This window comes from Agromyces albus, from assembly GCF_030815405.1.
Taxonomy (GTDB): Bacteria; Actinomycetota; Actinomycetes; order Actinomycetales; family Microbacteriaceae; genus Agromyces; species Agromyces albus_A.
Genome location: NZ_JAUSWX010000001.1, coordinates 57,672 through 517,337, shown reverse-complemented (window position 1 = coordinate 517,337; position 459,666 = coordinate 57,672). Strand labels below are relative to the sequence as shown.

Sequence of the window (459,666 nt, the reverse complement as noted above, 5' to 3'; positions counted from 1 at the left end):
CACCTCGACCTGGCCCGCCGGATGAAGGCCGCCGCCTCAGCCAGCGGGTTCTATGCCCGCTGGCTGCCGCAGCTGGTCGCCGGCAAGGGCGATCTGCCCACGGCGTACGACGAGTTCGGCGCACTCGCGCCGCATCTGCGCTACGTCGAACGCACGAGCCGCAAGCTCGCGCGCGCGACCTTCTACGGCATGGCTCGCTGGCAGGGCGGCCTGGAACGCAAGCAGGGGTTCCTCGCCCGCGTCGTCGACATCGGCGCCGAGCTGTTCGCCATTTCGGCGTCGTGCGTGCGTGCGGAGATGATCGCCGCCGACACGCCCGAGCAGGGCAAGGCCGCGCACCAGCTCGCCGACACGTTCGCCGAGCAGTCCCGTCTCCGCATCGAGCGACTGCTCGACGCGCTGTGGCACAACACGGATGCCGCCGACGAGCGCCTCGCCGCACGGGTGCTCGACGGCAGCTACACCTGGCTCGAGGAGGGCATCATCGATCCCAGCGAGGGCACCGGCCCGTGGATCACCGAGGACGTGCCCGCCGATGCGGCCGAGAACGTCGCGCGCCGCGTCATCCGTCCGACCAAGGAGACGTAGGCCCGGGTCATCCGTCGACGACCTCGACTCGCGGTTCGAGGCCGAGGTAGCCGGCGTACCGCGCGGCGGCGTCGCGGATCGACTCGAACTCGCGCGTGCAGCTCGCGGAACGGCAGGAGCGCGAACGTGACCGCCTTCGGGCCGACCGCGCGTCGCATGCCGGCGACGATCTGGGCGTCGACCAGGGCCATCCCGGCCGCAGCTTCGCGCGCACGCGGCATGACCTGCTCAGCTTCGAGCATCCAGCGCGAGTCCTGATACCCCCGGTACATCTCGTCGAGCACCTGCAACAGGTGGCCCGCCGGCGCGGTGGCATCCGGGGCGTCGCCGGGCGCGTGCCAGAACGTGCGGCCGTCGTGCTCGAAGGATCCGAGCCGATCGGCGGCGGCTGCGAGGCCGCGGCGAACGTCGGTCAGGGTGAGCGTGGCCCAGTAGGCGAGGTCGCGCTCGGTGGCTGGGCCGTGGGAGGTGAAGTACCGCAGGGCGAGCTCGGCGAGGGACTCGTCGCGGTCGAGCTGCCTCGGGGCGGGCACCCGATCTGCGAAGAGCGCGTACGTGTGCTCTCCGTCGCGCGGCACGCCACTGCACACGAGGGCGTGCAACTCGAGATGCGCCATCAGCAGCATCAGCTGCTGGCCCGTGAGCGCCGGCCCGTTCTCGCCCAGTTCGCCCGCGAGGTCGTTGCGCGTGCGGTCGGGGGTCTCAGCGAGAATCGACGTCACCGAATCGATGAGGCGCGCCAGCTCGTCGGCGAGCGGCCGTATCTGCTGGTCGATGACCGGCAGCACCCTCGGCGCGGTGAGCTCGATCAGCCATCGCGCGTCATCCGCGTGGACGTAGTGCCAGGTCGGTCGCAAGACGTGGGTCCGCAGCACGCGGCCGCTCGCGATCTCCCCGGCCAGGTCGTCTTGCCGGGGAGTCGTGGTGCGCGTGGCGACCGCCCACGCCGACTGCGAGGGGTTCTCCGCCTGCACGGCCAGGAGCGAGGACACCACGTGCTCGGCGCTCGCGACCGGGGCGGCGAGCAGTTGCGAATGCAGCCGCCAGCGTGCGATGTCGCGGTCGCCGGCCACGCCCGCGGGCGTCGCGGCATCCATCGTCGAATCGGTCGCCTGATCACCCATGTCGAACCCCCTCGCGTCGGGTTTCATTCTCACCGAGCGAGTGCCGCCTCGGCGTCGAGCCATGCCAGTTTGTGCGGGTTCGCGACCGTGTAGAGCCGGGTGATCCGTCCGTTCTCGATGGTCACGCTCATCGCGCCGGCGAGCTTCCCGTCGACCTCGACTCGAGCGCCGGGCGCGCCGTTCACCCACGCCGGCGTGGCCACGACCCGCGCGTCGAACTTCGCGATGCCGCCCAGGATGTAGGCCACCAACTTCTCGGCGCCGACGATCGGCCGGCGGGCAGCCCCGCGAACCTGCCCGCCACCGTCGGCGACTGCCACGATGTCGGGCGCGAGCACGTCCATGAGTCCCTGCAGGTCACCGGTGTTGAGCGCGGCGAGGAAGCGCTCGACCACCTGCTCCTGCTCGATCGCGTCCACCCGAACGCGGGGACGGCGCGCCGCCACGTGATCCTTCGCGCGATGGGCGATCTGCCGCACCGCGGCCGGTGTCTTGTCGACCGCCTCAGCGATCTCGTCGTACGGCAGATCGAACACCTCCCGCAGCACGAAGACGGCGCGCTCGATGGGGCCGAGCGTCTCGAGCACGGTGAGCATCGCCATGGAGAGACTTTCAGCGAGCTCGACGTCGTCGGCGACATCCGGACTGGTCAAGAGCGGCTCGGGCAGCCACTCCCCCACGTAGTCCTCACGGCGGCGCGAGATCGTGCGCAGATGATTGAGTGCCTGCCGGGTGACGATCCGCACGAGGTATGCGCGCGGCTCCTGCACGTGCGCCTGGTCGATGTCGGCCCACCGCAGCCAGGACTCCTGCAGCACGTCCTCGGCGTCGGCGGCGGAGCCGAGCATCTCGTAGGCGACCGTGAAGAGCAGTCCTCGGTGGGTAACGAACGGGTCGTCGCGCATACCGACGAGACTACGTCGTCTTACAGGCAGCTCAGGGGACTTCGATGGTGAGCACGGCCGGGCGCTCGCCGGAGGTCGTCGGCGGCGCGGCTGCGACGGCCCGCGAGACGCAGCAGCACATCGACGAGTCGGAGGCCTTCTGCCGATCCGAGTAGAACACGTCGCGGTGGTCGATCCGGCCGGCGAGGCTGAGAACCTTGACCTGGCAGAGCCCGCACTCGCCCTTGCGGCAATCCGACATCATGTCGACGCCCTCGCGCTCGAGCGCTTCGAGCATCGACTCACCCGAACCGACGGCGGCCTCGACACCCAACCGCGGGATGCGGACCACGAACGGTTCTGCGTCGAACCAACCGCTGTTGCCGAAGGTCTCATAGCGCAGACTGGTGCGGTCGAGCCCGCGGTCGGCCCAGGTCCGGCGCACCGCGTCCATCAGCCGGATGGGGCCGCACATGTAGAGCTCGGTGTGCGCGGGCACGCCGGCAACGAGGGCCTGCACGTCAAGGGAGCCGCCCTCGTCGTCGATATGCGCCTCGAACCGATCCCCGTGCACGGCGGCCAGGTCGTCGAGATACGCCATCGCCGCGCGAGAGCGGGCGACGTACACGAGTCGGTAGTGTGCGCCGAGCCGGCGGAGCAGCGCGGCCATGCCGGCGATCGCCGTGATGCCGATTCCACCGGCCAGCAGCACGTAGTAGGGCGCCCCGACACGAAGGGGGAAGTTCTGGAGCGGCTTCGTGATCCTCAGCACCTGCCCCTGCTCGAGCGAGTGCATGAACTCAGATCCGCCGCGGGAGTCGGGGGTACGGAACACCGTGATGACGAGGTGGCCGCCGTTCTCCGGCGCCTCCACGACGGAGTAGGAACGCACCTGCTGCTCGCCGTTCACTGTGGCGAGCACATCGATGTGCTCGCCCGGAAGCGCGGGCCGCGGCAGCTCGGGCCGCAGCACGATCCGCCGGATGCGATCGGCGACATCGTTGACGGCGATGACGTCGGCCTTCTGCCACACGTCGTCTCGGGAGGTGATCACGAGCGCGCCTCAAGCCTTCGAGGAGGCCGCCGGGGCGGGAGCGGCGATGGAGCGGCCCTCCGCCTCGAGCGCGCGTTCGAGGAGCCGGCGCACCCACATCCCGCCCATGTCGATGTTCAGGTTGTAGAACTCATGGTCGGGGTTGGCGTCGATCGCCGCCTGCTGTGCCTGCAGCATGGCCTCGTCCTCGCCGAACACGCCGTGCACTCCGTTGCGCAGCTGCGTGGTGATGAGCTGGCTCTCCAGTCGGTAGTTGCGCATGAACGCCCAGAAGTAGTGGCAGGAGCGATCCGTCTCCGGAGAGATCGTGTTCATGACGTAGCCGTTGACCCCGCGCGATCGATCGCCCCCCGGTGCGCCGGTTCCCGCCTCCGCGACGCCCACGTCGATGCAGATCGTCGACGGGAACGTGTAGTGGATGATCTGCCAGCGATCGACCTTGCCCTCGAAGCCGGGGAACTTGTCGCGCATGTTCTTGAGCCAGAACGGCGGGGCGTCGATGTTGCGCATCCAGCGGGTCACGGTGACGGTGTTCTCGTCGTGGGTGACCTCGAACTCGGACTCGCTGAGCTCCTCCTGACCGATGCTCGACGAATGCACGAACTCCTCGTGGGTGAGATCCATGAGGTTGTCGAGCACGAGCTGGTAGTTGCAGGGTGCGTGGATCGTCTCCCCGTCACCCGCCCACTCGTCGCTCTCCAGCTGGTGCATGTCGGGCAGGAGCGCCGGGTCGGCCAGAGTCGGGTCGCCCAGCCAGACCCACACGTAGCGGTAGCGCTCCGACACCGGGTAGGAGGCCACGGTGGCCGACGGGTTCAGCGTCTCCTGCGCAGGCATCGCCGTGCATCGCCCCGCGGCGTTGTAGCGCAGGCCGTGGTAGGGGCACTGGATCTCGTCGCGCCCCACGAGCTTTCCCTGGGACAGCGGGGCGAGCCGGTGCCAACACGCGTCGGCGAGGGCGACGGGGTGGCCGTCTTGGGTGCGGTAGAGCGCGAGCGGACGTCCGGCAATGGTGCGCGAGATGATGCCCTTGCTCGTGATCTCGTGGTCCCACGCCGTGGGATACCACGCGTCGAGTGGGTAGGACAGCAGCTTGGCGGTCGTGCTGTTCGTCGTGCTCGTCGTCGTGCTCGTCGTCATTGACGTGGTCATGGGGCATCCTCTGCTGAGTTCTTCCAAGAGCCGCGAATAACTATCTCGATAGGTATTCGCTGATGTGGGCATACACTACCTATGTCGATAGTGATTTTGCAAGGGGATGCCGCGGCTACGCTGGTGAGAACGCCGCGCCCGAGACGAGAAAGGACTCGCGAGTGAGCCTCCGTTCGGCCCTGCTTGCTCTACTCTCCTCGGGCCCGATGACGGGCTACGACGTGGTCAAGCAGTTCAGCACCTCGGTGGGTCATGTCTGGCATGCGCCCGACTCGCAGATCTATCCCGAGCTTCGGCGGATGCATTCCGAGGGGCTCCTCTCGAGCAGGCCCGTGCCGTGGGGCTCCCGCGGGGCCACCAAGACCGAGTACTCGATCACCCCCGATGGCGAGCGGGCCCTTCGGCACTGGCAGAACGAACCCGAGGGCTACGTGAGGGAGCGGGATGCCGCGCACTTGCGGGCGGCCTACTTCGAGTGGGCCGCACCGGGCGCCGCAGCAACCCAGCTTCGCGCCCATATCGAGCACTTCCGCGACCAGCGCGCACAGGCCCTCGAGCAGATCGCGGCGATCGAGAATCGCACGAGTCGCACCCTTGCGCGCCGCCTCGCCGCCAATCCCGAAGACCAATGGGAGCGGATCAGTCGCTTCAAGGTGTTCGCCTACGAGGGCCAGGTGGCTCGCGCCGATCAGGAGATCGCATGGGCGAAGCGTGGCCTGCGCCTGCTGGAGGAACTCGGCGAGCTCGATGGGCCCGACGAGTCCGGCTAACTGGCGCCGGTCGCTGCCCGAGCAGGCTCAACGCTCGATCGCCTCGGCGAACCGTCCGGTCGCAACGAACGAGGAGACGGAATCCTGAGCCGTCATACGCCGCGACCCGGCATCAGGTATAGAGCCGCACCGGCTGCGCCCCCGCGAGCACCTGCGCCGGCTCGACCACCGGCTCCGTCCCGGCCTCCAGCGTGCGCTCGATCCTCGCCTGCTCGGCCAAGGAGGAGCGGATGAGCGGCAGGCCGCGGCGGATCGCATTGTCGATGCGCTCGAACAGCAGCGGCGACGCCACCCGATAGTCGACGAAGTCGCTGTCGTGCGCGTAGACGCCGAGCGGCAGCGTGACCGCCTGGAAGAACCCGAACAGCGGTCGAAGCTGGTGCTCGAGGATGAGCGCGTGCCGCTCACTGCCGCCCGTGGCCGCGAGCAGCACCGGGGTGTCGACGAGCGCGTACTGCTCGACGAAGTCGAACAGGTGCTTGAAGAGCCCGGTGAACGATGCGCGGTAGACGGGCGTCGCGACCACGAGCAGGTCGGCGCGCTCGATCGCACGCAGCTCGAGCTCGACCGACTCGGGCAGCTGATCACGCCGCAGCGTGCCGGCGAACGCCGGCCCGACCTCGGCCAGCCGGATGACGTGCACATCGACCGGCAGCTGCGTGCCGAGACGATCGACGATCGCATCGATGAGCGCCGCGGTCTTCGATGGCGCGTGCAGGCTGCCGACGACGGCGACGACGTCAAGGGGCTTGGTGGTCATGATCCGGCCTCCGATCCGGTTGCGATGGGCCGGTCGAGGTGGTTGGACCACTGCGACCACGACCCCGGGTAGATCACCGGCTCGTAGCCCGCGAGGGTGAGGGCGACCGCCTCGGCTGCCGCCGTGACGCCCGAACCGCAGTACGCGGCGACCGGGGCATCCGACCGCACGCCGAGTGCCTCGAAGCGCGACCGCAACACGTCTCCTGCGAGGAAGCGGCCCTGCGTGTCGACGTTCTCCGTCGCCGGCGCACTGAGCGCGCCGGGGATGTGTCCGGCACGGGGGTCGATCGGCTCCGTCTCGCCGCGGTAGCGCTCCGGCGCGCGCGCATCGAGCACGGTTCCGGACGCCGGGTACTGGGCGACCTCATCGATCGAGAGCACGGGCAGGTGCCCGTATTCGAGCACGACGTCACCGGTTTGCGGCACGACCTCGCCCGCCTCGAGCGCGCGGCCCGAACCGGTCCATCCGCGCAGCGACCCGTCGAGGAGCCGCACGTCTGCGACCCCCGCGTACCGCAGCAGCCACCAGGCTCGCGCCGACGACAGGTTCTTGAGGTCGTCGTAGACGACGACCGACTGGCCCTCGCGCAGGCCCCACTCCCGGGCGGCGGCCTGCAGCGCCTCGACCGGCGGCAGCGGATGCCGCCCGTCGAGCGGGTCGCCATGCCGGGCGAGCTCGTGGTCGAGGTCGACGTAGACGGCGCCGGGCAGGTGCCCGGCGAGGAACTCGGGTCGCCCGTCGGGGCGGTCGAGGCGCCAGCGCACGTCGAGCAGCAGCGGCGGCGCCTCCGAGGCGAGCAGCGCCTCGAGCTCATCGGGGTCGACGAGCACGTCGGCTCGGGTGAGGGTCGTCGTGGTCATGATGGGTTCCTTTCGGGTACGGCGGCGGTGACGGGTGCCACGTCAGAGCGCCTTGCCGGGATTCAGGATGTCGGCGGGGTCGAAGACCGCCTTGATGCGCCGCTGCAGCGCGACCACCGTCTCGCCGAGCTCTCGAGCAGCCCAGCGCTGCTTGAGCGCGCCGACCCCGTGCTCGCCCGAGACCGTGCCGCCGAGTTCGAGCGCGAGGGCGAAGATCGCCTCGGCCGCCCGCTCGGCCTGAGCGATCGCGGCCGTGGATTCGTCGCGCAGCCGGATGATCGGGTGCACGTTGCCGTCGCCGGCATGGGCGAACACGTAGACGTCGGCGCCGGTTTCGACGCCGATCGCCTCGATGCGCCGAATCGCCTCGGCGAGCCGGGAGCGGGGCACCGCGATGTCCTCGATAAGCACGCGACCGCGGGCCTCGATGGCCGGCAGCGCGTCGCGGCGCGCGGCGGCGAGCGCGAGCGCGCGGATCGGGTCGGTCGTGGTCTCGACGCTCACGGCGGTGCGACCGAGCACCGCCGCGGCCTCGGTGATCTCCTCGGCCGCGCCGAACCCGTCGGACTGGACGAGCAGGAACGAGCCGCCGCCCTCGGCGAGCCGAGTGTCGCGGAACTCGTCGATGGCCGCGAGCGTTCGCCCGTCGACGAGCTCGATCACGCCGGGTCGCAGCCCGGCCGGTGCGAGCGCGACGGCGGCACCGGCGGCGGCCGCGGCATCCGTGAAGAACGCCGCCACCGTGGCGACCTGGTTCGGCCGGGGCAGGAGTCGCACCGTCGCACCGACGACCACTCCGAGGGCGCCCTCCGAGCCGACGACGAGGCTCACGAGGTCGAGGCCGACGACGCCCTTCAGCGTCTCGCGGCCGAGGCGCACGAGCGTTCCGTCGGCGAGGACCACGTCGAGCGCGAGCACCGCGTCGCGGGTCACGCCGTACTTCGCGCCGCGCAGGCCGCCGGCGTTCGTGGCGATGTTCCCGCCGATCGTCGACAGCTCCACGCTGCCGGGGTCGGGCGCGTAGAAGAGCCCGTGCTTCGCCGCGGCGCGATCGAGGTCGGCGGTGATGACACCGGGCTCGACGCGCGCGAGGCCGTCGACGGGATCGATGGCGATGATGCGGTCGAGGCGGGAGACATCGAGCACGATCGCGTCGTCGCCGGCGCTCGCCGCGCCCGTCAGCCCGGAGCCTGCGCCGCGCGTCACCACGGGGATGCCGTGGTCGGACGCGAACGCGAGGGTCTGGCGAACCTCCGCCACGTCGTGCGCGAGCACCACGCCGCGCGGCACACCGACGGGAGTCCATCCGGATCGGTCCGATCGCGCGGCGAGTCGTGCCGCGTCGCTGACATCGACGACGGGCGACTCGATCACCCCGGTCATGTCCGGTCCTCCACCCGCGTGACGATGGGCGCCGCGTCGGCCGAGGCACGGACGCGCTCGAGGAACAGCACGATCGTCGCGGCGACCGACCGGTGCGTGACGTCGTTCAGGATGTCGTGGCGCCCGCCCGCGACCGTGTGCAGCTCGGCATGCGGCGCCTGCCGGTGCACCGCGATCGCGTCGTCGACCGGGCTCAGCACGTCGGCGTCGCCGTGGATCGCGAGCACCGGCACGGGCACCGCGCTCGCCGTCACACCGAGCAGCTCGGGCGGCAGCGTCCGGTCACGTCCCTCGTCGGTGGTCTCGCGGGCGAGCACCCGCCGGTGGTTCGGGCAGGCGGTCCGCGCCTCGATCGCGTGGGCGGCATCGGCCCGCGTGGGCAGACCGGCAAGCACCAGGGCGTCGACGGATGCCGGCGCCGAGGCGGCGATCTCGAGCGCGAGGGCCGCCCCCGCGTCGGAACCGACGAGCACCTTCGGTGCGGGCAGGTCGGCGTCCGTGAGCAGTTCGACGGCCGCCCGGCGGATGGCATCGGTATCGGCCGTGGCGTCGCCGAGCGCGCGCACGCGGTACGCGTCGCGTGAGATGCGGGCGCCGAAACGCTCGTACACCGTCGGTGTCTCGCCGCGGCCGCCGAGCACGACGAGCGTCCCGCGCGGGGCGAGCCCCTCGGGCTCGTCCCAGGCGGCGACATCCGCAGTGCTGCGCGTGGCGGGGGTTGCGATGGTCATGAGGCGGTCCTTTCGAGTTCGGTGCGGCGGTGCGCCGCGAGGAGGTCGTGCAGCGTGTGGGCGCCGGGCGGCGCCCCCTCGACGGCCTGCCGCCCGAGCAGTCGCTGCAGCCGCTCGTTGAGGGGGGCGTCGAGTCCATGCCGGCGTGCGATCAGCACCACCTCGCCGTTCAGGTGGTCGACCTCGCTCGATGCGCCACGTGCGAAGCTCTGCCACGTCGAGAGTCGCCCCGGGGTGTGCCCCGGCACCGACTCGACGATGAGCGTTCCCCCGCCGAGGCCGGTGTCGGTCGCGGGCAGCACCCCAGCGGCGTCGAGCACCCTGCGGGTCTCGGCGACGAGCGCGAGGCGCGCCTCGACGCGTTCGGCGTCGGAGCCGTCGAGCACGTCGAGGCCGTTGTTCACGTTGGCGAGCAGCTTGCGCGCCTTCCACGTCGCGATGTCGTTCACGGGCTCGACGTGGAAGCCCGCCGCCCGCAGGTCGCCGACGAGGGAGGCCTGCAGCGGGTCCGCGTCGCGCTTCGCCGCCGGATGGAGCCCGAGCCAGGCGACGCCCACCACCGGGTACGACGGGGACACGACCTCCCCTGGCTCGAGATAACTCGCGGCGATGCCGATCGTCACGCCGTAGACCGTCGAGAACCGGCGGAGCGCGGCGTCCTCGGCGGCGAGGCCGTTCTGGAAGGTGAGGATCGGCAGGTCGGCCGCGACCGACCCGCAGCGTTCGGCGAGGACCGGCCGCCACGCCCACCCGGCGAGCGCGGCGTCGGCGTCCTGCGACTTCACGGCGAGCACGAGCACGTCGTCCTGCGTCAGGCGCACCTCGGCTGCACCGGCGGCGACCGCGAGCCGAACGAGATCGTCTCCACCCGGTCGCCGGACGCGGAGCCCGTGCTCGCGGATCGCCTCGAGGTGGGCGCCGCGCGCGACGAGCACGGTGCGGATGCCGGCCAGCTCGAGCTGCGCGGCGAGCACCGAGCCGACGGCGCCGCCGCCGATGACCACGTAGCGGCGGCTCATGCGGCCATCCCCGCGCTCCGGCCGGGCACCGCGTCGAGCAACGCCCGGCTGTAGTCGGTGGCCGGCGCGCGGAACACGTCGGCGGTCGTGCCCGTCTCCTCCACGTGTCCGCCGTTCAGCACCACGACATGATGCGACAGGTCGGCCACGACGGCGAGGTCGTGCGAGACGAAGAGGTACGACACGCCCAGGTCCTGCTGCAGCGATGCCAGCAGCGCGAGGATCTGCGCCTGGACCGAGACATCCAGCGCCGAGACGGGCTCGTCGAGCAGCACGAGCTCGGGCTCGGGAGCGAGCGCCCGGGCGATCGCGATCCGCTGCCGCTGCCCGCCCGACAGTTCCGCGGGGAGGCGGGTGAGGAAGGACTGCGGGAGCCCGACCCGGTCGAGGAGTTCCCTCGCTCGGGCGGCACGGGACGCGCGATCTCCGATCCGGAGCGCGACGAGCGGCTCGCTGATGGACTCGAACACCGTGAACCGCGGGTCGAGGGCCGCGAACGGGTTCTGGTGCACGAACTGCACCCGCCGTCGGATGGGCCGCCACTCCCGTCGACTCGCGCTCGTGAGGTCGACCCCGTCGAACTCGACGTGCCCGGTCGTCGGCCGCTCGAGCCCGAGCGCGATGCGCAGCGCGGTCGTCTTGCCCGATCCCGATTCGCCGACGAGGGCGAGGGTGCGGCCACGCTGCACCGTGAACGACACGTCCTCGAGCGCGCGGAACGGCTCGCGCCCACCGGGAAGTGGGAACTGCTTCCCGATCCCGTCGGCGCGCAGCAGGTCCGGCGCCGGTGCGACGTCCTGGTGACGGGCGACCAGCTCGCCACCGTGGGCGAGCCCGGGGGCGGCGTCGATGAGCGCACGCGTGTACTCGGCGCGGGGCGCGGTGAGGATGCGGGCCGGCTCGCCCTCCTCCTCGACGACGCCGTCGCGCATGACCACGATCCGGTCCGCGCGATCGGCCGCGACCGCCACGTCGTGCGTGATGATCGCCAGCGAGATGCCGCGGGAGCGCACGAGCCGCTCGAGGTGGTCGAGGATGCGGCGCTGCACCGTGACATCCAGTGCCGACGTGGGCTCGTCGGCGATGATCAGCTTCGGGTCGCCGGCGAGCGCGATCGCGATGAGCACGCGCTGACGCAGGCCGCCGGAGAGCTGGTGCGGGTACTGGCGGGCCCGGAGCGGCGGGTCGTCGACGCCCGCCTGCGCGAGGGCGTCCAGGACTTCGGCATCGACCGACGGCTTGGGCACGCCGCGGAGGCGCACCGCCTCGGCGACCTGGGTGCCGATCCGCTGGGTCGGGTCGAGCCCGACCGTCGGGTCCTGCGGCACGAAGCCGACCACGCGCCCCCGCAGGCGCCGGAGCTCGTGCTCGGGCGCGTGCGTCACGTCCACGCCGTCGACCCTGATCGACCCGGCCGTGATGCGGCCGTGCGCGGGCAACAGGCCGATGATCGCATTGGCCGTGGTCGACTTGCCCGAGCCCGACTCCCCGACGATCGCGACGATCTCGCCGCGTCCGACGGTGAGCGAGACGCCGTGCAGCACCTCGTCGTCGCGGTAGGCGACCCGAAGGCCGGCGAGCTCGACGATGGCGTTCATCGCTGTACCTCCTCGATCGTCTTGGCGAGATGGTTCAGTGCGAACACGAGCACGCCCACGAACATCCCCGGCAGGAGCGAGAGCCACGGGCTCGTGACGAGGTAGTTCCGGCCGCTCGCGATGAGCGTGCCCCATTCCGCGGCCGGCGGCGTGGCGCCGAATCCGAGGAAGCTCAGGGCGGCGACCGCGATGATGGCCGCCCCGAAGTCGAGCACGGCGAGCACCGCCACCGGGCCCCAAGAGTTCGGCAGCATGTGCCGCACCAGGATCCGCAGCCGCCCGGCCCCGCTCGTGCGGGCGGCCTCGACGTAGGGCAGGGTCTTCACCCGCAGCACCTCGGCCCGGGTGGTACGCGCGAAGCCCGGCACGATCCCGACCCCGACCGCGATCGCAACGGGGATGGTGCCGAAGCCGATGGCCGTGACGATCGCGAGCGCGAGGAGCAGCCCCGGGATCGCCAGCAACACGTCGACGGCCCGCATGGCCACCGAGTCGACGGCGCCGCCGAAGTAGCCGGAGACGACGCCGAGCGTGAGTCCGGCCACCAGGGCGATGCCGATCGCGAGCGCGGTCGCCTGGATCGTGAGCGCTCCGCCGTGCAGCACACGGGCGAACAGGTCGCGCCCGAGCTCGTCCGTGCCGAACAGGTGAGCGAGCGACGGGGGCGACAGCTTGTCGGCCGGCGCCGTCGCATACGGGTCGGCCGCGGTGAACAGCGCGGGCGCGATCGCCGAGACGATGGCGAAGGCGACGAACGCGATCGCCACGACGAAGCCCGGGCGGCGGAGCAGCTCGCGGGCGACCGCCACGCGCCGGGCGCCCCGCCCGTGCGAGATCGCCGCCGCGCGGCGTGCGCCCGCGGCATCCGTCACCGAATCGGATGGCTCGGTGGGCGGGAGCGACGTGGCATCGGGCGCGGGCAGCCCCCGCTCGCGGGTCAGTTCGAGAGTCATGGGTCAGCTCGCCTTCGGCGTGTGGGTGATCCGGGGATCGAGAAGCGGATAGAGGAGGTCGACCACGAGGTTCACGACCACGAACGCCGCGGCCGCCAGCACGACGATCGCCTGGACGACCGGCACGTCCTGGGTGAGCACGGCCTCCTGCGCGAGGGTGCCGACGCCCTGGCGGGCGAAGATCGTCTCGGTGACGATCGCGCCGGTCACCGTCGAGCCCACGACGAGGCCGAGGATCGTCAGGGTCGGCAGTGCCGCGTTGCGAAGGGCGTGCCGCCATTGCACCGCACCGCGCGAGAGCCCCTTGGCCCGGGCGGTCGTGATGTGCGCCTCGCCGAGCGTGTCGACCAGCGAGCGCGTCAGCACCTGCGCGAACACAGCGGATGTCGGGATCGCCATCGTCACGGCCGGCAGGATCAGCGCCTCGGGCCCCGACTGCCCGGTGGAGGGCAGCAGGTGGAGCGTGAAGGCGAACACCTGGATGAGCAGGAGACCGATCCAGAAAGCAGGGAACGCGACCCCGGCCGACGGCAGCCGCGTGAGCAGCGCCCGCGCCGGCCGCCACTGTACGAGTGCGGCGAGGTAGGCCACGCCGAATCCGACGACGAGCGCGAGCACGATCGCGAGCCCTGAGAGCTGCACCGTGCCCGGCAGGCGCTCTGCGATCAGGTCGGTGACCGGGACGCCCCTGGTGATGGAGGTGCCGAAGTCGCCCGTGACGGCGCGGCCGAGCATCGTGACGTAGTGCAGCCAGACGGGCTGGTCGAGCCCGTACCGGGCGCGCGCGTCGGCGAGCTGCTCGGCTGAGAGCGAATCGAGTTCCACGTTGTTCGCGGAGAGCAGCAGCGCGAGCGGATCGCTCGGCAGCAGCCAGAGCACGGCGAAGGTCAGCGTGTACGCGGCCCACAGCACGAGCACCGCTTGGGCGACGCGGCCGGCCAGGTATCGGCCGAGCCCACCGCCGGTGCGGGCGCGGGACGCGGGCGCTGTCAGGGCCGGGGTGGTCGAGACGGCGGTCATGGTTCCTCCATTCGGAGTGGTCGGTCGGGGCGGGGCGGCGGGGGGTGCGGGCAGGCGCGCCGGGTGCGGAGCGCCCGCCCGCGGCATCCGCTACGGCTCGATCCAGGTGTCGGCGAAGTCGCCGAACGCCTCGGACGTGTACCGGAACCCGTGGACCGCCGACGAGATGCCGGCGAGCTGCACGCGCTCGGCCAGCGGGATCACGAGGGCATTCTCGACGAGGTGGTCCTGCAGCTCGGCGTAGACCTCGCCACGAGCCTCGGGATCGATCGTCTGGGTGCCCTCGTCGAGCAACTGCTGCACGACGGCAGCTTGCTCGTCGGTGAAGTTGTTCTCGGCCTGGGCCTTCGAGCCCGCCACGCGCGGGTCGATGATCCACTGGATGACGCCCGGATCGGCGCGGGTGTAGTACGTCGAGATCAGGTCGTACTGGCCCGAGTTCAGCACCTCGCTCCGCTGGGCGGCCGTGATGACGTTCAGCTCGAGGTCGATGCCGACCTGCTTGAGCTGGTCCTGCACGAGCTGGTCACCCGGCGTCGCCTGGCCGTTGACCGGGGTCGACAGCGTGAGGCGCTGGCCATCCTTCTCGCGATAGCCGTCGTCGCCGAGCTCCCAGCCGGCTTCGTCGAGGAGCTCGGCGGCGCCGTCGGGATCGTAGGCGAGAGCGTCGGACTCGTCGACGACGTACGGCGTGGTCGTGTTGTAGATGCTCGTGACCACCGGGTAGTCGGCGCCGTAGACCGTCGCAGCGAAGCTCTCGCGGTCGATCGCCTTGAGCAGCGCCCCGCGAACGAGCGGATCGGCCAGCGGACGGCCGTCGGACACGTTCGGGTAGTAGTCGAGCGCCGGGCCCGGCAGCGACCGGCTCACGATCTCGTCGCCGCCCGAGGTGATGAGCGCCTGGTCGTTCTCGGTGAACGGGTTGCGCGGCCACGCGATGTCGATCTCGTCGCTCGTGAGCTGGCCGACGCGCACGCCGTCCTCGGCGACGTAGGTGATCTCGATGCCGTCGAGGTACGCCTCGCCGTCGTGCTCGCGCAGCGGCGAGCCCCAGGCGTAGCCGTCGCGCTTGGACAGCGAGATGCCCGAGCCGGGGGTGTACGAGTCGAGCACGAACGGTCCCGACCCGACCACCGCACCGAGGCAACGCTCCTCGGGCGTCTTCTCATACGAGGCCGCGGAGAGGATCGCGAGGTTCGTCGTCGACGTGCCCTGCAGGAACGACGCGTTCGGCTTCGAGAAGCGCACCACGACCGTGTCGTCGTCGACGACCTCGGTCGAGTCGTAGCCGGCGATGTACACGCCGCCGTACGCGGCCGGCAGCTCGGCGAGCGTGGCCTTGGCGTTGTCGAGCGCGAGCTTGACCGACTCGGGCGTGAACGCCGTGCCGTCTGAGAACGTCACGTCGTCGCGGAGGTCGAACGTGAACTCGGTGCCGGCGTCGTTCACCTCCCACGCCGTCGCCAGCCACGGCACCAGCTCCCCCGTCTCGGGGTCCTGGTCGGTGAGTGAGTCGGCGACGTTGCGGATGACCGTGCGATGCTCGATCCAGTACGTCTGGAACGGGTCGACGCACGCGAACGCGGCGTTGTCGGGCCAGAACGCGAGGTCGAGCGTGCCGCCCGCCACGGGATCGGCGTCACCCGATTCGCTCGCGGCGGTCCCGCCGGCGCAGCCGGCGAGGGCGAGCGAGGCTGCGAGGGCGCCCGCGACGAGCGCGGGCCGGTGAGGTCGTCGGGTGGTCATGATGCGGGGTCTCCTGTCGGGTGAGCGGTCCGCGGCGGGTGCCGCGGCCGTCGGTCGGGGGTCGAGTCGTCGGTTTGGTCGTTGGGGTCGGTGGGGTCGGTGCGGTCGGATGCCTCGGCCGGGTCGGGTCGAGCGGATGCCGCGGCGAGCGTCCGGCGGCCTGCGGCGAGCAGGGCCGCGTCATCCTGCGGCGGGTGCACCCGCGCCGCGAGCACGTCGCGGAGGTGCCGTTCGAGCGGGTGGTGCCGGGTGAGCGCGGCGTTGCCGATCGCAGCGACCGCAGCCTCGACTGCGCGGATGGCGGCGGACGTCGCGAGGGACTTGGCGAGCGCCGCGCGGTGGGCGCCCTCGAGGTCGCCGTCGTCGATGCGCCGGGCGACGCCGAGCAGCACCTCCTCGGCCTGCACGAGCTCGGACTCGACCCCGCCGGCCACCGACTGGATGCGTTCGGTCGTCGCGATGGCCCGGCCGAGCGACGTCGGTACGCGCTCGTTCGCGAATCTCACGAAGAACGCCTGCGCGGCGCGACCGATGCCGACGTAGAGGGCGCTGACCGCGAGTCCGATGCCGGCGTGCAGCCGCGCGTCGGCCGGCCGGTCGAGCCGAGAGAGCGCGACGCCCCTGAAGTGCTCGAGCGGGATCGCGACGTCGTCGTAGACCACGTCGTGCGTGCTCGTCGCGCGCTGGCCGAGGTGGTCCCAGGTGCGCTCGATGCGCACGCCCGGGGCATCGGCCGGCACGATCGCATGAGCGAGCTCGGGTTCGCCCGACGCGCCGTCATGGTGGACCGCCCACACGAGGTGATAGGCCAGGCCCTCGGATCCGGTGGCGTAGCCCTTCCGGCCCGACAGCAGCCAGCCGTCGCCATCGCGGCGGATGGTCGTCGCGGGCAGCCCGCCACGCGCTGGAGCGCCCCACTCGGGCTCGGCGCGGATCGCGTTCAGCAGCCGCGGTCGTTCGACCGACTCGGCGAGCAGCGCCCGGTACCGCTCGTCGGGCCAGAACGGCACGCGGTTCTGCGCGAGATGCTGGGCGACGGTCATCGCCGCGATCAGCGCGACAGCAGGGTCGCCGGCGCCGAGCGCCTCGAACAGGCGAACGAGCTCGACGTTCGACGCATCGTGCCCGCCATACCGCTGCCCCACGCCGACCGTGAGCACGCCCGCGCGGTGCACCGCCTCGATGCCACGCCACGGGAATGCCGCGGTGCGGTCGTACTCCTCCGCGGTCTCCGCGAGTTCCGCGGTGAGGCGAGCGAGTGCGGCATCCGAGAGATCCACACGGGGGATGGCGAGGGTGTGCGGTGGCCGGCCGGCGAACGCGGCGGTCGTCGGCACGTCGTCGAGCAGCGTCATCCGGCCACCCCCGTCAGCTCACGTGCGCGCTCCACCTCGTCGAGCGGCGGCTGGGCGACGACCTCGCCGCGACGGCCGGTCGCTTCGCGGTGCGCGAGCTCCTGCCGGACGAGCGGGATCACGTGGCGGCCGTAGTCGATCGCATCGTTGAGGTTGTCGTAGCCGCGGATCGAGATGAGGTCGGCGCCGAGGTCGACGTAGTCGAGGATCGCGGCGGCGACGGTCTCCGGGGTTCCGACGAGCGCGGTCGACGCTCCCTGCGCCCCCGTCGCCGTGGCGGTCGGCGTCCACAGCGCACGATCGTGCACGTCCTTCCGGCTCGCGATCTCGAGCAGCCGCTGCGAGCCGATGTTCTCGGGGTCGCTCGATCGGCGCTTCTGCACCCACAGGCCGTTCGCTGCAGCCGACCGGCGCTCGAGGATCGCGAGGATCTCGTGCGCCCGCTGCCAGGCGAGCTCCTCGGTCGGGGCGATGATCGGGCGGAACGTCACCCACGTGCGAGGCGTGTCGGCGCGACCGGCGACGCGCGCGGCATCCGCCACCCGCCCGATCTGGTGCCGAGTGTCGGCGAGCGGCTCGCCCCACAAGCCGAAGATGTCAGCGAGTGCGCCGCCCTGACTGTAGGCGTCGTCGCTCGAGCCACCGACCGAGATGGGGATGGTGCCGTTCACCGGCTTCACGCGCGAGACGAAGTCCTCGAACGAGTAGTACTCGCCGGCGTGGTCGAAGGGCGCGTCCTCCGACCAGACCCGGCGGAGGATCCGGATGTACTCCTCCTGGCGGGCGTAGCGCTCGGACTTCGTGAGCCGGTCGCCCTCGCGGGCCTGCTCGTGGTCGCTGCCACCGGCGATGAAGTGCACCACCGCGCGCCCGTTCGACAGCTGGTCGAGCGTCGCGAGCGCCTTGGCGGCGACCGTCGGGTACACGGTGTTCGGCCGGAGGGCGACGATCGGCTTCAGCCGATCGGTGGCCTGCGTCACGGCCGTCGCGACGGTGAACGGGTCATGGCCCGACGAGCCGTAGGGCACGAGCGTGTAGTCGAAGCCGCCGTCCTCGAGGATGCGCGCGTACCGCCTGAGGTAGGCGACGTCGATGCGAGGATCGGCGAGGTCGTTGACCTCGTTGGCGGGATTGACGTTGATGGCGGAGATGAACTCGACGGGCATGATGGCTCGCTTTCCGGCGATCGGCCGCGCGCGGCGGTCGGCCGCGACGACGTGCGGAGTCCCGGCGAAGGCACGGGACCGGGAGGGATGCCGCGCTCGAGCGCGACGTGGTGCGACGGTGAATCAGGCGCAGGGACGGGAACACGCACGCCGACACGCGGCGCCGTCACCGCCCACGGGCATTCGCCCGGGCCGGGCGCACATCGCGGGCATGACGACGCCGCCCGTTGCGGCGATGGCCGCCGGGGCGAGAATGTGCGCGAGTGCGCCGTGCGTCGTCATGACTCCCACGCTAGACCGACGGATTCCGTCGCGTCCAATGGTGATTTCGGATCATTTCGTATCGGAAAGGCCGATCGGTGGTAACTTTTCGCAACGCGACGACGCGAGCGCGCAACAAACTGCAATCCGACGTCATCACGGGCGTCGACGTGGAGGAAAGCGGGTCAGGCAGGTCGAACGATGTGCTCGGCAGCGGGCGCGAACGCGGACTCGAGCGCGCCGAGCGCACGGTCCTCGATCTCCGCGTCGGCACCGCGACGCGTGACGAGGCGCACGTTGATGGCGCCCAGCATCGGCAGGTCGTGTCGGGCGAGCAGTCCGTCGTAGGCGGCACGCCCGCCCAGCCGGAGGGTCGGCAGGGCGGCGACGCCGATGCCGGCGCGCGCCGCGGCGACGATGCCATCGATGCCTGCCGCGTCGGCCACCACCTCGGCCTCTCGGCTGTAGGCACCGAGTTGCTGCAGTGCCCGCTGCCGGATGCCGCAGGGTTCCGCGTACGCGATGAGCGGCACCGCATCCGACGGGTCGAGGAACAGATCCGACGAGGAGTACCAGTCCAGTGGCAGGACGTCGACCTGCCGTCCCGACGCCTGGCCGCCGATACCGAGAATCACCGCGGTGTCGACGATGCCGCGCGCAACCGCGTCGGCCAGCACCGAGGAGCGGTCGATGACGTACCGAAGCCGACGACCGGCGAACGCGGCGCGCCACGGACCGTCGACGGCCGGGAGCAGCGCTTCGGCCACCGTGTCTGAGAGCCCGACGACCAACGGCGGATCGTCGACGGCGTCGAGCGACTCGAGCGCGCGATCGTGCACCTCGAGGATGCGCCGCGCCTGCACGAGGAGCCGCTCGCCGTCGGGGGTCAACCGGACCTTCCGTCCGACCCGCTCGAGGAGCTCACGGTGCACCTTGCGTTCGAGCGATCGGATGTGCTGCGAGACCGTGGGTTGGCTGATGTGCATCACCGCGGCTGCGCGCCCGACCCCGCCGCACTCCGCTACGGCGACGAGGGTCCGCAGCTGGGGGATGTCGAGCGACTCCGGCATGCAGCGACCCTAGGCGACCGCCGTCGAGCGGCGCGACCGGTCCCGCAACCGGGCGTCACACCGGCACGGCCCTCAGAGCGCCCCGGTCGCCGCCGTTTCGCGCACTCGCGGCGAGTCGCCGAACACGAGCAGCCGATCGGCGAGCTTGTCGACGAAGAAGCGATCGTGGCTCACCACGACGACCGCACCCGGGAAGTGCGTGAGGGCCCGTTCCATCACCTGGGTGCTCGTGATGTCGAGGTGGTTCGTCGGCTCGTCGAGCACGATCACCCCGGCGCCTGAGAGCAGGCACTGCGCGATCGCGACGCGCGCCCGCTGACCGCCCGAGAGCGTGCCGATCTTCTGCTGCAGGTCGGCGTCGGAGAACTGCAGCATCGCGAGGAACCGGTTCACGCTCTTCTTCGTCGCGGTGAATGCGAGCGACTCGGGATAGGCGTTCACCGCGTGTCCGACGGTGTCCTCGAGATCGAGCTCGGCGTAGACCCGGTTGTACGACACGAAGCGCACGCCCTTCGCCCAGCGCACGGTCCCGGCATCCGCTTCGGTCTCGCCCGTGAGCACGTCGAGGAGCGTCGACTTGCCCGAGCCGTTCGAGCCGAGCACCGCAACGCGGTCGCCGCGATGCAGGCTGAACGTGAGCCCCTCGAAGAGCGGCGTGCCGTTGAAGCCCTTGGTGAGGCCCTCGACCGTGAGCAGGTCGTTGCTGACGCGAAGCCCGTCGTAGATCGCGGTGATGATCTGGTCGATCGGGCGCGGCGCTTGACGCTTCTTGATGTCGGCGAGCTTTCGGGCGACCGCGTTCGCGGGATTGCGGGCGGCCTCGCGACGCGCGGTCGACGCGGCCTGCTCGTAGGCGAGCAGCTCCTCTTCATGCGCGAACTGGCGCTCGAGCATCCTCAGCCGCGACTGCTTCGCGTGCACGTATGCCGAGTAGTTTCCTTCATATTCCTGAAGTCGGTGGTTCTCGATCTCGACGATGCGGTTGACGACCCCGTCGAGGAACTGGCGGTCGTGCGAGACCACGAGCACGGCGCCGGCGAAGCCGCCGAGCCACCCCTCGATCCAGCGCACGCCGTCGAGGTCGAGGAAGTTCGTCGGCTCGTCGAGCAGCAGCACATCGGGTGCCTGCACGAGGATGAGCGCGAGCGCGGCCCGGTTGCGCCATCCGCCCGACAACCGGTCGACGGGAAGGTGCCGCCGCTCCTCGTCGAAGCCGAGGCTCGTGAGCACGGTGTCGATGGTGTTCTCGTACGTCCAGCCTCCGATCGCGTCCATGCGTTCGAAGAGCTCGCCCTGCTCGGTGAGCAGGCGCGTCATCGCGGCATCCGTCATCGGCTCGGCGAGCTGCAGGCCGATCGCGTCGATGCGCGCCTGCGTCTCGTGCACCGCGGCGAAGTGGGCACTCAATGTCTCGTACGTGCTCTGCTCACCGTCGAGCTCGGAGAACTGCGAGAAGTACCCGATCGTGGTGCCGAGGCTCGCGTCGACGGTGCCGCCTGACGGCTGCTGCCGCCCGAGCACGAGCTCGAGGAACGTCGTCTTGCCCGTGCCGTTCTTGCCGATGAGGCCGATGCGGTCGCCCCGCCGCAGCTTCAGGTACGCCTCCCGCAGCACGGGTCGCCCGTCGAATTCCATGCTCACGTCGTTCAGGCGGATCAGGCTCACGGGTGCGGTGTCCTTGCATTCGGGAGATACGGCGAGACGGATGCCTCGAGCCGAAGTTCTGCGCAGACCGCACCGGGCACGTGGCCGGCGGTCTGGCCGGGCCCACTCTACCCCGCGGGCTCGGAGCCCGGGCCGTCGCTGCCGAAGCGGCGAGCGGATCGCGGCGGCCGTGACCGCATGTGGCCGGCCACGATCCCCAGTAGGCGGGTGAGCTCGTCGCGGTCGCGGCCGTCGATAGCGTCGATCAGCACATCGCGCACGACCTCGACGTGCCCCGGCAACACCCGCGCGAGGAGCGACGATCCCTTTGAGGTCAGTCTCACGTTCACGCTCCGTTCATCGTCGGCAGACGGGACGCGGTCGACGAGCCCAGCCTGCTCAAGCCGATCGACCTGGTAGGTCAGGCCGCTGCGGCTGTGCACAAGCCGGTCGGCGAGGTCGGTCATGCTGCTGGGCGACGACGGATCCTCGCCGAGCATCGCGAGGATCTGGAACTGCGTGAAGCTCAGGTCCCCGCTGACGCGGAGCTGCCGCTCCACGCCGTGTTGCACCAGCGCGCTCACCTCGAGGAGCGCGAAGTACACGCCGAACTCCGACGGAATCGGCGGGGTCGGGGCATCGGACATGACGGCATCCTATTGGAATGGTTCGAATTGGAAATAATCTTCCGGTCATGCTTGTTTCGAATTCGTAATAGCTAGTTCGAATTCGAAGGAGACCTTCTCATGCGCGCCATCCGATACACGACCTACGGCGACCCGACCGTGCTCGAAGCCGTCGACATCCCGCAACCCGTTGCAGGGACCGGTCAGGCCCTCGTTCGAGTCGCCGGCACGACGTACAACCAGGTCGACTCCGCCATCCGCGCCGGATTCATGGCGGGGACATTCCCGATCGACCTGCCGCACATTCCCGGCATCGACCTCAGCGGAACGGTCGTCGCGGTCGGCCCCGACGTGCCAGCCGATCTGGTCGGCCAGAACGTCATCGCGTTCCTGCCCATGGTCGCGCCGGGCTCCGCGGCCGAGTTCGTGACCGTGCCCGCCGATCTGCTCGCACCCGCTCCGCAGTCGATTCCACTCGCGGATGCCGCAGCGCTCGCGTCGAGCGGACTCACCGCGTGGCAGGCGGTTGTCGAGCACGCCGACGTGCGGCCCGGCCAGCGAGTGCTCGTGAACGGTGCTGGCGGCGGCGTCGGCGCCTTCGCCGTGCAACTCGCCGTGCGAGCCGGCGCGACCGTGATCGCGACGGCCAGCCCACGAAGCCGCGACGCCGTGACGAGGCACGGCGCCGCCGAGGTGATCGACTACACCGCGACCTCCGTGGTGGCCGCCGTCACCCAACCCGTCGACGTGGTCGTGAACCTCGTGCGGACGACGCCCGAGGAGACCGAGGCACTCGTCGCCCTCGTCAAGCCAGGAGGAACGTTCGTTTCCACGACGACGCCCGGCGTGGGCGCGCCCGGCGCGGACCTGCGCACGACGAGCCTCTTCGTGCGCAGCGATGCCGCTCAGCTCGAGCGCCTGGCGCAGTTGGTCGACGCTGGCGAGCTCGACCTCGACGTGAGCGCCCGCTATCCGCTGGAGGAGCTTGCCCGCGTGCATTCACTCGCCGAGGGCGGTGCGCTTCGCGGGAAGGTCGTGCTCATTCCCGCGTAAGGATCACGATCACCGCATCGTCGCGCCTCCCTCGACCGCGACGATGCGGTGATCCTCCGCGTGGGTGAGCTCCGTGCGCAGGAAGAGCTCATCGGTCGGCAGTCGCAGGTCGAAACGCGTGAAGGCCGCCACCCGCAGGTCGCCGGCGTCGACGGCGAGGTCGAGCACATGTCCGCCGAAGCTTCGATCATTGCTGAGGAAGTGGAGGTGGAGCCCGCCGACAGCGATGCCCTGGTAGATGGCCGGGGTCCAGAACCCCACCAACGTGCCGCGCACCGCCCTCTCGACCGTCTCGACCTGGTGGCTCGTCACTTCGGCGAGCGCCGGGAGCGGATGATGCTGTCGGGGCGTGATTCGCAAGCGGACCTCCGACAGGACGCCGTCGAACCGCACGGCGTGGAAGAGGTTCCGGCTCATGAGCGCACCCTCGACGGATGTCGTGAACCCCGCGAGGTCCAGCTCGCTCACGCCGACCGGCTCGAGATCGGGGAACCGGCACACGATGGCGAACGGCAGGAGCTCCTCGTCGTCCATCTCTACGGGAGGACCGTCGAGCGTGCACTCGATCACTGCGCCGTCGAGGATGACGACCTCGCCGCCGAGATGGTCGACGCAGCCGAGGCCGAAGTCACCGATCGAGCGCGCTTCGGCGACCGGCAGGCCGGACTCGTACGCGCCGGCGAGCAGGGCATCGAGCACGGCGAACTGCGTCAGCGCAGCACTCGGGTCCGAAGGTGGATTCGTCAACTGGGAAGTTCGACGGTGTAGGAGACGATCTCGCTGACGCGCCTGTCGACGAAGTCGTAGATATCGCACGATGCAACGACCGAGACGTCTCCCCCGGCGTCGGTGTACCTCGCGAGGCTGTCGACCACGACGCTCTCGTTGGCCACCACGACGCTCTCGTTGCCGACGACGACGCTCTCATTGCCGACCACGGTGCGGAAGCGCTGGAACTCCGTCGTGACACCGGCGAGATCTGCGGCGGTGCGCGCGCAGGCCTGCTTCACCGCCTCGGGCCCGATCATGGGTGCCGCGCCGACGAGCGTCCAGACGACGTCCTCGGCGAGGTGCGGCAGCGCAACCTCGAATCGATGGCTCGAGAATGCGCGGGCGATCTTCTCGTTCGTGAGCTCCATGAGCCTGCCCTCCCGCGCGGTGTCCCGCGCCTCAGCGGATCCGGATGCGTTCAGCCTCGTGCTGCCACCGGCATCCGTCAAGGGCCGCGACGGCCGACCCGCCGAGCATCGTCAGACGGCGCTCCACTCCTCGTGCCCGGCGCGATCGACGCGGCGGTGATACCTGACCCCGACGACGCCGCCGAGGACGGCTCCACCGAGGCTCGCGACGGCGACGACGACCGCGGTGATGATGCCCGCGATCGTCAGCACGCCCTCGGAGACCGGGATGCGGGGGAACACGTTCAACTGGCCGAGGATGTCGTACTGGCTGCTCACCACGACGCTCACGAGCGCCACCACGATCGCGATCACGAGCGCCCACACCCAGACGGCGAGGCCCTGCCTGGCGCCGTTGAAGCGGGCCATGCGTCCGGCGACGTAGCCTCCGCAGTAGTAGGCGAGGAGCAGGATCACGAGCAGCGCGCCGGCGCCGACCCAGCCGACCGTCTCGACATCGACCGGGGCGTCGGCTGCCGCCCCCGGGTCCTGCACCACGACGCCGAGCCCGAGTGCGGCGCCGGTGGCGGCGAGCATCCCGGTGAGGATGGTCGCGGTGCCGGTGGCGGTGAGCCAGCCGAAGAATGCCGAGCCGACCTTCACGCCGCCGAACTGCTCCCGCTGGCGTTCGATGACCTCATCGGTCGTGAGCGGGCGAGAGTCGACGACGTCGTCCCACGTCTCGGGTTGCAGCTCGACCGTCGATTGCGAGCCCGTTGTGGGCGCGGGGTCGAGGTTTCGGAACGGCTCGGCGGGGTCTTGGGTCGGATCGGCGGGGTGCAGTGGGTAGGTCACGGTGTCTCCTCGTCGTCGCTCGGCGCCGGGGGTAGCGCCAGCGTGAATCTACGCGAACAGGTCCCGACGGCGATACCCCCGACGTAGCACTTCGAGCCACTTCGCCGTCTGCCGCCGTGGGGATAACAGGTACTGACAGTTCCTCCCTCGTCTCCACGAAAGCGCGTAGCTTCGAACAGATGACGGAAACAGCGACCCTGAGCTCACTCGCCCTGAACAACCAAATCACGATGCCCGCGCTGGGCTTCGGCGTGTTCCAGACGCCGCCCGACGAGACCGTCGAGGCCGTGGCATCCGCTCTCCGCACCGGATATCGCCACATCGACACGGCTGCCGCGTACCTGAACGAACGCGAGGTCGGCGAGGGTATTCGGCGTTCGGGCATCGACCCGTCGGAGGTCTTCATCGAGTCGAAGGTGTGGATCAGCGACTACGGCTACGACGAGACGCTGCACGCCTTCGAGAAGAGCACGCGCAAGCTCGGAATCGACGTGCTCGACCTGTTCATCCTGCACCAGCCCATGCCGAAGCGATTCGATGCGACCGTGCACGCGTACCGAGCGCTCGAGACCCTGCTCGCCGACGGGCGAGTGCGTGCGATCGGCGTGAGCAACTTCATGCCCGACCACCTCGCGTCGCTGCTCGAGCAGACCTCGGTGGTGCCGGCCGTGAACCAGGTGGAGGTGCATCCGTACTTCTCGCAGCCCGAGGTCAGGGCGGCGAACGAGGCGAACGGCATCCTGACGCAAGCGTGGTCGCCGATCGGCGGCATCACGTTCTACCGCGGCGAGGGCAACGGCACGCTCGACGATGACGTGATCGGCGGTATCGCCGTGAACCACCGCAAGACACCTGCTCAGGTGATGCTGCGTTGGCACCTGCAGCAGGGCCGCTCGGCCATTCCGAAGTCGGTGCGAGCCGAGCGCATCGCCGAGAACTTCGACGTGTTCGACTTCGAGCTCGCTTCGGCAGAGCTCGAGGCGATCGACCGGCTCGACACCGGTGTGCGCGGCGGACCGAACCCCGCCGACATCACGACCGAGACCTTCGCGCTCACGATCCCCGAAGCGTAGCTTCGCGAAGGTGTCGATCGGCGTGCCCGTCACTCGTTCATCCGATGACGGGCCGCGTTCGGCGGCCGAGATCGGAGCACATCATGGCCACCATCACCGTGTTCGAGAGCGTGACGCTCGACGGCGTCATGCAGGCGCCCGGACGGCCTGACGAGGACACTCGCGGCGGCTTCACCCACGGAGGCTGGGCGCTGCCGTATCAAGACGAGGTCGCGATGCGGTTCGCCGGCGAGGGCATGTCCGAGAGCGGCGCGATGCTGTTCGGGCACCGCACCTACGACGACCTGCTCGGCTTCTGGACCACGACCCCTGTGCCGAACCCGTTCACCGACGCGCTCGTGGCGTCGCCGAAGTATGTCGTCTCGCGCGACGGCGGCACGGAACTCGGCTACCCCAACTCGACCCTGCTGGCCGGTGACGCCGCCGAGACCGTCGCGGCGCTCAAGCAAGACCTCGAGGGCCCCGTCACAGTACTTGGCAGCGGCGAACTGGCACGCACGCTCTTCGCCGCGGGCCTCGTCGACGAACTCGTGCTGCTGGTGCATCCGCTCATCCTCGGAACGGGCACGACCCTGTTCGGCGACGCTCACGTCGACCTCGAGCTGCGCCGCAGCGTGACCACCACGACGGGCGTCCTCATCGCGCAGTACGCTGTTCGCTGAACCGGCACGGGGGTCACGATGCGCTACACGCTGCTGCTGCACTACGCCGAGGAATCGCCCGAGACGATCGGCGACGACGTCATCGCCGAGGGCATGCAACGCATGGCGAGCTACGCCGCCACCCTGCACGCGGCGGGCGTGCTCATCGCCGCGGAGGTGCTGCAGCCATCGGATGTCGCGACCACGGTTCGCCGGGTCGACGGTGCGGTGCAGGTGCAGGACGGCCCGTTCGCCGACACGAAGGAGCAGCTCGGCGGCACGATCGTCATCGACGTGCCCGACCTCGACGCGGCGCTCGAGTGGGCATCGCAGGCACCCGCACTCGAGTGGGGCGGCACGGTCGAGATCCGCCCGGGCGCGACCCACACCGTGGACGGCGTGTGGACGCCGAGCGGCTGAGCACCGGCGGCGCCGGCGGCAGCCGGGCATCCGACGCCGCGGCATCCGTCACGGATGCCCGTGCGGCCGCGGAGCACGCGGCCCGAACCTCCTACGGACGACTCGTCGCCGTGCTCGCCGTCGGCACGGGCGACCTCGCACTGGCCGAGGACGCGCTCGCCGACGCCTTCATCACGGCACTCGAGCGGTGGCCTTACACGGGCGTCCCCACGAATCCGGACGGCTGGCTGATCACCGTGGCACGCAACCGGCAACGCGACGTGTGGAAGTCGTCGGCGGTCCGCACGAACGTGCCGCTCGTGGGGACGGATGCCGCGAGCGACCCCCTCGACGGGCTCGACCCGCTGCGCATCCCCGACCGACGGCTCGAACTGCTCTTCACATGCGCGCACCCGGCCATCGACCCGGCCGCGCGCACCCCGCTCATGCTGCAGGCCGTGCTCGGTTTCGACGCCGCGCAGATCGCTGCGGCATACGCCGTGCCTGCTCCCACGATGGCGCAGCGGCTGGTGCGGGCGAAGCGGCGCATCGCCCGGGCCCGCGTCCCGTTTGTCATCACCGATCGGCGCGCGATGCCCGAGCGACTGCCAGCAGTGCTCGAGGCGGTGTACGGATGCGCCGCCATCACGTGGCGCGACGATGCGAGCTCCCTCGCCGGCGAGGCGAAGTACCTCGCGGTCACGCTCGCCTCGCTGCTCGAGCGCGAGCCGGAGGGGTGGGCGCTCGCCGCGCTCGTGACCCTGTCGCTCGCGCGCCGTCGCCCCGGCCCATACCTGCCGCTCGAGGAGCAGGACCCCGCGTCGTGGGACGCGCAGCTGATCGACGAGGGCGAGACGTACCTGCGCCGGGCCGCGACATCCGGCCGACGCGCACCGGGGCGATTCGAGCTGGAAGCCGCGATCCAAGCCGTGCACCTCGACCGACGGCGCACCGGCGCCATCGACTGGGATGCGCTGCGCCAGTTGTACACGGCGCTCGTCGCCGTCGCGCCGAGCCTCGGATCGCAGGTCGCGCTCGCGGCCGTAATCGGGCGCACGGATGACGCGCACGCGGGCCTCGCCGCCCTGCCAGCCGGCGGCGACCACTTCCAGCCGTGGTGGGCGACCCGCGCAGACCTGCTCGCCCGCGCCGGGCGCGTTGCCGAGGCATCCGTCGCCTACGAACGAGCGATCGAACTGACGGATGACGCCGCGGTGCGCGAATACCTCGAGGGTCGGCGGGGGCAGTCGCGGTAGGACTACCCGCCGTCGGTCTGCAGGAACGGTCGCGGATGACGGGTAGGTCTCTGGACTCACAAATCTGCGGCCCTTCGAGATGCGGCGGGGTCGATCAGTCCGTCTGGGCGACGATCGCCTGGGCGACCTCAGGGGCGCCAGTGCCCTTGATCTTGTACAGCGAGTCTCCGATCGCCAGGTACACCGTCGACGCGCGACTGTTCTCGGAGTCGGTGACCGCCTGCGCATCGGCCGGGGCGTCGGCGAGTGCGAGCGGCGTGAATGCCGTATCTGCGTCGGGTGTGAGCAGCCGGTCGAACAGCGGTGCGAAGCCGCGCGCCGTCGAGATACGGATCCACGCCATCCCATCGACCTCGAGACCGCAGGCGAATGTGCGGGCGGCACCGTTCACGGCCTCCTCGAAGGAACTCGGGCCGGCTGCGTCCGGCTCCACGGTCACGTACTCCACGGTCGACTCCTCCGGCAGTTGCAGGGCAGCGACGATCCCCTGCTCGTCAAGTCCGCCATCGCAGACCGGGTCGCTCTGCCGCAGTTCCGTGGCGGGCCAGACGAGTTGTGCGGCATCCGCCTGCTCGATCACCGTGAACGCGGAGGCGGCGACCTCCACCAGCCGATCCATCATGCCGCCGCCCGCCAACCCGCCGAAACGACTGCCACTGCCGGTGAGTCCTGCGGCGCTGATGGTCGCGTGCACCCAGGTGTCGCCGACGGGCGCTGAGATCGCCCAACCGGGGTCGCCGCCCGAAACGGATGCCTCGATACCGGCGACCTGGCGGGTATCCGTGGACGGGCGCCCTTCGCTCTCGAACGGTTGCCACTGGGCCGCGGCGCCGGGCAGCACGTCCACGCGCAGGTAGGCCCAGTCGCTGGGAGCGTTGTACTCCGGCATGCCATTGCCCACGCGCCAGGAGCAGGCGAGGCCACCGGCGCCCTCGAGCAGGATGCTCTCGAACGCATCATCGATTTTCACCGCGGCGACCGGCTCGACCTGCACCCCATCGGCTCCCTCGAGAGTGGCGGCGACCAGACCCGCGGGCACGAGGTCGTCACAGGTGAGTGGGCCGGATGCCACGGGGGTCGGCGTCGGCGTCGCTGTGGGCGTCGGCGTCGGGGCCGCGACGGCGGAGCATCCGGCAAGGGCGAGCAGGATCAGCAAGGCCGTCGCGACGGCGGCGTTCGTACGCACGGGACGAACATAGCGTTCGCGCCAGACGCTGCGGCGACGAGAAGCGCGACGCGCCGTGGAGAGCACGTGGGCGGCCTGCGCGGACCAGCCGATCGTTCAGGTCGTCGCGTCATCCGCCGTCGGTCTGCAGGAAGGCGAGCACGGCGGCGACGCGGCGGTGCACGCCCGTCTCGGGGAGGCGGAGCTTGGTGAAGATGGCGTTCACATGCTTCTCGACGGTGGATGACGAGAGGAAGAGCGACTGCTCGATGCCCGCGTTCGTGCGGCCCTGCGCCATCTCGCGCAGCACGTCGAGCTCACGTGGCGACAGGGCAGCGAGCGGGCTTGCCGCGGCCGCGCTCCGGCGGCGCACGAGCGTGTCGACGATCTGCGGGTCGATGACGGAGCCCCCGGCGCGCACCTCGCGAAGTGCGTGCACGAGGTCTTCGAGGTCGCCGATGCGGTCCTTCAGCAGGTAGCCGAGACCCGCCGAGCCGTCGGCGAAGAGCGCGAGCGCGTAGCTCTCGTCGGCGTGCTGCGAGAACACGACCACGCCCGTGTCGGGATGCGAAGCACGGATGGAACGGGCCGCCTCGATGCCCTCCATGTGATGGCCGGGCGGCATCCGGATGTCGGTGAGCACCGCATCCGGGGAGAACCGCCGCACCGCGTCGAGCAACTCGGTCGCGTTGCCGGTGCCCGCGACCACATCGATCTCGCCGGAGTCCTCGAGGAGACGTCGCACGCCCTCGCGCACCAGGTAGTTGTCCTCGGCGATCACGACCCGCAGCATGCCCTGGTCACTCAACGTGATCCGCCTCTCGCTCGACGGGGAGGTCGACGAGCACGGTCGTACCCGACGGGTCGTTGCCCGAGACGCTCACCGTACCCCGCAGCGCCGCCACCCGGTCGCGGATGTTCGCCAAACCACCGCGCGAAGCGGGCACGAGCGTGCCGACGCCGCCCCCGTCGTCGCTGATCGCGATCCGCAAGTGGCCGTTGCTTCGCTCGAGCCCCACCGAGGCGCGCGTCGCATTTGCATGCTTCGCCGTGTTCGCGAGCGCCTCCCGCACCACGTAGTACGCCGTCGTCTCCACGTCAGCGGGGAATCGCTCGGCGCGCACACCGTCATCCGCTTCGATGGTCAGCGGAATCGGGAACCTCGCCACGCTCGACTCGACCGCGGCCACCAGTCCGTTGTCGCTCAGCACCGGCGGGTGGATGCCGTGAGCGAGCTCCCGCAGGTCGGTGAGCGTCTCGCGGGCCTGGTCCTGCAGCTCGACGAGCTCATCGGCCGCGAGCTCGCCCCGCTGGAGGCGGTTGCGGGCGAGGCGGAGACCGGCGATCTGCGCCACGATGTTCTGCTGGATGCCGTCGTGCAGGTCCCGCTCCAGGCGCTTGCGCTCGCCGTCCTGCGCAGCGACGAGCCGCTCGCGCGAGGCGGTCAGCTCGTCGAGCTGCTCAGCGAGCTGGGCCGTGAGGCGCACGTTGGCGACGGATGCCGCGGCCTGGCCCGCCACCGTACGGAGCAGGTTCCGCTCGGCCTCGGTGTACTCACCGCGACGGCGCGGACCGAGCTCGATGCGGCCGAGCGTCTCGTCTGCATGTACCAGATCGCACGAGTCGACCGGGTCCCCGATCGCCTCCCCGGCACCGCCCGCAGGGGATTCGGCGAGCGTGCCGTCTGGGCCCGCCAGCCTGATGCGCACCCACGAAGCGTCGAGACCGTCGCGCACGGCCTCGGCGAGCCGGTTGAGCAGGTCGCGAGGCTCCACGGCCCGATCCAACTGGGCGCCCAGCTCGCTGAGCATCGTCAGGTGGCGGTCCCGGTCGCCGAAGACCTTGCGATGGATCCATCGCTGCAGCCACCCGCGCAGCGGCAGCAGGCAGATGGCGAGCAGCGTGGTGAGCAAGACGGCACCGATGACCGTCAGGGTCTCGGCGAGCAGCACGCCCGGCGTCGCGACGCCGATGCCGTACAGAACCGTGATGAGCAGGTTCGATGAGCGAGCGACCAGGCGCCCACGGTCACCCGGTGCGATGTCGAACGCGCCGTAGCGCAGAATGCCATGGATGGCCGCGAGGGGTATCGCCATCAGCGAAGCGAAGACGGCGACCGCGACGATCACGTTCGGCGGCGTGAAGGTATACAGCACGAAGCTCCCCAGGGCGGCGGTGATGACCCAGGTCATGACCCGCGTGCGTGCGCGGACCTCGGCATCGCCGAACAGCGCCCGCGAGACGAGCACGCCGAGCCCGACCGCGACGCTCGGCCACGGCTGGTAGACGACGTAGTGGACCGCCGGAGCGGCCCAGTCGAGCCACGGCACGACGAACGAGTTCGGAATCGCGTCGCCACTGATGCCGATGTACGGCGACATCACGACGTGAGGCGTCGTGAGCAGTGTCAGGGGGCCCACCAGCACGGGTACCCAGACGAAGGCGACGGCGATCCGCTGCCACCGTCGTTCAGTCACGCCGGTGGGATAGGTGGCGAACATGGCCAGGAACCCGGCAGTCGCGACCGCATCCGCTGTGAGCCCGACCACGTTGAACAGCGGGAACCACGGCTGCTGGATGAGCGTGATGTTCTCCTGCACGAGGGTCTCGTATGCCGAGCTGACTGCCATCGCCGTGGACGCCGTGGCGATGAACACGGCCGATCGCGATGTCGACGCCGTGAGCAGCCACATGCCGAACACGAACGTCGGCAGCACTCCGAGCAACGGCCAGCCGAGGCCGTGATCGTCTGGGGCGACGAAGCCGCGAATGATCACGACGTAGATGAGCGAGGCCACTCCGATCGGAGCCAGCGTCGCGAGCCATCCCCATCTCCGGAGCACGGTCCAATCATCCGCCTGTTGTGGGATTCCCGGCAGGGGGTCTTCCCTACCCGGCCATGGCGGCTTGCCTCCATGCACTGCGAGGCCAGCCTCGTTCCGGCCGGATTTCCAGCCGAGGAAGGTAAGGGACGAGCGGATGCCTCGACCCGGCGCCCGCACCGATGGAGGGAACATCATGCGCAAGGTCTATGCAGTGCTCGCCTGGATCGTCGCGGGAGGTGTGGTCGTGCAGGCTGCCTCGATCGCGTTCGGCTTCGGCGGGATGTCGGGTTACGTACAAGACGGCGGTGTGGTCGACAAGGCCCTCATCGAGAGCCGCCAAGCCGACTTCATCGGCGTGCTCGGGTTCCCGATCCACGCCATGGTCGGCGGGACGGTCATTCCGCTCGCGGCGTTCCTGCTGCTGGTCGTGTCGTTCTTCGTGAAGGTGCGCGGTGCTCGCATGTGGGCGGCGATCCTCTTCGGTGTGATCGCACTGCAGATCACGCTCGGGTACTCGATCAGCGACATGCCCTACCTCGGCCTGATCCACGGCGCGAACGCGCTCGCCGTGCTGCTCATCGCGGTGTATGCCGCGTTGCGCATCAGTCGGTCCAAGCGCGTCGGCGCCGAGGAACCGGCCGCTCCCGATGTCGTCAAGGCGTGAGCTCTTCCGCCGAGTGGTGACGGGCGTCGCGGTCACCACGGCGCTCGGCGCCGGCACCGTCGCCTGGAGTTCGACGCTCCTGGGCGAGTACTCGGTCATGGACATGGGCAGCGGGCAGGCCGGCGAGGGCGGGCACGCCGGGCACGCCGAGGGTGCGGCCGACGAGAGCGACGCCGTCAGCGTCACCTCGCTGCAGGCGGACCCCGGCCGGCCCGCCGACGTGCGGGTCGAACTCGTCGCTCGGCAGGACACCGTCGACGTGCCGGGCGGGCGCCCCATCGAGGGGTATACCGTCAACGGCACGTCACCGGGACCCGAATTGCGGGCGCGGCAGGGCGACCTCGTCGAGGTCACGTTCGTGAACGAGTCGGTGACCGACGGCGCGACGCTGCACTGGCACGGCATCGACGTGCCGAACGCGGCCGACGGCGTCGCGGGCATCACGCAAGACGCCGTTCCCGTCGGCGGCCGCCATGTCTACCGATTCGAGGCGACGGATGCCGGCACGTACTGGTACCACTCGCACCAGGTGTCGCACGAGCAGGTCGAGGGCGGGCTGCTCGGCGCGCTCGTGATCGAGCCGGCGTCGCCGACGGATGCCGCGGCCGACCTCGAGGCCACCGCCCTGCTCCACGTCTACGGCGGGCAGCACACGCTCAACGGCCGGGTCTCCGACGAACGCGTCGACGCGTCGCCGGGCGAGACCGTGCGGGTCCGCGTGATCAACACCGACCAGGGCACGGCCGCCGTGTGGTCGGCAGCGCCGTTCCGGGTGCTCGCCACCGACGGGCACGACGTGAACGAGCCGACCGACGTCGACGGGCAGCGGCTGCTCATCCCTGCCGGCGGGCGAGCGGATGTCCCGGTCCGGGCCCCGCAGCACGGCTCAGTGGGTCTCCACGTCGGCGGCGCCCGCGTCATCCACGTCGGCGACCCTGCGGCATCCGCACCGCCGGCTCCGCAGCCCTCGGAGACGCTCGACCTGCTCGCCTACGGCACGCCGACACCGCTGTCGTTCGACCCGGCGTCGCCCGACCGATCGTTCGACTACGTGATCGCGCGGCGCTTCGGGATCATCGACGGGCGTCCCGGCAACTTCTGGACGATCAACGGACGCATGTTCCCCGACGTGCCGATGTTCCACGTGAGCGAGGGCGACGTCGTCGCGATGCGCATCGTCAACGACTCGGGCGACGTGCACCCGATGCACCTGCACGGGCACCATGTCGTCGTGCTGTCACGCGACGGCGTCGCGGCATCCGGCAGCCCCTGGTGGGTCGACTCCCTCGACGTCCACCCGGGTGAGTCGTACGAGATCGCCTTCGTCGCCGACAACCCGGGCATCTGGAGCAACCACTGCCACACCCTCCCGCACGCGGTCGATGGCCTGGTCGCGCATGTCATGTACGAGGGCGTCTCGACGCCGTTCACCATCAACGGCGCCGCGGGCAACCAACCCGAGTGACGCGCGGCTGCGACATCCGGCCGATGCTCAGGCGCCGCCCTCGAACCGCGCGTCACCGCGTTCGTCGAGCGCGGTGAGGATGCGCCGGCGCTGCTCCTCCTCCACCTCGCCGAGTTCGTCGAGCCGGTGCCAGCCGACCTCGGTCATCTCGCCGTCGGCGGGATGCGGCTCGCCCTCGAGCCACGTGCAGCGGAAGGTGAGGTCGAGGTAGTCGGCCTCGTCGCCGTTCGCGTACGTGATGCGCGGGATCTGGTGCACCCACGCGAGGCGATCGACGCGGATACGCACGCCCGCCTCCTCGAGTGCCTCGCGGCGCGCGGCATCCGCCGGCTCCTCACCCGGGTCGATGATGCCCGTGATCGGCGTGAGCGCACTCGTGTCGGAGCGCCGGCCGAGCAGCACCTCGTCACCACGGAGGATCACCGCCGTCACTCCGGCGAGCGCGAGCGGTCGAGTGCCGACATGGCGGCGCAGTTCGAGCACGAAGTCGGGAGTGGCCATGGCGCCACCCTACTGAAGCCGTCGCCGTCTTCGGGAACCGGGGGTGGCGCCGGAGCGTCGCGTTGGTCGTCCGTTCGTCGCGGAAATCGACCGCCTGTCGCACAACGCGACCATTGACCGTTCTCGGCGTTTCGGCGCCCGGGATCGCTCCTACGGTGACCGGTACGCAATGATGCGACCCGAGGAGGATCCCCATGACGTCAGAGCTGCGGCGAACGACGATCGAAGCCGATTCGAGCGACGAGCTCCAAGCTGATCCGAGTCTTCCGCCAACGGCGGTGCCGGAGCTCGAGCTCGAGCGCGAGAGCAAGTGGACCTGGCCGAAGATTCTCCTGTGGGCGGCGGTCGCCCTGCTCGGCGGAATCGCGTGGGTGATGATCGCCATCGTTCGCGGCGAAACCGTGAACGCGATCTGGTTCGTCTTCGCGGCCGTCTGCAGCTACCTGATCGCGTACCGCTTCTACTCGAAGGTGATCCAGCGCTTCATCGCGCGACCCGACGACCGTCGCGCGACGCCCGCCGAGGTCAAGGCCGACGGCAAGGACTACGTCCCGACCGATCGTCGCGTGCTCTTCGGCCACCACTTCGCCGCGATCGCGGGCGCCGGGCCGCTCGTCGGTCCCGTGCTCGCCGCGCAGATGGGCTTCCTTCCCGGCACGATCTGGATCATCGTCGGCGTCATCCTCGCCGGGGCCGTGCAGGACTACCTCGTGCTCTTCTTCTCGATGCGCCGCGGCGGTCGCACGATCGGCCAGATGGCCCGCGACGAACTCGGAAAGATCGGCGGCACCGCCGCCATGGTCGCGTCGCTGCTGATCATGCTCATCATCGTCGCGATCCTCGCGCTCGTCGTCGTCAACGCCCTCGGCGAGAGCCCATGGGGCGTCTTCAGCGTCTCGATGACCATCCCGATCGCGCTCTTCATGGGCGTCTACCTGCGGTACCTCCGCCCGGGCAAGATCACCGAGGTGTCGCTCATCGGCTTCGTGCTGCTCATCGCTGCGATCGTCGCGGGAGGCTGGGTCGCCGCAACCCCGTGGGGCGCCGAGATCTTCCACCTCGACCGCACGACCATTGCCTGGGGCATCATCGTCTACGGCTTCATCGCCGCGGTGCTCCCCGTCTGGCTGCTGCTCGCCCCACGCGACTACCTGTCGACCTTCATGAAGATCGGCGTCATCGTGATGCTCGCCGGCGCCGTCGTCGTCGTGCGCCCCGAGATCACGGTGCCCGCGTTCAGCGAGTTCGCCGGCGGTGAGCTGGGCCCGGTGTTCTCCGGCCCGCTGTTCCCGTTCCTGTTCGTGACGATCGCGTGCGGCGCGCTCTCGGGATTCCATGCCCTGATCGCCTCGGGCACGACACCGAAGCTCATCGAGAAGGAGCGTCAGACGCGCTTCATCGGCTACGGCGGCATGCTCATGGAGTCGTTCGTGGCGATCATGGCGCTCGTCGCCGCGATCTCCCTCGATCGGGGCATCTACTTCGCCATGAACTCGTCGGCCGCCGCGACCGGCGGAACCATCGAGGGCGCGGTCGCGTTCGTCAACGGGCTCGGCCTCATGGGGGTGAACCTCACGCCCGACATGCTCTCCTCGGCGGCCGCGGCCGTCGGGGAGGAGTCGATCGTCTCCCGCACGGGCGGCGCACCGACGCTCGCACTCGGGCTCGCGCACATCATGCAGCAGTTCCTCGGCGGCGCTGCGATGGCAGGATTCTGGTACCACTTCGCGATCATGTTCGAGGCGCTCTTCATCCTCACGGCCGTCGACGCCGGCACGCGAGTCGCGCGCTTCATGCTGCAGGATGCGATCGGCAACGTGTTCCCGAAGTTCAAGAACACGGCCTGGCGACCGGGCGTCTGGATCTCGACCGCGATCATGGTCGCCGGTTGGGGCTACATCCTGATCCTCGGCGTGACCGATCCACTCGGGGGCATCAACACCTTCTTCCCCCTCTTCGGCATCGCGAACCAGCTGCTCGCCGTCATCGCGCTCGCCGTCGTGCTCGCGATCGTCGTCAAGCGCGGCAGGAGTTACTTCAAGTGGCTCTGGATCATCGCCGTGCCGCTGGGCTTCGCCGCGGTCGTGACGATCACCGCGTCGATGTTCAAGATCTTCTCGCCGGTGCCGCAAGTGGGCTACTGGGCCAACCACGTCGCGTTCCGCGATGCCTTGGCCGCGGGCGAGACCTCGTTCGGCACGGCGACGAGCGTCGAGGCGATGGAGGCGGTCGTTCGCAACACCTCGGTGCAGGGCACGCTCTCGATCGTGTTCGTCACCCTCGCGATCATCGTGCTCATCACGTCGATCCTCGCGACCGTCAAGGCGCTGCGGAACGGCGGGGGCGAGAACCACGAGGATCCGCCCGTGGCATCCCGCCGCTTCGCTCCGTCAGGACTGATCGCCACGCCGGCCGAGAAGACCATCGAGCGCGAATGGGCGGCACTGCCCGCCGACCGCCAGCCGGAGTCGGTGCGTCACTGATGGCCGAGACGTTGCTCCAGACCCTGAAGCGCGCGCCCGGAGCCATCGCCTGGTACGTCCAAGACCTGATGGGCGACAATTCCTATCAGCGCTATCTTGAACACCACCGCTCGAATCACGGCGAGGAACACCAGCCGCTGAGCGAGCGACAGTTCTGGCGGCAGAGAATGGATGACCAGGACCGCAACCCGGGGGCGCGCTGCTGCTGACGACGACGTGACGAGGAGCCCACATGATCGACGACGTGTGGGCCCTCGTCCTCGCCGGCATCGGCATCGGCATCGCGCTGACCGTCCTGTTCCAGCTCGTGTGGCGGCTGATGCGCGGTGCACGCGACCTCGGCAGCGATGCCGAGCGGGCGACCTTCCGCACCCTCTCGCTCGCATCGCGAGCCGCCGTGCACCTCCGCGGGGGTCTCGACACGGGCGACCTGCACCGCGCGTCGCGTGCGTTGCGTTCCCTCTTGGCCAGTGACGCGATCGCCATCGCGAACCGGCAGGGGATCGTCTCCATCGACGGGCGGCCGAGCCTCTCGGATGCCGCGTGGCAAGTGGCCTCCAGCGTGATCGAGACGGGCCAACGGCAACTGCTCACCCCGACCTCGGACACGCGACCCGCCGCAGTCGGAGCGCCCGTCATCGCCAACGGCAGAGTCGTCGGCGTGATCGTCGCGTTCGCCCCGAAGGTGCGCCCGCCACTCGTGCGGGCGACGACCGAGGTCGCGAAGTGGTGCGGGGCGCAGATCGAGCTCGGCGAGCTCGAGACCTCGCGCGCCGCCCTCGCCGAAGCGGAGTTGCGAGCCCTCCGCGCGCAGATCAGCCCTCACTTCGTCTACAACGCGTTGGGTGCCATCGCGTCGTACATCACGACCGACCCGGAGCGGGCGAGGGATCTCGTGCTGGACTTCGCCGACTTCACGCGGTACTCGTTCCGGCGGCAGGGTGAGTTCACGACGCTCGCCGAGGAGCTCAAGAGCGTCCATTCCTACGTCGAGCTCGAGCGGGCCCGCTTCGAGGAGCGCTTGAGCGTCACATTGCAGATCGCACCCGAGACGCTCGCGACCGTCATCCCGTTCCTCAGCGTGCAACCGCTCGTCGAGAATGCGGTGCGGCACGGGCTCGAGCCCCGCGAGCGTGGCGGCACCATCGTCATCGCCGCGCGCGACGACGGCACGCACACCGAGATCACGGTCGACGACGACGGGGTCGGCATGCAACCGGAAGAGCTGCGAGCACTGCTCACCGCCGGCGAGGCCACCGACCACGTCGGCTTGCGCAACGTCGACTCCCGCATCCGCCGCATCTACGGCGACGACCACGCGCTCGTCGTCGAGACGAACCCCGGGGCGGGCACGATGGTGCGCATGCGCATCCCCAAGTCGCAGCCGTTCAACGAGACGGAAAGGCCGGTCAATCGATGACAGCCGCAGACGAGTCAGGAGCCGGCGCCGGCGCCGACGCCGGGACGATCGACGTGCTCATCGCCGACGACGAGCGACCCGTGCTCGACGAGCTGGAACAGCTCTTGCGGCGAGATGCGCGCATCGGGGGGATCTGGCGGGCATCCTCCGGTTCCGAAGCGGTTCGCCTGCTCGCAGAGCACCAGGTCGACGCCGCGTTCCTCGACATCCACATGCCCGGGCTGTCTGGATTCGACCTCGCGCGCGCCATGTCCCGGTTCACCCAGCCGCCGGCGATCGTGTTCGTCACCGCAGACGAGGCCGGCGCCGTCGAGGCGTTCGACTTCGCCGCCGTCGACTTCATCCTCAAGCCGATCCGCCGCGAGCGGCTGCACCGCGCCATCGGGCGGATCATCGCCGGTCGTGAGACGCCCGAACAGCCAGAGACGATCCCCGACGAGAGCATCCCGGTCCGTGTCGGGCACATCACCCGCGTCGTCCATCGCAACGACGTTCGCTGGGTCCAGGCGGAGGGCGACTACTCGCGACTCGTCACCGAGACCGGCAGCCACCTGATCCGCGAGTCGATCTCCGACCTCGAGCTGCGCTGGGCAGAGGCTGGCTTCATCCGGGTCCATCGCTCGTACCTCGTCGACCGCAACGCCATCAGCACGATCAGGCTCACCGGCACGCACCCCTCGGTCAGCGTCGGCCAAGAGGAGATCCCGGTCAGCCGACGATCGATCGCCGCGGTTCGCGAGGCGATCCTGCAGCCTCGTGAGGGCCGAGCATGACCGATCCGGATGCCTCGCGCGGCGGCCCGCCCGCCGAACCTCGCCGCGGGCAGGGCAAGCCGATCCGTGAGCGGGTGAGCTCCGCCGACCAGCCCTCGAATCGAGCTGAGCCGTTGGTGCGGGTGGGCGCCTCACAGGTCAGCGAGGCGGAGACGGTGTTCACCCGCAGCCTCATGCGCACCCAAGGCCGCCTCGCGCTGGCGTGCGTGCTCTCGTTCGTCGTGGTCGTGGCATCCGTCACCTTCGTGATCAGCCGGGTACCCGAGCTGCACGACCTCTCGATCGGCGGCGTGCCGCTGCCCTGGTTGATCCAGGCCTACGGCTTCTACCCGATCATCATCATCTATGCCGCGGTCTTCGCGGTCGCCGCGATGCGCACGGAGCGCCGGTTCAACGCCCTCGTGGAGCACGAATGAACCCGATTCTCGCCGTGGGCGCGATCGCGCTCGTGCTCGTCGTCACGTCGCTCATCGGCGTCTACGGCCTGCGCATCTCCCGCACGACGAGCGACTTCTTCGTGGCGTCCCGCACGGTGCGTCCGATCTGGAACGCGTCCGCCATCAGCGGCGAGTACCTCTCGGCCGGCACCTTCCTCGGGCTGTCGGGGCTCGTGCTCCTCTCCGGCTCCGACGCGTTCTGGTTCCCCATCGGCTATGCCGCCGGATACCTGCTCGTGCTCATGTTCGTCGCCGCGCCCCTGCGGCGAAGCGGCGCCTACACGATCCCCGACTTCATCCACGCCCGCCTCGACTCCATCGTCGCCCGCCGGATCACGAGCGCCCTCGTGCTCGTCATCGGCTGGCTCTACATCGTGCCCCAGCTGCACGGGGCGGCACTCGCGGTCAACGTCGTCGCCGACATCCCGCCGTGGGTGGGCGCCGTCGTCGTCGCCGTCGTCGTCAGCGGCTCGGTCGCGGCGGGAGGCATGCGCTCCATCACCTTCGTGCAGGCGTTCCTGTTCTGGCTCAAACTCGGCGCACTCCTCGTGCCCGTCATCTTCTTCGTGATCACGCTCGGTGGGTACGAGCCGCGCATCGATCCCGAGCTCGTGTTCCCTGCCGAGCACGGTCCGAGCGGACTCGACGCCTACACGACGGCGTCGCTGCTGCTGGCCCTGCTCTGCGGCACAATCGGCCTGCCGCACGTCCTCGTGCGCTTCTACACGAGCCCGACCGGGAGCTCGGCGCGCTGGACGACCGTCATCGTCATCGCCATGATCAGCGCCTTCTACATGGTCTCGGGCACGATCGGCCTCGTCGCCCGGGCCACCGCACCCGACCTCGCCCGACCGGGCATCGCCGACACCGTGGCACTCCTGCTGCCCTCGCGCCTGATCCCGGGCATCGCGGGAGAGCTGCTCACCGCGCTCGTCATCGCCGGCGCCCTGGCAGCGTTCCTCGGCACATCGTCCGGACTCGTCGTGTCGCTGTCGAGTGTCGTCAGCCAGGACCTGTTCCACGGCACGGTCCGCTCCTTCCGATGGGCGGCCGTCGTGTGCGCCGCCGTGCCGCTGGGATTCGCGCTCGCAACGGTTCCCCAGGGCCTCGTGACCTCCGTCGCCAACGTCTTCGTCTTCGCCGCCTCGGCGCTCTCACCCGTCATCGTGCTCGGAATCTGGTGGCGCCCCCTGACGGCTCGAGGCGCGATCGCCGGGATGCTCGTCGGGTCTGTGCTCTGCGCGGCCGCGCTCATCGCATCATCGGTGTTCGGGCCGCAGGCCGGCCCCGCCGCGGCGTTGCTCGCGCAACCCGGAGCCTGGACGATCCCCGCCGCGGCGCTGACCACGATCGCCGTCTCACTGCTCGACCGCCGCACGCCCCTGAACACCGACCGGATGCTCAGTCGGTTGCACACCCCGGAACTTCCTCGTGCGAGCGGATCACCCGGCGCATCGTGACGCGCCGTGCCGGAAGACCACAGCAGAGCTGAGACCCGTCGTCATTCCTCCGCGGGAATCCGAACCAGCAGCGACCTCGGATCGATCCAGGTCCTGAAAGCCCGTGCCTCGCCGACCCCGTCGCCGTCGAGCTGGATCTGCTCCGGCCTGCTGAGGGAGACGACGAGTTCCTTGCCCTTGAGGTAGTTCAGCGCCCGCACCTCCTTCGTCGCTCCCATGAGCCTGCGTCCGGCAGTCATGCGCCGGAGCACCCCGTTCTCCCAGAAGATCTTGACCGTGATCTGCACCCAGCCGATGAAGCCCTCGGGTCGCAGCACGACGATGTCGAACTCGCCGTCGTCGACGGCCGCCTCTGGGAGCAGCAGAATGTTCGCTGGCAGGGATCCGCAGTTGCCGATCATGATGGTGTGGGCCCGCAGCGTGCGAGTGCCCCCGCCGTCGAGCTTGAAGCGCATGCGCAAGCGGTTGCGGTCGCGAAGGGCGACCCCGATCGCCTTCACGTAGGCGAGCCACCCCGCTTTCGCCTTGAGCTCCTCGTCGGTGTGGGCGAGCATCTTGGCGTCCAAGCCGAGGCCGGCCATCACGAGGTATGAGTACCGGTGTACCGCCCCGCTGCCATCGCGGATGTCGATCACGGCCATGTCGATCGGGCGGTTCTCCCCGGCGAAGGCGCTGCGCAGCGAATGCTCGGGGTCGTCGAGCGTGAGGTCGAGGTTGCGCGCGAGCAGGTTACCGGTTCCGGAGGGAAGGAGCGCAAGCGGTACCCCCGAACCTCGGAGCACCTCGGCGACGACGCGCACCGTGCCGTCACCGCCCGCGGCGATCACGACTGCCACGCCGGCGCTGAGTGCCTTCTCCGCCTGCCCGGCTCCCGGGTCTTCCGCTGTCGTCTCCAAGTACAGCGTGGGGGTCCAGCCGACTTCCTGTTCGATGGCTTCGACGATCGGCTTCAGGTCGTCGAGCTCGACCTTCACCGGGTTGTAGATCAGCGCGGCTCGATGCTCATGGCCACTCGAATCGCGAAGGGGCGCCTCGGACGTCATGCCCGTCAACGTACGCGGTGCCTTCCGGTTGCTGGAAGGGGATGCCTCGAACTGGAGTGCCGTGCTATGGAAGAGGGCGGAGCCGACTGCAGTCGACCCCGCCCTCGGCACTCGTGCCGGCTACTTCTTCCGCACCAGTACCTCCGCTGACGGCGCCGACACCGGCGACGAGCCGATCTCGTTGTGCGCCACGATCGTCGCGCGGTACTTCGCACCCGGCTGCAGGCCGGAGAACGTCACCGTGACCGAGGTGCCGCCGACGTCCTTCACGAGCGTCGGCTGATCGGTCCCACGCGGCGTCAGCGTGATCGTGTATCCCGAGATCGCACGGCCGCCATCGTCGGGCGCCTCCCAGCGCACCGTGATCGACGCCGGTCCGGCCGTCACCTTGGGCGCGCCGGGCTGCGCGGGCGCCGTCGGCACCGGCAGCACCGGCCCGACCTCGGCGCTCGCGGTCGACGGGCTCCAGAGCGGCTTCCCGGCGGTCACCGTGACAGCGATCGTCGCGTCGACGTCGGCCGACGTGAGCACGTACTCGACGCCGGTGGCACCGGCGATGTCCTCACCGTCGCGCGTCCACTGGAATGCCGACGCGGTCCACGGGTCGGCCACCGCGGCGGTGAGCGTCTGTCCCACCTCCGCCTGGCCGTTGATCGCGACGCCGAGCGGCTCGGGGTCGACCACCGTCTGCGCGTCGACGCTCTCGAGCGTCGGCGTGACGGTCTTCATGAGGCCGTTCTCGTCGAACTCGATGCGGTCGATCGTCGTCTCGCGGTGGGTCCCGTTGCCGTCGGGCATCGCGAACCGGTGGTAGGCGATGTACCAGTCGTCGGTGCCCGGCACGTTGATTACCGAGTTGTGTCCTGTTCCGCGGATCCCGAGCGACGTGTCCTTCTGCAGGATGACGCCGCGGTAGGTCCATGGCCCGTCGATGCTCGTCGCGGTGGCGTAGCCGACGCGGTAGTTCTCCGAGCCGGTGTCGTCGATCGAGTACGTGAGGTGGTACAGCCCGTCTCGGAAATTGACGAATGAGCCCTCACGGAACGACGTCAGGCCGCCGATCGTCTTGATGGTCTCAGGCTTGATCGACACCATGTCGTCGTTGAGCTCGGCGTAGAGCGGGCTGCCGTTGCCCCAGAACAGGTAGTGCTTGCCGGTCACGGGGTCGTGGAACGCGGCAGGATCGATCGCCTGCCCCGACTTCACCGCCTCCCCGTTCGTGATCATCGCCGTCGGCTGCGCGACGAACGGACCCTCGGGATGATCGGCGACCGCGACGCCGATCGTCTTGCGGTTGAGCGCCGCGTTGTGACCGCTGAAGTAGAAGTAGAACTTCCCGCCGCGCTCGATGACGGTCGGCGCCCATGCGTTCCCGGTCGCCCACGGCACGTCGCCGTTCGCACCGTCGAGGGTCAGGAACGGCTCCGCCGAGCGCTCCCATTCGACGAGGTCCCTCGACTTCCAGACGTAGAACTCCTTGCCGCCCCAGCCGGCGAACCCGTCAGTCGTCGCGTAGATGTAGTACGTGTCACCGAACACCGCGATGTTCGGGTCGGCGTACAGGCCCGGCAGCACCGGACTGGCCATCACGCGCGCCTGCATCGTCCACGTCGCCGTCGAGCCGTCGGGTGCGGTCAGCGTGACCACCAGCGGCTCGCCGAGGTCGACGGTGTCGCCGGATGCCGGCGAAGCCGTCACCCCGTCGGCGGTGTCGAAGACCGGCGTGAGCGCTGTGACATCCGTGCCGGGAACGACCGGGAAGACCACCGTGCGTGCCGCAGCGTTGACGATCGGTGCGACCTTCAGCTGCTCGGACTCGGCGAGCGTCACCCCGGCGAGCGCCGCGGTATTGCCCGACCGGGTCAGCACCTCGCCAGCGCTCAGTGCGCGGTTGTAGAGCGCGAACTCCCGGAACTGGCCGCGGAAGCGCGGGTCGGCGTTGTAGAGCGAGCGGCCGAGGTAGTTGGCGAGCGTGCTTCCGCCGCCGATGTCGCCGGGGTCGAGTGTCACGCCCGTGTTCCTGGCGACCTCCACGCCGTCGAGGTACAGCCGGGCGGTCGTGCCCGCGAGCGTGTAGGTGAGATGCACCCACTTGTCGCGCGGCAGCGCCGAACCCGAGCTCGCGTTCTGCTCCGTGGTCCAGTTCCCCGACGCGATGCCGGTGCGATAGGCACTGTTGCCCGTCGTGAAGAGATACCCCGAACCGACACCGGATGCGTCGGTGTTGCCGAAGCCGTAGATGAAGTACGAGCCCGACTGCGAGGGGCTGATCTTCACCTCGGCTTCGACCGTGACGTCTTCGACGCCCGTCAGGAGGTGGTCGGGCAGGTCGACGTAGTCGTCGGTGCCGTCGAACGTGAGGGCCTCGCCCTGCCAGGCGGCCCCGCCGACGATCGTGCCGTCGTTGCCCATGCCCGAACGGTCGGTCACGACCGTGCCGGCGGCATCCGTGAAGTCGTAGCGAAGGACCTCGCCGTCTTCATTGGCCTCGACCGGCGGCGGGCCGGCCGTGAGTCGCTCGAGCTCTGCCGCGGTGACCGGGAGCACGGTGCCGTGCCGCGGGCTCGCGGGCAGGTCGTATTCGGGTGCCACGGCCCACGCCGGGTTGGCGATGTCGTCGGTCTGAAGCGGGATGTACCCCCGTCCGCCGTACTCGTCGACGAAGAGGTAGGTCTTCTCGCCGTTCACGTCGCCGGGGTTCGACGTGAACACCGTCGGACCCTCGACTGCGCTCGTGCCCGCGTCGCGTCCGATGCATGAGTCGATCATGGTCCACGCCTCGAGGGTGGCGCGCAGCTCGGTGGACGTCTCCTGGATGATGTCGCTGCATCCGGTGCCGCCAGCGCCCTCGTCTTTGGTGAAGCGGTGGTAGACGTCGCCGGCCTTGATCACCGTGGAGTCGATGCGCGACATGCCCTGGTCCTGCCAGATCTGCGGCTCGCTGAAGGTGACGAAGTCGCGCGTGGTGGCGTAGAGCATCTTGTTGTACGTGCTGCCCGTGTGGCCCGGGTCGTTCTCGGCGTAGAGCTTGGAGGCCCAGAACACGACGTACGCGCCGATCGTCTCGTCGTAATACGCCTCAGGCGCCCACGTGTTGCCGGCTGTGTCGGGCGCGACCTTGACGTGGCGCTGCTCCGACCAGTTCACGAGATCGCGCGACTCCCACACCTCGAGGTACTGGCTGCCGGTGCGCTGCGAGGCATCCCAGTTGGTTCCGCTGCCGATCGAGAGGTCGGTGGCGATCAGGTAGAAGGTGTCACCCTCGGGCGACCGGATGATGAACGGGTCGCGCAGGCCCTTCGTGCCGTACTTCGAGGTCAGGGTCGGCTGGCCGCCGTTGAGCTCCCTCCAGTCGAGCGCGTTGTTGCCCTCGCTCGCCGCGAAGTAGATGTTCTCGCCGGCGAGGGAGTTGCCCGTGAAGTAGGCGAACGCGTAGCCCTCGAACTCGTCGAGCTCGACTGCGGCACGCACTTTCGCGACGAACTCGCGAGTGGCGGATGCGGCGTTGCGCGTGACCGTGGCGGTGAGGGTCACGTCGGTGTCGGAGGCGGGACGCACGACCACGCCGTCGGCCGCGATGATCGCCGGTACCGACGACGCCCAGGCGACCTGGGTGCCGGCGGGCGCGCCGGGAAGGGTGAGGTTGCCGCGCACGTCGTCGACGTTCGTGATCGCGAGCGCCGCAGCCGCCGCGTCGACGATGGCCTGGTCGTCTTCCTCGGCGATCACGGTCGCCACGAACGGCTTCGTGCCGGTGGCACCGCCGCGAGTGACGCTGGCGGTGAGCGTGACGGATGCGTCGCCGTCGGATGCCGCGGGCCGCGTGACGACGCCCGAATCAGAGACCACCTCGGGATCGCTCGACGCCCACGCGATGGCGGCGCCGTTCGGTCCCGACGTCGGGAGCGTCAGGTTGCCCTCGACGGCCGAGAGGTCGCCGAGGTCGAGCACCGCGAGGTCGCGGTCGACCTTGACCTGGTCGGCGGGCTGCAGCGCCGCCACCTCCTCGGCGGTGAGCGCCACCTCGTAGATGCGGAAGTCGCGCAGGCTCCCCGCGAGGTAGCGGTCGGCGGTGTACACGGATCGGCCGAGGTAGTTCGCGGCCGTGACGCTGTTGCCGATCGCACCAGGGGTGATCGTCACGTTCGTGTTCTGCGCCACCTGCACGCCGTCGAGGTAGATGCGCGCCGTGTTCGAGGCATCGTCGAGCGTGTACGTGATCGTCTTCCACACGCCGCGCGCGAGGTTCGCGCCGCTGTTCACGGTCTGCTCAGTCGACCAGTTGCCGGTGGCGATCGACGACTTGTAGGCGTTGCCGGTGGAGAACAGGTAGCCGTTGCCGACGCCCGAGGAGTTGGTGTTGCCCATGCCGTAGATGAAGTACGGCGTGGACTGCGTCGTGCGGATGAGCACCTCGGTGCTCACGGTGATCGAGGTGAGCCCGGCGAGGATGTTGTTCGGCAGCCGCACGTGGTCGTCGACCCCGTCGAGCCGGACGCCCTCGCCCCCGGTGAGGGTCGGGCCGCCCACGATCGTGGCGTCTCGGCCGTTGCCCGATTGGTCGGCGGCGACCGCACCGCTCGTCTCGTCGAGCGTGTAGTGGGCGACGAGACGTTCATCTGGAGCGGCGAACGCGGGTTGGGTGGCCGTGAGCGCGACTGAGACGCCGAGGAGCGCGGCGGTCACCCCCGCCACGGTTCGTCGAACGACGTTGGGCTTCATTGCGCAATCCTTCGGACGTGCCCGGCATCGCGGACGGGGTCGCAGACATGACAAGCGCGATGTTATCGCTCACAATCCGGGATCACAACATTGTGTCCTTGATATGTTGCGGCTACTGAACTCGGCGGTGCGGCCGTGCAGGTCGCCGATGTGATCCCTCACAAGACCGCTCAGTCGACGACCATTCCCACCGTGAGGTTCGCGATCGCCCCGGTCATCGAGCGCGCGCGGTCGGATGCCGCGAACGCGAGGTACTCCGCGAGCTCGTCGAGCACCGGCAACCGACCGAGCATCGTGGCGCCGGCGAGCCCCGCCAGCCAGTCGTCTCTCGAGGTTCCGCCGGCGTCGGCGATGCGCCCGAACAGCTCGCCGGTGTACGACGTCGCGACGGCGTCGGACAACGCGTTCGGCCGCACGCACACCACCCGCACGCCCGCCGGGCCGAGCTCTCCAGCGAGCGCGCGCGAGAACCCCTCGAGCCCGGCGCTCTGCGCGGCATTGCCGATGAGGCCACGCCCGGTCAGCCGCGCCCCGGGCGTCGAGATCGTGAGGATCACGCCGCTCCCCCGTGCGATCATGTGGCGCGACACCGCCTTCGCCGTCACGAAGTTCGTCTGCAGGTAGCCCGTGACCGGGTGCAGGTAGTCGGCGAGCGACGTGTCGGCGATCGGCAGGCCCTGCACGTGGTCGAACCCCACCGCGTTCAGGGTGATATCGATGCGGCCCGCGGCATCCGCCACCTCGTCGGCATGGCGGTCGACGGCCGCCTGGTGCATCGCGTCGACCACGGCGATCGAGACATCCGCCCCTTCGGCTCGGGCGACGGATGCCGAAGCCTCGAGTCGCGGCAGGCTTCGCCCCGCGAGGAACAACCGGGCACCCTCGCGGGCGAACACCCGCGCCGCGGCGGCGCCGATCGATCCGCCGCCGCCGTGGATCACGGCCACCTTGTCTTCGAGCAACATCATGCGACTTCCTGTTCTGTGAGTGTTCGAGCGAGGCTGCCGAGGATCTCGGTCCAGCCCTCCGTGTGCTTGCGTACCGCCTCGACGTCGGGCAGCCGTTCGTGGCGCACCTCGACCACGGTGGCGTCGCCGTCGGGTTCGAAGGTGACGCGCACGAGCGAATCGGCCTGGTGCGTGGCATGCGATAGCCAGGTGAACTCGAGCGCGCGCGGGCGATCGATCACGGTGTAGGTGCCCGCGTGCACGAACTGGCCGCTCGGGTCATTCATCGTGAACGCGAACGACCCGCCTACGCGCGGGTCGGCGACGACGTCGGTTGGCTCGCTGCCATCGCGGCGCATCCACACGGCGAGGCTCGCCGGGTCGAGCCAGGCGTCGAAGAGGCGCTCAGCGGATGCCGCGATGCGCCGGCTCACGGTGACGGCGGCGGTCATCGGTCCGCCCCATCGCTCGGCGCGGTGCCGGGGTCGGGCTCGACCTCGCCCTCGGCGGGGACATCCGCATCCTGCAGCACGAACGCCTCGAGGGCTGCGAGCCGCTGCTCCCAGAACTCGCGGTACTGCTCCATCCACGCGACCGCATCGCCGAGCGCTTCGGCCCGCAGCGAGAGCACGTGATCGCGGCCGCGCACCGAACGCTGCACGAGCTCGGCGCGCTCGAGCACCTTGATGTGCTTGCTCGTGGAGTTCAGCGAGATCGGGAAGGCGCTCGCGAGGTCGGTGACGCGCGCGTCGCCGTTGCGCAGGCGATCGAGGATCGCCCGCCTGGTCGGATCGGCGACCGCGCTCAGCACGGTATCGAGTTGATATTCACCCATACGGGTGAATATATGTGAGATACGCCACCTTCGTCAATCCCTGCGGCGTTCCACGTCCTCTTCCGTGGGCGGTATTTTCGTATTAGTATCACTAACATGAAAGTCCGTCAGTACACGATGACGGCCCGAGCGGATGCGGCGCGGGAGACCGGCGAGCGGATCCAGGCAGCGGCGTTCGCACTGCTCTCGACGCGCTACTACGACGACGTCACGCTCGATGCGATCGCCGCCGATGCCGACGTGACCGTGCAGACGGTGATTCGCCGATTCGGATCCAAAGACGGCCTCGTACGGGCGCTCATCGCGCCGGTCACGTCGCAGGTGTCTGCGCAGCGTGGCCAGGCGCCGACGGGCGACCTCGTCGGCACGGTCGCGAACCTCGTGGAACACTACGAGGGGATGGGCGACTTGGCCATGCTGCTCCTGCGCCAGGAGGAACGAGTGCCCCCCTACGCCGAGGCCACCGCTGTGGGCAAGCAGGTCCACTCCGACTGGGTGCGATCCGTGTTCTCGCCCTGGCTCGATGCCCGCACTGGAGCCGGGCGCGAACGCCTGCATGCCCAATTGCTGGCGATGTGCGACGTGTACACGTGGTACCTGCTGCGACGACAGCAGGGCCTCTCCCGGCGCCAGACCGAACTGGCGCTCGCCGAACTCCTGAAGGGAGTGCTCTCATGAAAGTCCTCGCCTACACCTCGCCCGCCCGCAGCCACCTGTTCCCGACCGTCCCGATCCTGCTCGAGCTGCAACGTCGCGGTCACACCGTCGTGCTGCGCACGATCTCCACCGACGTGCCGCAGATGCGTGAACTCGGCTTCACGGTCGCCCCGATCTCGCCCGAGATCGAGGCGATCACGCATGACGACTACCGCGTTTCGGCGCCGATCAAGGCGATCACGCGTGCGATCCACGTGCTCACTCGCAGGGCTGTGCTCGAGATCCCCGAGATCAGGCGGGCGATCGACGCCGAGTCCCCCGATGCCGTCCTCATCGACACGAACACCTGGGGCGCCGCCGTCGCGGCCGAGGCCTGGGGCGGGCCGTGGGCGATCCTCCAGCACTTCCCGAGCCCGGTGCCGTCCGATGAGGTGCCGCCATTCGGTCCCGGCTTCAAGCCTGCAGACGGAGCCATGGGCCGACTCCGGGATCGCGTGATGCGCCCGATCATCTTCGCCGGCTTCAAGCGCGCCCTCCTGCGGCCGCTCAATGAGGTTCGGCGGGAAGCGGGCGTTCCCGCGATCCGTGAGGTCACCGACGTATACACCCGGTCGCCGCTCGTCCTCTATCTCACGTCGAAGGCATTCGAGTACCCGCGCACCGACTGGCCCGACTCCTTCTGCTTCATCGGGCCGATCGTCTGGGATCCGCCGACCGAGCAACCGGCGTGGATCGAGTCGATCAGACGTCCCGTCGTGCTCGTGACCACGTCGTCGGAGTTCCAAGACGACGGCGCGCTCGTGCAGGTGTCGCTCGCCGGCCTCGCCGACGAGGACGTCGAGGTGATCGCGACCATGCCGGCGGGGGCGGGGTCATTCCCGGCGCCGGCGAACGCCCGGGTCGAGGAGTTCGTGCCCCACTCGCACGTGTTGCCCCACGCCGAGGTGGTCGTGACCCACGGCGGAATGGGAGCTACCCAGAAGGCGCTCACTGCCGGGGTTCCGGTGGTCGTGGTGCCGTGGGGGCGCGACCAGGCCGAGGTCGGGCGCCGCGCCGAGGCGGCGGGGGTCGGGGTGTTCCTGCCCAAGAAGAAGCTGACGCCCGAGTCCCTGCGAGACGCCGTGCACCGGGCTCGGGCGCTGAAGCCCGCCGCCGTGGCGTTCGGCGAGGCGATGCAGCGCGAGGGAGGTGCCCCGCTCGCCGCCGACCGCATCGAGCAGCTCGTGAGGGCTCCGGCGCGACCCACACTCGGAGGGTGAATACAGGCGCGGCCTCAGAGCGATGCGACGTCGATGAGCACCTTGCCGATCACTCCGCCCTCGACGGCGTCGTGTGCGGCCGCCGTCTGCTCGAGCGCATACCGATGCAGCGGCAGGCCCGCCTCCGGGCCGATCGCCAGGGCTCCGTCGCGCGCCGCGGCCGTCACGTCTTCGCCGGCCGCGATCCAGGCATCCGCGCCCATCGTGTAGATCAGCACGAACTGGTAGCGGAGGTTGAGCAGGATGGCCCGGCCGAAGTCGAGCGTCACCGGCGCACCGCCGTCATTGCCGTAGCTCGCGATCGTCGAGCGCTCGTGCGTCACGGCCTGGTCGAGTTCGGCGTTCGCGCCCGCGGCGACCTCGACCACGAGGTCGATGCCATCGGGCGCGATCGTTCGGATCTGGCCCGCGGCATCCGAATCCCGATAGTTGACGACGTGGTGGGCGCCCGCGGCGGTGGCGAGCGCTGCCTTCTCCTCGCCGCTCACCGTGGTGAGCACCGTCGCACCGGCCCAGCGAGCGAGCTGAACAGCGGCGTGCCCGACGGCACCCGCTCCCCCGGCGACCAGCACGGTCTTCCCATCGAGCGCGCCGGGGTGCAGTCGCGCCGGTGCATCCTCCGACACGGTCAACGCACGGTGCGCCGTGACCGCGGGAACTCCGAGGCTCGCCCCGACATCGAACGACACCTCGTCAGGCAGCGGGAACGCCCGCTCGGCGAGCGTGATGAGGTACTCCTGCGCCGTGCCCGACGAGGCACGCTTCCAGCCCGAGATCGCCAGCCACACGCGGTCGCCCACGGCGAAGTCCGTGACGCCCGGGCCCACGGCGTCGACCACGCCCGCGCCATCCTGGTTCGGCACGGTCTCGCCGGTCGCCGCCGCGGACCCCGACCCACGGCGCGCCTTCCAGTCCGTGGGGTTCACTCCGGAGACGGCGACCCGCACCCGCAGTTCCCCGGGGCCCGGCTCCGCGATCTCCCGCTCCGACAGTTCGAGCACCGAGGAGTCCCCGGTGCGGCTGTAGACGATGGCTCTCATGGTGGGTGCAACCGAGCCGGCGCGCTCGCGATTCCGCTCTCGCTCGACCGGCAGCGCAGCTCGGTCAAGGCGGCCTCCAGGTCGTATACTCATCCCGTCCAGGCACATCACGCGCCGGTGCCCGAAAAAGGGCACGAAGCCGACCCCGCCACGAGCGGTTCGCGCGAGACACATACGGAACCCAGCATCCGTCATCGTCTCGAAAGGCTTCGCCATGCCCTCCGTCTCCTCGCACGTCGCCCGCACCCTCGCCGCCCACGTCGACCAGGTCTTCGGCGTCATGGGCAACGGCAACGCCTGGTTCCTCGACGCGCTCGAACGCGACACCGGCGCGCAGTTCACGGCCGTGCGCCACGAGGTCGGCGGCGTCGTCGCGGCCGACGCGTACTTCCGAGCCTCGGGCCGGCTCGCCGCGGCCACAGCGACCTACGGCGCCGGATTCACGAACACCCTCACCGCCCTCGCCGAGGCCGCGCAGGCGCGTGTGCCGCTCGTACTCGTCGTCGGCGACGAGCCCACCTCGGGACGGCGCCCATGGGACGTCGACCAGATCGCGCTCGCGTCGGCCGTGGGGGCACGCACCTATACGGTCGGCCGAACGGATGCCGCTGCCACGACGGTCATCGCGATCGAGCACGCTCTCGCCTACCGCAGGCCAGCGGTGCTCGCGATCCCCTACGACGTCGGCGGGCTTGAGGCGGGCGATCCAGGCGTGACCCCGGAGCTCCGGCTCCCGCGCCCGATGGCGCCCTCGGGCGAGTTCGCGACTCGCGCCGTCGCCGAGGCCGCCCGGGCGCTCGGGGGCGCGAAGCGACCCTTCCTCCTCGCCGGTCGGGGCGCGTGGCTCGCCGGCGCCGGCGAAGCCCTCGGTGCGCTCGCCACAGCCACGGGCGCCTTCACCGCGTCGACCGCCCTCGGGCGAGGCGTCTTCCCCGACGGTCGCTACGACCTCGGCGTCACCGGCGGCTTCGGTGCCGAGCGCGCGATGGACCTCGTGCTCGAGGCCGACGTCGCTGTGGTGTTCGGCGCTTCGCTCAACCAGTTCACGATGCGCTTCGGCGAGCTCTTCGCGCCCGGCGCGCGGGTCGTGCAGGTCGATGTGGCGCCCGCTGCGACGCATCCGCATGTCGGCGCCTTCGTGCGCGGCGACGCCGCCATCGTCGCCCGAGCGCTCGTCGCCGAGCTGCGCGCACTCGGCTCGGCCCCATCGGGCTGGCGCGAGTCGATCGACGTTGCCGCGCTCGCGGCCCGGCCGGTCGGCGACGGTCTTGCCGCCGACGGACGCCTCGACCCGCGCAGCGTCGCCGCCCGACTCGCTGAGCTGCTCCCCGCAGATCGCGTCGTCGTTTCCGACGGCGGGCACTTCATCGGCTGGGCGAACATGTACTGGCCCGTCGCCTCCCCCGACCGGATGATCATGGTGGGCACGGCGTTCCAGTCGATCGGCCTCGGCTTCCCGAGCGTCGCGGGCGCGGCGGCCGCCGATCCGGATGCCGCGATCGTGCTCACAACCGGCGACGGCGGCGGACTCATGGCACTCGCCGACCTCGAGACCGCCGTGCGCACCGCCGCGGGCCGCGGCATCGCCGTCGTCTGGAACGACGCCGCGTACAGCGCCGAGGTGAACCTCTATGGGCTCATGGGGCTTGCCGAGGCACCCATGCGCATCCCCGAGACCGACTTCGCGGGGTTGGCGGCTGCGGTCGGCGCCGAGGGTGTCGTCGTGCGCACGCTCGCCGACCTCGATCGCCTCGACGAGTGGAACCGCGAACCGGTCGCCGAGCGCCGCTTCCTGCTGCTCGACTGCCGCATCTCCGGCACGGTCGTTGCGCCCTACCAGCAGGAGATCATTCGCGTGAACTCGTGATCACGGGCAGCGGCCACAGCCCGGTGGGTGGCCTCGATACGGCTGCTTCGCGGCCTACTCGACCACCGGGGGGCGCGGCGGGCGGCAGGCGAGCAGCTCGCCGCGGCCCGAGATGCGAAGCCGCCCCGCCGCGTGTGGCGCGAGCGCCGTCGTGCCGCGCGGCAGCGGGAGCCCGCCGTCCACAGTTTCCATCGTGAGCGAGCGGTCGGTCACGACGAGCACCGCGAAGCCTCGCTCGAGCTCCGCGTCGCCGTCGACGACCACACGCTCCAGCCGGAAGAACGGGTCGGCTTCGGCTGGCAGCACCGACTCCCCCACACCCGCCTGGCGCACGAGCCGGGCGATCTCCTCGGGAGTACGACCGCGCCGCTCGACCGCCTGCAGGGCGACCGGGAACCCGAGCCCGAGATGCCCCTCGCGCGCGCCGTCGAGATCGAAGCCCTCCCACTCCACGAGGATCGAGAGGTCCTCGGGCTCCTGCAGCTCGACGAGCAGCACGCCCTCGCCGATGGCGTGCAGCACGCCCGGCGGCACGTAGACGACGTCGCCCGGAGCGACGGTGACGCGATGCAAGAGGCCGAGCATCCGGTCGGCATCGCGCTGCTCCACGAGCCCGAAGAGCTCGATCCCGCCCACATCGCGCACGAAGCCCAAGTGCACCTCGCCACCCCGCAGGATGTACCACGCCTCGGCCTTGCCGTGTGCGCGGCCGAGGTGGTGGTGAGCGAAGTCGCGCGGCGGGTGGGCGTGCACGGGCAGCCGCTGGCCGGCGTCGAGCAGCTTCACGAGCAGCATCGGGTCGGCGCCCCAACGAGAGAGGTGCGCGTCGCCGAGCCACTCGACCGGATCGGCGGCGATCGCGTCGGCGAGCAGGCGCCCGTCGGGCAGCGTGCTGAGACCGAGGCTCGACTCCCCCGCGAGCGTCGTGACCGACGCGACCCAGTCTTCGGGCTCGTGATCGCCAGCGGGCGGATCGCCGCGGAAGTCGGTGATGCGCCGACCGCCGCGGTAGAAGCGCTCGGGCGGTCGATTCGAGGGCAGGGCGATCACGCTCATGCGCGAACCCGGCTCGGCGTGAGGGCGGCAATGAAGCCGCCGATGAAGGTGTCGCCGAGCCCGATCGTCGAGGGCCGGTCGGTCTCGAGCACGAGCGCCGCGCGGCAGACGAGGCGGCCACCGAAGCGTGCCTCGAGCTCGGCCGCGACCGCTGCGCCCTCGGGCTTCTCGGGCAGCTCGGCGGTGCGAGCGTAGTCGGCGGCGGTGTGCCCGTCGCCGATGAGGTAGCGAGTGCTCGCCATCACGATGCCCCCGCGCAGGGCATCGGCGTAGTCGGCGGCGGTCTCGCCGAGGGCGAGCGACCAGTACTTCGTGTGGATCACGAGGCACGTGCCGGGAATGAGGGCGGATGCCTCGGCGAGCGCGGCCTCGACCGCCGATGCATCGAGCAGGTCGACGGTGCGCCCGAGGTAGGCGAAGAGCTCATCTTCATTGAGGCTGTACACGTCGACGGCGTCGACGAGGGCGTCGCGCACAACGTGGCTGAACGCGGGCTCGTGGTAGCCGGCGTCCTCGTAGATCGCCACGGCCTCGGCCGGCAGCTCGGCGAGGTGGCGGCGGATCTGCTCGACGCGCGCGTCGAGCACCGCGGCATCCTGAATCGTGTTGAAACCCGAGACGAGGAACACGCGGGCGTCGGCGAGCGTCGTGGCGAGCGCGTCGCTCAGCACGAGCTCGCGATTGGGCGGGTCGTTCGTGTAGATGATGCGGTTCGGATGCGGCGCCACGAGGTCGAGCTCGCCGCGACGCACCCCGGCCCCCGCCGCGTACTGCACGATGAGGTGCGGATCGGTGGAATCGGCGGTCGCACTGCACACGTACTCGATGCCCTCGGGCAGCAGCGCGCGCACGTGGTCGTCGATGCTCACGAGGTGCACGAGGCTCGACATGCCGAGGCTGTGCATCGCGATCGCCGCACGCACCGGCGTGCCGCCGAGGGTGATGCGCGTCTCGAAGCGAGCGGCGAACGCCTCGACGATGTCGGAGGAGGCGACGAATCGCTCTCCCCCGACACCGTCGCGCAGGAACGCGAGCAACGTCACGACGAGGCTCCGCTCGTCGACCACCGGGATGCCGGCATCGAGCTCGGCGGCACCGATTCCGTAGAGACCGACGAGCTCTTCGATCACCGCGCCGTTCCACGCGATCTCGTAGTCGACGGTGCCGCCGAGCCCCAGTACTCGCTCGTTCATCGCCCTCCGCTCGGTTGCGTCGTCGCCTCGTTGCTCCTGATGCAGCGCAGCGTCGCTCCTAGTACAGCGCAGCCTTGCCCGCCGCGTCGAACAGGTCGATCTTCTGCGCGGCGACGACCTGCATCGCCGCGATGCACGGCGGCTGGATCGAGTTGGGCTCGCGCAGCGCCGTGTCGGCGAGCACCTCCCGCATCTTGTCGTGATAGGCCACCTTGATGTCGCTCGAGATGTTGATCTTGTTGATGCCGAGCTTCACCGATCGCCCGATCTCGTCGTCGGGGTTGTTCGAGCCGCCGTGCAGCACGAGTGGAATCCCGACGGCTGCCTTGATCTCGCGCAGCAGGTCGAGCTTGAGCGCGGGCTTCATGCTCGCGGGGTAGATGCCGTGCGAGGTGCCGATCGCGATGGCGAGACTGTCGACGCCCGTCTGCTCGACGAACCGCACCGCGTCATCCGGAACCGTGTAGATGATGTTGTCGGTGCCGTCTTCGGCCTCGTCGTCGGTCTTGCCGATCGTGCCGAGCTCGCCCTCGACCGAGAGGCCCACGGCGTGCGCCGCGTCGACCACCCGCTTCGTCATCGCCACGTTCTCGTCGAACGGCGACATGGACTTGTCGATCATGACCGACGTGAAGCCGCTCTGGATGGCGGTGAGCATCTGCTCGAAGCTGCCGCCGTGGTCCCAGTGGATGACGACGGGCACTGAGGCGCGATGGGCTCGCGCGCGAATGGCCTGGATGAGGTCGACCCCGAGGTGGCTCACTTCGTCGGGGTGGATCGCGACGATGAGCGGCGCGTTCTTCTCCTCGCTGATGTCGATGACGCCGTTGAACATCGCGTAGTCGCTGATGTTGAAGGCGGGCACCGCGAAGTCGTTCTCATTCGCCACGGTGAGAAGGTCGTTGCCATTGATGAGCACTGCTGGGTCTCCTTGTTTTCGGTGGTGTGGTCGTCTGGTCGTCGGCGGGCGTCAGCTCTTGACCGACCCGGAGGTCAGCCCGCCGATGAAGTAGCGCTGGAAGAAGAGGAAGAGGATCAGCACCGGAACCGAACCGAGGATGCTCATCGCCATCATTTCGTTCCACTCATAGGAGTGCTGTCCCATGAGCAGCTGGATGCCGATGGGCACGGTGCGCATGTCCTGCGTCTTCGTGAGGGTGAGCGCGAAGAGGTACTCGTTCCACGCGATCATGAACGTGTACACGCCGACCGACACGATGCCCGGCACCGAGATCGGCACGAGGATGCGCCAGAGCGCCGTCATCGAACCGGCGCCGTCGACGCGCACGGCCTCGTCGAGCTCGCGTGGCAGGGTGTTGAAGTAGCCGGTCATCATGATGATCGCGTAGGGCAGCGTGAACACCATGTAGGTGAGGATCAGGCCCGGGTAGGTGTTGTAGAGCCCGAGCGTCACCATGAGCCCGAAGTACGGGATGAGCAGGGTGATCGGCGGCACGGCCTGCACGCTCACGATGATCATGTTGAGCGGGCGCTTGAATCGGAACTCGAAGCGGCTGAACGCATAGGCCGCGAGGATCGCGACCACGAGCGTGAGTGCCGTGACCGAGAGCGAGACGACGTAGCTGTTGACGAAGAAGCGCACCTTCTCGGGATCGGTGAGGATCGTCACGTAGGCGTCGAACGAGAAGCTCTCGGTGACGAGGCGCGGCGGGTATTCGAAGATCTCGGTGTTCGACTTGAACGAACTCGCGAGCATCCAGAGCACGGGAAAGCCCGCGAAGGCCGCCCCGGCGAGCAGGCCGAGGAGCACGAGGACCTTCATGGTCATGCGTTGCCGCGCGCGTGAGCCGGCAGTGGTGATGGAGCTGGTGCTGGTGCTGGTGCTGGTGGTCATGGCTCAGTCCCTCGCCCGCTGGTGTCGTACGTAGAAGAAGGCGAGCACCATCGAGAGCAGCAGGATGATGACGGCGCTCGTCGAGGCGAGCGCGAACTCGTAGCGGCTGAACGCGAGCTTGTACGTGAACGTGCTCAGCATCTCGGTGACGTGGATGGGCCCGCCGCCGGTCGTCATCCAGATGAGCGCGAACTGCTGCGAGGTCCAGATGAGATCGAGCAGCGTCATGCTGATGATGATCGGGCGCAACTGCGGCAGCGTGACGTTGCGGAAGCGCTGCCAGCCGTTCGCGCCGTCGACCGTCGCGGCCTCATACAGGTCGGCCGGGATGCCCTGCAAGCCGGCGAGCAGGCTGATCATGAAGAACGGGTAGCCGGCCCAGATGTTGATGAACGTCACGGCGCCGAGGGCGAGCGACGGTGACGAGAGCCACTCGACATCGCTGGAGAGCAGGTAGTTGACGACGCCGTTGGGATTCAGCAGCATCCGCCACAGCACGGCGATCACCGCCGCGGTGAACAGCCACGGCAGGATGTAGATCACCCGGAACACCGCCCGGCTCGCGCGGCTGATGAGCGGGCTGTTCAGCAGCATCGAGAAACCGAGGCCGAGCAGCAGGTGCGCGACCACGCTCACGATCGTGAAGAACAGCGTGTTGCCGAGCGCCGTCGCGAAGACCCCGTCGGTCAGCACCTCCACGAAGTTCTCGACGCCCACGAACTCGGGGTTCTTCTTCGTGATGACGTTGTCCATGAACGAGTAGCCGATGACGAGCACGATGGGCACGATCATCAGCACGAGCATGAGCACCGCCGTGGGGGCGATGAAGGCGTAGGGCTCGCCGGGGTGGCCGAGACGGCGTCGTCGAGCCGGCCCCTGCGTCGGGGTGCGTGTCGGTGGTGGCGCAGATGGTTCCGCGCTCTCGGTGAGTGTGGTGGGGGTGGTGATCATCGGGTCGGCCTCCTGCGGGGAGACCGCGCCACGGTGCCTGACCGTGGCGCGGCGTCGTGCTGAGCACGGGTCAGAACTCGGCGAGCCATGCTTCTTGGGTCTTCTCGAGCGTCTCGTCGACCGATTGGCCGCCGTCCAGGAGCACCTGGAACTGCTCGTCGAAGAGCCGCATGAGCTGCTCCGCCACCGGAAGCCCGGTGAACTCGTTGGCGGGGTATCCGTTCTGGTAGATCTCGAACGCCGTCGCGAAGAGCTCGTCTTCGGTGACGAAATCGGGCACCGACTCGGTGTTGCCGGGGAACGCGTTCGCGATCGACGACAGCTTCGAGTTCGTCTCCTCGCTCATGAGGAACTCCACGAGCTTGAACGCCTCGGCCTTGTGCTCCGAGCTGTCGGCCACGCCGATGCCCCATGAGGCGTAGGGGATGCCCCGCTCGCCGTCGAACCCGTCATCTGCAGGCAGCGCCGAGATGCTGAAGTTCAGGTCGGGATTGGACTCGCGGATCAGGTTGATGTGCGCGAGCGAGTCGATCATCATGCCGACTCGGCCGTTGGTGAACTCCTCGACCTTGTCCTGCTCCTTCATCGTGAAGGCGCCGGGCGCGATCGCACCGTCGTCCCACAGGCCCTTGACGTACTCGACCGCGCTCGTGACGTCGCCGTTCGTGACATCGGGCTGGCCGTCCTCGTCGAGCATGCTGCCGCCCGAGGCCCAGACCCACGACATGACGTCGTTCTGGATGCCGTTCGGCGCCTCGAGCGAGAGCGGCAGGATCCAGCCGCTCGTGTCTTCGCCGAGCCCGGCGACGGCGTTCGCGGCGGCCGCGAACTCAGTGCGGTTGGTGGGCGCTGCGGCCACACCCGCCTGGGCGAGCAGGTCGTCATTCGTGAACATCGGGTAGACGAAGTTGACGACCGGGATCATGTAGGTCGCGCCGTCGATCTTGATCTGACTGGCGAGTTCGCTGTCGTCGTAGTCGCTCTCGGCCATGAGCTCGGTCAGGTCAGCGATCGCGCCCTGGTTGGCGAAATCGCTCACCCACGCACCGTCGAGGCCGACGACGTCGGACATGGTGCCGGCTGCGGCGCCGGCGAAGAGCTGTTCCTTCGTGGAGGCGTACGGCCCGCTGAGCAATTCGACCGTGATGCCCGGGTTCTCCTTCTCGAACTCGTCCATCAGTTCACGGAAGGCGCCGTCGGGTAGTTCCGGCTCCCACCATTGCGCGAATTCGAGCACGACGTCGCCGTCGGCCGATCCGCTGTCGCTGCTCGCGCTGCATCCTGCAGTCGCGAACAGTGCCACCGCTGCGACCGACGCTCCAAGCACCCGAAAGGTCCGCCGCCGGTCGTGAGCCTCTTTGCTCATGATTCTCCATTCTGAGATTTGCAGTATTGCGCTGTTATTTGCGCATTGATGCGACTTCTGGATGTTAGTCCTCTCGAGTCGCATCGGTCAATAGCGATCGGATGCCGCGTGGTCCCGCCATTCACGGCCCGAGGTCTTGCATGCGCACAAATCGCCGATGCTGTTTTATGCTTTGTCTTGCTGATCTACGCTGAACGCAAGCACTCAGAAGGCGCGAGTGTGCTAGAAGTTGCTTATGGCAGCGCCCAGAAGCGAATCCCCGGGGGAACACGTGCGACATCTGCCAGCCGGCCGCAGAGCCAACCTCGCCGACTACGTCTCGGCGAGCGGACAGGTGACCGTCGCCATGCTCGCCGAGCGCTACGGCGTCTCGATCGACACGATCCGCCGCGACCTCGACCAGCTCGACGCCGAGGGCGTGCTCGTACGCACCCACGGCGGCGCGGTGAGCGCAACGGCCACTCCCCGCACCGACCGCGGCCTCGACGTGCGACTGCACATGCAGGCTGAAGAGAAGGAGCGCATCGCCGAGCTCGCCGCCGAGCTCATCCCCGACGGCGCAGTCGTCATGCTCAACGCGGGCACCACGACGCTCGCGGTCGCGCGGCACCTGCGCAACCACCGCGAACTCACGATCGCCACGAACAACCTGCGCATCCCGGCCGAGATCTCGCCGAAGGTCTTCCGCGACCTCTACGTGTTCGGGGGTTCGGTGCGCTCGATCACCCAGGCAACCACGGGCCCGATCAGCTTCAAGGTCGCCGCGGGCGGCGGCGAGATCGACCTGCAGTGCGACCTCGCGCTCATCGCGGTCGGAGCGGTCTCACCGGCCGGCGGTTACTCGACGAGCAACCTCGGCGACGCGGCGATGATGGCCGAGATGATGTCGCGTGCCACGCGCGTGGCGGTGCTTGCCGACTCCTCGAAGTTCGGCCGGCGACTGTTCGCCCAGGTCGCCGAGCTCGGCCGGGCCGACTACTTCATCACGGATGCCCCGCCCCCGCCCGACCTCGAAGAGGCCCTCCGCCAGAACGACGTCGAGATCATCACCCCCGCCGGTGGTTGAGTAGCGCCGGCGTAGCCCCGGTGGTTGAGGAGCGCCGCGCGCCGCCGACGCGTATCGAAGTCCCGGACTTGTACATAAATATGTACACATCGAGTAAACTTGGCTCCATGACGAAGACACCCCCGACCGGCCCGAAGGCCGTTCTTCCCGTCGCGGAGGCGCGCGCCACGCTCTCGGTCATGCTTCGCAACTTCCGCGATCTCGGACCCGATGCCGCTCCGGTTGTCATCGGATCGCACCGCCGACCTGAGGCGGTGCTGATTCCCTACGAGCGGTTCGCCTCGAACGAAGCCCGTATCGGGCAGGACACCGCGCGGCCAGACCGGCGCGCCCCCCGCCTGCTCGATGATCTCCGCCGCCGCCGAGCCCTCATCGAGCGCCTCGCGCGGGCCAACCGCATCTCGTCGGTTCAGGTCTTCGGTTCGGTCGCACGAGGCGACGACACTCCGTCGAGCGATGTGGATCTCCTGGTCGACCCGCAGGATGACGCGTCGCTCTTCGACCTCGCCCAGTTCGAGCTCGATATGGAGTCGCTGTTCGAGCGAGCCGTCGACGTCGTCTCACGCCGCTCACTCGATGCCGGCCGCGATCGAGCGGTACTCGACGAGGCAATCGACCTGTGAGGGCTGCCGATCGCGTGGAGCGCTGGCTCGACGACCTGACGGCCACCCTCGACGCCGCGGCTCTCCTGGTCACACGCGGCCGCGACGAGTTCGACCGCGACCCGGCGTTGCCACTCGCCTTCGAAGCGCTCTCGAACCGAGTGGGCGACCTCTCGAAGCGGCTGACGGCCGCAGATCCGGCCCGATTCGACGACCCGCTCTGGTCTCAGGCAGCCCGCAACCGCGACTTCGTGGTGCACCATTACGACCGCGTCGACTCGCACGCACTTTGGGTCACGGTGTCGCGCAGCTTCCCCGAGCTGCACCAGCTCGTGAGAGATGTGCGCGCCAGCTCGTGATGGTGAACCTCGTCACCGGGCTGTCAGCGCAGCTGCATCAGGCCGGCGCTCGTAGGACGGAACCCGCAGGCATCGAAGTAGAAGCTCTTCAGGTGATCGTCGAAGTCGACGTGGAGCCACTCGCAGCCTGCCGCCCTCGATTGCTCCTCGGCGACCGCGACGAGTCGCTTGCCTATTCCCTGTCGGCGCGCTCGATGTGCCACCAGGGTGTCTTCGATGAACGCGTGCACGTGACCGTCCCAGATCACGTTGACGAAGCCCACGAGACCCTCGTCATCGCGCGCGGTGACCCATCCCAGGCTGAGACGCGAGAGCCGCTCGGTCCAATCGTCAGCCGCGGGCACATGGTCGAAGCCTTCCGCGTGCAGCTCGTTGATCTCTTCGTTCCGGACCGTTCCGCGCCATTCCCACGTCATCGTCATGCTGAACAGCATCGCGTATGGTCAGTGCGCCGAGCGCAGAGTGCCTACGCCCCGAGCTGGTAGGTGCGGAGTCGCCCGCACATGCCGAATCGCCGATCACCGGGGTTCGCGGATGCCTCGAAGACGCCGGCCGCGAGCAACGAACTCCAGTCGCCCTCCGCGAGGCCGTCCATCGATCGGCGTGTCTCGTCGGCTTGCGCGCCGACGACTCCACGCCAGATGCCCTGCCACTCGCCGACGCGCGGCTGCACGATCCGAGCCGCCGCGGCGGCGAACGCCTCGAAGGGCGCGAAGTCGCCCGAATCTGCTGCCTCGCGCAGCTCGAGAAACCCCTGGACAGCGAGATCCCGGCGCCGGTCGGCATCCGCCTGGCGCTCGGATTCCGTCGGCCGCTCGGGCAACCGGGCCGCCGAACGATACGTCTCGGCGTCGACGAGCTGCTCGGCCGGGAACGTCATCACGGCGTCGCCCGCCTCGGGCAACCCGGCGTTCTGCATGATCACGAGCACGCGCAGATCGCCCTCGTTGATCGCACGATGCACTGTGCCGGGCGTGAACCACACGACGACGCCCGGCTCGAGCTGCGTCTCCTTCACGCCCGAACGGTTGAGCGTCTGGAGCCATCCACGACCGCCGACGACGACGTAGCATTCTGCCGACACGAGGTGCATGTGCGGCGAGCCGCCGCGGAGCCCATCGATCGACTCCGAGTCGTAGACGTCGAGCCACGAGACTGCCGTGCCGCCCGGGAACGTGGACGCGTCGCTCATCGCACCACCGGCGGCGTGCTCTCGCGAACGACGACATGACCCTCGATCATGATGGTGCGCGGCTCGTCGCCGCGCGGCCCCATCGCCATCGTCAACGCCTCATCGGCCACCTGGTCCCACGGCAGGTGCACCGTGCTCAGCGACGGCGTGACATCCCGAAGGGCCTGGATGTCGTCGAATCCGGCCACCGCGATCGAGCGGCCGGCGTCGCGGAGGAAGGTCAGCACGCCGAGCGCCATCGCGTCGTTCACCGCGAAGATCGCCTCCACCGGGATGCCTCGTCGCAGCAGGTCGCCGGTCATCGCGTAGGCCGCGTCGCGGGTGAACTCGCCGATCAGGACACGGTCGGCTGGGAGCGGGATGCCCGACTCCGCGAGACCCTCGATGAATCCGGCCGTGCGATCGCGTTGCGTCAGGCCGTGCTTCATCCCCGAGATGACGGCGAAGTCGCGATATCCGAGGCCGGCCAGTGTCTTCGCCATGTCGTAACCGCCCTTGCGGTTCTCATAGGCGACGGTGTCGAACGGCAGCCCGGGCTGGGTGATGAGCACCACTCGCCCGCCCTCGGCTTCGTAGCGCTGGAGTGCGTCGACGAGTTCGGGGATCGTCGAGTCATCCGTCGCCCGGCCGCCGGTGATCATGAGGATCTCGGGGCGGTGGCTGCGGGCGTTGTGCACCGCTTCGACGAGGTCGGCCGGGTCGGTGCCCGCCGAGGTGATCGTGACCGGGAGCCCGCGGCGCTGGGCCGCCGTGACGACGCCCGAGATGATCGGGTTCGCGTAGTCCTCGGGAATCCCCTTGACCACGAGGGTGACCCCTCGGTTGCGCCCCCGCGCCACCGCCTGGGCAGCGACATTCGTCGTGTAGCCCAGAGTCTTCGCCGCCTCGAGCACCTTGGCCCGGTTGGCTTCGCGCACTCCGCGATCGCTGCCGTTGAGTGCCCGCGACGCCGTGGCCGCAGAGACGCGCCCGCGAGTCGAGCAACGTCCGACAGGCGAGCGGCCCGGATCGAAGTCATCTCGCTCATCGTCGACAGTTCCCCCTGATCTCTACGGAAATCCTAACGGAAACGTTTTCCGCAGCGGGCTCGGGTCGGCACGCGGCGGCGGATTCCGATGTCGTCATCCGAGCGGCGCACCCTGCGCGTGCCGCTCCCTGCCGGCGAACCGGGTCAGGATCGAGACCACCTCGTCGCCCATGCGCCGAAGCTCGGTGCCCATGGAGCCGGCGATGTGCGGAGTGAGGAATACGTTCGGCAGGTCGTAGAGCGGCGATGACGCCGGCAGCGGCTCGGGCTCGCTCACATCGAGGATCGCCTTGATCCGCTGGCTGCGCAGTTCACGTTCCAGCGCGGCCTGGTCGATGATCTCGCCGCGGGCCGTGTTGATGAGCGTCGCGCCGTCGGGGAGGAGCGAGAGCATCTCCTCGCTGATCATGCCGATCGTGTCGGGAAGCACCGGCGGATGCAGCGTCACGACGTCGCTCGAGCGCATGAGCTCGGGGAGCGTCGCCGATTCCACACCGAGCGCGTGCGCGTCCCGAGCGCTGAGGTAAGGGTCGTACACGAGTACTCGAAGGGTCGCGAAGGGTCGCAGCAACTCGATGAGCGCCCTGCCCGTTCGCGACGCGCTGACCACGCCGACCGTGCGGATGTGGTTGCCGCTCGCCTCGAATTCCTCCTCGCGATCGATGTACGCGCGCCGGTCGCGGTAGAGCTCCCGTGCGCGGAACGCGTCTTTGTTGGCGAGGAGCACCATCGCCAGTGCATATTCGGCGACCGGCGTCGCATTGACTGCGCCGGTGTCGGATGCCTCGATGCCGCGCCTGCCGTCGGGGAACAGCCACTCGACCGCACCACCGGCATGGATCACCTGCCGCAGTCGAGGTGCCGCGTCGAGGACGGCGGCCGTCAGCGGAGGCGTGTCCCAGCCGGTGAGCAGCGCGTCGGCCCGCGCGAGCACCCGGCGTGCGACATCCGATTCGAACTCGGTGAGCACTCCGCCGACCCGCTCGGCAGGGACATCCGCCAGTCCCTCGAATGAGGCGCCGAAGAGACGTTCTGCGAGTCGGTTCGAGCCGACCGCGACGGCGTATTCGATCACCCTGCTCCTTCAATCCTGTGTGGGTGTCTCCGGGGCTTTCGCTGGGGGGAACGAAAGCCCCGGAACACGACTACTGCGACGCCAGGTAGGCGTCAGCCTGCTTGTTGAGCTCGTCTTGGACCTTTGCGAGCCCGGCCTGGTCGACCGCCTTCTTCAGACTGTCGAGGCCCGCTTCGACCTCGACGGCGCCGGCCCAGAGGGGGTTGCCGTACTCGGCGATCGCAGCGGTGATCTGCGAGTGCTCGCTCTCGATCTCGGAGAGGTCGGGGATGAAGGTCGCGAATGGGTCGAGCGTGAAGTTCTCGTACGACTTCGACCATTCGAACCAGCCGCTCTCCGACTCGCTCATGCGGGAGAACTTGCGCTCGAGCGGAATGCGCCAACTGAGTGCGAATCCGGGGAAGTTGTTGTACTCGCCGGTCGCCTCGTAGCCGTCGTCGCCGACGGCCTTCCAGTCGGTGCCCTCGACGCCGTATTGCAGGAGGTCGTGGTTCTCCTGGATCGAGACCCAGTCGAGCAGCTGCAGCGCGGCGTCGTTGTCGGCTCCCTTCGCGTTGACCACGACGACGTTGTCGGCTTGGAAGGTCTGATTCGGCTTGGCGCCCTCACCGTCGCGGAACGGAAGCAACGTGGCGAGCGTCGCGCCCGACACGGCCTTCTCGAGCTGCGCCAGATGCGATGACGTGTCGTTGCCATCGGTGATGCCCGAGGTCGTGGCCGCGCCGCCGCCGTCGAACTGGGCACGGAGCGTCGCCGGGTCGGCGTTGAGGCGGTCGGCGTTGATGATGCCGTCCTGGTAGTACTTCCGCACGCGGTGCAGCGACTCCACGTAGGGCTCGTACTCCCAGAACGGGACGGCGTTCGCCGATCCGCTCGACGCAGCGTTCTTGCCCGGCACGAACAGCAGCGAATCGCTCGAGAAGTACAGCGGGATGAGGTCGGGCGACTCCCAGCCCTCGGCGTAGAGGTTGCCGGTGGGCGCGCCGAGCACGTCGAAGACGGAGTTCCGGTTGATGTATCCGGGGATGCCCTCCTTCTGCACGACGTCATACCAGAACTTCTCGAGCTGCTCGAAGGTCGTGATGCTGCCGCCGGCGTACTTCTCGACGAGGTCGCCGCGGGCGACGTGGTGGTGGATGCGGGCCGCGCTGTTGACGGCGGGGATGCCGTAGATCTCTCCGTCGGTCCACCGGTTCGCGTCGAAGGCGCTCTTGTCGATGGTGGCGGTCAGGTTCGGGTAGTCACCGCTGTTGATGGCACTGTCGAGCGGGACGAGTGCCTTCGATTCGATGAGCTGCGCGATGTTGAGCCATCGAGCGCTCAGCGCCGTCTCGAACTTCTCACCCGCCGTGAACTTCAGGAGCGACTGCGACCCGTAGTCCTTCCAGTTGATGAACTCGGGCTTGAACTCGAAGCCGAGGTCGGCCTTCAGCTTCTTGTTGACCGCGTCGCGGATCCGGTCCCACTGCGGGGGAACGTCACCGGGCAGCAGGAGGCCGTAGGCGCTGCGAGCGCCGCCACCTCCTCCACCGGGGGTGCAGGCGGCGAGCGCGAGGGCCGCGGCCGCCGCGCCGGCTCCGGCGAGGAAACCTCGACGTGACAGCCCGGCGCCGTTGGGGAGTGCCGTCATGGTGCGTTCCTTCCTAGATGTGATCGAACGTGTGTTGCAGGGGTGGTGTTGTGTTGGGGGTATTGCGGGGGTGGCTGGGGTGGGGAGTCGGCTGGCCGGCTAGCCCTTCGTCGCGCCCAGGGTGAGGCCCTTCACGAAGTAGCGTTGCGCGAACGGGTACGCGAGCAGGATCGGGCCGATGGTGATGACGGTCATCGCGAGCCGCATCTGGTACACCGGCGCCGAGACGGTCGAACCGAGGTCGGCGGCGTTCGCGACGCTCGAGATCAGGTTCTGCAGCACGAGCTGGAGCGGATAGAGGTCGGTGTCGCTGATGAACAGGAGCGCGTGGAACCACTCGTTCCAGAACGTGACCGCATAGAACAGGGCGATCACCGCGATCACCGGCTTCGAGATCGGCAGCACGATCTGGAAGAAGACGCGCAGTTCTCCGGCGCCGTCGATGCGAGCGGAGTCGAGGATCTCCTGCGGTGTGGCCCGGAAGAAGCTGACCTGCACGAAGACGAGGAACGGGGCGATCACGAGCGGGAGGATCACCGCGAACAGCGAGTTGCGCAGCTGCAGCACCTGGGTGACCAGGATGTACATCGGCACGAGGCCGCCGGTGAAGAGCATGGGGATGTACGCGAAGATCGCGAGGGGGCGGCTCACGAACGCCAGGCCTCGCGCGATGACCCAGGCGATTCCGGATGTCGCGGCGACGGCGATCGCCGTTCCGACGATCGTGATGAACAGCGTCGCGCCGTACGACAGCCACACCCGGTTGCCGCTGAAGATGGTCGCGTAGGCGTCGAACGACAGCGGATCGGGCCAGAACGAGTACCCGCGCTGCGACAGCGTCGACTCGGCGGTGAGCGAACCCGCGACCACCATCCAGAAGGGGATCAGGCAGGTCAGGCCGAATGCGATCACGCCGAAGTAGCTGACGACGGTGAACGCCTCGGGACGCTGACGGATGCGGCGACGAGCCGGGCCGCCGGTGGTGCGGGTGCCGACCGATGCGGGAGATGCCGGAGTGGCGGCATCCGTCGGCAGGGTCGTGGTCGTGAGCACGGTCGTCGTGGTCATAGGAGCGTCGTTTCCTTCGCGTAGCGCCGCTGCACCATGGTGGCGACGACGACGAGAACGAAGCCGACCACGGACTGGAAGAGCCCGATCGCGGCGGTGGTGCCGAAGTCACCGAAGGTTCGGAGGGCTCGGAACACGTAGGTGTCGATGACATCGGTCGTCGAGAACAGGGTGCCGTTGTCGCCGACGATCGCGTAGATGGTGCCGAAGTCGCCGTAGAAGATGCGGCCGACACCGAGCACGAGCAGGATCGCGGCGGTGGGCTTGAGCAGCGGCGTCGTGATGCGCAGGGCCATCTGCGCCCGGCTCGCACCGTCGATCATGCCCGCCTCATAGACCTCTTCGGGGATCGAGGTGATCGCCGCGAGGAAGATCACGCTCATGTACCCGCCGAGCTGCCAGACCTTCACGATCGTGAGGATCCAGGGCCATGGGCCCGGCTCGGTGTACCAGGAGACGGAGGGGAACCCGAAGACGTTGAAGAAGTCGTTCACCAGTCCCCCGCGCCCGCCGGGGCCGGCGAGGAACGCCTGCAGGAAGATGCTCACGACGATGGGCGAGACGAAGTACGGGATGAAGATGACCGACTGGAAGAACCGCTTCGTCACGCGCCCGCGGATCTCGTTGAGCATGAGGGCGAGCAGGATGCCGACGCCGAGCGTCGCGGCGAGGAAGAGGATGTTGAGGAACAGCGTGTTCCAGAGGATGCGCCCCGCATTGCCCGAGGTGAAGAAGAACTCGAAGTTCTCGAAGCCCGCCCACGGCGAGCCGAAGATGCCATCGGCGATGTTGAAGTCCTGGAAGGCGACCACGAGCCCGGCCATCGGGCCGTAGGAGAACACGAGCAGGAGGATGACGGCGGGAGCGGCGAGGATGACGAGCCCGTAGTCGCGCCCCTGCCGAGTTCGGCGCCGTGCGGGTGTTCGGAGATTCACCACAGCCTCTTCCCCGTTGAAGTTTCGATTGGTACGAGAAGCACCGTATGTGCCCGACTTCGGAGATGTCAAGCCAGAATGGAAAGCGCGTTCCATTCGTCCCGAAATCAGTTCGCTCGGCAACACCGGCCCAATTGCGGCGCGTCCTGGGATCTCGATCCAGAGAACCGGTCGTCTTGAGTTTCAGAAACGAAACATATGGAAACAGTTGTTGCAACACTGCATGCGCATTCCGAATAGACACGGCCTCGGCGTCATCCGAGTGTCAGATGTCGAAGCCGGATGTCGGCTGCCGGTGGCAGGCTTGGTACATGGCGATCGAGGTGCGCCCCGCGACGGTGTTCGTCGACGTGAAGGCGATGGTCGGGCCCAAGCGGCCCGATGCCAACGTGTGCTGGTGCCTGAGCTACCGCATCCCCTCGAAGGAGAACCTCGAGCTCAAGGGCCCGGCGCGCGGAGAGCTCGTGCAGCAGCTCGTGGGGCAAGACCCGCCGCCCGGTGTGCTCGCCTACGACGGCGACGAGGTGGTGGGCTGGGCCGCCGTGCACCCGCGTGCCGACACGAGCTTCGCGCGCAACCGCAAGATCCCGCACGTCGACGACCTCGAGGTCTGGTCGGTGTGGTGCATCCGCGTGCGACCGGGGCATCGCGGCGGGGGCATCTCGCATCACCTGCTCGAGGGCGCCGTCGAGTTCGCCCGCGATCACGGTGCACCTGCGATCGAGGGCTACCCGCTCGACAACGACGGCCAGAAGATCGACCTCACGATGGCCTACGCCGGCACACGCAAGCTCTTCGAGAAGGCCGGGTTCATGAAGGCGGCCGACACCGACTCGGTGCTGAACGGCTTCCCGCGCGTGCTCATGCGGCTCGACCTGCGCTGACCTGCGCCGACGCTGACCCCCGCCGACCGGCGCGTCAGCCCTGGAAGTCCTCGGGATCCACTTCGTCGAGGAACTGCTTGAACTTGTCGACCTCTTCCTCTTCGGCCGGCTCGGTGAACTCGGCGGGGATCCCGGCCTCGTCGAACACCTGCTCGGCGACGAAGAGCGGCGCCTCAGCGCGCACCGCGAGCGCGACGGCGTCAGACGGGCGCGCGTCGATGACGCGGATGCCCGAGGCCGTGGTGAGCGTGATCTCGGCGTAGAACGTGCCCTCCTCGATGCGGGTCACCTCGATGCGGTCGACCGTGGCATCGAGCGTGTCGAGCAGTGTCTTCATGAGGTCGTGCGACAGGGGCCGGGGCGCCTGCTCACCCTCGACGGCGATGAGGATGGAGGTCGCCTCCTGGGCACCGATCCAGATCGGCAGGACGCGTCCGGCGACGCCATCGTCGAGCAGCGGCTTGAGAAGGACGATGTGCTGTTGCGCGGCATCGAGCGCAATGCCGAGAACTCGGACCTGGATCATGGCGACTCCCGTCGAAGGATCGGGCGTGAACACCATCGTAGATCGGGTGGCCGACGGCCGCCTCTCCAGCGTTGACCGACTGACCACGTCGATCCGGGCGAGGTGGTCGGAGGTCATCCTGCCGGAACCGCGGGAGCGGTGCTCTCGAGCCATGGCAGCAGGCTGGGCAGGGCTCGGTACGGGATGAGACCGTGGTCGGTGTCGCCGATCACCTCGCTCGTGACATCCGTGCCGAGGCCTCGCTGAAGGTCGACGAACGCCTGCGTGAGCTCTGGGCGGATGAGCGTGTCGGCGGCTCCTTGCGCGACGAAGAGCGGCGCGTCGAACTCGGCGGTGCCGGGAGTGTTCTCGGCGATCAGGCCGGCCCACGGCTCGGTCGATCTCGGGTCGGCGGCGAGGAAGCGGCCGACGAGGGTTCGGCTGAGTTCATCGAGCTCGGTGTCCTGGTCGAAGGCGCAGAGCTCCGCCAGACGGGGAACGGCCGCCGCGGCATCCGAAGTCAGGATCGTCTGCAGCTCGGGCGACGGTGACGCCGCGTACACCGACGCGTAGGAATCGAGGGTGTAGGCCGCGAGCCTGAGGCCGGAGGGGTCGGCGACAGCCGTGTCGAGCAGTGCCGCGAGGTCGATGGCCGGCGCCGCCACCGCGACCGCTTGGACCTCGAGCTCGGGAGCATACGGCTCGGCCTGCTGGGCGGCGAAGAGCACGGCGTGCCCGCCTTGGGAGTACCCCCACAGCGCGACCCGATCGCTCGCTCCGATGTCGAGCTCGCGAGCCGCCCTCGCCGCGTCGAGCACGTTGCGGCCCTCCGTCTCGCCGACGAGGTACGAGTCGGGTCCGGGAGCGCCCATGCCGGCGTAGTCGGTGGCGACGACGACGTACCCGGCGCGCACGAGCTCTTCGAGCCCTGCGATGGTGCTCAGTGGCTCGGCGCTGAGCGACGGCCCGCAGCGCTCGGCGGCACCGGTCGTCGGATGCCCCCACGAGACCACCGTGCGTCCGCCCGGCGGCGACGGCTCATCGGGTGCCGCGACCAAGCCGGAAACGACGATGTCGTTGCCGTCGAGATCCGTCGAACGATAGAGCACGCGCCAGGCCGTGATGCCCTCGGCTGCACCCTCGAGCCGCTCGCTGCGCACCACGTCGCCGGGAGTCTCCGAGGGAGGCGCCGATGACGGCCCCGCCGGACGCTCGCCCGGCCCCTGGCCGTCGTCGCCGAAGCTGCAGCCGCCGAGCGACCCCACCGCGAGCATCGAGACGACGACGGCGGCGGCCATCCGGCGCGCCGGTTTCGGGCGGCGAGCGCCGAGGGCCAGGCGAAGCAGGGACAGGTTCAGGCGATCCGTTCTCGTCATCTCGGTCCCTCCGTCTACGACACCATCTCCAACGGTAGACGCGTGTCAGGGTTCGTTCGAACGAATTGGTGGATGATGGTCATCATGCTCGAGTCCAGCCCACGCGAGTCCCGAGCGTCGCCACGCGTGCTCGGGCCGGTCGTCGACGAGATGACGCGCTGCGTGCACTACCGCACCGAGGTCGACATCGTCGCGATCAGGTTCGCGTGCTGCAACGAGTACTACCCGTGCCACCTCTGCCATGCCGAGACGGCCGACCACCCCGCCGAGCAGTGGCCGCTCGACCAACGCGACCAGGAGGCCGTGCTCTGCGGCGCCTGCAGCACCGAGCTCACGATCTTGTCGTACCTCGCGACGGACGAATGCCCGAACTGCGGGTCTCCGTTCAACGAGCGCTGCCGCCTGCACACCCACCTCTACTTCGAGACCGCGGACTGACGGCCGGCGCCGGCGCTACGCGATGATGAATCGCGCGATGAGCCCGTCGCTGTCCAGTTGGAACGTGAACGTGCCGGGTCCGTTGTAGCCGTTGCCCGACACGGTCACCGTCAGCAGGTACTGGCGTTCGACCCTCCCCGGCCGGATGCCGTGCACCTCGAAGTGCGACTGCTTGCCGATGTTGTCGGTCTCGTTCCAGCTCGCGACGCCCTCGCGACCGTGGAACTCGCGCCCCCAGTCGTTCAGGTATGCGTCGGTGCTGAACGCGGCGGCGCACCCCTCTGAGTCGCCTCGGTTGGTCGTGTCGACGAACGCCTCGATGGCCGCCGGCATGCTGTGTTCGGACATGCTCGTCACCTTACTCAGCGGCACCGCCAACCGTGAGTCATGAACCGAAGACGTCGGCTACTCGGAGTCCTGCACGGAATCCTGCGCGAGACGACGGAGCAGGAGCGCGAGGGTCGCTTGCTCTTCACGGCTGAGCCCGCGGAGCTCCTCGGCCTCGCGGTGGGCGAGTCGCCGCATGGCGTCGTCGACGCGCGTCGCCCCTTCGGAGGTGAGGCGAATGAGCACACTGCGGCGGTCTGTCGGGTGCGGGAGTCGCTCGACGAGGCCGCGACGCGAGAGGTTGTCGAGTCGATTCGTCATCGCCGCGCTGCCGATCATCGTGGCCTCGATGAGTTGAGCGGGGCTGAGCTCGTGGGGTGATTCCGCCCTCCCGAGCGCCGCGAGCACGTCGAATTCCCAGGCCGCGAGCCCTGCCTCACTGAAGGCGCTCGCCCGCAGCCGGCCGAGCCGATTCGCCACCCGCCGGAGGCGCGACATCACGTCGAGCGGCGTGAGGTCGACATCGGGAAGACGTCGTGACCATGCGTCGATGATCAGGTCGACCTCGTCATCGCGATCGTCACGCTCGCCCACGTTGGGAGCCTATCGGCACGAGGCAACGGCGCATACGGCGATTGCTCGGCTGATCTGCGTCAGACTGGAGGGAAGCCGCTTCGGAGATCCGCCTCCGTTTGCGGCATCCTGGGAGGAACCGTGACCCTCGACCGAACGACCGCAATCGACGAACTGCTGCCGACGGCCCTTCGCGAGGACTTTCCGTACCTCGACCAAGAGCTCAACGGGCATCCGCTCGCCTACCTCGACTCGGCGGCGACCGCGCAGCGCCCGATCGCCGTGCTCGATGCCGAACGCGCCTACCTCGAGCACTCAAACGCCGCCGTGCACCGCGGTGCGAGCACGCTCGTGGGCACCTCGACGACCGCGTTCGAAGAGGCCCGCGAGACCGTGGCCCGCTTCGTCGGCGCCGGCCCCCGCGAGATCGTGTGGACCGCGAACGCCACCGACGCGATCAACATGGTCGCGCTCGGAATGGCGGATGCCGCGGCCGGCCTCGGCGGCCCCGAAGCCGACGTGTTCCGGCTCGGCGCCGACGACGAGATCGTGGTGACCGAGGCCGAGCACCACGCCGACCTCATCCCGTGGCAGCGGCTCGCGGCGAAGACCGGCGCGACCCTTCGGTGGATCCCCGTGCGCGACGACGGCACGTGGAGCATCGACGACGCGGCATCCGTCATCGGGCCGCGCACGCGCCTCGTCGCATTCGGGCACGTCTCGAATGTCACGGGGTTCGTGGCGCCCGCCGCCGAGGTCGCCGAGCTCGCCCACCGCCACGGTGCGCTCGTGCTGCTCGACGCGTGCCAGTCGGTGCCGCACCGGCCGATCGACTTCGCCGCGCTCGGGGTCGACTTCGCCGCGTTCTCGGCGCACAAGATGCTCGGGCCGACGGGCATCGGCGTGCTCTACGGGCGGGAGCAGCTGCTCGACGCGCTGCCACCGGCGCGCACCGGCGGATCCACGATCACGACCGTCACGATGGAGTCGGCGTCGTTCCTGCCGTCGCCGCAGCGGTTCGAAGCCGGCACGCAGCCGGTGTCGCAAGCCGTCGCGCTCGCCGAGGCCGTGCGCTACCTCGACGCGCTCGGCATGGAGCAGGTGCACGCGCACGAGTCGGCACTCGCCGAGTTGCTCGTCGACGAGACGGCGCGGATTCCCGGCATCCGGCTCATCGGTCCCGCGGCCGGCATCGAGCGCGCAGCCCTCGCGAGCGTCGACGTGCCGGGCGTGCACGCCCACGACGTCGGCCAGTTCCTCGACTCGCAGGGCATCGCCGTGCGCGTCGGCCACCACTGCGCGCAGCCGCTGCACCGGCGCCTCGGGCTTCGGGCGACGACGCGCGCGAGCGCCTACGTGTACACGACCACCGACGAGATCCACCGCTTCGCCGCGGCACTCGCCGAGGTGCGCGGATTCTTCGGAGTCGACGCATGAGCGACCTGTCGGGCCTCTATCAAGAGCTGATCCTCGACCACTCCCGCCGCCGGCTCGGCGACGGCGAGCTCACCGAACCGCACGCCACCCACCACGAGCTCAATCCCACGTGCGGCGATGAGATCACCATGGGCATCCGCCTCGACGCATCCGGAACCGTGCTCGAAGCCATCGGCTGGACGGGCGACGGATGCAGCATCTCCATGGCTTCGGCGTCGGCCCTCACCGAGCTCGCGACCGGCGCCGATCTCGATCGGGTGCGAGCACTCGTCGACGAGTTCCGCTCGATGATGCGGTCGAAGGGAGCGGGCGAGGCGAACGAGGAGCTCCTCGGCGACGCGATCGCCTTCCACGGCGTCTCGAAGTACGTCATGCGGGTGAAGTGCGCCATGCTCGCGTGGGTCGCGCTCGAAGCGTGCGTCGCTTCGGCCTCCGCCTCGGCCTCAGCGTCGGAGCTCGCATGACGCGACTCGACCAGTCGACTCGACACGCGTTGGTCGACGCCGCCGGCATCCGTACCTTCTACCGCGAGGCCGGACCGGTCGACGCGCCGGTGCTGCTCCTCCCGCACGGCTATCCCTGCTCCTCGTACGAGTTCCGCAATCTCCTCCCCGCCCTCGGCGATCGCTGGCGCCTCATCGCACCCGACGCGCCGGGGTTCGGCTACTCGGGCACCCCGGCGGTCGCGCAGTTCCCGTACACCTTCGCGGCGTACTCGCAGTGGCTCGAGGGCTTCGCAGAGGCACTGGGCCTGTCGCGATACGCCCTCTACCTCCACGACTACGGCTCCCAGTTCGGGCTCGAGCTTGCACTGCGTCATCCCGAACGCGTGACCGCGCTGGTGATCCAGAACGGTGACATCTACGCCGACGAGCACGGACCGAAGTACGCCGCGCTCAAGGAGCACTGGGCGAATCCCACCCCTGAGGGGCGAGAGAAGCTCGCCGCGAACGTCACCGAGGAGGGCTTCCACGACGAGTTCGTGGGCGAGATCCACGCGGAACTGGTGGAACGGATCACACCCGACCTCTGGACGCTGCACTGGGCGTTGATGAACACACCGGATCGCCGCGAGAATGTCGTGCGCCTGTTCGAGGACCAGGCCAACACGCTCGACCGGTTCGGCGCCCAGCAGGAGTACTTGCGAACGCATCGCCCGCCGACGCTGATCCTCTGGGGCGTCGAAGACGGGTACATGCCCGAGGGCGCTGCTCGCGCATACCTGCGCGACGTGCCGGATGCCGAGCTGCACCTCTTCGACGGCGGGCACTGGTTGCTCGAGACGCACTTTCCTGAAGCGGCGGCGAGGGTGCAGGACTTCCTCTCACGGGTGCTGTCCAGCTGAGCTCGTCGGCGGCGCATAAGCTCGATCCACCGCAATCTCACCCGAAGAGGAGCACGCCTGCCATGAGCGACGCAGCCGCCCTGGACGTATTCGACCGCCGCGAGTCCGAAGTGCGCGGATACATCCGTGCGTTCCCCACCGTGTTCGATCGCGCGGTCGGCTCGACCCTGATCGACGCCGACGGTCGTGAGTACCTCGACTTCTTCGCGGGTGCCGGCGTGCTGAACTATGGGCACAACAATCCCGCGTTCACCCGCGCGCTCATCGAGTACCTCGAGCGCGACGGCATCATCCACGGGCTCGACATGGCGACCTCGGCCAAGAAGGCGTTCATCGAGGCGTTCGAGCGTCTCGTGCTCGAGCCGCGGGGATTCGACCACAAGCTGCAGTTCACCGGCCCCACGGGCACGAACGCGGTCGAGGCGGCGCTCAAGGTCGCCCGCCAGGCCACCGGCCGCTCGACCGTCGTCGCCTTCACGAATGCGTTCCACGGGCTCAGCCTCGGCGCGCTCGCGGCGACCGGCAACAGCCACTACCGCGGCGCGGCCGGCGTCGGACTCGACGACGTCGTGCGACTCCCCTACGACGGATACCTCGGCCCCGACGTCGACACGCTCGACCTGCTCGAGAAGATGCTCGACGACCCGGGTAGCGGCCTCGACCTGCCCGCAGCCGTCATCGTCGAAGCCGTACAGGGCGAGGGCGGCATCAACGTCGCGAGCGTGCCATGGCTGCAGCGCCTTCGCGAACTCACGGCGGCCCGCGGCATCCTGCTGATCCTCGATGAGATCCAGTCGGGCATCGGCCGAACCGGCGCCTTCTTCGCCTTCGAGGCGTCGGGCATCGTGCCCGACATCGTGACGGTGTCGAAGTCGATCTCGGGCTCGGGCCTGCCGATGTCGCTCGTGCTGCTGCGCCCCGACGTCGACGTCTGGAAGCCGGGCGCGCACACGGGAACGTTCCGCGGCAACAACCTCGCGTTCGTCTCGGCGCGCGTCGCGCTCGAGACCTACTGGTCCGACTCGGCGCTCGTCGACAGCGTCGCCGCGAAGTCGGCGCTGCTCGCCGCCGAACTCGAGCAGATCGCCGCTGCGCACCCCCAACTCGGCTTCGTCGTGCGCGGCCGCGGGCTCATGTACGGCCTCGCGTGCGACGGCGACCGCGGCCTCGCCGGGCGCATATCCGCCGAGGCATTCCGTCGAGGCCTCGTCATCGAGACCTCCGGCGCCTTCGACGAGGTGCTGAAGTTCCTGCCCGCGCTCACCATCACCGAAGACGAGCTCGCGCGCGGCCTCGCGATCGTTCGCGAGAGCCTCGACGCTGTGCTCGCCGGCTGAGCGCTGCAGCGCGACCGGGAGAGCGGATGCCGCAGCATCCGCCCCCGTAAGTCGACCGTGTCACCCGAGCAGCGGATGAGGCAGATTCGCGGGCGCCGCGGCGTGTCGGGGCATCCGACCCGGCGTGTGGCTCGAACCTGCCTCATCCGCTGCTGCCGTCAGCCGAAAGGTTGACGCGGGATGCGCCTGCAGGCTGATTCGCCCGGGAATGGCCGTCGGTAGCTTCGTCGACGTGAACCACTCCACACCTCACTCGACGCTCGCTCGACTCGCGGGCGTGACCGCCCTGGCCGGACTTGCGGCCGCATTCACGACGGTCTCGATCGTGGTGCTTGCGTCCCCGATCGTGCAGATCCTCTCGCAGGTCGCGACCACGCTCCTCTAAAGCCTGGATCCACCGATGGGGAAAGCGTTGAGGACGGCGCGGTAAACAATTGTTCTTACCACGGAGCCATTGAACCCGAAAAGAGAGGCATCTCGCGGGTGCAAGTCGGTGGATCCAGGTTTAGTCCGCCGTGCTGAGATGGACCATGGCGTCGTAGAGCTGTTCTTCCGTCATCGGCGGCTCGGGGATCGGATGTGCCCGCTGAGCCCGGTAGGCGTCGAGCATGAGGTAGAGGTGACGTCGCCACGCGTTGGGCGCGGTCGTGCTCGTGGCGTCCATCATCCGGCCGTTGGACCAGATGAGGTTGACAATGTCGGCCAGCGTGATGTCGGGGCGCGCCTCGCCGGCTTCTTGGGCTCGGGTGAGCACGTCTTCGATCTGTCGGCACATCTGGTCGTGGATGCGCTCGGTGTCAGCGCTGCCGGGGAAGCGGCGGGAGAGGAAGTCGTTGAAACCTCGGTCACCCGCCTGCACGCGAAACAGGTTCTCCAGGTAGTAGACGAACCCTTCCCACGGATCGTCGATCTCCAAGGCCTTCTTGGACCCATCGGTGAACTCCCGAAGTCGAGGCTCAAGGGCGGCCAGGAACAGGTCCAGACGGGTCGGGAAGTGGCGATACAGGGTCCCGATGGCGACATCGGCGTCGCGAGCGATCCTCTCTAAGGAGGCATCCACACCTCGGGCGGCGAACTCTCGCCGTGCCGCGGCGATGAGCCTGTCATGGCGCTCCTGGGCGTCCCGGCGCAGGGGCGTCCGCGTCCGCTCAACGTCGCTGATGCTCACGCAGCCAATTTACCTCGGAAGCCGAGGGTGCCCTCCGGTCTGGCTCAGTAGCGCCGAACCTACGCCAAGGGCGGAAAGTCCTTTGCCAGATTTCTCGCCGCTGTCCGGAATACATGAGGCACCCCTCCGGTTCAATCCAATAACCGGAGGGGTACCTCACCTTAGTTCTCCAATCGACCACCCAGCGAGAACCCGACGGCCAACCGATACAGACACCACGAAGGAGCACGTCATGAGCAGCATCAGCATCATCGGCTCGGGGAACATGGCCAGAGCCATCGGCGCCCTGGCCCTCAAGGGAGGCAACACCGTCGAGGTCATAGCTCGGGATGCGGACAAGGCCGGGGCCCTGGCCCGGGCGCTCGGCAACGGCGCCACGGCCGGAACGTGGGGCGCCACACCGACCGGGGACATCGTCATCCTCGCCGTGCTCTTCGCGGGCGCCGTGCCGGTCGTCAGCGAGTATGGAGGGGCCCTGGCCGACAAGATCGTCGTCGACATCACGAACCCCTTCAACGCCCACGCCACTGGGCTGGCCGTCCCTCATGACACCTCCATCGCACAGATGGTCGCCGAGGCCGCCCCCGCAAGCACCCACGTCGTGAAGGCGTTCAACACCCTCTTCAGCCACATCCTGGCCGCGGGCGACCCGGTGGATGTGTTCATGGCCGGGGATGACACGCAGGCCAAGGCGACCGTCGCTGCGTTCGTCACGAGCCTCGGACTTCGCCCTCGGGACGCCGGTGACCTGAGCATGGCGCAGTGGTTGGAGGGTGCGAGCCTGCTGGAGATGGGCCTGGCCCGCAACGGCCTGGGGTTCAACCTCTCCCTCGGCGTCAACCTCGGAGGAATGGAGTAATCGTGGGAAAGCTCGATGGCAAGGTCGCTGTGATCACAGGCGCGACAAGTGGCATGGCGCTGGCCGGTGCCAAGTTGTTCGTTGATGAAGGAGCTCACGTCTTCATTTCGGGCCGGCGGAAGGACGCGGTGGACGAAGCCGTCAAGCTGATCGGCCGGAACGTGACCGGCGTGCAGGCCGATTCGGCCGACCTCGATGATCTGGACCATCTGTTCGAGACGGTCAAGCAGGAGAAGGGCACGATCGACGTGTTGTGGACGAGTGCTGGCGGGGGCGAGCAGGGCAGGCTCGGCGAGATCACCGAGGAGCAGTTCGATGCCGCCTTCTCGCTGAACGCGCGCGGCACGCTGTTCACGGTCCAGAAGGCGCTGCCACTGTTCAACGATGGAGGCTCGATCTTCATGACTGGGTCGAACGCTTCGCTGCGGGGCTACCCCGATTGGAGTGTGTACGCAGCGAGCAAGGCCGTGCTGCCGGCCTACGCACGGGTATGGGTGGCCGAGTTGAGGGACAGGAGGATCCGGGTGAACGTGCTGACGCCCGGCTCGGTCGCCACGCCGATGATGGGCGACGTGCTGAGCGCGGAGATGAAGGCGATGTTCGAGTCCGTGATCCCGCGGCGAGAGATGGGCCACCCTGAGGAGATCGCGTCGGTCGCGTTGTTCCTCGCCTCGGACGACTCCAGCTACGTCAATGGCATGGAGCTGGTTGCCGACGGCGGCACCACCGTGATCTGAGCGCGCCGCCGGTGGGTATCATCGCCCGCCGGCGGCAGACGCCGTCGTTGGCAGCAGCTCCCGCAGGACGCCCGCACCCCTGTGCGCGCTGCCGAGGTCGAGGGACGCAAGCTTGCTGAACGGGGCGCCCGCAAGGCGGCCTAAGTTAAGGCGTCCACCACGGGCGCAGCGGCAGGTCGCCGGCACCGCCCCTGTCATCGGGCTTCACCGCGAGCACCTGGTGCAACTGGATCCCACCGGTCTCGAAGGCGAGCCGCGAACCGGCCATGTAGAGGCCCCACACCTTCGCGGTGGGAAGTCCGACCTCGGCGACCGCCTCGTCCCAGTGCTCGACGAGGTTGGCGCACCAGTCGCGCAGGGTCATCGCGTAGTGGGGACGCAGGTTCTCCTCGTGCAGCACCTCCAAGCCGGCATCCTGGGCCTCGCTGATGATGCGGCCCGAGCCGGTGAGCTCGCCGTCGGGGAACACATAGCGGTCGATGAAGCCGCGGGTCGACGGTTCCGACCGATTGTCGGGCCGGGTGATGCAGTGGTTGAGCAAGAGCGCGCCTGGGCGCATCCGTGACTGCAGGAACGTGAAGTACGACGGATAGTTGCGAACTCCGATGTGCTCGAGCAACCCGATCGACGACACCGCGTCGAAGTCGGTCTCCGCGATGTCGCGGTAGTCGCCGAAGCGAACCTCGGCCAGATGGCTGAGGCCCTCTTCGGCGATGGCCTGCTGCGCCCACGAGGTCTGCTCCTCCGAGAGCGTGACGCCCGTGGCCTTGACGCCGCGCCGGGCGGCGTAGCGCACCATGCCGCCCCACCCGCAGCCCACATCGAGCAGCCGGTCGCCCGGCTTCAGCCGCAGCTTCTGGAACACCAGCCGGTACTTGTTCGCCTGCGCTTCGTCGAGGGATGCATCGGGCCGCGGGTAGCAGGCGCACGTGTAGGTCATCGACGGCCCGAGCACCCACTCGTAGAAGGTGTTCGAGACGTCGTAGTGGTGGTGGATCGCCTCGGCGTCGCGGCTCTTGCTGTGCCGGAGACCCGTGGCGATGCGGCGCCAGCGGGGCGGCACCTCCTCGGGCGGCGGCGCGATCGGCCGCAGGTGCTCGACGCCGATCGAACGGAAGATGTGTGCCATCACCCGCGGCGACGGCAGCTTGAAGACCAGGTCGCCCGAGAGCGCCTTGAGCAGCTCGTAGGGATCGCCGGGGTGCACGCCCTGGGCCTCGAGGTCGCCGGCGATGTACGCCCGGGCCAGCCCGAGATCGCCGCGAGCGGTCGCGAGGTAGGTCGTTCCGCGCGGCGTCTTCAGGTCCAGCCCGAACGGGGCGTCCGGCGGTCCGGCCGAGCTCCCGTCGTAGGCGGTGAATCTCAGCGGGAGTCGCCCGGCGGTGAGGATCTCGAGGATCTCGGCGAGAGTGAGCTTGCCAGCGGCATCCGCTCGTTCCGAAGCATCCGCCTCCGCCTTCTCCGCTTGTTCCGCGGGTTCCTTGAACGAGGTCATCGTCGTTGCACCGCTTTCGCATAGAGGTCGAGGAGTCGTGAATCGGGGTCGTATCGCTGTTTCACGGCCCGATAGGTCTGCCCGCCGTAGAGTTCGTCGAACTCCTCGGGCGAGTAGTAGGAGTCGGAGTAGAGCGACTTGTGCCCGTCGACCTCGCCGACCTTGCGTTCGATCAGCCGGTTCGACTCCCCCGGTGCCGACCCGACCGGCACCGTCGACCAGAAGCCGACGTTGACGTACGCCTGCTGCGGCCGCATCGGGTAGAGCGGCCAGCCCTCGGCGTCGCGCAAGCGAAGCGGGCACAGCCAGATCGGCTCGATCGGCACGTTGGCGAGGAACCAGTCGAGGAACTCGGCGCACCGCTCGATCGGCACCTCGACGTCTTGGATCACGCGTTCTCGCGGCGGGCGCCCTCTGAGCTTCTCGAGGCGATCGCCGAGGTCGAATCGCCGTTCGTAGCGCATGAGCTTCGAGTACGAGCTGCTGCGCCGATACCGCCGCGGCCAGAGCCTCCGGATGAGCGGATGCTGCGCGCCGAATGCTTCCGAGCACCAGAACCAGTCGGCATCCCACCGCCACAGGTAGTCGTGAACGGTGAGCCGGTCGTGCTTGGCGCCGTCGTCGTGCTGGATCGAGCGGTAGAAGATCTGCTGGCCGGTGTAGTCGCTGACGGGTCCGGATGTCGCGGTCTGCACGCCGACGCACAGGTAGCTCTCGTCGGCGCTGAACACCACACCGTCGAGGTAGTCGACGGGAACTCCGTGCAGGGTGCCGCTGTCGATGATGCGGTCCATCGTCGCGACCAGATCGGTGAGTGAGTGGAACCGCAAGTGCGTGAGCGCGACGAACGGCTTCACGGGCTCGAGTTCGATGCGCAGCCGCACCGCATAGCCCAGCGTGCCGTAGGAATTCGGGAAGGCGCGGTAGAGGTCGGCGTGCTCGGCGGGTGATGCGGTGAGCACCTCACCGGCGCCGGTGAGGACATCGAGCTCGAGCACCGACTCGTGCGGCAGGCCGTTGCGGAACGAGGTCGACTCGATGCCGAGGCCGGTGGCCGCGCCGCCGAGAGTGATGGTCTTCAGTTGGGGTACGACCAGCGGCGCGAGCCCGTAGGGCAGCGTCGCAGCGACGAGGTGCTCGTAGGTGCACATGCCGGCCACGTCGGCGGTTCGCGCCTCGGCGTCGATCGCGATGACGCCCGTCAGGCCCGAGGTGTCGAGGCCCGGAGCGTTGGTGGCCGCGCGTGAACGGAAGAGATTCGAGGTGGGCTTGGCGAGCCGGACCGAGGCCGTCGCAGGAACTGCCCGATAGCTCTCGAGAAGGCGCTGCACGCCATCGGCGTGAGCGGCCCGTGCGTCAGTCGCAGGAACGGACACGTCTCCACGGTAGTCCGCCGACATCCGTCCCGGAATGGATGTCACATTTCCGATGTCTGCGGTGTCTTAACGAGTGAAGGCCCAAGGAGGAATGATGCGCGTCGATCAGAAACAGCGGCTCAGCATGAGCGATCGGCTCGCGGCGCGGCTGGCAGCGACCGAGTTCGGACGACGGTCGTCGCGGCTGTGGGCGGAGTTGCGCCGCCGGCCCGTGCCGAACCACTGGACCAACCTGTTCGGCGTCGTCACCGCCGCGTGCGTTTTCGTGCTGTTCGTCACCGGCCTCGTGCTCATGTTCTTCTACACGCCATCGAACGACGTCGTGACGTATGACGGCTCGTATGCCCCGCTCCGCGGCGCCGAGGTGTCGAAGGCGTTCGACTCGACGATGCTCGTGAGCTTCGACGTGCCGGGCGGGCTCCTCGTTCGACAGGCGCACCACTGGGCGGCGCTGCTGCTCCCGGCATCCGTGATCCTCCAGATGCTGAGCATCTACTTCACCGGCGGGTTCCGACGACCGCGCCGCGTTGCCTGGGTGCTGCTGTTCCTCGTGTTCGTGTCGGCGCTCGCCGCCGGTTGGAGCGGTTACGCGCTCCCCGACGACATGCTGTCGGGCACGGGTCTTCGGATCGTCGAGGGGATCACCCTCGGCATCCCCTTCATCGGCACCGACATCTCGCGGCTGCTCTTCGGCGGCGCATTCCCAGGGAACGTGCTCGCCAACCTCTACTCGCTGCACCTCGCGGTCTCAGTCGCACTGCTGGTGCTCCTCGTCGTGCGAGCCGTTGTCTGGTTCCGGCAGCGGTCGCCGCAGTTCCGGGGTTCGGGCCGCACCGATACCCGCGTCGTGGGTGTGCCGCTCGTGCCGAACGCCGCGCGCCGGGGCCTGGGCCTCGGGCTCCTCGTGAGCGGCATCCTCGTGCTCATCTCCGCGACCGTGACCATCAGCCCGATCTGGCTCTACGGGCCGTCGTCGCCCGGGGATGCCTCGGCGGGAAGCCAGCCCGACTGGTACACGGGCTTCCTCGACGGGGCCCTCCGGCTGGTTCCGCCGGGATGGGAGTTCGTCTGGCTCGACCGCACGTGGACGCTCGCCCTGCTCGTTCCCCTCGCCGTCATCACGTTGGCGCTGGCGATCGTGGCGGTGTATCCCTTCCTCGAGGAGTGGATCGCCGACGACGACCGCGACCACCACTTGCTCGACCGCCCTCGTGACACGCCCACGCGCACCGGAATCGGCGTGGCCGGGCTCGTGTTCTTCGGCGTGCTGTGGCTCGCTGGCAGCGCCGACCTCGTCGCCGTCGCCTTCTCGCTGACCATCGAGGGCGTGATCGCGACGCTGCAGCTCTGCGTGCTTCTCGGGCCGGTCATCGCGTTCGAGCTCACTCGTCGGGTCTGCCTCGGGCTGCAGCGGAAGGACCGCGAGGTCGTGCTCCACGGGTTCGAGACCGGCCGCATCGTCCGCCTGCCGGGCGGTGAGTACATCGAGGTGCACCGGCCCGTCAGCGACGACGAGCGGGAACGGCTCGTCGGCGTCGTCGACCAGGTGCCGGCGGTCCTCCGCCCCGACGCGCGCGGCAGGCTCACGCCGGGGCGACGGTTGCAGGTTCGACTCTCACGGTTCTTCTTCGAACACCGGATCGCCCGCCCGGTCGCAGCTCAGCTCGAGCAACCAGACCGGCCGCCCGAGGTCAGCCCCGCTCGCTGAAGAACTCCACCGCGGCCTGCCGGAAGACCCGCGAGCCCGGCGCGTTGAAGTGGTGCCGATCGGGAAGTTCGACGAACACACCGTTCGGCGTGGCATCCGCCAGTCCCTTCGATCGCTCGAGGATCGCGTCGTTGCTGCCGGTGGCGAACAGGATGCGCTGCATCGGCGGATGCTCGGGATCTGGGTCGGCGTCGCCGATGCGCATGCCCCCGGCGAGCGCGACGAGCGCACGGATGTCGTTGCCCGCGACCCGCTCGGCGAGGGTGACGTAGTTGCGGGTGACGGGATCATCGACCGGGGTGCCGTGCTCCGCGTAGGCGCGGGCCTGCTCGATCTGCAGGCGCGCGAGCGGGCGCCCATCGGGGATGCCGCCGAGCACCGCACGCTCGATGCGGTCGGGCACCTGCACCGCGACCTGCCAGCCGACCCGCGCGCCGAGCGAGTACCCGGCGTACTGCACGGTGTCGAGCAGGTAGGTGTCGAGCACCGTGACGAGGTCGTCGACCAGGGCATCCATGCTGAACGCGGATGCCTCGTGCGGCTTGTCGCTGGCCCCGTGACCGCGCTGGTCGACGCCGAGCACCCGGAAGCCCGCGCGCGTGAGGTCGCGCACCCACCCCGTGCTCACCCAGTTGTCGCGGCAGCTCGACGCGAACCCGTGCACGCACAGCACCGTCGGGGCATCCTCCTCGCCCCACAGGTACGTGGCGATGCGGCGCCCGTCGGCCGACATCACGTACTGCGGCGCCGGCATCTCGGTCAGGGTGGAAATGGCATCGACCATGTCGGCCATTCTGCCCGTCGGGCAGCGCGTCCGCAGCCTATGGACATATTGGTCAGCGGATGCCTCGGCGATCGTCGACGACAGGGCGAAGGCGGATAACGATGGCGGCGGCGTCAGGCCTGCCCTTCGACATCCTGGCCGATCACCTCGACGTCGACGTAATAGAAGATGCCGACGAATCCACCCTGCTCGGCCCAGGAACGCTTCAGCTCGTAGGTCCGCGGCACATTGCCAGCAGGCGGGGCTTGGCGGATCACGTCCTCGAACGCGTCGGCGAAGTCGGACTGTGATGATCCTCGTACCAGCATTGCGACTCCGTTCCCATGACGACCCGACGAGCGGCGATCCCTAGGGGCGAACCTACGCCGCCCCCACTCTCAGCAGGGACCCCCAGAACGTGGGTGGCATGCTCGTCGCCTACGAACGCTCGACGCTGATCGAGCGGAGCGCGTACTGCCGCACGCGCACGAACCGGGTCGCGGCGCACGTCGACAGCAGCGGTTCGGACGGGGCCTCTTCGAGCTCCACGACGACGACACCGTCGGCGCCCTCCAGGCGCACGCGCCATCCGGCGTCGGCCGCCTCCTCGGCAATCGGCGGGAACGACGCGATCCGGTCGTCGCCGAACGCCTCACGCGCATAGTGCTGGGCAGCCTGCACCGGATGCGTCAGCGAGCTGCGTCCGCGGTATCGCTCCGGCACGACGCGTCCATCTTCGAAGGCGTCAGCGATCCGCACGGGATCGCCGTCGTCGGCGTAGCCGTAGTAGAGCCCGTGCGGGAACACCACCATCGTTCCGGCGAACCGGTCGCCGCCGAGGTGCGAACACTCCCACGTCTCCTCGGGATGCGCCTCGGCGAGCGCGGTGACCACGCGGCGCCCGCGCACGGCGCAGCACTGGTCGTGACGGGCGTGGGTGCAGACGCAATAGAGCGGACGCGACGACGGGATGCCGGTGGACCCGTCGAGCGGCACGTCGAGCAGCGCCGCGGCATCCGTCACCTCTCCCCACACCACGCTCTCGTGACCCGGCCGCGAATCGACGATCGCCCACCGCTGCGTCGACGGAGCTTCCCGGCGGCCCGTGCGACGGATGGCGAGCGGCCGCATGCCGGCGCCTTCGATGCGCCGCACGAGGGCGCGTCCGAGCGTGCGGTCGAACGGCTCGTTGAGCAGGGCATTGTGCCCCCAGCTCGCCGCGACCTCGATGAGGAACCAGCGCAGTCCGCGCGAGCCCGTGCCGACCAGCGGATCGTCCCGCTCGCGGGCGCGATCGCTGCACGGTGCCCAGTGCTCGGCGACGAGAGTCACGCGGGCGCCACCACGAATCCCTCGCGCACGAGCCGGCGCACGACCACGACGGCGCTCTCGGCGTCGAGACCGGGCAGCTCCCCCGCCGTGACGACGTCGCCCGTGGCGAGTCGGCGCACGGCCTGTTCGGCCTCGACCGGCAGCGACAACGTCTTCGTGCGCGCCACGATGCGCACTCGATCCTCGACCGTCGTGACGCGCACCGAAAGCGACTCACGCCACCGCACCGGGGTCGACGCGTCGAGCGTCGCGAGCGCCTCGAGCGTCGCGAGCGGGGCGACGGGCTCGGCACGCGTGGCGGCGTCGAAGCGGCTGCCGAGGATGGCGGCCGGCCGCGAGGCATCCGTGTGCCGCAGCGTCTCGATGAGTGCCTGCACGGTCTGCTCGACGATCGGCGCAAGAGCTTCGGCGTCGCGCAGGTCGAGGCCGAGCGGCAGCGAGGCGCGCAACGCGGCGTTGTCGCCGACCTGTCCGACGAGTGCATCCACGATGTCGGCACGCGTGTAGGCCGACATGCCCACGGTCAGGTGCACGGATGTCGCACCGAGCGCGGTCGCCGAGTGGATCCATCCGCGCGGAAGGTAGAGGGCATCGCCCGGTCGCAGCACGACGTCGATCACCGGTTCGTGCGTCGCCGCTCGAGCAACGGCGGCGCGGTGGTCGTCCCACGGCTGCGAGCGCAGCGGATCGACGATCACCGGCGCGTGGATGCGCCAGTGCTTCTCGCCAGCGATCTGCAGCACGAAGACGTCGTGGGTGTCGTAGTGCGGGTCGAACCCCTGCGACGACGGCGGGGTCACGTAGGCGTTCACCTGCGCAGGGTGGCCGAGGTCGTCGACGAGTTCGCGCGTGAAGTCGATGATCGCCGGCCAGAGCCGGTGCAGTCCCTGCAGCACGATGGTCGCGCCGCCCGCGAACTCGGCGAGCACCTTGTCGCTCGAGACCTGGTCGGCGACCTCCGCGCCGAAACCACCTGAAGCGGTGTAGGCGGATGCCGCGAGCACCGTGCCCTCGTGAGCCATACGGATGAACGGGGTGCGCACGCCGCGCCGGGTGATGAGCTCGTCGACCGCCGCGGCTGAGAAGAGGTCGTCGAAGCCGTAGGCCAGTTCGTCGGCCGTCGAGAGAAGCGGCTCATGGCCCCAGAACCGTTCGGCGAACTCGTCAGCCGACACCCGGATGCAGCGCGAGAGCGCGGGCCGACCTTCCGGCCCGCGCTCCGAGCGGGTCATTACGCCGAACCGTCGGCGCCGCCGTCGTGGCCCTCGGGGTTGGCGCCGCCGTCGGCTGCGCCCTCTCCCTCAGCGGCGGATCCATCGGCGCCGCCATCGTGGCCGCCCGGGTTGGCGCCGCCGTCGGCGACACCCTCGCCCTCAGCAGCCGATCCGTCAGCGGCACCATCGTGGCCACTGGGGTTTGCGCCGCCATCGGCGACGCCCTCCCCCTCAGAGCCCGGCTCGAGGGTGATGTCGTCATCGTTGATCGTCATGCGATGTCCTCTCGTTGCGTCCTCGCCCAGCGTATCGAGGGCTTCCGGCGGATGCGATGGCTTGACGCGATCCGTTCACCTCGACCCCGCCCTCGCTGCAGCCCGGGTCCGCTGCCCGCCTGAACCGCGCGGCGAGGTGGATTTCCGGCAAGCGCTGTCCGAGGGTCTATACATCCGATCTTTAATCGGGCAGCATGGGGTTTCGCCACCTGGAGACCGTGTTGCTGCGGTGGCGCGGAATGAAACACCAGACCAATGACGCTCCGGAGGTTCACCCCCATGCTCGACCGCGAAATCCCTCGGCGCCGCGCGCTCCAGCTCGGCGGACTCGCCGCGATCGCCCCACTCATCTCCCACGCCGTGACGGCCCACCCGGCGGCAGCGCTCACGTCGCACGCGGCCGGAACGGCCGCGGCGGCAGCCGCTGCGACAGCCCTGCCCGAACTCTCCCCGAAATCGCTCTGGTACGGCACCCCCGCCACGAACTGGGAGACCCAGGCACTGCCGATCGGCAATGGGCGCCTCGGAGCGATGCTGTTCGGCGACCCGCTCGAGGAGGTCGTGCAGTTCAACGAACAGAGCCTTTGGGGCGGGGTCAACAACTACGACAACGCGCTCGCGGGCCGACCCGACAACGTCTTCGACACGAGCATGACGGGCTTCGGCTCCTACCGCGACTTCGGCACGATGAAGATCACTTTCGGTGAGCGGCCCAGCGTCACCTCGCCCGGCGGTCCGTACCAGATCTCGGGCTCAGAGCGACTCGAGAACTCCTACGACGGCAGCCCGAACACGAAGTGGTGCATCATCGCTCCCCCGGCGCACGTGCTCTGGCAGGCGGAGCTGCCTGCACCGGCGGTCGTCTCGTCGTACAGCTTCACGAGCGCGAACGACGTGCCGCAGCGCGACCCGCAGGAGTGGACGGTGCACGGCTCCGACGACGGCGTCGCCTGGACGAGCCTCGACGCCCGCACCGGTGCTCCGTTCGAGCGGCGCTTCCAGGCGAAGACGTTCGAGTTCGCGAACACGACGGCCTATCGCTTCTACCGCATCGATTTCGTGCCGAAGTCGGGCGTCAGCCACTTCCAGGTCGCCGAGATCAGCCTTGGCGGGGTGACGCTCGGCCAGGGCGGCATCGTCTACGTCGCCTCCGCGAGCGGCCACGAGGAAGGGCTCGTGCAGAGCGTCGACGGCGACCCGGCCACCGCATGGTCGGTGGCTGACGCCGGATCCGGAGCGGCGTGGCAGCTCGAGCTCGGCTCGAAGCGGGCGCTCACCGGCTACGTGCTCACGAGCGCAGCGGATGCCCCCGAGCGCGACCCCCGTGACTGGATGCTCGAGGCGTCGAATGACGGGCTCTCGTGGCATCCGCTCGACACGAAATCAGGCGTGAGCTTCACCGGACGCGGCGAGGCGAAAGCATTCGCGTTCTCGAACTCGACCGCCTACTCGCTGTATCGCCTCACGTTCACGGCGCCGGGCGCGCTGCGGCTCGCCGGGGTCGCGTTCACGGGCAACGGGTTCGACACCCGGAGCCAGCGTGCGGCCGTCGGCTACCGCCGGGCCCTCGACACGGCGATCGGGGTGCACTCCGCGCATTTCGCGACGAGCGAGGGCACCGTGCTGCGCGAGGCGTTCTCGAGCCGCGACGCCGACGTCGTGGTGTTGCGTTTCACGACGGATGCCGCGACCGGGCTCACCGGCGTGATCTCCCTCGCGTCGGCGCAGGAGAACTCACCCACCTCGGTCGACGCCGGCGCGGGCCGCATCGGGTTCCAGGGCGTGATGGGCAACGGCCTGAAGCACGCCGCGACGATCCGCATCGCCGACACCGACGGCGCGGTGAGCACGGTCGGCGCGACCCTGCGGGTCGAGGGAGCGTCGACGCTGACCTTGCTGCTCGACGCACGTACCGACTACAAACTCAGCGCGGCCGACGGATGGCGCGGCGTCGATCCCCAGCCGGGCATCGACGCCGCGCTCGACGCGGCAGCGGCCCGCACCTACGACGACCTGCGCGAGACGCACGCCGCGCAGATGTCGGCACTCATGTCACGCGCCACCGTGCACTGGGGCGACACGGATGCCTCGGTGCTCAAGCTCCCCACGAGCCGGCGCCTCGCGCGATACGCCGCGGGCGAATCCGACCCGACCCTCGAGCAGGCGATGTACGACTTCGGCCGCTACCTGCTGGCGAGCTCGTCGCGTCCGGGCGGCCTGCCCGCGAACCTGCAGGGCATCTGGAACAACAGCAACCAGCCGGCATGGGGCAGCGACTTCCACACGAACATCAACGTGCAGATGAACTACTGGGCCGCGGAGACGACCGACCTGCCCGAGTCGCACGAGGCGCTCATCGCGTTCATCCAGCAGGTGGCGATTCCGAGCCGGGTGGCGACGCGGAACGCGTTCGGCGCCGACACCCGAGGGTGGACCGCCCGCACCTCGCAGAGCGCCTTCGGCGGCAACGGGTGGGAGTGGAACACGGTCGCGAGCGCCTGGTATGCGCAGCACGTCTACGAGCACTGGGCGTTCACGCAAGACCGCGCCTATCTCCGCGAGGTCGCCTATCCGGTGATCAAGGAGATCTGCGAGTTCTGGCAGGACCGCTTGAAGGAGCTCCCCGACGGCACCCTCGTCGCACCCGACGGCTGGTCGCCCGAGCACGGGCCGCGTGAAGACGGCGTGATGCACGACCAGCAGATCATCTGGGACCTGTTCCAGAACTACCTCGACTGCGTCGACGTGCTCGAGATCGACGCCGAGTACCGCGCGACGATCGCCGACCTGCAGTCCCGCCTCGCGCCGAACAAGATCGGCAGCTGGGGGCAGCTCCAGGAGTGGCAGTCCGATCGGGATGATCCCGCGGACCTCCACCGCCACACGTCGCACCTCTTCGCCGTGTACCCGGGCAGGCAGATCACGTCGACGACCCCTGAGTTCCAGGCCGCCGCACTCGTCTCCTTGAAGGCGCGATGCGGCGAGAAGGAGGGCGTGCCGTTCACGGATGCCACGGTGTCGGGTGACAGCCGCCGTTCATGGACGTGGCCGTGGCGCGCAGCGCTGTTCGCGCGGCTCGGCGACGCCGAGCGTGCTCGGTTCATGGTGCGCGGCCTCCTCCGGTTCAACACGCTGCCGAACTTGTTCTGCAACCACCCGCCGTTCCAGCTCGACGGCAACTTCGGCATCCCCGGAGCGATCTCCGAGATGCTGCTGCAGAGTCACGGCGGTGTGATCCACCTGCTGCCGGCGCTCCCGGAGGAGTGGGGCGCGAACGGCTCGTTCTCAGGGCTGCGGGCGCGCGGTGGGTACAAGGTGAGCTGCGAATGGCGTGACGGCCGGGTCGTCTCCTTCGACGTGGTGGCCGATCGGGCGCCGGACATGCGGAATGTCGCTGTCCTCGTGAACGGCGCTACGCGGAAGGTGAAGCCGGCCAACACGAAGACCGGCGAGCCGATGCGTGACCTGGGGGCGGCGCCGGCCTGATCGGTGCGCCGCCATGCGCGCTCAGGTGCCGTCGTCGGTCGGGTCGTCGTCATAGAGTTCGTCGAGCAGCTCGGCCGCATCCTGATTGCCGGTCGCCGCGAGGCGCCGAAGCTCGGCGACGTCGCCGTTCGCCGCGGCGAGCTGCACGAGCTCGTCCATGGCGTCGGTGTTGCCGCTCTCGGCGAGCAGCCGCAGCTCGTACGCGTCCTCGCGCTCGCCGGCCAACTCCACGAGCTGCGCGGCCGCGTCCTCGTCGCCCCTCGCGGCTCGTTCCCTCAAGTACGCGAGCTCGGCATCCGACATGACGTCCCCTTCCTCGACTCGATGGGGTCAATGTAGCGCTCGGATGCCCCGGCCCGCATCGGTCTCGTCAGGGCTCTTTCGCGAAGTCGCTCTGACGGTGGCTGCTGGCAGACTCATCTCATGATCACGAGCAGCGGCACGCCGGGCGGCACACCCGAGCGGCCGGCGGTGTTCTTCTCCGGGCCCGAAGAGTTCCGCGCCTGGCTCGAGGCCAACCACGACACCGAGACCGAACTGTGGATGGGCCTCTACAAGAAGCACGTGCCCGTTCGCGGGCTCACCTGGGAACAGGCGGTGCCCGAGGCATTGTGCTTCGGATGGATCGACTCCGTGTCCCAGCGCATCGACGACGATGCACGTCGTCAGCGCTGGACCCCGCGCAAGCCCGCGAGCATCTGGTCGAGCGTGAACATCGCCCTCGTCGAGAAGCTCACCGCCGCAGACCGCATGCACCCCGCCGGCCTCGCCGCGTTCGAGCGGCGGCGCGAAGACCGGTCTGGCGTGTACTCCCACGAGAACCCCGATAGTGAGCTGCCGCCCGAGGCCGCTGCGCGGTTGGCGACGGATGCCGCGGCATCCGCTTTCTGGCAGGCGGCCACCGCAACCTACCGCCGCCAGGTCACCCACTGGGTGGTCTCGGCCAAGCAGGAGGCCACGCGCGAACGCCGGCTCGTGCAGGTCATCGAAGACAGCGCGGCGGGTCGGATGGTGCCCTTCCAGCGCTACGGCGAGACGCCCAAGTGGGTGGAGAGAGCCGCGGCTGCCGCGCACGCCGCGGCGGAGCACCCACGCCGGTAGCTCGCTCGTCTGCCGGTAGGCGCGTTCGTCTGCCGCTCGCCTACGTCGGCTCCGGCGTCCATCTCGCTAGACTCCGACCATGTCGCGAGGGGGGTGCTCGAGACGCACCGCCCTGCTTGCGGGCGTCGCGTTGCTCACGGCCGGTTGCGCGACTGCCCGGTCGCACAGCATCCCGCCAGCGGCTCCACGCCCTCTGCCGAGCGTTCCTCCGACCGCATTCGCCGTCAGCCCGAGCCCAAGCCCGACACCGATACTGCCACCCCAGGTGGATCCGCTGGCCGTGGCGGAGAGGTTCCGCGGCGCCCAGGCGAACCAGTGGGGGCTCTTCGTCGATGGGGTCGAGAACGAGCTTGCGGTGAGCCACCACGGTTCCACGCCACTCGTCGCGTTGACGCTCGATGCCTGCGGCGGGTCATCCGGAGGGAACGTCGACGAAGTGCTGCTCGACCACCTCGTGACGCAGGGAATCCCCGCCACCCTGTTCCTCAATCAGCGGTGGATCGAGTCGAACGAAGCGTTGGCGCGTCAGCTCGCCGGCATGCCGCAGTTCGAGTTGGGCAATCACGGGACGGCGCACCGCCCGCTGTCGATCTCCGGCCGGTCGGCCTATGACATACCGGGCACTACGTGCGTCGATGAGGTCGTGGAGGAGATCTGGAGCAACCACCTCACGCTCTCGCAACTCGCGGGATACCCCCCGCGGTGGTTCCGCTCCGGTACTGCTCACTACGACGAAGTCGCTGTGGCGATCGTGCAGGCGTTGGGTGAGCGGGTCGTCGGGTTCACCGTCAACGGAGACGGCGGCGCGACGTACGACGCCGCGGCTGTGGAGAGCGAGACGCGAATGCTGGCCCCCGGCGGAATCGCGATCGCCCACATGAACCAGCCCGGTTCAGGAACGGCCGCCGGACTTGCCGCCGCCACGAGAGCTCTCACCGACGAGGGATACCGCTTCACCCTGCTCGATGGAGCGGCTTCACGGTGAATTGCGATTGCGCCCTACCCGGCTGATGTCGCGAACTGGAGTGCGAACCGCGCAACCTTGTCGACGTAGTCGTTGTCGTGGTTGTAGGAGAACACCGCCGCCCGCCACCCTTCGGGGCTCGTCATCGACCCCGACGCGCAGAGGTACCGTGCCGCAGCCTGAGCGGCGTCGTCGATCTGGTGAGGGTCGGCTACTCCGTCGCCGTTCCCATCGCTCGCCCACCTGGCCCAGGTCGACGGGATGAACTGCATCGGTCCGACGGCCCGATCCCATGTGACGTCGCCGTCGAGGACGCCGCCGTCGGTGTCCTCGATCGTGGCAACACCGTCGCCGTCGAGGGCCCGTCCGATGATCGACGGCCAGGCATTGCCGTTCTCATCGAGCACCGAATCGCCGTAGCTCCCATGACCCGACTCGATCGCACCGATGGCGGCGATCGTGGCCCAGTCGAGACCGCACTCCGGATCCTCCGTGGCGATCGCGAAGTGCGACCGCGCGTACGCCGTCAAGGCTCGCTCGGGGATGCCTGTCGCCGACGCGATCCGCACGATCCACGCGGAATCGACCAGCAGCATCGGCGACGCCGGGCCTGATTCTGCCGTCGGCTCCTCGATCGCCTTGGTCTGACCGTCGACCTGCGCGTCCTGTGCACTCTGGTCGCTCGGCGCGCTCTGCTCGCTCCCCTCGCTCTGATCGGGCTGCACGGTCACCGGTGGCAGGGCCACATTCAGGCCGTTCGCGGCCGGCGCCGCGAATCCGCCGGGGTCGGCCGCGAGCCCCACGACGTTCACCGCGAAGATGACGCCGACCACCAACGCGACGGCCAAGGCGACGGCGCCGGCCACGAGGCCGGCATATCCCGCAGCACGGCGAGCGACCTGCCTTCCCGTGGCTCGAGCTGGGCGACGCTCGCCGTACTCGTCGGCGTCGGAATCGTCATCCCAAGACATCGGTGGTCGCTCCGTTCGGGCGTTGGTTCATGGGTTGCCCGCCGGGTCGACCGTCGCCAGTTCGTTCGAGTTCTGCGTCGATGACCCGCCCCCTCAGATTACCCGCACGCCGTACGCCTGTACACGAGCACTTCTCACGTTCGCGGTTCGGGAGTGATTCGCCTCGAGCTCGACCAGCAGGCGGGCATGATTCCGCTCGACACGCATTCCCGCGAGGAGCACAGTGAGAGAGCGGCATCCGATCGCACCGGATCTCTGCCCCGCGAAGGAGCCCCCATGACCGGCGAAAAGACACTCGCGTCCGCGGCGGACAGCCCCGCGGACTACGCCCGCTTCGGATTGGACCCGACCACCATCGCCCAGTGGGAGGACGGCGCCCGCACCGACAACCGGCCGGGCACCTACGAGTGGTGGTACTTCGACGCGCACCTCGACGACGGCGCGAAGCTCGTGGTGGTGTTCATGAACAAGGACATCGTGAACCCGAACCAGCACCTGTCGCCATTGCTGCGACTGAGCCTCGACCTGCCCGATGGCCGCTCGTTCGAGAAGGTCGTGAACCTGCCGCGCGCATCGTGGACTGCAGCGACCGACCGGGCCGACGTGTGGCTGGCCGGCAACCGATTCGAGGGCGACCTGCACACGTACCGCATCACGGCGACGGCGGAGGAGGTGTCGGTCGACATGACGCTGACCGGCGAGATCCGACCGTGGCGGCCGGCGACGGGCCACCTGCTCTTCGGTGCCGATCGCGAGCTCGAGTTCGCGTGGCTGCCCGCCGTGCCACAAGGGGCCGTGACCGGCAGCTACACGGTCGGCGACGACACCACGCACGTCACCGGCGTCGGCTATCACGACCACAACTGGGGCAACGTGGGCCTGCTGAAGATCATCCACGACTGGTACTGGGCCCGTGGCCAGGCCGGCCCGTACAGTGTCATCGCGTCGTACATCACGGCCGTCGAGGAGTTCGGCCACCAGACGATTCCGGTCTTCATGCTGGCGCGCGATGGCCAGATCGTCGCGGATGACGCGTCGCTGGTGCAGTTCGAGACCGAGGGCGTCTACACCGACGACCTCACCGGCAAGCCCGTGGCATCCGTCGTCCGCTACATCTACGAGCACGGCGACGAGAAGGTCGTGGTCACGTTCACCCGAGAGCGCGACCTCGCCAGGGCCCTCATGGTCGACGGGATGCCGCGCGCGAAACGCCTGCTGGCGAAGCTGGCCCATTTCGACGGCGCGTACCTGCGCTTTGCCGGCCCGATGACGGTCACGGTGTTCCGGTCGGGCGAGCAGGTCGAGGAGTTCTCCGACGACGCCATCTGGGAGCTGATGTACTTCGGGCACGCGCCAGCCCGGCCGATCCCGGTGGCGTAGGCGGGTGCGACTTCGATGCCGATGAAACCGCGCACTCGAACTCACGGCGCCAGGCTCGCGGCGGCCGCCGAGCACCTCAGCTTCGCCGCGCAGGCGCGGTCGCTGGCGCCGCTCGGGTGTGTCTCATGATCGGCGAGACGCTGATGATCAGCGCGGCGCACCCTGATAGGGCGAGCGGCGGCAACTGATGGCTGAACGCCTGGGGCATGGCGGTGCCCGGTTCCTGTTGGCGATGATCGACGGCGGAGGGACCGTTCCGCCGGCCCTCGGTCTCGCCGCCGAACTCGTTCGGCGGGGCCATCAGGTGCGGGTACTGGCCGATCCGACGATCGAAGCGTCGGCCAGATCGGCTGGTTGCGCGTTCAGCCCGTGGAGGGATGCGCCCCACGTCAACTCCCGAGCCGAGCAGACCGCCCTGATCGCCGCGATGGAGGGGCGCAACCCCCTGCGCGCCTTCCGGGCGGTCAAAGACTACGCCGGGAAGGACATGACCAGGCGCTTCGCCGGTGACGTCGTGGCGACCATTCGCGAGTTCCCCGTGGATGCCGTCCTGGCGGATCCCCTCCCGGGAATCCTGATCGGGGCCCAGTCGACCGGCCTACCGACCGCCGCTCTGCTTGCACAGATCTACCTGCGGCCCACACCGGGCCTGCCCCTGATGGGGACCGGCTGGTCGCCGGGTCCGGGCGTGCTTCGCCGGGCGAGGGACACGCTGGCCCCGAGGGCCGTTTCGTGGCTCGTCGGCCGCACCCTGCCACGGCTCAACGCCGTGGTGGCAAGCTACGGACAGCCGCCGCTGCACGACGTATTCGAGTTGTTCGACCGATGCACCAAGGTCCTGGTCATGACCAGTCCGTCGTTCGACTTCGTCGCCCCCCGGCTGCCAGCCAATGTCAGATACGTCGGGCCGCAGCTCGACGACCCCGCTTGGGCAGCCGCCGAGTGGCATTCTCAGGGCACCGACCCGCTCGTCCTCGTCGCCACCAGTTCGATCTTCCAACACCAGGTCGGCCTGCTCCAGCGCATCGCTCGGGCACTGGGCCAGCTCCCCGTGCGGGGGCTCATGACCACCGGCACTGCGGTGGATCCGGACGAAATCGAGGCGCCACCCAATGTCGAGGTCGTTCAGGCGGCGCCGCACAGCCGAATACTCACCGAGGCATCCGTCGTCATCACTCACGCCGGCCACGGCACGATGATCAAGGCTCTCGCGGCCGGTGTCCCGCTGGTGTGCATTCCGATGGGCCGCGACCAGAAGGACAACACGGTGCGAGCTCTTCAGCACGGCTCCTGCGTACGCCTGAGCGCGAAGTCGACGCCGGACAAGATCGCGGCAGCTGTCGCCGACCTCTTGGACGATCCCCACTACGCGGCAGCGGCTCGCCGTTTCGCAGACATCCTTGCGCAGGAAGCCGCCACGATGCCCAGCGCGGCCGACGAAGCTGAAGCCATGGTGCGAGGCTGACGGCATTGTGCACGGAATGCCTCCGTGTCCTCATCCGCTACAACGCCTGAGCCCATCCGGCCGGGTCGTCCGTCCCGGGGATCGCCTGGATCGCTTGCCACAGAATCAGAGCGTCGAGCCAACCGGCCTCAACGGGCCCGAGCGGCCGCACCGATTCGTACCCGGCGCGCAGCGTCTGACGAACGGCGGCCGGCGTCGGCCGCCAGTCGGTGAACCGCGTGCCCAGGTAAATGCTGGCCTTGGCTAAGTCGCTCACCCGGTGGTCCCACTGCATTTCGTCGAAGTCGAGCACTCCGATGATGTTCGATCCGCGCGTCAGAATGTTCGCCGCACGAAAGTCGTTGTGCACGAGCTGGGGCTCGTCGTCCAACTCCGGCAGGTTCGCCACCAGTTCCTTCAGCCGGTGCGAGGCCACCGGCGCCAGCCCTCGATCCTGGTGTGCGATCCATTCGACGATCCGCTCCGTCAGCCCCGCGACCCCAGCCGTCGTCAGCATCTGATCGACCGGGTTCGAACGAAGCGCCTCGTGCAGCTCGGCCAAACAGGCGCCCGCAGCCCAGACGGATGCCACGTCTTCCGGGTCGAGCCAGTCGCCCGACAGTTCCGGCAGCACGGCGATCGACAACGGACCGAGCGGTCCGTCCAGCATCACGCGATCGCGCCCATCCAACGCCGCGATCGGCGCCGCCACCGGCACCCCCTGCCGATCGAGCACACGCAACAACCGCGCTGAGGCCTCCAGATTCGCGAACCGCTCCTGAGACCGCGACCACTTCACCACGAACGGGCCGTGGCTGCTCTCCACCCACACAATGGCGTTGTGGTCACTGATCACCATCCGGCCGCATGCCACGACCGAGATCGCCCAGACCTCGTCGAGCACCTTCGAGACCCAGTCGCTGACGGCCGCGAATTCATCGAACCCGAAGCGCTCCCGCAATGCCTCCTTCGGCTCGACCTGCTCCCACAACATCGATAACCCCGGCGGCAACATTCGCCCATGGTACGAGAACGGGAGCGGTGCGCACTGCGTCGGCGCTCCGCGGGTCATGCGCTCGCTCCGGCAAGTCGCATGGTCGCCCCCGCCCTGGACGCGAACGCCGTGGCGCTAGCGCTGATGGTCTGCCGCATGACCTCGACGGCTGCGGTCGGCGCGACGTCCGCGGGGCGGGCAACGCTGATTGTCCGGTCGAGCGTCGGCGCCTCGAGCCGGACTGAACGCAGTCCAGGGCGATCGATGAGCACCATCGCAGGAACGATGGCGACGCCGAGCCCGCGCTCCACGAACCGCAGCGCCGCATCCATCTCCACTCCCTCGAGCACCACGTCGGGCGTGAGATCCGCCGCGCGGAACGCGGCATCGGTCGTGTTGCGCAGGTCGTAGCTCGGGCTCAAGACGATCTGCGGCAGCGCCGCGACATCCGCGAGCCCGATGGTGTCGTGAGGAGTGACCGGCGGTGCGTTGGCCGACGAGACCACCACGAGCTCTTCGATCAGCAGCGGGGTCACGGTGAATCGTTCAGCGGATGTCGCATCCGACGTCGTGATCAGAGCGAGGTCGAGCTCACCACCGGCGAGTTCGTCGAGCAACCGACGCGAGCCCTGCTCCGACAGGTGTAGCTCAATGGCGGGATATGCGGCATGGAACGCGCTGAGCACCTCGGCGACGAGGCTGATGCACAGGGTGGGCGTTGCGCCAAGTCGCACCCGTCCGCGCTCGAGGCCGGCCAGCTCGGCCAGCTCTCGTCGCACCGATTCCGCGTCGGCGAGCATGCGGCGCGCGAGCGGCAGCAGCGATTCGCCCGCAACCGTCAGGGTGCTCCCACCGCGAGCCCTGTGGAACAGCTCAGCGCCGAGATCCTGCTCGAGCGCCGCGATCTGGCGGCTCAGCGAGGGCTGGGCGAGGTACAGCTCCTCGGCGGCCCGGGTGAAGTTGCCGAACCGGGCCACCTCGACGAAGCTGCGCAGTTGTTCGAGGTTCATTTCAATAGCCTATGCGCATCGTCACCACGATTTATATGCATTGGAGTAATCGGATGCCGCTGCCTAGCGTTGAAGCATGAGCACCTCAGGCAGCACCACCTCAGAACGCCAGATCTCCACGACCGTCCTCGTGATCGGCACCGGCGGATCGGGTCTTCGCGCCGCCATCGAGCTCGCCGAGGCGGGGTCGACGTGCTCGCCCTGGGCAAGCGCCCCAAGTCCGACGCTCACACCTCGCTCGCGGCCGGCGGCATCAACGCGGCCCTCGCCACGATGGATGCCGACGACAGCTGGCAGCAGCACGCCGCCGACACGCTGAAGGAGAGCTATCTGCTCGCCAACCCGCACACGGTCGAGATCGTCACCTCGGGCGCCGCCCGCGGCATCGAAGACCTCGAGCGCTACGGCATGCCCTTCGCCCGCGAAGACGACGGCCGCATCTCGCAGCGCTTCTTCGGCGCTCACACCTACCGGCGCACGGCGTTCGCAGGCGACTACACGGGGCTCGAGATCCAGCGCACGCTGATCAACCGGGCCACTCAGCTGAACGTGCCGATCCTCGACACCGTTTACGTCACCCGCATCCTCGTCAACGACGACGGCGCGGTCTTCGGCGCCTACGGCTTCGACCTCGAAGACGGCACGCGCTACCTGATCCACGCCGACGCCATCATCCTCGCCGCCGGCGGTCACAACCGCATCTGGAGGCGCACCTCGTCGCGGCGCGACGAGAACACGGGCGACTCGTTCCGGCTCGCCGTCGAGGCGGGCGGGCGGCTGCGCGACCCCGAGCTCGTGCAGTTCCATCCCTCGGGCATCATCGAGCCCGAGAACGCTGCCGGCACCCTGATCAGCGAGGCGGCACGCGGTGAAGGCGGCATCCTCACGAACGGCCTCGGCGAGCGCTTCATGGCCCGCTACGACCCCGAGCGCATGGAGCTGTCGACGCGCGACCGCGTGGCCCTCGCTTGCTACACCGAGATCAAGGAGGGGCGCGGAACCCCCAATGGCGGTGTCTGGCTCGACGTCTCGCACCTGCCGCGCGAGACGATCATGAGCCGCCTCCCCCGCGTCTACCAGACCATGCTCGAACTGCAGATGCTCGACATCACGAAGTCGCCGATCGAGATCGCGCCGACCGCTCACTACTCGATGGGCGGCGTGTGGGTGCGGCCCGATGACCACGGAACGGATGTCCCGGGGCTCTACGCCATCGGCGAGGCATCCTCTGGGCTGCACGGCGCCAACCGCCTGGGCGGTAACTCGCTCATCGAGTTGCTGGTGTTCGGACGCATCGTGGGGCAGGCCGCGGCGGAGTACTCGCGCTCGCTCTCAGCGCAGCAGCGGTCGGCGGCAGCGGTGCAGGTCGCGCGCGGCGAGATCGCCTCACTTCTGGAGTCGGATGGCTCCGAGAACGTGCGCGCCCTGCAGCGCGCCATCCGCGACACCATGACCGAGCACGCCGGGGTGGTGCGCGACGAAACCGGCCTCCTCGCCGGCCTCGCCGAGCTCGACGCGATCGAGGCCCGCATAGGCGACATCGGGGTCCACCCCGACATCGCCGGCTACCAGGATCTGGCTCACGCCTTCGACCTCAAGTCGGCGGCGCTGGCCGCTCGCGCCACGCTGGAGGCGGCGCTCGAACGAAGGGAGACCCGCGGATGCCACAACCGCAGCGATTACCCCGAACTCGACGAGTCGCTGCAGGTGAACCTGGTCTGGTCGCCCTCGACGGGCGTCACACGCGAGGAGATCCCGCCCATCCCGGCCGAGATCGCGGCCCTCATGCGCGACGTGTCGACGGCTGGCAAGCTCGTCGAGTAGCTCGCAGCGCTGAAAGGCCGATGCACCGCGGCATCCGGCCCGTCTGCCCCCTGTCGGTAGTGCGGCATAGGCTCGCACCGTGGCCACCCTCGACGACCTGCGGCGCACCACCGTCGGGCTGCCCGGTAGCGAGGAGCGCGCGACGACGGGCGGCGCCGCTTGGTTCGTTCGCGGCAAGCTGTACGCGTGGGAGTGCCATCCTTGGCCGAGCGTCCCCGCAGACATCCGCGAGATCGTCGCGGCCGAGCTCGTGGTCGGGGTGAAGGTTGCCGACCCCCTCGACGCGCTCGCCCTCATCCAAATGGCGCCCAACGTGTTCCTGCGCACCACCACCCCATGGGGCGAGCCGAAGGTCGCGTTCCGCATGGCCGGCATCGACGACGGCCATCTCGCCGAACTTGTGACCGAAGCGTGGCGTGTACAGGCTCCGAAATATCTGCGGGGAGAGCTCGACAACGGTTCCTAGAGGATGGTCCCTGGAACTGTAGCCACCACGAACACTGCGGCGCGGAAGGCCACGCGCCCGAGTTGGGCGGAACAGCTGTCCCATAGGATGTCTCGGTGCCTCTCTTCGACCATCTCGGCATCTCCGTCCATGACCTGCCTCGCTCGATCGCACAGTTCGATCCGGTGATGCAGGCGCTTGGCTGCACGCGGCAGGATGCGGACGACTCAGTGTCGTGGTACCTGGGCGAGGAGGAGCTCATCCTCTTCCCCGCCCGCGAAGCAGACAGCGCGCCGCACCAGCACGGCCGGGTCGGTTGGCAACACCTCGCCTTCGCCGTCGATTCGCGCGCGGAGGTCGATCGCCTGCATGCGATCGCGCTCGGCGTGGGTTGGACCGCGGTGCGCGAGCCGAAGCTGTACCCACGGTTCAACGACCGCTACTACGCGTCTTTCGTCGAGGACGACAACGGCATCCGCATCGAGTTCATGCACAACCCGCCCCGGGAATCGTCCGCAGACTGAACTCGCGGTCCGCGTCCGCCAGACCAGCTGACGCAGGCTGCAGCGAGCGACGTCGCAACACTGCCAGATCTCTGCACGAAAGGCCGACATGCTGACCGACCTCGCACGAGAGTTCCTCTCGGAGTACCACCTCGCCACGCTCTCGACCCTCGACAGCCGTGGGCGCATCCACTCGGTGCCGGTCGGCATCACCTACCTCGACGGAATCGTGCGAGTGATCGGCAGCCGCGGCTCGCAGAAGTTCGTCAACGCCGAGCGCAGCGGTCGCGCCAGCGTCAACACCGTGGATGGGCGGCGCTGGATCAGCTTCGAAGGCCCGGCCCGCATCCGCACCGATCACGAGTCGATCGCTCTCGCCGTCGCGCTCTACGCCGCCCGCTACCGGCAGCCGCGACCGAATCCGAACCGGGTCGTGCTCGAGCTCACGGTCGAGCGAGTGCTGGGCTCTGCCGGGATGCGCGCGAGCGACGGCTGACGCCGCCGGGGTATCCAGCCGTTCGGCTTCACGACCTGCATGCGATGCAGGACCCGGCGTCGCTGTGGTCGTCGATGCCCGAGATCGGGATCAGCCCATGCTCAGGAGTGGTGCGCGGGGCATCCGAGGCGATCGCATACTCCTGCACGAGGTCTGACTCGCAATCGCTCCGACCACTACGCGGGCGACGCGGGCGCTGGGGCATCCAGTGCCAGCTTCACGCCCACCGCGCCAAGAAGGGTTCCGGTGACCCAGCGCTGCCAGCGGATCCACGTGGGCTTGCGCTGAAGAAACACCGCGATCGACCCCGCCGTGAGAATGATCGCCCCATTCACGACCATGGCCACCGCGATCTGAATAGCTCCCAGCTGGAACCCCTGGGCGACCACGTGGCCGGCGGCTTGATCGACGAACTGAGGAATCAGCGCCAGATACATCAGCGCGGCCTTCGGATTCAGCAGGTTCGTCACCAGCCCCATGCGGAAGAGCTTGCCTGCGGAATCTCGAGGGAGGTCACGGGTCTCGAACAGGGCCATGCCACCCGGGCGGAGCGTCTTGTACGCCAGCCAGAGCAAGTACATCGCACCCGCCACTTTCAGCGCGGTGTAGAGCCAGGGAACCACGATGAACACCGCAGCGAGCCCGAGGTTCGCCATCGTCATGTAGACGACGAAGCCGACAGCGGTGCCGGCCATCGACACCATGCCGGCGCGCCAGCCCTGGCTGACACTGCGGGAGACCAGGTAGACCATGTTCGGTCCGGGAGTGAGGGCCATCCCCAATTCGACAAGGGCGATGCCCAAGGCAGCGGCAAGCGTGATCAAGATGGCCCCTTCGTGCGACGGATGAAGCGGGCATCTTCTTTGACGCGCAGTCTCTCCACCGTATGGCACGAGCCGGCGCGTCCGTGGCGGAGCCCCCGTCGCCGGATGACCGGCGGTACGGCTCAGGACCCCCGGCTCGCGCGGCGTTCCAGGGCTTCGATGACCGTCTCGGCGATATCGATGTCGTAGAGCCTCTCGACGCTCTGGAACCCGCCGGGACTCTCCGCGTTGATCTCCACCACCTGGCTGCCGATCACGTCGATGCCCACGAGGAACATGCCATCGGCGACGAGCTTGTCGCCCATCGCTTCGACGATGCCGAGCTCGACCTCACCGACTTCGAGGGGCACCGACCGACCGCCGGTGCTGATGTTGGCGCGCGGGTCATTGCCCGTGGGCACGCGTCGGAAGGCGGCCGGCCTGCCGTCGCGCTCGAGGATGCGGCCCTCCAGCAGGAAGATTCGGGCATCGCCGTCCTCGGCTCCGTCGATGAACTCCTGGATGATGGCGTAGCCGTCCTGCAGGACCGCCTCTGTCATCTGCGCAAGGTTGGTCTCTCCCGGGCCCTCGATCATGAAGACGTTGCGTCCCTTGGCTCCGTACAACGGTTTGACGACGCAGTGGCCGACTTCGTCGACGAACCGCTCGATCGCCTCCGGATTTCGTGTCACCAGCGACCGTGGTCGGATCTTCTCGGGGAACTCCTCGAGGTAGAGCTTGCTGGTCGCTCGACGGAGGATGTTCGGGTCGTTGACAACCGTCACACCTCGGTCCGCGAGCATCTGTCCGAACACCACGCCCATCGGGCTGGCCCACGGGCGCTCCTGCAGGTCGTCGATCGACTCGTTGCGCAGGAAGAGCGCATCCAGGTCGTCCATGATGATCCGCTCGGCTTCGCGCGCCTTGATCCTCTCCATGAAGCTCGCGAGGGTGTCATCGCTCTTCCACTTCGCGGCGCGAGCCATGGCCGCGAACAGCCCGTCGCTGCTGCCGAGCTCGAGGTCCCCGACGCCGACATACCAGGTCTCGTGCCCGCCTCTGGCTGCCGCCCTGGCGAGTCGGGTGGTCGCGTACTCATCCAGCTCGGTGTCAACGTCGTTGACGAGAAATGCGAGTTTCATGCCGCCACGTCTCCCTCGTAGAGGTCGGTGACCGTCGCGCCCGCGCGCAGCCTCTCCAGACGCTCTTGCGCACCGGGCACGTCAAGCCAGCGTGGCCGAACCCACGGCGCGTGGAGCACGTCGCGGTCGAGCAGGTCCTGCACCAGTGGGATGTGGTCCAACGCGAGCTTGCCGACGAGCAAGACGTCGAGGCGGCTGCCCTCGGCGAGGGCGTCGAGGATGCGCGTGATCCCGCGCAGGTAGATCGCGTCCTTCACGAAACCGCCCCCGACGACGACCCGGATGGCGATGGACCACGCGGTCCGTGCCGGTATGCGGTGGTCGGCCCGCAGCGACTCGAAGATGTCCAGGAAGCCGGCGCCGTCGAGCATCTTGCCGACCGCGACCACTCGCGCCGCGAGCACGCGCAGCCGCCGCGGGTCCAATCCGCCGGTCAGGTACTCGGCGAGCACGGCGAGGCCCTCCTGGGTCTCGTCGTAGCCGGGCAGGCCGATGGTCAGCATCGTCAGTGGCTGCCGGGCACCGTTCTGGTAGGTGACCACGTGGGTGCCGACCTCGTGGTGCAGCAACGCCTCGACCCGGTCGGCCCGGAAGACGGCGGACTCCGGGATGAGCAGGCGGCCGAACGACACCATCAGCTCGGAGATGTCGTCCCGTACCTCGACGCGGACCGGGAAGTCCGGGTACACGGCGCGGTAGCGCTCGAACTCCGCACGGGCCGCGTCGGCGAACGCCCCGGCCGTGACGGTCTGGGTGCTGGGCGCCTGCGGGGGGATGGTCTCGAGCAGCTCCTCCGCCGCCGCGGCCAGCGGAGGGGCCACCGTTCCGTAGAGCTGGAGTGACCCGTACAGGAACCGTGACGTGTCGCGGTCCTCCAACGCGGTGATCTGCCGGGCGATCTCGTCCCTCTTCGCCCGGAAGAGTGTGTGCAGCGCCGGGTCGTCCACGTTCTCGATCTCGAGGTCGTACAGGTCACGCTGCGCCAGGTCGGGGTCGAAATCCAACGGCCGCAGCCGCAGCGCGGGGGCCGTGCCGAAGTCACTGCGTTCGAAGTCCGCCCACGCCTCCGCCGCGTTGAGTGGCGTGACGTTGACGAGCAGGTTCACGCGGCTCTCGATCTCGGTGAGCCGGGCGTCGATGTCGAGTGCGGGCGCCAACTGTTCGGTCGGTGATGCCATTTCACGAGCATACTCACGCGTTGTCGGCCCAACCCCTCGCACGGTCCGAGCTTCTTCGTCCCGGCGGTGCCACCGGCGCGGATACGCCGTGGAGACCGCGCGAGACGAGATCGCGTCACTTCACGTGCGGCGCGGCGTCCACCCCGACGGCAGCGGGCCCTCGATTGCGGCCCGTTCCCGGTCGGCCTCCGCCGACCATCCCTGCGCGGCATCCGTCGCATCGAAGCCACCGCGCGCGACGCGGAACCCGACGTCTTGGTGGTGCATCCGTGGAGCGCCGCCCCGCCGGGTCGACGCCCTGACGCTCCAGGCGTCATCGGCGAACCCGCCGCCGCGGAACACACGATAGGCGTCGTAGCGGGCGGGATCGAGCAGGTCCCAGCACCACTCCCACACGTTGCCGAGGGTGTCGAAGAGCCCATTGAGATTCGGATGCTTCCCGCCGACGTCTTGCGGTGCGGTCACGCCGTCGGCGCTCGTCCAGGCGACCTCGTCGAGCGGGCCGTAGTGCGGGCGCGTCGATCCCGCCCGGCACGCGAACTCCCACTCCGCCTCGGTCGGCAGGCGGTACCCGTCGGCGTCGACGTGCCACGTGACGTCTTCGCCATCGAAGGTGTAGACGGGGTCGAGTCCCTCCCACTCGGATGCCGCGTTGCAGAACCGGATCGCACGCAGCCAACTGACACCCGTGGCGGGCCGGCGGGGATGCGACGCCGTCTCCCCGATCATCTCGGCCAGCTGCTCCTGCGTCACCGCGTACACCCCGATCTCGAACGGCTCGAGGTCGACGCTCCACCGCACCTTGCGGCGCGCGTCGTGCAGCGTGACGGCGCCGGCCGCGATCCGCGCCAGCTCGATGTCGGTGGTCATCTGGGCAGCTTCGCCTTCATTCACGCTCAGAGCAAACCGGCGGCACGGCGCAGGTTCCAGTCTTCGGACTCCGACCAACGATCGATGATCCGTCGTGCGCGCGTCGCGTCCGGTTCCTCCAACCGATCGAGCAGCGGACTGACGACGTCGATGGCGAGTGGGTCGACGAGCTCAAGGACACGCGCGTCGCGAAGGAACTGCTCGACCCGGGTGAGGTCGCTCCCTTGTAGCACCGCCAGAAAGCGCTGCAGGAGGATTATCGCCGCGAGCCGGCGCTCGTACACCGGCTGCGACCACAACTCCGACGCGAGCGCCGTGACCTCGTCGTGTGACATCCCGGGATACCGTCGATCTGCGTCACGAACCGCGCCGCGCACCGCGCCGACCGAGGCGCCGTAAAACTTCAGGCCGACCCCGATCCGGTCAGCGTCCGCATCCGCCCGCACCTCAGTGCCCTCGGCCTGGAGGATGCGGTCGATGAACTCGGCCGGTTCCGTCATGCTTCGATTCTCGGTCACCGGGGTCCACCCCGACCTCGACACAAACGTCCTCTTGCAAACGCTGATCTGTTCCCAGCCGATTGCCGACGACTACCGTTCGCGGTTGCCCCGGTGTGCGTCCCGTAGGCGGATCGTTCAGAGAGGCGGTTCGTACTTGTTCCCGTGAGTCTCGCGGATCGGGTGGGTGTCGTAGATGAGGTCGAGGTAGGTGACCTTGTCGCCGCCATCTGGTGCGAATGAGAACAAGTCCATCACCTTGAAGGTGATCAGAGATCCGTCTCTGACCGTCCAGTCGTACTGGAAGTACGCGACGGCGCGCCTCATATCGCCTTCGCTGAGAAAAACGTCGATGGGTGTGATGACGTTCGTTTCCGACGCCTGGCCGAGCCGGTCAAAGAAGGGCTCGGCAGGCATTTCACCTAAGAAGGGGGACCGCACGGTCCCCTCGGGCGCGAACAAGCCCACGATGGTCGCGTAGTCGCTACGGCCGAGCGCTTCCATGTAGGTGTGCAACACGTTCGCGTATGACTGCATGACCACGTTCCTTTGAAGGTCGCTCGGATCCTGCCACTCTATTGGCCGCCCACGAGGGGCACCACCGCAGGTGAATGGAGAGTCCGTGACCGGGCGTTTGGCTATCGCGGGTCTGAAACTCGCGGACGACTGTCTCAAAGTCTTCGTGATCCTGCGGTCTGTGCCGGGTTCCGCTGAGCTTCGCGTGGATTGCGCCGTGTGCGCGAAGCTCGTCGGCGATGGCTTCATACTCCGCGTTCCACGCGCCCGTGACCACAAGCGTTGGGACGGTGGAAAAGACGTCGGTCGGGATCCGGTGGCCCCAGGGAGCTTCCAGCGCTGCGAAGAACGCGGCGCGTGGGCGCTCGGCGGGCCAGTTCGCCGGATCTGCTGGCCCGCCGAACATGAGCGGACGCACAATGTCCCAATAGCCCGCCAGGTCCCCGGCTCGGGCGAGCTCCCGAGCGCGAGACATCACCTCGATGTGACGTTCGACGGCATCGTGGCCTCGGGCGAGGTCATACAACGCGGGTTCAACGAGGACGAGATCACGGACTCGGATGTCTCCTGTTGCCGCGGCAAGGACCGCGGATATCGCTCCGAGCGAGTGTGCGACCACCGTGACGGGCTCCGCAGGCGCCACTCGAGCGAGTTCCTCCACCTTCGCATGGACCGACGCGCCGGGCTCGAAGGACGCGAACACCGCGTCCCGTTCCTCGGCGAAAGGCCACGCCTGGTGACCCGTCCGTCCCGCTCCGGGAATGTACAAGCGCATCCGGCGATCCTAGCGACGGTCCGGGAGCTCGGTTCGCGATGTCGCACTAGCCGGTCCCGCGGCGGCCAGCCGGTGAACGCAGCGCTGTACGGGTCGCAGCGTGCATCTCGCGGGCTGGCCATTCTCGTAGCACCCGCCCGCGAAAGTGCCCGGTGAAGCCGCCTCAAACGCTACAAGCGCAACGCGCTCATCCACTGCGATCTCCGAGGCCGACTCCCAGCAGCAGCAGGCCCAGAACGCCAACGTGATGCTGCCGGGAGTTCGGACGCCTCGTTAGACCAACTACCGCGATGTCTCGCCTAGAAGTCCCAGTCCTCATCCTCAGTGACCACGGCCTTGCCGATCACGTACGACGACCCAGACCCCGAGAAGAAGTCGTGGTTCTCGTCGGCGTTCGGGGAGAGTGCCGAGAGGATTGCCGGGTTCACGTCGGTGACCGACGAGGGGAACATCGACTCGTAGCCGAGGTTCATGAGGGCCTTGTTGGCGTTGTAGTGCAGGAACTTCTTGACGTCTTCGGTCAGGCCGACGCCGTCGTAGAGGTCTTGCGTGTACTGCACCTCGTTGTCGTAGAGCTCGTAGAGCAGCGAGAACGTGTAGTCCTTCAGCTCATCGCGCTTGGCCTGGTCGACCCGCTCGAGTCCCTTCTGGAACTTGTAGCCGATGTAGTAGCCGTGCACGGCCTCGTCGCGGATGATGAGGCGAATGAGGTCAGCCGTGTTGGTGAGCTTCGCCCGCGACGACCAGTACATGGGCAGGTAGAAGCCCGAGTAGAACAGGAAGCTCTCGAGCAGCGTCGAGGCGACCTTGCGCTTCAGGGGCTCGTCGCCACGGTAGTACTCCATGACGATCGCAGCCTTCTTCTGCAGGTTCTCGTTCTCGACCGACCAGCGGAAGGCGTCGTCGATGTCCTTCGTCGAGCACAGCGTCGAGAAGATCGACGAGTAGCTCTTCGCGTGCACCGACTCCATGAACGCGATGTTCGTGTACACCGCCTCTTCGTGCGGGGTGATCGCGTCAGGGATGAGCGAGACCGCGCCGACCGTGCCCTGGATCGTGTCGAGCAGCGTCAGCCCGGTGAACACGCGCATCGTCAGCGTCTGCTCTTCGGGCGTGAGCGTGTTCCACGACTGCACGTCGTTCGACAGCGGCACCTTCTCGGGCAGCCAGAAGTTGTTGACGAGCCGGTTCCAGACGTCGACGTCTTTCTCGTCTTGGATCTTGTTCCAGTTGATCGCGTTGACGTGGGATACGAGCTTGAGCTTGCCGCCGACGTGTGCCGGGTCATTCTGTGCCGAGTTGACCGGGTCTGTGAGAGTCATTTCAATCCTTCTGACGGATGTCTCGAGTTGATGTAATCAGTTTGGAAGCCTGAGGATTACTCACTACAACATGCACGAGACGCACATCTCCAGCTCCGTGCCTTCAAGCGCCATCTGCCGCAGGCGGATGTAGTAGATGGTCTTGATGCCCTTCTTCCACGCGTAGATCTGCGCGCGGTTGATGTCGCGCGTCGTCGCCGTGTCTTTGAAGAACAGCGTGAGCGAGAGGCCCTGGTCGACGTGCTGCGTCGCCGCGGCGTAGGTGTCGATGACCTTCTCGTAGCCGATCTCGTAGGCGTCTTGGTAGTACTCGAGGTTGTCGTTCGTCATGAACGCCGCCGGGTAGTAGACGCGGCCGATCTTGCCTTCCTTGCGGATCTCGATCTTCGACGCGATCGGGTGGATCGACGCCGTCGAGTTGTTGATGTACGAGATCGACCCGGTGGGCGGCACGGCCTGCAGGTTCTGGTTGTAGATGCCGTGCTCCTGCACCGAGGCCTTGAGCTCGCGCCAGTCCTGCTGCGTCGGGATGTGGACACCGGATGCCTCGAACAGCCCGGCGACCTTCGAGGTTTCGGGCACCCACGCGGCATCCGTGTACTTGTCGAAGAACTCACCCGACGCGTACTTGGAGTCGGCGAAGCCGTCGAAGGTCTCGCCGCGCTCGATCGAGATGCGGTTCGACGCCCGCAGCGCGTGGAACAGCACCGTGTAGAAGTAGATGTTCGTGAAGTCGATGCCCTCTTCGCTGCCGTAGAAGATGCGCTCGCGGGCGAGGTAGCCGTGCAGGTTCATCTGGCCGAGGCCGATGGCGTGCGACTTGTCGTTGCCGTCTTCGATCGAGCGCACCGACGTGATGTGGCTCTGGTTCGACACCGAGGTGAGTCCGCGGATGGCGGTCTCGACGGTCTTGCCGAAGTCGGGCGAGTCCATGGTGAGGGCGATGTTCAGCGAACCGAGGTTGCAGCTGATGTCTTTGCCGATGACGTTGTACGAGAGGTCTTCGTTGTACGTGGTCGGCGTGTTCACCTGCAGGATCTCGGAGCACAGGTTCGACATGTTGATGCGGCCCTTGATGGGGTTGGCCTTGTTCACCGTGTCTTCGAACACGATGTAGGGGTATCCGCTCTCGAACTGGATCTCGGCGAGGGTCTGGAAGAACTCGCGCGCGTTGATCTTCGTCTTCTTGATGCGGCCGTCGTCGACCATGGCGCGGTAGTTCTCGCTGATCGGCACATCGCCGAACGGCTTGCCGTAGACCTTCTCGACGTCGTACGGCGAGAAGAGGTACATGTCTTCGTTGTTCTTCGCGAGCTCGAACGTGATGTCGGGCACGACCACGCCGAGGCTCAGCGTCTTGATGCGGATCTTCTCGTCGGCGTTCTCACGCTTGGTGTCGAGGAAGCGCAGGATGTCGGGGTGGTGCGCGCTGAGGTACACGGCGCCGGCGCCCTGGCGTGCGCCGAGCTGGTTGGCGTAGCTGAAGCTGTCTTCGAGGAGCTTCATGACGGGGATGATGCCCGAGGACTGGTTCTCGATCTGCTTGATGGGCGCACCGGCTTCACGGATGTTGCTGAGCGACAGTGCCACACCGCCACCGCGCTTCGAGAGCTGGAGCGCCGAGTTGATGCCGCGGGCGATCGACTCCATGTTGTCTTCGATGCGGAGCAGGAAGCACGAGACGAGCTCGCCGCGCTGCGCCTTGCCCGTGTTGAGGAACGTGGGGGTGGCCGGCTGGAAGCGGCCGCCGATGATCTCTTCGACGAGGTCGACGGCGAGCTGCTCGTCGCCCTGCGCGAGGCCGAGCGCGGTCATGACGACGCGGTCTTCGAAGCGCTCGAGGTAGCGCTTGCCGTCGAACGTCTTGAGCGTGTAGCTCGTGTAGTACTTGAACGCGCCGAGGAAGGTCTCGAAGCGGAACTTCTTCGAGTAGGCGAGGTCGTTGAGCTTCTGGATGAACTCGAACGAGTACTGGTCGAGCACGGCCTGCTCGTAGTACTCCTTCTCGACGAGGTAGTCGAGGCGCTCTTTCAGCGAGTGGAAGAAGACGGTGTTCTGGTTGACGTGCTGCAGGAAGTACTCGCGCGCCGCTTCACGGTCTTTCTCGAACTGGATCTCGCCGTTCGGACCGTAGAGGTTGAGCATCGCGTTGAGCGAGTGGTAATCCATCGCCGTGCGAGGTGCCTCGATCACTGAGACACCGTCTGCAATTGCTGAGTTCGCCAAAATGCGTCCAATCCATCGTTGACGGCGCGAACGTCGTCAGGGGTTCCGAATACTTCGAAGCGGTAGAGGTGTGGCACGTGGCACTTCGCGGCGATGACGTCGCCGGCGAGGCCGAAGGCCGTACCGAAGTTGGTGTTGCCGGCGCTGATCACGCCGCGGATGAGGGCACGGTTGTGCGGGTCGTTGAGGAAGCGGATGACCTGCTTGGGCACGGCGCCGTGCCCGTCGCCGCCACCGTAGGTGGGAACGACGAGCACATACGGTTCGTCGACCGTGAGCGCTTCGTCACGCGCGTACAACGGGATGCGGGTCGCTGCGCGACCGAGCTTCGCGATGAATCGTTGCGTGTTGCCCGAAACGCTCGAGAAGTAGACCAGGTTCGTCATGGTTCATCCTTCGCGTTGCGTTCTCTTCCGGCTGCTCCCCCGAGCGGCCGGAGGGCCGCTATGCGAGGCGTGAGGCGAGTTCGTCGATCTTGTCGGGGCGGAAACCGGACCAGTGGCCTTCGTCGGTGATGACGACCGGCGCCTGCAGGTAACCGAGCTCTTTGACCTGCGCGAGGGCGTTCTCATCGACAGAGAGGTCGAGCACTTCGTACTCGATGCCCTTGCTGTCGAGGGCACGATACGTGGCGTTGCACTGCACGCACGAAGGCTTCGTGTAAACCGTAACCGTCATTGTCTTCCCCTCGTTCTCCGGGCTCCCGAGGGAGCTCGCCCCCAGTACCTCACTGGACTTCTAATACTACATCTAGTGCCTGCGGAACAGAACTGGCACAACATGCTGTAGTTACATTCGTGTAGTTATCCACCGGGTTCTCCACCGGCTGTGCACAACGGATGTCGCGACGATCGGCGGATTCTCGCGGGTGGCCCCGAGGTTATCCACATGCGGCGAGCTGGAAAACTCTTCGCCTGTGGACGGATGCCGGGCGTGTCGCGGCGTGTTGCCTGCCACGATCCCTTGGGCCTGCTCGACCCGCCGACCCCTACATATGGTGTTGTGACTCCAACGATGCCACCACCCACTGACATTCCTGCCGGCGTCGCGCCGGCGGTCGAGTAGCCCGCGAAGCGGGCGTATCGAGTCCCCCGGCCACGCCACACGGCCACCGTCCGATGCGGACGTCGGACGGGCTGGGTAGCCTGACCCCGAGCAGGAGGAAGGACTCGACGATGACCCTGTACGCGACATCCGCCGACGGCACCCGCATCGCCTATGAAGAGGAGGGCTCCGGGCCGCCCGTGATCATCGTCCACGGGGCGATGCAGTTCCGCGCGTTCGATCCCACGACGGCCGAGATGGCGACGATGCTTGCGTCGCATGGCTTCACGGTCGTCAACTACGACCGGCGCGGGCGCGGCGAGAGCCCGGCGGATGGCCCGATCACGCTCGCGCAGACGCTCGACGACCTGCGCGCGATCATCGCCGCGGTGACCGAGGGAGCCGACGACGCGGTCGCCCTGTTCGGCAGCTCGTCGGGCGGTGCGATCTCGCTCGCGGCTGCGGCATCCGGGCTCCCGATCTCGAAGCTCGTCCTCTGGGAGGTACCGCTCGACGAGGAGCTCGGCTCGCAGGGCGCCGAGTTCCTCGCGGGCTTGCGCGAGCGCATCGCCGCCGGCGACGGCGACGCCACGATCGAGTACTTCATGAAGGACATGCCGCGCGAATGGCTCGATGGTGCGAAGGCGAGCCCCGGCTGGCCGATCATGACTGCGCTTGGCCCGAGCCTCGAGCCAGACTCCGAGGCGCTCGAGTGGACGCAGAGCGCGCCGCGCGCCGAGCTCTGGCGCGACATCACGCAGCCGACCCTCGCGCTCGTCGGTGAGGAGACCCTCGACTTCATGGGGCCGGCGGCCGACTCGATGGTCGCGGCGCTGCCGAACGCCGAGAAGCGCGTCATCCCGGCATCCGATCACACCTGGGAGCCGCGGCGCATGGCGCTCACGATCGCGGAGTTCCTCGTCGACTGACCCGCGCTGATCGCCGATGTGAAAGCTGACGTGTCAACCAACCGTCGGGTAGTCTCGAGAGCATGTCTGAGGTGTCCGAGATCGACGAGGCCGAGTGGGCGCTCTGGAGCGGCTTCGTAGCCATGCACAACCACTTGGCACGCGAGCTCGACCGTCGGCTGCAACGCGACGCGGGCATCTCGCAAGGCGACTACGGCGTTCTGCTCACGCTTTTCAAGGCTCCTGAGCATCAGCTTCGACCGAGTGCCCTCGGCGAGAAGATCGGCTGGGAAAAGAGCCGAGTGTCGCACCAGCTCACGCGCATGGCGACCCGCGGGCTCGTCGAGCGCGTCGAGCACGACACCGACGCCCGCGGCACGCTCGTCGTGCTCACGAAGGCAGGTCGCCTCGCCCTGCTTAAAGCGATGCGCGATCACGCGATGGCGATTCGCAGTCTCTTCCTCGACCAGCTCGAGCCCCACGAGAAGCGGGCGCTGGCGGATGTCTCGTCCCGCGTGCTCGGCCGCCTCGCCCCTCCGGTGGTTGAGTAGCGCCGACCGCCCTCAGCTCTTCGCGTCCTTCGCGGCGGCCTTGGCCGCTTGCTTCGTGGCACGCACCTTGACGAGCGACTCGGGGTCGACGATGTCGGCGACTGAGCGATACACGCCGTCTTCGCCATAGTGACCGGCGGCCTCGCGCCATCCGCTCGCCTTCAATCCCAGCTGCTTGCCGAGCAGCGCCAGGAAGATCTTCGCCTTCTGCTCGCCGAAGCCGGGCAGCGCCTTCAGCCGTCGCAGCACCTCGGCGCCGTCGGGGTCGCCTTGCGTCCAGATGGCGGATGCGTCGTCGCCCCAGTCGTCGCGAACGGCCGCCGCGAGCGCCTGCACCCGGCCCGCCATCGAGCCGGGGAAACGGTGCACCGCCGGGGTCTGTTTGAACACGTCGACGAACGCGTCGGGGTCGTAGTCGGCGATCGCCGCCGGGTCGATCGTGCCGATGCGCTGGCGGATCTTCTCAGGACCAGCGAAGGCGGATTCCATCGGCACCTGCTGGTCGAGCAGCATGCCCGTAAGCAGTGCGAACGCGTCGTTGCCGAGCAGCTCGTCGGCCGCCGTATCTCCCGTGATGTTCAGCGCCATGGGGTCAATCTTGGCAGTTCGGGTGTGGTTTCGATACGCGGCCGGCTTCGCCGGGCGCTACTCAACCAACGGCCGTCGGGGGTCGGTGCCACGATGAAGCAGATCGCCACTCGAGAAGGAGAGCACGCCCCATGGACTGGAAGATCGAACTCATCTTCGTGCCCGTCACCGACGTCGACCGCGCGAAGGACTTCTACGTGAACAAGCTCGGCTTCAACGCCGACCATGACCAGCGGGTCTCCGAGACGCTGCGCTTCGTGCAGTGCACGCCGCCCGGCTCGGCCTGCTCGATCGCGTTCGGCGAGGGCATCGGCGGCACGCTGCAGCCAGGCCAGCAGGACTCGATCCAGGTCGTCATCCCCGACGCCGACGCCGTGCTCGCCGATCTCCGCGCCAAGGGAGTCGAGGCCGAGGGCGTCGACGAGCAGCCGTGGGGCCGCTTCGTCACTGTGAACGATCCCGACGGCAACAAGTGGACCCTGCAGCAGTTGCCCGATTACTCGCAGCAGTAAGCGAGCGGATGCCGCGGAGACGAGCGCGTCAATTCGCGACAATGTCGGCTCGAATCGGGCTCCGGATGTCGCGAATCGACGCGCTCGCGGCGCCGGGCGGCGCGGTGCCCGGCGCCGCCCGGCCCCCTGGTTCACGTGTGTGGTTTCGATACGCGGCCGGCTTCGCCGGGCGCTACTCAACCATCCGAAAGTGCGCTTGCGGTCGGAATGCGTGCGGCATTCCGACATCAAGCGCACTCTCGATGGAGGGCGAGTCCGACAGACGCTCTGGAGGACCTTCTCTCTCGAAAACCGGTAGACAAGTCGACGAATCGACCGATTCTGCAGAGGACGATTCTCTTGGGCGCGATCGTGGTGCCTGGGGTCCTCGCTTCGTTCGAGCCGCTGACCCTCTCGTTGATCCTCGCGTACCCCCTGGCGTTCGTGACGACCCTCCTCCTCGGGGGCCGCTGGGCGAGGAGCCCGGCTGGCGCGGCTTCGCCCTCCCCCGCTTGATGCGGCGGCACGGCCCACTTCTCGGCGGCACCATCCTCGGCGTCCTGTGAGCGGCGCCGTGCGCTGCTCAACCACCGAGCGTGCGCGTGGTGGTTTCGATACGCGGCCGGCTGCGCCGGGCGCTACTCGACCACCGGGCGCCGAGAGTGCGCTTGGTGTCGGAATGCGCGCGGCATTCCGACACGAAGCGCACTCTCGATGTGGCTGGCGACGCCCCGACGCCCAAGGTCGGCCCGCCGGAGGCGGCGTCGGGCGGTGCCCGCCCTCAGGGGGTGAGGGCGACGCGATCCCGGCTCGGGGCGGACGTGCTCGCCCGCACGATGAGGTCGGGCACGCTCGGCTCGGGCACGAGCCGCTCGTCGTCGCCGAGCACGCCGAGCACCCCGGCCATGGCGGCACGGCCGAGCGCGTCGAAGTCCTGCCGCACGGTCGTGAGCGGCGGGGCGACGTAGGCCGCCTCGGGGATGTCGTCGAAGCCCACGAGGCTCACATCATGGGGCACCGAGAGGCCCGCCTCGGCGAGCGCGTGCACCACGCCGATCGCCATCTGGTCGTTTGACACGAACACCGCGGTCATCTCGGCGTCGCGGGCGAGCATTCGGCCGTGCACATAACCGCTCCCAGGCGTCCAGTCGCCGAGCAACGGCTCGCGAGCCGGCAGTCCGTGCTCGGCGAGCGCGGCCGACCAGCCGCGCATGCGCTCGGCGGCGTCCATCGCGTTGGGTGGTCCGCCGAGGTGCCGGATCTCGCGGTGGCCCAGGCTGACGAGGTGGTCGACGGCGAGGCGCGCGCCGGCGTACTGGTCGAGCCAGACCCGGTGCATTCCGCCGCGATCCTCGGATGCGACCGCGATGATCGGCACGCCGAGTTCGATGCCGTCGAGCGCGTCGAGCGCCGCACGTTGCGCCGCGATGAGCACGATCGCCTCGACGTTCTGCCGCACGAGCAGCTCGGCCGCCGAGCGCATGACCGCGGCATCCGTCTCGAGCATGCTCGCGGTGATCACCGAGTATCGGGCGTCGCGCGCAGCCTCGTTGAAGTGCAGCGCGGTGCTCGACGGTCCGTAGTCGGGCGCGCCGGTGACGATCAGGCCGAGAGTGCGGGTGCGGCGGGTGACGAGTGCGCGGGCGGCCGGTGAAGGCACGTAGCGCAGCTGCTTGATCGCCTGCTCGACTCGCGCGCGAGTCGCGGGGCGCACGTTCGGCAGGTCGTTGAGCACACGCGACACGGTCTGATGCGACACGCCTGCGAGTCGCGCGACGTCGAAGATCGTCGCGACGCGCCCCTTGTCGTCCCGGTCGCTCACTCGCTGCTGCGCTCCTGCCTCGCGCCCCCGGCGCGTCCACTACCGTCGATTATGCTGCCCACAGTTCCCCGGGCCGGGAGGCTCAGCGCCTTCGGGCCGTAAGCACCTTCTGCAAGATGATGAACACGAGCAGCAGTGCGCCGATGAAGATCCTCGTCCACCACGACGAGAGGGTGCCCTCGAACGTGATGATGGTCTGGATCACACCGAGCGTGAGAACGACGAAGGGCCGGATGCCTCGCGGCATCCGGCCCTTCACTGTGCCGGCCGTCGTGACGACGCGGAGCCCGGCGGCTAGGTATGCCGCTTCGAGGTCACCGCGCGCTGCAACAGCACGAAGACCAGCAGGATGCCGCCCGTGATGATCGTCGTCATTTCGGGCGGGATGCCGCCGTCGCGCGTGATCAGCACATTCATGAGCCCGAGCACGAGGGCGCCGATCACCGAGCCGAGCACGTAGCCGTAGCCGCCGGTGAGCAGCGTGCCGCCGATCACGGTCGCGGCGATCGCGTCGAGCTCCCAGCCGATGCCGGTGATGTTCTGCGCGATGCCGAGACGCGAGGTGTAGACGACGGCGGCGACGCCCGAGAGCGTGCCGCTGATGACGTACACGAGCACCTTGGTGCGCGGCACGGCGAGGCCCATGAGCGCCGACGAGCTCTCGGAGCCGCCGATCGCGTACACGGTGCGCCCGGTGCGCGTGCGATGCAGCACGAAGAAGGCGGCGAGCACGACGAGCAGCGCGATCACGACACCGGGCGTGACCACCACGTCGTTCACCTTCTCGCCGTCGACGACCTTGAACTGCTCGCCGAGCCATCGGATCGGCGAATCCTCGGGAAGCCGCTCGGGCTGGGTGCTGAGCAGCGCCGCGAGGCCCCGCCCGAGGAACATCATCGCGAGCGTCGCGATGAACGGCTGCACGTTGAAGTACTGGATCAGGATGCCGCTGGCCAGGCCGAACACCGTGCCGATGAGGATCATCAGCACGATCACGACGAGCGGATCCCAGCCGGCGTTGGAGAGCATGACCCCGGCGACGCTCGAGAGCGCGATGATCGAGCCGACCGACAGGTCGATGCCGCCCGTGAGGATCACGAACGTCATGGCCACCGCGAGGATGATGAGGTGCGCGTTGTTGATGAGCAGGTTCGACAGCGTGTTGGCCTGCACGATGCGGCCGTAGGCCACTTCGCCGTAGATCACCATGCCGATGAAGATGACGATCGCCGCGACGGTCGGCAGCACCGACGGGTTCGATGCGACGACGCGCTTCACGCGCGCTACGAGCTTCGAGACTGCGGATGCCTCGGCCGACGAGTCGGCCCGAGGGGTCTGCACGGCGGTCATGCCGTCACCTCCTGGTTCTCCTGCTTCACCGGAGCCGGGCTCGGTGTCATCCGCCCCTGGGGGGGCCTGCGCCGTTGCACGAACCAGCTGCGCACGCGTTCGGACTGCAGGAGGCACAGCACGACGATCACGATCGCCTTGAACGCCGGGGTGGCAGACGACGAGATGCCGAGGAAGACGATGGTCTTGTCGAGCGTCGCGATGAGCAGGCCGCCGACGACCGCGCCGCCGATCGAGAACTTGCCGCCGGCGAGCGAGGTGCCGCCGATGACGACGGCGAGGATCGCGTCGAGTTCCATCTGGTAGCCAGTGCGAGAGACGTCGACCGTCATCACGGTGCCGACCGACATGATGCCGGCGATGCCGGCGAGCACCGCGCTCAGGATGTAGACGGTGAGCAGCAGGCCGTTCGGCTTGATGCCCGCCATGCGGCTCGCCTTCGGGTTGATGCCGATCGCCTCGATCATGAGGCCGAGCGCGCTACGGCGAACCACGAAGCCGACGACGAGCACGATCAGGATCGCGAGGAGGAAGACGACGGGAAGGCCGATGACGAACCCGTTCGCGATCCAGCGGAACGGGTCGTTCGTGGCCGAGGTGTTCTGCCCCTCGGTGATCACCTTCGCGATACCGCGACCGGCGAGCATCATGATGAGCGTGCTGATGAACGGCTGCAGGCCGACGTAGGCCACCAGCACGCCATTCACCGCGCCGAGCACCGCGCTGACGAGCAGGGCGAGGCCGATCGCGCCGAGTGCGGCGCCGAGCGAGCCCGACTCCCCAGCCTCTTTCATGAACACCATCGCGACGGCGCCCGAGACGGCCATCACCGAGCCGACCGAGAGGTCGATGCCACCGGTCGCGATGACGAGCGACATGCCGACCGCGATCATCAGGATCGGCGCGGAGGCCCGCAGGATGTCGACGACGTTGCCGACGAGGTTGCCGTTGACCGGATTGATCGAGAGCGCGAGGTAGTTGGGGTCTTTCAGCACGTTCAGGGCGAGCAGCGCGACGATGGCGATCAGCCCCCAGAAGAACGGCTTGCGAATGAGTTCGCGCAGCCATGACCATCGAGCATCGGTGCTCATGATTCCTCCTTCGCCAGGGCGAGCGCATGCGCGCTCGCCTGCCGGCTGTCGCTCGGGTGCAGACCTGCTTCGGCATCGATGATGCCACTGTGCGCGGCCGCCTCGACACCATGTGCCGCGATGACGTCGACGACCTGCTGCGCGGTGACCGTCGGGCCGTTCACGATCTCGCCGATCTTCTGGTGGTCCTTGAGCACGATGATCCGCTCGCTCAGGCGCACGACCTCCTCGAGTTCGGAGGAGATGAACACGACCGAGACGCCGTCTTCGGCGAGTGCCGCGACGGCCTCTTGGATCTCGGCCTTCGCGCCGACGTCGATGCCGCGCGTCGGTTCGTCGAGGATCAGCAGCTCGGGCGTGGTCGCGAGCCAGCGGCCGAGCAGCACCTTCTGCTGGTTGCCGCCCGAGAGGTTCTTGATCAGCCGATTCGGGTCGGCCGGCCGCACGTTGAGCGCGGTGATGTACTTCTCGACGAGTTCGTCCTGCTCTTTGCGCGGGATGGGCCGGGCCCATCCGCGCTCGGCCTGCACCGCGAGGATCATGTTCTCTCGAACGGTCAGGTCGCCGATGATGCCCTCGTCGCGACGGTTCTCGGTCGAGAATGCGATGCGCTTGCCGAGGCCATCGGCCGGGCTCTTGATGTCGACACGTGCGCCGTGCAGGGTGATCTCGCCCTCGTCAGTGCGGTCGGCGCCGTAGAGCAGTCGGGCGAGCTCGGTGCGACCCGAGCCGAGCAGACCGGCGAAGCCGATCACCTCGCCGCGGTGGATGTCGAGATCGGTGGGCTCGATGGAGCCGCGCCGGCCGATGCCCTTCGCCGAGAGCAGCGGCTCTTCGACGGCGTAGTCGCGCTCCTCGGCTCGACGGTTGCCGCCGAGCGACGAGAGCGTGCTGAGATCTTTGCCGATCATCTTGGAGATCAGCTCGTGGCGGTCGAGTTCGCGCGTGAGGTACTCGCCCTCGTAACGGCCGTTGCGCAGGATGGTGAGCCGATCGCTGATCGCGTAGATCTGATCGAGGAAGTGCGACACGAACAGGATCGCGACGCCTTGGTCGCGCAGCACCCGCATCACGCGGAAGAGCCCCTCGACCTCGGCCGCGTCGAGGCTCGACGTCGGCTCGTCGAGAATGAGCACCTTCGCCTTGACGGCCATCGCGCGGCTGATCGCGACGAGCTGCTGGAGCGCGATCGAGAGGGTCGACAGCGGCTTGTGCGTGTCGAGGTGCTCGAGGCCGAGCGTCGCGAGCGCTTCCGTCGCGGCCGTGTGGGTGGCTCGCCAGTTGACGCCGAACGCCCCGCGCACCTCGTGGCCGAGCATCACGTTCTCGCCGATGGAGAGGTTGGTGACGAGATTGACCTCTTGGTAGACGGTCGAGATGCCCGCGCTCTGCGCGTCGCCGGTGCCGTGGAACTGGCGCTCCTGGCCGGCGACGACGATGGAGCCGCCATCGATCTTGTAGACACCCGTGAGCGCTTTGATGAGCGTCGACTTGCCGGCGCCGTTCTCGCCCATCAAGGCGTGGATCTCGCCCTGGAAGAGGCGGAAGTCCACGCCATCCAGCGCCTTGACGCCCGGGAATTCGATCGAGATGTCGCGCATCTCGATGTGGGGCAGTGCTTCAGTCATGGCACTCGCATTTCTGTGCTCCGGCCGCATCGACGCGGTCGGCCGTTCTGTGGACGACGATGCGGGGCCGCTGTGGCAGCCGGCCCCGCACCTCAGTTGCCGTTCGCCGCGAGTGCGGCGTGGCGACCGTCAGTACTTGCGGTCGGCGAGCACGGCCTGCGCTGCCTCGGCAGAGTCGAACGCCTCGCTCGGTACGATGATGTACGACTCGACCGAATCGCCGGCGAGCGCCTTCTCGACGACCTCGAGCGCGGTCTCACCGAACAGCGGGTTGTACTCGTGCACGTAGCTGAGCTGGCCGTCGGCGAGCGCCTCCATGGCTGACTTCGTGCCGTCGATGGTCGCGATCTTGATGTCGACGCCCGGCGTGAGGCCGGCCTCTTCGGCTGCCTGCGCGGCGCCGAGGCCCATCTCGTCGTTCTGAGCGAAGATCAGCTGGATGTTGTTGCCGTTCGCCTTGAGCAGCGTCTCGGTGACGCTCTTGCCCTCTTCGGCCGACCAGTTCGCGGTCTGCGCGGCGACCTGCACGAGCTTCGAGCCCTCGACCGACTCGTTCCAGCCCTCATTGCGCTCGTTGACCACGCCGACGCCGGCGGGGCCCTCGAGGGTGATGTAGTTGCCGCCATCGGGGAACTGCTCGGCGGCCCAGGCGCCGACCTCCTTGGCGACCTCGACGTTGTCGGGGGCGATGCGGGTGACGTAGAGGCTCGTGTCTTCGGGCTCGATGCCGCGGTCGAGCAGGATCACGGGGATCTCGGCCTCCTGCGCACGAGCGAGCGAGTCCTCCCAGCCGGATGCCTCGGTGGCCGAGAGCAGGATCACGTCGACGCCCTCGTCGACGAACGACGTGAATGCGTCGATCTGCGACTTCTGGTCGAGGTTCGTGGCCGGCGCGTACTTCAGGTCGAAGCCGGCATCCTTCGTGAACGTGTCCTGGATGTTCGTCTCGTTCGCCTCGCGCCATGCACCCTCGGGGCCCACCGCGACGAATCCGACCGTGGTGAGGTCGCCCTCTCCGCCGCCCGAACCGCTGGCGCCGCTCGAGCACGCGGCGAGGCCGATGCTGATCGCGCCGACGGCCGCCAGGCCGAGGATCTTCGTGAATCGCCTCTGAACTGACATGTGATCTCCTCCTTGAGATCCGGCACTGCTGCCGGCTTCTACCCGCTCTCGCGGGCTGTGTGTGTGATTGCAGCTCCGCTCGATGCGTGCCGCTCCGAGCATGTTACCGGGAACAAGATCTGGAACGCAAGACGATGTTCCCGGAAACATAACGTTCGGGAAACGACGCTCGCAAGCCCTCGTCGGCGTTACGCGTCGTCTTCGTCGGCAGCCGCGATCATCTCGATGATCGTGTCGACGCTGAGCCCCGGCCCGTTGCTCACCTCGCCGATCTTGCGGCGGTCCTTGAGGATCGCGATGCGATCACTCAGCCGCACCACCTCGTCGAGCTCTGACGAGATGAACACCACGGCCACGCCGTCTCTGGCCATCTCCGCCACGCGGGCCTGGATCTCGACCTTCGCTGCGATGTCGACGCCGCGCGTCGGCTCGTCGAGCACGAGCACGCGGGGCCTCGTGGCGAGCCATCTCGCAAGCAGTACCTTCTGCTGGTTTCCGCCGGAGAGCTGCTTGGCCGGAGCATCCGGCCCAGGGGCGACGATGTCGAACGACTCCATGAACCGCTCGACCAGCGCATCGCGCTCGGCGTGGGAGATCGGCCGCGCCCAGCCCCGGATCGCCTGGAGTGCGAGCACGATGTTGTCGCGCACGCTCAGCTCCTCGATGATGCCGCCGTCACGGCGATCTTCGCTCGCGAACGCGATGCGGTGGCGCAACGCCGTCGCGGGGTTCGACAGCGCGACCTTGCGGCCGTCGATCTCGATCGTTCCCGAGTCACCGTGCACGACGCCGGCGAGCAACTGGCCGAACTCGCTCCGGCCCGAACCGCGCAGGCCCCCGAGGCCGACCACCTCGCCGCGGTGCACCTCGAAATCGGTCGCGTCGAACTCGCCCCGGCGACCGAGGCCGACCACACGATACACGGGCTCGCCGGTCGGCTCCGCTCGATGGGCACGTCGCTCGGATCCGATCCGGCGGAGCTCGGTGAGGTCTTTGCCGATCATCTTCGAGATCAGCTCGGCGCGATCGAGTTCTCGGGTCGGGTACTCCCCTTGGCCGCGGCCGTCGCGCAGCACCGTGATGCGGTCGCTGATCGCATAGACCTGTTCGAGGAAGTGCGAGACGAAGAGGATCGCCACGCCCTGTTCGCGGAGCCGCTGCAGAGCACGGAAGAGGGTGGCCACCTCGTCGGCGTCGAGACTCGAGGTGGGCTCGTCGAGCACGAGCACCTTCGGCTGGGTCACGAGTGCCCGGGCGATGGCGACGAGCTGCTGGATGGCGGGCGACAACGCCGACACCGACTGCTTGGGGTCGAGGTCGCCGAGTCCCAGCTCGTCGAGCACCGCAACGGCTCGCCGCCGCGTGGCCCCCCACGAGATGCCGTACCAGCGCCGCTCCTCGTGACCGATCATCACGTTCTCGGCGATGGAGAGGTTGCCGCACAGGTCGACGTCTTGGAAGGCTGCGGCGATGCCGGCCGCCTCTGCCGCAGCAGGTCCGGAGACCGCGACCCGCTCGCCGTCGATGCGTACTTCACCCGCATCGATGCGGTACGCGCCGGTCAGCGCCTTCACCATCGATGACTTGCCGGCACCATTGCCGCCCATGAGGGCGTGGATCTCGCCGCCGAACAGCCGCAGATCGACGCCATGCAGCACCGCGGTGCCCTCGATCACCACGGTGATGCCGGTCATCTCGACGACCGGTCGCGCCGAGGCAACCCGCTCGATCATGATGGCCTCGGTGGCGCCGTCGACGAGCGCACGACGATCTCACTGGGAATCTTCGAGCGCTGCGGGATCTCGCGCCCCTCGAGCGCCGCGCGCAGCACCTCCATCGCCTTGACGCCGAGAGCGTGGAAGTTCTGGGTCACGGTCGTGAGCGGCGGAATGAAATGCCGGGAGAGCGGGAGATCGTCGAATCCGACGACGCTCACGTCTTCGGGCACTCGGATGCCGCGGTCGTAGAAGCCGTGCACGACGCCGAACGCCATCTCGTCGTTCGCCACGAACATCGCCGTGTACTCGGGCACTCCGCTGAGCCCTGCTGCGTAGTCGTAGCCGAAGTCGGCCGTCCAGTCGCCCACGACGATCGGGCGGGCTTTCAGCCCCCATTGCTCGATGCGGCCGTGGAACGCTCGCTCGCGACCACGCGCGTCGAGCCAGTCGAGCGGGCCGGCCAGATGCAGGATGTCGCGGTGTCCGAGCGAGACCAAGTGGTCGACGGCGAGCGTCGTGCCGAGCTGCTGGTCGACGCTGACGGTGAGGAAGGTCGGGTCTTTCGCAGCCTTCACCACGAGCACGGGCACGTCGATCGAGATGCGCCGCAGCGCCGACACCGACGAGGAGCGCGGCGCGACCACGCACACCGCATCGACGCCCTCGGCGAGGAGGTGGCTCACTGCGCCCTCGGGGGTGAGGCTCGCGTCGTCCTGCATCGCCACCGAGGTGACCGAGTACCCGCTCGAGCGGGCCGCGAACTCGATGCCGCGCAGCGTGCTGGTCGGTCCGAACTCGACCGAGCTGTCGACGATCACGCCGATGCGCTGGGTGCGTTGCGTCGCGAGCGCGCGCGCAGCGCTGTTGGGCTTGAAATCGAGTTCTTGAATGACGTCGAGCACCCGCTGCCGGGTGGCCGGGCGGATGTTGGGATGTCCGTTGAGCACGCGCGAGACGGTCATGTGCGAGACGCCGGCGAGCGCGGCAACCTCGCGGATGCCGAGCTTCTCGGGGCGTTCCCCCGTCTCGACGTCACTCACGACCGTCTCCTGTCTCGCGGAAGTCTCGCCGCTGATGCGTACCCTTGCGCGGACGCGCCATATTCGAGCGCTCACCGGCGCGCCGACGGCACCAGCCTATTCGTTCGGCCCCTGAATCGGCGCGCCGGCGGGGCGAGGCGCGCACCAGTCGCGCGGCGTCGCCTTCTTGGCTTGTCCTGGCGGCGGCGTCGCCTTCTTGGCTTGCCCCGGTGGCAGGATCGGCTTCTTGGCGAGGCCCGGCGGCAGCGTAGGGGTGCCTACGGCGTCGCAGCGGCAGGGCGGCCGCACATCGGCGCAGTCGGCGCGGGGTTCGATGAGAACGCCGATCTCGACGCCCGCCCCGTCGTCGAGCGGTTCGGTCGCAGCTGGGGCCGGGAGCCCCCCGACGAACAGCCCGAGCAGGACGACTGCTGCGATCGTGCGCGTCATTCGCTTCTCCCTACTCCTTCAGGTCCATTGTCGGTCGTGCACGCCGGCCGGTCGAGATCGAGGGTGGTGGGACCGCCGGTGACGACCCCACCACCCGCGTTCAGCCGCAGGACCGTGCGTTGTACGGCGCGTCGTGCGACACCGTCACCGGCTGGCCCTCGATGGTCGCCGTGGCATCCATGGATACCACGCCCGCCGGCACGCTCGTTAGACGCGTCGTGAACGCGTGGGCCACGCTCTTGCCCGGCGCGACCGAGGCGAAGGACTTGCTGCCGTACGCCGTCTCGAAGGCGACCGTGATCGGCACCTCCTCTGCATTGCTCGCGCGCACCGTGACGACAGCCTTTCCTGCCACGCAGCGGGTGTCGGCCGTCAGTTCGACATCGAGTGACGGCGCCAGCGCCTTCAGCGTTCCGAGGCGAGCGAGTTCAAAGCTGAGCGCGCGCTCGGGGGCGTCGATCTGGTTCTGCGTGCCGACCACCCCTGCCGCCACCGTTCGCGCTTCGGCGAGTGCGTTGAGCATCGCCCACGCCTCGGCGGGATAGTCTCCCGAGTCGAGCGAGTCGGCGTAGGCGATCGCGGCATCCAGGTCGCTCTTGTCGAGCGGCTGGTTCTGCGACGTCAGGGTGTCGCTCAGCAGGAAGCGATCGAAGTCGACGTGGCCGCCGGTCTGCTGGGTCGCGTAGTTGAACAGTGCGACCCTGTGCCCCATGAAGTGTATCGATCCGCCGAACTCGAGCGGTCCGACGGCGTTGCCGAGCTGGGTCCAATCGATCCCGTCCAGACTGTAGTAGAAGGTCGTGTAGAGCCGCCCTTCGCTCTGGGCGAAGTCCAGATCTGCCTTCAGGTGCACCTCCGTGGCATCCCCGAGTTCCGCAGTGGCCCCAGGGAGGAAGCTCTCAACCGCCGCCTGGTCGGTCGATGCGGGGAAGGGACGTCCGCGATGGACGACCCCCACCGTGTTCACCTCGTTCACGCGCTGGACCGCGACGTACGAGAAGTCCTGGCCGAACGCTGCAAGTCCGGCGACGTCGCCGTCGTTCATACCCGAGATGTCGAGCTTCGTCTCGGCCGACTGCCGAGGCCCGAAGGAGCGCTGCGAGAGCGTGTTGCGAGCTTCTTCGAGCCAGGTGAGCTCGCCACCGGGGTCGCGGTGCGTGTACGCACCGGTCACGACCTTGCCGGCCGTCAACCGCAGCCACCCCTCGCGGTCGGTGAGCGACCAGTACCTGTTGTCTGGTGTGTGGTTCCACTCCCAAGCCAGGTCGAGGTTCGACCCGTTCGGGGCGATCTCATCGGGATGCGGCAGCTCACCGGAGACGGGGGGCCGTCCGACGAGTGACACGTCGTCGACTTTGTAGTCCATGAGGTGCGTGTCGGGGTCTGACGACGGATTGGGCACCCATGGAGTCTCGATGAAGATGCGGGCGTCGGAGAGAGCCTGGGATGCAGGAATCGTAAACGTTCCCGACACCTTGACCCAGGTCCCGCGGGTAACCTCCGTCTGGGGCGTGAGGTTGGCGAAGTTGCCACCGTACCGAGCAGTGATGATGAACGGCTTGGTCGCCGGGCTCGCAGGGTTGTCGTATTTGATCCATGCCGAGACGTCGTACGTGACGTTGTGCTGCACCTTGCCTGTGACGATCTGCGCCGGTCCCGATCCCGTGAAGGTCCGCCCTGTGACCGCGATCGCCGTCGAGCCGGAGTGTGCGTCGGGCGTCGTCGAGAGCGTCGCGCCGTCGTTGGCAATCCAGCCCTCGGTGTTTCCGGACTCGGCGCCGGGGTTGGCGAAGAGTTCGACGCCGATCAGCGTCTCATCGATGTCGGGCGGTGTCGGCACCGTCCACTGCTCCTCCTGGAAGGCACGGTGCGGTGCATCGTTGTCGAAGTCGTCGGACACGACGATGCTCTTGAGCCGCTCGAAGCGCTCCTGCTCCGGGGTGAGCTCGATCGGCTTCTCGAAGACGCCGTCGACCGGAACGACGCCGTTGTTGCCGAACGTCGGCCAGCCGTTGCTCCACGTTGCCGGGATCAGCGCCGGGATGCGCCCGACCGGATACGAGTCGCGGAAGAAGAAGCCATGCCAGTCGTCGCCGCCCGCGTCATTCGAGACGGGCACGAGACTGCCCTGCGCGAATCCGTTCGAGTTCAGCACCCCGCGGGACTCGTACGTCACCGGGGTGTCTGCGAGGCGCCCGAGCAGTTCGGGCGAACGGAACATGACGACCTGTCGACCGTCGCTGCGCCAGGTGATCATCACCACGTAGTAGTAGCCGTCGATGAACGACACCTGGGCACCCTCGAAGATGCCGTCGTCGTTACCGATGTACGGCTTATCCGCGTAGTCGCTGCGGCGGATCACGTCCGGAAAGTCCTGCTCGACTGCCGTCAGCGTCGGGTTCAGCCGAACCGCGCTGGAGCCACCGCCACCGTAGAAGATGTACGGTGTTCCGCCGTTGGCATCGTCGAAGAAGAGCGAAGGATCGTGGAAGCCTCGACCGAACGCCGTCTTCGTCCACGCTCCGTTGTCGATGTCGTCGGTGCGGTAGAGGAAGGCGCCGCCGAGGTTCAGCGAATTGATCAGCACGTAGTAGGTGCCGTCGTGGAAACGGATCGACGACGCCCACTGCCCCTCGCCGTAGGAGTTCTTGCCGTTCCGCAAGGATGCGGCATCACTGATGTCGAGGCGATCGAACGCGTAGTTCACGATCTCCCAGTTGACGAGGTCGTACGACTTCATGATCGGTGCGCCCGGACTGAGATGCATCGTCGTGCTGACCATGTAGTAGATGTCGCGGCCTTCGTCGTTCTGCGACGCAGGGACCCGCTCGACGGCGACATCCGGCACATCCGACTTGAGCATGGGCACCTTGTAGGTGCCGTCGCCGGCGTCCGTTGTCGTGTACGACGACTCCGGATTCCATTCGACGGCGGCCTGCGCGGCGCTCGTCGTCGCGAACACGCCGACACTTGCCATCACTGCCGCGGCGGCGAATGAAACCGACCTGAGTGCGAACTTCGGTTGGAACATACGTTCTCCTTCGATACGTAACCGGGAACTGACAGCTCAGCTCATGCCGCGCGCTCGGGAACGGCGTCGCGACGACCTGCTTCGCGGGCCTGCCTGACCAGTTCTTCGATGCGACGGGTCGAGCGGTTGCGGCGCCAGAGCAGTGCCATGGCGATGAGGGCGAGTCCGGCGAGCACCAGCAGTTGCGGCCACGGAATCGCCCAGATGAACAGTGGTGTCGCCGCCGGCGCGACCTCGGTCGACTGGCCGTCGGCAGTGGTGACGGATGGTGCGAGTGCGATCTCGCCCGGGAAGGCGAACAGCGGCCACACCTGGTCGACAACGAGCGAGAAGGTGTGACGCTCCCCCGGCAGGATCTCCTGCCGGCCCGCGCTCTCATCAGGGAACGGAACCTGCTGCCCGGCGAGATCGAGCACCCCGCCCACCTCGAGACGCGTGTTGCCCTCGTTGACCACGTCGAAGGAGACGTCGATGCGTCCGGGTTCGAGCGGATTCCACGAGGTGCGGTAGTCGGTGCGCACGTTCTGAGCCGAGAACGCCGGGGCGAGCTCGCCCGTCACGCGGGTCATCACGCGGAACCCCACGCGACTCTCCACCCCGACCTCTGCACCCTCGCCCTGCTTGAGCGACAGCACAGAGGCGGCGATGCCGGCGGCGTGATCGCCGGGCTCCGCGTTCTCGGGAACCGAGATCGTGAAGGGAACGACGACGGTGCCGCCGGGTTCCACCGTGACGCTCTCGGGCAGGGCGATCCAGGTGCCGGCGTCCACCGACTCCTGATCCGACGGCAGCATGTCGAAGCGCCCGCTGCGGGTGTAGAAGCCATCAGCGGCCGCGACCCGGAAGGTGACCGCTTCAGTGCCGAGATTGCGCACCGCGAAGTGGTCTTCCAGAGTCTCGCCTGCGTCGAGCTCGTGCTCGATGGCCACTCGGCCGTCGGGCCCCGAAGCATCGGCCGGCGTGACCGACCACGATACCGCCGCGGCCTCGTCGGCCACAGCAGGGGTCGCGGTCACGGTCAGCGCGGCGGCACCTGCGACGGTCGCGAGGGCGGCGAGCGCGGCTCGAAGACGAGATGTGTTCATGGCGAGTCCTGGTCGAAGAGATGCGGTCAGTGAAATGAGGTCGGGGGTGCGGTCGGGCCGGCGATGTCGCGCCGACCCGACCGCCGGGGGAGCCGGCTCAGAGCGCGTCTTCGAACAGCGACAGCGTCAGCAGCGACGTGTAGCCACCCGGGGCGACATCGACCGGGGTCTTGAGCACAAGGTTGGCGCCGGCCGTCCACTGGCCGGAAGCCGCGGTCGAGCTCGCGGAGTCGAGCGAGAGGGCGAGCAGTTCCTCGCCGGTGAGGCCGACGTTGTTCGGCGCCTCGTCGAGTGACGTCTTCACCTCGTCGCCCGCGGCGACCTCGCCGTTGCCGGTGGTCACGAGCGCGGGCGACCAGCCGAGGTGGTCGGGGGTGATCGACGGCTGACCCGCCGCACCCACGAAGTCGCTCGCCTGGCCCGTCACGTACCAGAAGACGCCCGAGGGCACCTCGGTGCGCGTGTCGGTGACCGTGACGTTCGGCAGGGCGCCGGTGAACTGGCGGTACTCCGCCGTCGAGCCGGTCTCGGTCAGTGCCGTCTCGGTGTTCTCCACCGTCAGGCTCAGTGCGCCGTTCTGCACCTCGGCGATGTCGACCTTCACATCCACGCCCGAGCTGCCTTCGGGGTCGGGGTAGGCGGCGAACGCCGCCGTTCCCACTCCGACGAGCATGAGCCCGCCGAGCACACCCGCAGCGCAGCGCGCTGCAGCACCTTTGCTGATCATGATTTCTCCAGTTCCTCGGCCGGCGTCGGCCGACCGAATCGGTGTGCAGCCGGGATGCTGACACGTTCGTTTTCAGGCTCGACAGCGCGACCGGGGCCGGCTCCCTCGCCACTCACGGCCTTTCGGGGGGCCGTGGTCTCGCCCGCATGGTCCGCGGGAAGATCGTGAGGATGCAGACGGCTCCGCGACACCTCGAGGCGGGGCGTCGTCGAACGCGACGATCGTGCTCCCATACCGATCACCCCGCTCGTTCCTGTCATCTCTCCATGCTCCAGTTCGCGGTCAGTTGCAGGTACGCGCCGCGAACGCGGCCGTCTGGGTGCCGCCGGCAGACGTCGCCTCGATGCTGCCCGCCGGAACGGAGGCGAGACGAGACGCGAACGTCAGGCTCTTGGCCGCGCCAGCATCGAGTTGCACCGTCTTCGAGCCGTACGGGGTGTCGATCGCGATCCCGGCGGGCGTCTCGCCGGTGTTCGTGGTCTTGGCGACGAGCACGACCTTGCCCGCCACGCAGCGGGTGTCGGCCAGCACGGTGAACGACGGGCCCTCCGGCGCGGTCACGACCACGGTCGCGTTCACGGTGATCGCCGCACTGCTCGAGAGCGCCCGGTCGGGTGCGTTCCATGCGGTCGAGCCGCCGGCCCCGACCCACGTGTCGAGGTTGGCCGAGTACGTGCTCACCGTTCCCGTGATCGGGTAGGTGCCGGGGGTGTCGAGATCGACGGATGCCTCCTTCCACACGACCGGCCGCGACGCGGTGCCCCGCTCGTAGGCGAGCACGACGTCGGTGGTCGCCGGCAGCGCACTGTCGAGTTCGCTCGGCTCACTGCCGGCGTCGATCTCGATCGAGCCGAGGTCGGATGACACGGCGGTCGTGGCATCCGCCGACCGCACGGTGTCGTACTGCGCCTTGGTCAGGGAGATGATGCCGCCGTGCTTGGTGTGCGGAGCCATCGAGAACGTGGGGTCGTTCAGCTGAGTCCACCCGGTGTCGAGGTCCGTGGTGACCATGGGCCGGTATCCGGTGCTCGGGATCACATCGACGTACAGATACCACTTCTCGTCGTCGTGGCTTTTGAATACGGCCGGTCCCTCAACTCCGCCGGCGTGTCCGCCTGTCCACGCCGCGCCGATCTCCGTCTGCAGGATCGTCCACGAGGTGTCCGGCTCCCACCACCGCTCGGTCGTGGTGGACTCCATGTAGATGCCCTTGCCAAGGCCGTTGTCCTTCGTGATGCGGTAGGTCGTACCGTCGTTCTGGATCATCGTCGTGTCGATCGAGCTGGCGCCGCTGTTCACGAAGTCGCCACCGAACGAAAAGGTCTCCTGGGAGAAGTCGGTGGTGGCGCCCCAGAGCACGCGCTGGTAGCTCGGCCCGGTGTGCGCGGCATCCTGGTACACGTTCGACGACCAGTACATGACGAACGCGCCACGACCGTCCGGGTAGTAGTCGTCGACCCACAGGGCCTCGGGAGCCCAGGCCATGCCGAGGTCGGCAACCTTGGTGCCGCTGCTGTTGAGCGCCGTGTCGAACGTTCGCGGCTCGCCCCAGTTCACCAGGTCGTCTGACTCCCAGACCACGAGATCGGTGCTGCCATGCGTCTGCCAGTGGCACCAGGTGTTGCACGAGGCGGGGCCGCCGTCGCCGCCGAACACCCGAAGATCGGTCGCGATGATGTAGTACCGGCCGGTCTCGGGATTGCGCGTCAGGAACGGATCACGCACGCCGGTCGTCCCCAGCTGCGAAGCCAGGATCGGCCGACCGCCGTTGAGCGGGTCCCACTTCTCCGGGTCGTCGCCGCGCGAGATGTCGACGTAGATCTTCTCGGCATAGCCGGCAGCGTCCTCGATGAAGTGCACCATGAGGTACCCGTAGTCGTCTGTCGGGGCCGCTGCGGGGCGGATGGTCACGGGAATCTCTCTCGTCGCAGGGACTCCGCGCACCGTCGCGGTCGCGGTGAGGGTGGTCTCCACGGACCCGGCCTCCGGCTGCGTCACGGTGGCCGAGCGACCGTCGGCGCCGATCACGATGTCTGGGCTCGACGACGTCCAGGTGACTACTGCAGAGGTCGACCCCGGCAGCGTGACATGCGCGTCGTCCAGTTCGATCGGGGCGAGCGCGTCGACGGCGGCCTGCGCCGCGGGCGCCATCTCGTCGGCGTGCGGTGCGGCGTCTGCGATCGACACTTCGGTGACCTCTTCCGGGGTCAAGGCCCTGTCGTACACCCGGAATGCGGCGACCTCACCCTTGTAGAGCGGGTCGGGGTACGGCGCACGGCCGATGGTGTTCATGGTCTGCGCGGCGATGGAGCCGGGCGTGAGCGCCGTGGACGTGCTGCCGGCGCGCACGCCGTCGACGTAGAAGGTGATGATGTCGGCGGCGCCGTCGATCACGCTGGTCACGCTGTACCAGCGGCCGGGGGTGAGCGGCGCGAGGCCGCGCGCGTTCACCTCTGCGCCACCGCCGCCGGTGGTGATCGCGGTGCGCGCGGTGTCCTTCAGCGAGGCGAACCAGTACGCCGAGGTGTCCTCGCTACCGATGTTCCAGAGGAAGTGCCAAGCGGATGCCATCGACGGATCGAACTTCGTCTCCACCGTGATCGTCGCCGATTCCTCGCCGGCGAGCAGACTGTCGGGCAGCCGCACCCAGTCGCCGGCGCCGCCCTTCGCACCGCCGGCGAGCACGAGTGACGATCCGGTCCAGAGGGCGTCGCTGCCGTTGACGACCGTGGCCGGCCCGAGCGAGCCGCCGGCCGTGTTCGCCACCGTGCTACCGGTCGTCTGGGTGAAGAGGTATTCGGCAAGCAGGCCGTCGCGAGGGGCATCCGCGGGCACGGCGTTGGCCGCGGATGGAACGAGTGGACCGGCGGCGGTGGCGGCCGCCAAGAGAGCGGCGCCGACGGCGATTGCAGTGGCGCGGAACACGCGAACGGTGGCGGCATGCGTCGACATTGACAGCTCCTCGAGCCTACGACTTCGGTGGCGGGCGAACCGGTGACGTAGCCTTGTTACCGGTAACGCCAGACCGTAGCACAGAGTCACGAAGTGTCGCCAGAAGATTTCGGCACACGGTCAGTTCGTCTGCGATCCTTGGTTTTGCGGCAATGTGTCCGGTAACATTCGAGCTCCCGCCGATCATCGTCGGGCCCCTCCGTCAATGGCGACTGCAAGGAGACCCATGCGCCCGTCTGCCGCCCTCCCCCGATCTCGTGCGCGACGATTGCTCGCCGCGGGCCTCGCCGGCGCCGTGGTCACCGGCTTCTGCGCGACCGCACCGCTGCCCGCATCCGCCGCCGAGCTGCCCCCAGTCACCGCCCACTACGACATGTCGCACGCGGGCGGCGCACTGCTCGACATCTCGGGCAACGGTCGCAACGCCACACTCAGCGGCCTCACCGACGCCTCGTTCGCCGATGCCGGCGGCGACGCCGTGCTCCGGTTCAAGAAGAACGGCTATGCCGCGCTGCCCAAGGGTCTCGTGACCGCAGCCGACAACGACTTCACGGTCGAGTACACGGTCTCGAGCCAGACCGCTGCCAACCAGTTCGGCTGGGTGATCGGCGACGGCGTCGGCGCCTGGAACACCACTGCCCTCGGCAACCACGTGTTCGTCAACCCGCGCTCGAGCGAGTCCGCATACAGCAACGCGATGCTCTCGGGAATCAGGGTGAAGACCGGCACGAGCAACGGCGAGGTGCGCCTGCCGAACGGTGGCGGCCTCAACCCGGGCTTCACCACACTGACCCTCGTTGGCAGCGGCAACACCCTGACGCTCTACCGCGACGGCGCGCAGGCCTCGACGGTCACCCACTCCTACGCCATGAGCTCGATCGTGCCGGCCGGCACGACGCTCGGCTACCTCGGCCGCTCGCTCTACGCCCCCGACCCGCTGCTGCAGGCGGACGTCACCGACGTGAAGTTCTGGGACGTCGCCCTGAGCCAGACGCAGGTCTCGGAGAGCATGCCCACCGCTGCGGCGAAGTCGGCGTCGACCGATGCGCTGCTGCGCACCGACCTGCTGCCGACCGTGCTCGCCGCAAATCCCTCGGCCGATGCCGTCTCGCAGAACCTCTCCCTGCCGGCATCCGTCAACGGCGTCACGCTGAGCTGGGCCTCGAGCGAGACGTCGGTGATCTCGAACACCGGCGTCGTCTCGCGCACCGTCACCACCGACACCCCCGTGACCGTCACGGCCACGACCTCGCTCGGCACCACGATCGCCTTCGACCTCACCGTGCTCGCCGCCTCGGCGTCGGCCGACCTCGAGGCGATCTCGCTCGCAGCCCGCACGACCGAGAACCTGCCGCTCATCACGACGGGATCGGTCAACGGCGCGACCATTACGTGGACGTCCTCCGACCCCGCGTTGGTCACGCCGACCGACACCGGCTACACCGCTCCCGCGGTCGGCGCCCCCGACCCGTTCGAGGGCGGCGGCCTCGTCGACCGACCCGCCTACGGTGCCGGCGACCGCGAGGTCACGCTCACCGCGCATGCGGTACTCGGCCAGTCGACGGTCGAGAAGACGTTCACCGTCGCTGTCGCCGAGCACGCGCGCTCGGCCCCCGACGCCGGGTATGCCGCCGCCTACTTCAAGTCCGACAGCGACGAGAAGATCTACCAGGCCGCGACGTCGGGCAACGACTTCTTCACCTTCTCGCCCGTCAATGGCGGCGCAGCGGTGATCACCTCGACGACCGACACCAAGGGCCTGCGCGACCCGTACATCCTGCGATCGCACGACGGCGACAAGTACTACATGGTCGCCACCGACCTCTGCATCGGCTGCGGCACGGGCTGGGGTCCGGCCCAATCCGCGGGCAGCCTGAAGATCGAGGTCTGGGAGTCGGTCGACCTCGTGCACTGGACCCGCACGAACGGCATCGACACCGGCATCACGATCAACCAGCCCGAGGCCGGCATGACCTGGGCGCCCGAGGCGTACTGGGATGACGAACTGCAGTCGTACGTCGTGTTCTTCGCATCGCGTCTCTACTCGGATGCCTCGCACACCAACACCGACAAGCTCTACGCCCGCATGTTCTCGGTGCTCACGCGCGACTTCAGAACCTTCACCTCGCCGCCCGCGACGTGGCAGGACACGGGGTACGCCCGCATCGACTCGACGGTCACCAAGATTGACGACTACTACTACCGCTTCACGAAGAACGAGGAGGGCGGTGCAGCAGGCACGCTCGAGGCCGGCAAGGACATCTTCCTCGAGCGCTCGAAGGTGCTCACCGCCCCGACGACCTCGTCGAGCTGGAGCGCCGACCCCGCCACGACGTGGCAGCTCACCGACACCCACATGACGAGCCTCGAGACCGGTCAGGCGGGAGAAGGACCCGAGATCGTGAAGCTCAACGAGGGCGACCCGAACAACACCTCGGGCGACGGCTACGTCTTCCTCGTCGACAACTACGGTGCCGGCGGCTACCGCGCCTTCGCGACGACCGGCGCCGAAATCGCCTCGAGCTCGCAGAGCGACCGCATCTCGCAGCGCTCGAACTGGAACGTGCGCCCGGTCGGCGGACTGCCGGCGAGCCCGCGGCACGGCGCGTTCGTCAGCGTGCCGCAGACGGTGCTCACCGCCATGCACGACTGGACCGGAATCACTGCCGTCGCGTCGACCACGCAGCTGACCGCCGACGGCCGCGACGTCACGGCCGAAGTGGCCGCCGCCGACGCCGGTGACATCGCCGGAACGGTGACGTTCTCGGGCGGCGACTGGAGCACCACCGTGCCGCTGCAGAACGGCACGGCGACCGTCACCGCTCCCGCCGGGGTCGTGTCGGTCACCGCGACCTACGACGGCCACCGTGATGCGCTCGTCGCCACGTCCGCCTCGGAGCCCGTCGAATTGCACGGCGACCTCGAGCTCGACGCCACGGCGACGACCCGGTGCGTCGCAGGCAAGGTGCAGCTCGTCGTCACCGTGCACAACGCCGACGACCTGCGCGCGGCGGTCGCGATCCAGACCCCGTACGGCGGCAAGAGCGTCTCGATCGCCGCCGGTGCCTCCGCCTCGGCCGCGTTCGCGACACGCGCGGCGTCGATCGCCGCGGGCTCGCTCACGCTGACGGGCAGCACTGCCGACGGCAGCGCCTTCGAGGGTTCGTTCAGCACCCCGGCCGCTCACTGCGGCTGAACGAGTCGGATGCCTCGGCGGCGCGCCGAGGCATCCGATTCGTCATTCGACCACCACGTTTCGATCACCACGTTTCAACCGACTTCACGGTTTCGACCATCACAAAGGAGTGACATGCGCGACATTCTCGTGCGAAAACTGCGAACGGGGGCCGCAGCGGTTGCGGCCGTCGCCGCCATCGCGGTTGCAGGCGCCATCGCCCCGCAGGCCGCCGGCGCCGTCGAGGCGCCCGCACCGCTGATCCACTACACCTTCGACGCCGCCGACGGCGGTGTCGTCAGCGACGCGTCCGGCAACGGGCACGACGGCGTCATCAAGCAGAGCGGCGCAACGGTCGCCGCCGGTGCCCTGTCACTTCCCGGTGGTGCGCGCGCGAGCGCCGCCTACCTCGAGATCCCGACCGCGGGCCTCGTCGGCAAGAAGCAGCTCACGATCTCGACTTGGCTCAGCAACCGTTCGGGCCCGGCGAACGTCGGGGCCGTGTTCATCGGCGCGCCGGTCGCGTCGGGAGCCTCGTACTCGAGCGGCTACTGGATGCTCAACCCGACGAACCCGAGCGGCTACGTGAAGTCGGTCGTGACGAACACGGTCAATGCGGGCGCCCCGTGGGGCACCGAGATCGGCCCCGGCGCGACGAACACCGCGACCACTGGCGTACGCACGCCGTCGGGCATGGCGCTCTACACGACCGTCATCGACGGGGTGAACGCGAAGCTCACGGTGTACGTCAACGGCCAGCAGATCGGCCGGCACGCGATCGCGCGCGACGTGTCGTCGTTCGGCTCGAGCCTGCTGTCGTACCTCGGCCGCTCGACCTACAACGACCCGGGCTGGGCCGGCGACGTCGACGACTTCGCCGTCTACGCCGAAGCGCTCGACTCGACCACCGTGCAGCAGGTGTTCGCCGGCCAGGCGATCGAACGCGCCACCTCGGCGGTGTCGCTGCCAGCGACCGCCACGTCCGACTTCGCCCTGCCGACGACGAGCCACGGTGCATCCGTCTCGTGGTCGTCTGACGGAGCCGCGATCGCGGTGTCTGCCGGAACGGCGACGGTGACCCGCCCGGCGGGCGGGTCGGCCGACGCCGTGGTCACGTTGACGGCCAGCTTCACCGCCGGGAGCGCGACGGCGAACCGCAGCTACACCGTGACGGTGCCGGCGCAACTCTCCGACCAGGCGAAGGTCGATGCGGATGTCGCGGCCATCGCCATTCCCGGCGCTGCCGACGTGCGCACGAGCTTCGCGGTTCCGACGACCGGCGCGAACGGCTCGACGATCTCGTGGGCGGTCACCTCGGGCGCCGACATCGCGACGCTCCGCGACGGCGTCAAGGCGGGCACCGCGACCATCGCGATCACGCGTCCCGCCACGGCATCCGACATCGTGCTCACCGCGACCGCGACGAGCGGCGACGCGACTGCCTCGCGCACCTTCACCCTGACGGTGCCCGCGGCGCCGGCGACGACGGCCGACCCCGAGGCCTACGTCTGGGCGTTCTTCACCGGCGAGGGGGCCGGTGCCGAGCGCGTCAGCCTCGCGGCATCCAAAGGCAACGATGCGTTGCGCTGGAACACCCTGAACGACGGCGAGCCCATCTTCACGTCGACACAGGGCACGAGCGGGCTGCGCGACCCGTTCATCATCCGCTCGCACGAGGGCGACAAGTTCTACATGCTCGCCACCGACCTGAAGGTCGCCGGGCTTGCCGGCGGCTTCACGACGGCGCAGATCTCGGGCTCGCTCGGCATCGAGGTCTGGGAGTCCACCGACCTCGTGAACTGGTCGAACCAGCGGCACGTGCAGGTCTCGACGCCGCACGCGGGCAACACGTGGGCGCCCGAGGCGTACTGGGACGACGAGCTCGGCCGCTACGTCGTGTTCTGGGCGTCGAACCTCTACCCCGACACGAACCCGGCATCGCGCACGGCTGTGACCTACAACCGCATGATGTACGCCACGACCGACGACTTCGTGACCTTCTCGGAGCCGCAGATCTGGTCGGACGTGAAGCGGGGAACCGGCCGCGGCCTGATCGACTCCACGGTCGCGAAGGTCGACGACACCTACTACCGCTTCACCAAAGACGAGGCATCCATGACGATCCGCGAGGAGACGTCGACCGACCTGCTCGCGACGATCAGCGGCTCGCTGCCCGGCACCACGGGCGCCGCCGACGAGTGGACACTCGTCAAGGAGCAGGTGGCCACCGGGCTGCCGAACGGCGAACCGGGCAAGACCTTCACGAGCGGCGAGGGGCCGAGCATCTTCCCCGCGAACCCGGGTGACGTGAACGGCCTCGACTGGTTCCTGTTCATCGACCAGCCCTCGTATCACGACGGCCCGAACTACTACATCCCCTTCGGCTCGAACGACATCGCCGATGGCTCGTCGTGGCAGCCGCTGGGTGCCACGCTGCGCGAGAACCTGCCGCAGAACAGCGACGGCGGCAAGCCGCGCCACGGCACTGTGATCCCGGTGACCCGGGCCGAGTACCAGACGGTGCTCGAGGCCTACGCCCCGGCGGTCGCCGTCGCCGAGGTCGCCCCCATCGAGGTCACCACGCGCCCCGGTCAGGCACCGGTGCTTCCCCGTGCGTCGCTCACGACGGTCGACGGCACGACCGAGCAGGTCGAGGTCACGTGGGAGGGTGTCTCGCCCGCCGACTACCAAGCGCCCGGCACGTTCACGGTGCGCGGCGTCGCGCACGACGATTCGCGGATGCCGGTGACAGCGACCGTCGTCGTCGTGCCAGGCATCGACGTGGCGGCCTCGACCCGGTGCGTGGCCGGCAAGGTCGTCATCGTGGCCAAAGCGACGAACCAGTCGGCCCAGGGGTCGAGCGTAACGATCACCTCGCCCTACGGCGAGCGCGTCGTGACCATCGCGGCGGGCGCGAGCCAGTCGGCGACGTTCTCGAGCCGTCTCACGACGGTGCCCACCGGTGAGGTCTCGGCCACCGCCGACGGCGCCACCACCACCGCTGCATTCGGAGGCCGCTCATGCTGAGACCGTTTCGAGCCGTGCTGCGCACGGCGCTGATCGCCGCGCTCGCGTTCGGCGGCCTCACCGCCATCGACGCGCAGGCCCCTGCCGCCGAGGCGATCGGGGAGGACACCTTCACCAATCCCCTGGCGCCCGACACGGCCGATCCGACGATCGAGTTCCACGACGGCAACTACTACGTGGTCGCCACCACGTGGGACAACAAGGTCGTGATGCGCAAGGCGCCGACACTCGCGGGCCTCGGCACGACCAAGCCGGTGACGGTCTACTCCGACACCAATCCCGGCCGCAACGGCAACATGTGGGCTCCCGAGCTCGAGCGCATCGAAGGACCGAACGGCTGGCGCTGGTACCTGATGTACACGATGGGCGTCTCGGGCGATTTCGGCACGCAGCACCTGCAGGTGATCGAGAGCGCAGCGGATGACCCGATGGGCCCGTACACCTACAAGGGCCGGCCGATTCCGACCGACGACTGGAACATCGACGGCGCGTACCTGCACCTGAACGGCGAGCTCTTCGTGACCTGGTCGGCGTTCGCGCCCGACGGGCTGCAGAGCAACTACATCGCCCGCATGTCGAATCCGTGGACCGCGACCGGGGCGCTCAATATCCTGTCGCAGCCGACCGAGGCCTGGGAGGTCATCGGCCAGCCCGTGAACGAGGGCCCGATTCCGCTGCAGAAGGATGGAAGGACCTGGATCGTCTACTCGGCGAGCTTCTGCGGCACCGAGGACTACCAGCTCGGCACCCTCGAGTACCTCGGTGGCGACCCCGTGCTGTCGGCATCGTGGCAGAAGAGCGACGGCGCCGTGTTCTCGAAGGCCAACGGCGTCTACGGCACGGGTCACAACGACTTCTTCACCTCGCCCGATGGCACCGAGACATGGAATCTCTACCACGCCAACAACCGGCCGAACGGCGGATGCAGCCGCGAACGCTCGGCCCGCGCGCAGATCGTGAACTGGGGCGCCGACGGCGAGCCCGACTTCGGCATCCCGCAGGCGACCAGCACGCAGGTGCCGGTGCCGAGCGGCGAGAACGCGCCGATCACCGCCCAGGTCGAAGGTGCCAGGTGGAACCTCGTGAGCCGTAGTACGGGGCTCTGCGCCACGGTGCCGAATGATGAAGCCGGTGCTGCCGCTGCGCAGGGCAACTGCTCCTCGTCTCGCGCTCGCTTCGTGCTCGACACCACCGGTGACGGCTACCTGCGTCTGGTGAACGCCGTGAGCGGCGCGTCGCTTGGGCCGGCCGAGTGTGCGACGGCCGAGAGCGCGGCGGTGCAGCAGACCCCCTTCCTCACTACGGGATGCCAGCAGTGGACCGTCGCCTCGACCACCGGCGGCTGGTCGAAGCTGACGAACCGCACGAGCGGCAAGGTGCTCGACGCGAGCACCGGCACCGCGCTCGTGCAGTCGACGGCGAACGCCTCGGCCGGGCAGGACTGGGCGCTGCGCCCCGCCGGTCAGGTCGTGGTCACCTCGATCGTCTCGGGCAAGGCGTTCGACGTGCCGAACTGCGGGGCCGCCGACGGCGCCATCCTGCAGCAGCGCGAATACCTCACTGCGCCCTGCCAGAGCGTCAGCTTCACCGCGGCCGCGAATGGGGAGGCGGAACTCCACCTCGGCTCGGCACCCGAGAAGTGCCTCGCCGTGGCCGGCGGGTCGACGGCCGACAGCGTCGCGGTCACGCAGGGCCCGTGCGGCATCGCGGGCAGTACCTGGCGGGTGCTCGTCCGCAACGACGGCACCGTCGAGTTTCGCAACGGCACGAGTCTGAAAGCGCTCGACCTCTCGTTCTGCGCTGCGGCCGATGGCACCCGCGTCCATCAGTACAGCGTGCTGAACAACGACTGCCAGCGCTACCGCATCGCCTCGGTCGCGCCCGACCCGGTCGCGGCACCGACGCTCGAGGCCACGGCCGTGGCGCGCTGCGTCGCCGGCAAGGCTGTTGTGGTTGCCGCGGTGCATAACGCCGACGCCATCGCCCTCGACGTGACCGCGGCCGGCGCCTACGGCTCGAAGACGTTCACGCTCGAAGCCGGTGCATCGAGCAGCGCTGCGTTCTCGACCCGCACGAAGACGATCGGCGCTGGATCGGTGACGGTCACGGGCACCGACCCCGCCGACCCGAGCCGCTCGGTGACGGTCACGGCGGGGCATCCGGCCCTCGGTTGCTGACGGGCAGTGCCCTCACGTTTCGCCACTACATCACGCTGTGCACCCTCGCCCCCACCGCCTCGGCGGCCCAACTGAACCACGAAGGAGAAATCGTGAATCAAACCATGGAACGCTCGCCGTTGCGCGTACCGCGAAAGGCAGCCATGGCGTTAGTCGGCGGCCTTGCAATCGGCCTGTGTGGGAATCGTGCCGATTTCGGCCTCCGTTGCTTCAGGCGCCGAGGCGCCTGCAGCAGCGCCCACGGCCAGCTCCTCGGCACCGACAGATGGGCTCATCGGTCAGTATCTCTTCACTCAGGGCGCCGGCACGACGGTTGCGAATTCGGCGACCGGTCCCGGCGCGGTCGGCGACGCCACAGTCGTCAACGGCACGGACGATCTCTGGAACGGCGACTCGCTGAGCTTCATCGGTGGAGACAAGTCCAGCCCCACTGCCAACTGGGTGGAACTGCCAGACGACATACTGGCCGGCAAAGAGTCAGCTTCAATCACCACGGAAGTCCAGATCGATGCGTCGATGAAGTCGAACTTCAACTTCCTTTGGAACATCGGCAATGACGCCAACACGACCTACTACTTCAGTTCGGTCCGAGACGAACCGCGTACGGCCATCACTGTCACTTCTGGCGGAGGTGAGTTCAACGCCCGTGCAACGGCAGGCCTCGACGCGGGCCGCTGGTACAACCTGACATCGGTGATCGACGGCGATGCCGGAACCATTTCGTTCTACATCGACGGCAAGTTGATCACGACGACGCCGACCACGCTGACACCGGCGTCGATCGAAGACCAGTCATTGAACGCGATCGGCCGCTCGCCGTGGCCGGACCCATTCTTCAAGGGTGAGGTCGCGGCATTCCGCGTCTACGACCGGGCACTCACAGCGAGCGAAATCAGCGACGTCTCCGACGCCGATGCGGTCGCTCATGCCGATGAGTTCGGCCCGGCAGCGCAAGCGATCGCCGATTCGATCACTCCCGTCACTGTCGCGACCACCAACCCCGCCCTTCCCGACTACAACGGGACCGTTACCTGGGCATCGAACCTTCCTGAATTGACCATCGGTGACGATGGCAGGCTGGCGAGCGCAATTGTGCCGAAGGCCGGGGAGCCCGATGTGAAAGGCACCCTGACTGCGACGGCAAGTGTGCGCGGCGTCACGGCGACGAAAACCGTCGACGTGACAATCAAGGCTCCTCCAGCGGATTCGGATTCATGGGGAAACCCGGTCGTGCAGACCATCTACACGGCAGATCCAGCTCCTCTCGTCGTCGGCGACACCTTCTACCTCTACACCGGCCATGACGAAGACAATTCGGTGGGGCGGTTCGTGATGAATGACTGGCATGTCTTCTCCAGTACTGACATGGCCAACTGGACGCACCACGGCCCGGCACTGAGCGTCTCCACCTTCGCCTGGGCGAAGTCGGACGCGTGGGCGGGGCAGGCAATCGAACGCGATGGAAAGTTCTACTGGTACGTGCCGACCACGGAGACGGCGACCGGCCAGATGGCGATCGGTGTCGCCGTCGCCGACAGCCCGGTGGGTCCATTCCGCGACGCGCTTGGCCACCCTCTCGTGTCGCGTACCCAGATCGACCCGACGGTGTTCATCGATGACGACGGTCAGGCGCACCTCTACTGGGGAAACCCTGATCTGTACCACCTGGAGCTCAACGCCGACATGATCTCGTACGACGGTGAGCCGCAGAAGATCGAACTCACTGCGGAAGGGTACGGAACGCGGCCGAACAACGTCAATCGGCCGACCCTGTACGAGGAGGGCCCGTGGGTGTACAAGCGCAACGGTACCTACTACAACATGTTCGCCGCCGAGTGCTGCGGTGAGTTCCTCGCCTACTCGACCGCACCGACGCCGACCGGCCCGTGGACGTACGGCGGAGCGGTCATGCCCCGTCAAGGTGCGTCGTTCACCAACCACGGCGGTGTCGTGGACTTCAAGGGCAAGTCGTACTTGGTGTACCACAACGGCGCCCTTCCCGGAGGCAGCGGATTCACTCGATCGGTGGCCATCGAAGAGTTCGAGTACAACGCAGACGGTTCGATCCCCGAGATGAACATGACAACGGCGGGGACAACGCAGGTGCAGGCCCTTGATCCGTTCCAGCGTCAAGAGGCAGAGACGATCTCGTGGGAATCGGGCGTCGAAGTCGCCCCGACGACCGGAGGCGGTCTGCACGTCACGGACGTGGACAACCGGGACTACATCAAGGTCAACGGCGCTGACTTCGGCGCCGGAGCCGACACCTTCACTGCTCGAGTGGCGCCTTCACAGGCAGGGCATATCGAGGTGAGGCTTGGCAGTCGCGCTGGCACGCTCGTGGCGACATGCGATGTCCCCAGTGGTTCCGGCGATTCGCAAGACTGGATCGACGTCACCTGCCCCGTAACCGGAGCGACCGGAACGAGCGACGTGTTCTTCGTCTTCACTGGTGACGGTAGCGGGGACCTCTTCGATATCGACTCGTGGCAGTTCACCGTTGTCGAGACCGACCTCGAACTCGCCTCCTCGGCCGCGGTGCGCTGCGTCGCGGGCAAGGCGCAGGTCGTCGTCACCGTTCGCAACCTCGACACCGTGCCCGCCGACGCCGTGATCCGCACCCCGTTCGGCACGAAGACCGTCGCCGTCGCCGCTGGAGCTGCGGCCTCGACGTCGTTCGCGACGAGGCTCGCCTCGATCACGAGCGGCACGGCGACCCTGACCGGCACCGCCGCCGACGGCCAGCGCTACGAAGGCTCTGCGCCGATACCGCCGCGAGCCTGCGGCTGAACCCCTCGGGCGCATCCGTCGTCCGACGGATGCGCCCGAGGGCTGCTGGACCCGCCCGAACCCGAACACCCCAGACAGATCAGAGGAACGGCTCGAGCGACAATGCAAACGTCACGATCACGTCGGCGTACGGCGAGCGGTCGGCGAGACCCGGTCGGTGACGTTCTCGAGCCGCCTGTAGACCCTCCCCGCCGGCGAGGTCTCCGCGACCACGTCCGGCGCCATCACGACCGCCACGTATGGAGACTGCACATGCTGAGACGCACCGCGCGAGGCATCCGTGTCTTGGCCGGCGCGGCGCTCGGCGCCGTGCTCTCGCTCGGCGGCCTCGCTGCCGTCGACGCCGCGAACTCCCCCGCCGCCCAGGCGATCGGACAAGACACCTTTCACCAATCCCCTGGCACCCGGCACGGCCGATCCGACGATTGAGTTCCACGACGGCAACTACTACATGGTGGCCACCACGTGGGACAACAAGGTCGTCATGCGCCGGGCAGAGCGCTCTTCACGCGGTCAGTGCCGCAGCGGCGAAGGCCGGTCGGGAGTCTCCCGACCGGACTTCGCGTTGGTCACTGATGCCGCAATGCGGCCCGCAGTTGGTCGCCCTGCACGAGCGTCGGCCGACCGGCGATCGCGGAATCCCTTCCATCACGAAGGGGCATCGAGTCGTGCTGACTCGATGCCCCTTCTGAAGGTATTCGACGTGCCGTCCGGCGGATTCCCGACCCGCCCGACGGATACCCGTCGCTAGCCCGCGGTGTACTCGATCGTGCGCTGGTACGAGACCGGTCCCGTCGGCCCGTCCTTAGTGGCGGTGACGGAGATCGTCCCGCTGGACTTCTCCGCGAGGCGCGTATTGAAGGCAACGGAGGTCGTCTTCCCCGGCATGAGGGTGGGAATCGTCTTGGTTCCGAAGTCGGACGTGACGGTCAGCGACACTGAGGACGAGTCGTTGTTCGTCACGGACACGACGAGGTTGACCTTCCCGGCGACAGTCCTCTGCGACACAGACGACTCGACATCGACGCACATGTCGGAGATCGGGTTGTCGCCGACTGCCGTGAGGAGGCCGAGCTTGTACGGCAGGCTGATGTAGTCGGGTGCTTGGGCCGTGTGGGATACGCCCTGGTAGAGCATGCGCATCGGCTCGCATGGGTCGAGGGTGAGGCGTTGATCGGATCCGGAGCGGACCATTTCACCATGCGACACCTGTTCCTTCGACCAGATCTCGTTCTCGAAAGTCCGGTTTGCCGGACCGGCGAAGGGGTCCGCCTCGGTCGCCGCGAGCGGCGTCCATGGACCTGCCAGATCGTCGGCGATCCAGGAGCTGAAGTAGCGCCCCGGGTGCCCGATCGCTTCGATCATGGTGATGTACTTGTCAGAGCCATCAAGCTTGTAGGTCATGCTGGCCTCGAAGATATTCTCGGTCGTGTCCTGAAGCTCGAGCTCGGGTGCGCCGAAGCCGTTCGGAAACTGCTCGATCGTCGTCTCTGCGCGCCAGAGCCTGCCGTTGTCACCCGTAGCGAAGAGGTGGCAGAGCTCGTCGTCGCAGATGTTGAAGAAGTCGAGCCATCCTCCGGTCGCTTGGATCGCCGCCGGGGTTCCGTTCGGGTACAAGGGAAGAGGGGCGCTCCACGACATCGGGTCGTCGATGTTCGCCGTCGTGGAGTAGTGCGGGTCGCCTACCTGGTAGATGAGATACCACAGACCTTGGGGCTCGAAGAAGAACACCTGCGGAGCGGCGGTGTAACCGGCGCCGATGGGTGAATCCGCCAGGTAGGTGATCGGTGCTTCGGCAGCTTCTGACCAGTCTGTGAAGCTCGTGGTGGCCATGCTCCAGCCGTTCTGGCTGGCGGTCGTCATGAACACGTGGTACTTGCCGTCAGCGAATACGACAGTTGGGTCCTTGACTCCGAGCGACGGGTGCTCCTCGGTGGGCTGCGGAACGATCACAGGGTCGCTGGACGACCACTCGAACAGCGGCTCCACCTCGAACAGCGAGACGTCGTCGACGCGGAAGTCCATGAGGTTCGACGCAGGGTCCGCGGAAGGATCGGGCACCCATGGCGTCTCGATGAAGATGCGTGCGCCCGTGACGCCTTGCTCCTCGGGGATCGTGAACGAGCCCTTGATTTCCGTCCACTGCCCTCTCGTCGCGATCGCACGAGCGAGGTTGATGTATCGATCGCTGTAGGCCATCGTGAGGATGAACTCTTTGGTGTCTGGGCCGGAGTCGAACCTCACCGTCGCCGAGATATCGTACGACGACCCGGGCGTGAGCGTTCCGCCAAGGTCCTGCCAGGGGCCGGACGACGTGCGCGTTCGCTCGGTCACCTTCAGGCTCGCCGCTCCGCTCGCAGCGAGCTCCGTGTCGGTGGAAAGGACGCCTCCATCCGGACTCGTCCAGGGTGCGACCCCATTCTCGAACCCTCCGTTGCTCACCAGATTGGCGCCCACTACGCCCGCCTCGGCGCCCGACGGCGGCACGGCCAGGCTGGCCGCCACAAGGGCGGCGGCGATCGCGGTCGCGCCGACCCATCGAACTTTCATCGGTCTCACATGCATAGCCAGCTCCTTCGCTGAGTGGTGTTGTTTCCGGCTCATCGCGCGCCCAGCGCGAACATCACTGTCCATTGGGCGTTCGAACAGACCGGCTTTCGGATGTTACCGGGAACAAGGACGATTCGGAAGGGGCGCCAGGGATATGGGTGACGGCTCGCGTTTGGTGTGAGGGGTTACGGGCGGGGGCCTTGCTCACAAGTTCGTGGGCGCCCGGCATTCGGCGCTGGGCGCGAGTTGCGGCAGGAGCCGGTCTGGGCCCACGTCAGCGAGCAGAACCGCGCGGCGGCGCCGTGCTCTCGCGCACGACGAGCTCGGGCACGCGTTCCGTGCGATCGGGTGCCGTCGGCTCGTCGCGGAGCACGTCGAGCACGGTCGCCATGATGTCGCGGCCGAGGCCGTCGAAGTCCTGCCGCATGGTCGTGAGCGGCGGCGCGAAGTATGCCGCTTCGGGGATGTCGTCGAACCCGATGACGCTGACGTCTTCGGGCACCCGGAGGCCGGCGGCGCGGAACGCCGCGAGCAGGCCGAGCGACATCTGGTCGTTCGACACGAACACGGCGGTCACGTCGTGGTCGGATCGCAGGAGCTCGCCCGCCGCATGCCCCGACGGCGGCATCCAGTCCCCCACGATCGGGTCGTGCAGCACGAGGCCGTGCTCGCGGATCGCGTCGGCGAATCCGCGGCGGCGCTCGGCGGCATCCATCGAGTCGGAGGGCCCAGCGACCTGCCGGATCTCGCGGTGGCCGAGGCCGATGAGGTGCTCCGTCGCGAGGCGCGCACCCGCGTACTGGTCGAGCGAGACCCGATGCGTGCCGGGTTCGTCCTCGGATGCCACAGCCACGAGCGGCACGCCGGCGTGGATGCCGCGCAGCACCTCGACGGCCTCGCGCTCGCCCGAGATGAGCACGATCGCCTCGACGCGCTGGAGCGCTTGCCGATGCACCGCCTGGGTGAGCGTGTCGGCGTCAAGAGTGCGCATGCTCGTCTGGCTCACGGTGAACCCGGCGGCGCGGGCCGCCTCGTTGAAGCCGAGCGCGGCGCTCGACGGTCCGTAGTCGGGTCGCCCGGCCTGGATGAGCCCGATCGATCCCGACCGGCGCTTGGCCATGGCACGCGCCGCGGGCGACGGCGTGTAATTCAGCTCGGCGATCGCCTGCTCGACCCGAAGCTTCGTGGAGGCGGCCACGCCGGTGAGGTCGTTGAGCACGCGGGAGACCGTCTGGTGCGACACGCCCGCGCGGCGCGCGACGTCGAACATCGTCGGCACGCCGGCGGGCTCCGCCTGGGCGGGCGACTCGGGCTCGGGCGGGGCGGGCTCGGGAGACTCGGGCTCGGGCGCATCCGCCCGGCCCGAGGCATCCGTCCCGCCCATGCGTGCTCCGATCAGAGACCCTGCGCCAGGCGGTAGTAGGCCTGGTTCCAGCGCACCTCGCGCTGGAAGTCGCGGGTGGTCGTGTCCTCGTCGATGACGAGCAGCTCGAGCTTCGCCATGTCGGCGAAGTCGCGGAACACCTCGACGCCCACCGCAGTCGACATGACGGTGTGGTGCGCCGCGCCGGCGGTGAGCCAGGCGGCGGCACTCGTCGCGAAGTCGGGAGAGGGCTTCCAGACGGCGCGCCCCACGGGGAGCTTCGGCAGCGGATGCCGCAGCTCGACGTTCTCGACGACGTTCGCCGTGAGGCGGAACCGGTCGCGCATGTCGCTCATCGCGACGACGACGGCGGGGCCGGGATCGGCCGTGAACACGAGGCGCACGGGGTCTTCCTTGCCACCGATGCCGAGCGGATGGATCTCGAGCGACGGCTTCGAGGTCGTGAGCGACGGCGACACCTCGAGCATGTGCGCGCCGAGGATGAGCTCGTCGCCGGGCGTGAGGTCGTACGTGTAGTCCTCCATGAGCGACGCGCCGCCCGGGAGCCCTGCGCCCATGACGTTCGCGATGCGCACGAGCACGGCGGTCTTCCAGTCGCCCTCGGCACCGAAGCCGTAGCCCTCGGCCATGAGCCGCTGCACCGCGAGGCCCGGCAGCTGCTTCAGGGCACCGAGGTCTTCGAACGACGTGGTGAACGCGCCGAAGGCGCCCTCCTCGAGGAATGAGCGCAGGCCGAGCTCGATCGCTGCACCGTCGCGCAGCGACTGGTGGCGTTCGCCGCCGTTCCGCAGCTCGGGCACGACCTCGTAGAGCTCCTCGTACTCGGCGACGAGCGCGTCGACATCGGCGTCGGATGCCGCTGCCACCGCCTCGGCCAGCTCGTTGACGCCCCACGTGTTGACCTGCACGCCGAGCCGCAGCTCGGCCTCGGTCTTGTCGCCCTCGGTCACGGCGACGTAGCGCATGTTGTCGCCGAACCGGGCGAGCTTCATGCTGCGTGATGCCGCGAGGCCGGCGGCGGCACGTTGCCACGTGCCGAACTCCTGCTGCACGCGCGGGTCGCTCGCGTGGCCGACGATCGTCTTGCGCGGCACGCCGAGCCGGGTCTGGATGTAGCCGAACTCCCGGTCGCCGTGCGCGGCCTGGTTGAGGTTCATGAAGTCGAAGTCGATCTCGGCCCAGGGCAGCTCGACGTTCGCCTGCGTGTGCAGGTGCGCGAGCGGCTTCTGCAGGGCGTCGAGGCCGCCGATCCACATCTTCGCGGGGCTGAAGGTGTGCATCCACGCGACGAGGCCGATGACGTTGTCGGCCGCGTTCGCCTCGAGGGCGGTGCGGCGGATCGCGTCGGAGTCGGTGAGCACGGGCTTCCACACCACCTTCACGGGCACGTCGGATGCCGCGTCGAGCGTCTCGGCGACCTGCCGAGACTGGTCGGCGACCTGCTTGAGGGTCTCGGGACCGTAGAGGTGCTGGCTGCCGGTGAGGAACCAGACCTCGTAGCCGTCGAGCGAAGTGGTGAGCGGGGTGCGGGTCATGCGTGTCTCCTTGGTACGGGGTTCGGTGTCGGTGCGCGCAGTCAGAGCGCTTCGACGGCGGCGGCCTCGGCGGCGAGGCCCGCCCGGTATCGGTCGAGGAATGCAGCGAAGCCGGCGACGTCGTCGGGGCTCGGGTCGACGGTGTCGATGGCCGCGTCGGCGAAGACGCGCTCGTTCAGGTATGCGCCGAGGTCGGTCTGCGCGGATGCCGAGAGGTACGACGCCAGCACGGCGATGCCCCAGGCGCCCCCCTCCGACGCCGTCTCGCCGACCGCGACCGGCGCGTCGAGCGCGCCGGCGAGGAGCCGCTGGGCGACGCCGGCGGTGCGGAAGATGCCGCCGTGCGCGAACATCCGGTCGAGCTCGACGCCTTCACGGTCGAGCACCCGCATGCCGAGCGCGAGCGTGCCGAACACGCCGTAGAGCTGCGCGCGCATGAGGTTCGCCAGCGTGAGCCGGCTGTCGGGCGTACGGACGACCATCGGCCGGCCCTCGGCGAGCCCAGCGATGGGCTCTCCGGCGAGGTGGTTGTAGGCGAGCAGCCCGCCTGCGTCGGCCTCGCCGTCGAGGGCCTCCCGGAAGAGCAGCTCGAAGACCGCATCACTGTCGAGGTGGGTGCCGGCCGCTTGCGCGAACCGCGCGAACACGCCCACCCACGCGGCGAGCTCGCTCGCCCCGTTGTTGCAGTGCACCATCGCGACGGGGTCGCCCGCCGGCGTCGTGACGAGGTCGAGCTCGTGATGCGGCTCCGACAGTGGTCGCTCCAGCACGACCATCGCGAAGATGCTCGTGCCTGCGCTCACGTTGCCGGTGCGCGGCGCGACCGCGTTGGTCGCAACCATGCCCGTGCCGGCATCGCCTTCGGGCGGGCACAGCGGCGCGCCGGGCTGCAGCGCGCCCGACGGGTCGAGGAGCGCGGCGCCCTCGGCGGTCAGGCGACCCGCTTCGCGCCCGGCCGCCAGCACCTCTGGGAGGAGCTCGGCGACCTGCAGGCCCGGTGCGCGGTCGGCGACGAGCCCGTCGTACACGCCGAGCAGCCGCGAGTCGTAGTCGTTCGTCGCGGAGTCGATCGGGAACATCCCCGAGGCGTCACCGACACCGATCACCTTGCGACCCGTGAGCCGCCAGTGCACATAGCCCGCGAGGGTCGTGACGAAGCGGATGTCGGGGACGTGCGCCTCCTCGTCGAGGATCGCCTGGTGCAGGTGGGCGATCGACCAGCGCAGCGGGATGTTGAGCCCGAACCGCTCGCTGAGCTCGGCGGAGGCCACACCCGTCGACGTGTTGCGCCACGTGCGGAACGGTACGAGCAGCTCGTCGTTCGCGTCGAACGCGAGGTAGCCGTGCATCATCGCCGACACGCCGATCGCGCCGAACGTCTGCGGTTGCGCGTCGTAGCGGCGTCGCACGTCGGCGACGAGGTCGGCGTACGCCTCCTGGAGGCCCGACCAGACGTCGTCGAGCGAGTAGGTCCAGACGCGGTCGACGAACTGGTTCTCCCACTCGTGGCTGCCGACGGCGAGCACGACGGTGGGGTCCTCCCCGACGAGGCACGCCTTGATGCGGGTCGAGCCGAACTCGATGCCGAGCGACGTGCGTCCTTCGAGGATCGCAGCCCGCGCTTCATCCGGTGCAGTGACGGTCTCGGTCATCGGCGTGCATCTCCACTCTGTTCGGTTGCTTCTCGACGTTCATCACCAGTCTGCCCGTAGACGTTCTGATAGCGGTCGTAGAGGCGGTCGATCGCGTGCTGCGGGATCGGGATGAGCGGTCCGGCCTCGCGGGCGAAATGCACGCTGCGGGCCACGTCTTCGACCATGACGGCGGCCTTGACCGCGTCTTTCGCGTTCTTGCCGATCGTGAACGGTCCGTGGTTCTGCATGAGCACGGCGCGAGAACGGTGGCCGGCGAGGGTGTCGACGATGCCGCGGCCGATCGAGTCGTCGCCGATGATCGCGAACGGGCCGATCGGGATGGGTCCGCCGAACTCGTCGGCCATCGCTGTGATGACGCACGGGATCTCTTCACCGCGCGCGGCCCAGGCGACCGCGAACGTCGAGTGGGTGTGCACGACGCCGCCGACCTCGGGCATGTGCCGGTAGACGTAGGCATGCGCTGCGGTGTCGCTCGACGGGCTGCGGTCGGAGCCGGGCGTGCCCGGGATCACGGTGCCGTCGAGGTCGCAGAGGATCATGTTCTCGGGTGCGAGCTCGTCGTACGAGACGCCCGAGGGCTTGATCACGAACAGGTCGGCGCCGGGCACGCGGCCCGACACGTTTCCGCCCGTCCAGACGACGAGCCCGTTGCGGGTCAGTTCGCCGTGCAGCTTCGCGACGTCGTCGCGCACCTGCGCGATCGCCGCCTCGGTCTCGGGTTCGAACACTGGGGCCGTGCCGCTCACGTCGACACCGCCCGGTTCACGCCTTGCTCTTGGTGCGGCACGGGGACTCCTTCGTCATGGCGCTTCGTTAGCGCTAACGAAGCATGATGTTAGCGCTAACGAAGCTTGGCTACAAGTCGTACTCGCCTCTCACCCGAGTGATCGCGAGCACGACGAAGGGGGCGGATGCCGCAGCATCCGCCCCCTCGGTAGATCTGCCTAACGGCCGCCGGAGCGGCGCTTGTTGTAGACGTCGAAGGCCACCGCGAGCAGCAGCACGAGGCCCTTGACGGCCTGCTGCCACTCGATGCCGATGCCCATGATCGACATGCCGTTGTTCAGCACACCGATGATGAGACCACCGATGATCGCGCCGCCGATCGTGCCGACGCCGCCCTGCACCGCAGCGCCGCCGATGAAGGCCGCCGAGATCGCCTCGAGCTCGAAGCCGTCACCGGCCTTCGGTCCCGCGAGGTTCAGTCGCGCGGTGAAGATGAGGCCGGCGAGCGCGGCGAGCACGCCCATGTTGACGAAGAGCCAGAAGTCGACGCGTCGCGTCTTGATGCCCGAGAGCTCCGCCGCGTGGCGGTTGCCGCCGATCGCGTAGATGTGGCGGCCGAACACCGATCGGTTCATCACGATGCCGTACACGAGCACGAGCACCGCGAGGATGATGAGCGTGACCGGGATGCCCTTGTACGACGCGAGCGAGTAGGCGAAGAAGGTGATTCCCGCCCCGACCAGCACGAGCTTCGTGATGAACCAGATGAGAGGCTCGACCTCTTGGCCGTACTTCTGGCGACCGAGCCGGGTGCGCACCTGCTGCACGACGAGGGCGATGATCGCGATGGCGCCGATGCCGATCGTCAGCGGATCGATCTCGAACTCGCCCAGCAGGTCGGTGAGGAAGCCGTTGCCGATGCCCCGGTATTCGGCGGGGAACGAGCCGATGTTCGCGTTGCCGAGCACGACGAGCGCGAGGCCGCGGAAGATGAGCATTCCCGCGAGTGTCACGATGAACGCTGGAATGCCCACGAAGGCGATCCAGAATCCCTGCCACACCCCCACAGCGGCGCCGATCGCGAGCGAGAGGATGACGGCGATCCACCAGGGCATGCCCCAGTGCACCGCGAAGACGCCCGAACAGGCGCCGACGAACGCCGCGACCGATCCGACCGAGAGGTCGATGTGGCCGGCGATGATGACCATCACCATGCCGATCGCGAGCACGAGGATGTAGCCGTTCTGCACCACGAGGTTCGAGATGTTCTGCGGCCGCAGCAGGATGCCGTTCGTGAGGAACGAGAACAGCACGACCACCGCGATCAGGGCGATGAAGATGCCGTTCTTGCCGAGGTCGGCGAGGATGTGGCTGAGTCGCTCGGTGAACTTGTTCTCGACGGGGTTGATGGTGCCGCCGACGGCATGCGACTCGGTGGTCTCAGTTGGATTGGGATTCGACATCGTGTCTCCTGTGTGTTCCGCTCGCGTCGGCTTAGCGGGGCTTTTCCATGGTCATGAGCTTGAGCATTGCTTCGGGCGTCGCCTCGGCGACGGGGAGTTCGCCCGTGATGCGTCCCTCGGAGAGGGCGTACACCCGGTCGCAGATGCCGAGCAGCTCGGGCAGCTCGGAGGAGATGACGATGATGCCCTTCCCCTCGGCCGCGAGCCGGTTGATGATCGAGTAGATCTCGTACTTCGCGCCCACGTCGATGCCGCGGGTGGGCTCATCGAGGATGAGCACCTGGGGATCCGAGTAGATCCACTTCGACAGCACGACCTTCTGCTGGTTGCCGCCCGAGAGCTTGCCGGTCTTCACGAGCACGTTCGGCGCCTTGATGTTCATCGAGTGCCGGTACTCGTTCGCGACCTTGTACTCCTCGTTGTCGTGCACGAGGCCGTACTTCTCGAGCTTCTTGAGCGACGCCATCGAGATGTTGCGCTTGATGTCCTCGATGAGGTTGAGGCCGTAGGTCTTGCGATCCTCGGTTGCGTAGGCGATGCCGTGGTCGATGGCCTCGGCGACCGAGCGGGTCTTGATCTCCTTGCCGCGCAGGAACACGCTGCCCGAGATCCTCGACCCGTAGGAGTGCCCGAAGAGGCTCATCGCGAACTCGGTGCGACCGGCGCCCATGAGGCCCGCGATGCCGACGATCTCGCCCGCGCGCACGTTGAGGTTGACCTTGTCGACCATGACGCGAGTGGTGTCTTGCGGGTGGTGAGCCGTCCAGTCCTCGACGCGCAGCAACTCCTCGCCGATGTTCGGCGTGTGGTCGGGGTACCGGTGCTCGAGATCGCGGCCGACCATGTCCTTGATGATGCGGTCTTCGGTGACGTCGGCCTTCGCGATGGTCTCGATCGTCTTGCCGTCGCGGATCACGGTCACCGAGTCGGCGACCTTCTTGATCTCGTTGAGCTTGTGGCTGATGATGATCGACGTGATGCCCTGCTCCTTGAGGTGCAGGATCAGGTTCAGCAGGTGATCGGAGTCCTCGTCGTTGAGGGCCGCGGTCGGCTCGTCGAGAATGAGCAGCTTCACGCGCTTCGAGAGCGCCTTCGCGATCTCGACGAGCTGCTGCTTTCCGACGCCGATGTCGAGGATCTTCGTCGTGGGGTTCTCGCGCAGTCCGACGCGCGCGAGGAGCTTCGACGCCTCGTGGTTCGTCTTGTTCCAGTCGATCAGGCCTGAGCGGCTCTTCTGCTCGTTGTTGAGGAAGATGTTCTCGGCGATCGACAGGTAGGGGCTGAGGGCGAGCTCCTGGTGGATGATCACGATGCCCTTGGCCTCGCTGTCGGTGAGGTCCTTGAACGCCACCGTCTCGTTCTCGAAGACGATGTCGCCCTCGTAGGTGCCGTGCGGGTAGACGCCCGAGAGCACCTTCATGAGCGTCGACTTGCCAGCGCCGTTCTCGCCGCAGATCGCGTGCACTTCGCCGCGAGCGACGCCGAGCGTGACGTTGGAGAGCGCCTTCACGCCCGGGAAGGTCTTCGTGATGCCCTGCATCTCGAGAATGTTCGTGGTCATCCTTGCTCCTGCTTCATTGCCGGGGCCGGCCGGATGACGGATGCCACCGCGATCGGGACCTGAGGCGAGAGTACTCCCGCTCGGGCCCCGACACGCAGGGGTCGACCGTCATCCGGCCAGCATGTACCGGTGGTGACTAGCCCTGGATTTCCTCTTCGGTCCAGTAGCCGCTGTCGACCAGGGTCTCGGTGATGTTGTCCTTGACGACGATCACCGGGTCGAGGAGGAACGACGGCACGACCTTCACGCCGTTGTCGTAGTCCTCGGTGTTGTTCACCTCGGGCTCCTCGTCGTTCAGGAGGGCGACGGCCATGTCCACGGCCACGACCGCGAGCTCGCGGGTGTCCTTGAAGATGGTGGCGTACTGCTCACCCGAGTTGATCGCCTTGACCGAGTCGAGCTCGGCGTCCTGGCCGGAGATGATCGGCCAGCCTTCGCCGACCGAGTAGCCGGCGTCGGTGAGGGCCGAGATGATGCCGCGCGAGATGCCGTCGTAGGGCGAGAGCACCGCGTTGACCGTCGAGCCGTCGGAGTAGTTCGCAGTGAGGATGTCCTCCATGCGGCTCTGGGCGGTCTCGCCGTCCCAACGGAGCGTCGCGACCTGCTCGATGTCGGTCTGGCCCGACTTCACGACGAGCGTTCCGTCGTCGATGAGCGGCTGGAGCACGTCCATCGCACCGTCGAAGAAGAAGAACGCGTTGTTGTCGTCGAGCGAGCCCGCGAAGAGCTCGATGTTGAACGGGCCGGCCGGAGCGCCCTCGATGGGCGTGCCGTCGAGCTCGGTGAGACCGAGGCCGTTGAGCACCGACCACGCCTGCTGCTGTCCGACGGTGAAGTTGTCGAACGAGGCGTAGTAGTTGACGTTCTCGGTCTCGCGGATGAGGCGGTCGTAGGCGATGACGGGGATGTCCGCGTCAGCGGCATCCTGCAGCACGCTCGTGAGCGTGGTGCCGTCGATCGCGGCGATGATCAGGGCCTCAGCACCCTTGGTGATCATGTTCTCGACCTGCGAGACCTGGGTGGGGATGTCGTCCTCTGCGTACTGGAGGTCGACGGTGTAGCCCTGGTCCTCGAGCTGGGCCTTGACGGCGTCGCCGTCCTGGATCCAGCGCTCCGAGCTCTTGGTGGGCATCGCGACGCCGATGAGGCCGCCGCCGCCTTCGCCTTCGCCTGCGTCGCCGCCGCCGCCTGCGCACGCCGCGAGCGCGAGCATGGAGCCCGCTGCGAGCGTCGCGAGAAGCACCTTCTTCGTGTTCTTCACGGTGTTTCCTTTCACTGTGTCCGTCTGGACGTCGTTGTCTTGGTGACAGTCGGATGCGGCTGCGTCCATGCCAGCCGTCTCCCTCGCGCCCACCCTGTGGTTGGGGTGCGCAAGCTCAATGTGACCGGGCGATCGTTCATCGCCGGTCGACTTTCTTCGGGCGGGCGTCGTTCGACTGCCCGTCTGCGGTCGTCAGGCGGGCATCGCCCTGCTGCCCGTACACGTTCTGGTAGCGGTCGTAGAGCCGATCGATCGCGTCCTGCGGGATCGGGACCAACGGGCCCGACTCACGAGCCAGGTGCACCGTGCGGGCGACATCCTCGACCATCACGGCCGCCTTCACCGCGTCCTTCGCGTTCGCGCCGATGGTGAACGGGCCGTGGTTCTGCATCAGCACGGCTCGGGACCGGTGGCCCGTGAGCGTCTCGACGATGCCCTGGCCGATCGAGTCATCGCCGATGATCGCGAACGGACCCACCGGGATCGGCCCGCCGAACTCGTCGGCCATCGCCGTGATCACACACGGGATCTCCTCGCCCCGCGACGCCCACGCCGTCGCATACGTGGAGTGCGTGTGCACGACGCCGCCGATCTCCGGCATGTGCCGGTACACGTAGGCGTGCGCCGCCGTGTCGGATGACGGGGCCCGATCGCTGCCCGGTGTGCCCGACACCACGTTTCCGTCGAGGTCGCACAGGATCATGTTCTCGGGAGCGAGCTCGTCGTACGACACGCCAGAGGGCTTGATCACGAAGAGGTCGGCACCCGGCACGCGGCCTGACACGTTTCCGCCCGTCCACACCACGAGGCCATACCGGGTCAACTCCCCGTGCAGCCGTGCCACGTCGGCACGCACTCGTGCGATGGCGACCTCGACCTGGGGCCCGAACGTGCTCAACGCGCTGCTCCGCAGCTCGCGCTGGACCGGCCGGAACTGCAGCGGCGGTCGTGCGAGGTGGGCGCTGTCAGCACGGAGACTCCTTCGTCGATCGGGTTGGGGCGTTCCATGTGACAGTCAATGTGACCGTTCACATGGCGACACTTATGTTAGCCACATGGTTGAAGCTCCTGTCAACTCCGAGTCATCACGAATCGGTAACGACGGATCTTCCGAGCCGAGCATTCGGCAACGGAGCCGTCAGAACGACGGTGCGCCGGTGGTGCCGCGCACCACGAGCTCCGGCGTGATCGTGCCTCGGTAATCGGGCGCTGCCGGGTCGAGGTCGCCGAGGAGCAGGGCCACGCAGCGGCGGCCCAATTCGGCGAAGTCCTGCCGCACGGTCGTGAGCGGCGGCCAGAAGTGCGCCGCCTCGGGGATGTCGTCGAATCCGACGATCGAGACGTCGCGCGGAATCTCGAGTCCCTCGTCGCGAATGGCGTGCATGAGTCCGAGCGCCATCTGGTCATTGGACGCGAAGATCGCGGTGAAGTCCCGCACCGTCAGCAGCTCACGGCCGGCGTGGTAGCCGAAGTCGGCCGTCCAGTCACCGAGGATCGGCGCGGTGGTGGGCACGTCTTGCGCGCTCATCTCCTCGAGGAATCCGCGCATCCGCGCTTCGGCCTCGATCCAGTCCTGCGGACCGGCGAGGTGATAGATGCTGCGGTGGCCCTGTGCGATCAGGTGCCGTGTGGCGATGCGGGCGCCCGCAATCTGGTCGACGGACAGCGCGTGGTCGGGGTCTCGTCCGGTCGACTGCAGGCTCACGTAGGGCACGTCGATCGACAGCTGGGCGAGGGCATCGAACACCCGCACCTGCGGTGCGATGACCACGAGACCCTCGATGCCCTGGGCGGCGAGGTGCTCGAGCCCATCGGCGATCGTGCGAGCATCCGACGACTCGATGTTGGCGGTGCTCACCCAATAGCCCGAGGCGCGGGCCGCCTCCTCGATCGCCGCGATGCTCGACGCCGGGCCGTATTGCGTGCTCGACGCCGAGAGGATGCCGATCGTGCGGGAGCGGCTCGTCACGAGTGCACGGGCCGCGCGATTGGGCTTGTACTGCATCTCGGCGATGACGTCGAGCACGCGCTGCTTCGTCTCGGGCCGGATGCTCGGGTGATGGTTCAGCACGCGCGAGACGGTCTGGTGCGAGACCCCGGCGAGGCGCGCGACGTCGCGGATGCTCGGGGCGCGCCCCCGCTGCGGCTCGACTGTCAAAATGACCTCGTTCGGATTTCGGCATGTTCACGGTCACACACGCCGGCGAGACCATTATGCACAGTTCCGAACGGAATGTGACTGTCACAGATGTGACGTCACATCGGCGCTATGAGCCGGCGGATGCCTCGACCGTCGGCCGCACGCGCTGCGCGAGCACCACCGCCACCACCGCGATCGCCACGCCGACGGCGAACTCCGCCGTGAACGCCCCGCCCACGACAGCGCTTGCCGCGAGTGCCGTGATCGCGAGTGCGACGGATGCCCCGAGCGACTCGCCGATCGAGAGCGCAGCACTGTTGAACCCCTGCGACGACACGGGCGAGAGGCTCAGCACCGCCACCGAGAAGCGCGGGTACATGAAGCCCATCGCGCCGCCCGCGAGGGTCCACGCGGCGAAGGCGATGACCGGCGAGAGCATGAATGCGGCGACGAGGAGCACGACGACGAGCGACGCGGCGAGCAGCGCGGCTCCGATCTGCACCGATTGCGTGTTCGACACCCGGTCGCCGAGGCGTCCCTGCAGCCAGGAGGCGGCCGCCCAGGTGACACCCGCGCCGGTGAGCACCGCGCCGGCGAGGCTCGGCGAGAACTCGTACCGCTCGATGAAGAGGTACGGCAGGTAGATCTCGGAGCCGAAGAACGCACCGGCGACGATGAGCCGCAGCAGCACCGTGGCGGGCATGCCCCGCGCGGCACGCAACGTGCCCGCGGGCATGAGCGGGCGTACCGCGACCACGACGAGGCCGATCGACAGGACCGCGATCATCCAGCGCCACGGCTCGGGGAACTCCTTCGAGAGCGAGAGCGCGAGGGCGGCGACCGCGGTGAGCACCGACCAGCCGACCCGGCCGAGACTCCAGCGCACCGTGGGATCGCCCTGCACCTGGTCGCGCACGCGCAGGATCGGCGGCACCATCATCGCGGCGGCGGGCAGCATGAGCCCGATCACGCCGAGGAACACCCAGTGCCAGCTCACGGCCTCGGCGACGACGCCGGCGAGCGCCGGTCCGATGATCGACGGGATGACCCACGCCGCCGCGAACCCCGCGAACACGCGCGCCCGAAGCGCCTCGGGATACACCCGCGCGACGATGACGTAGAGCGGCACGATCACGGCGGCGCCGCTCAAGCCGTGCACGAACCGGCCGACGATGAACACGCCCATGTCCGCCGCCGTGCCCGCGATCAGCAGGCCGACCACGAAGAGCAGCGCCGAGACGACGAGCGACGGCAACGGCCCCGACCGATCGGTCCAGTTGCCGGCGAGCACCATGCCGATGATGCCGGCCGCGAGCGGCACGGCGAACGCGAGGGCGAAGAACTCCACGCCGTCGAGGTCGCGGGCGACGAGGGGCATCACGGTGGTGACCGCCATCGCCTCGAACGCGGCGAGGAAGATGAGCGAGAACATGCCGATCGACAGCCACCGGTAGGGCAGGGAGAGCGGCCCGGGGTCGCGGCCGGAGCGCGTCGACGGTTCTGTCGCTCCGACCGGCGGAAACCGCTCGGCGTCGTCGACGACGCCGGGCTCTGTCGTGCGCGGGTTCGGTTCCGTCATCGGTTCGCTCACTCGATCGACGCTAGGACTTCAACCGAACTTGAGGTCAACCGGTGCGAGCACATCGGTGCTCAGAACTCCTCATGCGTGTCGGGGTCGCCGCCCCAGAGGCGTCCGCGCGCGAGCGATGAGATCGCCTCGACCTCGTCGTTCGAGAGTTCGAATCCGAACACGTCGAAGTTCTCACGTTGGCGTGCGGCATCCGACGACTTCGGAATCGGAATGGCCTCGAGCTCGATGTGCCAGCGCAGCACCGCCTGCGCGGGCGTGACGTGGTGCTCGGCCGCGATCGCGGCGACGACGGGCTCGGCGAGCAGTTCGCGGCCCTTCGCGAGCGGGGTCCAGCTCTCGGTGCGGATCTCGTGTTCTTCGTGGAAGGCGCGCAGCTCGGCCTGTGGGAAGTAGGGGTGCAGCTCGACCTGGTTGACGACAGGAGTGACGCCGGTCTCGTCGATGAGCCTCGTGAGCATCGCCGGCGTGAAGTTCGAGACGCCGATCGAGCGCACGAGCCCCTTCTCGCGCAGCGAGATCATCGCCCGCCAGCTGTGGAGGTACTTGTCGACGTGCGGCAGCGGCCAGTGGATGAGGTAGAGGTCGACCCAGTCGAGGTCGAGGCGGGAGCGCGACTGCTCGAAGCTCGCGAGCGTCTCGTCGAAGCCGTGATGACGGCCTGGGAGCTTCGTCGTGATCACGAGGTCGCTGCGGTCGACGCCCGAGCGGCGGATCGCCTCGCCGACCTCTTCTTCGTTGCCGTAGTTGTAGGCCGTGTCGATGAGTCGGTAGCCGGCGCTGATGCCCGCGGTGATCGCGTCGATGCCCGTCTGGTCGTTCAACCCGAAGGTTCCGAGGCCGATCGCCGGAATCGAGTTGCCGTCGCGAAGGGCGTACGCGGGAGCAGTCATTGTTCCATCCTCACCCACCCGCGCGGTTGATGCCAGCAGGCACGGCCCGCGCGGCGTGGGCGGCTAGGAAGCGGGAACCTCCGCGAACGCCCGCACCGGGAACGTGCCGAAGCCCTCGACCCGCGGCGGCACCGCGGTGAAGCTCGCGCCCCGCACCGGCACTCGATCGAGCGCTGTGAGGTGCTCCACGACGTGGATGCCGGCTTCGAGCAGGATCGAGTGCGCCGGCCGCTCGCCGCCGCTCTCGGTGTCGTCGATGTTGAGCGCGTCGATGCCCACGATGAGCACGCCGGCGTCGGCGAGGTGCCGCGCGCCCGCCTCGGTGAGGAACGGCGACCCGTGCAGGTACTCGGGCTGCCCGAAGTGGCGGCTCCAGCCCGTGTGCAGCAGCACGGCCGTGCCGGCGAGCTCACGATCGAAGAAGACCTCGGCCGGGATGCCGCGGCTCGAGGCATCCGTCAGCCGGAAGACCTCGGCGGGCACGCCCACGAGGGTGTCGAGCTCGAGGCTCGCGAGGTCGCCGCCGCTCTCATAGCGGTGGAACGGGCTGTCGAGGTAGGTGCCGGTGTTGCCGATCATCGTGATGATGTCCATCGCGAACTCGGTGCCGGGCGCGTAGACGCCGCGCGACGCCTCGCGGGTGAGATGCGGCGTGATCGTGGGCGAGGGGAGGCCCGGGTAGGTGACGAGTCCCGCGCGGATCGTGTGGCTGAGGTCGACGAGTTCGCCGCGACGAGCGGCCGGGACTGCGGATGTCGCGGCTGCGGTGCGCGCGTCGTCGGCGCCGTCGCCGCCGTGGCTGCCCATGCCGCGAGAGCCACGGTGCGCCTCCTCGACGATCTCAAGGTTCGCGAGCTCGACGCGGCTCACGAGCGCGAGCCCGAGATGGCGCACGAGGAGCTCGGCGATCTCGGCCTCGGTGACGCTCGCCGACGGCAGGTCGAGGCGGAAGCCGTGGGCGCGCAGCCCGCCCCCGTTCACGAACTCGATCTCGGCGTCGAAACGGGCGCGGTACTCGGTCACTCGGTCTCCTCTGGGGTGGCGGATGCTGCGGTGGAAGCGGGGGTGGTGGCGCCGGCTCCGGCGAACACGCTCTCGCCCGGTGATCGAGTAGCGCCGGGCGCAGCGCGACGCGGATCGATCCGGAGGCGGCGCACCACGGTCACGATCACCGCGGCGACCGCCAGCACGAGCGGCACCACGAGGTTCGCCCAGGCGAGCACGAGGAGGCCGGCCGTCATCACGGTGGCGATCACGGCGAGCCACCAGCCGAAGCTCCACCGGCGCAGCAGGAGCGTCGCCGCGACCATGCCGAGGGCGTAGATCGCGACCATGTTGCTCGTGTGGATGAGGATGAAGCCCGTGAGGTCGAGGTCGTTCAGCAGCATGAGGCCGAAGTACACCGTGATGAGCACGCCCGTGAGCGCGAGCGCACGACGCGGGATCTCGCCATCGGCCGCGCCCTTCGAGAAGAACCGGGGCAGGTCGCCGTCGCGGCCGAGCGCGGCCCCGAGCTTGCCGAAGGCCGGCAGATAGGCGTTCATCACGCCGAACGTGACGATCGCGGCGACGATCGCGATGAGCACCGGCCCGACACCGGGCATCGTGGTCTCGACGAGGTCGACGAGCGGCGCCTGCCCGTCGCCGGCACGATCGTCGAGCACGGCCACGGTGACGAACTGCAGCGCGAGGTAGCCGACGCCGACGACGACGATCGCGATGCCGGTGGCGAGCGGGATCGTGCGCCGCGGGTTCTTGAACTCGCCGGCGATGTGAGTGCCGACCTCCCAGCCAGCGAACGCCCAGACGAAGAGGCTGATCGCCAAGCCGACACCGGTCCAGCCGTTCGGCAGGAACGGCTCGAAGTTCGAGGCGTCGACCGCCGGGAACGTGACGGCCACGACTCCGACGACGACCGAGATCAGCAGGCCCGTGAGCACGAACTGCACCCAACCCGCCACGCGTACGCCGAACCAGTTGGCGACGAAGGGCGGCACGAAGACCGCGAAGCCGATGATCGGCACGGCGGCGCGGTCGACGCCCAGCACGGCGACCACGTACTCGCCGCCGAGAATCGCGAGCACGGGCGCGCCCACGCACACGCCGAAGTAGAACCAGTACCCGGTCATGCGCGCGGCGGTGCCGCCGAGGGCGCGCCGCACGAAGCTCGCCACGCCACCGGCATCGGGATAGCGCGCAGCAAGGGCGGCGAAGGTGCCGGCGAGCGGGATGGACAGCACCAGCACCGCAGCCACTGCGACGATCGACGCCGGGCCGGCCGCGGCCGCCGCCAGCCCGGGCAGCACGAGGATGCCGGTGCCGAGTACGCTTCCGATGTAGAGCGCCGTGCCCTGGCCGAGGCCGAGGGTGCCGCCGTGTGCCTTCGCGCCGTCGGTGGCGGGAGCTATGGTGCCAGCGGCGGCGGTGGCAGGCTGATTCGAGGTCACCCGCTCACTCTGCCGCACCTCACCGACATTCGGCGATGGCAGGATTGACAGCGTTCGGCAATATCCTGCCACCCTCTCAATGCCCGCGAACCTGCGCCGTCGCCGACTCTCGGTCGATGAAGCTCGTGAGCTCGCCGATGGTGCTCATGAGGGGCGCCGGGAACAGCACGAGCGTGTTCTTGTCGACGCCGACCTCCACGAGCGTCTGCAGCGTGCGCAGTTGCAGGGCGAGCGGATGCGCCATCATCGTGTCGCTCGCCACCCCGAGTTGCGACGCGGCGAGCGCCTCCCCCTCGGCGGCGATGATCTTCGCACGCTTCTCGCGCTCGGCTTCGGCCTGCTTCGCCATCGCTCGCTTCATGGAGTCGGGCAGCAGGATGTCCTTCAGCTCGACGAGCGTCACCTCGGCGCCCCACTCAGCAGTGATCACCTCGAGGAATTGCTTGATGTCCGCATTGAGCTTGGCGGTCTCAGAAAGCGTCTCGTCGAGGTGGTGCTGGCCGACGACCTTGCGGAGCGTGGTCTGCGCGATCTGGTCGATCGCCGACTTCACGTTCTCGACCGCGATCACCGACTTCACCGGATCCACGATCCGGTAGTAGGCGACCGCGGAGACGCCGACGCTCACGTTGTCGCGAGTGATGATCCCCTGCGATTGGATCGGCAGCGTGACGATGCGCAGCGACACCTTGATCATCACGTCGACGATGGGAATGATGAAGCGGATGCCTGGCTCGCGCAGATTGTGCAATCGCCCGAAGCGCAACACGACGCCGCGCTCGTATTGCCTCACGATGCGCACCGACATGAAGAACAGCACGATCGCGATCACGCCGACGATGATCAGGGTGACGATGAGGGCGGTCATCGGATCCACCTCCTGGACGCCGGTGACGTGCCGTACGCCACTCCCATTCTCCCACCCGGTGGCGGGAGCAGGGCGGTCCGCTAGAGCCGCTCGAGCGCGCGATCGATGTCGTCGAGCAGGTCGTCGACGTCTTCGATGCCCACCGAGAGGCGCACGACCGACTCCGGCACCTCGGCCTCGGTGCCGCGCACCGACGCGTGCGTCATCTCCGCGGGGTAGTTGACGAGCGACTCCACGCCGCCGAGCGACTCGGCGAGCTGGAACACCTCGGTCGACTCGGCGAACCGGCGCGCGGCCTCGCCGCCGCCCGAGAGGGCGATCGAGATCATGCCGCCGAAGCCCGACATCTGCCGTCCGGCGAGCTCGTGCCCGGGGTGCGACTCGAGTCCCGGGTAATAGACGTGCTCGATGCCGGCGTGCTCCTCGAGTCGCCGCGCGATCGCGAGCGCGTTCTGGCTGTGCCGCTGCATCCGGATCCCGAGGGTCTTGATGCCGCGCGAGGTGAGGAACGCGTCGAACGGGCTCGAGACCGCGCCCGCGGCGAACTGCGTGAACGTCACGCGCTCGGCGAGCTCGTCTTGACCGGCGCCGAAGACGAGGCCTCCGCCGATGATGTCGGAGTGGCCGGCCAGGTACTTCGTCGTGGAGTGCACGACGACGTCGGCGCCGAGCGCGAGCGGCTGCTGCAGCGCCGGCGACGCGAACGTGTTGTCGACGACGACGAGCACGCCGGCCTCGGAGCCGAGCTCGGCGAGCGCGGCGATGTCGGAGATCTTCATGAGCGGGTTCGACGGCGTCTCGACCCAGAGCACCTTCGTCGTGCCGAGCTCGATCGCGTCGCGCACTGCGCCGAGATCGCTCGTGTCGACGGTCGTGTGACGGATGCCCCATGCGCCGAAGATCTTGCGGACGAGCCGGTGCGTGCCGCCGTACACGTCGTTGCCGATGACGACATGGTCGCCTGGGACGAGCACGGTGCGCAGCAGTGCGTCTTCGGCGGCGAGGCCCGACGCGAACGAGAGCCCGTGGGCGCCGCCCTCGAGCGCGGCGAGCTGGGTCTCGAGCGCCGTGCGCGTGGGGTTGCCGCCGCGCGAGTACTCGTAGCCCCCGCGAAGCCCGCCGATGCCGTCTTGCACGTACGTGGACGTGAGGTAGACGGGCGGGATGACCGCGCCGGTCGTGGGATCGAACTCCTGACCCGCGTGGATGGCGCGAGTGTCGAAGCCCTTCCAGAATTCAGGAGACGTCATGCGTTGTCGTCACTTTCTCGTCGGAAACTCGCCATCAGGCTGAGAGGTAGGAGAGCAGGTCGGAGCGGGTGATGACGCCGAGCGCCTTGCCGCCGTCGGTGACGAGCATCGCGGGCGTCGTCGTGAAGGCGCTGCGCGCCGCGGCCACGGGCTCGTTGACGCCGATGAGCGGCAGCGGCTCCCCCACGACGCTCGACACCTTGTCGGTGAGCTTCGCCTGGCCCGAGAAGACGAGCTCGAGCAGCTCCTCCTCGTGCAGCGCGCCGGCGATCTCGCCGAGCACGACGGGCGGCTCGGCAGACAACACGAGCAGTTGCGAGACGCCCGACGCGGTCATCGTGTCGATGGCCTCGCGGATCGTGTCGTTCGGATGCACGTAGACGAGCGGCGGCATCCGATCGGCCTTGGCGCCGAGGAGTTGCGCGATCGTGTGCCCGGCGGGGGCGTTCGAGAAGCCGTAGGCGCGCAGCCACTTGTCGTTGAAGATCTTGCCGAGGTAGCCGCGGCCGCCGTCGGGCAGCAGCACCACGAAGACCTCGTCGGGACCAGCGGATGCCGCGGCCTTGAGCGCCGCGACCACGGCCATGCCGCTCGAGCCGCCCACGAGGATGCCCTCCTCGCGCGCGAGGCGACGCGTCATGTCGAACGACTCGGCATCGCTGACCGCGATGATCTCGTGCGGCACAGTGGGGTCGTAGGCCGCCGGCCAGAAATCCTCGCCGACGCCCTCGACGAGGTAGGGCCGCCCCGTGCCGCCCGAGTACACGGACCCCTCGGGGTCGGCGCCGATGATGCGCACCGAGTCGCCCGACACCTCGCGCAGGTAGCGGCCGGCACCCGTGATCGTGCCGCCCGTGCCGACGCCGGCGACGAAATGCGTGACCTTGCCCTCGGTGTCGCGCCAGATCTCGGGGCCGGTGGTCTCGTAATGCGAACGCGGGCCGTTGGGGTTGGAGTACTGGTCGGGTTTGAACGCGCCGGGGATCTCGCGCGCGAGCCGGTCGGAGACCCCGTAGTAGGACTCGGGGCTGTCGGGCGCGACCGCCGTGGGCGTCACGACGACCTCTGCGCCGTAGGCGGTGAGCACGTTGCGCTTGTCTTCACCGACTTTGTCGGGGCACACGAAGATGCACTTGTATCCGCGCTGCTGCGCCACGAGCGCGAGGCCGACACCGGTGTTGCCCGACGTGGGCTCGACGATCGTGCCGCCGGGCTTCAGCTTGCCCTCGGCCTCGGCCGCGTCGATGATGCGCTCGGCGATGCGGTCTTTCGAGGAGCCGCCGGGGTTGAAGTATTCGAGCTTCACGAGCACCGTGGCATCCGTGACCCCCTCGGTCACCCGATGGAGCTTCACGAGCGGCGTGTCGCCGACCAGGTCGACGATGGTCTCTGCGTACTTCATGCGGTGTCCTTCGGTAGTCGACTCGCGCGCCGCCCATCCGGCGGCGTGGCGGATACGGGCGAGCGGTCGGGCGTGCGGGGTCGGGCGACTTCGGCGTCAGCGACAACACAGCGAGAGGACCACGCCGCCAACTCTAGTCGCGGGGCCCGCGCGCTGTCACTCGCGCCGGAGCGGCGGGACGACTGTGAATGCGCTGTGAAGTACGCCTCTCGCGGAGGAGAACCGGGGCGGCATACGTTCGTATGGTTGCATCCCCACGATCGAGAGAGGCCTCCGCGTGAGCGCGACCCCGCCCGTTCCCCCGTCCGTCAAGAAGCAGCTCACCGTCAAGCAGCAACGCGCCGAGCAACGCGCGAAGAAGCTCGAGGAGTACCGCAAGCGCGAGCAGCGCTCGAAGCGCAACCGTCGCATCGGCATCGGCGCCGCGGTCGTCGGCGGCGTTGCCGTCGTCGCACTGCTGGTGTCGGCGATCGTGCTGACGCCGCAGCCCGCGTCCTACAGCGCGGGCGGCACGGGCGCCGAGGTCGAGGGAGTCGAGACGTTCGAGAACGAGTCGGCGCACGTCGAGGGGGTCGTCGACTACCCGCAGACGCCGCCGGCCGGCGGCGAGCACAACCAGGTGTGGCTGAACTGCGGCGTCTACACCGAGCCCGTGCCGAACGAGAACGCCGTGCACTCGATGGAGCACGGCGCGCTCTGGGTCACCTATGACCCGTCGCTCGCTGACGACGAGCTCGCCGCGTTGCGTGCGAAGCTGCCGTCGACCTACGTGATCCTCTCGCCGTTCGAAGGCCTGCCCTCGCCCATCGTGCTGAGCGGCTGGAACACCCAGCTACAGGTCGAAGAGGCCGACGACGAGCGAATCGCCGCGTTCTTCGAGGAGTACTGGAAGAGCCAGAACGTGCCCGAGCCCGGCGCCCTCTGCACCGGCGGCATCGACGGGCCCGGCAAGGCGTGACCGAACCGACGGGCCGCGCGGGCCGGGGCTCTCGCGTGGCTGTGCTCGTCGCGGCATCCGTCGCCCTCGCCGTCGTGGCGATCGTGGCCTTCTCGATCGGCCGGCTCTCGACGCTCGCCGACCCGACGCCCGTCGACTCGAGCGCCGAGGCCGGATTCGCTCGCGACATGCAGGTGCACCACCTGCAGGGCGTCGAGCTCGCGATGATCGTGCGCGACACCACCGACGACGACGAGGTGCGGCGGCTCGCCTACGACATCGCGACGACCCAGGCGCAGCAGGCCGGGCAGATGTACGGCTGGCTCAGCACGTGGGGACTGTCGCAAGCCGGCGGAGAGCCGTCGATGACGTGGATGTCGCGGCCCGCCGACGGCGAAGGGCACGACTCGCACGCGGCGACGCACACGGCCGGCGCGCCGATGCCCGGACTTGCGACTCCGGCGCAGATCGAGGAGCTTCGCGCGGCGACCGGTGTCGAGGCCGAGCGGCGGTTCCTCGAGCTCATGATCGTGCATCACCAGGGCGCGGTCGAGATGGCCGAGGCGCTGCTCGGGCGCTCCTCGAATGACGTGGTGGTGAGTCTCGCGACCTCGATCGTCGCCAGCCAGACCTCCGAGATGGCACTCATGGAGGACATGCTCGCCGAGCGCGGCTGAGCCTCGCCGAGCGCAGCCGAGTGCTGTCTCGCGCGGACTCAGCTCTCGAGCACGGGTCGCTCCGCCTGCTGGCGATAGAGCGAGGCATAGACGCCCTCGGCGCCCACGAGCTCGGCGTGCGTGCCCCGTTCGACGATCCGGCCTCCGGCGATGACGAAGATCACGTCGGCCGCCACGACCGTCGAGAGGCGGTGCGCGATCGCGATGGTCGTGCGCCCGCGCGCGGCGTCGTCGAGCGCCTCCTGCACGACCCGCTCCGAGATCGTGTCGAGGGCGCTCGTCGCCTCGTCGAGCACGAGCACCGCGGGATCCTTCAGCAGCACCCGGGCGATCGCGATGCGCTGCTTCTCGCCGCCCGAGAGCCGGTATCCGCGCTCCCCCACGACCGTGTCGTAGCCGTCGGGGAACGAGGCGATGGTCTCGTGGATGTTCGCGGCCCGGGCGGCGGCCTCGACCTCGGCGTCGGTGGCGTGGGGCTTCGCGTAGCGCAGGTTCTCGCCGATCGTGGCATGGAAGAGGTAGGTCTCCTGACTCACGATGCCGATATTCGAGATGAGCGACTCCTGGCGGAGCTCTCGCACGTCGACCCCGGCGAAGCGCACCGAGCCGGCGGATGCCTCGTACAGCCGCGGCACGAGGTAGGAGACCGTCGTCTTGCCGGCTCCGCTCGGCCCCACGAACGCCGCGAACTGGCCGGGCTCGATCACGAAGCTCACGGCATCGAGGGTCGGACGCGAGTCGCCCTCGGTGTCGGGGTAGCGGAAGCTGACGTCATCGAACTCGACGCGGCCGAGCGACCCGTCGGTGGGAACCTCGCGGGCGTCGGCGCGATCGGTGATCGACGGCTTCAGGTCGAGGTACTCGAAGATCCGGGCGAAGAGCGCGCTTGACGTCTGCAGGTCGAGCGCGACGCGCATGAGGCCCATGAGCGGAAAGAGGAGTCGCGCCTGCACGGTCGTGAACGCGACGATGGTTCCGGCCGTGACATCCGCTGCTCCGCCCGTGATGAGCCAGCCTGCGACCAGGTAGACGATCGCGGGGATCGACGACATGAAGATGTTCACCATCGCGAAGAACCACTGGCCGGTCATCTGCTGCCTGACCTGCAGGGCGATCTGGTTGCGGTTCTCGTCGGCGTAGCGATCGATCTCGCTGCCCTGCCGGGTGAAGCTCTTCGAGAGCAGGATGCCCGAGACCGAGAGGGTCTCCTGGGTGATCGCGGTCATCTCGGACAGGGACTCCTGGGTCTTGCCGGCGATGCGTGCCCGCACCTGCCCCACGCGACGCTGCGCGATCACCATGATGGGCATGAGCACGAGCGCGATCACGGTGAGCTGCCAGTTCAGGATCAGCATCGCGACGAAGGCCGAGATCACCGTGACGGTGTTGCCGAGCACGCTCGAGACCGTGTTCGTCAGCACGCCGGCGACCCCGCCCACGTCGTTCTGCAGGCGGGACTGGATGACGCCCGTCTTCGTCCGCGTGAAGAAGCTGAGCTCCATCGACTGCAGGTGGGTGAAGAGGCGCACACGCAGCGCGCCCATCACCTTGTTGCCGATCGTCGCGGTGAGCCAGGTCTGCCACACGCCGAGGAGCGCCGAGACGATGAACACGGCGATCATCGCGGTGACGAGCCCCGTGAGCACCGGCACGTTCGGGCCGCCCTCGGCGAACAACCCGTCGTCGAAGGCCCGCTGTGTGAGGAGCGGTGGCACGACGCTGAGCGCCGCGCCCACGAGCACGAGCACGCCCGTGGCGATGAGCGCGACCTTGTGCGGGGCGAACAGCTCGCCGATGCGGCGCAGGAGGTTCGGGATCTTCGGTGCTTCGGCATTGGCCGCGCGCTGCGCCTCTTCGTCGGCCGACCCGATCCGGCGGCCGCCGCCCGGGACTCCGCCGCCGGCCGGGCCGCCCGGACCATGGGTCGTTGCTCCGCCGCGGCCGCCGCCGCCACGCCCGCCGACATTGCTCATGGACTCACCCTAAGCCGGTGAACGAGAGTGATGGCCGGGCGAGAGTACCCCGAATGGGCAGTTCGCTTTCCGCGTGACCGGGAGTAGTTTAGGAGGCAAACCCGAAGAACCCTCGACTCGGCGACAGCCCGCCGGTTCACTCGTACTTCACACCCGTTTCGTCGGAGAGTCACCCGAGGCTCGCCGACGACGCCTCCCCTGTAAAGGAGGCCCATGCAGGAGACACCCGAAGACCCCGCTGGGATCTCGTGGCGAACCATCGTCCGCGAGTGCGGATCAGCCCTGTGCATTCGCATCAGTACTGAACCCGAGCAGTCCTGGTCCAGCGACCCCGCGAAGCTGCTCGCGATCGCGGGTGGCCTCCGGGCCGCGGGGGCATCGAACCCGTATGCAGCCGAGCCGTACCTCGACGCCGCCGATGCCCTGCTCGCCGACGGCGCAGTCGACCCGGTCCTCACGGTGCTCGCCTCGGTGCTGCGGGCGGTCACGATGCGCGAGCTCGGGCGGTACACCTCGGCCCGTAGTCTCCTCCGAGGGGCCGGCGATTCGCTCGCAGCGGCAGAGCTCTCATTCAGCGAACGGATCGATCTCAGCGCCCTCGTGGTGATGCACGAGGGGTTCTGCGAGCTGCAGCAGGGCGACCTCGACGCTGCACGCAGAACGCTCGTGCGCGCCCTGCACCTGGCCGGCGACCGAACGGCACCCGCTCTCCTTGCCGAGGGGTACGGATGCACCGCGCTCATCGAACTGCGCACGGGCAGTCTCCGCGACGCCGAGGCGACCATCACCACGGCACTCGAAATCGCCCGATCCGCCGAGCTCGGCAACGAACCCTGCACGGCGCCCGCACGGCTCGCACAAGCCTCGCTGGCCATAGAGCGCGGACAGCTCGACGGGGTCGGCGATCGACTCGCCGAGCTCGCACGTGACACCGCAGGCACCGAATACGCGCCGCTCGTTCTCGCCGTGACCAGCAGCTTCCATGAAGCCGTCGGCGACGATGACGAGGCGATGGACGACCTGCAGGAGTTGCAGCTCGTGATCCGCGACTGGGAGGCGCCGAGCCTTCCACGCACCCTGCATGACTACGCGCGCGTGGGACTGCTCGTGCGGCATCAGGAGACGGCGAGCGCGCGCGCGCAACTCGCGCGACTCGAACCGGATGCAACCCACTCCCGGTGCCCCGCGGCATGGTCTGCGCGAATCGCGCTCGACACCGGCGACTATGCCGGTGCGATCGAGCTCACCAACCCGTGCCTCGCAATGGGCGACATGCACGCGCCTCGTACCGCGACGCTCGCGAACCTCGCGAACGCGGCCGCACACGACCTGCTCGGCGACGTCAAGACCGCCGACACGCTCTTCGCTCGCGCGCTCCTCCTGGCCTCCTCTGCGGGGCTCGTGCGACCGTTCGGCTTCCTGCCTCGCCAACATCTCGCCCAGCTCGTCGAGCGGGCCGAGAGCATGCGGCAGCCCCAGCACGTGCAGCGGATGCTCGAACTGATCTCGACGAGACTCACCGACGATCACGCGGATGGCGCCGCCGTCCTGACCCCGCGGGAGCACATCGTGCTCGAACGGCTCGTCGAGGGTGACACCCAGCAGCGCATCTCATTCGAGCTCTCGGTGTCGCCGAACACCGTGAAGACGCAGTTGCGCAGCATCTACCGGAAGCTCGGCGTGACCACCCGGGACGGCGCGGTGCAGCGGGCACGTACCCTCGGGATCATCGGGTGACTCTTTTCACGCGCAGGGCGCGGATTCGGCGCGCCCGCGCGCGGGGAGTCGTCGATTCACCCGATCAGGATCATCACCGGTTCACCCCCCGCTCACCGTTGGAAGCCCTCACAGGTCACCCGCCGGGTGGTGCTTCCATGGGCCCTGTATGGCCACCCGAGCCATCGATCCTGTCAGAAGGAGGGACACCGATGCATTCACGCAAGGGTCTCGCTGTGCGACACGAGGGACGACCCGAATCGTTCCACGAAAATCCGGCGACGACCGAAGACCGTCAGAAGTGGCGGCGAGTGCTCGCCGCCATCGCCATTTCAGCCCTCGCCGTCGGCGGCATGAGTGCCCTTGTCGTCTCGCCCGCCGCAGCTGACGACACGGAGGTCGTTCTGGAGGAAGCGGCCGAAGTCATCGACGAGGCCGCCGCACTGGCTGCCGCAGCGCAAGCTGAAGCGGACGCCGCAGCAGCAGCCGAGGCCGCAGCAGCCGCGCAAGCGGAAGCAGAAGCAGCAGCAGCCGCGCAAGCGGAAGCAGAAGCAGCAGCAGCAGCGCAAGCTGAAGCAGACGCCGCAGCAGCCGCGCAAGCGGAAGCAGAAGCAGCAGCAGCAGCGCAAGCTGAAGCAGACGCCGCAGCAGCAGCGCAAGCTGAAGCAGACGCCGCAGCAGCCGCAGAAGCAGCAGCAGCAGCAGCAGCCGAAGCAGAAGCCGCCGCGCAAGCCGCAGCAGACGCTGCCGCAGTGGAGTCTGCCGATGCAGCCGTGGCTGAGGAAGTCGTCGAGGCCGCCGCTGACACGGGGACCGCGGAGGCGCACGCAGCACCTTCCGACGTCTCGCTGTTCCTCGTACCGCCGCCTGAGGGCGAGGTCCAAGAGAAGGTCGAGATCTGTCATTCGACGAGTGCGCACACGAACCCGTACGTGATCAACGAACCCAACGCGTCCGGTGACGTGGAAGGACACGCCGATCACGATGGACCGATCTGGTTCCCCGGCATCGAGGAGGACTGGGGCGACATCATCCCACCGTTCACCTACGAAGATGAAACCGGGGTCCACTTCTTCCCGGGTCTGAACTGGACCGCGGAAGGACAGGCGATCTTCGCGAACGACTGCAAGATTCCCGACCAGCCTCCGCCCGTGCTCACCGTCACGGCACACGCGTGCCCGGTCGTTGATGGCACCGGTACCGTGAACTTCGCGGTCACCGGGCTGCTGGCGAACGTCGACTACCGCGTGACGATCCTCGACGCCCAAGGCGAGTTCGTCGACGCAGTGGAGATCGACGGTGAGGATGGGACGTTCGAGGGCTCGTTCAACCTGCAACCGGGCAACTACACGATCGTGCTGGAAGAGGTGAATGGCGACGTGTTCGAGATCACCAGGCAGCAGTTCACGATCGGTGCCTGCCCGACACCGCCTCCGCCTCCGCCTCCGCCTCCGCCTCCGCCGCCGCCGGCGCCGGCGCCGGCGCCGCCGACTGTGGTGGTAAAGGTACCGGTAGCACCGGCACCAGTGGTCGTGAAGACGCTCCCAGCGACGGGCGCCGAGACGGCTGAGCCGCTCATGGCAGGTGGCATGATCATGCTCCTGCTGGGCGGGGCGGCGCTGCTTGCAGCGAACCGTCGCCGCTGGGGGACCTCGCGCGCTGAGTAGTCGAGATCCTGCAACGATGGCGGGTGCCCTCACGGGCACCCGCCATCACTCTGTCTGGATGGACTACCCCTTCGTCGAGCCGGCGAGCAGGCCGCGCACGAAGTAGCGCTGCAGGCTGAAGAACACGATGAGCGGGATGATCAGCGAGATGAAGGCGGCCGCCGTGAGGCGCTGCCATTCCTGACCGCGGTTTCCGGTGAGCTCCGCCAATCGCTGGGTCAGCGGCGCGACATCCGCCGTGCCTCCTGAGAAGACGAGGGCTACGAGCAGGTCGTTCCAGACCCAGAGGAACTGGAAGATGGCGAACGACGCGAGGATCGGCACCGACAGCGGGAGGATGATCCGGAGGAAGATCTGGCCGTGGTTTGCGCCGTCGACCCGTGCTGCCTCGACGAGTTCGTTCGGGATGTCCGAGATGAAGTTGTGCAACAGGAAGATCGCGAGCGGGAGGCCGAAGATCGTGTGCGCGATCCAGACCTGGATGTAGCTCTGGTCGGGGATGATCGGGATCACGTCGTGGATCGCGCGTTGTACCGGCAGCAGCCAGGTCGTGAACATCTGCAGCAACGGGATGAGCGCCATCTGCAGCGGCACGATCTGCAGCGCGAAGATCGCGATGAAGATGATGCCCGCGCCCTTGAACGGGATCCACGCCAGCGCGTAGGCCGCCATCGCGGCGAGCACCGTCGCGAACACGACCACGGGCACGGTGATCGCGATCGAGTTCACGAAGTACGAACCCAGCTGGGGCGCCGATGACGACGAGGAGAGCAGCACCTCGCTGTAGTTGTCGAGGGTCCAGCCCCAGTTCTCGAAGATCGTCCACCAGCCGGTGGTCTTGATGAGCTCCTCTGGCCGGAACGACGAGATGAGCAGGCCGAAGGTGGGGATGACCCAGATCACCGCGATGACGAGGGAGACGATCGTGGCCGTGCGCGAGGTCAGTCGCTTCTTGACGCGAGTCGCTTTCGTGCCGTCGGCGTTGTACCCGCGGCGAAGCTCGGCTTTGGTCTCGGAATCGACCGGGATCTCGATCGGTGTGTAGGTCATCGGATCTCCTTCTGCTGCCGGAGCACTCGAACGTTGTAGACGACGATGGGCAGCACCAGCACGAACAGCACGAGCGCGAGCGCCGAACCGCGCCCCGGCTCGAGCGCCCGGAAGGCCTGGGTGTACATCTCGTTCGCGACGACGCTCGTCTCGAAGTTGCCGCCGGTCATGGTGCGCACGATGTCGAAGACCTTCAGTGTGGCGATCGAGATCGTGGTGACGACCACGACGAGCGCCCCGCGGATGCCCGGAAGGGTGACGTTCGTGAACCGTTGCCAGCCGTTCGTGCCGTCGAGCTCGGCGGCTTCGAGTTGCTCAGCGGGAATTCCCTTGATGGCGGCGGAGAGCACGACCACGGCGAATCCGGTCTGCACCCAGATCATCACGACGATGAGGAGCAGGGTGTTCAGGGGTGGCGACTGCAGCCAGAGCACGGGATCCTGACCGAGCCAGACGAGGATCTGGTTCAGGAGGCCGATCTGGTCGCGGCCGGACGGACGGAACTCGTAGACGAACTTCCAGATGATGCCGGCACCGACGAACGAGATGGCGAACGGCATGAAGATGAGCGCCTTGTAGATGCGCTCACCGCGTGACCGGTCGATGAAGTTCGCATACGCGAGGCCGATGATCGTGGAGATCGTCGGCACGAGGAGCACCCAGATGACCGTGTTGCGCAGCGTGACGAGCGCTTCGGGCTGGGTGAACATCCAGACGAAGTTGTCGAATCCGACGAACTCCCCCGCCCTGTTGGCGAACGCCGCGATGGTCGTGAGGACGAACGGGTAGACGAGTCCCACCGCGAGCAGGATGACCGCGGGAAGGAGGAAGAGCAGCAGCTGCAGCACATCCCGGCCGCGCTTGGGCGCCTTGTCGATGAAGAACAGGATGAGGCCGATGACGGCGACGAACACCGCGATTCCGGCGATCAGCTGGACGATCTTGCCGATGAGATCAGCGGTCGTCATTGCGGAGCTCCTCTCCGTTGAGGGTGGCAGCAGGGCCGCGCGGCGAGCCGCGCGGCCCCACTGGTCTCGATGCTAGAGCAGTGGTCGCGTTGCGACTACTGCGGCCAGCTGTCCTGGATGAACTTCGTGGTGTCGGCGGTGGACTTTCCGCCGATCCAGTCGACCATGCCCTTCCAGAACGACCCGGCACCCACCGCACCCGGCATGAGGTCCGACGCGTCGAAGCGGAACGTGGTCTCGGGGTCTTGAAGGATCCCGACGGCGTTCGACAGGATCTCGCTGGACGCGTTCTCGGGGTCGAGGCCCTTGTTGGCGCTGATCACACCGCCGAGTTCGACCCGGATGTTCGCCCAGGTGTCGCTCGAGAGGTACGTCTGGAACGCGGCGACCTCTTCGGCGTCGCTGTACGCGGCCACGATCTCGCCACCACCGGTGACGGCGTTGGCGCCGGCCTCGGTGCCGGGAAGGAGGAATGCCCAGACGTCACCGTCTTCGGCAACCGTCGTGCCCTCGGGCCAGAAGCCCTCGTAGAACGTCGCCTGGTGGTGCATGGCGCACGTGCCGTCGAGGATCGGAAGCCCCGCGTCGCCGAACTCGGTCGTCGCGATCGAGTTGACGTCGCCGAGGCCGCCGTTCACCATGGCGGGCTCACGGATGAACGCGCCGACGGAGTCGAACGCGGTCGTGATCGGCTCGTCGGTGAACTTGACCTCGTTGGCGACCCACTGGTCGTAGACCTCGGGGCCGGCCTGCCGGAGCACGAAGTCTTCGATCCAGTCGGTGCCGGGCCATCCGGTGGCGTCACCGGAGGCGAAGCCGACGCACCATGGCTTGTCGACGGCGCCTGCACCTGCGATCTCCTCGGAGAGCGTCGTGAGCTCGTCGAGGGTCTCGGGGACCTCCCAGCCGTTCTCCTCGAACATCGCCGGCGAGTACCAGACATAGCCCTTGACGCTCGCCATCAGCGGCGCGCCGTAGACCGTGTCTTCGACGGTGCCGTAGGCCTGCCAGTCTTCAGACCAGAATTCCTGTGCGTTGGCCACGACCGAGTCGGGCGCCGGCATGAGGTATCCGGCCTCGGCCTGCGCGGCCAGGAGTCCGGGCTGCGGGAAGATCGCGAGGTTCGGCGGGTTGCCGCCCTGTGCGCGCACGTTGATCTGGGTCTCGAACTCCTTGCTGGGCTCGTAGACCACGTCGATGCCGGTGCAGGACTCGAAGTCGGCCCAGGACTCGTTGAGGCGATCGGCTTCGACGTCGCTGATGGTGCCGTAGATGCTCACCTCAGTGCCCTCGTCGAAGGTGCCGTAGGTTTCGTAGGGCCCACAGTCCGCATCGGATGTCTCGGGGGCTGTGTCCCCCGTGCATCCGGTGAGGGCGAGGCCCACGGTTGCAGCCGCTGCGAGTGGAATCAGCAGACGGCGATGCCGTGTTGAACGCATATCTCTCTCCTCATTGAGTGGTGCAGGGGAAGCCGGGAACCGGTTCCAGCCTCCAACGTAGGACAGGACGCCGCTCGGCCACAAGATATCGATGGTCACGAAACGGACACTGCTCGGATCTGGGAGTCAATCGGCCGCTCGCGCGGAGAGAGCGCTCTCATGACAAACTGGCCTGATGACCTCCGCTGCGGGTCGACTCGTCGGAACCGGTTCCACTCACGTCCCCTTCGCGACTACACTCTGCAACGGAGCTGCCCGACGAAGGGAGGCGCTATGGCTGCGATCAGCGACGTTGCGCGCCTTGCGGGCGTGTCCAAGGCGACGGCATCGCGCGCGCTGAGCGGCCGCGGCGCCGTGGCCGACGTGACCCGCCGCCGCGTCGAGGCCGCCGCCGCCGAGATCGGCTTCATCGCCTCGCCCGCCGCCGCGAGCCTCGTCACCGGCCGCACGATGAACGTGGGCGTCATCATCCCGTTCGTCAATCGCTGGTTCTTCGGCGAGGTGCTCGAGGGCATCGAGCGGGCGCTGCTCGCCGCCGGCTACGACCTCACGCTCTACAACCTGGCTGACGACGGACCCGAGCGGGCGCGCGTGTTCGACTTCTTCCTCGCCCGGAAGCGCGTCGACGCCGTCATCGCCATCGGGGTCGATCTCTCCGAGCGCGAGATCGCGTCACTCGAGCAACGCGGCAAGCCGATCGTGGCGCTCGGCGGCGCCGATGCCGGCGTGCCGAGCCTGACGATCGACGACCGGGCGGTCGGGTTGCTCGCGACCGAGCACCTCCTGCACCTCGGGCACACCGGTATCGCGCACCTCGCGGGGGCGGGTGCGGCGACGATGCCGCACAGCGTTCACGGGCGACGACGGCACGGATTCCTCGAGGCGATGACTGCGGCAGGGCTCGCGCCCGGCGGGCGGTCGCACATCCACGAGACCGAGATGACCATGCCCGGCGGGTACACGGGCACGCTGCAGCTCCTCGGCCATCCCGGGAAGCGGCCGACGGCGCTCTTCGCCGTTTCCGACGAGGTCGCCTTCGGCGCGTTCCGCGCGGCCGAGCACCTGGGCATCACGATTCCGGGCGAGTTGTCGATCATCGGCATCGACGGCCACGAGTACAGCGAGATGTTCGGTCTCACGACGGTGGAGCAGTATCCGGGCGAGCAGGGCAGGCTGGCGGTCGACGTCGTGCTGCGACTGCTCGGCGAGGGGGAAGAGGCCGACCCGCTCCCCGACTCCGGGGCCCCCCTCCCGACGCGGCTCGTGGTGCGCTCGAGCACGACTTCCGCCCCGCGCTGAGTCGTCGCGCCTCGCGGGCGTCCGCCCGATTGCGCGAATGCCCTTGTAGGACCGCGCATGCGTATGTGAGGATGCCGATCAACGGATAGCGATATCCCGGTGCCGCCTCCAACGATGGAACGGAAGTCAATGTCGACGAATCACCGCCACCCTCAGTCATCGGGTCATGGGATCTCGCGCAGGTCCTTCGTGACAGGTGCGTCCATTGCCGTGCCACTGGCCATCCTCGCCCCCGCCGGGGCATCCGCGGTCCCGAGCAGAACCCGCCGGGCCATTCCGCGCGTCGCCGCGGCATCGGGCGCGACCTCGACCTACGCTCACCCCGGGCTCGTACACACCCTGTCGGATCTCGAGCGCGCGTCGGCGCAGGTCGCCGGCGGCGCCGAGCCGTGGGCTGGAGGCTGGGGCCGTCTCGTCGCGAACGGCCGATCGAGCGCCGGGTGGTCGCCGCGTCCGCTCGAGACCGTCATCCGCGGCGGTGACGGGTCGAACTACGGGCAGCTGTTCCCCGACATCCACGCCGCATACCAAAACGCCCTGCGGTGGCACATCTCGGGCGAGGAGGCCCACGGCGCCGCCGCGGTGCGGATCCTCAACGCGTGGTCGGCGACGCTGAAGACGGTCACGGGCAACGCCGACCGCTTCCTCGCCGCGGGCATCTACGGCTACCAATTCGCGAATGCGGCCGAGCTGGTGCGCGATCGCCCCGACTTCGAGGTCGAGCGATTCCGCGACCTGCTGCTCACGGTCTTCCACCCGATGAACGAGCACTTCCTCACGAATCACAACGGTGCGGTCATCACGAACTACTGGGCGAACTGGGATCTCTGCAACATGGCGTCGATCCTCGCGATCGGCATTTTCGCCGACCGCGACGATCTCGTGGACCGGGCCGTCGAGTACTTCCACAACGGCGCGGGGAACGGCTCCCTGCCGCACGCCGTGCCCTACGTCTATGACGACCAGGGCCTCGCGCAGTGGCAGGAGAGCGGTCGCGACCAGGCGCACTCGATCATGGGCATCGGACTCATGGGAGCGTTCTGCGAGATGGCCTGGAACCAGGGCATCGACTGCTACGGGCTCGATGACAACCGCTTCCTCAAGGGCGCCGAGTACGTCGCGAAGTACAACCTCGGGGATGACGTGCCGTTCACGCCGTACACCTGGCAGTCGGGTCCGTCGACGACCGCGTCCCACGCCGGATGGCAGACGCACACCGCCCCGAGCTCATACGCTCGCGGACAGGCCCGACCGGTGTGGGACCAGGTACTGGGGCACTACTCGGGCCGCATGGGACTCGACACCCCGTGGGTCGCGCAGATGGCCGAGAGCCTGCGACCCGACGGCGGCGGCGGCGACTACGGGCACAACTCCGGCGGATACGATTCGCTCGGATTCGGCACCGTCATGCAGTACTCGGCCGAGTCCGGCAGGCGCATCGCGCGGTTGCAGAGCTTCAACTACCCCGAGCGCTACGTTCGGCATTCGGGAACGGCGGTGCGAATCGACCCGACGGCGTCGCCGCTCGGAGATTCCCAGTTCCGGGTGGTTGCCGGGCTTGCCGGCACTGCCGACGGGCGCGTCTCATTCGAGTCCGTCGACACGCCTGGTCACTTCCTGCGCCACGCGAACTACACGCTCGGCCTCGTCAGGAACGACGGCTCGGCGCAGTTCGCCGCCGATGCCACGTTCCTCCCGGTCGAGGGGCTGGCGCACTCGCGACTCACGTCATTCCGGGCGCACAACGTCGCCGACCGCTACCTCCGCCACTACGGCTACGGTCTCCGGCTCGATGCGGTCTCGAGCGACCTCGGCCGCGCGGACGCGACGTTCCGAATGGTCGACTGAGCAGGCCAGACGACGGATGCCCCGTGGCTCGTGAGCCACGGGGCATCCGTGTATTCAGGTGACGCAGGTCACCTCAAGCTGGGTTCCCTCTCGCGAGGGACCGACTACTTGAGGGTGACGGTCGCACCCAGTGTGCTGCCCTCTTCGAGGGCCGGCACTACTTGATGTTGACGGTCGCGCCGGCCTCTTCGAGAGCAGCCTTCGCCTTGTCAGCGGCTTCCTTGGTTGCGCCCTCGAGCACAGCCTTGGGAGCGCCGTCGACGACGGCCTTGGCCTCGCCGAGGCCGAGCGAGGTGAGCTCGCGCACGACCTTGATGACCTGGATCTTCTTGTCGCCAACGGCCTCGAGCACGACGTCGAACGCCGTCTGCTCTTCGACCTCTTCGGCAGCAGCCGCGGGGCCGGCAACGCCGGCAACGGCCACGGGGGCAGCCGCGGTGACCTCGAAGGTCTCCTCGAATGCCTTGACGAACTCAGAGAGCTCGATGAGGGTCAGGCCCTTGAACTGCTCGAGCAGTTCTTCAGTGGACAGCTTCGCCATGATTTTTCTCCTTAGATTCTGTGGTTACTCACCGCTGGAGGCTCTCGCCTACGCAGCGGACTCCTGCTTCTCACGCAGCGCGTCGACCGTGCGAACGGCCTTCGACAGCGGTGCGTTGAACAGATATGCGGCTCCGAACAGCGAGGCCTTGAATGCGCCGGCGAGCTTCGCCAGCAGCACTTCGCGGGACTCGAGGTCGGCGAGCTTGCCTACCTCTTCAGCGGTCAGGGGCTTGCCATCGAAATAGCCGCCCTTGACCACGAGGAGGGGGTTCGCCTTGGCGAAGTCACGCAGTGCCTTCGCGACGGCGACCGGGTCACCGTGCACGAATGCGATCGCGGAGGGACCGGCGAGCTCGTCATCGAACGACGAGATGCCGGCGTTGTTCGCCGCGATCTTGGTCAGCGTGTTCTTCACCACGGCGTAGCTCGCGTCCTCACTGATGGACTTGCGCAGCGTCTTGAGCTGGGCAACAGTGAGGCCGCGGTATTCGGTCAGCAGAACGGCGGTCGAGCTCTCGAACAGGTTCGTGAGTTCGGCAACCGAGGCTTCCTTGTTCGCCATGGCCACTCCTTGTGTCTTCAACGTGCATCGCGGAAGCGGTGCACGGCCTGGAGCCGCTGGAAAACTCAAAAAGAGAAAGAAAAAAGCTCCGGCGCAGTTGCGCGGAGCTCGGCCCGGATACATCGGGAAGTCTTCGTCACACCTGCGCGGGCCCTTGCTTTCGCAAGACTTCGGTCATGCTCCCCGATTGTGTCAATCGGCGCGCACGAACAACCAGCGGTCTTCGGCTCCGACAAGGCTAACGGATGCCCCGCCCCCTCGCAAATCGGCGCAACCGTCGCTGGGCGCCTCAACCGTCGTTGATGCGGTACCCGATGCTGCGAACGGTCTCGAGCAGGTGGCTCGACTCCGGCGCGGCGGTCTCGAACTTCTTGCGCACGCGCGTGACGAGCACTCGCGTCGCGGCGATGCTTCCCTCGTCGTACGTGGCCAGGGCGCGCGCGAGCTCTTCGACACGGACGACCCGCGGACTGGCCTGCATCAGGCACTGCACGAGCAGGAACTCCCGCGGCGTGAGTGACACGATCGCATCGCCGATGGTCACCTTGAACGCCTGGGGGTCGAGGATGAGCTCGCCGACCTTCAACGTGCGTGCGGAGGGCTCCATCCGGATGCCGCAGGCTCGAACCGCCGCGATCAGTTGCTCGGCCCGGCACGGGAGGGCGAGGATCGACCGCGCGCCCCGCGCGATGGCCTCGTACGCGAGGTCGGTGGCGTTCTCGTGCGTCGCGAGTCCGACGATCACGGGCACGTCGCTCCCGGCGACCATCGCCTCGATGAAGCTCAGGAAGTCGACGTTGACCATGTCGGTCGGGGCGACGATCGCCGCCGGCTCAGCAGACCCGGCGGCCAGCAGGGCACCGATCGCGTCGCGGCATCCGTGGATCTCGAATCCATGGGTCTCGAACGAGTCGACCGGATGCCCCGGGGCGGATCGTGACTCGATGAAGAGCACGCGAGCGGGCCAGCTGGGCGCTGCGAGGGCGATCTTCGGCGCGTCCTCGTGCACGATTGCCTCGCTCAGCCGAATGTCAGTCGAATTTTCGCCGGCGTGCGCCGACCTATCCATAGAAGGACGTCACCATGAACTCGACGTGAACGGCGGCTTTCTGTTCCCCGACGTATTAGTTGACGAAAGTCCACTATCGATATATAGTTGACCATCGTCAATCAATAACGGGAGTTCCATGGCCAGCACCACGAGCACGAGCACGCGTACGAAGGATCCGGATGCCGCGGCATCCGTCGAGCTCACCGAAAGCGGCATGACGCACCGGCAGGTGCTCTCCGCACTCTCGGGACTGCTGCTCGGCATGTTCGTGTCGATGATCGCGACGACGGTGGTCGGCACCTCGCTGCCGCTCATCATCGCCGACCTCGAGGGCGACCAGGCGTCCTTCACATGGGTGGTCACGGCGACCCTGCTCGCGACGACGGTGTCGACGCCCATCTGGGGCAAGCTCGCCGACCTCTTCAACCGCAAGCTGCTGCTGCAGCTCGCGCTCGTGATCTTCGTCGTCGCATCGGCGATCGCCGGGTTCTCGCAGGACCCGGGCATGCTCATCACGATGCGCGTCTTCCAGGGCCTCGGCGCCGGCGGTCTGGCCGCGCTCAGCCAGATCGTGATGGCCGACATCATCAGCCCGCGTGAGCGCGGCAGGTACGCGGGCCTCTTCGGCGCGGTCATGGCCGTGGCGACCGTCGGCGGTCCGTTGCTCGGCGGCGTCATCACCGACACGCTCGGCTGGCGCTGGAACTTCTTTGTCGGGCTCCCGATCGCGATCGTCGCCCTCGTCCTGCTGCAGCGCACCCTGCGCCTGCCGAAGCGCCCGAAGACCAAGGTCTCGATCGACTACCTCGGCATCGTGCTCATCACAGCGGGCGTCTCGCTGCTGCTGCTCTGGGTGAGCTTCGCGGGGCAGCAGTTCGAGTGGAACTCGTTGCAGAGCTACCTCATGGTCGGCGGCGCCGCCGTGCTGCTCCTCGCGGCCGTCTTCGTCGAGCTCAAGGCGAAGGAGCCCGTCATCCCGCTCGGGCTCTTCAAGAACCGCACATTCACGCTCTCGGTCATCGCGAGCCTCTCGGTGGGCGTCGCGATGTTCGGCACGGCGGTGTTCCTCAGCCAGTACATGCAGCTCGCGCGCGGCGCGACCCCCACCGAGTCGGGCCTGCTCACCATCCCGATGATGGCAGGGCTGCTCATCGCCTCCACCGTGGTCGGCGGCCTCATCAGCCGGCGCGGCAAGTGGAAGGCGTACATGATCACCGGTGCCGCGCTCGTCGTCGCTGGCAGCCTGCTGCTCTCGCGACTGCACTACGACACCGACTTCTGGTACGTGGGCGTCTCGATGTTCGTGCTCGGCGCGGGCGTCGGCATGGTGATGCAGAACCTCGTGCTCGTCGTGCAGAACACCGCCGAGGTGAAGCACCTCGGCGTCGCGACGAGCGCCGTCACGTTCTTCCGCAGCCTCGGCGGCACGGTCGGCGTCGCCGTCATGGGCTCCGTGCTCGGCACGGTCGTTGCCGAGCAGATCAAGACCGGCGTCGGCACGCTCGAGCCCGAGCAGCAGGCCGTCGCCGCCCAGACCCTCGGCTCCGGCACCATCCCGACCATCAGTGCGCTGCCCGACTACCTGCGCGTCGTCGTCGAATCGGCGTACGGCACCGGCGTCGGCAACGTCTTCCTCGTAGCCGTGCCGCTCGCGATCGTCACGCTCATCGCCGTGATCTTCCTGCCCAACAGCGATCTCGGCACGCTGAGCGCCGTGCAGCGCGCGAAGGCCGAGGCGCCTCACCACCGCGAGGTCGAGGACGCGGAGGATGCCGCGATCGATGCCGCCACGGCATCCGTCGCCCTCGCTCCCGTCGGCCTCGCGCACCCCGACGGCAACCGCGCAGGCGACGGCGAGCGGGCGGGCGCGAACCGCGACCCCGGCCGGTCCGCCGGATCGCGCGGCGAATAGGATGCCCGCATGACCGCCACCCCACCGTCGGCCGCCCGTATGGCCACCGACACCGAGATCGCCGCGGTCGAGGAGCAGCTCCGCTTGCTCCTGGTGCGCGTGCGAGCCGTGTGGAAGGAGGCCGCGGCCGCGGTGCATCCCAAGCTGCAGCCCGTGGGCTACAAGATCCTCGTCACCGTCGTGCGCCGTGGCCCCATGCAGGCCGGCGCTCTCGCCGATCTGCTCGGGATCGACAAGAGCGTCGTCAGCCGCCAGCTGAAGCACCTCGAGACCCTCGGCCTCGCCGAGGTGCGCGTCGACCCGGCCGACGGGCGCGCCCGCATCATCGAGGCGACGCCGTCTGCGGTCGAGACCATCAGCCACCGGGGATCGCGGATGCAGCAGCAGCTCTACGAGCAGTTGCGCACGTGGCCCGTGCACGACGTCGACGAGCTCGCGCGACTGCTCGGGCGGCTCACGTCGGAGGTCGTCGGGCCCGTCGCGGGCCCGCTGCCGGCTCCCTGACATCTCAGCGAGCGGGCTCCGCCTCCGCGTCGGCCGCAGCGGCGGGCAGCCGCACCGTGAAGCGCGTGGAACCCGGCTCGCTCTCGACGTCGACGGTGCCGTGGTGCGCTTCGACGACGGCCCGCACGATCGCGAGGCCGAGCCCGGTGCTGCCCGCGAGCCGTGAGCGTGACGAGTCACCGCGGGCGAAGCGTTCGAAGAGCGACTCGGCCAGCTGTTGCGGGATGCCGGGGCCGTTGTCCTCGACCGAGAGCACGACGTCGTCGCCGTCACGATCGAGGGTCGCGACCACCTCGGTGCCCTCGGGCGTGTGGATGCGCGCGTTCGCGAGCAGGTTCGACACCACCTGGCGCAAGCGTGGCTCGTCGCCCATCACGTGGGGGGCGGCATCCGGCATCCGCACCTCCCAGTCATGATCGGGGCCGGCGGCCTGCGCGTCGCCGACCGCCTCGCCGACGATGCGACCGAGGTCGACCGGCTGCGACGCGAGCTCGCGTCCCTCGTCGAGGCGGGCGAGCAGCAGCAGGTCCTCGACGAGCTCGGTCATGCGCACCGACTCCGACTCGATGCGGCCGATCGCGTGGATCACGTCGGGCGGCAGGTCACCGCCGTGCAGCCGCGTGAGCTCGGCATACCCGCGGATCGAGGCGAGCGGCGTGCGCAACTCATGGCTCGCGTCGGCGACGAAGCGGCGCACCTTCTGCTCACTGTGCTCACGGGCGGTGAGGGCGGATGCCACGTGGCCGAGCATGCGGTTGAACGCCGTGCCGAGCCGGCCGACCTCGGTGCGCTCGTCGTCGACCGGAACGCGCTCGCCGAGCGCCACATCGCCGCGGTCGAGTGGGAGCTCGGAGACCTGCTGCGCCGTCGCGGTCACCTCCTCGAGCGGGCTGAGGGCCCGCCGCACGACCGCTGAGCCGAGGGCGAGGGCGAGGGCCAGCCCGCCGAGGGCGACGATCGTGACGGTGAGGGCGAGTTGCGCGGTCTGCACGTTCACGTCGTCGAGCGGGAGCCCGAGCACGATCCGCAGCTCGGGTTGCAGCTGCACGGCCACGGCCCGATAGGAACCGAGCGAGCCGGCGCTGACCGTGTGCGGCTCACCGTCGGCCGGGACGTCGGCGAGCATCGATGCGTCGCCCTCGCCGGGATCTGGGAGCTCGCCGCCCGTCGAGATGTATCGGGCGACCACGGCGCCGTCGGGCAGCACGATCGCGCCGAGGGTGCCGGCCGGTTGCCCGGGCACACGGAGGAACTCCTCGACGGCAGCCGACGGGTCGGGCGGGATGCCGGGCCTGGCGACATCCGTCGCGCGCGACGATGTGGCGCCAAGGCTCGCGTCGAGCCGTTCGACGGAGGACGTGTGGAAGACGACGACCGTCGCGACGCCGATCACGGCGCTCACGGCGACGAGAAGGGCGGCGACGATCGCGAGGAGCCGCCGATGCAACGTCAGAGCGGGGCGCAGCTTCGCGACATCCGCCGTCTGCGATGCCGCGGCCGCCTCGGTCTGCGTGTGCGCCTCGCGCGCCGAAGCCGCATACCCGGGTTCGCCCGGCCGCGTCATCCGGTGGCCTTCAGCATGTAGCCGGCACCGCGCACGGTGTGGATCATGGGCTCACGGCCCGCGTCGATCTTCTTGCGCAGGTAGGAGATGTAGAGCTCGACGACCGACTCCTTGCCGCCGAAGTCGTACGACCAGACCCGGTCGAGGATCTGCGCCTTCGAGAGCACGCGGCGCGGATTGCGCATGAGGAAGCGCAGGAGCTCGAACTCGGTCGCCGTGAGCTCGATCGGGGTGCCGTCGCGGGCGACCTCGTACGAGTCCTCGTCGAGCGTGAGGTCGCCGACGGTGAGCACCGGGTCCTTCGCCTGGGCGAGGGTGAGGGTCGAGCGGCGGATGAGTCCGCGCAGGCGCGCCACGACCTCCTCGAGGCTGAACGGCTTGGTCACGTAGTCGTCGCCGCCCGCCGTGAGCCCGGCGATGCGGTCGTCGAGCGAGTCCTTCGCGGTGAGGAAGAGCACGGGCGTCTCGGTGCCGTCGGCGCGCACGCGCTGCAGCACCTCGAGGCCGTCGATGTCGGGGAGCATGATGTCGAGCACGATCGCGTCGGGCCGGAACTCGCGGGCGACCTTCACGGCGCTGAACCCGTCGGCGGCCGTGCGCACGTCCCAGCCCTCGTAGCGCAGGGCCATCTTCAGCAGCTCGGTCAGCGAGTGCTCGTCGTCCACGACGAGCACTCGCACCATCGAGCCGTCGCCCTTCGTGATCGCGGGCGCTCGGTGCGGTGATGGTGCGGTGCTCATGCTTCCAGTATCCAGACGGCGCTATGCGTTTCCTATGACTCCGATGAGCGGATGCCGCGCGGTGGGCGGCCCGGCAGCGGCGCTCGTGGCGCCCGATGACGACGGCTTCATCCGAGGCGTCCGTCCGTCGGTACCCTTGACGGATGACCCGGCCGAGTGACTCCCCGCGCCCGCGCACGCACCCGAACGCACCGGCGCTCGGACTGCTGCTCGACGTCGACGGACCCATCGCGAGCCCGGTCAGCCGCTCGATCGCGATCCCGACGATCACCCGCGATCTCGTGCGGCTCGCGGCAGCCGGCGTGCCGATCATCTTCAACACGGGTCGCTCCGAGGCGTTCCTGCGCGAGCAGGTCGTCGGCCCGCTTCTCGAGGCCGGGCTTCCCGAGCACTCGACGGTCTTCGCCGTCTGCGAGAAGGGTGCCGTCTGGTTCGAGATCACCGCCGCGGGCATGGGCGAGGTACAGGTGGCCGAGGATCTCGCCGTGCCGTCCGCGTACGGCCGCGCCATCGAGACACTCGTCGCCGAGCGCTTCGCACAGCAGGTCTTCTTCGATGAGACGAAGCGCGCGATGGTCTCGGTCGAGCAGCGTACCGAGATCACGAACGAGCAGTACCGGCCCGTGCAGCGCGAGTTCGACGCGCTCGCGTTCGCCGAGTTCGAGCGGCACGGACTCGGGGTCACCGACGGCGAGCGCGAGGTCGCGGCATCCGACGGCGCGGTCGACTTCCGCATCGACGCGACGATCATCTCGACCGACATCGAGTCGGTGCTGCTCGGCAAGGATCTCGGCGCGCGCCGGGCGATCGAGTGGCTCGAGCGGCACGGCACCCTGCCGATCGCCTGGCGCACGGTGGGCGATTCCCGCACGGACTACGCGATGGCGGACTGGCTGCACGAGCACGGCTTCGACGTCGCGCACGTCGACGTGCGACCGGCCGACGGCGTTCCCGAGAAGCCGTACCCGGTGCTCACCGCCGACGAACTCATCCACGACGAGGCCGGCGCCGCATTCCTCTCGCGCTGGGTCGACATGGTCGCCGGGGTCGCCGACGACGACCGCGACGTCGCATAGCGCACGGTCCTCGCGTCCGACATCGGCGGGAGCCTGGCGCCCCACGCCCCGTCGGATGCCGCGCACCCGCCTCCGGAAACGCATAGCGACTCCCGTGGCACGGCATAGGCCGTGCATAGAGCGGGCTCCTAGCGTCGCGAACGGCTCACCGTCGGGTGAGTCGCCACCGACCCAGAGGACCATCATGTTCATCACCTACCTCCGGCGCGAGCTCGCCGGGCGGCGCAGGCAGACCGCGATCATCGCGATCGGCATGGCGCTCGCGATCGCGCTCGTCATGATCGTGAACTCCGTCTCGAGCGGCGTGCGCGACGCGCAAGCCTCGGTGCTCGAGTCCGTCTACGGCGTGGGCACCGACCTCACCGTGTCCGAAGAGCCGGCAGCGCCCGGCGAGGACGAGGGGGGCCCCGGCCGCTTCGAGTTCGGCGCCGACGCCGGTACGACCGAGGGCGAATCCACCGAGATCAGCCAGTCGCGGCTCACGGCCGGGTTCGGCGCATCGACGTTCGACGCGTCGGCGCTCGAGACCGCGCAGGGCATCGACGGCGTGTCTGCGGCATCCGCGGCCCTCGCCCTCACGAACATGACGTTCGAGGGCGAGCTGCCAGAAATGGTGCAGCGGTCCGAGGGTGGGCCGAGCGACGAGTTCGTCGAGGGCGGCGATGCTGCCGATGCGCCGACCGGCGGGTTCGACGGCGCCGGCGGCAGCGCCTTCGACGTGAACAGCTTCTCGGTGCTCGGCCTCGACCCCGCGGCCGATGCGGTCGGCCCGCTCTCGTCGGTGGAGCTCGACGAGGGGCGGGGGCTCGAGGCATCCGACGCAGGCCAGGCCGTTGCCGTGCTCGACGCGAGCTACGCGACGAGCGCCGAGCTCGCGGTCGGCGACACGATCGATGTGGGTGGCACCGACTTCGAGATCGTCGGCACGGTCACCTCCACGTCGGCCGACGCCGCGACCGCGGCCAACGTGTACATCCCGCTCGACCGCGCGCAGCAGATCGCCGGCCTCGACGGCCAGGTGAGCGACATCTACGTGCAGGCCGAATCGGCCGACCGGATCGACGCCGTGCAGGCCGACCTCGAGGAAGCGCTGCCGGATGCCACGGTTTCGACGCAAGCCGACCTCGCCGCATCGGTGTCGGGGTCGCTCGCGACCGCCTCGAGCCTCATCGCGAACCTCGGACTCTGGCTCTCGCTCGCGGTGCTCGCGGCGGCGTTCCTCATCGCGATCCTCTTCACGATCCAGGGCGTCACGCGCCGCACTCGAGAGTTCGGCACGCTCAAGGCGATCGGCTGGTCGAACCGGCGCATCGTCGGCCAGGTCACGGGCGAGTCGCTCGTGCAGGGACTCATCGGCGGGGCGGCGGGTCTCGCGCTCGGCCTCGCCGGCATCTGGGTCGTGAACCTCATCGCCCCGACACTCGGCGGCAGCGCCGGTGACGGCGCACAGCCCGGTGGCGTCCTCGCAGCAGGGCCGCAGGGCGGCGACGGCGCGACCACCGGCGGACCGTTCGGAGGTCGAGTCGACACCGCGGCCGCCACCGAGGTCGTGCTGAACGCTCCCGTGACGGTGAGCGTCATCGCGATCGCGATCGGACTCGCCGTGCTCGGCGGACTGCTCGCCGGCGCCATCGGCGGATGGCGCGCCGCCCGTCTTCGGCCGGCCGAGTCGCTCCGCAGCGTCGCCTGAAACCCACCACCGACTTCTCGAAAGGAACCACCATGTACACGCTCGAACACGTCTCGAAGGCCTACACGCAATCGAAGCGGCAGGTCGACGCGCTGAAGGACGTGACCCTCACGATCCCATCGGGTCAGCTCGTCGCGATCCAGGGGCCCACCGGCGGCGGCAAGTCGACGCTCCTGCAGATGCTCGGCGCGCTCGACCGGCCGAGCACCGGGAGCATCATGCTCGGCGAGTCGGAGCTCTCGCACCTGCCCGACCGCAAGCTCGGCGGCATCCGTGCCAAGGAGATCGGCTTCGTCTTCCAGGGCTTCAACCTCATCCCCACGCTCACCGCGCAGGAGAACGTCGAGACGGCGCTCGAGCCGCTCGGCGTGAGCGGTGAGGAGCGACGGCGCCGGGCGCTCGAGGCGCTCGCCTCGGTGAGTCTCGCCGATCGCGCGAGCCACGTGCCCGGCGAGCTCTCGGGCGGGCAGCAGCAGCGGGTCGCGATCGCACGGGCGCTCGTGAAGGAGCCCGAGGTGCTGCTCGCCGACGAGCCCACCGGCAACCTCGACGAGGAGACCCGTGACGAGATCATGGACCTGCTCGAGGGGCTCTGGCGCGACCGGGGCCTCACGCTCGTGATCGTGACGCACGACTCCGCGATCGCGAAGCGGGCCGAGCGACGGCTGCACATCAAGAACGGCACGGTCTCCGAGCGCGGCTAGTCCCCAAGACGGGAGCGACCCGCGATCGACCTCGCCCGAGCTTCCGGAGAAGCGGCAGACCGGCATCTGAGCGTTTGGGATAGACGCCCGAAGAGCGCCGCTCAGTGCCGGTCTGCCATGGGTCCCCCACGACCCACAACTGTTTTAACCCGTGCGTCGAGACGGATGAAACCCCTTGACATGGGATGCCGCACATGCAGACGGCGCCACGGTCGGTAACGGCGCCGCGATGCCATCCACGCGCGCTAGATTGCCGGCATGGGCACACGGATGCATCAGCGACATGAACGGAGCTGATCCCGACCGGTGGGCGGGCGTCGCCGAGATCTGGGCGGAGCTCTGGGGCGGTTTCTCCGATCCGGCGCGGCAGGCGCTGGTCGAGCACGCCGGCGTGGGCCCCGGCGCGCGAGTGCTCGATGTCGGATGCGGCAGCGGCGAGTTCCTGGCCCTCCTCACCGATCTCGGCGCCGATGCGGTCGGGGTCGATCCGTCGCCGGGAATGGTGGCGGTCGCACGACGGTCGATTCCGAACGCCGACATCCGCGAGGGCGACTTCAGCGCACTCCCCTGGCCTGACGGAACGTTCGACGTCGTCACCGCCGTGAACTCCCTGCAGTTCGCCGGCGACATGGTCGCGGCGCTTCGCGAGGCGACGCGCGTGCTTCGGCCAGGGGGACGCATCGGAATCGCAAACTGGGCCGAGGCCGACCTGAACGACCTCGACACCGTCGAGGATGCGGTGGCGCTCGCGGCAGGTGACCAGCCGAGGCGCGGCGGCGACTACCGGCGGACGGGCGGGCTGCAGTCGCTCTTCGCGAGGGCCGGCCTCGAGGTCACCGCAGCAGGACTCGTCGAGACGCCCTGGCGGGTGCCGACGAGGACACGCTCGTTCGCGGCGTGCTCCTCGGCGACGACTCGGCCGCGGTGGCAGCCGTTCGGGATGTCCTCGTCGAGGCGGCGCAGCCGTTCCGCACCGCCGACGGCGGTTACCTGCTGCGCAATGCGTTCCGCTATACCGTCGGGCGCGATCGCACGGCGTGAGCAGGCGTGCGAGAAGGTCAGCGAGGCGCTATCCGCCGGCGGGGCCGAGGGGCGACACCGTGCCGTCGCCGCCGCCCGTGCGGAGCTCGACGAAGATCACATGCGTCGGGGTGTCACCGATGTTCTCGCCGAAGTGCTCCTGGGCCGGCACCCACGTCGCCATGCCCGCAGGGAGCTCGACCTCTCGGGTCATGCTGCCCGACGTGAGGCGGCGGCGGAACGAGCTCAGCGTGTACATGACGCTGTCGGGGTGCGCGTGCGGCGTGGTCGCGTCTCCGGGCTGGTCGGTGTACTCCAGCACACGCACCGACGCGTTCTCGAGGATGACCTTGTAGTGGGCGGGATTGGTGGCTACCGGATCGAGGTCCATGCCACATGGTAGGCCGCAGGCACCCAGCCTCTGCCAAGGTTCGGCATAGCTTCGCTCCATAGTGTCGTATTGATGTCCCCCTCGCACCGGCTCCTCGTCTCCCGACCGCGTCGAACCCGCCTCATCGTGATGTCTCTCGCCGGTGCCCTCTTGGCCGGCGGCGTCGCGACCACGGTCGCCGTCACCAGCGACAATGGCGGCGACGAACCCGCAGCCGCGGGCGCCGGAGACACGACCACCGTCGGCACCCGTCCGCAGCCGACCGAGACCACGGCTGCGGCAGCCGCGGCGCCCGCCGCCGTCACCTCCTCCTCCCCCGCCGTGCAGGCGCAGCTCGACTACGTGCGCGAGCACTGGGACGACACCGAGAGCGAGCAGTTCGGCGTGCTCGGCGACACCGATTGCGTGAACTTCGCGAGCCAGTCACTGCTCGCCCGCGGCTGGGAGACCGACGACGAGTGGTGGTACTCCGACTCGGGCGACCCCTGGGCCCACTCCGACGCGTGGGTGAGCTCGACCGCGCTCATGGAGTACCTCGAGGAGCACCCCGAGCGCGCCACGGCGCTCACCGACGACGAGCGCGACTCGGTGAAGGTCGGCGACCTCGTGCAGTTCGACTGGGACGACTCGGGCGACCGCGACCACACGGGCATCGTCACCTCGGTGACCACGAACGCCGACGGCACCACGACGGTGCTCTACGCGGGCCACACGGATGCCACGTGGGACCGCTCCGTCGACACCGCGATCACCGAGCTGCACCCGGGCGGCACCGCGTACTACTGGAGCATCCCCGAGTAGGGCCTGCCCCGCGGCATCCGCTCGACTGGTTCTCTTGGTTCTACTGGTTCGAGAACGCCGCGTCGAAGGACGCGCTCGGCAGCGGCCACAGCTTCGAGCGGATGTAGCCCACCGCCTCGGCGGCCCCGTGCAGGCGATCCATGCCGGCGTCCTCCCACTCGACCGAGATCGGGCCCGTGTAGCCGATCGACTCGAGGGCGCGGAACGCGTCCTCCCAGGGCACGTCGCCGTGCCCCGTCGAGACGAAGTCCCAGCCGCGGCGCGGGTCGCCCCACGGCAGGTGCGAGCCGAGCACGCCGGCGCGGCCGTTGGCCGGACGCATCCGCGTGTCCTTGCAGTCCACGTGGTAGATGCGGTCCTGGAAGTCGAGGATGAAGCCGACCGGGTCGATGTTCTGCCACATCATGTGGCTCGGGTCCCAGTTGAAGCCGAACGCCGGGCGGCGGCCGATCGCCTCGAGCGTGCGCACCGAGCTCCAGTAGTCGTAGGCGATCTCGCTCGGGTGCACCTCGTGCGCGAACCGCACGCCCTCGTCGTCGAACACGTCGAGGATCGGGTTCCAGCGGTTCGCGAAGTCCTCGAAGCCCTCGTCGATGACCGACGCCGGCACGGGCGGGAACTGGGCGACGTACGGCCAGATCTTCGAACCCGTGAAGCCCACGACGGTGTCGACGCCGAGCGCGCGGGCCACCCGTGCGGCGCGCTTCATGTCGTCGGCGGCGCGCTGCCTGACGCCCTCGGCATCGCCGTCGCCCCACGTGTAGGAGCGCAGGATCGCCTCATGGCGGAAATCGATCGGGTCGTCGCACACGGCCTGGCCCGCGAGGTGGTTCGAGATCGCGTACACCGACAGCCCGTGTCGCTTCAGGATCTCGCGGCGCTCGTCGAGGTACCCGGGCTCCTCCTCGGCGAGCTTCAGGTCGAGGTGGTCGCCAGAGGCCGCGATCTCGAGGCCGTCGTAGCCCCAGCCCGCAGCGAGGCGCGCGACCTCCTCGAACGGCAGGTCGGCCCACTGGCCCGTGAAGAGCGTGACGGGGTGGGTGGCGGCGGGGGTGGCGGGCGCTGCGGCATCCGTCATGACGGTTCCCTTTCGTCTTGCAGAGCGGAGAGATAGCGGATGCTGCGCTCCGCGAGCTCGTCTTGGCTCGGTGCGAGCGGTCGCCACACCGAGGCGGCCACCGCGATGGTGTCGTTGTCGCCGGTGAAGCTCTCGAGGCCGAGCGGACCGGGGTAGCCGACGTCGTCGAGCGCGTCGAGGAAGGCCGGCCAATCGGTGTGGTCGTCGCCGACGGCGCCCCGGTCGTTGCCGCACACCTGCACGTGCGCGAGGTGCTCACCGGCCGCCCGGATGGCGTCGCCGACGTGCTTCTCCTCGATGTTCAGGTGGTAGCTGTCGAGGGCGAGGCCGAGGCCCGGGCCGAGCATCGGGCCGAGCGCCTCGAGGGCCTGCTCGACGGTGTTCACGAGGCTCGTCTCGTAGCGATTGAGCGGTTCGACGGCGAGACGGATGCCGCTGCGCTCCGCCGCGCGCACGACCGGGCCGAGGCTGCCGACGAGTTCCCGGTAGCGCGACTCGCGCTCCTCGGCATCCATGCGCCAGGTGCGGCCGGTCGCGGCCGTGAACGGACCGGCGACGACGCGCGACCCCAGCCGTTCGGCGACGCCGATGCAGTGCACGAGGTAGTTCTGCGTCGCGACGACCTCCGAGCCGGGCGCGGCGACGAGGTTGCGGCCGGGCGCCATCGCTCCGATCACGATGGGCTGCAAGCGGTGCTCGGCGAGCACGTCGGCCGCGGCATCCGGTGACCAGTCGCCCGGTTGCTCCACCGGGAGCTCGAGGGCGCCGAACCCCATCGACTTCGCCTTCGCTGCGATCTCCACGAGCGAGTCGTCGTCGAGCGGCGACGTCCAGACCCACGTGTTGACGCCGATGGTGCGGCGCATGCTGCCTCCTCGTCCTAGTTCCTCTTCAGAATTCAGGAGTCCCATGCTCATCATTCAGGAACACGCGGCGTGCCGCGGCCGGTGGCGGGGGTGATTCCCGCCAATCCGCGCCGCGACACACCTCGGGTTCCTGAATTCTGAACCCGGTGTTCCTGAATTGTGGTGGTGGTGAGGGTCGATTACGGGATGATGCGGTCCTGCCAGACCTGCGGGTAGCCCGGAAGGTCCTCGCCGCCGAACTTCGCGTAGTGCCCGTCGGGCATGCCGTCGTTCGCCTCGAGGTACTGGTCGACCTCTCCAGCGGTGATCGGGCTCTGCGGAAGCACCCATTCCTTCGGGATCTCCTCACCGGCGAAGATCTTCTGCGCCGCGAGGAGCGGCGTGCGCCACTGGAAGTTGGAGTACACCGGCGCGAGGCCCGTGAGTCCCGTGTCCTTCCACTTGCGCAGGAAGCTCATCTCGTCTTCGCCCGTCATGACGGGGTAGTCGACGCCGGCGTCCTCGAACGCCTCGATGGCCGCGACGGCGCCGTCACCGGCATCCATCCACACGCCCTGCACGTCGCCCTTGGCGAGCTCGTCGGAGATGATCTTCTTGATCTCGGTAGGGTCGGCTCCCGTGAAGTAGTCGACCGCCTCGATGCCGGCCTCGTCGAACAGCTTCTCGGCGGCAGCCCAGCGCTGCTCGAGCACGTCCACACCCGGGAGGATGCGGAGCGCCACGACCTTGTCGCCCTCTTCGAGCTCGTCGATGAGGAACTCCGCCGTGTCGATGCCCCACGCGAACCCGCCGATGGGGTGGATGAACGTGACGGGGCAATCGGTCTGCACGCCGCGGTCGAACACGACGACCGGCTTGCCGGTGTCGCACGCCCGCTCGACGGCCGGGGTCATGGCCGCCGTGGAGTTCGGCGAGATGATGAAGATGTCGCAGTTGCCCTCATTGATGAAGTAGTCGATGTCGGCGATCTGCGTGTCGTCGGAGTCCTGCGCGTCGCGAGTCTCCATCTCGGAGATGACGCCGGCCTCCTGCAGCACCTGCAGCTGCTGGTTCATCGTGATCCAGCCCGTCTGCCGCCACGGGTTCGAGATCGACGCGTTCGCGAAGCACGCCTTCTTCGCCCCTTCGCTCGCGAATGCCGCCGTGTCGACCATCTCGGCGTTGATGTACTGCAGCCACGGCTGGTCTTCAGGACCCTCGGGCGCCACACCCCGCTCTGCGTCTTGCTTGTCGAAGAGCTCCTGGTCGAACCACTCGACCTCTTCCGCTGCCGGCTCCGTCTCGTCCGTGGGTGAGCCCACGTTCGGATCGGTGGTACAACCGGCGAGTGTCATCAGCGCGAGAGCGCCGACCATGGCGGATGCCACTGTGAACCTGCGTCGCATCACGAACCTCCCTTGGTTTCGTTGTCAGCCCTCAACGTCGAGGGAATGGGTGCAGGACGAGCAGGGTCCTCGGAGGGATCCTGCTCCTTCGCCTCTGGTGCCGGCGAAGTCTCGAGGGCGCGGCCACGACGGCGCGCGCGGATGGTCGTCGCGGCATACGCGACCGCGAGGATGATGATGGCGCCCTGCACCGCGTCGCGGTACGTCGACGGCACACCGGCGAAGTTCAGCAGCGTGAAGAGCGCCTCGAGCGCGAACGCGCCGGCCGCCGCGGCGACGACCCAGCCGCGCCCGCCGCCGAGCACCACGCCGCCGAGCACGACGGCCGTGATCGCGGTGAACTCGTAGCCGCGGCCGACGCTCGGGTGCACGCCCGCGTACCCGACGAGGAGCACGCCGGCGACGGTGGCCGAGAGCGACGAGAGCACGAAGGTCGAGGTCTTCACCCACCAGGTGCGCGTGCCCGAGTAGCGGGCGGTCGTGGGATTGTCGCCGAGCGCCTTGATGCTGTGGCCGAAGGGGCGGCGAGCGAACCAGATCGCGATGACGAGCAGCACGACGAGGATCACGACCGACCACGGCAGCACCCCGATGACCGGGAGGTCGCGGATGCCGCCGCGCCCGATCTGCCGGAACCCATCGGCCGGGTTGCCGGTGGCCGCGCCGCCCGTCCAGTAGAGCGTCGCCCCGAGGAGGGCGAGCATCATGCCGAGCGTCGCGATGAAGCTCGGCACCTTGAGGAACGACACGATGAGGCCGTTGACGAGCCCGATGAACGCGCCGAACGCGAGCATGAAGAGCAGCACTGGGATCGACTTCGACTCGTCCTGCCCGATGAGGTTGCCGGCGATCACCACTTGCGCGGTGACGACCGAGCCCATCGAGAGGTCGAACTCGCCGCCGACGATCACGAAGTACTGGCCGATCGCCACGATCGCCACCGGCGCGACCCGTTGCACGAATCGCACGAACTGGGAGGGCTCGGCGAACGACGGATTCAGCACGGTGATCGCGATGAGCAGCACGATGAGCAAGAGGAACACGGCGCCGCGCGGGCTGATGAGCGTGCGGCCGAATCCGGCGAGGCGGTGGCCGAGATGCTGGGAATCGGATGTCACGGCGCTCATGCCTGCTCCTCCTGTACGACGGCCGGCGTGCCCTGCCCGGCACTGCCCGCGCCTTTGCCTCCGCCGGCGATACCGCCGCCTGCGGCATCCGACGCGCCGGTGCTCGTGAAGCGCGGTCGGCGCCGTTCGGTGATCCGCGCGGTGTAGACCGCCACGGCGGCGACGATGACGATGCCGCGCACGACGTCTTTCAGGAACGGGTTGACCTGCATGACGCTCATGACGTTGTCGACGACGGCGAAGATCGCGACGCCGCCGATCGTGCCCCAGATCGAGCCGCGGCCGCCGAGCAGGAGGGTGCCGCCGAGCACGACGGCGGCGATCGAGAGCAGGTCGTACCCGCCCTGGCTGCCGACCGTCGGGCTGCCGACGCCGAGCCGGCTCGCGAGCAGGAGCCCCGCGAGGGCCGCGGTCATCGAGCACAGCACGTGGGCGATGATGACCGGCCGTGCGGTGCGGATGCCCGAGAGCCGTGCGACCTGCTCGTTGCCGCCGACGGCGAACATGTGGTTGCCGGTGCGGGTGCGAGCGAGGAAGAGCGCGCCGAGCACCGCCACGCCGAGCATGATGAGCGTCGAGACCGGCACCGGGCCGACGCCAGTCGCCCCGATGAGCTGGAACTCCCACGGCACATTGCCGCTCGTGCCCTTGTAGTTCGTGTCGAGGTAGCCCTTGATGATGAGGCCCGTGCCGAGGGTCGCGATGAAGCCGTTCACCTTGAGCTTCGTCACGATGAGGCCGTTGGCCGTGCCGATGAGCGCGGCCACGACGAGCACCGTGACCACGGCCGCGGGGATGTTGCCCGGGTTGCCGGCCATCATGTCGGCCGCGATGAGGCTCGAGAGGCTCACGACGTAGGGCACCGAGAGGTCGAGCGAGGCGCACAGGATCACGAGGGTCTGGCCGATGGCCACGAAGCCGAGCACGCTCATGCCAGTGAGGATGTCGCGGATGTTGCCTGCGCTGAAGAAGTTGCGGCCGACGCCCGCCACGAGCACCGAGCCGATGATGATGACACCCACGAGCGCGATGCCGACGATGAGGCTCGCGTCGAGGCGACGGCGGCGCGGCCGGCGCACGGGGGCCGGGGCTTCGGTGAGGGTGCTCATTTCGCCCCCGTTCCGAGCTTGAGCGTGCCGGTCGCGGCGGCGAGGATGGTCGCCTCGTCGGACCGTGCGGGCAGTTCGGCGGAGGCGCGGCCGTCGTGCATCACGATGATGCGGTCGGACATGCCGATGACCTCGGGCAGTTCCGAGGAGATCATGAGGATGGCGACCCCTTCTTTCGCGAGCCGGCGCATGAGGTTGTACACGGCGACCTTCGCGCCGACGTCGATGCCGCGCGTCGGCTCGTCGAGCAGCACGACGCTCGGCTTCGTGGCGAGCCACTTCGCGAGCACGACCTTCTGCTGGTTTCCTCCCGAGAGGTATTGCACCTCCTGATCGACGCCGCGCGAGACGACTTCGAGCGACGAGAGCACGCCCGGCAGTTCGCGCCGCGCCTCACTCGTGCGCCGAGCGAAGACGGATCGGATCACGAGCAGGGCGTTGTCGGCGATGGACTGGTTGAGTGCGAGCCCATGGGCCTTGCGGTCTTCGGTGATGAGGGCGATTCCCGTGCGCACGGCCTGGCGCGCCGACGTGACATGGATCGGTCGGCCGTCGAGCTGCATCTCGCCGCGGGTGAAGGGCGTGACGCCGAAGACCCCCTCGACGAGCTCGGTGCGGCCCGAGCCCTGCAGTCCCGCGACGCCGACGATCTCGCCCGCGCGGAGCTCGAGGTCGACCCCGTCGACATAGGCATTGCCCGCACCCGTGAGCTGGAGGCGCGGCTCGCCGAGCACCGTGCCGGGCTCGGCGTCGGGGAAGTAGGCGGAGATCGGGCGGCCGACCATGCGCCGCACGAGCTCGTCGGTGGTGAGCTCCGATGCGGGACCGGTCGAGACGAGCGCGCCGTCTTTCAGCACGGTGATGGTGTCGCAGAGGTCGAAGATCTCCTTCAGCCGGTGCGACACGTAGAGGATGGCCACACCGCGTGCCGCGAGGCGGCGCACGATCGCGTAGAGCAGCTCGACCTCGTGGCCGGCGAGCGCGGCCGTCGGCTCGTCCATCTGGATGACGCGGGCGTCGGTCGAGAGCGCCTTCACGATCTCGACGATCTGCTGCTCGGCGACGGTGAGGGTTCGCACCGGGGCATCCGCGTCGATCGTGTCGATGCCGAGCTCGTCGAGCAGCGCTCGCGTCTCGCGCTGCATCGCCGCCCGATCGACGAGGCCGCGGCGCTTCGGCTCGCGGCCGAGGAACACGTTCTGGGCGACGGTGCGCTCGGGCAGCAGGTTGAACTCCTGGAACACCGTGGCGAGGCCGGCGTGCGCCGCTTGCACCGGGTGGGTGAAGTCGACCTCCTCGCCGCCGAGCGTGATCGTGCCGGCGTCGCGCTCGTAGACGCCCGCGAGGAGCTTCATGAACGTCGACTTGCCCGCGCCGTTCTCGCCGACGAGGCCGTGCACCTCCCCCGGTGCGAGCGTGAGACCGACACCGCGCAGCACCTGCACGCCGAAGAACGACTTCTCGAGGCCCTCGGCCACGAGCACTGGTGTCGCGTCGGCGCCGTTCATGCGGCCACCTCCACCCAGCCGTCGGATGCCGCCGAGGCGAGCACGGCCTCGGTGACGCGAACGGCGCGCAGCCCGTCGGCGAATCGGGGAAGCCCGTCGGGAACCCTGCCGTCGATGGCAGCGTAGGCGTCGGCGACGAAAGCGTTGAAGGCGTCTTGATAGCCCATCGGATGCCCCGCCGGCACGAGCGCGAGGCGCGCCGCGTCGGGGGCGAGCCGGGCCGGGTCGCGCTCGAGCACGCTCGAGCCGTCGACGTTGCCGAGCCAGAGCTGCTCGGGTCGCTCCTGCTCGAACCGGATGCTGCCGCTCGCGCCCGAGAGCTCGATCGACAGCGCGTTCTTGCGGCCTGCCGAGACCTGCGATACGAGCAGCGTGCCGATCGCGCCCGACGCGAGCTCGACGACGACGGCCACGAGGTCTTCGGTGGCGATGTCGGCGTGTCTCGAGCGAGCCTCGTATACCGTGCGCGTCGAGGCGTTCAGGCGCACGATGCGGTCGCCCGACACGAACTCGAGCAGGTCGACGAGGTGCGAGCCGATGTCGGCGAAGGCGCGCGAAGGGCCGCCGAGCTCGGCGTCGACACGCCAGTCGTCGTCGTGGGGGGCGGCGAGCCAGTCTTGGAGGTAGGCGCCCTGCACACTGAGGAGCCGGCCGGTCTCGCCCCGGGCGACGCGGGCTCGGGCCTCTCGCGCCATCGGGTGGAACCGGTAGACGAAGGGCACCGCCGCCACGAGGCCGCGGTCGGCGGCGAGCTCGGTGAGCTCGGCGGCATCCGTCACCGTCGTTGCGAGGGGCTTCTCGCAGATCACGTGCTTGCCCGCCTCGAGGGCGGCACGGGCGATCGCGGCGTGCGTGCTGTTCGGCGTGCAGATATGCACGACGTCGATGCCGGGGGCGGCGAGCAGCGCGTCGACCGAGTCGAAGGCCGCACCGAGACCGAGGCGATCGGCGGCGTCGCGAGCACGGCGCGCCGATGACGACGCACCGCCCGTGAGCTCGGCTCGAGCAGCTCGTGCGGCATGCGTGTGCACGGCGGCCATGAACCCCCCGCCGACGATGCCGGCGCGAAGGGTGTTGGCCGGGGCGATGACGTCCGTTGTCATGGTCGCCATACTGACACACGCCGGGCACCTTTTGCTACCGCTTCGTCAAAAGTCGCCTGCCACGTGTCAGTATGGTGAGAGATGACCCAGTGGAGATCGGTGTGCTTTACTCAGAACATGGTGGACATCAGCCGCGGATCGGCCCTCGGCATTTCGGGAGCGAGCGAGCTCTTCCAGCTGCTCCGCGACGGGGCGCCGCGCACCCGTGCGTCGCTCGCGCAGACCACCGGACTGGCCCGCTCGACCGTCGCCGCTCGGGTCGACGAGCTCATGCGACTCGGCCTCGTGACGCCCGTCGCCGATGCCGCCTCGACCGGGGGCCGCCCGCCGTCGCAGTTCGCGCTCAATCCCGCCGCCCGCATCGTGCTCGCGGCCGACCTCGGCGCCTCCCACGCCACGATCGCCGTCACCGACCTGGCCGGCACCGTGCTCGCCAAGCGCAGCGAGCCCATGGACATCACGCGCGGCCCCGAGACCGTGCTCGGCTGGATGGTCGAGGCGGGACTCGCGCTCATCGCCGAGTTCGGCCGCGACCGCAAGGAGCTCGTCGCGATCGGCATCGGCGTTCCCGGGCCCGTCGAGCACTCCACCGGTCGGCCCGTGAATCCGCCGATCATGCCCGGCTGGGATCGCTTCGACGTGCCCGGATGGGTGCAGCAGCATCTCGAGGTGCCCGTGCTCGTCGACAACGACGTGAACATCATGGCCCTCGGCGAGCGGGCGCTCGCCTGGCCGAACGTGGAGCACCTCGTGTTCGTGAAGGTTGCGACCGGCATCGGCTCGGGCGTTATCTCGGGCGGGCTGCTGCAGCGCGGCGCTCAGGGCATCGCGGGCGACATCGGCCACGTGCGGGTCGCGCGCGGTGCCGACGTGCCCTGTCACTGCGGGAATCGCGGATGCCTCGAAGCCCTCGCCTCTGGCCCCGCGATCGCGCGCGCACTGCGTGAGCAGGGCGTCGACGTGCAATCCGGCAGCGACGTCGTCGAGCTCGTGAAGCGCGGCGACATCGACGCGATCCAGGCCGTGCGCCAGGCCGGCCGCGACATCGGCGAAGTGCTCACGGCGTGCGTGAGCCTCGTGAACCCGTCGGTCATCGCGATCGGCGGGTCGATGGCGCGAGCCGGCGAGCACCTCATCGCCGGCGTGCGCGAGGTCGTCTACACGCGCTCGATGCCGCTCGCCACCGAGCATCTCGCCATCGTGCAGTCGGCCGCTGCCGAGAACGCCGCCGTGCTCGGCGCGAGCATGCTCGCCATTCACCACGTGCTCTCCCCCGAGGGCATCGACGCGCTCGCCGCCCGCTGACCGCTCGGGCGCCCGTCGGCGCGCGCTGACTAGAGTAGGCATCATGAGCGCGGCTCATGCATTGGAGCGCGGCGATCGGGCACTCCGAGAGTGGTCCTGGCACGAGGCGCGCGCGGCCTTCGAGGAAGCGCTGCTCGCCGACGAGACACCCGAGGCGCTCGAAGGCCTGGGAACGGCGGCTTCATGGCTCGACGACGCCGACACGGCGATCACCGCCCGGGAGCGGGCGTACCGGATGTACCGCGGTCGTGATGACGCGGAAGCCGCCGCCAGGGTCGCCGTCAGCCTCGCCGATGACCTCGTGACCTTTCGCGGTGAGCACGCCGTGGCGTCGGGTTGGCTCCAGCGCGCCCGCCGACGACTCGAGGACCGACCCGACTCGCCGGTGCTCGTCTGGGCCGATGCCGTCGAGGCGTCCATGGCGATGATGTACGAGCGCGACCTCCCCCGCGCCCTCGCTCTCGCCGAGCACGGGGTGGCCGATGGCCGCCGAATCGGCGACGTCGACGCTGAGATGATCGCGCTGTCGTTGCTCGGCCTGGTGCTGGTGTCGTCAGGCCGCCTGGCGGAAGGGTTGCGTGTGCTCGACGAAGCCGCCGCGGCGGCCGTCTCCGGGGAAGTTCGCGACCCGGAGGTGTCGGCCGGCGTGTGCTGCATCTTCGTGACGGCGAGCGCGCGGATCCGCGACTTCGACCGGTTGGCGCAATGGTCACGGCACGTGATGCAGGTGTCGCAGGCGTGGACGAACCGTTCGATGTTCACCTATCCACGGATCGAGCACGCTGCGGCCCTCATCTGGTGGGGCCACTGGGGCGAGGCCGAACAGGAACTCGCCGAAGCGCTCACCGACATGTCCGCCCGGCCCCAGCTCGCCGCCCTCGCCATGCTGCGACTCGCCGACCTGCGACGCCGGCAGGGTCGGTACGACGAAGCACGGTCGCTGCTCGAGGAGCTGGAGGCGAGCCCGTATGGGATCGGCTACGGAGAGCGCGGCGAGACGGTGCGGGCCGCCCTTGCCCTGGACTCCGGAGATCTCGTCACGGCGGCAGAGGCGGCCGAGCGCGACCTGCGCGCGCTGCCGGCCGACGACATCGTGGAGCACGTCGACGGACTCGAGGTGCTGGTCCGCGCACGGCTGGGTCTGGGCGATCGCGAGGAGGCGCAGCGGGCGGCAGACACGTTGCGGTCGATCGCCGATGCGACGCCGACGGCTCCGATTCGCGCGTCGGCCAGCCTTGCTGCGGGGCTCGTCTCCGCGGCCCGGGGTGAGCACGCCGCCGCTCGCGGGGCGTTCGAAACGGCGATCGCGTTCTACCGAGCGGGCGGCGCGCCGTTCGAGACGGCCCGCGCCCGCATCGAACTGGCGAGGTCGGTCTCCGCGCTCGGCCAGCCGCAGCGCGCCCTCGAGGAGGCTCGGAAGGCCGTCGCCGCCTTCGAGGAGCTCGGTGCCCGTGCCGACGCCGTAGCGGCTGCGAAGATCGTGGCCGATCTCGAGTCGAGCGTGCGACCGGCCCGACCCGGACCGCTCACCGCTCGCGAGTCCGAAGTGCTGCGCATGGTCGCTGCCGGCATGACGAATGACGAGATCGCGGCCGCTCTCGTCCTCTCGGTGCGCACGATCGAGCGGCACCTGTCGAACATCTACGCCAAGATCGGCGCCACCGGCCGGGCCGCCCGGGCCGCGGCCACGTCGTACGCGCACACGCACGCCATCGCGTAGTCACTCGCGGGAAAGCTGCGTGCACGGGCGGTGTGAGCTGCGTGCCGGCACCGACGATCCTCGATCCTCGACGCTCTACCTTCGGAGAACCGGGTCCGGTTGGATGCCGGGGTCCCCGGCGCCAGCCGGATCCGGACGAACCGAGAGGAGCAGGGCAGATGCCCAAGACATCGAAACACGACGCCACCGAGACCTTCGAGGCCGAAGGCTACGAAGGTCATCTCCAGGAGCTCGGCGGATACACCGTCGCCTTCGAGACCTACACCGAGGACGCGGACCTCGCGTCCCTCTTCGCCGGGTTGCCCGACGACCGGTGCCAGAGCGTGCACCTCGGCTACGTGCTGAGCGGATCGGTGAAGTTCACGTTCACCGATGGGCACGAAGAGGTATACGTCGCAGGCGACGCCTATCACGTGCCGCCAGGACATACCCCGACGATCTACGCCGGCACCGAGGTCGTCGAGTTCAGTCCGACCGAGGCGCTGCAGCAGACGCTCGAGGTCGTCAACCGAAACCTGGAGGCGGCCGCGGCGACCGGTGGATAGCGGATGCCGCGAGGTCGATGGTCGGGGCAGAGCACTCCGTCGCCCGGCGCGCCTGATGGGCGAGCCGGGCGAGCCGGCTGTGCTCAGCGAGCGGCTCCGACGGCTGCCGCTTTCGCCCGGGTCATTGCCGCCTCGAACCGGGGCAGGCTCTCCTCGATCGTCGCCAAGGTCGCCGTCAACGAGATGCGGAAGAAGCCTGGCGTCTCGAACATCCGGCCGGGCAGCACCAGCACATCCTCACTGTCGAGGATCGCGGCGAACTCCGCATCATCGGGCAACGGCGATTGGGGGAACAGGTAGAACGTGCCCTCTGGCACGTTGACCCGGTAGCCCATGCCGAGCAGCGCTTCCACCATCACGTCGCGCTTCCGCTGGAACAGGGGGATGTCGAAGGCGAGTGTCTCGAGCTGCGGCAGCGCGTACTGCATCGACGCATTGGGGAAGAGCCAGCCGCCGGAGATCTGCAGCGCCTCGATGGCATCCCGCAGCGCAGCGCGGTCGGGCATGGTCGGCGGCACCGCGAGATACCCGATGCGCTCGCCCGGTGAGAGCAGCGTCTTTCCGTAGCTGTAGGCGAGGAAGCTCCAGGGGTAGAACTCCACGGGGGTGTGGAAGCGCTCGCCGTCGAAGACGATGCGGTTGTAGGCCTCGTCGGAGATGAGGTAGATGCGGCGCCCGTTGCGCTCCGATGCATCCGTGAGCAGCGCAGCCAGCCGTTGGAGCGTCTCGACCGGGTAGATCCTGCCGGTCGGATTGTTCGGGCTGTTGACGATCACGATGCGCGTTCGCGGCGTGATGGCTGCCGCGATCGCGTCCAGATCGAGGTCGAAGGTCCCGCGGTCGATCGATACCTTCACCGGCACGAGACCCGCCTCCAGGACGATCGGCTCGTAGAGGAACCACGGCGGCAGGCTGTAGATGACCTCGTCCCCCGGATCGCCGACGAGCTTCAGCGCAACCGAGATCGCCGTGAACCCGCCCGTCGTGAGGTGCACGTCGTCGGCTTCGAAGGGCAGACCGGTGTGCCGGCGGAGGGACTCGGTCGCCGCCTCGATCGCCTTCGGGTCGCCGATCCTGTAGGCGAACCAGAGCTCGTGCTGCGGGATCAGGGCCTCGCGCAGGATCTCGACATAGGCAGTGGACGGCGGATCATGCGGATCGCCGAAGGTGAAGTCCAGCACGCCCGGCTGATGCCGGCGCTCCTGGTAGCCGGAGAGCCGGTAGAACTCGTAGAGCAACTGGAACGGCGTCGCGGCCGCAACCGTCGTGACCCGCTCGGAGATCTGTTTTTTCATCCATGAGCACGTCCCTTTGGGGATCGGCGGAGAGGCTCTCGGGCGAGCCCCATTGGCGCGGCCAGCGTACTCCTCTCCGGCTCGCGCCGCCTCTCTTCATTCGTCGCTGGAGCACGTGCGAATCAGCATGCAGATGTCATGCCGCCGCGATCGGTGAACCGCGTGGCTCGGCAGGCCGCTGTGGTGGGTGGGCGGTACGCTCGGGAGGTGCCCGATACGCCCTTCGCCCTCTTCGATCTCGAGGGCTCGACGGCGGTCGTCGAGGCACCTCCGCGGCACCCTCACGAGACGCGGATCGTGGCCGATTCGAGCGACCGGGTGACCTGGTTGCGGGCTCGCTCCCGCGGCATCACGGCGACGGATGTCGCGAAGCTCGCGTCCCGGGCATCCGTCCGCTCTGCCGCGTGGGAGAAGCGATACGGCTCGAGCTTCGGCGGCAGCCGCTACACCGACCACGGTCGTGAACGCGAGCCTGTGATCGCCGAGTGGGTGCGCCGCACGCACGGCATCGAGCCGTCGTCGCTGCTCTTCCACTCCGCGACCGAGCGCCGGCACCTCGCGACTCCCGACGGGCTCCGCGTCGCTCCCGACGGCGAGCTCCAGCTGTGCGAGATCAAGACCACGTCGAAGCCGTGGCGCGGCATCCCGCGCGGGTATCTCCGGCAGGTGTGGTGGCAGCAGTACGTGCTCGGCGCCGAGCGCACGCTCGTGGTGTGGGAACGGCACGACGACTTCGTGCCCGTGGCCGAAGAGCCCGAGTGCCGCTGGGTCGACCGCGACGACGACCAGATCGCGATCCTCGTGCACCTCGCGAACGCGCTCATCGACGAGCTCCACGCGAGCACCGCCGGCCGCGCTCGATGACCCGCATCCGCACAGCGGCACGCCCGCGATGACGACCCTGGCTCCGTGCGTCACGTTCCGATCTCGGCCGTTTCCCGCCAGCCGAAGCGGTCGTGAACGTGTCGGAGCGGTCGAGGCGCCCACCAGTTCGCCCGGCCGGCCAGCCGCATGAACGCGGGCACGAGCACGCCCCGGATCAGGGTTGCGTCGACGAGTACCGCGAGTGCCATGCCGATGCCGATCTGCTGCAGGAACGTCACCTGGCTCGTCGCGTAGACGGCGAACGACGCGGCGAGAATCAACGCGGCTGCGGAGACGAGCGGGGCAGACCGGGCGATACCCCACGGTACCGACCCGACCACGTCGCCGGTGCGATCGAACTCCTCCTTGATCCGAGCGAGGAGGAACACTTCGTAGTCCATCGAGAGACCATAGGCGATGCAGAACATCAAGAGCGGGATGCTCGGCTCGATCGAGCCTGTCGGCGTGAATCCGAGGATCGGAGCGAGCCCGCCCTCTTGGAAGCCCCACACCAGGACGCCGAACATGACCGTCAACGACAGCAGATTCAGCACGGCGGCCTTGAGCGGTGCGACAACACTCCCCGTCATCAGGAAGAGGACGACGAACGTGACGGCCAGGATGAGCACCGCGACGAGCGGAAGTCGCTCGACGACCCCGTTCCGGTAATCGGCGAGCTCCGCCGGATATCCGCCGACGAGGCGGTCGAACGGTGCATCCGCGGTGCGCACCTCTTCGACCAGTCCGACGGAGTCGCTCGCCAGTCGATCGGCTGAGGGCAGAACAGCAAGCCAGGTGGCAGATCCGTCGCGGAACCGCTCCGGTCCGCCCGGGCCCGCCGGACCGACGCGGGTGCCGTCGGCGAAAGCGCCCGCGGCGGAGTCCACGCGAACGACGCCGTCGAGGGTCGAGAGTCGGGCGGCGTGCTCGGCGACCTCGACATCCGTCGCGTCCGCGGCGAGGACAGAGATGGAGTCGGCATCCTCGGCGATGAAATCTGCGCGAATGATGTCGTACATCCCGCGCACCGGCTGGCTCGACGGCAGCAGGCGGTCGTCGGGCGCACCGAAGTTCATGAGAACCGCGGGCGCGCCGAGCGCGATCAGGATCGCGACCCCGATGCCGCCGGCCAGGAGCGGCTTGCGCATCACCCGCGTCGCCGAAGAGAACCAGAACCCCGTCTCGGGCGCGCGGGCCGGCGTCTTTCGGGCCGCGCGCGTGCCGAGGAGTCGCAGTGCGGCCGGCATGATCACGATCGAGCCGAGAAGAGCCGTCACCACGACCGCGATGCCGGCGTACGCGAACGAGGAGAGAAAGGTGAACGGGAACACGAAGAGCACCGAGAGCGAGGCGGCGACGGTGATGCCGCTGAAGAGGATGGTCCGACCGGCAGTGCGGACCGCGACGGTGACAGCCCCGGCCACGTCGCGGCCGGCATCCAACTCTTCTCGGAACCGATAGCTCATGAAGAGGCCGTAGTCGACACCGAGGCCGATGCCCATCACGAGCGCGATGTTGGCCGCGAACGTGGAGACGTCGGCGAATTCGCTGACTCCGCGCAGGATCGCGAGGCTGCCCGCGACGGAGAAGATGCCGATTCCGACGGTCACGAGCGCCAGCCGCAGTCGGCGGTACACGATCCAGAGCAGGACGACGACGAGTGGGATGATGATGAGTTCCGCACGGAGGAAGTCGCCACGTGCCTGCTCGGCGACGGCGCGGAAGACCTGGTCGCCGCCTCCGAGTTGGACGCTCACGGCCGATTCTTCGATCGGAACCACCAACTCGGCCTCAATCCCCGGCAACACCACGCCTCGGACATGATCGGCGTCGCCCGGAACCCAGGCGAGGATGAGCGCGTGGCGCAGGTCGGTGCTCGCGAGGGTATCGGGGGCAGCCGGCGACCAATACGACCAGGCATCTCCGACCCCGGGGTAGTCGGCCAGGGCCTCGGTGAGGCGCTCGCCCACGGCAGTCACCGCCGCATCGTCCACCGTGCCGGAGCGAGCCTCGACGAGGATCGCGACATTGGGGCTGCTCGTTCCGAAGCGTTCGCCGAGTTGCTCGCGCGCGGCGACCGATTCGGAGCCCGGTGCCTCATACCGGTTCAGGGAGAGCGCATCCATCGCGCCGGCCGCGAGGGCGGCGAACACCATCAGCAAGGCGGTCGATGCGAGCAGAACCCGGCGGGGGAATCGCGTGATGAGACGAGCGAGCACGGGCGAGAGCCTCTCGATAGACTATTGCGAGCAGTCACTCGCGTTTTGAGAATACGAGCGTTTGCTCGTGTTTGTCTACCGGAGGTGTCAATGTCGCCCGAATCGCCGACGGTGAAGCGTCAGGCGCGAGGCCAGGCGCGCATCGAGCAGATTCTCGCCGCGGCCGCCATCGAGTTCGGTGAGCGCGGCTACGAGTCGACGACGACGAATGCCATCGCCGCCCGCGCGGGGATCTCGCCGGGGTCGCTCTATCAGTTCTTCTCCGACAAGGAGGATGTCGCGCGCGCGCTCGCGGAGCGCTACGCCCAGCAACTCGCGGAGCGTCAGATCGATGTCGAGGCGCTCGCAACCATGGCGGTGCCGCTCGCCGTGCGAGCGGTGATCCGCCCGCTCGTGGAACTGAACCTCGCCCAGCCCGGGTTCAAGGCACTGCTGACCCGCCCGGATATGCCCGATGCAGTGCGAGACGCCGTGGCGCCGATGTCGCAGCTCATTCACGCGCAAGTGAGTTCTCTCGCCGAGCGACTGCTCCCCGCGCTCGGCCCTGAGGCGCTCGCGAGAACCGTGACGATCCTGATTCACACAGTGCGCGGAACGATGCCGGCGATCGTCATGACCCGGGAGGAGGAGCGGGAGGCGTTGATCACTGAGCTCGAGCGGAGCCTCACGGCGTACCTCGAGGCACTGGCTGGATCCTGAACGAACGGTCCCGTCCGCGCGAGTGCCGATATCGACCCTGAGTGCACCATAGTGGTGAGTCAGAATGGTGCTCAGGAGGTAGCGGATGACCGAGACGATGCGTGCCCTGGTGATCGATCGGGTCGGGGCGCCCGACGAACTGCACATCGCCGAGGTCCCGATGCCGCGCCGCGTGAGCGATGAGGTGCTCGTGCGCGTCGTCGCCGCGGGCGTGAATCCCATCGACATGAAGACTCGCGCGGGCCGCGGGGTGTCGGCCGCGATCACCGGCTACCCCGCCGTGCTCGGCAACGACTTCGCCGGCGTCGTCGAGACGGTGCCGTACGCGCAACACCCGCTGCAGCCCGGCGATCGGGTCTACGGCATGGGCCGCGTGCCGCGACTCGGGGGCAGCTACGCCGAATTCATCTCGGTCTCGTCGATGAGCCTCACGCCGATGCCCGCGACGCTCGGCTTCGTCGAGGCGGCCGCCGTGCCGCTCGCCGCCCTCACCGCATGGGGCGCCGTCATCGACACGGCGCGCGCCCACGACGGCCAGCGGATGCTGATCCACGCCGGCGCCGGCGGTGTCGGCCATTTCGCGGTGCAGTTCGCGTCGTACTTCGGCGCGAACGTGACGGCCACCTGCTCGTCCCGCAACGCCGACCTCGTGCGGGCGCTCGGCGCCAGGCACGTCATCGACTACGAGCGCGAGCGGTTCGAACGGGTCGCGCACGACCAAGACGTCGTCATCGACCTCATCGGCAATGGCACGGATGACACGAGCACCCGCTCGCTCGACGCGCTGCGTCCCGACGGGCTCATCGTGACCGTGCCGACCGGGTCGTGGCCCACGATGGCCGAAGATGCAGCGGCTCGCGGCATCCGTGCCACCGGCTATTCGGTCTCGCCCGACGCGCGCACCCTCGCGGTCATCACGCGGCTCATCGACGACGGCGCCGTGCGCGTGCACGTCGAGCAGGAGTTCCCGCTCGAGGAGGGCGCCGAGGCGCATCGCGTGCTCGAGGGCGGCCACGTGCGGGGCAAGCTCGTGCTGCGGGTCGCGCCCGATCCCGAGTAGCGATCGGCGGCGAATCGCGCGTCAGCCCGCGCACCGTTCATGTCGAATCCCGGCCGAGGTGTCAGGATGTCCCCATGACGACGTCGCCATGGCCTGACCTCATCGAAGAGGCACGGCGCTACCCGTCGCCCCACAACTCCCAACCCATCAAGGTGCAGCCGATCGGCGACCGCGAGGCGCGGGTGTTCTACGACCTCGACCTCGGCCTTCCGGCCGAGTCGTTCGGCATTCCGTTCGGCCATGTGTGCGCCGGCGTCTTCCTCGAGAGCCTCGCCACCGTCGCCGCCGGTCATGGGTTCACCGTGGTCGAAGAGCTCCGGCACGCCGACATGGACTTCGCCGCCGCAGATCGCCTGCATCCGATCGGCATGGTACGCCTCGAGCCCGCGCCGGTCACCGCCGAGGCATCCCGCCGGCTGGAGGCCTTTCGCGCGCGACGCACCTCGCGACGGCCCTACGACCGCACGCTCGTTCCGCCCGACGTCATCGCGCGGGCCCGCGACGTCGCGGCCGCGAGCGGGCAGCGTTTCGAGACGACCGCCGACGAGCACACGGTGCACGACCTCGTGCACATCAATCAGGCGACCCTGTTCTCCGACCTGCAGAACAACGCGGTGTACGCCGAGATCATGCACTGGCTGCGCTTCTCGCGCGCTGAGGCGGCGGCGGCAGCCGACGGGCTCTCCGCCGAGACGATGCTCATGCCCGGCGGCATCCTGAAGCTGGCGATGGCCCACCGCGAGTGGTGGTCGGCGCCCGTCGTCGGGTCGATCATCCGCTCGATCTACCTGAACACCATGCGTGGGGTGCGCCAACTGGGCTGGCTGACCGGACCGTTCGAGGGTCCCGCCGACTATGTCGAGGCCGGTCGCGCGTTCATGCGGGTGTGGTTGGAGTTCACGCTGTATGGAGTGCGGCTGCACCCGTTCGGCACCGTCATCACGAACCCCGACTCCCACGCGCGATTCGCTGATGCCGTGGGCGCTGTCGAGACGGATGGACGCATGGCGTGGATGCTGTTCCGGTTCGGCCACTCCGCCGAGCCCCCCTTCGCGCACCGGCGTCCAGCTGCCGCGATGCTCCTTCGAGAGGAATCCGCGTGAAACCCTTCATCTTCGCCTTCGTCTGGGCGCAAGACGCCGTCGTGCGGCTCTTCACGCGCAGCGTGCACACGCACAAGGTGCTGCTCGGTCCGGGCATCGAGCCAGTGCGCTGGGTACTCGGCCGCTGGCGCGCCTGGCGCACATTCGAGTTCGCGGCACGTCATGTTCCGGCATATCGGGCGTTCCTCGACGAGCGAGGCACGCCGCACAAGTTGAAGCGCAGGGGCGACCTGAGCGCGGCCTTCGCCGCGGTACCCGAGATGGACAAGGACAGCTATATCAAGCGCTGGCCGATCTCCGAGCGCAGCATCGGCGGGCGACTCCCGCGGCGCGGTGTCGTCGTCGACGAGTCATCCGGCAGCTCGGGAACGCCGACGAGCTGGGTGCGCGGCCCCGACGAGCGGCTCGCCACCAGGCAGCTCCTCCAGGTCGGCTTCTGGCGCACGGCGCGCACGCTGAAGAAGCAGCCGTTCGTGCTGAACGCATTCTCGCTCGGGGCCTGGGCGACGGGCATGAATGTCACGACGAGCCTCACCGAGGTCACGATGATCAAGTCGATCGGGCCCGACCGGAACAAGATCATCCAGACCATGGCCGAGTTCGGCACCGACTACACGTACATCATCCTGAGCTATCCGCCGTTCCTGAAGGCACTCTTCGAGGACACCCGCCTCGACTGGGAGCAGTACGACATCGTGGCGGCGTTCGGCGGCGAGGGCATCAGCGAGAACATGCGCGCACACATCCTGCGCTATGCGCACAGCGCGTTCGGGTCGTACGGGGCCTCCGACCTCGAGATCAACATCGCGATCGAGACGGACTACACGGTCGAGCTCCGAAAGGCCATCGCCGCGAGCCCGAAGCTCGCCAAGCGCATCACCAAGCAGGCCGAGTACGGGGTGATGCCGATGGTGTTCCAGTTCAATCCGTACGACTACCTGGTCGAGACGAACGACGCGGGCGAGCTCGTCGTCACGATCGTCCGCAAGCAGAACATCAACCCGCGCATCCGCTACAACATCCACGACCGCGGACACGTCATGCGCATCCGGGAGCTGACGCCGATCCTCGAGGAGTTCGGCCTGCACCGCCTGGTGCGCCAGCAGTTCCTCGACCTGCCGCTCCTGTTCCACTACGGCCGCAGCGACATGTCGATCGACTACAACGGAGCGGTCGTCGCCCCCGACGCCCTGCGCGACGTCATCTACGGTGACGCGAAACTGCTCCAGGCGGTCGAGAACCACCGACTCATCAGCTTCGAAGACGAGCGCGGCGACCGTCAGCTCCACATCGCCCTGCAGTTGACGGATGCCGCGGCCGCCGTGCCGATCGACGAGGCCGCGTATCGCACCCACATCGTCGCCGAGCTTCGCGCGCTGAACAGTGATTTCAACAACGCGATCCTCACCGCGCCCGATCACACGATGCCCACCGTGGCGTTCTACCCGCACCGCACCGGGCCGTTCTCGGGCGACGGGCGCAAGCTGAAGAACGAGTACGTGTGGCAACTCGAAGCCGCCGATCTCGCCGAGTGGGACGTCGATCTCAGCCACCCCGCCGAGCGCTAGTCCATCTCAGCCGGCGCGTGAGGTGAGCAGCGCCGTGCCGAGCTCGCTGCGGAGGTAGAGCACGCTGCGCCCGTAGCGAGTGCTGACGAGGAGGCCGGCGTCGCGGAGCACGCGCAAGTGCTGGTTGACGGCCGATGCCGTCACCCCGAGGCGCACGCCGAGCTCCGTCGACGAAGCGGGGTCGCCGAGGGCGGCGAGCAGGCTCGCCCTCGTCTCGCCGAGGATCGCCGCGACGGCGGCAGGGTTCGCGACGCGCTCGGTCTCCCACAGTGCGCCCTGCCCGCGGGCCGGATACAGGACCATCGGCGGTCCGTCGCCGACCGGCGCCGAGCCGCGTCTCGTGAACATCGTCGGCACGAGGGTCAGGCCCTCGCCGCCGACGGCGCGCACCCGGGGCCGTGGGTCGGCCATCCGCATCTCGATGACCCCGTGGTCGTACGAGATCCGCGACGTCAGCCCGTTGAGCATGGCGGAGAGCCCCGATTGCGACACCTGCCGGCCCCGGTAGACGATGTCCGCCTCGAGCACGGCGCGCATGCGCGGCCAGTAGGGCTCGAAGCAGGTCTCCCACAGCTGGCCGAGGGCCGCGACGACGCGACGCAGTGCCCTGGTCGTCGAGCCCTCGAACACCTCGGGCACCTGCCCGAACACCGCGACGAGATCGTCGCGGAATACCTCCGCCGGCATCGCGAGCAACGCCGCGAGCTCGTCGTCGAGACGCGTGAGCGGCGAGCTCGGACGCGGGTTCAGGAAGTCGGGCGTCCACCCGCGCTCGTCGATGAGCGCCAGGAGCGCGACGTGGTCGAGTCGCTCGCGGGCGACCTCGGTGCGGCGGAGCCAGCCCACCTGCAGGGGGAAGCGCGAGGGGTCGGCGATGGCCCGGATCGACAGCCCGAGCTCGCAGAGCGGCGAGATGCCGAACCGCACGGCGCCGACGTCGTCTTCGGTCAGCAGATAGCGGAGCATGAAGCACTACGCTACATCGATTTCGACGCGCCCCGGGCTTCTGACAGAACTGAGGAGTGAGCACCAGCCCCGACACCGGAACCGTTCCGATCATCGATCCCGAACTCGACGGCGCTGCCACGAGCGTCGACGAAGCGGATGCCGCGGACGCTGCGGCGCCCGGCACCCCGAACGGCCGTCGACCTGGCCTCGTCGCCCGCCTCGCGGCATCCGTTGCCGATCCGGTGCTGCGGATCCTCGTCACGGCCACGCTCATCAGCCGGGTGGGGCGGGGCGTCTTCCTCACCGTCACCGTGCTCTACTTCACGCTCATCGTCGGGCTCGCACCGCACGAGGTCGCGATCGTGCTCGGCGCCGCGAGCGCAGCGGGCGTGCTCTCGTCGCTCGCGGGCGGCTGGCTCGCCGATCGCCTGAGCGCCAGGCGACTGCTCCTCGTGCTCACGACCCTCGAGGCCATCGGCCTCATCTGCTACGTCTTCGCCGGGGACTTCACGAGCGCCCTCATCATCGCCGTGGCGGTCGGGGCCATCGGGCAGGCCACGAACTCGACTCGCATGGCGATCATCGCGCGCGCCTTCGACGCCGACGCCCGGGTGCACGCCCGGGCCGTGCTGCGCACGGTGACGAACCTCGCGATCGCCGTGGGCTCCGGCATCGGAGCGATCGCCCTGCTCGCCGGAACCGCCGAGGCCTACCGCTGGATCATCGTCGGCGCCGGCGTCATGTACCTGCTCGGCCTCGTGCAGCTCGTGAAGCTCCCGACCTCCGTCGACGCGCCGAGGCCACCCGCCGCGCCGCCCGTGACGACCGAGACCGGGTCGACGGATGTCGCGGCATCCGCCGTCGCCGAGCGTCGCGCGCTGCGCCGCCACTCGCCCTGGCGCGACCCGCGCTACCTGGCACTCACCGCGCTGACCGCGGTGTTCGGCATGCAGTTCGGCGTCGGCGAGGTGGGCGTGCCGCTCTGGATCGCGAACGAGACTGCCGCGCCCGAGGTGCTCGTCGCGGCCGTGCTGATCCTCAACACGGTCATCGTCATCATCTTCCAGGTGCCGCTCTCCCGGGGCACGCACGACCTGCGCCGCGCGGGTCGAGTCTCGGCCATCGCCGCGTGGCTCATGGCGGCCGCGTGCCTCGTGTACGCCGCCGCGGCCGGCCTTCCCGTCGGCTTCGCGATCGCGGTCGTCGTGCTCGCTGCTGTTGCGCACGCGTTCGCCGAGGTGCTCTCGCAAGCCGGCGGCTGGGGGCTCAGCTTCGAACTCGCCGACCCCGTGCGTGCGGGCACCTACCAGGGCGTGTTCTCGATGGGCTACTCGCTCGGCGCGATGGTGGCGCCCCTCTTCGTCACGTCGACCGCGCTCTCGCTCGGCTTCGGCGGGTGGGCGATCCTCGCGGGTGTGTTCCTCGCCTCGGGCCTCGGCACGTGGGCGATCGCGCGCGGTGCGGCGCGCACGGCTGCCCCTGCATCCGCCGTGTAGGCGCCCTATTCGAGGCGCTTCTCGAACCAGTGGTCGGCGTAGAACTCGTCGTTGAACGGCGGCACCTCGACGTACCCGGCCGCGCGGTACATCGCGATCGCCTCGGTGAGGCTGGCGTTCGTCTCGAGGGTCACGGATGTCGCGCCGTGCTCCCGCGCGGTCTGCTCGAGTGCCTCGAGGATGCGGCGTCCCACGCCCATGCCGCGCACGTCATCGTCGACCCACATCCGCTTGATATACGCGGGTTCGGAGCCGTGGAACAGCACGGCGCCGCATCCGATCGCCTCGCCGTGCAGGCGGGCGATGAGGAACCGGCCGCTCGGCTCGGCGAACTCCCGGGTGTCGGGGTGGAGGCTCTGCGCCGGGTCGAAGCCGCCCGGGAAGCGCGCGGCGAGCTCGGCGTAGTAGGCCGACAGACACGCGCGGGCGTCGTCGGACGCGGCATCCGCTGGCTCGATGGTCACGAGGCCGGCCTCGAGCAGGCGCATCGCGGTGCCCATCGCCTCGACGAGTCGCTCGCGCTGGCGAGGACTGAGGGGTGCGAGCAGGGATGCCGCGAGCTCGTCGCTGCGCCGGTCGAGCTCGGCGCGCTCGGCCCGGCCGGCATCGGTCGGTCGGGCCGTTCGCACGCGGGAGTCCGCAGCGGATGCCTCGAGGCCGACGAGACCCTCCCGCTCGAGGGAACGGAGCAACCGGCTGAGGTAGCCGGAGTCGAGCTCGAGGCGCTCGCGGATCTCGCGCACGTCGACGCCGCCGTCGTGCACCTCCCAGAGCACCCGCGAGGCGCCGAGCGATCGAGCGCTGCCGAGGTACTCGTCTTCGAGGGCTCCGATGCGCGCCGTGACGGCGCGATTGAAGGCGCGGACGCGATCGATCGAGGCGCGGTCGAGCTGCTGGTCGGTCATATCTCTGACCATAGTCAGCTATCTGGTTGACGGCAAGAGCAGCTCAGTCGAGCGGCAGCTCGAGCACCCAGTCGTCTTCGACCCGGCCGCCGACCGTGAAGTGCTTGCGACCGACCTTCGCGAAGCCGTGCTTCTCTCGTAGAAGCGGATCGCTCGGGCGTTCTCCTCGTTCACGCCGAGCCACACCGCCCTTGCGCCGGTCGCCGCCGCCGCCGCGGCAAGCGTCGCCGACATCAGCGGCGCGGCGACTCCCGTGCCGTGGGCGAGCGCCCGGGTGTAGAACTTGCTGAGCTCCACAACCGGCCGGACCGTGAGTGCGGCCGCGGCGTCGGCATCGCCCGGCTCGCCCGTGATGAGCATCGAGTAACCGACGAGCCGGCCGTCGTCCTCGGCGACGAGGATCGCACGGCGCTCGTCGGCGAGGTACTCCCCGAAGCGCGCGACCGTGAAGTGCTCGGCGATGAACGCCGCGATCGCCTCAGGCGTCGTGTGGGGTGGGCACGCGAGCGGGAACGTCTCGGCGGCGAGGTCGGCGAGCGCCTCGGCGTCTGCCGATGAAGCCGGACGGATCGTGATGTCGTGCACGATCATCGATTCTTCCAGAGCCCTCGGGTGCATACGGCACTCGGCGTTCTCCGACGGAGACTCCGCCACTGATGCTGAAATCGCATCAGTGGCGGAGTCACGCGCCATTACACCCGCGCACGGACGGCGTCGTCGTCGGGCGCCATCCGTCAGAGGTAGCGCGCGTACGCCCCCAGCGTGATGAACGTCGGGAACTCCGGCTCGAGCGCGACATGCCGGAACACCTCGATCGCGTCGTCGAACCGGTCGCCGTCGAAGCGATCGAGGCCGGCGATGACGGATGCCACGAGCCCCTCCATCCACGCGTGGTCGATGCGGGTGCCCTCGGCGGTGATGGTGTTCTCGTTGAGCCACTGCCAGATCTGCGAGCGCGAGATCTCGGCCGTCGCGGCATCCTCCATGAGATTGTCGATCGCCGCGGCCCCGGTGCCGCGCAACCAGGACTCGATGTAGCGGATGCCGATCGAGACGTTGTCGCGCACGCCGCCCTCGGTGACCTGCCCGCCGATCGACGGGATGTCGAGCAGCTGCGCCGCCGTCACCTCGACGTCGTCGCGCAAACGGTCGACCTGGTTCGGCCGCTCCCCCAGCACCGCGTCGAACTCCGCTCGAGCGGTCGGGATGAGGTCGGGGTGGGCCACCCAGGTGCCGTCGAAGCCGTCGGATGCCTCGCGGCGCTTGTCGGCGGCGACCGCGGCGAGCGCGCGCTCGGTCACCTGCGGGTCGCGCCGATTCGGGATGAACGCGCTCATGCCGCCGATGGCATGCGCTCCCCGCTTGTGGCAGGTTGCGACGAGCAGCTCGGTGTAGGCGCGCATGAACGGCACGGTCATCGTGATCGACTTGCGGTCTGGCGTCACCCAGCGGCGGCCTCGCGAGCGGAACGTCTTCACGATCGAGAAGATGTAGTCCCAGCGGCCGGCGTTCAGGCCGGCGCAGTGGTCGCGCAGCTCGTAGAGGATCTCGTCCATCTCGAACGCGGCCTGGATCGTCTCGATGAGCACCGTTGCACTCACGGTGCCCTCCGGGATGCCGAGCCGCTGCTGCGCGAAGACGAAGATGTCGTTCCAGAGTTTCGCCTCGCGGTGCGACTCGAGCTTGGCCAGGTAGAAGTACGGCCCGCGGCCCGCCGCGATGAGCGCCTGCGCGTTGTGGAAGAAGTACAGGCCGAAGTCGACGAGCGAGCCCGAGGCGTGCATCGCGCGCCCCGCCCGGTCGTGGAATCTCAAGTGCTTCTCGGTGAGGTGCCAGCCGCGCGGCCGCATCACGATCGTCGGCGTCTCCTCGGCCGTGACGCGATATTGCTTGCCCTCGGGGCTCGTGTACTCGAGCTCACCATGCAGGAAGTCGAAGAGGCTGAGCTGACCTTCGATCACGTTCGCCCAAGTGGGGCTCGTGGCATCCTCCTGGTCGGCGAGCCAGACCTTGGCGCCCGAGTTGAGGGCGTTGATCGCCATCTTTCGGTCGGTCGGGCCGGTGATCTCGACACGGCGGTCTTCGAGGCCCGGGCCGGCGCCCGCGACGCGCCACGAGGGGTCGCGCCGGATCGACTCGGTCTCGGGCAGGAACCTCGGATCACGGCCGTTCGCGGCGTCGACTCGGGTCTGCAGGCGAGCGGCGAGCAGTTCGTGGCGAGTGCTCGCGAAGCGATCGTGCAGCTCGGCGAGGAACTCGAGCGCCTGGGGAGTGAGGATCTCGTCGTAACGCCCGCCGAGGGGCGCCGTCACCTCGATGCGGGGTTCGACGGTCTGGAAGCTGCCCGTCGCGGGATGTGCAGCGTGCGCTGCACGCGCGGCGATGGGCGTGGCATCCGTGCGTTCGATGGTCATGCTGGGCGTGGTGTTCATGGTCGTGTCTCCTTGCCGGTTGGTGGCGGGATCAGAACTGTTCTTCCTCGGTCGATCCGACGAGGGCGAGGGTTGCACTCTTGGGGTTCAGTGCGGTGGCGATCCGGTCGAAGTAGCCGGTGCCGACCTCGCGCTGGTGGCGCGTGGCGGTGTATCCGAATGCCTCCGAGGCGAATTCCGCCTCCTGGAGCTCGACGTAGGCGCTCATGTGCCGCTCGTGGTAGTCCTTCGCGAGCGTGAACATGGAGTGGTTGAGGGCGTGGAAGCCCGCGAGGGTGATGAACTGGAACGCGTAGCCCATCGCCGCGAGCTCGCGCTGGAAGGTCGCGATCTGGGCATCGTCGAGATGGCGCTTCCAGTTGAACGACGGCGAGCAGTTGTAGCTCAGGCGCTTGCCCGGGAACTTCGCGTGCACCGCCTCGGCGAACCGGCGCGCGAGGTCGAGGTCGGGCTCGGCCGACTCGACCCACAGCAGGTCGGCGTACTCGGCGTAGGCGAGGCCGCGGGCGATGACCGGCTCGATGCCGTTCTGCACCTCGTAGAAGCCCTCGGCGGTACGCTCGCCCGTGACGAACGGCTTGTCGCGCTCGTCGTGGTCGCTCGTGAGGAGGGTCGCGGCGAGTGCGTCGGTGCGGGCGATGATGATCGACGGCACGCCCGCGACATCCGCCGCCAGCCTCGCCGCGTTGATCGTGCGGATGTGCTGCGACGTCGGCACGAGCACCTTGCCGCCCATGTGGCCGCACTTCTTCTCGCTCGCGAGCTGGTCTTCCCAGTGCACGCCGGCAGCACCGGCCTCGATCATCTGGCCCATGAGCTCGTAGGCGTTGAGCGGTCCGCCGAAGCCGGCCTCGGCGTCGGCGACGATCGGCGCCATCCAGTCCTTCTCGGTGGTTGAGCCGGTCGAAACCACCTCGGATGCCTCGATCTGGCCGGCCCGCAGCAACGCGTTGTTGATGCGCCTCACGACGGCGGGCACCGAATTCGCGGGGTAGAGCGACTGGTCGGGATAGGTCTGGCCGCTCAGGTTCGCATCGGCCGCGACCTGCCAGCCCGAGAGGTAGATCGCCTGCAGGCCGGCGCGCACCTGCTGCACGGCCTGGTTGCCGGTGAGAGCGCCGAGCGCCGCGGCCCACTTCGGGTCGGCCTGGGGTGTGAACGCCGTGCCGGTGTTCTCCTGGATAAGCTGCCAGAGCCTCTCGGCGCCGCGCTTGGCGAGCGTGCGCTCCTCGCGCACCGGTCCGCGGAGGGCGATGACGTCGGCGGCGGTGTAGTCGCGGCTGACGCCATCCCAGCGAGGGTTCGCGTCCCACTCGAGCTGCAGCTCGGCAGCGGTCTGGGTCTGGTCTCCGGGGCGATTCGTGCTCATCGTGGTGCTCCTTCGTCGGTGCTGAGCGGATGCTTCGGTGCGGCCGTCGGCGCCTGCTTCAGCGCCATCCGGGGTCTCTGCATCCACTCTGCGACCGCTCGCGACCCACACAGCGACGATCCAGGGGGTGAACTTCCCGGGTTCTTCCGCTCCGCAGAACTTCGCGGCTCGAAAGTGCGCTTCGTGTCGGAATGGCAGGTCTATAGCGACACGAAGCGCCCTCTCGGCGCAGGACTCGCACGCCGGCCGAAGCGATCAGGCGCGGCCGCTGGAGTCCTCATGCCGACGGTCGAGTCTGTTGGAGCGCCAGTTGGTCACCTGTGCGGCGCTGTCGGTGAGCGCGGCTGCGTCGCAGAAGGACCCGCCTGCGAACCGCGGTCAGTTGCGCCGGGCGTGCCGTTCGATGAGCACGCGCACCTCGTCGACGAGTTCGTCGACCGGTCCCTCGACCACGAGCCCAGGGGCCACCGCCGTGATCGGCAGGTTCGCCACCGGCGAGCTGTCGGCCCCGAGCGCCGCGCGCCACGCCACGATCTGGTGGCCGGAGGCGACGTACACGATCCGGCCCAGGCCCACCCAAGCGTGCGCGGCGGAGCACATCGCACAGTGTTCTCCCGAGGTGTACACCGTCGCGCTCGCGCGTTCCTCCGGGGTGAGGTGGATGACAGCCCATCGCACGATCTCGAACTCGGGATGCCGCGTCGGATCCCCTGTGGTCGCCTCCCGATTGCGGTCGGCGAAGCGTTCGGTGCCGGCGGCGTCGACGAGCACCGACCCGAACGGGCCGTCACCCGCGTCGGCGGCCTCCCTCGCGAGCTCGACGACGCGGCGAAGGTGGACGAGGTCGGATTCGGAGATGGCCATGACTCGAGTCTGCCCGCGGAGGGTGGCGATCGTCACCCCCCGCACTCACTCACTCCGTGTGTCGCTCGGCCGCGTGCTTGGCCTCGGCTTGGACGTCGGATGCCGCGGCGCCGCCCTCTTCCTTGACGGTGTCCACTGCCTCGGCTGCGCGCTCCTTCACGGCGTCGACGGCCTCACGTGCCGGCTCCTTCAGGTGGTCGGCCGACTCCATCGCCACGTCGCGCACCTCGTCGACGAGCGGGGCTGCCGCTTCCTTCGCCTTCTCGGCGACGTCGCGCTCGGGCTTCGAGGCCGGCATCAGCGACGAGAGGAGCCAGCCGACGCCGAAGGCGATGAGGCCGGCACCGATCGGGTTGCCCCTCGTTGCCGAGGTCACGCGTTGCGGCGCCTCGGCGACGGCTTCACCGGCGGTGTCCATCGCGTCGTGGGCCGACTCGGCGACATCCGAGGCGGTGCCCATCACCCGATCGGTGACCCTGTTCACCGCACGCCGCACCTTGTCGGTCTGGCGGTGCGCCATCTTCGCCGGGTTGACCTTGTCGGCGAGCGCGTCGACGTCCTCGCCGAGTTCTCGTCGAGTCCGCTCGATGTCGGAGCGGATCTCACTGGGGTCGCTCATCGGTTCTCCTCATTCCTTTTCAACGTATCGGGGATCTTCTTGATGCTGTCGACGGTCTTCGGCATGCCGTCGACGGAGTCGAACTCCCGCTTGCCGACGAGCGCGAGCACGACCGCGACGATCGCCCAGATGGCCGCGACGACGACTGCCGACCAGGCGTTGCCGATCAGGTAGCCGAGGCCCCACCACACCGCGATCGAGAGAAAGAGCGCGGTGAGCAGCCCGGCCACGCCGGCTGCGCCGTACATGCCGGCGCCCTTCCCGGCGCGGATCGCCGTCTGCCTGATCTCGGCCTTTGCGAGCTCGACCTCCTGTCGCATGAGCGTCGAGACGTCGCTGCTGACCTCGGCGATGAGGTCGCCGAGCGACGTGTTCGCGGCCTGTTGCTCCGACGGGGCCGGCAGGTCGGCGCCCGAATTGTTCGTCATCGCAACCCGCCTCTCGGTGGAGTGGATCCCGTTCCGCCGAAGCGCTCTCCGGGGAATGGCGCCGTGGCGGCATCCGTGTCCTCGGTGAAGATCGGCGTGCTCGGGCTGGTCGGCACGGCGGCGCGCGGGCGCGCCGTGCCCGTTGGCAGGCCTCCTCGGGATGTCCCGCTCGTGAGCTCATCCTCGGCGGGGGCCGTGAGGGCCCGGGTCATCCGGCCCGCGATGACACCGGCACCCAGTGCGATCGCGAGGAACACGCCCGGACGGCGCCGGGCGAACCCCTTGACCTCTTCGAGCAGGGATTCCGGGTCGCGGGCGTCGAGCCAGCGGGCGACCTCATCGGCGCTGCTGCCGGCTTGCCGAACGAGATCGGTGGCGTACCCCGACTCGGTCGAGCTCTCGGCCATCTGGGAGAACTGGCTGCCGACGGCTCGCAACCCGCTCGCGACGCGTCGCTGTTGCACGGCGGCCTGGTCGCGGAGCTCGCTGCCCGCCTGGTCGGCAAGCTGCCGAGCCTGACGGCGCGTCTCGGAGGCGACCGACTTCGTCTCCTCCTTCGCGACGTCGGCCACTCGTCGGCCTGCTTGTCCGGCGTCTTCCGCGAGCATCGCAGCTTCGTCGCGCAGCTCAGGTGTGGTGCCGACGGGCGCCGTTCCCGACGCGGTCGTGCCGGCGGGAGGCATCGTGCCAGCGGGAGGCATCGTGCCGGTCGGCGGCGTCGTGCCGGTCGGCGGCGTCGTGCCGGTCGGCGGCATGGCGCCGGTCGGCGGCATGGCGCCGGTCGGCGGCATACCGCTCGGTGGAGTTCCGGTGGGAGGCGTGGGGGCATCTGGAGGCATGCTGTTCGTCATCGTCGACTCGCTTTCTCGGGTTGCCTGCGCCGCGGCGAGGCCGCGGAACACCGGTCGGTACCGACACGGTAGATCGGCGGTTCTCGCGGTAGTAGGCCCTTGCCGTTTCGAGAAGCGCGGCGTATAACGCGAGTGGATCGCGGCGTATTGTGGCGGCATCCGACGCCGTGTGCAACGGCTGCCGGCACGGATGCCGCGGGCGTAACGTCGCCCCTGTCGAAGGGAGACGACGATCATGCAGTACGGCTACAAGCTTTCGGCAGAAGGGTTCGGACCGCAGGAACTCGTGCGGCAGGCCCGCCTCGCCGAGGAATCGGGATTCGACTTCGTCGAGATCAGCGACCACTACCACCCGTGGCTCGACTCGCAGGGGCATTCGCCCTTCGCGTGGACGGTGCTCGGGGCCATCGCCGCGACGACGGACTCGCTCGGTCTCGCCACCGGCGTGACCTGCCCGACGCTGCGATATCACCCGGCGATCATCGCCCAGGCCGCGGCGACCCTCGCCCTCGTCTCGGACGGCCGGTTCACGCTCGGCGTCGGCTCCGGCGAGCGCTTGAACGAGCACGTGGTCGGCAGCGGGTTCCCGGCGGTCGCCGAGCGCCAGGCGATGCTCCACGAGGCGCTCGAGATCATCCGCCTGCTGTGGTCGGGCGGCTACCACTCGTATCGGGGCAGGTACCTCCGCCTCGAGGATGCGCGCGTCTTCGACCTCCCCGAGAAGCTCCCGGTGATTGCGGTGGCTGCGGGCGGACCGGATGCCGCGAGGCTCGCGGCCGAGCTCGGCGACGGCCTGTTCGGCAACGAGGCGAAACCCTCGATCCTCAAGGCGTATCGACGCGCCGGCGGTGACGGGCCGCGCTACGGCGAGGTCGGACTCGCGTGGGCGCCCGACGAGGAGTCGGCGGTGCGCGCCGCCCACGAGTCATCCCGCTGGTCGCTCACCGGCTGGAAGGTCATGAGCGAGCTGCCGAACCCGGCGAACTTCGAAGCCGCCTCGGCGCTCATCCGAGAAGAGGACGTGGCCGCGAAGTTGCCGTGCGGACCGGATGCCGCCAAGCACCTCGAGGCGATCCGCGAGTACGAGCGCGTGGGCTACGACCACGTCGTGCTCGCGAACTCGGGTCCGGATGTCGACGGCTTCATGGACTTCTTCGCCCGCGAGCTCAAGCCCGCACTCGTACGGTGAGCGGGCGCTCTGCCCAGCGCGCCGGCGCTCATCGCCGCGCGGAGTACCACATCGCGACATCCACCCGTGAGGTGACCCCGAGCTTTGCGAAGATGTGCGAGATGTGCGACTCGACGGTTCGCTCGGAGAGGTAGAGCTCGGCCGCGATCTGACGATTGCTGCGCCCGGCAGCGACGAGGCCGGCGATCTCGAACTCCCGGTTCGAGAGGCCTCCGTGGTGGTCGGCGGTGACGACCGCGTCGACGAGGAGCAGGAACGCCGACCAGTCGAGCCGTTCCGCGATCGCCCGCGCCCCCGCCGCGTACTCACGCGCCGACGGGCCGGGAGTGTCCTTCCGATTCCGCCGTCGCGTGAGGCGGGCGAGCACGAGGAGTGATCTCGCCTCGAAGGTGGGCGAGGCCATCGAGATCGCGGATGCCAGCGCATCGCGCGCGTGCTCCTCCGCCGATTCCGGGTCGCCGAGCAACTCGGCGAGCTCGGCGAGGTAGAGCGCCGCAGGCCCGAGCGACGGTGTGTGAGCACCACCGGTGACCTGCATCTCCTCATATGGCAGCAGCTCGGCATACAGGAACCGGGCGGATTCGAGGTCGCCGAGCCGAGCGCAGATCTTCGATGCGCTCGTCAGGGCGACGACGAACTCATGCAGATGGGTGGGGATGTCAGCGAGGTGTCCGCGCATGAGATGCCACTCGCGCGCCGCCTCCTCATCGCGCCCGCGATCCGACAGGAACGACGCGAGGATCAGGCGTCCGAGGAAGAGGCCCGAATCGACGCTCTCGCGGAGAGCCCGCTCGGTGCTGGTGTCGACCGCCTCGTTCGGGCCGACCTGGGCGGTGAACTGCAAGCGGAAGACCATCTCGAAGAACTCGGCGTCGCCGAGTCCGAGCGCCCGGCCGGTCGCGATCGCGCGATCCGCCAGCTGCGCGGCCAGCTTGAACCGTCCATCGTGCAGGGCAAGGCACGCGCGAACGAGCTCGAGTCGCCAGGCCGCGGTCGGCTCCCGCTCGAGGTCCGTGTCCGCCCGGAGCAATCGCACTTCGTTCTCGAGCGCCGCCCGGTCACCGAGCATCCAATGCGCGTCCATTCGGCAGAAGTGCCCCCAGGCGACCCGGTCCCCATCGCCGCTGCGAAGGCCGAGCCCGATCGCGCGTGCGCCGATATCGAGCCACTCGCGCGCGTGCAGCGGATTGCTGAGCGCGGCGCGTTGCGCATGGAGGGCGATGAGGATCGCCTCCGGGTCGCCTGACGCTTCGGCGTCTGCCAAGGCGCCGGCGGCGGTGTGGCCGCCGGGCGAGGTGGCCCACAGGTCGGTCGTCGCTGCGAGCTGGGCCCGAACTCGTACTCGGAGCACCTCGTCGGTGTCGATGTCGGTGTCGTCGTCGCTGTCGTTGTCGCTGTCGTTGTCGTTGTCGCCGAGCCTCGCGAGTGCTTCGCGGCTGAGCGCGTGCACGCGCGCGACGACCGCTCCTTCGGTGACGCCGCGGATCACGAGCGCAGCCCGGGCGATCATCGCCGGCTCGCCGCTCGATCGGCCGAGTTCTGCGATCCGCTCGCACAGCGTCCAGGCGCCGAGCGCATCGCCGGCGCGGAAGGTCTCCCGAGCTCGTTCGAGCAGAGCTTCAGGATCCTCAGCGGTTTGCGACGTGGTCGCCATGGGTTCATCCCGGCATACTGCAGCTGCGGTGTCAACAGGCCGTTCAGTCAGCCGTTTCGCCACTTGCAGAACTTTCGCCGTTCTTCTGTTTGCGGCATCCGCTCGCCCATGTGACCATCGGAGACATGGTCATCGCCGATCGCACCGCCCAGACGGCTCTCGCAGCCGCCCCTGCCGCGCCTTCGGGCGCCGACGGCCATGGGCCCGACGAGGTCGACGCGCTCACGCTCGGCCGGCGCATCCGCGAACGCCGCACCGCACTTGGAATGACGCTCGGCGAACTCGCCACGGCGATCGACCGCGCCCCCTCGCAGGTCTCGTCGATCGAGAACGGCAAGCGCGAGCCGCGCCTCTCGATGCTGCGCACGATCGCCCTCGCGCTCGGCACGAGCGTCGATGAACTGCTGCGAACGGATGCCCCGAGCCAGCGCGCCGCGCTCGAGATCGCCGTCGAGCGCGCCCAGCGCGGGCCCGTGTTCGCCGCGCTCGGACTCGCGCCGTTCCGCGTCGGCAAGGCGTTCAACGACCAGACCCTGCAGACCATCCTCACGCTGCACAACGAGATCGATCGCCTGCACCGCGAGCGTGCCGCGACGCCCGAGGAGGCACGTCGCGCGAACGCCGAGCTGCGTGCCGAGATGCGCGCTCGCGACAACTTCTATCCCGAGCTCGAGGCGAAGGCGGCCGAACTGCTCGAGGCCGTGGGGCATGCAGGCGGTCCGGTCTCGCACCAGCTCGTCGCCGACATGGCGAGCCATCTCGGCTACTCGCTGCACTATGTCGGCGACCTGCCGCACTCGACGCGATCGGTCACCGACAAGCGCCACGGCCGCATCTACCTGCCCACGCAGCAATCGCCCTCGCGCGACTCCCGCTCGCCGATCCTGCAGGCGCTCGCAAGCCACATCCTCGCCCACGAGGAGCCGAGAAACTACGGCGAATTTCTGCGCCAGCGCATCGAGACGAATTACCTCACCGCGGCGATCCTCCTGCCCGAGCAGGCCGCCGTACGCTTCCTCACCGAGGCGAAGAACCTGCGGCGCATCTCCATGGAGGAGCTCCGCGATGCGTTCGCGGTGTCGTACGAGACGGCCGCGCACCGCTTCACGAACCTCGCGACGGCTCGGCTCGGCATCCCCGTGCACTTCATGAAGGTGCACGAGTCGGGAACGATCATCAAGGCGTACGAGAACGACGCGGTTCGCTTCCCGTCGGATGCCCTGGGTGCGGTGGAGGGCACGACCGTCTGCCGCAACTGGACGGCCCGCACGGTGTTCGACGTCGAAGACCGCTTCAGCCCCTGGTACCAGTACACTGACACCCCCTCGGGCACGTTCTGGTGCACGTCGCGCATCGAGAAGGCCAAGGAGGGCGAGTACTCGGTGTCGGTCGGCGTGCCCTTCGAGCACGTCAAGTGGTTCCGCGGCCGGGAGACCTCGCACCGCGCCGTGTCGCGCTGCCCCGATGAGACCTGCTGCCGTCGCGCACCGGGTGCGCTCGCCGAGCGGTGGGGCGATCATTCCTGGCCCGCGGCACGCACCCCGACCTCGCTGCTCGCGGCGCTGCCGACGGGCACCTTCCCCGGCGTCGACCAGACCGAGGTCTACCAGTTCCTCGAGGCGCACGCGCCGCGCGGGTGAGGAGCTGTGCCAGCTCCCGAAGCCGGCGATAGCCTCCCGATATGGGATCGATGAGCCATTTGTACGCTGTCGTGCGAGTGAGTATCCGAATGCGACTCGGCAGATAGCCTGATCAGCGGCACCGCGACGACAACGGGAAACACAGAGACAATGCATCAGATCGAGTTCCCCAAGATCCTGGCCGAGTTCGGGGTCCGCGCCACCGGTGATCCGAAGCCGCTCGAAGGCGGCGAGGACAACGGCAACTTCCGCATCGCGACCGACCACGGCGAGGTGGTGCTGAGGGAGTACCGGATGTCGGGCATCGAGAAGATCCGCGCCGAGCTGCGGCTGGTCGCGTTCCTCGGCGAGAACGGGTACCCGACGCCGGCACCGTTTCGGACCGCCGCAGGCGAGGTGGTCGTCGAGGCCGCTCGCCCGATCGCCGTCTTCCCGTGGGTGCCCGGCGACATCCCGACCGAGATGACCGCGGCGCTGGCAGGGCAGGTGGGTGAACTGCTGGCCCGGATGCACCTCCTCACCGCCGACTGGACCGACGAGCGGATCCCGGTGATCGACCGTCTCGGCCTCCTCCACCAGGGCCTGGCGTCCCGGCCCGAGCTCGACGGCGTCGACGACTGGCACGATCGCGTGCGGGACTTCCTCGAAGGCCGAAGCGAAGAGCTGGAGCGCTTGCACGAGCTGCCCTCCGGTCCGCTCCACCATGACCTTCACCGCCAGAACCTTCTGGTCGCGGACCGGGAGGTCACCGCTGTGCTGGACTTCGACGAGCTCAACCACGGTCCGCTCGTCATCGACCTGGCGCGCGTCTTCCACTACCTCGCCGTCGACGATCCCGACCGGCGCCTGCCGCGCGACCTCGCCGACGCTGCGGTAGCCGGATATGAGCGGACGAGGACCCTGTCCGATGCAGAGCGCGAACTATTGCCGGTCGCCTTCGACCTGGCGGGGATGGTCGACGCCGCCGCCTTCATCATGTGGGCCGCACCCGCCATCGGTCTGACGCATGTACACGAATGCAACAGCTGGATCGCCTACCTGCGCAACGTCGACGCGCTCTCCTGACGACTCTCCGAGGCGCCCGCTGAGCCTGAATGAGCCTTCGTGGCATCCGTGGCAGTATCTCGACTGTGTCAGCGTTGAAGCTCGCGTCGGTCGTTGCTGTTGTCCTGCTCGCAGGAATAGGGCTTGCCGGCTGCATCAGTCCCGGATCGGGATTCGCCGTCTTGGATCGCGCAGCGGAACCCGGTGACACGCTCCCGACGGATCTGCCGGACTACGCCTATGACAGGCTGGATCCAACGACGAGCCGCTTCGTGGGCGAGCATGACGGCGATCGCCTCCACCTGCGAAGGGTGATAATTCCGCGATCTGCCTCGTGATCTACCCGAACAACGAAGATTGGGTGGTCGGATGCGGCGAAGATGGCGGACTCACGGCCGTCAGCGGGCCAACGGGCACCTATGAGATCCGACCGGATGGCGCCCCGGCACCGATCGGAGCAGAGGAGATCTCGCCGAACGTGTACAGCGTCGGTCAGAACATCGGTTGAGACTCGCTGACCAATTAAGGAACAGCCCATCCCGGACATGTCCTCTATGAGGGCACTCTACGAAGGGGCTGGCAATGGATTGGGTGGATGAGGCGGTGGAGGGTGCTGCGCCGCGAGCGCTGGGGGCGGTGCCGGCGGCTGCGGAGCACGCTGAAGCCGTTGCGCGAGCGGTCGTTGCAGAGTCTCGCCATCGCGCCCGTGTGTCGCGTCTCCGGAGGTTCCTTACTGGCGCTGCGCTCGGGGTCAGCGTTCTTGGGCTCGGCGTCACGGCTGCGACGGCTGGGCCGGCCGTGTTCGACTGGATGGGTTGGACACCGGATGTCGTCGCGCAGCGCAGCTTCGAGTTGAAAGACGGAACCGAGCTCGGACTGTGCGAGGTCTTCTTCAGCGTGCAGCCCTACTATCGCGACCACGATGTGCCGGACGAGGAAGTCGACCGGCGCGTCGAGGCGGCGCGGAAGTTTCTCACGGAACACGACTGGGACTCGCTCATCGCATCCATCACCATCGCTGAGATCGAGGCCGAGTACGAACTCGAGGTCGAACGACGCGTCGCGTTCACCGATCCCGCGAGCGCCGCATCGGGCGCGACCCCACCGCCCGCGACCTACTCGATGGCGGCGACACGGGTGATGGGCGAGCGCGTCTCTGCCGAGTTCGAGCAGGCGGGCCACCTCAAACACGGGGTCGGGCTGGAAGTTGCAGCAGGGCCGTGCGACGACGCGACCGAAAGCCCAGCACAGTGATGCATCGACGGCGCCGATCGACGCGCGAAACACACTTCGAGCACGTGTACGTGGCCAACGCTGCTGACCTGCTCAGTTATTTTGGCCGGCGGGTGCGGATCCCGGCCGACGCCGCAGATCTGCTCAGTGAGACGTTCGTGGTCGCGTGGCGGCGAGGCGACCGGATGCCCTCAGACCCGGAACAAGCACGGATGTGGCTGTTCGGCGTCGCCAGACGCGTGCTCGCCAACGCCGCCCGCGGCGCCATCCGTCATTCCGATCTCACCCACAAGCTGCGCGGACATCTCGAGACGCTCCCGACCGAGCATGTCGACGCGGAGACCCTCGACATCCGCGCCGCGCTCGACGCCATCCCGGCCGATCAATCCGAACTCGTACGACTCGTGCTGTGGGACGGATTCACCTTGCCCGAAGCAGCCACGATCCTCGGGATCAGCGAGTCGACCGCACGCGGCCGCTACCAACGAGCGCGGACTCAGCTTCGCGAACTCCTCCGCGAGCACGAATACGAGGGGAGGACACCGTGAGCGCTCAACCGATCGACCCAAACATCGACCAGCCCGAGGTGTACCAGTTTCTCGAGGCGCACGCGCCGCGCGGGTGAGGAGACGTCCTGTCGCGTACGTCAGCGGGGCTCGGCGCAGAATGCGCGCCGAGCCCCGGAAGCCCAAGCTCGATCAGGGCTCGTGCTGTCGGTCCCTCTGTTCTTCGGCGGCATTGTCGTCGAGTTTCGCCTCCATCGCAGGAGTCTCGGCGAGCACCGGGAACATGCCGGTGAAGCCGTCACGGGATCGAGCGATCTCGTAGATGCGCTTGCGCGCGGCGAACCAGCCGACGATCAGCAGCGGCACGCCGATCACCGCGAAGGCGCCGACGGTGAGCGTGCCGGTCGGGAAGTCCACCGCGATGAGCACGATCACGGCAACCAGGAAGGCGAGGGTGAGGTATGAGGTGAACGGCGCACCCGGCATCCGGAACGCCGGCTGCACGGCTTTCCCTTGCTGCGCCCTCCGCCGCAGCTGCAGCTGGCACAGCACGATCATGCCCCAGCCCGCGACGATGCCGATGGCCGAGATGTTGAGCACGATCTCGAACGCGTCCTCGGGAACGAAGAGATTGAGCACGACGCCGAGGAGGGTCACGCCACCCGTGAGCAGGATGCCGCCGTACGGAACGCCGTGGCGGTTCATCCGCGTGGTGAACTGGGGGGCGGCGCCGCTCATGGCCATGGATCGCAGGATTCGCCCTGTCGAGTAGAGACCGGCGTTGAGGCTCGAGAGCGCTGCGGTGAGCACGACGAAGTTCATGATCGACCCGGCGATCTCGCCGGACGAACCGTCACCGATGCTCGCAAAGAACGTGACGAACGGGCTCTCGCCACTCGAGTATGCGGTGTGCGGCAGGAGGAGCGAGAGCAACAGCACCGAGCCCACGTAGAAGACAGCGATCCGGAAGATGACGGAGTTGATCGCGCGCGGGATCACCTTGTCGGGGTTCGCCGTCTCGCCCGCCGCCGTGCCGACGAGTTCGATGCCGGCGTAGGCGAAGACGACGCCCTGCACGACGAGCACGCTCGCGATGAGGCCGGTCGGGAAGACGCCGCCGTTGTCCTGCCAGATCGACAGGCCGGGCGCGACGGTGCCGGCGTCCGAGTTCAGCGGCCACCCGGCCGAGAGGAACACGATACCGATCACAAGGAAGCTCACGAGCGCGACGACCTTGATGAGCGCGAACCAGAATTCCATCTCGCCGAAGACCTTCACCGAGACGAGGTTGAGGCTCAACACGATGACGAGCGCGATGAGCGCGAGCACCCACTGCGGCACGGCAGTGAACGCCGACCAGAACTGCACATAGAGCGCGACCGCCGTGACATCCGCGATCGCAGTCGTCGCCCAGTTGAGGAAGTACATCCAGCCGGCGACGTACGCCGCCTTCTCCCCGAAGAACTCTCGAGCGTACGAGATGAACGATCCCGAAGACGGCCGATGCAGGACGAGCTCGCCGAGCGCACGCAGGATGAAGAACGCGAACACGCCGCAGACGGCATAGACGATGAAGAGCGACGGGCCGGCGGATTCGAGGCGGCCACCCGCGCCCATGAACAATCCGGTGCCGATCGCGCCGCCGATCGCGATCATCTGCAACTGTCGGGGCTTCAGCCCATGGCGGTATCCCTCCTGCTCGTGCGAGAAGTCACGCTTCTGCACCTCGAGTGTCGTGCTCGAGTCGGTGTCCTGCGTAGTCATGACGCGGCCCCCTTGGTGTCGTGCCTGCCGCGTGCGACAGGGCTTCCTTGACTTGGTCGAGATGGAACTCCATCGCGTCCTCGGCTTCCGCCACTGAGCCGCGGGCGATCGCCGAGACGATGCCGCGGTGCTCGATGTCGGCGCTCTCGCGCCGGCCGGGTCCGAGGTTCAGGAGGGAGGACTGGCTCGAGAGAGCGCCGCTGATGCTCTCGAGCACGACCTGGAAGATCGGGTTCCCGGATGCCGCAGCGATCGCCCCGTGGAAGCTGATGTCGAGTTGCACCCAAGCCTCGGCGTTCGTCTCCGCCTGCATCTGCTCGTGCAGTTCCTGCAGCGCGGTGACCTGGGCTTCGCTTCGGCGGATGGCGGCGAGACCCGCTGCCGGGACTTCGACGTGGGGACGGGCCTCGATGAGGTGCGCGGCGGAGAACTCACCGAAAACCAGCCGCGTGTCCCCCTGCTGGCTGGCGACGAACGTGCCACGACCATTGCGAGTGGTCGTGAGCCCCTGCGCCTCGCAGATGCGCAGGACCTCGCGGATCACGGAACGGCTCACTCCATATCGAGCCGCGAGCGCGCTTTCGGCCGGCAGCCGCTCACCGACCTCGACGATGCCTGAGTGGATCGAGTCGGTCAGGTCGCGCAGCACATACTCCACCGCGCCGATGCGGTGACCGACGACCTGCCTACCTGCCCAGCTGTCAGACATCTCCATGAGGATGATCAAACCGTGCTCATGTTTCAAGCGGCTTACATGCCACGAACGATCGCGCAACATCCGCCCGCTGCGTTCGAGGTGCTCGCCTGGAACGACCTCGCGGCCGCGCTCGCCTCGCAGGCCGCCCGGCCCGCCGAGGAGTGGGCGGCGGTCAGACCAGATCGATGCGGAGACTCGACGCTGCCGTCGTCGAGCCCGACAAAAGGAGGCGCGTTCCCTCGATGGAGTCGTTGCCGCCGACGTAGCCGAACATCTCGCCCTCGTCGAAGTCGGGCGGCGCGTCGTCGAAGCCCGAGGCCGTGATCGAGGCACCGGCGCCGAATCCCGCAACCTCGGCCGTTCGCCCGCGAAGCCACCAGCCGCCGCCGAATGGCTCGCCGCCGTTCACGGTCAGCTCCCCGTCGAAGACCAGCTCTACGGCGTAGCGAGTGGCTGCGCCGCCGAATGAGAAGTCGAGGCTCACACCAGCATCGTCGACTACGGCGGTCACGGTGGTCCGCAGCGACATCGGGTCGATGGCGCGGTTCTCGAAGTCCATCGCCGCGAAATAACGCCCCTCCGATACCGGATCGGACAGGTCTCGGGGCACATCGGGCGCGAGCGGCTCGTAGTAGCCGGAGCTGCGTGTCTCGCGCAGCACCGCGCCGTTGGGAACGCGTTCGAGGCCATCGGGGCGGATGCAGCCCATCGAGAAGAAGGTGGGGGCGAGCCGCACGGAACGGAGCACCAAGGCACCTCGGCGCGCCCTCACGAGGGTCGCTGAGTTGGAGAGCCCCGACGCGATCCGCCCCGTCTTGGAGAAGTCGCTGCCCGCGAAGATCGACGCCGAGACCTGTCCCCGGCGCACCCGCAACAGGCGGCTCACGGGGTAGAACACGTCCGTTTCGGACTGCGCTTCGGCGGGCTGCGGATCGGTGGCCTCCGGCAGTCGCCCGCCGATCTCCGGGTGCCGAACGAGTTCGGCGAGGTGGCGACCCGGGTGAACGAGCCCACGCCGCACGATGCCCTCGGCGAGGCGGGCGAGATCAGCGTCACCGTGCGCGATCGCCAGCTGGCGAAGAGGCGAGAGGAACAGTTCGACGTCGTAGGCGAGTCTCTGGTCCTGCCGTCGGGAGTGCACGTTCTCGACTTCGCCGTCGTCTTCGACGAGGTGCGCGTATGCCCGGAGGTTCCGCAGCACGACGTCGCGCAACTCGGGCCTGCCCAGGTCGCGGGCGATGGAGAGAAGGCTGGGATTCGTGACCTCGGCCGCGTAAATTCCGCTTCGCTCCGAGTACAGGCCATCGGCATCGATGTCGATGCCCTCAGCAAGCCAGAGCTCGGCCCGCGCGCGCAGCCGCTCGTCGGGCCACAGGGCGTTGAGGCCCGCGAGCGCGCTCGCCACCTCCCAGCGGTGATTCGGGGTGTGCACCCCTCCCGCGGCCACGGCGGGAGCAGCGCGGAGCGCGATCCGCTCGAGCGTCTGCCGGATCGGCGACCATCGAACCCGAACGTCGTCACCGCGGCCATCGATGAGCGAGACGCAGGAGCACAGGTCATTGATCGTGAACGCGGTGTCCGGCGGCGAGTCGAGATTGCCCTCGCTCGAGAACAGCCCACTCGAGCCCTGCCTGGCCACAAGACGGTCGGCCATGATGCCGGCGGACTCCATTCGCGAGGCGGTCTCGTCTCCGCGCGTCGCGATATCGGTGGCGACGAGCACGAGGATGGCGCGCATGAGTTCGCGATGCCCGAAGGCCTCGAGTCCCTCCGCGGTCAACCCAGCCAGCTCGTCCGCCTGGACGCGGGAGCCGGCGATGATGGCCGAGATGTAGTCGTGGTCGAGCACGTCCGCGCCGAGGCCGAAGATCTCGCGCTGTTCGGTCGTCAGCATGCTCAGGCGCCTTCCTTCGCGCGGATCTCATCCGTTGGACGGATCCGCAGAGTCACGATCTCGAACGGTCGTAGTTCCAGGTGGATTTCGCCGCCGGAGTGCTCAGGCCGGGGTTCGGTGCCCTCTTTCGGCCGCTCGAGCAGATCGACGAGCGTGCACGATGCGGCCGGGAAGGCGGCGGCGACCACCACGGCCGCTCGCCGTCCTTCGCTCTCGTAGAGCCGCACGATCACGTCGCCCGAGCCGTCCGCGGCGAGTTTGATCGTCTCGGCGATCACCGACGTCGTTCCAGCGAAGGTCGGCGGGAGCGCGCTGACGAGGGGCTGCGGAACCCGGGCGCCGCGCACGACCCGGCTCGGGGCATCCGCTGCCCGACCCGCGCGAATCGCGTCGGAGATCCCGGGGGCCACCGTGAGGGTGCTCGTGATCGAGTGCAGGCCCTGGTCGGCCTCGGGGTCGGGGAACCTGGGAGCGCGCAGCAGCGACTGGCGCACCACCGTGAGCACCCTGCCGTCGGTCACCTGACGTGTCACGTCGTGGCCGTAGACGCCATCGTTCGAGATGGCCGCCCCGAAACCCGGTTCGCCGACGTGCACCCAGCGATGTGCGCAGACCTCGTAACGCGCCGCATCCCAGGAGGTGTTGGCGTGAACAGCCCGGGAGATGTGACCGAACTGCGTCTCGTAGGAGGCCGCCGCCGCGTGCACATCGAGCGGAAAGGCGAGCTTGAGTAGCTTGCGACGCTCGTGCCAGTCGATCTCGGTGCGGATGCGCACGGTCGGCTCGGCACCATCGAGCTCGATCCGCTGCACGATGCCGCTCGCGCCGAACTCGTGCCGAACGATCACGGCGTCACCGTCTCGTGACACGGTTCCGTCGCGGAGGTCGCGCACGGTGGCGCGATACGAGGCGTCGAGGTCCCAGGCGTCCCACTGGTTCGGCTCGTCCCTGTGCAGCTGCAGCAGATTGGCCGGGCACCCCTCGTCGATCAGGTCACGACCGCTCGTCTTGTCGAGCATGCTGGTGATCGTGCCGTCGCTGTCGACGACCACGGAGACGAGGTCGTTCTCGAGCACGATGCGCCCATCGTCGTCGCGCACGTTCACCTCGGAGCGGCCCAGAGCGGAATCGATGGCCGGTTCGGCGTCGAGAAGCACGCCCGTTCGTGCGGGAATGCCCCGCACGACGACGGGGGCGGCGTTCACGGCGATCCGGTGGGTGCCCTCGCCCGTCAGCTGTCGCAGGGCCGTCTCGATGATCCTCTCGGCCCGCTCGGTGGTCTCGGCGTGGCTCGCCTCGGCCTCGCGGTGCACCCAGGCGATCGCCGTGCCGGGAAGGATGTCGTGGAACTGCAGCAGGAGCACGGCCCGCCACAGTTCGTCGAGCTCCTCGCCGGGATAGGGCGCTCCGGTCAGCAGGGCTGCCGCCGAGGCCCAGGTCTCCGCCTCGGCGAGCAGCCGCTCGTTCCGACGGTTTCCGCGCTTGGTGCGCGCCTGCGACGTGAAGATGCCCCGGTGGAACTCGAGGTACATCTCGCCAGACCACACGGGAGGGTCGGTGTATTCGGCCTCGGCGTCGACGAAGAAGTCGTGCGCCGTGGCGAAGCGCAGCCGCGGGGATCCCTCGAGGTCGGACTGAAGACGGCCAGAGGCCATCATGTCGCGTGTGGGACCTCCGCCGCCGTCACCGTAGCCGAAGGGCATCAGTGAGGTGGTCGCCACTCCGTGGTCGCTGAAGTTGCGGGAGTCGCGCGCGAGCTCCGTGGGGCGCATGTCGCCGCTGTAGGTGTTCACGGGTGGAAAGTGGGTGAAGATGCGTGATCCATCGATTCCCTCCCAGAGGAACGAGTGGTGCGGCATCGCGTTGGTCTCGTTCCAACTCATCTTCTGGGTGAAGAACCAGCGCAGCCCGGCCTGGCGAAGCAGCTGCGGAAGGGCCCCCGAGTAGCCGAACGAGTCGGGGAGCCAGCCCACGTCGGCGACCCGGCCGAACTCCTTCTGGAAGAATCGCCCTCCCTCGAGCAGCTGGCGGGCGAGCGATTCGCCGCTCGGCATCGTCACATCGGATTCGACCCACATGTTGCCGACCGGAACGAAGCGTCCCTCGTGCACGCGCTCGGCGAGCCGGGAGAACAGCTCGGGATCCGCTTCTCGCACCCAGGCGTACTGCTGTGCCGACGAGCAGGTGAAATTCAGTTCCGGATCGCGGTCCATCAGGTCGAGCACGTTGGAGAACGTGCGGATGCACTTGCGCACGGTCTCCCGAGTCGGCCAGAGCCACGCGGAATCGATGTGGGCATGGCCGGTCGCCACGATCCGGTGGGCTGAGTGGGCGGCCGGTGCAGCGAGCACCGGCTCGAGCATCGCGCGGGCGGCGGAGACCGTGCCGGCGAGGTCATCCGGATCGAGGGCGTCGAGCGCCCGGTCGAGGGCCACCAGGATCGTCACTCGTCGAGGGTCGGCTCCGTCGAGCTCGGCCATCAGACCGCGCAGGATGCGGAGTTCGCGCTCGAGCGATTCGAGCTCGACGTCGACCAGCCGCAGCTCGAGGCGACCCAGTGTGTACAGGGTTCCTGAGGGGGCTGTGAGCCTGTCGCCGAACGGCGTGGGAGCGAAGGCGAGCGGGCTGGAGAAGTCGTCGCCACCAGAGAGATCGGGGTTGGATGCCGCCTCCACGTAGAACTCGATCGCCTCACCGGGCGACGAGTCGAGGTTCACGTGGTGGTTACGCGGCTCCAGCCCCTTGACCGCGCGTCCGGCTGGGGTGCGCACGAGTCCCTCGCACTGGAAACCGGGCTTGGATTGCGAGAAACCCAGGTCGAGGGAGAGCTCCGGGCGGTAGCGCTGCTGCCCAGCCGGCCAGTGCGCGGGAACCGCGCCGACGAGGTGGAACCAGGTCGTTCCCCACGCCTCGCCCCACTCGGTGCCCAGACCCGAGGCGATATACGACGCCTGCCTCGCCTCGGCGAATGGAACGGGTTCGCCGGGGGCCGTCCACATGCCGACCTCGAGGGGCGACGATTCTGCGACGATCGCCGGCGGCAGCGATTCGCTGAGGAACCGATCGACGCGACCGGCAGTCTTCTCTCGATCACGATGCATGGCGAGGTGGAGCTTCTCTCTGCGGGTGGTGTCTGGCGAGGATCAGTCGCGCAGGCCCGTGCTGATGTCCGAGCTCGTGATGTATTTCTGGAACACGAGATAGAGCAGAACGAGCGGGATCATCGAAATGACCGACGCGGCGAGGAGGATCACCCAGTCGATGTTCTGGGCGCCGATCAACGTGCGCAGGGCGATCTGCAAGGTGAAGTTCTTCGGATCGCTCAAGATGATGAGCGGGAAGATGTAGTCGTTCCAACGCCACTGGAACGAGATGATCCCGAGCGTCAGCATGATGGGGCGGGCCAGCGGCAGCATGATCCGGAAGAAGATCGTGAGTTCCCTCGCCCCGTCCATTCTCGCCGCGTCGAGCAGTTCGTCGGGAACCGTGATGAAGAACTGCCGGAACATGAACACGCCGGTGGGCGTGAGGATCGAGGGCAGGATCACTCCGAGGAGCGAGTTGTAGAAGCCCAGGTCGCGCACCACGGTGAAGGTCGGGTTCAGGATGACCTCGCCGGGCAGCATCGTCATCGACAGGATGCAGAGTGCGAGCACCGACAGCCAGGGGGCGCGGTACTTGGCCAGGGCGTAGCCCGCCGTCGCGCAGAAGAAGACCGTGAGAACAGTGGTGACGCCCGCCACGAGCATCGTGTTGCCGAAGTAGCGCACGAAGTCGAGTCGTTCCCAGGCCCGCGCATAGCCGTCGGCTGTCCACTCCCTGGGCAGGAAGGAGAGCGGATAGGTGAAGAGCTCGCCTCCCCCCTTGAACGACGAGAGGAGGAACCACAGCAGCGGGAAGGCGATGAGGATGGCCAGGACCCAGAGCATGGTGGTCGGAAGTATGGAGCGGCGGAACTCGCCGGACTTCCGGCGCTGCAGCGGTCGCGGGGGGTTACCCGACAGGCGTGCCGTGGAGGACGAGATCGTGGTCGCCATTACGAATTGGCCTTCCGGCTGATCGCGATCTGGACGAGCGCGATGATCATGAGGATTACGAGGAGAACCATCGAGGCCGCGCTTGCGTAGCCCACGTCCGACTGGCCGAAGCCGGTCTTGTAGATGTACTGCACGATCAACTGGTTCGCGGTGCCCGGGCCACCGTTGTTCAGTGCCTGGATCATCGCGAACTCCTTCATCTGACCCAGGGTCATCAACAGGACGACGAGAACGGATGTCGGGGCGATGCCTGGAAGCGTGATCGAGACGAAACGCTGCCAGGCGTTGGCGCCGTCGAGCTGGGCGGCCTCGTAGTAGGAGGTCGGCACGTTGTTGATGGCCGCGATGAACAGGAGCATGTTGAAGGCGGCGCCGGCCCACGACGACGCCAGGATCACCACCATGAGCGAGAGATTCGCGTCAGACGACCACGGCACCGCACCACCGCCGAGCGAGGTAATCACGAAGTTCACGAAGCCGAAGTTCTCACCGAACATCCAGCGCCAGATGACCCCGGTGACGATGGGCGACACCAGCCACGGCAGGAAGAAGATGATGCGGGCCGCCGTCTTCCCGCGGGCCCTGAGGTTGGTCAGGGCCACCGCGAGGGCGAGGGACAGGGCGTAGCCGAGGGGAACGGAGAAGGCCGTGTAGATGAACGTGCGTCCGAGCGCCGCGTAGAACGTCGGGTCGCTGGCGAGCCTGGTGTAGTTGTCGAGGCCGATGAAGGTCATCGGTCCGAAGCCGCGGTACGAGGTGAACGAGTAGGCGAGCCCGAGAACGCCCGGCCACAGGAAGAACAGCGCGAAGAGCACGATGACTCCGGCCGAGAGCAGCAGCGGGGTGAGCCGGTATCGGCGTCGAGGTCGGCGTCGAGGAGAGGGCGTGAAGTCGGTGCCGCTCAGAACCGACGAATCCGCGGCCTCGGGGCTGACGACGCTCTGCATCGTGCTGGTCATGGTCTCTCCTCCGGAGGGGGTCTGTGCGGTCATCGGGGGCTGTCGGATGCGGCCGGCGTCCCGGTGCGCCTCATCGGCGCACCGGGACGGCAGCTCAGCGGAGCCCGGCCTTCGTCGACGCGATGATCGCGTCGACCGTCTGGTCGATCGTCTGCTCGCCACTGAGGTACCTGACCGTCTCGTCCTTCAGAGGTTCGACGTCCATGCTCTTGCCTTCGTAGCCCTGACGCAGCTGGTCCGTCGTCTGCACGGCCGAGACGGCCGGAGATGCAGCGATCTCCGCGTTGTACAGGGCGAACGCGTCCGCGTCCTTGGGGTAGTTCACGGTGAGGCCGCTCACGGAGGGCAGGCATCCGGCGATCTCGCAGTACTCGGTGTAGTTCTCAGGCGAGTAGAGCCAGGAGATGAACTTCTCGGTCTCCTCGTCCTTGCCCTGCCCGCTGAAGCCCACGATCCAGGACGCCGCGCCGTAGTTGGTCGCCTTGACCGGCTGCTGCGGGGTCGGAACCGATGCCCACGCGAATTCGGTGATGTTCGCCTGGAAGTCGGCGATCTGCCAGACACCCGAGTAGTAGGCGGCAACCTGTCCGCTCTTGAACGTCGCACTCGCGTCCTCGCCGGCGGTCCAGACGGACTTGGGCATGAAGCCGTCGTCGTTCATTCCCTTGAAGTACTCGAGCGCCGTCCTGCCCTCGTCATCGAACGAGATGGAGTCACCGTCCTGCACGACTCCCTGGCTGCCGAACTCGTAGAGGAAGGAACGAAGGCGGTGCGCCGATGGGTCCATCGTGAGTCCGTACTGCGCTCCGGTCGCAGTCTGCACCTGCTTGGCCTTGGCCACGAACTCGTCCCAGGTCCAGGTCTGGCTCACATCGGTCGGGTAGCTCACTCCTGCCTTGTCCCACAGGTCCTTGTTGATGAACATTCCCACCGACGTGAGGCTCGAGGGGAGCGCCTTGACCTTGCCGTCCGCCGGGTCTTCGACGGTGAGCGTGGGCAGCACCTTGTCGTCCTTGGCGATGCTCGAGAGGTCGAGGAGCTGGTCCTTCCACAGCGGGTCGACGTTCGCCGCGGCGGCGATGTTCGGCAAGTCGTTCGCCTGGGCGCTGTTCCGCAGGCGTGTGGTGAGGTCGTCGCCGGGCACATCCACGATCTCGACCTTGGTCCCGGTTTCTTCGAAGTACTTGTCGGCCATCTTCTGGTAGCCGCCTCCCTGCGTTCCGTCTCCTGAGAGCACGAACTGCAGTGGAGCTGACTCGTCGGATGACGGGGAGGAGCACGCGGCCAGGGATGCCAGCAGCGCACCGGCAGCGACAACGGCCACGGCGACGCGAATTCGGTTGTTCACAGGGGACCTTTCGTTGGGCGGGAGCGGCGAAGGGCTGCAGAACACCACTTCGAGTTGGTCTTTTCTATCAGTGCAATGGTTATCTGGTCAACGCAAAATGTGGGCAGTGGGCGAAATTCTTCCCCAAGAAACACGCGTTTACACGTTCGATATATTCCCCCTTAGAGGCTCGATCGAGGTTCGGAGGCGGCTTGCGAAAACGGTCTGGGGCGTGCTTTATTATCACTATGAGGCAATGGTGCGCCGATCGCCTCGCGACAGGATCGACCCTCCTCACCAGCAACAGACGAATTGATCAGAAGCGGAGAGTCGTGCCCGAGAGTCGCCAGCCCCCGAGCAACCCGTCGTCGAACGCCGATTCGTTCGAGTACACGGCGGTCCTCTCTCTCGTCGGCATCGATGTCGGAGGAACGAAGACCCACATCCGCGTCGTCGACAACGAAGGAACGGTCGCCGAGAGCGTGATCCCCTCCGAACACTGGCGTCGCGGCCCACTCTTCTCCGACGAAGGCAATTTCGACCGACTCGGCGCCGCCGTCCGCTCACTCGGCGCTGTCACCGGCGGCACGATCGTCGTGGCCGGCGTGCACGGCTGCGACACCGCCGAGCAGATGTCACGGGCGACCGCTCGCCTCGAAGAGGCGCTCGACGCGAGCGTCACCGTGGTGAACGACGCGCTCCTGCTGCACCACGCAACAGGCATCCGGCCCACCATCGAGATGATCGTCGGCACGGGCGCCGTGATCAGTGGAACCACCACCGATGGTGATCGAGTGACAGTCGACGGCTACGGCTGGCCTTTGGGCGACAGGGGAAGCTCGCACGATCTCGTGTCTGCTGCGCTTCGCGCCACACTCGGTGCTTGGGACAGAGGCGAGGGGGGCGCCGACCCCCTGTACCCGGCGATGCTCGCCGCGTTCCAGGCCGGGGATTCCGCGGAGCTGGCTGAACGCGCGTCGCTCCTGGCCAACGGAACGGCCTGGGGAGCGCACGCGTCCGTGGTCTTCGACCAGGTCGAGGCCGGCTCCCGCACCGCCGCGAGCATCGTCAATGCCGCTGCAGCGGATCTCGCCCGCGGCGTGGCCCACCTCATCGACCGGGGAGCGACAGGGCGAACGGTCGTCGCCGGTGGCGGCGTGATCGTGAATCAGGCGCCATACGAGAACGCCATCCGGCATCACCTCGCGCGAGTCCTTCCCGATGTCGAGCTGGTCGTCGTGAGGACTCCCCCCGTCCACGGCGCAGTCGAACTGGCCCGGGAGCTCCGGTCAAAGCGCGGCGAGCGATCGGGGGCCAGGTCATGACGACCACCACGACCGCTCCCGTACACACCTCCTCTTCTCTCCGCGTCGTCGTCGCCGCCGACGCCGAGTCAGCCGCGGGAATGGCCGCCGAGCGCATCTCGGCCCTCATCCGCTCTCGTCCGACGGCGGTGCTCGGGGTCGCCACGGGATCGACACCTTCTCCCGTGTACCGGGCCCTCCAGACGCTTCGTCGCACCGAGGGGCTCGATCTCTCGCAGGCCAGCGCCTTCGCCCTCGACGAATACGTGGGCATCGACCCTCGGCGCCCCCAGAGCTACCGAAGCGTCATCGACGGGGAGGTCACCCGATCGCTCGGTCTCGATCCTCTCCGGGTCGCGATCCCCGACGGCTCGGCGCCCGACCTCGTGGAGGCCGCGCACGCCTACGAGGAGAGCATCCGCTCCGCCGGCGGAGTCGACCTTCAGATTCTCGGCATCGGCCACAACGGCCACATCGGGTTCAATGAACCCGGCTCGGCGCACGACTCCCTCACCCGCGCGGTGGATCTCACGCCCGAGACTCGCCGGGCCAACGCCCGGTTCTTCGATGGTGGGATCGACGACGTGCCGACACAGGCACTGACCCAGGGCATCGGAACGATCCTGCGCGCGCGCGAAATCGTGTTGCTCGCGTTCGGTTCCGGCAAGGCGGAGGCAGTGGCCAGGGCACTCGAGGGCTCGATCGATCGATCGAGCCCCGCGTCGGCGCTACGAAGGCACCAGGCAGTCACCATACTTCTTGACAAGGCGGCCGCGTCGATGGTCGGGTGACCAGCCCCAGGCACGCCCGACTCCTTGCGTGTTGTGGCACCGGGCACCCCTCGAAGGAAGAGATCGATGAACACGAAGAAGCGCACGGCAACGACCCGGGTCGTCACCGAGATCAACCGAACCGCCATCCTCGACTGCCTCGAAGAGAACGGGGCACTCTCACGAAAGCAGATCGGCGCAAAGACAGGGCTGAGCTCGGCCACCGTCGAGCGGCTGAGTGCCGCCATGCTGGCCGAGGGCGTCCTGGCCCAGGAGGGCGTACAGCAGTCGTCGGGCGGGCGCCCGTCGAATCTGCTCAGGGTCGCGGGTGAATCGCGCGTGATCGCGGCGATCGATGTCGGCCGGGATCGCGCCCGTGGACTCCTGCGGGATTTTGCGCGGAATACCGTCGTCTCCGACTCGGTCGCCTTCGAGGTCGATCCGGCCACCGGTTCCATCTCCGCGTCGACAAGGCTCGCCGGAACCCTCGCTCTGACGGAGCGACTCGTCGAGGCCGCGGCGCTCGAGAAGCGGGACCTTCTCGGAATCGGCATCTCCGTGCCCGGAATCGTGCACGACGGACGCGTGATGAACACCGTCGAACTCGGCTGGCGTGACGTCGCCCTCGAATCCATCGTGGCGGCCACCACGGGCCTTCCCGTGCTCGTCGAGAACGACGCGAATGCGATCGCCTTCGGCGAGTGGGCCCACGGGGCGGGCAGGGGCGCCCAGAGCGTGGCCTCCTACATGCTCGGTGAGGGGGTCGGCGCGGGCATCGTGAACGATGGGGAGATCTACCGCGGCTTCCGTTCCGCCGCCGGCGAGGTGGGCTTCCTCTTCACGGAGCGGGACGCCCTCGCCCGCTATTTCACCGACCAGGGCGACCTCGAATCCCGCATCGCCGGGGTGGCGAGCGGCCACGGAGAAGGCCGGCTCGCGGCGCCGGAGGCCATGCGGCGACTCCTCGACGACGCGGCCAAGAAGGTTCCCTCTGCACAGCCGGCCGCAGACGAACTCTTCGACCTGCTCGCCTTCTCGTGCGGCGCGCTCGCCACGGTGCTCGATCCCGAGGTGATCGTGCTGGCCGGGCATCTGGCCCGGCATCCGGAGCACGCCATCCGGGAGATCTCGTCACGGCTCGTCGGCAGGATTCCCTTCCCGCCGAGGCTGGTCGTGGGAACGCTCGGCGACGACGGTGCACTGTTCGGCGTGGGCGAGGTCATCACGAGACGGGTGAAAGGATCGACCTATCTTGCCTGAGCTGCTCATCCCCTACACCCGAATTGGCAAGCCAGCTCAGCGCAGCCGGAACCCGCGCGCCCGCTGCACGCGGAACTCCTTCGGGTACGCCCCGGCGTCGCCTGCCTCGGGCGGGAAATGGAATACGTCGAGCATGAGCTGCATCGGGTAGTCGGGTGACTCGGTCGTCGAACGCACGAGCTGCCCGTCGATGAAGAAGCGTACGCCGCTGGGCGTCCACTCGACGGCGTAGTCGTGGAAGTCGCGCACGTCGAGCTCGACGCGAACCTTCTCGAAGTCGTCGGTGATCGTGGGGTCGTTGAAGGGGTGCACGCCCATGCCGACGAGGGCCGAGGCATCCGTCACCTCGTTGCCGAAGATCTCCATGACGCAGATCTCGGCCGAGTGCTCGGGCACGTCTTCGATGCCGATCATCCACAGGGCGACCATGCTGTTGGGATCTGCACTGGCGGCCGCGCGCACCTCGATGATGCCGTACCGCGGCGTGTACAGCCGCTGCTCGCGCTGCGCCTCGCGCACGACGAGGCCGTCGCGGAACGGATGCTGCCCCTCGCCGCTGCCCACGGGCCCCGATCGCACGCCGGTCTGCAGGTTCGACACCCGCACGATGCCGTCGTACTCCACCGACCACGGCGGCTGGTCGGCGTCGATCCGCAAGGTGAGCAGGCCGTCGCCCACGTCGTAGCGTGCGCGGGTGGCCTCGCGGCTGCTCCACTGCGGCAGGTAGTGCGGCAGCCATTGGGCGGGGTCGAGGTCGGGGCCGGAGAAGTCGGCGTCGAACTCGAGTTCGTAGCGGGCGTAGTCGATCGTCTCGGGCACACCTCATCGTGCCGGGTACCACCGACAGCGGCATCCGGCCATCCGGCCACCCTGTCCGGCGGCGAGCGGATGTCGGGACACCGCGCCGCTGGCGCGTCCGCCTCGCCGCGCGGGAGGATGGAGTACCAGACCGCGATGGAGTGATCCCAGTGGGAACGACCGTATTCGAACGGCGCCGGCCAGCGGCATCCGTCGTGCAGCACTCGCTCGAGCACACCGCGCAATCGGTGTTCTGGCTCGACGACGTCGGCCGCGTGCCGGCGCGCCCGAAGCTCTCGGGTGAGCGGGTCGCGCATCTCGCGATCGTCGGCGGCGGCTACACCGGGCTCTGGACGGCGGTGCTCGCCAAGCGCCGCAACCCGAACGCGCACGTCGTGCTCATCGAGGCGAAGACGATCGGCTGGGCGGCATCCGGCCGCAATGGCGGCTTCTGCGAGGCGAGCCTCACCCACGGTCGCGAGAACGGCCTCACCCGCTGGCCCGATGAACTCGACACGCTCAACCGGCTCGGGCTCGAGAACCTCGACGCGATCGAGGCGGCCGAGGCCGAGTACGGCATGGACTTCGAGTTCGAGCGCAACGGCTCGCTCGAGGTCGCCGTCGAGCCGCACCAGCTCGGGTGGTTACGTGAGTCGGCGGCGGATGCCGCGGCGCGCGATGACCCGACCGTGCGGTTCCTCGACGAGGCCGAGACCCGCGCCGAGGTGGACTCGCCCACGTATCTCGGTGCCGCCTGGCATACGCGCACGAGCGCAACGCTGCACCCCGCGAAGCTCGCCCTCGAACTCGCGCGGGTCGCCGAGGAGCTCGGCGTCGAGATCTTCGAGCGCTCCCCCGTGCTAGGCATGGACACGCCGGGCTCGACAGGAGCGGTCGCCCTCGTGACCGATGGCGGCCGGGTGGTTGCCGAGCACGCGGTGCTCGCGACGAACGTGTTCCCCTCACTCCTCAAGCGCAACACGCTCATGACCGTGCCGGTCTACGACTACGTGCTGATGACCGAGCCGCTCTCGGCCGATCAGCTCGCGGCGATCGGCTGGTCGAACCGCCAGGGCATCGGCGACATGGCGAACCAGTTCCACTACTACCGGCTCTCGCGTGACAACCGCATCCTCTTCGGCGGCTACGACGCGATCTACTACTACGGGGGTCGCGTGCGCGAAGAGTACGAGCGCCGGCCCGACACGTTCGCGCGTCTCGCGAGCCATTTCTTCACGACGTTCCCGCAGCTCGAGGGCTTGCGCTTCAGCCACCAGTGGAGCGGTGCGATCGACACGTGCACGCGCTTCTGCGCGTTCTACGGCACGGCACGCGACGACCGTGTCGCGTACGCGGCAGGATTCACCGGGCTCGGCGTCGCCGCCACGCGCTTCGCCGCCGAGGTGATGCTCGATCGCCTCGAGCGCCGTGAGACCGAACGCACGCGACTCGAGATGGTGCGTGAGCGGCCGCTGCCGTTCCCGCCCGAGCCGGCGGCCGCGCTCGGCATCAACGCCACCCGCTGGTCGCTCGACCGCGCCGACCACGCCGGCGGCAAGCGCAACGTGCTCCTGAAGACGCTCGACGCGCTCGGACTGGGGTTCGACTCGTGAACGGCGAGCTCCGGCTCGATGCGGGCACGGTGACGGATGCCGCAGCCATCGCCCTCGAGCACGAGCCCGTGCCGGCCGAGCAGGTCGTCGCGGGTGCGCCCACCACTGGACTTCGCGTGCTCGATTCGACCGACGGGCGAATCGTCGGAGTGTGGGAGATGACGCCGGGCGCGATGCGCGACATCGAGGCCGACGAGGTGTTCATCGTGCTCTCGGGTGCCGCGACGTTGGAGTTCCAGCATCCCATCGCCGACCCCATCGTGCTGGCGCCGGGCTCGGTCGTGCGGCTCGAGGCGGGCATGCGCACCCTCTGGACGGTGCGGCAGACCTTGCGGAAGCTCTACGTCGCGCCGTGACCCACTCCGTGGTCGAGTAGCGCCGCGGAAGGCGACGCGTATCGAGGCCACGCCCGCCCTCGGTCATAGGATCGATTCATGACCTCCCCGATCAAGCTCTCGACGGCCGGCGCGACGGTGATCGGTGTCGCCCGCGACGACGCGCACCGCTTCAGCAAACCGCTCCGTGAGGAGATCCAGCTGATCGCCGGCTTCGGGATCGATGGCGATGCCCACGCCGGGCCGACGGTGCAGCACCCCTCGCGCGTGAAGCGCGAGCCCTCCGCGCCGAACCTCCGCCAAGTGCACCTGATCCATGCAGAACTGCTCGACGAGCTCGCCATCGACGGCTACGAGGTTACGCCGGGTGCGCTCGGCGAGAACGTGACGACGCGTGGGGTCGACCTCTTGGGGCTGCCGCGAGGCACCCGCGTCAGGCTCGGCCCCGAGGCGGAGATCGAGATCACGGGGCTCCGCAACCCGTGCAAGCAGATCGACCAGCTGGGCGACGGCCTCATGAAGCGGCTCGTCTCACGCGGCGACGACGACGAGGTGGTGCGCCTCGCCGGTGTGATGGCGATCGTGCTCAGCGGCGGCGCCGTTCGCCCGGGCGATCCGATCACCGTGACGCTTCCCGACGGCGAGCACGAAGCCCTGCAACCCGTCTGACGCGTGAGTTCCCGTTTTCTCATGTGAATCCCGCCTCACATGAGGCAGATCTCACATGACACGCAGCGAGAACACACTCCGGTGGTCGGGTAGCACCGCCGAAGGCGACGCGTATCGAGGCCACGGTCCATGGTTCGAGTGGTTTCGATACGGCTGCTTCGCTGCCTACTCAACCACCGGTGGTCACGCGACGGATGCCTCAGCCGCACCCGCCCCCGCGGCGGCATCCGTCGTCGGGCCCACCGGATCAATGCGGAACGTGCGTGTGAAGCGCACCACCGCCTCGGTGTCGCCGGCGAGGATCGGCACGGCGCCGGGGTCGAGCGCGCCGGAGATCAGGTCGCGGAATCCCGCGGGATCGATCACGAGCTCGAGTTGCGTCTCGAACGCTGCCTCGGGCGCGCCCCTCCGCTGAGGTTGCGGCAGCGCGCCGGGGCCGATCGGCGCGACGTCGAGCGTGCCGTCGACCACGACCGCCCCCACGGAGACGTCGCCCACGTGCAGCACATACTCCGTCGGTGGCATCCCAGCGGCGGTATCCGCTCGGAAGGCAGCGCGCAGCGCCACGGCCAAGGCGTCACGGGTCACCAGGTCACCCTCAGCCGGCTCGCCGAGCACCGACCACCCCCACTGCTCGAGGGCGACGACGACGGGTTCGAGTGCCCGACCTAGGTCGGTGAGCTCGTACCCGCCGCGCACCGTCGGCACGCGCCGGAGGATGTCCGCCTCCTGCAGCTCTTTGAGCCGGTCGCTGAGGATGTTCGTGGGGATGCGCGGGAGCCCGGCTTTCAGGTCGCCGTAGCGGCGCGGGCCGACGAGCAGGTCGCGGACGATGAGCAGCGCCCACCGATCCCCGACCCGCTCGAGCGCCCGAGCTGCGCCGCTGTACTGGCCGAAGCCGCGCGTGCCGCGTGTGGCCATGTGGTCGACCGTCAGGCCGTCGACGACGGAGCTGCGGCTCCCTGCTCGGCGAGATACGCGGCGGGACCCACGTCGGCAGCCGCCGGCTCGATGTAGACGAACCCGAGGATGTTGCCGTCGGGGTCTTCGAGGTCGCGCGAGTACATGAAGCCGTAGTCCTGCGCCTCGCGCGGCTCGCTGCCGCCGGCGGCGAGGCCCTTGGCGAGCACCTCGTCGACGTCGTCGCGCGAATCGCGGCTGAGGCCGATGGACGTCTGGGCGTGGGTCTTCGGGTCGATGATCTGCTTGTCGGTGAAGGTGCCGAGGTACTCGCGCGTGAGCACCATGAAATAGATGTTGTCGTCGAGCACGACGCACGCGGCGTTCTCGTCGGTGAAGAGCGGGTTGATGCTGAACCCGAGCGAGGTGTAGAAGTCCTTCGACCGCTCGAGGTCGGTCGTCGGCAGGTTCACGAAGATTGAGGTGGGCATCAGTGACTCCAGTTCGAATCGGTCGGAATGGCGTTGCACGAGTTAGCTTGCTCTTTGCAAGTGCACTTGTCAATAGCAAGTAACTTCGCTGCCTACTCGACCACCGGGGCGCTGCGCCGCACGAGCAGCGCGAGGTGCAGCGCGGTGAGCGTCTCGCCGTCGTCGAGGTTCACCCCGAGCAGGTCGCCGATGAGCCCGAGCCGCTGGTAGAACACCGACCGCGAGAGGTGGCTCGCGGCGGCCGCGGCGGTGCGGTTGCCCGGGTGAGCGAGCATCGCGCCGAGCACGTCGAGCAGGTCGCCGCCGCGCGCGAGGTCGTACTCGATGAGCGGCGCGAGCATGCGCTCGCCGTGCCGCTGCAACCGGTGGTCATCGCGCAGCGACGTCACGAGCCGCATGAGCGGGCGGTCGTCGGCGCGGCGCAGCACCGGGCCGCGTGTCGCCCGCGCGACGGGACCACGGGCGAGGTCGATCGCCTCCTGCACCGAGCCGAGCAACTCGTCGAGACCGGCAGCGGGCGTGCCGATCGAGAGCACGAGACGAGCGGCGGATGCCGCGTCACCGCCCGTGAGCGAACGGGCGAAGCCGCGCGCCGTGGCGTCGTCGAGCTCCACGCCGCCGGGCAGCGAGAGCAGCACGATGCACTCGGGCGCGGGCAGGACCCGCTCGGGCGCAGCACCGGCGACGGCCCGGCCGCCGAGCGCGCGGGCCGCGGCATCCGCTGCCCCAGTCGTGACCTGGGTGCCGGAGGCGACCACGCCGAACAGCCGCGCACCGTCGATCGGCAGACCTGCGGCCTCGAGCCGCGCGGCCGCGCCCGGCAGGCCCGCGAACCGGCCCGCGAGCAGCGCGTCGACGAGGCGCTGCCTGCCGATGCGGACCCACTCGTCGGCGTCGCCGTCGGCGAGTCGGCCGAGCGCGAGGGCGATCGCCCCCTGTTCGAGCACGCTCGTGCGGCCGGCGGGATGCGCGGGACCGGGCAGCGCGATGAGATGCCCCCAGCGGATGCCGCGCGCCTCGACCGGCACGATGAGCAGCTCGTCGGCCGGCACCGGAAGCCCTCGGCGGCGGCGCTCTTCGTCGTGCCGATGCGCGAGCCGGGAACGTGCCTCCCAGTTGGTGAAGAGCTCCTCCTCGGCGGGTGACGGGGCGTCGGCGGCGACCATCTCGTGCGCGAGGTTCTCGAGCACGACCGCCGTGCCCAGGGTCTGCGCGAGCTGCTGCACGATGAAGTCGGCGGGCGAACCGCGCAGGCTGAGTGCGGTGAATCGGGCCCGCACCTCGTCGCGCGCTCGGAGCGCGGCCGTCTGCTCGGAGATGATGCGGCTGTGCACCGCCTCGGTGAGGGCGACGAACTTCACCTCGCGGTGCAGCGCGATGAGCGCGAGTCCTTGGGCGCGAGCGGCGGCCTCGACGATCGCCGGCACGTAACGGTAGTGCACGCCGAGCTCGAGCACGAGGCCCGACAGCCCGGCCTCGACGAGCCCGGCGATGAACGCCTCGAGCTCGGCGGGCTCGGTCGGCCAGCCCGAACCGGTCGAGAGCAGCAGCTCGCCGCCGTCGAGGAGGCGGGCGACCCCGGCGCTGTCGGAGACGTGAACCCAGCGGACATGCGCGTCGAGGGCGTCGTTGCCACCCGAGACCACCTCGGGAACTCCGTTCGCCACCGCGTCGAGCGCAATGATCTCGCGCACGGTCGGCAGGGCATCGTCGACCACGAGCGCAGTCGGACGATCCGTATGGATCACGGCATCTTCGCGACGTTCTGGCATCGGCTCGTCCCTTCTGCCTATGGAACACTGGGAGCACCAGCCTAGTCGAGCGGTCGGGCATTCTGTCCGGAGCCGATTCGCGGCGGTGAGGCATCCGTCACTCACGCCGCTCTTCACGCCTCACGCACGCCACCGAAGGAGCTCCATGAGCCTCATCCGCCACTTCATCAACGGCCAGGAGTCGGCCGACGCCGAGCGCACCGGCCCCGTCTTCAACACCGGCCACCGGGCAGCAGCAGCACGACGTGGCGTTCGCCTCGGTCGCCGAGATCGAAGCCGCCATCGCGGCGGCGAAGGCGGCGTTGCCGGGCTGGCGCTCGACGGGCCTCATCAGGCGTGCCGACGTCTTCTTCCGCCTGCGCCAGCTGCTGAAGGAGCGCACCCCCGAGCTCGCGGCGATCCTCACGAGCGAGCACGGCAAGGTGCTCTCGGATGCCGCGGGCGAGATCTCGCGCGGCATCGAGAACGTCGAGTTCGCCGCGGGGCTCGTTCACCTCCTGAAGGGCGAGCACTCCGAGCAGGTCGCTCGCGGAGTCGACGTGCACTCCGTGAAGCAACCGGTGGGCGTCGTCGGAGCGATCACGCCGTTCAACTTCCCCGTCATGGTGCCGCTCTGGATGGTCACGTCCGCGATCGCGTGCGGCAACACCGTCGTGCTGAAGCCGTCGGAGAAGGACCCGAGCGCGTCGCTCTTCCTCGCGAAGCTCTTCCAGGAGGCCGGACTCCCCGATGGCGTGCTCAACGTCGTGCACGGCGACAAGGTGGCGGTCGACACGATCCTCGACTCCTCCGACGTTCGCGCCGTGAGCTTTGTCGGATCGACGCCCATCGCGAAGTCGATCTACGAGCGGGCGGCCGGCAACGGCAAGCGCGTGCAGGCGCTCGGCGGCGCGAAGAACCACATGGTCGTCATGCCCGACGCCGACCTCGAGGGTGCAGCGGATGCCGCGGTCTCGGCCGCCTACGGCTCGGCCGGCGAGCGGTGCATGGCCGTGTCGGTGCTTGTCGCGGTGGGCGACGTCGCCGACGACCTCGTCGAGGCGGTGCGCTCGCGCATGGGCGCGCTGCGGATCGGCGACGGCACGGATGCCGCGAGCGAGATGGGTCCGCTCATCACGCGCGAGCACCGCGACAAGGTCGCCTCCTACGTGACCGGCGCTGCAGCTGAGGGCGCCACGGTCGTCGTCGACGGCACGACGCAGGAGTTCGACGGCGACGGATTCTTCGTGGGCGTCAGCCTCGTCGACCACGTGAAGCCCGGCATGAACGTGTACGACGACGAGATCTTCGGCCCGGTGCTCTCGGTCGTGCGCGTCGAGACGTACGAAGACGCGGTCGAGCTCATCAACGCGAACCGCTTCGCGAACGGCGTCGCGATCTTCACGCGCGACGGCGGCACCGCCCGCCGGTTCGAGTTCGACATCGAGGTCGGCATGGTCGGCGTGAACGTGCCGATCCCGGTGCCGATCGGCGCTTACTCGTTCGGCGGCTGGAAGAGCTCGCTCTTCGGCGACTCGCACATCTACGGCCCCGAGTCGGTGCACTTCTACACCCGCTCGAAGGTCGTCACCTCGCGCTGGCCCGAGCCGAGCGAGTCGCAGATCAACCTCGGCTTCCCGAGCAACCACTAGCCCGTCCCGGGCACGACCTCACGAGATGACGCGAATCGACGTTCCAACGACGTTGAACGTCGACTTGCGTCATCTCAACGAACGAGCGAAAGGCCAACCATGACCGACACGATCACGAAGGCCGGCGGCACGGAGACGGATGCCGCGACGGCGACGTACGCCGACCGGCACGGCTCGCGGCATCCGCTGCCCGACGCCTCGGCCGAGGCGCAGGTGCGCGCCGACGACCGCGCGCACGTGTTCCACTCGTGGAGCGCGCAAGCCCTCATCGACCCGCTGCCGATCGCGGCGGGCGAGGGCTCGACCTTCTGGGACTACGAGGGCAACGCCTTCCTCGACTTCTCGAGCCAGCTCGTGAACCTCAACCTCGGGCACCAGCACCCCGACCTCGTCGCGGCGATCCAGCAGCAGGCGGGCCGGCTCGCGACGATCCAGCCGTCGATGGCGAACGACGTGCGGGGCGAGCTCGCCCGCCGCATCGGCGAGGTCGCGCCGGGCGACCTCGACAAGGTGTTCTTCACGAACGGCGGCGCCGACGCCAACGAATACGCCGTGCGGATGGCGCGGGCCGTGACGGGCCGGCGCAAGGTGCTGTCGATGTACCGCAGTTACCACGGCGGCACGGCCACGGCGATCTCGCTCACGGGCGACCCGCGCCGCTGGCCGAACGAGCCGTCGGACGGCAGCGTCGCGCACTTCCTCGGGCCGTATCCGTACCGCTCCTCGTTCCACGCCTCGAACGAGGCCGAAGAGGCCGAGCGCGCCCTCGCCCACCTCGAGCAGGTCATCACCCTCGAGGGCGCCCGCACGATCGCGGCGATCATCATCGAGACGATCGTGGGCACGAACGGCGTGCTCGTGCCGCCGCCCGGCTACCTCGCCGGCGTCCGCGAGCTCTGCGACCGGTTCGGCATCGTCTACATCGCCGACGAGGTCATGGTCGGCTTCGGCCGGGTCGGCGAGTGGTTCGCGGTGAACGCCTTCGGCGTCGTGCCCGACCTCATCACCTTCGCCAAGGGCGTGAACTCCGGCTACGTGCCGCTCGGCGGCGTGGTCATCTCGCAACGCATCGCGTCGCACTTCGACACGGTGGCCTTCGCTGGCGGTCTCACCTATTCGGGGCATCCGCTCGCGTGCGCCGCGGGTGTCGCGACGTTCGAGGTGTTCGAGCGCGACGGCATCCTCGACCGCGTTCGCGACCTCGGGTCGCGCGTCGTCGAGCCCCGCCTGCGCGAGATCGCAGCGGCGCATCCGTCGGTCGGCGAGGTGCGCGGACGCGGGCTGTTCTGGGCGATCGAGCTCGTGCGCGACCGTGCGACCCGCGAGCCGCTCGTGCCGTTCAATGCGTCGGGAACGGATGCCGCGCCGATTGCCGCCGTCGCTGCGGCGTGCAAGCAGGCCGGGCTGTGGCCGTTCGTGCACTTCAACCGCCTGCACGTCGCGCCACCGCTCATCATCACTGAAGCCGAGCTCGTGCGGGGGCTCGACATCATCGACGACGCGCTCGGCATCTCCGACGGGTACGTCGCCGGCTGAGGCACCCCGGTGGTCGAGTAGCGGGGCCGGCTGCTTCGGTGCCTACTCAACCACCGGGGCCGCGTCGGCTAGCCTGAATCCATGGACTCACGGGCGACGCCCGGCGGCATGCCCCGGCGAACTTTCCTCGCCGCCTCCCTCTCGGGCATCGCGACCGTCGTCCTCGCCAGCTGCACGGGGCCGCAGCCGACGCCTTCGCCCACCGCCACGCCCACGCCGACTCCCTCGCCCTCGCCCACGCCGACGAACGGCGTGCCGCTGCCCACGGCCATGCATCGCTCGCGCTGGGGCGCAGATCCCTTCGCGCGCGGTGCCTTCAGCTTCGACGCGGCCGGCGTCGACCCGCGCTTGCGGGCCATGCTCTCCCAGCCCGTCGCGTCTCGGGTCTTCTTCGCCGGCGAGGCCTGCGACACGGATGCCCCGGGCACCGTGCGTGGGGCCAGAAGCTCGGGGTTGCGCGCCGCCGACGACCTCGCGCGACTCGCCGAACCCGGCGAGCGCGTGGTCGTCGTGGGCGCGGGCATCGCGGGGCTCACCGCGGCTCGCGAGCTCGTCGACGCGGGCTTCGAGGTCGTCGTGCTCGAGGCGCGAGATCGCGTGGGCGGCCGCGTGCGCTCCGTCGACGACGACGCCTTCGACCGTTCGGTCGAGCTCGGCGCCGCCTTCGTCGGCGATCACGCGCAGCTCCTCGAGGGCCTGGCCGAGGCATCCGTCGACACCAGCCTGTTCCAGCCGAGGATCGAGGCGCGCACCGCAAGCGGCGTGCCGGTCGCGATTCCCTCCACCGGACCCGACGCGATCGCCCAGGCGCACGCGTGGGCAGGGACCCAGCCGGGCCATGTCTCGCTCGCCGCCGCACTCGTGGGCTCTGGCGCGGTGCCGCTGCCCGTGACATCCGACACCGCCGGTGTGAGTCCGGCCGACTGGCTCGCGCACACCATCGTGACCGGGGTGGAGCCGTCGACCGGGGCCACGTCGAGCCGGGTGTCGGCCCGCAGCTTCGACCCGTCGCAACTCGACGACCCCGTGCGCATCGTCACGGGCCGGTTCGCCGACTACGTCGATGCGCTCGCGAGCACGGTCGACGTCGCCGTGCAGAGCGCCGTCACGCGCATCGCCTACAGCGACGAGCGCGTCAGCCTGCGCCTCGACTCGGGCGAGTCGCTCACCGCCGACCGTGCGATCGTCACCGTGCCGCTCGGCGTGCTGAAGACCGACACCCTGCAGTTCAGCCCGGCGCTGCCGCTGTTGCACCAGCGCGCGATCTCGCTGCTCGGCGTGGGCCTTGTCGACACCGTCTGGCTGCGCTTCGATTCGGCGTTCTGGCGGTCGGAACCCGCCGTAGCTTCGGTGCCGCCGATCGAGCTGCTCACCGTGGTCGGCGAGCCCGTCGCCGTCTCGGCGTGGGTCGACGTCGGCGCCGAGTCAGGCGAACCGATCCTGTTCGGCCTCATCGCAGCGACGCAGGCGACTCGACTCGAGGGGCTCGAAGACGACGAGTTTCGTGAGGCGATCCTCGCCGACCTCGCGCCCTACGCCACAGTCTCCGATGGAGCGCCACGAACCCAGCAGTGAGCCCCACGAAGATCGCGAGCACGACGGCACAGTAGAGCGCGACGCCGAGCGCACCACCGACCTGCGCCTCGTCGAGGAAGAAGTAGGGGTACCACCCCACATCCGCGCCGCGGATGAGCGTGTAGACGAGCCAGAGCGTCGGGAACACGAGCACCCAGCCCACCGTCGTCCACGGCACTCGGGGGTTCACGGCGATGACACCGTCGACGGTCCACGCCACGATCGCGAGGGCGGGCACGATGAAGTGCAGGAGTGTGTCCGACCACGGCACGTCGACTCGGTAGTCGCGCGACGACGCCTGCACGACGATGAGCCCGAACACGATGCCCGAGACGAGCAGGTACACCGTCACCATCGTGCGCAGCACCCCGAGCCACGCGGGATCCCGCGGCGTGAACAGTGCGAACGCCGCCCCGATGGCGAGGGTCACGACGGCGATCATGGCCGACTGGATGGTGAAGTAGCTGAAGAAGTTGGCGGTCGCGAAGAACCGGAAGCCCAGCACGTACTGGAAGTTGCCGATGAGCGCCACGATCTCGAGTGCCGCGACGAGGAGCCGGAACACGCCGAGCGCCTGCCTCGCCTGCCTGGCCCCAATCGCCCGCGCTCCCGGAGCGTCGACTCCGGGGATGCGAGCGGGCATGCCTCCACGGTACGCCCTGCGCCTCTGCCGCACCTCGGAAGTGCAGCGGGGCGTCCGACGCGAGGAGCGCGAACCCGGCGGTATGCCGAGACCAGGGCAGGGCGAGGGGACGCGAGTCAGGCTCCGAACCAACGGGCGCGCCGTGCCGTGCCGAACTCCGCCTTCTCAGCGACGTATGCCGCTGAGGGGCCGAGGAGCGGCGCGGTCGGGCCACCTTCGGCGTGGAAGTCGACGTCGACGCGGCCGACCCGGCCATCGCCGAACTCCACGTAACAGAGCCCGGTGCCTCCCGGCGCGAGCTCACCGGCCCCCCGGATGCTGCGGGCGATGCCGTCTGCCACGACGTGCGCGGCGCTCTCGGCGAAGGTGCCGGCCTTGGGGATGCCGGTCTCGGCGCAGTCGCCGATGGCGTACACCCCTGGGTACCGGGTCTGCATCGTGCGCGGGTCGACCGCGACCCAGCCGTTCTCCGTCAGGCCGGCCTCGACGAGCACGTCGGGAACTTTGTGCACCGGAACACCGACGAACAGGTCGTACGGCTCGTCGTGGTCCTTGAAATGCGCGACCTTCGCGCGGGGGTCGATCCCATAGACCCGGTGACGCTTCGTGTACGCGATCCCGCGCTCCGCCATCGCCCGTTCGAGGGCAGCCGACGTCGGCGGTGACACCGGAATCGGCGCCGGCTGCGGGCTGACCACGTGGAGGTCGGCGGCGTCACGGATGCCGCGACTGACGAGACGGTCGTGAAGGAGCAGGATCGCCTCGTACGGCGCCGGCGGGCACTTGAACGGAATGGAGAGGACGGCGAGCATCACCCTGCCCCCGCGGAACGCCTCCAGCTCATCGCGGAGCCGCTCGGCGCCGGCGACGGTGTAGTACTCGAAGCCCCCGTCGGCGAAGCCCGGGGTCGCATCCACGTCGTAGTCGGCACCGAGCGCCACCACGATCACGTCGGGGTCGTACACGGTCGCGTCGGTGACGACACGACGCGCCGCGGGGTCGATCGCGAGCACCCGTTCCCGACGGAACTCCACGCCCGCCCTCCGGATCGAGCGGTAGGGAATCCGCACCTGTTCCCGGGTCTGGTGTCCGAAGAGGATCTCCAGCTTGGAGAAGCCGAACACGAACGCGTCGCTGTGGTCGACGAGGGTCACGTCGACATCGCCGGCGAGGCGATCCGACAGGAGGCTCGCCAACTCCAGCCCGCCGAAACCGGCTCCGAGGATCATGACGTTCGTCGTCATGCACCCATGATCTGCCCCTGTCGGGCGCGCGTCTACCGGTTCAGTCGAGCGGGCGCAGGATGCGGTCGAGGAAGCGCCGAGTGCGCTCGTGCTTCGGCTTCGTGAAGATCTGTTCGGGCGCGCCGCGTTCGACGACCACCCCGGCATCCATGAAGAGCACCTCGTCGGCGGCCTGCCGCGCGAAGCTCAGCTCGTGGGTGACGACCACCATCGTCCAGCCCTCGTCGGCGAGCTCCTTGATGACCGAGAGCACCTCGCCGACGAGCTCGGGGTCGAGCGCGCTCGTCGGCTCGTCGAAGAGCAGCAGCTCGGGCTTGAGCGCGAGCGCGCGAACGATTCCGACGCGCTGCTGCTGTCCGCCCGAGAGCTCGAAGGGGTAGGCGTCGCGCTTCTCGAGCAGTCCCACCCGGTCGAGCAACGCCTCGGCCTCGGCTTCGGCCTGCGCCTTCGGCATCCGCTGCACGCGCACCGGCCCCTCGGTGACGTTCTGGATCACGGTGCGGTGGGGGAAGAGGTTGTGGTGCTGGAACACCATCGCCGATCGGTCGCGCAAGGCGAAGCGGTCGGCCTTCGAGAGCGGTCGGCTCAAGTCGACCTGGGGCGCGCCGGCGAAGGCGATCGTGCCGCCGTCGGGGGTCTCGAGCCCGTTGAGCGAGCGCAGCACCGTGGTCTTGCCCGAGCCGCTCGGCCCGATGAGCACGACGACCTCACCCCGTCGCACCTCGAGGTCGATCGAGCGCAGCACCTGGTTGTCGCCGAAGCTCTTGCTGAGCCCCCGCACGGTGAGCAGCATGCCTTCGCCGGATGCCGCGGTCGGCGGCGCGAGCGGATCGTCAGTGTGCGACATAACGGTCCAACCTCTTCTCGATGACGCTCTGCCCGCTCGAGAGCGCGAGGCAGAAGATCCAGTAGATGAGGGCGGCCTCGAGGTAGAGCAGCATGAACTCCTGGCTGAACGCGGCAATCTGCTGCGCCTCGCGGAAGAGCTCGGTGACGAGGATGAGCGAGGCCAGCGAGGTGTCCTTCACGAGCGAGATGAAGGTGTTCGACAGCGGCGGCACCGAGACCCGGGCGGCTTGGGGAAGGATGACGCGACGCAACGTGGTCGCGTGCGACATCCCGATCGTGTACCCGGCCTCCCACTGCCCCTTCGGTACGGAGAGGATGGCGGCGCGGATGATCTCGGCGGCGTATCCGCCGACGTTGACCGAGAAGGCGATGATCGCGCTCGGCCACGGGTCGATCGTGAGCCCGATCGACGGCAGGCCGTAGAAGATCACGAACAGCTGCACGAGCAGCGGCGTGCCCCGGACCACCGAGACGTAGAACCGGGCGATGCCCGAGAGCAGCCGGTTCTTCGCGAGCCGGAGCAGCGCGATCCCGAGCGCGAGCACGAGGCCGATCACGAACGAGGCGAGGGCGAGCGGCACCGTGCCGGTCACCCCGCCCACCACGATCGGCCAGAAGGAATCGAGGAACAGCTGCCAGCCGCTCATCGCCGAACTACTCCGAGACGTCGGCGCCGAAGTACTTCTCGCCGAGCTCGGCGAGCACGCCCTCGGCGCGCAGTTCTTCGAGGGCGGCGTCGATCGCGGCGACGAGGTCGGCCTTGTCCTTGGTGAATGCGAAGGCACTGAGCGACGGGTCATCCGTCTCGGCGGCGATCGCGAGTCCGCGGTCGCCGTTCGTCTGCACGTCGTCGAGGTAGGTGAGCTTGTCGTTGATCGTCGCGTCGACGCGACCCTGCTCGAGCAGCGTCACGGCCTGCGCCCAGCCCTCGACGGCCTCGACGTTCGCGCCGTTCTCCTCGGCGAGGGTGTACCAGTTGCTCGTGAGCGACTGCGCGGTGGTCTTTCCGGCGAGGTCGGCGAAGCTCGAGATCGACGTGTCGCCCTCCTTCACGACGATGACGCCGGGCGACACCGTGTAGGGCTCGCTGAAGAGGTAGTTCTCCTCGCGCTCGGGGTTGATCGACACCTGGTTCGCGATCACGTCGAAGCGGCCGGCGTCGAGCCCCGCGAAGATCGCATCCCACTGGGTCTCCTGGAACTCGACCTCGAGATCGAGTTTCTCGGCGACCGCCTCGGCGACCTCGACGTCGTAGCCGACGAGGTCTCCGCTGCCGTCTTCGTGGAAGCTGAACGGACGATACGTGCCCTCGGTCGCGACCGTGAGCGTGCCCTCGTTCACGAGGCCGTACTCGTTTCCGGCGGCCGATTCGGTCGACTCGGGCGCGGCGCTCGAGCAGGCGGCGAGCGCGATGACGGCGGCGGATGCGGCGGCGAGGCCGAGCAGTGTGCGGGCGCGAGGCATGGGTGGTGCTCCATTCGTGCGGTGGGGGAAGTGAGCTGGGGCGCTCGGTCGGCGCCCCGATGCAACGAGTCCATCATGCGGCGGCCTCAGGGTGAAACCCCATGACCCCGCGTTGCATTCCCCTCGCGCCTGCCGAAGCGGGTCATTCCGCCTGTTGCGGGTCGTCGCTATGCTGGCGACGGCGCAGGAGCCCCCTCCCGTGTCGCGGTACCCCGCCATCTCGAAGGACTCACATGATCACGCTGTCCTGGCTCTTCGTCATCGCCGTCGCCGCCGGCATCTTCGCCCTCATCGACGGCATCACCCGCGCCCGCGGCCGCGGCTCCTCGGTGATCTCGATCATCGAGATCATCGCCGCGGTGCTCTTCCTGTTGTCGCTGTTCTTCCCGGGCATCCCGTTCGGCTCGCTCGTGCTCGCGATCATCACGACCGTGCTGCTCGTGATCCAGCTCGTGCTGCGCGGCGGCCGCCGTCGTGGGGGCCTCGCGGTCACCGTCATCGCGCTCGTGCTGTTCATCCTGTGGATCGTGCTGTCGCAGCGCTGGATCGTGATTCCCGGCGTGAGCTGAGCCCTTGCGCGTTCGCGGGCGGCCGAAGCGCGAAGAGCCCTCAGAACGCGCTGAGGCCGGTGAGCTCCCGGCCGAGGATCAGTTGGTGGATCTCGTCGGTGCCCTCGTACGTGCGCACCGATTCGAGGTTCGCCGCGTGCCGCATGACCGGCCACGCGCTCGTGATGCCGTCGCCGGCGAGGATGCTCCGTGCCTCGTGCGCGATCGTCAGGGCCTCACGCACGCTGTTGAGCTTGCCGACGCTGATCTGCGCGGGCGTGAGCGCGCCGCGCTCCTTCAGCCTGCCGAGGTGCAGCGCAAGGAGGATGCCCTTCTCGACCTCGACGAACATGTCGGCGAGCTTCGCCTGGATGAGCTGGTTCGCGCCGATCGGCTTGCCGAAGACCTCGCGGCTCGTGGCCCGCGACAGCGCCGCCTCGAGGCACGAGCGGGCGGCGCCCATCGCGCCCCACACGATGCCGTAGCGGGCCTCGTTCAGGCAGCTGAACGGCCCTGAGAGTCCGGATGCCCCGGGCAGCAGCGCCTCGTCGCCGACGCGCACGCCGTCGAGGGCGACGTCGCACTGCACCGAGGCGCGCATCGAGAGCTTGCCGTCGATCGGCGTCGCCGTGAATCCCGGGGTCGACGTCGGCACGAGGAAGCCGCGCACGGTGCCGCCGGCAGTGCCGGTGCCGTCGGGCGTGCCGGGGGTGCCGCGGCCGCCGACGGTGCCGGTCTCGTCGACCTTCGCCCACACCACGGCGACATCCGCTTCGCTCGCGAGTCCGATCCATCGCTTCGCGCCGTCGATGACCCAGCCGTCGCCGTCGCGGCGCGCGACGGTCGTCATGCCGGCGGGGTCGCTGCCGCCGTGCGGTTCGGTGAGGGCGAAGCATCCGACGAGCTCACCGGCGGCCATGCCGGGCAGCCACCGCTGCTTCTGCTCCTCCGAGCCGTACTTGTGGATGGCGCTCATCGCGAGCGATCCCTGCACCGATACGAACGTGCGCCAGCCGCTGTCGGCGGCCTCGAGCTCGAGGCACACGAGGCCGTACGACACGGCGCCCGCGCCGGCGCATCCGTAGCCCGTCAGGTGCATGCCGAGCAGTCCCAGCTCGCCGAGCTCGCGCACGAACTCTCGCCGGAAGTGCCCGGCCTCGAAGTCGCCCTCGATGACGGGCAGGATGCGCTCCTGCGCGAATCGCCGCGCGCGCAACTGCCACTCGCGCTCCTCGTCGCCGATGAGGTCGTCGAGGTCGAACACGGCGTCGATCCGCGGGGCGATCATGGTCATCGGGTGGTCCTTTCGGTCAGCTGGGCGGAAGCCAGTCGGCGCCGGCGTGCTCGCCGAGCCCGGGCGGCGGCGTGCGGTATTCGGCGGGCGAGGCGGTGAGCACGATCGGATTCGCGACGGTGCGACTCGTGCCGCCGTCGGCATCGGCGATCTCGGCGACGGATTCGAGTCCGAGCGCTTCGGCGAAGGCGAGCGCCTCGGCCACGTCGTTCACGAGGCCGGCCGGCACGCCCACCCCGGTGAGGGTGGCCACCCAGTGTGCAGCGGATGCCGCGGCGAGCCGCGTCTCGATGCGCGCACGCAGCTCGTCGCGATGCTCGACGCGAGCCGCGTTGCTCGCGAAGCGCTCGTCAGTTGCCAGCGTGCCCCCGCCGAGCGCGCCCGCGAGCGCCGCGAACTGCTTGTCGTTGCCCACCGCGATCACAAGATCGCGGTCGGCCGCACGGTAGAGCGCGTACGGCGCGATGCTCGGGTGCTGGTTGCCGAGCCGCGTGGGGGCGACGCCCGTTGCGAGCGTGCCCGCCGCCTGGTTCGTGAGCGCCGAGAGCAGGCTCTGCAGCAGGTTCACCTCGACGAGCTGGCCGAGTCCGGTGCGGTCGCGTTCGCGGAGCGCCAGCAGGATGCCGGTGAGCGCATTCTGCCCCGCGATCACGTCGACGAGCGCGACGCCGACTTTCGCGGGTTCTCCGTCGGGGTCGCCCGTGATGCTCATGAGTCCCCCGACGGCCTGCACGAGCAGGTCGTAGCCGGCGAGGTCCGCGCCCTCCCCCGTGCCGAATCCGGTGATCGAGCAGTACACGACGCCGGGGTTCGCCTCGCGCACGTCGGGGTAGGCGAGCCCGAAGCGCTTCATGACGCCGGGGCGGAAGTTCTCGACGATCACGTCGGCGGATGCCGCGAGCCGGCGCGCCTCGGCGAGCCCTGCGGCATCCGCGAGGTCGAGCACGACCGACCGCTTGTTGCGGTTCACGCTGCCGAAGTACGTGGACCGGCCGCGCGCGTCGACGGGCGGCCGCCAGTGCCGGGTGTCGTCGCCCGACGGCGACTCGATCTTCACGACGTCGGCGCCGAAGTCCGCGAGCATCATGGTGGCGTAGGGCCCCGCGAGCACGCGCGAGAAGTCGGCGACGCGGATGCCGCTCAGGATGCCTCGACCCATTCGGCCCTCCTCGGCTCGCCCCACACGCCACGATACTCAGCCGTACGGATGACTCCGATGTACACGCCGTCCATCGGATGCCGTGGATCCGCCGTCATGTCGATTCCTGCTCGATGCACCGCGGCATAGGCTTGCACACAGGTGTGCACCGCCGTCGCCGACCGGTTGGCGAGCCCCGTGCACCAACGACAGAGGAGCCCCATGAGCAATTACGCCGTGGTCAATCCGGCAACCGGAGAGACGGTCACGACCTATCCGACGATCACCGATGCCGAGCTCGACGCAGCCATCGGCTCGGCCGACGAGACGTACCGCACATGGTCGCGCACGACCACCGTCGAGGAGCGCGCCGCGCTCGTGCGCCGCGTCGGCGAACTGCACGTGGAGCGCCGGCAGGAGCTCGCCGAGATCATCGTTCGCGAGATGGGCAAGCCCATCGAGCAGGCCCTCGGCGAGGCCGACTTCGCCGGCGACATCTACAAGTACTATGCCGACCACGCAGCCGACTTCCTGAAGGACGAGACGGTCGACCTGCTCGCCGGGGATGGCTCGGCGATCATCCGGCGCAGCTCGCTGGGCGTGCTCCTCGGCATCATGCCGTGGAACTTCCCGTATTACCAGGTCGCCCGGTTCGCCGGACCGAACCTCATCATCGGCAACACGATCCTGCTCAAGCACGCCGAGCAGTGCCCCGAGTCGGCCGCGGCGATCGAACAGATCATGCGTGACGCGGGCTTCCCGGCGGGCGCCTACGTCAACATCTACGCGTCGCACGACCAGATCGAGACCGTCATCGCCGACCCGCGCGTGCAGGGCGTCTCCCTCACCGGCTCCGAGCGCGCGGGCGCCGCGGTCGCCACGATCGCCGGCCGTCACCTGAAGAAGGTCGTGCTCGAGCTCGGCGGCTCCGACCCGTTCATCCTGCTGTCCACCGACGACCTCGACGAGACCGTGCAGAACGCCGTCGATGCCCGCCTCGACAACAACGGCCAGTCCTGCAACGCGGCCAAGCGCTTCATCGTCGCCGACGAGCTCTACGAGCCGTTCCTCGAGAAATTCACGGCGAAGCTCGCCGAGGTCGAGACGGGCGACCCGACCTCGGCCGAGACGACGCTCGGGCCGCTGTCGTCGCTGAAGGCGGCTGAAGGACTCGACGAGCAGGTCAAGCGCGCGATCGAGCACGGTGCCACGCTCGTGCACGGCGGCACCCGTGAGGGCGCGTTCTTCCAGACGACGGTGCTGACGGAGGTCACGCCCGACAACCCTGCTTCGAAAGAGGAGTTCTTCGGGCCGGTCGCCCAGGTGTACCGCGCGAAGGACGAGGCCGACGCCGTGCGCATCGCGAACGACATCCCGTTCGGCCTCGGCTCCTACGTCTACACGACCGACCAGGAGCAGGCGCTGCGAGTCGCCGACGGGATCGAGGCCGGAATGGTGTTCGTGAACGTCGTGCTCGCCGATGGCGCCGAGCTGCCCTTCGGCGGCGTCAAGCGCTCGGGCACCGGCCGCGAGATGGGCCGCCTGGGCGCCGACGAGTTCGTCAACAAGAAACTCATCCGCATCGGCTGACCCTCAGCACACGACGACGCGCCCCGTGGCTCCGGCCACTGGGCGCGTCGCCGTGCTGAAGGTACTCAGGACGCGGTGTAGGGCACGCGCTCCCAGCTGAGCACGCCCTCGCCGGCCCCGGAGTTCGGCTGCACGGCGACTCGCAGCCACTCGTTGGACGTCGCGGCGCCTTCCACGGTCACCCGGCGAAGGGTGTCCACGCTGTCCTGCCCGTAGATCTCCAGCCAGGGCGACCCGGCCGCCAGGGGCGAATCATCGTTGTAGATGTGGCTGTCCCCGTTGAAGAGGTACACCTCGCCGCCGAAGTCCCGGGAACCCTTCGCGAGCGCTTCGACGATCAGCTGGAAGCCGCTCACGAGCTCCGGATTCTCGGCGGCCCCCGCCCGAAGCAGGAACGGGTCGAACATGTCCGCCTGGGTCATCACGACGACCGCCCGCGCGTTGGTCGCCTTCGCGTCGGCGAAGGTGCGCTCCAGTTGCTCCACGTCGGCGGCGGTCCGGGATGCGACCTCCTCCAGCTGAGCGGCGGTGGGCTCGGTCAGGCCGAGGCCCGACCAGGGCATCAGCGAATTGTTCGAGCCCTGCACGTTCAGCACGGAGAAGGCCACACGCTGCACGCCGAACGTGACGTTCTCCGGCAAGTCCGAATCAGGCACGGTGACCGGCATGTTCGCCCCGAGGGTCTTGCCCGGGTTCGAGAAGAACAGCGAACGCAGCGCGTCGAGGCGTTCCAGCGGATCGTAGGAGCCGTTGTTGGCCCGGTGGCAGTCGACCCACTCGTTGTCGCCCGGGGTGTAGACCAGCGGGGCCTCGAACCGGTCGAACTGGGCCTTGATCGCGGCGAAGTACTCGTCGGTGCACTGGGCCGATCCCGCCTTGATATCACCCAGGTGGGAGACGAAGCGGAGCTCCTCCTGCTCGTTCAGCTCGGACACCATCGCGGGGAACCGGGCGACCTGATCGGAGCCGTAGGGCACGTCGCCGATCACGGCGAAGCTGAACGACTCGTCGTGCGGAGCATCCGACGATCCAGGGGTGGCCTGGGCAGGAAGGGCGGTCGACACGATGAGGGCCAGCGCGGCGGCGACCCCCAGGAGTGGCACGGTTCTGGACAACGACATGGAAGCTCCATTTCGGGGTGATGGGTGGGTGACCGCCACGGTAGGCACGGCAGACGAAGACGCTGCGACGCGCGGGTGGCTCCCCGGTGAACAAACCCCGCTCAGGGTCGCTCGAGGGCTCTTGACCGGCCGGTCAGTCAGTTCTACCGTTGTAGTGACACCCGAATGGGAGCCACTACTCGAAGGAGGCTGGTTGCTGTGAAGAAGTGGACCCGATGGGAAGACTGGGTGGCCGTCGTCGTCGGTCTTGCCGTGGCTCTGTCGGCGTTGTTCGTCACGCCGATGGGAGCATCCGTCGCGATGATGGTGACGCTCGGTATCCTGCTCGTCATCTCGGGCATCGTGAACCTCGCCATGCCGGGGCTCGTCGCGATGGAGTACGTGCAGGGCGTCCTCGGTGTGCTGCTCATCATCTCGCCGTGGATCGGCGGATACGCGGACACGACCGCGGGAGCTGCCTGGATGTCGTGGATCGGCGGTGCGGTCGTCGTCATCGTCGCCGCACTCGCAATCCGGCCCAGCATGCGCGCCCACCACGACGCCATCACGCATTGACCGCTGACCACTGACCGCACGCGGGGACGGCAGCCGACTGCCGTCCCCGCCTGACATTGGAGTCGATCGTGAAGGAGACTCCTGAGGCGCGCGTGCGCATTCTCGACGCGGCTGAGCGGCTCTTCGCCGAACGCGGCTTCGATGCCACACCGACGTCGAGCATCGCGAAGCAGGCGGCGGTGCCCAAAGGACTGCTGTTCTACTACTTCCCGACGAAATCCGATCTGCTCTGCACCCTCGTGGGCGAGCGCCTCGACCTCGGACCAATCGACGCTACGGTGCTCATCGAGCCGGGCGATCCGGTGCGCGCCCTCCTGAATCTCGAGCGGAAGCTCTCCGAGATCCAGGCGGACTCGCCCGTGATGCGGGTCATCATCTGGCGCGAGCAACGCACCCACCCCGAGGTGAGGGCGAAGCTCCGCGAACACCGCGTGCAGGTGCAGGCCGTCGTCGAGCGCGTGCTGCGCGGGAGCGTGCTGAGGCCCATCGCGGCGGGCACACTCCGCACCGCCGCCGTGGCGTGGGTGGCCATCCTGACCCTGCGTCCGCCGGCCGATCCTGCGGGCATCGCCACCGACGACGCGGCACCCGATCTCCGGGCGCTCGCCGAGTTGATCTGCGCCGGGATGGGCGCCTCCGGGCTGGCCTGATCCGGGTAGGCGCGCTTGGGGCACTCCGCTGGCTCAGCGCGGCTTCGCGGCGTCGATCTCGTCACGCCGCAACGCGACGATGCGATCGACGAGGGTTTCGGGCAGCGGATGCTCCGCCGTGAATCGGATCGTGCCCTTCGACCACGAGTACCCCTCGAGCTCACCCTCGACGGCCGACACGACCGCTGGGCTGAACGGATAGAGCCCGATGTGGCCCTTCGCCGACATCACGCTCAGCAGCGGCGAGTCGCGATAGCGCAGCGCCGGCATGCCGTAGCTCATCCCCTCGGTCGCGTCGGGTACGAGCTCGAGCGCACGTGCCCTGATCCGCTCGACGAGCTCGCGATCAGCGCTGTCGAGCCCCGCGATGTAGTCCTGCATCGCCCCCATGGCGTCATCGTACGCTCGGCGCCCGCTCGCGGCATCCGGCAGCATCGAGGCCTCGAAGCCGCCCCGCGATCGCGTTACGCTCGAGAGCATGATCCGCCGCAGCATCGTCGTGCACGGCAACGTGCAGGGCGTGGGATTCCGCTACTCGGCACGGCGCGAAGCCGAGCGACTCGGTGTGGCGGGGTGGGTCCGCAACCGGCCCGATGGCTCGGTCGAGGCCGAGATCGAGGGCGACGAGGCATCCGTCACCGAGTTGATCGACTGGTTCACGGCCGGCCCGCCCGGCGCGATCGTCAGCGGCACGGATGTCGCCGAGCGCGAGCCGCTCGGCGAGCACGCGTTCCGCATCATCGGCTGGCCCGTCGCGGGCTGACCCGCTCGATGTCAATGCCTTCCACTCACTCCGATGCGGGCGTTGACTGGGCGGTCGAGTGATGCCGCGCACGCGGCCGAACGAGAGGAGCGCCATGAGCGACCGCGACGATGACACGTTCATCGAAGACGAGGAGCAGTGGAAGGAGACAGTCGTCAACGACGCCGTCGCCGGCGAGACGCTGCTCTCTGGACCCGGCGACGGCAACGATGGCCCGACCGGCGGAGCGGCCCATGAGCAGGAGCCGGTGTACGCCGAGAACGACCTCGCCGACGAGGACGTCGATCTCGGAGACGAGCCCGACGAGGATCGCCTCGGCTGATCGGCACTCGCCACGCAGCATGACGAAGGGCCCGCCGGCGAACCGGCGAGCCCTTCGTGCGTCTGCGAGGAGACTAGATGGCGTTGACGTCGAGCGGGATGCCCGGGCCGAACGTGGTCGACACGGCGCCCTTCTGGATGTAGCGGCCCTTGGAACTCGACGGCTTGAGACGCACGACCTCTTCGAGGGCGGTGTTCAGGTTGTCGTTGAGCTGCTCCTCGGTGAACGAGGCCTTGCCCACGACGAAGTGCACGTTGGAGTGCTTGTCGACGCGGAACTCGATCTTTCCGCCCTTGATGTCGGAGACGGCCTTCGCGACGTCGGGCGTCACGGTGCCGGTCTTCGGGTTGGGCATGAGGCCACGGGGGCCGAGCACCTTGCCGAGTCGGCCGACCTGGCCCATGAGCTCGGGGGTCGAGACCGCCGAGTCGAACGAGGTGTAGCCGCCGGCGACCTTCTCGATGAGCTCGGCGCCGCCGACCTCGTCGGCGCCCGCCGCGATCGCAGCCTCGGCCGCGGGGCCGGTCGCGAACACGATGACGCGGGCGGTCTTGCCGGTGCCGTGCGGGAGGATGACGGTGCCGCGCACCATCTGGTCTGCCTTGCGGGGGTCGACGCCGAGCTTCAGCGCGACCTCGACGGTCGAGTCGAACCTCGCCGAGCCGGTCTGCTTCACGAGCGTGACGGCCTCGTTCGGGGCGTAGAACTTGCCCGCCTCGAGCTTCTCGGCCGCGGCCCGGTAGGCCTTGGACTTCTGTGCCATGTTGTTTCTCCTTGAGAGAGTGTGGTCATCTGCGCCTGGCTGGCGCTGCCACGGATTACTGAGTTCTGGTGAACGGATGCCGCGTGGCATCCGCTTGGTGGTTTCGATACGCGTCGGGCTTCGCCGGGCGCTGCTCAACCACCGGAGGAGGCCTATTCGACCGTGATGCCCATCGAACGAGCGGTGCCCGCGATGATCTTCGACGCTGCGTCGAGGTCGTTCGCGTTGAGGTCGACCATCTTCGCCTCGGCGATCTCGCGCACCTGGGCCTGCGTGAGCTGGCCCACCTTGTTGGTGTGCGGGACACCCGAGCCCTTGGCGACGCCGGCGGCCTTCTTGATGAGCTCCGCAGCGGGCGGGGTCTTCAGGATGAACGTGAACGAGCGGTCGTCGTAGACGGTGATCTCAACGGGGATGACGTTGCCGCGCTGGGCTTCGGTCGCCGCGTTGTAGGCCTTGCAGAACTCCATGATGTTCACGCCGTGCTGACCCAGGGCCGGGCCGATGGGCGGGGCCGGGTTCGCGGCGCCGGCCTTGATCTGAAGCTTGATCAGACCGGTTGCCTTCTTCTTCGGTGCCATTGTTTCCTTCTTTCTGTTCGAACGCCCCGGTTGCCGGGGCACTCTCCCGCAGGCCCGGCGGTTCCGGGATGCGGTGATCTGTGCCTGACACAGCACAACCCTCCGATGATACCGGAGGGTGGCTGCGCGCTGTCTGGAAAGGTTAGAGCTTCGTGACCTGGTCGAAGCTCAGCTCGACCGGGGTCTCGCGCTCGAAGAGCGAGACGAGCACGATGAGCTTGCCGCTCTCGGGCTTGATCTCGCTGATCGTGCCGGGCAGGCCCGCGAACGAGCCGTCCTTGATCGTGATGGTCTCGCCGATCTCGAAGTCGACCTCGGCGGGGATCGCGCGGGTCGCACCGGCGCCGCCGGTGGCCTTCGCGCCCTTGACGGGAGCGACCTCCTTGATCTCGACGAGGCTCTTCAGCATGCCGAAGGCCTCTTCGAAGCGGAGGGGGGTCGGGTTGTGCGCGTTGCCGACGAAGCCGGTGACGCCGGGAGTGTGGCGGATGACCGACCAGCTCTCCTCGTTGAGGTCCATGCGCACGAGCACGTAGCCGGGAATGCGCACGCGGGTGACCATCTTGCGCTGGCCGTTCTTGATCTCGACGACATCTTCCATCGGAACTTCGACCTGGTAGATGTAATCGGCCATGGCCATCGACTCGCGTCGCTGCTCGATGTTCGCCTTCACGCGGCGCTCGAAGCCGGCGTAGGAGTGGATGACGTACCACTTGCCCGGGAGGAACCGGAGCTCGGCGCGGAACTCCGCGTACGGGTCGACCGCTTCCTCGTCTTCCTCGATCACGGCCGCCTCGGCCGCCACGGCCTCGTCGACGGAGTCGATCTCGAGGGCGTCGTCGATGACGGCGTCAGCCTCGGGATCGGTCGATTCGGCCATCGCGTCGAGCACGGCGTCGAGGTCGATGTCGTTGCCCTCGTCATCGACGATGTGGACGGCGCGGTGCTCTGCAGCCTCGACCGACTCCTCGTCGTGCTCGAGCGTGTTGCCCTCTTGGGCCTCGTCGTCTTCGGCCGACTGCTCAGCAGCCGTGGCCCAGTCGACGTCGTCGCGCTCAGTCTTTGCCACTTCTCTCAATCCTTTTCTTCCGTCCGCCTGCGGCGCATCGGATCCTTCGAGCCGAGCGGCCGATCAGGCTCCCGACGTTCCGAAGACGTACAGCACCAGCCATCCGAACAGCTGGTCGAGCCCCCAGACGATCGCCATCATGATGACGACGAACACCAGCACCACTGCGGTGAAGCTGAGGAGCTCCTTGCGGGTGGGGGTGACGACCTTCTTCAGTTCGGCGATGACCTGTCGAATGAACAGGGCCAACCTGGAAAAGGGGTTCCGACGCGCTGCGCGATCGCGCTTCGCGTTGGCAACGACGTCCTCACTGGGTTCGTCGATTACTTTCCGGGCCACCTCGTACACCTTTCGTGGGCCGGCGTTCGCTGCCGGCTCGCAGGGCGGACAGGACTCGAACCTGCAACCTGCGGTTTTGGAGACCGCTGCTCTACCAATTGAGCCACCGCCCTATGGAACCACCGTTTGACCGAGGGTTACCACCGGGTGTCTGGACAGCACAAGCTTCACGACGATATCTAGGGAATCCATGCCGAAAATAGGCGCAGAAAAGCTTGGCTGACTTCAACAACCTCAGCAAGTGTATGCGACCTCGAAGGCAGAGTAAAGCTGAGCGGATGCCGCCACGCGGGCTCCCGGCATCCGCGTCTCGTAGCGGGCATAGATTGGGCGTATGCCCATGGACCGCGCCTCACGCCAGGTGCCAGAGCCGCGCAGCAGCGCCGAGGTCACGGGCGAGCACTCGCAGTTCCGGCTCGACCTCGAGCGCATCAGGTTCTCCCCGTATTTCTCGCGGCTGTCGGCCGTCACCCAGGTGATCGCGCAACCGGGCGCGGGCCCGCTCATCCACAACCGCCTCACCCATTCGATCAAGGTCACCGCGGTCGCACGGGCGATCGCCGTGAAGCTGACGGATGCCGCGTCGCCGACCCGAGCGTTCGCGCTCGAGCACGGCTGCGACGCCGTGGTGGTGCAGGCCGCGGCGAGCGCCCACGACCTCGGGCATCCGCCGTTCGGCCATCTCGGCGAGCGCGTGCTCGACCGACTCGCGCGCGAGAGCCTCGGGCTCGCCGACGGGTTCGAGGGCAACGCGCAGACCTACCGGATCGTCACGGCGCTCGACGTCAGCGAGGCCGCTCCGCGCGGGCTCAATCTCACCGCAGCGGTGCGCACAGCGGTCGCGAAGTACCCGTGGACTCGATACCTCACTGGCGATGCCGTGGGCGACGGCCCCCTGCCGCGCGGGCTGCGGCGCACGGAGAGCGGCCTCGAGGTGCTGAAGTTCTCGGCCTACGGCATCGACGCCGTCGACCTGCGTCAGGCGCGCCGCGGTCACCCGCCCACGCAGCAGTCGATCGAGTGCTCGATCATGGACATCGCCGACGACATCGCGTACTCGATCCACGACGTCGATGACTTCTACCGCGCCGGCCTGCTCAGCGAGGGCGCCGTCGCACGCGAGTTCCGGGGCTGGCTCAGGTCGGGCGCGCAGCTGCGCGACCTCGACGACGAGGCGCTCGCGGCGCGCAGCTCCCCGCCCGGCAGCGCCCTCGAGGGACTCCGGCGAAAGCTCCGCCGCAGCGATCCGTGGATCAGTGACGACGACGCGTTCGCCGACGCGGTCGGGGTCGTCGCCGAAGACCTCGTCGATGGCCTCCTCGCGATCTCCTTCGACGGCTCGATCGCGTCGGAGCGCGCACTCTCGTCGTTCACGAACCGCTGGATCAGCCACCTGCAGTCCTCGGTCGTGCCGGCGCCGCAGGATGAGGCCCGTACCGGGCTCGTCACCCTCGACCGTCCTGCGTGGCACGAGGTGGAGATCCTGAAGTTCGTGCACCGGCACTTCATCCTCGACCGCTCCGACATCGTCCTGTACCAGCGTGGTCTCAGCCGCGTGCTCACTCGCGCCGTGAAGGGCCTCACCGCGTGGGTGCACGACGAGCACGACCGCGACCGGGTTCCGCAACGTCTGAAGGAGCTCGTCGAGATCGCGACCACGGGCTATGCGCAACTCCGTGAGGAGCGCCCCGACGGCATCCCGCTCCCGGAGGCCGCCGAGTTGCAGTCCCTGGGTGTGGGCCGCGGGGTGATCGACTACGTCGCCTCGCTCTCCGACGACCAGGCGCTCGCGGTCTCAGAGGCCATCGACGGGCGCCCCGACCGGCTCTGGGACATCGGACAGAACCTCTGAGGAGGCGGGCGAGAACCGTCGAAGTGGATGCCCCACGCGGCATCCGCTCGCCGTAGGCTGGTCGTCGTGACCGAACACGCGCGCCTCTCAGCCCGAATCGCCGCCATCGCCGAGTCCGCGACCCTCAAGGTCGATGCGAAGGCGAAGGCCCTCCAGGCAGAGGGGCGGCCGGTCATCTCGTACGCGGCCGGCGAACCCGACTTCGCGACGCCCGAGTACATCGTCGAGGCGGCGCTCGCGGCCACGCGCGACCCCAAGAACTATCGATACACGCCCGCAGCCGGGCTGCCCGAGCTGCGCGAGGCGGTCGCCGCGAAGACGCTGCGCGACTCCGGCCTCGAGGTCGGCGCCGGCCAGGTGGTCGTCACGAACGGCGGCAAGCAGGCCGTCTACCAGGCCTTCCAGGTGCTGCTCGACGACGGCGACGAAGTGCTCGTGCCGACGCCGTACTGGACCACCTACCCCGAGGCGATCAAGCTCGCAGGCGGCCGCCAGGTCGACGTGTTCGCGGGCGCCGACCAGGGCTACCTCGTCACCGTCGAACAGCTCGAGGCGGCCCGTACCGACCGCACGAAGGTGCTGCTCTTCGTCTCGCCGTCGAACCCGACGGGCGCCGTCTACGCGCCCGAGCAGGTGAAGGCGATCGGCGAATGGGCGCTCGAGCACGGCATCTGGGTCGTCTCCGACGAGATCTACCAGAACCTGACCTACGCCGACGAGCCCGACGGGGCGCCGCCGCGCGCGGTGTCGATCGTCGAGGCGGTGCCGGGCCTCGCCGACCAGACGATCCTCGTCAACGGCGTCGCGAAGACGTATGCGATGACCGGCTGGCGCCTCGGCTGGATGGTCGGCCCCGCCGACGTCATCAAGGGCGCGGCCAACCTGCAGTCGCACTTGTCATCGAACGTGTCGAACATCTCGCAGCGCGCCGCGATCGCAGCGTTGACGGGGCCTCAGGATGCCGTCGAGGAGATGCGCCGCGCGTTCGACCGCCGTCGCCGCACGATCGTCGCCGAGCTCTCGAAGATCGAGGGCATCAGCGTGCCGGTTCCGCAGGGCGCGTTCTACGTCTACCCCGACGTGTCGGGGCTCCTCGGCCGCTCGTGGGGTGGCGCCACGCCGACCACCTCACTCGAGCTCGCCGACCTCATGCTCGAGCAGGCGGATGTCGCGGCGGTGCCCGGTGAGGCGTTCGGGCCGAGCGGCTACCTGCGCTTCAGCTACGCGCTCGGCGACGCGCCGCTGCTCGAGGGCATCGAGCGCCTGCAGCGCCTCTTCGCCTGACGAGGCAACACTCGACGCGGAACGGCCGCGACCACCCCGTGGGAGGTTGCGGCCGTTCACTCGTCGGAAGTGGCGCCGGCGACGGTTACTTGTCGAATGCGTCCTTGGCGGCGTCCTCGACGTCTTCGCCGGCGTTCTTCACATCAGCCTTGGCCTGCTGGGCCTTGCCTTCGACGATCTTGCCCTCGTCGTCGGTCATCTTGCCCATGGCTTCCTTGGCCTTGCCGCCGACCTTCTCGGCAGCGTTCTCCATGCGGTCGCCTGCGCTCATGGCTGCTCCTTTCAGAGTCACAGCGGTGTGCTGCACTCTCCAGTGAACGCCGAGGATCGCGAGAGCGGGAGGGGGTTGCCCGCGCCGTCATGAATTGCTAGGGCTGGGCGCACCGCTGGTGCCGTCTGGACGCACCGATTGCACGGGTCGCAGGCTGCGTTGTGCCTCGTCGACGAGCTCGGCCGCAATCGCATCGAGCAGTGGTGATCGCAGGTTCCACTGCTGCCAGTACAGGGCGACGTCGATCGGATCGCCACCGACGCGCACGAGGTCGCCGACGGCGAGTTCCGTCTCGGACTGGAAGCCCGGCAGCATCCCCCAGCCGAGTCCGAGCTTCACCGCAGTGGCGAAGTCGTTCGACGCGGGCACGAAGTGGCGCGGCGGCACCTCGGGGTCGACGCCCATCGCGCGCAGATGGTCGCGCTGCAGGTCGTCGCGGCGATCGAAGTCGACGAGCGGCGATGCCGCGAGGGCCGCCTCGGTCGCACCATCGGGGAGCCACCGCGCCATGAAGGCAGGCGTCGCCACGGCCTCGTAGCGCATGACGCCGAGCGGGCGCACGAGGCATCCGGCCACCGGCACCGATTGGGAGGTGACCGCACCCATGACGGCGCCCGACTCGAGCAGCCCGGCCGTGAAGTCCTGGTCGTCGCGGTGCAGGTCGAAGACCACCGGATGCCGCTGCATCGCCCGTGCGAGCGCCGGGAGGAACCACGTGCCGAGCGAGTCGGCGTTCACGGCGAGCGCAATCGTGACGGGGCCGGTGGACTCGGGGGCGAGCCCGAAGTCCGCGAGCGTGTCGTGCTCGAGCAGGGCGAGCTGGCGGGCGAGTCGTACGACGGCGGCCCCCGCGTCGGTGGCGCGCACAGGCTTCGCCCGCACGACGAGCACTCGCCCGAGCTGCTGCTCGAGCGCCTTGATGCGCTGCGAAACCGCCGACGGCGTGAGCCGCAACCGGCGCGCGGCCGCGTCGAAGGTGCCCTCGTCGATGACGACAGCGAGGGTGCGAGCGAGGTCGAGTGGAATCTCCATCTGTAGCAATGCTAATGCCACTGAAGAATCATGAGCTGGATTGATCTGCTATGCCCGCCTAACGTCGAAGTCGTGCATCTCTCCTCCGCCCTTGCCGGGCTCGGCCTCGGCCTCTCGCTCATCATCGCCATCGGCGCGCAGAACCTGTTCGTGCTGCGCCAGGGCATCCGCCGCGAGCACGTGTTCGCGGTCGCCGCGATCTGCGCGCTGAGCGACCTCACGCTCGTCGTCGTCGGCGTCTCGGGCGTCGGCGCGGTGCTCACGGCGGTGCCGTGGCTCGTCGACGTGATCCGGTGGGCGGGTGCGGCCTTCCTCGTCGGGTACGGGGTGCTCGCCGCGCGGCGCGCGCTGCGTCCGAGCGGCGAGGCGCTCGTCGCCGAGGCGACGTCGGCCGACACGGCGGTCGAGCCGGTGACGGATGCCGCGAGCGAGGCGGCCCGGGACAGCCGCCCGCCCGCGGCATCCGTGACCGTCGCGACCGCACCGCCCACTGTGGTCGCAACGTCGGAAGTGTCGCGCACGACCCTTCGGGCGGCCGTGCTCACGTGCCTCGCGCTCACGTGGCTGAACCCGCACGTGTACCTCGACACGGTGTTCCTGCTCGGATCGGTCGCGAACACGCACGACGACGGCCGCTGGGCCTTCGCGGTCGGCGCCGGCATCGCGAGCATCATCTGGTTCTTCGGCCTCGCGTACGGCGCGCGGCTGCTCGGCGGCGTGCTCGGTTCCCCGCGGGCGTGGCGAGTGCTCGACGGCTTGATCGCCGTGGTCATGGTCGCGCTCGGCGTGCTGCTCGTGCTTCCGCACTGATCGCGCCACATTGCGACCAATCGGGCGGGCGAAGCGCTCGCGATGACGGGAATCGACGCGCTCGAAGACGCCGAGGCACGCAGTGTCGGCGAGAAGTGTCGAATCATGCTTCCCCCGTTCGTCGTGAGTGCATACCGTGTGAACTGGAGGACACCATGGAATACCTGATGCTCGTCATGTCGAACCCCGCCGATGGGGAGCCCTTCGTGCCCGAAGACGACAACATCGGCGACTGGGTCGACGAGGTCGAGGCGCGTGGCGCGCGGATTCGCGGCGAGCGGCTGAGACCGCCCGCCGATGCCACGACCGTGCGGCGGCGGGCCGGCGAGGTGCTCGTGACCGACGGCCCCTTCGCCGAGTCGAAGGAGTGGATCGCCGGCTACGACATCATCGAGTGCGAGAGCCTCGACGAGGCGATCGAGATCGCGTCGAAGCATCCGATGGCCCGGTTCGGCCACATCGAATTGCGACCCGCGTGGCCGATCGACGCGCATGAGTCGCCGCGGGAACGCTACGAGCGCGAGCTGCTCGAGGAGACGACGGCGGCCGGATGACGGCAGCCGCGACAACCGTCGGCGACGCCGTCACCCGCGCCTACCACGAGGAGTGGGCGCGGGTGACGGCGACCCTCATTCGCCAGACGGGCGACTGGACCCTCGCCGAGGAATGCGCGGCCGACGCCTTCGCACGCGCCGTCGAGCGATGGCCCGACGAGGGCGTGCCGCGGAATCCCGGCGCGTGGCTCACGACGGTCGCGAAGAATCTCGCGATCGACCGGTTGCGGCGACGGGCGAACGAAGCGACGAAGGCGCGGGAGGCGGCCGAGATGCACGAGGTGGAGCGGGGCGGGAGCGTCGGGCGACGCGCCGGCGCGCGGTTGCCGGCGATGCCGGACTCGCCCGCACTCCCGGGGTTCGACGACGCCGACGAGCCGGCCGACGGGGTCGACGACCGCCTGCGGCTCGTGTTCACGTGCTGCCACCCGGCACTCGCGCTCGACGCGCGCGTCGCCCTCACGCTCCGAACCCTCGGCGGGCTGACGACCGAGGAGATCGCGCGGGCGTTCCTCGTGCCAGAGGCCACCATGGCGCAGCGGCTCGTGCGTGCGAAGCGCCGCATCCGCAACGCGGGCATCCCCTACCGGGTGCCGGATGCCGCGGCGCTGCCCGAGCGGCTCGGCGGCGTGCTCGCCGTGCTCTACCTCGTGTTCAATGCGGGCTATTCGGCGCCCGGCGGCGACGCCGCGCGAGGCCGGGCGCCCGCCGACGAGGCGATCCGGCTCGCGCGACTCGTCGTGCAGCTGCTTCCCGATGAGGGCGAGGCGAGCGCGCTGCTCGCCCTCCTCCTCCTGCAGGACTCGCGGCGCGACGCGCGAGTGGACGACGCCGGCGAGCTCGTGCTCCTCGAAGACCAGGACCGGAGCCGTTGGGATCGATCCGAGATCGTGGAGGGTCTCGCCCTGCTCGACGGCGCCGGCAGCCGCGGGCCGTACCGGCTCCAGGCCGAGATCGCGGCGTGCCACGCCACGGCGGAATCGCCTGCCGCCACCGACTTCGAGCGCATCGCGTCCTGCTATGACGAGCTCGCGGCGCTCACCGCCTCACCCGTCGTGGAGCTCAACCGGGCGCTCGCGCACGGCTTCGCGGGCCGCGCGCAAGCGGGGCTCGACGAGCTCGACCGGCTCGAGGCATCCGGCGCCCTCGATCGCTATCACCTGCTGCCCGCAGCGCAAGCCGAGCTGCTCGTGCGGCTCGGACGAACGGATGCCGCAGCCGCGCGCCTGCACGAATCGCTCGCGCTCGCCCCGACCGAGGCCGAGCAGCGGCAGTTGCGGCGCCGGCTCGCCGAGGTCGCCGCGCTCTGACGGCGGCATCCACCGATCGGTGGATGCACGAATCGACCGCACGGGGGCTGTCGCCGCGCCCGCCGCAGGAGCAGGCTCGGAGCATGGACATCACAGCGCCCGCAACGGGCACGACCGCAACGGATGCTGCGATCCGCATCCGCGGGCTTCGCAAGGTGTACGGCGGGGTCGCCGCCGTCGACGGGATCGACCTCGACATCGCCCGCGGCGAGACCTTCGCCCTGCTCGGACCCAACGGTGCCGGCAAGTCGACGACCGTCGAGATCCTCGAGGGCTATCGTCTGCGCACCGCCGGCGAGGTGAGCGTGCTCGGCCTCGACCCGGCCCATGGCGACCTCGACTGGAAGGCGCGGCTCGGCATCGTGCTGCAATCGGCGACTGAATCGGGCGTCTACACGGTGCGCGAGCAGCTCACTCATTTCGGGAAGTTCTTCGCCGACCCGCGCGACGTCGATGAGGTGATCGCGGCCGTCGGACTGGAGGAGAAGGCCGGCATCCGCATCTCCAAGCTCTCGGGCGGCCAACGCCGCCGCGTCGACGTGGCACTCGGCATCATCGGCCGCCCCGAGCTGCTCTTCCTCGACGAGCCGACGACGGGCTTCGACCCCGAGGCACGGCGCGAGTTCTGGAAGCTCATCCGGGGCCTCAAGGCGGAGGGCACGACGATCCTCCTCACCACGCACTACCTCGACGAGGCCGCCCGGCTCGGCGACCGTGCGGGCGTGATCCTCGGCGGACGACTCGTCGACGTGGGGAAGGTGGGCGAGCTCGGCGGGGCCGACGCGCGCGTACCGATCGTGCGCTGGCGGGATCGCTCGGGGGTGACGCGTGAGGAGCGCACCGAGGCACCGGCCGAGCTCGTGGCATCCGTCGCCCGTGAACTCGGCGGCGAGCCGGAGGGGCTCGAGGTCATCAGGCCGAGCCTCGAGGACATCTACCTGCAGCTGGTGCGCGCGGCGGAAGCCGAGACGCGCGACGACGAGGAGGCGCTCGCATGAGCGAGACGACGACCACCACGACCGGCGCCGCCCACGCGGCACACGGAAGCCACGGGCGCGCGACCCGGCCCGGCATGCTGCGGATCGGCGCCTCGCGAATCGGGTACGAGATCAAGGGCTACTTCCGGTCGCCGGATGCCGTGTTCTTCACCTTCCTCTTCCCGATCATCATGCTCGGCATCTTCACCGCGGCGTTCAGCGCAGCAGGCGACATCCAGACCGGACCGGGCGCCGAGGGGATCTCGGTGGGCGCCTACTACCTGCCGGGCATGCTCGCCGCGGGCATGCTGCTCTCGGGCGTGCAGAACCTCGCCGTCGACATCGCCACCGAGAAGGGCGACGGCACCCTGAAACGCCTCGGCGGCACGCCGCTCTCGCCGGTCTCGTACTTCCTCGGCAAGATCGGCCAGGTGTTCGTGACCGCGGTGCTGCAGGCGGGCCTGTTGCTGCTCGTCTCGGCGACCCTGTTCGGCATCGCGCTGCCGACCACCACGGACGCGTGGCTCACGTTCGCGTGGGTCTTCGTGCTCGGCGTCGCGACGTCGGCGCTGCTCGGCATCGCGCTGTCGGCGCTCCCGCGCTCGGGCAAGAGCGCGACGGCGGTCGTCATCCCGATCGTGCTCGTGCTGCAGTTCATCTCGGGCGTCTACCTTCGCTTCAACATCCTGCCCGAATGGATGCAGAACCTCGCGAGCATCTTCCCCCTCAAATGGATGGCGCAGGGCATGCGAGCGGCGTTCCTGCCCGACGACTTCAAGGTGCTCGAACAGAACCAGGAATGGGATCTCGGCTGGGTCGCGATCGCACTCGTCGCCTGGCTCGTCATCGGTCTCGTCATCAGCCGGCTGACGTTCCGGTGGATCCGACGCGACGCCTAGTCGCGTGCGAAGGTAGCAGCATGCGCAGGCTCAGATGGTGGGATCTCGCGGCGGTGGCCGTCACGGCCGTCACCGCGCTGATCAACCTTCGCCAGCCGCCCTACGGGCCTGAGGAGTGGGGCACGTGGATCGTCCTGGGGGCGTTCCTCGTGTTCTACGCCGCGTACGCGCGCTGGTTCATCCCCGGCTCGGGGCCGGGCGCCCCGATGGGCCACTTCATCGTGATCGCCATGGTGTTCGCGGCGATCATCGGTTTCGGATGCGCGTTCGAACCCGCGTTCGCCATCATGCAGACCTTCATCTACCCGTTCCTGTGGTTCACCGCGCCGAGCACCCGCAGCGCGATCGCCTCGAACCTCCTCATCGCGTTCGCGCTCGCCGTCGGGTACGCCCTGCTCGACGGGCCCGGGGATATCTTGAGCGGTGTGCCGACTGCGCTGTTCTCGGTGGGCTTCAGCATCGCACTCGGGCTCTGGATCACCCGCATCGCCGAGTATGGCGACGAGCGCGGTCGGCTGCTCGATGAGCTCCAGACGGCACAGGGGCAGCTCGCCGTGATGCACCGCGACTCGGGAGTCCTCGAGGAGCGCGGGCGGCTCGCCCGTGAGATCCACGACACGATCGCGCAGAGCCTGACCGGGCTCGTGATGGTCGCGCAGCGGGCGGGCAACCGGCTCGAGCCGATCGAGGGCGTGGCGGCGGCATCCGCTCGCGGCGACGTGGAGCTCATCGAGCAGATGGCCCGCGAGGCGCTCACCGAGGCGCGCGGACTCGTCGCGTCGCTCACGCCCGTCGAGTCCGAGGCCGGGCTCGCCGATGCGCTGCGCCGGCTGGCGACGAGCTTCGAACGCGAGACGGGAGTGCGGGTCTCGGTGACGGCCGACGCCGACGCGCTCGATCGCGAGCTCGAGGTCGTGCTGCTGCGGTGCGCGCAAGAGGGGCTCGCGAACGTGCGCAAGCACGCCCACGCCGGGCACGCGACGATCGAGATCACGGCGGGGCCTGCCGAGGTGGTGCTCGTCGTGCGCGATGACGGCGTCGGGCCGGCAGGCGCGGTGCCCGGAGAGGGCGGATTCGGGCTCGCCGGCATGCGCGATCGCGTCGCGCTCGTCGGCGGCGAGTTCGCGTTCGGCCCGGGCGAGTCGGGCGGCACGGTCTTGCGCGTGGTCGTGCCCCGAACGGATGCCGCCGCGCCGACCGCGACGCCGCCGACACCCGCGCTGCCGTCACCCACGTCGACAGCGACACCGGCCACCGAGGAGAACCCCGCATGACCGAGCCCATCCGCGTCGTCGTCGCCGACGACCACCCCATCGTGCGCGCCGGCATCGTGGGACTGCTCGAGACCGCGCCGGGCATCGAGGTGGTCGGCGAGGCCGCCGACGGCGTGGAGGCGGTCGCCCTCGCCGAGGCCGAGCGCCCCGACCTCGTGCTCATGGACCTGCGCATGCCGGGCGTCGACGGCGCGAGCGCGACGGCGAGCATCGTCGCGGCCGGCACCGGCACGCGAGTGCTCGTGCTCACGACGTACGAGACCGACGACCACATCCTCGCCGCGATCGAGGCGGGCGCGGGCGGCTACCTCCTGAAGGCGGCGCCGCAAGCGGAGATCCTCGAGGGCATCCGTGCGGTCGCTGCGGGTGAGACGGTGCTCGCCCCGTCGATCGCCGCGAAGCTCGTCTCGCGAGTGCGGGCGGCTGCGGCATCCGTCGACCTGCCCGCCCTCTCGCCACGTGAGCTCGAGGTGCTCGCCCTCGTCGCCGCCGGCCGCTCGAACCCCGAGATCGCCCGCGAGCTCTACATCGGCGAGGCGACCGTGAAGACCCACCTGCTGCACGCGTTCGAGAAGCTCGAGGTGAACGACCGCACTCGCGCGGTGACGCGGGCGATGGAGCTCGGGCTGCTCTGAGTGCTCAGGGTGCGCCGAGTCCCGCGTCGCGGGCCTGGGCCACCGCCTCGGCGCGGCCGGCCACCTGAAGCTTGGTGAAGACGTTGCTCACGTGGTTGCGCACGGTCTTGCTCGAGAGCACCAATCGCTGCGCGATCGCCGCGTTCGTGAGGCCGCGTGCCACGAGGTCGAGGATCTCCCGCTCGCGCTCGGTCAGGCTCGGGAAGGGCGACAGTGCCGATCGGGCCGGTCCGGCGGCGAAGAACGAGAGCACCCGCGACGCGATGCCCGCGCTGAAGACGACCTCGCCGTGGGCCACCGCCTCGAGCGCCCGGCGGATCTCGGCCCGGTCGGCGCCCTTCAGCAGGTAGCCGCGCGCGCCGGCGCGCATCGCCGCGAAGACGGAATCGTCGCCGTCGAGCATCGTCAGCACGAGCACGGCCGTGGCCGGCCGCTCCGCGACGATCTGGCGCGTCGCCTCGATGCCGTTCAGCTCGGGCATGTGCAGGTCCATGACGACGACGTCGGGCGCAAGCTCTTTCGCCGCGCGCACGGCGGCGACACCGTCGGCGGCATCGCCGATCACCTCGATCTCGGGCATGGCGGCGATCGCGGTGACCAGGCCGTCGCGGTACAGCGGATGGTCGTCGACCACGAGAACTCGAAGGCTCATCGGGGCTCCTCCTCCAAAATCAGGGGCAGCAGGACCGACACGACGGTGCCCGTGCCGTCGGCGGGTGCGCCGACGACGCACCGCCCGTTCAGTTCCTCGGCGCGGGCGCGCATCGACGCCAGCCCGACCCCGACCCGGCCATCCGCATCGATGCCACGGCCGTCGTCGGCCACCTCGACGCTCAGCCACGGGCCGTCGCGCTTCGCCGTGACGCGCACCGTGGCGGCGCCGGAGTGCCGCACGGCGTTCGCAAGCGCCTCCGAGACGATCCGGTAGGCGGCGAGGTCGACCGCGGCGGGCAGCTCGCCGACGTCGGACAGGTCGACCTCGACCTGGAGGTCGCGACCGGCGAAGCGGGTCGCCAGCTCCCGGACGGCACCGGCGAGCCCGAGCTCGTCGAGCGTCGGCGGCCGCAGCTCGTGCACGATCGCCCGAACCTCGGCGACCGCGCCGTTGAGGCGCGGCACGAGGCGGTCGAGGATCTCGGTGGCGGCGGCCGGATCTTCGGCGACCAGGTCCCTCGCGGTCTCCGCCTGCAGCGCCAAGGCGGCGATGGAGGGCCCGACGCCGTCGTGGAGGTCCCAGCGGAGCCGCCGCCGCTCCTCCTCGCGCGCCGCGACGACGAGTTGCCTCGAGCGTCGAGCCTCACGGGTGAGGAGCACGGAGTGCACCGCGACGGCGGCCTGCCGAGCGAGGAGGTCGAGCCTGCCCGCCTCTCTGCGGGAGCGGGGTCGGTGCGCGAGCTCGAGGGTTCCCACCTCCGCCCCTCCGTACCGCAGCGGGACCTGGTCGAGGTCTTCCGGCCTCATGCCGTGCTCGACGACGCCACCGTCGGCCAGGCGGATCGCGGTGTACGGCGACTGCAGCAGACCGGAGATTCGCGCCACGACCTGGGGCAGCAGCCGGTCGGCGACGTCAGCGGGGTCGGACGTGGCCTCCAACTGCTCGCCGAGTCGTGCGAGGGCCGTGCTGGGATCGTCGGGCTCGCCGTGCACGAGCCGGTTCGTCCAGCGCTGGAGCCAGGAGTGCAGGGGCAGCAGCACGAGCGCCACCACGGCCGTCGCGACGACCGGCGCTCCCGTCGAAGCGCCCAGCACGGCGACGATCGTGGCGTAGACGGCGATGACCACCGCGGAGAGGATGGTATAGCGGAGGCCGACGGACACGACGAGGTCCACGTCCCAGAGTCGGTGTCGCAAGGCGGCGACGCCGCACGCTGCGGGAACCGGGATCGCCGCGAGCGCCGCGACCACTTCACCCGCCGGTTGCGGCACGAGGAAGCCGAGCGCGAAGATCACGACGGTCGCAGCGCCGCCGACGAGGAGCCACTTCAACTGCTGCCGCCGCTCCCCCGTCGACTCGCGCCAGCGCGCGGCGACGGAGGCGAGCGCGAGCCCCACCGCGAGCAGGGTCAACGCGCTGACCACACCGAACACCACGGGAGACGCCGCGGCGGCGACGCCCACCGGATTCCCGAGGTCCCGCACCACGAGGGGAACGTCCTGAAGGTCGTACGGCGTCAACGCCCAGCTCGACGCTTGCGCCGCGAGCGCGACGATGGAGAGCACGAGAGCAGGCCGCCATCTCGATGACGGGAGGAATCCGTCGGGGAGCAGCAGCGGAAGCAGGGCTGCCGACGCGATGTACGAGGGCGCCCACAGCCAGGAGCCGAGCCAGAGCGCGAGCCAGTCGAGCGGCCCCTCACCGAGGAGCGCGTACTCCCGGAACAGCAGCGCCAGGCCCTGCCCGAGCCCGATCGCGCTGAGCAGCAGGGGAATCCGCCGAACCTGCGAGCGCGTGGAGACGACCGCCCCGGTGATGCCGAAGGCGAACGCCCCGAGGGCGGAGAGGAGCCAGAACGACGGCTCGACGCCGCGGTCGGCGGCGGCATTGACCGCGTGCAGCGCGGCGCCCACCAGCCCGGACCCGACCGCCAGCACTCCCATGATGTAACCCACGCCGCCATCCTCCCGCAGAGGGCGTCCCGCTGTCATGGGACGCGATGTCCCGATGCACGTCGTGACCTGGGGCTCATGCGCCGCGGACCGGCTCCGCACGAGAGTGTCGGCATGACGACGACACCTTCCACCACCACGACCACTTCACACCTCTCCGGCGCAGCTGCAGCATCCGGCTCCGCGGCTCGGGATGAACGACGGATGCTGCTCTGCGGAGTGCTCGTCGGACTGACCTACCTGATCGGGGTCGTGTTCACGTTCGTCTTCTTCGCGACGAGCCATCCGGCGATCGATGCCACGCCCGTCGAGGCAGCCGTCGGATTCCGGGACGCCGGCACCATGGTCGCGGTCGGGACGTTCCTCATGATGCTGCCCCTCCCGTTCGCGCTGCTGTTTCTCGGCGGTCTCGACGCGATCCTTCGCCGCGTGGGAGACGGACCGCTGATTCCCGCCGCCATGTCGGCCGGGGTGCTCAGCTTCCTGATCCCGGCAATCGGCGCGCTCGTCTCGGCGGTGACGCCGGCGATCGGCGCGGCCGACACGAGCGCGGCCGCCGGCGCGGTCGTCAAGGCGCTCGACGGCGTGATGCCGCTATCGGTGGCGCTCAGCGGCTTCCCACGTGCCGTGCTGCTCATCGCCGTCGCGGTGCTGCTGGCACGCGCGGGCCTCGCCGGCCGCGTGCTGAGGATCTCGGGCTACGTCATCGCGTGGCTCGGCATCCTCGGCACCGCGACGTTCATCGTGCAGGCGTTCTTCCCGCTCGCGAGCCTCTCGGCACTGCTGTTCGTCGCGTGGATGACCTCCCTCGCCGTGGCGCTCCGACGGAATTCCGGGCGCACGTCATAATCCGGACTGGTGAGCGTCTCTCAGATGAGATGGGCCCCCTCATCCGGGGATCCATTGCGGGCAGAGCCGCGGAGGCTGGAAGATCTCAGTAATTCGCCGAATCTTCGGCGGATGCGCAACCCCGTCGACCTCGACTGCCGAGCCGCCTACGCTGGCGTCGTGGCCATCACGAGCCTCAGAGTCGCCGTACGACGCACGCGCATCCTGCCGCACTGGCTTCGCCGGGCGGATGCCGCAGTGGGGCGTGCGATCAACCGCCGGCACGCGCATCCCGCGATCGACCGATTCTGGGGCCAGGTCTCGGGATTCGCCGACAAGGGCGTGCTGTGGTGGACCCTCGCCGGGGTGCTCGCCGTAACGAGACGCCGGCGCACCGCGGCCCGCGGCCTGCTCTCGCTGCTCGTGGCGAGCGCGCTCACGAACGTCATCGCCAAGAAGGTGTTCGGCGGCGACCGGCCCCTCCTCGCCGACGTGCCGATCGGGCGGCACCTGCCGAAGCCGCCCATCACGCCGTCGTTCCCGTCGGGGCACTCCGCGAGCGGTGCGGCCTTCGCCACCGGCGTCGCCCTCGAGAGCCCGCGGCTCGGCGCGGTCATCGCACCCGTCGCGGTCGGCGTCGGCTATTCACGGCTGCACACCGGCGCGCACTGGATGTCCGACGTGGTCGGCGGTCTCGCCCTCGGAGCAGCCGTCGCGGGCGCCGGCGCACTCCTCGTGACGCCGAAGCCCGGAGTGGCTCCCGGCCCGCCGCCGACCGGAGCGGATCGACCGTTGCCGGCCGCGCCCGAGGGCGAGGGCGTGTTCGTCATCGTGAACCGCTCATCGGGCACGAGCGTCATGCGCTTCGACCCCACCGCGGTGCTCGTCGAACGACTCCCGCGCGCCGAACTGCACGAGTTGCACGACGAGACCGCCGCGGAGGCCGTGCACCGCGCCCTAGCACGCCCCGATCCCCCGCGCATCCTCGGGGTGTGCGGCGGCGACGGGTCGGTCGCGGCCGTCGCCCATGAGGCGCGCGCGGCCGGACTGCCGCTGTTCGTCGTACCGGGCGGCACGTTCAACCACTTCGCGCGCACGGCGGGTGCGGCATCCGTGGAACTCGCCGTCGATGCCCTGCAGCGAGGTGAGGGCGTGCGAGCGGATGTCGCAGAGCTCGCCTTCGGCCACGAACCCCCCATCACGGTGCTGAACACGGCCTCGGTGGGCGTCTACCCCGACTTCGTCGCCGAGCGCGAACGCCTCGAGAGACGCCTCGGAAGATGGCCCGCGGCGCTCGTCTCCGCGATTCGGGTGCTCACGAGATCGGAGCCCGTGACGATCGTGATGAACGGCCGCCGCGCGCGCGTGTGGACGCTCTTCGTCGGCGTCGGCGCCAACGACCCCGGCACTCCGGCTCCCCTGCAACGGAGGCAGCTCGACGGCGGCGTGCTCGACGTGCGCATGCTGCACGCCGGCTCGCGCGCCCGGGCCGCCGCCTCGCTCGCGTTCGGCCGGCGCACGAGCGCGATGCTGCGACAGCTGCGACTGCTGCCCGAGCGCATCGAGTCGTTCCGGACCGATTCGCTCGAGGTCATCGTGCGCCCCCGTCACGGGCAGCCGCCCGGATTCGCGCACGACGGCGAGGTCTCGCTCGAGGCGACCGAAGAGGCATCCGCTGAGCTCGCCGTGCCGGGCTACCGCACGACGCTGCGGATCGTGCCCGCGGCCCTCGACGTCTACCGCCCGGCGTCGGCTACAGCAACCGCCGGGCGCTCGCCCACGCCGTGAGCTCGTGCCGCGAGGAGAGCTGCAGCTTGCGCAACACGGCGGACACGTGCGACTCCACGGTCTTCGTCGAGATGAAGAGCTCTGCGGCGACCTCCTTGTAGGAGTAGCCGCGGGCGATGAGGCGCATGACCTCCTGTTCGCGCGCGGAGAGCCGGTCGAGCTCGTCGCTCGCCGATGCCGTCTCGCCGACCGCGGCGCCGAACGCGTCGAGCACGAAGCCGGCGAGCTTCGGCGAGAACACCGCGTCGCCTCCGGCGACCGCGTGCACGGCACGGCTGACGTCGCCGCCTGACGAGCCCTTCGTGATGTAGCCGCGAGCACCGGCACGGATGACGCCGACGACGTCTTCGGCCTTGTCGGAGACGCTCAACGCGAGGAAGCGGGTGCCGGGCACGGCCGGCGCAGCGCGACGGATCACCTCGGAGCCGCCCGATGCGCCGGCGGGCACGGACACCCCGGGCAGGTGCACGTCGAGGAGTACGACGTCGGGCGCGGCATCCGTCACCGCCAGTACCGCCGACTCGACGTCGTGCGCCTCGCCCACGACAAGGATCGCTGGATCGAGATCGGCCTTCAGGCCCGAGCGGAAGATCGAGTGGTCGTCGACGATGACGACCCGCACGCGCGTCTCGGCCGGGTCATCCACGTGCCACCTCCACTCGCTCATCGGGGAACCGCAACCGTACCTCGGTGCCGACTCCGCCTGCGCCGCCACGCACGCTCGCGGAGCCGCCGGCGCGGCGCATCCGGCCGATGATCGACTCGCGCACGCCGAGCCGGTCGCCCGGCACCTCGGCGAGCGCGAAGCCCGCCCCTCGGTCGCGCACGAACACCTCCACCGCCTCGGGGGTCGACTCGACGTACACCGACACCTCGCCGCCCGCGTGCCTGGCCGCGTTGAGCATCGCCTCGCGGGCGGCCGCCGCGAGGTCGCCGCTCGCTCCCTCGCGGGACTCACCCACGACGACGACGTCGACGGTCACGGGATAGTCGATCTCGAGCGCGGCGGCGAAGTCACGCAAGTCGGTGCCGAGATCGCTCTCGCCGGTCGTGTCACCGGCGTAGAGCCAATCGCGCAGCTCCCGCTCCTGCGCCCGCGCGATGCGCGCGACCTCGCTCGTGGCGCCGGCGCGGTTCTGGATCAGCGCGAGTGTCTGCAGCACCGAGTCGTGCAGGTGCGCGGCGATCTCGCTGCGCTGCTCCTGGCGGATGCGTCGCGTGCGCTCCTCGGTGAGGTCGCGCCACTGGGCGATGAGGGTCGGCGCGAACACGAGCGCGATGCCGAGCACGGCGAGCAGCGCCGCACCGAACGTCGGCACGCGCCCCCAGCCCGACCCTGGGCTGAAGACGAGCTGGAGCGCCGTGACGCCGAGCAGCACCGTCGCCGAGAGACGGATCGCGAGTTCGGTGCGTGGGCCGCGATCGGGATCGGGCCGGTCGACGAACGTGGCCCAGGCGCCCGCCGCCACGGCGAGCGCGATGCCCGCGATCGCCGGGCCGAACCACCACGTCGGCGTCGCGGCGTCGGCGAAGCGCCACTTGGTGTCGGCGACCCACACGCTCACGAGGCAGAGGGCGGATGCCGCGACGAGCAGCCACGCGACCGGCGCGCGCCGCACGGGTCGTGCCCGCTCTGCGTCGCCGGCCGGCGCCCACGGCGTGAGCGCCCAGAGCCAGCAGTAGAGGAGCAGGCCGGCGCCGCCCGCGAACGAGAGCACCACGAATGCCGCGCGCACGATCGCGACCGGCCAGCCGAGGTGTTCCGCCAGCCCGGCCGCGACCCCGGTGGCCACGCACGACCGCGGCCGCGTCATGCGGGGCACGGGCGACTCCATGCCAGCCATCCAAGCAGACGCGCGCGCGATGGCTCGGGCGGGGCCGCCCGAGTCAGGGTCGAATCAGGGATCCACCCCATGGCGCGGCATCCGTCACCACTGCCAGCATCGAGGCATGGAGACGAACCACACCGCCCCCGAGGCAGGCCCAGCGCCGGACGACGTGAACGGGGACTCCGCGGCGGCCGGACCGCCTGGCAACGGGGCGGGCGGGTCGGCTCCATCCTCCGGTGCTCCCGGCGCGGCGACACCCGCGCCGGGCACCGGCACCGGGTTCTACGCCTGGCTTCGCCGACTCGGCCTGCCGCGCCGCGCCGGGTGGCTCGGCGGCGTGTGCGCCGGCATCGGCGCTCGCCTCGGCATCGACCCGCTCATCGTGCGCGGCATCGTCGTGGTGATCGCGCTGTTCGGCGCCCCGCTCGTGCTGCTCTACGCGATCGCGTGGCTGCTGCTGCCCGATGCCGAGGGCGAGATCCACCTCGAGCGACTGCTGCGCGGCACCGTCGATCCCGCGATCGTCGGCATCGCCGTGATGGGCGTGATCGGGATGCTGCCGATCGCCCAAGACGGGTGGCTCGGCTGGCGCTGGTGGCCCGAGTGGCCGTCGATCTGGTTCGGCGGCGTCGACGTGCTCACCCCGTTCCGCGTGCTCTGGGTGCTCGCCGTCATCGCGGGCGCCATCGCGCTCGTCGTCTGGCTCATTCGCCGGGCCGCGCAGACCGCGCCCGTCTCCACTGCCTCCCCTACCTCTCCTACCTCCCCGGGCGGCGGTGCGGCGCCGCGAATGGCTTCCGCGACTCCCGGCACGACCCTCGAGCCCCCCGTGCCCGCCGAGGGCGCCGACGCCGCGGCGCTCGCGGAGTGGCGAGCCCAGCACGAGGCCTGGCGCACGTCGCACGAGGAGTGGAAGCGCACCCAGCAGGACGCCGATCGTGCCGCCCGCGCCCAGGCCGCCGCCGAGAACAAGGCAAAGGCGGTCGCCCTCGCCGCGCAGGCCGACGAGGCCCGCCGGGTGCGACGGGCGGAGCGGCCGCGAGCGAGTGCCGCCTACGTGTTCACCGTGCTCGGCCTCGCCGTCATCGCGGGGTCCGTCGGGGCGATCTGGGCGGTCGGCTCGGCCGATCTCGGCGGCCACATCGTCGCGGTGTCGCTCGCCGTGGCGACCCTCACACTCGCACTCGGCATGTTCGTGGCGGCCGTGAGCCGCCGTCGGAGCGGGTTCCTGGCGTTCGCCACGACCGCGACCACCGTCGTGATGCTCGGTGCGAGCGTGGCATCCGCCGTGACGATCATTCCGCCGTCGTTCGGAATCCCGTTGGTGAGGTCGGGCACCTTCGTGCAACCCATCGGCGACGCGCACTTGACCGCCTTCGCGGAGGTGCAGGGTGCGCCGGGCACTCCCGAGATCGAGCTCACGCAAGGCGTCGGCGACGTGCATCTCACGATCCTCGACGGCACCCGGGTCACCCTCGACGCGCGTGATGCGGGCCGAGTGCAGGTGGTGGACTACTCGAAGGACGGAGTCGCGACATACGAGCCCCAGCTCAGCGGTCGAGGCCGGGTCTACACGGTCGGCGGCGAACCGCGGTACCTCGAGCGACGCGACCCTCACCGTGCGTCAGCAGCAATCGGGCACGATCTACGTGACCATCCATGAGGAGGCAGGACGATGAGCGAGAGGAACGCGCGAACGGACTCGGAGGGTCCGAACACGTCGGTGACGTCGGTGGCGTCGGCGACCTCCGGCTTCGACCAGGCATCCTTCACGGCGACCCTCACGGATGGCGACGCCGGCTCGACGGGCGCCGGGGCATCCGATCCGTCGACCGCGATCGCCCGACCGACGGTGCGCTGGGGCGCCCTCGTCTGGAGCCTCCTCTTCGGTGCGCTCGCGGCGACGACGCTGTGGGTCATCGTCGAACCCGCCCGTCGCGATGCCGTCGGCGCGGCGTTCGCGAACCTCAGCCCGCTCGCGGCGGCGCTCTACGCCCTGCTCGGGCTCGGCGTGCTCGTCGTGGTGTTCGGGCTCGTCGCCCTCATTCGGCGGGGCGAGCGCGCGCGCCGCTGAGCCGGGCGCTTCACTCTGGACGCAGCAACTCACCGACGGGAACGGGCAGCACAGCGCTCGACTCGAGCTCCTCGCGGGCCGGGTTCTGCGGACGGACGACGCACCGCTCGTCGTCGGCCTCGACGATCACGACGAGGCGCCACTCCCACCCGGCGACGGGATTGGAGGCATCGAGCACTCCGGGCAGCAGCGGCGCCGGAAGCTCCGCCCACCAGTGTCCGTGGAGCTCCTCGAGGCCCCGGGCCTCCACGAGCGCCCTCGCCTCCAGCTCGGGAAGCGGCCCCGTCTCGGGCTCGATGATCGTGCCGATGATCGTCACGGGCGCGAATCGCCCCGACTCACCCGCCGCAGGCACGAGGTAGCCGGCGAGCTCGCCGTCGATGGCGCGCCGGTGCGGCAGCCAATCCTCGTTGATCACGCATTCCAGCCTATCGAGCGGCCTCGCCCGCAGCAGAGGTCGGGTTCGTGGATGCTGCTAGAGCTCGATTCCCACAAGCACGGGCTCGGGATGCAGCACGATGCCGAACTCGGCTTGCACGCGGTGCTGCACGAAGCGGGCGAGCTGCACGATCTCGTCGGCGGTCGCGCCGCCGCGATTGGTGAGCGCGAGCGTGTGCTTCGAGGAGATCGCCGCGCGCGAACCCGGCAGCGTGAAGCCGCGGTGGATGCCCGATTGCTCGATGAGCCACGCGGCCGAGAGCTTCACGAGCGGCTCGCCGTCTGCGGCATCCGTCACCGGGTCGGATGCCTCGAACGAAGCCGTGTGCGCGAGGAACGCGTCGAGCGGCGACTCGGCCGGGCCGCCGCCCGCGAGCGGGACCACCTCGTCGGGCTCCTCGGGTTCGAGGTACCAGCGCGGAGCTGCGCCGGGCAGCGTACGCGAAACGCGTTCCGAGACGATGGGATTCGTGAAGAACGATCCGGCGCTCACCGAGTCGAGGTCGGCGTCGTCGAGCACCATGCCCTTCGCCGCGCGCAGTGCGAGCACACTGTCGCGAACGCTCGCGATCGGCACCCGGTCGCCGAGCTGCGCGTGCAGGGCGTCGGCGAGCTGGCCGTAGGCGATTGGCTGGCCGAGGGCCTCGCCGAGCACCGCACGCTCGGCGGACGTGTCGTGCAGGCGCAGCTCGACCGAGACGACGATGCCGGGCAGCCCGCGCTTCAGCACCGACGTGCGGTAGCCGAGCTCGAGCTCGGCGGCGGTCATGCGGCGCGGCACGTCGGCGAACTCGTCGAGGAACTCGATCGCCACGAGGGTCGACTCGAGTTCCTGCCCGTAGGCGCCGATGTTCTGCACGGGCGCGGCACCGACCGAGCCGGGGATCCCCGAGAGCGCCTCGATGCCCGAGTACCCGCGCTCGACCGTGAAGGCCACGAGATCGTCCCACGACTCACCGGCTTGCACCCGCAGGAGCACGGATGCCCCGTCGTCGCCGTCGGGCAGCACCTCGATGCCACGCGTGGCCACACGCACCACGGTGCCGGGGAACCCGTTGTCGCCGACGAGCAGGTTGGAGCCGCCGCCGAGCGCGAGCCACGGCGCGCCCGAGGACCACGCCTCGCGGGCGAGGTCGACCAGATCGCGCTGCGTGGTGCCGGTGACGAGGCGCTCGATCGGCCCACCGACGTGCAAGGTCGTGAGCTCGGCGAATCGGACGTCGTTCACCATGTCAGCCGAGGATGACGCGCACTTGCGCCTTGCCGAGCACCGTCTCGTCGCCGACCTTCACCGTGAGGTCGATGCGGGCGGCTCGAGCGTCGTCGTCGAGCTGGCCCACCTTGGCGATGACCGCCACGACCGCACCGCTCTCGGGGTCGACCACGACCGGGCGGGTGAACCGCACCTGGTAGTCGACGATGCGACCGGGATCGCCCGACCAGTCGACGACCGCCTGCACCGCGAGGCCCATCGTGAGCATGCCGTGGGCGAGCACGCCCGGCAGGCCGACGGCGTGCGCGATGTCGTCGCGGTAGTGGATGGGATTGAAGTCGCCGGAGGCGCCCGCGTAGCGCACGAGCGAGTCGCGGGTGAGCGGGAAGGAGCGCTCCGCGACGATGTCGCCGACGGCGAGTGACGGGAAGTCGGGGGCGGTGGTGATGGTCATCATTCATCTCCTCGCACGACGAGGGTGGAGATGCTCGTGACGACGTGCTCGCCCGCGGCATCCGTGATCTCGGACTGGGCCGTGACCATCGAGTGCGGCCCGAGCGACTTCACGCTCGCGACGGTGAGGGTCGCCGTGAGCTCGTCGCCCGCGACGATGGGCCGCGTCGAGGTGAAGCGCTGGTCGCCGTGCACGACACGGGAGAAGTCGATGCCCGCCTCGGGGTCGGCGAGCAGTTGGGCGAGCGAGAGCTCCTGCACGACGACGGCGAACGTCGGCGGTGCCACGACGTCGTCGTAGCCGGCGGCGCGGGCCGCCTCGACGTTGAAGTGGACCGGGTTCGTCGCGAAGACGGCGCGCGAGAACTCACGCACCTTCTCGCGGCCGACGAGGTAGGGCTCGGTGGGCGGGAAGACCCGCCCCTGCAACTCGGGGTTCAGTGGCACCCGGACAGTCTATTGCGACGCCCCGGCCCGGGCCGCGGGTCGTCGAGGCATTCGTCGCCATGAGCACGCGAAGTGACGCGAATCGACCTTCCGATGCGTCGGAAGGTCGATTCGCGTCATCTCATGAACGCTCAGTCCTCGGCGGCCGCCCGCGAGAGCGTCTCGCCGCGGAAGAACGCCGGGCGCTTGCGCCACTGCCAGAGCATGATCACGACGCCCGAGAGCAGTACCACCATGCCGAGCACGAATACGAGGCCCACACCGAACACCGACGAGCCCGAACCGTAGTCGGGGTCCATGCTGTCGACGAGCGTCGTGAAGAACAGCACGGAGAGGATCACGCCGCCGACGAGCGGGAAGAGCAGGGTGAAGAAGAAGTTCCGCACCGAGCGCATCCACACCGTGCGGAAGAACCACACGCACGCGAACGCCGTGATGCCGTAGTAGAAGCAGATCATCATGCCGAGGGCGGTGATCGTGTCCCAGAGCACGTTCTCGCTGAGGAAGCGCATGACGGCGTAGAAGACGGATGCCACGACGGCCGACACGATCGTCGCGTACCCGGGCGTGAAGAAGCGCGGGCTGACCCGGGCGAACTTCTCGGGCAGGGCGCCGTAGTGCCCCATGGCGAGGAGCGTGCGCGCCGGCGAGACGAACGTGGACTGCAGGCTCGACGCCGAGCTCGTCAGCACGGCGAGCGAGACGAGCGCCGCGAGCGGTCCGAGGATCGGCCCCGCGAGGTGGAAGAACACGTTGTCCTGGATGTCGGGGTTGCCGAGTCCGAACTCGCCGGTGCCGACGCCCGCATAGGCGATGAGCGAGATGGCGATGAGCAGGTACAGCACGACGATCGTGACGACCGTGATGGTCGCCGCGCGGCCGGGCGTCTTCTCCGAGCCCTTCGTCTCCTCGTTCATCGTGAGCGTCACGTCCCAGCCCCAGAAGATGAAGATCGAGAGCGAGAGGCCGGCGGCGAACGAGGAGAACGACTCGACGGCGAACGGGTTGAACCACGAGAGCTCGATCGCCGTGGCGTCGAACGCGTTGCCGTTCACGACCCCCGCGATCGCCGCGACCGAGAAGATCACGAGCACGACCACCTGGAAGCCGACGAGCCAGTACTGCAGCCGCTGCGTCGTCCGCATGTCGCGGTACGAGATCCACGTCGCGCCGAGCATGAACAGCAGGCACACCACGACGTTGATGAGCGGGTTCGCGGCGAGACCCGCCAGCTCGGGATTGCCCGCGACCTGCGAGATGAGGAGGAACGGGAAATCGACCGCGATACCCGCGAGATTCGAGAGCACGAGGATCGTGGCCGCGACGAGTCCCCAGCCGGCGAGCCAGCCGATCCACGGGCCGAACGCGCGTGTCGCCCACGTGAAGGACGTGCCCGAATCGGGCATCCGACGGTTGAGCTCGCGATAGCCGAAGGCGACGAGCAGCATCGGGATGAATCCGACAAGGATGATCGCGGGCACCTGCACGCCCACTTCCGACACGGTCGGACCGAGCGCGGCCGTGAGCGTGTACGCGGGAGCGATGCACGAGATGCCGATGACGATCGCGCCGATGAGTCCCACCGAGCCGGCGGAGAGCCCCTTCTTCGTGATGCCGTGCTCGGCCTGCGCGGGCTCGGCGTGTTCGCCGTGCTCTCGGTACTCGGTGCGCTCGACCGGGATGGTCGCCGCGGCCAGTGGGGCGTCGGACTCGGGTTGGTGCGTCATTGCAGCCTCTCTCAGGTGGTTGGTGCGCGATGCCGCGACGAGCGGCACCGGGATTCGTCGCGCGCTACGAGCTCGCGCCGAGGATCTCGTCGGCGACGTCGCGGCCGACGCGGATGGCGCCGTCGACGTGCTGGTAGCCCTTGCCCGCCATGTCGCTGCACGAGAAGTGGATGGGCCCGACGGGGGTGCGGAGGTCGCGCCCGTAGCGGGCGAGCCCGCCCATGTCGAAGCTCGCGGCGTAGGCGCCGCGGGTCCACTCCTCCGAGCCCCAGTCGCTCTCGTAGTACACGACCGGATGCAGCGCCTGCTCGCCGTAGTAGTGCGAGAGCGATTCGAGGATCCGCTCCTTGCGTTCCTCGGCGTTCAGCGAGAAGACGGCGTCGGCCGCTTCGTCGGCGACGAAGCCCACGAGCGTGCCGCGCGGGTCCTCGTGGTTCGTGTTGTCGTACGCCTCGTGCACGAGCTCGTAGGGGCTGAAGGCCGTGCCCGAGAGGCCCGCATCGCGCCAGAACGGGGTCTCGTAGACGGCGTGCACCTTGATCACGAGGCCCATCGAGAGATGCTGGTGCAACTGCTGCTGTCGGCGCGGCAGCGGCGGCTCGTACGAGATGCGGCTGATGAGGACCGGCGGGACCGCCAGCACGACGTACTTCGCATGCACCTCGAGGTCGTCGGTCACCGCGACGACGCCGGCGCCAAGGGCATCCGTCCGACCGTCGGAAGGCAGCGCCCAGCGAACCGTGCGCACGGGCTGGCCGACGCGGACCGCGCCGCCGAGCCGCTGCGCGAGAAGCAGCGGCACCTGCTGGAGCCCGCCCACGACGCGGCGGTCGAGGATGAAGTCGGCGTCGACGAGGTGCGAGAACGAGCCGGCGGATGCCGCCATGAGCAACGCCTGCAGCGCCGAGAACGCGTGCGCCGGCTTGGTCAGCATCGCCCCGGCGATGAACATCCCGATGTTCTCGCGTGCTTCGGCGTCATCCGTCTGCGTCTCGAGCCAGTGCGCGAACGAGATCTCGTCGAGGTCCTTCGCCTGCGGATGCTCCCACGGACGGTCGGGGTCGATCTCGGCGACGAGCGCGTCGAGCTTGTCGATGAGCGAGACGATCTCCTGCTCCGTCGCCGGCGGCACCGGGAAGATCTCGCCGTCGAAGCGCTTGAGCTCGCCGTCGGGCCCGATGTAGATGTTCACGCCCTCGCGATAGCGCGGGTAGGTCTCGAGGCCGAGCTCTTCGAGCGTTTCGATGAGCGCGTCCTGGTCGGGCGAGACCCACTGGCCGCCGATCTCGAGCATCGCGCCGTCGATGTCGTCGGTCCAGAGTCGCCCGCCGACGCGGTCGCGCGCCTCGAGCACGACGACCGTGCGGCCGGCGTCCCTCAGACGGCTGCCAGCGGTGAGGCCGGATGCCCCGGCCCCCACGATGACGACGTCGCAGTCGATCCGTTCCATGTCTCTTCCGTTCGTTCGTCTCTGCAGAATTCAGGAGCACCCGGGTCGTGCCTCGTGCAGAATTCAGGAGCCGCCGGGCAATGCCGCTCGGTCAGAGCTGAAATCCGCGCCATCTCGCCCACCTCGCCGCAGCCGTTCCTGAATTCTGAGCCCTGAGCGGCCGGCGGAGCAGCAAGTGTTCCTGAATTGTGGAAATGAGGCGAGCGGATGCCGCGGGCGCGCGGCTGCGGCATCCGCTCGACCGTCAGCTCACCGGGATGAGCGTGTACTTCGTGTCGAGGAACTCGTGGATGCCCTCGAATCCGCCCTCGCGGCCGATGCCCGACTGCTTGACGCCGCCGAATGGTGCGGCCGCGTTCGAGACGAGGCCCGTGTTCAGGCCCATCATCCCGGTGGCGAGGCGCTCGATCAGGCGGTGGCCTCGGGCGAGGTCCTGCGTGAACACGTAGGAGACGAGGCCGTACTCGGTCGCGTTGGCGAGGCGCACCGCCTCGTCTTCGTCGGCGAAGGTCGAGATGCCGAGTACGGGCCCGAAGATCTCCTCCTTCAGCATGCGGCTGCCGGCGGCGACCCCAGCGAGCACGGTGGGCGCGTAGAACGTGCCGTCGCCGTCGATGCGGTTGCCGCCGGTGAGCACGGTGGCGCCGCGCGAGACGGCGTCCTGCACGAGCGCGTCGGTCGAGTCGACGGCCTTGTCGTCGATGAGGGGGCCGATGTTCACGCCCTCTTCGGTGCCGCGCCCGACCTTCATCGCCTGAACGCGCTCGGCCACTCGCTTCGCGAACTCGTCGGCGACCGACTCGTGCACGATGAAGCGGTTCGCCGCGGTACACGCCTGGCCGATGTTGCGGAACTTCGCGATCATCGCGCCGTCGACGGCCTTGTCGAGGTCGGCGTCCTCGAAGATGACGAACGGGGCGTTGCCGCCGAGTTCCATCGACGTGCGCAGGATGCCTTGGGCTGCCTGCTGCAACAGCGTGCGCCCGACCTCGGTGGAGCCCGTGAACGAGAGCTTGCGCAGTCGCGGGTCGGCGATGATCGGGCCCGACACCTTCGACGACGTGCTCGTCGCGATGACGTTGACGACGCCTGCGGGCAGGCCGACCTCCTCGAGCAGCTGCACGAAGGCGATCGTCGTGAGCGGGGTGAGGGCCGGCGGCTTGATGACGACCGTGCAGCCCGCGGCGAGCGCGGGGGCGATCTTGCGCGTTGCCATGGCGAGCGGGAAGTTCCACGGCGTGATGAAGAACGACGGGCCCACGGGGCGCTGCGAGACGATCATCCGGCCGGTACCCTCGGGGTTCAAGCCGTAGCGGCCCGTGATGCGCACGGCCTCCTCGCTGAACCAGCGGAGGAACTCGCCGCCGTAGACCACCTCACCGCGCGCCTCGGCGAGCGGCTTGCCCATCTCGAGGGTCATGAGGAGCGCGAAGTCCTCCTTGCGCTCCTGCAGCAGGTCGAAGGCGCGCCGCAGCAACTCGCCGCGTTCGCGGGGCGCCGTGGCGGCCCAGGCATCCTGGGCGGCCACGGCGGCGTCGAGGGCGCGGATGCCGTCGGCCATTGATGCATCCGCGATCTCCTTGATCGTCTGGCCGGTCGCAGGGTCGACGACCGCGAGGGTCTTGCCGCCCTCGGCGGCGACCCATTCGCCGCCGATGAAGAGTCCGTCGGCGACCCGGTCGAGGATCGTGGTCTCCTGCATGGTGTCGGTCATCAGTCGCTCCGTTTCGGTGGTGTCTCGTCTTCTCGGGGCCCGAATGCGGTCAGGATCTGCGATCACGATCGGGCGATTGAGATGAGGTCAGGGGTAGAGGCCGCGCAACCGGTGGGCTTCGGCGACGCGCTCGACCGCGAGCGCGGTGGCGGCGGTGCGGAGCGAGAGGTCGCGGGCCTCGGCATAGCCGAGGACGTGCTGCCAGGCGCTGAGCATCCGCTCTTCCAGTCTGGACTCGACCTCGTCGGCACGCCACCAGTAGGCCTGGTTCGCCTGCACCCACTCGAAGTACGAGACGATGACGCCGCCCGCGTTCGCGAGGATGTCGGGCACGACGAGCACTCCGCGTTCGCGAAGGATCCGGTCGGCGCCGGGCGTCGTGGGGCCGTTCGCGCCCTCGACGATGACCTTCGCGAGCACGTCGCCCGCGTTGCCCTCGTGCAGCACGCCCTCGACGGCGGCCGGCACGAGGAGGTCGACCTCGTGGGTGAGCAGCGCGGCGCCGTCGAGCGCGTCGGTGCCGGTGAATCCGACGACCGAGCCGGTCGTGCGCACGTGCTCGCTGAGCGTCTCGATGTCGAGGCCGCCGTCGTTCGAGACCGCCCCGTACTGGTCGCTCACGGCGGTGACGCGTACTCCCGCCTCGGCGAGGAACCGCGCGGCATCAGCCCCGACCTTGCCGAAGCCCTGCACGGCGGCGGTCGACCGCTCCGGCTGGAGTCCGGCGTGCCGGAGGGCGGCGAGCGCGATGTGCGTCACGCCGCGGCTCGTGGCGCTCGCCCGACCGAGCGAGCCGCCGAGCGAGATGGGCTTGCCGGTCACGATGCCGGGCACGGTGTAGCCGCTGTTCACCGAGTACGTGTCCATGATCCAGGCCATGGTCTGCTCGTCGGTGCCGATGTCGGGAGCGGGGATGTCGCGCTCGGGCCCGATGATCGGCAGGATCTCGCTCGTGTAGCGGCGGGTCACGCGCTCGAGCTCGGCCATGGAGTGCTCGCGTGGGTCGATCGCCACGCCGCCCTTCGCACCGCCGTACGGCACGTCGAGCAGGGCGCACTTCCAGGTCATCCACATCGCGAGCGCGCGCACCTCGTCGATATTGACGTTCGGCGCGTAGCGCAAGCCCCCCTTGGCCGGGCCGCGCGAGAAGTTGTGCTGCACCCGGTAGCCGATGTAGAGGCGACTCTCACCCGAGTCCATCCGCAGCGGCACCGCGACGGTGAGCTCCCGGCGCGGGGTCGCGAGCATCTGGTGCAGGCCGTCGGCGTAGCCCAGCAGGGCGATCGCCTCCGCCAGCTGCGAGCGCGCGTCGAGCAGCGGCGTGGGTTCTGCCGAGCGAGCGGATGCCGCGGTGCGAGCGGATGCCGCGGCATCCGTCACCCCTCGTTCTGTATCCCGTTTCGGGGATCCGGACGTCTCCCCGCGCGTCGCGGCCGGATCCGTCGGCGTGTCGCCCGAATCCCCGAATCCGGTGACAGCAACTCCGGTCGACGTCGTCGTCGTCGCGAGGAGGTCGGTCATGCGCTCTTCAGCCCTTCCGCGACGACGCCGAGGCCGTCGATGAGCAGTTCGTCGGAGATCGTGAGCGGCGGCAGGAAGCGGATCACGTTGCCGTAGGTCCCGCATGTGAGCACGAGCACCCCGTTCGCGTGGGCGTGCTTGGCGACGGCGGTCGTGAGCGCGGCATCGGGTGCACCCGTCGCAGGGTCGACGAGCTCGATCGCGACCATGGCGCCGCGGCCGCGAACGTCGCCGATGCGGGCGTCGGCGCTGCGCAGGGCGTTCAGGCGGCCGAGGAGCACCGCGCCGATCTCACGGGCGCGCTCGATGAGACCGTCCTTCTCGTACGACTCGATCGCGGCGAGCGCGGCGACGCACGCGAGCGGGTTGCCGCCGTAGGTGCCGCCGAGGCCGCCGGCCATCGCGGAGTCCATGATCTCGGCACGGCCGGTGACCGCCGAGAGCGGCAGTCCGCCAGCGATGCCCTTCGCCGTGACGACGAGATCGGGCACGATGCCGTCGTGCTCGCTTGCGAACCAGGCGCCGGTGCGGCCGAACCCGGTCTGCACCTCGTCGGCGATGAAGACCACGTCGTTCGTGCGGCACCACTCGGCGAGCGCCGGGAGGAAGCCGGGGGCGGGCACGATGAAGCCGCCCTCGCCCTGGATCGGCTCGATGATGATTGCCGCGAGGTTCTCTGCGCCGACCTGCTTCTCGATGTGCGTGATGGCGCGTGCCGCCGCCTCCCGACCGTCGAGGCCGCCATCGCGGAAGGGGTACGAGAGCGGCGCGCGGTACACCTCGGACGCGAACGGGCCGAACCCGCTCTTGTACGGGATGTTCTTCGCCGTGAGGCCCATCGTGAGGTTCGTGCGGCCGTGGTAGGCGTGGTCGAACGCGACGACGGCCTGCTTCTTCGTGAAGTGGCGGGCGATCTTCACGGCGTTCTCGACGGCCTCTGCGCCCGAGTTGAAGAGCGCCGAGCGCTTCATGTGGTCGCCGGGGGTGAGGCGATTCAGCGCCTCGGCGACGGCGACGTACGAGTCGTACGGCGCCACGGTGAAGCACGTGTGCGTGAACGCGTTGAGCTGCGCGGCGACCGCCTCGACGACCCGGGGGTTCGCGTTGCCCACGCCGGTGACGGCGATGCCCGAGCCGAGGTCGATGAGCGAGTTGCCGTCGGCGTCGACGATGACGCCGCCGCCCGCGGCGACCACGGAAATGGGAATCGTGGTGCCGACGCCCGCCGCGACGGCCGCCGCCTTGCGCGCCATGAGCTCTTGCGAGCGCGGGCCGGGAATGGCCGTGACGAGCCGGCGCTCCTGCGCGAGGGCGGGCCCGCCGATGATGGTGGCGGGGCTGTCGACGAGAGTCATGGGCTGCTCCGATGCAAGATGACGACGGTGACGGATGCCGCTCATGCTAGGTCGGTGCTCACGGATGCCGCAGCGCCCGCATGTACACTCTGGTGCAGGTAGTTGGACACCGCGTACAACGGCGACGACGGGAAGGGACGCGATGAAGCCGACCGTGCAGACCCTGCTCGACCGACCCGAGCTCGCGCTCACACTGCTCACGCCGGCTGACCGGCTGGCGGCCGGGGCACTCGCCGCACCCGTGACGTGGGCGCACAGCTCCGACCTCGCCGATCCGACGCCGTTCCTCGACTCCGGGCACGTGCTCCTCACGACCGGCACCCAGTTCGAGGCCGACGCCGGCGCGACGTTCGCCGACGCCTACGTCGGGCGGCTGCGCAAGACGGGCATCGCCGCCCTCGGCTTCGGCACCGAGGTCATCCGGGCCGGGACGCCCGAGGCACTCGTCGCGGCCTGCGACGCGCAAGGACTGCCGCTGTTCGAGGTGCCGTATCCCACTCCCTTCATCGCCATCGTGCGCACTGTCGCCGACCTGCTCGCCGAAGACGCCTACGCACGGCACACCTGGGCCCTCGCGGCGCAGCGTGCGATCTCGCTCGCGGCGCTGCGGCCCGACGGCCTCTCGGCGACGCTCGCCGAGCTCTCGAACCGCATCGGCGCGTGGGTCGGGCTCATCGACGCGACCGGCGCGCTCGATCGCGAGGCGCCCGCGGGCGCGCTCGGCCAGCCGGCGCTCGGCGAGGTCGTGGGCGAGGCCCGGTCGATGCTGCGCCGCGCGCAACGTGCGAGCCGCACCCTCGTCGCCGGCGAGTCCACGGGCCACCCGCATCGGATGACGCTGCAGACCCTCGGCGGCGGCGGGGCACTCCGCGGCGTGCTCGCCATCGGCGATTCGGCCGAGCTCGACCAGGCCGGACGCGAGGTCGTCACGTCGGTCATCGCACTCGCCGGGCTCGCGCTCGAGCAGAACCGCGATCTCGACCGCGCGCGGGGTCACTTGCGGTCGGGGCTCCTGCGCGGCATCCTCGCGGGCGACACGGCACTCGCCGAGCGCGTCGCCGCCGAGATGTGGGGGCCGCTGCCCGCTGCTCCACTGCGCATCGCGGTGACGGATGCCCCAGCCGAGCACGTCGATCGCCTCATCGAACTGCTCGAGCTGCGCGTCGACGAGCGCGGCGGGCGGCTCTTCTTCGGACGCGACGACGACCGAGTCGTGCTCGTGCTCGAGGCCGGCGACGCCGCGATCGCCGACGAGCTCGCCGCCGAGTTCGAGCTGCCCGTCGGCGTGTCCGACCCGGTCGCGGCCGACGGCATCGCGCGCGCGCACGAGCAGGCGATGCGAGCGCTGGAGCGCGCCCGCGAGTCGGGAGCCGGGGTGGTCGCGTTCGACGAGATCAGCCGGCAGGGCGTGCTCGCCTTCCTCGCCCGCACCGACGCTCGGGCGGTCGCGCTCGCAACCCTTGCTCCCCTCGCCGAGCACGACGCCGCGAACGGCACCGATCTCGTCGCGACGACCCGTGTGTGGCTCGAGCACGGCGGCCAGTTCGACGCCACCGCGCGCCAGCTCGGCGTGCACCGCCACACCGTGCGCAGTCGCATCGCGCTCGCCGAGCGACTCCTCGGCCGCGACCTCTCGGGATTCCACGCGCGCGCCGACCTGTGGGCGGCACTCCTCGCCGTCGGCTGACCCGGGGCGCGGCGGCATCCGCTCCCCCGCCCGTTCGACCCTTCCGCGCCGCGAAGCCCGGGCGTACGCTGGAATGAGCGGGAGGGGAATGCGATGCATGCTGTCGTCGGCGAACGCCTCGTCATCCATGGCAAGCTGGTCGGCCAAGCCGACCGCCACGGCGAGATCCTCGAAGTGCGCGGCGAAGACGGCGGCCCGCCCTATTTCGTGCGCTTCGACGACGGTCACGAGACGCTCCTCTACCCGGGCGCCGACTGCGAGCTCGAGCACCAGCAGACGCAGCGCTGAGCACTCCACGCAGCATGCCGGTCCCCGCGCGGTCGCAGGACGTTCGGGAGGCGCACAGATGCCGCGGCATCCGTCACGCTAGCGTTGACGCATGTTCCACTCCTACGCCGCGATCGGCGACAGCTTCACCGAAGGCGTCGGCGACGAGCTGCCCGAGGGCGGTGTGCGGGGGTGGGCCGACTTCGTCGCGCTGGGCATGGCCGCCGCGGCGCGCGAGCCGATCGGCTACGCGAACCTCGCGATCCGCGGCCGCAAGCTCGGCCCGATCATCGAGGAGCAGCTCGAGGCGGCGATCGCGTTGCGGCCCGAGGTGATCAGCTTCAACGGCGGCGGCAACGACATGCTCCGACCGCGGATGCCCGAGGTGGCCGTGGCCGACCGATTCCGCCAGGCCGTGCATCGCATCCGGGGCGAGGGCATCCACGTGCTCATGCTGAGCGGGGCGAATCCCACCGAGCACCTGCCGCTCGGACGCGTCTTCGACGCCCGCGGCGCGCGCCTCACGGCGGCGCTCCTCGATCTCGCCGAGCTCGACGGCGTCACGTTCGTCGACAACTTCTCCGACCGGGGCCTTCGCGACATCCGGTACTGGTCGGCCGACAAGCTGCACCTCAATTCGCTCGGTCACGCCCGGGTTGCGAGCAACGTGCTCACCGCCCTCGACGTGCCGGTGCCCGCGGAGTGGGGTGTCGCCGAAGTCGCCGCGGCGCCGTCCGGGCCTCGCAGCCGCAACACCGCGGCCTACTATCGCGAGTTCGTGCTGCCGTGGATCGGGCGACGCCTCACCGGTCGCTCCTCGGGCGACGGGCGCACCGCCAAGCGGCCGACGCTCGAGCCGTTGGTTTCGGATGCCGCGCGCTGAGGTCTGAGCGCCGAGCGCGGCGCTGCGACATCCGCCGCTCGGCACTGACCGCTCAGCGCACCGCGAGCACGTCGGCGACGAACGCTCGCGTACGTCTCGCGAGCCCCTCGATGCGCTCGAGCTCGATCGCGCTCGGCTGCACCTCGGACGGGGCGGCGGGTCGGCCGAGACGGACGGTCTCCTGGCAGGCCAGGTCGCTGCAGATGTAGGTGCCGACGCTGTCGCCGCGCGCGCCGGCGGCACCCGCGCGGCGCGCCGAGAAGAGCACCACCTGGTCGCCGGGCTGCTGCGTATGGCAGAGGTTGCAGATGGCGGCCCGATGATGCGAGCCGCTCCGCTCGGCGGCGCGCAGCACGACGCCGGCCGGCGCACCGTCGAGCTCCGTCACGAGGTAGCCGCGGACTGCGATCCTCGGGTCGCGCCAGCCGAACGCGTCGAGGTGCGCCCACTCGGCGACGAAGAAGTGCACCGGCAGCGTCAACTGGGCGAGCTCGGCTTCGTTCGCATTCCCGAGCGCGGAGCGGATGTCGCTCTCGACCAGCGGCTGCATGCATCTCCCCTCGTGCGCTGCTTCCAGTCTACGAACCGGGCGCGACGCGCCACTCGACCTCCGAAGATCGCGGGCCCCAGCTCGCGACGACGATGTCATCGGGCAGCGCCCGGGACGGCCTCGCCCCGTGGCGGATGTCGTCGACCGAGATCCACCTCGTGAGCCCGTAGGTGTCGAACCGCTCTCGCGAGGTGCACGTCGCGAACCAATCGAAGAAGAACTCCCGCCGCGAGAGCAGGCACACCTGGTCGCCGTCGAGCATGGCCCAGAACTCGTAGCCGACGACGTGGCCGAGCGAGCGGAGCACCACGGCGCCCCTCGCCTCCAGGTGAGCGCCCACCACCACCTCGCGAGCGCGGTCCCGTTCCTCAGCGGTCGGCGGCCGGTCGAACACCTCGAGGCCGCGCGGCGGGGAGAGCGCCTCCCGCACGGGGGCGAGCACCGCCAGTCCGACGGCGACGAGCAGGATAGCCGCGGCCGCGACGAGGAACGCCCATCCCCGCGACAACCGACGGCGGCGCGGCGGCGAAGCTGCAGGTGCCGTCGCCGCCGCGGCCCCCGACACTGCAGCCTCGGCGCGGCGGCCCGGGCCGAGATCCTCGGGGCCCGGGCCGTCCGAGCCCTCGCGCGCCCCGAGCTCCCGCTCGACGGCCGCGAGCTCGGCCGCGACGGCAGCGGGCGGCTCGCCTGGCGCGCCGTAGACGATCCGCCGCAACTCGTCTCGGCGACGTTCCAGGTCGTCCTCGGTTGCCATCTCCCGTCCTGGTTGCCGGCGACGGATGCCCCGCTGCCGGGTGGTTCAGCTCCCCGGTGGTTGCGCGACCCGCCGCACCGTGGGCACGGCGATCGCGGCGGCATCCGTCTCGGCACTCCCTCTCTCGCGGATGAGGAACCCGAACGCGAGCGCGATGAAGAACATGAGCACGCCGTAGACCGCGGCGGGCAGGCTCATCTCGACGCTCCCGATCACCGTCTGGGCGATCACGATCGCGAGCGTCGCGTTGTGGATGCCGATCTCGAACGAGCTCGCGACCGCTTGCGTCGAGTTGACGCGCAGCAGTCGCGGCACGAGGTAGCCGACGGTGAGGCTCAGCAGGCAGAAGGCGATCGTGATGCCGGCGAGGCGGCCCGCGTTCTCCAAGAGCAGCTCGCGGTTCTCGACGATCGCCCCGGCGATGACGATCACGAGGATGACGACGGATGCGATGCGCACGGGCTTGTCCATGCGGTCGGCGAAGCCCGACCGCCACCACCGTACGAGCATGCCGAGCACGATGGGGATGAGCACGATCGCGAACACCTCCACGCTCTTCGCGAGCTGCAGGCCGAGCTCGTCGTTCCCGGGCAGGAAATAGCCGATCGCGAGGTTCGTGATGAGCGGCAGCGTGACGACGGCGAGCACCGAGTTGATCGCGGTGAGTGAGATGTTCAGGGCGACATCGCCGCGGAACAGGTGACTGTAGAGGTTCGCGGTGGTGCCGCCGGGCGATGCCGCGAGCAGCATCATGCCCACAGCGAGCACGGGCGGCAATCGGAAGAGCAGCACGAGCGCGAGACAGACAGCGGGCAGCGCGACGATCTGGCAGAGGAGGGCGACGACCACGGCCTTCGGATGCTTCGCGACACGCGAGAAGTCGCCCGGTGTGAGCGAGAGGCCCAGGCCGAACATGATGATGCCGAGGGCGACGGGCAATCCGATGGAGGTCAACACTGAGTCCATGCGCTCAGTGTGGCGCATGGATGACGCCGTGGGAATGCCCCCGAATACGCGACGGTCGGCGGAACCGACCGTGCCTCAGTCGAACGCCGGCCGGGGCCGATCGTCGTCGACGGGGCACCAGCCGGCCGTCGAACGCTCGTAGGCGTGGGCCGGGCCGTCGGCGATGAGCGTGGCCAGCGCGGCGAGGAACCGGTCGACGTCGTCGCCGGACGTGCCCGCGCCGAGGCTCGCGCGAAGCCCGTTGGCCCTCGTCGCGACTCGGTCGAAGAAAGGGTGGGCGCAGAACCGGCCCGCGCGCACCGAGATGCCGTGCTCGGCGGCGAGCGCCGCGGCGAGCCGCCCCACCGAGCCGCGCTCGAGCTCGATGGTCGCGATGCCGAGCCGGTCGTCGGCGTCGTCGAAGCCGCGGATGACCCGGATGCCGCGTTGCGCGGTGAGCCCCGCGTGGAGGCGATCGGTGAGGGCCTGCTCGTGACTCGCGCGCGCCGCCTCGCCGAGCCGTTCGAGCTCGGTGAGTGCGCGAGCGAGCGCCGCGATGCCGATCACGTTCGGCGTGCCCGCCTCGTGGCGGTCGGCGCCCCGCTTCCAGTCGGCGCCGTCGACGCGCACGGCGGCGACCGCTCCCCCGCCGGCGAGGTACGCGGGCGCCGCGTCGAGCCAGTCGGCGCGCCCGACGAGCGCACCTGCGCCGAACGGCGCGTACGCCTTGTGTCCGGAGAAGGCGAGGTAGTCGACTCCGGATGCCGCGATGTCGACCCTGCGGTGCGGCAGCAGTTGCGCGGCGTCGATCGCGACTCGCGCGCCTCGCGCGTGGGCGAGCTCGGCGAGCCTCGCGATGGGCAGCACCTCGCCCGTGACGTTCGACGCGCCCGTCACCGTGAGCAGCGCGGCCGGACATCGGGCGAGCTCGGCGTCGAGCGCGTCGAGCGTCTCGGCGATCGTGCGGCGGGCGACGACGACGCGCCGCGCATCGGCACGCCACGGCAGCAGGTTCGCGTGGTGCTCGAGGTCGAGGACGACGGTGTCGCCCGGCACGGCGCTCGCGAGCAGGTTGAGCGCGTCGGTCGTGTTTCGAGTGAAGACGACGAGGTCGTCGTCGCGGGCACCGACGTGGCGGGCGACCGTGCCGCGGGCCTCCTCGACGAGCGTCGTCGAGAGCTGCGACGGGTAGCCCGCGCCGCGGTGCACGCTCGAGTAGTAGGGCAGCACTCGTGCGACGTGTGCGCTCACGGCCTCGAGCGCGGGCGCTGAGGCGGCGACGTCGAGGTTGACGTGGCGCACGAATCCGCCGCCGAGCACCGGCACCTCGAGGCCGGCGTCGGCGAGCACGGCGAGCGGCCCGAGAGTGGCAGGCGCCGCAGGCCCCGCAGTGGGCGCGGCATCCGTCAGCACTCGTCGAGGCGCCGACAGCATCGCCGTCGTTGGCTCCTCGATGCCGATCATGGTGCGCACTCCTCGCAACTCGTGTGGCACGAGGCTACGGATGCCGCGGCAACCCCTCAACCGTGAGACGCCGCACGGTGTCACGCCGCGCAACATTCGGTCACGGAAGGGGCGGTGCGTCCTCAGGTTCGCCGAGCGAGAGCATGAGCCGGTTCGCCCAATTGAAGAACGCCGCCGAGTGGATGACGTCGGAGATCGCCTGCTCGCCGAACCCCGCGTCCCGCAGGGCGTCGAGGTGCGCCGGCTCGAGCCTCGACGGGGTCGCGGCGAGCGCGACGGCCGCGTCGATCACGGCACGCCACGCGGCATCCTGCGCCGCATCGACCCCCTCGTCGAGCAACCGCTGCACGTCGTCGTGGCGCTTCGAGTGATGCGTCGCGAATCGCGCGTGCACCGAAGCGCAGAAGATGCAGCCGTTGAAGCGGCTCGTCGCGGCCGCTGCGAGCTCGCGCTCGGCGCGCGGCAGACCGTCGCTCGCGTTGTAGAAGATGTCCTTGTCGGTGAGCGTGCGCGCCCTCAGGATGTCGGGATCGCGCACGAGCAGCCGGAAGTAGTCGCTCTTCACCCGCGAGCGGTCGACGAGCCCTGCATGCTGGCGCTCGGTGAGCGTCGCCTCGTCGGCCGGCTCGAGCCACGGCAGCCAGCCCAGCTCCGCTTGCGTGAAGGCACGGGGCACGGCTGCGCCGGGGTGCTCGAGGATGCGGGCGGGCGTGCCGGTCGCGGCATCCGTCGCCTCGTCGATGATCTGCTCGGTCATGCTGCGTCCTCCGTGGTGAGCAAGCGGAGCCCCGCGGCCACGCGCAGCTGGAACGCGAGGAACGACACGAGCTGGGAGAGGGTGACGATGCCGTCGGTCGACCAGCCCGCGTCGGCGAGCCGGGCGAGCGCGGCGACCGAGGACTCGCGCGGGCGGAACACGAGCAGGTGCGCGTGCTCGAGGGCGGCGCTGAGGCGGTCGCCGAGTGCGGCGCGCACCTCGTCGTCGACCGCGAACCGCGGCCCTGGCACGCTCTCGCGGGTGAGCGGGCCGTCGGCCGGGTAATCGCCATACGGGCCTGTCGTGCGCGCGGCGCCCGCGAGCCGGTCGATCCCGTCGGCGAGCCGGTCGCCCGCCGCCTCGCGGGTGAGCACCCCATAATGGGCGGTCGCCACCTGGTCCGCGTGCAGGGCGGCGACGAACTGGGCGACGGCCGCACGCTCCGCGAGGCTCGCGTGGGTCTCGTCGATCACGGTGAAGAGGGCGTCGTAGCTCGCCTGGGCGTTGTCGCGGGTCGCGGGGCGGTGCCGGCGCAGTGCGTCGACGCTCCCGCCCGGCCGCACGCCGGCGAGCCGGTCGATGATGTCGGTCATGGTGCTTCCTTCTCTCTGAGTGGGCGAATGTCTTCGGTTCCTGACGCCGCCGACGGCGTGCTTCTACGAATTCGATCCGGTGGCGGATGCCGCGAGCGCGCCGTTTCGGTCGCCGAGCCCGGTGCCCCAGCCGAGCGCCGGAGCGACCTCGGTCGCGATGAGCTCGATCGAGCGCAGCACGAGCTCGTGCGGCGGATCGACCGAGTGCACCTGGAACGCGACCTCCGTCGCCTCGGCGGCCGCCGAGTCGCGTGCGAGCGATTCGATGACCTCCGCGGGCGTGCCGACGTGGGTGTCGTAGCTCGCGATGAGTTCGTCGAGGGTGTCGCCGAGCGGCGGCTGCCCGGCTCGTGCGAATCCGGCGGCGGCGCGGCGGAGTCCGCGCTCCGCGAAGCGCCGCGCCTCGTCACGGGAGTCCGCGACGAAGAGCGTGCGGGACGCGAGGATCCGCGGCGGCACCCCGCCGGGCAACGCCTCGCGGTAGGCGTCGATCACGGGCAGCTGGAGCTCCGAGAGCGTGCGGCGCGGGGCATCCGCTGGCCTCGGTTGCGTGCGCGAGAGCATGAGGCCGTGCCCTGCCCGGCCCGCGCGCGTGCCGCCGAATGCCGAGAACGTCGCCTGCCAGACTCGCCCGAGGAGATCCCGGCCGGGCGGTTGGAGGTGGTTCGCGGGGTCGCCCAGCTCACCGCCGGCGAGCGCGGCGACGAGGGCATCGAGCTTCTCGGCGAACACGCGCCCGCGATCCTCGGAGCGTTCGCCGAACGCCCGGAACGACGCGGGCGTCGAGCCCGAGCCGATGCCGAGCTCCACGCGCCCTCCCGAGAGCAGGTCGAGCACCACGGCATCCTCGGCGACCCGTACCGGGTCCTCGAGCGGCAGGGTCACGACGCCCGTGCCGAGCCGGATGCGACTGGTCGACGCGGCCGCGTGCGCGAGGAACACGAACGGCGAGGGCAGCCCGCCCTCCGCCGCGTGGAAGTGGTGCTGGGCGACCCACGCGGAGTCGAAGCCGTGGCGCTCGGCCGCGACGATCTGCTCCGTCGCGATGCGGTACCGCTCGGCGGCGGATGCCTCGTCGAGGAGCCGGGTGAAGAAACCGATGCGAGTCATGCGAATGCCTCTCGTGTGGGCGCTGCCCGTCGGGGAACCGCGGCGAGCAGTTCCCGGGTGTACTCGTGCTGTGGTGCGCGGAAGACCTGCTCGGTCGGCCCGCTCTCGACGATGCGGCCGTGGCGCATGACCGACACCGAGTGGCTGATGCGCTGGACGACCGCGAGGTCGTGCGAGATGAAGAGGTAGCTGAGGCCGAGTTCGCCCTGCAGGTGCTCCAGGAGCTCGAGGATGCGGGCCTGCACCGTCACGTCGAGGGCGGAGACGGCCTCGTCGAGCACGACGAGCTCGGGCTCGAGCGCGAGGGCCCGCGCGATCGCAACACGCTGCCGCTGCCCGCCCGAGAGTTCCGCCGGGCGATGGGTCGCGACCTGCGCCGGCAGGGCGACGCGGTCGATCAGGCGCGCCGCGGCATCCGCACGCGAGCGCCGGTCGCCGACGCCGAAGTTCCGCAGCGGCTCGGCGATGATCTCCGCGACGGTCTGCCGCGGGTCGAGCGAGGCGAACGGATTCTGGTAGACGAGCTGCACCCTGCGGCGGAATGCGCGCTTCGCCGCGCCCGTCAGCGTCGTCACCTCGGTGCCGCCGAGCTCGACCGAGCCGGCGTCTGGGGTGATGAAACGGGAGACGATGCGCGCCGTGGTGGTCTTGCCCGAGCCCGACTCGCCGACGATCGCGTGCGTCGTGCCGCGCAGCACGCGGAACGAGACCTCGTCGACCGCGCGGAACGGCTCCCGGCCACGTCCGACGGGGTAGGCCTTCGTGAGCCCGGATGCCGCGAGCGCGAACGGGTTCTCGGCAGCGGCGACCCCGGCATCGCGCAGGTACAGGGGTGGCCGCGGGTGGCGGAACGCGTGCTCGGCGAGCCCTGGGGCATCCGCCAGCAACCGTTGCGTGTACGCCTCCGCGGGCGCGTCGAGGAGCGACTGGGTGCGCCCCTGTTCGACGATGCGGCCATGCTGCATGACGACGATTCGCTCGGCCCGCTCGGCGGCGACCCCGAGGTCGTGGGTCACGAGGAGCACCGCGGTGCCGTGCTCTCGCCGAAGCTCGTCGATGAGGTCGAGTATTCGCCGTTGCACCGTGACGTCGAGCGCACTCGTGGGTTCATCGGCGATGACGAGCTCGGGCGAGAGGGCGACCGCATTGGCGATGAGCACGCGCTGCCGCATGCCGCCCGAGAGCTCGTGCGGGTACTGGCGGGCGCGCAGCACCGGGTCGTCGAGGCCGACGCGCTCGAGCAGCTCGAGCACGCGGCCGCGCACCGAGCGCCGGTCGCCGCGACCGTGGATGCGGAAGGTGTCGGCGAGCTGCACGCCGATCGGGCGCACGGGGTTCAGCGACGAGACCGGATCCTGCGGGATGTAACCGATGCGGGCACCGCGCACGCTCTCGAGCCGTCGGTCGCTCCAGCCCGCGAGGTCGGTGCCCGAGAGACGCACGGCGCCCGACTCGATGCGGCCGCCGGAAGGCAGCAGTCCGAGCACGGCACTCGAGGTCGTGGTCTTGCCCGACCCGGACTCGCCGACGAGCGCGACGACCTCGCCGGGGTGCACCTCGAAGGAGACGTCGTGCACGACCCGCCGCGACCCCGCCGAATTGCGATAGGCGATGTCGAGGTGCTCGAGTTCGAGGAGCGCGTTCATCTGGACCTCCCGAGGGATTGGCTGATGCGGTTGGCCGAGAGCACGACGGCCACGACGACGAGGCCGGGCAGCACGGTGAGCCACCAGGAGGTGGCGACGTAATTGCGGCCCTCGGCGATGAGCAGGCCCCACTCGGGCGTCGGCGGCGGAGCGCCGTAGCCGAGGAAGCCGAGGGTGGAGATCGCCAAGATCGCCGTGCCGAACTGCAGGGCGGCGAGTCCGACCACGGCGGTGAGCGAATTCGGCAGCACGTGCCGGAGGAGTACCGCGTGCAGTCTCGCGCCCGAGCCGAATGCGGCCTCGACGTACTCGCTCTGCCGCACCCGGACGACCTCCGACCGGGACACCCGGGCGAACGCCGCGATCGAGCCCACACCTACCGCGATCGCGGCATTCACGGTTCCGAAGCCGAGCAGGATGATGATGCTGAGCGCGAGCAGCAGCCCCGGAATCGCGAGCAGCACGTCGACGAGCCGCATGATCGCCGCGTCGACGACGCCGCCGAGCGACCCGGCCAGCACGCCGAGCAGCGTGCCCGCGACGAGTCCCACCGTCACCGCGACGAACGCGCCCGACAGGGAGTGCACCGCGCCGTGGACCACGCGAGTGAAGAGGTCACGGCCGATCGCGTCGGTGCCGAAGAGGTGCGCGAGGCTCGGCCCCTGCAGCTTCTCCGCCGGCACGCCGCTGATCGGGTTCTGTCCGGTGAAGAGCCAGGGCACGATCGCCCAGGCGATCGCGATCGCGATGACGAGCCACGCGAGCGCAAGGCCCGGGCGGATGTCTGCGCTCATGCCGCCACCGCCTTCCGCTTCAGCCTGGGATCGAGGATCGGATACACGAGGTCCACGACGAGGTTCACGAGCACGAACACGAGCGCGGCGAGGATCACGATCGCCTGCAGCACGGGCACGTCCTGGTTGGCGACGGCCTGCTCGGTGAGCCGGCCGATGCCCGCCCGCCCGAAGACCGTCTCGGTGACGACGGCGCCGCCGATGAGCTCGCCGACGAGCACGCCCGCGATCGTGACGGCGGGCAGCAGCGCGTTGCGGGCGACGTCTCCCCAGAGCACGCGTGCCGGGCCGGCTCCCTTCGCTCGCACGACCGCGACGAACGGCGAGAGCTGCACCTCGTCGATCGATCGGGCGAGGATCTGCGCGAGCGGAGCCGAGATCGGGATGGCGAGGGTGAGCACCGGGAGGATGAGCGCCTGCGCGGGGTCGGCGCCGATCACCGGCACGAGTCGGAGCTGGAACGAGAAGACCTGGATGAGCACGATGCCGAGCCAGAACACCGGCACGGAGACGAAGACGCCCGGCAGCGCCCGGAGCCCCCGCCGGAGCCAGCCGAACGGCGCGAGCGTGGAGAGGAACGCGAGGGCGACGGCGAGCAGCACCGCGGTGAGGAACCCGAGCCCAGCGAGTGCGAGCGTGTCGGGCAGGGCCGAGCCGATGAGCTCGTGCACCGGCGTGCCGTATTGCACCGAGTACCCGAAGTCGCCCTGCAGGAATCCCGCCACCGTGTGCAGGAACTGCTGCAGCGGCGGCACGTCTGCGCCGTAACTCGCCCGGATGTCGGCGATCTGCTCGGGCGAGAGGCCCAGCTCGGGGCTCTCGAACTTGATGAGGATCGCGTCGCCCGGCAGCGCCTGCAGCAGCACGAACGTCGCCGTGAACGCGATCGCGAGCACGATGAGTGCTTGCGCGGTGCGGCGTGCGAGGTAGGCCATGGGAAGCTCCTTCCGACGATGGTGGGGTCGATGCGGTGGGAGGTGGCGCGGCGGATGCGCGGGGTCGTGTCCCGGCATCCGCCGCACCGGGGTGCCGGCTACTGCTTGTCGAGCCAGGTGTCGTAGAACTGCGGACGGGCGACGGCCTCGGTCGTGAACCCGTGCACGTACGGCGCCGCTCCGTAGACCTGCGGCTCCTCGAAGAGCGGGATGACGTAGGCCCGCTCGGTCAGGTAGTCCTGCACGGCGGCGGATGCCTCGTCACGCTTCGCGGGGTCGGGCTCGGATGCCACGACCTCGAGCAGCCGGTCGAGCTCGGCGTCGTTCGAGAGCAGCGTGTTGCGGTTCCTCGTGTGGTACTGGCTCTTGATCACGTCGTTGTCGGCGCGTCCGACCATCGAGTGGTAGAGCGGGGTCGCGAGCGGGTCGAGGATGTCGGTCGCGTAGCTGCCGGCATCCGCCGCCTTCACCTCGAGCTCGACGCCGATCTTCGCGAGCTGCTGGCTCACGAGCTCGAGGGTCTGCTTCGAGAGCGGCTGCGGCTTCGCCTCGTAGACGGTGAGCGAGAGGCGCTCGCCGTCCTTCTCACGGATGCCGCCGGCGCCGACCGTCCATCCGGCCTCCTCGAGCAGTTCCTCGGAGAGCGAGGGGTCGTAGGCCAGCGCGTCCGACTCGTCGGTGTAGCCCTTCGCCGTCGAGGCGAGCTCCGACGTCGCAACGGGGTAGTTCTCGGTGAAGATCGTGTCGACGACCTCCTGGGCGTCGACGCCGTGCACGAGCGCCTGCCGCACCCGGATGTCGCTCAGCAGCGGGTTCGTGAACCGCAGCCCGAGCGAATTGTTCACGCCTCGCGTGGGAGCCGCGACGATCTCGAAGCCCGCGCCCGACACCTGTGCCTCGTCGAAGGCCTGCACGTAGCGGATCGCATCCGCCTGGCCGGCGAGGAGCGAGCCGATGCGCACACTGTCCTCGGGCGTCACGACGACGTCGATCGCATCGAGGTACGCGCGACCCTGGTGCTCGAACGACGGCGGAGCCCAGTCGTAGTCCTCACGCGCCTCGAGGTGGAGCGAGGTGCCGATCTCCTCCTCGGTGACGACGAAGGGACCTGAGCCGACGATCTCGGTCGACGAGCCGGCACCGAAGTCCTCGAGCCTGCGGTCGAGCGTGGCCGGCGAGAGCAGGCCCGAGTTGATGGTCGACGTCGCCTGCAGGAAGCCGGGCGCGGGTGCCGAGAACCGGAACGTCACGGTGTCGGCGTCGACGACCTCGCTCGAGGCGTAGTTGTTGATCGCTTCCGAGATCGTGAGGCCGAGCTCGGTGTTGCCGAGCCCGTACGTGTCGAAGTTCTTCGCCACGGCGGCCGCGTCGAGCGGCGTGCCGTCGGAGAAGGTCACGTCGTCTCGGAGCTCGAAGGTGTACTCCGTGGCATCCGCGTTCACGGTCCATTCCTCCGCGACCCATGGCTCGATCTCGAGCGACTCGGGGTCCTGCCACGTGAGGCGGGAGGTGATGTTGTTCACGATGCCGCCGTTCGGGTAGAAGCCGGCCTGCGGCGGGTACAGCGTCGTGTGCGGCTGGTGCTCGAGGTAGGTGAGGGTGCCGCCGGTGACGGGCTCACCGGCGGCGGCGGCGGCATCCGCGCTCCCGGCTTGCGCTGCGCAGGAGGCGAGCAGGGCGGTGGTGGCGAGTGCCGCGAGGCCGGCGGCGGCGATACGGCGTGGTCGTTGCGTTGGCATGAGCTGGGATTCCTTCGGTCGGGAACGGAGCAGATACGCCCTTGGTGAGGGCGGTTCGATTGAAGCTACGGACGCCGCCGCGCGGTCTCAATCGATCAACGACTGACGCCGTCACGCCGCGAAACGCTCGGAAATACTGGGTCACCGGGCGTCACGTGCACGCTCGCCGAACGCTCGAGACCGAGGTGATCACGCAGTGTCTCGCCCTCGTATTCGGTCGGGAACACGCCCCGTCGCTGCAACTCGGGCACGACCCCGAGGGCGAACGCCTCGAACTGCGCGGGTTGCACGGCCGACAGCACGTTGAACCCGTCGACGGCACCGGCGTCGCCCCACGCTTCGAACTCCGCGGCGATCTCCACGGCCGTACCGACGATCATCGAGGCATTGACGGATGCCGCGACGACGAGGTGCCGCAGGGTCGGCGGGCGCTCCCCCAGGGGAGTGCGCCCCGTGCGCTCTCCGACGATCTCGACGAGCTCCTGCCCCGCGGCGCTGAAGCCCGCGATGAGCGACGGCGTCACGGCGCGATCAGGTGAGCGCCCCGTGAGGTCGACGCCGACGAGCGTCGAGAGCTGCGCGAGCGAGCGATTCGCCGGGAAGGCCTCGGGCGGACCGTCGGGCCAGTCCTCGGCGATCTGCACGAGTTCGCTGAGCTCGTCGGCGATCGATTGCGCGTGCTCGCGGGTCTCGCCGACGATCGGCAGCACCGGCGCAATCACCTTCAACGTGCGGTCGTCGCGGCCCGACTCGAATGCGAGCGCACGCAGCTCCTCGCGGATCGCCGCGGCCTGCGCCATCCCCGACACGGCGACGAGTGCGAGGTCGGCGCTCTGCGCGGCGAAGAGCCGGGAACGGGGCGAGGTGCCCGCGTGCACGATCGGCAGGTGACCCTGTACCGGGCGGGCGACGTTGAGCGGCCCCGTCACGCTGAGATGCGAGCCGTGGAAATCGGTGGCGTGCAGGCGCGAGGGATCGAGGTAGACCCCGCTCGCGGCATCCGCGACGATCGCGTCGTCGTCGAACGAGTCCCAGAGCCGGCGCAGCACGAGTTCGAACTCGACGGCCCGGTCGTAGCGTGTCTCGTTCGCCACGTGGAAGTCGCGGCCGTGGTTGCCCGCCGCCCGCGGTTCGGCACCGGTCACGAGGTTGAGTCCCGCGCGGCCGCCGCTCAGGAGGTCGGCCGAGGCGGTCGACCGGGCGAGCGAGTACGGGTCGGCATACGTGGTGTTCGCGGTGGCGATGAGACCGATGCGCTGCGTCACGCCGGCGAGGTAGGTGATCGCGCTGATCGGGTCGATGCGCGCGACCAGGTATGGGTCGCGGAACTCGAGGTCGTGGCCCGTCGCGAGCCAGTCGCCGAAGAACAGGTAGTCGAGGCGCGCCGCCTCGGCGACCTCGGCAGCCCGTCGGAGCACCGCGGCATCGCCGCGCGGATCGCGGTGCGCCCCCGGATACCGCCAGCCGCTCGGGTAGGCGCCGATCGCGCGGACCATTGCGCCGATGATGAGTCGTGACATGTCGACCTCCCTGCACCCGACGCTAGGGACGGCAAGCGGATGCCGCGACGACACCCGTCACACGAGGGAACCGGCCGTCACACGCCTCAACGGCGCGTCATCTGCCGTCACGCCTGACGCACGGAAGCGCCCGGTGGGCCCGCCGGCGCACTGTCGGGCAGCGGCATCCGCTCACCAGATGGCGACGTACTCCGAGACGGTGTCGGGGAGGATCGCCGCGCGCACCACCGGCAGCCCCCGGCTCACGGCTTGACCGATCCGCTCACGCAGGGCCGGCGCCTCGATGCGATAGTCGACGAAGTCGGCGTCGCTCGCGTACACGCCGATCGGCAGGGTGATGGCCTGGAAGAACGAGAACAGGGGCCGGAACTGGTGGTCGATGATGAGCGAGTGCCGGTCGCTGCCACCGGTGGCGGCGAGCAGCACCGGCGTGTCGATGAGCGAGTACTGCCCCACGAAGTCGAAGACATGCTTGAACAGTCCGGTGAACGAGGCCCGATAGACCGGGCTCGCGACAATGAGCAGCGTTGCGGACTCGATCCGGCGCACTGCCGCCTCGGCCGTGGGGCTCAACTCCTCGCGGCGCAACGCACCCGAGAACTCCCGCCCGATCTCTCCCAGCTCGATGAGCTGCGTCTCGACCTCGACGTGGTCGCCGAGGGCCGCGGCGAACTGGTCGAGGATCTCGGAGACGAGCACGGTGGTCTTCGACGGCGAGTGCAGGCTGCCGGAGACGGCGACGAGTGAGACGACGGGCGACATGCTCCGACGCTAGGCACGACGAGCGGATGCCGCCACGAGGCGTGACGCGCGACGTAAGTGCGCGTCATCCGGCGCCATACGACGTCGCCGTGCGAGATGCCGGCACCGACCGACCGCTCGGGCGACCGCTCAGATGCTCGAGCGCTGCGCCAGGAGCGGGCATTCGAACGGATCCCGCTCGCCGAGGCCGACCCGGTTGATGTAGCGGAACACGATCGCGTAGGACTCCAGGAGCGTCACCTGCGTGTACGGCACGTCGTGGTCGCGGCAGTACTCCCGGATGATGGGGGCCGCGCGCCGGAGGTGCGGGCGCGGCATCGAGGGGAAGAGGTGGTGCTCGACCTGGTAGTTGAGGCCGCCCATGGCGAAGTCCATCACCCGGTTGCCTCGGATGTTCCGGCTCATGAGCACCTGCCTCCGGAGGAAGTCGAGCCGCGTTCCCTTCGGGACGAGCGGCATGCCCTTGTGGTTCGGGGCGAACGCCATTCCCATGTAGAAGCCGAACAGGCCGAGCTGGATCGCGAGGAACACGGCCGCCTTGTCGGGAGAGAGCACGAGGAACACGATCGTGAGGTAGCCGATGATGCGGATCGCGAGGAACGCGATCTCGACCGGGCGCCGGGCGACGTGCTCCCGCGCGAAGACACGGTGCACGCTCGAGGCGTGCAGGGAGAGGCCCTCGAGCAGCAGGATCGGGAAGAAGAAGGCGCCCTGGTGCGCGATGAGCCAGCGCAGGAGCGCCGGCCGCCGCCGCACCGCCTGCTCGGGCGTGAACGCGACGACGGGCAGGTCGATGTCGGGATCCGTGTCGATCTGGTTCGGGTTCGCATGATGGCGTGTGTGCTTGTTCTGCCACCAGCCGTAGCTCATGCCGACGAAGAGGTCGCCGATGATCAGGCTCGCCCAGTCGTTCCATCGCCCCGAGCGGAAGATCTGGCGGTGCGCGGCATCGTGCCCGAGGAATGCGATCTGGGCGAAGAGCACGGCGAACCCTGCGGCGGTGAGCATCTGCCACCAGCTGTCGCCGATCCAGACGAACAGCGCCAGGGCGCCGGTCACCGCGAGGGGAACGCCGATGAGCTTCGTCCAGTAGTAGCCGTAGCGCCGGCGCATGAGCCCGGCATCCTTGATGCGGCGTGCCAGCTCGGTGAAGTCGCTCGTCGGCGACGCCTTGGATCCGTCTGGAGCGGGCCGTGTGTGACGAACACGCGTGTGGCGGACATTGCCGGTTTCGGGGGTCATGATGACCTCCTCTCAACTGCCGCACGCGGGGTCTGGGCACGCGGACTCAGGCGGGCAGGGCGATGGACTCCGACCTCGATGGCGGGACCACATGCTTTCAGGCTACGCCGGTGGTATTCGGCGGCGAATAGGCCTTGGCTGACTCACAGCAGCGCTGTAAACTCCGCCACTCCGCCACGCCGACGGCGCGTCGTCACGCGTCGGCGCCGCGCACCTCGCGAGACGCGGCGACGATGCTGAGCAGGATCGCCCGTGCTGCACGCAGCTCCTCCGCGCCGATCATGCCGCCGACCGCATCCGCCCACGCGCGCTGTGCGGCGCCGAGCCGGGCGACTGCCGCGCGCCCCTCGGCCGTCGGCTGCAGGAGCTTCGCCCGGCGATGCCTGGGGTTCTCGGTGTATTCCGCCCAGCCGCGCCCGACGAGCAGGTCGGCGGTACGCTGCACGCTCTGCCGAGCGAGCCCGAGCCCGACGCGTCGCGCGATCTCGGCAACCGGGAGGCCCTCGTCGAGGGTCGCGCCGAGCACTTGCCATTGCGCGGGAGTGAGGCCCGCCGGCTCGGCGATCTCGCGAGCGGCTTCGAGGAACTCCCCGTTGAGCTCGAACACGGGCAGCACGAGCTCGGTCAGCGCGTCGCCCGCGGCTGAGCGGCGCGCCATCATACCGCCCCGACGAGCTGGTCGTAGTACTTCCGCTCGCCGGTCGTGTACAGGCCGTACCACGCGTCGATGACGGGCTGCGGCAGCGCCCCGAGCGCCTCGAAGATGGCCTTGGCGAAGTCGATGGGCGCCGTCGCCCCCGCGGTGATGACGCCCGCGTCGGTCACGGCAGCGGCGTCGGAGTAGAGCGACCCCCCGGTGTACGACTCGGTCATGCCGACGAAGTCGGGCGCGTTGCTCGTGTGGCGACGCTTGTTCAAGAGGCCGGCGCGAGCGAATCCGAGCGTCGCGCCGCAGATCGCCGCGATGGGCGTGCCCTGCCGCTCGAGCTGCGCGGCGAGCGCGAGCACCTCGTCGTGGCCCTCGGCCCACGTGTCGGCGCCCGGCATGATGAGCAGGCCGATGCGCTCGGGATCGAGTTCGGCGAGGCTCACCTCGGGGCGTAACCGCAGCCCGCCCATCGTCACGACCTCGTCGGTGGACTCGGCGGCCACGACGAGCCGGATCGCGGGGCTCATGCCGAGCCCGGCCACGGCATAGCCGTACTCCCAATCGGCCATGGTGTCGGTCGCGTAGAGCACGACGAGCTTGGTGTTCACGTCAATGTTTGTCAGCATGCTGTCATGCTCCCGCATTGACAGGATGCTGTCAAGAACTCGCACAATTCGGCGCCCGATCAGATACCCTGTCGATCCCGCGTGGTGAAGGCGCCTCGCGGCCGTACAATCAGAGCACTGCGCATCTCGCGCCCACACCACCACCCCTGGAGGCAACCGCTCCGTGACGAGACCCCGCGATCGAACACCTGACCGGCAGCCGCACGATGGGCATGCGTTCGCGAGGAGGGAACCCTCTCCCGCCCCGCCGATGCGGCTGAGCGATGCGTCGGAACTCGTGCTCGTGGCATCCGCCCCGCGCCTGTCACGGTTCGATCGCGACGACCTCGTCATCCGCAAGGGCCAGTACGCGCTGCGCAACGGCCACATGACGCCGCACGAGTCGATGGTCGAAGACCTGCGCGCCGTCGGCGACGCCCTCGACGCGGCCGGCATCCCGTTCCTCCTCGTGCGCGGCAACGACGATCGCCTCGTGATCGCCGTCGATCGCGCCGAGCGCAAGGCGGTGGCCAGCGCGTTCGCCGAGGCGTTCGTGAACGAGCCGTTCTACGCGGCGACCATCGAGCCCCAACGGGCGGCCGACTCGCACCCCGTGCTGCTCGCCGACGGACGCCTCTCCTCGCACCGCAAGCCCACCGTGTTGCGCGTGCACCGGCCCCGCGTCGAACCCGCCGGGCGCTTGCGCTACGGCAAGGAGACCGCGGTGCAGCTCGAGTTCTGGCGCTTCGGCGACGAGACCATCGAGGCGCCCGTCGAGAACGCGCTCATGCGCCGAACGCTCCCCCGGTCCGAGGCCACCGACGACGTCGTGCAGCTGCACGGCCGCGAGTGGCCGACCCTCGAGCACATGTTCGCGCCGCTTGCGAGCGACGTCGACTTCGAGATCGACATGGTCTTCTCCTGGGTCGACGGCTCGAGCGACGAGTTCGTGCGCGAGCGCGCGAAGCGCATGCAGAGCTACGTCGTCGGAGAGGGCGATGACTCCGAGGCGCGCTACCGCCAGATCGACGAGCTGAAGTACGCGCTCCGCTCGGTGCACCTGTTCGCACCCTGGGTGCGACGCATCTTCATCGCCACCGACTCGCCCGCACCGAGCTGGCTCGCGAAGCATCCGAAGGTCACGCTCGTTCGCAGTGAAGAGATGTTCGCCGACACCTCCGTGCTGCCGACGCACAACTCGCACGCCGTCGAGAGCCAGCTGCACCACATCGAGGGCCTCGCCGAGCACTTCCTCTACTCGAACGACGACATGTTCTTCGGCCGGCCCGTGAGCCCGTCGCTGTTCTTCTCGCCGGGTGGCATCACGAAGTTCGTCGAGGCGTCGACCCGCATCGGACTCGGCGGCACCCACCCCGGGCGCAGCGGCTTCGAGAACGCCGCGCGCGTCAACCGGGCCCTCTTGCGCGACAAATTCGGCAAGGTCACCACGCGCCACCTCGAGCACTGCGCGGCTCCGCTGCGCAAGAGCGTCATGGCCGAGCTCGAGCAGGCGTTCCCTGAAGAGTTCCGGCGCACGGCCGCGAGCCGCTTCCGCTCGGCCACCGACATCTCGGTGACGAACTCGCTCTACCACTACTACGCGCTGCTCGCCGGGCATGCCGTCGTGCAGACCGATGCGCGCGTGAAGTACATCGAGACGACGCTGCGCCAGGCGCTGCCCGCGATGAAGCAGCTCCTGAAGCGCCGCAACCAAGACATGTTCTGCCTGAACGACGGGAGCTTCCCCGAGCTCGACGTCGAAGAGCGAACGAGCGCCGTCATCGACTTCCTCGAGGGGTACTTCCCGTTCGCTGCGCCGTGGGAGAAGCAGGCGACGGATGCCGCGGCTCGCACGCACGCGATCGTCGACGTGGCGTCATCCGACCTCACCGCCTGAGCCGAAGGGCGGCGCCCGGCACGGATCAGCCGGCGACCGATGCCGCCGGTACGATGTTCTGGTTGACGTGGAAGAGGTTTCCCGGGTCGTACGTTGCCTTCACGTCGGCCAGGCGCGCGTAGTTCGTGCGGTAGTTGTCGGCGATGCGCGACTGATCGTCGGCATCCATGAAGTTGATGTATCCGCCGGCCTCCGCGTACGGATGCAGAGCCTCCCAGTAGTCACGCACCCACCGGATGTTGTCCGCATCGTCGGCCGGATCGTGCCACTGGCCGGCGATGGCGGGCGCGAAGCCGACATTCCGGTAGGAGAACGCGGTCGCGTCAGGCGCCACCCGCTGGACGGCGCCGTCGATCGGGTAGAAGTGATTCGCGCACTCCATGCTCGGAATCCGGCTGCCGAAGTCGGCGGCGACGCGGAGTGCGTCGTCGCTCAGCGTGCGGAGGAAGTCCGCCTTCCAGTACGCCTGCATCCCCTTCGGCTGGAGCGGATCGAAGAGCGTGTTGAGAGCCGGATAGGGCAGTGGCCCGAGGAACGAGCCGAGCACGGGTGCAGCATCGAGGAGCGGCCGCCACGCCTTCTCGCCCTCGTCGAGGGGTCCCGTCCATGCCCCCACGATCACGCAGACGGGCGTCCCGTGCCACTGTTCCGGCAGGAATGGCACGGGCGGGCCCTGGTGGAAGCCATAGAAGGCGCCGAACTCCTCCGGCGCTGCCGCGATGAAGTCCCGGTAAAACTCTCCGACCGTTTCACCGTCTTCTGCGGAGTAGATGATCACCCCGCCATAGATGATGTCGACGGGATGAAGTCGGTAGCGGAACGACGTCACGACCCCGAAGTTCCCGCCGCCACCGCGCAGCGCCCAGAACAGGTCCGCATTCCGGTTCTCATCGGCCGTGAGGAACCCCCCGTCTGCAGTCACGACATCCGCCGAGATGAGGTTGTCGCAAGACAGGCCGTACTTCCGGGCCAGATATCCGATTCCGCCGCCGAGGGTGAGACCTGCGATGCCGGTCGAGCCGATGATTCCGCCGGTCGTCGCGAGGCCGAATGCATGCGTGGCATGGTTGAAGTCGGCCCACGTCGCCCCCGGCTCGGAACGAGCCGTTCGATCCTCGGGGTCGACATGCACGCCGATCCGATCGGCGAAGTCGATGACGATCCCGTCATCGACGGTGCCGAAACCGGGAGCGCTGTGACCCCCGCCGCGGATGGCGAGGTCGAGGCCGTTGTCCCTTGCGAAGCCGACGGTGGCGATGACATCGGTCACCTGGGACACCTTCACGACGGCGAGCGGCCGCCGGTCGATCATCCCGTTGAAGACCGATCGGGCGTCGTCGTAGTCGGGGTCTTCGCGGTCGATGACGCGTCCCCGCACATTCTCGCGAAGCCCTCCGAGTTCGATGGTGGACATGGTGCGCTCCTTTGCGGGGTTGCCGACCCGACACCCTGCTCGTCAGCACCGTCGCACGTCCAGTGGTCCGACACTCAGGCGTCGTACGAATCCGGTCTACGCCCCGGAATGCACGCCGTCAAGCGGAAGGCGCAGCGACCGCCACCCGACCTGCAATGGAAGCCGTCGCGCAGCTCAGCCGGCGAACACCGGGATCGGCATGGTGAACGGCGGCTCGGGCGTGTGCGCCGGCGTCGTGGCATCCGCGATCCTGACGCCCGAAGCCTGGATTCGGCGCGAGCTCTCGTCGGCGTCGACCCAGTCGAGCGTCGGGAACGAGCCGAGTGGCACGACCGAGTGCAGCACCGTCGTGGGGTAGACGTGCACGAGGTTGAACGCCCGGGCACCGTCGCGTCCGCGCGTGCCGCCGGCGGGCACGTTGAGGTCTTGCGTGTAGCAGCTCGCCGATGCGACCGAGACCGGCACGCCCGCGAAGGTTGCCGTCGAGGAGTAATGCAGGTGACCGGCGATGATCGAGCGGATGTCGCTGCCCTCGACGACCTCGGCGAGCCCCGCCTGGTCGCGCAGCTCCACACTCGCCGCGAGGTCGAGCACGCTCGGCACGGGCGGGTGGTGCATCGCGAGGATCGTGCCGTGGGGCGCCGAGATGCTGAGCTCTTCGGCAAGCCAGTCGAGCTGCGTCGGCGTGACCTCGCCGTGATGATGGCCCGGCACGGTGGAGTCGAGGGTGATGACCCGCAAGCCGTTGACGTCGTCGACGCGGTCGACGGGGCGTGAGCCGCCGCGTTCGGCGAGCAGGCCCCGGCGGAACGCGCTGCGCTCGTCGTGGTTGCCCATCACCCAGATGACCTGTGCGCCGAGCCGGTCGGCGACGGGGTCGACGATGCGGCGAATGCGGTCGTAGGCGTCGGGCTCGCCCTTGTCGGCGAGATCGCCCGTGAAGACGATCGCCTCGGGCCGGCCACCGGATGCCTCGAACTCGTCGAAGAGCGATTGCAGGTGCTGCTCGCTCGTGACGCGATCGTAGAGGAGGCCACCTCCGGCGAGCAGGTGGGTGTCGCTGATGTGGAGGAGGAAGTGGTCCGGCCGGGGGTACTCGGCCGTACGGGTGGTCACGATTCGTCCCATCGATTCGGTTGTCGATGCGCAGCACTGGGCATCTGGCTTGCACACTAGCCGAACATCTCGACCTGAACGCGACGTGAACGCGGGGTGTGACGAAGCCGAATGCCTGTGTCGCCTGCACGCGTCTTGCCGCGACCGGTGCGTCAGAGGCGCGGGGCGACCGAATCTCGGACAGGATGTCGTTGCGGAGCGACGTGGGGGAACGTCGTTGCGGTACGACGTCGAGGGGAGACGCTGTTGTCGTCACGGAGAACACGCACGGGGCTGCCCTCGTGGGGCAACGAGATCTGGCTCAAGCGGGGACAGCGCCGCTTCGTCGGCACGATCGCGAGCATCGCCGTCATCAGCTTCATCGTCACGTGGATCCTCACGCTCACGTCGTGGCCGTCGGCGCTCCTGATCCGCGCCGTCTTCGAGCAGGGCGGGCGTGCGACCGCCGCCGAGATGCAGAAGCACGTGCCCGACACGGCACTCACCGAGCAGCTCGCCGTGCCGTTCGGAGACGACGCCGACGACGCGGGCATCACGTTCGACGTGTACTCCCCGGCCGACGGCGACGAGCCCCTGCCGACCGTCATCTGGATCCACGGCGGCGCCTGGATCTCGGGCAACTCGACGAATGTCGACCCCTACCTGCGCATCCTCGCAGCCGAGGGATACACGACCGTCGGTCTCAACTACACGGTCGGCCCCGAGGCGACCTATCCCACGGCCGTGCACCAGCTGAACGACGCCCTCGCCTTCCTCGACGCGAACGCGGCCGACTATCGCATCGACGCCGATCGCATCGTGATCGCCGGCGACTCCGCAGGCGCCCAGCTCGCGAGCCAGGTCGCGGCGATGTCGACGAATCCCGACTACGCCGACCTCGTCGGCATCGACCCCGCGCTCGATGCCGACCAGCTGGTGGGCACCATCCTGAATTGCGGCGTCTACGACCTCGACGCGATGTCGGAGCTCACCGGCATCGGCGCGTGGGGGTTCAAGATCGCACTCTGGGGCTACACGGGCACGCAGGACTGGTCGCAGAGCCCGTCAGGCGCACTGATGTCGACGGTGGACTTCGTGACCGAGGACTTCCCGACGACCTTCATCTCGGGCGGCAACGGTGACGCGCTCACCTGGCTCCAGTCGGTACCGATGCGCAGCGCCCTCGAGCAGCAGGGGGTGGACGTCACGGCGCTGTTCTGGCCCGCGAGCCACGAGCCCGCACTGCCGCACGAGTACCAGTTCCATCTTGACTCCGGGGAGGCGCAGGAGGCGCTCACCGCCACGATCGAGTTCCTGGGCCGCGTCACGGGCTGACGCGGCGGGTCGCCCGGGCGACGCGGCCGCCGACTCGACGGTCGCCGGGCCATCGATCGCCCGGCCCTGCCCTAGTGCCGGGGCTTCCGATAGGACTTCTCGTCGTCTGAACGCCTGGCGGGCCCGCCGCGGTCGGGCCGCAGCTCGATAAGCCTGCCCGAGATGCGCGTGCTCTCGAGCTTCTCGAAGACCTCGGGGCCGAGATCGGCCGGCAGCTCGACGAGCGAGAAGTCGGGCCGGATCTGGATCGCGCCGAAATCGCCGCGGCTGAGCCCACCCTCGTTCGCAAGCGCGCCCACGATCTGGCGGGGCTCGACCTTGTGGCGCTTGCCGACCGCGATGCGGTAGGTGGACATCGGCGTGTCGCCCGGGCGTGCGCGTCGCTCGGGGCGCTCGGGCCGGTCGCTCGCTCCGCGCCGGTCGCCGCGGTCGCCTCGCTCGGGCCGGTCGCCGCGTGCCGGGCGGTCAGCGCGGTCGGCACGCTCGGTGCGATCACGCTCCTGGCGCGCCTGGCGGTCGGCCTCGGGCGAGAGCAGCAGGGGCGTCTCGCCCTGGGAGACGACGGCGAGCGCTGCGGCCACGTCGACCTCGGGCACGTCGTGCTCCTTGACGTAGTGCCCGATGATGTCGCGGAACCGCTCGATGCGCTCGCCCTGGCCGAGGGCCGCAGTGATCTGGTCGTCGAAGCGAGCCAGGCGCGTGACGTTGACATCGTCGACGCTCGGCAGCTGCATCTGCGTGAGGGGCTGGCGGGTGGCCTTCTCGATCTGGCCGAGCAGGTAGCGCTCGCGCGGGGTGACGAAGCTGATCGCGTCGCCGCTGCGCCCGGCACGGCCCGTGCGTCCGATGCGGTGCACGTAGGACTCCGTGTCGGTGGGGATGTCGAAGTTGACCACGTGGCTGATGCGCTCGACGTCGAGGCCGCGCGCCGCGACATCCGTGGCCACCAGGATGTCGAGCTTGCCGGCCTTCAACTGGTTGACCGTGCGCTCGCGCTGCACCTGTGCGACGTCGCCGTTGATCGCGGCCGCGGAGTATCCACGGGCGCGGAGCTTCTCGGCGAGCTCTTCAGTGACGTTCTTCGTGCGCACGAAGACGATCATGCCCTCGAAGTTCTCGACCTCGAGGATGCGCGTGAGGGCGTCGATCTTCTGCTGGAACGACACGATCAGGTAGCGCTGCGTCGTGTTGACCGACGTGGTCGTCTTGTTCTTGACCGTGATCTCTTCGGGGTCGTGCAGGTACTGCTTCGAGATCCGGCGGATCGGCGCGGGCATGGTCGCCGAGAAGAGCGCGACCTGCTTGTCGTCGGGAGTGTCGGCGAGGATCGTCTCGACGTCTTCGGCGAAGCCCATCTTGAGCATCTCGTCGGCCTCGTCGAGCACGAGGTACTTGAGCTCGGTGAGGTCGAGCGTGCCCTTGTCGAGGTGGTCCATGATGCGGCCCGGCGTGCCGACGATGACGTGCACGCCACGGCGGAGCGCCGAGAGCTGCACCCCGTAGCCCTGCCCGCCGTACACCGGCAGCACGTGAACGCCGCGCACGTGCGCCGCGTACTTCTCGAACGCCTCGCAGACCTGGAGCGCCAGCTCACGCGTGGGCGCGAGCACGAGCGCCTGCGGGGTCTTCTGCGAGACGTCGAGGCGAGAGAGGATGGGCAGCGCGAACGCCGCGGTCTTGCCCGTGCCGGTCTGGGCGAGCCCGACGACATCGCGACCCGCGAGCAACGCGGGGATGGTCGCGGCCTGAATGGCCGACGGCGTCTCGTAGCCGATGTCTTTCAGGGCCTTCAGCACCGGTTCCGAGAGTCCGAGGTCTGAGAATGTCGGCGTGACGGGGGCCTCGTCGGCCGCCTCGCTCTGCGCCGTGGAATCGAGGGATGACATCCTCCCACGGTAGTCCGTCGCGCGGCGGACTCCCACGGGTGTGGCGTCAGTCCTTCCCCTTGTCGGGCTTTTTGCTCGCGCCGGGCGCCTTGTCGGAGGGATGCACTTCATCGGTGGGCGATGGCGTCGGCTCCACCGCGGTGCCGTCGCCCGCCACCGGGAGCTCCTCGCCGGACTCGGGAGTGGGCGTCGGAGTCGGTGACGACGACGGCGGCTTCGGCGCGGGGAGGATCGGTCCGAAGGGGGCGGGAGTGGGAGCCTGGGTCGATGTCGGCCGCGGCTGATCGACGAGGGAGACGAGGGAAGAGGCGCTGTCGTCGGGCGGCACGGGGCTCGTCGACTGCAGCAGGGCCAAGGTGCCGCCGAGGGCCGCGACCACGGTGACCCCGACGACGCCGGCGAAGGAGCTCCGAGGATGCCGCATGACCCACGCGGCGATCGCGGAAGCTCGCGGGGAACTCCACTTGATCACGGCGCCGATCAGCGCGGCGGCGCGAGCACGGAGCGGGTGCACGGCGGTGGTCGGACTGGCTGATGGCGCGGCATGGCGGCCTCGCGGGCGCATGGATCCGGTGCTCGATTCCTCGCCGATCTCCGGCACGCTCACCTCTTCTCAGCTCGAATCCGTCGTACCACCCCCGGTCGAGGATAGGCGGAGGGGGCAGCCGAGCGCCATTCACGCACCTCGGAAGTCGGCGTCGACGTAGTCGAAGTCGGCGAACCAGCCCTGTCGATCGAGGTCGTCAGCGCGCACGCCCGCGAACATCCCGGTGAAGCGCAGCCCGCCGCCGTGGTCGTCGGAGAGTGCGTACGCGGGATACTCGCCGGGAAGGTCACGCCACGCGCCATCGGCGCCGGTCGCCGAGCAGCGGAGGTCGCTGCCGACGATCGATATCCGGAGGCCGACCGGACCGGGGCTCGCGGCGTAGGGCTCGGATCTCGTCGTCCTCCGATCGCGGGTGACGACCCGAAGGTGCCGTCCGTTCTCGGCATCCCACGTGAGCTGGAGCCAGATCCACGCCGAGCGGTCGTACCACGCGAGGAGGCCCGCCGCCTGGCGCACGGACGTCGGCTCGGCATCGACGAGGGTCTCGATGGTCGCATCGAGCTCCTCGACGCGCTGCGCGATCATCGACTGCTCGAAGACGCTCCCCGCCGAGTGCCCGCCGCGAAGCCGCAACCATCCGGGCCTGCCGGCGAGATCGAAGACGGCGGGATCCGCGGCCCAGCGCAGGGTCGACCATCGGCGGAGGTCGAGCGCATCGCCGTCGAAGTCGTCGCGCGGCGGCGGTTTCGCCACGGGCGCCGGCTCGAGTTCGGGGAACGGGACCTCGACGCGGCCGTGGTGCCCGCCGCCCTCGAGCCGGAGCCACCCCTCGTCATCGAAGACGACTCGCTGGATGCACGTCTCGCGGCCGAGCGTGGAGTAGCGCTCGCCGAGCCGGAGCGCGGGCCGGCTCGCGAGGTGGACGAGCGCCCATTCGCCGCCGGGAAGGGCCACGAGCTCACCATGGCCGGCCTTCTGCAGTGGCGTGCCGGGGTCGTCGCGACTCGTCAGCACTGCGGTCGCCGCATCGCGCACGTACGGACCCGTGAGCGAGTGCGAACGCGCGACCGTGATGCCGTGGTTCCAGCCCGTGCCGCCCTCGGCGAGCAGCAGGTGGTAGCCGTCGTCGAAGTGATAGAGGTTCGGCCCCTCGACGAGCGACGGCTGGCTGTAGATCTGCACCGCCTCGCCAGACACGCGCTGCCGGTCGTGGAAGTACTGCTCGAGCACGATGCCGCTGAAGCTCGGGTGCTCGGGGCGCTGGTCCCACGCCACCCCGACGATCCAGTGCGTGCCGTCGGTGTCGTGGAAGAACGAGAAATCGAAGCCCCGGGAACCGAGATGGATCGGCTCGCTCCACGGCCCCGAGACATCCGGAGCCGTCACGAGGTAGTTGTCGAGATCTTTGTTGTCGCCGTCCATCGTGCGGATGACGGAGTACGCGAGCCAGAACTCGCCGTCGACGTCGGTGAGGCTCGGGGCCCACACGCCGCCCGAGTCGGGGACCCCGCGGAGATCGAAGCCGTTCGACTCGTCGAGAGCGTGCCCGACGACCTCCCAGTTCGCGAGGTCGCGGGACCGATGGAGGCGAACGCCCGGGAACCACTCGAAGGTGCTCGTGGCGACGAAGTACTCGTCGCCGACCCGCACGATCGAGGGGTCGGGATTGAACCCGCGGAGGATCGGGTTCCTGGCGACGGGCACGTCTGACATCATGCTCCTCAGCCGATTTCGAACACGCGAGCGGTCAATCCGGGCACCGTCTCGAATCGGAGGCCGTCGCCCTCGGGGGCGGTGCTCCACTCGGCGAGGCTGCGCGGGAAGACCTCGCGAACCGGGCCCGCGACTCCCGGCACGGTGATCGCGGCGGCGGCGTCGCTGCGGTCCCACACGATGAGGTAGCTCGCGTCGGGGCCGCGAAGACCGAAGCAGATCGCGGCGTCGTCCCACCCGGGCAGGCCCAGCGGCCAGAACGGCTCGAGGTCTCCGAGCGCGTCGCGCAACTCCTTGTACACGCGAATCGCGTCGCGCACGAGGTCGAACTGCGAGCCGCGCAGCGTGTCGAGGAATCCCGACAGGTAGAGCCGGCCGGCAAGCCCGGTGACGAGCGTGAACGCCGTCTCCTCGTCGGTCATCTCGACGTGCGGGTACGCCCAGTTGCCGCACTGCTCCGGCAGGATCGTCGCAGGCGCGGATGCCGCGATCGGCGGGTAGAGCCGGAAGTCCTGCTGGTCGCTCGTCGACTGCAGGTGCGTGACCGAGAGCAGCGAGTAGTCGGCGCGCATGGCCCCCGAACTGCAGTTCTCGATCAGGAGGTGCGGATGCCGCTCCTGCACGTCGACGAGCCAGGTCCGGAATGCGCGCGTGTGTCCGAGCAGCCCGTCGCCCGGCGCGGTCGCCCGCCAATCGGTGCCCATGCCCGGGTTGATGTTGTAGTCGAGCTTGAGGTACGAGATCCCGAACGCGGACACGAGATGGTCGACGGTCTCGTCGAGATGGGCGCGTGCTGCAGGGTGGCGAAAGTCGAGGTGGTAGCGGTCGTGCTCACGCACCCGGCGCCCGAAGCGCGTGAAGAACGCGTCGTCGGGCAAAAGCTCAGCGGCCGCGCTCTCGACACCGACGACCTCGGGCTCGAGCCACAGCCCGCTCTTCATGCCGCGGCGGTGGATGTGGTCGATGACCTCGGCCAGTCCTCCGGTGAAGCGAGCGGATGCCTCGCGCCATTCGCCGACCGTCGACCACCAGTCCCCGATCGCGGGGTCGGCGAACCAGCCCGCGTCGATGCAGAAGACCTCCGCGCCCGCCTCGGCGGCCGCGTCGATGAGCGGCAACAGGGCCTCGGTCGTCGGCTGTCCCATGAGGGTGTTCATGAAGTCGTTGTAGATCACGGGCAACTGCTCGCGATCCACCGCCCCGGCGCTGAGCCAGCGCCGGTATCGCGTGAACTCGGCGACGACGCCGTCGCGTCCCTGGCCCGAGGTCGCGATCGCGACCGGGACGGTCTCGAAGGTCTCCCCAGGCTGCAGTTCGTGCGCGAACTGGTGGTGGTGGTCGGTCGGGCCGAGGAGGCTGATCGTTCCGCCGTCTCGCGCCTGCGAGAGGTCGCAGTGCCACCCTCCACTCGTCTCGAACTGCCATCCGAGGGCTTCGCCGGTCATGACGCTCGTCACGATCCCGGCGGCGAGGTGCTCGCCGGTCGACCATGCCCCGTGACTGGTCATCCCATGGTGACCGCGACCGTCCTGCCCGTGCAGTGCGAGGTTCAGTCGAGGCAGCCACACCCGCAGCGAGTGCTCCTGCCAGCGATTCTCGGCGAGCCATTCGCTCTCGGCGACCGCGAGCAGCACCTCGTCGAGGTCGTCTTCCGACGCGCCGAAGCCGAAGGTCGCGGTCGAGGCCGCGGTGAGCACGATCGGCGCGCTCGACGTGTTCTCGATCGTCGTGCGCACCCTGATCACGCGCGCCGTTCGAGGGCGCGTGATCCAGGAACGCACGACGAGCCCGGTCTCGGGGTCGCGTTGGGTCACGCACACGGATGTCTCGGAGTCGGTCTCCTGCTCGGAGTGCTCGAGGTAGCGAAGACGCGCCCCGATCGCCGAGCGCACGTAGGCCTGGCTCGTGCGGGCTCGCTGCTCATCGGCGCTGAAGATCTCGACGAGCGGGACTCCGCGGCGGCCGAGGAAGGTCGAGTCGTCGATGCCGATGAGCGACACCGCGTGGTCATCTTCCCAACCCAGCCGCGCGACGGAGGACAGCGACGACGCCCTCTGGGGGGCGTCGATGAGTTCGTTCGTGATGGGCTGACTCCTTCGTCACGAGGTCAAACGTCGGAGACCTTGCGGATATCGTTATCCCACCATACAACGACTCACGACCACCGCTGGTCGATGGCGTCAGCCGACGCAGATCGCGTCAGCCGGTGTAGACGGAGCCCTTGACGATCGTCTCGGCCGGGAGGGCGATGCGCGTCGGGCGTTCATCGCCCTCTCCCTCGTCGAGCGCGAGCGAGAGCGCGGCCTCGCCGAAGGCCTCGAGCGGGATCTCGACCGTGCTGAACCGCGGCAGGACGTCGCCGAGCATCGGCACGTGGTCGAAGCCGGTCACCTCGATGCCGTTCGGCACCTCGATGCCGCGGTCGCGCAGCGACGCGATCGCGCCCACCGCCATCGCATCGCTCATGGCGGCGATCACGTCGAATCCGCCCACGCGATCCCCGAGTCGCTGCACGGCCTCATATCCGCCATCGCGGGAGAACGGCGCGTGGATCACGTCATCGTCGGGAACCGTGATGCCACGCTCCGCGAGCCCCTCGAGGAATCCCTCGACCCGATCGCGCGAGGTCACCTGGTCGGTCGGCCCGGAGATCACCGCGAACGACCGGTGCCCGGCGTCGACGAGTCCGACTGCGAGTCGCGCCGCTGCTCCGCGGTTGTCGACGGTCACGGCGGGATAGGGCAGGTCGCTGTCGCCGATGAGCACGACGCTCGCGCCCTGCGCCTGGAGCAGGCGCAGATGCTCGTCGAGCACGGCCTCCCGCTCGGCGTCGGTCGTTCGGCTCGTGGCGAGCACGATCGCGCGGTGGCGCTCACCTCGCAGCTTGGTGAGCAGGTCGAGCTCGCGCCGAGCGTCGTCTCGCGTCGTGCGCACCGCGACGGAGAGCCCTCGCTCCTCGGCGGCGTGCATGACGCCCGCGATCACGGTGGCCGAGCCGAAGTCGTCGATGTCGCTGACGATGAGGGCGATCGTTCGGGCGCGCCCGTCTTTGATCGCCTGCGCCGCGGTGCTCACCGAGTATCCCAGCGCGCGGGCGGCATCCTCGACGCGCCGGCGCAGCTCGGGGCTGCCGCTCGCCTTCCCGCGCACGCCGCCGTTGAGCACGCGTGATGCCGTGGGAACGGACACCCGAGCGAGGCGCGCCACATCGGTCAGCGTCACGGGCTTCGAACCCGAACCGTCTGCCACGATCCATCCTCCCCTTCGGCGCCGTCCACTCGTCGACGACGGGCGTGACGGACACCGCTATCCACTGTAGGACCATAGTCAGTGAGATTCGCGGAAGCGGTTCGCGAACGTCGCGAAGCGGTCGCCAAGGGCGCCCAGTCTGGGGCATCCGCGCCTCGATCTCAAGGGGTTGCCGAGTCGGTGGCGATCCTGAAGGGTGGACACTTCGTGATCGCAGAGGAGAAACGCATGCTCACACTGACCGACACCGCCACCATGGTCGTCAAGGAGATCGTCGACCGCAGCGGCGGCCCCGACGGCACCGGGCTCCGCATCAACGCGGAGGATCCGGCCGGCACGGAGTTCGCCGTCGAGATCGTGCCCACCCCCGAGGAGACCGACGCCATCGTGGAACAGGCCGGCGCCCGCGTCTACCTCGGCGGGAATGCGGCCGAGGCCCTCGCCGACAAGACGCTCGACGCGAGCGTCTCCCCCGACGGCCGCGTCGCCTTCGACGTCGTGCCGCAGCAGGCCTGATCTACCGGGTGGTCGGAGTGCCCTCGGACTCGCGAGTGATCGACGCGTAGCCGGCCGCCGAATTACTCCAGAGCAGGTAGAGCGCGAAGCCGCCGAGTCCGAGCACTCCGACCACCGGCTGGGCCAGGATTATCGCCGCCCACGCACCGAGGATGGCGAGGGTCACGAGCGAGACCGGCCAGCGCCTGATGGCGAGGAAGAGCGCGGCCTTCAGGATGTCGCGCACACGCGACTCGGGATGCCGCGCGATGCCGGCGAACGAGCCGAGCGCCGTGACGACGAGCAATGCGCCGACCACGCCGAGGAGCGGACCGACGAGCGCGGCGAACTCCGTGCCCCAGAGGAACATGACGTCGAGCACGAGGATCGCGCCCAGCACGAGCGTCGCGACCCAGACGCCGAGCGCACGCCCGGCGGTGCCGGCGTAGGCGATCCAGAAGTCGCGCATCGGCCGCAGGTCACCCGTGCGCCTGGCGCGTTCGAAGCAACTGAACGCCGCGGTGACCGCCGGCCCGAGCGGCACGGCGCACAGCAGCAGGAACGGCCACGCCGCGAGCGGCTGGGCGACGACGGTGAGTGCAGCGACGAGCGGAACGCCGGCGAGGGCCACCGAGAACGCGACGGCGAGCGCCTGGTAGACCGTCTCGAACACGTTCTCGAACGTTTCGCGGCTTGGCGAGAGCACTCGGGCGATGCCCGACTTCGGCCGCCGGTCGATGCTCGCGCGCTGGTTGGCGTCGGTGCCCACGGTCAGCCCTTCAATCCGCTCGTCGCGATGCCCTGGATGAAGAAGCGCTGCCCGAGCAGGAACACGATCACGATCGGGATGACCGAGATCACCGATCCGGTCATGATCATGGCGTACTCCGCGTCGAACTGGCCGACGAACGACCGCAATCCGATCTGCACGGTCCAGAGGTCATTGCTCGTGAAGTAGATGAACGGACCCATGTAGTCGTTCCACGTGCTCACGAACGTCAGCAGCGCGAGGCTCGCGAGCGCCGGCTTCGTGAGCGGCAGGATGATCCGCCACCAGATCCGGTACTCGTTGAGGCCGTCGATGCGGGCGGCCTCACTCAGCTCGTCGGGGATCGACATGTAGTACTGCCGCATGAGGAACACGCCGAACGCGCCGAACGCCTGCAGCAGGATGATCGAGAGGTGCGTGTTCACGAGGCCGGCATTCTGCATCATGATGTACTGCGGAATCATGTACGCCTGCCACGGCACCGCGATCGTCGCGATGTAGATGACGAACAGCACGTCGCGGCCCTTGAAGCGCATCTTCGAGAAGCCGTAGGCGGCGAAGCTGCCGGTGAGCACCTGCAGGAACGTGATCGTGACCGAGAGGAACAGCGAGTTCTTCAGGTAGGTCAGCAGCGGGATGCGCGTCCAGATGTCGACGTAGTTCGACCAGACGAACTCGGTCGGGACCCACTGGATCGGAATCGAGAAGACCTGGTTGTTGTGCTTGAGCGACGACGAGACCATCCAGAAGAACGGCACGAAGATGAGCAGCGTGAGTGCCGCGAGCAGCACGTAGAGGATGACGCGCTTCGCGGGGTTCAGTCTCGGCCCGCGGCGCTTCGCGGTCACGGGCCGGCCGGCGGCCGGGGGTGTCAGCTCGTCGGCGAGCCGGTCGACCTCGGGGAGGGTACTGATGACGGACATCAGTCCTCCTTCCTCTTCTGGATGCGGAACTGCACGACGGTGAAGACGAGCACGATGAGGAAGAGCACGAGTGAGATCGCCGACGAGTAGCCGAAGCGATTCTCCCTGATGCCCTCCCGGTAGATCAGTTGCGAGAGCACGAGGGTCGAGCGGCCCGGGCCGCCGTCGGTCATCACGACGATGAGGTCGAACACCTTGAAGCTCGCGATCGTGACCATGATGAGCACGAAGAACGTCGTCGGCCGCAGCGACGGGATCGTGATGTTCCAGAACCGCTGCCACGCATTCGCGCCGTCGACCTCGGCGGCCTCGTAGTACTCCTGCGGAATGGCCTGGAGGCCCGCAAGATAGAGCACCATGTAGTAGCCCATGTCGCGCCAGACGCTGGTGATGATGACGGCGGGCATCGACCAGGCCGACGTGGTCGTCCACCCCGGCGGATCCTGCACGCCGATCCACTCGAGGAACTGGTTGATCGGGCCCATCGTCGGGTTGAACAGCATGTTCCAGACGACCGCGACGGCCACGAGCGACGTGATGTACGGGAAGAACATCGTCGTGCGGAAGAAGCCGAGTCCGCGGATCCGCTTGTTCAGCAGGAGCGCGAGGCCGAGTGCGGCGAGCATCGTGAGGGGGATGTGGCCGGCGGCGTAGTACGCCGTGTTGCCGAGCGCGATCCAGAAGGACTGGTCGCCCAGCAACCGCTCGAAGTTCTCGACGCCGACCCACTCGGGCGGCGAGTACGAGTCCCACTCCATGAAGGCGATGACGAAGGCGGCGCCCATGGGAATGAGGGTCAGCACCGCGAACCCGATGAAGTTGGGCAGGATGAAGCTCCAGCCCACGAGCGCGTTGCGCCGCGCTCGGGCTCTGGACTGCTGGCGCACCGGTGCGCGCGTTGCGGCGATCGCCATGGCGGTTCCTCCGGGGTGTGGTTCGTGTGCGAGCTGGTGCGGGGACCCCGCCGGTGAGGCGGGGTCCCGCAGGGATCACTCGAGGACGTCGCCCGTGACGCGCTCGTCCATCGTGGCGATGCCGTCCGGGATCGAGGTGTCGCCGACCATGATGAGCTCGTGCTCCTCATCGAGGATGGTGCTGATGTCCGACGAGTACTCGCTCACGGGCATCTCGAGCACGACGTCCTTCGGCTCACTGAACGTGGTGACCGACAGGTCGTCGGTGGGCAGTGCCGTGAAGGCCGCGGTCACGTCGTCGGACGAGAAGGCCGGCACGACGCCGATCGCGGCGATCGCCTTGGCACCCTCTTCGCCGGCCGCGAACTCGAGGAACTTCTTGGCCGCGTCCTGGTGCTCCGAGTTCTTGTTCACGGCGAAGGCGGTCGGCGAACCGAAGGTCACGGTCTCGTCGCCGGCATCGATCTGCGGCATCGGTGCGACGCCCCAGTCGACCGTGGACGCGCCGCTCTCGATCGCCGCGGCGATTCCCGAGATGTACCACGTGCCCATCGGCATCATCGCGGCCTGGCCGGTCTCGAACATCGTGCGGTAGCTGATCTGCTGCGTCTTCGCGGTTCCGAAGTCGAGCGCGTTCCCGCCGGTCTGCAGGTCGAGCGCGAGCGAGTACTGGTCCTCCATGAACCCGTAGTCGCCGCTCAGCAGGTCGCCACCGGTCTGTGCTGCAGCGATCGCCTGCACGACCGATCGCCAGTAGTGGTGGTAGGTGCCGAAGACCTTCTGGCCGCCCGTCTCGCCGGTGAGCTGCTCGGCAAGGCTCTTGTACTCGTCCCACGAGATGTGGTCGGGGTACTCGACGCCCGCCGCGTCGAAGAGGCCCTTGTTGTAGTAGAGCAGCCAGAAGTCCTGGCGGTAGGGGACGGAGAAGTACTCGCCGTCGAGGTCGAACGGCTCGATGCCGGCGAGGTTGTCGGCGCCGAGCGACTCGACGACGTCGCTCACGTCGAGGAGCTGCCCGCGGTTCGCGTAGCGCGCGTAGTCGGTGACGTTCTTCATCGTGAGCACGTCGGTCTTGTCACCGCCGGCGAGCATCGTGGTGACCTTCTCCGAGTAGTCGTCGGCGAGGATGTCGACGGGCTCGATGGTGATGTCGGGGTTCGCCTTCTCGAAGGCGTCGAAGAGCGCCTGAAACTCGGGCGTCTGCTCCATGTTCCAGACCGAGACGCTCAAGGTGACCGGACCGTCGTCGTCCTGCTGGGCGGGCGCGCCCGAGCAGCCGGTGAGTGCGAGTCCGATGGCCGCGGTGATCGCGGCCGCTGAGACCAATGTTCGCTTCATTGCGTTGTACTCCTCATTCGGGGGCATGCTAGTTCGCGACCGGGCGGCCGCGAAATTCAGGGTTGGTGGGGCACTCGGACTCGGTTCACCTCCGGGAGGTCGATCGAGATCACGGCTCCGTCGGGCCACTCCACGCGGCACCGGCCGGCGCCGAGGAGATCGACCTGTGGAGCCGGCGACGGCGGGTTGGCGTCGCCCGAGAGCAGGACGGCGACGATGCGCCACGCGGCATCCGTCACCTGATCGGCCGTGCTGCACCACGGCGTCGCGGAATGGGCGCCGAGCGGCGTCGCGTCGAGGTCTTCGCGCACGCCCGACTCCTCGAAGCCGGCGAGCGGCACGAGTGCGCTCGTGAGGCCGTTGCAGCTCACGAGGGCTCCCTCGACGATCGGCTCGGCATCGCCCGACAGGGTCCACCCCCCGACGCGGATGACGGCGGCGGCAACGTCCTCGTCGCCCGTCGTCGAGACGCGCACGAACCGCACCTCCCAGGCGCCGCGCACGAGCGAACACGTCTCGATGAGCGGGCCGCGGGTCACGGCGCTCGCGGCCCTCCCGTCGCCGTGATCGGGACCGGCCGGCACGTCGTCGATCCAGTGGGCACGGGCGACGGATGCTCCGAAGCCGAACTCCGCCCCGTCGTCGCCGAGCATCGACTCGAGCGGCCCGCGCGTGAACCCGGAGCGATGGCTCGGAACGCCGTCGCGCATCGCGGCGACCGAGCCGTCGAGCGGATGCTCCACGCCCATGCCGCGCAGCAGCGGTGCCGTCGCGGTCGAGTAGCCGAGCCGCGCGTACAGCGGCGGGTCGATCTGGGCCTCGCCCTCGTTGCCGTGATCTGTTCCGTGGTTGACGACGCGCACGATGCCGTCGGCACGCGTGCCGCTGACGAGCCATCCCGGTGCGGCGATCACTCGCTGCACGTCGCCGAGCTCGACGGGGAGCGGCTCCTCGACCGCGGTCCACACCGGGTGGTCGGCGGGCAGGGCGAGGCCGAGCATGCCCTTCGACGCCCAGTACGGCGACCCCGGTCCTGAGTAGGACTGCGCCATAGCTCGCCATTCGCCGTGCCAGCCGAGGGTGAGGATGCCGCGGGCGTCGGGTGCCCCGCGGTCGGCGAAGTGCCGGACGATGCCGCTGGCGGCGCGGCGCACGAGTCCCGGTGCGAGCGTCTCGGACCCGGCGAGCGCGCCCGCCCAGAACGGGGCGGCGGCGGCGAACCGGTAGACGAGGCTGCGGCCCTGGATGAGGGGTGAGCCGTCGGCCCCGACGAGGGTGACCGCGTCGTCGAGGTAGCGGTCGAGGTGGGCGCGATACCGCGCGAGGCGCTCCTCGTGCTGCGGGTCGCCGGCGACCATGCCGGCCCACAGCACCGGGTAGAGGTGGAGCGCCCAGCCCGTGTAGTGGTCGAACGCTCGAGCGGAGCCGTCGGAGAACCATCCGTCGGCCCGGAAGAATCCGTCGGCGATCGCGAGGTCCTCTTCGATGTCGTCGCGGCGGTAGGGGCCGCCGACGCTCGCGAGGAACTGCTCGACGACGATGCGGAACCACACCCAGTTGATCGGCGGGTACGACTGGCCGATGACGGTGGAGAGGTAGTCGATGATGTTGCCCTGCACGCGGGCGTCGAGCCGATGCCAGATGAGGTCTCGGGTGAGGTGCAGGCCGATCGCGAGCGCCGCTGCCTCGACCTTCGCCTGGCCGACCTCGTCGGGGCGCAGCCACCGCTCGGGCGACGAGGGATCGGTGCCCGCGTCGAGTCCCTCGCTGAACCACTCGGCGAGCGAGCCGGTATCGCCAGGCGAGCCGGCGATGCGGAAGGCGGCGAGCATGAACGTGCGCGCGAAGCCCTCGAGCCCGTCGACCGCGCTGCCGTAGCCGCCCGGAGCGCCCGGGAAGGAGATGAGGGCGTGCCCCGGCGACGCGAATGGGCGCGCCGACGAGAGAATGCGGTCGGCGAGCGCGGCCCAGTGCTCGCGGGTCCAGCCGGTGTGCGGTGAGAGCTCCCGGTCGAGGGCGGGCAGTTGCAGGGTCGCGGCGCTCATGCGCTGACTCCGAGGTCGGCGAACGTGACGGCGGAGAGCGGCGAACGGCCGTCGAGGAAGCGCTCGAGCTCGTCGAGGGCGGCGTCGGCGAGCCGGAACGTCTCGGTGCCGAGGGAACCCGCGATGTGGGGCGTGATCGAGACGTTCGGCAGGTCGAAGAGCGGCGAGTCGAGGGGAAGGGGTTCTGGGTCGGTGACGTCGAGGATCGCGTCGAGCCGGCCGCTCGCGCACTCGACCGCGAGGGCATCGGTGTCGAGGAGGGTGCCGCGCGCGGTGTTGATGACCGTGGCGCCGTCACGCAGCATCCCGAGCTCGCGCTCGCCGATCATGTTGATCGTCTCGGGCAGCGCGGGTGCGTGGAGGGAGAGCACGTCGACCGACGGAAGCAGCTCGTCGAGCGAGACGAGTCGGGCTCCGGCTGCGGCGATGGCCGCGGCATCCGCGTAGGGATCGGCGACGAGCACCTCGGCTCCGTCGAGTTGCTGCAGGAGTGCGACCACTCGACGCCCGATGCGCGAGAAGCCGACGACGCCCACGCTGCGCTGGAAGTTCGACATGCGCGGCGAGTCGAGCAGCGAGCGCCACTCGCGACGGTGCGCGCGGGGGTCGCGGGCGAAGTACTGTGCGCGCTTCCCGGCGAGCACGATCGACGCGAAGGTGAACTCGGCGACAGGGATCGCGTTCGCCTCGGCGGCCGAGGTGACGAGGATGCCGCGATCCCAGAACGCCTCGCTGACCATCGGCCGCACGGTGCCGGCGCAATGGAAGACGGCCTTCAGTTTCGGCATCCGGTCGAGGCGTTCCGCCGTGAGCGCTGGCGTGCCCCACGAGGTGAGGAGCACCTCGACGGATGCGAGCCGGTCGGCCAGGTCGGGGTCGTCGAGGTCTCCGGATGTCACGGGGTCGGCCACGTGGCACAGCGAGCGCAGCCGGGCGAGCCGGCTCTCGTCGAAGAGGGCGGAGAACGAGTCGGGCCACATCGCGACGAACGCGGAAGGTCGCGATCCGTGAGTCATCCGGTGGTCTCCTCTTCGAGTGGTGCGTCCGTGTTGCGGCGGGCTGAGAGATAGTGAATACTCCCCTTCGATCCCAGTCAAAGCAAACGAACCAATTCGAACACGCTTGATCGCAGATGATCACGGAGGCGGCAGTGACAGTCCGAGACGAGACGGTGCCGACGGTCGCCGAGCCCGGAGCCCTCGTTCGAGCCTGGGCGGCGCTCGACGTGGATCGACTCCGCTCGCCGCTGGCATCCGGCCGGTCGGCGTGGGCTTCAGCCGACCCGGTGCTCATCCACGCCCTCACACTCACGGCCCTCGCCGAGCTCGGCACCCCGTGGCCGCAGCCGCTGTTCTCCCAGTACGCGGCCTACCCGATCCGCGGCGAGCGCGTCGTGTACGAGGATCCGGTGTTCGCGCGGATCGAGCGGCTCGCTCGAGCCGTCGCCCTCGCCGCTGCGACGGGCGAGGAGATGTGGCTGTCGGAAGCGGCCGACGGGCTCTGGTTGCTCTGCGAGCAATCGACGTGGTGCTGGCCGGCCCACGACGATGCCTTCGCACGGTTCGGCACCGTCACTCCGTCGCGGTCGTCGCCGTACCTCGATCTCGGCGCGGGCGAATCGGTCGCCACGATCGGCTGGGCGGTCGCGGTGATCGGGCCCGAGCTCGAGGAGCGATTCCCCGGCTTGTGCGCGCGACTCCGGGAAGAGGCCGAGATCCGGGTGTTCCGGCCGTTCCTCGATCGCGACGACTGGCACTGGCTGGGCCTCGACGGGCGGCTGCACAACTGGAATCCGTGGATCCTCGGCAACGTCATCGTCGCTGCAGCGACGCTCGCCGAGCCGGCAGAGGCCCGACTCCTGGTCGATCGGGCGGTCGCGGGCATCGATCGCTACCTCGCCGCGATGCCGGCCGACGGCGCCATCGACGAGGGCTACGAGTACTGGTGGAACGGCGCCGCACGGGCCCTCGAGGCACTCGACGTGCTCGACCGCATCGGCGGTGCCCCCCTCGACCTGGGCGGAATGCCCGGCCTCGCCGCCCTGCTGCGCTTCCCCCAGCGGATGCAGCTGTCGGCCGAGTGGTACGTGAACGTCGCCGACGCCCAGGCCCGCGCCGACGATGAACGCCCCTGGCACGTGCTGCACCGCTGGGCGCGGCGATTGGGACTGACGGATGTCGCCTCCTACGCCGCATCGCATCGACGCCCGGGAACACCCGTCGTCTCCCCGAACATGAGCACGGGCAGGTTGCTGACCGCACTGCTCGACGAGGACTGGCGCGCCGCGACTCCGGCGTCGCCGCCGCTGCCCGCGAGCATCGAGCTGCCCTCAGTGCAGCTCGCGCTCGCTCGCGAGACCTCCGGCTCCGACCGCGGCCTCGCCGTCGCCGTGAAGGGCGGGCACAACGGGGAGAACCACAATCACAACGACGTCGGCAGCGTGATCGTCGCGCTCGACGGCGTGCCGGCCGTGATCGATGTCGGGCGGCCCACCTACGACGCCCGAACCTTCGGGCCCGACCGTTACGACATCTGGTCGATGCGCAGCGAGTGGCACAGCACGGCCTCGCCCCGCGGTCGCACGCAGGGAGTCGGCGCCGAGTTCGCAGCCCGCGCATTCAGCGGCGGAGACGATGGCGACGTCGCCGCCTGGCAGGTCGAGATCGGTGGGGCGTACGGGCTCGGCACCGACGAGACCTGGCTGCGACGCGTGAGCCTCGACCGGAGCGCTCGCCGCGTGACGGTCGACGACTCCTGGTCGCTCGACGACGCGGCCGGCACGACGGTCACATACCTCGTGTGGGGCGATCTCGCCGACGAGGGCGACGGTCGCCTCACGCTTCGCCGGCCCGTCGAGGGCGCGCGCGATCTCGTCCTGCACCACGACGGAGCGCACCACACGATCGAGGTGCGGCAGCTCGACGATCCGGTCATGACGCGCTCCTGGGGCTCGCAGGTCGCGCGCCTCGTGCTCCATCCGGCACCGGATGCCTCCGGCATCCGCTTCACCGCCGAGGCTGCGCGATGAGCCGCGACGGCGGAGCGACCCCGGCGTTCGGGATTGAGCGCCGCGAACGGATCATGGATGAGATCCGCCGTGCCGGCAAGGTGGTCGTGCGCGACCTCGCCGTGCTGCTGGGCGTCACCGAGCTCACCATCCGGCGTGACATCGCCGAGCTCGCGGACCGGGGCCTCGTGACTCGGGTGCACGGCGGCGCCACCCTGCGCAGTTCACTCGACACGAGCGTGGCGCGCGCAGCCGACGCATCCGGGCCATCCCGCTTCCGGCTCGGCATGGTCGTGCCCTCGCTCAGCTATTACTGGCCGCAGATTGTGAACGGCGCGCGCGCAACCGCCGCACTCAGTCGCTCGCAGCTCGTGCTGCGCGGCTCCACCTATGACCCGGCCGACCAGCGCCGGCAGATCGCGGCGCTCGTGGAGGCCGGCGGCATCCACGGCCTCATCGCCGCGCCCGAGACGAGCGGGCAGGACGGCTACTCGCTGCTCGCGTGGCTCGACTCGCTGCCGATCCCCGTGGTGCTCGCCGAGCGGCGCGCCCCGACGGCGCTCGCCTTGCGCAAGCTCGAGTGGGTGACCACCGACCACGAGTTCGGCGCGATCCTCGCCGTGCACCACCTCCACCAGCAGGGCCACCGCCGCATCGGCATCGCCATCGCGCGACACTCCCCCACATCGGGCCACCTACGCCGAGGGTGGGCTCGCGCCCACTCCGAACTCGGGCTGGATGCCTTGCTCACGGTCGATACCGTGCTCGACGACATCGAGAACGGGCACCGCGACGCGCGCCTCGACGACGTGCTCGACCGGTGCCTCGCGACGGGCACGACGGCGATCATGATCCACTCGGACCCGCAGGCGATCCTGCTCGAGCACCGCTGCTTCGATCGCGGCATCCGGATCCCCGAAGACCTCGCGATTGTCGCCTACGACGACGAGATCGCCGAGAACGGCGAGCCGCCCATCACGGCGCTGCGGCCACCCAAGCAGCACATCGGGCGGCTCGCGGTCGAGACCCTGCTCGCGCGGCTCGCCGAGGGACCGAAGCGCCCGATGCAGCGGGTGCAGGTGTTGCCCGAGTTGCACGTCAGGGCGTCGTCGACGGCGGCGGAGACCCGGACGGACTAGCGCGTGATGAGCTGCCCGTCGACCCGCCGAGGCAGCGGATGCCGCGGCACGTCTCGCAGCTCGTCGGGAAGCAACTCCTGCGGCACGTCCTGCCACGTCACGGGCCGAAGCCAGCGCCCGATTGCCGAGGCGCCCACCGACGTCGACGATGGTGCCGTGGTCGCCGGGTAGGGCCCGCCATGGGTCGTCGCCCACCCGACGCGCACGCCGGTCGGCACCCCGCCGACGAGGACGCGACCGCTCAGCAGCGCGGCCACCGCCAGCAGCGGCCGGGCTTCGTCGATCTCGTCGGGGTGGAGGTGGAACGTGGTTGTGAGCTGTCCGCCCATGCGCTCGAGCACCGTTGCCACCGATTTCAGGTCGTCATAGCGGGCGATCAGGGCGGCCGGACCGAAGGCTTCCTCGAGCACCGGACCATCGAGCTCGCTCAACGTCGTCTCGGCGAGGGTCGGGGTCGCAGCCCAGCGGTCGTCGACCATCCCCGATGTCAGCGAGCGCGCACCCCCCGACTGCCATGAGGCGAGCCGATCGGCGAATCGGCCGGCGATGCCCGGTGAGAGCATCGGTTGGGCATCGGCGATCTCGAGGCGCCGGCGCATGACGTCGACGAGCTCCTGGGCATCTTCCGGCACGAGCAGCACGCCCGGCTTCGTGCACAGCTGCCCGGCCCTCCCCAGGATCGCATCGGCCAGCAGACCGCCGATCCCCCCGGGGTCGTTCCTCGCAGCCTTGGGCGTGACGATGACCGGGTTGATGCTGCTCATCTCGGCGAAGAACGGAATCGGATGCCGCCGGCGCGCCGCGATGTCGAAGAGCTCACGGCCACCGGCGAGCGAACCGGTGAATCCGCCGGCCGCGATGCGTGGATCCGCCACGAGTGCGGCGCCGGCCGACGGGTCGGACACCGCCTCGACCACCGAGGCCGGGATTCCGGTACTTCGGAGTGCGCAATGCACGCTCGCGAGCACCGCGCGGCTCGTCCGCGGGTGGTCGGGGTGCGTCTTGACCACCACGCTGCAACCGGCCGCCAGCGCGGAGGCGGTGTCGCCGCCCATGACGCTGAACGCCAGAGGGAAGTTCCCGGCGGCGAACACCGCGACCGGGCCCAGGGGAACCTGCATCTGCCGCAGTTCGGGCAGACCGTCTCTGCCGTGATCGATCGCAGCCTCGAGGTAGGAGCCCTCCGCCACCACTGTCGCGAACAATTCTGCTTGCGCTGCCGTGCGCTCGAGTTCGGCCGAGAGGCGGCGCGGCGGGAGCCGAGTCTCCTCGGCAGCGAGGGGGAGGATCGTGTCGCCGTCGTCGCGGATCGCTGCCGCTATTGCGCGCAACAGCTCGGCGCGACGCAGCCGCGGGAGCGAGCGGAAGGTCGCCCAGCCCACCGCCGACGCCGCGCAGGCGCGCTCGACCTCCTGGAGCGCGGCGGCGGATGGGGCGAACTCATCGGGAGTCATGGATCACCCCTTCACCGCGCCGGCGCTCAGGCCTTGGACCAGGAATCGCTGCACGTAGGCGAAGATCGCGACCACCGGGATGATGGCGATGACGCCTCCAGCGGCGAGGGCTCCGAAGTCCGTGCCGAACTCGCCGAGCAGGTAGCTGAGGCCGACCGGGATGGTGAACTGGTCCTGGCTGCTCAGGAACATGATGGCGAACAGGAAGTTGTTCCAAGCGCTGATGAAGGCGAACGAGCCGACTGCGACGATGCCCGGCCGCAGGAGCGGAAGGATGACGAGCCGGAACGCCTCGATGCGGCTGCATCCGTCGACCCATGCCGCCTCCTCCAGCTCCATCGGCACATTCCGGATGAAGCCGGCCATGAGCACGAGCGACAGCGGCAGGTGGAACACCGTGTCGGAGATGATGAGGCTCCAGAGGTTGTCGGTGAGGCCGAGTCCGTTGAAGATCTGGAACAGCGGGATGAGCATCATCGCACCCGGAATGAACTGGGTGCAGAGCATCGCCAGCACGAACACGGCCTTCCCGCGGAAGGGGAATCGTGCGAGTGCGTAGCCGCCGAGCAGGGCGATGACGGTCGACACGATGAGGCTCGCGACGGCCACCAGGATGCTGTTCTGGAAGTAGATGCCGAAGCCCGAACCGTTCCACACAGTGGCGAAGTTGTCGAACGTGATGGGCCATGGCACGAGTGCGGTAGACCCGGCGGGGCGGAACGCGAACAACAGCATCCAGTAGAACGGCACCAGGGTGAAGGCCAGATAGAGCACCAGGGGCACGACGAGCAGGACGCGATCGGTCGCCGACGTCCTGCTGCGGCGTTTCCGCAGCGTGGTCGTGGCAGACGAGGCGGCGGAACGAGTGGTCGTTGCAGAGGCGAGGCCGGTCATGCGTCTTCCCTCCCGAAGCGGTTGGCCCGCAGATAGACGACCGAGAACACGGTCAGGATGATGAAGGCGACGACGGTGAGGGCTGACCCATACCCGAAGTCCCGATCGTGGATCGCGGTCTGCGCGACGTAGAGCGGCAGGGTCGTCGTCGAGCTTGCCGGGCCACCGCCGGTGAGCGTGTAGAGCAGGTCGACGTTGTTGAACTCCCACACGGCGCGCAGCAGGGTCGCGATGACGACGGCAGAGCGGATGTGCGGCCACGTGATCGAGGCGAACTTGCGAATCCGTCCGGCACCATCGACCTCCGCCGCCTCATAGAGCTCGGTCCGCACCGATTGCAGGTCGGCGAGGATGAGGATCGCGAAGAACGGCGCGCCTTTCCAGAGCTCGGCGAGGATGACGGCCCAGAACGTCGTTCCGGCGCCCGACAGCAGCGAGGAGCCGAACGGCACGAGGCCGACCTCGGCGAGATAGCGCCCCACGCCGGTCGACGGGTTGTAGATCAGGATCCAGATCGTCGTCGTGAGGATGCCCGACACTGCCCACGGCGAGAAGACGAGCGACCGCACCACGGCGCGCCCGGCGAAGGTCTGGTTGATGAGCAGGGCGAGCCCCAACCCGAGGACGAACTGCAGGGCGACCTCGACGAGTACCCATTGACCGGTGAACACGAGGCTGCGCCAGAACAGCGGGTCCTGGCCCATCGCGATGAAGTTGTCGAGCCCCGCGAAGCCGTCGGTCCACGGCTGGGTGATGTTGTAGTGCTGGAGGCTGTAGTAGAAGACGCTGCCGACCGGGTACACCAGGAACACGATCACGAGCAGCGCGGCCGGCGCGATGAGGAGGTAGGGGTACCAGCGGGTCGCCGGCGCTCGCCTGCGCGCGGGCAGTGCGGAGATGGCGGACCTTGAAAGTGTGGAACTGGTCATGACGACCTTCGGATCGGGCAGCGGGGCGGCGTGTGGCCGTCGCCCCGCTGGGGCCGGCTACTGGGAGGCGAGGTAGCGCTGCTGGGCATCGGTGAGCGCCTTTGCTGCGTCGCCGAGGAAATCCTCGACCGAGAGATCGCCCTGCAGCACGGCCTGCCACTGGGGCAGCATGTCGGTGGAGGTGATCGAGTTGAACTCGGGCAGATAGAACGGCTGCTGCAGCACCGTCGCATCGGGATTCGATCCAGCCTCGGCCGCCACCGCGATGGCCGGGTTCTCGGCCACCCACGGCTCGGATTGCACTGCGAGGTTGCCCGGAATGTATCCCGAGGCCTCGGCCCAGAAGCTGTTGCCCTCTTCGCTCATCGTGAACTCGAGGAACTTCCACGCGGCATCCTGATGCTCGCTGGCCTCGAACATGGCGAAGCCTGTGGTCATGCGGCCGGTGAGCACGTGCTCGCCGTCTTCCGACGGGAACGGCACGACCGCTGCGACGGCGTCGGCGCCCAGCGCCTTGACGTGGTCGGGGTAGGAACCGACACTGTGGCTCAGCATTCCGGTGTTGCCCGAGCCGAACTGGGCGACCATCACCTTGAAGTCCGCGGTGAGGTCGCTCTCGGCCGTCGCCTTCCGGTACAGGTCGACGTACCGCTGCGTGGCCTCGGCGACCGCCGGGTCGTCGAGGGTGGACGTGCCGTCTTCCAGGAAGAACGTGTCGATGCCGGCCTGCGGATACACCATCTGCACGAACTGCGAGAAGAATCCCGCGCCGCCGCGAATGGTGTATCCGAATCGTCCGGTCGCCGGATCGGTCAACTCGACCGCGTCGGCGAAGAAGTCATCCCAGCTCTCGGGGGCATCCAGGCCCGCCGCCTCGAACAGATCGGGACGGTAGTAGATCACGTCGGCAAGACTCGTGGCTGGGGTCAGGTAGAGGGAGCCATCCGGCGACGCCGCCTTGGAGGACTCGACCATCGAGGGGTCGATCTCGTCCTCCCAGCCGCCCTGCTCGAAGCGCTCGTCGAGTGGCGCGAGGGCCTCCTGCGCAACGAGCGCGGCAATGTCCGACGCCTTGGGCGTCAACAGGTCGGGCGTGGAGTTCGTCGCGATCGCCGTGCTGATCTTCTGCATGTACGAGTCGGTCGGCAGGCCGAGGTACTCAATGGTGATGTTCGGGTTCTCGGCCTCGAACATGTCGATGAGCTTCTCGAGGTTCTCGGCGCGAGCGGGGCGCGTGTCGGTGTCCCAGAGCTCCAGGACGATGTTCTCGTCGTCGGCGGGTGACGGGGCCGCGCACCCCGCGGCGCCAAGGGTGACGGCGCCGAGGACGAACGCGGCGATGGCCGATCGGGCACGGCGGCCCGCCCTCCCGGACCGGGGTTCCGGGAGATTACTGCGACGCTTCATTGCGTTTCCTTTCGGTCGGCTCCCGGCTGTCGTAGCCGGGGCAGCCCCAACTGGCTGAGGCACGGGTCGATCATATATGAGATATGAGATAACGTGGTAACGTCTACTTGAGGAAAGGCAGCACATGAGATCTGACGGCGCAGTCGGGACCATCACCCCGATCTCACGCACGGGAATGGTGGTCGACGCCCTACGACGGGCGATCCTCTCCGGCGAGCTTCCCGCTGGTCGACAACTCATCGAGGCCGACCTCGCCGGCTCGTTCGGCTTGTCGAAGACCCCCGTTCGCGAGGCCCTCAAGATCCTCGCGGGCGCAGGGCTCGTGACCATGAGCGACTACCGAGGCGCCGTGGTACGCGTGATCGACGAGTCCACCGCCCACAGCGTCTTCGACGTGCGCGCGCTGCTCGAGCCGGTGGCCGTGGAACGCACGGTTGCGAACGGCTTCGACGTCGAGGCCGCGGAGCAGAGCCTGGCCGTCGCCGACGGCGCCGTCGACGGCACGGATCGCAGCATCGCGAATCGCGACTTCCACCAGCTCTTGTACTCCAACAGCGGCAACCCGCTCCTCACGAGCATGCTCGACGGGCTGCGTGATCAGGTCACCCTGATCACGATCACCGCCTGGACGATCCGGCCGACCTGGGAGCCCGAGGCGGCCGAGCATGCCGCGATCCTGGCGGCCGCGAAAGCCGGCGACGGCCCCGGCGCGGCCGCCCTCGTGCTCCAGCACATCCGGTCGTTCGAAGAGCGGGCGCTCGCCGAACTGGCGAGCAAGCGATGACCGGCACCGCGTCGGTGCTCGCCGACGTCGTCGCGATACCGGTCACTCCCTTCTCCCGAGGCGACGTCGACCTCGATCGATACGGGGTGATCCTGCGCAGGATCGTCGACGCCGGAGTTCACGTGGTCACGCCCAACGGCAACACGAGCGAGTTCTACGCGCTGACCCCCGAAGAGCGGCGCGACCTTCTTCGCGCAACCGGCGACGTGCTGGGCGCGAGTACCGCGATCGTCGCCGGCATCGGCCACGACATCCCGACGGCGATCGCGGAGGGCACCGTCGCAGCCGAGCACGGGGCCGAGTTCGCCATGATCCACCAGCCGGTGCATCCGTATGTCTCGAAGGCAGGTTGGGTCGATTATCACGCGACCATCGCCGCGGCGCTCCGTCACATGGGCATGGTTCTCTACGTCCGCAATACCTGGGTCACGGCCGACATGTTGCGCGAACTGCTCGACCGGGCACCCAATCTCGTCGGCGTCAAGTACGCCGTGCCCGATGCCGTCGCCTTCGCCCGCATTCGCCAGGCGACCGGCGCCGACGAGCTCACGTGGATCGCCGGCCTCGCCGAGCCGTACGCGCTCTCGTACGCGGTGCATGGTGCGGTCGGCTTCACGTCCGGACTCGTGAACGTGAATCCCGGCCTGTCGCTCGAACTGCTCGCCAGCCTGAAACGCGGCGACCTCGTTCGCGCAGCGCAGTTGAGCGGGCGGATCGACCGATTCGAGCAGCTTCGCGCCGAGCACACCTCGGCCAACAATGTCAGCGTCATCAAAGAAGCGCTGTACCAGCTCGGGCTCTGCTCCAGAGAGGTGCGGGCGCCCAGCAGTGAACTGGATGCCGACGGTCGAACCGAGGTTGCGGGCATCCTCGTCGATTGGGGCACCGAGTTCGATCTCGACTGCGGAACCCCGCGGCTGACGGAGCCGATGCCCGCATGAGGATCGTCGGGCTCTCCACCTACATGCAGCGCGTCGGCGACCGGCCGCGTCTCCTCGTGCGGGTGCGCACCGACGAGGGGATCGACGGATGGGGCGAGGCGTACAACCATGGCCCCGACCACGCCCTGGTCCCCTACCTCGACTACCTCTTCGACTTCCTCGTGGGCAAGGATCCGACGCGCGTCGAATACCTGAACCAGCTGCTGTTGCGCACGATGCGCTTCCCTCAGGGCGCGATCGGACTGGCGGCGATCGCCGCGATCGACCACGCCCTCTGGGATATTTCGGCGAAGGCGCTCGGCGTCCCCGTCTACGCGTTGCTCGGCGGTGCCGTACGTGACCGCGTTCCTCTTTACTGCGGGCTGTACGCAGCGCCTGATCCCGTGGAGTGCCGCGACCTCACCGACGAGCTCCATGAGTCGAACGGCTTCACGGCGTTCAAGTTGCACCCGTATCGCGGCGACCTCCACGACCGGCGCTGGGGCGACGTGGTGAGGGAGTCGGCCGACTACTTCCGCGCCATCCGCGAGACCTGCAACAACGCATGGGACTTCGCGTTCGACGCGCACGCGAAGATCTTCGAGCCGATCAAGGCGGTTCAGCTCGGAAACGCCCTCGCGCCTTGGGAGCCGCTGTTCATCGAGGAGCCGATCCGCCCCGAGCACATTCCCGCATGGTCGCGCCTGCGCTCGGAGTTGACGGTGCCGCTCGCCACCGGCGAGAGCCTCTATTCGCCGAACGAGTTCCTGGCGCTCCTTGCCGCCGGCGGAGCCGACATCGTGCAACCCGACATCTGCGTCGTCGGAGGGCTCTCCCAGATGCGCAGGATCGCGACGATCGCCGAGGCGCACTTCGTCACGGTCTCGCCGCACAATCCGATGGGCCCCTTGGCGACCGCGCACAACGTGCACTTCGCAGCCGCGTGCAGCAACTTCGCCCTGCTCGAGTACAAGCCCGACCCGACCAGTTGGTGCCCCGACCCGTACGTGCCCGTCGATGGTCATCTCGACCTGCGACCCGATCGCCCAGGCTGGGGTGTCGACATCGATGAGGAAGCACTGGCCACCGACGACTACGTCCGCTGGGATCGTCGCGTCCCGCTCCGCCCCGACGGTTCCCTCGCGTTCGTCTGAGTCCACCCGCGTCGCACCGGGAATTCGCGGCAACCTGCCGGTTTCCCCGCCGATCCGCGGAGTAACGTCTTCCGTATGGACGATCGCGACGTGACCACGTCCTCGCGCATCACCGAGACCGGGTTCGGTGGCGATCATGGCTGATCGCTTCGCCGCCGCAGCAGACGCCCTGTCGCAGATGGACGGCGACAGCTCGTCGCTGACCCTGCCGATCCTCGACGTCATCCCGGTCACGGGCGCGGCCATCTCCACCCTCGGCGATTTCCTCGGGTCGGAGACGGTCACTGCGAGTGACTCCATTGCCGCCCGAATCGACGAGGTGCAGTTCGACCTCGGCGAGGGCCCCTGCTGGGACGCGCTCGCGACCGGGTTGCCGGCGCTCCATCCCGACTTCAGGTCCACGATGGCTCGCTGGCCGGCATTCTCCGAGGCCCTGTCTGCACAACCGATTCGCTCGCTGTTCGCATTTCCGCTCATCATCGGCCCCCTGCGCATCGGCGCGCTCGACCTGTACGCCGTGCAACCCATGGAACTCGGATCGCGGGATGCGAAGCGCACCGAGGTCTTCGCCTCGATCGTGAGCCGGCACGTGCTGCGACGCGCTCTGCGCGAGTCAGGCGTGACCGATTCAGAGGACAACGCCCCCAACTCGCGCCGCATCATCCATCAGGCCACGGGGTTCGTCATCGCCCAATTGGGCATCTCCGCTGAAGACGCCCACCTCCTGATCCAGGGCCAGGCGTTCTCACAGGGCCGTTCGATGCACGAGATCGCCGAAGACCTCATCCAAAGCCGTCTCACCTTCGAACTCACCGACAACTCGATCGAGGTGGAACGATGAGCGAGCTCACGCGCGAGGAACGACTCGTCGACGTGTTCACCACCCTCGCCGACACCCTCATCGACGACTACGACGTCGTCGACCTGCTCCAGACGCTCGTCGACACGTGTGTCTCGACATTCGAGATCGCAGCGGCCGGGCTGCTCCTCGCCGATGGCGCCGGCGACCTCGAGGTGCTCGTGTCGACGAGCGAGGAGAGCCGGCTCGTCGAGGCGATGCAACTGAGCGCCGAGGCGGGGCCCTGCATCGAGAGCTTCCGCACCGGCACGGTCATCTCCATCACCGACATCGAGCAGGGTCCGTCCGAGTGGGAGCCGTTCCGCACGGCGGCCCGAAAGGAGGGATTCACCGCGGTGCACGCGGTTCCGCTTCGACTGCGCGAGACCACGATCGGCGCGCTCAATCTCTTCGAGAACGGAGGAGGCATCCTGAGCGACCGCGACCTCCGTGCCGCCAGGGCGCTCGCGGATGTCGCGACCATCGGCATCCTTCACGAGCGCACGCTCAGGGCGAGCGACGCAGCTCGCGAACAGCTGCAGCACGCACTGAACTCGCGAGTCACGATCGAGCAGGCGAAGGGCATCCTCGCGTACACGCACGGAGTGTCGATGGACGAGGCGTTCACGTTGCTGCGCAGCCACGCACGGTCGAACCAGCTGCCGCTCGCCCTGGTGGCGCGGCAGCTGGTCGACCGCACCGTCATCTTCTGACGGCGTCGAGCTGATCGGTGCCGATCTGACGGCGTCGAGCCGATCGGTGCCGATCAGTACGCTTCGAGCTCAAGCCAGTCGTCGATCATCGACGACTTCCGACGATCAATCGACGCAGGAGCCGCCGCCCGCATCGTCGGAGGCGACAGCTGCCGGGCGGCGCCGCGGAGGGCCTCCAGAGCGCCCTCATCGCGGAACTCCGCCCCCACGTCGGGCATCGACTCGCTCGCGATCGGCATCGACGGGCCGAGGAGCAGCCTGGCTCGCGACGGCCCGCCGTCGACGTCGACGATCGGCATGTCGATCGTCGCGAACCTGCCGGCGGCGGCAAGCAGTCCGGCATAGTCGAGCACTGCGCCGGCGATCTCGGTTCCAGTGTGGAAGACGTGGCTTCCGTAGTGAATTCGTTCCATGATGTTCCCCTGGGTTCGAGCGGGTTCGGGCTCGCGGGTTCCCAGGGTCCAGGGGAGCCGATGCAGGCGACGGTAGCACCCCGTTTCGGCCACCCCTAGTGCTTGACAGATCGCGCGAGAAGGTCGAGACTGCGCGTCGCGACGAAGGGCGGACACGATGACGACAGCGAGCGAACCGAGCGACCTCTCCCGTGAGGACGAAACGCTGATTGCGGCCGCGAAGCTCGCGATCGCCTCACGATTCGTCCCCGACTGGCACGAGGTGGGCGCAGCCTTGCGGCTCCGCGATGGAACGGTCGTCTCAGGAGTGCACCTCGAGGCGTACGTCGGCCGGATCGCCGTCTGCGCAGAAGCCGTGGCGCTCGGTCGCGCGGTGAGCGAGCACGGCAGTTCCGACATCGACACGATCGTCGCCGTCTTCCATCACACCGACGGGCGGATCACCATGGTGCCTCCCTGCGGAATGTGCCGCGAGCTCATCTCCGACTACGCACCCGATGCCAGCGTGCTGATGCACGACGACGATGGGCGGCACACGAAGCGCCCGATCAGTGAGCTCCTCCCGGGCAAGTATGGGAGGGGTTAGCTCGCGACGCCCGCCCGCGTCACCAGGTGCGCCTGCGATCGATCATCAGCCGATGCGATACTCCTAGGGTTGGGATCGACGACGTTGATAGACTGGAAACCCCCCAGACGACCGAAGGAACACAACGACGTGTCCGACCAGCCCCCGCTCTCCCGGCTCGATCTCAACCTGCTCGTCTCGCTCGATGCCCTCCTCACCGAGCGCAGCGTGACCCGCGCGGCCGATCGCCTCCACCTGAGCCAGCCCGCGCTCAGCGCCTCGCTCGCCCGCCTGCGCACGCACTTCAACGATCCGATCCTCGCGCGCACCGGCAACAGCTACGAGCTCACCCCGCTCGCCTCGCGTCTCTCCGAACACACCGCCGCGGCACTGGATGCCGCGCGGCGGGTCTTCGAGAGCCAAGCCGAGTGGGACCCGAGGCAGTCGACGCGTGAGTTCGCGATCTTCGGCTCGGACTACAGCTTCTCGACGACGGGCCGCCGTCTGGCGTCACTCGCGGCGGAACGTGCTCCCGGCGTCCGCTTTCGATTCATGCTCCACAATCCGCAGATCGTCGAGGACGCCGTCAACCGGCTGCGCGGCGCCGACGCACTGCTGATGCCGCACGGGTTCCTGACCGACCTGCCGTTCACCGACCTCTGGACCGACAGCTGGGTCGTCATCGCGGCCGAGGACAACCCGGCCATCGGCGAGGTCGTCACGCTGGAGAACGTCGCTCGATTGCCCTGGGTGTTCACCTACCAGTCACGGTCGGCGTTCACGTCAGCGACCCGGCAGATCCAGCAGCTCGGGATCGAACCCCGGGTCGAGGCGGTGGTCGAGAGCTTCCTCGCACTGCCGATGTTCATCGCCGGCACCGACCGCCTGGGGCTCGTGCAGGCGGGCCTCGCCGAGTACGCCCGCAACACGGTCGGCGTGCGGGTGTACGAGCCGCCGTTCGACGCGATCCCGATCCACAACGCGATGTGGTGGCATCCGGTGCACCGACGCGACCCCGAGCACGAGTGGTTGCGCACCCTCGCGGCCGAGGCCACGACCGGCTTGGGCGAGGCGACCGCCTGAGCGGACGTCACGCCGCCACGGGAATCTCCTCCACGCTCGCCGCCGCGACTCGCCGGAGCCCGAAACCGAGCAGGATCGCCGCGACCGCGCACGCGATGCCGACCGCGCCGACCGCCACGGGCAGAGAACCGCCGACCGTGGCCGTGAGCGCGCCCATGATGATCGGCGTCAGGAATTGGCCGAAGAAGAACGCCGAGGTCCACAGTCCCGTGGCGCGGCCGCGCTCGTCGAAGCGGATCGAGGCGAGCGCCCACGTGAGCATCGTCGGCAGCAGGAGGCCGGAACCCGCGCCGCCCACGATCGCCCCGGCCGCGACGCCGGGAACGCCGCCGATCAGCCAGATGATGAGCATTCCGGCGGCCTGCAGGCCGAACGCGACGGGCAGGAGCGACCGCGGCCCGACCTTGGCGATCCGCGAGAAGGTGAAGGCTCCGGCGGCCGTGGCGAGCGATGCGACCGCGGCGATGCCCCCGATCGTGGGCGTGTCCGTCGGCGCGACGCCTGCTCCGACGAGGAGATAGCCGGCCTCGATGATGAGCACGTAGAACGTGAATCCGCCGAAGAGCCCGACGACGAGCGGCAGCGCGAGCCGGCGCCACGGGATCCGCGCCTTCTCGGCCCGGAGGTGCGCATCGATGGCATCCGCTCGGTTCGGTTCCCAGAGCAGGACGATCATGGGCACGGCGATGATCGCCGCGGCGAGATAGATCCAGAAGGGCGTACGCCAGCCCGCGGCGCCCACCGCGCCGCCGATCGCGATGAACGCGGTGGCAGAGAGTGTCGTCACGACGGTCTGCAGGCCGAGGTACTTCGCGCGCCGCCGCTGCTCGTGCCAGTAGTCGACGATGAGCGTGGTGCAGACCGTCATGATCGCGGCCTCCGTGATGCCGACGCCGACGCGGGTGGCGAGGATCGCCGGCAGCGTGTCGAGGAACATCGGCGCGATGCCGACGAGCTAGTAGACGAACATCGCCGCGATCAGCAGCTTCTTGCGACCCAGGCGGTCGACGACCTGACCCGCGAACGGCGCGAAGAGCGCGATCATGAGGGCCGGGATCGCGACCACGAGGGGCACGAGCACTTCGGCCCCCGCAACATCCGCGAACTCCGCGGAGAGCTGGGGCAGGATCGGCGTCAGGAGCACCGACCCGAGCACTGGCATGCAGCTGCCCGCGAGCAGCAGCACGGCCTGGATGACGCCGGCCCGGCGGATGCCGGGTGCGGCCTGGACGGAGGTGTTCGACATTGAGACTCCTCGATCGATGGGTGATGGGGGTGATACGGGGTGGAGCTACCCTCGGCTGCGGGCCCGCGAGCGGTGCCGCGCCGGGGGGATCTCGGGGACGTGGACCGCACGCCCGACGGTGTTGCGGATCTCGCCGATGCCCTCGACCCGCATGACGACCTCGTCGCCCGCGGCGAGCGGCGGGGGGATGAGCTCGCCCGCTCGGCCCCACAGTTCGGCGAGGCATCCGCCGTTGCCCGCGGTGCCCGACCCGAGCACGTCGCCGGGCACGACGCGCGAGTTCCGCGAGGCGTAGGCGATGAGATCGCCGAACGGCCAGCCCATGTTCGAGAGCAGGTCGTGACCGATGCGATCGCCGTTCACGAAGACCTCCATGCCGATCGGCAGGAAGCCCTCGTCGTCGAGCAACCCGGCGAACTCGTCGGCCGTGACGATCCAGGGGCCGAGGGTCGTGGCGAAGTCCTTGCCCTTAGCCGGCCCGAGGCGCACCTTCATCTCGCGGCCCTGGATGTCGCGTGCCGACCAGTCGTTGAAGATCGTGTAGCCGAAGACGTGACCGGCGGCCTCGTCAGGGGACAAGTCTCGACCGTCGGAGCCTGCGACGCCGCCGATCACGGCGCCCACCTCGAGCTCGAAGTCCAGGCGCCCGGTCGCCGGCGGGCGCACCTCGTCACCGGTCGCGACGATCGAGTGCGGGTTCGTGAAGTAGAACGTAGGGAACTCGTACCACTCGTCGACGACGCGGCTGGCGCCGTCGATCGACGCCGTGACGCCCTCGACGTGCTCCTCGAACGCGACGAAGTCACGCACGCTCATAGGCACGAGCGGGGCGAGCAGCGTGACGTCGCCGAGGGGCACGGATGCCGCGGCATCCGTCTCCTCGGCGAGCGCGGGCAGCTCGGCGAGGCCGGCGGCGAGCACGTCGGCGACGGTGAGGCCGCGTGGGAACGGCACGGCGTCGTCACCGACGACGAAGCCCTCGCCGATCGCGCCGTCATACCGCCAGCGGGCGATCCTCACGATGCGGGCTCCGGTGCCGTCGAGAACGCCCGGAACAACTCGGTCGCGTTCCCCGAGAGGATCGCGTACTCGTCCGCCTCGGCGAGTCCGACCTCGCGCACCCGCTCGACCGGGTCGTCGACGCCCATGTCGAACGGGTAGTCGGTGCCGAGCAGCACGCGGTCGGCGCCCGCGGCCTCAACGAGGGCGCGGAGCGAGCCCGGGGTGTGCACGAGGGAATCGAAGCGCAGGCGGCGCAGGTACGACGACGGGAGCTCGCGGCATCCGTGCGCCTCGGGCCGCACCTGCCACGCGTGGTCGGAGCGACCGAGGAACGTCGGCAGGTACCCACCGCCATGCGCGGCGACGAGCCGCAGCCTCGGATGCCGGTCGAGCACGCCCGAGAAGATGAGGTGCGAGAGGGCGACTGCGTTCTCGACCGGCTGGCCCACGGTGTTCGAGAGGTAGAACCGGTCGAGTCGCTCGTCGAGGCTGCAGCCGAACGGGTGCAGGAACACGATCGCGTCGAGCTCTTCGGCGCGCGTCCAGAACGGCTCGAGGCGCTCGTCGGAGAGCTCGACGTCGCCCGCGAACGACGAGAGCTCGACGCCGGCGAGTCCGTTGGCGACCACGGCGTCCTCGAGTGCCGCAACCACGAGGTGCGGATGCTGCAGCGGCACGAGTCCGAGCCCGAGCAGTCGCTCGGGCGCGCCGGCGACGTGCTCGGCGACGGCGCGGTTCGCCTCATGCGAGGCCCAGGCCGCGAGCTCCTCCCCCGCCCACGGGTAGTAGTGCGACGGCGACGGCGACACCAGCTGCACGTCGACGCCCTGCCGGTCCATCTCGGCGAGGCGGGCGTCGAGCGACGTGAGCAGCGGCATCCGCTCGCCGATCATGCGCCCCGACTGCGCGAGGCTCTCCGGGCCATTGCGGCGAGCCTCGAGCGCCTGCGCGGCAGCGAAGCCCTCGGGGTCGCGCGCGGAGACCGCCTGCTGCAGCGCGGGGAGCAACAGGTGCGCGTGCACGTCGACGATCGGATCGGTCATGGTGGGCTCGGTCGTCTTGGTCTCGGTGCTCATGCCGGCTCGCTCACGAGCATCGCGATGCGACGAACGAGGCCCGGCACATCGGCATCCTGCTCGTGGTCGATCTGCCACTGCCCGAGTTGCACGGATGCCTCGACCACCTGGGTCGCGCGCGGCAGCCGCCGGGCGTGGAACGCATCCCAGAGCGACTGGTCGATCGCGTCGCGTGAAAGGAGGAGCTCGGAGAGCACCAGCGCGTCCTCGGCCGCCTGCGCTGCACCCTGGGCGATGGTGGGCGGGCAGCTGTGCGCGGCATCGCCGATGATCACGACCCGGCCGCGGTTCCACGCGTCGGGCACGACGTGCTTCGTGAACCACGTGTAGTTCACGCGGGATGCCTCGCCGAGCGACTCGCGGATCTCGTTCCACGGACCGCCGTACGACCGCGAGAGCTCTTTCATGACCTCGACACCTTCCTCAGGCGAGAGCAGGTGCCGGTCCTGCGCCGGCTCGACGAGGTAGGCGTACATCATGTCGTCGCTCGTCGGGCAGTACCCCGCGATGTACACCCCGCCGCCGTAGTAGAGGTCGGTGTGCGTGACCTCAGCGGGCCTTGGCACGAACGCGCGCCAGATGCCCATGCCGGTGCGCTGCGGCTCGGTCTCGATGCCGAGCTGCTTGCGGATGGACGAGTGCAGGCCGTCGGCGCCGATGAGGACGTCGTAGCGGCCGGTCGAGCCGTCGGAGAGCGTGACGTCGACGCCGTCGGGGTCCTGCGTGAAGCTCGTCACGGTCGTGCCGTAGTGGATGCGGGCGCCGAGCTCCGTGGCGCGATCGGCGAGGATGCGCGCGAGGTCGGGGCGGTACATGCCGAGGGTCGCCGGATACTCCGGGCCGCCGGTGGGCGCATCCGGGATCTGCGCGATGACCTGGGCGTCGGGCCCCGGCGCGCGGAGGCCGAGCACGTCGAACGTGTAGCCGGCTTCCTTCACCCGCTCCCACACGCCGAGCCTGTCGAAGACGCGCAGGGCGTTGCCCTGCAGCGTGATCCCTGAGCCGAGCGTCGAGAGGTCGGGCTTCTGCTCGAAGACGTCGACGTGGACGCCGCCCTCGGCGAGCAGGATCGCGGCGGCGGTGCCGGCGACGCCGGAGCCGACGATGGCGACGCGGGAGACTGCGGTCATGAGTGGATCCCTCCGTTGGGATGCGAGTCGGGTCTTACTTCAGGGCGATGGGGTTCACCGGTGAGCCGACGGCCCCGGTGATCGGCAGGGGGGATGCCACGAGCAGGAACTCGTAGCATCCGTCGGCCGCGCAATCGGCGGCGAGCGCTTCGAGATCCCACATCTCGCCGATCGTGAGGCCGAGGTTCGGGATGACGACCTGGTGAAGCGGCTGGAACGCGTCGTCGAACTCATTCGGCCGAACCTCGAAGCCCCAGGTGTCGGTCGCGATCGCCGCGATCTCGGTGCGGTGCAGCCAGCCGGCCGTCGTGAACGACAGGCCCGCGCTCGGGCCGCCGGCATAGCCGTTCCAGCCCTCGCGCACTGCGCGGCCGTAGCGCCCGGTGCGCACGAGCACGAGGTCGCCTCGCCCGACGGCGCTCGTCGCACCCTGCGCGGCGATGCACGCCTCGAGCTCGGCGGTCGTGATGGCGTACCCGTCGGGCAGTTCGCCCGTGGCGGCACCGTCGTCAGCGTGGACATCGGATGCATCCGGCCGCAGGAACCGGCCGACGTCGAGCAGCACGCCCCGCCCGACGATCACGGATGCCACGTGCTCGATGCCCGTGACGAGGTCGCCGTCGCTCGTGACCACCTGCCCGGCGGGTCGGCCGTTCCACGCCATACCGCGGTCGAAGATGTGGCCGAGGCCGTCCCATTGCGTGGAGCACTGCAGCGGCATGGCGATGACGTCGTCGGCCCCGCCGATGCCGTGCGGGAAGCCCTGGGTGCCGGCCGCGGCATCCGTGCCCGTGTCGAGCATCGTGTGCACCGGGTTCGTGCGGCGGCGCCAGCCCTGCTGCGGGCCGTTCATGTCGAACGGCTGCGACAGCGAGAAGCTCGCGCCGCGCCGCACAAGCCCGGCGGCGCGGGCGCGCTCGGCGTCGCCGATGAAGTTCAAGGTGCCGATGCGGTCGTCTTCTCCCCAGCGGCTCCAGTTGCGGTACGCCTCGGCGGACGCGGCGATGTGGCGGGCCGGGTCGGTGCGGTCAAGCTCCGCCGGGTCCTCGGTCGGGGCGGTGGAGGTTTCGAGACGGCGCTGCCGCGTCTCCTCGACCTCCGCATCGGCAGCACGCGTGCTCATCGCGCACCCGCCTCGGCTACGACGCGCACGGTCTGCGCGCCGAGCCCCTCGATCACGCCCATCATGACGTCGCCGTCGCGGAGCATCCGTCCGTGCACGATGCCGTTGCCGGCGGGGCTGCCGGTGAGCAGGAGATCGCCTGGGAGCAACGGCATGTTCTGCGAGGCGCCCGAGATGAGTGCGGGAATGTCGAAGAGCAGGTCGGACGTCGTGGCATCCTGCATCGTCTCGCCGTTGAGCGTGAGCGTCAGTTGCAGGTCTCCCGGGTTCTCGACGAAGGGCGCCGGGATCAGGAACGGGCCCGCGGGCAGGAAGCCCGGCGCGTTCTTGCCGCGGTACCAGTCGGTGCCGATCTCCTTCATGTCCTCGCGGAACACGAGGTCGCGAGTCGTGATGTCGTTCACGATCGTGTAGCCGGCGACGTGCTCCATGGCGTGCTCGCGCTCGACTCGGAACGCCTCCCTGCCGATGACGACGGCGAGCTCGAGCTCCCAGTCGTGCTGGTCGCTGTACGCGGGAAGCACGAGGTCGACGTCGTCGCCGACCACCGCGGCGGGCAGGCCGATGAAGAAGTAGGGGATGCCCTCGCGGGCGCGGCGGTCCATCATGTCGGCCGCCCACGCGCGGATCTCGTCGATGGGGCGCGGGTCGTTCTTCGCGCGACCGGCGGCGACGAGGTCGATGACGTGCGTGCGGTAGTTGGCGCCGGCTTGCAGCACCTGACGTGGCGTCACCGGGGCGGTGAGCGTGACGCCGGCCAAAGGCCGCCATCCGTCGTCGTCGCGCTCGGCGGCCGCCGTCAGGCGTTCCCAGGCAGCCGGGGTCTCGGCGAGGAAGGCGTTCAGATCGGATGCCCCCAGCTCGTCGGGACCGATGGGCCGCACCCGCTCACCCGCGACGAGGCCGAGCTGCGCCTCGGAACCGTCGCCCGCGCGGAAGCGGACGAGGGCGAAGAGTGCGGTCAGGCCGTCGGACGACGATGTCACGGGGTGTCTCCATTCACGCGTGCGTCAGTGCGATGCGCTCCTCAAGTCAAACGCCTGCCGAGGTATCAGTGAAGGGCGGATCAATGATCCACGGCATCACTCGTGTGGATACGCCAAACCCATTGCCTGAGCGATCGGCAGTCCGCCGCCATGGCCGCTGAGGCCTCCGTCGACAGCGACCTCCGCGCCCGTGACGAACGAGGCATCCGGTGACAGCAACTGCACGATCACGGCCGCGACCTCGTCCGCCCGGCCCGTGCGCCCGAGTGGCGTCGTCTCCAGGTTCACATTGCGGAACGCGTCGGGCGCGCTGTGCGTCATGGGGGTCTCGATGAAGCCGGGGCTCACGAGATTGACCCGGATGCCGCGGGGCCCGAGCTCCATCGCCGCGGTCTTCGTGATGCCGCGCAGCGCCCACTTGCTCGCGCCGTAGGCGATGCCGTAGTGCGCCATCATCCCGGCGACCGACCCGACGTTCACGATGGAGCTGCCGGGCGCCATGAGCGGGGCGAGCGCCTGTATCCCGAGCGCGGGCCCGGCGGCGTTGACCGCGAACGCATTCTGGAAATCGTCGGGCGTCACGTCGTGCAGCCGAGCGCGCCTTGTGATGCCCGCGGCGTTGACGAGGCCGTCGACGCCGCCGGCAACGACCGTGCTGATGCGCTCCGGCGAGCTCGGCCCACCCGTCGGCGTCGGCGACGTCCAGACCGACGCGCTCGACGCCGTCGCGCGTCGTGGCGGTGTCATCCCACGTGAGATCGGCGGCGATCACGTGCGCGCCGGCGCCGGCGAGCGCGCCGACCGTCGCGGCGCCGATCCCCGACGCGGCCCCGGTCACGACGTACGTCCGTCCATCGAGCGAATTCATCGGAGACCCCTTCCTTGCGAACACCAGCGGCTCCCATCGTCTCCTGTGGACCCCCTCCTGATGGCCCGCATCACGAACGGCGATGCTGATCGGCAGGGAGATGACCCAAACGGTCGGCCTCACGACACATATCGGAGCGATGAATATGCGGCATCAACACATTCAGCTTCCCTGATGTGCAGTGCCGCCGCACAGTGGAGAAGTGCCGCACTGGCGCACTCGAACCAACGGCGGCGCGGCCGCACCCTGATCGTAAGGATCGATGATGATCAAGCTCCTCTCCCACTTGTCGTACGTGGCCATCACGACTCCCGATGTCGAGGCATCCGTCGACTTCTACGTGAACCAGGTCGGCCTCACCGTCGTCGACCGTCACGACGGCGCGGTCTACCTCCGCTGCTGGGGCGACTACTACCGCTACAGCGTGGTGGTGCTCCCCGGCGAAGAGCCCTCGCTCGCGACGATGGCATGGCGCACGTCGAGCGCCGAAGCGCTCGACGAGGCTGCCCGTCGTGTCGAGGCCGCCGGCATCGAGGGCGAATGGTTCGACGGACATGCGATCGGCCGCGCCTACCGCTTCACCGGTCCCTGGGGCCACAGCATGACGCTGCACTGGGACGCCGAGCAGGTGCACGAGACCTCGGGCGAGGCCGCGTCGATCTACCCCGACCGCCCGAACCGCCGCAGCAAGGTCGCCGGCGCACCCCGCCAGCTCGACCATGTCACCATCGCATCGAGCGATGTCGACGGCTTCGCGAAGTGGTACAGCGACGTGCTGGGCTTCCGCATCATGGCGCGCACGATCCTCGACGAGGCGCCCATCTCGGTGTTCTCGGTCATCACCACCAACGAGAAGTCGCACGACCTCGGCATCGTGCTCGACGGCTCGACGCGAGCGGGCCGCGTGAACCACTACGCGTTCTGGGTCGACACGCGCGAAGAGCTGCTCATCGCCGCCGACGTGTTGATGGAGAACGGCACTCCGATCGAGTACGGCCCATCGATCCACGGCATCGGCGAGCAGAACTTCCTCTACTACCGAGAGCCGTCGACCCTGCGCATCGAGCTCAACACCGGTGGGTATCGCAACTACGTGCCCGACTGGGAGCCGAACACCTGGCGGCCGTCGCAGGGGTCGAACAACTTCTACCGCAACGGCGCCATGCCGATGTCGATGACGGAGTCGTTCCCCGCCGCCGACGGTCCCAGCGCCACGGAGGAGGGCGTGCCCGACGAGGTCAGGGACGCGCTGCTGAACCCGTACGCAGAGCACGGACGCGGCTGAGACGGAACGAGCATCGCGTGGCTCGGCAACGCTCTCGAGAGAGGGACACGGATGCCGCATCCGCTCGCCGAAGGCTCGTCGCCTCAGTGCGACTCGCGACTGACCTTCGGTCCGCTCGAGCCGACGAGGAAGTCGAGGTCGACGCCGGTGTCGGCCTGCATGACGTGGTCGACGTAGAGTCGCTCCCAGCCGCGGCGGGGCTTCGCGTACCCGTCGACGGTGGCCTGGTTCGGCGTGCGTGCCGCGAGTTCCTCCGTTGGCACGTCGAGATCGAGGCGACGGCTCCGAACGTCGAGGGAGATCCAGTCGCCGGTCTGCACGAGCGCGAGCGGTCCGTCGGCGGCGGACTCGGGAGTGACGTGCAGCACGACGGTGCCATAGGCGGTGCCGCTCATGCGACCGTCGCAGATGCGGACCATGTCGCGCACGCCCTGTTCGAGCAGCTTCTTCGGCAGCGGCATGTTCGCGACCTCGGGCATGCCCGGGTAGCCCTTGGGGCCGCATCCGCGCAGGACGAGCACGGAGTCGGCGTCGACCTCGAGTTCGGGGTCGTCGATGCGGGCGTGGAAGTCCTCGATGCTGTCGAACACCACGGCTCGGCCGCGGTGCTTGAGCAGGTGCGGTGATGCGGCAGCGGGCTTGATGAGGGCGCCGCCCGGGGCGAGGCTCCCCCGCAGCACACTGATTCCCGCCGCCGGCAGCAGAGGGGCATCACGGGGCGTGATGACGTCGGGGTCCCAGATCCTTGCGCCGTCGAGGTGGTCGACGAGCGGACGCCCGGTGATCGTGAGGGCATCGGGGTCGAGCAGGTCGCGCACCTCGCGCAGCACGGCGAGGAAGCCGCCGGCGCGGTGGAGGTCGTCCATGAGGTAGCGGCCAGCCGGCTGGAGGTTGACGAGAAGCGGCACGTTCACGCCGATGCGGTCGAAGTCGTCGAGGCTCAGATCGATGCCGAGGCGCCCGGCGATCGCGAGCAGGTGCACGACGGCATTGGTCGAGCCGCCGATCGCGGCGAGCGCGACGATCGCGTTGTGGAAGCTCGCCTTCGTGAGGAAGGTCGACGGACGCCGCTCGGCCTCGACGAGCGCGACCGCGAGCCGCCCGGTCTCGTGCGACGCCTCGAGCAGGCGACTGTCGACGGCAGGCGTTCCGGCGAGGCCGGGGATGACGGTGCCGAGCGCCTCGGCGACGAGGGCCATCGTCGACGCCGTGCCCATGGTGTTGCAGTGTCCGCGGCTCCGGATCATCGACGACTCGGACCTCAGGAAGTCGCGCTCGCTGAGCGTCTCAGCGCGTACTTCCTCACTCAGCCGCCAGACGTCGGTGCCGCAGCCGAGCGCCACCCCACGGAAGGTGCCGGTGCTCATCGGCCCGCCGGGAACGACGACGGCGGGCAGGTCGACGGATGCCGCGGCCATGAGCAGCGCCGGAATCGTCTTGTCGCACCCGCCGAGCAGCACCACCCCGTCGATCGGGTTCGCGCGGAGCATCTCCTCGGTCGCCATCGCGGCCATGTTGCGCCAGAGCATCGCCGTGGGTCGCACTTGCGTCTCGCCGAGCGATACGACGGGCAGGTTCAGCGGGATGCCGCCCGCCTCATAGATCCCGTTCTTGACCGACTGGGCGACCTCGTCGAGGTGCGAGTTGCACGGCGTGAGGTCGGACGCCGTGTTGGCGATCGCGATGTGCGGTCGCGCCCCGGCGAACGCACTGTCGGGCAGACCCCGCCGCATCCAGGCTCGGTGGATGTAGGCGTTGCGGTCATCACCCGAATACCACTCGGAACTGCGAAGCTGGGACGACATCGGCTTTCCAACTCTCGGTGAACTGATGAAACGTTGTGAGCACAGCGTATGAGGTGGCTGCTGAGCAGCAGCATCCTCAACCAACCGAGCCGTCAGACGAGGAGCAAGCCACCATGAAGGCCTTCGTCATCTCAGGTCCGCAGCAGGCGGGGGTCGAGGACGTCGAACCGCCCACGGCCGGCCCGGGCGAGGTCGTCATCGACGTCGCGCGCGCCGGCATCTGCGGCACCGACGTGGAGTTCTACACCGGCGAGATGCAGTACCTGCACGACGGGCACGCGTCGTACCCGATTCGCATCGGCCACGAGTGGATGGGCACCGTCACCGCCGTGGGCGAGGGCGTCGACTCGACGTGGCTGGGCCGCCGCGTGACCGGCGACACGATGCTCGGCTGCGGTGAATGCCACCGCTGCCGCACGGGCTACCACCAGGTCTGCGAGTTCCGCACGGAACTCGGCATCCGCGCGGGACGCCCGGGCGCGCTTGCCGAACAGGTCGCCTTCCCGGCCCGTTACCTGCACCCGCTTCCGGATTCGGTGACGGATGCCGCGGGCGCGCTCGTCGAACCGGGCGGCAACGCGTGGCGCAGCGTCGAGGCGGCGCGACTCAGCGAGGGCGACCGCGTGCTGGTCCTCGGACCCGGCACCATCGGGCTGCTGTGCGCGATGTTCGCCCGCGCGGTGGGCGCCGAGGTGCACCTCATGGGCCGGTCGGGTCGGTCTCTCGAGTTCGCCCGCACCTTCGAGTTCGCCGGCGTCTGGACGGAAGACGACCTTCCGGCGCTGCGATGGGACGCCGTCATCGAGGCATCCAATGCGCTGCACCTACCCGCGAAGGCGCTGCAGCTCGTGGAGCCGGGAAAACGCATCGCGTACGTGGGGCTCGCGGGCAGCCCGAGCCTCATCGACTCGCGCCTGCTCGTGCTCGGCGACCTCACTGCCGTCGGCATCCTCGGCGCCTCGGCGGGCCTCGCCCCGACCATTCGCTCCTACGCGAGCGGCACCGTCGACCCGACCCCGCTCATCGCGGCGACGGTCGGCCTCGACGAATTGGCCGGCGTGCTCGCCGGCGAACGGCCCTCGGATGCCGCATCCGGACCCAAGATCCACGTCGAGATCACCCGCCGGTCGGGTGCCGAATAGGAGCAGACACGAGAAGACGCGCACAGGCCGGTTCAGCGCGCTCGCCTGGGCGAGCTCTCGCGCAGTGCGATCGTCGTCGAGAACTCGCGGATCATCCGCTCCCCCGGCTCCGACAACGCGAGCTCGACGGCTGCTGCTCCCATCTCGGCCATCGGCGCAGCGACGGTCGTGAGTCGCGGGGTCACGAGACTCGCCACCCGGATGTCGTCGAATCCGGCCAGACCCACGTCAGACCCGACACGAATCCCATGGTCGCGGAACGCCGCCATCGCGCCCACGGCCATCACGTCGCTGGTCGCGAAGACGAGATCTACGGACTGCAGCCCGGACTCGATGAACGCCTGCGCCGTCTCGAACCCGCCATCCCGAGAGAATGAGCCCGCGAAGATCCGATCGTCGTCCAACTCGACACCCACCTGCCCGAGCCCCTTCACGAACCCCGAGATGCGATCCTCGACGGTGGCGAACCGACGGTCACCTGCGAGCACGGCGAAGGAGCGGTATCCGTGACCCACCAGCTTCAGCGCCAGGCTTCGCGCACCGCCGGCATTGTCGAGCGACACCGTGGAGAAGGGCAGCACCGGCTGCGACACGAGGACCACGGTGCCACCGGCCTGCTCGAACCGTGCGATCTCCGCGACGAGATCATCTTCCGACTGCCGCACGGGTCGACTTCCGACCACGATCAACGCGCGATGGCCCTGTGCGCGCATGGCCCGCACGGTCTCCAGCTCGAGCAGCGTCGATCGTTCCGTCGCCGCGATGGTCACCGTCATTCGCGCGCGTCTGGCGGCGGCGATCACCCCCGACGCCACGGCGGAGAAGTAGGGGTCGGAGATGTCGCTGACGATCAACGCGATCGTCGACGAGGTGCCGCGTCTGACGGCCCGCGCGGAGAGGTCGGGCGCGTAACGGAGCCGCGCGGCCGCCCGCTGCACACGAGCGCTGAGTTCGTCCGAGACTTTTCGATCGCCGCCGCCCAACACTCGAGAAGCAGTTGCGACGGAGACGCCGGCTTCGCGTGCGACGTCGTGCAGCGTCACTCGGGCGGGAGAGCGCCTAGCCGACACGTGCGTGGTCCGGAGAAGCGCTCGCGATCGGAAGGCGGCTCGGCATACCGGCCATAGTGGCACATCCGCACGGCGGCGCACGGGTCTGCCGCACGACCTCGGTTAGGGTCGACGCATGAGCGGGCGTCGGCGATCGGGAGCCACTCTGCACGACGTGGCGGCCCGCGCCGGCGTCTCTCCGTCGACGGCGTCACGCGTGCTCAACGGCGGAGTTCGATCCGCCCGCGGGATCCCGGATGCCACTCGAGAGGCGATCTGGAACGCAGCCCGGGAGCTCGACTACGCCGTGAACAGCCAAGCTCAGTCGATGGCCGCCGGAGCGAACAAGACGATCGCGATCCTCGCGACGGAGATCGACGATCCTGGAGCAGCCGAACTCGTGTCCGGAGCGACACGGAAGGCCCGAGCACTCGGCCACTCCGTCTTCATCGCTCTTGCAGGACTGACCGAACACGACGAGATCGACGCGCTGCGGGCCGTGCGCGGGCAGCGTCCGAAGGCGGTACTGGTGGCCATCGCGCGATCCACCGACATGAAACGCGAAGAAGCATTCGGCGCCGAACTCGAAGCCTTCGCAAGGGCGGGCGGTCGGATCTCGATCATCGGTGACAACACCTTCGACTACGACGCGGTCACCCTCCGGAATGCCGAGTCGGCTGCCGCGCTCGCAGAGGAACTCGCGTCGATCGGATACCGCCGGTTCGCGATGATCGGCGGACCCGCTGATCTCATCACGCCACGCGAGCGCGCGGCCGGCTTCGCCCGTGGCCTCGCAGGTCATGGCATCGAGATACCCGCCGATCTCGTGATGACGGAGGACTTCGATCACGACGGCGGCTATCGCGCCGCCGAGAGGCTCATCAGCAGGATCGGCGACCTCGACGTCGTCTTCGCTGCGAGCGATGCGATGGCGCTCGGCGCGATCGCCCGATTCGCCGAAGAAGGGATCTCCCTCCCACGTGACGTGACCGTGGCCGGCTTCGACGATGTTCCGATCGTCCGCGACCTCGATCCCCCACTCACCACGGTGCGCGTACCGCTGGCCGAGATGGCCGAACACGCCGTCGTTCAGGTCTTGAGCCCGTCCGACCGAGTCCAGACGTTCCAGGTCTCGGGCACGGTCATGCTGCGCGGGGGCACTCCTCCCCTTCGCGACTGAACGTCGATCGCGAGTCCGCAGACGCCCCGCGCCTACTCGGACCGGGAATCTCTGTCCGTCAGGGCACTCCGCCACCCGTTCGGGGGTACTATCTCCCCTTGTCTGCCGTGCACACGGCGAGACAAAACTGCTCCTTGACAAACGTTATCCATGCGTTGCACGCTGGTGGACAGCGTTTACCGCGATTGCCGTGCATTCGGGTGAATGTCGAAGAAGCCCACAGCCTGTACATCAACGACGAGTACGTCACAAAGGAGTGAATCCATGCGATCTGCACTACGGGGTACCCTCACCCTGACCGCGGGCTTGGCCTCGGTCGCCCTCCTCGCCGCCTGCGCGAGCGGCGCCGAATCTGCGCCGCCCGCCCCGGAAGCGTCGGAGCCGGTCACGATCGACGTCTGGGGGTGGGACGCGGAGGTCACGCAACTCGTCGTCGACGCCTTCAACGCGAGCCAAGACGACATCACCGTCAATTACGTGCTGCAGGCCAGCCACGAAGCGACGCAGACGAACCTCCGAAACGTCATGGAGTCGAAGCAGGGCGTCCCATGCCTGGTCACCGGCACCGGTCCGCTGGCGACCGCGCTCGTCAACGGCTGGGCGCAGGACATCAGCGAGTATGTCGAGCCTGTGGCCGACCGGTTCAGCCCTGGCGCCCTGGCGGGTGCCAAGGTCGGCGACAAGTACTACGGTGTGCCGACCGGAGCCTCTGCCCAGTTCATGATGGTCAACTCCACGACGCTCGCCGCAAACGGCGTCGAGGTTCCGACCACGTGGGAGGAGCTCGTCGACGCAGGAAAAGCCCTCGCTCCGGCAGGCGTCAAGGTCATCAATCTCGCCGGTGAAGACCCCTCGACGCTGTTGAACCTGTCTCAGCAGGCGGGCGCCGAGTGGTTCACGATCGACGGCGACAGCTGGACGGTCAACCTGCACGACAAGGCCACGCTCAAGGCTGCAGGCATCATCCAGGAGATCGTCGACAACGACCTCAATTCCACCCAGACCTACAAGGATCGACCGGCCCTCTACTCGTACTTCGACAGCGGTCAGCTGGCTACCCTGCCCACGCAGTGGTGGTCGCTCACCGGACTCCAGACGAACCTCGTGAACTCCCTCGGCCAGTGGGAAGCGGTGGACCTTCCCCAGTTCGACGGCGCGAAGAAGCAGGTCGCCACGGGCTTCGCGAACCCCGCCATCGTGCCCGTCGGCTGCGAGCACCCCGAGGCCGCTGTGGCATTCCACACGTTCGCCTCGGTGGACCCCGCCGGCATCGCCGCCAGCGAGCACCCCGAGACCGGCGCGATCAGCGTGCCGACTGCGCTCGAGGATGTTTCGGAGTACACCGAGGCGATCGTTCCCGACAACCTGTTCGCCCAGACGCCGGCAGAGGTCGGAGCGGTCATCGACGAAGCTCAGGCCAAGGTGATCGGCTCGTTCGAGCGCGGGCCGAACTACGACGCGTGGTTCCCCGAGCTGCAGGACCAGTGGGGCAAGTTCATCGCCAAGCAGATCACGCTCGAGGAGGCGCTCGCCAACGTCGAGGCGTACATCGCGACTGACCTGGAGAGCAAGGGCATCGACTACACCATCGCCAAGTAGCGGTTCCCCCGCAGTATCCGGTGCGCTCCGCGCACCATCGACAGGAGAGGAGACGCGGATGTCTTCTGTAGCAGTGGTTCGCGATCCAGAGATCAGTGCTGGGCCCCCATCCGAACCGACCAAGCGCGGAAGACCCGCGTCTCCTCGCCTGTCATGGCGCAGCCTCCAGCGAATCAAAGGGGCCTCGTTCACGTGGCCGTTCTTCATCGGGTTCGCCGTCTTCACGATCCTTCCGGTCGTCCTGGCCCTCGGCCAGAGCCTGTTCTCCGAGAAGTCGTCTGGTCTGGGTTTCGGTGAGGCTGAAATCAGCTTCTCCGGCGTCGACAACTTCACCCGCGGCCTCACCGACGGGATCTTCTGGACGTCGATGCTCCGCGTCGGCATCTATGCCGCGATCGTCGTGCCCGTCACGCAGATCGTGAGTCTCGCGCTCGCCCTGCTGATCGACGCGGTCACCCGACGAGTGGCGAACCGTTTCCGGCTCTCGTTGCTCATCCCGTACATGATTCCGGGCATCGTCGCGACGATGATCTGGATCTACCTCTACAGCCCTGTGGTCGGCCCGTTCCAGCCGATCTTCGACGCGCTCGGCCTGGACATCAACTTCTTCTCCGGTTCGCTGATCTGGTTCTCGATCGGAAACCTCGCCCTCTGGGGGAACATCGGCTTCAACATGCTCATCCTGTACGGCGCGCTGCAGGCGGTGCCTCGCGAGATCTTCGACGCGGCACGTGTCGACGGAGCATCCGACTTCCGCATCGCGATGTCGATCAAAGTCCCCTACGTCCGGGGTTCGCTCGTGTTGACCGGCGTGCTCTCGATCATCGGCACGCTGCAGATCTTCGCCGAGCCGACGCTCTTCCGCGCGGTGTCTCCCGAGACGATCACGAAGGACTTCACTCCCGCCATGGTGATCTTCAACCAGGCGTTCCAGGTCGGCAACCTCAACTACGCCGCCGCGCTGTCGATCATCCTGGCTGCGGTCGTAGGCATCGCCTCGGCCATCATCTACCGCTTCACGAACAAGGTTGAACAATGACCCTGACAGATGTCGACCGCGCGGCCCTTGAGACGACCGACGAGGTGAAGCGGACGGAGCGAGGGGCGCTGCGCGCCTCTCGTCGCAGGCAGCGACGCGGAGACGCGGGTGACCATTCGGGCCTCGCCGCTTCGCGTGGCGGTTCGAAGTGGTTCGTGCTCATCGGACTGATCCTCTTCACGATCTACTCGGTCGGCCCCGCATGGTGGCTCATCGTCTCGGCGACGAAGTCGAAGGAACAGCTGTACACGACGAACGGACTCTGGTTCGCCGACTTCAACCTCTTCGAGAACCTGTCCTCGTTGTTCACGTACCAGGACGGCATCTTCGGAGTATGGCTCGGGAACTCTACGCTCTACGCACTCGCTGGCGCGGCAGGACAGACGCTCGTCGCCCTCGCTGCCGGCTACGGCTTGGCGATGTACCAGTTCAGGGGCAAGGGAACCTCGATGGCATTCATCATCGGCTCCTTCCTCATCCCCGGTGCGCTCCTGACGATCCCGTCCTACCTGCTCTTCGTGCAGATCGGGATCTACGACACCGTCTGGGCGATGATCCTCCCGGCCTTCTTCGGTCCCTTCTCCGTCTACCTGGCAAAGGTCTACACCGAGGGCGCGATGCCCCCCGAACTGATGGAGGCCGCTCGGATCGATGGGGCCGGCGAGTATCGCATCTTCTTCAGCATCGGCCTGCGCCTGCTGACCACGGCCGGTGCGACGGTCTTCCTCCTGCATTTCGTCGCGATCTGGAATGCGTTCTTCGGTCCGCTCGTCTTCCTTCGCGCCGCCGAGCGCTGGCCCGTGATGCTCGGCCTCTACTCCTGGCTGCAGCGGGGAACGGATTCGACCGTCGACCTCACCAGCCTCGTCATCACCGGTTCGCTGGTGGCGACGATTCCCATGGTCCTCCTCATGGTCGCCATGCAGCGGTACTGGCGAGCCGGCGTCACGATGGGAAGCCTCAAGTGACCGACGACGGCGACCGGTGACACCGGTCATCGGTGCGCCGCGCGCGGGCGAGATCGGCGAAGTCGCAGGCGTCAGCACCAGAACCGTGTCACGGTTCCTCAGCGGACGCGTGCAGGTCAGTGACACGACGAAGCGCCGCATCGAGACCGCCATGCGAGAACTCGGTTACGGAACGACGCGGTTCGGCGTCATCAGCCTGCACGGGGCGAGCCGCGGCATCCTCGAGAAGATCTTCCGGGGAATCGTCGAGGCTGCACGCGACACCGAGCATGAGATCACGTTGACCGATGTCGTTCCGAACGGCGACGGAGTCGCGAGCTCCATTCTCGCCGCCATGGCGAAGCAGGCACGCGAGGGTGTCGGCGGCTTCGTCGTCGTCTCGACTCATGAGGACGTTGTCAGGGCGGTGCAGGAGTTCGACGGTGAGGTGCCCGTCGTCCTCGCGCTCGACGACGACAACGAGTTCGCTTCGGTCGGGATCGATTCCTACAACGGTGCGGTGCAGGCGACCCGGCACCTCCTCGCGCTCGGTCACACCAGGCTCGCGTTCGTCGCAGGCCCGCGAACTCTCGGGCACGCTCAGGCCCGAGAACGGGCGTTCCTCCGCTCGCTCGAGGAGGCGGGGGTCGCTCCGGTCGCCATCGTCGACGGGGATTGGTCGGCGCGGTCGGGGCTCGGGGCCGGCCGCCGCTTGCGGGACACCGACGCGACGGCGGTCTTCTGCGCGAGCGACCAGATGGCGCTCGGGCTCATGCACGCCTACTCGGAAGTCGGCAAGCACGCACCCGACGACATCAGCGTCGTGGGGTACGACGACGACGACGGAGCCGCATACTTCGCCCCTCCGCTCACCACGGTCCGCCAGGACTACGCAGAGGTCGGCCGTCGCTCGTACGTGACGCTGGTCGGCCTTGCACGCGGCGAACGACGACGCAGCCTCCATCTCGTGCCCGAGCTCGTCGTCCGCTCGTCGACCGGCGAAGCCTCGGGTTCATCTCCGGCGAGAGTCGGCTGAACCAGGCCGAGCGCGCCCGATTTCAGAAGGCCGCGAGGCTTTCCGCCAGTTGTTGGCGAGCCCACTCGGAGTGGTTCGGGTCCCCGTACTCTCGGTAGGCGGTCTCGATTGTCAGGACCAGGCAGAGGTGGAGCTGGTAGAGCCTCCGGCGTGTGACTTCCGTGGTCGAGAGTCCAGGGTGGCCGTAGCCTTCCATGAACGCGTCGGAGTCCCCGAAGTGCGCTGATTGCGTGCCGGCGAACCCCACTTCGATGAGGGGGTCGCCGAAGAACGCACGTTCATGGTCGACGACGGCACAGATGCCCTGGCCGCTGATCAGCACGTTTCCGGGCCAGAGGTCCCATTCGACGAGCCGTGGCTCGGTGACCTCGCGGAGGCTCTCGATGTTGCCGGTGACGATCTGCCGAATGCCGTCGGAGGTGGCACCCAGATCTACGGTGCGCCGCTCACCGTCAGCCAGGAGCTCGTCGATCATCTGGAGAAACGCACTGTCCCAGCTCGAGTGGTGGGGTCCGGTGATCGGGCCGAACGCGGGGCCGACGATGGAGTTGATCCGCCGGTTCAACGCACCGAGTTCGACCATGTGCCGCCGCGCCTCGTCTCGCGGCAGCTCACCCATCCTGGCCGCGAGGTTCTCGGCGTCGATGTGCTCCATGAAGAAGTAGTCGGCATCGCAGACTTCACGGGTGAGGTCGGCGTAGTCGACCCTCGGGACGGGGATATCGCCGAGCTGCCCGATCAGTTCGATGGTCTTCAGCTCCGTGCGCATCGCATCGCGTTCATAGGTCAACACCTCGATGCCGGCCGGAGGTGCGACCTTCAGCACGACATCCCGCCCGCCGCGGAGCCTGATGCGATACGCGGCACTGAACCAGCCATCGCCCAACTCGGAGTACCAGGAGGAGTGGCCGGCAGGCACCGAGTCCTGTCCGTAGGCGCGGGCCACCATCGCCTTCAGAACTTGGGATGACTGCCGGTTCTTGGTGACACTCTCCAATTGCGGTTCCTTTCGGCCGTCGACGTGGTCGAGACTCTAGCGACCGCAGCACGCGGTCACGGGATTGGCCCGGGTGCGTCCCCTCGCCGAGGGTGAGAGTCGATGAGGCCAAGCTCCCGCTCGTGCTCAGAGCACCTTCTCCAGGAATGCCTGGGTCCGGCGCTCCTTCGGGTTGGAGAGCACCTCCCGGGCATCACCGCGTTCGACGATGCATCCTTCGTCCATGAACAGCAGGGTGTCCGCCACCTCTCGCGCAAAGCCCATCTCGTGCGTTACGACGACCATGGTCATCCCCTTCTTGGCCAAGTTCTGCATGACGGTGAGGACTTCGCCGACCTTCTCGGGGTCGAGGGCGCTCGTGGGTTCATCGAACAGCATGATGCGTGGCTCCATGGCCAGCGAGCGGGCCACGGCCACGCGCTGCTGCTGCCCGCCCGACAGTTGGGCGGGGTAGTAATCGCTGAACCTCCTCAGTCCGACGCTGGTCAGGAGTTCTTGAGCCCGCAGGGCGGCTTCCTGTTTGTCACCCCGCTTCACCAGCACTGGCCCTGCCATGACGTTCTCGCGGGCGGTCATGTTCGGAAAGAGGTTGAACTGCTGGAAGACCATGCCCACCTTGGTGCGCTGCCGCGCGACCTCCTTCCGGCTCAGCGCATGAAGGGCGGTCTCCGTTTCGTAGTACCCGACATGCTCACCGTTGACTTTCAGGACTCCAGAGTCGACCGACTCCAGACCGTTCATGCATCGAAGGAGGGTCGATTTTCCCGAGCCGCTGGGGCCGATGATGCAGCAGATCTCGCCGGAGGCGATCTCCAGGTCGATGTCCTGAAGCACTGTCTTCGGTCCGAAGGACTTTCGAAGCCCTCGGGCGAAGATCGTTCCGTCGTCGCTCATCGTGCAATCCCTTCTGGGTCGGTCAAGGCAACTGGTTCCGTCACGTCAGCCGGCTCTGCCAGGACGACTCGCTTCGCCTTCCTGGGGAGCACAGCGGAGGAGTGGGAGTACTTCTTCTCCAGCTGCGACTGGGGGTAGCTCAGGATGAGGGTCATCACCAGGTACCAGAGGCTGGCAACGATGAGGAGGGGAATGGTCTCGTAGGTGCGCGCATAGATCAACTGCGCGCTCTGGAGAAGTTCCGCAACGCCCAGGACACTGACGAGCGAGGTCTCCTTGAACATGCCGATGACCTGATTGCCGGTGGCTGGGATGATCGACGGCATGGCCTGCGGAATGATGATCTTCCGCATCTTCGTGGCGCCGCTCATCCCCAGCGAGTCCGCTGCTTCGATCTGACCCTTGCCGACAGAGGAGAACCCGCCGCGGATGATCTCCGCCATGTATGCGGCTTCATTCAGCGTCAGGCCGATGATCGCCGCCGTGATCGGCGCCATCAGTGCATTGACGTCGATCGCCTGCTGCACGTCGGTGAACGGTATCCCGATCGTGAGGTTGGGATACAGCGCAGCGATGTTGAACCAGAAGATGAGCTGCACGAGAACCGGGGTACCTCGGAAGAACGTGATGTACACGCCCGCGGTGGCCGCGATGGGCTTGAGGCTGGATGCCCTCATGATCGCCAGCGCAAGGCCCAGAAGCGTACCCAGCACCATGCTCACGACGGTCAGCATGATCGTGACCATCAGTCCGCGGAGGATCGTCTCCTGAGTGAAGTACCGAGCGACCACGTCCCATTTGAAGTTCGGGTTGGTCGCCACCGAGTAGAGGATTCCCGCGCCGAGCAGACTGCAGACAACCCATACAACGTATTCGAAGGCGCTTCGGCGCCGAATCCTCGGCTTGAGGGACACGTCGACCTGGCTCATTTGGTCTCACTTCCTTGGGAGATTGAAGGGAGCATGGCACACACTCGTCAGTTGAGGGCAGCGGTCGTGATGCCCGCAGCAGTCAGTCCCCACGTCTCGAGCGACTTCTGGTACTCCGGGCTGTCCAAGACGGACTGAACTGCAGCCTGCAGGGCCGGCGTCAGTTCCGATCCCTTCTTCAGGCCGATGGCCACGGTGTGGTCCGAGCGGGTATCCATCTGGGGCGTCAGAACAGTGAACGTGTCGGGCTGCTGCTGGTCAGCCCAGACCAGCGACGGAGTGTCGTAGAACACGCCGTCGACCCTCTTCGAGGCCAGTTGCGTCAACGCCTCCTGGACATTGGGCAGGGTCACGCCGTTGATCGCGGGCTTGCCCTTCGATTCGCACGTCCATTCGGAGACATTCGGCAGGTGGATCAGCTGAGCGTTCGAGCCCTTGGTCACCGCGATGTTCCTGCCGCACAGGTCGTCGTTGCTGAGCTCGAGGGGGTTCCCGGCGGGCACGGCAACCGATACCCCGCTGTTGAGGTAGTCGATCATGTCAAGCACCTCGAGCCGTTCAGGCGAAGGGGACATCGTCGTGGCGGTGAAATCGTAGCGACCACCCTCGATGCCGGGAATGATGGTATCGAAACCGGTGTTCTCGAACTTCAGCTCGAGGCCGAGCTTCTTTGCGACCAATCGGGCGATGTCAGGGTTGAGTCCGATCGGGGTGGTGTTGTCGTCGGCGAGGAAGGTCGTCGGCGGGTAGTGCAGGTCCATGGCCACGGTCAGCTCACCCTTGTCCTTGTAGGACTGCGGGAGCAGGTCGACCGCGGCTTCGTCAGGCTGGACGCCCTCGGAGATGTCGGTCGTGTTCGATGTCTTCGAGACGTTCGCAGCCTCGTCGCCGCCGGTGGCGGTGCCGCTGGTGGCGGTGCCGCTGCAGGCGGTCAGTGCCAGCACAATGGCGAATCCTCCGGCCGCGATCTGTACTCTGCTTCTGGCCTTCATGGTGCTTCCCTTCACGTGGTTTCAGCGGCAACGGCCTGCTGAGGCGGGTTCGTTGTCTGACATAGAACCACGTCAAGTGCAGATTGTCGACAGTTGACTAAAAATTCAAAGGGGGGCCCAACTAGCAGACTGTTGACAATCTACAATGTGTTTGCTTAGGGTCGAGCCGTGGTCGCCCCCTCGGATTCGACCGAGAAATCGACGACGAGGTCGGTTCACGGCCGCAAGTCCACACCTCCAACTTGCGTTTTTCATATGAACGGATGACCCCCATGACCGACATCGACTTCCGACCGGAGTACATCTCCTTCGATTGCTACGGCACCCTCATCAATTTCCACATCGAGCCCACGACGCGGAGACTTCTGGCGGGCCGAGTCCCCGAAGCGCAGATGCCAGCCTTCTTGCGCGACTTCCGCAACTACCGTTATGACCAGGTATGTGGCAGCTACTACGCCTACGAGCAGGTTCTCCAAGACGCGTACGACCGGGTCTGCAGGAAATGGAACCTCGAACTCACCGAGGATGCCGGGAAACAGCTCGGCGATGCTGTCCGGAGCTGGGGTCCGCACAACGACGTTCCCGCTCCGCTCAAGACGATGGGCGAGCACTACAAGCTGGTCATCCTGTCCAATGCCGACGACAGCTTCCTCGAAGGCTCGGTGCCGAAGCTCGGAGCCGAGTTCCACGCCGTGTACACGGCCGAGCAGGCCGGCTTCTACAAGCCGCGATACGAAGCGTTCGAGTACATGCTCGACCAGCTGGATGCCGCTCCCGAGGATTTCGTGCACGTCTCGTCCCACACGCGCTACGACTTGATGCCCGTGCACGACCTGGGTTTCACCAACACCGTCATGCTGGACCGCGGCTACGATCCCCACAGCCCGGCCTACGGCTACACCACCGTGGATTCCCTCGACCAGTTGAATACGCTTCTCGGTCTGGGACGGTCCAACGCCGCACCCGCGGCATGATTTCAGCTCCGCATCGCCGGCGGCCCGTCGTCGCGGTCCTGTACCAAGTGGCGTTGCCGCCGCGCCTGGCGGAGGTCGAGCAGCTCGCGGATGTTCGGTTGACCGATGCGGACGGACTCGCCGAGGCGCTGGACGGGGCAGACGTGCTGTTCCAGTGGCACTCCTTCTCGCCGGCGTTGCGGGAGAACTGGGATGCCGCCTCCTCCCTCCGGTGGATTCATGTCTCTGCGGCCGGGGTGAGCGAGCTCTTCTTCGAAGAACTGACCGCCAGCGACATCGTCTACTCCAACTCCCGCGGTGTGCTCAGCCGGGCCATCGCGGAGTTCGCCCTCGGTTTCGTCCTGGAAATGGCCAAGGATGCGCGGGGCTCGTTCAGGCTCCAGCAGCAAGAGCGCTGGCAGCACAGGATCACACGGAAGATCCACGGCCGTACCGCCCTGGTGGTCGGCACCGGGTCCATCGGCCGTGAGATCGCCCGCGTATTCCGCGCCATGGGCATGGAGGTGAGCGGAGCGGGCCGGACGAGCCGGCCTGGTGATCGGGATTTCGAACGGATCCTCTCGTCACGGGACCTGGCCAGGATCGTCCCGGACTTCGACTACCTCGTGCTCGCTGCGCCGTTGACCATCGCGACGAGGGGATTGGTCAGCGCCGAGGTTCTTGCTGCCATGAAGTCCTCTGCATGCCTCATCAACGTTGCGCGCGGTGGGATCGTCGATACCGGAGCCCTGACCGAGGCGTTGGCGTCGGGATCCATTGCGGGTGCCGCGCTGGATGTCGTGGATCCCGAGCCGTTGCCCCAAGGACACGCCCTGTGGAGCATGGAGAACGTCATTCTCACGCCCCACATGAGCGGGGACACCGAGGACCACCTCGATGATCTGGCCCAATTGTTCCTGGACAACCTGCGGCGATACTGCAGGGGAGATCCGCTGCACAACGTCGTCGACAAAGGCCTCGGATTCGTCTCCGAACCGGACTTCGACCTCATTCGGCTGGTCGACGCCCGCCCTGAACCGGAAGCGTGAACACCACCCAGCTCTTGCGAAGGGTTTCATGGATCGTCCAGGTCCCCTTCCATCCGGCGGGAGTGATGAAGAGCGAGCCGGCCGCGATGTCGAAGGTTCGGCCGCCTGGCTCCTCGATGGTGGCTCGCCCGCTCAGGATCTGGCAGATCTCGTGGTATCCGTCACGGGTGCTGGCGAACGTGCCCGGCGTGACCTCCCAGATCCCGGATCGAAGTCCATCCGCGGCCCACACCTCAGCGGAGGCCTCGGTCTGCCCGGGCGTCGTCGAGGTTTCCTTGGAGTGATGAGCCTCGACCGGCGCGGTGGACGCATCGGCGAGGACGACGGCTTCGATCATGTGCGAGCTCCATTCGGAAAGTTGATTGTCAACAATCGACAATACTGCTATCTTGGCGGGAATGACAAAGCGTCTCCCCCGAGACGTCACCCAGCGCTAGAAGCCCCCAACGGGAAAGGCCGCAGATGGCAACTCTCAGCCCCCTCTTGAAGCAGGCGACGCCGATCATCGTCGATCGAGCATCCGGATCCTGGATCTCTGCAACCGACGGCGTCGACTATCTCGATTTCACCACCGGCATCGGCGTGACGAGCACCGGACACTGCCACCCAAGGGTGGTGGAAGCAGCGCGTGAGCAGACGGGCCGGATCATCCACGCCCAGTACACGACCGTGCTGCACAAGCCGCTCATCGAACTGACCGAGCGCCTCGGCGAGGTGCTGCCCACCGGTCTCGACAGCGTCTTCTATGCGAACTCCGGCTCCGAAGCCGTCGAAGCAGCGGTCAGGCTCGCGCGCATGGCGACCGGGAGGCCGAACATCGTCGCGTTCCAAGGAGGCTTCCACGGACGCACCGTCGCCGCCGCGTCGCTCACCACCGCCGGGACCAAGTTCCGCTCGGGATTCGCGCCGCTGATGGCCGGGGTGCACATCGCACCGTTCCCCGCGGCATTCCGCTACGGCTGGGACGAGGATGTCGCCATCGACTTCGCGCTGCGCGAGCTCGACTTCCTCCTGCAGACGACGACGAGCCCGGCCGACACCGCGGCCTTCATCATCGAACCCGCGCTGGGCGACGGCGGCTACGTGCCCACACCGCCGCGGTTCCTCGAGGGGCTGCGCGAGCGCGCCGACCTGCACGGCATCGTGCTGATCATCGACGAAGTGCAGACCGGCGTCGGTCGCACCGGACGCTTCTGGGGCCACCAGTACTCGTCGATCACCCCCGACATCCTGATCACCGCCAAGGGCATCGCGAGCGGCTTCCCGATCAGCGCGATCGCGGCCTCGGCCGACCTGATGGCCAGTGGCTGGCCGGGCTCGCAGGGCGGAACGTACGGCGGCAACGCGGTCGCGGCGGCGGCCGCGGTGGCGACGCTCGACGTCGTCCGCGATGAGGAGCTCGTCGCCAACTCCCAGGCGATGGGCGACCTCCTCCACGCCGGGCTCCTCGCACTGCAGCATCGTTTCCCGGTCATCGGCGACGTGCGGGGGCTCGGACTCATGCGCGCCCTCGAGTTCATCGACGACCGCGGCGAAGCGGATTCCGCCATGGCCGCGGCGGTGCAGCGGACCGCGGTCTCCCACCGTCTGCTCACCCTCACGTGCGGCACGCGCGGCAACGTCGTGCGAATAATCCCACCACTCGTGGTCTCGCCTCACGAGATCCGGTTCGGCCTCGAGGCTCTCGCGGCCACGCTCGAGGAGGTGGCGGCATGACCGACACGATGGCACGCGTGGCATCCGAAACCGACATGACGTTCGAGTTCCCCCAGCAGCTGTTCATCGATGGAGCATGGACGGATGCCGCGGCCGGCGATCGATTCGATGTCACCAACCCTGCAACAGGCGCCGTCCTGGCGCAGATCGCCGACGGCCGCCGCGACGACGCCCGCCGGGCACTCGACGTCGCGGTGGCGACCCAGCAGGCGTGGGCCGACACACCGCCGCGCGAGCGGAGTGAGATTCTCCGTCGCGCCTACGAGCTGATCCTCGAGCATGCCGATGAGCTCGCGATGCTCATCACGCTGGAGATGGGCAAGCCGCTGGCAGACGCGCGCGGCGAGGTCTCCTACGGCGCCGAGTTCTTCCGCTGGTTCGCCGAGGAAGCGGTGCGCGTCGGCGGCGACCACACGCTGAGCGGCGACGGGAAGACCCGCATCATCGTCACCCGCGAACCCGTCGGGCCCTGCGTCGTCGTCACGCCGTGGAACTTCCCGCTCGCGATGGGTACCCGCAAGATCGGTCCGGCGCTTGCCGCCGGCTGCACGGTCGTCTTCAAGCCCGCGGAGCAGACACCGCTCACGGCGCTCTACCTGGCACATATCCTCTCGCTCGCCGGCCTTCCCGACGGCGTCGTCAACGTCGTCACGACGACGACTCCTGCCGAGGTGGTGGGGTACTGGCTCGACTCCGGCCAAGCCCGGAAGCTCAGCTTCACCGGGTCGACCGAGGTCGGTCGCATCCTCCTCGCCCAGGCGTCCAAGCACGTCATGCGGACCTCGATGGAGCTTGGCGGCAACGCGCCGTTCATCGTCTGCAGCGACGCCGACATCGACACGGCGGTCGAGGGCGCCATCACGGCCAAGATGCGGAACATGGGCGAGGCCTGCACAGCCGCGAACCGACTCTACGTGCACGCCGACGTCGTCGAGGAGTTCACGCGGCGCTTCGCCGAGCGCATGGCGGCACTGCGTCTCGGCCCCGGCTGGGAAGACGGAGTACAGGTCGGGCCGCTCATCGACGCCGACGCGCTCCGCAAGGTCGAGTCGCTCGTGCGCGATGCGGTCGAGCGCGGGGCACGTGTCGCGACGGGCGGCGAGTCCCCCAGCGAGGGGTTGCTCTACCCGCCCACGGTGCTGGCTGACGTCTCCCCCGACTGCGAGCTCGCGAGCACCGAGATCTTCGGACCCGTGGCCCCGGTCTTCACCTTCACCGACGATGACGAGGCCGTCCGGCGTGCCAACGACACCGAATGGGGCCTCGTCGCGTACATCTTCACGCGCGACATCGACCGGGCGTTCCGCCTCGCAGGACGACTCGAGGTCGGTATGGTGGGCATCAACACGGGACTCGTCTCCAATCCGGCGGGTCCGTTCGGCGGCGTCAAGAGCTCCGGAATCGGCCGCGAGGGGGGTCGTTGGGGGATCGACGAGTATCTCGAGTACAAGTACCTTGCGATCCCGCGACGTTGACTCCCAGACGGGAGCCGAGGGCGGTGGAAGGATTGACACGACGAAAGAACAAGGGGGCAGAGTGAACGGCATCGACAGACTCTCCGCAATCCAGAGCAGGTCGACCTCGGTCGTCATCGCCGAGCAACTCACCGATCGGATCGTCGACGGTTCGTTTCGCCCGGGAGAACAGATCAACGAGGCCCAGGTCGCGAGCCAGCTGAGCGTCTCACGTGGTCCCGTGCGCGAGGCGCTGCAACGTCTCGTGCAGGAGGGGCTGCTCATCAGCAAGCCCAACCGCGGCGTGTTCGTGCGCGAGCTGACGGCGACGGACGTCGCGGAGATCTACGCTGCCCGCGAGGTCATCGAATGCGCAGCGGCCGAGATCATCGTGGCGCGCACGAGCGAGGAGCGAGCGAGCACCGCCGACGAGCTCGAGGCCATCGTCGACCGAATGGTGCCACTCATCGCTGCGGAAGACTGGCGCGCGGTGTCGCGCATCGACCTCGCCTTCCACACTCGGCTCGTCGAGGCATCCGGAAACACGCGCCTGCACCGGGCCTACCTGACCCTCGCCACCGAAACGCTCATCTGCATGTCGAACCTCGAGCAGGCCTATCCGTACTCCAATCCCGACGGCATCGCAGATGGGCACCGCGGCATCGCCCGTCTCGTCGGAACCGGCGACATGGCGGAGATCCGGGATGCCCTTCATCAGCACCTCTCGTCGGCCGACGACTATCTCTCGTCTGCCGTGGACGAGAAGCTGCGGAACGGCAGGGTCATCCGCGACGTCGTGTAGGAATCCACCCATGAAAGCGGGGGACGCGTCCGATCGACGCGTCCCCCGTATTCGTCTGCGCCCACTCAGAGCGCGGCGTTCACGATGATGTTCTTCGGCTCGGTCATGGCCTCGACGGCACTCCGGACACCTTCGCGTCCGATGCCGGAGCGCTTGAAGCCACCGAACGGCATCGCGTCGATCCGGAAGTCGCTCGTGTCGTTGATGAGCACGGTACCGACGCTGAGCCGTTCGGCGGCATAGAACGCTGTGGGCACCGACTCGGTGAACACCCCCGCCTGCAGGCCGTACTCGGTGGCGTCAGCCCGAGCCAGCGCATCGTCGAGGTCGGTGAACGGGAGAATGGTGACGACGGGCCCGAAGACCTCCTCGGTGACGACTCGGGCGTCGGCTGCGGCATCCGTGATCACAGTCGGCTCGAAGAAGGTTCCGTTCCGGCGGCCTCCGGCTCGCACGACGGCACCGCCGAGGCGCGCCTCGTCCACCCATTCCTCGATGCGCTTAGCCTCGCGAGCGGAGATCAGCGGACCCACGTCGGTTCGTGGGGACCGTTTCGATCCGACGACGAGCGCTTCCGTGCCACGGGTCACGAGCCGGACGACCTCGTCGTAGACGGCGGCGTGCGCGTAGACCCGCTGCACGGAGAGGCAGTTCTGGCCGGCGACGCCGAACGCGCCGTCGACGATCGCCGCCGCAGCGGCGTGCACCGTGGCGTCCGCGCAGACGATCACCGCGTTGTTGCCGCCCAGTTCCATGAGCACCTTGCGAGCTCCGGCGCTTCGCGCGATGAGCTCCCCGGTTCGCGGCCCGCCGGTGAACGAGATGAGATCGACACGTCGATCGGAAACGAGGGCCTCCCCCGCACCTGGACCGCCCGCCGTCACGGCGACCCGGCCCGGCGCGACGCCGGCACGCAGCAAGACGTCGACGAAGGCGAGCGCGGAGAGCGGCGTCGCCTGCGAGGGTTTGAGGACCACGCCGTTTCCGCCGATCAGCGCGGGGCCGAGCTTGTGCGCCACGAGGTTCATCGGGTCGTTGAACGGCGTGATCGCCGCGACGATGCCGACGGGCAGCCGACGAGACCATCCGACGCGGCCGGCCCCGCGGGCGGAGTCCTCGAGCGGGAGGGTTCCGCCTTCGAGCACGTCGGTGGCCGCGGCGGAGAGGCGCAACGTCTCAGCAGCTCGCGCCACCTCCCGAGTCGCCTCGGTGATCGTCTTGCTGCTCTCGGCCGAGATGATCGAGGCGAGCCGGCCGCTCTCGGCCGAGAGGATCCGGGCGGCGCGCTCGAGCGACTCCCGCCGCTCCCAGAGCGGCCATGGTTCGGATCGGAGGCTCTCGGCAACACCCGTCACCGCGTCGTCGATGTCGACGGCATCCGCGGCGTGGACGCGACCGAGCACGGAGTCGTCCTCAGGATCGGTGACCTCGAGGGAGAGGCACTCGGTGCGCCAGCGTCCGCCCCAGTAGGCACCGCCGGGGAGGCTCCAGCGGGAGGCCAGCTCGGCAGAGCCGACCTCCGTCGTGATGCGATCGCACGTGCAGGTTGTCATCGTTCAGACCGTCCTTCGCACGTCGAGTCGTCAACGGACCTTGTCGAGCAGCCCGTACCAGGCGCCGGCGAGTGGAAGGAACCACGGGGGCCCGAAGTGCCCTGGGACAGCCGGGTTCGACAGTTCCCCCCAGATGTTCGCGGCAGAGTTGCCTCCCACGACGTCGGCCATGACCTTGCCCATCCAGGTCGCCATCTGTACTCCGTGCCCGGAGTAGTTCATCGAGTAGAACAGACCATCGTGCTCGCCGGCATGGACCATCTGGTCCATCGAGATGTCGACGAGACCGCCCCAGGTGTAATCGACGCGCGCGTTCTTCAACTGCGGGAAGACCTCGGCCATCGCCTTCTTCAGGATCTCCCCGCTCTTCAGATCGGAGTCGGGGCTCGAGATGGCGAAGCGCGCCCGTCCGCCGAAGAGCAGTCGGTTGTCGGGGGTGATTCGGAAGTAGTAAAGGAAGTTCTTGCTGTCGGACGCCATCCGCCGGTTCGGCAGCAACTCGTCGACGACGGCCTGCGGCAGCGGTTCCGTCACGATGATGTAGCTGCCGACGGGCACGACCCTGCGCTGCATCCAACCGAACGGGCGGCCGGTGTACCCACTCGTGCCGACGATCACCTTGTCGGCACGGATGGTGCCGCGAGAGGTCACGACGTCGTGAGCGTAGCCGCGGCCGAGCCGCTTCACGTCGACCACCGCGGCGTTCTCGTGGATGGTCGCGCCGGCCTCGAGGGCGAGGCGGCCGAGCTCGTGCCCGAAATTGCCGACATGGAGGCCGGCACCGAGCGGGTCGACCATGGCACCGTGATAGAGGTCGGAGCCGATCTCTCGACGGATCTCGCTCTTCGGAACGATCTCGACGGGCTGGCCGACCAGGCGCTTCAGCGATTCAGCGGTCGCCTTGAAGCCTTCGAAGTGCTCGGGCTTCCAGGCGAGGCCCATCTTGCCCGATCGCGCATAGTCGACCTGGAGCTTGTTATCGGTGACGAGCTTCTCGATGAGTTCGATGGCGTGGTTGTACTCGCGGAAGTAGGCGATCGCCCGCTCCTCGCCATACCGCTTGATCGCCTTGCGGAAACCGATGGCGAGCCCGGTCGTCGCCATGCCGCCGTTGCGGCCTGACGCACCCCAGTTCACCGTGTTCGCTTCGACGACCGCGACGGACTTGCCGAGCTTCGCGACGTGGAGCGCTGCCGACAGGCCGGTGAATCCCGCGCCGACGACGACCACGTCGACGTGTTTGGGCAGCGTCGTGTGCCGGTAGTCGCCACTCGGGGTGGCGGTGTCGAGCCAGTAGGAGATGGTCTTCAGGTCGGTGGCCTTCGTGGTCGTGTGAGCCATCATCGGATCCCGAGTGCGGCGTTGACGTCGTCGAGCGAGGTGACGGACAGGTACTCGTAGGCGGGGAGCTCGGGGTCGTACCCTCGGTCGAGGAAGACCTTGTTCGTCATGCCGAGGTCGTCGGCCGGCAAGATGTCGTACCGCTGGTGCGACGAGACGTGGAGGAAGTCCTCGGGGTTGGCGCCCAGCGCGTCGAACATGTACTCGAAGGCCTGGTAGCGGGGCTTGTAGGCCTGCGCCTGCTCGGCGGTGAGCACCGCGTGGAAGGGTGCGCCGAGCTTCGGCACGCTCCCGGCGAGGTGCCGGTCGTCGGCGTTCGAGAGGATGACGAGCGGGAAGTGCTCGGCCATCTTCGCGAGCGGCGTCGGCACGTCGGGATGTGCCGGCCACGTGAGGACGGCGGAGGTGATCGCCTCGATGTCGCCGGGACGCACCTCGAGACCGAAGCGCCGGCACGTGCGCGTGTACGATGCCGCGAGGATCTCGTCGTACGGGGCGTACTCCAGGACCTCGTCGTAGCGGTAGATGCGGAACAGGTCGAGGAACCGCTCGATTCCTGCGGCATCCAGTCGATCCTCGATGAGCGGGACCGTGGCCTCGCGCATCTGGAAATGGATGAGCGTTCCGTAGCAGTCGAAAGAAATGTACTTCGGTCGGAACCGGATGTCGGTCATCGGTGGCCCTTTCTCACTCGCGTTTCATCGACCATATCGGCATGATTGTTGATTGTCAACAATCTACACCTCGACATCAGGCGCTCAGGCAGGGAGCTCTCGGAGCACGGCCTCGCCGACCTCGGTCGTGCTGGAGGTTCCACCCACATCGCGAGTCGAAACCCCCGCCGCGAGCACGCGTTCCACGGCGGCGACGACCTCGCGGGCCGCCTCTTCGTAGCCGAGGTGCTCGAGCATCAGCGCGCCCGCCCAGATCTGGCCGATCGGGTTGGCGATGCCGAGTCCCGCGATATCCGGCGCGGAACCGTGCACCGGTTCGAACATCGACGGGAACCGGCCTTCGGGGTTGAGATTCGCGCTCGGTGCGATGCCGATCGAACCGACGGCCGCCGCAGCGAGGTCGGAGAGGATGTCGCCGAACAGGTTCGATGCGACGACGACGTCGAGTCGCTCGGGATGCTGCACCATGCGCGCTGCGAGCGCATCGATCAACACCGATTCGAGTTCGATGCGCGGGTGCCCAGCCATGACCTCTCGCACCACTTCATCCCACAGGGTCATCGTGTGGATGATGCCGTTCGACTTCGTGGCCGAGACGAGGCTGCCCGATCGTCGGCCGGCGAGCTGTGCTGCGAACTCGGCCGCGCGCGCGATGCCACGCCGGGAGAAGAGCGCCTGCTGGTAGGCGGCTTCGTGCGGAGTGCCGACGTAGCTGCGGCCTCCGACTGCGGAGTACTCGCCCTCGACATTCTCGCGCACGATCACGAGGTCGATCTTCGGCGGCCCGGCCAGGGGCGAGCGGACGCCAGGGAGGCTTCGAACCGGCCGGAGATTGATGTACTGGTCGAACTCGCGCCGAATCGGGATGAGCATGCCCCACAGGGTCTCGACGTCTGAAACCTCCGGGTCACCCACAGCACCAAGGAGGATGGCGTCGGCACCGGCCATGGTCTCGATGGCGTCGACCGGCATCATCCGCCCGTGTGCTCGGTAGTAGTCGGTCCCCCATGGGTACTCGCGCCACTCGAACCGTCCACTGTGCGGAGCGATTGCACGCTCGAGCACGCGTTGTGCGACCGGCGTGACCTCGACGCCGATGCCGTCTCCCGCAAGTACCGCGATGGGGTGGGTTCGCATGATCCGCTTCTCCTTCGTGCCTGTCCGCTTGGGTATGCTTGTTCGATGCTAGAGGTAATTGTCAACAATAGACAATTACTACCCGCATCGAGGTCAAGCTCGTTGGCACGTTCACCACTTGCCGCGTAATCGACGAGGGGCCGTGCCCGTCAATGACGTGGCACCGCCCCTCGCTCGGTCGCGGCTCGGAGCCGCCGAGCCTGCGATCGACCATGAGGGGAACCTACTGTCGCGGATCTCCGGCGCGGCGTTACCGTTCCACGCCGTCGAGGAGGAGACGCAGGCCCGCGCGAGCCGGTCGCACGTGAGGCCCTGCGGGCTGGAGCCAGCCCTCGCCAGCAGCTGCGGCCTCGATCGCGGCCTCGTCGATCGTGATGCCCGCCCCGGGTGCGTCACCGAGCACGATGCCGCCGTCGTCGAACTCGTGGTCGACGAGAACGCCGGACGCGAACCGTACGTCCTGCACCTCGGTCGTGAGGTGGTTCGGCACGGCGGTCATCGCGGCGGCGACTGCGGGGTTGGCGTTGTACCCGACCGGACTGATGGGCAGGTCGCGCGCCGCGGCGACGGTGGCGAGGCGCAGCAGGTGCGTGACGCCCCACACGGCTCCGGCCTGCACGATATCGGGCGCCCCGGCATCGAACAACGGCCGGAACTGGTCGACGCCCGTGAGGTTCTCGCCCGTCGCGACGGCCGCACCGACGAGGTTGCTCAGCCGGGCGTGGCCCGCGGCATCCCATCGTCGCAGCGGCTCCTCGACCCAGAGGAGGTCGAGCTCGGCCTCGATGGCACCCACGTAGCGGGCGGCCTGCTTGACCTGCCACGACTCGTTGGCGTCGAGCATGAGCCCGGGACGCTCGGTGTTGCGCCGGAGCACGTCTTGGATGACACGCAGCCGGCGCAGGTCGGCGTCGAGGTCGAACCCGCCCTTGAGCTTGCCCGCGATGTAGCCCCGCTCGGCGAACTCGCCGTAGAACGCCGCGAGCTCGTCGTCGTCGAGGGCGATGTCGAGTCCCGACGCGTAGGCGGGCACGAACCGGTCGCGTCCGCCGAGCAGGCGCCACAGGGGTTCGCCCGCCGCCTTGGCCTTGATGTCCCACAGCGCCGAGTCGATGGTCGCGAGTCCGCCGTAGGTGGCGCCGCCATGACCCGACTTGAACACCTGCGCCAGCATCCGGTCGAAGAGGGCCGCGACGCTGCGCGGGTCCTCACCCTCGATCGCCGGGAAGAGCCGGTCGACGTCGGCGTGCGACCCGAGGCCCACGCCGGTGATGCCCTCGTCGGTGTCGATGAGCACGATGGGCACCTCGGTGACCGCGTCGGGGATGTGGCCGTTGATGTCGCCGACGGCGCGCCCCCACTGGTGGCGGCTCGAAAGGGTGCGAAACCCGGAGATCTTCATGTCGTCCTCATCATCAATCCATGTGCCAGGCGAGGTCCATCTCGCGCCAGAGGGTTCCCGCGGGCGCCGCACCGAACGGGACCTGGCAGGGGTTCGTGTGGCTCCACCATTCGCGGCTCGTCGGGTCGGCCTGGATGCGCCCCATGTCGGCGTCGTAGTCCTCGCCGACGTACTCGTAGGTGCCGAACAGCACGTCGTCGATGATGAAGATCGAGTAGTTGCGGATGTTGCTCTCGCGCATCGCCTGCTCGACCCGCGGCCACACCGCGCGATGCAGCTCGACGTACTCCTCGCGCTTCTCGGGTCGCACGCCGACCACGAATCCGTGACGGGTCATTCCTTCGTCCCTCCGGCGGTCATGCCCTCGACGAGGAATCGCTGGGCGAACAGGAAGATGATCAGGATCGGCGCGACCGAGAGCAACGTCGCGAGCGCGAGCGTCGGCAGCTGGATCACGATGCTCGTCGCGGTCGTCGGGTTGAACGCCGGCACGTTCGCGAGCAGGTTCGAGAGTCCCACCTGCACGGGGATCTTCTGGCCGCCGACCACGAGGAACGGCAGGAAGTAGTTGTTCCAGTTGCCCACGAAGCTGAAGAACCCAACGAGCGCGATCACCGGCGTCGCGAGCGGCATCGCCACCTGCCCGAACACCCGCAGTTCGCCGGCACCGTCGATACGGGCCGCGTTGAGCAGGTCGCGCGAGACGGCCGTAGAGAAGTAGATGTACGTCAGGTACACGCCGAACGGGAAGAAGGAGAACGGCAGGATGACCGCGAGCGGGCTTCCGATGAGCTTCGCGGCACTGAGCTCGAGGAAGATCGGCAGCACGAGCGCGGTGTTGGGGATGAGCATCACGATGAGGGTCGTGACGAGCAGCAGCCTGCGGCCCTTGAACTCGATGAGCGCGAGCGCGTAGCCCGCGGGGATGCTGACGAGCAGGGTGATGGCGAGCGCGGCGAACGAGTAGAAGGCCGAGTTGCCGAGCCACGTGGCGAAGACTCCGCCGCCGAAGGCGAACAGCTCGTTCCAGTTGGCCGCCAGTTGGTCGAGGCTTCCGAAGCTGAACGGCCCGCTGAGGAGCAGCTCGTTGTTGGTCTTCGTCGGGGCCAGGATCAGCCAGATGATCGGGAGGATGAAGAAGGCCGCGAACACGGCCAGCACGAGCGCTACGACCGCCCGCCCGATCCACTGTGCGGGGGTGAGCATGGCCCGCCGTCTGCGGGTGGTGTGATCAGTCACGTTCGAACAGCTTTCCGCGGAAGATGAAGACGGTGGACAGGCCGAGCGCGACCACGAGCAGCGTGATCGAGATCGCGGCGGATCCCGAGAAGTCGTTCTGCCGGAACGCGTACAGGTAGGCCAGCTGATTGAGCGAGTAGTCCTCGGGCACGACGTTCTTGGTCGCCTGGGCGAGCACCTTGGGCTCGACGAACAGCTGGGTGCCGGCAGCCAGCGACATGATGCCCATGTAGCTGATCCACTTGGCGAGCATCGGCAGCTGGATGTGCCACGCGGTCTGCACATGCGAGGCTCCGTCGATGCGGGCGGCCTCCATCACGTCGGTGCTGATGTTGTTGAGTGCCCCGTACATGATCACGATCCAGCCGCCCGCGCCCGCCCAGAAGGCGATCGCCGTGAACACGACGGGCAGGTTGCCCACTGCGACGACATTCACGAGTGACTCGTAGCCCATGGCGTGCAGCAGGCCCGAGACCGGGCTCACGGTGGGATCGAGCACGAAGAGCCAGAGCAGCACGCTCGAGGCGCCGGCGATGGCGCCGGGAATGTAGAAGAGGAACCGGGCAGTGTTGCCGAGCCAGCGGACCCGGATGCCGTGCACCACGATCGCGAGGATCACGACGAGGACGATGAGGCTCACGAGCCAGAAGAGCACGTACAGCGCGACGTGGGCCACGGCCGGCAGGAATCGGTAGTCGTTGAAGACTCGCACGAAGTTGTCGACGCCGACGAACGCGCCGTTGCGCGTGAACGCGAGGTACACGGCGTAGAGGGTGGGGAGCAGCCCGAAGGCGATGAGCAGGAGGGTGTAGCCGCTGACGAACAGGTAGCCGTAGCGCGACTGGCCCGAGTTGAGCTGCGTGCCGCGCCGGCCCGCCGGCCGGCGCCGCCCCGTGGGGACGACGCCGGCGGGAGCCGGGGGCGAGATGACGGTCATGGTCACTTGACGGTGTAGCCGTTGACCGTCGCCTCGTTCTCGAGCTCCTTCTGCCAGGCAGGCAGGAGGGATTCGACGGTCTCACCGGCGGCGATGCCCGGGATGACGACCTTCGCCCAGGCGGTCTCGGGGCTCCAGTTCGTGACGTTCCAGCCGTCCCAGATCTGCGTGGCGGCGTCGCTCATGATTGTCTGGAAGTCGTCGTTCACGAAGTAGCCGGCCTCGGCCTGCTTGGCCAGCCACTTGGTGGCGGCATCCGTGTAGGCCGGGTAGCCCGAGGAGGCGTCGACCTGGAACTCGTCGGCGCTCGTCACGAATTCGAGGAAGGTCTTGACGGCCTCGAGGTTCTTCGAGTGACTCGACGCGTACCACTGGCCACCGCCGACGTTGCCGGCCGCCACGTCGCCGTCTTCCCACTTGAGCGGCGGCGCGACGCCGATCTGTCCGGCGGGAACGGCGAGGCCGCCCTGGAAGATGGCTCCCGTGTACCAGACCGGTCCCGGCACGCCGACGAGCTTGTCGGCGTACTTGGCCGCGAACTCGGCACTGAAGAAGCTGTCCTGCACGAGCGTGCCGTTCGCGAGCATGCCGTCGATGATCTTCGAGATCTTCTGCGTGTGCTCGTCGCTCACGTCGGAGTGGAACACGCCGGCCTCAGGGGACTGGAACACCGGCGACTCGGATCCGCCGTAATAGACGTAGGTCATGAACGTGTCGCCCATGGTGCCGAGGATGTAGCCGGGGTGCTCGGCGGCGAGCTTGTCGCCGAGCTCGGCGTACTCCTCCCACGTGGTGGGGACCTCGTAGCCGAACTGGTCGAGGAGCGCCTGGTTGTAGTAGAAGACGGTCTGGGCGAGGTCATTGCGGAGGGCGTAGACCGTGCCGTCGATCGTGGCGTAGTCGAGTGCGCCGTCGGCGAACCCATCGAGGAAGTCCTGGTCGAGGAGTCCCTTGTTGAGCGGGGCCGCGAAGCCCTGCTCCCCGCTGGTGGTCGGCTTCGAGGCCCAGATCGCGTCGTTCTGCTGCGTGGAGAAGACCACGTCGGGCCAGCCCTCGCCGGCCTGGTCCATGAGGGCGATCTTGCTCTGGAAGCTTCCGCTGCCGCCCGACGAGCCGTCGTAGGTCTCGTACGAGATCTTGATGTCGGGGTAGGCCTTCTCGAAGGCGGTGACGGCGGGCTCACGAGACGCGTCGACCCACACGGTGATCTCGCTGCCTTCGACCTGCTCGGCCTGGGTGAAGCCGTACGTGCTGTCACCCCCGCCCGTGTCGCTCGTGGAGCACCCGCTGAGCGCGAGGAGCCCGGCGACCGCAGTTGCGGCCACGGAGAGGAGCCGAATGGATCGGCGCCGGGGGGACGTTTGCTGTGACATCTCGCAACTTCTTTCTGGTCGGCGTCTCTGACGACAAAGCACTCGTGGGAGCAAGAGTGATTACATCATACATGTGATGTACTCTGCAAGAGTGAACATCATAGGTGTGACGTCGTGCTCGCTAGGCTGTGCGCATGTCTCCTGAATCGAGCACGGCTGACGAGACCGTTCAGTCGGGTTGGTCGCCATCGATGACCACGCGGGCGCGCTCGCCGAGGCTCGGGGTGACGGTGGTCGCCGAGCTCGTCGAGGCGATCGTGCGCGGCGACATCCCGACCGGGGGAACGCTCCCTCCCGAGGCAGTGCTCTGCGAGCAGTTCGGCGTCAGTCGCACGGTCATCCGAGAGTCGGTGAAGCGCCTCGAGGAGAAGGGGCTCGTCACCGTGGCGCAAGGCCGCGGCACTCAAGTGACCCCATCCCGCTCATGGAACATGCTCGACGCGACCGTGCTCTCCGCCCTCGTGGCGAACGACGCGACGCTCGGCGTGCTCGACGATCTGACCGAGGTGCGCGCCGCGCTCGAAGCGGTCATCGCGAAGGATGCCGCCGAATCGCGCACGCAACAACAGCTCGAGCGTCTGCGCAACGCCCTCCAGCTCATGCGAGACACGATCGGCGACGAGCCGGCGTTCGGCGAGGCCGACGTGGTGTTCCACGCCGTCGTCGGTGAGATGACCGACAATCGCCTTGCCGACAACATCGTCAAGACGCTCTTCTACCAGGCACGGCTCAGCGCCCGGTTCAGCAGGCACAGTGAGCTCGAGCTCACGCTCGACGAACACGAGGCGGTGTTCGCGGCCATCGAGGCGGCCGATCCCGAAGCCGCCGAGGCGGCCATGCGTGCGCACATCATCGACGCGTGGGAACGCCGCCGCCCGCCGAACCCCCGGCGGAACGACGGCTGACCGTCACTGGTCGCTGCGCACGATCTCGAGGCGATACGCGACCGAGGTCGTGTGATCCTGCGCATACGCCGTGATGGTGACACCGTAGACGCCGCCCACGGGACTAGGACCGTTGCGGGGAATCCGGCTCCACGAGCGTCATGTACGTGGCGTAGCGCGCGTCATAGAGGCTGTAGTACGGCTCGAACACCAGGTCGGCGGATGCCGCGTCGACGCGCTCCAGCGAGAAACGCATCGTCTCGACGCCGTTCGCGTTCTCGCCGTTCTCGATGCGGAGGAGGTTTGCTTCGATGTCGCGCTTCCACCTTGCAGCATCGTCGACGCGGAGGTTGTTGCCGAGCGTCTTGTCAGCCACGCTCATCCGCACGAGCACGCCGGAGGTGTACGTCGAGTCCACGTTCTTGCGGCTGAGTTCGGTGGCGAGCAGCACGGGTCCGTACGTGAAAGCGACCCAGTTCGGGTTCTCGGTGGCGTCGTCGACAGCGACCTTCGCCGGCAGCGTGTAGATGATCTCATCGCCCGCGGCGACCTCGAACGCCAGGTAGCCGTCGTGATGGAGCGCCGAGATGTCCTCCGGCTGCCCGTTGACGACGAGGGTCGGCGTGCCGGCTACCCATGACGGCACGCGAAGCAGCAGCGTCGTGCCCGGGGCGACCGCGCCTGCGTCGAGAGCTGAGACCGAGATCGTCATCGTCTCGTCGTTGGGAACGTCCGCCGTCTGCTCGAGCCGCAGGTTGTGCTCCGTGCTCGAGAGCACCGTCGATCGGAACATGTTCACGTAGATCGACTTCTCGTCGATGAAGTAGATCGAGTCGCCGAGCTTCGTGAAGCTCTCGGTGGCGGTGCCGTGATCACACCAGAACTCGTCGAACTCACGCCCGAACACCTTCGCGTAGCCCGCGGTCTGGGGCTGGAAGTACGTCATCATGCCCGTCTCGGGATTCTGCGAAGCAAGGATGCTGTTGAGGTAGGCCCACTCGTAGTAGTCCGCGTACTTCACGTCGGGGTCGACTCGGAACAGGGCTCGTGAGAGCTTGAGCATGTTGTACTCGTTGCATCCCTCGACCGTCGAGTTCTCGCCGTAACCCGTGGTCTCGCCGTTCGTTGCCCGCTCGTGCAGGGTGCCGACGGCATGGAAGTGCTCGCCCCGGCTGTTGCCGCCGTTCGCGTAGGTGTGATCGTCGACGACGATCTGCCAGAAGCGTTCGGCGGCCATTCGATAGGTGCCGAGATCGTCCTTCTCGGCCTGAGTCAGCATCGCGGAGAGGTCGGGGGCTTCCGTCAGCACCGTGTAGCGCTTGAGGGCGCCGACCAGCTTCGGGATCGTCGTGTTGGCATGCTTGCCGTTGAGCACGTCGTTGCCCGCGGCGAGCTGCTCGAAGAGCCCGACCTCGTCGAAGTACTCGGCCGCCCGCTTGTGGTCGGGGTCCTTCGTGATGCCGAAGAGCTCGTACAGCGCCTCGTTCATCCCGCCGTACTCGGTCTGCAGAAGAGCGGCCGGGTCGGCTTGGCGGCCCGCCCAGCGCTCCAACCAGGTGCCGAAGTGCGACGCGACCTCCAATGCGGTGGCGGCCACGGGTTCGGGAGCCCGCTGGAACGCGGCGAGCAACCCGGCCAGCACCTTGTGAAGGTTGTAGAACGGCACGAGGAGTCCGTCGCCCCCGTGCGGCAGCAGGTCGACCGGGAACGGCGATACGTACCCGGCATTCGCCGGATCCTTCGTCGCGTACGCGGCCTGTGCAAACTTCAGCCCGTTCACGGCGGTGGTGAGCTTCGCCAGGAGACGGGCCTTCTCCGCATCCTGGGTCGACCCGGCATACGCCTGCGAGAGGGCCGAGACGTAGTGGCCGAAGAAGTGCCCCTGGAACCTGGTGCCGCTCGTGCGCTCCCAGCCGCCGTAGGGGCCCTCGGCTGTCGGGGTCAAGCCCGCATTCGTGGCGAAGCCGGAGAGGAATCGGTCGGGTTCGAGACGCAGCAGATAGTCGACCATCTTCTGATGGGCGTTGACGAGGTAGGGATCGATGAGCAGGACGTCGCCGAGATCGGTTGCCCGCAGCGAGCGCGATCGTGAGGCGGCATCCGTCGCGCTCATCGGAACAGCTCGTCGACCTGCCACCCGTCATGCCAGACGAGTTCGGCCGTGCCGTCGGCGATGCGCAGCGGGAGTACGACAGCGGGCGACCGGAAGAGGTCGTCGGGGTTCCATCTGTCGCCGATGTAGACGTGGCCGCCATCCACTGGGACCACCACGCTCACTTGGGACTCGAACGTGCGGGTCCCCTCGGGGGCGACGTTCCGCCACGGTGTCCACGGCCCGGCCAGGTCCGTCGCGGTGGCGTACTTGTTCTCGTTCATGCTCCAACCGGTCAGGTCGGAGCCGAACAGGTAGTACGTGTCGCCGTGGCGCACCATGGTGGGTGACTCGTACCCGAACTCAGGGCGATCCTGCTGCCGGAGGGTCGCCACGATGCTCTCGACACCCAGGTAGTCGGGACGAAGCCGGTAGATCTGCAGCCCGTTGTCGCGGTCTTCGGAGAGCAGGTAGCCGACGCCGTCCTCTTGGTACACCCCGATATCGCGGCTGACGTTGCCCATCGGCCGCTCGCTGTGGAGGTAGCGGTAGGGGCCGGCCGGATGCTCCGCGATCGCGTATCCGACGCGAGCGTAGGAGTAGTCTGCGGTGTCGACGTGGAGGAGCATCACCCAGGCGCCATCGGGGCGCTGGAGCACCTTCGGTCGTTCGATCACGCGATCGGACGCGAGATCTCCGTCGGCGACGGTGAGCGCGTTGCCCTCGTAGCGCCAAGCGGCGAGATCGGGTGAGGTGTAGCAGGCGACGGCGGTGAAGGTGCTGCCGGCGGCCTTGTCTTCTCCCCACGCATACCAGAGGTCGCCGACGCGCTGGACGCCGATGCCATGCAGTTGGGCGACGTGACCACGGTCGTCGTGGAAGACCGTGCCAGGCCGGATGATGCCATCCACAGCAGGTGCGCTCATCGTGTTTCCGTCCTCTTCATTGCGTTGTTCGTACACATCTCATCTCGTGTTGAGCGCGGGCTGAATCCGCGACCCACCGTCGATCAGGGTCGGATCCACGCTAGCGAGATACCGTCCGCCCGCGGTCGCGGACCACTGCCAGCGCCGCCGCCCGACTGCGCTCGGAACGGCGACGAGGGGCACCGGCGCCCCGCGATCATCGATCAGCCCCACGTCGGCCGAAGCAGGCAGCTCTACGACGACAACGCCTGAGTTCTCGACCCGCAGCTCCGCCGACTGGAGTTCACCGTCGGCCCAGGAGATATCCACGCCGATGCCGCCCCTGGCCCGCAGGCCGCTGACCGATCCGTGCGTCCAGCTCGGCGGAAGGGTGGGCAGGAGGGACACCGCACCGTCGTGGCTTTGCAGCAGGAGCTCCGCGATCCCGGCGATCGCTCCGAAGTTGCCATCGATCTGGAAGATGTTTCCACCGTTCCCAATGGGGTGCAGGTCGAGGAGAGACGCCGAACTGAGATCCCCGAGCAGTCGTGACAACGACAGCTCCGCCAATTCCTTCTCTCCGAGTCTGGCCGAGAGACACAGCACCCACGCCTGACTCCAGCCCGTGTATCCCCCGCCATGAGCAAGCCGCGAGTGCAGCGCCATCCGCACACCCTCGAATCCAGCCGGGTCCTTGGTGGGGGTGATCCTGGCTCCCGGAAATGCCCCGTACAGGTGGGACAGATGTCTATGGTCCAGTTCGGTTGCCGAGAATCCGGGCCGCCATTCCTCGGTTCGCCCCTCGGAGTCGATGCCGGGGAGGCGCAGGCGCACGACCGCCGCAGCGGCGTCCGCCGCGACCTCATCGGCGAGTCCGAGCGCATCGGCGAGCTGGAGATGGCGTGACAGCAACTCATGGGCGAGCTCCTGATCGATGGTCGCTCCGGCCGTGACGCTCGCGACCGCCCCGTTGTGCGCGAACGGATGCTCGGGTGAACTCGACGGGCTCACCACGAGGCGGCGATCGGAGGCCTCCACCAGTTGGTCGAGGACGAACTCTGCAGCCGCGCGAGTGGCAGGCGCTGCGACTCGTCGAGCGAACTCGTCCGACCACCGATAGTCGAGCCGGTCGCCCAGGTGCGCGCAGAGCCACGACAGCCCCATGCTCCAGTTCGACCATTCCGGTTCGCCCTTGACCGGAGCGCTGAAACGCCAGATGTCGGTGTTGTGGTGCACCGCTGCGCCACGAGCCGAGTAGCGGAGACGGGCGGTCTGTCGTCCAGCGTCTGCCAGGTCCGTCACAAGTGTGTGCAGTGGCTGCGCGAGTTCTGCGAGGTCGGCCACCTCGGCTCCCCAGTAGTTCATCTGAACGTTGATGTTGCTGGTGTAGTTGGAGCTCCAGCCGGGTCGCACGTCGATGTTCCAGATGCCCTGCAGGTTGGCTGCCTGCGTACCTGGTCGCGACGAGGAGATGAGCAGGTAGCGCCCGAGGTTGAAGTAGCGCTGGGCAGCAATGGCCGAGTCGGCTCCTGACGGTGTCAGATCGATCTTCACTCGATCGAACAACCCGCCATAGTCTGCGCGATGCCGATCGATCAGCTCGCGCGCGCGGACGGTCAATGCGGAGTCGACGCGCGCGCGGGCCTCGGCGATGAGCTGCTCGAGGTCGATGCCGACCGGTTCGAGATGGCCCCGGAAGCCGCTCGTCACGGCGGCGATCAGCCTGGTGCGTCCGTCGGGCGCGCGGACGACTGCCGCGGCGATGGCCCACCCCATGCCTGCAGGGGCCGTGGCGCCGGGACCCGTCGCCTCATCGCCGTACAGGACCTCGTCGTCCGTCGGAATGTAGTTCGGCAGGACCAGCCTCGGCGCACGCCCCGCCGCGACGATCCACTCGATGCCGCCCTCGTTGAGCCGCTCCTCGAGCAACACGGGGTGCGGGCTCGTGAACACCGCGGATGCTGCGCTCGGTCTTCCGGTCGTCTCGGCGACCAGGACGCGATCGGGCGCGCTGACGAATGCCGTCATCTCTTCCGCCGCATGCACGACGCTCGCCTCCGCCACGTCGAGGTTGAGGCTGCGCCGGTATTCACCCACGCGCGCAGGATCGCCCCAGCTCCAGGTGAGGCGGCCGACCGGCTGATATGACTGCGTCCAGTGGTCGCTCTGAAGGCGTCTCGCCAACCCGTCTGCGAGGTCGTGGTCATCGTCGGCTATGGCGCGGCGCAGCTCGTCGATGATCTTCGCATCATCCGCGCCGGCGTCGACGGTGGGGCCGCCCGACCAGACCGTGTCGAGGTTGAGGTCGAATGTCTCGATGCCGCGGCCTCCGTAGACCGTCGCGCCGAGCGAGCCGTTTCCCAGAAGGAACGCGTCGGTGAATTGCGCGGCCGGCTCGTGGCTGATCAGCACGCCCGGGTCAGAGCCCAAGTGGTCAGTCCTGTACATGTCACTCCCGTTCATGGTCGCTCCCATACGTTCCCTAAATGCGCAATCGATTGTTCACCGTACCTCACGACGCCCGCAGTGTCATGTCGCGACGATCAACTCGCCGTCGACGCTCGCGCAACGACCACCGGCGCGGGCACAGAGACGCGGACGACCTGTGGACCCCCGCCCGCTATGCGATCGGACAATCCTGCGACAGCAGCACGGCCGAGTTCGTAGAGGGGCGTGCGGACACAGGTCAGCGCCGGCGACGAGTAGGCGGCGGGCCAAGAGTCGTGGATCGCGACGAGAGCGACGGACTCCGGAACAGCCACCCCCAGCCTCGCGGCTTCCGCGAGGGCGCCGAAGCCGGCGTTGACATTCGCGACCACGACCGCGTCTGGTCGTTCGTCGGATTTCAGCAGCTGCCCCATCGCCGCGCGGCCATCCTCAGGGCCGTACCCCAGACGCGTGATCCACTGCTCGTTCACTGGCATTCCGTGCGCGGCGAGCGCGGAACGGAAGCCTGCTTCGCGGCGGCGCGCACTCGACGATGCCTCGATTCCGCCGATCAGCGCAAGGCGCTGTCGTCCGTGCGCCACCAGATGATCAACGGCTGCCATCGCGGCCGCTGCATCGTCGAGGAGCACCGCGCTCGCGCCGGCGATCTCATCGTGGACGATGACGACGGGCGCTCCAGCCCGGGCCAGCGGCGCCAGCTCCTGGGGGTCGGCTCCATCGCGGGGCTGGAGGATCACACCGTCGACGCGCCCCTCTGCCAAGAGACGCTCGGCGAGGACCAGACCCGTCGCCGTCTCGTCGCCGCGACCGAGGAGCACCGTGAGTCCGCGCGCGGCGGCTTCGGCATCCGCTCCTCGTGTGAGTTCCGCGAACAGCGCGTTCGTCACGTCCGGAACGATCAGTGCGATGACGTCGGTCCGTGCGCGACGGAGTGATCGCCCGGCGTGATTGGGCCGGTACGCGAGCTCATCGGCCGCTTGGCGGACCCGTCGGCGGGTGGCTTCACTCAGCCGGGCCGCAGGATCACCCGAAAGAGCGCGAGAGGCGACCGACACGGAAACGCCGGCCCGTCCGGCAACATCGCTCAGGCTCACCACGTGTCCAGTATGGACGATCGATGTTGCGTGCACAATCGATTGCGCTTATAGTGACCCGCAGGATCGCCGCAGGATAGCGATATCCGAGTTCGCGAAGGAGCGATGATGACGATGAAGGATTCGGCCCCATGACCGCCGTGTTGGACCGCCAGGTGGCGGCACCCTCCGGCCCGAGCGAGGCCCCAGAGGCGAGCGGCCCTCGTCTTCGCCGCCGTCTGCGCCGGCGTTTGCGCCGCCACTGGCAGCTCTATCTGCTGCTGATCCTCCCGGTGGCCCACTTCGTCATCTTCAGCTACATCCCGATGGCGAACAATGTGATCGCGTTCAAGGACTACAACGTGGTCGCGGGAATCTGGGGCAGCCCCTGGGTCGGGTTCGAGCACTTCGAACGGTTCTTCGCCAACCCGGTCGCGTGGGACCTCATCCGCAACACGCTGATGCTGAGCCTGTACGGCTTCCTGGCCGGGTTCCCGATCCCGGTCATCTTGGCGCTGGCCCTCAACGAGGTGCGGCTGCGCTTCTTCAAGCGGACCGTTCAACTGGTCACCTATGCGCCCTACTTCCTCTCGACGGTCATCGTCGTTTCGATGCTCATCCTGATCTTCTCGCCGCGGATCGGATTCATGGCCGATTTCCTCGGCTTCTTCGGCCAGGACGCGAACCTCCTCGCCGACCCGGAATCCTTCCGGCACGTCTACGTCTGGAGCGACGTCTGGCAGACCGCCGGGTACTCGGCGATCATCTTCATGGCCGCGCTCGCCGGCGTCGACCCGAGCCTGTACGAGGCCGCCCGCCTCGACGGGGCCAACCGCCTGCAGAAGATCTGGCACATCGATCTTCCCGGCATCGCACCGACGATCGTGGTCGTGATGATCCTGAGCGTCGGCGGCATCATGGCGATCGGCTTCGAGAAGGCGTTCCTGCTGCAGAACCCCCTCAACCTCTCGCAGTCGGAGATCATCGCGACCTACACGTACAAGATCGGCCTGCTCGGCGCCGACTTCAGCCTCGCGACCGCGATCGGGCTGTTCAACTCCGTCATCAATCTCATCCTCCTCGTGGCCGTCAACATCGTCTCAAAGCGCGTGACCGGCAACGGGCTGTGGTGAAAGGAGAGCACGCAATGTTCCTCGAGACCGCAACCCGACCCGACTTCGGAGCCGAGGCGGAGACGAAGCGCCGGAAGACACGCCAACGACCCACCCCGATTCACGACACGGGCGTCGACCGGGTCTTCATGGCGGGCGTCTACATCCTCCTGACGACGTTCCTGCTCCTCGTGCTCGTGCCGCTGATCAACATCCTGGCCAGCTCCTTCTCGAGTCCCGCGGCGGTATCGAGCGGACAGGTGTTCCTGTGGCCGGTCGACTTCACGCTCCGCGGATACGAAGCGGTGCTGGGCAACTCCGACATCCTCACCGGTTTCCGCAACTCGTTCTTCTACGTCGTCGCCGGGACCTTGATCAGCCTCGCCCTGACCGTCATGATCGCCTACCCGCTTTCGCGCTCCGAGCTCGTCGGACGGCGCGCGCTGATCGGCGGGGTCCTGTTCACGATGCTGTTCAGCGGAGGGCTGATCCCGACCTACTTGGTCGTGCAGTCGCTTGGGATGCTGAACACCCCTTGGGCGATGATCATCCCTGCCGCGATCGGGGCGTGGCAGGTGCTGATCGCGATGACCTTCTTCCGGTCGTCGATTCCCGCGGAGCTCTACGAGGCAGCCCAGCTCGACGGCTCCAGCGATCTGCGGTTCCTGTGGTCGGTGGTGCTGCCGCTGTCGAAACCGCTCCTGGCGGTCATCGCGCTCATGTACGGCATCGGGCAGTGGAACCAGTACTTCAGCGCACTGATCTACCTCCGTAGCGAGGACCTCTATCCACTGCAGCTGGTACTGCGGAACATTCTGGTGCTCAACAACAACGCCGGAGGCACGGACCTCGCGAACCAGCTCGAGCGACAGCAGCTCGCCGACCTCATGAAGTTCTCGCTCATCGTCGTCTCCACCGTGCCCGTCATGCTCGTCTACCCGTTCGTGGCGCGGCACTTCACCAAGGGCGTGATGATCGGCTCGGTCAAGGGCTGATCCGTACACGCTCGACAATCCCCCCTCAAATCACAGCAACACCTCAATGAAAGGCAGTCAACGATGACCAACAGATTCGCCCGGGCGGCGGCGGCCGGAGCGGCATTGGCCGTATCGGCGGCGGCGCTCTCCGCCTGCACCACGGGTCCGCAGACCACTCCCGATGACGTGATCACCATCTTCGCCCCCCAGGGCGCCGACGGGAAACTGAACGACAACGCGTTCACGAAGGTGCTCGAAGAGAAGTTCGACGTCGACCTCCAGTTCGAGACGACCACCTACGACGGGGCTGGGGCCGCCGAGAAGCGGCAGGTCTCGCTCGCGAGCGGCGACTACCCCGACGCCTACATGCTCGTTCCGTGGGTCGACCAGTTCACCAACCAAGAGCTGGTGAAGCTCGGCGAGCAGGGCGTGCTCCTGCCGCTCGACGACCTGATCGGCGAGGACACCCCGAACATCACCGCCGCGTTCGAGAAGGAACCCGAATTCAAGGAGATGGCGACGTCCTCGGATGGGACCATCTGGGGGCTTCCCCAGTGGAACGACTGCTTCCACTGCGCGTACCCTGCGAAGCTGTGGATGAACTCCGCCTGGCTGGAGACCCTCGGCCTCGAGCAGCCCACCACGCCCGAGGAGCTGCGCGCCGTGCTGCAGGCGTTCAAGACGCAGGATCCCAACGGCAACGGCAAGGCCGACGAGATCCCCCTCTCCGGTGAGGTCGGCGCTTCGATCCTCCCCTACCTGATGAACCCGTTCGTCTACACCGCGGCCCCGTCCGCGAAGGGCGCCACCCCGGCTTCGCTCGGAGCCGTCGACGGCGAGGTCGTCCTGCAGCCGACGCGGGACGAATGGCGGGCGGGGATCTCGTACGTCACCTCCCTGTACAAGGACGGACTGATCGACGACGGGGCCTTCACGCAGAACGGTGAGGCGCTCAACGCCAAGGGCAACAGCGCCGACGGCGTGATCATCGGATCCGCCGCCGTCATGCACCCGGGCTTCGTCAGGCCCACCAACGAGGACGGGCGCTACACGCAGTACGACGCGGTCCCGCCACTGACCGGACCGAACGGCAGCGGCACGTTCCGCCCCGGCCCCCCCGGCGCGGGCGGCGCGACCTTCGTCATCACGAACCGCTCGAGTGAGGCCAAGCAGCAGAAGCTCATGCAGATCGTGGACTTCATGGTCTCGTATGAGGGTCACATGCAGGGCGAGTTCGGTGTCGAGGGCGTCAACTGGTCGAAGCCCGAGGCGGGCGACGTAGCCCTCGACGAAACCCTCGAGCCGCTGTTCAAGACGCTCAGGCCTGCCGAGGGCGAGGGCGTGAACAACAGCTGGGGCGCGATCGCGCAGTTCTTCAGCGACGCGGAGTTCCGGGAGCGGCAGGTCTACTCCACTGAGCTCTACGAGCCCGCCGGCTACGAGCGCCGTTTGTTCGAGGCCACGAAGCTCTACGAGGGCCACGAGTCCGACGAGGCGTTCCCGTACTGGGATGTCACGGTGACCGGCGACGCCGCGAAGGAGCTCGGGACGATCCAGACCAACGTGGAGAGCTTCATCGTCCGGGCGAGCGCGGAGTTCGTCACCGGCGTCCGCGACATCGAGAGCGATGAGGCCTGGGCCGAGTTCCAGAAGAACCTCACCGATCTCGGCGCCGACCGCTACGTCGAGATCTACCAGGAAGCCTGGGAAGACTCCAAGTAGTCGCACCCGAGTCAAGGCAGGCGGGCCGTCCACGAGTGTGGGCGGCCCGCCTGCCGCACCCGACAGCTGAGAGGTCCCGACCCCCATGATCCGCGAGCAGCGCTTCATCAACGACGACTGGACGTTCGACTACGGCGAGCACCCCGGTGCCGAGCTCGAATCCCCCGACCCCGAGTGGTACGACGTCGGTCTGCCGCACTCGTTCGACCTGCCGGACTTCCGCGAGCCCCGGTTCTACATCGGCCACGGCTGCTACCGCCGGCGCCTCGAAGTGGCCGAAGCATGGATCGGCAAATGGATCGCCGTGGAGTTCCTCGGCGTGTTCCAAGTCGCCGAGGTGTTCGTCAACGGCCGCCTGGTCGGGCGCCACGAGGGCGGCTACACGCCGTTCGTCGTCGACATCTCCGACGCGGTGGCAGCCGGCCCGAACGACGTCTTCGTCCGGGTGGACAATCACTGGAACCCGCGCCTGGCACCCCGAGCCGGGGACTACAGCTTCGCCGGAGGCATCTACCGCGACGTCAGCCTGATCGTCGCCGACCGGGTGCGCATCGACTGGTACGGCATCGGCGTGACCACCCCGACCGTCGACTCCGAGCGGGCCGAGGTGAACGCCTCGGTCGAGATCGTCAACGACGAGCCCGGTCCGGTCGAGGTCACGGTCGCGGCCGTCGTCTCCGACGCCGGCGGGCCGGTCGCGGCGTTCCCTCACGTCCGCTGCACGATCGCTGCCGGCTCGACCGCGGTGGTCGCGCTCGCGGGAGCTGTCGACCAGCCGCAGTTGTGGCATCCGGACCACCCGCACCTCTACACCCTCACCGTGTCGGTCGTCGGCGACGCCAGGGTGTGCGACTTGCAGACTACGGCCTTCGGCATCCGCTGGTTCGAGTTCACCGCCGACCGCGGATTCTTCCTCAACGGCGAGCACCTCGACCTGCACGGCGCCAACGTGCACCAGAACCGGGGCGGCTGGGGCGACGCCGGCACCCGCTCGGGGATCCGCCGGGACATCGCCATGGTCAAGGACCTCGGCATGAACATCATCCGCGGCTCCCACTACCCCCATCACCCCTACTTCGCCGAGGAGTGCGATCGTCAGGGGCTCCTGTTCTGGTCCGAGCTGCACTTCTGGGGCATCGGCGGCGAGAACATCGAGGGTTACTGGTTCGCCAGCGCCTATCCGGTGACCCCGGAGGACGAGCCGGAGTTCGAGGAGAGCCTGCGCCGCGCGCTGCGGGAGATGATCCGGACCCAACGCAACCACCCCAGCATCGTCACCTGGAGCATCGGCAACGAGGCCTTCTTCAGCGACGACCACGTGGTCGGCAAGGCGAAGGCGTTGACGAGCGAGCTGGTCGGCCTCGCACGCGAGCTCGACCCGACCCGTCCGGCCGCGGTCGGGGGTGCACAGCGCAAGGGCTTCGACGTCCTGGGCGACCTCGCCGGCTACAACGGCGACGGGGCCGAGATCTTCCACGACCCCGGCGTGCCGAACCTCGTCGCGGAGTACCACGGTGTCCGCGGTCGTGGTGCGGGAGAGTACGAGGTGCAATGGGAGCACGGCGTCGAGGTCGACTACCCGTGGCGCTCGGGCAAGATCCTGTGGTGCGCCTTCCACTACAAGTCCGTCGCTGAGGGCGCCGGGCTGCAAGGGCTCGTCGACTACTTCCGGATGCCGCGCAGACCGTACTACTGGTACCGCGAGAAGCTGCGCGGCATCGCCCCGCCTGCGTTTCCCGAACCTGGTGCGGCGATCGCGCTGCGCCTGAGCTCCGACGCCGAGGAGATGCCCACGGACGGCACGGGCGACGTGCAGATCATGGTGGAACTCCTCGACGAGCACGGCATCCGCGTCGCCGACGACCGGGCCGTGACCCTCACCGTCGTCGAAGGCGAAAGCCTGTTCCCCTCGGGTCACAGCATCACGCTGTCTCCCGAGACTGACAGCCTCGGGGGCGGCGCGGGCGCGATCGAGCTCCGCTCGTACGCACCCGGCACGCAACGCATCCGCGCGACCGCGCAGGGCGTGTCGTCCGCGGAGCTGGTGCTCCTCGCGACAGGGCCGGCAAAGCCCCAGCGCACCTGGCGGCTCGCGCCGCCCGCTCCGTGGGTCACCGAACCGCCCGCCGGCACGGGCGAGGTCTCGTTGACCGCATACCGACCGGTGGCCGCGAGCAGCGCGCTGCCCCGGCACGAGGCCGGCAACGCGACCGCGCTCGGCAGCGGCACGTTCTGGAGAGCGGCCTCGCGCGAACCGGGTGCGTGGATCGCGGCGCATCTGGAGTTCACCTACGAGATCAGCCGGATCGTCATCGTGTTCGCCGAGGTGCCGAAGCAGCCGTGGCTGGTCGAGACGAGCACGGACACCATCCGCGGATTCCAGCCGCTCCATGAGGCCGGCTCTGGCGGTGAGGAGCTGTCGATCCGGCTCGAGTTCGAGCCGCGCCGGGCCTCGACCGTGCGACTGACCTTCCCTGAGTCCCCGGTGGATGTGGAGGAGATCCGTGCCTACTGAGTATGCGGGCTACCTCTATGCGCACTTCAAGCGGGAGTCGGTCGACGGTGAGCAGATCCATTTCGCCCTGAGCGAAGGGAACGATCCGCTGCAGTTCGACGATCTCAACGGCGGCAAGCCGGTCCTGTTCTCCACCCTGGGCGATCGCGGCGTGCGCGACCCCCACATCGTCCGCTCCCCCAGCGGCGACGCGGTTTTTCATGGTCGCGACCGACCTGCGCGTACACGACCGCGACGACTGGGACCAGATGCAGCGCTGGGGCAGCCGCTCGATCATGGTCTGGGAGTCGACGGACCTGGTGGACTGGGGAGAAGGCCGTCTCGTCGAGGTCGCACCGACCGGGGCGGGCAACACCTGGGCACCGGAGTCGGTCTGGGATCCCGAGCAGGGCGCGTTCCTCGTGCACTGGTCCTCGACCCTCTACGACGACACCGAACATGTGGGCCAGAGCTACAACCGGATCATGTACGCCTTCACGCGTGACTTCCGCGAGTTCTCCGAGCCTCGCGTGTGGATCGACCGGGGATGGCAGACGATCGATGCCACCGTGATCGACCACGAGGGCCTCTACTACCGCTTCCTCAAAGACGAACGCGCGCGCGGCGGGAAGGCGCCGCACGGCAAGTCGGTGTTCTCAGAGACATCCGAGTCCCTGACCGCGGGCGAGTGGATGCCGCTGGCCGAGGGCATCGGCCTCGACGCGATCAGCCGGGGCGAGGGGCCATTGGTGTACAAGTCGAACACCGAGGAGAAGTGGTTCCTCTGGATCGACGAGTTCACCCCGGAACGCCGTTACGTCCCGTTCGAGACGACCGACCTGGCCGGCGGCCGATGGGTTCCCTCTGAGAACTTCCGGCTGCCGAAGGACCCGTGCCACGGTGTCGTGCTGCCGGTGACCGCCCCAGAGTACGAGCGGCTCAGCTCCGCTTGGGGCACGAGCCGAGAAGAGGCCATGGTCGAATGACGGAAACCTCGCGATCGGAGACACGCACGAGGGCTGGTCCGCAGTACGGTCGTCCCGGGCCACGAGTCACTCCCGTGACGAATCGACCGCTCCCTGCCTGACCCCTCCCCGGAAAGACACACTCATCACCATGGCTTCTCTACCCGCGCCCACCCCGCCCATGGGCTGGAACAGCTGGGACTGCTTCGGAACAACCGTCACCGAAGCCGAGGTCCTCGCGAACGCCGAATTCATGGCCGAGCGCCTCCTGCCGTACGGGTGGGACACGATCGTCGTCGACATCGACTGGTCCGACCCCACTGCGAAGTCACACGGATACAACGCCGATGCCCCCCTGGCGATGGACGACTACGGGCGCCTGATCCCCGACGTCGGCCGGTTTCCGAGCTCCTCAGATGGTCGCGGCTTCGCTCCCCTCGCCGCCAAGATCCACGCACTCGGGCTGAAGTTCGGCATTCACACGATGCGGGGCATCCCGAGGCGGGCTGTCGCGGCGAACACCCCCGTGCTCGGAGCGACGGCGACCGCAGCCGACATCGCCGACCTCACCAACACGTGCGAGTGGAATCCCGACATGGCGGGGCTCGACCACACGAACGCGGCGTCGCAGGCGTACTACGACAGCACCTTGGCGCTGTATGCGGAATGGGGCGTCGACTTCATCAAGACGGACGACATGCTCTGGCCGTACCAGAAGAGCGACATCGAGGCCTACTCGGAGGCGATCCGACGCACCGGACGCGACATCCAGCTGAGCCTCTCTCCCGGGCGAGACGTGACGCTGGCACGCGTCGACCACTTGCGCGACAACGCAACGATGTGGCGCATCTGCGACGACCTCTGGGACCGCTGGGAAGACGTCGAGGCCAACTTCGCCCGGTTCGCGCGCTGGGCACCGTATGCGTCGGAGTACGGATGGCCCGACGGCGACATGCTCCCGCTCGGCCGGATCGGCATCCGCGCCGAACATGGCGAGCCGCGACACGATCGCCTGACGCCTGACGAGCGCCGCACCGTGATGACGCTGTGGTCCATCGCCAAGTCTCCGCTGATGATCGGAGGAGACCTTCCGACCAGCGACCCCGCGACCATCCGTCTGTTCACGAATGCCGACGTGCTCGAGGTGCTGCGGACGTCGTTCAACAACCGGGAGCTCCTTCGCGAGGGCGACCTCGTTCTGTGGGGAGCCGACGGCGCGGATGGCGTGCGTTTCGCCGCCGCTTTCAATCTGGGCCGAAGCGAGACCGTCGTCACGCTCGACGTCGGAAACCTCGGGATCCCTGCATCCGGGGGAAGTCTGCGCGAGCTGTGGTCGGGGATCGAGGTGACCGCGCGGCCGGTGGCGGTCCAGTCCAATGACGCGCGTGGTGTTGCTCCGGGAGGCGCAGCGGTTGACCTCGCGCTCCCCGCGCACGGTTGCGTGCTGCTCGCGTTCGCACCAGCCCTCTGAAATCGGTTCAGCAGCGGGCGGAACGCTGCCCGGATTCCTGTTGCAAGCACAATCGATTGCGCTGAAGTTCCCCGGTGCGCTAGCCTTCGGAACGGAAGGATAGCGATATCCAATTGCTTCGGCGTGAGATGCAGGTTCCGCTCGGCGGTCCCAATTGCGCCAACTCCAGGGAAGGAAGCATGCAATGACGCAAGCCCGCAACCGTAAACGATCAACTGCCGTCACCGCCGTACTGGCGATCGTGGCAGGCATTCTCGTGGCGGCGTCCCCAGCGAAGGCAGCCGAACCCGGCGACCTCCTCACCGACAACATCGTCGCCATCAACGAGACGGTCAGCGACGCCGGATTCGTCCACCCCGGCGTGGGCCTCTCTGCCGACGACCTCCGCAACGCCCAAGAGATGGTCCGTACCGGCCAAGAGCCCTGGGCCTCCTACTTCGAGGCCATGACGAAGGTCGGCGCCGCCTCCAAGACCTACCGCGCGGCCAACTCCAAGTCCGCCGCCCAGCCGGACGTCGCGCTCGACCCGAACTTCAACCACGGGAGCCTGCGCGGCCGCGAGACCAACGACTCCTTCGGCGCGCTCACTCAGTCCCTCATGTGGGTCATGACCGGCAACGAGGTCTACCGCAAGAACGCGATCCAGGCCCTGCGCACCTGGGCGAGCATGAACCCCGACGGCTACGTCTACTTCGCCGACGCACACATCCACACCGGCAAGCCGCTCTCACAGTTCCTCATGGCCGCCGAGATCATCCGCGCCACCGAACCGCTCGCCGACGACACCCCCGGGAAACACGACGGGTACAACGTGGTCTGGAGTGCCGAGGACGACGAGCGCCTGCTCACCAACTTCGCGAACCCCGTGGTCGACAAGTTCCTGTACTCCAACGGGCGCTGGATGAACCAGCACAACTTCGGGCTCTACGGCCGCATTGCGACCGCGATCTACGCCGACGACGCAGAGGCCTACGCCACGGGCGTCGAATGGTTCACCGTGAACGCCACGTTCGACGATTACATCAACGGCTCGATGGCGCAGCAGATGCCGCTCATCGAAGCCGACGACCCCCTCAACCCCTACGGCGAGGACTTCGTGCAGGTGCGCGAGATGGGCCGCGACCAGGCCCACGCCGAGTGCAACATCGACAACTTCGCCGCAATGGCCCGCTTCCTCCACGTGCAGGGCACCAAAGTCGACCCCGAAGACGGCACCGTCTCCACCGCCGACGACGCCGTCTCCGCTTACGGATTCCTCGGCAACCGCCTCCTCGCGGGCGCCAACGCCTTCGACGGCTTCATGATGGGCCAGCCCACGCAGTACGTCGACGACCGAGGGACCGGCGGGACCATCTCCTCGGCCTACCGCGGCCGGATGTTCAACCCGCTCAACGAGTTGTACTACCAGTACAAGTACGTCGAGGGCGTCGACGTCGAGGCCGAGGCCCCGAACGTCGCTCTTCTCCACGAGCGCATGGACGGCCCCCTCTACAACTACGGCACCGGCGTCAACAACTTCTGGAGCGCCGGCGACAAGAGTATCGAGTACTGGGTGGCGTTCCCGCCGGAGCTGGCCGGCACCGAGCCGACCCCGGTGGAGGACACCACGCTCAACTTCGGCAACTACGGCATCCCGCTCGACGACGATACCGAGATCATCACCGAAGACGACCGCACCTTCGCCCGCGCGACCGCAGACGCGGACGGCACGGTGAGCGTCGTCAGCCGCGTGATGTACCCCGGCAACAGCAAGTTGGGCGTCCTCGTGCGCACCGACGGCCCCGCGGTCATCGAGGTGCTCGACAAGGAAGAGCCCGACCCCCGCAACGAGCTCGAACCCGAGCCGGGCGTCATGGCGCGGATCGAACTCCCTGACACGCAAGGCGAATGGCGGTACGTCACCTATCCCGCGAGCGGGCCCAACACCCAGTTCTATCGGGTGATCGGCGACGGCACCACCGTGGACATGGACGCCGTCATGTTCGACGCCCAGAAGCAGCTCACCCCGCCCGCCTTCGAGCAGGCTCGCGACAAGTACTACCTGTGGCCGGACGCGACCTCGACCTTTGAGCTCGGCGCGACCGACGCGGGCGGCGCCCCAGCCTTCACCGCCTCCGGCCTGCCCGAGGGCGCGGAGCTCGACGCTGCGACCGGCACGGTCACTTGGAAGCCGACCGACCACGACCGGGGCTCGCACAAGGTCCAGATCATCGCCGACGACGGCGATGCGGTCTCTGCGCGGACTTTCGAGCTCGTCGTGGCCAAGAACCGGCCCAAGATGATCGATGCCGCCGTCGCGGACGGCACCGAGGAGGGCGCGGTCTACACCACGGCCTCCAACGAGCCGTACCAGGCCGCACTCGCCACCACGAGGGACGCATCCGAGAACGGAACCGACGAGGAGTTCCGCACCGCGTTCCAAGCCCTGCTGGACGCCATCGAGGCGCTCGAGCTGCTCAACCCGCGCCTGGCGGACGGATCGCTCGACTACCGCGACGCGGTCACGCCAGCCAACATGACCGCGGACCAGGCCCGCGCCCTCGCCGACGGCGGCAACCACAGCCACTTCGGCGACCTGCGCGTGGGGTTCGTCACGCTCGACTACGGCACCCGGTATCGCGTCTCGGCCGAGGAGTTCGGCCTCCAGGCCCGCTTCTCGTTCCCGATGCGCTCGCAGGGCACCAACGTGTACGGCTCCAACGACGGCATCACCTGGGATCTCCTCACCGAGCGGCCGACCGGCGACACCAACGACATGGAGAAGATCCCCGTCATCGCCGAGCACCGCGGCAAGGAGTTCCGCTACCTGAAGCTCCAGATCGACGAGCCGGCCCCTCCGATCGACCCCGCGTACCCGGGCATCTGGTCCGTCTCCGAGTTCCATGTCTTCGGCGACCGCTCGGAAGTCCCCGGGGACATCACCGACGTCTCGGTGGCTTCTCCTGACGCCGAGGCGGGCAGGGTGATCGCGGGCGACGACGTCAACGTGACGTTCACCAGCGCGAAGCCGATCAGCGACGCAACAGTGAGCCTCGGCGGCCAGGAGCTCGCCGCGACCAGCGAGAACTCGCTTTCGTGGACGGCCACCGGCACGCTCGGCGACCTCGCCGGCGGCGGCCGCCTCGACCTCGTCATCGACCACACCACTGAGGACGCAGAGGCAGCCACGACGATCCACGGCTCGACGGACGGCACCGCCCTGTACGGCTCGGACGAACGGAATCTCATCGATCTCGCCGACGCCCAAGTGGTCAAGGCGGACGGTTCGGCCGACTCATCGAAGGCCACCGAAGCGGCGAAGATGTTCGACGCGAAGGCCTCGACCTTCAGCAACATCGTCACCGTCGACGGCCAGGCCGACCTGATCTGGGACTTCGGCCAAGGCACCCAGCTCAACGTGGACCGCCTCGACTACCTCGCGCGCCAAGACAACGAGGGCGTGAGGCAGATGAACGGCCTGGTCTTCGAAGGCTCGAACGACCTGTCGTCCTGGACGACGCTGACTGAGCCGACCTTCAAGACACTCTCGTGGCAGAACCTCCCGACCTCTGGAGACGAGGCCTACCGCTACCTGCGTGTCAAGAACGGCATGCTGATCCATATCGCGGAACTCCGGCTCTTCGGCTCGTTCTCGTACGACATCGACCCGCTCCTCGAGCGCGCCGACGCGGTCGACCTGGGTGCGTACACGCGCGGTTCCCAGCTCCTGTTCCCCCGCGAAGTCGCGGCGGTGCGTGAGGCACTCGCCGGGCCCGACGCCGACGAGCAGGCGCTCGCGCAGCGTCTCGTCGACGCCTGGACCCTGCTGAACCCGTTGGCTGCTGAGGCGCCCGCGACGTTCGATCCGTCCTGGGTCGCCGCGAGCACCGCGACCGCTGACGGCGCGACGAGCGCGGCGGCGAACGGCTGGCGCATGTTCGACGGGGACACCGGCACATTCACCGACACGACCACGAAGTCCTGCACCAATACCGTGCTCCCGACAGACGGGACCGCGTTCACCGTGGTCGGCGTGAAGTACTTCCCGAGGGACAGCGCGCCGTTGCGGGCGACGGGCATGGAAATCCAAGGTTCCAACGATGGGGGTGCCACCTGGAGCAAGTTCGCGAGCACTGGAACCCCGGTTCGCGGCTGGAACACGGTCGCCCTGACCGAGCCCGTCCACTATGAGGCCCTGCGCATCAGCGGCGGCAACGGCTACTGCAACGTCGCCGAACTCCAGTTCATCGTCGAGGTCATCGACAAGTCCGCTCTCGCCGTCCACCTCGACGACGCGTCCAAGCTGACCGAGGCCGACTGGACCGCCGAGTCCTGGGCGGCTCTCGTTGTCGCTCGTGACGCCGCCCAAACCGTCGCCGACGACAAGGGCGCCACTCAGGAGGAGGTCGACACCGCCGCTGGTGGTCTCGCCGATGCAATCGCAGGACTGACAAGGGCGTAGTTGCTCAAGACCAAGGGCCCCAAGCAGAAGCTTGGGGCCCTTGGTCTTCCAGTCGTCTGGACCATGGATTCACGGCCCGCCCGGCGGGAGGATCGGCGCGGTCAGCACCTCGTCCCGGTCGCACACCAGCCGCCCTTCGGCCACATACGCACGGGCGACCTGGATCGAGCTGCGGCGGTGAGCGTAGAGACTGTCGCGGACCGGTGCGCCCGGGGGGCGCTCTGGATGCGTGAAGTAGAAGACGAACGCGTCGTCGCCCACTACGACCACGTCGGCGTGGAGCCCGCTGCCGCCATCGTCCTCACCCGAGCCGGACTCGGCGAGGATGCGGTCCTGCGTCTCCCAGGTGCGCAAATCGGTCGACCGGTGCACCCGTAGGCCGGCCCATTCGTCGGTGAGCATCCAGTGCGAGCCCCCGAGCTCGAAGACGTTCGGCCCTTCATGCGGCAGGTTCTCCACGGCCGCTCCGCCCGGCGTCCACCGGTACAGGTCGGGACTGTCGGCCGAGTAGGTGTGGGTGCCGCGGTCGTCGTCCTTGTACCACATGCGCCAGCCTCCTCCCGGGAGCGGGACGACGCATGCGTCGATGACGTGCCGTGAGTCGAGGTCCAGCGTGGACTCGTACTCCCAATTCGCGAGATCCGCGCTCGTGTAGTGGCGGATCTCCCCCGGGGCGCCCCACTTCGAGTGCACGCCCTCGATGTAGCTCACGTACATGTGGTAGACCGCGCCGTCGTCTACGACCTCCGGCGCCCAGAAGGTGTCGCGGCCCCAGCCGGTCTCGAGGCCCTGCGCGGTGCCGCGATAGGACCAGGTTGCGCCGCCGTCGGCCGAGGCGGCGATGCCGATGTCGGTACCGAAAACCCAGGAGACGTCGTCGATCGGGGGCGCCAAGACGCGGCGGTTGGTGTAGAACATCCACCACTCCCCCGCGGCGCGGTTCCAGATCAGCGTGGGGTCGGCGGCCCCGTCGTGGATCGGGTCGCGGAACAGTGGTTTCGGGATCACGGTCTTCATTCGCCTTCAGCCCAGCCCCGTCAACGCACCTGGTCGTCACCGTGGTCGAACCGCAGGTGCAGTCTGGAGTGGGTCCACTCGATGGCGAGTTCGTGGTCGACGTGCAGAGGGGCGGTCGATGTCACTGTCGTACTCCACTTTGGATCATCATGTAAGGGGGAATGGATGCTCGAACGGTGCGCCGGAGACGAATCGTTCCACCTCGGCGAGCGCCGCGCGGCCGAGCCGGCGGAGTTCGGTTCCGGTGGATCCGGCGAGGTGCGGGGTGAGGAACACGTTCGGAAGGGCGTAGAGCGGATGCCCCTTCGGCAGCACCTCCGGTTCGGTGACGTCGAGGATCGCTCGAAGTCGACCGCCTGCGAGTTCCTCGATGAGGGCGTCCTGGTCGACGAGCGAACCGCGCGCCGTGTTCACGAGTGTCGCGCCGTCGGGCATGGCCGCGAGTACCGTGCGGGAGATCATCCGATCGGTTTGCGGCATCGCCGGTGCGTGGAGTGAGAGCACGCTGCTCCGACGTGCGAGCTCTTCGAGATCGCCGACCGGTTCCACCTCGAGTCGTGCGGCGTCAGTGGCCGTCAGGTACGGGTCGTAGACGAGGATCTCGACGTCGCGATCTCGAAGTTGCTCGATGACCAGTGTTCCGATGGTCGATGCGCCGACCAGGCCGATCGTGGTTTCGTACAGCCCCGTGTGCGGCAGCTCGATCTCGCGGTGGATCGTCCGTTGTTCCCTGCAGTACTCGCGTGAAACCCAGAAGGCGTCTTTCGCAGCCAGGGTGATCATGGCGACCGTGAACTCGGCCACGGGGATCGCGTTGCCGGCCCGTGCGGACGACACGGCGATGCCGCGTGCGGTCGCACTCTGATCAAGGAACCCGATGCCCCCGCCCCAGTGCACCACGGCGCGGAGGGCCGGCAGCATCGCCAGCTCGTTCGGCCCGATCCGGAACGCCCCCCACCCGGTGATCAGGAGTTCGGTTGCTGCACGTTCTTCATCGTCGAGGTCGTCGATCGAGCTCAGGATGCGATCTGCGTCGAGGTCGAGGAGTTGCTGGAGCCGACGGAGCTCGTCGTCGCCGAAGATGAATGGCAACATGTCGGGCGCCATGGCAAGGGCGGCCTTCATCGCTGTGCTCCGCGCTGTTCCAAGAGGGCATCAGCCTCGCCAACTACGATGATCACATGAATGGCGTTCTCTCGTCCTCGTCCCCGCGCTCGCCTGGCGGCATTCCGCGGGCTCAGACCGATGTCGTCGTCGATGAGATCAAACGAATGATCATCGAGGGGGTGTGGGCTCCGGGTGCCCGGTTGCCGATCGAAAAGGAGCTCGCGCTCCAGCTCGGGGTTTCCCGCGGGCCGTTGCGTGAAGGTGTCCGTGCGTTGTGCATGATGGGCGTGCTGGAGACGCGGCAGGGTGACGGTACGTATGTGACCTCGCTCGACGCGAGCCTGCTGTTGTCGCCGGTGAGTTTCATGGTTGATTTGCAAGCCGCTCACAGCAGTGTTCATTTGCAGTCCGTTCGTCGAGTGCTGGAGATGGAAGCGGCGGGGCTGGCTGCGCGTGTCATCGACGAGAAGGCTCTTCTCGAGGCCGACGAGACCCTCGACCATTTCGAGTCGCTTCTCGGTGCCGCCGAGATCGACCATGATGCCGTCATGGAGGCCGACATCCGATTCCATCGGATCGTCGCTCACGCCTCCGGCAATCCGGCTCTCGAGGCCCTCATCGAGGCACTGGCGAGCAAGACCGTGCGCACGCGGATGTGGCGAGCCATCACCGAAGACGGCGCAACGCGCGCCACTCATGCGGAGCACCGTGCGGTTCTTCGCGCCCTCGCAGCGCATGATCCGGATGCCGCTCGCTTGTGGATGGGCACTCATCTGCTGGCCGTGGAGGAGTTCATCCATGAGCGTGAGGTTCGGGGCCTTGTCGAGGAGGATCCGGCGTTGCCGGCCTAGCGTGGTCACTTCGCGGTTCGAGCGACACATCAGTGAACGGATGCCTCGAGGGCCAGGCCCTCGATCGCGGCACTCGAAACCCAGTGACTGCCGTTCGGGAATGAGTACTCCCGAACGGACTCCTCGAACATCTCGGCGCTGTAGCCAGGGGCGTTGGGAAGCACGTAGTTCCCGTTGCGGATGATGCACGGGTCGACGAAATGCTCGTGGAGGTGGTCGACGTACTCGGTGACGCGGTTCTCGAGAGTCCCGGAGATCGCCACGTAGTCGAAGATCGAAAGGTGCTGAACCAGCTCGCACAGCCCTACCCCGCCGGCATGAGGACACACGGGAACGCCGAACTTCTTGGCCATGAGATAGACGGCCAAGATCTCATTGATGCTGGCCAGGCGCGCCGAGTCCAACTGGCAGTAGTCGATGGCTTCGGCTTGGAACATCTGTTTGAACAACACCCTGTTCATGCCGTGTTCTCCTGTGGCCACGCCGATCGGGGCCACAGCCTTGCGAATTGCCGCGTGGCCGAGAACATCGTCTGGGCTCGTGGGTTCCTCGATCCACATCGGCTTGAACTCGGCGAGGCGCCCGATCCACTCGATGGCCTCCGGGACGTCCCACACCTGGTTGGCATCGATCATCAGGGCGGCGTCCCACCCGATCACTTCCCGCGCGATGCGGAGTCTCCTGACATCGTCATCGATGTCGGCGCCCACCTTCAGTTTCACGTGACGGTAGCCTTCGTCGACGGCTTCTTGAAGCAGGCGACGGAGCTTGTCGTCGCTGTACCCGAGCCACCCTGCGCTCGTGGTGTAGCACGGATAGCCGCCGCGCAATTCGAGCTCGGCGATTCTGCGCTTGCGGGTGGGCTCCATCTCGGCGAGCATCTCGAGCGCCTCATCACGCGTCAGGGCGTCGGAGAGATATCGAAGGTCGGCGACATCCACGAGTTCTTCCGGGGTCATGTCAGCCAGCAAGCGCCACAGTGGCTTCCCGGCTCGCCGGGCGGCGAGGTCCCAGACCGCGTTCATGACGGCCGCCAGCGCGAGGTGGACGACGCCCTTCTCAGGTCCGAGCCACCGCAGTTGCGAGTCCGACGCGAGCTCCCGGTAGGTTCCGCCCAGGTCGCCGACGACATCCCTCACGCGCCGGCCGATCAGGGGAATGCCTCGCTGCCGAGCCGCTTCGACGCACAAGTCGTTGCCGCGCCCGATCGTGAACGTGAAGCCGTAGCCCGACAGGCCGGGCTCGTCGGTCTCGATGACGACATACGCTGCCGAGTAGTCGCCGTCCTTGTTCATCGCATCGGAACCGTCCATGGTGAGCGATGTCGGGAAGCGGACATCGTGAACCCGGATTGCGGTGATGGAAGTCATGCGGAAATGCCTGTCTGTGTCAATGAGGGAACGAGTCCGAGCTCGGTGAGATCTGTCCAGAGCTCGTCGGGAATGGGGGCGGCGTACCTCTGCACGTTGCTCGCCACCTGCGCTGAGGTCCGGCTCCCGACGACGATCGATACGACGGCGGGATGTCGCAATGGGAACTGCACCGCAGCCTCCGGCAGCGCAACTCCGTGCGATTCGCAGATGTCCGCGATCGCGTTCGCCCGCCGGATCGCCGATTCCGGGGCCGCACCGTAGTCGTATCGGGCATTCAACGACGGCCGGGGCTGGCTCAGGAGACCAGAGTTGTAGACAGCGGCCGCGACGACGCCGACGTTCCGCTCGATCGCAAGAGGCATGAGGTCGGTGAGTGCCCCCTGTTCGAGCAGGGTGAATCTATTGGCCACCATGACCAGGTCGACGTCGCACTGCTCCACGAACTGAGTCAGCATCGCGGACTGATTCATGCCGACACCCACTGCACCGATCGCGCCCTGATCCCGAAGCTCGATGAGTGCATCCATGGCGGACGTCGATGCGGCAGCCCAGTGCGCATCCGGGTCGTGGAGGTAGACGACGTCGAGCCTGTCGGTATTCAGCCGTTCCAGACTGGCCTCGATCGAGCGGAGGACACCGTCTCGGCTGAAGTCCCACTGCCGCTTCACCTCCGCCGGGACGACGAACCCCTCGCCATCCAGCTGCCCGCTCGTCTCAGGACTCGGCACGAGAAGACGGCCCACCTTCGTCGACAGCACGTACTCGTCGCGTGGCCGGGTTGCCAGGGCCGCTCCGAGGCGACGTTCAGACAGGCCGAGGCCGTAGTGCGGCGCGGTGTCGAAATAGCGAACTCCCTGCTCCCATGCGGAATCGATCGCGGCCGCGGACTCCTCGTCTGTGGTCTCACGGTAGAGATTGCCGAGCTGCGACGCGCCGAATCCCAGCTCGGTGAGCGACAGACCCTTATGAACGCGGCTTCGCATCGCACCCTCTGCGACAAATCATGAGATCAATTCCCCACGTGCTTCTTGGGACCCGGAAAGAGTAGTGAAGTTCACTGGCTGCGGGTCTACGATAAGACTACTATTCATCATATCTATCTGGGAGAGCACCATGCGCACCGTGGCGTACATCGGCGACCGCCGACTGCAGGTGGGCGACGTCGAGTCGCGGCAGCCGGGTCGAGGCGAAGTGAGAATTCGCGTCGCCTATGTCGGTCTCTGCGGCACCGACCTGCACATCATCCACGGGAGCATGGATGCCCGCGTGGACACGCCGCTCGTCTTCGGGCACGAGATGAGCGGCACGATCGACGCGGTGGGCGACGACGTCGACGGCTGGAACGTCGGCGAGAAGGTCACCGTGATGCCGCTCGACTGGGATGGCACCTGCCCCGCCTGCCTCGCCGGCAACGAGCACATCTGCCAGAACCTCGACTTCATCGGCATCGACTCGCCCGGTGCGCTGCAGCAGTTGTGGAACGTACCCGCGCACACCCTCGTGCGCATGCCCGACGGCATTCCGCTCGACGCCGCCGCCCTCGTCGAGCCGGTGGCGGTCGCGGTCCACGACGTTCGCCGCTCGGAGCTCGTCGCCGACCAGAAGGCGGTCGTCATCGGCGGAGGCCCGATCGGCGTGCTCATCGCCGTCGTGGCACGTCATTTCGGGGCCGAGGTGGCGGTCATCGAGCTCGACCCAGCCCGCCGCGCGCAAGTCGAGGGCCTCGGATTCCGTACGCTCGACCCCCGATCGACCGATCAGGTCTCATGGGTCGAGGAATGGACCGGCGGCGCGGGAGCCGACGTCGTCTTCGAGGTGTCCGGTGCCGCCGCCGCCGTTCTCGGCGCACCGCACCTCGCGAAGGTGCGCGGCACGATCGTCGTGGTCGCCATCCACCCGACTCCGCGCGAAGTCGACCTGCAGCGCGTGTTCTGGCGCGAGCTCCGGCTGCTCGGCGCGCGGGTCTACCAGCGAACGGACTTCGAGACCGCCGTCGACCTCATCGGCGACGGCGTCATCCCGACCGACCTCATGATCAGCCGCATCGTATCCATGGAAGACACGCAGGCCGCCTTCGCCGACGTCGAGAACGGCAGGGCGATGAAGATCCTCGTCGATGTCGGCACTGAGGGAGAGGCAGCGTGAGCGCGTTCGACCTCTCCGGGCGGCTCGCGGTCGTCACCGGCGCGAACCGCGGCATCGGCCTGGGCATGGCCACCGCACTGGCGAAGGCGGGCGCTGACATCATCGGCGTGAGCGCCACCATCCCGTCATCGGGCAGCGCAGTCGAAGACGCCGTCACGGCGCTCGGGCGGAGCTTCGAGAGCCGAGCGGTCGACTTCGCGGATCGCGACGCCGTCATGGCTCTCGGCGACGAGTTGGCGACGCGCTCGCCCGACATCCTCGTGAACAACGCCGGCACCATCGAGCGCGCCCCCGCGGCGGAGCATCCGCTCGAGTTCTGGGACCGCGTCATCGAGATCGACCTGTCCAGCCAGTTCGTCCTCACCCAGCGTGTGGCACGGCCGATGCTGGAGCGCGGCTCGGGCAAGGTGATCTTCACGGCGAGCCTCCTGAGCTTCCAAGGCGGCATCAACGTGCCGGGCTATGCTGCGGCGAAGTCCGGCATCGCCGGGCTCACGAAGGCGCTCGCGAACGAGTGGGCGGCCCGAGGCATCCAGGTCAATGCGATCGCGCCGGGCTACATCGAGACCGACAACACGCAAGCGCTGCGCGACGACCCCACCCGGACCCGCTCGATTCTGGAGCGTATCCCGGCGGCCCGCTGGGGTCGACCCGACGACCTCGGGGGCGCCACGGTGTTCCTCGCATCCGCGGCATCCGACTACGTCTCGGGAGTCGTGCTGCCGGTCGACGGCGGATGGCTCGGCCGATGACGCTCATCGACAGCCACGTGCACGTCTGGGATCCGCGACGACTCCCCTACGCCTGGCTCGCCGGGACCGAGCTCGACCGCCCGGTACTGCCCCAAGAGGTCGACCGTGCCGGTGGCACGACGACCGGCATGATCTTCGTGGAGGCCGGCGGTTCCGACCCGCTCGACGAGGCGCGATGGGTCGACGAGAGCGAGTGGCCCGAGCTCATCGCCATCGTCGCCGGCGCAGACCTGACGCTCGAGGCATCCGCGGTCTCCGACCACTTGAATGCACTTGCGGCACTCCCGCGCGTGGTCGGCGTGCGGCATCTGCTGCAGGACACTCCAGTCGAGGACTTCCCTTCGGTCGCCGAGGGGTTGCGTGTGGTCGAGGCTCACGGCGCGCGTTTCGACGCGTGCATCCGGCACGCGCAGTTGCCCGCGCTGATCGAGCTGCTGGCCGTCGCCCCGAACCTCACCGTGATCCTCGACCACCTGGGCAAGCCGCCCGTCGACGAAGGAATCGGCAGCACGGCAGGGCGTGCCTGGGCGCGCAACATCGAGTCGCTCGCCGAGCGCCCCGACACCTTCGTCAAGCTCTCCGGAATGACGGCGGAGTCCACCGACCCGGCTGCCTTCGCGCGCCACGCCGACGGCTGGATCGAGCACGCGCTCGCCGTCTTCGGGCCCGAGCGTGCCATGGTCGGCAGCGACTGGCCCGTCAGCGCCACCTTCGGCATCGGGGGAGCCTTCGAAGACTGGGTCGACCGTGTCCGGCGCGTCGTCGGCGACACCGACTGGCCCACGGTCTCGGCCGAAACGGCTCGGCGCGCCTACCTTCCCGGCGGCGGCTCGGCCCTGCGTCGAATGCCGTCATAGTCGAGTGCCGTCATAAGGGGACCACGGATGCCACGGCCCACGGCTGCAGGTCGAGGTCGATCTCCAGCACGCCTTCCGGCGAGACCGTCAGGGAGGACCGTTCGAGTCCGTCTGCGACCTCGCGCAGGTGGGCCGTCTGCGCGGGCGTCAGATTCTGGGGCGACCCGAGGCGATACCAGGCCTCGGCGACGTCGCCATGGTCGGGGTCGAGGATCTCGATGAGGAAGACGGCGCCCGGCTCGAGTCCCTCCACCGAGTGACGGATCCGGCGTGCCGGACCGCGCTGCCGCAGCTCGCGAGTCTCGGGGTAGGAGTCCCGTGATCCGACCGATGCCCGGCCCATGTCGGCGGGATAGTTGAAGAAGACGGCCGAGATCGCGGATGTCGCGCTGTCTCTCGTGATCACGCCCTCGGCGGTCGACAGCAGCAGGCGATCGCCCAGCCGTGCGAGCGCCAAGAAAGCGTGGAATGTCGGCTTGTGGATGCCCTGCTCGTTGACGATGCCGAATCCGCCGTGGAACGGCCCGATGCCCGCCCCGCCCTCCTCGAAGACGTCCGTGAAGGTCCAGTACGAGATGGATTGGGCCAGATCGGTGCACTGCAGGTACGCCCTCGTGATGTAGGTCGCCGCGAACACGGTGTCGTGAATGCTGTCCCTGCTCGACGGCGTCGTCGACCATTCCGTGATGTGGATCTCCGCCTTCGGATACGCACTCTCGGCCACGAGGCGCTCGAGAAGGGTCAGGTCATCGAGGGTGGCGTCCGCGTAGCGACTGATGAGCTTCGCATCGCCGCTCACGCCGAACGCGTAGTCGGTGGGGTACACATGCGTCGTGACGAAATCGACCGGCAGATTCCGCTCGGCGCACCAGGCGAGGAATTCCTCGATCCACACCGGGCGCCAGTCGAGGGCATCGACGTCCTCGGCGGCCGCGGTGGTGAATTGCGCCTCGCGGTCCTCGGTCTCTCCGTCGTAGCGTGCGTCCGGCACGAACACGCTCGTCGAGGGACCGCCGACGAGCAGCGACGAGTGGATCGCCTTGATCGCTCGTGCGGTCGCCTCGTACAGCTCGAAGTACTGCGTCTTCGTGCCCGTCCAGAAGTGGGGCACGAGGTTCGGCTCGTTCCACACCTCGAATCGCCAGTTCGCGACCTCGTCGAGTCCGTAGCGATCGATCCAGTGCTCGATCGTGACCGTGACGAGCTCGACCCAGCGACTCATGTCGTTCGGCGGGCTCGCGTGCGCGCCCCACCAGAACACCGTCTCGGTCTCGGTTGCGAGATCGCGAGGCATGAAGCCCAGCTCCACGAACGGGCGAGCGCCCTGCTCGAGGATGAAGTCGAAGACCTTGTCGACGTAGCTGAAGGTGTAGGTGGGCGCGCTCAACTCCCCGTCGGGGCCGAACCCGCTGCCGCCACGCGCCCGGTACACGAACATGTCGTCGTGGAAGAGGCCGTGGAATCGGACCGAGCGCATGCCGAGCTTCTCGACCGCCTCCGCGAAGTGCTGCTGCCAGTCCGCACGCAATGCCTCGTTTGCGCGGCCGGCGCCGACGCAGGCGTTCCAGACATGCGCGAGGTGGCGTTCCTCGGGGACCACGCCGTCGATGGTCGGGGTCCGGTTGTTCATGATGTCGGATGCCTGAGCGATCATCAGCCCTTGAACGCCCCGTCCATGATTCCTGCGACCATGCGTCGACCGACGAAGAAGAAGACGATCAGCAGTGGCAGCGTCGCCATGAACGACCCTCCCATGGTGAGCGCGAGGTCGATCGTGCGGTTCGCCTGGAGCTGCTTCAGCACGATCTGCACCGTGAACAGCTCCGGGGACTTCAGCACGATGAACGGCCACATGAAGTCGTTCCAGACCGCGGTGAACGTGATGAGCCCGAGGACGAACGCGGCCGGCCGCACGACCGGGAACGCGATCCGCCAGAAGATCTGCCACGAATTGCAGCCGTCGATCCGCGCCGCCTGCAGGAGCTCGTCGCTCACGGTCGACGACATGTGCTGGCGCATCCAGAAGATGCCGAAGGCGCTCGCCAGTCCTGGCACGATGATCGCCTGGAGCGTGTCGACCCAGTCGAGCCACGAGATGATCAGGTACTGGGGGATGACGCTCAGCTGTGCCGGCACGGTCATCGTGAGCAGCACGACGATGAACAGCGCCTCCCGCCCCCGGAAGCTCAGCTTCGCGAATGCGAACCCCGCCAACGCGCAGAGGATCGCAGAGACCACGGCGATCGTCAGCGAGACGATCACGCTGTTGACGAGCGATTGGAAGAACGGGACGGTGTCGAACACCTTCGTGGCGATATCCATGAAGTTGAAGCCGGGATACAGCCGTGGCGGGATCGACGTCACCGCCGACGCGCCCACCGACGCGATGACGAACATGTAGTAGAGCGGGAACACGCTCAGCAGCACGGCCACGACCAGCAGCACGTAGACGGGCCACGACACCTTGCCGATCCGCCCGCCGCTACTGCGCTTTGGATTTCGACGTATCGCCGGAGCGGCGAATGCCTCCTGCGGCGCCTGGGGAATCGCCTTGTCGATCACGTCGGCCATCAGCGCGCCCTCCGGGTCCGGGTGGAAAGGTAGAAGTTGATCAGGGAAACCACGACGACGATCACGAACAGCGCCACACCGATCGCCGAGCCGTATCCGAATTCGAACTGGCCGAAGCCCTGCTCATAGAGGAACAGGCTCAGCGTCTGGCACTGCCGACCCACCGCACCGCACGTCAGCCCCGACTCGGGCGCGATCAGGAGCGGCTCCGTGAAGATCTGCAGGCCGCCGATCGTCGACATGATGACCGTGAAGATGATGATCGGGCGCAGCGATGGGATCGTGAGATGGATGAACTGCTGCCAGCTCGTGGCCCCGTCAACGGATGCCGCCTCGTAGATCTCTCGCGGAATCGCTTGGAGCCCGGCGAGGTAGAGCAGCGTGTTGTAACCGAACCATCGCCAGATGACCATCGACGAGATCACGATCCACGATCCGATCTGCGACGACATGAAGTTGACCGGATCGATCCCGAAGATGTCCAGGACCCAGTTGATCAGACCGAAGTTCTTGTCGAAGATCTGACCGAACACGAGCGCCGTCGCGGCGACCGACGTGATGTACGGAACCAGCAGGGCCATTCGGAAGAAGTTCGCCCACTTCAGCCGGGCGTGGTTCAGCAGGTGTGCCAGCCCGAGCGCCAACAGCAGCTGCGGGACCGTGGAGATCACGAAGATCCAGAAGGTGTTGACGACGGCGTTCCAGAAGCGGGGATCCTGGAAGAGCCGCTCGAAGTTCGCGAAGCCGACGAACGTCTGCTCCCCGATGGGGTTCCAGTCGAACAGGGCGACGTAGAAGGTGAAGAGCAGCGGGAAGAGCCCGAAGACCACGAAGATCGCGAAGAACGGCGCGATGTAGAGGTAGGGCGCCAGTCGCTCTCCGAAGGAACTGCGGATGCGGGTCGCTTGCTGTTGGGGCTTCTTCGTGTTCCCCGTCTCGATGGTGATCATGGTGGCGGTCGCAGTCATGGTTCTCCTCTGTGAGGGTGGTGGCCCGCCGGGCGAGCGGCGGGCCACCACCGATCAGATGGCGATCAACCGCCGATGGCCGCCTTGGCGCTGTCGACGCCCGTCTGCCAGGCATCCGATGGCCGGACGTTCCCGGCCTCCATGTCGACGAGGGCGTTCAGCAGGGCCCCGCCGATGGCACCCGTGTCGGGCCCGTTGTAGAACGAGTTGAAGTTCAGCACGGCATCGCTGATGACCTTGCCGATGGCCGAGTCGCCGTAGAACGGATTGGTGTAGGCGACGACCTCTTCGCTCTCCAGCGCGTCCTTGGCGGCGGGGAAGGTGCCGGTCTCGGAGAAGTGGTCGGCCTGGCCCTCGGGCGAGAGCATCGTCTCGATGTACTGCCACGCTGCCTCAGGGTTCTCGGCGCGGGCGGGAATCGCGATCACGCTGCCGCCCCAGTTGCCCCCTACGCCCGGAATCGACGCGATGCGCCAGAGCCCAGCCGTATCGGGAGCATCGTTCTCGATGCCCGAGAGCATCCATGAGGGCGCGGTGGTCACCGCGAACGTGCCGTTCGCCTTCCCCGGCGCCCATCCGGAGGACCATGCCGCGATGCCGGCACTGATGCCGGCATCGTGTGTCCGCACGGCGACATCGAATGCCTCCTCGACCTCGGGGTTGGTGTCGAAGATCAGCTCACCGTCGGGCGAGTAGTACTTCTCCTTCACCTGATTCACGGTGGAGAAGAACACCGATGTCTCCACGTTGTCGACGAACGGCTGGCCTGTCGCCGCCGTGTACTTCTCCCCCATCGCGATGAAGTCGTCCCACGTGGACCACATCTGCGCGACCTCTTCGGGGTCGGTGGGGAGGCCCGCCGCCTCGAAGAGGTCGGCGCGGTACGCGAAGCTGAGCCCGCCCACGTCGGTGGGGATGCCGATCACGGAGCCGTCAGGCCCGGTCGCGGCGTCGATCACCCAGTCCAGGTACTCGCCTCCGACATCGTCACCCCCGAGCGTGCGGAGGTCGATGAAGTTGTCGGGGTTCTCGACGAACTTCGGAAGGTCGTCGTTCTGGATCATGACCAGGTCGGGCACCTTCCCGCCGGCCAGGGCGGCGGTGAGCGCGGTCGCCGTCTCGGTCGTGCTGCCGACCTCCGAGAGCTTGACCTTGGCATCGGGATTGATCTCGAGGTATCGGTCGACCGATTCCTGCTGACCGATGCCGGTGAACGACCAGAACTCGAATTCGGCGTTGGGATCGCCCGATGCGTCGGATCCGCCCGTGCTGCATCCGGAGATCGCCAGTGCCATGGCACCGAGTACTGCGACGGGAAGCGCCAGCTTGCGATAGTTCACAACTGCTCCTCTTCTTTGGGGAATATGACCGTGTGGAGGCTGCTTCGCCTCACCACAGAGAACGTTCTCTCGCGAAGCACACACTAACCACTGGCATCCGTTTCGGCAAGCATGATCTGCACGCATGCGAGAACACAGAGGCTGTATCAGGGCCGGAGGGCCCTACGGGTCAGCTGAACCCCGGCGCCGACCATCGGAGAGATCGATCCCTCACGAGCCGCCTGAGAGAACGATCTTTCAAGCTCAGTAGGATTGGACGCATGATCCGGCCCACCATCGTCGACGTGGCACGCGCCGCGGGCGTGTCGCGGGCCACCGCGGCGCGAGTCCTCGCCGGTGCCACGAATGTCGACCCCGCCATGACCGCCGCGGTCGAGCGGGAGGCGGAACGACTGGGCTATGAGACGAACTTCGCAGCCCGGGTTCTACGCGGCGGCCGGGCGGGTGCGATCGGTCTCGTCATCGCGTTCAACGAACTCGACAGCCTCCGCGGCACCTTCTTCACCTCGGTCCTCAAGGGCGCCGCGAAGGGACTCTCGGTCGGAGAAGTGCAGCCGGTGCTGTTGCCGGCCGACCACGAAGATCGAGAGCGGATCCCACGCTTCCTGCGAACGGGTGCCGTCGATGGGGCGATCGTGATCCTCCAGCACGAGATCACCCATATGGTCGAAGCCCTGGCGAATTCGCCGGTTCCCGTCGCGTGGGTCGGCCGGCCACGCGGGGACCTCGGATCCGATGCGATCGTCGTCGATTCCGACAACTACGGTGGTGGCGTCCTCGCCGCTCGAGCGCTGGTGGAAGCCGGCCGTCGCCGGCTCGGCATCATCGCGGGTCCGGCCGACATGGAGCCCGCGATCGACCGCACGCGCGGGTGGCAGGACGAACTGGCTCGCCACGACATCCCGACCACCGCCATGGTTCACGGAGACTTCACGATGGAGAGCGGCGCCGGGGCGATGGCGAGACTCATCCATCGGGCCCCCGCCCTCGACGGCGTCTTCGCCTCGTCCGACCTCATGGCCAGCGGTGCGATCCGGGTACTCCAGGCTGCAGGGCGCCAGGTGCCCGGCGACGTGTCGGTCGTCGGCTTCGACGACGTCCTCATCGCCCAGACATCCGACCCTCCGATCACCACCATCCGCCAGCCTCTCGAGGACATGGGGCGCGTCGCCGCCGAGACGCTGCTCGCGGTCATCAACGGCCATCCCACGGAGCGCAACCGGGTGCTGCCCACAGCGCTCATCCGACGGGAGTCGCTGTAGACGGGCGACGCCGGCGAGTCGTCAGGAGAGCGCGTCGACGTTGCGTGGGTAGGCGATCCAGCTCGTGCCAGGTCGAACATCAGATGTCAGGGATCACCCGAAGCAATACCGTTTGATGGTAGCGAGGGCGGGACTCGAACCCGCGACACCACGGAGTGGTTCAGCTCGTTTCACGGGAACGCCCCGTGCTGTTCAATCTCGGCTGATCTGGATCTGACCAGGAATTCCTTGTCGAGCTTGTTGCTGTCGAGTTCAATGCTAACCCGACGGCTCGACTGATCTCGGCCGGTCTGGGAGCGATAAACGTTGAATAAACGTGCGCGGATCGAATGTCATCGGCGTGCACCAATCCGCGGCCCCCTCGATCCACAGGCAGTCCTCTCCCGCCTGCTCGAACTCGTACACGACCCGGGTACCGCCGGGCACCCGTTCCAGCACCCATCTGCCGGTCTCATGAGGGCCGGGTACTTCCCACTCCATGTCGACCCGGTGCTCGAGGATCGCCGTGTAGCGGAAGGTGTCCCTGAGGCCGCGGGCCACGAGTTCGTACGAATGGTTCTCGAGGGCCGTCGCCGGGCCGAGATGCTCGTGAACGCCGGATTTCAGTCGGACAGTTGGAGCGGCCTCCGCAGGAGGCCCCGGACTTCTGCGGCGTCCGCGCGCACCAAGCGTGTCGCGCGCTCGATGATCACGAGGTCACCGCCGATCGGCTGCCCGTCGCGGCGAGTTCGTCGTTCGCCCGGATCCGATTGTAGACCGCGACACCCGACGGCTCCCCGGCGCTCAGACGCCGCAGAAGTTCGATCGCGGCGCCTGCGTCGATTCCCCCGCTCGCCGCATCGATGGCAGCGTAGAGGCGCTCCTCCACCGATCGCACCGCCAGCTCCCGGTCGCGGCCTGCCGGGGTCAGGGTGAGTTCAACGCGACGACGGTCGTCGAGCGCGCTGACGCGGGTGACGAGCCCGGCTTCAACGAGCCGGTCGACCAATCGGCTGGGATTGGTTCACCGGTCGGTCAGCTGGTCTGGATCGCCGAGCGCTTCGCGCAGTGGACGGACCCTCGTTCGCAGATCAGTGACGAACGAATGCTCACCGACATCTCGCTGTACTGGCTGACCGCCACCGCGTCGTCCTCGGCGCGTCTGGCCCGCGAGGCTCCGCGGCGAACCGAGCCATGCCCGGTACCGGTCGGCGTGGCGGTATTCGCGCACGACATCACGCAGTCGGTGCGACCGCTGGCCGAGCGGCTATACGACATCAGGCACTGGTCGGAGTTCGAACGCGGCGGCCACTTCGCCGCGATGGAGGTGCCGGAGCTCCTCGCAGAGGACGTCCGGGACTTCTTCCTGAACATCAAGTAACGACTGCCGGGTCGCCTCTCGCTAGGAGCCCTGCTGGCCGCGGTTGGCCGCGAAGCTCCGGCTCGCCGCAGGTGATTGAGGAATCTCGACCAGCTTCGCGATCAGCCCGATCCCGAGCATCGCCGCGGTCCTCATGCCGAGCTGTCATCAAGATCGCTTCAGCGCTGGAGTGACGAGCGTGATCGCCGACGACGAGCGGGACGCCGACCACGATGAATGCCCACGCGTCCGACAGCGGCAAAATTCAACCCCGGGTTGGGTCGGCGGCCGCGCACTCCTCACGCGGCCGCCGACCGCCCTACCGGCGAGCCGGCGGGTGGCCTGAGCCGGCGTACGGCACCTCGTATGTGCGTTCAGTTCCGTCCGGCGCGGTGGCTATCACCGTGACGGTGAACGCTGGGAGTCGACGCAAGCGCGTATTGATCGTGTAGTTCGTGCTCGTACCGGCGTCGATGTCCCCGAGATAAGTGACTCCGTATGGGGTTTCTGCCTCGAGGGCGACCGGGGTCTCGCCGTCGTTCTCCGCCGTGATCGTGAGCACTTCTGATCCGCGGACCTTGTTGCTGGTCACGCTGAAGGACACGTCGATCACGGTCTCGGCGGCGTCCAGGGTGACGTAGGGCACCACGACAGGGCCTTGGGTCCAGTCCATGACCGCCGACTGCGGGGCGTCGCCCGAGATGATGTCGATGGCGTTCGAATCGGCGGTGTCGGTGTCCTTGGTCTCGCCGAGGTCGGTCCAGTCGCCGGCGCCGCCACCGGGGCGGTATTGGCCGACGAAACTCGGGCATCCATCGCCTTGCCAGCAGGCGGCGCTGTAGACGGGTCGGACGTTGCCGACGCCTTCGCCGTCTTCGGCATCGCTGTACATCGAAACCTGGTAGCCGGCCTGCCGCAGATCGATCCCTGAGAGGGCGCTGGCGGGAACCGAGCTGATGATCTTCCCGGAGGGGATCACCTGCAGTTGCGCGTCTGCGGCGCGAGTGAGGTCGGCGGTGTAGACGCCGCTGGCGAATCTCGAGTTGTCGTATCGGCCGTCGGCGACGATCGCGTACGACCAGGGGCCTTCGGCGGCGGTGTTCGTGCCGGGCAGGAGGGGGCTGGTGGTGCGTGCGCTTCGGTCGCTGAGGTAGATGTTGACTCGCTGGGTGCTCATGCCGTTTCCGCCCCAGGGGTTGTTGATGACGCCGGCGGTGGACGTGAGGAAGCGGATCGTGTCGTCGTCGCGGTAGACCTCGAGGCCGGTGAGGTCGAGGCTGCCTGAGTTGAACGCGCCATCGCTCGGGTAGACGTAGCTTCCCGGCCCGTTGTCGTCCCCTTCTGGATCCGAAACGGCGCCGATCTCCGTGCCGAAGGCGTAGAGGGTTCTGCGTTCGACGGCCATCACTCCGCTCGACGCGGTCGCGGTGACGACGATTCGGTTGGAGATCGCCGGGAGCGTGACCGGCGTGTCGAAACGGCCATCGACGACGGTGACGGTCGTTTTGACGCCGTTCACGGACACGGTCACGGTCGGCGCATCGGTGGTCCCGGTCACGTGGATCTCGCGCGCGGTGGAGGTCGAGCCGTCGGTCAGGTTCTCCAGTTGCAGGGTGGGCGCCTGCCCGGTGGGCTGGTCATCGCTCCAGGCGTTCCAACTGTCCCAGGCGTCGCCATCGAAGCTCAGCCGGCCCAGTTCGTCGGACGCCCAGTTGTCGCCGGCTTTGAGAATTGGCGTACCGCCGATTCTGTAGTTGTGCAGGGAGAGGCCGTTTCCGTCGGCGATCTCATTCCCGATGGTGACCTTGGTGCCTGCCGGATCGGTGTAGCGCTTGAGGAGACTCGCCTGAGCGTCGATGTCGAGCTCGTTCCATGCGTCGATTTCGAGGCCGTCGATGTCGATGTTCTCGGTGTCTGAAAGGGCGAAGACCCGGATGGCGCAGTTCGTCATCCCTTCGACCCTGGTATCGACGAAGTGCATGTTCTTCACCGTCGTGTTCGGGTCGGCGCGGTCGATCGCGCCCATGTCTTCCCAGTGCGATGAGGAGTTGAAGATGCAGGTGTTGTACTTGACGTCCTTCCAGTACATGCGGTTGTGGATGATGTCCGTGTTGGTGACGTTCACGCCGTCGATGTTGCGCGGGGTCCATCCCCACTGGATGACGGGCCCGTTCTCGTTCTTCCAGATGACGGTGTTCTCGATGGTGACGTCACTGTGGTACATCTTCAGCACGTCGTCGTTGGCGTGGAAGAACGTGTTCTTCATTTGGCTGCCGGAGTACAGCTCGATGCCGTCGGTCTGCCAATACCAGCTGCCGACCTGCTTGTAGTTCTCCACGTTCATGTGAAAACGCTCGACGCCCACCTCCGCCGCGCCTTCATGGGCGTAGACGACGAAGGAGTGGTAAGGCGGCTCGTTGATCGTGACGCCCTGCATGTCGAGGGTCTGCTCCGCATCAGAGGACTCGAACTGCAGCATCTTCACGCAGGTCACATGGCAGTTGTCGTTGACGTTGTGCTGGTATCCATTGGTGGTGTCCGCCTCGTAGACGTACTGCTCACCCGAGAGCACACCAAACCCGGTGACCTTGTAGTTGGTCTGCGTGTCGTGGAAGAACCGGAATGCACCCTTGACGTACGCGCCGGGCGCCAGATAGACCCACTTCACGTTCGCGGGGAGCACGGCGTGATGGTCAGACTCCATGTAGTAGGTCCCCGGACCGAAGGAGATAATGTCCTCGGTCACGGCGCCGAGGTCGTTCACCAGCCCGGGTTCAGGGGCGTAGATCGACCCCGACTCCGGAGTTGGGATGAGACGCTCGGCATCCGCTCCCGTCGGCTTCGGCTCGGCGAAGATCATCATGGAGTTCTGGGGTTCCGTGTGGATCGCACGGTTGCCGTCGGCCTCCGTGGTCAGCTCTCCGCTTGCACCAGCCATGGTGTTGTATACGGTGATCAGCTGCGGATCGAACTCCACGGAGAATCGGTAGCCGTCGGGGCTGTAGGGCACTTTCACGCGCACCGTCGATGCATCGACGAGCACTTTCTCGAATTCGAGGTCGGTCGGGCGGATCGTGACCTGATCGACCGAGGTCATCTCCTGCCCGGTCTTGAGTGTGACGTCGACCCAGACGTCCGCGGAGTATTCGAAGCTCGACCAGCTCATGGTGAGACCTGCGGATGAGGAGAATTCCGCGCCGTCTTCTTCGGTGTAGCCGACTTTGCCCTTTCCGCCTCGCGGGATGCTCATGTAGCTGAACGAGTCGTAGCGTGCATCGGGGTCGGCCGTGGTTGCGACCTTGACGTCGTAGAAGGCCGAGCGCCGAACCTCATCGTCGGCGACAGGGGTAGAGGTATTCGCAACGGCGTTCTCATGCCACCAAGTGGTCAGTTCATGACTGCTGGCGGTCGCGATCGTGCTCCCGGGCGCGTTTGGCGCGATGTCGTCCTCTGCATTGGCGGGAAGGACTGCTCCCGCGGTGGCGACCAGCGTGGCCGCCGTTGCGATGGTGATGGTTCTGGCCAGTTGTCGCAGCCCTGTTCTGGGCATCGTGGCTCCTCTCGTTCGTGAGGGTGGTCCCCTCGAGACGACCCATGGGGGTCGTACACTCCGTTGTGTCGATGCCAGCAGCGTCGGCCTTGGCTGGCTGCCGCTTAGCCGTGAGTCCGCTTGAGGACGACCACCTCCCAGGGCAGCATCAGCAGCGGGAGTCGGTGGTCACCGACGTTGTTCGCCAGAATCGTCTCGGCGCTAGCCCAGGCACCGACCAACGCGCCATCCACCGGTGCGTGCTCGTTCGAGCAGTTCGCGATCACCATGAGTGCGGTGCTCTCGTTCGTTCGGGTGTATGCAAACAGCCGCGGGTCATCCGGCAGCTGCAGCTCGAAGGTTCCATCGATCAGGACCGGCTCGGTGTGCCGCAATTCGATGAGAAGGCGGTACCAGGCGTAGACCGATCGAGTCTCGGCTCGCTGGGCCGCGGCGTTGATCTCGGCGTGGTTGGGATTGACGGGGATCCACGGCGCACCGCTGGTGAACCCACCGTTCGGCTCAGCGCTCCACTGCATCGGGGTTCGTGCATTGTCGCGTCCGCCGCGGACGATGCCGGCAAGAATGTCGGCTGCTTGTGCCCCGTCGCTGGCGACTGTCGCCTCTCGGTAGTAGTTCAAGGTCTCGAGATCCCGGAACTGGTCGATGGAGGTGAAAGGCATGTTCGTCATGCCGATCTCTTCGCCTTGGTAGATATACGGCGTGCCGCGCATCAGGTGCAGCACCGTCGCCAAGGCCGTCGCCGACTCATACCAGTGCTCGGTGTCGTTGCCGAACCGCGAAACGACACGGGGCTGGTCGTGGTTGTTCCAGTAGAGACTGTTCCAGCCGACCTCGGCGAGTTCACGCTGCCACCGTGCGAAGGACTGCTTCAGCTCCACGAGTCGGAGTGGCTTCGGGGTGAATTTCCCGCCGGGCCCGTGGTCGAGACCGACGTGCTCGAAATGGAAGACCATGTTGAGCTCATGACGTGCGGGGTCGGTATACAGGCGTGCCTTCTCTGGTGTGGCGTCGATCATCTCGCCAACGGTCATCAGATCGGCCTCGCGCCCGGCGAACACCTCGCGGTTCATTTCTTGGAGGTAGTCGTGGATGCGGGGGCCCGAGCCGTAGAAGTCGATGCCGTTGCCGTAACGGGCACCGTCGTTGATCTGGGCATCGGGCAGCTCGGGGTGCTTCGAGATGAAGCTGATGACGTCCATCCGGAACCCGTCGATGCCGCGATCGAGCCACCAATTCATCATCTGGTAGATGGCGGCACGGACTTCGGCGTTGTCCCAGTTGAGGTCGGGTTGCTTTTTTCCGAACAGGTGAAGGTAGTACTGCCCGGTGACCTCGTCGAGAGTCCAGGTCGGGCCGGAGAAGAACGAAGCCCAGTTGTTGGGTTCGGCGCCGTCGCGAGGATCTCGCCAGATATACCAGTCCCGTTTGGGGTTCTCGCGACTGGACGCCGATTGCCGGAACCAGTCGTGCTCGTCGGAGGTGTGATTCACGACGAGATCCATGACGAGTTTCATGCCGCGCGCGTGCAGTGCGGCGATGAGCTCGTCGAGATCCTCGAGGGTGCCGAAGTCGGGGTCGACGGCGTAGTAGTCGCTGATGTCGTATCCGTTGTCATCGTGGGGTGATGCGTAAACGGGTGACAGCCAGACGACATCGATTCCGAGGTCCTCCAGGTGATCGAGGTGTTCGATGATGCCGCGGATGTCTCCGATGCCATCACCGTTCGAGTCGGCGAAGCTGCGGGGGTAGACCTGGTAGACGACGGCTGCCTTCCACCATTCGTCGGCCGCTCGAAGGCTCTGGTGGCGGGTCGCGGGCTGCAGGATGGTCATTTGATGGCTCCGAGGTTCACGCCGCGCATGAGCGTGCGTTGGAAGATGAGGAAGAAGACGATGGCGGGCAGGATGCCGGCCAGCGAGGCGGCGGCGAGGGCCGTCGGGTCGCTCGTGTACTGGCCGCTGAGCGCACCGAGCGCGACGGAGACGGTCTGGTTGTCGGCGGAGGGCAGTAGCACGAGCGGCAGGAAGAAGTCGTTCCACGTCCAGATGAAGAAGAACGTGACGAGCACGGCGAGCGTCGGCCGGGTGAGGGGGAACACGATCAGTCGGAGCGTTTGGAAGCGGGTTGCACCGTCGATTCTTGCTGCTTCGAGGACCTCTGCCGGGAAAGCGCCGAGCACCGAGGAGAGCATGTAGGTGCCGAACGCGGACTGCAGCACCGCGAGGATGACGATCACGCCGGCAAGGGTGTCGTAGAGGTAGAGGTCACGCGTGAGCACGAACAGCGGATAGACCAGCGCTTCTTGCGGGATCGTGAACGCCACCATGAACACGGCGAGGATCCACACGCGGCCGCGAATGCGTCCGATGCCGATCGCGAACGCACTGAACAGGCTCAGTGCGGCGGCGAGGATCGCCACGCTGCCACTCACGATCACGCTGTTCAACAGCTTCTGGTTGAAATCGACGCCGTTCCAGAAGTTGACGAGTGCGGAGAAATCGAGCTGGGTGGGGATTGAGATCGGGCCGTCGGCGATGTAGTCCGCAGGCGGTTTGAATGCGTTGACGATCGCCACCCAGAACGGGAAGAGCATCAGGAGTGATGCGACCAGGAGCACTGCGAGGACCGCCCAGCCGCTGATGCCGCGGTGTGCCCGTGCGCTGCGACGACGGCCGCTCGGGGCTGGGCGGATGGGCTCTGCGGAGCTCGCTGCTTCGCGTACCAGGGTGTCCGCGGTCATTTCTCGAATCCTTCGGTGTTGCGGGTCTGATAGCGCAGGAGGACGACGGCGATGACGGTCACCAGGACTGCCAGGACTGTCGCGATCGCCGCTCCGTAGCCGACCCGGTTGGTGGTGAAGAAGTTGGTGAACGAGAAATACGCCGGGACGATCGTTGCGGTGCCGGGGCCGCCCCCGGTGAGCACGAAGATCGGGGCGAACACTTTCAATGCGGCGACGGAGGTGGTGATCACGACCACGGCGATCTCGGGTCGCAGTTGGTTCAGGGTGATCGCACGGAAGCGCTGGAACCATCCGGCGCCGTCGAGCTCCGCGGCTTCATGGAGTGCTGGGTCGACGCGGGAAAGTCCGGCCATGAAGATGACGACGGTGTAGCCGATCTGCAGCCAGATCAGGACGTTCATGACGGCGTAGATGGCGAAGTCGGAGTCGCCGAGCCAGTTCTGCGCAAGGTCACCCAACCCGACGCCCCGGAGGATCGTGTTGATGATGCCGTACTGAGGCTGGTACATCCAGCTCCAGAGCACGCCTGCCACTGCGATCGGGAGGATCTGGGGAAGGTAGAACGTGGCGCGGAGGAAGCTCGCGATCCGAGTGCCGAACCGGGGTGAGATGTAGTCGAAGAGGACCGCGGCGATGAATACGCCGAATGCGGTGGGGATGATCGCCATCGCGACGATGAATGCGGCGCTGTGTAGGAACGACGCCCAGAAGGTCTGGTCGACGAAGAGCCGGGTGTAGTTGTCCAGTCCGATGAACTGCGGTGTGCCGACGCCGCTCCAGCGGGTGAGGCTGTACCAGATGTTCATCGCGAAGGGCAGCAGGACGATGGCGATGAAGCCTGCGGCCCCGGGGACGATGTACCAGTAATACCCGGCGGGGCGTTCCCTGCGGACGCGTCGTGCGGCGGCGGGTTCAATACTGAGTTGGGTCATTGCGTTCTCTCGTGGTCGCGGGGTGGCGGCGCGATGCCGCGGGCCGCCACCCCGCGGGTTGTGGATCAGAACCCGGCGTCGGCCTTGCCCTGGTCGTAGGCGGTCTTGATGTTCTCGACGGCCTGGGTGGGGGTGGTGTTGGCCTGGACGAGGTCCGTGACGTTCTGCACGAGGATGTCGTTCAGTCCGGCGACGGGCCAATCCGGGTACCAGGCGAGGCCGCCCTCGGTGCTCTCCAAGAGTTCGTTGAATCGGGTGATGGTGAGCTGGCCGATGTCGGTGGTCACCCCGTCTGTGTCCGCGGCGACCGGGACGCCGCCGAGGTCGCCGAGCTCGTTCTGCACCTCGGCGCGCATCGTGGTTTCGATGAAGTCGTATGCCAGGTCCTTGTTCTTCGCCTTCTCGGGCACGACCCAGAGGTTGCCGCCCGATCCCGGGTGCAGGTCGTTGGCGGGGAAGAGGAACTGGTCGTAGGTGAAGTCGGTGATGTCGGTGACAAAGCTGCCGGCCCACCAAGTGCCCGAGTAGAACAGTGGGTACTGTCCGGCGACGAAGGCGTTGCCCGCGTCTTGTGCCGGGATGCCGGTCGAGTCGGGTGAAATGTATCCCTTTGCGACCCAGTCGGCCATGCGGGTCGCTGCGTCTTCCCACGCTTGCCAGTCCACATCACCTGTGAACTGCTGGTATGCGGAGAGTGACTCGTCGTTCATCTCGGCGAGTGCGAGCGTGTACAGCAGGTGCGGGCCGGGGTAGTCGGCTGAACCGAGCGCGAGTGGGGTGATGCCGTTGTCGACGAAGGTCTGCATCACCGACTCGAGCTCATCGAGTGTGGTCGGCGCATCGAGGCCGTGCTCTGCGAATGCGTCGGCGTTGTACCAGACGGAGACATATTCGCCGTAGTTGGTCACGCCGTAGCGCTTGCCCGAGCCCATCAGTCCGTTCTCGTAGAGCCCGACGTCTTGGGCGGTGTTGTCGAGGTCCCATCCGCGCTCTTCGGCGACATCGGTGAGGTCGGTGAGGAGGCCCGCGTTCGAGACGACGCCCGCGGTGGCGTTGCCCTTCAAGTATTCGAGGACGTCCGGTGCCTCGTTCGAGTCGAGAATGAGTTGGCCTGACTGCTGCATCTGTTCATAGGTCTTGAGCTCGAACTCGACGGTGACGCCGGGGTGCTCCTCTTCGAAGATCTCGATCGCGGTACTCCAGGCGGTCGAGAGGGCGCTGTCGTCGTTCTCCCACCACCAGACCTTCAAGGTCTGATCGTCGGATTCTCCGCCGGTGGCGCATCCGGCAAAGCTGAGAGTGGCGGCGGCGGCAAGGGCCGCTGTGGCGAGAAGCCGGCGCCGCGCTGTGCTGTGATTGCGTGCTGACACATGAACTCCATTGGTCGAATCGGCCACCCGGGTCGGGGCTGGGATTATGTTTACTTCAGAACTATTCAGACGTCAAGTGCCAGATTTTCGCGCCCCGATCCCGTGTATTTGATCCGTAAAACATGAATTCACCGTTATGCTGGCCCAAATGGTCGCTTCACTCGCGTGGACAGATCGCCCCGACGCTTCGTTGCCCGTGGCGATCGAGGTGCTGCGCCACGGGCCGATCTCGCGCGCCGACCTCGCGCGCCGAATGGGCATGTCCGCCGGCTCGCTCAGCCGTCTCACCGCTCCGCTGATCGATCAAGGGCTTCTCGTCGACATCGGCGAGCACAACGACGGACGCGTCGGCCGGCCTACCCGCCTCCTGGACGTCACGCCGGAGTCACGTCACTTCGTCGGAATCAAGCTCCGTGAAACCGAGGTGGTCGGCGCGCTCACCGACCTCAGGGGTGGAGTGCTCAATCAGTTGACACTGCCGTTGTCGGGACGCCGACCCGACGACGTTGTCGGCACCCTCGTCGATTTGATCGACACCGTCCGCGACGGCATCACGATCGCAGGCGTCGGCATCGGCCTCGGCGGCCGGGTTCGAAAGCGTACCCACGTGATGTCCGCGCGCTTCCTCGGCTGGACCGACGTTCCGCTTGCCGCACTTGTCGCTGAGCGCACTGGATTTCCAACCCGCGTCGACAACGACGTCATCGCCTTCACGGAATACGAACGATGGTTCGGGGCAGGCCGAGACGACGACCGATTCGCTGTCGTCACACTTGGAATCGGAACCGGCTTCGGGCTCGTCGCCAACGGGGCACTCATCGTCGACGAAGACCACGGCCTCGGCTTGGTCGGCCATTGGCCGCTCGATCCGAGCGGGCCGCTCTGCGAAGAGGGTCACCGTGGTTGTGCCGCCAGCTTGCTCAATTCCGACTCGATCGCGCGGCGGGCATCGATCGCGATCGGCGAGGAGCTCACCTTCGACGAAGTGTTGGACGCGGCGGAAAACGGCCAACGCGCAGCTGGTCAGATCGTTCGAGAGGCCGGTCGCGGCCTTGGCGTGCTGATCGCGGCGATCAGCAATCTCACCCTCCCGCAGCGCATCATCATCGGCGGCGAGGGCGTCCGGCTCGCCGTGCTCGCGCAGTCGGAGATGAGGCGAAGCCTCAGCGACCACCGCAACCCGCTCGCAGCCATCCTGCCGGTTATCTTCACGGATGGCGACAACGCCGAATGGTGCCGCGGCGCGGCAGCCCTAGCGATCCAATCGTTCGTACTCGGCTCAGCTGACGAGAGCAAGCTTTCCGGCAGGGATCGTCTCAGGATCGCGTAGCGTCCGACGCTATCCGATCTCAACACATGGAGGGCGTCGCCCGATAGCCAGACCACGTGAAGTCGCCCCGCCTCGACCGGGGGCGGAACAAGGCGGGACGACCGCCGGGCCAGCGCCGAGGGGAGCGCCCGTTGACCCAGCTCGCGATTGCCGCGCGAAGGTGGGGCGCGCGTGCAACCGCTAGCGCCTGCCACCCCCCGGCGGCAGGACAGGCGGCGGCCACGTGGCTCCCCGGTGTGTTTGCTCCGCCGCCGCCGACACGCAGATGTACCCCGAACCGCAGAGACCCGAACTCTGGCGGCGATGGGACGTGTGGCGGCTTTGACGCTACCAGCCGTGAGAGGGGCTCGGGTTAGCAGGATGTTACGTTTCCGGCCGAGCACGACGATTGCGCCCCCTCCACGCGAAGGCGAGACAGCTTTCTGCCCATTGCGTTATCCTCGCGTCATGATCACGCCTCTCACGCTCGACGACGTTGAGAATGCTTCCGACGAGGAGATCATCGCGGCATACATGCGTGACGGCGAGACGGAAGACCGTGCCCGGGCGTTCCTCTGGCAACTCCGGGACGCGGACCCACGCTTCCCGGACTAGGGACGCCCCAGCCGGTCAGCGCCCTTGTGCCGTCCATCGGAAGCCGCTCGGGGCGTCGCTCGCCATGTCGTCGCTCTTCCGCTATCACGTGCGACGCGACCGCCGTCGTTTCTGCACGTAGTTCTGGATCGCGATCACGGCTGCGCCGCGGCACCACGAGTCGTTTCCGCCTGAGACGAGTTCCACGACCACCTCGCCCGCGCGTGGATCCCGGTCGGCGCGGATCCCGTCTCGGACGGATGCCGCGGCTACCTCGGCGAGGCGAACTCCTTCACCGCCGATCACGACTTTGTCGGGAGCGGTCAGGTTCGCCACCGCTGCGATCAGCCGTCCGAGTCCGCGTCCGGAGACGTCGAGGATCTCGCGCGCGCCCGGCTCCCCGACCTCTGCCAGGTCGAGTGCCTCGTCGAATGTCACCTGGCGGCCGAGCGCCATGGACACGTCGCGCTCGATCGACGGGATGGCAAGCAGGCCTTCGGCGCACCCGCGGTGTCCTTTCGCGCACAAGGGACCGAACGGGTCCAACGGCCAGTGGCCGACGAGGCCGACCCCGGAGTCGTCGTTCGCGAGCAACGTCCCGTTCGCAACACATCCGTACCCGATCCCGACGCCGACGGTGAGCACGGCGAAGTTGTCGTGGCCGCGGCCGACCCCGAACCAGTGCTGCGACTCGGTGAACGCGGTGAGGTCGTTGGCCACGAAGGTGGGCACACCGGTCGCCGCTTCCACGAGTTCGGCGATGGGCACTGTGTGCCAGTCGAGGAACGGTGCACTCGCAACGGTGCGTGCGTCCACGACGACGCCGCCGAGCCCGATGCCGATCGCGGCGGCCGGACCGTCGTCGCGCAGCCGCCGCTCTAGCTCGGCGATCTGCCGCGCCACCTCGGCGGGTTCGTGCGACCTGAGCGGCTCCTCCTCGTAGCGAAGCAGGTCGGCGCGCAGGTCGGTGACCGCGGCCATGAGCATGTTGCCCGAGAGCTTCACACCGAGGAAGTGATGGGTGCCGGGGATCACGTCGAGCGGGATGGAGGGACGGCCCGTGCGCTTCTCGGCGAGTTCGGGCATCTCGACGAACAGGCCGACGTCGATGAGCTCAGTGCTGATGCGCGTGAGGGTCGCGGGGGCGAGCTGCAGTCGGCGCGCGAGATCGGAGCGGGACAGCGGACCGTGCAGCAACACCTCGAGGGCCACGGCGTGTGAGAGCTCATCGCTCGGCCTCCATGCCATCGACTGCGCCTCTTTCTACGTCCCATGAACATACTATGCGCTATTCGGCTTTTCAGGAGGCGATTGACAGCTACTTATTTTGTGTGGTGAAATAACCTCGATCCGGCCGAGCGGCGGATCCAACCCGCATCTCTCACACCAGGAGAACCGCAATGACGCGTTCACGAATCACCGCCGTCGGCCTGATGGCCGCGGCAGCACTCACCGTCACCGGATGCACCGCGGCCGACGCGCCGTCGGACGGTCCCGTCACCATCACGTTCTGGGGCAGCTACGGCAACGGCGGCAACTCCACCCAGCAGGACGCCCTGAACGAGCTGCTCATCCCGGCCTTCGAGGCGGAGCACCCCGACATCCACGTCGAGTACGTGGACATCCCCTACGACAGCCTGCTCCAGAAGCTCACGACGAGCGCAGCGGGCGAAGAGCTGCCCGACCTCGTGCGCGCCGACCTCGGCTGGGTGCCGCAGTTCGCGGAGCTCGGCGTGCTCGTGCCGCTCAGTCAGGAGATGGAGGACTTCGACGAGCTCGCCGACGCCACCTACCCGGGTGTGCTCGCGACGAACCTCTACGAAGGCGAGTACTACGGGCTTCCGCTCGACACGAATACGCGCGTCATGGTCTCGAACCAGGCCGCCCTCGACGCCGCCGGCCTGTCAGCACCGCCGGCGACGTTCGACGAGCTTCGCTCCCTCGGCGACGCGGTGAAGGGCACCGGCACGTTCGCCTTCGCCGAGAACAAGCTGCAGGCGTGGAACATCATGCCGTGGATCTGGTCGGCCGGCGGCGACATCGCCGATCCCGATCTCACGACCTCGACGGGGTACCTCGACAGTGACGAGAGCGTTGCGGGCATCCAACTGCTCGTCGACCTGTACGTGCAGGACGCTGTCCCGAACCTGATCATCGGCAACGAGGGGGCGACTGCGACGTCTGACGGCCTTCCCGGCGGCCAGTACGCCACCATCCTCGACGGGCCGTGGATGCGCGGTGTCTGGTCGGGTCAGTATCCCGACTTCGATCCCGTGTACTCAACGGTGCCGGCCGGCGACGGTGGCTCGGTGAGCGTCGTGGGCGGCGAGGACATCGTGCTGACGCAGAGCTCCGAGAACAAGGAGGCGGCGATGGAATTCATCCGCTTCACGCAGAGCGAGCAGTTCCAGATCGAGATGGTGAAGACCGGGCAGATGACGGTCATCCCGGAGTTCGCAGCGCAACAGAACGAGATCGAGCCCTTCTACGCGACGTTCGCGACACAGCTCGAGACCGCCAAGAACCGACTCGCGATCCCGGATGCCTCGAAGGTCGACGCCATCCTCCAGGAGGAGCTGCTCCCCGCCTTCGAGGGAACGATCTCGGTGAAGGAAGCCCTCGCGAACGCCGCCGCCGCGATCGACCCGCTGCTGCCCGGCGCGAAGTAGGACGAGTCCCGACCGTGACGATCCTCCCCACCCCGCTGGCCCCGGCTGGCCGCGCTCCCGAACAGGATTCGGGTGCGCGGCCGGCACCCCGCCGGGCCGGGCGCTCCGCGGTGCCCTTCGGCGGGCACCGTCGGGCGCGCCACTCCCGCAAGGCTGCCCGAGCGAAACTCACGCCCTATCTCTTCCTCGCGCCCGGCGTTGCGCTCTTCGCCGTGGCGATCCTCTACCCGATCACGCAAGCCGTGAACATGAGCTTCTTCGACTGGCAGCTCATCGCGAGCGCGACGAGCGAGTTCGTCGGCCTCGGCAACTACGTGCGTGCGCTCCAGGACGACCGCTTCTGGCTCGCCCTGGCCAACAGCGGCATCTACATGCTCTTCACCGTGCCGCCGCAGATCGTGCTCGGACTCGCCGTGGCGATCCTGCTGAAGAAGCGCAGCCCCGCGCAGCCGGTGTTCCGTGCGCTGTACTACCTGCCCGTCGTCACGAGCTGGGTGGTCGTCTCCCTCCTCTTCAAGTACCTCTTCGCCGACGCGGGCCTGATCAACTTCGCCCTCGGCGATCTGCTCCATGTCACCGACGGCGCCACGTCATGGCTCGCGAACCGCTGGACCGCGCTCATCGCAATCTGTGCGCTCGGCGTCTGGAAGGGCATCGGCTGGTCCATGATGATCTTCCTCGCAGCTCTTCAGGGCGTGCCGCGCTCGCTCGAAGAGGCCGCGATCATGGACGGGGCGAACCGCTGGCAGCAGCTCCGCGCGGTCACCCTCCCGGCGATCTGGCCGGCGATGCTCTTCGTCGTCGTGATGCTCGTGATCGGCGGGTTCAACGTCTTCACCTCGGTGCTCGTGATGACCGGCGGCGGCCCGGGCGGGCAGACCGAGGTGCTCCTCACGTACATGTACCAGCAGGCCTTCGAGTTCCTCGACTTCGGCTATGGCTCGGCGCTCTCGGTCATCCTCGCGATCGTCGTCTTCGTGCTCGCCATCGTCCAGCTCCGCGTCTTCCGCGACCGCTCAGGGGAGGCCTACGCATGAGCCGGATGCCGCTTGCCGCCGTCTTCCGCTACGTCGTGCTCGCCGTCGGGGCGATCATCATGGTCACCCCATTCATCTACCTGCTGTCGACGAGTTTCAAGCCGCAGGCGTACGTGCTCACGATTCCACCCGAGTTCATCCCGAACCCGGCGACGACCGCGAACTACGAGCAGGTCCTCACGAGCCACAACTTCGGGCTCTACTTCCTGAACTCCACGATCGTCACGGTGATCTCCACGGTGCTGTCGGTGCTCATCAGCTCGATGATGGCGTTCGCGTTCGCCCGCTTCAAGTTCCGCGGCCGGGAGCTCATCTTCCGGATCCTCCTCATCGGGCTCATCGTGCCCGCGATGATGCTCATCGTGCCGCAGTTCGTGCTCGCGAAGCAGCTGCATCTCCTCGACTCGCTCGTGGGGCTGATCGTGTTCTACGTTGCCGGCACCCTCGCACTCAACACCTTTCTGCTGCGCGGCTTCTTCGAAGCGATCCCGGCCGAGCTCGACCAGGCGATGCAGATCGACGGCGCATCCGCGTGGTCGCGGTACTGGCGGCTCGCGATCCCTCTCGCCAAGCCCGCCCTCGCGACCGCGACGATCTTCACCTTCCTCGCGAACTGGGACGAGTTCGCGTGGGCGCTCACGATCATCACCGATCAGGACAAGCTCACGCTGCCGGTCGCGATCCAGCTCTTCCAAGGGCAGAACGCCACCGAGTGGGGGCTCGTATTCGCGGCATCCGCTATCGCGATCATCCCCGTCATCATCGTCTTCCTCGTGTTCCAGCGGTACTTCGTGCAGGGCCTCACGGCCGGCGCCGTCAAAGGATGATCATGCCTTCACCAACTCTTCTGCCCACCCGTGCCTCGTTCGCCATGGGCGAGCCCGTCGGCATCGAGATCGGCGCCGACGACGGCGTCACCGGCACGCTGAGCGTGTGGCGCCTCGGCGAACTCGTGCATCGCGAGGAGGGCGCCGGCCGCGGCATCCGCTTGCTCGAGGGCCTCGATCGCGGCGGCTACGGCATCGAGCTCGAGATCGGCGACAGCGTCGTCGCACGCACGGCGGTCGAGGTCGCGCGCGACCAGAACGCCCGCTTGCGGTACGGTTTCGTCGCGAGCTACCGGCCGGGCAAAGACACGGCGGCCGTCGCTCGCTTCGCGCGGCGGTTGCACCTGAACGGCATCCAGTTCTATGACTGGGCGTACCGGCACGCCGAGCTGCTCGGCGGCGGAGAGGAGTACGACGACGCACTCGGCCAGCCGATCTCGCTCGCGACCGTGCGCGACCTCGTCGGCGCGGTGCAGGGCGCCGGGTCGCGTGCCTACGGCTACGCCGCGGTCTACGCCGTCGGCCCGAACGAGTGGGAGGCCTGGAGTGAGCACGCACTGCTGGCGCCGAGCGGAGAGCCGTATGCCCTCGGCGACTTCCTCTTCCTCGTTGACCCTGCTGCGCGGCCGTGGCTCGATCACTTCCGCGGCGAGCTGGCGCGTGCCGTCACTGAGATCGGGTTCGATGGGTTCCACCTCGACCAGTACGGATACCCCAAGTTCGCCGCCTCGCCCGACGGGCGCTCGGTCGACGTGGGCGAGTCGTTCGTGCGAGGCATCGAGGGGGTGCGCGATGCGCTGCCCGAGGCACGGCTCATCTTCAACAACGTGAACGACTTCCCCACCTGGCGCACCGCTGGCGCACCGCAAGACGCCGTCTACATCGAAGTGTGGGAGCCGCAGACAACGCTCGGCTCGCTCGCCGCGGTGGTGACCCGGGCGCGCGCGGCCGGTTCGGGCAAGCCCGTCGTGATCGCCGCGTACCAACACGTCTACGACCGAGCGGATGCTGCGGCATCCGACCGCGCAACGTCGCTCACGATGGCGACCCTCTTCTCGCACGGGGCCACGCAGCTGCTCGCCGGCGAGGCCGGGCGCCTGCTCGTCGATCCCTACTACGTTCGCAACCACGAGGCCGAGCCGCAGACACTCCACCTGCTCGCCCGGTGGTACGACTTCCTCGTCGAGCACGACGCGCTCCTGCAGGACCCGGCGATCGTCGAGGTCACCGGGTCGTACGCCGGCGACTACAACGGCGACCTCGATGTGTCGTACGTCGAGACCCCGGTGACCGGTGACCCGATCGCCGGATCCGTCTGGCGGCGCATCACGAGCACGTCGCACGGGCTCGTGATGCACCTGATCAACCTCCGCGGCCAGTCCGACACCCTCTGGGATGCGCCGCGCGCCGAGCCCGAGTCGCCCGGTGAGGGCACCCTGCGCTTCCGTCTGGTTCGCGGACGAATGCCACGGGTGCGCGTCGCCGACCCCGACGCACAGCCGCGGCTCATCGACCTCCCTGTTCGCCTCGAGGGCGACCACGCCGTCGTGATCCTTCCCGCTCCGAACATCTGGCAAGTCGTGCATATCGAACTCTGACTCCCCCACCGCCGTCGTTGCGCCGGAAGGCCGCGCCGGGGCGAGCGCCCCGATGACGGAAGTCCGCCGTTGGCATCCGTCAGCGCCCGCGGGCATCCGCGGAGCTTTACAGCTCGGCTCCCGATTCCCCGACCGCCTGACGCTCCGACTCAGGCGCCGAGCACCTCGAAGTCGGGGACCAGCTTGAGCGATGGTGACCGCTTCCCCGTCGAGGCGAGAAGCGCCATGCGCACCGCTGTCTCCGCGATGTCGCGAACCGAGTGAACCGTCCTGGTCGAGTCGGCACCCGGGCCTCCAGAGCGCCCGGTCGTGCCGAGCGCGATCACCGAACGACCCGGATCGACTTCTGGGTGCCGTGCGAGGAACTGGCCCCGAGCGCGATCGAACCCCGACAGGTACGAGCAGAGAAGCGCCGTCGGCCGCGGATCGGCATCGAGCAGCGCATCGAGACGCCGAGCCTGCTCCCCGACGTCCCTCGAAGATCGCATGACGTGCACATGGGCCCCTGCCCGCTCCGCGGCTGCCCGAACACCTTCGATGCCACGCTCCGCGTAAAGAAGACCCTCATCGAGTTCGTCGTCGGTGAACGCGACGTACACCATCGACCGGTGGCCCCACGACACAAGTGCGTCGACGGCCAACCTCCCGTCGGCGGTGAAGTCGTAGTCGACGAATGGCATGGAACTGAACGGCGTCGGGTCTCCCATTGCGATCGCGGGGGTGCCATTGCGCTCGAGCGCCCGAACGCGAGGGTCCGTCGCGATGACCGACATCAGGATGGCCGCATCGGCGCGTTTACTCGCCGTGATCCGGTGGAGTGCGGCTCCGCTGTCCGCCGCGTCCGTCGCAAGCAGCAGATCGCATCCCGCCCTGCGCGCCGCCGCCGCCACTTCCAGGTAGTAGACGCCCACCGTGTCGTCGTTGTACGCGTCGTCCGCAGGCGAGGAGAGCACGAGCGTGTCACTTCGCTCCCCGCGCAGTGCCTGCGCCGCAGCATTCGGCGTGAAGTCGAGCTCCTGGATCGCGCGCTCCACGGCCTTCCGGGTTCGATCCGAGATGGATCTCGATCCACTCAGCACATAGGAGACTGTGCTCTGCGACACGCCGGCACGCCGTGCGACATCCGTCATCGAGACCCGCCGCGACCCCTTCGACTCGGTCATCGCCCCTCCCGGCCTCCGGCGAGCGCGTCGGGCCCTACCGACAACCATATCGTCGTGTCGCCAGGCAGACGGCCGTCTTCGAGGTCCGCGCTCGAGAGCACCGGCTCACCCGTTGGAATCTCCACCGGGGTCGAACCGAGGTTGGCGACCACCAGGATGTCACCGACGACGAATGCGAGCACGTCGCCGCTCACGCGATCGTCCCACTCGAACTCGCCGCTGCCGAGCCGGTGGGCACGGCGAGCGGCGAGCGCCTCACGATAGAACGTCAGTGTCGAGTGCGCATCCGAACGCTGGCGATCCCAAGCGAACGATGCCCACGTCGACGGCTGAGGGAGCCAGCTCCTTCCCGTTGGGCTGAACCCGAACGCCGGCGCGGATGCCTCCCACGGGATCGGCACACGGCAACCATCGCGTCCGTAGCGCTCTCCGCCGGTTCGGGCGAACGCCGGATCCTGGCGGGATTCATCGGGAATGTCGATCGCCTCGGGCAGTCCGAGCTCCTCGCCCTGGTAGAGGTACGCGCTCCCCGGCAGAGCCAGCATGAGCGCGGTGGCCGCGCGAGCACGTCGGAGTCCGCCTCGCGCATCGAGCACGTCGAGCGTCTTCGGACCGATGCCGTGCACGAGAACCGCGTCATTCTCGTAACCGAAGCGAGTCGCGTGCCTGACGACGTCGTGGTTCGAGAGCACCCAGGTGCTCGGCGCACCGACGGCGCCGAACGCGTCGATGGAGTCGGCGATGAGCTTGCGCAGCCTCGTCGCGTCCCAACCGGCGGCGAGGAACTCGAAGTTGAAGGCCTGGTGCATCTCATCGGGCCGGACCCACTCGGCCAATCGCGCCAGCGGCGAGACCCAGGCCTCCGCGCAGAGGATCCGATCGGGCCCGTACTGCTCGAGCACTCCCCGCCACTCCCGATACACCTCGTGCACGGCGTCGAGCGCCCAGTACGGGGTCGGCTGGAAGAAGTCATCGGGGTCGGCCTCGTAGTCGGGCAGGCCATCGGCCTTCGCCAGACCATGGGCGACATCGACCCGGAAACCGTCGACACCGCGGTCGAGCCAGAAGCGGAGGATCTCGACGAAACGATCCCTGGTCCAGCGATTGTTCCAGTCGAAGTCGGGCTGGGTCGAGTCGAACAGATGGAGGTACCACTGGCCCGGGGCGCCGTCGGCGTCCACCGTCCGGGTCCATGCCGGTCCGCCGAAGCACGACTGCCAGTTGTTGGGCGGGAGGTCGCCGCCCTCGCCGAGCCCGTCACGGAAGATGTATCGGCGGCGCTCATCACTGCCCGGGCCGGCCAGGAGAGCCTGCCGGAACCAGTCATGCTCGCTCGAGGAGTGGTTGGGGACGAGATCTACGATCACCCGGATTCCGAAGCTGTGCGCGGTCTCGAGCAGGGTGTCGAAATCGCTCAAGGTCCCGAAGACCGGGTCCACGTCGACGTAGTCCGCGACGTCATAGCCCGCGTCGTTCTGGGGCGAGGTGTAGAACGGCGAGAGCCAGATGGCGTCGACGCCGAGCTCGGCCAGCTCACCGAGCTTCGCGGTGACCCCGGGCAGGTCCCCGATCCCGTCGCCGTTGGCGTCGGCGAACGAGCGCGGGTAGATCTGGTAGATCACCGCGGAGCGCCACCAGTCGGTCGATCGGGCGGCCGCCCCGTCGTCGACGACGGTCGCAGTTGAGGCAGTGGAGATGTCGGTCACGGAGTTCCTTCTCGATTACTTGCCCGACCCGGCGGCGAGGCCGGCTCGGAGATGGCGCTGCAGGAGGAGCAGCAAGATGACGGCGGGGATGGATGCGAGCACGCCGGCGGCCATCACGGTCGACCAATCGACGTTCGGTGATCCGATGTACTGGTAAATGCCGATCGTCATGGTTCGCAGATCGGATCCTGTCGTGAGCGTGAGGGCGAAGAGGAAGTCGCCCCATCCGGCGAGGAAGCCGAAAATTCCCGCAGTGATGAGTGCGTTGCGGCTCAGCGGCAGCACGATCGAGCGGAAGGTCCGCAGATCGCTGGCGCCATCGAGTCGTGCTGCCTCGAGGAGTTCTGGGTCGAGATCCCGCATGAACGACCGCAGCAGCAGGATCGCGAATGGCAGCGTGTTCGAGGCGTTCGCCAGGATGAGGCCGAAGATCGTGTTCAAGAGGCCGAGCGTGTGGAACACGGTGTAGAGCGAGTTGGACAACACGATCGGCGGCACGATCTGAGCGATGAAGAGCGTGATCAGGACCACATCGACGAATCGTGAACGGAGCCGCGACAACCCGAACGCCGCGGGTGCAGCGATCGCCACCGTCAGTACCGCCGTGCCGACGGCGACGGTGAGGCTGATGACGATGTTGCGGAACTGGTCGCTCAACGCCTCCGCGTACGCATCGAGCGAGGACGGGAGCGGGATCGGTGTCACCGATGCCGCTGTCGCCCCCGGCTGAAGCGATGCGCTGACCAGCCAGAAGATCGGATAGAGCATGGCGGCGAGGATGAGTGCTCCGACGGCGGAACTGAGGCCGCTGCGAACCCGTGCGCGCGTGTTCATCGTTCCTCCTTGCGGGCACCGAAGTACACGTACACGATCGCTACCACGAGCGTGATGAGCATGAGGAGGTTGCCGACTGCCGCGCCCTGACCGAATTCGAACTGCTTGAACGAGAGGGTGTACGCGACTGTGCCGAGCGTCTGCGTCGCGTTGGCCGGACCGCCGCCCGTCAGGATCAGCGGGAGCTCGAGGATCTTGAGTGTGTAGATGACGCTGAGCGTCGCCGCGACGAGTACCTGCGGGCGGATGCTCGGGAGCACGATGTGCCAGAAGCGGCCGAACCGGCCGGCGCCATCGAGCTGTGCGGCCTCGAGTTGGTCCAATGGGACGCCCTGCAGCGCCGCGCCGAGGATGATGACGTAGAAGGGGATGCCGAGCCAGATGTTGACGATGATCATGGCGATGAGGGCCACATCGGGGTCGGCGAGCGGCGAGCCGGTGACGCCCAGCGGTGCGAGCAGGGTCATGAGCGGACCGCGCTCCTGGAGGAGCCACCTCCAGACCGCCGCCGTCGTGACCAATGGCAGAAGCCACGGCAGCAGCATCGAACTCGAGTAGAACCGGCTTCCAGCGAATCGCTTGGCGAAGAACGTCGCGAGAGCGAGACCGATGACGAGCTGTGCGACGACGGTCGCAACGGTGATGACGATCGTGTTCCATGTCGCGAGCGGCACCACCGGGTCGCTGAGCACCTCGGCGTAGTTGGCCACGCCCACCCACGGTGCGTGCCCGTTGATGAACGTCGACGTGCGGAAGTCGACGAAACCCATCCAGACGTTCTTCACGAGCGGGTACCCGAAGAAGAACACGATGTACAGGAAGGCGGGGACCACGAACAGCAGGTAGCCCAACCGTTCTCGTCGTGCGGTCGTCATCCGTCGCGAAGTCGTAATCGCGGCCATGGGGCAAGCTCCTCAGGTCTGCTCGGCGCTCGGCGAGCGCCATCTGTCCGGGGCTGGGGGCGATGGACGACGCCCCCAGCCCCCGTCCGGGGTTACTGCTCGGAGGCCTTCTCGAGGGCTTCCTCGGGCTCGGTCCCGTTCGCGATCGCATCCTGGATCGCGTAGGTGAGCTGCTCGGTCTGCTTGCCGTTCAGCTCGGGGTCGCGAAGGTACGAGTCGGGGATGAGCGCGACGAGCGGCGCCTCCTCGGGGAACTCCGCCGCGTAGTCTTCGCCGACTGAGGTGTCGCCGGGGGTACGGCGGGACTGCTCGGCCATGATCAGCGCGTTCTCGTCGTTCGTGATGCAGGAGAGCACCTCGGCGGCCGCGGCCTGGTGCGCATCATCCGTCACCGGGATGGTCCACAGTTCCGCACCGATCGGCGATCGCGACGGGCCCGAGCCGTCCGGGCTCGGAATCGGGAAGACGCCGAGGTCGATGCCGAGGCCTTCGGCCTCGTTGAACAACCAGGATCCGGACATGACCATGGCGGCCTTACCCTCGCGGAAGTAGTCCTGTGCGTCCCAGTCCCAGGTGACCGCCGACGACGAGGTGCTTCCGTCGCTGACGAGGTCCTTCCAGAGCTGGAGCGCCTCAGCCGCTTCGGGTGTCGTCAGGTCTGAAGGATCGCCTCCGGCGCTCAGCAGGAACGGCAGGAAGACGTAAGGACCTGCGCCGGAGCCAGCCGAGAGGGCCAAGCCCATCCGGTCGGGGGTGGTGAGCTTCGCGGCGACGTCGCGCAGTTCGGCGAATGTCGTCGGCACCTCGACACCCGCCTCAGCGAACATCCCCTTGTTGTAGAACATGCCGACCGTGTTCACGCCGGGCGCGACGCCGTAGAGGGTGCCGTCGTAGGTTCCCATCTGCTGGAGCTTCGCGTCGTAGCCCTCTGCCGTGATGTCGTAGTCGGCGAGGTCGGTCAGCACACCGGTCTCCGCCACCCGTGTCAGGTCGGTGCCCTCGAGGTAGAGCAGATCGGGCAGGTCGTTCGAGGTGGCGGCCTGGAGCACCTTCCCGGTGAGCTCGCCGGGCGGGAAGTCCTGCAGCTCGACCGAGATGCCGGTCTCCTCCTCGCAGCGCTCGAAGTTCTCGGTGTTCGGTACTTGGAAGCTGTCATACGGCAGTCCGGTCCACACGGTGATGGAGTCTGCAGACGAACCTTGGGAGGGCGGCGCGCTGCAGGCGGCGAGCCCCGCGATGCCGACGATGACGATCGACGCGGCCATCACGGCACGTCGAGGCTGCTTCAAGATGGTCATGTTCCGAGTCCTCTTCAGTAGGGGTGAGGACGACCGTCGAGCACCTGCACTGCGGGGCTGGGGTCGATCCTCGATTCGATGGAACGTCGATACGTATCAACTGGTCGGATCACGGTAACCGCACCTCAGGGTCACCGACGAGCCGTAGAGCTTCTTTTTACACAGCATTAACGTGCCGAGGAGGGGTCGCGACATTCGATACGAATCGCTAGCCCCTGGAACACGCCGGAGTATGAGTCGCCGACGTTCGCACGCGGACCGCAGATGCAGAGTCGCCCGGGCACTTGCGCGCGGCGGCATGGACCGCGCAATCACCCCACGCACTACCCGCCAAGTCGGGACGCTCACCCCTGACGATCTGACCCGACTCCCTGCTTATCCGCTGGTCGGGTGACTGAGTCACGGACATCTCCCACCGCGGCGTAACCGCTCAGACACGTCTCGCGAGTAGAGTCGCACCTCCGCCCGCAACCCGGAGGTCAGCGATGGCCCAGACCCCGACCGGCCCCGGCCGGCTCGACATCGACCTGCAGACCATCCGCGTCATCCGCGCCATCGAGGAGACCGGATCGATCACGGGCGCCTCCCGGGCGCTCGGGCTCAGCCAGCCGGCGATCAGCCAGCATCTGCAGCGAGCAGAGACGCGCCTCGGCGTGCCGCTGCTCGTGCGCACCGGCCGCACGATCAGGCTCTCGGAGGCAGGGCAGGTGCTCGCCGACATCGCCCCGCAGATCTCCGACGCGCTCGACCACGCGTCGACGCAGATCACGGGGCTCGCGTCGCTCAACGCCGGCCGCGTCTCGCTCGCCGGCTTCCCGTCGGCGTCGTCGACCATCGTGCCGACGCTCCTCAGCACGATGCGCGAGTCCCGGCCGGGCATCTCCATGAGCTACACCGAGGCCGAACCGCCGGATGCCACCCAGCTCGTGCTCGACGGACAGTGCGACGTCGCGATCATCGCCTCGTACCCGAGCGAGCCGCTCGACCTCGACGCGCTGCACCGCCAGGGCCTCTGGGTGAAGACCCTGTTCCTCGACCAGATGCTGCTGATCCTCCCCGAGGGCCATCCGCTCGCCGACGAGCGCATCGTCGACCTCATCGCACTCCAGGACGATGAGTGGATCGCCGGATGCCCCCGGTGCCGCGGGCACGTCGTCGACGTGTGTGCGGCGGTCGGCTACGAACCGAACATCACGCTCGAGACCGACAACTTCATCGCCGCGCTCGGGATGGTCTCGCGGGGCCTCGGGATCGCCGTGCTGCCGCGCTTGTCACTCGGCACCGCGGCGATCCCGAAGGGCGCAGTGGTGCGGCGGCTGAATCCGCACGCAAACCGCGAGATCCACGTGATCGCGCCAGAGTCCGCGGTCTCGACGGGAGCCGTCCGCGCGACGCTCGCGACCCTCGCCGCGCTCGACGGCGCAGCGTGGAAGATGCTCCGCCCGTCGCACGTCGCGCGCCGAGCGCGCGTGTTCAGTACGTCGGCTCCCCCAACGCGAGCATCAGCCGATTCGCCCAGCTGAAAAACGCGCCCGACATGATCGCGTCGAGGATCTCGAGCTCGTCGAGGCCCGCCGCGCGAACCTCGTCGAGGGTCGCCTGACCGAAACGCGGGGGTGTCGCCGTGAGCGCGGCCGCGGCGCGGATGATCGCCGTCCATCTCGGATCGAGTTGGACGCTCACGCCCTCGTCGAGGAGGCGCTGCACGTCGTCGCGTCGCTTCGAGTGATGCGACGCGAAACCCGAATGCACCGAGGCGCAGTAGATGCATCCGTTGTACCGGCTCGCCGCGGTCGCAGCGATCTCTCGATCGGCGCGCGGAAGACCCTGCTTCGTGTTGTAGAAGATGTCGTTGTCAGTCTTCGTGCGCTCGCGCAGGATCGCCGCATCCCTCGCGAGCAGCCGAAAGTACTCGTTCTTCGCGCGGCTGCGCTGCACGAGGGCCTCGTAGTGCTCCTCGGTGAGGTCCTCCTCGTCGAGCGGCGGCAGCCAGGTGCGCCAGTTCAGCATGTCCTGCGTGAATCGCTCGGGCTCGGTGATGGTGGCGGATGGGGCGAGGCGCTCGTTCACGGGCGGCGTCCTTCCAGGTCGATCTTCAATGCGTTGAGGCCGGCGACCACCCTGATCTGAAAGGTCAGGAAGGCCACGAGCTGGGAGAGGGTGACGATCGCGTCGACGCTCCAGCCGCCGTCGAGCAGCTGCTGCAACCGCTCACGCGACGCGTCGCGAGGGTGAAACACGAGGAAGTGCGCGAACTCCATCGCCGATGCGAGCCGGTCGCCGAGCACGTACACGCCGGCGAGATCGTCGACCGCGTACTCGGGCCCGACCACCGTCTCGGCGGCGAGCGGACCGCGGAACGCCCCGTACGGGCCGAACGCCTTCGCGTGGGCGGCCTCGGCGAGGATCACGTCGAGCGCCGCCGAGCCTGCCGGCTCACCGGCGAGCAGGAGCTCGCTGTAGAACTCGACCGCCGCGTCCACGCCGTGCAGTGCCGCGACGAACGCGCCGATAGCGTAGCGCTCCTGAAGTGTGACGGCCGAGGCGTCAGCGGGCGCGAACAGGGCGAGGAAGCTGCCCTGTACGTGTTCGCGCGCCTCGGGGCGGTTGTCGCGCACCGCGTCGAGCGGGTCGCCGGGGGCGATGCCGACGAGGTGGTCGATGACGTCGGCGGGCAAGAGGGTGTCAGTGGCCGGCACGGGCAATCCTTTCGTTGGAGGCGGGGCTGGCGGATGCCGCGGCGGCGGAATCCGCGGGGGCGTTCGCGTGACCGAGATACGCCTCTCGGATCTCGGGGTTGGCGAGCAGCTCGGCGGCCGGCCCGGAGAGCCGCACGACGCCGTTCACGAGCACATAGCCGCGATGTGCGATCGACAGCGCGAGCTCGGCGCTCTGCTCGACGATGAAGACGGCGATGCCGAGCTCGTGGTTGATGCGCTGGATCGTCTCGAGCACCTGCTCGACGACGATCGGCGCGAGGCCCATCGTCGGCTCGTCCATGCAGATGAGCTCCGGCCCCGACATGAGTGCCCGTGCGAAGGCGAGCATCTGCTGCTCGCCGCCGGACATCGTCCCCGCCTGCTGCGAACGCCGCTCCGCGAGGCGAGGGAACAGCTCGTACTGCTGCGCGAGGCTCTGCTTGATCTTCGCTCGGCCGTCACCGCGGGTGTACGCCCCGACGAGGAGGTTCTCCTCGATCGTCATCTCGGGGAACACGCGCCGCGCTTCGGGCACCGATGCGATGCCCCGTCGCACGATCTCGGCCGTGGAGGCCTTGAGCGTGCTCTCGCCCTTGAAGCGGATGTCGCCGCTCTTCGGCTTCACGAGCCGGAGGATCGTCTTCATCGTGGTGGACTTGCCGCACGCATTTCCCCCCAGGAGCGACACGATTTCGCCGCGACCGATTGTGTACGAGACATCGCGGAGCGCGTGGAAGTGCCCGTAGTAGACATTGACGTCGCGGAAGTCGAGCAGCGGCTCGGCGACGTTCGCGAGCTGGTTCATGCGGTCTTCTCCGTTCCGAGCACGGCGGACTCGAGATCGTGAGTCTGTGCGGCGATGCGGCCGCGGCGCTTGCCGAGATAGGCCTCGATGACGCGTTCGTCGTTCTGCACCTCGGCGGGGGTTCCGTTCGCGATGATGGCGCCGTGGTCCATCACGATCACCCGGTCGGAGACGGTCATGACGAGGTCGAGCTTGTGCTCGACGATGAGCATCGTCTGTCCTTGCGCCTTGAGTTCGAGCAGTTGCTGCATGACCTCGTTCGTCTCCGAGGTGTTCATGCCGGCCGTCGGCTCGTCGAGCAGGAGGAGCGTCGGCGCGGACGCGAGCGCGCGGGCGATCTCGGTACGGCGCCGGTTTGCGTACGAAAGCGTCCAGGCGAAGTGGTCGCGCCGGGTGGCCAGTCGCGATGAGAACCGGGAGATCTGCTCGGTCACGCCCTCCTCGAGGGCGGCATGTTCGCGCCGGAGGGCGGGCGTGCCGGTGATCGCAAGCACGGTCTCGGTGATGAGCGCCACCCACCGTGCGAAGGGAAGCCGGCGCAGTACGGGCAGCGGAGCCGAGGCGGTCGCGAGCGGGACTTGGCCGACCAGCACGTTCTCCTCGACGGTGCAGTTGCCGAACACTCGACCGTTCTGGAACGTCCGGCGGATGCCGCTGCGCGCGATGCGGTCGGGGACGCGCCCGGCGATGTCCTCACCGCCGAACATGACGCGACCGGCATCCGGCTTCAGTTCACCGCTCAAGAGGTTGATCGTCGTCGTCTTGCCCGAGCCGTTGGGGCCGATGATGCTCACGACCTCGCCGTCGTCGACGTGGAAGGTCGTGGCGTCGACCGCGACGAGCGCGCCGAACGAGCGGGTGAGCCGGGTGACGTCGAGGAGCCGGGTCATGCGTGCACCTCCTTGGGTGTGGTGGGGGCGGATGCCGCGCCGTCGCCGTCGGGCATGGGGCTCGGCGTGTCGGCGGAGGTGGTCGGGGCGAGCGAGCCGGCGAGCTTGACGGACGGGACGATCGCGCTCGGCGCGTCCGGTCTCGGAGTGCGCCCGGTGATCCGGCGGACGAGGCCCGCGAGCGGCAGGGGAAGGGTCCAGAGGCCCTGCGGCCGGAAGCGCACGAGCAGCAGGAGCACGAGCCCGTACACGAGCAGACGAGTCTCGGCCGCGGCACGGAAGAGCTCGAGTCCGCCGACGAGCACGATCGCCCCGAGTACTGCGCCGAAGGGGCGCAGCATGCTGCCGAGCACGGCGATGATGACGATCTGGAACGAGAGGTTGGGACTGAATATCTTAGGGTCGACGTACCCGAACTGCGCTGCCCAGAACGCGCCGCCGACGCCCGCGATGAAGCCGCCGATGCCGAAGGCGAGCGACTTGTACTGCGGCGTCGCGATGCCCGCGGATCGGGCGGCGATCTCGTCGTCGCGGGTCGCACGCCAGTAGAGGCCGAGGTGCGACGTCCCGAGTCGGTGCACGACGAGGATGATCGCGAGCAGGATGCCGAGCCCGAGCGCGTAGAGCGAGGTGGTCGAGTTGAACTGGAATCCCAGGATCTCGGGCAGCGGAATGAGCGACAGTCCGCTTCCGCCGCCGGTGAGCGGTTCGGCGACGAGGATCACGGCGGAGATCGCTGCGCCGGTCGCGAGCGTGGCGATCGCCGGGTAGTGGCCGGACAGCTTCCAGCTCGGGGCGGCGAGCAGCGTCACGATGACCGCCGAGACCAGTCCCGCGATGAGGAGCGCGGCTGTGAACGGGATCGCGAGGTCCCGCGTGAGCAGTGCGGCCGTGTAGGCACCGATCGCCACCGGACCCGCTTGGCCGAGCGAGAGCTGGCCCGCGGCGCCGCCGATGATGGTCATCGACAGGGCGATCATCGCGAAGGAGAGCACCTGGATGCCGATCTGCACGGTGTAGCCGTTGAAGAGCCCGGGGATCGCCGGCACGATCGCGAGCGCGATCAGTACCGCGACCTGCCAGCGCTTCATGATGATGGGCCGCGCTTGCGAGAAGAACGTGCCGCTCAGCGGCTCGCGCTTGATCGCCTTCTTGCCGAACAGACCCTCGGGGCGGATCCACAGCACTGCGAGGAGCACGCCGAACGTGATGAGTTGCCGTACGGAGTCACCCCACAGGCCGACGCCGAACGCTTCGACCACGCCGAGGACGAGGCCGCCGACGACGGCGCCGAGGAGCGATCCGAGCCCGCCCAGGGTGGCCGCCGCGATGCCGGCGAGGCCGATCTGGAACCCCTGCGTCGGAGCGATGGTCGTGAAGTACGCCGCGACGAGCACGCCTGCGAGACCTCCGAGACCGGACGCGACCATGAACGCGATCGACTGCACGCGGGCCGTGGGCACGCCCATCTGCTCGGCCGCCTCGCGGTCCTGCGACGTGGCCCGGATGGCACGACCGATCTTCGTGAATCGCAGGCCGAGCGCGAGCACGACCATGAGGGTCACGCCGGTGGTGAGGATGATGAGGTCGATGAGGCCGACGCTGAGTCCGCCGACCTGGAACGTCGCGTCGGGCAGACCGGAGTCGAAGCGTCGCACCTGCGGCCCGAACACCATCTGCGTGAGGTTGTCGAGGATGATCATGACCGCGATCGTCGAGAGCACCGCAGCGATCGGCGCGCGTCCGGCGAACGGTCGCACGGCGACGAGGTTGATGAGATAGCCGAGCAGGGCGGTCACCACGATCGCGGCGAGCGCGCCCGCCCAGAGCGGCAGCCCGAGGTTCGAGGTCACGAACCATCCGGTCATCGCTCCGACCGCGAAGAGCGAGCCGTGAGCGAAGTTGACGACGTTTGCGACGCCGATGACGAGGGAGAGGCCGAGGGCGACGAGTGCGTACGCGTTGCCGTTGACGAGCCCGGCGAACAACAGATCGAGCACTGGATGTCCTTCCTGTGGCGAGTGGATCGGTGGGCGGGCGGGAGCGCGTCGGGCACCCCCGCCCGCGAGGGCTGACTACAGGTCGTCGGTCTGGACGAACGCGCCGTCCTCGACCACGAGCCACGTGAACTTCGGGTCGTCGATACGACGCTCGTCGTTGTATTCGGCGTCGCCGTAGATGATGCTCGGGATGTCCTTGCCATCGCGCAGCGCATCGCGAATGCCCGTTCGGTCGAGCGTCTCAGCCTGCTCGGCAGCCCAGGCGAGCTGCTTGAGGCCGTCGTACGCGAAGGCGGCGAACAGGTTCGGCTCGGTGTCGAACTTCTCGGTGAATGCGGCGACGAACTCGTCCACCGCGGGGTCGTCCGTCTCAGGGTAGAAGGAGGTCTCCGTGTAGACGCCGTCGGCCGAAGCTCCGGCCAGGTTGAGGAACTCCGGCGAATAGTTCGAGCCCACGGCGACGAACGGCACGTCGGTGAGGCCGACCTGCTCCGCCTGCTGCACGAGCAGGGCGGTCGAGGAGTAGTACGTGTAGAACACGACCGCGTCGGCGCCGGCGTCGCGTGCCTGAACGAGCTGCGGCTTGAAGTCCGTCGACGCCTCCTCGACCGGGGTCGAGTAGACGATCTCGTGGCCGTTGGTCTCCGCCTCGTCCCGG

405 protein-coding genes, 1 tRNA gene and 7 pseudogenes (2 of these 413 running past the window's edge) are annotated in these 459,666 nt (G+C 68.5%); 151 read left to right on the top strand and 262 right to left on the bottom strand.

Going from position 1 to position 459,666, the window contains the following annotated elements:
* Positions 1-588 carry the 3' portion of an acyl-CoA dehydrogenase family protein gene (locus QFZ29_RS02305; protein WP_306892629.1) on the top strand. It extends 1,374 nt beyond the left edge of the window, so 588 of the gene's 1,962 nt are visible here — the last part of the coding sequence; its start codon lies off the left edge, out of view; it ends in the stop codon at positions 586-588.
* A 68-nt stretch (positions 589-656) separates the two neighbouring features.
* Here QFZ29_RS02305 and QFZ29_RS02300 read toward each other — a convergent pair.
* From QFZ29_RS02300 to QFZ29_RS02285, 4 genes and pseudogenes are all read right to left on the bottom strand, one after another.
* Positions 657-1,685 (bottom strand): annotated as a pseudogene (locus tag QFZ29_RS02300) (winged helix DNA-binding domain-containing protein); the annotation flags it as partial.
* Between the two features lie 56 nt (positions 1,686-1,741).
* Positions 1,742-2,617: an RNA polymerase sigma-70 factor gene (locus tag QFZ29_RS02295; protein WP_306892628.1), complete on the bottom strand. Its 876-nt coding sequence runs from the start codon at positions 2,615-2,617 to the stop codon at positions 1,742-1,744.
* A 31-nt stretch (positions 2,618-2,648) separates the two neighbouring features.
* Entirely contained in the window at positions 2,649-3,650 is a 1,002-nt protein-coding gene (locus QFZ29_RS02290; protein ID WP_306892627.1) for a PDR/VanB family oxidoreductase, read from the bottom strand.
* 9 nt (positions 3,651-3,659) lie between these two features.
* A complete protein-coding gene (locus tag QFZ29_RS02285) occupies positions 3,660-4,802 on the bottom strand; it encodes an aromatic ring-hydroxylating dioxygenase subunit alpha (RefSeq protein WP_306892626.1) in 1,143 nt (380 codons plus the stop codon).
* 161 nt (positions 4,803-4,963) lie between these two features.
* On the opposite strand from QFZ29_RS02285, the gene QFZ29_RS02280 reads away from it, so the two are divergent.
* Positions 4,964-5,572 carry a PadR family transcriptional regulator gene (locus tag QFZ29_RS02280; RefSeq protein ID WP_306892625.1) on the top strand — a complete coding sequence of 203 codons (609 nt, stop codon included), beginning with the start codon at positions 4,964-4,966 and terminating at the stop codon, positions 5,570-5,572.
* A gap of 112 nt (positions 5,573-5,684) precedes the next feature.
* Here the strand turns inward: QFZ29_RS02280 and msuE (QFZ29_RS02275) are convergent, their stop codons facing one another.
* The 14 genes from msuE (QFZ29_RS02275) to QFZ29_RS02210 form a co-directional block, all read right to left on the bottom strand.
* The gene (gene msuE / locus QFZ29_RS02275; protein ID WP_306892623.1) at positions 5,685-6,332 is read right to left on the bottom strand and encodes an FMN reductase; all 648 of its coding nucleotides are present in this window, start codon (positions 6,330-6,332) and stop codon (positions 5,685-5,687) included.
* Positions 6,329-7,195, bottom strand: coding sequence for a sulfurtransferase (locus QFZ29_RS02270; RefSeq protein WP_306892622.1), 867 nt, complete (start codon positions 7,193-7,195; stop codon positions 6,329-6,331). The genes msuE (QFZ29_RS02275) and QFZ29_RS02270 overlap by 4 nt, the downstream gene beginning before the upstream one ends.
* Positions 7,196-7,237: 42 nt before the next feature.
* A complete protein-coding gene (locus tag QFZ29_RS02265; RefSeq protein WP_306892621.1) occupies positions 7,238-8,578 on the bottom strand; it encodes an FAD-binding oxidoreductase in 1,341 nt (446 codons plus the stop codon).
* A complete protein-coding gene (locus tag QFZ29_RS02260; protein ID WP_306892619.1) occupies positions 8,575-9,309 on the bottom strand; it encodes an alpha/beta hydrolase in 735 nt (244 codons plus the stop codon). The genes QFZ29_RS02265 and QFZ29_RS02260 overlap by 4 nt, the downstream gene beginning before the upstream one ends.
* Complete coding sequence (locus tag QFZ29_RS02255; protein WP_306892618.1) at positions 9,306-10,328, bottom strand: ketopantoate reductase family protein; 1,023 nt, start codon at positions 10,326-10,328, stop codon at positions 9,306-9,308. The genes QFZ29_RS02260 and QFZ29_RS02255 overlap by 4 nt, the downstream gene beginning before the upstream one ends.
* Positions 10,325-11,926 carry a dipeptide ABC transporter ATP-binding protein gene (locus QFZ29_RS02250; protein WP_306892617.1) on the bottom strand — a complete coding sequence of 534 codons (1,602 nt, stop codon included), beginning with the start codon at positions 11,924-11,926 and terminating at the stop codon, positions 10,325-10,327. The genes QFZ29_RS02255 and QFZ29_RS02250 overlap by 4 nt, the downstream gene beginning before the upstream one ends.
* A complete protein-coding gene (locus tag QFZ29_RS02245; protein ID WP_306892616.1) occupies positions 11,923-12,879 on the bottom strand; it encodes an ABC transporter permease in 957 nt (318 codons plus the stop codon). The genes QFZ29_RS02250 and QFZ29_RS02245 overlap by 4 nt, the downstream gene beginning before the upstream one ends.
* A 3-nt stretch (positions 12,880-12,882) precedes the next feature.
* Positions 12,883-13,899 carry an ABC transporter permease gene (locus tag QFZ29_RS02240; RefSeq protein WP_306892615.1) on the bottom strand — a complete coding sequence of 339 codons (1,017 nt, stop codon included), beginning with the start codon at positions 13,897-13,899 and terminating at the stop codon, positions 12,883-12,885.
* Positions 13,900-13,989: 90 nt separating this feature from the next.
* Positions 13,990-15,645 (bottom strand): ABC transporter substrate-binding protein, encoded by a 1,656-nt coding sequence (locus QFZ29_RS02235; protein WP_306892614.1) that lies wholly within the window; start codon positions 15,643-15,645, stop codon positions 13,990-13,992.
* Positions 15,642-17,000: an acyl-CoA dehydrogenase family protein gene (locus tag QFZ29_RS02230; protein WP_306892613.1), complete on the bottom strand. Its 1,359-nt coding sequence runs from the start codon at positions 16,998-17,000 to the stop codon at positions 15,642-15,644. Before QFZ29_RS02230 ends, QFZ29_RS02235 begins: the two co-directional genes overlap by 4 nt.
* A complete protein-coding gene (locus QFZ29_RS02225; RefSeq protein WP_306892612.1) occupies positions 16,997-18,166 on the bottom strand; it encodes an LLM class flavin-dependent oxidoreductase in 1,170 nt (389 codons plus the stop codon). The genes QFZ29_RS02230 and QFZ29_RS02225 overlap by 4 nt, the downstream gene beginning before the upstream one ends.
* Before the next feature lie 446 nt (positions 18,167-18,612).
* Positions 18,613-19,497: a LysR family transcriptional regulator gene (locus QFZ29_RS02220; protein ID WP_306892611.1), complete on the bottom strand. Its 885-nt coding sequence runs from the start codon at positions 19,495-19,497 to the stop codon at positions 18,613-18,615.
* A 72-nt stretch (positions 19,498-19,569) separates the two neighbouring features.
* Positions 19,570-21,162, bottom strand: coding sequence for an ABC-F family ATP-binding cassette domain-containing protein (locus tag QFZ29_RS02215; RefSeq protein ID WP_306892610.1), 1,593 nt, complete (start codon positions 21,160-21,162; stop codon positions 19,570-19,572).
* Positions 21,163-21,269: 107 nt separating this feature from the next.
* A complete protein-coding gene (locus QFZ29_RS02210) occupies positions 21,270-21,788 on the bottom strand; it encodes a MarR family winged helix-turn-helix transcriptional regulator (protein WP_306892609.1) in 519 nt (172 codons plus the stop codon).
* 99 nt (positions 21,789-21,887) lie between these two features.
* Here QFZ29_RS02210 and QFZ29_RS02205 point away from each other — a divergent pair, with 99 nt between their 5' ends.
* The gene (locus QFZ29_RS02205; protein WP_306892608.1) at positions 21,888-22,820 is read left to right on the top strand and encodes an NADP-dependent oxidoreductase; all 933 of its coding nucleotides are present in this window, start codon (positions 21,888-21,890) and stop codon (positions 22,818-22,820) included.
* A 9-nt stretch (positions 22,821-22,829) separates the two neighbouring features.
* Here the strand turns inward: QFZ29_RS02205 and budA are convergent, their stop codons facing one another.
* The 3 genes from budA to QFZ29_RS02190 form a co-directional block, all read right to left on the bottom strand.
* On the bottom strand, positions 22,830-23,567 hold the full coding sequence (gene budA, locus QFZ29_RS02200) for an acetolactate decarboxylase (RefSeq protein ID WP_306892607.1): 738 nt from the start codon (positions 23,565-23,567) through the stop codon (positions 22,830-22,832).
* On the bottom strand, positions 23,564-23,959 hold the full coding sequence (locus QFZ29_RS02195; RefSeq protein ID WP_306892606.1) for a nuclear transport factor 2 family protein: 396 nt from the start codon (positions 23,957-23,959) through the stop codon (positions 23,564-23,566). The genes budA and QFZ29_RS02195 overlap by 4 nt, the downstream gene beginning before the upstream one ends.
* 111 nt (positions 23,960-24,070) lie before the next feature.
* Entirely contained in the window at positions 24,071-24,793 is a 723-nt protein-coding gene (locus QFZ29_RS02190; protein WP_306892605.1) for a hypothetical protein, read from the bottom strand.
* Between the two features lie 179 nt (positions 24,794-24,972).
* Here QFZ29_RS02190 and QFZ29_RS02185 point away from each other — a divergent pair, with 179 nt between their 5' ends.
* From QFZ29_RS02185 to QFZ29_RS02170, 4 genes are all read left to right on the top strand, one after another.
* A complete protein-coding gene (locus QFZ29_RS02185) occupies positions 24,973-25,866 on the top strand; it encodes an aldo/keto reductase (RefSeq protein ID WP_306892604.1) in 894 nt (297 codons plus the stop codon).
* Positions 25,867-25,949: 83 nt separating this feature from the next.
* Positions 25,950-26,528: a dihydrofolate reductase family protein gene (locus QFZ29_RS02180; RefSeq protein WP_306892603.1), complete on the top strand. Its 579-nt coding sequence runs from the start codon at positions 25,950-25,952 to the stop codon at positions 26,526-26,528.
* 18 nt (positions 26,529-26,546) lie between these two features.
* Complete coding sequence (locus QFZ29_RS02175; RefSeq protein ID WP_306892602.1) at positions 26,547-26,927, top strand: YciI family protein; 381 nt, start codon at positions 26,547-26,549, stop codon at positions 26,925-26,927.
* Positions 26,909-28,162: an RNA polymerase sigma factor gene (locus QFZ29_RS02170; RefSeq protein ID WP_306892601.1), complete on the top strand. Its 1,254-nt coding sequence runs from the start codon at positions 26,909-26,911 to the stop codon at positions 28,160-28,162. Before QFZ29_RS02175 ends, QFZ29_RS02170 begins: the two co-directional genes overlap by 19 nt.
* 94 nt (positions 28,163-28,256) lie before the next feature.
* On the opposite strand, the gene QFZ29_RS02165 is transcribed toward QFZ29_RS02170, so the two are convergent.
* From QFZ29_RS02165 to QFZ29_RS02155, 3 genes are all read right to left on the bottom strand, one after another.
* Positions 28,257-29,348, bottom strand: coding sequence for a hypothetical protein (locus QFZ29_RS02165; protein ID WP_306892600.1), 1,092 nt, complete (start codon positions 29,346-29,348; stop codon positions 28,257-28,259).
* 109 nt (positions 29,349-29,457) lie between these two features.
* Complete coding sequence (locus QFZ29_RS02160) at positions 29,458-30,135, bottom strand: response regulator transcription factor (protein WP_306892599.1); 678 nt, start codon at positions 30,133-30,135, stop codon at positions 29,458-29,460.
* Complete coding sequence (locus tag QFZ29_RS02155) at positions 30,128-32,170, bottom strand: sensor histidine kinase (RefSeq protein WP_306892598.1); 2,043 nt, start codon at positions 32,168-32,170, stop codon at positions 30,128-30,130. Before QFZ29_RS02155 ends, QFZ29_RS02160 begins: the two co-directional genes overlap by 8 nt.
* A 136-nt stretch (positions 32,171-32,306) precedes the next feature.
* Between QFZ29_RS02155 and QFZ29_RS02150 the strand changes: the two genes are divergently transcribed.
* Together QFZ29_RS02150 and QFZ29_RS02145 are read left to right on the top strand one after the other, a co-directional pair.
* A complete protein-coding gene (locus QFZ29_RS02150; RefSeq protein ID WP_306892597.1) occupies positions 32,307-32,816 on the top strand; it encodes a hypothetical protein in 510 nt (169 codons plus the stop codon).
* Positions 32,800-34,281: a multicopper oxidase family protein gene (locus tag QFZ29_RS02145; RefSeq protein WP_306892596.1), complete on the top strand. Its 1,482-nt coding sequence runs from the start codon at positions 32,800-32,802 to the stop codon at positions 34,279-34,281. Before QFZ29_RS02150 ends, QFZ29_RS02145 begins: the two co-directional genes overlap by 17 nt.
* 27 nt (positions 34,282-34,308) lie before the next feature.
* On the opposite strand, the gene QFZ29_RS02140 is transcribed toward QFZ29_RS02145, so the two are convergent.
* Entirely contained in the window at positions 34,309-34,782 is a 474-nt protein-coding gene (locus tag QFZ29_RS02140) for an NUDIX hydrolase (RefSeq protein WP_306892595.1), read from the bottom strand.
* Between the two features lie 194 nt (positions 34,783-34,976).
* Here QFZ29_RS02140 and QFZ29_RS02135 point away from each other — a divergent pair, with 194 nt between their 5' ends.
* Genes QFZ29_RS02135 through QFZ29_RS02110 form a run of 6 tightly spaced genes read left to right on the top strand, consistent with a single transcriptional unit; the run spans position 34,977 to position 41,355 of the window.
* Positions 34,977-37,265 (top strand): carbon starvation CstA family protein, encoded by a 2,289-nt coding sequence (locus QFZ29_RS02135; protein WP_306892594.1) that lies wholly within the window; start codon positions 34,977-34,979, stop codon positions 37,263-37,265.
* Positions 37,265-37,474 (top strand): YbdD/YjiX family protein, encoded by a 210-nt coding sequence (locus QFZ29_RS02130; protein ID WP_306892593.1) that lies wholly within the window; start codon positions 37,265-37,267, stop codon positions 37,472-37,474. Before QFZ29_RS02135 ends, QFZ29_RS02130 begins: the two co-directional genes overlap by 1 nt.
* A 23-nt stretch (positions 37,475-37,497) precedes the next feature.
* Positions 37,498-38,685, top strand: coding sequence for a sensor histidine kinase (locus QFZ29_RS02125; RefSeq protein ID WP_306892592.1), 1,188 nt, complete (start codon positions 37,498-37,500; stop codon positions 38,683-38,685).
* Positions 38,682-39,458: a LytR/AlgR family response regulator transcription factor gene (locus QFZ29_RS02120; protein ID WP_306892591.1), complete on the top strand. Its 777-nt coding sequence runs from the start codon at positions 38,682-38,684 to the stop codon at positions 39,456-39,458. The genes QFZ29_RS02125 and QFZ29_RS02120 overlap by 4 nt, the downstream gene beginning before the upstream one ends.
* On the top strand, positions 39,455-39,874 hold the full coding sequence (locus QFZ29_RS02115) for a heavy metal transporter (protein ID WP_306892590.1): 420 nt from the start codon (positions 39,455-39,457) through the stop codon (positions 39,872-39,874). The genes QFZ29_RS02120 and QFZ29_RS02115 overlap by 4 nt, the downstream gene beginning before the upstream one ends.
* Positions 39,871-41,355: a sodium/solute symporter gene (locus QFZ29_RS02110; RefSeq protein WP_306892589.1), complete on the top strand. Its 1,485-nt coding sequence runs from the start codon at positions 39,871-39,873 to the stop codon at positions 41,353-41,355. The genes QFZ29_RS02115 and QFZ29_RS02110 overlap by 4 nt, the downstream gene beginning before the upstream one ends.
* Positions 41,356-41,396: 41 nt before the next feature.
* On the opposite strand, the gene QFZ29_RS02105 is transcribed toward QFZ29_RS02110, so the two are convergent.
* From QFZ29_RS02105 to QFZ29_RS02085, 5 genes are all read right to left on the bottom strand, one after another.
* Complete coding sequence (locus QFZ29_RS02105; protein WP_306892588.1) at positions 41,397-42,398, bottom strand: diacylglycerol/lipid kinase family protein; 1,002 nt, start codon at positions 42,396-42,398, stop codon at positions 41,397-41,399.
* Between the two features lie 120 nt (positions 42,399-42,518).
* A complete protein-coding gene (locus tag QFZ29_RS02100) occupies positions 42,519-47,120 on the bottom strand; it encodes a family 43 glycosylhydrolase (protein ID WP_306892587.1) in 4,602 nt (1,533 codons plus the stop codon).
* Between the two features lie 170 nt (positions 47,121-47,290).
* A complete protein-coding gene (locus QFZ29_RS02095) occupies positions 47,291-48,088 on the bottom strand; it encodes an SDR family NAD(P)-dependent oxidoreductase (protein ID WP_306892586.1) in 798 nt (265 codons plus the stop codon).
* Positions 48,085-48,519 carry an SRPBCC family protein gene (locus QFZ29_RS02090; protein WP_306892585.1) on the bottom strand — a complete coding sequence of 145 codons (435 nt, stop codon included), beginning with the start codon at positions 48,517-48,519 and terminating at the stop codon, positions 48,085-48,087. The genes QFZ29_RS02095 and QFZ29_RS02090 overlap by 4 nt, the downstream gene beginning before the upstream one ends.
* Positions 48,516-48,902, bottom strand: a complete 387-nt coding sequence (locus QFZ29_RS02085; RefSeq protein WP_306892584.1) for an ArsR/SmtB family transcription factor — start codon at positions 48,900-48,902, stop codon at positions 48,516-48,518. The genes QFZ29_RS02090 and QFZ29_RS02085 overlap by 4 nt, the downstream gene beginning before the upstream one ends.
* A gap of 96 nt (positions 48,903-48,998) precedes the next feature.
* On the opposite strand from QFZ29_RS02085, the gene QFZ29_RS02080 reads away from it, so the two are divergent.
* Positions 48,999-49,580, top strand: coding sequence for a TetR/AcrR family transcriptional regulator (locus QFZ29_RS02080; protein ID WP_306892583.1), 582 nt, complete (start codon positions 48,999-49,001; stop codon positions 49,578-49,580).
* Positions 49,577-50,818: a glycosyltransferase gene (locus tag QFZ29_RS02075; protein WP_306892582.1), complete on the top strand. Its 1,242-nt coding sequence runs from the start codon at positions 49,577-49,579 to the stop codon at positions 50,816-50,818. Before QFZ29_RS02080 ends, QFZ29_RS02075 begins: the two co-directional genes overlap by 4 nt.
* A 14-nt stretch (positions 50,819-50,832) precedes the next feature.
* Here the strand turns inward: QFZ29_RS02075 and QFZ29_RS02070 are convergent, their stop codons facing one another.
* Positions 50,833-51,858 carry an NADPH:quinone reductase gene (locus QFZ29_RS02070; protein WP_306892581.1) on the bottom strand — a complete coding sequence of 342 codons (1,026 nt, stop codon included), beginning with the start codon at positions 51,856-51,858 and terminating at the stop codon, positions 50,833-50,835.
* 214 nt (positions 51,859-52,072) lie between these two features.
* Between QFZ29_RS02070 and QFZ29_RS02065 the strand changes: the two genes are divergently transcribed.
* Positions 52,073-53,725 carry a thiamine pyrophosphate-binding protein gene (locus QFZ29_RS02065; protein ID WP_306892580.1) on the top strand — a complete coding sequence of 551 codons (1,653 nt, stop codon included), beginning with the start codon at positions 52,073-52,075 and terminating at the stop codon, positions 53,723-53,725.
* 54 nt (positions 53,726-53,779) lie between these two features.
* Here QFZ29_RS02065 and QFZ29_RS02060 read toward each other — a convergent pair whose 3' ends face one another.
* The 6 genes from QFZ29_RS02060 to QFZ29_RS02035 form a co-directional block, all read right to left on the bottom strand.
* On the bottom strand, positions 53,780-54,781 hold the full coding sequence (locus QFZ29_RS02060) for a class I mannose-6-phosphate isomerase (RefSeq protein ID WP_306892579.1): 1,002 nt from the start codon (positions 54,779-54,781) through the stop codon (positions 53,780-53,782).
* Positions 54,778-55,974 carry an ADP-dependent glucokinase/phosphofructokinase gene (locus QFZ29_RS02055; protein WP_306892578.1) on the bottom strand — a complete coding sequence of 399 codons (1,197 nt, stop codon included), beginning with the start codon at positions 55,972-55,974 and terminating at the stop codon, positions 54,778-54,780. Before QFZ29_RS02055 ends, QFZ29_RS02060 begins: the two co-directional genes overlap by 4 nt.
* 58 nt (positions 55,975-56,032) lie before the next feature.
* Positions 56,033-56,893, bottom strand: a complete 861-nt coding sequence (locus QFZ29_RS02050) for a ketose-bisphosphate aldolase (protein ID WP_306892577.1) — start codon at positions 56,891-56,893, stop codon at positions 56,033-56,035.
* 51 nt (positions 56,894-56,944) lie between these two features.
* Positions 56,945-57,829 carry a carbohydrate ABC transporter permease gene (locus tag QFZ29_RS02045; RefSeq protein WP_306892576.1) on the bottom strand — a complete coding sequence of 295 codons (885 nt, stop codon included), beginning with the start codon at positions 57,827-57,829 and terminating at the stop codon, positions 56,945-56,947.
* A 3-nt stretch (positions 57,830-57,832) separates the two neighbouring features.
* Positions 57,833-58,780 carry a carbohydrate ABC transporter permease gene (locus QFZ29_RS02040; protein WP_306892575.1) on the bottom strand — a complete coding sequence of 316 codons (948 nt, stop codon included), beginning with the start codon at positions 58,778-58,780 and terminating at the stop codon, positions 57,833-57,835.
* Between the two features lie 70 nt (positions 58,781-58,850).
* Positions 58,851-60,146 (bottom strand): ABC transporter substrate-binding protein, encoded by a 1,296-nt coding sequence (locus QFZ29_RS02035; protein ID WP_306892573.1) that lies wholly within the window; start codon positions 60,144-60,146, stop codon positions 58,851-58,853.
* 271 nt (positions 60,147-60,417) lie between these two features.
* Here QFZ29_RS02035 and QFZ29_RS02030 point away from each other — a divergent pair, with 271 nt between their 5' ends.
* From QFZ29_RS02030 to QFZ29_RS02020, 3 genes are all read left to right on the top strand, one after another.
* Positions 60,418-61,212 (top strand): DeoR/GlpR family DNA-binding transcription regulator, encoded by a 795-nt coding sequence (locus QFZ29_RS02030; protein ID WP_306892572.1) that lies wholly within the window; start codon positions 60,418-60,420, stop codon positions 61,210-61,212.
* 107 nt (positions 61,213-61,319) lie between these two features.
* On the top strand, positions 61,320-61,835 hold the full coding sequence (locus QFZ29_RS02025) for a nucleotidyltransferase family protein (RefSeq protein ID WP_306892571.1): 516 nt from the start codon (positions 61,320-61,322) through the stop codon (positions 61,833-61,835).
* A complete protein-coding gene (locus tag QFZ29_RS02020) occupies positions 61,832-62,173 on the top strand; it encodes a HepT-like ribonuclease domain-containing protein (protein ID WP_306892570.1) in 342 nt (113 codons plus the stop codon). The genes QFZ29_RS02025 and QFZ29_RS02020 overlap by 4 nt, the downstream gene beginning before the upstream one ends.
* Before the next feature lie 23 nt (positions 62,174-62,196).
* Here the strand turns inward: QFZ29_RS02020 and QFZ29_RS02015 are convergent, their stop codons facing one another.
* From QFZ29_RS02015 to QFZ29_RS01980, 8 genes and pseudogenes are all read right to left on the bottom strand, one after another.
* On the bottom strand, positions 62,197-62,595 hold the full coding sequence (locus QFZ29_RS02015; protein ID WP_306892569.1) for a GNAT family N-acetyltransferase: 399 nt from the start codon (positions 62,593-62,595) through the stop codon (positions 62,197-62,199).
* Between the two features lie 44 nt (positions 62,596-62,639).
* Positions 62,640-63,365, bottom strand: coding sequence for a cupin domain-containing protein (locus tag QFZ29_RS02010; protein ID WP_306892568.1), 726 nt, complete (start codon positions 63,363-63,365; stop codon positions 62,640-62,642).
* On the bottom strand, positions 63,362-64,171 hold the full coding sequence (locus tag QFZ29_RS02005; protein WP_306896572.1) for a LacI family DNA-binding transcriptional regulator: 810 nt from the start codon (positions 64,169-64,171) through the stop codon (positions 63,362-63,364). Before QFZ29_RS02005 ends, QFZ29_RS02010 begins: the two co-directional genes overlap by 4 nt.
* A gap of 60 nt (positions 64,172-64,231) precedes the next feature.
* Positions 64,232-64,318 (bottom strand): annotated as a pseudogene (locus tag QFZ29_RS02000) (hypothetical protein); the annotation flags it as partial.
* A gap of 168 nt (positions 64,319-64,486) precedes the next feature.
* A complete protein-coding gene (locus QFZ29_RS01995; protein ID WP_306892567.1) occupies positions 64,487-65,467 on the bottom strand; it encodes a hydroxyacid dehydrogenase in 981 nt (326 codons plus the stop codon).
* 70 nt (positions 65,468-65,537) lie between these two features.
* Complete coding sequence (locus tag QFZ29_RS01990; RefSeq protein WP_306892566.1) at positions 65,538-67,097, bottom strand: ABC transporter substrate-binding protein; 1,560 nt, start codon at positions 67,095-67,097, stop codon at positions 65,538-65,540.
* A 99-nt stretch (positions 67,098-67,196) separates the two neighbouring features.
* Positions 67,197-68,165 carry a carbohydrate ABC transporter permease gene (locus QFZ29_RS01985; protein WP_306892565.1) on the bottom strand — a complete coding sequence of 323 codons (969 nt, stop codon included), beginning with the start codon at positions 68,163-68,165 and terminating at the stop codon, positions 67,197-67,199.
* Positions 68,162-69,100 carry an ABC transporter permease gene (locus QFZ29_RS01980; protein WP_306892564.1) on the bottom strand — a complete coding sequence of 313 codons (939 nt, stop codon included), beginning with the start codon at positions 69,098-69,100 and terminating at the stop codon, positions 68,162-68,164. Before QFZ29_RS01980 ends, QFZ29_RS01985 begins: the two co-directional genes overlap by 4 nt.
* A 311-nt stretch (positions 69,101-69,411) precedes the next feature.
* On the opposite strand from QFZ29_RS01980, the gene QFZ29_RS01975 reads away from it, so the two are divergent.
* Complete coding sequence (locus QFZ29_RS01975; protein ID WP_306892563.1) at positions 69,412-69,984, top strand: GNAT family N-acetyltransferase; 573 nt, start codon at positions 69,412-69,414, stop codon at positions 69,982-69,984.
* A gap of 34 nt (positions 69,985-70,018) precedes the next feature.
* Here QFZ29_RS01975 and QFZ29_RS01970 read toward each other — a convergent pair whose 3' ends face one another.
* Both QFZ29_RS01970 and QFZ29_RS01965 read right to left on the bottom strand, forming a co-directional pair.
* Positions 70,019-70,510, bottom strand: coding sequence for a bifunctional nuclease family protein (locus tag QFZ29_RS01970; protein ID WP_306892562.1), 492 nt, complete (start codon positions 70,508-70,510; stop codon positions 70,019-70,021).
* Between the two features lie 113 nt (positions 70,511-70,623).
* Entirely contained in the window at positions 70,624-71,865 is a 1,242-nt protein-coding gene (locus QFZ29_RS01965) for a lipase family protein (protein WP_306892561.1), read from the bottom strand.
* 84 nt (positions 71,866-71,949) lie between these two features.
* On the opposite strand from QFZ29_RS01965, the gene QFZ29_RS01960 reads away from it, so the two are divergent.
* Positions 71,950-72,303 (top strand): CHY zinc finger protein, encoded by a 354-nt coding sequence (locus QFZ29_RS01960; RefSeq protein ID WP_306892560.1) that lies wholly within the window; start codon positions 71,950-71,952, stop codon positions 72,301-72,303.
* A 15-nt stretch (positions 72,304-72,318) separates the two neighbouring features.
* Here QFZ29_RS01960 and QFZ29_RS01955 read toward each other — a convergent pair whose 3' ends face one another.
* A complete protein-coding gene (locus QFZ29_RS01955) occupies positions 72,319-72,651 on the bottom strand; it encodes a nuclear transport factor 2 family protein (RefSeq protein WP_306892559.1) in 333 nt (110 codons plus the stop codon).
* Between the two features lie 57 nt (positions 72,652-72,708).
* A complete protein-coding gene (locus QFZ29_RS01950) occupies positions 72,709-73,224 on the bottom strand; it encodes a MarR family winged helix-turn-helix transcriptional regulator (protein ID WP_306892558.1) in 516 nt (171 codons plus the stop codon).
* A 120-nt stretch (positions 73,225-73,344) separates the two neighbouring features.
* Between QFZ29_RS01950 and QFZ29_RS01945 the strand changes: the two genes are divergently transcribed.
* The 5 genes from QFZ29_RS01945 (at position 73,345) to QFZ29_RS01925 (ending at position 77,707) form a co-directional block, all read left to right on the top strand.
* Positions 73,345-74,640, top strand: coding sequence for a SufS family cysteine desulfurase (locus tag QFZ29_RS01945; RefSeq protein ID WP_306892557.1), 1,296 nt, complete (start codon positions 73,345-73,347; stop codon positions 74,638-74,640).
* The gene (gene sufU / locus QFZ29_RS01940; protein WP_306892556.1) at positions 74,637-75,104 is read left to right on the top strand and encodes a Fe-S cluster assembly sulfur transfer protein SufU; all 468 of its coding nucleotides are present in this window, start codon (positions 74,637-74,639) and stop codon (positions 75,102-75,104) included. Before QFZ29_RS01945 ends, sufU begins: the two co-directional genes overlap by 4 nt.
* On the top strand, positions 75,101-75,985 hold the full coding sequence (locus tag QFZ29_RS01935; RefSeq protein ID WP_306892555.1) for an alpha/beta fold hydrolase: 885 nt from the start codon (positions 75,101-75,103) through the stop codon (positions 75,983-75,985). The genes sufU and QFZ29_RS01935 overlap by 4 nt, the downstream gene beginning before the upstream one ends.
* A gap of 62 nt (positions 75,986-76,047) precedes the next feature.
* Positions 76,048-77,322 carry a diaminobutyrate--2-oxoglutarate transaminase gene (gene ectB / locus QFZ29_RS01930; protein WP_306892554.1) on the top strand — a complete coding sequence of 425 codons (1,275 nt, stop codon included), beginning with the start codon at positions 76,048-76,050 and terminating at the stop codon, positions 77,320-77,322.
* Between the two features lie 208 nt (positions 77,323-77,530).
* The gene (locus QFZ29_RS01925; protein WP_306892553.1) at positions 77,531-77,707 is read left to right on the top strand and encodes a hypothetical protein; all 177 of its coding nucleotides are present in this window, start codon (positions 77,531-77,533) and stop codon (positions 77,705-77,707) included.
* Positions 77,708-77,827: 120 nt separating this feature from the next.
* On the opposite strand, the gene QFZ29_RS01920 is transcribed toward QFZ29_RS01925, so the two are convergent.
* A complete protein-coding gene (locus QFZ29_RS01920; protein WP_306892552.1) occupies positions 77,828-78,490 on the bottom strand; it encodes a TetR/AcrR family transcriptional regulator in 663 nt (220 codons plus the stop codon).
* A gap of 232 nt (positions 78,491-78,722) precedes the next feature.
* Here QFZ29_RS01920 and QFZ29_RS01915 point away from each other — a divergent pair, with 232 nt between their 5' ends.
* Positions 78,723-79,349 (top strand): NADPH-dependent F420 reductase, encoded by a 627-nt coding sequence (locus QFZ29_RS01915; RefSeq protein ID WP_306892551.1) that lies wholly within the window; start codon positions 78,723-78,725, stop codon positions 79,347-79,349.
* A gap of 2 nt (positions 79,350-79,351) precedes the next feature.
* Positions 79,352-80,086: an SDR family NAD(P)-dependent oxidoreductase gene (locus QFZ29_RS01910; RefSeq protein ID WP_306892550.1), complete on the top strand. Its 735-nt coding sequence runs from the start codon at positions 79,352-79,354 to the stop codon at positions 80,084-80,086.
* 145 nt (positions 80,087-80,231) lie between these two features.
* Here the strand turns inward: QFZ29_RS01910 and QFZ29_RS01905 are convergent, their stop codons facing one another.
* Positions 80,232-81,581 carry a class I SAM-dependent methyltransferase gene (locus tag QFZ29_RS01905; protein ID WP_306892549.1) on the bottom strand — a complete coding sequence of 450 codons (1,350 nt, stop codon included), beginning with the start codon at positions 81,579-81,581 and terminating at the stop codon, positions 80,232-80,234.
* On the bottom strand, positions 81,578-82,957 hold the full coding sequence (locus tag QFZ29_RS01900; RefSeq protein ID WP_306892548.1) for an FAD-binding oxidoreductase: 1,380 nt from the start codon (positions 82,955-82,957) through the stop codon (positions 81,578-81,580). Before QFZ29_RS01900 ends, QFZ29_RS01905 begins: the two co-directional genes overlap by 4 nt.
* A gap of 94 nt (positions 82,958-83,051) precedes the next feature.
* On the opposite strand from QFZ29_RS01900, the gene qcrB reads away from it, so the two are divergent.
* Positions 83,052-84,665 (top strand): cytochrome bc1 complex cytochrome b subunit, encoded by a 1,614-nt coding sequence (gene qcrB, locus QFZ29_RS01895; protein ID WP_306892547.1) that lies wholly within the window; start codon positions 83,052-83,054, stop codon positions 84,663-84,665.
* Here the strand turns inward: qcrB and QFZ29_RS01890 are convergent.
* The 5 genes from QFZ29_RS01890 to QFZ29_RS01870 form a co-directional block, all read right to left on the bottom strand.
* Positions 84,649-85,449: an alpha/beta fold hydrolase gene (locus QFZ29_RS01890; protein ID WP_306892546.1), complete on the bottom strand. Its 801-nt coding sequence runs from the start codon at positions 85,447-85,449 to the stop codon at positions 84,649-84,651. The genes qcrB and QFZ29_RS01890 overlap by 17 nt on opposite strands.
* Positions 85,450-85,562: 113 nt before the next feature.
* Positions 85,563-85,757, bottom strand: a complete 195-nt coding sequence (locus QFZ29_RS01885; protein WP_306892544.1) for a hypothetical protein — start codon at positions 85,755-85,757, stop codon at positions 85,563-85,565.
* A 109-nt stretch (positions 85,758-85,866) separates the two neighbouring features.
* Positions 85,867-86,760: a sucrase ferredoxin gene (locus QFZ29_RS01880; RefSeq protein ID WP_306892543.1), complete on the bottom strand. Its 894-nt coding sequence runs from the start codon at positions 86,758-86,760 to the stop codon at positions 85,867-85,869.
* Positions 86,757-87,992, bottom strand: coding sequence for a cupin domain-containing protein (locus QFZ29_RS01875; RefSeq protein ID WP_306892541.1), 1,236 nt, complete (start codon positions 87,990-87,992; stop codon positions 86,757-86,759). The genes QFZ29_RS01880 and QFZ29_RS01875 overlap by 4 nt, the downstream gene beginning before the upstream one ends.
* On the bottom strand, positions 87,992-88,249 hold the full coding sequence (locus QFZ29_RS01870) for a BatC protein (RefSeq protein ID WP_306892540.1): 258 nt from the start codon (positions 88,247-88,249) through the stop codon (positions 87,992-87,994). The genes QFZ29_RS01875 and QFZ29_RS01870 overlap by 1 nt, the downstream gene beginning before the upstream one ends.
* A 279-nt stretch (positions 88,250-88,528) precedes the next feature.
* On the opposite strand from QFZ29_RS01870, the gene QFZ29_RS01865 reads away from it, so the two are divergent.
* Positions 88,529-91,735 (top strand): glycosyl hydrolase family 95 catalytic domain-containing protein, encoded by a 3,207-nt coding sequence (locus tag QFZ29_RS01865; RefSeq protein WP_306892539.1) that lies wholly within the window; start codon positions 88,529-88,531, stop codon positions 91,733-91,735.
* A 21-nt stretch (positions 91,736-91,756) separates the two neighbouring features.
* On the opposite strand, the gene QFZ29_RS01860 is transcribed toward QFZ29_RS01865, so the two are convergent.
* A complete protein-coding gene (locus QFZ29_RS01860; protein WP_306892538.1) occupies positions 91,757-92,038 on the bottom strand; it encodes a hypothetical protein in 282 nt (93 codons plus the stop codon).
* 120 nt (positions 92,039-92,158) lie between these two features.
* Here QFZ29_RS01860 and QFZ29_RS01855 point away from each other — a divergent pair, with 120 nt between their 5' ends.
* A complete protein-coding gene (locus QFZ29_RS01855) occupies positions 92,159-92,836 on the top strand; it encodes a YdeI/OmpD-associated family protein (protein ID WP_306892537.1) in 678 nt (225 codons plus the stop codon).
* A 265-nt stretch (positions 92,837-93,101) separates the two neighbouring features.
* Positions 93,102-93,821 carry a polysaccharide deacetylase family protein gene (locus QFZ29_RS01850; protein WP_306892536.1) on the top strand — a complete coding sequence of 240 codons (720 nt, stop codon included), beginning with the start codon at positions 93,102-93,104 and terminating at the stop codon, positions 93,819-93,821.
* A gap of 14 nt (positions 93,822-93,835) precedes the next feature.
* Here the strand turns inward: QFZ29_RS01850 and QFZ29_RS01845 are convergent, their stop codons facing one another.
* Positions 93,836-94,771 (bottom strand): lytic transglycosylase domain-containing protein, encoded by a 936-nt coding sequence (locus QFZ29_RS01845; protein WP_306892535.1) that lies wholly within the window; start codon positions 94,769-94,771, stop codon positions 93,836-93,838.
* A 276-nt stretch (positions 94,772-95,047) separates the two neighbouring features.
* Between QFZ29_RS01845 and QFZ29_RS01840 the strand changes: the two genes are divergently transcribed.
* Positions 95,048-96,151, top strand: a complete 1,104-nt coding sequence (locus QFZ29_RS01840; RefSeq protein ID WP_306892533.1) for a lipocalin-like domain-containing protein — start codon at positions 95,048-95,050, stop codon at positions 96,149-96,151.
* Between the two features lie 187 nt (positions 96,152-96,338).
* Complete coding sequence (locus QFZ29_RS01835) at positions 96,339-97,616, top strand: glycosyltransferase (RefSeq protein WP_306892532.1); 1,278 nt, start codon at positions 96,339-96,341, stop codon at positions 97,614-97,616.
* 37 nt (positions 97,617-97,653) lie between these two features.
* Here QFZ29_RS01835 and QFZ29_RS01830 read toward each other — a convergent pair whose 3' ends face one another.
* Complete coding sequence (locus QFZ29_RS01830; RefSeq protein WP_306892531.1) at positions 97,654-98,610, bottom strand: phosphotransferase; 957 nt, start codon at positions 98,608-98,610, stop codon at positions 97,654-97,656.
* Positions 98,611-98,663: 53 nt separating this feature from the next.
* Positions 98,664-99,599: a LysR family transcriptional regulator gene (locus tag QFZ29_RS01825; RefSeq protein ID WP_306892530.1), complete on the bottom strand. Its 936-nt coding sequence runs from the start codon at positions 99,597-99,599 to the stop codon at positions 98,664-98,666.
* A 76-nt stretch (positions 99,600-99,675) separates the two neighbouring features.
* On the opposite strand from QFZ29_RS01825, the pseudogene QFZ29_RS01820 reads away from it, so the two are divergent.
* The 4 genes and pseudogenes from QFZ29_RS01820 (at position 99,676) to QFZ29_RS01805 (ending at position 102,867) form a co-directional block, all read left to right on the top strand.
* Positions 99,676-101,423 (top strand): annotated as a pseudogene (locus QFZ29_RS01820) (L-aspartate oxidase).
* Positions 101,424-101,502: 79 nt separating this feature from the next.
* Positions 101,503-101,889 (top strand): MmcQ/YjbR family DNA-binding protein, encoded by a 387-nt coding sequence (locus QFZ29_RS01815; protein ID WP_306892529.1) that lies wholly within the window; start codon positions 101,503-101,505, stop codon positions 101,887-101,889.
* 95 nt (positions 101,890-101,984) lie between these two features.
* Complete coding sequence (locus QFZ29_RS01810) at positions 101,985-102,392, top strand: VOC family protein (protein WP_306892528.1); 408 nt, start codon at positions 101,985-101,987, stop codon at positions 102,390-102,392.
* A gap of 88 nt (positions 102,393-102,480) precedes the next feature.
* Positions 102,481-102,867: a pyridoxamine 5'-phosphate oxidase family protein gene (locus QFZ29_RS01805; RefSeq protein ID WP_306892527.1), complete on the top strand. Its 387-nt coding sequence runs from the start codon at positions 102,481-102,483 to the stop codon at positions 102,865-102,867.
* A 176-nt stretch (positions 102,868-103,043) separates the two neighbouring features.
* On the opposite strand, the gene QFZ29_RS01800 is transcribed toward QFZ29_RS01805, so the two are convergent.
* The 10 genes from QFZ29_RS01800 to nrdH all read right to left on the bottom strand — a co-directional run bounded on the left by QFZ29_RS01800 (position 103,044) and on the right by nrdH (position 112,874).
* Positions 103,044-103,691 (bottom strand): LysE family translocator, encoded by a 648-nt coding sequence (locus QFZ29_RS01800; protein ID WP_306892526.1) that lies wholly within the window; start codon positions 103,689-103,691, stop codon positions 103,044-103,046.
* Between the two features lie 122 nt (positions 103,692-103,813).
* A complete protein-coding gene (locus QFZ29_RS01795; protein ID WP_306892524.1) occupies positions 103,814-104,812 on the bottom strand; it encodes a glutathione synthase in 999 nt (332 codons plus the stop codon).
* A complete protein-coding gene (locus QFZ29_RS01790) occupies positions 104,809-105,990 on the bottom strand; it encodes a flavohemoglobin expression-modulating QEGLA motif protein (RefSeq protein WP_306892523.1) in 1,182 nt (393 codons plus the stop codon). The genes QFZ29_RS01795 and QFZ29_RS01790 overlap by 4 nt, the downstream gene beginning before the upstream one ends.
* 120 nt (positions 105,991-106,110) lie before the next feature.
* Entirely contained in the window at positions 106,111-106,860 is a 750-nt protein-coding gene (locus tag QFZ29_RS01785) for a formylglycine-generating enzyme family protein (RefSeq protein WP_306892522.1), read from the bottom strand.
* Positions 106,861-106,886: 26 nt separating this feature from the next.
* Positions 106,887-107,360, bottom strand: a complete 474-nt coding sequence (locus QFZ29_RS01780) for a DNA alkylation repair protein (protein WP_306892521.1) — start codon at positions 107,358-107,360, stop codon at positions 106,887-106,889.
* A 135-nt stretch (positions 107,361-107,495) separates the two neighbouring features.
* Positions 107,496-107,894 (bottom strand): nuclear transport factor 2 family protein, encoded by a 399-nt coding sequence (locus QFZ29_RS01775; RefSeq protein ID WP_306892520.1) that lies wholly within the window; start codon positions 107,892-107,894, stop codon positions 107,496-107,498.
* Positions 107,895-108,947: 1,053 nt separating this feature from the next.
* Complete coding sequence (gene nrdF / locus QFZ29_RS01770; RefSeq protein ID WP_129519652.1) at positions 108,948-109,970, bottom strand: class 1b ribonucleoside-diphosphate reductase subunit beta; 1,023 nt, start codon at positions 109,968-109,970, stop codon at positions 108,948-108,950.
* 63 nt (positions 109,971-110,033) lie between these two features.
* Complete coding sequence (gene nrdE / locus QFZ29_RS01765; RefSeq protein WP_306896570.1) at positions 110,034-112,139, bottom strand: class 1b ribonucleoside-diphosphate reductase subunit alpha; 2,106 nt, start codon at positions 112,137-112,139, stop codon at positions 110,034-110,036.
* A gap of 20 nt (positions 112,140-112,159) precedes the next feature.
* Positions 112,160-112,582: a class Ib ribonucleoside-diphosphate reductase assembly flavoprotein NrdI gene (gene nrdI, locus QFZ29_RS01760; protein WP_306892519.1), complete on the bottom strand. Its 423-nt coding sequence runs from the start codon at positions 112,580-112,582 to the stop codon at positions 112,160-112,162.
* 58 nt (positions 112,583-112,640) lie between these two features.
* Positions 112,641-112,874: a glutaredoxin-like protein NrdH gene (gene nrdH, locus QFZ29_RS01755; RefSeq protein ID WP_026481845.1), complete on the bottom strand. Its 234-nt coding sequence runs from the start codon at positions 112,872-112,874 to the stop codon at positions 112,641-112,643.
* A 497-nt stretch (positions 112,875-113,371) separates the two neighbouring features.
* On the opposite strand from nrdH, the gene QFZ29_RS01750 reads away from it, so the two are divergent.
* Together QFZ29_RS01750 and QFZ29_RS01745 are read left to right on the top strand one after the other, a co-directional pair.
* Positions 113,372-114,169, top strand: a complete 798-nt coding sequence (locus QFZ29_RS01750; protein ID WP_306892518.1) for an alpha/beta fold hydrolase — start codon at positions 113,372-113,374, stop codon at positions 114,167-114,169.
* Positions 114,170-114,231: 62 nt separating this feature from the next.
* Entirely contained in the window at positions 114,232-114,699 is a 468-nt protein-coding gene (locus QFZ29_RS01745; protein WP_306892517.1) for a MarR family winged helix-turn-helix transcriptional regulator, read from the top strand.
* A 12-nt stretch (positions 114,700-114,711) separates the two neighbouring features.
* On the opposite strand, the gene QFZ29_RS01740 is transcribed toward QFZ29_RS01745, so the two are convergent.
* Positions 114,712-115,287: an HhH-GPD-type base excision DNA repair protein gene (locus tag QFZ29_RS01740; protein WP_306892516.1), complete on the bottom strand. Its 576-nt coding sequence runs from the start codon at positions 115,285-115,287 to the stop codon at positions 114,712-114,714.
* Between the two features lie 131 nt (positions 115,288-115,418).
* Here QFZ29_RS01740 and QFZ29_RS01735 point away from each other — a divergent pair, with 131 nt between their 5' ends.
* A complete protein-coding gene (locus tag QFZ29_RS01735; RefSeq protein ID WP_306892515.1) occupies positions 115,419-115,799 on the top strand; it encodes a glyoxalase superfamily protein in 381 nt (126 codons plus the stop codon).
* Between the two features lie 760 nt (positions 115,800-116,559).
* Here QFZ29_RS01735 and QFZ29_RS01730 read toward each other — a convergent pair.
* The 13 genes from QFZ29_RS01730 to QFZ29_RS01670 form a co-directional block, all read right to left on the bottom strand.
* On the bottom strand, positions 116,560-117,600 hold the full coding sequence (locus QFZ29_RS01730) for a LacI family DNA-binding transcriptional regulator (RefSeq protein ID WP_306892514.1): 1,041 nt from the start codon (positions 117,598-117,600) through the stop codon (positions 116,560-116,562).
* Positions 117,601-117,682: 82 nt separating this feature from the next.
* On the bottom strand, positions 117,683-117,847 hold the full coding sequence (locus QFZ29_RS01725; RefSeq protein WP_306892513.1) for a hypothetical protein: 165 nt from the start codon (positions 117,845-117,847) through the stop codon (positions 117,683-117,685).
* A 47-nt stretch (positions 117,848-117,894) separates the two neighbouring features.
* Positions 117,895-118,950, bottom strand: coding sequence for an ABC transporter permease (locus QFZ29_RS01720; RefSeq protein ID WP_306892512.1), 1,056 nt, complete (start codon positions 118,948-118,950; stop codon positions 117,895-117,897).
* Complete coding sequence (locus tag QFZ29_RS01715) at positions 118,947-120,041, bottom strand: ABC transporter permease (RefSeq protein ID WP_022891368.1); 1,095 nt, start codon at positions 120,039-120,041, stop codon at positions 118,947-118,949. Before QFZ29_RS01715 ends, QFZ29_RS01720 begins: the two co-directional genes overlap by 4 nt.
* Positions 120,038-121,669, bottom strand: coding sequence for a sugar ABC transporter ATP-binding protein (locus QFZ29_RS01710; protein ID WP_306892511.1), 1,632 nt, complete (start codon positions 121,667-121,669; stop codon positions 120,038-120,040). Before QFZ29_RS01710 ends, QFZ29_RS01715 begins: the two co-directional genes overlap by 4 nt.
* A 129-nt stretch (positions 121,670-121,798) precedes the next feature.
* A complete protein-coding gene (locus QFZ29_RS01705) occupies positions 121,799-122,791 on the bottom strand; it encodes a substrate-binding domain-containing protein (protein WP_306892510.1) in 993 nt (330 codons plus the stop codon).
* A 188-nt stretch (positions 122,792-122,979) separates the two neighbouring features.
* Positions 122,980-124,524: a sugar ABC transporter ATP-binding protein gene (locus QFZ29_RS01700; protein ID WP_306892509.1), complete on the bottom strand. Its 1,545-nt coding sequence runs from the start codon at positions 124,522-124,524 to the stop codon at positions 122,980-122,982.
* A complete protein-coding gene (locus QFZ29_RS01695; RefSeq protein ID WP_306892508.1) occupies positions 124,521-125,549 on the bottom strand; it encodes a LacI family DNA-binding transcriptional regulator in 1,029 nt (342 codons plus the stop codon). Before QFZ29_RS01695 ends, QFZ29_RS01700 begins: the two co-directional genes overlap by 4 nt.
* Positions 125,550-125,645: 96 nt before the next feature.
* Positions 125,646-125,978, bottom strand: coding sequence for a hypothetical protein (locus tag QFZ29_RS01690; protein ID WP_306892507.1), 333 nt, complete (start codon positions 125,976-125,978; stop codon positions 125,646-125,648).
* 100 nt (positions 125,979-126,078) lie between these two features.
* Positions 126,079-129,009 carry a family 43 glycosylhydrolase gene (locus tag QFZ29_RS01685; RefSeq protein ID WP_306892506.1) on the bottom strand — a complete coding sequence of 977 codons (2,931 nt, stop codon included), beginning with the start codon at positions 129,007-129,009 and terminating at the stop codon, positions 126,079-126,081.
* A gap of 41 nt (positions 129,010-129,050) precedes the next feature.
* Positions 129,051-130,094 (bottom strand): hypothetical protein, encoded by a 1,044-nt coding sequence (locus tag QFZ29_RS01680; RefSeq protein WP_306892505.1) that lies wholly within the window; start codon positions 130,092-130,094, stop codon positions 129,051-129,053.
* A 97-nt stretch (positions 130,095-130,191) separates the two neighbouring features.
* A complete protein-coding gene (locus tag QFZ29_RS01675) occupies positions 130,192-130,821 on the bottom strand; it encodes a hypothetical protein (RefSeq protein ID WP_306892504.1) in 630 nt (209 codons plus the stop codon).
* A gap of 282 nt (positions 130,822-131,103) precedes the next feature.
* Positions 131,104-133,773 carry a LamG-like jellyroll fold domain-containing protein gene (locus QFZ29_RS01670; RefSeq protein ID WP_306892503.1) on the bottom strand — a complete coding sequence of 890 codons (2,670 nt, stop codon included), beginning with the start codon at positions 133,771-133,773 and terminating at the stop codon, positions 131,104-131,106.
* 226 nt (positions 133,774-133,999) lie between these two features.
* On the opposite strand from QFZ29_RS01670, the gene QFZ29_RS01665 reads away from it, so the two are divergent.
* From QFZ29_RS01665 to QFZ29_RS01650, 4 genes are all read left to right on the top strand, one after another.
* On the top strand, positions 134,000-136,969 hold the full coding sequence (locus tag QFZ29_RS01665) for an immunoglobulin-like domain-containing protein (RefSeq protein ID WP_306892502.1): 2,970 nt from the start codon (positions 134,000-134,002) through the stop codon (positions 136,967-136,969).
* A 114-nt stretch (positions 136,970-137,083) separates the two neighbouring features.
* Positions 137,084-139,975 (top strand): immunoglobulin-like domain-containing protein, encoded by a 2,892-nt coding sequence (locus tag QFZ29_RS01660; RefSeq protein WP_306892501.1) that lies wholly within the window; start codon positions 137,084-137,086, stop codon positions 139,973-139,975.
* Positions 139,969-142,152, top strand: a complete 2,184-nt coding sequence (locus QFZ29_RS01655) for a family 43 glycosylhydrolase (RefSeq protein ID WP_306892500.1) — start codon at positions 139,969-139,971, stop codon at positions 142,150-142,152. The genes QFZ29_RS01660 and QFZ29_RS01655 overlap by 7 nt, the downstream gene beginning before the upstream one ends.
* A 177-nt stretch (positions 142,153-142,329) precedes the next feature.
* Entirely contained in the window at positions 142,330-144,942 is a 2,613-nt protein-coding gene (locus QFZ29_RS01650; RefSeq protein WP_306892499.1) for a family 43 glycosylhydrolase, read from the top strand.
* A gap of 117 nt (positions 144,943-145,059) precedes the next feature.
* Here QFZ29_RS01650 and QFZ29_RS01645 read toward each other — a convergent pair whose 3' ends face one another.
* The 19 genes and pseudogenes from QFZ29_RS01645 to QFZ29_RS01560 form a co-directional block, all read right to left on the bottom strand.
* The gene (locus QFZ29_RS01645) at positions 145,060-145,320 is read right to left on the bottom strand and encodes a hypothetical protein (RefSeq protein ID WP_306892498.1); all 261 of its coding nucleotides are present in this window, start codon (positions 145,318-145,320) and stop codon (positions 145,060-145,062) included.
* A gap of 369 nt (positions 145,321-145,689) precedes the next feature.
* The gene (locus QFZ29_RS01640; RefSeq protein WP_306892497.1) at positions 145,690-146,967 is read right to left on the bottom strand and encodes a non-reducing end alpha-L-arabinofuranosidase family hydrolase; all 1,278 of its coding nucleotides are present in this window, start codon (positions 146,965-146,967) and stop codon (positions 145,690-145,692) included.
* Between the two features lie 42 nt (positions 146,968-147,009).
* Positions 147,010-147,492: pseudogene (locus QFZ29_RS20345) on the bottom strand (carbohydrate binding domain-containing protein); the annotation flags it as partial.
* Between the two features lie 274 nt (positions 147,493-147,766).
* Positions 147,767-148,876 carry a LacI family DNA-binding transcriptional regulator gene (locus QFZ29_RS01635; RefSeq protein ID WP_306892496.1) on the bottom strand — a complete coding sequence of 370 codons (1,110 nt, stop codon included), beginning with the start codon at positions 148,874-148,876 and terminating at the stop codon, positions 147,767-147,769.
* Positions 148,877-148,887: 11 nt separating this feature from the next.
* A complete protein-coding gene (gene araA, locus QFZ29_RS01630) occupies positions 148,888-150,411 on the bottom strand; it encodes an L-arabinose isomerase (protein WP_306892495.1) in 1,524 nt (507 codons plus the stop codon).
* 41 nt (positions 150,412-150,452) lie between these two features.
* Positions 150,453-152,063: a xylulokinase gene (locus QFZ29_RS01625; protein ID WP_306892494.1), complete on the bottom strand. Its 1,611-nt coding sequence runs from the start codon at positions 152,061-152,063 to the stop codon at positions 150,453-150,455.
* Complete coding sequence (locus tag QFZ29_RS01620) at positions 152,060-152,812, bottom strand: L-ribulose-5-phosphate 4-epimerase (protein WP_306892493.1); 753 nt, start codon at positions 152,810-152,812, stop codon at positions 152,060-152,062. Before QFZ29_RS01620 ends, QFZ29_RS01625 begins: the two co-directional genes overlap by 4 nt.
* A 198-nt stretch (positions 152,813-153,010) precedes the next feature.
* Positions 153,011-154,255, bottom strand: coding sequence for a multiple monosaccharide ABC transporter permease (gene mmsB, locus QFZ29_RS01615; RefSeq protein ID WP_306892492.1), 1,245 nt, complete (start codon positions 154,253-154,255; stop codon positions 153,011-153,013).
* Positions 154,256-154,286: 31 nt separating this feature from the next.
* The gene (gene mmsA / locus QFZ29_RS01610; RefSeq protein WP_306892491.1) at positions 154,287-155,816 is read right to left on the bottom strand and encodes a multiple monosaccharide ABC transporter ATP-binding protein; all 1,530 of its coding nucleotides are present in this window, start codon (positions 155,814-155,816) and stop codon (positions 154,287-154,289) included.
* A gap of 136 nt (positions 155,817-155,952) precedes the next feature.
* A complete protein-coding gene (chvE, locus tag QFZ29_RS01605; protein WP_306896569.1) occupies positions 155,953-157,029 on the bottom strand; it encodes a multiple monosaccharide ABC transporter substrate-binding protein in 1,077 nt (358 codons plus the stop codon).
* A gap of 184 nt (positions 157,030-157,213) precedes the next feature.
* Positions 157,214-157,975, bottom strand: coding sequence for an L-ribulose-5-phosphate 4-epimerase (locus QFZ29_RS01600; protein ID WP_306892490.1), 762 nt, complete (start codon positions 157,973-157,975; stop codon positions 157,214-157,216).
* A 240-nt stretch (positions 157,976-158,215) separates the two neighbouring features.
* A complete protein-coding gene (locus QFZ29_RS01595) occupies positions 158,216-159,235 on the bottom strand; it encodes a LacI family DNA-binding transcriptional regulator (protein ID WP_373426166.1) in 1,020 nt (339 codons plus the stop codon).
* A gap of 109 nt (positions 159,236-159,344) precedes the next feature.
* Positions 159,345-160,808 carry an MFS transporter gene (locus QFZ29_RS01590; RefSeq protein ID WP_306892489.1) on the bottom strand — a complete coding sequence of 488 codons (1,464 nt, stop codon included), beginning with the start codon at positions 160,806-160,808 and terminating at the stop codon, positions 159,345-159,347.
* Positions 160,809-160,867: 59 nt separating this feature from the next.
* Entirely contained in the window at positions 160,868-161,698 is an 831-nt protein-coding gene (locus tag QFZ29_RS01585; RefSeq protein ID WP_306892488.1) for an aldo/keto reductase, read from the bottom strand.
* Between the two features lie 63 nt (positions 161,699-161,761).
* Positions 161,762-162,721: a cyclase family protein gene (locus QFZ29_RS01580; RefSeq protein WP_306892486.1), complete on the bottom strand. Its 960-nt coding sequence runs from the start codon at positions 162,719-162,721 to the stop codon at positions 161,762-161,764.
* On the bottom strand, positions 162,718-164,145 hold the full coding sequence (locus QFZ29_RS01575; RefSeq protein WP_306892485.1) for an APC family permease: 1,428 nt from the start codon (positions 164,143-164,145) through the stop codon (positions 162,718-162,720). Before QFZ29_RS01575 ends, QFZ29_RS01580 begins: the two co-directional genes overlap by 4 nt.
* Positions 164,146-164,221: 76 nt before the next feature.
* Positions 164,222-165,013 carry a slipin family protein gene (locus QFZ29_RS01570; protein ID WP_306892484.1) on the bottom strand — a complete coding sequence of 264 codons (792 nt, stop codon included), beginning with the start codon at positions 165,011-165,013 and terminating at the stop codon, positions 164,222-164,224.
* Positions 165,014-165,093: 80 nt separating this feature from the next.
* On the bottom strand, positions 165,094-166,263 hold the full coding sequence (locus QFZ29_RS01565; protein WP_306892482.1) for a cystathionine gamma-synthase: 1,170 nt from the start codon (positions 166,261-166,263) through the stop codon (positions 165,094-165,096).
* Positions 166,264-166,297: 34 nt separating this feature from the next.
* Positions 166,298-167,665, bottom strand: a complete 1,368-nt coding sequence (locus QFZ29_RS01560) for a cystathionine beta-synthase (RefSeq protein ID WP_306892481.1) — start codon at positions 167,663-167,665, stop codon at positions 166,298-166,300.
* Between the two features lie 277 nt (positions 167,666-167,942).
* Here QFZ29_RS01560 and QFZ29_RS01555 point away from each other — a divergent pair, with 277 nt between their 5' ends.
* Entirely contained in the window at positions 167,943-168,623 is a 681-nt protein-coding gene (locus QFZ29_RS01555) for a DUF3105 domain-containing protein (RefSeq protein ID WP_306892480.1), read from the top strand.
* Between the two features lie 35 nt (positions 168,624-168,658).
* The gene (locus QFZ29_RS01550) at positions 168,659-169,279 is read left to right on the top strand and encodes a DUF305 domain-containing protein (RefSeq protein ID WP_306892479.1); all 621 of its coding nucleotides are present in this window, start codon (positions 168,659-168,661) and stop codon (positions 169,277-169,279) included.
* A gap of 38 nt (positions 169,280-169,317) precedes the next feature.
* On the opposite strand, the gene QFZ29_RS01545 is transcribed toward QFZ29_RS01550, so the two are convergent.
* Complete coding sequence (locus tag QFZ29_RS01545; protein WP_306892478.1) at positions 169,318-171,252, bottom strand: ABC transporter ATP-binding protein; 1,935 nt, start codon at positions 171,250-171,252, stop codon at positions 169,318-169,320.
* Positions 171,253-171,465: 213 nt separating this feature from the next.
* Here QFZ29_RS01545 and QFZ29_RS01540 point away from each other — a divergent pair, with 213 nt between their 5' ends.
* A complete protein-coding gene (locus QFZ29_RS01540) occupies positions 171,466-172,989 on the top strand; it encodes a LuxR C-terminal-related transcriptional regulator (RefSeq protein WP_306892477.1) in 1,524 nt (507 codons plus the stop codon).
* A 191-nt stretch (positions 172,990-173,180) separates the two neighbouring features.
* Entirely contained in the window at positions 173,181-174,635 is a 1,455-nt protein-coding gene (locus QFZ29_RS01535) for an LPXTG cell wall anchor domain-containing protein (RefSeq protein ID WP_306892476.1), read from the top strand.
* 63 nt (positions 174,636-174,698) lie between these two features.
* On the opposite strand, the gene QFZ29_RS01530 is transcribed toward QFZ29_RS01535, so the two are convergent.
* The 3 genes from QFZ29_RS01530 to QFZ29_RS01520 all read right to left on the bottom strand — a co-directional run bounded on the left by QFZ29_RS01530 (position 174,699) and on the right by QFZ29_RS01520 (position 178,092).
* Positions 174,699-175,685: a carbohydrate ABC transporter permease gene (locus QFZ29_RS01530; protein ID WP_306892475.1), complete on the bottom strand. Its 987-nt coding sequence runs from the start codon at positions 175,683-175,685 to the stop codon at positions 174,699-174,701.
* The gene (locus tag QFZ29_RS01525) at positions 175,682-176,653 is read right to left on the bottom strand and encodes a carbohydrate ABC transporter permease (protein WP_306892474.1); all 972 of its coding nucleotides are present in this window, start codon (positions 176,651-176,653) and stop codon (positions 175,682-175,684) included. The genes QFZ29_RS01530 and QFZ29_RS01525 overlap by 4 nt, the downstream gene beginning before the upstream one ends.
* 95 nt (positions 176,654-176,748) lie before the next feature.
* Entirely contained in the window at positions 176,749-178,092 is a 1,344-nt protein-coding gene (locus QFZ29_RS01520) for an ABC transporter substrate-binding protein (RefSeq protein ID WP_306892473.1), read from the bottom strand.
* A 273-nt stretch (positions 178,093-178,365) separates the two neighbouring features.
* Between QFZ29_RS01520 and QFZ29_RS01515 the strand changes: the two genes are divergently transcribed.
* Complete coding sequence (locus tag QFZ29_RS01515; RefSeq protein ID WP_306892472.1) at positions 178,366-179,391, top strand: LacI family DNA-binding transcriptional regulator; 1,026 nt, start codon at positions 178,366-178,368, stop codon at positions 179,389-179,391.
* Between the two features lie 210 nt (positions 179,392-179,601).
* Entirely contained in the window at positions 179,602-181,239 is a 1,638-nt protein-coding gene (locus QFZ29_RS01510; protein WP_306892471.1) for an AbfB domain-containing protein, read from the top strand.
* Positions 181,240-181,396: 157 nt separating this feature from the next.
* On the opposite strand, the gene rplL is transcribed toward QFZ29_RS01510, so the two are convergent.
* The 3 genes from rplL to QFZ29_RS01495 all read right to left on the bottom strand — a co-directional run bounded on the left by rplL (position 181,397) and on the right by QFZ29_RS01495 (position 183,353).
* Positions 181,397-181,780, bottom strand: a complete 384-nt coding sequence (gene rplL, locus QFZ29_RS01505) for a 50S ribosomal protein L7/L12 (protein WP_306892470.1) — start codon at positions 181,778-181,780, stop codon at positions 181,397-181,399.
* A gap of 48 nt (positions 181,781-181,828) precedes the next feature.
* Positions 181,829-182,344, bottom strand: coding sequence for a 50S ribosomal protein L10 (rplJ, locus tag QFZ29_RS01500; RefSeq protein WP_130351776.1), 516 nt, complete (start codon positions 182,342-182,344; stop codon positions 181,829-181,831).
* A 289-nt stretch (positions 182,345-182,633) separates the two neighbouring features.
* Entirely contained in the window at positions 182,634-183,353 is a 720-nt protein-coding gene (locus QFZ29_RS01495; RefSeq protein ID WP_306892469.1) for a response regulator transcription factor, read from the bottom strand.
* A gap of 256 nt (positions 183,354-183,609) precedes the next feature.
* Between QFZ29_RS01495 and QFZ29_RS01490 the strand changes: the two genes are divergently transcribed.
* Positions 183,610-185,307: an MDR family MFS transporter gene (locus QFZ29_RS01490; protein WP_306896565.1), complete on the top strand. Its 1,698-nt coding sequence runs from the start codon at positions 183,610-183,612 to the stop codon at positions 185,305-185,307.
* A 9-nt stretch (positions 185,308-185,316) separates the two neighbouring features.
* Positions 185,317-185,811 carry a MarR family winged helix-turn-helix transcriptional regulator gene (locus tag QFZ29_RS01485; protein ID WP_306892468.1) on the top strand — a complete coding sequence of 165 codons (495 nt, stop codon included), beginning with the start codon at positions 185,317-185,319 and terminating at the stop codon, positions 185,809-185,811.
* A gap of 4 nt (positions 185,812-185,815) precedes the next feature.
* Here the strand turns inward: QFZ29_RS01485 and QFZ29_RS01480 are convergent, their stop codons facing one another.
* Both QFZ29_RS01480 and QFZ29_RS01475 read right to left on the bottom strand, forming a co-directional pair.
* The gene (locus tag QFZ29_RS01480; protein WP_306892467.1) at positions 185,816-187,375 is read right to left on the bottom strand and encodes a sensor histidine kinase; all 1,560 of its coding nucleotides are present in this window, start codon (positions 187,373-187,375) and stop codon (positions 185,816-185,818) included.
* Positions 187,372-188,115, bottom strand: coding sequence for a response regulator transcription factor (locus QFZ29_RS01475; RefSeq protein WP_306892466.1), 744 nt, complete (start codon positions 188,113-188,115; stop codon positions 187,372-187,374). Before QFZ29_RS01475 ends, QFZ29_RS01480 begins: the two co-directional genes overlap by 4 nt.
* 143 nt (positions 188,116-188,258) lie before the next feature.
* Between QFZ29_RS01475 and QFZ29_RS01470 the strand changes: the two genes are divergently transcribed.
* The 5 genes and pseudogenes from QFZ29_RS01470 to QFZ29_RS01450 all read left to right on the top strand — a co-directional run bounded on the left by QFZ29_RS01470 (position 188,259) and on the right by QFZ29_RS01450 (position 192,626).
* Complete coding sequence (locus QFZ29_RS01470; protein ID WP_306892465.1) at positions 188,259-189,191, top strand: hypothetical protein; 933 nt, start codon at positions 188,259-188,261, stop codon at positions 189,189-189,191.
* Between the two features lie 184 nt (positions 189,192-189,375).
* Positions 189,376-190,881: an ABC transporter permease gene (locus QFZ29_RS01465; RefSeq protein WP_306892464.1), complete on the top strand. Its 1,506-nt coding sequence runs from the start codon at positions 189,376-189,378 to the stop codon at positions 190,879-190,881.
* Between the two features lie 32 nt (positions 190,882-190,913).
* A complete protein-coding gene (locus QFZ29_RS01460; protein ID WP_306892463.1) occupies positions 190,914-191,585 on the top strand; it encodes an ABC transporter ATP-binding protein in 672 nt (223 codons plus the stop codon).
* 229 nt (positions 191,586-191,814) lie between these two features.
* A pseudogene (locus QFZ29_RS01455) lies at positions 191,815-192,366 on the top strand (class I SAM-dependent methyltransferase); the annotation flags it as partial.
* Positions 192,367-192,482: 116 nt separating this feature from the next.
* Complete coding sequence (locus tag QFZ29_RS01450; protein ID WP_306892462.1) at positions 192,483-192,626, top strand: hypothetical protein; 144 nt, start codon at positions 192,483-192,485, stop codon at positions 192,624-192,626.
* Positions 192,627-192,654: 28 nt separating this feature from the next.
* On the opposite strand, the gene QFZ29_RS01445 is transcribed toward QFZ29_RS01450, so the two are convergent.
* Complete coding sequence (locus QFZ29_RS01445; RefSeq protein WP_306892461.1) at positions 192,655-192,996, bottom strand: cupin domain-containing protein; 342 nt, start codon at positions 192,994-192,996, stop codon at positions 192,655-192,657.
* 72 nt (positions 192,997-193,068) lie between these two features.
* Between QFZ29_RS01445 and QFZ29_RS01440 the strand changes: the two genes are divergently transcribed.
* Positions 193,069-193,797 (top strand): amidase domain-containing protein, encoded by a 729-nt coding sequence (locus tag QFZ29_RS01440; RefSeq protein WP_306892460.1) that lies wholly within the window; start codon positions 193,069-193,071, stop codon positions 193,795-193,797.
* Between the two features lie 40 nt (positions 193,798-193,837).
* Here the strand turns inward: QFZ29_RS01440 and QFZ29_RS01435 are convergent, their stop codons facing one another.
* From QFZ29_RS01435 to QFZ29_RS01405, 7 genes are all read right to left on the bottom strand, one after another.
* Complete coding sequence (locus QFZ29_RS01435) at positions 193,838-194,875, bottom strand: sugar phosphate isomerase/epimerase family protein (protein WP_306892459.1); 1,038 nt, start codon at positions 194,873-194,875, stop codon at positions 193,838-193,840.
* Positions 194,872-195,741 carry a sugar phosphate isomerase/epimerase family protein gene (locus QFZ29_RS01430; RefSeq protein ID WP_306892458.1) on the bottom strand — a complete coding sequence of 290 codons (870 nt, stop codon included), beginning with the start codon at positions 195,739-195,741 and terminating at the stop codon, positions 194,872-194,874. Before QFZ29_RS01430 ends, QFZ29_RS01435 begins: the two co-directional genes overlap by 4 nt.
* Before the next feature lie 179 nt (positions 195,742-195,920).
* Positions 195,921-197,096 (bottom strand): substrate-binding domain-containing protein, encoded by a 1,176-nt coding sequence (locus QFZ29_RS01425; RefSeq protein ID WP_373426257.1) that lies wholly within the window; start codon positions 197,094-197,096, stop codon positions 195,921-195,923.
* A gap of 29 nt (positions 197,097-197,125) precedes the next feature.
* On the bottom strand, positions 197,126-198,253 hold the full coding sequence (locus QFZ29_RS01420; RefSeq protein WP_306892457.1) for an ABC transporter permease: 1,128 nt from the start codon (positions 198,251-198,253) through the stop codon (positions 197,126-197,128).
* A complete protein-coding gene (locus QFZ29_RS01415) occupies positions 198,250-199,362 on the bottom strand; it encodes an ABC transporter permease (protein WP_306892456.1) in 1,113 nt (370 codons plus the stop codon). The genes QFZ29_RS01420 and QFZ29_RS01415 overlap by 4 nt, the downstream gene beginning before the upstream one ends.
* Positions 199,359-200,870, bottom strand: a complete 1,512-nt coding sequence (locus QFZ29_RS01410) for a sugar ABC transporter ATP-binding protein (protein WP_306892455.1) — start codon at positions 200,868-200,870, stop codon at positions 199,359-199,361. Before QFZ29_RS01410 ends, QFZ29_RS01415 begins: the two co-directional genes overlap by 4 nt.
* Complete coding sequence (locus QFZ29_RS01405) at positions 200,867-201,973, bottom strand: Gfo/Idh/MocA family protein (protein ID WP_306892454.1); 1,107 nt, start codon at positions 201,971-201,973, stop codon at positions 200,867-200,869. Before QFZ29_RS01405 ends, QFZ29_RS01410 begins: the two co-directional genes overlap by 4 nt.
* A 117-nt stretch (positions 201,974-202,090) precedes the next feature.
* On the opposite strand from QFZ29_RS01405, the gene QFZ29_RS01400 reads away from it, so the two are divergent.
* From QFZ29_RS01400 to QFZ29_RS01390, 3 genes are all read left to right on the top strand, one after another.
* Complete coding sequence (locus QFZ29_RS01400) at positions 202,091-203,278, top strand: ROK family transcriptional regulator (RefSeq protein ID WP_306892453.1); 1,188 nt, start codon at positions 202,091-202,093, stop codon at positions 203,276-203,278.
* A gap of 43 nt (positions 203,279-203,321) precedes the next feature.
* The gene (locus QFZ29_RS01395) at positions 203,322-204,998 is read left to right on the top strand and encodes a LuxR family transcriptional regulator (protein WP_306892452.1); all 1,677 of its coding nucleotides are present in this window, start codon (positions 203,322-203,324) and stop codon (positions 204,996-204,998) included.
* Positions 204,999-205,156: 158 nt separating this feature from the next.
* Positions 205,157-205,543 carry a cupin domain-containing protein gene (locus QFZ29_RS01390; protein ID WP_306892451.1) on the top strand — a complete coding sequence of 129 codons (387 nt, stop codon included), beginning with the start codon at positions 205,157-205,159 and terminating at the stop codon, positions 205,541-205,543.
* Positions 205,544-205,626: 83 nt separating this feature from the next.
* Here the strand turns inward: QFZ29_RS01390 and QFZ29_RS01385 are convergent, their stop codons facing one another.
* A complete protein-coding gene (locus QFZ29_RS01385; RefSeq protein WP_306892450.1) occupies positions 205,627-206,838 on the bottom strand; it encodes an aminotransferase class I/II-fold pyridoxal phosphate-dependent enzyme in 1,212 nt (403 codons plus the stop codon).
* Positions 206,839-207,045: 207 nt separating this feature from the next.
* Between QFZ29_RS01385 and QFZ29_RS01380 the strand changes: the two genes are divergently transcribed.
* On the top strand, positions 207,046-207,702 hold the full coding sequence (locus QFZ29_RS01380) for a YqaJ viral recombinase family protein (RefSeq protein ID WP_306892449.1): 657 nt from the start codon (positions 207,046-207,048) through the stop codon (positions 207,700-207,702).
* 50 nt (positions 207,703-207,752) lie between these two features.
* Here the strand turns inward: QFZ29_RS01380 and QFZ29_RS01375 are convergent, their stop codons facing one another.
* On the bottom strand, positions 207,753-209,921 hold the full coding sequence (locus QFZ29_RS01375) for an MMPL family transporter (protein ID WP_306892448.1): 2,169 nt from the start codon (positions 209,919-209,921) through the stop codon (positions 207,753-207,755).
* Between the two features lie 90 nt (positions 209,922-210,011).
* Between QFZ29_RS01375 and QFZ29_RS01370 the strand changes: the two genes are divergently transcribed.
* From QFZ29_RS01370 to QFZ29_RS01355, 4 genes are all read left to right on the top strand, one after another.
* Positions 210,012-210,620, top strand: a complete 609-nt coding sequence (locus QFZ29_RS01370; protein ID WP_306892447.1) for a TetR/AcrR family transcriptional regulator — start codon at positions 210,012-210,014, stop codon at positions 210,618-210,620.
* Between the two features lie 85 nt (positions 210,621-210,705).
* Entirely contained in the window at positions 210,706-211,680 is a 975-nt protein-coding gene (locus QFZ29_RS01365) for an NADP-dependent oxidoreductase (protein ID WP_306892446.1), read from the top strand.
* A gap of 74 nt (positions 211,681-211,754) precedes the next feature.
* Positions 211,755-212,783: a hypothetical protein gene (locus tag QFZ29_RS01360; protein ID WP_306892445.1), complete on the top strand. Its 1,029-nt coding sequence runs from the start codon at positions 211,755-211,757 to the stop codon at positions 212,781-212,783.
* Positions 212,780-214,351 carry a CoF synthetase gene (locus QFZ29_RS01355; protein ID WP_306892444.1) on the top strand — a complete coding sequence of 524 codons (1,572 nt, stop codon included), beginning with the start codon at positions 212,780-212,782 and terminating at the stop codon, positions 214,349-214,351. Before QFZ29_RS01360 ends, QFZ29_RS01355 begins: the two co-directional genes overlap by 4 nt.
* Before the next feature lie 6 nt (positions 214,352-214,357).
* Here the strand turns inward: QFZ29_RS01355 and QFZ29_RS01350 are convergent, their stop codons facing one another.
* A complete protein-coding gene (locus QFZ29_RS01350; protein WP_306892443.1) occupies positions 214,358-215,317 on the bottom strand; it encodes an ArsR/SmtB family transcription factor in 960 nt (319 codons plus the stop codon).
* Between the two features lie 56 nt (positions 215,318-215,373).
* Between QFZ29_RS01350 and QFZ29_RS01345 the strand changes: the two genes are divergently transcribed.
* Entirely contained in the window at positions 215,374-216,795 is a 1,422-nt protein-coding gene (locus QFZ29_RS01345) for an MFS transporter (RefSeq protein ID WP_306892442.1), read from the top strand.
* Positions 216,796-216,800: 5 nt separating this feature from the next.
* Here QFZ29_RS01345 and QFZ29_RS01340 read toward each other — a convergent pair whose 3' ends face one another.
* The 8 genes from QFZ29_RS01340 to QFZ29_RS01305 all read right to left on the bottom strand — a co-directional run bounded on the left by QFZ29_RS01340 (position 216,801) and on the right by QFZ29_RS01305 (position 224,203).
* On the bottom strand, positions 216,801-217,700 hold the full coding sequence (locus tag QFZ29_RS01340) for a bifunctional helix-turn-helix transcriptional regulator/GNAT family N-acetyltransferase (protein ID WP_306892441.1): 900 nt from the start codon (positions 217,698-217,700) through the stop codon (positions 216,801-216,803).
* An 18-nt stretch (positions 217,701-217,718) separates the two neighbouring features.
* A complete protein-coding gene (locus QFZ29_RS01335; RefSeq protein ID WP_306892440.1) occupies positions 217,719-218,285 on the bottom strand; it encodes a GNAT family N-acetyltransferase in 567 nt (188 codons plus the stop codon).
* 149 nt (positions 218,286-218,434) lie between these two features.
* A complete protein-coding gene (gene aceB, locus QFZ29_RS01330; RefSeq protein ID WP_306892439.1) occupies positions 218,435-220,132 on the bottom strand; it encodes a malate synthase A in 1,698 nt (565 codons plus the stop codon).
* A 31-nt stretch (positions 220,133-220,163) separates the two neighbouring features.
* The gene (gene aceA, locus QFZ29_RS01325; protein ID WP_306892438.1) at positions 220,164-221,501 is read right to left on the bottom strand and encodes an isocitrate lyase; all 1,338 of its coding nucleotides are present in this window, start codon (positions 221,499-221,501) and stop codon (positions 220,164-220,166) included.
* A 378-nt stretch (positions 221,502-221,879) separates the two neighbouring features.
* Positions 221,880-222,365 carry a nucleoside deaminase gene (locus QFZ29_RS01320; protein WP_306892437.1) on the bottom strand — a complete coding sequence of 162 codons (486 nt, stop codon included), beginning with the start codon at positions 222,363-222,365 and terminating at the stop codon, positions 221,880-221,882.
* 49 nt (positions 222,366-222,414) lie between these two features.
* Positions 222,415-222,984 carry a DUF3618 domain-containing protein gene (locus QFZ29_RS01315; RefSeq protein ID WP_306892436.1) on the bottom strand — a complete coding sequence of 190 codons (570 nt, stop codon included), beginning with the start codon at positions 222,982-222,984 and terminating at the stop codon, positions 222,415-222,417.
* Positions 222,981-223,412, bottom strand: a complete 432-nt coding sequence (locus tag QFZ29_RS01310) for a phage holin family protein (RefSeq protein ID WP_306892435.1) — start codon at positions 223,410-223,412, stop codon at positions 222,981-222,983. The genes QFZ29_RS01315 and QFZ29_RS01310 overlap by 4 nt, the downstream gene beginning before the upstream one ends.
* Positions 223,409-224,203, bottom strand: coding sequence for a hypothetical protein (locus QFZ29_RS01305; RefSeq protein ID WP_306892434.1), 795 nt, complete (start codon positions 224,201-224,203; stop codon positions 223,409-223,411). The genes QFZ29_RS01310 and QFZ29_RS01305 overlap by 4 nt, the downstream gene beginning before the upstream one ends.
* Before the next feature lie 295 nt (positions 224,204-224,498).
* On the opposite strand from QFZ29_RS01305, the gene QFZ29_RS01300 reads away from it, so the two are divergent.
* Entirely contained in the window at positions 224,499-225,452 is a 954-nt protein-coding gene (locus QFZ29_RS01300; RefSeq protein WP_306892433.1) for a TIGR03557 family F420-dependent LLM class oxidoreductase, read from the top strand.
* A gap of 28 nt (positions 225,453-225,480) precedes the next feature.
* Here QFZ29_RS01300 and QFZ29_RS01295 read toward each other — a convergent pair whose 3' ends face one another.
* On the bottom strand, positions 225,481-227,106 hold the full coding sequence (locus QFZ29_RS01295) for a helix-turn-helix transcriptional regulator (protein ID WP_306892432.1): 1,626 nt from the start codon (positions 227,104-227,106) through the stop codon (positions 225,481-225,483).
* 125 nt (positions 227,107-227,231) lie between these two features.
* Between QFZ29_RS01295 and QFZ29_RS01290 the strand changes: the two genes are divergently transcribed.
* Entirely contained in the window at positions 227,232-228,746 is a 1,515-nt protein-coding gene (locus tag QFZ29_RS01290) for a helix-turn-helix transcriptional regulator (protein ID WP_306896561.1), read from the top strand.
* 150 nt (positions 228,747-228,896) lie between these two features.
* Positions 228,897-229,811, top strand: coding sequence for a phosphotransferase (locus QFZ29_RS01285; RefSeq protein WP_306892431.1), 915 nt, complete (start codon positions 228,897-228,899; stop codon positions 229,809-229,811).
* Positions 229,812-229,879: 68 nt separating this feature from the next.
* Here QFZ29_RS01285 and QFZ29_RS01280 read toward each other — a convergent pair whose 3' ends face one another.
* The gene (locus tag QFZ29_RS01280; protein WP_306892430.1) at positions 229,880-230,092 is read right to left on the bottom strand and encodes a hypothetical protein; all 213 of its coding nucleotides are present in this window, start codon (positions 230,090-230,092) and stop codon (positions 229,880-229,882) included.
* 280 nt (positions 230,093-230,372) lie between these two features.
* On the opposite strand from QFZ29_RS01280, the gene QFZ29_RS01275 reads away from it, so the two are divergent.
* Both QFZ29_RS01275 and QFZ29_RS01270 read left to right on the top strand, forming a co-directional pair.
* Positions 230,373-231,044, top strand: coding sequence for a hypothetical protein (locus QFZ29_RS01275; RefSeq protein WP_306892429.1), 672 nt, complete (start codon positions 230,373-230,375; stop codon positions 231,042-231,044).
* Positions 231,044-231,571 carry an RNA polymerase sigma factor gene (locus QFZ29_RS01270; protein ID WP_306896560.1) on the top strand — a complete coding sequence of 176 codons (528 nt, stop codon included), beginning with the start codon at positions 231,044-231,046 and terminating at the stop codon, positions 231,569-231,571. Before QFZ29_RS01275 ends, QFZ29_RS01270 begins: the two co-directional genes overlap by 1 nt.
* Before the next feature lie 150 nt (positions 231,572-231,721).
* On the opposite strand, the gene QFZ29_RS01265 is transcribed toward QFZ29_RS01270, so the two are convergent.
* The 7 genes from QFZ29_RS01265 to QFZ29_RS01235 all read right to left on the bottom strand — a co-directional run bounded on the left by QFZ29_RS01265 (position 231,722) and on the right by QFZ29_RS01235 (position 242,228).
* On the bottom strand, positions 231,722-233,293 hold the full coding sequence (locus tag QFZ29_RS01265) for an amino acid permease (RefSeq protein WP_306892428.1): 1,572 nt from the start codon (positions 233,291-233,293) through the stop codon (positions 231,722-231,724).
* On the bottom strand, positions 233,241-234,002 hold the full coding sequence (locus tag QFZ29_RS01260; protein ID WP_306892427.1) for a FadR/GntR family transcriptional regulator: 762 nt from the start codon (positions 234,000-234,002) through the stop codon (positions 233,241-233,243). Before QFZ29_RS01260 ends, QFZ29_RS01265 begins: the two co-directional genes overlap by 53 nt.
* 160 nt (positions 234,003-234,162) lie before the next feature.
* Positions 234,163-235,884 (bottom strand): hypothetical protein, encoded by a 1,722-nt coding sequence (locus QFZ29_RS01255; protein WP_306892426.1) that lies wholly within the window; start codon positions 235,882-235,884, stop codon positions 234,163-234,165.
* A 2-nt stretch (positions 235,885-235,886) separates the two neighbouring features.
* Positions 235,887-238,985 (bottom strand): alpha-mannosidase, encoded by a 3,099-nt coding sequence (locus tag QFZ29_RS01250; RefSeq protein ID WP_306892425.1) that lies wholly within the window; start codon positions 238,983-238,985, stop codon positions 235,887-235,889.
* A 42-nt stretch (positions 238,986-239,027) separates the two neighbouring features.
* A complete protein-coding gene (locus tag QFZ29_RS01245; RefSeq protein ID WP_306892424.1) occupies positions 239,028-239,813 on the bottom strand; it encodes a carbohydrate ABC transporter permease in 786 nt (261 codons plus the stop codon).
* A gap of 107 nt (positions 239,814-239,920) precedes the next feature.
* Complete coding sequence (locus tag QFZ29_RS01240; RefSeq protein WP_306892422.1) at positions 239,921-240,880, bottom strand: carbohydrate ABC transporter permease; 960 nt, start codon at positions 240,878-240,880, stop codon at positions 239,921-239,923.
* A 94-nt stretch (positions 240,881-240,974) separates the two neighbouring features.
* Positions 240,975-242,228, bottom strand: a complete 1,254-nt coding sequence (locus QFZ29_RS01235) for an extracellular solute-binding protein (protein ID WP_306892421.1) — start codon at positions 242,226-242,228, stop codon at positions 240,975-240,977.
* A gap of 311 nt (positions 242,229-242,539) precedes the next feature.
* Between QFZ29_RS01235 and QFZ29_RS01230 the strand changes: the two genes are divergently transcribed.
* From QFZ29_RS01230 to QFZ29_RS01220, 3 genes are all read left to right on the top strand, one after another.
* Entirely contained in the window at positions 242,540-243,532 is a 993-nt protein-coding gene (locus tag QFZ29_RS01230) for an N-acetylglucosamine kinase (protein ID WP_306892420.1), read from the top strand.
* Complete coding sequence (locus QFZ29_RS01225) at positions 243,529-244,302, top strand: glucosamine-6-phosphate deaminase (RefSeq protein WP_306892419.1); 774 nt, start codon at positions 243,529-243,531, stop codon at positions 244,300-244,302. The genes QFZ29_RS01230 and QFZ29_RS01225 overlap by 4 nt, the downstream gene beginning before the upstream one ends.
* A gap of 66 nt (positions 244,303-244,368) precedes the next feature.
* Positions 244,369-245,541, top strand: a complete 1,173-nt coding sequence (locus tag QFZ29_RS01220) for an ROK family transcriptional regulator (protein WP_306892418.1) — start codon at positions 244,369-244,371, stop codon at positions 245,539-245,541.
* A 36-nt stretch (positions 245,542-245,577) separates the two neighbouring features.
* Here the strand turns inward: QFZ29_RS01220 and QFZ29_RS01215 are convergent, their stop codons facing one another.
* A complete protein-coding gene (locus QFZ29_RS01215) occupies positions 245,578-246,360 on the bottom strand; it encodes a glycoside hydrolase family 16 protein (RefSeq protein WP_306892417.1) in 783 nt (260 codons plus the stop codon).
* A gap of 149 nt (positions 246,361-246,509) precedes the next feature.
* Between QFZ29_RS01215 and QFZ29_RS01210 the strand changes: the two genes are divergently transcribed.
* The 3 genes from QFZ29_RS01210 to QFZ29_RS01200 all read left to right on the top strand — a co-directional run bounded on the left by QFZ29_RS01210 (position 246,510) and on the right by QFZ29_RS01200 (position 248,956).
* Positions 246,510-247,952, top strand: a complete 1,443-nt coding sequence (locus tag QFZ29_RS01210; RefSeq protein WP_306892416.1) for an NAD(P)/FAD-dependent oxidoreductase — start codon at positions 246,510-246,512, stop codon at positions 247,950-247,952.
* Entirely contained in the window at positions 247,949-248,308 is a 360-nt protein-coding gene (locus QFZ29_RS01205) for a cupin domain-containing protein (protein ID WP_306892415.1), read from the top strand. The genes QFZ29_RS01210 and QFZ29_RS01205 overlap by 4 nt, the downstream gene beginning before the upstream one ends.
* 78 nt (positions 248,309-248,386) lie before the next feature.
* Positions 248,387-248,956, top strand: coding sequence for an MOSC domain-containing protein (locus tag QFZ29_RS01200; protein WP_306892414.1), 570 nt, complete (start codon positions 248,387-248,389; stop codon positions 248,954-248,956).
* A gap of 183 nt (positions 248,957-249,139) precedes the next feature.
* Here the strand turns inward: QFZ29_RS01200 and QFZ29_RS01195 are convergent, their stop codons facing one another.
* The 3 genes from QFZ29_RS01195 to QFZ29_RS01185 all read right to left on the bottom strand — a co-directional run bounded on the left by QFZ29_RS01195 (position 249,140) and on the right by QFZ29_RS01185 (position 252,119).
* Entirely contained in the window at positions 249,140-249,877 is a 738-nt protein-coding gene (locus tag QFZ29_RS01195) for a winged helix-turn-helix transcriptional regulator (protein WP_306892413.1), read from the bottom strand.
* An 11-nt stretch (positions 249,878-249,888) separates the two neighbouring features.
* On the bottom strand, positions 249,889-250,347 hold the full coding sequence (locus tag QFZ29_RS01190; protein WP_306892412.1) for a VOC family protein: 459 nt from the start codon (positions 250,345-250,347) through the stop codon (positions 249,889-249,891).
* Positions 250,348-250,439: 92 nt separating this feature from the next.
* Positions 250,440-252,119, bottom strand: coding sequence for a PucR family transcriptional regulator (locus QFZ29_RS01185; RefSeq protein WP_306892411.1), 1,680 nt, complete (start codon positions 252,117-252,119; stop codon positions 250,440-250,442).
* 145 nt (positions 252,120-252,264) lie between these two features.
* Between QFZ29_RS01185 and QFZ29_RS01180 the strand changes: the two are divergent.
* The 3 genes and pseudogenes from QFZ29_RS01180 (at position 252,265) to QFZ29_RS01170 (ending at position 256,861) form a co-directional block, all read left to right on the top strand.
* Positions 252,265-253,750, top strand: a pseudogene (locus QFZ29_RS01180) (CoA-acylating methylmalonate-semialdehyde dehydrogenase).
* Between the two features lie 99 nt (positions 253,751-253,849).
* Entirely contained in the window at positions 253,850-255,286 is a 1,437-nt protein-coding gene (locus QFZ29_RS01175) for an aspartate aminotransferase family protein (RefSeq protein ID WP_306892410.1), read from the top strand.
* An 81-nt stretch (positions 255,287-255,367) separates the two neighbouring features.
* On the top strand, positions 255,368-256,861 hold the full coding sequence (locus tag QFZ29_RS01170; RefSeq protein ID WP_306892409.1) for a flavin monoamine oxidase family protein: 1,494 nt from the start codon (positions 255,368-255,370) through the stop codon (positions 256,859-256,861).
* A gap of 31 nt (positions 256,862-256,892) precedes the next feature.
* Here QFZ29_RS01170 and QFZ29_RS01165 read toward each other — a convergent pair.
* The 5 genes and pseudogenes from QFZ29_RS01165 to QFZ29_RS01145 form a co-directional block, all read right to left on the bottom strand.
* Positions 256,893-257,303: pseudogene (locus QFZ29_RS01165) on the bottom strand (Pr6Pr family membrane protein); the annotation flags it as partial.
* Positions 257,304-257,620: 317 nt separating this feature from the next.
* Entirely contained in the window at positions 257,621-258,748 is a 1,128-nt protein-coding gene (locus QFZ29_RS01160) for an NAD(P)/FAD-dependent oxidoreductase (protein WP_306892408.1), read from the bottom strand.
* A 40-nt stretch (positions 258,749-258,788) separates the two neighbouring features.
* The gene (locus QFZ29_RS01155) at positions 258,789-259,595 is read right to left on the bottom strand and encodes an amino acid ABC transporter ATP-binding protein (protein ID WP_306892407.1); all 807 of its coding nucleotides are present in this window, start codon (positions 259,593-259,595) and stop codon (positions 258,789-258,791) included.
* Complete coding sequence (locus tag QFZ29_RS01150) at positions 259,582-260,244, bottom strand: amino acid ABC transporter permease (protein WP_306892406.1); 663 nt, start codon at positions 260,242-260,244, stop codon at positions 259,582-259,584. The genes QFZ29_RS01155 and QFZ29_RS01150 overlap by 14 nt, the downstream gene beginning before the upstream one ends.
* Before the next feature lie 7 nt (positions 260,245-260,251).
* Positions 260,252-261,061 carry an amino acid ABC transporter substrate-binding protein gene (locus tag QFZ29_RS01145; RefSeq protein ID WP_306892405.1) on the bottom strand — a complete coding sequence of 270 codons (810 nt, stop codon included), beginning with the start codon at positions 261,059-261,061 and terminating at the stop codon, positions 260,252-260,254.
* A gap of 233 nt (positions 261,062-261,294) precedes the next feature.
* Between QFZ29_RS01145 and QFZ29_RS01140 the strand changes: the two genes are divergently transcribed.
* Positions 261,295-261,630, top strand: a complete 336-nt coding sequence (locus QFZ29_RS01140) for a hypothetical protein (RefSeq protein ID WP_306892404.1) — start codon at positions 261,295-261,297, stop codon at positions 261,628-261,630.
* Between the two features lie 40 nt (positions 261,631-261,670).
* Here the strand turns inward: QFZ29_RS01140 and QFZ29_RS01135 are convergent, their stop codons facing one another.
* Positions 261,671-262,903, bottom strand: coding sequence for an acyl-CoA dehydrogenase family protein (locus tag QFZ29_RS01135; RefSeq protein WP_373426162.1), 1,233 nt, complete (start codon positions 262,901-262,903; stop codon positions 261,671-261,673).
* A gap of 16 nt (positions 262,904-262,919) precedes the next feature.
* A complete protein-coding gene (locus tag QFZ29_RS01130) occupies positions 262,920-264,062 on the bottom strand; it encodes a CaiB/BaiF CoA transferase family protein (protein WP_306892403.1) in 1,143 nt (380 codons plus the stop codon).
* A gap of 201 nt (positions 264,063-264,263) precedes the next feature.
* Between QFZ29_RS01130 and QFZ29_RS01125 the strand changes: the two genes are divergently transcribed.
* The gene (locus QFZ29_RS01125) at positions 264,264-265,631 is read left to right on the top strand and encodes an NAD-dependent succinate-semialdehyde dehydrogenase (protein WP_306892402.1); all 1,368 of its coding nucleotides are present in this window, start codon (positions 264,264-264,266) and stop codon (positions 265,629-265,631) included.
* Between the two features lie 65 nt (positions 265,632-265,696).
* Here the strand turns inward: QFZ29_RS01125 and QFZ29_RS01120 are convergent, their stop codons facing one another.
* The gene (locus tag QFZ29_RS01120; protein ID WP_306892401.1) at positions 265,697-266,620 is read right to left on the bottom strand and encodes a hypothetical protein; all 924 of its coding nucleotides are present in this window, start codon (positions 266,618-266,620) and stop codon (positions 265,697-265,699) included.
* Positions 266,621-266,950: 330 nt separating this feature from the next.
* Between QFZ29_RS01120 and QFZ29_RS01115 the strand changes: the two genes are divergently transcribed.
* Positions 266,951-267,307, top strand: coding sequence for an SPW repeat domain-containing protein (locus tag QFZ29_RS01115; RefSeq protein WP_306892400.1), 357 nt, complete (start codon positions 266,951-266,953; stop codon positions 267,305-267,307).
* Between the two features lie 68 nt (positions 267,308-267,375).
* Positions 267,376-267,957 carry a TetR/AcrR family transcriptional regulator gene (locus tag QFZ29_RS01110; RefSeq protein WP_306892399.1) on the top strand — a complete coding sequence of 194 codons (582 nt, stop codon included), beginning with the start codon at positions 267,376-267,378 and terminating at the stop codon, positions 267,955-267,957.
* 33 nt (positions 267,958-267,990) lie between these two features.
* On the opposite strand, the gene QFZ29_RS01105 is transcribed toward QFZ29_RS01110, so the two are convergent.
* Positions 267,991-268,437: an iron chaperone gene (locus QFZ29_RS01105; RefSeq protein ID WP_306892398.1), complete on the bottom strand. Its 447-nt coding sequence runs from the start codon at positions 268,435-268,437 to the stop codon at positions 267,991-267,993.
* Between QFZ29_RS01105 and QFZ29_RS01100 the strand changes: the two genes are divergently transcribed.
* Both QFZ29_RS01100 and QFZ29_RS01095 read left to right on the top strand, forming a co-directional pair.
* The gene (locus QFZ29_RS01100; protein ID WP_306892397.1) at positions 268,436-268,720 is read left to right on the top strand and encodes an acylphosphatase; all 285 of its coding nucleotides are present in this window, start codon (positions 268,436-268,438) and stop codon (positions 268,718-268,720) included. The genes QFZ29_RS01105 and QFZ29_RS01100 overlap by 2 nt on opposite strands.
* Positions 268,721-268,814: 94 nt before the next feature.
* Positions 268,815-269,042, top strand: a complete 228-nt coding sequence (locus tag QFZ29_RS01095) for a hypothetical protein (protein ID WP_306892396.1) — start codon at positions 268,815-268,817, stop codon at positions 269,040-269,042.
* Between the two features lie 73 nt (positions 269,043-269,115).
* Here QFZ29_RS01095 and rplA read toward each other — a convergent pair whose 3' ends face one another.
* The 5 genes from rplA to QFZ29_RS01070 form a co-directional block, all read right to left on the bottom strand.
* Positions 269,116-269,805: a 50S ribosomal protein L1 gene (gene rplA, locus QFZ29_RS01090; protein ID WP_306892395.1), complete on the bottom strand. Its 690-nt coding sequence runs from the start codon at positions 269,803-269,805 to the stop codon at positions 269,116-269,118.
* A gap of 152 nt (positions 269,806-269,957) precedes the next feature.
* Complete coding sequence (gene rplK, locus QFZ29_RS01085) at positions 269,958-270,386, bottom strand: 50S ribosomal protein L11 (protein WP_129522052.1); 429 nt, start codon at positions 270,384-270,386, stop codon at positions 269,958-269,960.
* A 142-nt stretch (positions 270,387-270,528) separates the two neighbouring features.
* Positions 270,529-271,455, bottom strand: coding sequence for a transcription termination/antitermination protein NusG (gene nusG / locus QFZ29_RS01080; RefSeq protein ID WP_129522053.1), 927 nt, complete (start codon positions 271,453-271,455; stop codon positions 270,529-270,531).
* A 63-nt stretch (positions 271,456-271,518) separates the two neighbouring features.
* Positions 271,519-271,794, bottom strand: a complete 276-nt coding sequence (gene secE, locus QFZ29_RS01075; protein WP_306892394.1) for a preprotein translocase subunit SecE — start codon at positions 271,792-271,794, stop codon at positions 271,519-271,521.
* A 40-nt stretch (positions 271,795-271,834) separates the two neighbouring features.
* A tRNA-Trp gene (locus QFZ29_RS01070) sits at positions 271,835-271,907 on the bottom strand.
* 221 nt (positions 271,908-272,128) lie between these two features.
* Between QFZ29_RS01070 and QFZ29_RS01065 the strand changes: the two genes are divergently transcribed.
* Together QFZ29_RS01065 and QFZ29_RS01060 are read left to right on the top strand one after the other, a co-directional pair.
* On the top strand, positions 272,129-273,646 hold the full coding sequence (locus QFZ29_RS01065; RefSeq protein ID WP_306892393.1) for a deoxyguanosinetriphosphate triphosphohydrolase family protein: 1,518 nt from the start codon (positions 272,129-272,131) through the stop codon (positions 273,644-273,646).
* Positions 273,647-273,673: 27 nt separating this feature from the next.
* Positions 273,674-274,930, top strand: a complete 1,257-nt coding sequence (locus tag QFZ29_RS01060; protein WP_306892392.1) for a pyridoxal phosphate-dependent aminotransferase — start codon at positions 273,674-273,676, stop codon at positions 274,928-274,930.
* An 85-nt stretch (positions 274,931-275,015) separates the two neighbouring features.
* Here the strand turns inward: QFZ29_RS01060 and QFZ29_RS01055 are convergent, their stop codons facing one another.
* Positions 275,016-275,201: a CsbD family protein gene (locus tag QFZ29_RS01055; RefSeq protein ID WP_306892391.1), complete on the bottom strand. Its 186-nt coding sequence runs from the start codon at positions 275,199-275,201 to the stop codon at positions 275,016-275,018.
* Positions 275,202-275,288: 87 nt separating this feature from the next.
* Positions 275,289-276,233: a LysR family transcriptional regulator ArgP gene (locus QFZ29_RS01050; RefSeq protein ID WP_306892390.1), complete on the bottom strand. Its 945-nt coding sequence runs from the start codon at positions 276,231-276,233 to the stop codon at positions 275,289-275,291.
* Between the two features lie 30 nt (positions 276,234-276,263).
* On the opposite strand from QFZ29_RS01050, the gene QFZ29_RS01045 reads away from it, so the two are divergent.
* The 7 genes from QFZ29_RS01045 (at position 276,264) to QFZ29_RS01015 (ending at position 282,692) form a co-directional block, all read left to right on the top strand.
* A complete protein-coding gene (locus QFZ29_RS01045) occupies positions 276,264-277,043 on the top strand; it encodes a LysE/ArgO family amino acid transporter (RefSeq protein ID WP_444876249.1) in 780 nt (259 codons plus the stop codon).
* A gap of 155 nt (positions 277,044-277,198) precedes the next feature.
* On the top strand, positions 277,199-277,597 hold the full coding sequence (locus tag QFZ29_RS01040) for a YciI family protein (protein ID WP_306892388.1): 399 nt from the start codon (positions 277,199-277,201) through the stop codon (positions 277,595-277,597).
* On the top strand, positions 277,594-278,907 hold the full coding sequence (locus QFZ29_RS01035) for an RNA polymerase sigma factor (RefSeq protein ID WP_306892387.1): 1,314 nt from the start codon (positions 277,594-277,596) through the stop codon (positions 278,905-278,907). Before QFZ29_RS01040 ends, QFZ29_RS01035 begins: the two co-directional genes overlap by 4 nt.
* 83 nt (positions 278,908-278,990) lie before the next feature.
* Positions 278,991-279,905, top strand: a complete 915-nt coding sequence (locus QFZ29_RS01030; protein ID WP_306892386.1) for an ABC transporter ATP-binding protein — start codon at positions 278,991-278,993, stop codon at positions 279,903-279,905.
* Positions 279,902-280,783, top strand: coding sequence for an ABC transporter permease (locus tag QFZ29_RS01025; RefSeq protein ID WP_373426161.1), 882 nt, complete (start codon positions 279,902-279,904; stop codon positions 280,781-280,783). Before QFZ29_RS01030 ends, QFZ29_RS01025 begins: the two co-directional genes overlap by 4 nt.
* 20 nt (positions 280,784-280,803) lie before the next feature.
* Positions 280,804-282,057: a sensor histidine kinase gene (locus tag QFZ29_RS01020; RefSeq protein WP_306892385.1), complete on the top strand. Its 1,254-nt coding sequence runs from the start codon at positions 280,804-280,806 to the stop codon at positions 282,055-282,057.
* On the top strand, positions 282,054-282,692 hold the full coding sequence (locus tag QFZ29_RS01015) for a response regulator (RefSeq protein WP_306892384.1): 639 nt from the start codon (positions 282,054-282,056) through the stop codon (positions 282,690-282,692). The genes QFZ29_RS01020 and QFZ29_RS01015 overlap by 4 nt, the downstream gene beginning before the upstream one ends.
* A gap of 4 nt (positions 282,693-282,696) precedes the next feature.
* Here the strand turns inward: QFZ29_RS01015 and QFZ29_RS01010 are convergent, their stop codons facing one another.
* Together QFZ29_RS01010 and QFZ29_RS01005 are read right to left on the bottom strand one after the other, a co-directional pair.
* Positions 282,697-283,344 (bottom strand): response regulator, encoded by a 648-nt coding sequence (locus QFZ29_RS01010; protein ID WP_306892383.1) that lies wholly within the window; start codon positions 283,342-283,344, stop codon positions 282,697-282,699.
* Positions 283,341-285,302, bottom strand: a complete 1,962-nt coding sequence (locus QFZ29_RS01005; protein ID WP_306892382.1) for a sensor histidine kinase — start codon at positions 285,300-285,302, stop codon at positions 283,341-283,343. Before QFZ29_RS01005 ends, QFZ29_RS01010 begins: the two co-directional genes overlap by 4 nt.
* Positions 285,303-285,413: 111 nt before the next feature.
* Between QFZ29_RS01005 and QFZ29_RS01000 the strand changes: the two genes are divergently transcribed.
* Positions 285,414-286,148, top strand: coding sequence for a hypothetical protein (locus QFZ29_RS01000; RefSeq protein ID WP_306892381.1), 735 nt, complete (start codon positions 285,414-285,416; stop codon positions 286,146-286,148).
* A gap of 111 nt (positions 286,149-286,259) precedes the next feature.
* Positions 286,260-287,915 carry a bifunctional phosphatase PAP2/diacylglycerol kinase family protein gene (locus QFZ29_RS00995; RefSeq protein WP_306892380.1) on the top strand — a complete coding sequence of 552 codons (1,656 nt, stop codon included), beginning with the start codon at positions 286,260-286,262 and terminating at the stop codon, positions 287,913-287,915.
* Here QFZ29_RS00995 and QFZ29_RS00990 read toward each other — a convergent pair.
* Together QFZ29_RS00990 and QFZ29_RS00985 are read right to left on the bottom strand one after the other, a co-directional pair.
* Positions 287,881-288,561 (bottom strand): LuxR C-terminal-related transcriptional regulator, encoded by a 681-nt coding sequence (locus tag QFZ29_RS00990; protein WP_373426160.1) that lies wholly within the window; start codon positions 288,559-288,561, stop codon positions 287,881-287,883. The two genes, QFZ29_RS00995 and QFZ29_RS00990, sit on opposite strands and share 35 nt — an antisense overlap.
* Positions 288,554-289,729, bottom strand: coding sequence for an ATP-binding protein (locus tag QFZ29_RS00985; protein ID WP_306896555.1), 1,176 nt, complete (start codon positions 289,727-289,729; stop codon positions 288,554-288,556). The genes QFZ29_RS00990 and QFZ29_RS00985 overlap by 8 nt, the downstream gene beginning before the upstream one ends.
* Positions 289,730-289,865: 136 nt before the next feature.
* Here QFZ29_RS00985 and QFZ29_RS00980 point away from each other — a divergent pair, with 136 nt between their 5' ends.
* The gene (locus QFZ29_RS00980; RefSeq protein WP_306892378.1) at positions 289,866-291,407 is read left to right on the top strand and encodes a PspC domain-containing protein; all 1,542 of its coding nucleotides are present in this window, start codon (positions 289,866-289,868) and stop codon (positions 291,405-291,407) included.
* Positions 291,408-291,419: 12 nt separating this feature from the next.
* Positions 291,420-291,818: a hypothetical protein gene (locus QFZ29_RS00975; RefSeq protein WP_306892377.1), complete on the top strand. Its 399-nt coding sequence runs from the start codon at positions 291,420-291,422 to the stop codon at positions 291,816-291,818.
* Between the two features lie 10 nt (positions 291,819-291,828).
* On the opposite strand, the gene QFZ29_RS00970 is transcribed toward QFZ29_RS00975, so the two are convergent.
* The 9 genes from QFZ29_RS00970 to gabT form a co-directional block, all read right to left on the bottom strand.
* Positions 291,829-292,236: a hypothetical protein gene (locus QFZ29_RS00970; RefSeq protein WP_306892376.1), complete on the bottom strand. Its 408-nt coding sequence runs from the start codon at positions 292,234-292,236 to the stop codon at positions 291,829-291,831.
* A gap of 57 nt (positions 292,237-292,293) precedes the next feature.
* A complete protein-coding gene (locus tag QFZ29_RS00965; protein WP_306892375.1) occupies positions 292,294-293,487 on the bottom strand; it encodes a UDP-N-acetylmuramate dehydrogenase in 1,194 nt (397 codons plus the stop codon).
* Between the two features lies 1 nt (position 293,488).
* Positions 293,489-293,923 carry a MaoC family dehydratase gene (locus QFZ29_RS00960; protein WP_306892374.1) on the bottom strand — a complete coding sequence of 145 codons (435 nt, stop codon included), beginning with the start codon at positions 293,921-293,923 and terminating at the stop codon, positions 293,489-293,491.
* The gene (locus QFZ29_RS00955; RefSeq protein ID WP_306892373.1) at positions 293,923-294,369 is read right to left on the bottom strand and encodes a MaoC family dehydratase N-terminal domain-containing protein; all 447 of its coding nucleotides are present in this window, start codon (positions 294,367-294,369) and stop codon (positions 293,923-293,925) included. Before QFZ29_RS00955 ends, QFZ29_RS00960 begins: the two co-directional genes overlap by 1 nt.
* A gap of 131 nt (positions 294,370-294,500) precedes the next feature.
* The gene (locus QFZ29_RS00950; RefSeq protein WP_306892372.1) at positions 294,501-296,096 is read right to left on the bottom strand and encodes an APC family permease; all 1,596 of its coding nucleotides are present in this window, start codon (positions 296,094-296,096) and stop codon (positions 294,501-294,503) included.
* Positions 296,097-296,160: 64 nt separating this feature from the next.
* A complete protein-coding gene (locus QFZ29_RS00945; protein WP_306892371.1) occupies positions 296,161-297,546 on the bottom strand; it encodes a flavin monoamine oxidase family protein in 1,386 nt (461 codons plus the stop codon).
* A 244-nt stretch (positions 297,547-297,790) separates the two neighbouring features.
* Complete coding sequence (locus QFZ29_RS00940) at positions 297,791-299,260, bottom strand: NAD-dependent succinate-semialdehyde dehydrogenase (RefSeq protein WP_306892370.1); 1,470 nt, start codon at positions 299,258-299,260, stop codon at positions 297,791-297,793.
* A gap of 87 nt (positions 299,261-299,347) precedes the next feature.
* Positions 299,348-300,781: a Glu/Leu/Phe/Val family dehydrogenase gene (locus QFZ29_RS00935; RefSeq protein WP_306892369.1), complete on the bottom strand. Its 1,434-nt coding sequence runs from the start codon at positions 300,779-300,781 to the stop codon at positions 299,348-299,350.
* A complete protein-coding gene (gene gabT, locus QFZ29_RS00930; RefSeq protein ID WP_306892368.1) occupies positions 300,778-302,136 on the bottom strand; it encodes a 4-aminobutyrate--2-oxoglutarate transaminase in 1,359 nt (452 codons plus the stop codon). The genes QFZ29_RS00935 and gabT overlap by 4 nt, the downstream gene beginning before the upstream one ends.
* Positions 302,137-302,278: 142 nt before the next feature.
* Here gabT and QFZ29_RS00925 point away from each other — a divergent pair, with 142 nt between their 5' ends.
* From QFZ29_RS00925 to QFZ29_RS00915, 3 genes are all read left to right on the top strand, one after another.
* Positions 302,279-303,823, top strand: coding sequence for a PucR family transcriptional regulator (locus QFZ29_RS00925; RefSeq protein ID WP_306892367.1), 1,545 nt, complete (start codon positions 302,279-302,281; stop codon positions 303,821-303,823).
* 93 nt (positions 303,824-303,916) lie between these two features.
* A complete protein-coding gene (locus QFZ29_RS00920; protein WP_129519573.1) occupies positions 303,917-304,111 on the top strand; it encodes a DUF1918 domain-containing protein in 195 nt (64 codons plus the stop codon).
* Between the two features lie 91 nt (positions 304,112-304,202).
* Complete coding sequence (locus QFZ29_RS00915) at positions 304,203-304,973, top strand: SGNH/GDSL hydrolase family protein (protein ID WP_306892366.1); 771 nt, start codon at positions 304,203-304,205, stop codon at positions 304,971-304,973.
* A 52-nt stretch (positions 304,974-305,025) separates the two neighbouring features.
* Here the strand turns inward: QFZ29_RS00915 and QFZ29_RS00910 are convergent, their stop codons facing one another.
* The 16 genes from QFZ29_RS00910 to QFZ29_RS00835 form a co-directional block, all read right to left on the bottom strand.
* On the bottom strand, positions 305,026-305,523 hold the full coding sequence (locus QFZ29_RS00910) for an FBP domain-containing protein (protein ID WP_306892365.1): 498 nt from the start codon (positions 305,521-305,523) through the stop codon (positions 305,026-305,028).
* 28 nt (positions 305,524-305,551) lie between these two features.
* The gene (locus QFZ29_RS00905; protein ID WP_306892364.1) at positions 305,552-306,277 is read right to left on the bottom strand and encodes a hypothetical protein; all 726 of its coding nucleotides are present in this window, start codon (positions 306,275-306,277) and stop codon (positions 305,552-305,554) included.
* Between the two features lie 45 nt (positions 306,278-306,322).
* Entirely contained in the window at positions 306,323-307,243 is a 921-nt protein-coding gene (locus QFZ29_RS00900) for a bile acid:sodium symporter family protein (protein ID WP_306892363.1), read from the bottom strand.
* Positions 307,244-307,318: 75 nt separating this feature from the next.
* Positions 307,319-308,686: an aminotransferase class V-fold PLP-dependent enzyme gene (locus QFZ29_RS00895; protein WP_306892362.1), complete on the bottom strand. Its 1,368-nt coding sequence runs from the start codon at positions 308,684-308,686 to the stop codon at positions 307,319-307,321.
* Between the two features lie 100 nt (positions 308,687-308,786).
* The gene (locus tag QFZ29_RS00890; protein WP_306892361.1) at positions 308,787-309,443 is read right to left on the bottom strand and encodes an alkylhydroperoxidase domain protein; all 657 of its coding nucleotides are present in this window, start codon (positions 309,441-309,443) and stop codon (positions 308,787-308,789) included.
* Entirely contained in the window at positions 309,440-310,036 is a 597-nt protein-coding gene (locus tag QFZ29_RS00885; protein WP_306892360.1) for a CMD domain protein, read from the bottom strand. The genes QFZ29_RS00890 and QFZ29_RS00885 overlap by 4 nt, the downstream gene beginning before the upstream one ends.
* A 63-nt stretch (positions 310,037-310,099) precedes the next feature.
* Positions 310,100-311,146: a putative FMN-dependent luciferase-like monooxygenase gene (locus QFZ29_RS00880; protein ID WP_306892359.1), complete on the bottom strand. Its 1,047-nt coding sequence runs from the start codon at positions 311,144-311,146 to the stop codon at positions 310,100-310,102.
* Positions 311,143-312,792 (bottom strand): dipeptide ABC transporter ATP-binding protein, encoded by a 1,650-nt coding sequence (locus QFZ29_RS00875; protein ID WP_306892358.1) that lies wholly within the window; start codon positions 312,790-312,792, stop codon positions 311,143-311,145. Before QFZ29_RS00875 ends, QFZ29_RS00880 begins: the two co-directional genes overlap by 4 nt.
* Complete coding sequence (locus QFZ29_RS00870) at positions 312,789-313,586, bottom strand: ABC transporter permease (RefSeq protein ID WP_306892357.1); 798 nt, start codon at positions 313,584-313,586, stop codon at positions 312,789-312,791. The genes QFZ29_RS00875 and QFZ29_RS00870 overlap by 4 nt, the downstream gene beginning before the upstream one ends.
* Positions 313,583-314,521, bottom strand: coding sequence for an ABC transporter permease (locus QFZ29_RS00865; protein ID WP_306892356.1), 939 nt, complete (start codon positions 314,519-314,521; stop codon positions 313,583-313,585). Before QFZ29_RS00865 ends, QFZ29_RS00870 begins: the two co-directional genes overlap by 4 nt.
* 98 nt (positions 314,522-314,619) lie before the next feature.
* Positions 314,620-316,260: a TIGR04028 family ABC transporter substrate-binding protein gene (locus QFZ29_RS00860; RefSeq protein ID WP_306892355.1), complete on the bottom strand. Its 1,641-nt coding sequence runs from the start codon at positions 316,258-316,260 to the stop codon at positions 314,620-314,622.
* Positions 316,261-316,355: 95 nt separating this feature from the next.
* Positions 316,356-317,780, bottom strand: a complete 1,425-nt coding sequence (locus QFZ29_RS00855) for an NtaA/DmoA family FMN-dependent monooxygenase (RefSeq protein ID WP_306892354.1) — start codon at positions 317,778-317,780, stop codon at positions 316,356-316,358.
* A gap of 171 nt (positions 317,781-317,951) precedes the next feature.
* On the bottom strand, positions 317,952-318,542 hold the full coding sequence (gene msuE / locus QFZ29_RS00850; RefSeq protein ID WP_306892353.1) for an FMN reductase: 591 nt from the start codon (positions 318,540-318,542) through the stop codon (positions 317,952-317,954).
* Positions 318,543-318,671: 129 nt separating this feature from the next.
* Positions 318,672-319,784 (bottom strand): fatty acid desaturase family protein, encoded by a 1,113-nt coding sequence (locus tag QFZ29_RS00845; protein ID WP_306892352.1) that lies wholly within the window; start codon positions 319,782-319,784, stop codon positions 318,672-318,674.
* Between the two features lie 193 nt (positions 319,785-319,977).
* Positions 319,978-320,442 carry a MarR family winged helix-turn-helix transcriptional regulator gene (locus QFZ29_RS00840; RefSeq protein WP_306892351.1) on the bottom strand — a complete coding sequence of 155 codons (465 nt, stop codon included), beginning with the start codon at positions 320,440-320,442 and terminating at the stop codon, positions 319,978-319,980.
* Positions 320,442-321,059, bottom strand: coding sequence for a DJ-1/PfpI family protein (locus QFZ29_RS00835; protein ID WP_306892350.1), 618 nt, complete (start codon positions 321,057-321,059; stop codon positions 320,442-320,444). The genes QFZ29_RS00840 and QFZ29_RS00835 overlap by 1 nt, the downstream gene beginning before the upstream one ends.
* A 250-nt stretch (positions 321,060-321,309) precedes the next feature.
* On the opposite strand from QFZ29_RS00835, the gene QFZ29_RS00830 reads away from it, so the two are divergent.
* Positions 321,310-322,935 (top strand): stealth family protein, encoded by a 1,626-nt coding sequence (locus QFZ29_RS00830; RefSeq protein WP_306892349.1) that lies wholly within the window; start codon positions 321,310-321,312, stop codon positions 322,933-322,935.
* A 25-nt stretch (positions 322,936-322,960) separates the two neighbouring features.
* On the opposite strand, the gene QFZ29_RS00825 is transcribed toward QFZ29_RS00830, so the two are convergent.
* Both QFZ29_RS00825 and QFZ29_RS00820 read right to left on the bottom strand, forming a co-directional pair.
* On the bottom strand, positions 322,961-324,349 hold the full coding sequence (locus tag QFZ29_RS00825; RefSeq protein ID WP_306892348.1) for an FAD-binding oxidoreductase: 1,389 nt from the start codon (positions 324,347-324,349) through the stop codon (positions 322,961-322,963).
* Between the two features lie 174 nt (positions 324,350-324,523).
* Positions 324,524-325,465, bottom strand: a complete 942-nt coding sequence (locus QFZ29_RS00820) for a phosphodiesterase (RefSeq protein ID WP_306892347.1) — start codon at positions 325,463-325,465, stop codon at positions 324,524-324,526.
* Positions 325,466-325,711: 246 nt separating this feature from the next.
* Here QFZ29_RS00820 and QFZ29_RS00815 point away from each other — a divergent pair, with 246 nt between their 5' ends.
* On the top strand, positions 325,712-326,779 hold the full coding sequence (locus QFZ29_RS00815) for an alpha/beta hydrolase (RefSeq protein WP_306892346.1): 1,068 nt from the start codon (positions 325,712-325,714) through the stop codon (positions 326,777-326,779).
* A 71-nt stretch (positions 326,780-326,850) separates the two neighbouring features.
* Here the strand turns inward: QFZ29_RS00815 and QFZ29_RS00810 are convergent, their stop codons facing one another.
* From QFZ29_RS00810 to QFZ29_RS00790, 5 genes are all read right to left on the bottom strand, one after another.
* On the bottom strand, positions 326,851-328,665 hold the full coding sequence (locus tag QFZ29_RS00810) for a DEAD/DEAH box helicase (RefSeq protein ID WP_306892345.1): 1,815 nt from the start codon (positions 328,663-328,665) through the stop codon (positions 326,851-326,853).
* 46 nt (positions 328,666-328,711) lie between these two features.
* Positions 328,712-329,266, bottom strand: coding sequence for a hypothetical protein (locus QFZ29_RS00805; protein WP_306892344.1), 555 nt, complete (start codon positions 329,264-329,266; stop codon positions 328,712-328,714).
* Between the two features lie 75 nt (positions 329,267-329,341).
* Positions 329,342-330,925: a family 43 glycosylhydrolase gene (locus QFZ29_RS00800; protein ID WP_306892343.1), complete on the bottom strand. Its 1,584-nt coding sequence runs from the start codon at positions 330,923-330,925 to the stop codon at positions 329,342-329,344.
* An 8-nt stretch (positions 330,926-330,933) separates the two neighbouring features.
* On the bottom strand, positions 330,934-332,925 hold the full coding sequence (locus QFZ29_RS00795) for a glycoside hydrolase family 36 protein (RefSeq protein ID WP_306892342.1): 1,992 nt from the start codon (positions 332,923-332,925) through the stop codon (positions 330,934-330,936).
* Between the two features lie 199 nt (positions 332,926-333,124).
* Positions 333,125-334,174 carry a LacI family DNA-binding transcriptional regulator gene (locus QFZ29_RS00790; protein WP_306892341.1) on the bottom strand — a complete coding sequence of 350 codons (1,050 nt, stop codon included), beginning with the start codon at positions 334,172-334,174 and terminating at the stop codon, positions 333,125-333,127.
* 228 nt (positions 334,175-334,402) lie between these two features.
* Here QFZ29_RS00790 and QFZ29_RS00785 point away from each other — a divergent pair, with 228 nt between their 5' ends.
* Positions 334,403-334,690, top strand: coding sequence for an iron-sulfur cluster assembly accessory protein (locus QFZ29_RS00785; RefSeq protein ID WP_306892340.1), 288 nt, complete (start codon positions 334,403-334,405; stop codon positions 334,688-334,690).
* Between the two features lies 1 nt (position 334,691).
* Here QFZ29_RS00785 and QFZ29_RS00780 read toward each other — a convergent pair whose 3' ends face one another.
* From QFZ29_RS00780 to QFZ29_RS00755, 6 genes are all read right to left on the bottom strand, one after another.
* The gene (locus QFZ29_RS00780; protein WP_306892339.1) at positions 334,692-335,438 is read right to left on the bottom strand and encodes a DUF624 domain-containing protein; all 747 of its coding nucleotides are present in this window, start codon (positions 335,436-335,438) and stop codon (positions 334,692-334,694) included.
* Between the two features lie 2 nt (positions 335,439-335,440).
* A complete protein-coding gene (locus QFZ29_RS00775) occupies positions 335,441-336,361 on the bottom strand; it encodes a carbohydrate ABC transporter permease (RefSeq protein ID WP_306892338.1) in 921 nt (306 codons plus the stop codon).
* Positions 336,361-337,275, bottom strand: a complete 915-nt coding sequence (locus QFZ29_RS00770) for a carbohydrate ABC transporter permease (RefSeq protein WP_306892337.1) — start codon at positions 337,273-337,275, stop codon at positions 336,361-336,363. Before QFZ29_RS00770 ends, QFZ29_RS00775 begins: the two co-directional genes overlap by 1 nt.
* 75 nt (positions 337,276-337,350) lie before the next feature.
* Positions 337,351-338,613, bottom strand: coding sequence for an ABC transporter substrate-binding protein (locus tag QFZ29_RS00765; protein WP_306892336.1), 1,263 nt, complete (start codon positions 338,611-338,613; stop codon positions 337,351-337,353).
* 56 nt (positions 338,614-338,669) lie between these two features.
* The gene (locus QFZ29_RS00760) at positions 338,670-340,658 is read right to left on the bottom strand and encodes a DUF2264 domain-containing protein (protein WP_306892335.1); all 1,989 of its coding nucleotides are present in this window, start codon (positions 340,656-340,658) and stop codon (positions 338,670-338,672) included.
* A complete protein-coding gene (locus tag QFZ29_RS00755; RefSeq protein WP_306892334.1) occupies positions 340,655-341,674 on the bottom strand; it encodes a hydroxyacid dehydrogenase in 1,020 nt (339 codons plus the stop codon). The genes QFZ29_RS00760 and QFZ29_RS00755 overlap by 4 nt, the downstream gene beginning before the upstream one ends.
* Before the next feature lie 134 nt (positions 341,675-341,808).
* On the opposite strand from QFZ29_RS00755, the gene QFZ29_RS00750 reads away from it, so the two are divergent.
* Together QFZ29_RS00750 and QFZ29_RS00745 are read left to right on the top strand one after the other, a co-directional pair.
* Positions 341,809-343,686: a heparinase II/III family protein gene (locus QFZ29_RS00750; protein ID WP_306892333.1), complete on the top strand. Its 1,878-nt coding sequence runs from the start codon at positions 341,809-341,811 to the stop codon at positions 343,684-343,686.
* Positions 343,683-344,804 (top strand): substrate-binding domain-containing protein, encoded by a 1,122-nt coding sequence (locus tag QFZ29_RS00745; protein ID WP_306892332.1) that lies wholly within the window; start codon positions 343,683-343,685, stop codon positions 344,802-344,804. The genes QFZ29_RS00750 and QFZ29_RS00745 overlap by 4 nt, the downstream gene beginning before the upstream one ends.
* On the opposite strand, the gene QFZ29_RS00740 is transcribed toward QFZ29_RS00745, so the two are convergent.
* The 4 genes from QFZ29_RS00740 to QFZ29_RS00725 are packed head-to-tail and all read right to left on the bottom strand — an operon-like array spanning position 344,801 to position 349,488.
* Complete coding sequence (locus QFZ29_RS00740) at positions 344,801-346,258, bottom strand: aldehyde dehydrogenase family protein (RefSeq protein ID WP_306892331.1); 1,458 nt, start codon at positions 346,256-346,258, stop codon at positions 344,801-344,803. The two genes, QFZ29_RS00745 and QFZ29_RS00740, sit on opposite strands and share 4 nt — an antisense overlap.
* Before the next feature lie 3 nt (positions 346,259-346,261).
* On the bottom strand, positions 346,262-347,152 hold the full coding sequence (locus QFZ29_RS00735; protein WP_306892330.1) for a carbohydrate ABC transporter permease: 891 nt from the start codon (positions 347,150-347,152) through the stop codon (positions 346,262-346,264).
* Complete coding sequence (locus QFZ29_RS00730) at positions 347,149-348,081, bottom strand: carbohydrate ABC transporter permease (protein ID WP_306892329.1); 933 nt, start codon at positions 348,079-348,081, stop codon at positions 347,149-347,151. Before QFZ29_RS00730 ends, QFZ29_RS00735 begins: the two co-directional genes overlap by 4 nt.
* 57 nt (positions 348,082-348,138) lie before the next feature.
* The gene (locus QFZ29_RS00725) at positions 348,139-349,488 is read right to left on the bottom strand and encodes an ABC transporter substrate-binding protein (protein WP_306892328.1); all 1,350 of its coding nucleotides are present in this window, start codon (positions 349,486-349,488) and stop codon (positions 348,139-348,141) included.
* 124 nt (positions 349,489-349,612) lie between these two features.
* Between QFZ29_RS00725 and QFZ29_RS00720 the strand changes: the two genes are divergently transcribed.
* The 5 genes from QFZ29_RS00720 (at position 349,613) to QFZ29_RS00700 (ending at position 353,897) form a co-directional block, all read left to right on the top strand.
* A complete protein-coding gene (locus QFZ29_RS00720; RefSeq protein ID WP_306892327.1) occupies positions 349,613-350,272 on the top strand; it encodes a GntR family transcriptional regulator in 660 nt (219 codons plus the stop codon).
* On the top strand, positions 350,269-351,213 hold the full coding sequence (locus QFZ29_RS00715) for a dihydrodipicolinate synthase family protein (protein ID WP_306892326.1): 945 nt from the start codon (positions 350,269-350,271) through the stop codon (positions 351,211-351,213). The genes QFZ29_RS00720 and QFZ29_RS00715 overlap by 4 nt, the downstream gene beginning before the upstream one ends.
* A complete protein-coding gene (locus QFZ29_RS00710; RefSeq protein WP_306892325.1) occupies positions 351,210-352,346 on the top strand; it encodes a mandelate racemase/muconate lactonizing enzyme family protein in 1,137 nt (378 codons plus the stop codon). Before QFZ29_RS00715 ends, QFZ29_RS00710 begins: the two co-directional genes overlap by 4 nt.
* A 136-nt stretch (positions 352,347-352,482) precedes the next feature.
* Positions 352,483-353,187, top strand: coding sequence for a GAF and ANTAR domain-containing protein (locus tag QFZ29_RS00705; RefSeq protein WP_306892324.1), 705 nt, complete (start codon positions 352,483-352,485; stop codon positions 353,185-353,187).
* The gene (locus QFZ29_RS00700) at positions 353,184-353,897 is read left to right on the top strand and encodes a GAF and ANTAR domain-containing protein (protein ID WP_306892323.1); all 714 of its coding nucleotides are present in this window, start codon (positions 353,184-353,186) and stop codon (positions 353,895-353,897) included. Before QFZ29_RS00705 ends, QFZ29_RS00700 begins: the two co-directional genes overlap by 4 nt.
* Before the next feature lie 53 nt (positions 353,898-353,950).
* Here QFZ29_RS00700 and QFZ29_RS00695 read toward each other — a convergent pair whose 3' ends face one another.
* Positions 353,951-354,310 (bottom strand): hypothetical protein, encoded by a 360-nt coding sequence (locus QFZ29_RS00695; RefSeq protein ID WP_306892322.1) that lies wholly within the window; start codon positions 354,308-354,310, stop codon positions 353,951-353,953.
* A 157-nt stretch (positions 354,311-354,467) separates the two neighbouring features.
* On the opposite strand from QFZ29_RS00695, the gene QFZ29_RS00690 reads away from it, so the two are divergent.
* Together QFZ29_RS00690 and QFZ29_RS00685 are read left to right on the top strand one after the other, a co-directional pair.
* A complete protein-coding gene (locus tag QFZ29_RS00690) occupies positions 354,468-354,896 on the top strand; it encodes a cytidine deaminase (protein WP_306892321.1) in 429 nt (142 codons plus the stop codon).
* Positions 354,897-355,025: 129 nt separating this feature from the next.
* Positions 355,026-355,958 (top strand): LysR family transcriptional regulator, encoded by a 933-nt coding sequence (locus QFZ29_RS00685; RefSeq protein ID WP_306892320.1) that lies wholly within the window; start codon positions 355,026-355,028, stop codon positions 355,956-355,958.
* Between the two features lie 7 nt (positions 355,959-355,965).
* Here the strand turns inward: QFZ29_RS00685 and QFZ29_RS00680 are convergent, their stop codons facing one another.
* The 8 genes from QFZ29_RS00680 to QFZ29_RS00645 all read right to left on the bottom strand — a co-directional run bounded on the left by QFZ29_RS00680 (position 355,966) and on the right by QFZ29_RS00645 (position 363,268).
* Positions 355,966-356,895 (bottom strand): MFS transporter, encoded by a 930-nt coding sequence (locus tag QFZ29_RS00680; protein WP_306892319.1) that lies wholly within the window; start codon positions 356,893-356,895, stop codon positions 355,966-355,968.
* 18 nt (positions 356,896-356,913) lie between these two features.
* A complete protein-coding gene (locus QFZ29_RS00675) occupies positions 356,914-357,204 on the bottom strand; it encodes a hypothetical protein (protein WP_306892318.1) in 291 nt (96 codons plus the stop codon).
* A gap of 45 nt (positions 357,205-357,249) precedes the next feature.
* Complete coding sequence (locus QFZ29_RS00670; protein ID WP_306896553.1) at positions 357,250-358,227, bottom strand: fumarylacetoacetate hydrolase family protein; 978 nt, start codon at positions 358,225-358,227, stop codon at positions 357,250-357,252.
* Positions 358,221-359,282 carry an amidohydrolase family protein gene (locus QFZ29_RS00665; RefSeq protein ID WP_306892317.1) on the bottom strand — a complete coding sequence of 354 codons (1,062 nt, stop codon included), beginning with the start codon at positions 359,280-359,282 and terminating at the stop codon, positions 358,221-358,223. Before QFZ29_RS00665 ends, QFZ29_RS00670 begins: the two co-directional genes overlap by 7 nt.
* The gene (locus QFZ29_RS00660; protein WP_306892316.1) at positions 359,279-360,412 is read right to left on the bottom strand and encodes an FAD-dependent oxidoreductase; all 1,134 of its coding nucleotides are present in this window, start codon (positions 360,410-360,412) and stop codon (positions 359,279-359,281) included. The genes QFZ29_RS00665 and QFZ29_RS00660 overlap by 4 nt, the downstream gene beginning before the upstream one ends.
* Positions 360,413-360,446: 34 nt before the next feature.
* Positions 360,447-361,535: a cyclase family protein gene (locus tag QFZ29_RS00655; protein ID WP_306892315.1), complete on the bottom strand. Its 1,089-nt coding sequence runs from the start codon at positions 361,533-361,535 to the stop codon at positions 360,447-360,449.
* Positions 361,532-362,521, bottom strand: a complete 990-nt coding sequence (locus QFZ29_RS00650; RefSeq protein ID WP_306892314.1) for a fumarylacetoacetate hydrolase family protein — start codon at positions 362,519-362,521, stop codon at positions 361,532-361,534. The genes QFZ29_RS00655 and QFZ29_RS00650 overlap by 4 nt, the downstream gene beginning before the upstream one ends.
* 96 nt (positions 362,522-362,617) lie before the next feature.
* A complete protein-coding gene (locus QFZ29_RS00645; RefSeq protein WP_306892313.1) occupies positions 362,618-363,268 on the bottom strand; it encodes an SDR family oxidoreductase in 651 nt (216 codons plus the stop codon).
* Between the two features lie 386 nt (positions 363,269-363,654).
* Here QFZ29_RS00645 and QFZ29_RS00640 point away from each other — a divergent pair, with 386 nt between their 5' ends.
* The gene (locus QFZ29_RS00640) at positions 363,655-364,674 is read left to right on the top strand and encodes a VOC family protein (RefSeq protein WP_306892312.1); all 1,020 of its coding nucleotides are present in this window, start codon (positions 363,655-363,657) and stop codon (positions 364,672-364,674) included.
* 83 nt (positions 364,675-364,757) lie between these two features.
* On the opposite strand, the gene QFZ29_RS00635 is transcribed toward QFZ29_RS00640, so the two are convergent.
* Positions 364,758-366,479 (bottom strand): IlvD/Edd family dehydratase, encoded by a 1,722-nt coding sequence (locus QFZ29_RS00635; RefSeq protein ID WP_306892311.1) that lies wholly within the window; start codon positions 366,477-366,479, stop codon positions 364,758-364,760.
* Positions 366,480-366,592: 113 nt separating this feature from the next.
* On the opposite strand from QFZ29_RS00635, the gene QFZ29_RS00630 reads away from it, so the two are divergent.
* Positions 366,593-367,621 (top strand): zinc-dependent alcohol dehydrogenase, encoded by a 1,029-nt coding sequence (locus QFZ29_RS00630; protein WP_306892310.1) that lies wholly within the window; start codon positions 366,593-366,595, stop codon positions 367,619-367,621.
* A 32-nt stretch (positions 367,622-367,653) separates the two neighbouring features.
* On the opposite strand, the gene QFZ29_RS00625 is transcribed toward QFZ29_RS00630, so the two are convergent.
* On the bottom strand, positions 367,654-368,664 hold the full coding sequence (locus QFZ29_RS00625; protein WP_306892309.1) for a LacI family DNA-binding transcriptional regulator: 1,011 nt from the start codon (positions 368,662-368,664) through the stop codon (positions 367,654-367,656).
* A 142-nt stretch (positions 368,665-368,806) separates the two neighbouring features.
* Here QFZ29_RS00625 and QFZ29_RS00620 point away from each other — a divergent pair, with 142 nt between their 5' ends.
* The 5 genes from QFZ29_RS00620 to QFZ29_RS00600 all read left to right on the top strand — a co-directional run bounded on the left by QFZ29_RS00620 (position 368,807) and on the right by QFZ29_RS00600 (position 374,471).
* Complete coding sequence (locus QFZ29_RS00620; RefSeq protein WP_306892308.1) at positions 368,807-369,850, top strand: LacI family DNA-binding transcriptional regulator; 1,044 nt, start codon at positions 368,807-368,809, stop codon at positions 369,848-369,850.
* A 264-nt stretch (positions 369,851-370,114) separates the two neighbouring features.
* Positions 370,115-371,449, top strand: a complete 1,335-nt coding sequence (locus tag QFZ29_RS00615) for an ABC transporter substrate-binding protein (protein ID WP_306892307.1) — start codon at positions 370,115-370,117, stop codon at positions 371,447-371,449.
* A 58-nt stretch (positions 371,450-371,507) separates the two neighbouring features.
* Positions 371,508-372,488 (top strand): carbohydrate ABC transporter permease, encoded by a 981-nt coding sequence (locus QFZ29_RS00610; RefSeq protein WP_306892306.1) that lies wholly within the window; start codon positions 371,508-371,510, stop codon positions 372,486-372,488.
* On the top strand, positions 372,485-373,456 hold the full coding sequence (locus tag QFZ29_RS00605; protein WP_306892305.1) for a carbohydrate ABC transporter permease: 972 nt from the start codon (positions 372,485-372,487) through the stop codon (positions 373,454-373,456). The genes QFZ29_RS00610 and QFZ29_RS00605 overlap by 4 nt, the downstream gene beginning before the upstream one ends.
* Before the next feature lie 16 nt (positions 373,457-373,472).
* The gene (locus QFZ29_RS00600) at positions 373,473-374,471 is read left to right on the top strand and encodes a LacI family DNA-binding transcriptional regulator (protein ID WP_306892304.1); all 999 of its coding nucleotides are present in this window, start codon (positions 373,473-373,475) and stop codon (positions 374,469-374,471) included.
* 22 nt (positions 374,472-374,493) lie between these two features.
* Here QFZ29_RS00600 and QFZ29_RS00595 read toward each other — a convergent pair whose 3' ends face one another.
* From QFZ29_RS00595 to QFZ29_RS00580, 4 genes are all read right to left on the bottom strand, one after another.
* A complete protein-coding gene (locus tag QFZ29_RS00595) occupies positions 374,494-375,468 on the bottom strand; it encodes a phosphotransferase family protein (RefSeq protein WP_306892303.1) in 975 nt (324 codons plus the stop codon).
* 126 nt (positions 375,469-375,594) lie between these two features.
* On the bottom strand, positions 375,595-376,362 hold the full coding sequence (locus QFZ29_RS00590) for an amino acid ABC transporter ATP-binding protein (RefSeq protein ID WP_306892302.1): 768 nt from the start codon (positions 376,360-376,362) through the stop codon (positions 375,595-375,597).
* Positions 376,359-377,291 (bottom strand): amino acid ABC transporter permease, encoded by a 933-nt coding sequence (locus tag QFZ29_RS00585; RefSeq protein ID WP_306892301.1) that lies wholly within the window; start codon positions 377,289-377,291, stop codon positions 376,359-376,361. Before QFZ29_RS00585 ends, QFZ29_RS00590 begins: the two co-directional genes overlap by 4 nt.
* Before the next feature lie 47 nt (positions 377,292-377,338).
* On the bottom strand, positions 377,339-378,283 hold the full coding sequence (locus tag QFZ29_RS00580) for an ABC transporter substrate-binding protein (protein ID WP_306892300.1): 945 nt from the start codon (positions 378,281-378,283) through the stop codon (positions 377,339-377,341).
* 272 nt (positions 378,284-378,555) lie between these two features.
* Between QFZ29_RS00580 and QFZ29_RS00575 the strand changes: the two genes are divergently transcribed.
* Together QFZ29_RS00575 and QFZ29_RS00570 are read left to right on the top strand one after the other, a co-directional pair.
* Entirely contained in the window at positions 378,556-379,257 is a 702-nt protein-coding gene (locus tag QFZ29_RS00575; protein WP_306892299.1) for a haloacid dehalogenase type II, read from the top strand.
* On the top strand, positions 379,254-380,285 hold the full coding sequence (locus QFZ29_RS00570; protein WP_306892298.1) for a D-2-hydroxyacid dehydrogenase: 1,032 nt from the start codon (positions 379,254-379,256) through the stop codon (positions 380,283-380,285). Before QFZ29_RS00575 ends, QFZ29_RS00570 begins: the two co-directional genes overlap by 4 nt.
* Here QFZ29_RS00570 and QFZ29_RS00565 read toward each other — a convergent pair.
* Entirely contained in the window at positions 380,245-380,622 is a 378-nt protein-coding gene (locus tag QFZ29_RS00565) for a cupin domain-containing protein (protein ID WP_306892297.1), read from the bottom strand. The genes QFZ29_RS00570 and QFZ29_RS00565 overlap by 41 nt on opposite strands.
* Before the next feature lie 125 nt (positions 380,623-380,747).
* Between QFZ29_RS00565 and QFZ29_RS00560 the strand changes: the two genes are divergently transcribed.
* The 3 genes from QFZ29_RS00560 (at position 380,748) to QFZ29_RS00550 (ending at position 384,257) form a co-directional block, all read left to right on the top strand.
* On the top strand, positions 380,748-382,001 hold the full coding sequence (locus QFZ29_RS00560; RefSeq protein ID WP_306892296.1) for an aspartate aminotransferase family protein: 1,254 nt from the start codon (positions 380,748-380,750) through the stop codon (positions 381,999-382,001).
* A complete protein-coding gene (locus QFZ29_RS00555; protein WP_306892295.1) occupies positions 381,998-383,476 on the top strand; it encodes an NAD-dependent succinate-semialdehyde dehydrogenase in 1,479 nt (492 codons plus the stop codon). The genes QFZ29_RS00560 and QFZ29_RS00555 overlap by 4 nt, the downstream gene beginning before the upstream one ends.
* 61 nt (positions 383,477-383,537) lie before the next feature.
* A complete protein-coding gene (locus QFZ29_RS00550) occupies positions 383,538-384,257 on the top strand; it encodes a GntR family transcriptional regulator (protein WP_306892294.1) in 720 nt (239 codons plus the stop codon).
* A gap of 65 nt (positions 384,258-384,322) precedes the next feature.
* Here the strand turns inward: QFZ29_RS00550 and QFZ29_RS00545 are convergent, their stop codons facing one another.
* The 9 genes from QFZ29_RS00545 to QFZ29_RS00505 form a co-directional block, all read right to left on the bottom strand.
* Positions 384,323-385,810: an aldehyde dehydrogenase family protein gene (locus QFZ29_RS00545; RefSeq protein WP_306892293.1), complete on the bottom strand. Its 1,488-nt coding sequence runs from the start codon at positions 385,808-385,810 to the stop codon at positions 384,323-384,325.
* Between the two features lie 30 nt (positions 385,811-385,840).
* On the bottom strand, positions 385,841-387,151 hold the full coding sequence (locus QFZ29_RS00540) for an NAD(P)/FAD-dependent oxidoreductase (RefSeq protein WP_306892292.1): 1,311 nt from the start codon (positions 387,149-387,151) through the stop codon (positions 385,841-385,843).
* Positions 387,151-387,825 (bottom strand): haloacid dehalogenase type II, encoded by a 675-nt coding sequence (locus tag QFZ29_RS00535; RefSeq protein ID WP_306892291.1) that lies wholly within the window; start codon positions 387,823-387,825, stop codon positions 387,151-387,153. Before QFZ29_RS00535 ends, QFZ29_RS00540 begins: the two co-directional genes overlap by 1 nt.
* Before the next feature lie 84 nt (positions 387,826-387,909).
* The gene (locus QFZ29_RS00530; protein WP_306892290.1) at positions 387,910-388,962 is read right to left on the bottom strand and encodes a tartrate dehydrogenase; all 1,053 of its coding nucleotides are present in this window, start codon (positions 388,960-388,962) and stop codon (positions 387,910-387,912) included.
* A gap of 250 nt (positions 388,963-389,212) precedes the next feature.
* A complete protein-coding gene (locus tag QFZ29_RS00525) occupies positions 389,213-390,364 on the bottom strand; it encodes a mandelate racemase/muconate lactonizing enzyme family protein (RefSeq protein WP_306892289.1) in 1,152 nt (383 codons plus the stop codon).
* A gap of 13 nt (positions 390,365-390,377) precedes the next feature.
* Positions 390,378-390,701 carry an L-rhamnose mutarotase gene (locus tag QFZ29_RS00520; protein ID WP_306892288.1) on the bottom strand — a complete coding sequence of 108 codons (324 nt, stop codon included), beginning with the start codon at positions 390,699-390,701 and terminating at the stop codon, positions 390,378-390,380.
* Positions 390,698-391,603 carry a carbohydrate ABC transporter permease gene (locus tag QFZ29_RS00515; protein ID WP_306892287.1) on the bottom strand — a complete coding sequence of 302 codons (906 nt, stop codon included), beginning with the start codon at positions 391,601-391,603 and terminating at the stop codon, positions 390,698-390,700. The genes QFZ29_RS00520 and QFZ29_RS00515 overlap by 4 nt, the downstream gene beginning before the upstream one ends.
* A complete protein-coding gene (locus QFZ29_RS00510; RefSeq protein ID WP_306892286.1) occupies positions 391,596-392,540 on the bottom strand; it encodes a carbohydrate ABC transporter permease in 945 nt (314 codons plus the stop codon). Before QFZ29_RS00510 ends, QFZ29_RS00515 begins: the two co-directional genes overlap by 8 nt.
* 2 nt (positions 392,541-392,542) lie before the next feature.
* Positions 392,543-393,865 carry an ABC transporter substrate-binding protein gene (locus QFZ29_RS00505; RefSeq protein ID WP_306892285.1) on the bottom strand — a complete coding sequence of 441 codons (1,323 nt, stop codon included), beginning with the start codon at positions 393,863-393,865 and terminating at the stop codon, positions 392,543-392,545.
* 182 nt (positions 393,866-394,047) lie between these two features.
* Between QFZ29_RS00505 and QFZ29_RS00500 the strand changes: the two genes are divergently transcribed.
* Positions 394,048-394,818 (top strand): FadR/GntR family transcriptional regulator, encoded by a 771-nt coding sequence (locus QFZ29_RS00500; RefSeq protein ID WP_306892284.1) that lies wholly within the window; start codon positions 394,048-394,050, stop codon positions 394,816-394,818.
* A gap of 103 nt (positions 394,819-394,921) precedes the next feature.
* Here the strand turns inward: QFZ29_RS00500 and QFZ29_RS00495 are convergent, their stop codons facing one another.
* The 4 genes from QFZ29_RS00495 to QFZ29_RS00480 form a co-directional block, all read right to left on the bottom strand.
* Complete coding sequence (locus tag QFZ29_RS00495) at positions 394,922-396,910, bottom strand: glycoside hydrolase family 127 protein (RefSeq protein WP_306892283.1); 1,989 nt, start codon at positions 396,908-396,910, stop codon at positions 394,922-394,924.
* Entirely contained in the window at positions 396,907-397,815 is a 909-nt protein-coding gene (locus tag QFZ29_RS00490) for a family 43 glycosylhydrolase (RefSeq protein ID WP_306892282.1), read from the bottom strand. Before QFZ29_RS00490 ends, QFZ29_RS00495 begins: the two co-directional genes overlap by 4 nt.
* Positions 397,816-397,854: 39 nt before the next feature.
* Entirely contained in the window at positions 397,855-400,242 is a 2,388-nt protein-coding gene (locus QFZ29_RS00485) for a glycosyl hydrolase family 95 catalytic domain-containing protein (RefSeq protein ID WP_306892281.1), read from the bottom strand.
* A 95-nt stretch (positions 400,243-400,337) separates the two neighbouring features.
* Positions 400,338-401,336, bottom strand: a complete 999-nt coding sequence (locus tag QFZ29_RS00480) for a LacI family DNA-binding transcriptional regulator (protein ID WP_306896550.1) — start codon at positions 401,334-401,336, stop codon at positions 400,338-400,340.
* 131 nt (positions 401,337-401,467) lie between these two features.
* Here QFZ29_RS00480 and QFZ29_RS00475 point away from each other — a divergent pair, with 131 nt between their 5' ends.
* The 7 genes from QFZ29_RS00475 to QFZ29_RS00445 all read left to right on the top strand — a co-directional run bounded on the left by QFZ29_RS00475 (position 401,468) and on the right by QFZ29_RS00445 (position 414,497).
* Positions 401,468-402,448 (top strand): ABC transporter permease, encoded by a 981-nt coding sequence (locus QFZ29_RS00475; protein ID WP_306892280.1) that lies wholly within the window; start codon positions 401,468-401,470, stop codon positions 402,446-402,448.
* A gap of 14 nt (positions 402,449-402,462) precedes the next feature.
* Positions 402,463-403,422 carry a carbohydrate ABC transporter permease gene (locus tag QFZ29_RS00470; protein WP_306892279.1) on the top strand — a complete coding sequence of 320 codons (960 nt, stop codon included), beginning with the start codon at positions 402,463-402,465 and terminating at the stop codon, positions 403,420-403,422.
* A gap of 63 nt (positions 403,423-403,485) precedes the next feature.
* Positions 403,486-405,126 carry an extracellular solute-binding protein gene (locus QFZ29_RS00465; RefSeq protein ID WP_306892278.1) on the top strand — a complete coding sequence of 547 codons (1,641 nt, stop codon included), beginning with the start codon at positions 403,486-403,488 and terminating at the stop codon, positions 405,124-405,126.
* Between the two features lie 85 nt (positions 405,127-405,211).
* Complete coding sequence (locus tag QFZ29_RS00460; RefSeq protein WP_306892276.1) at positions 405,212-407,641, top strand: glycoside hydrolase family 2 protein; 2,430 nt, start codon at positions 405,212-405,214, stop codon at positions 407,639-407,641.
* Positions 407,642-407,841: 200 nt separating this feature from the next.
* Complete coding sequence (locus QFZ29_RS00455) at positions 407,842-408,606, top strand: glycoside hydrolase family 43 protein (protein WP_306892275.1); 765 nt, start codon at positions 407,842-407,844, stop codon at positions 408,604-408,606.
* A 130-nt stretch (positions 408,607-408,736) separates the two neighbouring features.
* On the top strand, positions 408,737-410,056 hold the full coding sequence (locus tag QFZ29_RS00450; protein WP_306892274.1) for an alpha-galactosidase: 1,320 nt from the start codon (positions 408,737-408,739) through the stop codon (positions 410,054-410,056).
* A 184-nt stretch (positions 410,057-410,240) separates the two neighbouring features.
* Complete coding sequence (locus QFZ29_RS00445; protein WP_306892273.1) at positions 410,241-414,497, top strand: putative Ig domain-containing protein; 4,257 nt, start codon at positions 410,241-410,243, stop codon at positions 414,495-414,497.
* 69 nt (positions 414,498-414,566) lie between these two features.
* Here QFZ29_RS00445 and QFZ29_RS00440 read toward each other — a convergent pair whose 3' ends face one another.
* Both QFZ29_RS00440 and QFZ29_RS00435 read right to left on the bottom strand, forming a co-directional pair.
* Positions 414,567-415,505, bottom strand: a complete 939-nt coding sequence (locus QFZ29_RS00440; protein WP_306892272.1) for a glycoside hydrolase — start codon at positions 415,503-415,505, stop codon at positions 414,567-414,569.
* A 156-nt stretch (positions 415,506-415,661) separates the two neighbouring features.
* Positions 415,662-416,639: a hydroxyacid dehydrogenase gene (locus tag QFZ29_RS00435; protein ID WP_306892271.1), complete on the bottom strand. Its 978-nt coding sequence runs from the start codon at positions 416,637-416,639 to the stop codon at positions 415,662-415,664.
* 56 nt (positions 416,640-416,695) lie between these two features.
* Between QFZ29_RS00435 and QFZ29_RS00430 the strand changes: the two genes are divergently transcribed.
* Positions 416,696-417,472: a FadR/GntR family transcriptional regulator gene (locus QFZ29_RS00430; protein WP_306892270.1), complete on the top strand. Its 777-nt coding sequence runs from the start codon at positions 416,696-416,698 to the stop codon at positions 417,470-417,472.
* A gap of 29 nt (positions 417,473-417,501) precedes the next feature.
* Here QFZ29_RS00430 and QFZ29_RS00425 read toward each other — a convergent pair whose 3' ends face one another.
* Together QFZ29_RS00425 and QFZ29_RS00420 are read right to left on the bottom strand one after the other, a co-directional pair.
* Positions 417,502-418,842 (bottom strand): L-fuconate dehydratase, encoded by a 1,341-nt coding sequence (locus tag QFZ29_RS00425; RefSeq protein ID WP_306892269.1) that lies wholly within the window; start codon positions 418,840-418,842, stop codon positions 417,502-417,504.
* On the bottom strand, positions 418,839-419,828 hold the full coding sequence (locus QFZ29_RS00420; RefSeq protein WP_306892268.1) for an aldo/keto reductase: 990 nt from the start codon (positions 419,826-419,828) through the stop codon (positions 418,839-418,841). The genes QFZ29_RS00425 and QFZ29_RS00420 overlap by 4 nt, the downstream gene beginning before the upstream one ends.
* A gap of 130 nt (positions 419,829-419,958) precedes the next feature.
* Between QFZ29_RS00420 and QFZ29_RS00415 the strand changes: the two genes are divergently transcribed.
* Genes QFZ29_RS00415 through QFZ29_RS00405 form a run of 3 tightly spaced genes read left to right on the top strand, consistent with a single transcriptional unit; the run spans position 419,959 to position 422,599 of the window.
* Positions 419,959-420,990: a zinc-dependent alcohol dehydrogenase gene (locus tag QFZ29_RS00415; protein WP_306892267.1), complete on the top strand. Its 1,032-nt coding sequence runs from the start codon at positions 419,959-419,961 to the stop codon at positions 420,988-420,990.
* On the top strand, positions 420,987-421,742 hold the full coding sequence (locus QFZ29_RS00410; protein ID WP_306892266.1) for an SDR family oxidoreductase: 756 nt from the start codon (positions 420,987-420,989) through the stop codon (positions 421,740-421,742). The genes QFZ29_RS00415 and QFZ29_RS00410 overlap by 4 nt, the downstream gene beginning before the upstream one ends.
* Positions 421,739-422,599 (top strand): amidohydrolase family protein, encoded by an 861-nt coding sequence (locus QFZ29_RS00405; protein ID WP_306892265.1) that lies wholly within the window; start codon positions 421,739-421,741, stop codon positions 422,597-422,599. The genes QFZ29_RS00410 and QFZ29_RS00405 overlap by 4 nt, the downstream gene beginning before the upstream one ends.
* A 10-nt stretch (positions 422,600-422,609) precedes the next feature.
* Here QFZ29_RS00405 and QFZ29_RS00400 read toward each other — a convergent pair whose 3' ends face one another.
* From QFZ29_RS00400 to QFZ29_RS00385, 4 genes are all read right to left on the bottom strand, one after another.
* Positions 422,610-424,229, bottom strand: coding sequence for a GH39 family glycosyl hydrolase (locus tag QFZ29_RS00400; protein WP_306892264.1), 1,620 nt, complete (start codon positions 424,227-424,229; stop codon positions 422,610-422,612).
* A 23-nt stretch (positions 424,230-424,252) separates the two neighbouring features.
* Positions 424,253-425,170, bottom strand: coding sequence for a carbohydrate ABC transporter permease (locus QFZ29_RS00395; RefSeq protein ID WP_306892263.1), 918 nt, complete (start codon positions 425,168-425,170; stop codon positions 424,253-424,255).
* Positions 425,170-426,138 (bottom strand): carbohydrate ABC transporter permease, encoded by a 969-nt coding sequence (locus QFZ29_RS00390; RefSeq protein WP_306892262.1) that lies wholly within the window; start codon positions 426,136-426,138, stop codon positions 425,170-425,172. Before QFZ29_RS00390 ends, QFZ29_RS00395 begins: the two co-directional genes overlap by 1 nt.
* A 65-nt stretch (positions 426,139-426,203) precedes the next feature.
* Positions 426,204-427,478, bottom strand: a complete 1,275-nt coding sequence (locus QFZ29_RS00385; protein ID WP_306892261.1) for an ABC transporter substrate-binding protein — start codon at positions 427,476-427,478, stop codon at positions 426,204-426,206.
* A 260-nt stretch (positions 427,479-427,738) separates the two neighbouring features.
* Between QFZ29_RS00385 and QFZ29_RS00380 the strand changes: the two genes are divergently transcribed.
* Complete coding sequence (locus tag QFZ29_RS00380) at positions 427,739-428,740, top strand: LacI family DNA-binding transcriptional regulator (protein ID WP_306892260.1); 1,002 nt, start codon at positions 427,739-427,741, stop codon at positions 428,738-428,740.
* Between the two features lie 688 nt (positions 428,741-429,428).
* On the opposite strand, the gene QFZ29_RS00375 is transcribed toward QFZ29_RS00380, so the two are convergent.
* Positions 429,429-429,728 (bottom strand): hypothetical protein, encoded by a 300-nt coding sequence (locus tag QFZ29_RS00375; RefSeq protein WP_306892259.1) that lies wholly within the window; start codon positions 429,726-429,728, stop codon positions 429,429-429,431.
* A 96-nt stretch (positions 429,729-429,824) separates the two neighbouring features.
* Between QFZ29_RS00375 and QFZ29_RS00370 the strand changes: the two genes are divergently transcribed.
* A complete protein-coding gene (locus QFZ29_RS00370; protein ID WP_306892258.1) occupies positions 429,825-430,100 on the top strand; it encodes an alpha/beta fold hydrolase in 276 nt (91 codons plus the stop codon).
* Between the two features lie 298 nt (positions 430,101-430,398).
* On the opposite strand, the gene QFZ29_RS00365 is transcribed toward QFZ29_RS00370, so the two are convergent.
* The 5 genes from QFZ29_RS00365 to QFZ29_RS00345 all read right to left on the bottom strand — a co-directional run bounded on the left by QFZ29_RS00365 (position 430,399) and on the right by QFZ29_RS00345 (position 438,557).
* Complete coding sequence (locus tag QFZ29_RS00365; protein WP_306892257.1) at positions 430,399-433,629, bottom strand: family 49 glycosyl hydrolase; 3,231 nt, start codon at positions 433,627-433,629, stop codon at positions 430,399-430,401.
* 104 nt (positions 433,630-433,733) lie between these two features.
* Positions 433,734-435,464 (bottom strand): glycoside hydrolase family 13 protein, encoded by a 1,731-nt coding sequence (locus QFZ29_RS00360; RefSeq protein WP_306892256.1) that lies wholly within the window; start codon positions 435,462-435,464, stop codon positions 433,734-433,736.
* On the bottom strand, positions 435,461-436,372 hold the full coding sequence (locus QFZ29_RS00355; protein ID WP_306892255.1) for a carbohydrate ABC transporter permease: 912 nt from the start codon (positions 436,370-436,372) through the stop codon (positions 435,461-435,463). Before QFZ29_RS00355 ends, QFZ29_RS00360 begins: the two co-directional genes overlap by 4 nt.
* The gene (locus QFZ29_RS00350) at positions 436,369-437,307 is read right to left on the bottom strand and encodes a carbohydrate ABC transporter permease (RefSeq protein ID WP_306892254.1); all 939 of its coding nucleotides are present in this window, start codon (positions 437,305-437,307) and stop codon (positions 436,369-436,371) included. Before QFZ29_RS00350 ends, QFZ29_RS00355 begins: the two co-directional genes overlap by 4 nt.
* Before the next feature lie 65 nt (positions 437,308-437,372).
* Positions 437,373-438,557, bottom strand: coding sequence for an ABC transporter substrate-binding protein (locus QFZ29_RS00345; RefSeq protein ID WP_306892253.1), 1,185 nt, complete (start codon positions 438,555-438,557; stop codon positions 437,373-437,375).
* A gap of 256 nt (positions 438,558-438,813) precedes the next feature.
* Here QFZ29_RS00345 and QFZ29_RS00340 point away from each other — a divergent pair, with 256 nt between their 5' ends.
* Positions 438,814-440,007, top strand: coding sequence for an ROK family transcriptional regulator (locus tag QFZ29_RS00340; protein WP_306892252.1), 1,194 nt, complete (start codon positions 438,814-438,816; stop codon positions 440,005-440,007).
* 447 nt (positions 440,008-440,454) lie between these two features.
* On the top strand, positions 440,455-440,601 hold the full coding sequence (locus tag QFZ29_RS00335) for a hypothetical protein (protein WP_306892251.1): 147 nt from the start codon (positions 440,455-440,457) through the stop codon (positions 440,599-440,601).
* An 84-nt stretch (positions 440,602-440,685) separates the two neighbouring features.
* Here QFZ29_RS00335 and QFZ29_RS00330 read toward each other — a convergent pair whose 3' ends face one another.
* Entirely contained in the window at positions 440,686-441,828 is a 1,143-nt protein-coding gene (locus QFZ29_RS00330) for an ROK family transcriptional regulator (protein ID WP_306892250.1), read from the bottom strand.
* 152 nt (positions 441,829-441,980) lie between these two features.
* On the opposite strand from QFZ29_RS00330, the gene QFZ29_RS00325 reads away from it, so the two are divergent.
* From QFZ29_RS00325 to QFZ29_RS00310, 4 genes are read left to right on the top strand one after another with little or no spacing between them, the layout of a single operon-like run.
* On the top strand, positions 441,981-443,249 hold the full coding sequence (locus QFZ29_RS00325) for an extracellular solute-binding protein (protein ID WP_306892249.1): 1,269 nt from the start codon (positions 441,981-441,983) through the stop codon (positions 443,247-443,249).
* Positions 443,250-443,263: 14 nt separating this feature from the next.
* Complete coding sequence (locus QFZ29_RS00320) at positions 443,264-444,286, top strand: carbohydrate ABC transporter permease (RefSeq protein WP_306892248.1); 1,023 nt, start codon at positions 443,264-443,266, stop codon at positions 444,284-444,286.
* Complete coding sequence (locus QFZ29_RS00315) at positions 444,283-445,113, top strand: carbohydrate ABC transporter permease (protein WP_306892247.1); 831 nt, start codon at positions 444,283-444,285, stop codon at positions 445,111-445,113. Before QFZ29_RS00320 ends, QFZ29_RS00315 begins: the two co-directional genes overlap by 4 nt.
* A gap of 2 nt (positions 445,114-445,115) precedes the next feature.
* Positions 445,116-446,711: a glycoside hydrolase family 66 protein gene (locus tag QFZ29_RS00310; RefSeq protein WP_306892246.1), complete on the top strand. Its 1,596-nt coding sequence runs from the start codon at positions 445,116-445,118 to the stop codon at positions 446,709-446,711.
* 149 nt (positions 446,712-446,860) lie between these two features.
* Here QFZ29_RS00310 and QFZ29_RS00305 read toward each other — a convergent pair whose 3' ends face one another.
* From QFZ29_RS00305 to QFZ29_RS00285, 5 genes are all read right to left on the bottom strand, one after another.
* Complete coding sequence (locus tag QFZ29_RS00305) at positions 446,861-447,874, bottom strand: LacI family DNA-binding transcriptional regulator (protein ID WP_306892245.1); 1,014 nt, start codon at positions 447,872-447,874, stop codon at positions 446,861-446,863.
* Positions 447,871-449,580: a glycoside hydrolase family 13 protein gene (locus tag QFZ29_RS00300; RefSeq protein ID WP_373426155.1), complete on the bottom strand. Its 1,710-nt coding sequence runs from the start codon at positions 449,578-449,580 to the stop codon at positions 447,871-447,873. The genes QFZ29_RS00305 and QFZ29_RS00300 overlap by 4 nt, the downstream gene beginning before the upstream one ends.
* Before the next feature lie 15 nt (positions 449,581-449,595).
* Positions 449,596-450,414, bottom strand: coding sequence for a carbohydrate ABC transporter permease (locus QFZ29_RS00295; protein ID WP_306892244.1), 819 nt, complete (start codon positions 450,412-450,414; stop codon positions 449,596-449,598).
* On the bottom strand, positions 450,411-451,289 hold the full coding sequence (locus QFZ29_RS00290; RefSeq protein ID WP_306892243.1) for a carbohydrate ABC transporter permease: 879 nt from the start codon (positions 451,287-451,289) through the stop codon (positions 450,411-450,413). The genes QFZ29_RS00295 and QFZ29_RS00290 overlap by 4 nt, the downstream gene beginning before the upstream one ends.
* Positions 451,290-451,408: 119 nt before the next feature.
* Positions 451,409-452,614: a sugar ABC transporter substrate-binding protein gene (locus QFZ29_RS00285; protein ID WP_306892242.1), complete on the bottom strand. Its 1,206-nt coding sequence runs from the start codon at positions 452,612-452,614 to the stop codon at positions 451,409-451,411.
* Between the two features lie 485 nt (positions 452,615-453,099).
* Between QFZ29_RS00285 and QFZ29_RS00280 the strand changes: the two genes are divergently transcribed.
* Positions 453,100-454,137 (top strand): LysR family transcriptional regulator, encoded by a 1,038-nt coding sequence (locus QFZ29_RS00280; RefSeq protein ID WP_306892241.1) that lies wholly within the window; start codon positions 453,100-453,102, stop codon positions 454,135-454,137.
* Here QFZ29_RS00280 and QFZ29_RS00275 read toward each other — a convergent pair.
* From QFZ29_RS00275 to QFZ29_RS00250, 6 genes are all read right to left on the bottom strand, one after another.
* Positions 454,088-454,684: an alkylhydroperoxidase domain protein gene (locus QFZ29_RS00275; RefSeq protein ID WP_306892240.1), complete on the bottom strand. Its 597-nt coding sequence runs from the start codon at positions 454,682-454,684 to the stop codon at positions 454,088-454,090. The two genes, QFZ29_RS00280 and QFZ29_RS00275, sit on opposite strands and share 50 nt — an antisense overlap.
* The gene (locus QFZ29_RS00270; protein WP_306892239.1) at positions 454,681-455,313 is read right to left on the bottom strand and encodes a CMD domain protein; all 633 of its coding nucleotides are present in this window, start codon (positions 455,311-455,313) and stop codon (positions 454,681-454,683) included. The genes QFZ29_RS00275 and QFZ29_RS00270 overlap by 4 nt, the downstream gene beginning before the upstream one ends.
* The gene (locus QFZ29_RS00265; RefSeq protein ID WP_306892238.1) at positions 455,300-456,118 is read right to left on the bottom strand and encodes an ABC transporter ATP-binding protein; all 819 of its coding nucleotides are present in this window, start codon (positions 456,116-456,118) and stop codon (positions 455,300-455,302) included. Before QFZ29_RS00265 ends, QFZ29_RS00270 begins: the two co-directional genes overlap by 14 nt.
* Positions 456,115-457,008, bottom strand: coding sequence for an ABC transporter ATP-binding protein (locus QFZ29_RS00260; protein ID WP_306892236.1), 894 nt, complete (start codon positions 457,006-457,008; stop codon positions 456,115-456,117). Before QFZ29_RS00260 ends, QFZ29_RS00265 begins: the two co-directional genes overlap by 4 nt.
* Positions 457,005-459,008 carry an ABC transporter permease gene (locus QFZ29_RS00255; RefSeq protein WP_306892235.1) on the bottom strand — a complete coding sequence of 668 codons (2,004 nt, stop codon included), beginning with the start codon at positions 459,006-459,008 and terminating at the stop codon, positions 457,005-457,007. The genes QFZ29_RS00260 and QFZ29_RS00255 overlap by 4 nt, the downstream gene beginning before the upstream one ends.
* 75 nt (positions 459,009-459,083) lie before the next feature.
* Positions 459,084-459,666, bottom strand: partial view of an ABC transporter substrate-binding protein gene (locus QFZ29_RS00250; RefSeq protein ID WP_306892234.1) — the 3' portion only. It continues 569 nt past the right edge of the window; only the last 583 of its 1,152 coding nucleotides appear in the window; its start codon lies off the right edge, out of view — the gene reads right to left on this strand; its stop codon occupies positions 459,084-459,086.

Bases quoted from the DNA above. Each gene is read 5' to 3' on its own strand.
- QFZ29_RS00470 (WP_306892279.1), top strand. From the start codon at position 402,463: ATGTTCCTCGAGACCGCAACCCGACCCGACTTCGGAGCCGAGGCGGAG.
- QFZ29_RS00590 (WP_306892302.1), bottom strand. From the start codon at position 376,362: ATGAGCGACGACGGAACGATCTTCGCCCGAGGGCTTCGAAAGTCCTTC.
- QFZ29_RS02195 (WP_306892606.1), bottom strand. From the start codon at position 23,959: ATGGAGCTCACGAACGAGAAGATCGCCCGCGCATTCTCGAGCCATCGA.
- QFZ29_RS02180 (WP_306892603.1), top strand. From the start codon at position 25,950: ATGGCCACCATCACCGTGTTCGAGAGCGTGACGCTCGACGGCGTCATG.
- rplJ (WP_130351776.1), bottom strand. From the start codon at position 182,344: ATGGCGAACAAGGAAGCCTCGGTTGCCGAACTCACGAACCTGTTCGAG.
- rplL (WP_306892470.1), bottom strand. From the start codon at position 181,780: ATGGCGAAGCTGTCCACTGAAGAACTGCTCGAGCAGTTCAAGGGCCTG.
- QFZ29_RS01750 (WP_306892518.1), top strand. From the start codon at position 113,372: ATGACCCTGTACGCGACATCCGCCGACGGCACCCGCATCGCCTATGAA.
- QFZ29_RS00710 (WP_306892325.1), top strand. From the start codon at position 351,210: ATGAGGATCGTCGGGCTCTCCACCTACATGCAGCGCGTCGGCGACCGG.
- QFZ29_RS01745 (WP_306892517.1), top strand. From the start codon at position 114,232: ATGTCTGAGGTGTCCGAGATCGACGAGGCCGAGTGGGCGCTCTGGAGC.
- QFZ29_RS02080 (WP_306892583.1), top strand. From the start codon at position 48,999: ATGAAAGTCCGTCAGTACACGATGACGGCCCGAGCGGATGCGGCGCGG.
- QFZ29_RS01680 (WP_306892505.1), bottom strand. From the start codon at position 130,094: ATGAACACATCTCGTCTTCGAGCCGCGCTCGCCGCCCTCGCGACCGTC.
- QFZ29_RS01160 (WP_306892408.1), bottom strand. From the start codon at position 258,748: ATGACGACGAACGTCATGATCCTCGGAGCCGGTTTCGGCGGGCTGGAG.
- QFZ29_RS02265 (WP_306892621.1), bottom strand. From the start codon at position 8,578: ATGACCGGGGTGATCGAGTCGCCCGTCGTCGATGTCAGCGACGCGGCA.
- QFZ29_RS01870 (WP_306892540.1), bottom strand. From the start codon at position 88,249: ATGACGATCAACGATGACGACATCACCCTCGAGCCGGGCTCTGAGGGG.
- QFZ29_RS02140 (WP_306892595.1), bottom strand. From the start codon at position 34,782: ATGGCCACTCCCGACTTCGTGCTCGAACTGCGCCGCCATGTCGGCACT.
- QFZ29_RS01405 (WP_306892454.1), bottom strand. From the start codon at position 201,973: ATGACAACGGACGTCATCGCCCCGGCCAACACCCTTCGCGCCGGCATC.
- QFZ29_RS01195 (WP_306892413.1), bottom strand. From the start codon at position 249,877: ATGGCCACACGCGGCACGCGCGGCTTCGGCCAGTACAGCGGCGCAGCT.
- QFZ29_RS00675 (WP_306892318.1), bottom strand. From the start codon at position 357,204: ATGTCGAACACCTCCGTCCAGGCCGCACCCGGCATCCGCCGGGCCGGC.
- QFZ29_RS00400 (WP_306892264.1), bottom strand. From the start codon at position 424,229: ATGAACAACCGGACCCCGACCATCGACGGCGTGGTCCCCGAGGAACGC.
- QFZ29_RS00430 (WP_306892270.1), top strand. From the start codon at position 416,696: ATGAATGGCGTTCTCTCGTCCTCGTCCCCGCGCTCGCCTGGCGGCATT.
- QFZ29_RS01830 (WP_306892531.1), bottom strand. From the start codon at position 98,610: ATGTTGCCGCCGGGGTTATCGATGTTGTGGGAGCAGGTCGAGCCGAAG.
- QFZ29_RS02205 (WP_306892608.1), top strand. From the start codon at position 21,888: ATGCGCGCCATCCGATACACGACCTACGGCGACCCGACCGTGCTCGAA.
- QFZ29_RS00635 (WP_306892311.1), bottom strand. From the start codon at position 366,479: ATGTCGTCCCAGCTTCGCAGTTCCGAGTGGTATTCGGGTGATGACCGC.
- QFZ29_RS00545 (WP_306892293.1), bottom strand. From the start codon at position 385,810: ATGACAACCTGCACGTGCGATCGCATCACGACGGAGGTCGGCTCTGCC.
- QFZ29_RS00525 (WP_306892289.1), bottom strand. From the start codon at position 390,364: ATGAAGATCTCCGGGTTTCGCACCCTTTCGAGCCGCCACCAGTGGGGG.
- QFZ29_RS01285 (WP_306892431.1), top strand. From the start codon at position 228,897: ATGCATCAGATCGAGTTCCCCAAGATCCTGGCCGAGTTCGGGGTCCGC.
- QFZ29_RS01490 (WP_306896565.1), top strand. From the start codon at position 183,610: ATGACGCACCGGCAGGTGCTCTCCGCACTCTCGGGACTGCTGCTCGGC.
- QFZ29_RS00860 (WP_306892355.1), bottom strand. From the start codon at position 316,260: ATGCCAACGCAACGACCACGCCGTATCGCCGCCGCCGGCCTCGCGGCA.
- QFZ29_RS00890 (WP_306892361.1), bottom strand. From the start codon at position 309,443: ATGACCGAGCAGATCATCGACGAGGCGACGGATGCCGCGACCGGCACG.
- QFZ29_RS00975 (WP_306892377.1), top strand. From the start codon at position 291,420: ATGAGCGAGAGGAACGCGCGAACGGACTCGGAGGGTCCGAACACGTCG.
- QFZ29_RS01290 (WP_306896561.1), top strand. From the start codon at position 227,232: ATGGTCATCGCCGATCGCACCGCCCAGACGGCTCTCGCAGCCGCCCCT.
- QFZ29_RS01270 (WP_306896560.1), top strand. From the start codon at position 231,044: ATGCATCGACGGCGCCGATCGACGCGCGAAACACACTTCGAGCACGTG.
- QFZ29_RS00445 (WP_306892273.1), top strand. From the start codon at position 410,241: ATGACGCAAGCCCGCAACCGTAAACGATCAACTGCCGTCACCGCCGTA.
- QFZ29_RS00265 (WP_306892238.1), bottom strand. From the start codon at position 456,118: ATGAACCAGCTCGCGAACGTCGCCGAGCCGCTGCTCGACTTCCGCGAC.
- QFZ29_RS01855 (WP_306892537.1), top strand. From the start codon at position 92,159: ATGATCACGAGCAGCGGCACGCCGGGCGGCACACCCGAGCGGCCGGCG.
- QFZ29_RS01685 (WP_306892506.1), bottom strand. From the start codon at position 129,009: ATGTTCCAACCGAAGTTCGCACTCAGGTCGGTTTCATTCGCCGCCGCG.
- QFZ29_RS02210 (WP_306892609.1), bottom strand. From the start codon at position 21,788: ATGTCCGATGCCCCGACCCCGCCGATTCCGTCGGAGTTCGGCGTGTAC.
- QFZ29_RS01520 (WP_306892473.1), bottom strand. From the start codon at position 178,092: ATGCGTTCAACACGGCATCGCCGTCTGCTGATTCCACTCGCAGCGGCT.
- QFZ29_RS01185 (WP_306892411.1), bottom strand. From the start codon at position 252,119: ATGCCAGAACGTCGCGAAGATGCCGTGATCCATACGGATCGTCCGACT.
- QFZ29_RS01840 (WP_306892533.1), top strand. From the start codon at position 95,048: ATGACCGGCGAAAAGACACTCGCGTCCGCGGCGGACAGCCCCGCGGAC.
- QFZ29_RS01540 (WP_306892477.1), top strand. From the start codon at position 171,466: ATGCAGGAGACACCCGAAGACCCCGCTGGGATCTCGTGGCGAACCATC.
- QFZ29_RS01960 (WP_306892560.1), top strand. From the start codon at position 71,950: ATGCTCGAGTCCAGCCCACGCGAGTCCCGAGCGTCGCCACGCGTGCTC.
- QFZ29_RS01885 (WP_306892544.1), bottom strand. From the start codon at position 85,757: ATGCTGGTACGAGGATCATCACAGTCCGACTTCGCCGACGCGTTCGAG.
- QFZ29_RS01935 (WP_306892555.1), top strand. From the start codon at position 75,101: ATGACGCGACTCGACCAGTCGACTCGACACGCGTTGGTCGACGCCGCC.
- msuE (WP_306892353.1), bottom strand. From the start codon at position 318,542: ATGTCGCCCGTCGTCTCACTCGTCGCCGTCTCCGGCAGCCTGCACTCG.
- QFZ29_RS01400 (WP_306892453.1), top strand. From the start codon at position 202,091: ATGGTGGACATCAGCCGCGGATCGGCCCTCGGCATTTCGGGAGCGAGC.
- QFZ29_RS01010 (WP_306892383.1), bottom strand. From the start codon at position 283,344: ATGAGCCTTCGAGTTCTCGTGGTCGACGACCATCCGCTGTACCGCGAC.
- QFZ29_RS00395 (WP_306892263.1), bottom strand. From the start codon at position 425,170: ATGGCCGACGTGATCGACAAGGCGATTCCCCAGGCGCCGCAGGAGGCA.
- QFZ29_RS00940 (WP_306892370.1), bottom strand. From the start codon at position 299,260: ATGACCGACACCATGCAGGAGACCACGATCCTCGACCGGGTCGCCGAC.
- QFZ29_RS02130 (WP_306892593.1), top strand. From the start codon at position 37,265: ATGGCCGAGACGTTGCTCCAGACCCTGAAGCGCGCGCCCGGAGCCATC.
- QFZ29_RS01370 (WP_306892447.1), top strand. From the start codon at position 210,012: ATGTCGCCCGAATCGCCGACGGTGAAGCGTCAGGCGCGAGGCCAGGCG.
- QFZ29_RS02245 (WP_306892616.1), bottom strand. From the start codon at position 12,879: ATGACTCTCGAACTGACCCGCGAGCGGGGGCTGCCCGCGCCCGATGCC.
- QFZ29_RS00960 (WP_306892374.1), bottom strand. From the start codon at position 293,923: ATGACCATCACCACCGCCCCCGACTTCCCGTCACTCGCCGTCGGCGAC.
- QFZ29_RS00455 (WP_306892275.1), top strand. From the start codon at position 407,842: ATGGTCGCGACCGACCTGCGCGTACACGACCGCGACGACTGGGACCAG.
- QFZ29_RS02150 (WP_306892597.1), top strand. From the start codon at position 32,307: ATGCCTCGACCCGGCGCCCGCACCGATGGAGGGAACATCATGCGCAAG.
- QFZ29_RS00925 (WP_306892367.1), top strand. From the start codon at position 302,279: ATGAAGCCGACCGTGCAGACCCTGCTCGACCGACCCGAGCTCGCGCTC.
- QFZ29_RS01320 (WP_306892437.1), bottom strand. From the start codon at position 222,365: ATGGCCATCTCCGAATCCGACCTCGTCCACCTTCGCCGCGTCGTCGAG.
- QFZ29_RS01385 (WP_306892450.1), bottom strand. From the start codon at position 206,838: ATGAAAAAACAGATCTCCGAGCGGGTCACGACGGTTGCGGCCGCGACG.
- QFZ29_RS00845 (WP_306892352.1), bottom strand. From the start codon at position 319,784: ATGACCCCCGAAACCGGCAATGTCCGCCACACGCGTGTTCGTCACACA.
- QFZ29_RS01985 (WP_306892565.1), bottom strand. From the start codon at position 68,165: ATGACCACGACGACCGTGCTCACGACCACGACCCTGCCGACGGATGCC.
- QFZ29_RS01530 (WP_306892475.1), bottom strand. From the start codon at position 175,685: ATGACCTACACACCGATCGAGATCCCGGTCGATTCCGAGACCAAAGCC.
- QFZ29_RS01905 (WP_306892549.1), bottom strand. From the start codon at position 81,581: ATGACCTCGTTCAAGGAACCCGCGGAACAAGCGGAGAAGGCGGAGGCG.
- QFZ29_RS02175 (WP_306892602.1), top strand. From the start codon at position 26,547: ATGCGCTACACGCTGCTGCTGCACTACGCCGAGGAATCGCCCGAGACG.
- QFZ29_RS00640 (WP_306892312.1), top strand. From the start codon at position 363,655: ATGATCAAGCTCCTCTCCCACTTGTCGTACGTGGCCATCACGACTCCC.
- QFZ29_RS01170 (WP_306892409.1), top strand. From the start codon at position 255,368: ATGGACTCACGGGCGACGCCCGGCGGCATGCCCCGGCGAACTTTCCTC.
- QFZ29_RS00660 (WP_306892316.1), bottom strand. From the start codon at position 360,412: ATGACCGCAGTCTCCCGCGTCGCCATCGTCGGCTCCGGCGTCGCCGGC.
- QFZ29_RS01190 (WP_306892412.1), bottom strand. From the start codon at position 250,347: ATGCCCACCTCAATCTTCGTGAACCTGCCGACGACCGACCTCGAGCGG.
- QFZ29_RS01965 (WP_306892561.1), bottom strand. From the start codon at position 71,865: ATGACGAGAACGGATCGCCTGAACCTGTCCCTGCTTCGCCTGGCCCTC.
- QFZ29_RS00530 (WP_306892290.1), bottom strand. From the start codon at position 388,962: ATGCGAACCCACCCCATCGCGGTACTTGCGGGAGACGGCATCGGCGTC.
- QFZ29_RS00535 (WP_306892291.1), bottom strand. From the start codon at position 387,825: ATGACCGACATCCGGTTCCGACCGAAGTACATTTCTTTCGACTGCTAC.
- aceA (WP_306892438.1), bottom strand. From the start codon at position 221,501: ATGAGCACGAATCGCCCCGGAGACCAGACCCAGACCGCTGCCGAGCTG.
- QFZ29_RS00490 (WP_306892282.1), bottom strand. From the start codon at position 397,815: ATGAGCGCACCTGCTGTGGATGGCATCATCCGGCCTGGCACGGTCTTC.
- nrdI (WP_306892519.1), bottom strand. From the start codon at position 112,582: ATGACGAACCTGGTCTACTTCTCGAGCGTTTCGGGCAACACGCAACGA.
- QFZ29_RS01275 (WP_306892429.1), top strand. From the start codon at position 230,373: ATGGATTGGGTGGATGAGGCGGTGGAGGGTGCTGCGCCGCGAGCGCTG.
- QFZ29_RS01805 (WP_306892527.1), top strand. From the start codon at position 102,481: ATGCTGACCGACCTCGCACGAGAGTTCCTCTCGGAGTACCACCTCGCC.
- QFZ29_RS00405 (WP_306892265.1), top strand. From the start codon at position 421,739: ATGACGCTCATCGACAGCCACGTGCACGTCTGGGATCCGCGACGACTC.
- QFZ29_RS01890 (WP_306892546.1), bottom strand. From the start codon at position 85,449: ATGGTCGATGCCATTTCCACCCTGACCGAGATGCCGGCGCCGCAGTAC.
- QFZ29_RS00785 (WP_306892340.1), top strand. From the start codon at position 334,403: ATGCTCACACTGACCGACACCGCCACCATGGTCGTCAAGGAGATCGTC.
- QFZ29_RS01130 (WP_306892403.1), bottom strand. From the start codon at position 264,062: ATGGGTCGAGGCATCCTGAGCGGCATCCGCGTCGCCGACTTCTCGCGC.
- QFZ29_RS00760 (WP_306892335.1), bottom strand. From the start codon at position 340,658: ATGAGCGCCGCGACCCTGCAACTGCCCGCCCTCGACCGGGAGCTCTCA.
- QFZ29_RS00510 (WP_306892286.1), bottom strand. From the start codon at position 392,540: ATGACCGTCATCTCGCCCCCGGCTCCCGCCGGCGTCGTCCCCACGGGG.
- mmsB (WP_306892492.1), bottom strand. From the start codon at position 154,255: ATGTCGAATCCCAATCCAACTGAGACCACCGAGTCGCATGCCGTCGGC.
- QFZ29_RS00765 (WP_306892336.1), bottom strand. From the start codon at position 338,613: ATGAAGCGAACATTGGTCTCAGCGGCCGCGATCACCGCGGCCATCGGA.
- QFZ29_RS01350 (WP_306892443.1), bottom strand. From the start codon at position 215,317: ATGCTCCGCTATCTGCTGACCGAAGACGACGTCGGCGCCGTGCGGTTC.
- QFZ29_RS00825 (WP_306892348.1), bottom strand. From the start codon at position 324,349: ATGTCCACCATCGAACTCGGAGGGCTTCGCGAGAATGTGCGGGGACGC.
- QFZ29_RS00500 (WP_306892284.1), top strand. From the start codon at position 394,048: ATGTCTCCTGAATCGAGCACGGCTGACGAGACCGTTCAGTCGGGTTGG.
- QFZ29_RS01440 (WP_306892460.1), top strand. From the start codon at position 193,069: ATGTCCCCCTCGCACCGGCTCCTCGTCTCCCGACCGCGTCGAACCCGC.
- QFZ29_RS01430 (WP_306892458.1), bottom strand. From the start codon at position 195,741: ATGCGCCGCACCATCGGCGTCAACACGTGGGTCTGGACGTCGCCGCTC.
- QFZ29_RS00900 (WP_306892363.1), bottom strand. From the start codon at position 307,243: ATGGACTCAGTGTTGACCTCCATCGGATTGCCCGTCGCCCTCGGCATC.
- QFZ29_RS00985 (WP_306896555.1), bottom strand. From the start codon at position 289,729: ATGACGCGGCCGCGGTCGTGCGTGGCCACCGGGGTCGCGGCCGGGCTG.
- QFZ29_RS00315 (WP_306892247.1), top strand. From the start codon at position 444,283: ATGAGCCGGATGCCGCTTGCCGCCGTCTTCCGCTACGTCGTGCTCGCC.
- QFZ29_RS01735 (WP_306892515.1), top strand. From the start codon at position 115,419: ATGGACTGGAAGATCGAACTCATCTTCGTGCCCGTCACCGACGTCGAC.
- QFZ29_RS01865 (WP_306892539.1), top strand. From the start codon at position 88,529: ATGCTCGACCGCGAAATCCCTCGGCGCCGCGCGCTCCAGCTCGGCGGA.
- QFZ29_RS00565 (WP_306892297.1), bottom strand. From the start codon at position 380,622: ATGATCGAAGCCGTCGTCCTCGCCGATGCGTCCACCGCGCCGGTCGAG.
- QFZ29_RS01055 (WP_306892391.1), bottom strand. From the start codon at position 275,201: ATGAGCGCAGGCGACCGCATGGAGAACGCTGCCGAGAAGGTCGGCGGC.
- QFZ29_RS01460 (WP_306892463.1), top strand. From the start codon at position 190,914: ATGTACACGCTCGAACACGTCTCGAAGGCCTACACGCAATCGAAGCGG.
- QFZ29_RS01220 (WP_306892418.1), top strand. From the start codon at position 244,369: ATGAACACGAAGAAGCGCACGGCAACGACCCGGGTCGTCACCGAGATC.
- QFZ29_RS01140 (WP_306892404.1), top strand. From the start codon at position 261,295: ATGATCACGCTGTCCTGGCTCTTCGTCATCGCCGTCGCCGCCGGCATC.
- nrdF (WP_129519652.1), bottom strand. From the start codon at position 109,970: ATGACTCTCACAGACCCGGTCAACTCGGCACAGAATGACCCGGCACAC.
- QFZ29_RS00390 (WP_306892262.1), bottom strand. From the start codon at position 426,138: ATGACTGCGACCGCCACCATGATCACCATCGAGACGGGGAACACGAAG.
- QFZ29_RS02035 (WP_306892573.1), bottom strand. From the start codon at position 60,146: ATGAGCAAAGAGGCTCACGACCGGCGGCGGACCTTTCGGGTGCTTGGA.
- QFZ29_RS01700 (WP_306892509.1), bottom strand. From the start codon at position 124,524: ATGATCGAGCGGGTTGCCTCGGCGCGACCGGTCGTCGAGATGACCGGC.
- QFZ29_RS01065 (WP_306892393.1), top strand. From the start codon at position 272,129: ATGCCCATGGACCGCGCCTCACGCCAGGTGCCAGAGCCGCGCAGCAGC.
- QFZ29_RS02255 (WP_306892618.1), bottom strand. From the start codon at position 10,328: ATGAGCCGCCGCTACGTGGTCATCGGCGGCGGCGCCGTCGGCTCGGTG.
- QFZ29_RS01785 (WP_306892522.1), bottom strand. From the start codon at position 106,860: ATGACCACCGACATCGAGCTGGCGCGGATCGCGGCCGGCGCCGTCACG.
- QFZ29_RS00905 (WP_306892364.1), bottom strand. From the start codon at position 306,277: ATGGCAACCGAGGACGACCTGGAACGTCGCCGAGACGAGTTGCGGCGG.
- QFZ29_RS01485 (WP_306892468.1), top strand. From the start codon at position 185,317: ATGACCGCCACCCCACCGTCGGCCGCCCGTATGGCCACCGACACCGAG.
- QFZ29_RS00770 (WP_306892337.1), bottom strand. From the start codon at position 337,275: ATGGCGATCGCCGCAACGCGCGCACCGGTGCGCCAGCAGTCCAGAGCC.
- QFZ29_RS00475 (WP_306892280.1), top strand. From the start codon at position 401,468: ATGACCGCCGTGTTGGACCGCCAGGTGGCGGCACCCTCCGGCCCGAGC.
- QFZ29_RS01915 (WP_306892551.1), top strand. From the start codon at position 78,723: ATGAGCAGCATCAGCATCATCGGCTCGGGGAACATGGCCAGAGCCATC.
- QFZ29_RS02250 (WP_306892617.1), bottom strand. From the start codon at position 11,926: ATGAACGCCATCGTCGAGCTCGCCGGCCTTCGGGTCGCCTACCGCGAC.
- QFZ29_RS01465 (WP_306892464.1), top strand. From the start codon at position 189,376: ATGTTCATCACCTACCTCCGGCGCGAGCTCGCCGGGCGGCGCAGGCAG.
- QFZ29_RS01245 (WP_306892424.1), bottom strand. From the start codon at position 239,813: ATGCTCTGGGTCCTGGCCATCCTCATCGCCTTCCCGCTGCTGTGGTTC.
- QFZ29_RS02135 (WP_306892594.1), top strand. From the start codon at position 34,977: ATGACGTCAGAGCTGCGGCGAACGACGATCGAAGCCGATTCGAGCGAC.
- QFZ29_RS01425 (WP_373426257.1), bottom strand. From the start codon at position 197,096: ATGGTCGGCGCTCTCGCGCTGATGACACTCGCCGGTTGTACCACCGAT.
- QFZ29_RS00460 (WP_306892276.1), top strand. From the start codon at position 405,212: ATGATCCGCGAGCAGCGCTTCATCAACGACGACTGGACGTTCGACTAC.
- QFZ29_RS00995 (WP_306892380.1), top strand. From the start codon at position 286,260: ATGCGCAACCCCGTCGACCTCGACTGCCGAGCCGCCTACGCTGGCGTC.
- QFZ29_RS00950 (WP_306892372.1), bottom strand. From the start codon at position 296,096: ATGACGCACCAACCCGAGTCCGACGCCCCACTGGCCGCGGCGACCATC.
- QFZ29_RS02230 (WP_306892613.1), bottom strand. From the start codon at position 17,000: ATGACGCTGCTCGACGACGTGCCGACGACCGCCGCGTTCGCCGGCCGG.
- QFZ29_RS00465 (WP_306892278.1), top strand. From the start codon at position 403,486: ATGACCAACAGATTCGCCCGGGCGGCGGCGGCCGGAGCGGCATTGGCC.
- QFZ29_RS01100 (WP_306892397.1), top strand. From the start codon at position 268,436: ATGATCCGCCGCAGCATCGTCGTGCACGGCAACGTGCAGGGCGTGGGA.
- QFZ29_RS01045 (WP_444876249.1), top strand. From the start codon at position 276,264: ATGAGCTGGATTGATCTGCTATGCCCGCCTAACGTCGAAGTCGTGCAT.
- QFZ29_RS01795 (WP_306892524.1), bottom strand. From the start codon at position 104,812: ATGAAACTCGCATTTCTCGTCAACGACGTTGACACCGAGCTGGATGAG.
- QFZ29_RS01435 (WP_306892459.1), bottom strand. From the start codon at position 194,875: ATGACGGATGCCGCAGCGCCCGCCACCCCCGCCGCCACCCACCCCGTC.
- QFZ29_RS01025 (WP_373426161.1), top strand. From the start codon at position 279,902: ATGAGCGAGACGACGACCACCACGACCGGCGCCGCCCACGCGGCACAC.
- QFZ29_RS00840 (WP_306892351.1), bottom strand. From the start codon at position 320,442: ATGGCGCGCCGCTCAGCCGCGGGCGACGCGCTGACCGAGCTCGTGCTG.
- QFZ29_RS00665 (WP_306892317.1), bottom strand. From the start codon at position 359,282: ATGAGCACCGAGACCAAGACGACCGAGCCCACCATGACCGATCCGATC.
- QFZ29_RS01670 (WP_306892503.1), bottom strand. From the start codon at position 133,773: ATGTCGACGCATGCCGCCACCGTTCGCGTGTTCCGCGCCACTGCAATC.
- QFZ29_RS02105 (WP_306892588.1), bottom strand. From the start codon at position 42,398: ATGACGTCCGAGGCGCCCCTTCGCGATTCGAGTGGCCATGAGCATCGA.
- QFZ29_RS01295 (WP_306892432.1), bottom strand. From the start codon at position 227,106: ATGGCGACCACGTCGCAAACCGCTGAGGATCCTGAAGCTCTGCTCGAA.
- ectB (WP_306892554.1), top strand. From the start codon at position 76,048: ATGAGCGACGCAGCCGCCCTGGACGTATTCGACCGCCGCGAGTCCGAA.
- QFZ29_RS01415 (WP_306892456.1), bottom strand. From the start codon at position 199,362: ATGAGCACCCTCACCGAAGCCCCGGCCCCCGTGCGCCGGCCGCGCCGC.
- QFZ29_RS00580 (WP_306892300.1), bottom strand. From the start codon at position 378,283: ATGAAGGCCAGAAGCAGAGTACAGATCGCGGCCGGAGGATTCGCCATT.
- QFZ29_RS01835 (WP_306892532.1), top strand. From the start codon at position 96,339: ATGGCTGAACGCCTGGGGCATGGCGGTGCCCGGTTCCTGTTGGCGATG.
- QFZ29_RS01625 (WP_306892494.1), bottom strand. From the start codon at position 152,063: ATGACCGAGACCGTCACTGCACCGGATGAAGCGCGGGCTGCGATCCTC.
- QFZ29_RS01925 (WP_306892553.1), top strand. From the start codon at position 77,531: ATGGCCGTCGGTAGCTTCGTCGACGTGAACCACTCCACACCTCACTCG.
- QFZ29_RS01095 (WP_306892396.1), top strand. From the start codon at position 268,815: ATGAGCGACCGCGACGATGACACGTTCATCGAAGACGAGGAGCAGTGG.
- QFZ29_RS01570 (WP_306892484.1), bottom strand. From the start codon at position 165,013: ATGACCGCCCTCATCGTCACCCTGATCATCGTCGGCGTGATCGCGATC.
- araA (WP_306892495.1), bottom strand. From the start codon at position 150,411: ATGACCCGCACCCCGCTCACCACTTCGCTCGACGGCTACGAGGTCTGG.
- QFZ29_RS01875 (WP_306892541.1), bottom strand. From the start codon at position 87,992: ATGACCCGCTCGGAGCGCGGGCCGGAAGGTCGGCCCGCGCTCTCGCGC.
- QFZ29_RS01060 (WP_306892392.1), top strand. From the start codon at position 273,674: ATGCCCCACGCGGCATCCGCTCGCCGTAGGCTGGTCGTCGTGACCGAA.
- qcrB (WP_306892547.1), top strand. From the start codon at position 83,052: ATGCGCGTCGATCAGAAACAGCGGCTCAGCATGAGCGATCGGCTCGCG.
- QFZ29_RS01240 (WP_306892422.1), bottom strand. From the start codon at position 240,880: ATGACCAGCACGATGCAGAGCGTCGTCAGCCCCGAGGCCGCGGATTCG.
- rplA (WP_306892395.1), bottom strand. From the start codon at position 269,805: ATGGCACAGAAGTCCAAGGCCTACCGGGCCGCGGCCGAGAAGCTCGAG.
- QFZ29_RS01710 (WP_306892511.1), bottom strand. From the start codon at position 121,669: ATGACTGAAGCACTGCCCCACATCGAGATGCGCGACATCTCGATCGAA.
- QFZ29_RS02045 (WP_306892576.1), bottom strand. From the start codon at position 57,829: ATGACCACCAGCACCAGCACCAGCACCAGCTCCATCACCACTGCCGGC.
- QFZ29_RS01705 (WP_306892510.1), bottom strand. From the start codon at position 122,791: ATGTCAGTTCAGAGGCGATTCACGAAGATCCTCGGCCTGGCGGCCGTC.
- QFZ29_RS00330 (WP_306892250.1), bottom strand. From the start codon at position 441,828: ATGGCATGGAGGCCGAGCGATGAGCTCTCACACGCCGTGGCCCTCGAG.
- QFZ29_RS02225 (WP_306892612.1), bottom strand. From the start codon at position 18,166: ATGCCCGTCGAGTTCATCTCCGCCATCAACGTCAATCCCGCCAACGAG.
- QFZ29_RS00360 (WP_306892256.1), bottom strand. From the start codon at position 435,464: ATGACCATCCTGCAGCCCGCGACCCGCCACCAGAGCCTTCGAGCGGCC.
- QFZ29_RS00630 (WP_306892310.1), top strand. From the start codon at position 366,593: ATGAAGGCCTTCGTCATCTCAGGTCCGCAGCAGGCGGGGGTCGAGGAC.
- QFZ29_RS01780 (WP_306892521.1), bottom strand. From the start codon at position 107,360: ATGACGGAACCGGCCGAGTTCATCGACCGCATCCTCCAGGCCGAGGGC.
- QFZ29_RS00540 (WP_306892292.1), bottom strand. From the start codon at position 387,151: ATGGCTCACACGACCACGAAGGCCACCGACCTGAAGACCATCTCCTAC.
- QFZ29_RS01365 (WP_306892446.1), top strand. From the start codon at position 210,706: ATGACCGAGACGATGCGTGCCCTGGTGATCGATCGGGTCGGGGCGCCC.
- QFZ29_RS00305 (WP_306892245.1), bottom strand. From the start codon at position 447,874: ATGACCGAGTCGAAGGGGTCGCGGCGGGTCTCGATGACGGATGTCGCA.
- QFZ29_RS01265 (WP_306892428.1), bottom strand. From the start codon at position 233,293: ATGACTACGCAGGACACCGACTCGAGCACGACACTCGAGGTGCAGAAG.
- QFZ29_RS01000 (WP_306892381.1), top strand. From the start codon at position 285,414: ATGACGACGACACCTTCCACCACCACGACCACTTCACACCTCTCCGGC.
- QFZ29_RS00690 (WP_306892321.1), top strand. From the start codon at position 354,468: ATGACGACAGCGAGCGAACCGAGCGACCTCTCCCGTGAGGACGAAACG.
- QFZ29_RS01390 (WP_306892451.1), top strand. From the start codon at position 205,157: ATGCCCAAGACATCGAAACACGACGCCACCGAGACCTTCGAGGCCGAA.
- QFZ29_RS00945 (WP_306892371.1), bottom strand. From the start codon at position 297,546: ATGGAACGGATCGACTGCGACGTCGTCATCGTGGGGGCCGGGGCATCC.
- QFZ29_RS00695 (WP_306892322.1), bottom strand. From the start codon at position 354,310: ATGGAACGAATTCACTACGGAAGCCACGTCTTCCACACTGGAACCGAG.
- QFZ29_RS01040 (WP_306892388.1), top strand. From the start codon at position 277,199: ATGGAATACCTGATGCTCGTCATGTCGAACCCCGCCGATGGGGAGCCC.
- QFZ29_RS01420 (WP_306892457.1), bottom strand. From the start codon at position 198,253: ATGAGCGCCGTGACATCCGATTCCCAGCATCTCGGCCACCGCCTCGCC.
- QFZ29_RS00720 (WP_306892327.1), top strand. From the start codon at position 349,613: ATGAGATCTGACGGCGCAGTCGGGACCATCACCCCGATCTCACGCACG.
- QFZ29_RS01255 (WP_306892426.1), bottom strand. From the start codon at position 235,884: ATGCTGACGACCGAACAGCGCGAGATCTTCGGCCTCGGCGCGGACGTG.
- QFZ29_RS00910 (WP_306892365.1), bottom strand. From the start codon at position 305,523: ATGCAGCCGCTGGTCGAGAGCGACATCCGCTCCGCGCTCGGGAATGCG.
- QFZ29_RS00285 (WP_306892242.1), bottom strand. From the start codon at position 452,614: ATGACCATCTTGAAGCAGCCTCGACGTGCCGTGATGGCCGCGTCGATC.
- QFZ29_RS01300 (WP_306892433.1), top strand. From the start codon at position 224,499: ATGCAGTACGGCTACAAGCTTTCGGCAGAAGGGTTCGGACCGCAGGAA.
- QFZ29_RS00560 (WP_306892296.1), top strand. From the start codon at position 380,748: ATGGCAACTCTCAGCCCCCTCTTGAAGCAGGCGACGCCGATCATCGTC.
- QFZ29_RS00290 (WP_306892243.1), bottom strand. From the start codon at position 451,289: ATGACGACCGCACGACGAGAACGGTTGGGCTACCTGCTGTTCGTGGTC.
- QFZ29_RS00615 (WP_306892307.1), top strand. From the start codon at position 370,115: ATGCGATCTGCACTACGGGGTACCCTCACCCTGACCGCGGGCTTGGCC.
- QFZ29_RS00420 (WP_306892268.1), bottom strand. From the start codon at position 419,828: ATGCGAAGCCGCGTTCATAAGGGTCTGTCGCTCACCGAGCTGGGATTC.
- QFZ29_RS00380 (WP_306892260.1), top strand. From the start codon at position 427,739: ATGATCCGGCCCACCATCGTCGACGTGGCACGCGCCGCGGGCGTGTCG.
- QFZ29_RS02125 (WP_306892592.1), top strand. From the start codon at position 37,498: ATGATCGACGACGTGTGGGCCCTCGTCCTCGCCGGCATCGGCATCGGC.
- QFZ29_RS02235 (WP_306892614.1), bottom strand. From the start codon at position 15,645: ATGACCACCCGACGACCTCACCGGCCCGCGCTCGTCGCGGGCGCCCTC.
- QFZ29_RS02075 (WP_306892582.1), top strand. From the start codon at position 49,577: ATGAAAGTCCTCGCCTACACCTCGCCCGCCCGCAGCCACCTGTTCCCG.
- QFZ29_RS02100 (WP_306892587.1), bottom strand. From the start codon at position 47,120: ATGAAGCCCAACGTCGTTCGACGAACCGTGGCGGGGGTGACCGCCGCG.
- QFZ29_RS00775 (WP_306892338.1), bottom strand. From the start codon at position 336,361: ATGTCCGTCATCAGTACCCTCCCCGAGGTCGACCGGCTCGCCGACGAG.
- QFZ29_RS00260 (WP_306892236.1), bottom strand. From the start codon at position 457,008: ATGACCCGGCTCCTCGACGTCACCCGGCTCACCCGCTCGTTCGGCGCG.
- QFZ29_RS01825 (WP_306892530.1), bottom strand. From the start codon at position 99,599: ATGAACCTCGAACAACTGCGCAGCTTCGTCGAGGTGGCCCGGTTCGGC.
- QFZ29_RS01535 (WP_306892476.1), top strand. From the start codon at position 173,181: ATGCATTCACGCAAGGGTCTCGCTGTGCGACACGAGGGACGACCCGAA.
- QFZ29_RS01740 (WP_306892516.1), bottom strand. From the start codon at position 115,287: ATGGCGCTGAACATCACGGGAGATACGGCGGCCGACGAGCTGCTCGGC.
- QFZ29_RS01525 (WP_306892474.1), bottom strand. From the start codon at position 176,653: ATGACGACCGCTGATCTCATCGGCAAGATCGTCCAGCTGATCGCCGGA.
- QFZ29_RS00745 (WP_306892332.1), top strand. From the start codon at position 343,683: ATGAGCCGCGACGGCGGAGCGACCCCGGCGTTCGGGATTGAGCGCCGC.
- QFZ29_RS00980 (WP_306892378.1), top strand. From the start codon at position 289,866: ATGGAGACGAACCACACCGCCCCCGAGGCAGGCCCAGCGCCGGACGAC.
- QFZ29_RS00855 (WP_306892354.1), bottom strand. From the start codon at position 317,780: ATGTCACGACTCATCATCGGCGCAATGGTCCGCGCGATCGGCGCCTAC.
- QFZ29_RS00705 (WP_306892324.1), top strand. From the start codon at position 352,483: ATGGCTGATCGCTTCGCCGCCGCAGCAGACGCCCTGTCGCAGATGGAC.
- QFZ29_RS01105 (WP_306892398.1), bottom strand. From the start codon at position 268,437: ATGCTCTCGAGCGTAACGCGATCGCGGGGCGGCTTCGAGGCCTCGATG.
- nrdH (WP_026481845.1), bottom strand. From the start codon at position 112,874: ATGACGGTTACGGTTTACACGAAGCCTTCGTGCGTGCAGTGCAACGCC.
- QFZ29_RS00725 (WP_306892328.1), bottom strand. From the start codon at position 349,488: ATGAAGCGTCGCAGTAATCTCCCGGAACCCCGGTCCGGGAGGGCGGGC.
- QFZ29_RS02260 (WP_306892619.1), bottom strand. From the start codon at position 9,309: ATGACCATCGCAACCCCCGCCACGCGCAGCACTGCGGATGTCGCCGCC.
- QFZ29_RS01690 (WP_306892507.1), bottom strand. From the start codon at position 125,978: ATGACGCGCACGATCGCAGCAGTCGTCCTGCTCGGGCTGTTCGTCGGG.
- QFZ29_RS00895 (WP_306892362.1), bottom strand. From the start codon at position 308,686: ATGATCGGCATCGAGGAGCCAACGACGGCGATGCTGTCGGCGCCTCGA.
- QFZ29_RS01515 (WP_306892472.1), top strand. From the start codon at position 178,366: ATGGCTGCGATCAGCGACGTTGCGCGCCTTGCGGGCGTGTCCAAGGCG.
- QFZ29_RS01970 (WP_306892562.1), bottom strand. From the start codon at position 70,510: ATGATCCAGGTCCGAGTTCTCGGCATTGCGCTCGATGCCGCGCAACAG.
- QFZ29_RS00280 (WP_306892241.1), top strand. From the start codon at position 453,100: ATGGCCCAGACCCCGACCGGCCCCGGCCGGCTCGACATCGACCTGCAG.
- QFZ29_RS00740 (WP_306892331.1), bottom strand. From the start codon at position 346,258: ATGACTCCCGATGAGTTCGCCCCATCCGCCGCCGCGCTCCAGGAGGTC.
- QFZ29_RS01475 (WP_306892466.1), bottom strand. From the start codon at position 188,115: ATGAGCACCGCACCATCACCGCACCGAGCGCCCGCGATCACGAAGGGC.
- QFZ29_RS02070 (WP_306892581.1), bottom strand. From the start codon at position 51,858: ATGAGAGCCATCGTCTACAGCCGCACCGGGGACTCCTCGGTGCTCGAA.
- QFZ29_RS02120 (WP_306892591.1), top strand. From the start codon at position 38,682: ATGACAGCCGCAGACGAGTCAGGAGCCGGCGCCGGCGCCGACGCCGGG.
- QFZ29_RS01675 (WP_306892504.1), bottom strand. From the start codon at position 130,821: ATGATCAGCAAAGGTGCTGCAGCGCGCTGCGCTGCGGGTGTGCTCGGC.
- QFZ29_RS01145 (WP_306892405.1), bottom strand. From the start codon at position 261,061: ATGCCTCGCGCCCGCACACTGCTCGGCCTCGCCGCCGCATCCGCCGCC.
- QFZ29_RS01845 (WP_306892535.1), bottom strand. From the start codon at position 94,771: ATGTCTTGGGATGACGATTCCGACGCCGACGAGTACGGCGAGCGTCGC.
- QFZ29_RS00885 (WP_306892360.1), bottom strand. From the start codon at position 310,036: ATGACCGACATCATCGACCGGCTCGCCGGCGTGCGGCCGGGCGGGAGC.
- QFZ29_RS00715 (WP_306892326.1), top strand. From the start codon at position 350,269: ATGACCGGCACCGCGTCGGTGCTCGCCGACGTCGTCGCGATACCGGTC.
- QFZ29_RS01395 (WP_306892452.1), top strand. From the start codon at position 203,322: ATGAGCGCGGCTCATGCATTGGAGCGCGGCGATCGGGCACTCCGAGAG.
- QFZ29_RS00830 (WP_306892349.1), top strand. From the start codon at position 321,310: ATGCGGCTGAGCGATGCGTCGGAACTCGTGCTCGTGGCATCCGCCCCG.
- QFZ29_RS00735 (WP_306892330.1), bottom strand. From the start codon at position 347,152: ATGACCGGCCTCGCCTCTGCAACGACCACTCGTTCCGCCGCCTCGTCT.
- QFZ29_RS00755 (WP_306892334.1), bottom strand. From the start codon at position 341,674: ATGACTCACGGATCGCGACCTTCCGCGTTCGTCGCGATGTGGCCCGAC.
- QFZ29_RS01310 (WP_306892435.1), bottom strand. From the start codon at position 223,412: ATGACGAACAATTCGGGCGCCGACCTGCCGGCCCCGTCGGAGCAACAG.
- QFZ29_RS02025 (WP_306892571.1), top strand. From the start codon at position 61,320: ATGACGAAGACACCCCCGACCGGCCCGAAGGCCGTTCTTCCCGTCGCG.
- QFZ29_RS00335 (WP_306892251.1), top strand. From the start codon at position 440,455: ATGATCACGCCTCTCACGCTCGACGACGTTGAGAATGCTTCCGACGAG.
- QFZ29_RS01050 (WP_306892390.1), bottom strand. From the start codon at position 276,233: ATGGAGATTCCACTCGACCTCGCTCGCACCCTCGCTGTCGTCATCGAC.
- QFZ29_RS01560 (WP_306892481.1), bottom strand. From the start codon at position 167,665: ATGAAGTACGCAGAGACCATCGTCGACCTGGTCGGCGACACGCCGCTC.
- QFZ29_RS00645 (WP_306892313.1), bottom strand. From the start codon at position 363,268: ATGACACCGCCACGACGCGCGACGGCGTCGAGCGCGTCGGTCTGGACG.
- gabT (WP_306892368.1), bottom strand. From the start codon at position 302,136: ATGACTCTCGTCGACAGCCCCGCCACCATCATCGGCGGGCCCGCCCTC.
- QFZ29_RS01315 (WP_306892436.1), bottom strand. From the start codon at position 222,984: ATGAGCGACCCCAGTGAGATCCGCTCCGACATCGAGCGGACTCGACGA.
- QFZ29_RS01665 (WP_306892502.1), top strand. From the start codon at position 134,000: ATGCGCCCGTCTGCCGCCCTCCCCCGATCTCGTGCGCGACGATTGCTC.
- rplK (WP_129522052.1), bottom strand. From the start codon at position 270,386: ATGGCACCGAAGAAGAAGGCAACCGGTCTGATCAAGCTTCAGATCAAG.
- QFZ29_RS01175 (WP_306892410.1), top strand. From the start codon at position 253,850: ATGACCGACACGATCACGAAGGCCGGCGGCACGGAGACGGATGCCGCG.
- QFZ29_RS01975 (WP_306892563.1), top strand. From the start codon at position 69,412: ATGGCGATCGAGGTGCGCCCCGCGACGGTGTTCGTCGACGTGAAGGCG.
- QFZ29_RS02220 (WP_306892611.1), bottom strand. From the start codon at position 19,497: ATGCCGGAGTCGCTCGACATCCCCCAGCTGCGGACCCTCGTCGCCGTA.
- QFZ29_RS01035 (WP_306892387.1), top strand. From the start codon at position 277,594: ATGACGGCAGCCGCGACAACCGTCGGCGACGCCGTCACCCGCGCCTAC.
- QFZ29_RS01030 (WP_306892386.1), top strand. From the start codon at position 278,991: ATGGACATCACAGCGCCCGCAACGGGCACGACCGCAACGGATGCTGCG.
- QFZ29_RS00295 (WP_306892244.1), bottom strand. From the start codon at position 450,414: ATGAACACGCGCGCACGGGTTCGCAGCGGCCTCAGTTCCGCCGTCGGA.
- QFZ29_RS01260 (WP_306892427.1), bottom strand. From the start codon at position 234,002: ATGTCTGACAGCTGGGCAGGTAGGCAGGTCGTCGGTCACCGCATCGGC.
- QFZ29_RS01565 (WP_306892482.1), bottom strand. From the start codon at position 166,263: ATGACGTCTCCTGAATTCTGGAAGGGCTTCGACACTCGCGCCATCCAC.
- QFZ29_RS01410 (WP_306892455.1), bottom strand. From the start codon at position 200,870: ATGAACGGCGCCGACGCGACACCAGTGCTCGTGGCCGAGGGCCTCGAG.
- QFZ29_RS00655 (WP_306892315.1), bottom strand. From the start codon at position 361,535: ATGAGCACGCGTGCTGCCGATGCGGAGGTCGAGGAGACGCGGCAGCGC.
- QFZ29_RS00340 (WP_306892252.1), top strand. From the start codon at position 438,814: ATGCTGGCCCAAATGGTCGCTTCACTCGCGTGGACAGATCGCCCCGAC.
- QFZ29_RS01200 (WP_306892414.1), top strand. From the start codon at position 248,387: ATGACCTCCCCGATCAAGCTCTCGACGGCCGGCGCGACGGTGATCGGT.
- QFZ29_RS01250 (WP_306892425.1), bottom strand. From the start codon at position 238,985: ATGCATCGTGATCGAGAGAAGACTGCCGGTCGCGTCGATCGGTTCCTC.
- QFZ29_RS01225 (WP_306892419.1), top strand. From the start codon at position 243,529: ATGACGACCACCACGACCGCTCCCGTACACACCTCCTCTTCTCTCCGC.
- QFZ29_RS02010 (WP_306892568.1), bottom strand. From the start codon at position 63,365: ATGAGCGACGCGTCCACGTTCCCGGGCGGCACGGCAGTCTCGTGGCTC.
- QFZ29_RS00620 (WP_306892308.1), top strand. From the start codon at position 368,807: ATGAGCGGGCGTCGGCGATCGGGAGCCACTCTGCACGACGTGGCGGCC.
- QFZ29_RS00935 (WP_306892369.1), bottom strand. From the start codon at position 300,781: ATGACCGACCTCCTCGCGACGACGACGACGTCGACCGGAGTTGCTGTC.
- QFZ29_RS01635 (WP_306892496.1), bottom strand. From the start codon at position 148,876: ATGGGCGGGACGGATGCCTCGGGCCGGGCGGATGCGCCCGAGCCCGAG.
- QFZ29_RS00810 (WP_306892345.1), bottom strand. From the start codon at position 328,665: ATGTCATCCCTCGATTCCACGGCGCAGAGCGAGGCGGCCGACGAGGCC.
- QFZ29_RS01715 (WP_022891368.1), bottom strand. From the start codon at position 120,041: ATGAGCACCGATGCTCGATGGTCATGGCTGCGCGAACTCATTCGCAAG.
- QFZ29_RS00520 (WP_306892288.1), bottom strand. From the start codon at position 390,701: ATGACCCGTCACGGATTCGTGGTCGGCGTGCGACCCGAGAAGCGCGAG.
- QFZ29_RS00700 (WP_306892323.1), top strand. From the start codon at position 353,184: ATGAGCGAGCTCACGCGCGAGGAACGACTCGTCGACGTGTTCACCACC.
- QFZ29_RS00365 (WP_306892257.1), bottom strand. From the start codon at position 433,629: ATGCCCAGAACAGGGCTGCGACAACTGGCCAGAACCATCACCATCGCA.
- QFZ29_RS01640 (WP_306892497.1), bottom strand. From the start codon at position 146,967: ATGGACTTCCGCGTCGACGACGTCTCGCTGTTCGAGGTGGAGCCGCTG.
- QFZ29_RS02090 (WP_306892585.1), bottom strand. From the start codon at position 48,519: ATGACCGCCGCCGTCACCGTGAGCCGGCGCATCGCGGCATCCGCTGAG.
- QFZ29_RS02095 (WP_306892586.1), bottom strand. From the start codon at position 48,088: ATGATGTTGCTCGAAGACAAGGTGGCCGTGATCCACGGCGGCGGCGGA.
- nrdE (WP_306896570.1), bottom strand. From the start codon at position 112,139: ATGGATTACCACTCGCTCAACGCGATGCTCAACCTCTACGGTCCGAAC.
- QFZ29_RS01480 (WP_306892467.1), bottom strand. From the start codon at position 187,375: ATGACGCGGCCGGGCGAACCCGGGTATGCGGCTTCGGCGCGCGAGGCG.
- QFZ29_RS01720 (WP_306892512.1), bottom strand. From the start codon at position 118,950: ATGACCGCCGTGCAGACCCCTCGGGCCGACTCGTCGGCCGAGGCATCC.
- QFZ29_RS02240 (WP_306892615.1), bottom strand. From the start codon at position 13,899: ATGACCGCCGTCTCGACCACCCCGGCCCTGACAGCGCCCGCGTCCCGC.
- QFZ29_RS00610 (WP_306892306.1), top strand. From the start codon at position 371,508: ATGTCTTCTGTAGCAGTGGTTCGCGATCCAGAGATCAGTGCTGGGCCC.
- QFZ29_RS00570 (WP_306892298.1), top strand. From the start codon at position 379,254: ATGATTTCAGCTCCGCATCGCCGGCGGCCCGTCGTCGCGGTCCTGTAC.
- QFZ29_RS02060 (WP_306892579.1), bottom strand. From the start codon at position 54,781: ATGAGCGTGATCGCCCTGCCCTCGAATCGACCGCCCGAGCGCTTCTAC.
- QFZ29_RS00920 (WP_129519573.1), top strand. From the start codon at position 303,917: ATGCATGCTGTCGTCGGCGAACGCCTCGTCATCCATGGCAAGCTGGTC.
- QFZ29_RS01305 (WP_306892434.1), bottom strand. From the start codon at position 224,203: ATGCCGCCGACCGGCGCCATGCCGCCGACCGGCGCCATGCCGCCGACC.
- QFZ29_RS00325 (WP_306892249.1), top strand. From the start codon at position 441,981: ATGACGCGTTCACGAATCACCGCCGTCGGCCTGATGGCCGCGGCAGCA.
- QFZ29_RS02015 (WP_306892569.1), bottom strand. From the start codon at position 62,595: ATGACGATGACGTGGGAATGGCGCGGAACGGTCCGGAACGAAGAGATC.
- QFZ29_RS02040 (WP_306892575.1), bottom strand. From the start codon at position 58,780: ATGATCACCACCCCCACCACACTCACCGAGAGCGCGGAACCATCTGCG.
- QFZ29_RS01155 (WP_306892407.1), bottom strand. From the start codon at position 259,595: ATGTCGCACACTGACGATCCGCTCGCGCCGCCGACCGCGGCATCCGGC.
- QFZ29_RS00585 (WP_306892301.1), bottom strand. From the start codon at position 377,291: ATGAGCCAGGTCGACGTGTCCCTCAAGCCGAGGATTCGGCGCCGAAGC.
- QFZ29_RS01725 (WP_306892513.1), bottom strand. From the start codon at position 117,847: ATGCCGCGAGGCATCCGGCCCTTCGTCGTTCTCACGCTCGGTGTGATC.
- QFZ29_RS00880 (WP_306892359.1), bottom strand. From the start codon at position 311,146: ATGACTCGCATCGGTTTCTTCACCCGGCTCCTCGACGAGGCATCCGCC.
- QFZ29_RS02065 (WP_306892580.1), top strand. From the start codon at position 52,073: ATGCCCTCCGTCTCCTCGCACGTCGCCCGCACCCTCGCCGCCCACGTC.
- QFZ29_RS01125 (WP_306892402.1), top strand. From the start codon at position 264,264: ATGAGCAATTACGCCGTGGTCAATCCGGCAACCGGAGAGACGGTCACG.
- QFZ29_RS02145 (WP_306892596.1), top strand. From the start codon at position 32,800: ATGTCGTCAAGGCGTGAGCTCTTCCGCCGAGTGGTGACGGGCGTCGCG.
- QFZ29_RS01150 (WP_306892406.1), bottom strand. From the start codon at position 260,244: ATGAGCGGCTGGCAGCTGTTCCTCGATTCCTTCTGGCCGATCGTGGTG.
- QFZ29_RS00915 (WP_306892366.1), top strand. From the start codon at position 304,203: ATGTTCCACTCCTACGCCGCGATCGGCGACAGCTTCACCGAAGGCGTC.
- aceB (WP_306892439.1), bottom strand. From the start codon at position 220,132: ATGAACACCACGCCCAGCATGACCATCGAACGCACGGATGCCACGCCC.
- sufU (WP_306892556.1), top strand. From the start codon at position 74,637: ATGAGCGACCTGTCGGGCCTCTATCAAGAGCTGATCCTCGACCACTCC.
- msuE (WP_306892623.1), bottom strand. From the start codon at position 6,332: ATGACCACCAAGCCCCTTGACGTCGTCGCCGTCGTCGGCAGCCTGCAC.
- QFZ29_RS00415 (WP_306892267.1), top strand. From the start codon at position 419,959: ATGCGCACCGTGGCGTACATCGGCGACCGCCGACTGCAGGTGGGCGAC.
- QFZ29_RS02085 (WP_306892584.1), bottom strand. From the start codon at position 48,902: ATGGGTGAATATCAACTCGATACCGTGCTGAGCGCGGTCGCCGATCCG.
- QFZ29_RS01990 (WP_306892566.1), bottom strand. From the start codon at position 67,097: ATGACGGCACTCCCCAACGGCGCCGGGCTGTCACGTCGAGGTTTCCTC.
- QFZ29_RS01775 (WP_306892520.1), bottom strand. From the start codon at position 107,894: ATGCAGTCATACGCGAACGTGTTGCACACCTACATGGAAGCGCTCGGC.
- QFZ29_RS00865 (WP_306892356.1), bottom strand. From the start codon at position 314,521: ATGGCCTACCTCGCACGCCGCACCGCGCAAGCACTCATCGTGCTCGCG.
- QFZ29_RS01860 (WP_306892538.1), bottom strand. From the start codon at position 92,038: ATGTCGGATGCCGAGCTCGCGTACTTGAGGGAACGAGCCGCGAGGGGC.
- QFZ29_RS00730 (WP_306892329.1), bottom strand. From the start codon at position 348,081: ATGACCAGTTCCACACTTTCAAGGTCCGCCATCTCCGCACTGCCCGCG.
- QFZ29_RS01360 (WP_306892445.1), top strand. From the start codon at position 211,755: ATGACGACGTCGCCATGGCCTGACCTCATCGAAGAGGCACGGCGCTAC.
- QFZ29_RS02110 (WP_306892589.1), top strand. From the start codon at position 39,871: ATGAACCCGATTCTCGCCGTGGGCGCGATCGCGCTCGTGCTCGTCGTC.
- QFZ29_RS01655 (WP_306892500.1), top strand. From the start codon at position 139,969: ATGCTGAGACCGTTTCGAGCCGTGCTGCGCACGGCGCTGATCGCCGCG.
- QFZ29_RS00555 (WP_306892295.1), top strand. From the start codon at position 381,998: ATGACCGACACGATGGCACGCGTGGCATCCGAAACCGACATGACGTTC.
- QFZ29_RS01585 (WP_306892488.1), bottom strand. From the start codon at position 161,698: ATGACTGCTCCCGCGTACGCCCTTCGCGACGGCAACTCGATTCCGGCG.
- QFZ29_RS00350 (WP_306892254.1), bottom strand. From the start codon at position 437,307: ATGACCCAACTCAGTATTGAACCCGCCGCCGCACGACGCGTCCGCAGG.
- QFZ29_RS00800 (WP_306892343.1), bottom strand. From the start codon at position 330,925: ATGTCAGACGTGCCCGTCGCCAGGAACCCGATCCTCCGCGGGTTCAAT.
- QFZ29_RS00875 (WP_306892358.1), bottom strand. From the start codon at position 312,792: ATGAACGCGCTCCTCGAACTCGAGCACCTCGACATCGCCTATCGCAAT.
- QFZ29_RS01790 (WP_306892523.1), bottom strand. From the start codon at position 105,990: ATGGCATCACCGACCGAACAGTTGGCGCCCGCACTCGACATCGACGCC.
- QFZ29_RS00435 (WP_306892271.1), bottom strand. From the start codon at position 416,639: ATGAAGGCCGCCCTTGCCATGGCGCCCGACATGTTGCCATTCATCTTC.
- QFZ29_RS00495 (WP_306892283.1), bottom strand. From the start codon at position 396,910: ATGAGCGCGACGGATGCCGCCTCACGATCGCGCTCGCTGCGGGCAACC.
- chvE (WP_306896569.1), bottom strand. From the start codon at position 157,029: ATGCTCGCGCTCGCGGCGTGCGCAGGCGGCGGCGGCGACGCAGGCGAA.
- QFZ29_RS01955 (WP_306892559.1), bottom strand. From the start codon at position 72,651: ATGTCCGAACACAGCATGCCGGCGGCCATCGAGGCGTTCGTCGACACG.
- QFZ29_RS00485 (WP_306892281.1), bottom strand. From the start codon at position 400,242: ATGTACAGGACTGACCACTTGGGCTCTGACCCGGGCGTGCTGATCAGC.
- QFZ29_RS00835 (WP_306892350.1), bottom strand. From the start codon at position 321,059: ATGCTGACAAACATTGACGTGAACACCAAGCTCGTCGTGCTCTACGCG.
- QFZ29_RS02055 (WP_306892578.1), bottom strand. From the start codon at position 55,974: ATGAACGAGCGAGTACTGGGGCTCGGCGGCACCGTCGACTACGAGATC.
- QFZ29_RS00355 (WP_306892255.1), bottom strand. From the start codon at position 436,372: ATGACCGCGGACACCCTGGTACGCGAAGCAGCGAGCTCCGCAGAGCCC.
- QFZ29_RS01445 (WP_306892461.1), bottom strand. From the start codon at position 192,996: ATGGACCTCGATCCGGTAGCCACCAATCCCGCCCACTACAAGGTCATC.
- QFZ29_RS00450 (WP_306892274.1), top strand. From the start codon at position 408,737: ATGGCTTCTCTACCCGCGCCCACCCCGCCCATGGGCTGGAACAGCTGG.
- QFZ29_RS02115 (WP_306892590.1), top strand. From the start codon at position 39,455: ATGACCGATCCGGATGCCTCGCGCGGCGGCCCGCCCGCCGAACCTCGC.
- QFZ29_RS01020 (WP_306892385.1), top strand. From the start codon at position 280,804: ATGCGCAGGCTCAGATGGTGGGATCTCGCGGCGGTGGCCGTCACGGCC.
- QFZ29_RS01660 (WP_306892501.1), top strand. From the start codon at position 137,084: ATGCGCGACATTCTCGTGCGAAAACTGCGAACGGGGGCCGCAGCGGTT.
- QFZ29_RS00605 (WP_306892305.1), top strand. From the start codon at position 372,485: ATGACCCTGACAGATGTCGACCGCGCGGCCCTTGAGACGACCGACGAG.
- QFZ29_RS02270 (WP_306892622.1), bottom strand. From the start codon at position 7,195: ATGACCACGACGACCCTCACCCGAGCCGACGTGCTCGTCGACCCCGAT.
- QFZ29_RS00575 (WP_306892299.1), top strand. From the start codon at position 378,556: ATGACCGACATCGACTTCCGACCGGAGTACATCTCCTTCGATTGCTAC.
- QFZ29_RS00870 (WP_306892357.1), bottom strand. From the start codon at position 313,586: ATGAGCGCAGACATCCGCCCGGGCCTTGCGCTCGCGTGGCTCGTCATC.
- QFZ29_RS01135 (WP_373426162.1), bottom strand. From the start codon at position 262,903: ATGACCATGATCGCCCCGCGGATCGACGCCGTGTTCGACCTCGACGAC.
- QFZ29_RS00965 (WP_306892375.1), bottom strand. From the start codon at position 293,487: ATGGTGAACGACGTCCGATTCGCCGAGCTCACGACCTTGCACGTCGGT.
- QFZ29_RS01015 (WP_306892384.1), top strand. From the start codon at position 282,054: ATGACCGAGCCCATCCGCGTCGTCGTCGCCGACGACCACCCCATCGTG.
- QFZ29_RS00310 (WP_306892246.1), top strand. From the start codon at position 445,116: ATGCCTTCACCAACTCTTCTGCCCACCCGTGCCTCGTTCGCCATGGGC.
- QFZ29_RS00425 (WP_306892269.1), bottom strand. From the start codon at position 418,842: ATGACTTCCATCACCGCAATCCGGGTTCACGATGTCCGCTTCCCGACA.
- QFZ29_RS01545 (WP_306892478.1), bottom strand. From the start codon at position 171,252: ATGAGCAATGTCGGCGGGCGTGGCGGCGGCGGCCGCGGCGGAGCAACG.
- QFZ29_RS00680 (WP_306892319.1), bottom strand. From the start codon at position 356,895: ATGTTCCTCGACACGCTGCCGGCGATCCTCGCCACCCGCGTCGGCGTC.
- QFZ29_RS02295 (WP_306892628.1), bottom strand. From the start codon at position 2,617: ATGCGCGACGACCCGTTCGTTACCCACCGAGGACTGCTCTTCACGGTC.
- QFZ29_RS02285 (WP_306892626.1), bottom strand. From the start codon at position 4,802: ATGACCACGTCAATGACGACGAGCACGACGACGAGCACGACGAACAGC.
- QFZ29_RS01340 (WP_306892441.1), bottom strand. From the start codon at position 217,700: ATGACCGACCAGCAGCTCGACCGCGCCTCGATCGATCGCGTCCGCGCC.
- QFZ29_RS00370 (WP_306892258.1), top strand. From the start codon at position 429,825: ATGCTCACCGACATCTCGCTGTACTGGCTGACCGCCACCGCGTCGTCC.
- mmsA (WP_306892491.1), bottom strand. From the start codon at position 155,816: ATGACCACGAACATTCTCGAGATGCAGGGCATCACGAAGACCTTCCCG.
- QFZ29_RS01470 (WP_306892465.1), top strand. From the start codon at position 188,259: ATGACCCGGCCGAGTGACTCCCCGCGCCCGCGCACGCACCCGAACGCA.
- QFZ29_RS02185 (WP_306892604.1), top strand. From the start codon at position 24,973: ATGACGGAAACAGCGACCCTGAGCTCACTCGCCCTGAACAACCAAATC.